Annotated in this window: 413 protein-coding genes and 27 pseudogenes; 239 read left to right on the top strand and 201 right to left on the bottom strand. The window is 70.4% G+C overall.

What is annotated here, in order from left to right; all coding sequences use genetic code 11:
* Positions 1 to 193: 193 nt before the first annotated feature.
* The 8 genes from AB0C46_RS00605 to AB0C46_RS00640 form a co-directional block, all read right to left on the bottom strand.
* Entirely contained in the window at positions 194 to 445 is a 252-nt protein-coding gene (locus AB0C46_RS00605; protein WP_362824584.1) for a hypothetical protein, read from the bottom strand.
* A 331-nt stretch (positions 446 to 776) separates the two neighbouring features.
* Positions 777 to 1,901, bottom strand: a complete 1,125-nt coding sequence (locus AB0C46_RS00610) for a PP2C family protein-serine/threonine phosphatase (protein ID WP_362824585.1) — start codon at positions 1,899 to 1,901, stop codon at positions 777 to 779.
* 193 nt (positions 1,902 to 2,094) lie between these two features.
* A complete protein-coding gene (locus AB0C46_RS00615) occupies positions 2,095 to 4,851 on the bottom strand; it encodes a fumarate reductase/succinate dehydrogenase flavoprotein subunit (protein ID WP_362825138.1) in 2,757 nt (918 codons plus the stop codon).
* Between the two features lie 122 nt (positions 4,852 to 4,973).
* Positions 4,974 to 5,768, bottom strand: a complete 795-nt coding sequence (locus tag AB0C46_RS00620; protein WP_362824586.1) for an ABC transporter ATP-binding protein — start codon at positions 5,766 to 5,768, stop codon at positions 4,974 to 4,976.
* The gene (locus tag AB0C46_RS00625; RefSeq protein WP_362825139.1) at positions 5,765 to 6,613 is read right to left on the bottom strand and encodes an ABC transporter permease; all 849 of its coding nucleotides are present in this window, start codon (positions 6,611 to 6,613) and stop codon (positions 5,765 to 5,767) included. The genes AB0C46_RS00620 and AB0C46_RS00625 overlap by 4 nt, the downstream gene beginning before the upstream one ends.
* A gap of 41 nt (positions 6,614 to 6,654) precedes the next feature.
* On the bottom strand, positions 6,655 to 8,100 hold the full coding sequence (locus AB0C46_RS00630) for an ABC transporter substrate-binding protein (protein ID WP_362824587.1): 1,446 nt from the start codon (positions 8,098 to 8,100) through the stop codon (positions 6,655 to 6,657).
* Positions 8,101 to 8,113: 13 nt separating this feature from the next.
* The gene (locus AB0C46_RS00635) at positions 8,114 to 8,341 is read right to left on the bottom strand and encodes a ferredoxin family protein (RefSeq protein WP_362824588.1); all 228 of its coding nucleotides are present in this window, start codon (positions 8,339 to 8,341) and stop codon (positions 8,114 to 8,116) included.
* A 64-nt stretch (positions 8,342 to 8,405) separates the two neighbouring features.
* Entirely contained in the window at positions 8,406 to 9,176 is a 771-nt protein-coding gene (locus tag AB0C46_RS00640) for a GntR family transcriptional regulator (protein ID WP_362824589.1), read from the bottom strand.
* Positions 9,177 to 9,537: 361 nt separating this feature from the next.
* On the opposite strand from AB0C46_RS00640, the gene AB0C46_RS00645 reads away from it, so the two are divergent.
* The gene (locus AB0C46_RS00645; protein WP_362824590.1) at positions 9,538 to 10,464 is read left to right on the top strand and encodes a DMT family transporter; all 927 of its coding nucleotides are present in this window, start codon (positions 9,538 to 9,540) and stop codon (positions 10,462 to 10,464) included.
* A gap of 111 nt (positions 10,465 to 10,575) precedes the next feature.
* On the opposite strand, the gene AB0C46_RS00650 is transcribed toward AB0C46_RS00645, so the two are convergent.
* The 3 genes from AB0C46_RS00650 to AB0C46_RS00660 all read right to left on the bottom strand — a co-directional run bounded on the left by AB0C46_RS00650 (position 10,576) and on the right by AB0C46_RS00660 (position 12,661).
* Positions 10,576 to 11,214, bottom strand: a complete 639-nt coding sequence (locus AB0C46_RS00650) for an aldehyde dehydrogenase family protein (RefSeq protein WP_362824591.1) — start codon at positions 11,212 to 11,214, stop codon at positions 10,576 to 10,578.
* 4 nt (positions 11,215 to 11,218) lie between these two features.
* Positions 11,219 to 11,299 carry a hypothetical protein gene (locus tag AB0C46_RS00655; RefSeq protein WP_362825141.1) on the bottom strand — a complete coding sequence of 27 codons (81 nt, stop codon included), beginning with the start codon at positions 11,297 to 11,299 and terminating at the stop codon, positions 11,219 to 11,221.
* A gap of 210 nt (positions 11,300 to 11,509) precedes the next feature.
* On the bottom strand, positions 11,510 to 12,661 hold the full coding sequence (locus AB0C46_RS00660; RefSeq protein ID WP_362824593.1) for an aromatic ring-hydroxylating dioxygenase subunit alpha: 1,152 nt from the start codon (positions 12,659 to 12,661) through the stop codon (positions 11,510 to 11,512).
* A gap of 381 nt (positions 12,662 to 13,042) precedes the next feature.
* Here AB0C46_RS00660 and AB0C46_RS00665 point away from each other — a divergent pair, with 381 nt between their 5' ends.
* From AB0C46_RS00665 to AB0C46_RS00695, 7 genes and pseudogenes are all read left to right on the top strand, one after another.
* Complete coding sequence (locus AB0C46_RS00665; RefSeq protein WP_362824594.1) at positions 13,043 to 13,453, top strand: hypothetical protein; 411 nt, start codon at positions 13,043 to 13,045, stop codon at positions 13,451 to 13,453.
* 39 nt (positions 13,454 to 13,492) lie between these two features.
* Positions 13,493 to 14,728 carry an NADH-ubiquinone oxidoreductase-F iron-sulfur binding region domain-containing protein gene (locus tag AB0C46_RS00670; RefSeq protein WP_362824596.1) on the top strand — a complete coding sequence of 412 codons (1,236 nt, stop codon included), beginning with the start codon at positions 13,493 to 13,495 and terminating at the stop codon, positions 14,726 to 14,728.
* 13 nt (positions 14,729 to 14,741) lie between these two features.
* Positions 14,742 to 14,933: a ferredoxin gene (locus AB0C46_RS00675; RefSeq protein WP_362824597.1), complete on the top strand. Its 192-nt coding sequence runs from the start codon at positions 14,742 to 14,744 to the stop codon at positions 14,931 to 14,933.
* 130 nt (positions 14,934 to 15,063) lie between these two features.
* A pseudogene (locus tag AB0C46_RS00680) lies at positions 15,064 to 15,549 on the top strand (3-hydroxyacyl-CoA dehydrogenase family protein); the annotation flags it as partial.
* A 103-nt stretch (positions 15,550 to 15,652) separates the two neighbouring features.
* Positions 15,653 to 16,264 carry a TetR family transcriptional regulator C-terminal domain-containing protein gene (locus tag AB0C46_RS00685; protein WP_362824599.1) on the top strand — a complete coding sequence of 204 codons (612 nt, stop codon included), beginning with the start codon at positions 15,653 to 15,655 and terminating at the stop codon, positions 16,262 to 16,264.
* Positions 16,265 to 16,498: 234 nt separating this feature from the next.
* On the top strand, positions 16,499 to 17,137 hold the full coding sequence (locus AB0C46_RS00690; protein WP_362824601.1) for a hypothetical protein: 639 nt from the start codon (positions 16,499 to 16,501) through the stop codon (positions 17,135 to 17,137).
* Positions 17,134 to 18,510, top strand: a complete 1,377-nt coding sequence (locus AB0C46_RS00695) for a nucleotidyl transferase AbiEii/AbiGii toxin family protein (protein WP_362824603.1) — start codon at positions 17,134 to 17,136, stop codon at positions 18,508 to 18,510. Before AB0C46_RS00690 ends, AB0C46_RS00695 begins: the two co-directional genes overlap by 4 nt.
* 78 nt (positions 18,511 to 18,588) lie before the next feature.
* Here AB0C46_RS00695 and AB0C46_RS00700 read toward each other — a convergent pair whose 3' ends face one another.
* Positions 18,589 to 18,981: a PPOX class F420-dependent oxidoreductase gene (locus tag AB0C46_RS00700; protein ID WP_362824604.1), complete on the bottom strand. Its 393-nt coding sequence runs from the start codon at positions 18,979 to 18,981 to the stop codon at positions 18,589 to 18,591.
* 245 nt (positions 18,982 to 19,226) lie between these two features.
* Here AB0C46_RS00700 and AB0C46_RS00705 point away from each other — a divergent pair, with 245 nt between their 5' ends.
* From AB0C46_RS00705 to AB0C46_RS00715, 3 genes are all read left to right on the top strand, one after another.
* A complete protein-coding gene (locus tag AB0C46_RS00705) occupies positions 19,227 to 19,778 on the top strand; it encodes a MarR family winged helix-turn-helix transcriptional regulator (RefSeq protein WP_362824605.1) in 552 nt (183 codons plus the stop codon).
* Entirely contained in the window at positions 19,775 to 22,447 is a 2,673-nt protein-coding gene (locus tag AB0C46_RS00710; protein ID WP_362824607.1) for an MFS transporter, read from the top strand. The genes AB0C46_RS00705 and AB0C46_RS00710 overlap by 4 nt, the downstream gene beginning before the upstream one ends.
* A gap of 297 nt (positions 22,448 to 22,744) precedes the next feature.
* On the top strand, positions 22,745 to 24,205 hold the full coding sequence (locus AB0C46_RS00715) for an SDR family NAD(P)-dependent oxidoreductase (protein ID WP_362824608.1): 1,461 nt from the start codon (positions 22,745 to 22,747) through the stop codon (positions 24,203 to 24,205).
* Here AB0C46_RS00715 and AB0C46_RS00720 read toward each other — a convergent pair.
* The gene (locus AB0C46_RS00720; RefSeq protein WP_362824610.1) at positions 24,184 to 25,185 is read right to left on the bottom strand and encodes a LysR substrate-binding domain-containing protein; all 1,002 of its coding nucleotides are present in this window, start codon (positions 25,183 to 25,185) and stop codon (positions 24,184 to 24,186) included. The two genes, AB0C46_RS00715 and AB0C46_RS00720, sit on opposite strands and share 22 nt — an antisense overlap.
* Positions 25,186 to 25,282: 97 nt before the next feature.
* Between AB0C46_RS00720 and AB0C46_RS00725 the strand changes: the two genes are divergently transcribed.
* Complete coding sequence (locus AB0C46_RS00725; protein ID WP_362824611.1) at positions 25,283 to 25,900, top strand: maleylpyruvate isomerase family mycothiol-dependent enzyme; 618 nt, start codon at positions 25,283 to 25,285, stop codon at positions 25,898 to 25,900.
* Positions 25,901 to 26,001: 101 nt separating this feature from the next.
* On the opposite strand, the gene AB0C46_RS00730 is transcribed toward AB0C46_RS00725, so the two are convergent.
* Positions 26,002 to 28,026: a M3 family metallopeptidase gene (locus tag AB0C46_RS00730; protein ID WP_362825142.1), complete on the bottom strand. Its 2,025-nt coding sequence runs from the start codon at positions 28,024 to 28,026 to the stop codon at positions 26,002 to 26,004.
* Positions 28,027 to 28,200: 174 nt separating this feature from the next.
* On the opposite strand from AB0C46_RS00730, the gene AB0C46_RS00735 reads away from it, so the two are divergent.
* On the top strand, positions 28,201 to 28,635 hold the full coding sequence (locus tag AB0C46_RS00735) for a CBS domain-containing protein (RefSeq protein ID WP_362824612.1): 435 nt from the start codon (positions 28,201 to 28,203) through the stop codon (positions 28,633 to 28,635).
* 113 nt (positions 28,636 to 28,748) lie between these two features.
* Positions 28,749 to 29,384, top strand: a complete 636-nt coding sequence (locus AB0C46_RS00740) for a hypothetical protein (protein WP_362824613.1) — start codon at positions 28,749 to 28,751, stop codon at positions 29,382 to 29,384.
* Positions 29,385 to 29,580: 196 nt separating this feature from the next.
* Here the strand turns inward: AB0C46_RS00740 and AB0C46_RS00745 are convergent, their stop codons facing one another.
* Positions 29,581 to 30,279 carry a transglycosylase family protein gene (locus tag AB0C46_RS00745; RefSeq protein ID WP_362824615.1) on the bottom strand — a complete coding sequence of 233 codons (699 nt, stop codon included), beginning with the start codon at positions 30,277 to 30,279 and terminating at the stop codon, positions 29,581 to 29,583.
* A 564-nt stretch (positions 30,280 to 30,843) separates the two neighbouring features.
* Between AB0C46_RS00745 and AB0C46_RS00750 the strand changes: the two genes are divergently transcribed.
* On the top strand, positions 30,844 to 31,386 hold the full coding sequence (locus AB0C46_RS00750) for a hypothetical protein (protein ID WP_362824616.1): 543 nt from the start codon (positions 30,844 to 30,846) through the stop codon (positions 31,384 to 31,386).
* 17 nt (positions 31,387 to 31,403) lie between these two features.
* Here the strand turns inward: AB0C46_RS00750 and AB0C46_RS00755 are convergent, their stop codons facing one another.
* Positions 31,404 to 31,889 (bottom strand): EF-hand domain-containing protein, encoded by a 486-nt coding sequence (locus AB0C46_RS00755; protein WP_362824617.1) that lies wholly within the window; start codon positions 31,887 to 31,889, stop codon positions 31,404 to 31,406.
* A gap of 306 nt (positions 31,890 to 32,195) precedes the next feature.
* On the opposite strand from AB0C46_RS00755, the gene AB0C46_RS00760 reads away from it, so the two are divergent.
* Both AB0C46_RS00760 and AB0C46_RS00765 read left to right on the top strand, forming a co-directional pair.
* A complete protein-coding gene (locus AB0C46_RS00760) occupies positions 32,196 to 32,624 on the top strand; it encodes a hypothetical protein (protein ID WP_362824619.1) in 429 nt (142 codons plus the stop codon).
* Positions 32,625 to 32,746: 122 nt separating this feature from the next.
* Positions 32,747 to 33,478 carry a L,D-transpeptidase family protein gene (locus tag AB0C46_RS00765; protein ID WP_362824621.1) on the top strand — a complete coding sequence of 244 codons (732 nt, stop codon included), beginning with the start codon at positions 32,747 to 32,749 and terminating at the stop codon, positions 33,476 to 33,478.
* A 97-nt stretch (positions 33,479 to 33,575) separates the two neighbouring features.
* Here the strand turns inward: AB0C46_RS00765 and AB0C46_RS00770 are convergent, their stop codons facing one another.
* Both AB0C46_RS00770 and AB0C46_RS00775 read right to left on the bottom strand, forming a co-directional pair.
* Positions 33,576 to 33,971 carry a DUF393 domain-containing protein gene (locus tag AB0C46_RS00770; RefSeq protein ID WP_362824623.1) on the bottom strand — a complete coding sequence of 132 codons (396 nt, stop codon included), beginning with the start codon at positions 33,969 to 33,971 and terminating at the stop codon, positions 33,576 to 33,578.
* Positions 33,972 to 34,061: 90 nt separating this feature from the next.
* The gene (locus AB0C46_RS00775) at positions 34,062 to 34,565 is read right to left on the bottom strand and encodes a hypothetical protein (RefSeq protein WP_362824625.1); all 504 of its coding nucleotides are present in this window, start codon (positions 34,563 to 34,565) and stop codon (positions 34,062 to 34,064) included.
* Positions 34,566 to 34,826: 261 nt separating this feature from the next.
* Between AB0C46_RS00775 and AB0C46_RS00780 the strand changes: the two genes are divergently transcribed.
* Positions 34,827 to 35,651 carry an SDR family NAD(P)-dependent oxidoreductase gene (locus tag AB0C46_RS00780; RefSeq protein ID WP_362824627.1) on the top strand — a complete coding sequence of 275 codons (825 nt, stop codon included), beginning with the start codon at positions 34,827 to 34,829 and terminating at the stop codon, positions 35,649 to 35,651.
* A gap of 45 nt (positions 35,652 to 35,696) precedes the next feature.
* Entirely contained in the window at positions 35,697 to 36,200 is a 504-nt protein-coding gene (locus tag AB0C46_RS00785) for a metallophosphoesterase (protein WP_362824629.1), read from the top strand.
* A gap of 36 nt (positions 36,201 to 36,236) precedes the next feature.
* Here the strand turns inward: AB0C46_RS00785 and AB0C46_RS00790 are convergent, their stop codons facing one another.
* Positions 36,237 to 36,746 (bottom strand): DUF664 domain-containing protein, encoded by a 510-nt coding sequence (locus AB0C46_RS00790; RefSeq protein ID WP_362824630.1) that lies wholly within the window; start codon positions 36,744 to 36,746, stop codon positions 36,237 to 36,239.
* Positions 36,747 to 37,061: 315 nt separating this feature from the next.
* On the opposite strand from AB0C46_RS00790, the gene AB0C46_RS00795 reads away from it, so the two are divergent.
* Complete coding sequence (locus AB0C46_RS00795) at positions 37,062 to 37,634, top strand: hypothetical protein (RefSeq protein WP_362824631.1); 573 nt, start codon at positions 37,062 to 37,064, stop codon at positions 37,632 to 37,634.
* Positions 37,635 to 37,642: 8 nt separating this feature from the next.
* On the opposite strand, the gene AB0C46_RS00800 is transcribed toward AB0C46_RS00795, so the two are convergent.
* The gene (locus AB0C46_RS00800; RefSeq protein WP_362824633.1) at positions 37,643 to 38,398 is read right to left on the bottom strand and encodes a DUF4279 domain-containing protein; all 756 of its coding nucleotides are present in this window, start codon (positions 38,396 to 38,398) and stop codon (positions 37,643 to 37,645) included.
* Here AB0C46_RS00800 and AB0C46_RS00805 point away from each other — a divergent pair.
* The 10 genes from AB0C46_RS00805 (at position 38,391) to AB0C46_RS00850 (ending at position 46,160) form a co-directional block, all read left to right on the top strand.
* Complete coding sequence (locus AB0C46_RS00805) at positions 38,391 to 38,948, top strand: Uma2 family endonuclease (RefSeq protein ID WP_362824634.1); 558 nt, start codon at positions 38,391 to 38,393, stop codon at positions 38,946 to 38,948. The two genes, AB0C46_RS00800 and AB0C46_RS00805, sit on opposite strands and share 8 nt — an antisense overlap.
* Before the next feature lie 183 nt (positions 38,949 to 39,131).
* Positions 39,132 to 39,389, top strand: a complete 258-nt coding sequence (locus AB0C46_RS00810; RefSeq protein WP_362824636.1) for a hypothetical protein — start codon at positions 39,132 to 39,134, stop codon at positions 39,387 to 39,389.
* A 108-nt stretch (positions 39,390 to 39,497) separates the two neighbouring features.
* A complete protein-coding gene (locus AB0C46_RS00815) occupies positions 39,498 to 40,589 on the top strand; it encodes a site-specific integrase (RefSeq protein WP_362824637.1) in 1,092 nt (363 codons plus the stop codon).
* Entirely contained in the window at positions 40,589 to 42,346 is a 1,758-nt protein-coding gene (locus AB0C46_RS00820) for a hypothetical protein (RefSeq protein ID WP_362824638.1), read from the top strand. Before AB0C46_RS00815 ends, AB0C46_RS00820 begins: the two co-directional genes overlap by 1 nt.
* Positions 42,343 to 42,555, top strand: a complete 213-nt coding sequence (locus tag AB0C46_RS00825) for a hypothetical protein (RefSeq protein ID WP_362824639.1) — start codon at positions 42,343 to 42,345, stop codon at positions 42,553 to 42,555. The genes AB0C46_RS00820 and AB0C46_RS00825 overlap by 4 nt, the downstream gene beginning before the upstream one ends.
* Positions 42,549 to 43,349, top strand: a complete 801-nt coding sequence (locus AB0C46_RS00830; protein ID WP_362824641.1) for a hypothetical protein — start codon at positions 42,549 to 42,551, stop codon at positions 43,347 to 43,349. Before AB0C46_RS00825 ends, AB0C46_RS00830 begins: the two co-directional genes overlap by 7 nt.
* Entirely contained in the window at positions 43,340 to 43,585 is a 246-nt protein-coding gene (locus AB0C46_RS00835) for a hypothetical protein (RefSeq protein ID WP_362824642.1), read from the top strand. Before AB0C46_RS00830 ends, AB0C46_RS00835 begins: the two co-directional genes overlap by 10 nt.
* Positions 43,586 to 43,601: 16 nt before the next feature.
* The gene (locus tag AB0C46_RS00840) at positions 43,602 to 44,099 is read left to right on the top strand and encodes a hypothetical protein (protein WP_362824644.1); all 498 of its coding nucleotides are present in this window, start codon (positions 43,602 to 43,604) and stop codon (positions 44,097 to 44,099) included.
* Positions 44,100 to 44,380: 281 nt separating this feature from the next.
* Positions 44,381 to 45,040: a VanSc-type vancomycin resistance response regulator transcription factor VanR gene (gene vanR-Sc / locus AB0C46_RS00845; protein ID WP_311708620.1), complete on the top strand. Its 660-nt coding sequence runs from the start codon at positions 44,381 to 44,383 to the stop codon at positions 45,038 to 45,040.
* Positions 45,041 to 45,068: 28 nt separating this feature from the next.
* Positions 45,069 to 46,160 (top strand): HAMP domain-containing sensor histidine kinase, encoded by a 1,092-nt coding sequence (locus tag AB0C46_RS00850; protein ID WP_362824646.1) that lies wholly within the window; start codon positions 45,069 to 45,071, stop codon positions 46,158 to 46,160.
* Positions 46,161 to 46,175: 15 nt separating this feature from the next.
* On the opposite strand, the gene AB0C46_RS00855 is transcribed toward AB0C46_RS00850, so the two are convergent.
* On the bottom strand, positions 46,176 to 46,439 hold the full coding sequence (locus AB0C46_RS00855; RefSeq protein WP_362824648.1) for a hypothetical protein: 264 nt from the start codon (positions 46,437 to 46,439) through the stop codon (positions 46,176 to 46,178).
* Positions 46,440 to 46,500: 61 nt separating this feature from the next.
* Positions 46,501 to 46,632, bottom strand: a complete 132-nt coding sequence (locus AB0C46_RS00860) for a hypothetical protein (RefSeq protein WP_362824649.1) — start codon at positions 46,630 to 46,632, stop codon at positions 46,501 to 46,503.
* A gap of 561 nt (positions 46,633 to 47,193) precedes the next feature.
* Here AB0C46_RS00860 and AB0C46_RS00865 point away from each other — a divergent pair.
* The 5 genes and pseudogenes from AB0C46_RS00865 to murF form a co-directional block, all read left to right on the top strand.
* Positions 47,194 to 47,304: pseudogene (locus tag AB0C46_RS00865) on the top strand (transcriptional regulator); the annotation flags it as partial.
* Positions 47,305 to 47,426: 122 nt separating this feature from the next.
* Positions 47,427 to 48,404: a D-isomer specific 2-hydroxyacid dehydrogenase family protein gene (locus AB0C46_RS00870; protein ID WP_362824650.1), complete on the top strand. Its 978-nt coding sequence runs from the start codon at positions 47,427 to 47,429 to the stop codon at positions 48,402 to 48,404.
* A complete protein-coding gene (gene vanA, locus AB0C46_RS00875; RefSeq protein ID WP_362824652.1) occupies positions 48,397 to 49,467 on the top strand; it encodes a D-alanine--(R)-lactate ligase in 1,071 nt (356 codons plus the stop codon). Before AB0C46_RS00870 ends, vanA begins: the two co-directional genes overlap by 8 nt.
* Positions 49,460 to 50,083 (top strand): D-Ala-D-Ala dipeptidase VanX, encoded by a 624-nt coding sequence (gene vanX, locus AB0C46_RS00880; RefSeq protein ID WP_362824653.1) that lies wholly within the window; start codon positions 49,460 to 49,462, stop codon positions 50,081 to 50,083. Before vanA ends, vanX begins: the two co-directional genes overlap by 8 nt.
* Positions 50,084 to 50,236: 153 nt before the next feature.
* A complete protein-coding gene (gene murF / locus AB0C46_RS00885) occupies positions 50,237 to 51,607 on the top strand; it encodes a UDP-N-acetylmuramoyl-tripeptide--D-alanyl-D-alanine ligase (protein WP_362824655.1) in 1,371 nt (456 codons plus the stop codon).
* Positions 51,608 to 51,622: 15 nt separating this feature from the next.
* Here murF and AB0C46_RS00890 read toward each other — a convergent pair whose 3' ends face one another.
* Positions 51,623 to 52,777, bottom strand: coding sequence for a peptidoglycan bridge formation glycyltransferase FemA/FemB family protein (locus AB0C46_RS00890; protein ID WP_362825144.1), 1,155 nt, complete (start codon positions 52,775 to 52,777; stop codon positions 51,623 to 51,625).
* A gap of 820 nt (positions 52,778 to 53,597) precedes the next feature.
* On the opposite strand from AB0C46_RS00890, the pseudogene AB0C46_RS00895 reads away from it, so the two are divergent.
* From AB0C46_RS00895 to AB0C46_RS00905, 3 genes and pseudogenes are all read left to right on the top strand, one after another.
* A pseudogene (locus AB0C46_RS00895) lies at positions 53,598 to 53,971 on the top strand (hypothetical protein).
* 660 nt (positions 53,972 to 54,631) lie between these two features.
* Positions 54,632 to 55,030 (top strand): hypothetical protein, encoded by a 399-nt coding sequence (locus tag AB0C46_RS00900; protein ID WP_362824656.1) that lies wholly within the window; start codon positions 54,632 to 54,634, stop codon positions 55,028 to 55,030.
* Positions 55,031 to 55,602: 572 nt separating this feature from the next.
* The gene (locus AB0C46_RS00905; RefSeq protein WP_362824657.1) at positions 55,603 to 56,505 is read left to right on the top strand and encodes a VCBS repeat-containing protein; all 903 of its coding nucleotides are present in this window, start codon (positions 55,603 to 55,605) and stop codon (positions 56,503 to 56,505) included.
* Positions 56,506 to 56,679: 174 nt separating this feature from the next.
* Here the strand turns inward: AB0C46_RS00905 and AB0C46_RS00910 are convergent, their stop codons facing one another.
* A complete protein-coding gene (locus AB0C46_RS00910; RefSeq protein ID WP_362824659.1) occupies positions 56,680 to 57,237 on the bottom strand; it encodes a hypothetical protein in 558 nt (185 codons plus the stop codon).
* A gap of 298 nt (positions 57,238 to 57,535) precedes the next feature.
* Here AB0C46_RS00910 and AB0C46_RS00915 point away from each other — a divergent pair, with 298 nt between their 5' ends.
* Complete coding sequence (locus AB0C46_RS00915; protein ID WP_362824660.1) at positions 57,536 to 58,408, top strand: NmrA family NAD(P)-binding protein; 873 nt, start codon at positions 57,536 to 57,538, stop codon at positions 58,406 to 58,408.
* Positions 58,409 to 59,014: 606 nt separating this feature from the next.
* Here AB0C46_RS00915 and AB0C46_RS00920 read toward each other — a convergent pair.
* The 7 genes from AB0C46_RS00920 to AB0C46_RS00950 all read right to left on the bottom strand — a co-directional run bounded on the left by AB0C46_RS00920 (position 59,015) and on the right by AB0C46_RS00950 (position 72,747).
* Positions 59,015 to 61,858: a condensation domain-containing protein gene (locus AB0C46_RS00920; protein WP_362824662.1), complete on the bottom strand. Its 2,844-nt coding sequence runs from the start codon at positions 61,856 to 61,858 to the stop codon at positions 59,015 to 59,017.
* Entirely contained in the window at positions 61,848 to 63,776 is a 1,929-nt protein-coding gene (locus AB0C46_RS00925) for a non-ribosomal peptide synthetase (RefSeq protein ID WP_362824663.1), read from the bottom strand. The genes AB0C46_RS00920 and AB0C46_RS00925 overlap by 11 nt, the downstream gene beginning before the upstream one ends.
* A 1-nt stretch (position 63,777) precedes the next feature.
* Positions 63,778 to 65,721, bottom strand: a complete 1,944-nt coding sequence (locus tag AB0C46_RS00930) for a non-ribosomal peptide synthetase (RefSeq protein WP_362824665.1) — start codon at positions 65,719 to 65,721, stop codon at positions 63,778 to 63,780.
* Complete coding sequence (locus AB0C46_RS00935) at positions 65,718 to 68,903, bottom strand: amino acid adenylation domain-containing protein (protein WP_362824667.1); 3,186 nt, start codon at positions 68,901 to 68,903, stop codon at positions 65,718 to 65,720. Before AB0C46_RS00935 ends, AB0C46_RS00930 begins: the two co-directional genes overlap by 4 nt.
* Positions 68,904 to 69,053: 150 nt before the next feature.
* Complete coding sequence (locus AB0C46_RS00940; RefSeq protein WP_362824668.1) at positions 69,054 to 70,352, bottom strand: non-ribosomal peptide synthetase; 1,299 nt, start codon at positions 70,350 to 70,352, stop codon at positions 69,054 to 69,056.
* A gap of 130 nt (positions 70,353 to 70,482) precedes the next feature.
* Positions 70,483 to 71,790 (bottom strand): MFS transporter, encoded by a 1,308-nt coding sequence (locus AB0C46_RS00945; protein ID WP_362824670.1) that lies wholly within the window; start codon positions 71,788 to 71,790, stop codon positions 70,483 to 70,485.
* Positions 71,791 to 72,171: 381 nt separating this feature from the next.
* The gene (locus AB0C46_RS00950; RefSeq protein ID WP_362824671.1) at positions 72,172 to 72,747 is read right to left on the bottom strand and encodes a TetR/AcrR family transcriptional regulator; all 576 of its coding nucleotides are present in this window, start codon (positions 72,745 to 72,747) and stop codon (positions 72,172 to 72,174) included.
* Positions 72,748 to 72,839: 92 nt separating this feature from the next.
* Between AB0C46_RS00950 and AB0C46_RS00955 the strand changes: the two genes are divergently transcribed.
* Positions 72,840 to 73,979, top strand: a complete 1,140-nt coding sequence (locus tag AB0C46_RS00955) for an agmatine deiminase family protein (RefSeq protein WP_362824672.1) — start codon at positions 72,840 to 72,842, stop codon at positions 73,977 to 73,979.
* Positions 73,980 to 73,995: 16 nt separating this feature from the next.
* On the opposite strand, the gene AB0C46_RS00960 is transcribed toward AB0C46_RS00955, so the two are convergent.
* The 5 genes from AB0C46_RS00960 to AB0C46_RS00980 are packed head-to-tail and all read right to left on the bottom strand — an operon-like array spanning position 73,996 to position 80,076.
* Positions 73,996 to 74,535, bottom strand: a complete 540-nt coding sequence (locus tag AB0C46_RS00960; RefSeq protein WP_362824673.1) for a nuclear transport factor 2 family protein — start codon at positions 74,533 to 74,535, stop codon at positions 73,996 to 73,998.
* Entirely contained in the window at positions 74,519 to 75,340 is an 822-nt protein-coding gene (locus AB0C46_RS00965) for a methyltransferase domain-containing protein (protein ID WP_362824674.1), read from the bottom strand. Before AB0C46_RS00965 ends, AB0C46_RS00960 begins: the two co-directional genes overlap by 17 nt.
* 22 nt (positions 75,341 to 75,362) lie before the next feature.
* Positions 75,363 to 76,694, bottom strand: coding sequence for an MFS transporter (locus tag AB0C46_RS00970; protein WP_362824675.1), 1,332 nt, complete (start codon positions 76,692 to 76,694; stop codon positions 75,363 to 75,365).
* Complete coding sequence (locus AB0C46_RS00975; RefSeq protein ID WP_362824677.1) at positions 76,691 to 78,706, bottom strand: PEP/pyruvate-binding domain-containing protein; 2,016 nt, start codon at positions 78,704 to 78,706, stop codon at positions 76,691 to 76,693. The genes AB0C46_RS00970 and AB0C46_RS00975 overlap by 4 nt, the downstream gene beginning before the upstream one ends.
* On the bottom strand, positions 78,703 to 80,076 hold the full coding sequence (locus AB0C46_RS00980; protein WP_362824678.1) for an ATP-grasp domain-containing protein: 1,374 nt from the start codon (positions 80,074 to 80,076) through the stop codon (positions 78,703 to 78,705). Before AB0C46_RS00980 ends, AB0C46_RS00975 begins: the two co-directional genes overlap by 4 nt.
* Before the next feature lie 332 nt (positions 80,077 to 80,408).
* Here AB0C46_RS00980 and AB0C46_RS00985 point away from each other — a divergent pair, with 332 nt between their 5' ends.
* Together AB0C46_RS00985 and AB0C46_RS00990 are read left to right on the top strand one after the other, a co-directional pair.
* Positions 80,409 to 81,692 (top strand): PAS domain-containing protein, encoded by a 1,284-nt coding sequence (locus tag AB0C46_RS00985; RefSeq protein WP_362824680.1) that lies wholly within the window; start codon positions 80,409 to 80,411, stop codon positions 81,690 to 81,692.
* Positions 81,693 to 81,855: 163 nt separating this feature from the next.
* On the top strand, positions 81,856 to 82,257 hold the full coding sequence (locus tag AB0C46_RS00990) for a hypothetical protein (RefSeq protein ID WP_362824681.1): 402 nt from the start codon (positions 81,856 to 81,858) through the stop codon (positions 82,255 to 82,257).
* Positions 82,258 to 82,410: 153 nt separating this feature from the next.
* Here the strand turns inward: AB0C46_RS00990 and AB0C46_RS00995 are convergent, their stop codons facing one another.
* From AB0C46_RS00995 to AB0C46_RS01010, 4 genes are all read right to left on the bottom strand, one after another.
* The gene (locus AB0C46_RS00995; RefSeq protein ID WP_362824683.1) at positions 82,411 to 82,785 is read right to left on the bottom strand and encodes a hypothetical protein; all 375 of its coding nucleotides are present in this window, start codon (positions 82,783 to 82,785) and stop codon (positions 82,411 to 82,413) included.
* A gap of 213 nt (positions 82,786 to 82,998) precedes the next feature.
* Positions 82,999 to 83,871: a CoA ester lyase gene (locus tag AB0C46_RS01000; RefSeq protein WP_093635475.1), complete on the bottom strand. Its 873-nt coding sequence runs from the start codon at positions 83,869 to 83,871 to the stop codon at positions 82,999 to 83,001.
* Positions 83,872 to 83,876: 5 nt separating this feature from the next.
* Positions 83,877 to 84,938 carry a CoA ester lyase gene (locus AB0C46_RS01005; protein WP_362824685.1) on the bottom strand — a complete coding sequence of 354 codons (1,062 nt, stop codon included), beginning with the start codon at positions 84,936 to 84,938 and terminating at the stop codon, positions 83,877 to 83,879.
* A gap of 223 nt (positions 84,939 to 85,161) precedes the next feature.
* On the bottom strand, positions 85,162 to 86,460 hold the full coding sequence (locus AB0C46_RS01010) for a glycosyl hydrolase family 28-related protein (protein ID WP_362824687.1): 1,299 nt from the start codon (positions 86,458 to 86,460) through the stop codon (positions 85,162 to 85,164).
* 40 nt (positions 86,461 to 86,500) lie between these two features.
* Here AB0C46_RS01010 and AB0C46_RS01015 point away from each other — a divergent pair, with 40 nt between their 5' ends.
* A complete protein-coding gene (locus AB0C46_RS01015) occupies positions 86,501 to 87,232 on the top strand; it encodes a CDP-alcohol phosphatidyltransferase family protein (protein WP_362824689.1) in 732 nt (243 codons plus the stop codon).
* Positions 87,233 to 87,298: 66 nt separating this feature from the next.
* Here the strand turns inward: AB0C46_RS01015 and AB0C46_RS01020 are convergent, their stop codons facing one another.
* The 5 genes from AB0C46_RS01020 to AB0C46_RS01040 all read right to left on the bottom strand — a co-directional run bounded on the left by AB0C46_RS01020 (position 87,299) and on the right by AB0C46_RS01040 (position 94,128).
* Positions 87,299 to 87,727: an adenylyltransferase/cytidyltransferase family protein gene (locus AB0C46_RS01020; RefSeq protein ID WP_362824690.1), complete on the bottom strand. Its 429-nt coding sequence runs from the start codon at positions 87,725 to 87,727 to the stop codon at positions 87,299 to 87,301.
* A 22-nt stretch (positions 87,728 to 87,749) separates the two neighbouring features.
* Positions 87,750 to 89,258, bottom strand: coding sequence for a fibronectin type III domain-containing protein (locus AB0C46_RS01025; RefSeq protein WP_362824691.1), 1,509 nt, complete (start codon positions 89,256 to 89,258; stop codon positions 87,750 to 87,752).
* Positions 89,259 to 89,375: 117 nt separating this feature from the next.
* On the bottom strand, positions 89,376 to 90,947 hold the full coding sequence (locus tag AB0C46_RS01030; protein WP_362824693.1) for an oligosaccharide flippase family protein: 1,572 nt from the start codon (positions 90,945 to 90,947) through the stop codon (positions 89,376 to 89,378).
* Positions 90,944 to 92,626, bottom strand: coding sequence for a lipopolysaccharide biosynthesis protein (locus tag AB0C46_RS01035; protein WP_362824694.1), 1,683 nt, complete (start codon positions 92,624 to 92,626; stop codon positions 90,944 to 90,946). Before AB0C46_RS01035 ends, AB0C46_RS01030 begins: the two co-directional genes overlap by 4 nt.
* Complete coding sequence (locus AB0C46_RS01040) at positions 92,623 to 94,128, bottom strand: hypothetical protein (protein ID WP_362824696.1); 1,506 nt, start codon at positions 94,126 to 94,128, stop codon at positions 92,623 to 92,625. Before AB0C46_RS01040 ends, AB0C46_RS01035 begins: the two co-directional genes overlap by 4 nt.
* A gap of 186 nt (positions 94,129 to 94,314) precedes the next feature.
* Here AB0C46_RS01040 and AB0C46_RS01045 point away from each other — a divergent pair, with 186 nt between their 5' ends.
* Complete coding sequence (locus AB0C46_RS01045; protein WP_362825145.1) at positions 94,315 to 95,526, top strand: glycosyltransferase; 1,212 nt, start codon at positions 94,315 to 94,317, stop codon at positions 95,524 to 95,526.
* Between the two features lie 42 nt (positions 95,527 to 95,568).
* Here the strand turns inward: AB0C46_RS01045 and AB0C46_RS01050 are convergent, their stop codons facing one another.
* From AB0C46_RS01050 to gmd, 3 genes are read right to left on the bottom strand one after another with little or no spacing between them, the layout of a single operon-like run.
* Positions 95,569 to 96,693 (bottom strand): glycosyltransferase, encoded by a 1,125-nt coding sequence (locus AB0C46_RS01050; RefSeq protein ID WP_362824698.1) that lies wholly within the window; start codon positions 96,691 to 96,693, stop codon positions 95,569 to 95,571.
* A complete protein-coding gene (locus AB0C46_RS01055; protein WP_362824699.1) occupies positions 96,690 to 97,226 on the bottom strand; it encodes a putative colanic acid biosynthesis acetyltransferase in 537 nt (178 codons plus the stop codon). Before AB0C46_RS01055 ends, AB0C46_RS01050 begins: the two co-directional genes overlap by 4 nt.
* On the bottom strand, positions 97,223 to 98,236 hold the full coding sequence (gene gmd, locus AB0C46_RS01060) for a GDP-mannose 4,6-dehydratase (protein WP_362824701.1): 1,014 nt from the start codon (positions 98,234 to 98,236) through the stop codon (positions 97,223 to 97,225). Before gmd ends, AB0C46_RS01055 begins: the two co-directional genes overlap by 4 nt.
* Positions 98,237 to 98,415: 179 nt before the next feature.
* Here gmd and AB0C46_RS01065 point away from each other — a divergent pair, with 179 nt between their 5' ends.
* Positions 98,416 to 99,360, top strand: a complete 945-nt coding sequence (locus AB0C46_RS01065) for a GDP-L-fucose synthase (protein WP_362824703.1) — start codon at positions 98,416 to 98,418, stop codon at positions 99,358 to 99,360.
* A 70-nt stretch (positions 99,361 to 99,430) separates the two neighbouring features.
* On the opposite strand, the gene AB0C46_RS01070 is transcribed toward AB0C46_RS01065, so the two are convergent.
* On the bottom strand, positions 99,431 to 100,903 hold the full coding sequence (locus AB0C46_RS01070; protein ID WP_362824704.1) for a sugar transferase: 1,473 nt from the start codon (positions 100,901 to 100,903) through the stop codon (positions 99,431 to 99,433).
* A 322-nt stretch (positions 100,904 to 101,225) separates the two neighbouring features.
* Between AB0C46_RS01070 and AB0C46_RS01075 the strand changes: the two genes are divergently transcribed.
* Both AB0C46_RS01075 and AB0C46_RS01080 read left to right on the top strand, forming a co-directional pair.
* Positions 101,226 to 101,903 (top strand): AIM24 family protein, encoded by a 678-nt coding sequence (locus tag AB0C46_RS01075; RefSeq protein ID WP_362824706.1) that lies wholly within the window; start codon positions 101,226 to 101,228, stop codon positions 101,901 to 101,903.
* A gap of 370 nt (positions 101,904 to 102,273) precedes the next feature.
* Positions 102,274 to 103,008 carry a ribonuclease H gene (locus tag AB0C46_RS01080; RefSeq protein WP_362824707.1) on the top strand — a complete coding sequence of 245 codons (735 nt, stop codon included), beginning with the start codon at positions 102,274 to 102,276 and terminating at the stop codon, positions 103,006 to 103,008.
* A 149-nt stretch (positions 103,009 to 103,157) separates the two neighbouring features.
* Here the strand turns inward: AB0C46_RS01080 and AB0C46_RS01085 are convergent, their stop codons facing one another.
* The 3 genes from AB0C46_RS01085 to AB0C46_RS01095 form a co-directional block, all read right to left on the bottom strand.
* Positions 103,158 to 104,375, bottom strand: coding sequence for a GDSL-type esterase/lipase family protein (locus AB0C46_RS01085; RefSeq protein ID WP_362824708.1), 1,218 nt, complete (start codon positions 104,373 to 104,375; stop codon positions 103,158 to 103,160).
* 51 nt (positions 104,376 to 104,426) lie between these two features.
* The gene (locus AB0C46_RS01090; RefSeq protein ID WP_362824710.1) at positions 104,427 to 104,756 is read right to left on the bottom strand and encodes a hypothetical protein; all 330 of its coding nucleotides are present in this window, start codon (positions 104,754 to 104,756) and stop codon (positions 104,427 to 104,429) included.
* A gap of 133 nt (positions 104,757 to 104,889) precedes the next feature.
* On the bottom strand, positions 104,890 to 107,076 hold the full coding sequence (locus AB0C46_RS01095; RefSeq protein WP_362825147.1) for an FUSC family protein: 2,187 nt from the start codon (positions 107,074 to 107,076) through the stop codon (positions 104,890 to 104,892).
* 468 nt (positions 107,077 to 107,544) lie between these two features.
* On the opposite strand from AB0C46_RS01095, the gene AB0C46_RS01100 reads away from it, so the two are divergent.
* Positions 107,545 to 108,081: a DUF4232 domain-containing protein gene (locus AB0C46_RS01100; protein WP_362824712.1), complete on the top strand. Its 537-nt coding sequence runs from the start codon at positions 107,545 to 107,547 to the stop codon at positions 108,079 to 108,081.
* 86 nt (positions 108,082 to 108,167) lie between these two features.
* Here the strand turns inward: AB0C46_RS01100 and AB0C46_RS01105 are convergent, their stop codons facing one another.
* The gene (locus AB0C46_RS01105; RefSeq protein ID WP_362824713.1) at positions 108,168 to 109,124 is read right to left on the bottom strand and encodes an NAD-dependent epimerase/dehydratase family protein; all 957 of its coding nucleotides are present in this window, start codon (positions 109,122 to 109,124) and stop codon (positions 108,168 to 108,170) included.
* A gap of 202 nt (positions 109,125 to 109,326) precedes the next feature.
* Here AB0C46_RS01105 and AB0C46_RS01110 point away from each other — a divergent pair, with 202 nt between their 5' ends.
* On the top strand, positions 109,327 to 110,037 hold the full coding sequence (locus AB0C46_RS01110; RefSeq protein ID WP_362825149.1) for a TetR/AcrR family transcriptional regulator: 711 nt from the start codon (positions 109,327 to 109,329) through the stop codon (positions 110,035 to 110,037).
* A 263-nt stretch (positions 110,038 to 110,300) separates the two neighbouring features.
* Here AB0C46_RS01110 and AB0C46_RS01115 read toward each other — a convergent pair whose 3' ends face one another.
* The 12 genes from AB0C46_RS01115 to AB0C46_RS01170 all read right to left on the bottom strand — a co-directional run bounded on the left by AB0C46_RS01115 (position 110,301) and on the right by AB0C46_RS01170 (position 121,281).
* Positions 110,301 to 110,888: a hypothetical protein gene (locus tag AB0C46_RS01115; protein WP_362824715.1), complete on the bottom strand. Its 588-nt coding sequence runs from the start codon at positions 110,886 to 110,888 to the stop codon at positions 110,301 to 110,303.
* A 229-nt stretch (positions 110,889 to 111,117) separates the two neighbouring features.
* Positions 111,118 to 111,789 (bottom strand): response regulator transcription factor, encoded by a 672-nt coding sequence (locus AB0C46_RS01120; protein WP_362824716.1) that lies wholly within the window; start codon positions 111,787 to 111,789, stop codon positions 111,118 to 111,120.
* Positions 111,786 to 113,144, bottom strand: coding sequence for a sensor histidine kinase (locus AB0C46_RS01125; protein WP_362824718.1), 1,359 nt, complete (start codon positions 113,142 to 113,144; stop codon positions 111,786 to 111,788). Before AB0C46_RS01125 ends, AB0C46_RS01120 begins: the two co-directional genes overlap by 4 nt.
* Positions 113,145 to 113,154: 10 nt before the next feature.
* The gene (locus tag AB0C46_RS01130) at positions 113,155 to 114,315 is read right to left on the bottom strand and encodes an acyltransferase (protein ID WP_362824720.1); all 1,161 of its coding nucleotides are present in this window, start codon (positions 114,313 to 114,315) and stop codon (positions 113,155 to 113,157) included.
* Complete coding sequence (locus AB0C46_RS01135; protein ID WP_362824722.1) at positions 114,308 to 115,276, bottom strand: alpha/beta hydrolase; 969 nt, start codon at positions 115,274 to 115,276, stop codon at positions 114,308 to 114,310. Before AB0C46_RS01135 ends, AB0C46_RS01130 begins: the two co-directional genes overlap by 8 nt.
* Positions 115,277 to 115,457: 181 nt before the next feature.
* The gene (locus tag AB0C46_RS01140) at positions 115,458 to 116,216 is read right to left on the bottom strand and encodes a DeoR/GlpR family DNA-binding transcription regulator (protein ID WP_362824723.1); all 759 of its coding nucleotides are present in this window, start codon (positions 116,214 to 116,216) and stop codon (positions 115,458 to 115,460) included.
* Between the two features lie 330 nt (positions 116,217 to 116,546).
* A complete protein-coding gene (locus AB0C46_RS01145; RefSeq protein WP_362824724.1) occupies positions 116,547 to 117,830 on the bottom strand; it encodes a PQQ-binding-like beta-propeller repeat protein in 1,284 nt (427 codons plus the stop codon).
* Positions 117,831 to 118,055: 225 nt separating this feature from the next.
* Positions 118,056 to 118,604, bottom strand: a complete 549-nt coding sequence (locus AB0C46_RS01150) for a hypothetical protein (RefSeq protein ID WP_362824725.1) — start codon at positions 118,602 to 118,604, stop codon at positions 118,056 to 118,058.
* Between the two features lie 339 nt (positions 118,605 to 118,943).
* On the bottom strand, positions 118,944 to 119,246 hold the full coding sequence (locus tag AB0C46_RS01155) for a transcriptional regulator (protein WP_362824726.1): 303 nt from the start codon (positions 119,244 to 119,246) through the stop codon (positions 118,944 to 118,946).
* Positions 119,246 to 119,698 carry a hypothetical protein gene (locus tag AB0C46_RS01160; protein WP_362824727.1) on the bottom strand — a complete coding sequence of 151 codons (453 nt, stop codon included), beginning with the start codon at positions 119,696 to 119,698 and terminating at the stop codon, positions 119,246 to 119,248. The genes AB0C46_RS01155 and AB0C46_RS01160 overlap by 1 nt, the downstream gene beginning before the upstream one ends.
* A 338-nt stretch (positions 119,699 to 120,036) precedes the next feature.
* Positions 120,037 to 120,537, bottom strand: a complete 501-nt coding sequence (locus AB0C46_RS01165; RefSeq protein ID WP_362824728.1) for a hypothetical protein — start codon at positions 120,535 to 120,537, stop codon at positions 120,037 to 120,039.
* 339 nt (positions 120,538 to 120,876) lie between these two features.
* Positions 120,877 to 121,281 (bottom strand): VOC family protein, encoded by a 405-nt coding sequence (locus AB0C46_RS01170; RefSeq protein ID WP_362824729.1) that lies wholly within the window; start codon positions 121,279 to 121,281, stop codon positions 120,877 to 120,879.
* 412 nt (positions 121,282 to 121,693) lie between these two features.
* On the opposite strand from AB0C46_RS01170, the gene AB0C46_RS01175 reads away from it, so the two are divergent.
* The 11 genes from AB0C46_RS01175 (at position 121,694) to AB0C46_RS01225 (ending at position 134,172) form a co-directional block, all read left to right on the top strand.
* Positions 121,694 to 122,191 carry a hypothetical protein gene (locus AB0C46_RS01175; RefSeq protein WP_362824730.1) on the top strand — a complete coding sequence of 166 codons (498 nt, stop codon included), beginning with the start codon at positions 121,694 to 121,696 and terminating at the stop codon, positions 122,189 to 122,191.
* Positions 122,192 to 122,537: 346 nt separating this feature from the next.
* Positions 122,538 to 122,771 (top strand): hypothetical protein, encoded by a 234-nt coding sequence (locus AB0C46_RS01180; protein ID WP_362824732.1) that lies wholly within the window; start codon positions 122,538 to 122,540, stop codon positions 122,769 to 122,771.
* A gap of 439 nt (positions 122,772 to 123,210) precedes the next feature.
* Positions 123,211 to 124,449, top strand: a complete 1,239-nt coding sequence (locus tag AB0C46_RS01185) for an MFS transporter (RefSeq protein WP_362824733.1) — start codon at positions 123,211 to 123,213, stop codon at positions 124,447 to 124,449.
* A 401-nt stretch (positions 124,450 to 124,850) separates the two neighbouring features.
* Positions 124,851 to 125,678 (top strand): alpha/beta fold hydrolase, encoded by an 828-nt coding sequence (locus AB0C46_RS01190; protein WP_362824734.1) that lies wholly within the window; start codon positions 124,851 to 124,853, stop codon positions 125,676 to 125,678.
* The gene (locus AB0C46_RS01195) at positions 125,675 to 127,288 is read left to right on the top strand and encodes an MFS transporter (RefSeq protein ID WP_362824736.1); all 1,614 of its coding nucleotides are present in this window, start codon (positions 125,675 to 125,677) and stop codon (positions 127,286 to 127,288) included. The genes AB0C46_RS01190 and AB0C46_RS01195 overlap by 4 nt, the downstream gene beginning before the upstream one ends.
* A gap of 446 nt (positions 127,289 to 127,734) precedes the next feature.
* A complete protein-coding gene (locus AB0C46_RS01200; protein WP_362824738.1) occupies positions 127,735 to 127,998 on the top strand; it encodes an acyl carrier protein in 264 nt (87 codons plus the stop codon).
* Positions 127,998 to 129,227, top strand: a complete 1,230-nt coding sequence (locus tag AB0C46_RS01205) for a beta-ketoacyl-[acyl-carrier-protein] synthase family protein (protein ID WP_362824740.1) — start codon at positions 127,998 to 128,000, stop codon at positions 129,225 to 129,227. The genes AB0C46_RS01200 and AB0C46_RS01205 overlap by 1 nt, the downstream gene beginning before the upstream one ends.
* 121 nt (positions 129,228 to 129,348) lie before the next feature.
* On the top strand, positions 129,349 to 130,644 hold the full coding sequence (locus tag AB0C46_RS01210) for a polyprenyl synthetase family protein (protein WP_362824741.1): 1,296 nt from the start codon (positions 129,349 to 129,351) through the stop codon (positions 130,642 to 130,644).
* A complete protein-coding gene (gene crtI / locus AB0C46_RS01215) occupies positions 130,641 to 132,176 on the top strand; it encodes a phytoene desaturase family protein (RefSeq protein ID WP_362824743.1) in 1,536 nt (511 codons plus the stop codon). Before AB0C46_RS01210 ends, crtI begins: the two co-directional genes overlap by 4 nt.
* Positions 132,173 to 133,162 carry a phytoene/squalene synthase family protein gene (locus AB0C46_RS01220; protein ID WP_362824744.1) on the top strand — a complete coding sequence of 330 codons (990 nt, stop codon included), beginning with the start codon at positions 132,173 to 132,175 and terminating at the stop codon, positions 133,160 to 133,162. The genes crtI and AB0C46_RS01220 overlap by 4 nt, the downstream gene beginning before the upstream one ends.
* Positions 133,159 to 134,172, top strand: coding sequence for a DUF5914 domain-containing protein (locus AB0C46_RS01225; RefSeq protein ID WP_362824745.1), 1,014 nt, complete (start codon positions 133,159 to 133,161; stop codon positions 134,170 to 134,172). Before AB0C46_RS01220 ends, AB0C46_RS01225 begins: the two co-directional genes overlap by 4 nt.
* A gap of 51 nt (positions 134,173 to 134,223) precedes the next feature.
* Here AB0C46_RS01225 and AB0C46_RS01230 read toward each other — a convergent pair whose 3' ends face one another.
* Genes AB0C46_RS01230 through AB0C46_RS01240 form a run of 3 tightly spaced genes read right to left on the bottom strand, consistent with a single transcriptional unit; the run spans position 134,224 to position 137,741 of the window.
* Positions 134,224 to 135,783 carry an FAD-dependent oxidoreductase gene (locus AB0C46_RS01230; protein WP_362824747.1) on the bottom strand — a complete coding sequence of 520 codons (1,560 nt, stop codon included), beginning with the start codon at positions 135,781 to 135,783 and terminating at the stop codon, positions 134,224 to 134,226.
* Complete coding sequence (locus AB0C46_RS01235; protein ID WP_362824748.1) at positions 135,780 to 136,508, bottom strand: class I SAM-dependent methyltransferase; 729 nt, start codon at positions 136,506 to 136,508, stop codon at positions 135,780 to 135,782. Before AB0C46_RS01235 ends, AB0C46_RS01230 begins: the two co-directional genes overlap by 4 nt.
* Positions 136,509 to 136,550: 42 nt before the next feature.
* Positions 136,551 to 137,741, bottom strand: coding sequence for a lycopene cyclase family protein (locus AB0C46_RS01240; protein WP_362824750.1), 1,191 nt, complete (start codon positions 137,739 to 137,741; stop codon positions 136,551 to 136,553).
* Positions 137,742 to 137,987: 246 nt separating this feature from the next.
* Here AB0C46_RS01240 and sigK point away from each other — a divergent pair, with 246 nt between their 5' ends.
* From sigK to tgmB, 5 genes are all read left to right on the top strand, one after another.
* A complete protein-coding gene (sigK, locus tag AB0C46_RS01245; protein WP_362824752.1) occupies positions 137,988 to 138,575 on the top strand; it encodes an ECF RNA polymerase sigma factor SigK in 588 nt (195 codons plus the stop codon).
* Positions 138,572 to 139,318: an anti-sigma factor gene (locus AB0C46_RS01250; protein WP_362824754.1), complete on the top strand. Its 747-nt coding sequence runs from the start codon at positions 138,572 to 138,574 to the stop codon at positions 139,316 to 139,318. The genes sigK and AB0C46_RS01250 overlap by 4 nt, the downstream gene beginning before the upstream one ends.
* A gap of 153 nt (positions 139,319 to 139,471) precedes the next feature.
* Positions 139,472 to 139,702: a hypothetical protein gene (locus AB0C46_RS01255; RefSeq protein WP_362824756.1), complete on the top strand. Its 231-nt coding sequence runs from the start codon at positions 139,472 to 139,474 to the stop codon at positions 139,700 to 139,702.
* 276 nt (positions 139,703 to 139,978) lie between these two features.
* Positions 139,979 to 140,170, top strand: coding sequence for a putative ATP-grasp-modified RiPP (gene tgmA, locus AB0C46_RS01260; protein WP_026169961.1), 192 nt, complete (start codon positions 139,979 to 139,981; stop codon positions 140,168 to 140,170).
* A gap of 6 nt (positions 140,171 to 140,176) precedes the next feature.
* Positions 140,177 to 141,100, top strand: a complete 924-nt coding sequence (gene tgmB / locus AB0C46_RS01265; RefSeq protein WP_362824757.1) for an ATP-grasp ribosomal peptide maturase — start codon at positions 140,177 to 140,179, stop codon at positions 141,098 to 141,100.
* Between the two features lie 51 nt (positions 141,101 to 141,151).
* Here tgmB and AB0C46_RS01270 read toward each other — a convergent pair whose 3' ends face one another.
* The 3 genes from AB0C46_RS01270 to AB0C46_RS01280 all read right to left on the bottom strand — a co-directional run bounded on the left by AB0C46_RS01270 (position 141,152) and on the right by AB0C46_RS01280 (position 143,813).
* On the bottom strand, positions 141,152 to 141,673 hold the full coding sequence (locus tag AB0C46_RS01270; RefSeq protein ID WP_362824759.1) for a hypothetical protein: 522 nt from the start codon (positions 141,671 to 141,673) through the stop codon (positions 141,152 to 141,154).
* Between the two features lie 155 nt (positions 141,674 to 141,828).
* A complete protein-coding gene (locus AB0C46_RS01275) occupies positions 141,829 to 143,184 on the bottom strand; it encodes an acyl-CoA dehydrogenase family protein (RefSeq protein WP_362824760.1) in 1,356 nt (451 codons plus the stop codon).
* A gap of 170 nt (positions 143,185 to 143,354) precedes the next feature.
* Positions 143,355 to 143,813 carry an Rrf2 family transcriptional regulator gene (locus AB0C46_RS01280; RefSeq protein WP_362824761.1) on the bottom strand — a complete coding sequence of 153 codons (459 nt, stop codon included), beginning with the start codon at positions 143,811 to 143,813 and terminating at the stop codon, positions 143,355 to 143,357.
* A 144-nt stretch (positions 143,814 to 143,957) separates the two neighbouring features.
* Here AB0C46_RS01280 and AB0C46_RS01285 point away from each other — a divergent pair, with 144 nt between their 5' ends.
* The 8 genes from AB0C46_RS01285 (at position 143,958) to AB0C46_RS01320 (ending at position 151,808) form a co-directional block, all read left to right on the top strand.
* Positions 143,958 to 144,494, top strand: coding sequence for a (2Fe-2S)-binding protein (locus AB0C46_RS01285; RefSeq protein WP_362824763.1), 537 nt, complete (start codon positions 143,958 to 143,960; stop codon positions 144,492 to 144,494).
* A gap of 1 nt (position 144,495) precedes the next feature.
* Positions 144,496 to 145,494: a xanthine dehydrogenase family protein subunit M gene (locus tag AB0C46_RS01290; protein WP_362824764.1), complete on the top strand. Its 999-nt coding sequence runs from the start codon at positions 144,496 to 144,498 to the stop codon at positions 145,492 to 145,494.
* Positions 145,491 to 147,740, top strand: a complete 2,250-nt coding sequence (locus tag AB0C46_RS01295) for a xanthine dehydrogenase family protein molybdopterin-binding subunit (RefSeq protein WP_362824766.1) — start codon at positions 145,491 to 145,493, stop codon at positions 147,738 to 147,740. Before AB0C46_RS01290 ends, AB0C46_RS01295 begins: the two co-directional genes overlap by 4 nt.
* A gap of 247 nt (positions 147,741 to 147,987) precedes the next feature.
* Positions 147,988 to 148,698, top strand: a complete 711-nt coding sequence (locus AB0C46_RS01300; protein WP_362824767.1) for a response regulator transcription factor — start codon at positions 147,988 to 147,990, stop codon at positions 148,696 to 148,698.
* A complete protein-coding gene (locus AB0C46_RS01305) occupies positions 148,695 to 150,191 on the top strand; it encodes a HAMP domain-containing sensor histidine kinase (protein ID WP_362824769.1) in 1,497 nt (498 codons plus the stop codon). The genes AB0C46_RS01300 and AB0C46_RS01305 overlap by 4 nt, the downstream gene beginning before the upstream one ends.
* 48 nt (positions 150,192 to 150,239) lie before the next feature.
* A complete protein-coding gene (locus AB0C46_RS01310) occupies positions 150,240 to 150,644 on the top strand; it encodes a hypothetical protein (RefSeq protein ID WP_362824770.1) in 405 nt (134 codons plus the stop codon).
* Positions 150,641 to 150,883: a hypothetical protein gene (locus tag AB0C46_RS01315; protein ID WP_362824772.1), complete on the top strand. Its 243-nt coding sequence runs from the start codon at positions 150,641 to 150,643 to the stop codon at positions 150,881 to 150,883. Before AB0C46_RS01310 ends, AB0C46_RS01315 begins: the two co-directional genes overlap by 4 nt.
* Positions 150,884 to 151,088: 205 nt before the next feature.
* Positions 151,089 to 151,808, top strand: a complete 720-nt coding sequence (locus tag AB0C46_RS01320; RefSeq protein ID WP_362824774.1) for an NAD(P)H-dependent oxidoreductase — start codon at positions 151,089 to 151,091, stop codon at positions 151,806 to 151,808.
* An 88-nt stretch (positions 151,809 to 151,896) separates the two neighbouring features.
* On the opposite strand, the gene AB0C46_RS01325 is transcribed toward AB0C46_RS01320, so the two are convergent.
* Complete coding sequence (locus AB0C46_RS01325; RefSeq protein ID WP_190146001.1) at positions 151,897 to 152,154, bottom strand: WhiB family transcriptional regulator; 258 nt, start codon at positions 152,152 to 152,154, stop codon at positions 151,897 to 151,899.
* A gap of 346 nt (positions 152,155 to 152,500) precedes the next feature.
* Between AB0C46_RS01325 and AB0C46_RS01330 the strand changes: the two genes are divergently transcribed.
* From AB0C46_RS01330 to AB0C46_RS01340, 3 genes are read left to right on the top strand one after another with little or no spacing between them, the layout of a single operon-like run.
* Positions 152,501 to 153,829, top strand: a complete 1,329-nt coding sequence (locus tag AB0C46_RS01330) for a serine hydrolase domain-containing protein (protein ID WP_362824776.1) — start codon at positions 152,501 to 152,503, stop codon at positions 153,827 to 153,829.
* Between the two features lie 53 nt (positions 153,830 to 153,882).
* A complete protein-coding gene (locus AB0C46_RS01335) occupies positions 153,883 to 154,149 on the top strand; it encodes an AAA family ATPase (RefSeq protein WP_362824778.1) in 267 nt (88 codons plus the stop codon).
* Between the two features lie 17 nt (positions 154,150 to 154,166).
* Positions 154,167 to 155,156 (top strand): ornithine cyclodeaminase family protein, encoded by a 990-nt coding sequence (locus AB0C46_RS01340; RefSeq protein ID WP_362824779.1) that lies wholly within the window; start codon positions 154,167 to 154,169, stop codon positions 155,154 to 155,156.
* Between the two features lie 146 nt (positions 155,157 to 155,302).
* Here the strand turns inward: AB0C46_RS01340 and AB0C46_RS01345 are convergent, their stop codons facing one another.
* The 3 genes from AB0C46_RS01345 to AB0C46_RS01355 all read right to left on the bottom strand — a co-directional run bounded on the left by AB0C46_RS01345 (position 155,303) and on the right by AB0C46_RS01355 (position 157,556).
* Positions 155,303 to 155,734, bottom strand: a complete 432-nt coding sequence (locus AB0C46_RS01345) for a hypothetical protein (RefSeq protein ID WP_362824781.1) — start codon at positions 155,732 to 155,734, stop codon at positions 155,303 to 155,305.
* 225 nt (positions 155,735 to 155,959) lie between these two features.
* Positions 155,960 to 156,451, bottom strand: a complete 492-nt coding sequence (locus tag AB0C46_RS01350; RefSeq protein ID WP_362824783.1) for a hypothetical protein — start codon at positions 156,449 to 156,451, stop codon at positions 155,960 to 155,962.
* A 196-nt stretch (positions 156,452 to 156,647) separates the two neighbouring features.
* Positions 156,648 to 157,556, bottom strand: coding sequence for a LysR family transcriptional regulator (locus AB0C46_RS01355; protein ID WP_362824784.1), 909 nt, complete (start codon positions 157,554 to 157,556; stop codon positions 156,648 to 156,650).
* A 165-nt stretch (positions 157,557 to 157,721) separates the two neighbouring features.
* Between AB0C46_RS01355 and AB0C46_RS01360 the strand changes: the two genes are divergently transcribed.
* Positions 157,722 to 158,585 carry a PhzF family phenazine biosynthesis isomerase gene (locus AB0C46_RS01360; protein WP_362825151.1) on the top strand — a complete coding sequence of 288 codons (864 nt, stop codon included), beginning with the start codon at positions 157,722 to 157,724 and terminating at the stop codon, positions 158,583 to 158,585.
* A gap of 93 nt (positions 158,586 to 158,678) precedes the next feature.
* Here AB0C46_RS01360 and AB0C46_RS01365 read toward each other — a convergent pair whose 3' ends face one another.
* The 4 genes from AB0C46_RS01365 to dacB form a co-directional block, all read right to left on the bottom strand.
* Positions 158,679 to 159,215 (bottom strand): GNAT family N-acetyltransferase, encoded by a 537-nt coding sequence (locus AB0C46_RS01365; RefSeq protein WP_362824785.1) that lies wholly within the window; start codon positions 159,213 to 159,215, stop codon positions 158,679 to 158,681.
* A gap of 123 nt (positions 159,216 to 159,338) precedes the next feature.
* The gene (locus AB0C46_RS01370) at positions 159,339 to 160,589 is read right to left on the bottom strand and encodes a globin domain-containing protein (protein ID WP_362824786.1); all 1,251 of its coding nucleotides are present in this window, start codon (positions 160,587 to 160,589) and stop codon (positions 159,339 to 159,341) included.
* 170 nt (positions 160,590 to 160,759) lie between these two features.
* A complete protein-coding gene (locus AB0C46_RS01375) occupies positions 160,760 to 161,209 on the bottom strand; it encodes an Rrf2 family transcriptional regulator (RefSeq protein ID WP_362824787.1) in 450 nt (149 codons plus the stop codon).
* Between the two features lie 198 nt (positions 161,210 to 161,407).
* Positions 161,408 to 163,012, bottom strand: coding sequence for a D-alanyl-D-alanine carboxypeptidase/D-alanyl-D-alanine-endopeptidase (dacB, locus tag AB0C46_RS01380; RefSeq protein ID WP_362824789.1), 1,605 nt, complete (start codon positions 163,010 to 163,012; stop codon positions 161,408 to 161,410).
* 481 nt (positions 163,013 to 163,493) lie between these two features.
* Here dacB and AB0C46_RS01385 point away from each other — a divergent pair, with 481 nt between their 5' ends.
* The 3 genes from AB0C46_RS01385 to AB0C46_RS01395 all read left to right on the top strand — a co-directional run bounded on the left by AB0C46_RS01385 (position 163,494) and on the right by AB0C46_RS01395 (position 166,303).
* Positions 163,494 to 165,005, top strand: a complete 1,512-nt coding sequence (locus AB0C46_RS01385; RefSeq protein WP_362824791.1) for an alpha/beta hydrolase — start codon at positions 163,494 to 163,496, stop codon at positions 165,003 to 165,005.
* Between the two features lie 99 nt (positions 165,006 to 165,104).
* A complete protein-coding gene (locus tag AB0C46_RS01390) occupies positions 165,105 to 165,362 on the top strand; it encodes a hypothetical protein (protein ID WP_362824792.1) in 258 nt (85 codons plus the stop codon).
* Entirely contained in the window at positions 165,347 to 166,303 is a 957-nt protein-coding gene (locus AB0C46_RS01395; protein WP_362824793.1) for a hypothetical protein, read from the top strand. The genes AB0C46_RS01390 and AB0C46_RS01395 overlap by 16 nt, the downstream gene beginning before the upstream one ends.
* Before the next feature lie 168 nt (positions 166,304 to 166,471).
* Here the strand turns inward: AB0C46_RS01395 and AB0C46_RS01400 are convergent, their stop codons facing one another.
* The gene (locus AB0C46_RS01400; RefSeq protein WP_362824795.1) at positions 166,472 to 168,289 is read right to left on the bottom strand and encodes a TIGR03767 family metallophosphoesterase; all 1,818 of its coding nucleotides are present in this window, start codon (positions 168,287 to 168,289) and stop codon (positions 166,472 to 166,474) included.
* 329 nt (positions 168,290 to 168,618) lie between these two features.
* Between AB0C46_RS01400 and AB0C46_RS01405 the strand changes: the two genes are divergently transcribed.
* Both AB0C46_RS01405 and AB0C46_RS01410 read left to right on the top strand, forming a co-directional pair.
* The gene (locus AB0C46_RS01405) at positions 168,619 to 169,386 is read left to right on the top strand and encodes an RNase adapter RapZ (RefSeq protein ID WP_362824796.1); all 768 of its coding nucleotides are present in this window, start codon (positions 168,619 to 168,621) and stop codon (positions 169,384 to 169,386) included.
* The gene (locus tag AB0C46_RS01410; protein WP_362824797.1) at positions 169,383 to 169,529 is read left to right on the top strand and encodes a hypothetical protein; all 147 of its coding nucleotides are present in this window, start codon (positions 169,383 to 169,385) and stop codon (positions 169,527 to 169,529) included. The genes AB0C46_RS01405 and AB0C46_RS01410 overlap by 4 nt, the downstream gene beginning before the upstream one ends.
* A 103-nt stretch (positions 169,530 to 169,632) precedes the next feature.
* Here AB0C46_RS01410 and AB0C46_RS01415 read toward each other — a convergent pair whose 3' ends face one another.
* Both AB0C46_RS01415 and AB0C46_RS01420 read right to left on the bottom strand, forming a co-directional pair.
* The gene (locus AB0C46_RS01415; protein WP_362824798.1) at positions 169,633 to 170,400 is read right to left on the bottom strand and encodes a hypothetical protein; all 768 of its coding nucleotides are present in this window, start codon (positions 170,398 to 170,400) and stop codon (positions 169,633 to 169,635) included.
* A 192-nt stretch (positions 170,401 to 170,592) separates the two neighbouring features.
* Positions 170,593 to 170,829: pseudogene (locus AB0C46_RS01420) on the bottom strand (hypothetical protein); the annotation flags it as partial.
* 108 nt (positions 170,830 to 170,937) lie between these two features.
* Between AB0C46_RS01420 and AB0C46_RS01425 the strand changes: the two are divergent.
* From AB0C46_RS01425 to AB0C46_RS01450, 6 genes are all read left to right on the top strand, one after another.
* The gene (locus AB0C46_RS01425; protein WP_362824799.1) at positions 170,938 to 171,345 is read left to right on the top strand and encodes a YciI family protein; all 408 of its coding nucleotides are present in this window, start codon (positions 170,938 to 170,940) and stop codon (positions 171,343 to 171,345) included.
* Positions 171,346 to 171,353: 8 nt separating this feature from the next.
* The gene (locus AB0C46_RS01430) at positions 171,354 to 172,565 is read left to right on the top strand and encodes a DUF6596 domain-containing protein (RefSeq protein ID WP_362825152.1); all 1,212 of its coding nucleotides are present in this window, start codon (positions 171,354 to 171,356) and stop codon (positions 172,563 to 172,565) included.
* A 556-nt stretch (positions 172,566 to 173,121) separates the two neighbouring features.
* On the top strand, positions 173,122 to 174,495 hold the full coding sequence (locus AB0C46_RS01435; protein WP_362824801.1) for an IPT/TIG domain-containing protein: 1,374 nt from the start codon (positions 173,122 to 173,124) through the stop codon (positions 174,493 to 174,495).
* A gap of 382 nt (positions 174,496 to 174,877) precedes the next feature.
* On the top strand, positions 174,878 to 176,785 hold the full coding sequence (locus tag AB0C46_RS01440; RefSeq protein ID WP_362825154.1) for a cellulase family glycosylhydrolase: 1,908 nt from the start codon (positions 174,878 to 174,880) through the stop codon (positions 176,783 to 176,785).
* Positions 176,786 to 176,864: 79 nt separating this feature from the next.
* Positions 176,865 to 177,767 (top strand): aminoglycoside phosphotransferase family protein, encoded by a 903-nt coding sequence (locus tag AB0C46_RS01445; RefSeq protein ID WP_362824803.1) that lies wholly within the window; start codon positions 176,865 to 176,867, stop codon positions 177,765 to 177,767.
* Between the two features lie 181 nt (positions 177,768 to 177,948).
* Entirely contained in the window at positions 177,949 to 178,251 is a 303-nt protein-coding gene (locus AB0C46_RS01450; protein ID WP_362824805.1) for a hypothetical protein, read from the top strand.
* A 31-nt stretch (positions 178,252 to 178,282) separates the two neighbouring features.
* Here the strand turns inward: AB0C46_RS01450 and AB0C46_RS01455 are convergent, their stop codons facing one another.
* Together AB0C46_RS01455 and AB0C46_RS01460 are read right to left on the bottom strand one after the other, a co-directional pair.
* Positions 178,283 to 179,431: a Glu/Leu/Phe/Val dehydrogenase dimerization domain-containing protein gene (locus AB0C46_RS01455; protein WP_362824806.1), complete on the bottom strand. Its 1,149-nt coding sequence runs from the start codon at positions 179,429 to 179,431 to the stop codon at positions 178,283 to 178,285.
* Entirely contained in the window at positions 179,424 to 182,378 is a 2,955-nt protein-coding gene (locus AB0C46_RS01460; RefSeq protein ID WP_362824807.1) for an FAD-linked oxidase C-terminal domain-containing protein, read from the bottom strand. Before AB0C46_RS01460 ends, AB0C46_RS01455 begins: the two co-directional genes overlap by 8 nt.
* A 153-nt stretch (positions 182,379 to 182,531) precedes the next feature.
* On the opposite strand from AB0C46_RS01460, the gene AB0C46_RS01465 reads away from it, so the two are divergent.
* On the top strand, positions 182,532 to 183,449 hold the full coding sequence (locus AB0C46_RS01465; protein ID WP_362824808.1) for a LysR family transcriptional regulator: 918 nt from the start codon (positions 182,532 to 182,534) through the stop codon (positions 183,447 to 183,449).
* A gap of 79 nt (positions 183,450 to 183,528) precedes the next feature.
* On the opposite strand, the gene AB0C46_RS01470 is transcribed toward AB0C46_RS01465, so the two are convergent.
* Together AB0C46_RS01470 and AB0C46_RS01475 are read right to left on the bottom strand one after the other, a co-directional pair.
* Entirely contained in the window at positions 183,529 to 184,926 is a 1,398-nt protein-coding gene (locus AB0C46_RS01470; protein ID WP_362824809.1) for an amino acid permease, read from the bottom strand.
* A 360-nt stretch (positions 184,927 to 185,286) separates the two neighbouring features.
* Positions 185,287 to 186,201 carry a LysR substrate-binding domain-containing protein gene (locus AB0C46_RS01475; RefSeq protein ID WP_362824810.1) on the bottom strand — a complete coding sequence of 305 codons (915 nt, stop codon included), beginning with the start codon at positions 186,199 to 186,201 and terminating at the stop codon, positions 185,287 to 185,289.
* A 182-nt stretch (positions 186,202 to 186,383) separates the two neighbouring features.
* Between AB0C46_RS01475 and AB0C46_RS01480 the strand changes: the two genes are divergently transcribed.
* The 4 genes from AB0C46_RS01480 (at position 186,384) to AB0C46_RS01495 (ending at position 192,737) form a co-directional block, all read left to right on the top strand.
* On the top strand, positions 186,384 to 187,553 hold the full coding sequence (locus AB0C46_RS01480) for an FAD-binding oxidoreductase (protein WP_362825156.1): 1,170 nt from the start codon (positions 186,384 to 186,386) through the stop codon (positions 187,551 to 187,553).
* Positions 187,554 to 187,582: 29 nt separating this feature from the next.
* Positions 187,583 to 188,974 (top strand): VOC family protein, encoded by a 1,392-nt coding sequence (locus tag AB0C46_RS01485; RefSeq protein WP_362825157.1) that lies wholly within the window; start codon positions 187,583 to 187,585, stop codon positions 188,972 to 188,974.
* Between the two features lie 44 nt (positions 188,975 to 189,018).
* Positions 189,019 to 190,548, top strand: coding sequence for an aldehyde dehydrogenase family protein (locus AB0C46_RS01490; protein WP_362824811.1), 1,530 nt, complete (start codon positions 189,019 to 189,021; stop codon positions 190,546 to 190,548).
* Positions 190,549 to 190,922: 374 nt separating this feature from the next.
* Positions 190,923 to 192,737 (top strand): M28 family peptidase, encoded by a 1,815-nt coding sequence (locus AB0C46_RS01495; RefSeq protein WP_362824812.1) that lies wholly within the window; start codon positions 190,923 to 190,925, stop codon positions 192,735 to 192,737.
* A 117-nt stretch (positions 192,738 to 192,854) separates the two neighbouring features.
* Here AB0C46_RS01495 and AB0C46_RS01500 read toward each other — a convergent pair whose 3' ends face one another.
* The 4 genes from AB0C46_RS01500 to AB0C46_RS01515 all read right to left on the bottom strand — a co-directional run bounded on the left by AB0C46_RS01500 (position 192,855) and on the right by AB0C46_RS01515 (position 196,878).
* Positions 192,855 to 193,181 (bottom strand): hypothetical protein, encoded by a 327-nt coding sequence (locus AB0C46_RS01500; RefSeq protein WP_362824813.1) that lies wholly within the window; start codon positions 193,179 to 193,181, stop codon positions 192,855 to 192,857.
* A gap of 108 nt (positions 193,182 to 193,289) precedes the next feature.
* Positions 193,290 to 194,132, bottom strand: coding sequence for a DUF1206 domain-containing protein (locus AB0C46_RS01505; RefSeq protein ID WP_362824814.1), 843 nt, complete (start codon positions 194,130 to 194,132; stop codon positions 193,290 to 193,292).
* 152 nt (positions 194,133 to 194,284) lie between these two features.
* Positions 194,285 to 195,574 carry a PP2C family protein-serine/threonine phosphatase gene (locus tag AB0C46_RS01510; RefSeq protein ID WP_362825159.1) on the bottom strand — a complete coding sequence of 430 codons (1,290 nt, stop codon included), beginning with the start codon at positions 195,572 to 195,574 and terminating at the stop codon, positions 194,285 to 194,287.
* A gap of 389 nt (positions 195,575 to 195,963) precedes the next feature.
* Positions 195,964 to 196,878, bottom strand: coding sequence for a virginiamycin B lyase (locus AB0C46_RS01515; protein ID WP_362824816.1), 915 nt, complete (start codon positions 196,876 to 196,878; stop codon positions 195,964 to 195,966).
* A gap of 585 nt (positions 196,879 to 197,463) precedes the next feature.
* Between AB0C46_RS01515 and AB0C46_RS01520 the strand changes: the two genes are divergently transcribed.
* On the top strand, positions 197,464 to 198,321 hold the full coding sequence (locus AB0C46_RS01520) for a SigB/SigF/SigG family RNA polymerase sigma factor (RefSeq protein WP_362825160.1): 858 nt from the start codon (positions 197,464 to 197,466) through the stop codon (positions 198,319 to 198,321).
* A 326-nt stretch (positions 198,322 to 198,647) separates the two neighbouring features.
* Here AB0C46_RS01520 and AB0C46_RS01525 read toward each other — a convergent pair whose 3' ends face one another.
* The 4 genes from AB0C46_RS01525 to AB0C46_RS01540 form a co-directional block, all read right to left on the bottom strand.
* A complete protein-coding gene (locus tag AB0C46_RS01525; protein ID WP_362824817.1) occupies positions 198,648 to 199,883 on the bottom strand; it encodes a PP2C family protein-serine/threonine phosphatase in 1,236 nt (411 codons plus the stop codon).
* A gap of 103 nt (positions 199,884 to 199,986) precedes the next feature.
* Positions 199,987 to 200,745, bottom strand: coding sequence for an IclR family transcriptional regulator (locus tag AB0C46_RS01530; protein WP_362824819.1), 759 nt, complete (start codon positions 200,743 to 200,745; stop codon positions 199,987 to 199,989).
* 186 nt (positions 200,746 to 200,931) lie between these two features.
* Entirely contained in the window at positions 200,932 to 201,720 is a 789-nt protein-coding gene (locus AB0C46_RS01535) for an aminotransferase class IV (protein WP_362824820.1), read from the bottom strand.
* 226 nt (positions 201,721 to 201,946) lie between these two features.
* A complete protein-coding gene (locus tag AB0C46_RS01540; protein ID WP_362824822.1) occupies positions 201,947 to 203,365 on the bottom strand; it encodes a hypothetical protein in 1,419 nt (472 codons plus the stop codon).
* 454 nt (positions 203,366 to 203,819) lie between these two features.
* Here AB0C46_RS01540 and AB0C46_RS01545 point away from each other — a divergent pair, with 454 nt between their 5' ends.
* Positions 203,820 to 204,446: an alpha-ketoglutarate-dependent dioxygenase AlkB gene (locus tag AB0C46_RS01545; protein WP_362824823.1), complete on the top strand. Its 627-nt coding sequence runs from the start codon at positions 203,820 to 203,822 to the stop codon at positions 204,444 to 204,446.
* A gap of 90 nt (positions 204,447 to 204,536) precedes the next feature.
* Here AB0C46_RS01545 and AB0C46_RS01550 read toward each other — a convergent pair whose 3' ends face one another.
* From AB0C46_RS01550 to AB0C46_RS01560, 3 genes are all read right to left on the bottom strand, one after another.
* The gene (locus AB0C46_RS01550) at positions 204,537 to 204,815 is read right to left on the bottom strand and encodes a hypothetical protein (RefSeq protein WP_362824824.1); all 279 of its coding nucleotides are present in this window, start codon (positions 204,813 to 204,815) and stop codon (positions 204,537 to 204,539) included.
* Between the two features lie 254 nt (positions 204,816 to 205,069).
* A complete protein-coding gene (locus AB0C46_RS01555) occupies positions 205,070 to 205,834 on the bottom strand; it encodes an ankyrin repeat domain-containing protein (RefSeq protein ID WP_362824825.1) in 765 nt (254 codons plus the stop codon).
* 230 nt (positions 205,835 to 206,064) lie between these two features.
* Positions 206,065 to 206,673 (bottom strand): TetR/AcrR family transcriptional regulator, encoded by a 609-nt coding sequence (locus tag AB0C46_RS01560; RefSeq protein WP_362824826.1) that lies wholly within the window; start codon positions 206,671 to 206,673, stop codon positions 206,065 to 206,067.
* Between the two features lie 133 nt (positions 206,674 to 206,806).
* On the opposite strand from AB0C46_RS01560, the gene AB0C46_RS01565 reads away from it, so the two are divergent.
* Positions 206,807 to 207,721, top strand: a complete 915-nt coding sequence (locus AB0C46_RS01565) for an alpha/beta fold hydrolase (RefSeq protein ID WP_362824827.1) — start codon at positions 206,807 to 206,809, stop codon at positions 207,719 to 207,721.
* A gap of 216 nt (positions 207,722 to 207,937) precedes the next feature.
* Here the strand turns inward: AB0C46_RS01565 and AB0C46_RS01570 are convergent, their stop codons facing one another.
* The 3 genes from AB0C46_RS01570 to AB0C46_RS01580 all read right to left on the bottom strand — a co-directional run bounded on the left by AB0C46_RS01570 (position 207,938) and on the right by AB0C46_RS01580 (position 211,768).
* A complete protein-coding gene (locus AB0C46_RS01570; protein ID WP_362824829.1) occupies positions 207,938 to 209,185 on the bottom strand; it encodes a glycosyltransferase in 1,248 nt (415 codons plus the stop codon).
* 133 nt (positions 209,186 to 209,318) lie between these two features.
* Positions 209,319 to 210,377: a class I SAM-dependent methyltransferase gene (locus tag AB0C46_RS01575; protein ID WP_362824830.1), complete on the bottom strand. Its 1,059-nt coding sequence runs from the start codon at positions 210,375 to 210,377 to the stop codon at positions 209,319 to 209,321.
* Positions 210,378 to 210,610: 233 nt separating this feature from the next.
* Entirely contained in the window at positions 210,611 to 211,768 is a 1,158-nt protein-coding gene (locus AB0C46_RS01580; RefSeq protein WP_362824831.1) for an acyltransferase, read from the bottom strand.
* Positions 211,769 to 212,366: 598 nt separating this feature from the next.
* Between AB0C46_RS01580 and AB0C46_RS01585 the strand changes: the two genes are divergently transcribed.
* The gene (locus AB0C46_RS01585; protein ID WP_362824832.1) at positions 212,367 to 213,446 is read left to right on the top strand and encodes a S1 family peptidase; all 1,080 of its coding nucleotides are present in this window, start codon (positions 212,367 to 212,369) and stop codon (positions 213,444 to 213,446) included.
* Between the two features lie 269 nt (positions 213,447 to 213,715).
* Here the strand turns inward: AB0C46_RS01585 and AB0C46_RS01590 are convergent, their stop codons facing one another.
* Positions 213,716 to 213,985, bottom strand: a complete 270-nt coding sequence (locus AB0C46_RS01590) for a hypothetical protein (protein WP_362824834.1) — start codon at positions 213,983 to 213,985, stop codon at positions 213,716 to 213,718.
* On the opposite strand from AB0C46_RS01590, the gene murJ reads away from it, so the two are divergent.
* A complete protein-coding gene (gene murJ / locus AB0C46_RS01595; protein WP_362824835.1) occupies positions 213,957 to 215,558 on the top strand; it encodes a murein biosynthesis integral membrane protein MurJ in 1,602 nt (533 codons plus the stop codon). The two genes, AB0C46_RS01590 and murJ, sit on opposite strands and share 29 nt — an antisense overlap.
* Positions 215,559 to 215,596: 38 nt before the next feature.
* On the opposite strand, the gene AB0C46_RS01600 is transcribed toward murJ, so the two are convergent.
* Positions 215,597 to 216,028 carry a protein-tyrosine phosphatase family protein gene (locus AB0C46_RS01600; RefSeq protein ID WP_362824837.1) on the bottom strand — a complete coding sequence of 144 codons (432 nt, stop codon included), beginning with the start codon at positions 216,026 to 216,028 and terminating at the stop codon, positions 215,597 to 215,599.
* 525 nt (positions 216,029 to 216,553) lie between these two features.
* Here AB0C46_RS01600 and AB0C46_RS01605 point away from each other — a divergent pair.
* The 6 genes and pseudogenes from AB0C46_RS01605 (at position 216,554) to AB0C46_RS01630 (ending at position 222,042) form a co-directional block, all read left to right on the top strand.
* The gene (locus AB0C46_RS01605; protein WP_362824839.1) at positions 216,554 to 217,204 is read left to right on the top strand and encodes a hypothetical protein; all 651 of its coding nucleotides are present in this window, start codon (positions 216,554 to 216,556) and stop codon (positions 217,202 to 217,204) included.
* A gap of 124 nt (positions 217,205 to 217,328) precedes the next feature.
* A complete protein-coding gene (locus tag AB0C46_RS01610; protein ID WP_362824840.1) occupies positions 217,329 to 218,072 on the top strand; it encodes an IPT/TIG domain-containing protein in 744 nt (247 codons plus the stop codon).
* 166 nt (positions 218,073 to 218,238) lie between these two features.
* Positions 218,239 to 219,450: pseudogene (locus tag AB0C46_RS01615) on the top strand (IPT/TIG domain-containing protein); the annotation flags it as partial.
* A gap of 124 nt (positions 219,451 to 219,574) precedes the next feature.
* A complete protein-coding gene (locus tag AB0C46_RS01620) occupies positions 219,575 to 220,063 on the top strand; it encodes an IPT/TIG domain-containing protein (protein WP_362824841.1) in 489 nt (162 codons plus the stop codon).
* A gap of 234 nt (positions 220,064 to 220,297) precedes the next feature.
* Positions 220,298 to 220,885: a GNAT family N-acetyltransferase gene (locus AB0C46_RS01625; protein WP_362824842.1), complete on the top strand. Its 588-nt coding sequence runs from the start codon at positions 220,298 to 220,300 to the stop codon at positions 220,883 to 220,885.
* Between the two features lie 233 nt (positions 220,886 to 221,118).
* Positions 221,119 to 222,042, top strand: coding sequence for an aminoglycoside phosphotransferase family protein (locus tag AB0C46_RS01630; RefSeq protein WP_362824843.1), 924 nt, complete (start codon positions 221,119 to 221,121; stop codon positions 222,040 to 222,042).
* Positions 222,043 to 222,195: 153 nt separating this feature from the next.
* Here AB0C46_RS01630 and AB0C46_RS01635 read toward each other — a convergent pair whose 3' ends face one another.
* Positions 222,196 to 223,395 (bottom strand): FAD-dependent monooxygenase, encoded by a 1,200-nt coding sequence (locus AB0C46_RS01635; protein ID WP_362824844.1) that lies wholly within the window; start codon positions 223,393 to 223,395, stop codon positions 222,196 to 222,198.
* A 96-nt stretch (positions 223,396 to 223,491) separates the two neighbouring features.
* On the opposite strand from AB0C46_RS01635, the gene AB0C46_RS01640 reads away from it, so the two are divergent.
* Complete coding sequence (locus AB0C46_RS01640) at positions 223,492 to 224,109, top strand: PadR family transcriptional regulator (RefSeq protein ID WP_362824845.1); 618 nt, start codon at positions 223,492 to 223,494, stop codon at positions 224,107 to 224,109.
* Positions 224,110 to 224,175: 66 nt separating this feature from the next.
* Here the strand turns inward: AB0C46_RS01640 and AB0C46_RS01645 are convergent, their stop codons facing one another.
* Positions 224,176 to 225,324, bottom strand: coding sequence for a serine hydrolase domain-containing protein (locus AB0C46_RS01645; protein WP_362824847.1), 1,149 nt, complete (start codon positions 225,322 to 225,324; stop codon positions 224,176 to 224,178).
* A 440-nt stretch (positions 225,325 to 225,764) separates the two neighbouring features.
* Here AB0C46_RS01645 and AB0C46_RS01650 point away from each other — a divergent pair.
* From AB0C46_RS01650 to AB0C46_RS01670, 5 genes and pseudogenes are all read left to right on the top strand, one after another.
* Positions 225,765 to 226,304: pseudogene (locus tag AB0C46_RS01650) on the top strand (DUF6817 domain-containing protein); the annotation flags it as partial.
* Positions 226,299 to 227,237 (top strand): 2-dehydropantoate 2-reductase, encoded by a 939-nt coding sequence (locus AB0C46_RS01655; protein WP_362825161.1) that lies wholly within the window; start codon positions 226,299 to 226,301, stop codon positions 227,235 to 227,237. The pseudogene AB0C46_RS01650 and the gene AB0C46_RS01655, both read left to right, overlap by 6 nt.
* A 182-nt stretch (positions 227,238 to 227,419) precedes the next feature.
* Entirely contained in the window at positions 227,420 to 227,983 is a 564-nt protein-coding gene (locus AB0C46_RS01660; RefSeq protein ID WP_362825162.1) for a GNAT family protein, read from the top strand.
* A 318-nt stretch (positions 227,984 to 228,301) separates the two neighbouring features.
* Positions 228,302 to 229,738, top strand: a complete 1,437-nt coding sequence (locus AB0C46_RS01665; RefSeq protein ID WP_362824848.1) for an MFS transporter — start codon at positions 228,302 to 228,304, stop codon at positions 229,736 to 229,738.
* Between the two features lie 455 nt (positions 229,739 to 230,193).
* Positions 230,194 to 230,709 (top strand): hypothetical protein, encoded by a 516-nt coding sequence (locus tag AB0C46_RS01670; RefSeq protein ID WP_362824850.1) that lies wholly within the window; start codon positions 230,194 to 230,196, stop codon positions 230,707 to 230,709.
* Between the two features lie 54 nt (positions 230,710 to 230,763).
* On the opposite strand, the gene AB0C46_RS01675 is transcribed toward AB0C46_RS01670, so the two are convergent.
* The 5 genes from AB0C46_RS01675 to AB0C46_RS01695 all read right to left on the bottom strand — a co-directional run bounded on the left by AB0C46_RS01675 (position 230,764) and on the right by AB0C46_RS01695 (position 235,919).
* On the bottom strand, positions 230,764 to 231,423 hold the full coding sequence (locus AB0C46_RS01675; protein ID WP_362824851.1) for a hypothetical protein: 660 nt from the start codon (positions 231,421 to 231,423) through the stop codon (positions 230,764 to 230,766).
* Between the two features lie 154 nt (positions 231,424 to 231,577).
* Positions 231,578 to 232,963, bottom strand: a complete 1,386-nt coding sequence (locus AB0C46_RS01680) for a cysteine desulfurase (protein WP_362824853.1) — start codon at positions 232,961 to 232,963, stop codon at positions 231,578 to 231,580.
* The gene (locus tag AB0C46_RS01685) at positions 232,950 to 234,332 is read right to left on the bottom strand and encodes a family 2B encapsulin nanocompartment shell protein (RefSeq protein ID WP_362824854.1); all 1,383 of its coding nucleotides are present in this window, start codon (positions 234,330 to 234,332) and stop codon (positions 232,950 to 232,952) included. Before AB0C46_RS01685 ends, AB0C46_RS01680 begins: the two co-directional genes overlap by 14 nt.
* Positions 234,333 to 234,779: 447 nt before the next feature.
* A complete protein-coding gene (locus AB0C46_RS01690) occupies positions 234,780 to 235,082 on the bottom strand; it encodes a hypothetical protein (RefSeq protein ID WP_362824855.1) in 303 nt (100 codons plus the stop codon).
* Between the two features lie 183 nt (positions 235,083 to 235,265).
* On the bottom strand, positions 235,266 to 235,919 hold the full coding sequence (locus AB0C46_RS01695; RefSeq protein WP_362824857.1) for a TetR/AcrR family transcriptional regulator: 654 nt from the start codon (positions 235,917 to 235,919) through the stop codon (positions 235,266 to 235,268).
* A gap of 162 nt (positions 235,920 to 236,081) precedes the next feature.
* Between AB0C46_RS01695 and AB0C46_RS01700 the strand changes: the two genes are divergently transcribed.
* From AB0C46_RS01700 to AB0C46_RS01715, 4 genes and pseudogenes are all read left to right on the top strand, one after another.
* Entirely contained in the window at positions 236,082 to 236,798 is a 717-nt protein-coding gene (locus tag AB0C46_RS01700) for a hypothetical protein (RefSeq protein WP_362824859.1), read from the top strand.
* Positions 236,799 to 236,864: 66 nt separating this feature from the next.
* Positions 236,865 to 237,212, top strand: a pseudogene (locus tag AB0C46_RS01705) (LLM class F420-dependent oxidoreductase); the annotation flags it as partial.
* Positions 237,213 to 237,623: 411 nt separating this feature from the next.
* A complete protein-coding gene (locus AB0C46_RS01710) occupies positions 237,624 to 237,914 on the top strand; it encodes a trypsin-like serine protease (protein WP_362825164.1) in 291 nt (96 codons plus the stop codon).
* A 150-nt stretch (positions 237,915 to 238,064) separates the two neighbouring features.
* Positions 238,065 to 238,421: a hypothetical protein gene (locus AB0C46_RS01715; RefSeq protein ID WP_362824860.1), complete on the top strand. Its 357-nt coding sequence runs from the start codon at positions 238,065 to 238,067 to the stop codon at positions 238,419 to 238,421.
* A gap of 248 nt (positions 238,422 to 238,669) precedes the next feature.
* On the opposite strand, the gene AB0C46_RS01720 is transcribed toward AB0C46_RS01715, so the two are convergent.
* Together AB0C46_RS01720 and AB0C46_RS01725 are read right to left on the bottom strand one after the other, a co-directional pair.
* Entirely contained in the window at positions 238,670 to 238,900 is a 231-nt protein-coding gene (locus AB0C46_RS01720; protein WP_362824862.1) for a DUF6480 family protein, read from the bottom strand.
* A 169-nt stretch (positions 238,901 to 239,069) separates the two neighbouring features.
* The gene (locus AB0C46_RS01725; protein WP_362824863.1) at positions 239,070 to 240,806 is read right to left on the bottom strand and encodes a histidine kinase; all 1,737 of its coding nucleotides are present in this window, start codon (positions 240,804 to 240,806) and stop codon (positions 239,070 to 239,072) included.
* Positions 240,807 to 241,232: 426 nt separating this feature from the next.
* Between AB0C46_RS01725 and AB0C46_RS01730 the strand changes: the two genes are divergently transcribed.
* Positions 241,233 to 242,198 carry a hypothetical protein gene (locus tag AB0C46_RS01730; protein WP_362824864.1) on the top strand — a complete coding sequence of 322 codons (966 nt, stop codon included), beginning with the start codon at positions 241,233 to 241,235 and terminating at the stop codon, positions 242,196 to 242,198.
* A gap of 10 nt (positions 242,199 to 242,208) precedes the next feature.
* On the opposite strand, the gene AB0C46_RS01735 is transcribed toward AB0C46_RS01730, so the two are convergent.
* A complete protein-coding gene (locus AB0C46_RS01735) occupies positions 242,209 to 242,592 on the bottom strand; it encodes a peptidase inhibitor family I36 protein (RefSeq protein ID WP_362824866.1) in 384 nt (127 codons plus the stop codon).
* Between the two features lie 620 nt (positions 242,593 to 243,212).
* On the opposite strand from AB0C46_RS01735, the gene AB0C46_RS01740 reads away from it, so the two are divergent.
* The 3 genes and pseudogenes from AB0C46_RS01740 to AB0C46_RS01750 form a co-directional block, all read left to right on the top strand.
* Positions 243,213 to 243,644 (top strand): DUF2690 domain-containing protein, encoded by a 432-nt coding sequence (locus AB0C46_RS01740; protein ID WP_362824868.1) that lies wholly within the window; start codon positions 243,213 to 243,215, stop codon positions 243,642 to 243,644.
* Between the two features lie 161 nt (positions 243,645 to 243,805).
* Positions 243,806 to 244,081 carry a hypothetical protein gene (locus AB0C46_RS01745; RefSeq protein ID WP_269777162.1) on the top strand — a complete coding sequence of 92 codons (276 nt, stop codon included), beginning with the start codon at positions 243,806 to 243,808 and terminating at the stop codon, positions 244,079 to 244,081.
* A gap of 80 nt (positions 244,082 to 244,161) precedes the next feature.
* A pseudogene (locus AB0C46_RS01750) lies at positions 244,162 to 244,491 on the top strand (HAD-IA family hydrolase); the annotation flags it as partial.
* A 307-nt stretch (positions 244,492 to 244,798) separates the two neighbouring features.
* On the opposite strand, the gene AB0C46_RS01755 reads toward AB0C46_RS01750, so the two are convergent.
* Entirely contained in the window at positions 244,799 to 246,334 is a 1,536-nt protein-coding gene (locus tag AB0C46_RS01755; RefSeq protein WP_362824869.1) for a PepSY domain-containing protein, read from the bottom strand.
* Between the two features lie 369 nt (positions 246,335 to 246,703).
* On the opposite strand from AB0C46_RS01755, the gene AB0C46_RS01760 reads away from it, so the two are divergent.
* Together AB0C46_RS01760 and AB0C46_RS01765 are read left to right on the top strand one after the other, a co-directional pair.
* Positions 246,704 to 247,777 carry a chitinase gene (locus tag AB0C46_RS01760; RefSeq protein WP_362824871.1) on the top strand — a complete coding sequence of 358 codons (1,074 nt, stop codon included), beginning with the start codon at positions 246,704 to 246,706 and terminating at the stop codon, positions 247,775 to 247,777.
* A 79-nt stretch (positions 247,778 to 247,856) separates the two neighbouring features.
* Positions 247,857 to 248,129 carry an Ig-like domain-containing protein gene (locus AB0C46_RS01765; RefSeq protein ID WP_362824872.1) on the top strand — a complete coding sequence of 91 codons (273 nt, stop codon included), beginning with the start codon at positions 247,857 to 247,859 and terminating at the stop codon, positions 248,127 to 248,129.
* Positions 248,130 to 248,141: 12 nt separating this feature from the next.
* On the opposite strand, the pseudogene AB0C46_RS01770 reads toward AB0C46_RS01765, so the two are convergent.
* Positions 248,142 to 248,295: pseudogene (locus AB0C46_RS01770) on the bottom strand (peptide ABC transporter ATP-binding protein); the annotation flags it as partial.
* Between the two features lie 56 nt (positions 248,296 to 248,351).
* Here AB0C46_RS01770 and AB0C46_RS01775 point away from each other — a divergent pair.
* The 10 genes from AB0C46_RS01775 to AB0C46_RS01820 all read left to right on the top strand — a co-directional run bounded on the left by AB0C46_RS01775 (position 248,352) and on the right by AB0C46_RS01820 (position 259,076).
* Entirely contained in the window at positions 248,352 to 249,506 is a 1,155-nt protein-coding gene (locus AB0C46_RS01775) for an FAD-binding oxidoreductase (RefSeq protein ID WP_362824873.1), read from the top strand.
* A gap of 27 nt (positions 249,507 to 249,533) precedes the next feature.
* Entirely contained in the window at positions 249,534 to 249,848 is a 315-nt protein-coding gene (locus AB0C46_RS01780) for a (2Fe-2S)-binding protein (RefSeq protein WP_362824875.1), read from the top strand.
* Positions 249,829 to 251,292, top strand: a complete 1,464-nt coding sequence (locus tag AB0C46_RS01785) for an NAD(P)/FAD-dependent oxidoreductase (RefSeq protein WP_362824877.1) — start codon at positions 249,829 to 249,831, stop codon at positions 251,290 to 251,292. The genes AB0C46_RS01780 and AB0C46_RS01785 overlap by 20 nt, the downstream gene beginning before the upstream one ends.
* 72 nt (positions 251,293 to 251,364) lie before the next feature.
* Positions 251,365 to 252,273, top strand: a complete 909-nt coding sequence (locus AB0C46_RS01790) for a dihydrodipicolinate synthase family protein (protein ID WP_362824879.1) — start codon at positions 251,365 to 251,367, stop codon at positions 252,271 to 252,273.
* Positions 252,274 to 252,304: 31 nt separating this feature from the next.
* Positions 252,305 to 253,309 (top strand): proline racemase family protein, encoded by a 1,005-nt coding sequence (locus AB0C46_RS01795; protein ID WP_362825165.1) that lies wholly within the window; start codon positions 252,305 to 252,307, stop codon positions 253,307 to 253,309.
* Positions 253,306 to 254,688 carry an aldehyde dehydrogenase family protein gene (locus AB0C46_RS01800; protein WP_362824881.1) on the top strand — a complete coding sequence of 461 codons (1,383 nt, stop codon included), beginning with the start codon at positions 253,306 to 253,308 and terminating at the stop codon, positions 254,686 to 254,688. The genes AB0C46_RS01795 and AB0C46_RS01800 overlap by 4 nt, the downstream gene beginning before the upstream one ends.
* 47 nt (positions 254,689 to 254,735) lie before the next feature.
* Positions 254,736 to 255,422 (top strand): GntR family transcriptional regulator, encoded by a 687-nt coding sequence (locus AB0C46_RS01805; protein ID WP_362824882.1) that lies wholly within the window; start codon positions 254,736 to 254,738, stop codon positions 255,420 to 255,422.
* A gap of 238 nt (positions 255,423 to 255,660) precedes the next feature.
* The gene (locus AB0C46_RS01810) at positions 255,661 to 256,926 is read left to right on the top strand and encodes an alpha/beta fold hydrolase (RefSeq protein ID WP_362824883.1); all 1,266 of its coding nucleotides are present in this window, start codon (positions 255,661 to 255,663) and stop codon (positions 256,924 to 256,926) included.
* Between the two features lie 55 nt (positions 256,927 to 256,981).
* Positions 256,982 to 258,169 carry a M6 family metalloprotease domain-containing protein gene (locus AB0C46_RS01815; protein WP_362824884.1) on the top strand — a complete coding sequence of 396 codons (1,188 nt, stop codon included), beginning with the start codon at positions 256,982 to 256,984 and terminating at the stop codon, positions 258,167 to 258,169.
* A 331-nt stretch (positions 258,170 to 258,500) separates the two neighbouring features.
* On the top strand, positions 258,501 to 259,076 hold the full coding sequence (locus tag AB0C46_RS01820) for a hypothetical protein (protein WP_362824885.1): 576 nt from the start codon (positions 258,501 to 258,503) through the stop codon (positions 259,074 to 259,076).
* Between the two features lie 27 nt (positions 259,077 to 259,103).
* Here AB0C46_RS01820 and AB0C46_RS01825 read toward each other — a convergent pair whose 3' ends face one another.
* Positions 259,104 to 259,862, bottom strand: coding sequence for a phosphotransferase (locus AB0C46_RS01825; RefSeq protein WP_362825166.1), 759 nt, complete (start codon positions 259,860 to 259,862; stop codon positions 259,104 to 259,106).
* Here AB0C46_RS01825 and AB0C46_RS01830 point away from each other — a divergent pair.
* Positions 259,761 to 259,976: a hypothetical protein gene (locus AB0C46_RS01830; protein WP_362825186.1), complete on the top strand. Its 216-nt coding sequence runs from the start codon at positions 259,761 to 259,763 to the stop codon at positions 259,974 to 259,976. The two genes, AB0C46_RS01825 and AB0C46_RS01830, sit on opposite strands and share 102 nt — an antisense overlap.
* 47 nt (positions 259,977 to 260,023) lie before the next feature.
* On the opposite strand, the gene AB0C46_RS01835 is transcribed toward AB0C46_RS01830, so the two are convergent.
* A complete protein-coding gene (locus AB0C46_RS01835) occupies positions 260,024 to 261,094 on the bottom strand; it encodes an alcohol dehydrogenase catalytic domain-containing protein (protein ID WP_362824886.1) in 1,071 nt (356 codons plus the stop codon).
* A 575-nt stretch (positions 261,095 to 261,669) separates the two neighbouring features.
* Between AB0C46_RS01835 and AB0C46_RS01840 the strand changes: the two genes are divergently transcribed.
* Positions 261,670 to 262,278, top strand: coding sequence for a hypothetical protein (locus tag AB0C46_RS01840; RefSeq protein WP_362824887.1), 609 nt, complete (start codon positions 261,670 to 261,672; stop codon positions 262,276 to 262,278).
* A 375-nt stretch (positions 262,279 to 262,653) separates the two neighbouring features.
* Here the strand turns inward: AB0C46_RS01840 and AB0C46_RS01845 are convergent, their stop codons facing one another.
* Both AB0C46_RS01845 and AB0C46_RS01850 read right to left on the bottom strand, forming a co-directional pair.
* On the bottom strand, positions 262,654 to 263,925 hold the full coding sequence (locus tag AB0C46_RS01845) for an erythromycin esterase family protein (protein ID WP_362824888.1): 1,272 nt from the start codon (positions 263,923 to 263,925) through the stop codon (positions 262,654 to 262,656).
* A gap of 362 nt (positions 263,926 to 264,287) precedes the next feature.
* Entirely contained in the window at positions 264,288 to 264,917 is a 630-nt protein-coding gene (locus tag AB0C46_RS01850; RefSeq protein ID WP_362824890.1) for a dihydrofolate reductase family protein, read from the bottom strand.
* Positions 264,918 to 265,246: 329 nt separating this feature from the next.
* Between AB0C46_RS01850 and AB0C46_RS01855 the strand changes: the two genes are divergently transcribed.
* The 6 genes from AB0C46_RS01855 to AB0C46_RS01880 all read left to right on the top strand — a co-directional run bounded on the left by AB0C46_RS01855 (position 265,247) and on the right by AB0C46_RS01880 (position 272,092).
* The gene (locus AB0C46_RS01855; protein WP_362824891.1) at positions 265,247 to 267,661 is read left to right on the top strand and encodes a helix-turn-helix domain-containing protein; all 2,415 of its coding nucleotides are present in this window, start codon (positions 265,247 to 265,249) and stop codon (positions 267,659 to 267,661) included.
* 9 nt (positions 267,662 to 267,670) lie between these two features.
* Positions 267,671 to 268,228 (top strand): XRE family transcriptional regulator, encoded by a 558-nt coding sequence (locus AB0C46_RS01860; RefSeq protein ID WP_362824893.1) that lies wholly within the window; start codon positions 267,671 to 267,673, stop codon positions 268,226 to 268,228.
* 277 nt (positions 268,229 to 268,505) lie between these two features.
* Complete coding sequence (locus AB0C46_RS01865) at positions 268,506 to 269,744, top strand: lipase (RefSeq protein ID WP_362824895.1); 1,239 nt, start codon at positions 268,506 to 268,508, stop codon at positions 269,742 to 269,744.
* A 214-nt stretch (positions 269,745 to 269,958) separates the two neighbouring features.
* Complete coding sequence (locus AB0C46_RS01870) at positions 269,959 to 270,306, top strand: SgcJ/EcaC family oxidoreductase (RefSeq protein ID WP_362824897.1); 348 nt, start codon at positions 269,959 to 269,961, stop codon at positions 270,304 to 270,306.
* 255 nt (positions 270,307 to 270,561) lie between these two features.
* A complete protein-coding gene (locus AB0C46_RS01875; protein ID WP_362824899.1) occupies positions 270,562 to 271,005 on the top strand; it encodes a hypothetical protein in 444 nt (147 codons plus the stop codon).
* 373 nt (positions 271,006 to 271,378) lie between these two features.
* Positions 271,379 to 272,092 (top strand): serine hydrolase domain-containing protein, encoded by a 714-nt coding sequence (locus tag AB0C46_RS01880; protein WP_362824901.1) that lies wholly within the window; start codon positions 271,379 to 271,381, stop codon positions 272,090 to 272,092.
* A gap of 224 nt (positions 272,093 to 272,316) precedes the next feature.
* Here AB0C46_RS01880 and AB0C46_RS01885 read toward each other — a convergent pair whose 3' ends face one another.
* The 3 genes from AB0C46_RS01885 to AB0C46_RS01895 all read right to left on the bottom strand — a co-directional run bounded on the left by AB0C46_RS01885 (position 272,317) and on the right by AB0C46_RS01895 (position 274,730).
* Complete coding sequence (locus AB0C46_RS01885; RefSeq protein WP_362824902.1) at positions 272,317 to 273,531, bottom strand: erythromycin esterase family protein; 1,215 nt, start codon at positions 273,529 to 273,531, stop codon at positions 272,317 to 272,319.
* 343 nt (positions 273,532 to 273,874) lie between these two features.
* Positions 273,875 to 274,507: a hypothetical protein gene (locus AB0C46_RS01890; protein ID WP_362824903.1), complete on the bottom strand. Its 633-nt coding sequence runs from the start codon at positions 274,505 to 274,507 to the stop codon at positions 273,875 to 273,877.
* Positions 274,476 to 274,730, bottom strand: coding sequence for a hypothetical protein (locus tag AB0C46_RS01895; protein ID WP_362824904.1), 255 nt, complete (start codon positions 274,728 to 274,730; stop codon positions 274,476 to 274,478). Before AB0C46_RS01895 ends, AB0C46_RS01890 begins: the two co-directional genes overlap by 32 nt.
* 176 nt (positions 274,731 to 274,906) lie before the next feature.
* On the opposite strand from AB0C46_RS01895, the gene AB0C46_RS01900 reads away from it, so the two are divergent.
* Positions 274,907 to 275,527: a hypothetical protein gene (locus tag AB0C46_RS01900; protein ID WP_362824906.1), complete on the top strand. Its 621-nt coding sequence runs from the start codon at positions 274,907 to 274,909 to the stop codon at positions 275,525 to 275,527.
* A 92-nt stretch (positions 275,528 to 275,619) separates the two neighbouring features.
* Here AB0C46_RS01900 and AB0C46_RS01905 read toward each other — a convergent pair.
* The 3 genes and pseudogenes from AB0C46_RS01905 to AB0C46_RS01915 all read right to left on the bottom strand — a co-directional run.
* Positions 275,620 to 276,250: pseudogene (locus AB0C46_RS01905) on the bottom strand (MOSC domain-containing protein).
* A 103-nt stretch (positions 276,251 to 276,353) separates the two neighbouring features.
* A complete protein-coding gene (locus AB0C46_RS01910) occupies positions 276,354 to 276,908 on the bottom strand; it encodes a hypothetical protein (RefSeq protein WP_362824907.1) in 555 nt (184 codons plus the stop codon).
* A gap of 162 nt (positions 276,909 to 277,070) precedes the next feature.
* Positions 277,071 to 277,232, bottom strand: a pseudogene (locus tag AB0C46_RS01915) (DoxX family protein); the annotation flags it as partial.
* Between the two features lie 224 nt (positions 277,233 to 277,456).
* Between AB0C46_RS01915 and AB0C46_RS01920 the strand changes: the two are divergent.
* Positions 277,457 to 277,657 (top strand): DUF1918 domain-containing protein, encoded by a 201-nt coding sequence (locus tag AB0C46_RS01920; protein ID WP_362824909.1) that lies wholly within the window; start codon positions 277,457 to 277,459, stop codon positions 277,655 to 277,657.
* A gap of 110 nt (positions 277,658 to 277,767) precedes the next feature.
* Here the strand turns inward: AB0C46_RS01920 and AB0C46_RS01925 are convergent, their stop codons facing one another.
* Positions 277,768 to 278,157 (bottom strand): hypothetical protein, encoded by a 390-nt coding sequence (locus AB0C46_RS01925; protein ID WP_362824911.1) that lies wholly within the window; start codon positions 278,155 to 278,157, stop codon positions 277,768 to 277,770.
* 117 nt (positions 278,158 to 278,274) lie between these two features.
* On the opposite strand from AB0C46_RS01925, the pseudogene AB0C46_RS01930 reads away from it, so the two are divergent.
* Positions 278,275 to 278,580: pseudogene (locus AB0C46_RS01930) on the top strand (TipAS antibiotic-recognition domain-containing protein); the annotation flags it as partial.
* Positions 278,581 to 278,828: 248 nt separating this feature from the next.
* Positions 278,829 to 279,467, top strand: a complete 639-nt coding sequence (locus AB0C46_RS01935; RefSeq protein WP_362824913.1) for a hypothetical protein — start codon at positions 278,829 to 278,831, stop codon at positions 279,465 to 279,467.
* A 153-nt stretch (positions 279,468 to 279,620) separates the two neighbouring features.
* Here the strand turns inward: AB0C46_RS01935 and AB0C46_RS01940 are convergent, their stop codons facing one another.
* Together AB0C46_RS01940 and AB0C46_RS01945 are read right to left on the bottom strand one after the other, a co-directional pair.
* Positions 279,621 to 280,343, bottom strand: a complete 723-nt coding sequence (locus AB0C46_RS01940; RefSeq protein ID WP_362824914.1) for a DUF6333 family protein — start codon at positions 280,341 to 280,343, stop codon at positions 279,621 to 279,623.
* Positions 280,344 to 280,856: 513 nt separating this feature from the next.
* Positions 280,857 to 281,228, bottom strand: a complete 372-nt coding sequence (locus AB0C46_RS01945; protein WP_362824916.1) for a VOC family protein — start codon at positions 281,226 to 281,228, stop codon at positions 280,857 to 280,859.
* A 333-nt stretch (positions 281,229 to 281,561) separates the two neighbouring features.
* Between AB0C46_RS01945 and AB0C46_RS01950 the strand changes: the two genes are divergently transcribed.
* The 3 genes from AB0C46_RS01950 (at position 281,562) to AB0C46_RS01960 (ending at position 286,067) form a co-directional block, all read left to right on the top strand.
* Positions 281,562 to 283,988 carry a penicillin acylase family protein gene (locus AB0C46_RS01950; protein WP_362824917.1) on the top strand — a complete coding sequence of 809 codons (2,427 nt, stop codon included), beginning with the start codon at positions 281,562 to 281,564 and terminating at the stop codon, positions 283,986 to 283,988.
* A gap of 185 nt (positions 283,989 to 284,173) precedes the next feature.
* Positions 284,174 to 284,614 carry an alpha/beta hydrolase gene (locus tag AB0C46_RS01955; RefSeq protein ID WP_362824919.1) on the top strand — a complete coding sequence of 147 codons (441 nt, stop codon included), beginning with the start codon at positions 284,174 to 284,176 and terminating at the stop codon, positions 284,612 to 284,614.
* A 94-nt stretch (positions 284,615 to 284,708) separates the two neighbouring features.
* Positions 284,709 to 286,067, top strand: a complete 1,359-nt coding sequence (locus AB0C46_RS01960) for an FAD-dependent oxidoreductase (RefSeq protein ID WP_362824921.1) — start codon at positions 284,709 to 284,711, stop codon at positions 286,065 to 286,067.
* Positions 286,068 to 286,256: 189 nt separating this feature from the next.
* Here AB0C46_RS01960 and AB0C46_RS01965 read toward each other — a convergent pair whose 3' ends face one another.
* On the bottom strand, positions 286,257 to 287,084 hold the full coding sequence (locus AB0C46_RS01965; RefSeq protein ID WP_362824923.1) for a M55 family metallopeptidase: 828 nt from the start codon (positions 287,082 to 287,084) through the stop codon (positions 286,257 to 286,259).
* A gap of 316 nt (positions 287,085 to 287,400) precedes the next feature.
* Here AB0C46_RS01965 and AB0C46_RS01970 point away from each other — a divergent pair, with 316 nt between their 5' ends.
* Positions 287,401 to 289,659: a DNA/RNA helicase domain-containing protein gene (locus AB0C46_RS01970; protein ID WP_362824925.1), complete on the top strand. Its 2,259-nt coding sequence runs from the start codon at positions 287,401 to 287,403 to the stop codon at positions 289,657 to 289,659.
* A 222-nt stretch (positions 289,660 to 289,881) separates the two neighbouring features.
* On the opposite strand, the gene AB0C46_RS01975 is transcribed toward AB0C46_RS01970, so the two are convergent.
* From AB0C46_RS01975 to AB0C46_RS02000, 6 genes are all read right to left on the bottom strand, one after another.
* On the bottom strand, positions 289,882 to 290,436 hold the full coding sequence (locus AB0C46_RS01975) for a GNAT family N-acetyltransferase (protein WP_362824926.1): 555 nt from the start codon (positions 290,434 to 290,436) through the stop codon (positions 289,882 to 289,884).
* A gap of 194 nt (positions 290,437 to 290,630) precedes the next feature.
* Complete coding sequence (locus tag AB0C46_RS01980; protein ID WP_362824928.1) at positions 290,631 to 291,512, bottom strand: carbohydrate ABC transporter permease; 882 nt, start codon at positions 291,510 to 291,512, stop codon at positions 290,631 to 290,633.
* On the bottom strand, positions 291,509 to 292,912 hold the full coding sequence (locus tag AB0C46_RS01985; protein WP_362824930.1) for an ABC transporter permease subunit: 1,404 nt from the start codon (positions 292,910 to 292,912) through the stop codon (positions 291,509 to 291,511). The genes AB0C46_RS01980 and AB0C46_RS01985 overlap by 4 nt, the downstream gene beginning before the upstream one ends.
* A 19-nt stretch (positions 292,913 to 292,931) precedes the next feature.
* Complete coding sequence (locus AB0C46_RS01990) at positions 292,932 to 294,266, bottom strand: ABC transporter substrate-binding protein (protein WP_362825167.1); 1,335 nt, start codon at positions 294,264 to 294,266, stop codon at positions 292,932 to 292,934.
* 83 nt (positions 294,267 to 294,349) lie between these two features.
* Positions 294,350 to 296,110, bottom strand: a complete 1,761-nt coding sequence (locus AB0C46_RS01995; protein WP_362824932.1) for a glycoside hydrolase family 13 protein — start codon at positions 296,108 to 296,110, stop codon at positions 294,350 to 294,352.
* A 205-nt stretch (positions 296,111 to 296,315) separates the two neighbouring features.
* A complete protein-coding gene (locus AB0C46_RS02000) occupies positions 296,316 to 297,587 on the bottom strand; it encodes an ABC transporter substrate-binding protein (protein ID WP_362824933.1) in 1,272 nt (423 codons plus the stop codon).
* Positions 297,588 to 297,782: 195 nt separating this feature from the next.
* Here AB0C46_RS02000 and AB0C46_RS02005 point away from each other — a divergent pair, with 195 nt between their 5' ends.
* Genes AB0C46_RS02005 through AB0C46_RS02015 form a run of 3 tightly spaced genes read left to right on the top strand, consistent with a single transcriptional unit; the run spans position 297,783 to position 301,389 of the window.
* Positions 297,783 to 298,289 (top strand): PadR family transcriptional regulator, encoded by a 507-nt coding sequence (locus AB0C46_RS02005; RefSeq protein ID WP_362824934.1) that lies wholly within the window; start codon positions 297,783 to 297,785, stop codon positions 298,287 to 298,289.
* Entirely contained in the window at positions 298,286 to 299,047 is a 762-nt protein-coding gene (locus tag AB0C46_RS02010) for an ABC transporter ATP-binding protein (protein WP_362824936.1), read from the top strand. Before AB0C46_RS02005 ends, AB0C46_RS02010 begins: the two co-directional genes overlap by 4 nt.
* Before the next feature lie 2 nt (positions 299,048 to 299,049).
* On the top strand, positions 299,050 to 301,389 hold the full coding sequence (locus tag AB0C46_RS02015; RefSeq protein WP_362824937.1) for an FtsX-like permease family protein: 2,340 nt from the start codon (positions 299,050 to 299,052) through the stop codon (positions 301,387 to 301,389).
* Positions 301,390 to 301,614: 225 nt separating this feature from the next.
* On the opposite strand, the gene AB0C46_RS02020 is transcribed toward AB0C46_RS02015, so the two are convergent.
* Entirely contained in the window at positions 301,615 to 302,283 is a 669-nt protein-coding gene (locus AB0C46_RS02020) for a CAP domain-containing protein (protein WP_362824938.1), read from the bottom strand.
* Positions 302,284 to 303,072: 789 nt separating this feature from the next.
* Positions 303,073 to 303,819, bottom strand: a complete 747-nt coding sequence (locus tag AB0C46_RS02025; RefSeq protein WP_362824940.1) for a dienelactone hydrolase family protein — start codon at positions 303,817 to 303,819, stop codon at positions 303,073 to 303,075.
* A gap of 398 nt (positions 303,820 to 304,217) precedes the next feature.
* Here AB0C46_RS02025 and AB0C46_RS02030 point away from each other — a divergent pair, with 398 nt between their 5' ends.
* The 4 genes from AB0C46_RS02030 (at position 304,218) to AB0C46_RS02045 (ending at position 306,694) form a co-directional block, all read left to right on the top strand.
* Positions 304,218 to 304,847 carry a TetR/AcrR family transcriptional regulator gene (locus tag AB0C46_RS02030; protein ID WP_362824941.1) on the top strand — a complete coding sequence of 210 codons (630 nt, stop codon included), beginning with the start codon at positions 304,218 to 304,220 and terminating at the stop codon, positions 304,845 to 304,847.
* A gap of 272 nt (positions 304,848 to 305,119) precedes the next feature.
* The gene (locus AB0C46_RS02035; RefSeq protein ID WP_362824943.1) at positions 305,120 to 305,362 is read left to right on the top strand and encodes a hypothetical protein; all 243 of its coding nucleotides are present in this window, start codon (positions 305,120 to 305,122) and stop codon (positions 305,360 to 305,362) included.
* 241 nt (positions 305,363 to 305,603) lie between these two features.
* Positions 305,604 to 305,807, top strand: coding sequence for a DUF2180 family protein (locus tag AB0C46_RS02040; protein ID WP_362824944.1), 204 nt, complete (start codon positions 305,604 to 305,606; stop codon positions 305,805 to 305,807).
* A gap of 140 nt (positions 305,808 to 305,947) precedes the next feature.
* Positions 305,948 to 306,694, top strand: coding sequence for an alpha/beta hydrolase (locus AB0C46_RS02045; protein ID WP_362824945.1), 747 nt, complete (start codon positions 305,948 to 305,950; stop codon positions 306,692 to 306,694).
* A gap of 200 nt (positions 306,695 to 306,894) precedes the next feature.
* Here AB0C46_RS02045 and AB0C46_RS02050 read toward each other — a convergent pair whose 3' ends face one another.
* Complete coding sequence (locus AB0C46_RS02050; protein WP_362824946.1) at positions 306,895 to 307,554, bottom strand: hypothetical protein; 660 nt, start codon at positions 307,552 to 307,554, stop codon at positions 306,895 to 306,897.
* Positions 307,555 to 307,785: 231 nt separating this feature from the next.
* Here AB0C46_RS02050 and AB0C46_RS02055 point away from each other — a divergent pair, with 231 nt between their 5' ends.
* A complete protein-coding gene (locus AB0C46_RS02055) occupies positions 307,786 to 309,072 on the top strand; it encodes an MFS transporter (protein ID WP_362824947.1) in 1,287 nt (428 codons plus the stop codon).
* Between the two features lie 113 nt (positions 309,073 to 309,185).
* Positions 309,186 to 309,871: pseudogene (locus tag AB0C46_RS02060) on the top strand (DUF2238 domain-containing protein).
* Positions 309,872 to 310,023: 152 nt separating this feature from the next.
* Here AB0C46_RS02060 and gntA read toward each other — a convergent pair.
* Positions 310,024 to 310,683, bottom strand: a complete 660-nt coding sequence (gene gntA, locus AB0C46_RS02065) for a guanitoxin biosynthesis heme-dependent pre-guanitoxin N-hydroxylase GntA (RefSeq protein ID WP_362824949.1) — start codon at positions 310,681 to 310,683, stop codon at positions 310,024 to 310,026.
* Between the two features lie 511 nt (positions 310,684 to 311,194).
* Positions 311,195 to 311,803 carry a hypothetical protein gene (locus tag AB0C46_RS02070; RefSeq protein WP_362824951.1) on the bottom strand — a complete coding sequence of 203 codons (609 nt, stop codon included), beginning with the start codon at positions 311,801 to 311,803 and terminating at the stop codon, positions 311,195 to 311,197.
* 376 nt (positions 311,804 to 312,179) lie between these two features.
* Between AB0C46_RS02070 and AB0C46_RS02075 the strand changes: the two genes are divergently transcribed.
* The 4 genes from AB0C46_RS02075 to AB0C46_RS02090 all read left to right on the top strand — a co-directional run bounded on the left by AB0C46_RS02075 (position 312,180) and on the right by AB0C46_RS02090 (position 315,480).
* Entirely contained in the window at positions 312,180 to 312,407 is a 228-nt protein-coding gene (locus AB0C46_RS02075) for a hypothetical protein (RefSeq protein ID WP_362824952.1), read from the top strand.
* A 250-nt stretch (positions 312,408 to 312,657) separates the two neighbouring features.
* Positions 312,658 to 312,867 (top strand): ferredoxin, encoded by a 210-nt coding sequence (locus AB0C46_RS02080; protein ID WP_362824953.1) that lies wholly within the window; start codon positions 312,658 to 312,660, stop codon positions 312,865 to 312,867.
* Positions 312,857 to 314,221: an FAD-dependent oxidoreductase gene (locus AB0C46_RS02085; protein ID WP_362824955.1), complete on the top strand. Its 1,365-nt coding sequence runs from the start codon at positions 312,857 to 312,859 to the stop codon at positions 314,219 to 314,221. Before AB0C46_RS02080 ends, AB0C46_RS02085 begins: the two co-directional genes overlap by 11 nt.
* Positions 314,222 to 314,259: 38 nt before the next feature.
* On the top strand, positions 314,260 to 315,480 hold the full coding sequence (locus tag AB0C46_RS02090; RefSeq protein ID WP_362824956.1) for a cytochrome P450: 1,221 nt from the start codon (positions 314,260 to 314,262) through the stop codon (positions 315,478 to 315,480).
* Between the two features lie 129 nt (positions 315,481 to 315,609).
* Here AB0C46_RS02090 and AB0C46_RS02095 read toward each other — a convergent pair whose 3' ends face one another.
* Positions 315,610 to 315,792, bottom strand: a complete 183-nt coding sequence (locus AB0C46_RS02095) for a hypothetical protein (protein WP_362824957.1) — start codon at positions 315,790 to 315,792, stop codon at positions 315,610 to 315,612.
* 78 nt (positions 315,793 to 315,870) lie between these two features.
* Between AB0C46_RS02095 and AB0C46_RS02100 the strand changes: the two are divergent.
* Together AB0C46_RS02100 and AB0C46_RS02105 are read left to right on the top strand one after the other, a co-directional pair.
* A pseudogene (locus AB0C46_RS02100) lies at positions 315,871 to 316,113 on the top strand (hydroxyurea phosphotransferase); the annotation flags it as partial.
* A 106-nt stretch (positions 316,114 to 316,219) separates the two neighbouring features.
* Entirely contained in the window at positions 316,220 to 316,840 is a 621-nt protein-coding gene (locus AB0C46_RS02105; RefSeq protein WP_362824959.1) for an L-threonylcarbamoyladenylate synthase, read from the top strand.
* A 143-nt stretch (positions 316,841 to 316,983) separates the two neighbouring features.
* Here AB0C46_RS02105 and AB0C46_RS02110 read toward each other — a convergent pair whose 3' ends face one another.
* Entirely contained in the window at positions 316,984 to 317,388 is a 405-nt protein-coding gene (locus tag AB0C46_RS02110) for a DUF5997 family protein (protein WP_362824961.1), read from the bottom strand.
* A gap of 59 nt (positions 317,389 to 317,447) precedes the next feature.
* On the opposite strand from AB0C46_RS02110, the gene AB0C46_RS02115 reads away from it, so the two are divergent.
* On the top strand, positions 317,448 to 318,251 hold the full coding sequence (locus AB0C46_RS02115) for a LysR family substrate-binding domain-containing protein (RefSeq protein WP_362824962.1): 804 nt from the start codon (positions 317,448 to 317,450) through the stop codon (positions 318,249 to 318,251).
* A 202-nt stretch (positions 318,252 to 318,453) separates the two neighbouring features.
* Positions 318,454 to 319,101, top strand: coding sequence for a CatB-related O-acetyltransferase (locus AB0C46_RS02120; RefSeq protein WP_362824964.1), 648 nt, complete (start codon positions 318,454 to 318,456; stop codon positions 319,099 to 319,101).
* Between the two features lie 96 nt (positions 319,102 to 319,197).
* On the opposite strand, the gene AB0C46_RS02125 is transcribed toward AB0C46_RS02120, so the two are convergent.
* A complete protein-coding gene (locus AB0C46_RS02125) occupies positions 319,198 to 320,685 on the bottom strand; it encodes an alpha/beta hydrolase (RefSeq protein ID WP_362824966.1) in 1,488 nt (495 codons plus the stop codon).
* A gap of 168 nt (positions 320,686 to 320,853) precedes the next feature.
* Between AB0C46_RS02125 and AB0C46_RS02130 the strand changes: the two genes are divergently transcribed.
* The 10 genes from AB0C46_RS02130 to AB0C46_RS02175 are packed head-to-tail and all read left to right on the top strand — an operon-like array spanning position 320,854 to position 332,431.
* The gene (locus tag AB0C46_RS02130) at positions 320,854 to 322,110 is read left to right on the top strand and encodes an ATP-grasp domain-containing protein (RefSeq protein WP_362824967.1); all 1,257 of its coding nucleotides are present in this window, start codon (positions 320,854 to 320,856) and stop codon (positions 322,108 to 322,110) included.
* A complete protein-coding gene (locus tag AB0C46_RS02135; RefSeq protein WP_362824969.1) occupies positions 322,107 to 322,958 on the top strand; it encodes a DUF364 domain-containing protein in 852 nt (283 codons plus the stop codon). Before AB0C46_RS02130 ends, AB0C46_RS02135 begins: the two co-directional genes overlap by 4 nt.
* Positions 322,955 to 324,130: a pyridoxal-phosphate dependent enzyme gene (locus AB0C46_RS02140; RefSeq protein ID WP_362824970.1), complete on the top strand. Its 1,176-nt coding sequence runs from the start codon at positions 322,955 to 322,957 to the stop codon at positions 324,128 to 324,130. Before AB0C46_RS02135 ends, AB0C46_RS02140 begins: the two co-directional genes overlap by 4 nt.
* Positions 324,127 to 325,242 (top strand): dipeptide epimerase, encoded by a 1,116-nt coding sequence (locus tag AB0C46_RS02145; protein ID WP_362824972.1) that lies wholly within the window; start codon positions 324,127 to 324,129, stop codon positions 325,240 to 325,242. The genes AB0C46_RS02140 and AB0C46_RS02145 overlap by 4 nt, the downstream gene beginning before the upstream one ends.
* Entirely contained in the window at positions 325,239 to 326,525 is a 1,287-nt protein-coding gene (locus AB0C46_RS02150) for an MFS transporter (protein ID WP_362824973.1), read from the top strand. The genes AB0C46_RS02145 and AB0C46_RS02150 overlap by 4 nt, the downstream gene beginning before the upstream one ends.
* A 20-nt stretch (positions 326,526 to 326,545) precedes the next feature.
* On the top strand, positions 326,546 to 327,337 hold the full coding sequence (locus AB0C46_RS02155) for a class I SAM-dependent methyltransferase (protein WP_362824975.1): 792 nt from the start codon (positions 326,546 to 326,548) through the stop codon (positions 327,335 to 327,337).
* A gap of 51 nt (positions 327,338 to 327,388) precedes the next feature.
* Positions 327,389 to 328,975 (top strand): ABC transporter substrate-binding protein, encoded by a 1,587-nt coding sequence (locus AB0C46_RS02160; protein ID WP_362824976.1) that lies wholly within the window; start codon positions 327,389 to 327,391, stop codon positions 328,973 to 328,975.
* On the top strand, positions 328,972 to 329,925 hold the full coding sequence (locus AB0C46_RS02165; RefSeq protein WP_362824978.1) for an ABC transporter permease: 954 nt from the start codon (positions 328,972 to 328,974) through the stop codon (positions 329,923 to 329,925). The genes AB0C46_RS02160 and AB0C46_RS02165 overlap by 4 nt, the downstream gene beginning before the upstream one ends.
* A complete protein-coding gene (locus tag AB0C46_RS02170) occupies positions 329,922 to 330,833 on the top strand; it encodes an ABC transporter permease subunit (RefSeq protein ID WP_362824980.1) in 912 nt (303 codons plus the stop codon). Before AB0C46_RS02165 ends, AB0C46_RS02170 begins: the two co-directional genes overlap by 4 nt.
* Positions 330,830 to 332,431 (top strand): ATP-binding cassette domain-containing protein, encoded by a 1,602-nt coding sequence (locus tag AB0C46_RS02175; protein WP_362824982.1) that lies wholly within the window; start codon positions 330,830 to 330,832, stop codon positions 332,429 to 332,431. Before AB0C46_RS02170 ends, AB0C46_RS02175 begins: the two co-directional genes overlap by 4 nt.
* Before the next feature lie 96 nt (positions 332,432 to 332,527).
* Here the strand turns inward: AB0C46_RS02175 and AB0C46_RS02180 are convergent, their stop codons facing one another.
* The 3 genes from AB0C46_RS02180 to AB0C46_RS02190 all read right to left on the bottom strand — a co-directional run bounded on the left by AB0C46_RS02180 (position 332,528) and on the right by AB0C46_RS02190 (position 335,419).
* Complete coding sequence (locus tag AB0C46_RS02180; protein WP_362824984.1) at positions 332,528 to 333,820, bottom strand: cytochrome P450; 1,293 nt, start codon at positions 333,818 to 333,820, stop codon at positions 332,528 to 332,530.
* Positions 333,817 to 334,605 (bottom strand): alpha/beta hydrolase, encoded by a 789-nt coding sequence (locus AB0C46_RS02185; protein WP_362824985.1) that lies wholly within the window; start codon positions 334,603 to 334,605, stop codon positions 333,817 to 333,819. The genes AB0C46_RS02180 and AB0C46_RS02185 overlap by 4 nt, the downstream gene beginning before the upstream one ends.
* A gap of 244 nt (positions 334,606 to 334,849) precedes the next feature.
* Positions 334,850 to 335,419, bottom strand: a complete 570-nt coding sequence (locus tag AB0C46_RS02190; protein WP_362824987.1) for a helix-turn-helix domain-containing protein — start codon at positions 335,417 to 335,419, stop codon at positions 334,850 to 334,852.
* Positions 335,420 to 335,484: 65 nt separating this feature from the next.
* Between AB0C46_RS02190 and AB0C46_RS02195 the strand changes: the two genes are divergently transcribed.
* The 4 genes from AB0C46_RS02195 (at position 335,485) to AB0C46_RS02210 (ending at position 339,348) form a co-directional block, all read left to right on the top strand.
* On the top strand, positions 335,485 to 336,411 hold the full coding sequence (locus AB0C46_RS02195) for an alpha/beta hydrolase (RefSeq protein ID WP_362824989.1): 927 nt from the start codon (positions 335,485 to 335,487) through the stop codon (positions 336,409 to 336,411).
* A 90-nt stretch (positions 336,412 to 336,501) separates the two neighbouring features.
* Positions 336,502 to 337,326 carry a M55 family metallopeptidase gene (locus AB0C46_RS02200; protein WP_362824991.1) on the top strand — a complete coding sequence of 275 codons (825 nt, stop codon included), beginning with the start codon at positions 336,502 to 336,504 and terminating at the stop codon, positions 337,324 to 337,326.
* A 222-nt stretch (positions 337,327 to 337,548) separates the two neighbouring features.
* Complete coding sequence (locus AB0C46_RS02205) at positions 337,549 to 338,286, top strand: hypothetical protein (protein ID WP_362824992.1); 738 nt, start codon at positions 337,549 to 337,551, stop codon at positions 338,284 to 338,286.
* 324 nt (positions 338,287 to 338,610) lie between these two features.
* A complete protein-coding gene (locus AB0C46_RS02210) occupies positions 338,611 to 339,348 on the top strand; it encodes a class I SAM-dependent methyltransferase (protein WP_362824994.1) in 738 nt (245 codons plus the stop codon).
* Positions 339,349 to 339,482: 134 nt separating this feature from the next.
* On the opposite strand, the gene AB0C46_RS02215 is transcribed toward AB0C46_RS02210, so the two are convergent.
* Together AB0C46_RS02215 and AB0C46_RS02220 are read right to left on the bottom strand one after the other, a co-directional pair.
* Positions 339,483 to 340,706: an RNA polymerase sigma factor gene (locus AB0C46_RS02215; protein ID WP_362825169.1), complete on the bottom strand. Its 1,224-nt coding sequence runs from the start codon at positions 340,704 to 340,706 to the stop codon at positions 339,483 to 339,485.
* Between the two features lie 8 nt (positions 340,707 to 340,714).
* Complete coding sequence (locus tag AB0C46_RS02220; RefSeq protein WP_362824995.1) at positions 340,715 to 341,068, bottom strand: YciI family protein; 354 nt, start codon at positions 341,066 to 341,068, stop codon at positions 340,715 to 340,717.
* A 433-nt stretch (positions 341,069 to 341,501) separates the two neighbouring features.
* Here AB0C46_RS02220 and AB0C46_RS02225 point away from each other — a divergent pair, with 433 nt between their 5' ends.
* A complete protein-coding gene (locus tag AB0C46_RS02225; RefSeq protein ID WP_362824996.1) occupies positions 341,502 to 342,608 on the top strand; it encodes an AI-2E family transporter in 1,107 nt (368 codons plus the stop codon).
* Positions 342,609 to 342,831: 223 nt separating this feature from the next.
* On the opposite strand, the gene AB0C46_RS02230 is transcribed toward AB0C46_RS02225, so the two are convergent.
* Positions 342,832 to 343,416, bottom strand: coding sequence for an AAA family ATPase (locus AB0C46_RS02230; protein ID WP_362824999.1), 585 nt, complete (start codon positions 343,414 to 343,416; stop codon positions 342,832 to 342,834).
* A 590-nt stretch (positions 343,417 to 344,006) separates the two neighbouring features.
* On the opposite strand from AB0C46_RS02230, the gene AB0C46_RS02235 reads away from it, so the two are divergent.
* A complete protein-coding gene (locus AB0C46_RS02235; RefSeq protein WP_362825001.1) occupies positions 344,007 to 344,831 on the top strand; it encodes an LLM class F420-dependent oxidoreductase in 825 nt (274 codons plus the stop codon).
* A gap of 16 nt (positions 344,832 to 344,847) precedes the next feature.
* Positions 344,848 to 345,279, top strand: coding sequence for a TIGR03668 family PPOX class F420-dependent oxidoreductase (locus AB0C46_RS02240; RefSeq protein WP_362825002.1), 432 nt, complete (start codon positions 344,848 to 344,850; stop codon positions 345,277 to 345,279).
* A gap of 166 nt (positions 345,280 to 345,445) precedes the next feature.
* Here the strand turns inward: AB0C46_RS02240 and AB0C46_RS02245 are convergent, their stop codons facing one another.
* Positions 345,446 to 345,943: a peptidylprolyl isomerase gene (locus tag AB0C46_RS02245; RefSeq protein ID WP_362825170.1), complete on the bottom strand. Its 498-nt coding sequence runs from the start codon at positions 345,941 to 345,943 to the stop codon at positions 345,446 to 345,448.
* Between the two features lie 936 nt (positions 345,944 to 346,879).
* Here AB0C46_RS02245 and AB0C46_RS02250 point away from each other — a divergent pair.
* The 5 genes and pseudogenes from AB0C46_RS02250 (at position 346,880) to AB0C46_RS02270 (ending at position 351,248) form a co-directional block, all read left to right on the top strand.
* Positions 346,880 to 348,367 (top strand): PLP-dependent aminotransferase family protein, encoded by a 1,488-nt coding sequence (locus AB0C46_RS02250; RefSeq protein WP_362825003.1) that lies wholly within the window; start codon positions 346,880 to 346,882, stop codon positions 348,365 to 348,367.
* Between the two features lie 338 nt (positions 348,368 to 348,705).
* On the top strand, positions 348,706 to 349,254 hold the full coding sequence (locus AB0C46_RS02255) for an EF-Tu/IF-2/RF-3 family GTPase (RefSeq protein ID WP_362825005.1): 549 nt from the start codon (positions 348,706 to 348,708) through the stop codon (positions 349,252 to 349,254).
* Positions 349,255 to 349,469: 215 nt separating this feature from the next.
* Positions 349,470 to 350,063, top strand: a pseudogene (locus tag AB0C46_RS02260) (DUF2268 domain-containing putative Zn-dependent protease); the annotation flags it as partial.
* Positions 350,064 to 350,274: 211 nt separating this feature from the next.
* Positions 350,275 to 350,760, top strand: coding sequence for a hypothetical protein (locus AB0C46_RS02265; RefSeq protein WP_362825006.1), 486 nt, complete (start codon positions 350,275 to 350,277; stop codon positions 350,758 to 350,760).
* A gap of 47 nt (positions 350,761 to 350,807) precedes the next feature.
* A complete protein-coding gene (locus AB0C46_RS02270) occupies positions 350,808 to 351,248 on the top strand; it encodes a hypothetical protein (protein ID WP_362825007.1) in 441 nt (146 codons plus the stop codon).
* 63 nt (positions 351,249 to 351,311) lie between these two features.
* Here AB0C46_RS02270 and AB0C46_RS02275 read toward each other — a convergent pair whose 3' ends face one another.
* Positions 351,312 to 352,211: an SDR family NAD(P)-dependent oxidoreductase gene (locus tag AB0C46_RS02275; RefSeq protein WP_362825008.1), complete on the bottom strand. Its 900-nt coding sequence runs from the start codon at positions 352,209 to 352,211 to the stop codon at positions 351,312 to 351,314.
* Between the two features lie 29 nt (positions 352,212 to 352,240).
* Complete coding sequence (locus AB0C46_RS02280; protein WP_362825010.1) at positions 352,241 to 352,654, bottom strand: PPOX class F420-dependent oxidoreductase; 414 nt, start codon at positions 352,652 to 352,654, stop codon at positions 352,241 to 352,243.
* Between the two features lie 148 nt (positions 352,655 to 352,802).
* Between AB0C46_RS02280 and AB0C46_RS02285 the strand changes: the two genes are divergently transcribed.
* Positions 352,803 to 353,342, top strand: a complete 540-nt coding sequence (locus AB0C46_RS02285; RefSeq protein WP_362825011.1) for a helix-turn-helix domain-containing protein — start codon at positions 352,803 to 352,805, stop codon at positions 353,340 to 353,342.
* A gap of 215 nt (positions 353,343 to 353,557) precedes the next feature.
* Positions 353,558 to 355,402, top strand: coding sequence for a gamma-glutamyltransferase (ggt, locus tag AB0C46_RS02290; RefSeq protein WP_362825012.1), 1,845 nt, complete (start codon positions 353,558 to 353,560; stop codon positions 355,400 to 355,402).
* A gap of 232 nt (positions 355,403 to 355,634) precedes the next feature.
* On the opposite strand, the gene cynS is transcribed toward ggt, so the two are convergent.
* Together cynS and AB0C46_RS02300 are read right to left on the bottom strand one after the other, a co-directional pair.
* The gene (gene cynS / locus AB0C46_RS02295; protein ID WP_362825014.1) at positions 355,635 to 356,105 is read right to left on the bottom strand and encodes a cyanase; all 471 of its coding nucleotides are present in this window, start codon (positions 356,103 to 356,105) and stop codon (positions 355,635 to 355,637) included.
* A gap of 138 nt (positions 356,106 to 356,243) precedes the next feature.
* The gene (locus tag AB0C46_RS02300; protein WP_362825015.1) at positions 356,244 to 356,876 is read right to left on the bottom strand and encodes a carbonic anhydrase; all 633 of its coding nucleotides are present in this window, start codon (positions 356,874 to 356,876) and stop codon (positions 356,244 to 356,246) included.
* A 123-nt stretch (positions 356,877 to 356,999) separates the two neighbouring features.
* Here AB0C46_RS02300 and cynR point away from each other — a divergent pair, with 123 nt between their 5' ends.
* Both cynR and AB0C46_RS02310 read left to right on the top strand, forming a co-directional pair.
* Positions 357,000 to 357,983, top strand: coding sequence for a transcriptional regulator CynR (gene cynR, locus AB0C46_RS02305; RefSeq protein WP_362825017.1), 984 nt, complete (start codon positions 357,000 to 357,002; stop codon positions 357,981 to 357,983).
* Positions 357,984 to 358,023: 40 nt separating this feature from the next.
* Entirely contained in the window at positions 358,024 to 358,707 is a 684-nt protein-coding gene (locus tag AB0C46_RS02310; protein ID WP_362825018.1) for an isochorismatase family cysteine hydrolase, read from the top strand.
* Positions 358,708 to 358,857: 150 nt separating this feature from the next.
* Here AB0C46_RS02310 and AB0C46_RS02315 read toward each other — a convergent pair whose 3' ends face one another.
* Entirely contained in the window at positions 358,858 to 359,313 is a 456-nt protein-coding gene (locus AB0C46_RS02315; protein ID WP_362825172.1) for a GNAT family N-acetyltransferase, read from the bottom strand.
* A gap of 681 nt (positions 359,314 to 359,994) precedes the next feature.
* Between AB0C46_RS02315 and AB0C46_RS02320 the strand changes: the two genes are divergently transcribed.
* The gene (locus tag AB0C46_RS02320) at positions 359,995 to 360,963 is read left to right on the top strand and encodes a DUF1259 domain-containing protein (RefSeq protein WP_362825020.1); all 969 of its coding nucleotides are present in this window, start codon (positions 359,995 to 359,997) and stop codon (positions 360,961 to 360,963) included.
* Positions 360,964 to 361,151: 188 nt separating this feature from the next.
* Here the strand turns inward: AB0C46_RS02320 and AB0C46_RS02325 are convergent, their stop codons facing one another.
* The 3 genes from AB0C46_RS02325 to AB0C46_RS02335 form a co-directional block, all read right to left on the bottom strand.
* Complete coding sequence (locus AB0C46_RS02325; RefSeq protein WP_362825022.1) at positions 361,152 to 361,781, bottom strand: SUKH-4 family immunity protein; 630 nt, start codon at positions 361,779 to 361,781, stop codon at positions 361,152 to 361,154.
* A 498-nt stretch (positions 361,782 to 362,279) separates the two neighbouring features.
* Positions 362,280 to 362,876, bottom strand: coding sequence for an N-acetyltransferase (locus AB0C46_RS02330; protein WP_362825023.1), 597 nt, complete (start codon positions 362,874 to 362,876; stop codon positions 362,280 to 362,282).
* Between the two features lie 322 nt (positions 362,877 to 363,198).
* A complete protein-coding gene (locus AB0C46_RS02335; RefSeq protein ID WP_362825024.1) occupies positions 363,199 to 364,113 on the bottom strand; it encodes an alpha/beta hydrolase in 915 nt (304 codons plus the stop codon).
* A 118-nt stretch (positions 364,114 to 364,231) separates the two neighbouring features.
* Between AB0C46_RS02335 and AB0C46_RS02340 the strand changes: the two genes are divergently transcribed.
* The 3 genes from AB0C46_RS02340 to AB0C46_RS02350 all read left to right on the top strand — a co-directional run bounded on the left by AB0C46_RS02340 (position 364,232) and on the right by AB0C46_RS02350 (position 367,674).
* Positions 364,232 to 365,038, top strand: a complete 807-nt coding sequence (locus tag AB0C46_RS02340; RefSeq protein WP_362825025.1) for a helix-turn-helix domain-containing protein — start codon at positions 364,232 to 364,234, stop codon at positions 365,036 to 365,038.
* 294 nt (positions 365,039 to 365,332) lie between these two features.
* Positions 365,333 to 366,466 carry a PP2C family protein-serine/threonine phosphatase gene (locus tag AB0C46_RS02345; protein WP_362825026.1) on the top strand — a complete coding sequence of 378 codons (1,134 nt, stop codon included), beginning with the start codon at positions 365,333 to 365,335 and terminating at the stop codon, positions 366,464 to 366,466.
* A gap of 215 nt (positions 366,467 to 366,681) precedes the next feature.
* Positions 366,682 to 367,674 (top strand): LLM class flavin-dependent oxidoreductase, encoded by a 993-nt coding sequence (locus AB0C46_RS02350; RefSeq protein WP_362825028.1) that lies wholly within the window; start codon positions 366,682 to 366,684, stop codon positions 367,672 to 367,674.
* A gap of 179 nt (positions 367,675 to 367,853) precedes the next feature.
* On the opposite strand, the gene katG is transcribed toward AB0C46_RS02350, so the two are convergent.
* Both katG and AB0C46_RS02360 read right to left on the bottom strand, forming a co-directional pair.
* Entirely contained in the window at positions 367,854 to 370,085 is a 2,232-nt protein-coding gene (gene katG / locus AB0C46_RS02355; protein WP_362825030.1) for a catalase/peroxidase HPI, read from the bottom strand.
* A gap of 158 nt (positions 370,086 to 370,243) precedes the next feature.
* Entirely contained in the window at positions 370,244 to 370,765 is a 522-nt protein-coding gene (locus tag AB0C46_RS02360; RefSeq protein WP_362825187.1) for a hypothetical protein, read from the bottom strand.
* Between the two features lie 135 nt (positions 370,766 to 370,900).
* Here AB0C46_RS02360 and AB0C46_RS02365 point away from each other — a divergent pair, with 135 nt between their 5' ends.
* Both AB0C46_RS02365 and AB0C46_RS02370 read left to right on the top strand, forming a co-directional pair.
* On the top strand, positions 370,901 to 371,317 hold the full coding sequence (locus AB0C46_RS02365; protein ID WP_362825031.1) for a transcriptional repressor: 417 nt from the start codon (positions 370,901 to 370,903) through the stop codon (positions 371,315 to 371,317).
* A gap of 322 nt (positions 371,318 to 371,639) precedes the next feature.
* Positions 371,640 to 374,030 carry an Orn/Lys/Arg decarboxylase N-terminal domain-containing protein gene (locus tag AB0C46_RS02370; RefSeq protein ID WP_362825033.1) on the top strand — a complete coding sequence of 797 codons (2,391 nt, stop codon included), beginning with the start codon at positions 371,640 to 371,642 and terminating at the stop codon, positions 374,028 to 374,030.
* Between the two features lie 168 nt (positions 374,031 to 374,198).
* Here AB0C46_RS02370 and def read toward each other — a convergent pair whose 3' ends face one another.
* Positions 374,199 to 374,861 carry a peptide deformylase gene (def, locus tag AB0C46_RS02375; protein ID WP_362825034.1) on the bottom strand — a complete coding sequence of 221 codons (663 nt, stop codon included), beginning with the start codon at positions 374,859 to 374,861 and terminating at the stop codon, positions 374,199 to 374,201.
* Between the two features lie 111 nt (positions 374,862 to 374,972).
* Between def and AB0C46_RS02380 the strand changes: the two genes are divergently transcribed.
* Positions 374,973 to 375,557, top strand: a complete 585-nt coding sequence (locus AB0C46_RS02380; protein ID WP_362825036.1) for an ArsR family transcriptional regulator — start codon at positions 374,973 to 374,975, stop codon at positions 375,555 to 375,557.
* Positions 375,558 to 375,707: 150 nt separating this feature from the next.
* Here the strand turns inward: AB0C46_RS02380 and AB0C46_RS02385 are convergent, their stop codons facing one another.
* Together AB0C46_RS02385 and AB0C46_RS02390 are read right to left on the bottom strand one after the other, a co-directional pair.
* Complete coding sequence (locus AB0C46_RS02385; RefSeq protein ID WP_362825038.1) at positions 375,708 to 376,034, bottom strand: hypothetical protein; 327 nt, start codon at positions 376,032 to 376,034, stop codon at positions 375,708 to 375,710.
* 329 nt (positions 376,035 to 376,363) lie between these two features.
* Positions 376,364 to 377,143: an SDR family oxidoreductase gene (locus AB0C46_RS02390; RefSeq protein ID WP_362825039.1), complete on the bottom strand. Its 780-nt coding sequence runs from the start codon at positions 377,141 to 377,143 to the stop codon at positions 376,364 to 376,366.
* Positions 377,144 to 377,582: 439 nt separating this feature from the next.
* Here AB0C46_RS02390 and AB0C46_RS02395 point away from each other — a divergent pair, with 439 nt between their 5' ends.
* Positions 377,583 to 378,176 carry a TetR/AcrR family transcriptional regulator gene (locus AB0C46_RS02395; RefSeq protein WP_362825041.1) on the top strand — a complete coding sequence of 198 codons (594 nt, stop codon included), beginning with the start codon at positions 377,583 to 377,585 and terminating at the stop codon, positions 378,174 to 378,176.
* Positions 378,173 to 379,009: an alpha/beta hydrolase gene (locus AB0C46_RS02400; RefSeq protein ID WP_362825043.1), complete on the top strand. Its 837-nt coding sequence runs from the start codon at positions 378,173 to 378,175 to the stop codon at positions 379,007 to 379,009. Before AB0C46_RS02395 ends, AB0C46_RS02400 begins: the two co-directional genes overlap by 4 nt.
* A gap of 115 nt (positions 379,010 to 379,124) precedes the next feature.
* Here AB0C46_RS02400 and AB0C46_RS02405 read toward each other — a convergent pair whose 3' ends face one another.
* From AB0C46_RS02405 to AB0C46_RS02415, 3 genes and pseudogenes are all read right to left on the bottom strand, one after another.
* Positions 379,125 to 379,994 carry a DMT family transporter gene (locus tag AB0C46_RS02405; RefSeq protein ID WP_362825044.1) on the bottom strand — a complete coding sequence of 290 codons (870 nt, stop codon included), beginning with the start codon at positions 379,992 to 379,994 and terminating at the stop codon, positions 379,125 to 379,127.
* Between the two features lie 117 nt (positions 379,995 to 380,111).
* Positions 380,112 to 380,741 (bottom strand): DUF998 domain-containing protein, encoded by a 630-nt coding sequence (locus AB0C46_RS02410; RefSeq protein WP_362825045.1) that lies wholly within the window; start codon positions 380,739 to 380,741, stop codon positions 380,112 to 380,114.
* 304 nt (positions 380,742 to 381,045) lie between these two features.
* A pseudogene (locus AB0C46_RS02415) lies at positions 381,046 to 381,132 on the bottom strand (SAM-dependent methyltransferase); the annotation flags it as partial.
* Between the two features lie 217 nt (positions 381,133 to 381,349).
* Between AB0C46_RS02415 and AB0C46_RS02420 the strand changes: the two are divergent.
* Positions 381,350 to 382,183, top strand: coding sequence for a hypothetical protein (locus AB0C46_RS02420; RefSeq protein ID WP_362825047.1), 834 nt, complete (start codon positions 381,350 to 381,352; stop codon positions 382,181 to 382,183).
* Positions 382,184 to 382,386: 203 nt separating this feature from the next.
* On the opposite strand, the gene AB0C46_RS02425 is transcribed toward AB0C46_RS02420, so the two are convergent.
* On the bottom strand, positions 382,387 to 383,040 hold the full coding sequence (locus tag AB0C46_RS02425) for a hypothetical protein (protein ID WP_362825049.1): 654 nt from the start codon (positions 383,038 to 383,040) through the stop codon (positions 382,387 to 382,389).
* A gap of 471 nt (positions 383,041 to 383,511) precedes the next feature.
* Between AB0C46_RS02425 and AB0C46_RS02430 the strand changes: the two genes are divergently transcribed.
* The 3 genes from AB0C46_RS02430 to AB0C46_RS02440 all read left to right on the top strand — a co-directional run bounded on the left by AB0C46_RS02430 (position 383,512) and on the right by AB0C46_RS02440 (position 386,916).
* On the top strand, positions 383,512 to 384,570 hold the full coding sequence (locus tag AB0C46_RS02430; RefSeq protein WP_362825051.1) for a hypothetical protein: 1,059 nt from the start codon (positions 383,512 to 383,514) through the stop codon (positions 384,568 to 384,570).
* Positions 384,571 to 384,986: 416 nt separating this feature from the next.
* Positions 384,987 to 386,240, top strand: a complete 1,254-nt coding sequence (locus AB0C46_RS02435; protein WP_362825053.1) for a GNAT family N-acetyltransferase — start codon at positions 384,987 to 384,989, stop codon at positions 386,238 to 386,240.
* 172 nt (positions 386,241 to 386,412) lie between these two features.
* Positions 386,413 to 386,916 carry a hypothetical protein gene (locus tag AB0C46_RS02440; RefSeq protein WP_362825054.1) on the top strand — a complete coding sequence of 168 codons (504 nt, stop codon included), beginning with the start codon at positions 386,413 to 386,415 and terminating at the stop codon, positions 386,914 to 386,916.
* A gap of 192 nt (positions 386,917 to 387,108) precedes the next feature.
* Here AB0C46_RS02440 and AB0C46_RS02445 read toward each other — a convergent pair whose 3' ends face one another.
* Positions 387,109 to 387,546 (bottom strand): hypothetical protein, encoded by a 438-nt coding sequence (locus AB0C46_RS02445; protein WP_362825056.1) that lies wholly within the window; start codon positions 387,544 to 387,546, stop codon positions 387,109 to 387,111.
* A 375-nt stretch (positions 387,547 to 387,921) separates the two neighbouring features.
* On the opposite strand from AB0C46_RS02445, the gene AB0C46_RS02450 reads away from it, so the two are divergent.
* Entirely contained in the window at positions 387,922 to 389,595 is a 1,674-nt protein-coding gene (locus tag AB0C46_RS02450) for a hypothetical protein (RefSeq protein ID WP_362825058.1), read from the top strand.
* A gap of 15 nt (positions 389,596 to 389,610) precedes the next feature.
* Here the strand turns inward: AB0C46_RS02450 and AB0C46_RS02455 are convergent.
* Together AB0C46_RS02455 and AB0C46_RS02460 are read right to left on the bottom strand one after the other, a co-directional pair.
* Positions 389,611 to 389,896: pseudogene (locus AB0C46_RS02455) on the bottom strand (transposase); the annotation flags it as partial.
* A 209-nt stretch (positions 389,897 to 390,105) separates the two neighbouring features.
* Positions 390,106 to 390,846 carry a hypothetical protein gene (locus AB0C46_RS02460; RefSeq protein ID WP_362825059.1) on the bottom strand — a complete coding sequence of 247 codons (741 nt, stop codon included), beginning with the start codon at positions 390,844 to 390,846 and terminating at the stop codon, positions 390,106 to 390,108.
* Positions 390,847 to 391,236: 390 nt separating this feature from the next.
* On the opposite strand from AB0C46_RS02460, the gene AB0C46_RS02465 reads away from it, so the two are divergent.
* Positions 391,237 to 391,770 carry an AAA family ATPase gene (locus AB0C46_RS02465; RefSeq protein WP_362825174.1) on the top strand — a complete coding sequence of 178 codons (534 nt, stop codon included), beginning with the start codon at positions 391,237 to 391,239 and terminating at the stop codon, positions 391,768 to 391,770.
* Positions 391,771 to 392,052: 282 nt separating this feature from the next.
* Positions 392,053 to 392,652: a hypothetical protein gene (locus AB0C46_RS02470; protein ID WP_362825061.1), complete on the top strand. Its 600-nt coding sequence runs from the start codon at positions 392,053 to 392,055 to the stop codon at positions 392,650 to 392,652.
* A gap of 366 nt (positions 392,653 to 393,018) precedes the next feature.
* Here the strand turns inward: AB0C46_RS02470 and AB0C46_RS02475 are convergent.
* Positions 393,019 to 393,950, bottom strand: a pseudogene (locus tag AB0C46_RS02475) (IS5 family transposase).
* A gap of 193 nt (positions 393,951 to 394,143) precedes the next feature.
* Positions 394,144 to 395,040: an NAD(P)H-binding protein gene (locus tag AB0C46_RS02480; protein ID WP_362825063.1), complete on the bottom strand. Its 897-nt coding sequence runs from the start codon at positions 395,038 to 395,040 to the stop codon at positions 394,144 to 394,146.
* 68 nt (positions 395,041 to 395,108) lie between these two features.
* Here AB0C46_RS02480 and AB0C46_RS02485 point away from each other — a divergent pair, with 68 nt between their 5' ends.
* Positions 395,109 to 395,918: a LysR substrate-binding domain-containing protein gene (locus AB0C46_RS02485; RefSeq protein ID WP_362825065.1), complete on the top strand. Its 810-nt coding sequence runs from the start codon at positions 395,109 to 395,111 to the stop codon at positions 395,916 to 395,918.
* An 847-nt stretch (positions 395,919 to 396,765) separates the two neighbouring features.
* Here AB0C46_RS02485 and AB0C46_RS02490 read toward each other — a convergent pair.
* Entirely contained in the window at positions 396,766 to 396,963 is a 198-nt protein-coding gene (locus AB0C46_RS02490) for a hypothetical protein (protein ID WP_362825188.1), read from the bottom strand.
* A gap of 32 nt (positions 396,964 to 396,995) precedes the next feature.
* On the opposite strand from AB0C46_RS02490, the gene AB0C46_RS02495 reads away from it, so the two are divergent.
* Complete coding sequence (locus AB0C46_RS02495) at positions 396,996 to 397,343, top strand: zinc-ribbon domain-containing protein (RefSeq protein WP_362825175.1); 348 nt, start codon at positions 396,996 to 396,998, stop codon at positions 397,341 to 397,343.
* A gap of 16 nt (positions 397,344 to 397,359) precedes the next feature.
* Here AB0C46_RS02495 and AB0C46_RS02500 read toward each other — a convergent pair whose 3' ends face one another.
* Positions 397,360 to 397,665, bottom strand: a complete 306-nt coding sequence (locus AB0C46_RS02500) for a helix-turn-helix transcriptional regulator (RefSeq protein ID WP_362825066.1) — start codon at positions 397,663 to 397,665, stop codon at positions 397,360 to 397,362.
* A 65-nt stretch (positions 397,666 to 397,730) separates the two neighbouring features.
* On the opposite strand from AB0C46_RS02500, the gene map reads away from it, so the two are divergent.
* Positions 397,731 to 398,498: a type I methionyl aminopeptidase gene (map, locus tag AB0C46_RS02505; RefSeq protein ID WP_030987746.1), complete on the top strand. Its 768-nt coding sequence runs from the start codon at positions 397,731 to 397,733 to the stop codon at positions 398,496 to 398,498.
* Here the strand turns inward: map and AB0C46_RS02510 are convergent.
* The 3 genes and pseudogenes from AB0C46_RS02510 to AB0C46_RS02520 form a co-directional block, all read right to left on the bottom strand.
* A pseudogene (locus AB0C46_RS02510) lies at positions 398,485 to 398,730 on the bottom strand (helix-turn-helix domain-containing protein); the annotation flags it as partial. The gene map and the pseudogene AB0C46_RS02510 sit on opposite strands and share 14 nt — an antisense overlap.
* Before the next feature lie 343 nt (positions 398,731 to 399,073).
* Complete coding sequence (locus tag AB0C46_RS02515) at positions 399,074 to 399,346, bottom strand: hypothetical protein (RefSeq protein ID WP_362825176.1); 273 nt, start codon at positions 399,344 to 399,346, stop codon at positions 399,074 to 399,076.
* Positions 399,252 to 399,947 (bottom strand): helix-turn-helix domain-containing protein, encoded by a 696-nt coding sequence (locus AB0C46_RS02520; protein ID WP_362825178.1) that lies wholly within the window; start codon positions 399,945 to 399,947, stop codon positions 399,252 to 399,254. Before AB0C46_RS02520 ends, AB0C46_RS02515 begins: the two co-directional genes overlap by 95 nt.
* Positions 399,948 to 400,136: 189 nt before the next feature.
* Between AB0C46_RS02520 and AB0C46_RS02525 the strand changes: the two are divergent.
* Both AB0C46_RS02525 and AB0C46_RS02530 read left to right on the top strand, forming a co-directional pair.
* Positions 400,137 to 400,900, top strand: a pseudogene (locus tag AB0C46_RS02525) (SDR family NAD(P)-dependent oxidoreductase).
* 49 nt (positions 400,901 to 400,949) lie between these two features.
* Positions 400,950 to 401,426 (top strand): annotated as a pseudogene (locus tag AB0C46_RS02530) (alcohol dehydrogenase catalytic domain-containing protein); the annotation flags it as partial.
* 127 nt (positions 401,427 to 401,553) lie between these two features.
* On the opposite strand, the gene AB0C46_RS02535 reads toward AB0C46_RS02530, so the two are convergent.
* A complete protein-coding gene (locus AB0C46_RS02535) occupies positions 401,554 to 401,802 on the bottom strand; it encodes a Tn3 family transposase (RefSeq protein WP_362825067.1) in 249 nt (82 codons plus the stop codon).
* Positions 401,803 to 402,954: 1,152 nt separating this feature from the next.
* On the opposite strand from AB0C46_RS02535, the gene AB0C46_RS02540 reads away from it, so the two are divergent.
* The 3 genes from AB0C46_RS02540 to AB0C46_RS02550 all read left to right on the top strand — a co-directional run bounded on the left by AB0C46_RS02540 (position 402,955) and on the right by AB0C46_RS02550 (position 405,688).
* A complete protein-coding gene (locus AB0C46_RS02540) occupies positions 402,955 to 403,455 on the top strand; it encodes a winged helix DNA-binding protein (RefSeq protein WP_362825068.1) in 501 nt (166 codons plus the stop codon).
* On the top strand, positions 403,446 to 404,702 hold the full coding sequence (locus AB0C46_RS02545) for an MFS transporter (protein WP_362825070.1): 1,257 nt from the start codon (positions 403,446 to 403,448) through the stop codon (positions 404,700 to 404,702). Before AB0C46_RS02540 ends, AB0C46_RS02545 begins: the two co-directional genes overlap by 10 nt.
* A gap of 431 nt (positions 404,703 to 405,133) precedes the next feature.
* Complete coding sequence (locus tag AB0C46_RS02550; protein ID WP_362825072.1) at positions 405,134 to 405,688, top strand: SMI1/KNR4 family protein; 555 nt, start codon at positions 405,134 to 405,136, stop codon at positions 405,686 to 405,688.
* Between the two features lie 259 nt (positions 405,689 to 405,947).
* Here AB0C46_RS02550 and AB0C46_RS02555 read toward each other — a convergent pair whose 3' ends face one another.
* The 3 genes from AB0C46_RS02555 to AB0C46_RS02565 all read right to left on the bottom strand — a co-directional run bounded on the left by AB0C46_RS02555 (position 405,948) and on the right by AB0C46_RS02565 (position 408,277).
* Positions 405,948 to 406,286 (bottom strand): hypothetical protein, encoded by a 339-nt coding sequence (locus AB0C46_RS02555; RefSeq protein ID WP_362825074.1) that lies wholly within the window; start codon positions 406,284 to 406,286, stop codon positions 405,948 to 405,950.
* A 311-nt stretch (positions 406,287 to 406,597) separates the two neighbouring features.
* On the bottom strand, positions 406,598 to 407,185 hold the full coding sequence (locus AB0C46_RS02560; protein WP_362825076.1) for a pyridoxamine 5'-phosphate oxidase family protein: 588 nt from the start codon (positions 407,183 to 407,185) through the stop codon (positions 406,598 to 406,600).
* Between the two features lie 318 nt (positions 407,186 to 407,503).
* Positions 407,504 to 408,277, bottom strand: coding sequence for a hypothetical protein (locus AB0C46_RS02565; protein ID WP_362825078.1), 774 nt, complete (start codon positions 408,275 to 408,277; stop codon positions 407,504 to 407,506).
* Between the two features lie 424 nt (positions 408,278 to 408,701).
* Here AB0C46_RS02565 and AB0C46_RS02570 point away from each other — a divergent pair, with 424 nt between their 5' ends.
* Entirely contained in the window at positions 408,702 to 409,118 is a 417-nt protein-coding gene (locus AB0C46_RS02570) for a VOC family protein (RefSeq protein ID WP_362825179.1), read from the top strand.
* Between the two features lie 106 nt (positions 409,119 to 409,224).
* Here the strand turns inward: AB0C46_RS02570 and AB0C46_RS02575 are convergent, their stop codons facing one another.
* The 6 genes from AB0C46_RS02575 to AB0C46_RS02600 all read right to left on the bottom strand — a co-directional run bounded on the left by AB0C46_RS02575 (position 409,225) and on the right by AB0C46_RS02600 (position 416,880).
* Entirely contained in the window at positions 409,225 to 410,448 is a 1,224-nt protein-coding gene (locus tag AB0C46_RS02575; protein ID WP_362825079.1) for a sigma-70 family RNA polymerase sigma factor, read from the bottom strand.
* A gap of 6 nt (positions 410,449 to 410,454) precedes the next feature.
* Positions 410,455 to 410,871 (bottom strand): YciI family protein, encoded by a 417-nt coding sequence (locus AB0C46_RS02580; RefSeq protein ID WP_362825081.1) that lies wholly within the window; start codon positions 410,869 to 410,871, stop codon positions 410,455 to 410,457.
* A gap of 369 nt (positions 410,872 to 411,240) precedes the next feature.
* Positions 411,241 to 411,591, bottom strand: coding sequence for a hypothetical protein (locus tag AB0C46_RS02585; protein ID WP_362825083.1), 351 nt, complete (start codon positions 411,589 to 411,591; stop codon positions 411,241 to 411,243).
* Between the two features lie 308 nt (positions 411,592 to 411,899).
* Complete coding sequence (locus tag AB0C46_RS02590) at positions 411,900 to 413,573, bottom strand: hypothetical protein (protein WP_362825085.1); 1,674 nt, start codon at positions 413,571 to 413,573, stop codon at positions 411,900 to 411,902.
* 1,181 nt (positions 413,574 to 414,754) lie between these two features.
* A complete protein-coding gene (locus AB0C46_RS02595; RefSeq protein WP_362825086.1) occupies positions 414,755 to 414,973 on the bottom strand; it encodes an EF-hand domain-containing protein in 219 nt (72 codons plus the stop codon).
* Positions 414,974 to 415,368: 395 nt separating this feature from the next.
* Positions 415,369 to 416,880 (bottom strand): hypothetical protein, encoded by a 1,512-nt coding sequence (locus AB0C46_RS02600; RefSeq protein WP_362825087.1) that lies wholly within the window; start codon positions 416,878 to 416,880, stop codon positions 415,369 to 415,371.
* 105 nt (positions 416,881 to 416,985) lie between these two features.
* On the opposite strand from AB0C46_RS02600, the gene AB0C46_RS02605 reads away from it, so the two are divergent.
* The gene (locus AB0C46_RS02605; protein WP_362825089.1) at positions 416,986 to 417,159 is read left to right on the top strand and encodes a hypothetical protein; all 174 of its coding nucleotides are present in this window, start codon (positions 416,986 to 416,988) and stop codon (positions 417,157 to 417,159) included.
* Between the two features lie 50 nt (positions 417,160 to 417,209).
* Here the strand turns inward: AB0C46_RS02605 and AB0C46_RS02610 are convergent, their stop codons facing one another.
* Positions 417,210 to 418,250 carry a vWA domain-containing protein gene (locus AB0C46_RS02610; protein WP_362825091.1) on the bottom strand — a complete coding sequence of 347 codons (1,041 nt, stop codon included), beginning with the start codon at positions 418,248 to 418,250 and terminating at the stop codon, positions 417,210 to 417,212.
* 542 nt (positions 418,251 to 418,792) lie between these two features.
* Here AB0C46_RS02610 and AB0C46_RS02615 point away from each other — a divergent pair.
* On the top strand, positions 418,793 to 419,479 hold the full coding sequence (locus AB0C46_RS02615) for an RDD family protein (RefSeq protein WP_362825092.1): 687 nt from the start codon (positions 418,793 to 418,795) through the stop codon (positions 419,477 to 419,479).
* Between the two features lie 357 nt (positions 419,480 to 419,836).
* Here the strand turns inward: AB0C46_RS02615 and metC are convergent, their stop codons facing one another.
* From metC to AB0C46_RS02645, 6 genes are all read right to left on the bottom strand, one after another.
* Positions 419,837 to 421,027 carry a cystathionine beta-lyase gene (gene metC, locus AB0C46_RS02620; protein WP_362825094.1) on the bottom strand — a complete coding sequence of 397 codons (1,191 nt, stop codon included), beginning with the start codon at positions 421,025 to 421,027 and terminating at the stop codon, positions 419,837 to 419,839.
* The gene (locus AB0C46_RS02625; protein ID WP_362825181.1) at positions 421,024 to 422,277 is read right to left on the bottom strand and encodes an MFS transporter; all 1,254 of its coding nucleotides are present in this window, start codon (positions 422,275 to 422,277) and stop codon (positions 421,024 to 421,026) included. Before AB0C46_RS02625 ends, metC begins: the two co-directional genes overlap by 4 nt.
* Entirely contained in the window at positions 422,277 to 423,146 is an 870-nt protein-coding gene (locus AB0C46_RS02630) for a sulfurtransferase (protein ID WP_362825095.1), read from the bottom strand. Before AB0C46_RS02630 ends, AB0C46_RS02625 begins: the two co-directional genes overlap by 1 nt.
* Positions 423,143 to 424,354, bottom strand: coding sequence for an ATP-dependent carboxylate-amine ligase (locus AB0C46_RS02635; RefSeq protein ID WP_362825096.1), 1,212 nt, complete (start codon positions 424,352 to 424,354; stop codon positions 423,143 to 423,145). The genes AB0C46_RS02630 and AB0C46_RS02635 overlap by 4 nt, the downstream gene beginning before the upstream one ends.
* 14 nt (positions 424,355 to 424,368) lie before the next feature.
* A complete protein-coding gene (locus tag AB0C46_RS02640) occupies positions 424,369 to 425,637 on the bottom strand; it encodes a radical SAM protein (RefSeq protein ID WP_362825097.1) in 1,269 nt (422 codons plus the stop codon).
* A 135-nt stretch (positions 425,638 to 425,772) separates the two neighbouring features.
* Positions 425,773 to 427,062 carry an ATP-grasp domain-containing protein gene (locus tag AB0C46_RS02645; protein WP_362825098.1) on the bottom strand — a complete coding sequence of 430 codons (1,290 nt, stop codon included), beginning with the start codon at positions 427,060 to 427,062 and terminating at the stop codon, positions 425,773 to 425,775.
* An 893-nt stretch (positions 427,063 to 427,955) separates the two neighbouring features.
* Here AB0C46_RS02645 and AB0C46_RS02650 point away from each other — a divergent pair.
* From AB0C46_RS02650 to AB0C46_RS02675, 6 genes and pseudogenes are all read left to right on the top strand, one after another.
* The gene (locus AB0C46_RS02650) at positions 427,956 to 428,204 is read left to right on the top strand and encodes a hypothetical protein (RefSeq protein WP_362825099.1); all 249 of its coding nucleotides are present in this window, start codon (positions 427,956 to 427,958) and stop codon (positions 428,202 to 428,204) included.
* On the top strand, positions 428,197 to 429,294 hold the full coding sequence (locus tag AB0C46_RS02655) for a response regulator (RefSeq protein ID WP_362825101.1): 1,098 nt from the start codon (positions 428,197 to 428,199) through the stop codon (positions 429,292 to 429,294). The genes AB0C46_RS02650 and AB0C46_RS02655 overlap by 8 nt, the downstream gene beginning before the upstream one ends.
* A gap of 244 nt (positions 429,295 to 429,538) precedes the next feature.
* Positions 429,539 to 430,252 carry a Clp protease N-terminal domain-containing protein gene (locus tag AB0C46_RS02660; RefSeq protein ID WP_362825102.1) on the top strand — a complete coding sequence of 238 codons (714 nt, stop codon included), beginning with the start codon at positions 429,539 to 429,541 and terminating at the stop codon, positions 430,250 to 430,252.
* A 567-nt stretch (positions 430,253 to 430,819) separates the two neighbouring features.
* A complete protein-coding gene (locus AB0C46_RS02665; RefSeq protein WP_362825103.1) occupies positions 430,820 to 432,190 on the top strand; it encodes a hypothetical protein in 1,371 nt (456 codons plus the stop codon).
* Positions 432,191 to 432,527: 337 nt separating this feature from the next.
* Positions 432,528 to 432,674: pseudogene (locus AB0C46_RS02670) on the top strand (GNAT family N-acetyltransferase); the annotation flags it as partial.
* 229 nt (positions 432,675 to 432,903) lie between these two features.
* Positions 432,904 to 434,334, top strand: coding sequence for a cellulase family glycosylhydrolase (locus tag AB0C46_RS02675; RefSeq protein WP_362825105.1), 1,431 nt, complete (start codon positions 432,904 to 432,906; stop codon positions 434,332 to 434,334).
* A 78-nt stretch (positions 434,335 to 434,412) separates the two neighbouring features.
* Here the strand turns inward: AB0C46_RS02675 and AB0C46_RS02680 are convergent.
* Both AB0C46_RS02680 and AB0C46_RS02685 read right to left on the bottom strand, forming a co-directional pair.
* A pseudogene (locus tag AB0C46_RS02680) lies at positions 434,413 to 435,499 on the bottom strand (HAMP domain-containing sensor histidine kinase); the annotation flags it as partial.
* Positions 435,496 to 436,158 (bottom strand): response regulator transcription factor, encoded by a 663-nt coding sequence (locus AB0C46_RS02685; RefSeq protein WP_362825182.1) that lies wholly within the window; start codon positions 436,156 to 436,158, stop codon positions 435,496 to 435,498. The pseudogene AB0C46_RS02680 and the gene AB0C46_RS02685, both read right to left, overlap by 4 nt.
* Positions 436,159 to 436,633: 475 nt before the next feature.
* Here AB0C46_RS02685 and AB0C46_RS02690 point away from each other — a divergent pair.
* Both AB0C46_RS02690 and AB0C46_RS02695 read left to right on the top strand, forming a co-directional pair.
* Positions 436,634 to 437,308, top strand: a pseudogene (locus tag AB0C46_RS02690) (DedA family protein).
* A gap of 224 nt (positions 437,309 to 437,532) precedes the next feature.
* On the top strand, positions 437,533 to 437,925 hold the full coding sequence (locus tag AB0C46_RS02695; protein ID WP_362825106.1) for a phosphatase PAP2 family protein: 393 nt from the start codon (positions 437,533 to 437,535) through the stop codon (positions 437,923 to 437,925).
* A 30-nt stretch (positions 437,926 to 437,955) separates the two neighbouring features.
* Here the strand turns inward: AB0C46_RS02695 and AB0C46_RS02700 are convergent, their stop codons facing one another.
* Together AB0C46_RS02700 and AB0C46_RS02705 are read right to left on the bottom strand one after the other, a co-directional pair.
* Complete coding sequence (locus tag AB0C46_RS02700; RefSeq protein WP_362825107.1) at positions 437,956 to 438,789, bottom strand: PIG-L family deacetylase; 834 nt, start codon at positions 438,787 to 438,789, stop codon at positions 437,956 to 437,958.
* Positions 438,790 to 439,462: 673 nt separating this feature from the next.
* Positions 439,463 to 439,675, bottom strand: coding sequence for a DUF6243 family protein (locus AB0C46_RS02705; RefSeq protein WP_362825108.1), 213 nt, complete (start codon positions 439,673 to 439,675; stop codon positions 439,463 to 439,465).
* 101 nt (positions 439,676 to 439,776) lie between these two features.
* Between AB0C46_RS02705 and AB0C46_RS02710 the strand changes: the two are divergent.
* Both AB0C46_RS02710 and AB0C46_RS02715 read left to right on the top strand, forming a co-directional pair.
* Positions 439,777 to 440,103, top strand: a pseudogene (locus tag AB0C46_RS02710) (recombinase family protein); the annotation flags it as partial.
* 109 nt (positions 440,104 to 440,212) lie between these two features.
* Positions 440,213 to 440,293, top strand: a pseudogene (locus tag AB0C46_RS02715) (hypothetical protein); the annotation flags it as partial.
* A 213-nt stretch (positions 440,294 to 440,506) separates the two neighbouring features.
* Here the strand turns inward: AB0C46_RS02715 and AB0C46_RS02720 are convergent.
* Positions 440,507 to 441,460, bottom strand: a complete 954-nt coding sequence (locus tag AB0C46_RS02720; RefSeq protein ID WP_362825109.1) for an aminoglycoside phosphotransferase family protein — start codon at positions 441,458 to 441,460, stop codon at positions 440,507 to 440,509.
* 529 nt (positions 441,461 to 441,989) lie between these two features.
* On the opposite strand from AB0C46_RS02720, the gene AB0C46_RS02725 reads away from it, so the two are divergent.
* The 3 genes from AB0C46_RS02725 (at position 441,990) to AB0C46_RS02735 (ending at position 443,744) form a co-directional block, all read left to right on the top strand.
* A complete protein-coding gene (locus tag AB0C46_RS02725) occupies positions 441,990 to 442,325 on the top strand; it encodes a hypothetical protein (protein ID WP_362825111.1) in 336 nt (111 codons plus the stop codon).
* A gap of 178 nt (positions 442,326 to 442,503) precedes the next feature.
* Positions 442,504 to 443,376, top strand: a complete 873-nt coding sequence (locus tag AB0C46_RS02730) for a hypothetical protein (RefSeq protein ID WP_362825113.1) — start codon at positions 442,504 to 442,506, stop codon at positions 443,374 to 443,376.
* Positions 443,377 to 443,465: 89 nt separating this feature from the next.
* Positions 443,466 to 443,744: a hypothetical protein gene (locus AB0C46_RS02735; protein ID WP_362825190.1), complete on the top strand. Its 279-nt coding sequence runs from the start codon at positions 443,466 to 443,468 to the stop codon at positions 443,742 to 443,744.
* A gap of 574 nt (positions 443,745 to 444,318) precedes the next feature.
* Here the strand turns inward: AB0C46_RS02735 and AB0C46_RS02740 are convergent.
* Positions 444,319 to 444,512, bottom strand: a pseudogene (locus AB0C46_RS02740) (DUF4158 domain-containing protein); the annotation flags it as partial.
* A 292-nt stretch (positions 444,513 to 444,804) separates the two neighbouring features.
* Positions 444,805 to 445,659 carry an SDR family NAD(P)-dependent oxidoreductase gene (locus tag AB0C46_RS02745; protein ID WP_362825114.1) on the bottom strand — a complete coding sequence of 285 codons (855 nt, stop codon included), beginning with the start codon at positions 445,657 to 445,659 and terminating at the stop codon, positions 444,805 to 444,807.
* A gap of 94 nt (positions 445,660 to 445,753) precedes the next feature.
* Between AB0C46_RS02745 and AB0C46_RS02750 the strand changes: the two genes are divergently transcribed.
* From AB0C46_RS02750 to AB0C46_RS02760, 3 genes are all read left to right on the top strand, one after another.
* Positions 445,754 to 446,581 carry a recombinase family protein gene (locus AB0C46_RS02750; protein WP_362825116.1) on the top strand — a complete coding sequence of 276 codons (828 nt, stop codon included), beginning with the start codon at positions 445,754 to 445,756 and terminating at the stop codon, positions 446,579 to 446,581.
* 22 nt (positions 446,582 to 446,603) lie between these two features.
* Positions 446,604 to 446,732, top strand: a complete 129-nt coding sequence (locus AB0C46_RS02755) for a hypothetical protein (protein WP_362825117.1) — start codon at positions 446,604 to 446,606, stop codon at positions 446,730 to 446,732.
* Positions 446,733 to 446,900: 168 nt separating this feature from the next.
* The gene (locus AB0C46_RS02760) at positions 446,901 to 447,131 is read left to right on the top strand and encodes a recombinase (RefSeq protein ID WP_362825119.1); all 231 of its coding nucleotides are present in this window, start codon (positions 446,901 to 446,903) and stop codon (positions 447,129 to 447,131) included.
* A gap of 14 nt (positions 447,132 to 447,145) precedes the next feature.
* Here the strand turns inward: AB0C46_RS02760 and AB0C46_RS02765 are convergent, their stop codons facing one another.
* Positions 447,146 to 447,520, bottom strand: a complete 375-nt coding sequence (locus AB0C46_RS02765; protein WP_362825121.1) for a hypothetical protein — start codon at positions 447,518 to 447,520, stop codon at positions 447,146 to 447,148.
* A 114-nt stretch (positions 447,521 to 447,634) separates the two neighbouring features.
* Between AB0C46_RS02765 and AB0C46_RS02770 the strand changes: the two genes are divergently transcribed.
* From AB0C46_RS02770 to AB0C46_RS02800, 7 genes are all read left to right on the top strand, one after another.
* Positions 447,635 to 447,796 (top strand): hypothetical protein, encoded by a 162-nt coding sequence (locus AB0C46_RS02770; RefSeq protein ID WP_362825122.1) that lies wholly within the window; start codon positions 447,635 to 447,637, stop codon positions 447,794 to 447,796.
* A 1,022-nt stretch (positions 447,797 to 448,818) separates the two neighbouring features.
* Positions 448,819 to 449,454 (top strand): hypothetical protein, encoded by a 636-nt coding sequence (locus AB0C46_RS02775; protein WP_362825124.1) that lies wholly within the window; start codon positions 448,819 to 448,821, stop codon positions 449,452 to 449,454.
* A gap of 623 nt (positions 449,455 to 450,077) precedes the next feature.
* Positions 450,078 to 450,371 (top strand): hypothetical protein, encoded by a 294-nt coding sequence (locus tag AB0C46_RS02780; protein ID WP_362825126.1) that lies wholly within the window; start codon positions 450,078 to 450,080, stop codon positions 450,369 to 450,371.
* Between the two features lie 31 nt (positions 450,372 to 450,402).
* On the top strand, positions 450,403 to 451,638 hold the full coding sequence (locus tag AB0C46_RS02785) for a putative T7SS-secreted protein (RefSeq protein ID WP_362825127.1): 1,236 nt from the start codon (positions 450,403 to 450,405) through the stop codon (positions 451,636 to 451,638).
* Positions 451,639 to 451,642: 4 nt separating this feature from the next.
* Positions 451,643 to 452,800, top strand: coding sequence for a hypothetical protein (locus AB0C46_RS02790; protein WP_362825129.1), 1,158 nt, complete (start codon positions 451,643 to 451,645; stop codon positions 452,798 to 452,800).
* Positions 452,801 to 452,841: 41 nt separating this feature from the next.
* Complete coding sequence (locus AB0C46_RS02795) at positions 452,842 to 453,024, top strand: pyridoxamine 5'-phosphate oxidase family protein (RefSeq protein WP_362825184.1); 183 nt, start codon at positions 452,842 to 452,844, stop codon at positions 453,022 to 453,024.
* A gap of 210 nt (positions 453,025 to 453,234) precedes the next feature.
* Positions 453,235 to 453,372, top strand: a complete 138-nt coding sequence (locus AB0C46_RS02800; RefSeq protein WP_362825185.1) for a pyridoxine 5'-phosphate oxidase C-terminal domain-containing protein — start codon at positions 453,235 to 453,237, stop codon at positions 453,370 to 453,372.
* The last annotated feature ends 682 nt before the right edge of the window (positions 453,373 to 454,054 follow it).

Genomic DNA, 454,054 nt, shown 5'->3' on the forward strand with positions numbered 1-454,054 from the left:
TACGGTTTCGTCCTCGCTGCCGGACGCCGGACGGACGCCGGCCCGCACCCGGCCGATACCGCCCGGCCGTCCCAAGTGCCATGCCGGTGTGGGGACTTGGGCAAAGTCGCGCGGACCGAAGGGCCTGCCCGGTCGGCCGCGTGCGCAGGGGGCGTTTCCGGCCGTACCGAAGCGCAGTCGATGACCGTGAAGCTCAGTCGATGACCGTATGGAAGAAGGTGACGGCGGCGCCGAACGCGGCACCGCCGACGAGGGTGGAGGAAGCCGGGGTGCCGCCGTTGAAGAAGGTGAGCACACCGGCGCCGATTGCGGTGAGGGCGCCAAGGAGGAAAATAACGGCGGCGCGCTGACTCAGCAGGGTTGATCTGTTCTCGGACACATCAACTCCGATCTGCGCGGGAGCGACGGATCGCTCGGTGCGGATGCTGATGCTCTGACTGATCATCTCATCTCCCACCCCGGATTTTCTGTAGCACACGAAGAAATTCCCCAAGGGACGGGGAAATGACGCAACGTGGCGGCGGGCGCGGAGTGATGACGGAGAGGCACGAATGTCGTGGAGCGCCGCGGTAGGACGTGGTGTGTTATGTGGTCGGTCCGGTAGCGCAGAAGGGCGATGACCGAGCGGACCGGCCGGGTTTCGGCGAGTCGCGGCCTGGTCGTGCCGGTTGCGTCCGCGAACAGTTGCCGGCCGCGCCTCAGGACGACCGGGTGGACGAACAGCCGGTATTCATCGACCAGTCCGGCGGCGATGGGCCGTTCAGCGTGGCCTCCGGTCAGCGTTCGGGGCTGCTCCCACTACGGGGGATCCGCATCCGGCCCTCCATCTGCCGGGTGAGGGCGAGGACCGCCATATCGTCGTCGCGCGGCCCACCGGTCCAGCGCTCGACGTCCCGCACCAGGCGGTCGATCACATCCTGTGGCCCCCGGAACGGGCCGTGGCCCGCCAGCTGTGCCGCGGGATCGTAGAACCGTCCGGTACGGTCCCGGGCCTCCGTCACACCGTCGGTGACCAGTAGCAGCGTGCTGCCCACCGGGAACGGCCGGTCGGCCGGGCGGGTCCGTTCCACGCCCAGCGTGCCCATCCCCAGCGGAAGCCCCGGATCGCCGGGCTCCAGGGTGTGCACCTCGTCGTCGTGGCAGAGGTAGGGCGCGGGATGACCGCAGTTCAGCAGCCGCAGCGCCGCGGCCCCGGGGAGGACTTCGCAGATCAGGGCCGTGATGAAGCCTTCCAACCGGTCTTCCTCGGAAGTGTGCTCGCTCTCCCGCAGCAGGGCCCGCTCCATCCGGTCGGCCAGCGTCGCGAGGTCCGGCTCCTCCTCGGCGGCCTCACGGAACGCCCCCAGCAGCACCGACACCGCGCTCACCGCGCCCAGGCCCTTGCCGCGCACATCGGCGATCAGCAGCCGGACGCCGAACGGGGTCCGCTGGACGGCATAGGCGTCGCCACCGATCCGGGCCTCGCTCTGTGCGGCCTGGTAGCGGGCGGCGATGGACAGCGGGCCGATGCGTTCCGGCGGTGCGGGCAGCACGGCACGCTGGGCGGCCTCCGCCACCGAGCGCACCACATCCAGATGGCGTCCATGGCGGGCGATCACCCGATTGACGCCGACCCCCATGAGCGCGGCGAAGAGGGTGTTGATGAGCTCCAGATAGCCCACGAGGTCGCCGGCGGTGCCGTCCTTCACCGTCAGCGCGAAGACGCCGCCGACGATGGCGGCGCCGATCGCCAGGGTGTGCCGCAGGGAGAGCAGCGCACCGGCCGTCACGCTGGCCGCCGTCAGCATCGGGTCGCCCCAATAATCGGCCGGCGAGAACGCGTCCCAGACGAGCCCTCCGGCGACCAGGACGCTCGGAGCGAACTCGACGTATCGGGGCCATCGGGGGGAGAGGGAGGGCATAGGCATTCCTGACCAGCTGTCCATGTCGGCTAGCAGGAATATGCCTGTTTTTGGATGATTTACACCGCAGTCGCCGGGGGCAGCGCCCTGGCGCCCTGGTGTCCTGGCGCCCGGTCAGGGGGCCGCATGCAGTGTGGCGGCTGGGGTGTGCGGGGAGGCCGCCCGACGACCGGGCGGCCTCCCCGCACATGTGTCACCCCTTCGTCGCGAGCCTGGCGTAGGCGCGGACATCGGCGTCCGGGTCGTCCGCGACCGTGGCCAGTGCCTGGCGGGCCTCCGCGCGGCCGGCGTGCGCGCGCAGCGCGAGCACCCCCGCCTTGCGTACGTCCGCATGCCCGTCGGAGAGCGCGGAGCGCAGCGCGGCCACGGCGAGTTCGGGGCCGGCGGCGGCCAGGGCCGTCGCGGCACCGGACCGGACCTGCCAGGCCGGGTCGCCGAGCGCCGCGACGGCCGCCGTGTCATACGGCGGCGGGCAGCCGGTGGTGGCCAGTGCCGCGAGCGCCGCGGCCCGTACGAGGAGATCCTCGTCGCGCAGCGGCACCGCCAGGTCCTCGGGGCCGCCGACCGTACCGAGTCCGTGCGCGGCGGCCACCCGGACCTCACGGGCGGGGTCCCGGGCGGCACGCCGCAGCTCGTCCGCGGCGTCGACGGAGACCAGGGCGCGGACGGCCTGGATGCGTACGTCCACGGCGGGGTCGGTGAGCGCGGTGGCGAAGAGGGTCCGGTCGCCGAGGCGGAGCGCGCGCAGCACCTCCACGGCCGCCGACCGGACGACCGCGTCGGGCCCGTGCGCCGCGGCGGCCAGCGGTGCACGCAGACCGGGCTCCGGCGGGAGGGCCTCGATCAGCTCACGCAAGGAGGCGCCCGCGGCCGCCCGTACGGCGGGGTCGGGATCGGCGAGGGCGGCGGCGAGGGCCTGGCCCGTGCCGGGCGGGACGGTTTCGGTGAGGGTGTCGACGGCGGCGCGCCGTACGGCCGGGTCGGGGTCGGCGAGATACGGGCGGAGCGTCGGGAGGTCCGGCGGGTCCTCGGCGAGGGCGAGGAGTTCAAGGATGCGGGGGGAGGTGCCGGCTCCGGCGTTGGGCGTGGTCCCGGCCGGGATGCCGGGATCGGCTGCCGCGCCGTCCGCCGCCGGAGCACTCACGCCGTCCGCACCCGCCCCCAGGGACCCCACGGGCGGCGTATCCCGCCGCCCCGCCGTCGCGACCTGCTCCGGATGGATTTCGCCGAGGAACCGGGGCGCCCCGCCCACGGGGGTGTACTCGTCGACCGGGACGAGGTAGGGCGCCACCGGGCGGGCCGTGAACTCCATCCTTCCCGTCGCTGATTTCCGCAGATCCAGGTGGTGCAGCCAGTCGGTGTCATCGCTCTCCGGGTGGTCCGTGCGGGCGTGGTAGAGGCCCCAGCGGGACTCGGTGCGGGCCAGCGACGACCGGGCGGCCATTTCGGCGCAGTCGCGGATGAAGCTGACCTCGGCGCAGCGCATCAGCTCGTGCGGGGTGCGGGCGCCCATCCCGGCGAGATCGGTGTGCATCCGCTCGAAGTGCTCGACGGCCAGCGACAGCCGGGCGCCGCTCTTGGGCGGGGCGACATAGTCGTTGACGAAGCGACGGAGCTTGTACTCGACCTGCGGCTGCGGCGGACCGTCGGGGTTCCGCAGCGGCCGGTAGATCAGTTCATGGGCGTCCCGCAGCTGGTCCGCGGGCAACTCGCCCTCGTATGCCGGGTGTTGGGCCGCGTCCGCGCCCGCCAGGTCGCCGAAGACGAAGGCGCCGATCATGTAGTTGTGCGGGACGCAGGCGAGGTCCCCGGCCGCATACAGGCCCAGCACGGTGGTGCGGGCGTGGTCGTCGACGCGGACTCCCGACGCCGAATGTCCGCCGCACAGGCCGATCTCGGAGATATGCATCTCCACGTCATGGGTGCGGTAGTCGTGACCGCGCCCGGCGTGGAAGGTGCCGCGGGTGGGGCGCTCGGTGGTGTGCAGGATCGTCTCCAGGGCGGAGACGGACTCCTCCGGGAGGTGACTCAGCTTCAGGTAGACCGGACCGCGTTCGGAGGCGACCTCGGCCGCGAACTCCGCCATCATCTGCCCCGACCAGTAGTCGGATTCCACGAACCGCTCGCCGTGCCGGTTGACCTGGTAGCCGCCGAAGGGGTTGGCGACGTAGGCGCAGGCCGGGCCGTTGTAGTCCTTGATCAGCGGGTTGATCTGGAAGCACTCGATACCGGTCAGTTCGGCGCCCGCGTGGTACGCCATCGCGTAGCCGTCGCCCGCGTTCGTCGGGTTCTCGTACGTGCCGTACAGATAGCCGGAGGCGGGCAGGCCGAGACGGCCGCAGGCGCCGGTGGCGAGGATCACCGCGCCCGCCCGGACCGTGACGAAGTGTCCGGTGCGGGTGTGGAAGCCCGCCGCCCCGACCGCCCGGCCACCGGAGGTCAGTACCCGCACCGGCATGATGCGGTTCTCGATACGGATCCGCTCGCGCATCTCCCGCCGGCGCAGCTGCCGGTAGAGGACCTTCTTGACGTCTTTGCCCTCCGGCATCGGCAGCACATAGGAGCCGGAGCGGTGCACCTGGCGGACCGCGTACTCGCCGTGTTCGTCCTTCTCGAACTTCACGCCGTACGACTCCAGCCGCTGCACCATCGCAAAGCCCCGGGTCGCGGTCTGGCGGACGGTGGACTGGTCGACGATGCCGTCGTTGGCGCGGGTGATCTCGGCGACATAGTCGTCGGGTTCCGCGCGGCCCGGGATGACGGCATTGTTGACCCCGTCCATGCCCATGGCGAGCGCGCCGGAGTGGCGGACATGCGCCTTCTCCAACAGCAGGACGGATGCGCCGTGTTCGGCGGCGGTGAGCGCCGCCATCGTCCCGGCGGTACCCCCGCCGATGACGAGGACATCGCAGGACAGCTCCTCGGCGGAGTCGAGGGCGGGGATCGCCATGGTGTCCATGGTCCCGCCGGCGGTGCCTTCCGGCATGACAGTTGCCTTTCGCCTGCCGGGTCACGTCCGATGACGTGCCGGTCATGTCGGTGGGGTTTCGGGCCGTGCCCGTGCCGGTCCCGTCAGGAACCGGGCCGGCCGTCCAGGGACGCGAGCACCTCGCGGCGCAGGGCGACCGTCGCCGGATCGGCGTGCGCCGCGCGGACGCGGGGCCGCGGTACGTCCAGCACCCGGCCGGTGCCCAGCAGCGCGACCCGGTCGCCCAGGAACAGCGCCTCGTCCACGTCATGGGTGACGAAGACGACGGTCGCCTGGGTGCCGCTCAGCGCCGTCACCAGCAACTGCTGCATCCCGGCCCGGGTCGGTGCGTCGAGCGCACCGAACGGTTCGTCCATCAGGACCGCGCGCGGCCGTCCGGCCAGCGCGCGGGCCAGCTGGGTGCGCTGCCGCTGGCCGCCGGAGACCTGGTGCGGCAGCCGGGCGGCGTGCTCGGTGAGCCCGACCCGGGCCAGCCAGACCTCGGCCCGCGCCCGGCGCTGCGCGCGGGCCACTCCCCGGACGGCCAGCGGGAGTTCCACGTTGGCCCGCAGGCTGCGCCAGGGCAGCAGCGCGTCCTCCTGGAAGACCAGCGCCCGGTCGGCGGCCGGCCCCTCGACCGGCTCGCCGTCCTGGGTCAGCCGGCCACCGAGGAGCGGCAGCAGCCCGGCCAGCGTGCGCAGCAGAGTGGACTTGCCGCAGCCGGACGGCCCGACGACGGTGAGGATCTCGCCCGCGGCGACATCGAGGTCCAGGTGGTCGAGGACGGGAGCGCCGGGCCGTCCGAGCACGGCGTCGCCCAGGGTCAGCCGGAGGCCCGGTGCGGGTGGCTGCGCCGGGGCCGCCGGGGTGGTTCCGGTACTGGTCTCGGTCCGGGTCATGACGGCTCCCCGGGTGCCGTCCGGACCGTCCGCCGTCGGAACCGGCCGCCCGCAGACGCCCCCGGCCCGTGCGCAGTACGCGGCAGCCATCGCGTCAGGCGTCGCCCCAGCCGTTCCACCGCCGTGGAGGTGCACCGGCCGAGCAGGCCGATGGTGGCCATCCCGACGAAGACCCCCGGGTAGTCGACGATGGTGTAGTCCTGCCAGGTGCGATAGCCCACGCCGTACTCGCCGGAGATCATCTCGGCGGAGATCACACAGATCCACGAGACACCGATGCCCACCGACAGTCCGCCGAGGATGCCGGGCAGCGCCCCCGGCAGCACCACCGACCGCAGCACCCGCCACCGGCCCGCGCCCATGGTGCGGACCGCCTCCTCCCAGACGGGTGTCAGCGCCTGTACCGCGTGCCGGGTGGAGACCGTGACCGGGAAGAACGCGGCGGTGCATGTGATGAAGACGATGCCCTGTTCATTGCTGGGGAACAGCAGGATCGCCACCGGCACCAGCGCGATCGCCGGTATCGGGCGCAGCACTTCGAGCAGCGGACCGAACAGGTCGGAGACGACAGGGGAGCGGGCGAGGGCGGTGCCGACGGCGACGCCGAGGACGGCCGCGAGGGCGAAGCCGCCGACGATCCGGGTCAGGCTGTGGGAGACGTCCTGCCAGTACGTGGCCGTGCCCAGCCGCTGGGCGAACTCACGGGCCGTCTCGGCGACCGTGGGGAACTGGGAGAACCGCAGCCACAGGTTCACCCGGAACTGGGCGAGCAACTGCCACCCGGCGAGCGCCGCGAGGAGCGCGGCGGTGATCCGGGCGTAGCGGATCCAGGGCCCCCGGCGCAGGCCGGTCCGTCCCGTGCGGTCGGCCGTTGTGGCGGGCGCGCTCACCGGGCCTGCTCCAGAGCGGCGGGGTAGCTGAGGGTGCGGGCACCGCGGTGCCGCCGCGTCCAGGCGTCGGCGGTGGCCCGGGTGGCGAAGGGCAGCAGCCGTGCGCCGTCGTGGACCCAGACCGCCTTGTCGGCGAACCAGCGGCTGCCGGTCGTCGTATCGGCCACATACGCGGCACGCACCCGGTCGCGATGAGCGGCGACGAACCGGAGCAGAGCCTGCGGACCGGCGAAGGAATGCGTCCGGCCCGCACCGCGCAGCCACACCTCGTGGGGCGACGGGTGAGCGGTGGCGCGCACGGCCCGGGTGTAATCACTGCCGTAACTCTGCTTGAGATAGCGGTCGTTGACGAAGGAGTCCACATCGACCGGCCCGGTCAGCCTGGCCGCGCGCAGCACTGGGACGTCCTTCTTCAGCGCGGCGATCAGCTGCGGCTTGAGGGTGGGATCGAAGGTGGCGATGCCGCCGGCGCCGTTGTAGAGGTAGACCACCTCGGGCGGCAGCCCGGTGGCCCTGGCAACCCGCTGCGCGGCGTCGACGGGGTGGCGCTGCAGATAGCGGGTCGCGTCCCGCTGTGCGGTGAGGAACGCCCGCACCACGGCCGGGCGCCGGGTGGCGAACGCGTCCCGTACGGTCACGCCGTGGAAGGTGGGCAGGTCGAGCGCGCCCCCGTCGTAGAGCGCCTGCGCCGTGCCCTGGAAGGTGAGCAGCCCCGGCCAGGCCACGAACTGCGACAGGGCGTCCGCGCTGCCCGACCGGAGCGCCGAGGCCCCCACCGCCGGCTGCTGGTTGAGCTGGTGGATGTCCTGCTCCGGATCGATCCCGGCCCGCCGCAGGGCCCGCACCAGAGTGCCGTCCGACGCCGAGCCGACGCTGCTGGAGACCTTCTTGCCGCGCAGGTCCCGCAGCGAGCGCAGCGTCGAACCGGGCTTGGTGACAATGGTGTTGAGCGCCCCGCGCAGGTTGTAGCCGGTCACCGAGACCAGCCGGGTGGGGGCGTGCAGCTGCTTGCCGCGGGCGGCGTTGATGAGCAGCGGGAAGTCGCCCATCGAGCCGATGTCGACCTTCCCGGCGACCATCTGCGCGGTGATCGGCGCACCGGTCGCATAGTCCTGCCACCGCACCTTGTACACCCTGCCGTCCCGCTTGCCCTGGGCGCGCAGCGCCCGCTCGAAGGAGCCGAGTTGGCGCAGCAGGGTGCCGGCGGTGACCGTGTTGATGGTCTTGGACTGGTAGCCGACGGTCACGGTGACGGTTTTGCCGTCCGAGGCGTCCGCGGGTGTGCCGCAGGCGCTGAGCGAGCCCAGCAGCAGAGCGGAGACCAGCGCCGCGGTGCGCGCACGGCGACGAGCCCGGTGCGGGGCGGCAATCGGGGATACGGGGGTGGACGGCGAGGGGGACGGGGACGGCGGGAACGGGGAGCCCGTGAATCGGGAGCTCATGAACGGGGGCCTCTCATCGCAACAGATAGGGCATGTTGACCGTGACCGCGCCGGTGGGACAGCGAGCGGCGCACGGGCCGCAGTACCAGCACTCGTCGACGTGCATGTAGGCCTTGTTGCTCGACGGGTCGATGGCGAGCGAGTCCAGCGGGCACATGTCGACGCACAGCGTGCAGCCGTCGATGCACTGGGATGCGTCGATGGTCACGGGGACGTCGGCGCGCTGGGGGACAAGAGGCATGGCGGTCTCCAGGGCATGACGGGGGAGCGGACGAGGGTGGTGCGGGGAGTGGGCGGGGGGCGGCTCAGACCGTGCGGCGCAGCAGGCCCCGCATGGTGAGGCGATCGCCGCGGAAGCGGATGAACTCCAGGTCGACGGGGGTGCCGTCGGCGAGATGGGTGAGACGTTCGAGCATCAGCACGGCGGTGCCGCGCGGCGCCTCCAGCACGGCGGCGGAGTGCGCATCGGCATTGACGGCCTCCAGGGTGATCTCGGCGGTGCCCAGCGGCTGTCCGGCGGTCTCCTCGATCAGCCGGAAAACGTCGTTGTTCTCCAGGTCGGCGTCGAGCAGGGCCAGCCCGATGTGCATCGGGACATAGGTCAGGTCCAAGGACAGCGGCAGACCGTCGAGCCTGCGCAGCCGCTCCACGTAGAGCACCTCGGAGCGCGGCGGGATCCGCAGTCGGTCCGCCACCGGGGCCGGAGCCGCGACCGGGCTGATGGTGCGCACCTCATTGGTGACCCTGCCGTGCGGGTGCAGGATCTCGGCGAGTCCCATCAGCCGGTCGAGCGCATGCGGGTACTTCTGACCCACCACCACCGTGCCCACACCCGGCTGACGCGCCACGAGCTGTTCGGCGCGCAGCAGGTCGAGGGCCTGGCGGACGGTGTTGCGGGAGACGCCGTAGTCCGCGCCGATCACCTCCTCGTGCGGCAGGACGCCGCTGGGGAAGCCGCCCCCGAGCACCTGGTGGCGCAGCAGGTCGGCGAGCTGCCGGGCGTGGTCAGCGCGGAGCCGGCGACGGCGCGCGGCCGCTACCGGAGTAGTGTGCTGGCGGGTGCGTTCGGCTGGCATGCGGTGGACCATACCGACGGGATCCGGCCAGTGGTGTTGCCGCAGTGTTGCGCCACCTGCCGCCGGGTGGGACGCGGCTGTGACCTGGTGGTTCGACGCTGAGACGACAAGATCTGCCACCCCGGGGACCGCCGCCCGGAGCCGCGGAGGCGGCCGCCCGGCACCCCGGACCGGACACCCCGGCACCCGGGAAGCATCCGTCCGGCTCAGCGAATGCGGCCCTCCGGCGCCCGTGTCGCCGGGCGGTCCGCGTCGGCCGCCGGATAGCGTCGAAGCCCAGTACAGCGCCGCCCCGCTGCCGCCCGACCACCGTGGCGCGGGCCCCGCCCAGGTGCCCGGGTGGCCGACGAGGAGGTGGGCCGTGACCACATGGCCGGCCGTACTGTTCGCACTGCTCGCGGCGGCCAGCAACGCGCTGGCCACGGTCCTGCAGCGGCGCGCCGCCCGTACGGTTCCGCTGTCCGCCGGGCTGCGCCTCGGTCTGCTCGTCGACCTGCTGCACCGTGCCGTCTGGCTCGGCGGGATGCTCGCCGTCGTCGCCGCGGCCTGCTTCCAGGCGCTGGCACTGTCGCAGGGCGCACTGTCGGTGGTGCAGCCGCTCTTCGTCCTCGAACTGCCCCTCGCCCTGCTCATCGGACGGGTCCTCCTCGGCGGACAGATCCCCCGTGCCGGCTGGATCGGCGTGGGGCTGCTCGTCGTCGGCCTCGGATCCGCCCTCGCCGCCGCCGCGCCCACCATCGGCACCACCCACGCCCCCTTCGACCGCTGGGTGCCCGCCCTGGTGGTCTGTGCCGCGGTGATCGTCGCGGCGGTCGGTGCTGCGCTCCGCCGCGGGGCGGGCGGGGTACGGGCCGCCTGCTTCGCCGGGGCCACAGCGGTCGGGTACGCCCTCACCGCGGCCATGTTGAAGGACGCCACCCACGCCTGGCAGACCGGCGGCCCCGCCGCGTTCTTCAGCACCTGGCAGACCTATGGCTTCGCCGCCGCCGGAGTGCTGGCCATCTTCCTCCTGGAGAACGCCATGCAGTCGGGCCCGCTGACCGCCTCGCAGCCGGTTCTCACCCTCGGCGACGCGCTGGTGAGCCTGTCGCTGGGCGTCACCCTGTACGACGAACGGGTACGGACCGGCTGGTGGCTGGTGCCCGAGGCGGTGGGCGTCGGGCTGGTGCTGTGGGGCGCCGTGCTGCTCTCCCGCGTCGCACTGGCCCGGGATCTGACAGGTGCTCAGGACCAGGTGCCGGCCGCCGCCCACGACCGTGGTGCGGCACCCGGAACGGCGGACACGTGAGCGCCGCGCGACGCCGAGAGCTCCCGGGCCGGGGCCTGTCCGATGAGCCAGGGGCGGACCCGGCCACGACCCATCGGACAGGCCCCTCGGCCGCGCCCGGGAGCCGCCGCCTCACAGCATGACGTGCTTGACCTGCGTGTAGTCCAACAGGCCCGCGAGGGACAGATCGCTGCCGTAGCCGGAGTGCTTGACCCCGCCGAGCGGCATCTCCGACACCGTGGTGCCATGGGTGTTCACCCAGACGATCCCGGTGTGCAGCGCGCGGGTGGCCCGCATCGCCCGTGCGTGGTCGGCGGTCCACACACTCGCCGCCAGACCGAACCGGACCCCGTTCGCCAGCCGGAGCGCCTCGGCCTCGTCGGTGAAGGGCTGCACCGTGACGACCGGGCCGAAGATCTCCTCCTGCACGATCTCGTCGCTCTGGCGCACCCCCGCAACGACCGTGGGGGAGTGGAACCAGCCCGGCCGCCCCGGTGCCGTACCTCCCGTCACCACCTCGGCATGGTCCGGCAGACGGCTCAACAGGGCTTGTACGGAGGCACGTTGGGCCGCACTGTTGAGCGGACCGTAGTCGGCGGCCGGATCGCCGGGCGGCCCGGTCCGCAGCGCGTGCGCCGCCGCCGCGAACGCGGCCACGAAGGCGTCGTAGCGGCGGTGGTGCACCAGAAACCGGGTGGGAGCGGTGCAGTCCTGGCCGGCGTTGTAGTACGCCACGGCCGCGAGCTCGGCCGCGGTCGCCTCGGGGTCCACATCCTCATGGATGGACCAGGACCGGCGCGTTCCCGCCCAGTTCCAGATGCACCCGTTTGAGATCCGCCGCGGCGGTGGCGGCGATCTCCTGCCCGGCCCGGACAGAACGGCGCGCCGGGACGGAGGCGGGGGTTCCTCGGGGGACATGAGGTCCTCTCCGTAGGGGATGAGCGCTGCTTCAGGGAGCGGTCACGGATGCACGGAAGCCCTGTCCTCCGTGAGGGACCTGTCAGCCGTGGCGCGGGGCGTCGCGCGCCGAGGGGGACGGCTCATGGCGCTGTCTCACCGGTGGGGGTCAGCGCATCGCGCCACCGAGGTCGGTGCGTACCCGCTCGGCGAACCAGCCGACCGCGGCTTCCCGGCGGGACAGGGGGCCCGGCTCGAAGCCCGGGGTGCCGAGGCCTTTTTGCACCCGGGCCACCAATTCGACGTCTTCGTCATTGGTGATCCAGCCGATGTGGATGTTGAGCCGGCGCGCGAGCCGGGTCCGGGCACTCGTCCCGCGGTGCGTGTAGAAAGCGCCGGGAACAGCCACCCGGTCGACCGCCGTCGGTATGGCGGTCCAGGCAAGCACATGGTCGGGGTAGAAGTCGATGAGTGTGTTGGGGTAGATCACCGCGTACCGCCAGATCCGCCGGTCGGCCTCGGTCAGACCCGGCATGGGGGAGGCGAGGCGCTGGTAGAGCCGCTCGGCCCAGTTCGAGGACGGCTTGTCGCGCAGCGGCGAGGCGAAGAGGACGTAGGACTCGTCGATCTCGCTGGTGTAGCCCTGGTAGTCGAGGAGGCGCATCAGCCCGGGGTGGGCGACCGGGACGTGATAGCCCTCCAGGTAGTTGTCGACGGCGACCTTCCAGTTGGCGTGCTGGACTTCCGCGCCGGCCAGATCGTGGATGCGGCTGCGTCCTACCGGCACCAGATCGGCCCCCGCATAGTGGCCGACGGCCTCCGCCAGCCCGGCGCACTGCTCCGCCAGCGGAACGGCCCCCGGATCGAGGTTGGCGAAGACGAACCCCAGGAACGACTCCACCCGGACCGGGAAGAGACCGAGGGCGGGCTTGTCCAGGCAGGGGATCTGGCGTGCTTCGGGCGCACCGACCAACCGTCCGTCGAGCTTGTACGTCCACCCGTGATACGGGCAGCGGATGGCCTTGCCGGACGCCTCGGGAGCGGAGACCAGGCGGGTGCCGCGGTGCCGGCACACATTGAGGTGCCCGGCCAGGGTGCCGTCCTCGGTACGGACGACCAGTACCTCGCGGTCGGCGACGGTGGCGGCGAGCCGTGCGCCGGGACCGGGGAGATCGGACTCATGGCACACGAGCTGCCAGGACCTGGCGAAGATGTGCCGCGTCTCGGCGGCGGCCGTGGCCGGGTCGGTGTAGTAGCGGGCGGCCAGTGCCTGCCCGGGGACATCCTGTTCCGTCGGTGCCGTGGTGGCTTCGGGGTGCATCGGGTCACTCCTCCATGCCGCACGGGGTGCCCGGGGCCGTGGCGGCAGGGCGCGGTGGAAAGTCCCTGGACCGGCGCACCGGAACCGTGCTGACTAATTGGTCAGTCAGATTGCTGGCGGGTTTCAGTGAAGTCAAGACTTGTATCCTAGTATCCTGACTAATTGATTAGTTAGCTTAGTGCCATCGCCGCTCCGGCGCTCCACTGCTCCGGCGCTCCGAGCACGGATCGGCGGAAGCGAGCGGGCGCGCCGCGCCCCGACCCGTCGGCCGAACCCCCGCAACGGCACCTCGCCCCGGCACCGAGCCACGGCAACCGCCCCACACCCAGCTGCCCTGACCCGAGCCGTGCCGGCACCCCACCCCTCTCCCCGGAGGCACGCATGAGCGGTCGTCGGAACCTGATCTGGCTCGGGCTCACCCCCGAACCCGAACGGGAACTGCCCGCCACCGTCGCGGCCCTGCGCACCGCCGCGCGGCGGATGACGGACGCCCCCGCAGAGGCGACCGAGGCCGAACGACGCCGCGTCGAGCGCCTGATCCTGCACGGCACCCAGCACGGCTGGCTCCGCTACCTCGCCGAGGTGACCGGCCTGGTGACCGCGGTCGCCGGCCGTACCCGCCCCGGCGACCGCCGGGCCGCACTCCGTGCCGCGGAGGTCGTGCTCGACCACCACCGCATGCTGATCGGTCTCCCCGGACCGGGCTACGACCGGACGGCCGCGGACCGCAGCGCCCTGGAACGCGCGGTGCGCACCCTGCGCACCACCCCACCGGACGGAGACCGAGGATGACCGGGACCAACTCCCTGATACCGCCGGGGACCCCCCTCCGTGCTCGGCGCGGCACCGGGCGTGACCGAGGACGCCAGGGCGTACGCGGCCACCGGCGGCTACCGCACGGCGATCGGCGCGGCGGAGCTCCTCGACCGGATCGACGACGGTCTGCGCGGACGAGGCGGCGCCGGCTTCCCCACAGGCGCGAAACTCCGCGCCGTCCGCGACGCCGGGCGCCGCCCCGTCGTCGTGGCGAACGGAGAGGAAGGGGAGCCCGGCTCCGTCAAGGACCGCTGGCTGCTGCGGGCCCGGCCGCATCTGGTCCTGGACGGGCTGGCGCGGGCCGCGGAGATCGCCGGTGCGGAACGCGGCTACGTCTACGTCTCCGACACCGCGGCGGGCGAACGGATCCGCCGGGCGCTCGCCGAACGGACACCTCAGCTGCCGTGCGATGTCGTCGACACTCCGCACACCTATGTCGCGGGGGAGGAGACCGCCGTGGTCCGCCGGATCAACGGCGGCCCCGCCCTCCCCACCGCCAAACCGCCCCGCCCTTATCAGCAGGGCGTCGGCGGTGCACCGACCTTCGTCGCCAACGTCGAGACCCTGGCCCGGATCGCGCTCATCGCCGCACAGCCGGACCGCCGGCGCCGCACCGCCCGCGCCACTCTGGTGACGCTCGCGGGCGGTGGCGCCGAACCCCTGCTCGCCGAGGTGCCCTACGGCTGCACCCTGCGGACCCTGGCGCGGGCCCAGGTCACCCCCGAGCCGGCCGGCGCCCTCATGGGCGGCCTCTTCGGCGGGCTGATCGGGCCCGGTGATCTCGACCTCGCGCTGGACCCCGACACCCTCGCGGCCGCGGGTACCGGACTGGGCTGCGGGGCGATCCGCTTCCTCACCCCCGGCGAGTGTCCGGTGTCCCTCGCCTCCGCCGCCCTCGCCCATCTCGCCGCCGAGAGCGCCCGGCAGTGCGGCATCTGCGTCGCGGGCACCGGCTCCCTCCGCGACGCCGTCGGCGCCCTGACGAACGGAACCGCCGACTCCGGACTCCTCACGAGACTGCAGCGCTGGTCCACCTCACTGCCCGGCCGCGGCGCCTGCGGTCTGCTCGGCGCCGCGGCGGGCACGGCCGGCAGCCTGCTGCGCGCCTTTCCCCACCTGGTCCGCTCCCACCTCGACGGCCCCTGCCCGGGCTGCGCCGCGCCCGCGGACAGCGGCCGGCTCACCGTGCCCGTCCCGCACGTCGCCCGCCGGACCGTGCCCCGCCCGCGCTCCGCCCCCGCTCCCCGCTGAAAGGACGACCGCCGTGAAACTCCGTCTCGACGCCACCCGCTGCCAGGGCTACGGCCTGTGCCAGGAACCCGCACCGGACCTCATCGACCTCGACGATTTCGGCTATGCCGCCGTCGTCGCCGACCCCGCGCCGGGCGCCACCGAGGCCGCCGCCCGGGCCGCCGCCGAGGCCTGCCCCAACTCCGCGCTCCGGCTGGAGAGGTGACCATGGGACGTGATCTGTCGGCCCTGTTCGACCCGAAGTCGGTCGCGGTGGTCGGTGCCAGTGACGACCCGGCGAAGTACGGCCATGCGGTCGCCGCCCAGGCCCTGCGGGCACCCGACCGCCGGCCCGCATCCGCCTCGCCGCCGCCACCGCACGCCCCCAGCAGGTCATCGGCCTGCACTTCTTCAACCCCGTGCCGGTGCTGCCGCTCGTCGAGCTGGTGCCCTCCCTGCTGACCGGCGACGACACCACCCGCAGGACACACACCTTCGCCGCCGACGTACTGGGCAAGGAGGTCGTGCACGCCGCGGACCGTGCCGGGTTCCTCGTCAACGCCCTGCTCGTCCCCTACCTGCTGGACGCGGTGCGGATGGTCGAGTCCGGCGCGGCCTCGGCGGACGACATCGACCGGGGGATGCGGCTGGGCTGCGCCCACCCGCTGGGGCCGCTCGCGCTGGCCGATCTGATCGGCCTCGACACGACCCGGGCGATCGCCGAGTCGCTGTACGGGGAGTTCCGTGAACCCCGCTACGCGCCCCCGCCGCTGCTGGCCCGGATGGTGGAGGCCGGCTACCTCGGCCGCAAGTCGGGCCGGGGCTTCCACCGCTACCGATGAGCTCACCCGCGACGGACGGCCGGAGGCGGCGATGCGGGAAGATGGACGGGGCGGGCCCGCCGGGCCCGCCGAGGACACCGACACCGATCCGGGGAGCACTCACGTGGCCAAGGCTGAACGCACTCTCGATACGCGGGAACGGATCCTGTCCGCCGCGTGCGAAGTGATTGCCGAGGTCGGCTTCGAGAAGATCCGTATGCGGATGGTCGCGGAGCACGCCGGGGTGTCCACCGCCCTGCTCCATTACCACTTCGAGAACCGTGAGCGGCTCTTCGCCGAGGCGATGACCCACTCCTTCGCACAGACCGGTACGGAACTCGAACGGGACGCCGACACGGTGCCCGCCTCCGTGGTCCTGGCCCGCATTCTGCACAACATGCTGCCCACGGACCCGGAACTGCGGCAGGACTGGCGGCTCTGGCAGGAACTGTGGGTGCGGGCCCTGCGCGACGAGACCGCCCAGCATCTCGCCGTCGACCTCTACGACCAGCTGCACACATGGATCGGCCAGGCCATCCGCCGGGGCATCGCGTCGGGTGAGTTCACCGAGTGCGATGTGGAGGCGACCAGCACGCTGCTGCTCGCTCTGAGCGACGGATTCGGTATCCGGCTGATGCTGGGCGACCCGCGGATCGACCTCCCCGCCGCTCAAGCGGCCATCTGGCGGGCCGTCGCGGGAACACTCGGCGTTCCCGACGCCTTCCCCGAGATCTGAGCCGCGGGCCGGCACGCCTCGGCCGCCCCCGCCGATGTCGCCTGGGCCCGCCGGGTCACCTCACCGAGGACTCCCGTACCACCACCCTCACCTGAAGCGGCCCGGCGGACGACGCCAGGGCACGGCCGCCGGATGCTGTGTGATCATCTCGGGATGAGAACGCGTGACGGGGCAGCAGTGCCCGGATGCAGGGCGGAGGCGGCCCGGAGGCCTGCTTTCGCGGGGGAGTTCGAGGTGCATCTCACCGTCCGGGACGACGGGGACCGCGAGGTGGCCGGGCACCTGGCCGTCTACGCGGCGGCACACCACATGAAGTGCGTCCACATCCTGCTGGAACAGGGGGAGGTGACCTCGCAGCCGATGCTGACGCTGCGCGGGGCCGGGACGTACGAGGAGGTCCGGTCCCAGGCCGCCGGGAAGGCGGACGGGTTGCGGGCCGCGGGGTTCGACGTGGTGCGGACGAAGATCGAGGCCACGCCGTGGAGCGCGGGCGTACCCGGCACGGACGAAGAGGCCGCGGAGCTCGGTCCCGACTACTACTTCGAGCACCACCTCAAGCTGGTACTGGCGCGCTCCGCTCCCGCCGGCTCCCTGCTCGCCCTCGCCGTCCGGCACGGCGCGCACCTCTCGCGCAACGCACGGCGGGCGCGGTCCGACGGCCGGGTGGAGCGCTTTGTGACCCAGCGGTGCCGGATGGTGGGCCTGGCGACCGCGGGGCAGCGGCTGGACGCCCTGTCGGGGCAGCTGCGGTCCGCGGGTCACCGGATAGCCTCCGTCGAGCGGGAGTTCGTGGTCCACGACGGGAATCTGGCGCTGGACGCGGGCTGGCTGGACGAGGAGTGTGCGGTGACGGGGGAGAGGACCGGCTCATGACGGGGACCGACGAGACGGGTACGGCGGCGAAGTGGCGGGCGTTCCAGTACGGACCGTGGGAGGACACGGCGGTCGTGCCCCGGGCCCGGCCCGACGAGGTGACGCGGGCGGAGATGGATCTGCCGGCCACCCTGCTTCCCGTACCGGATGACGGTGTGGTGCAACGCCCGGTGTTCGACCCCGCGGCAACCCATCATGTCTTCGGGATGCGCCTGGGCGAGCCGAGCTTCGCTGACCCGGCCGTGGGGGAGCGCTGGTACGAGGCGCGGCGGCATGCGCTGCATCACGTACTCACCGCGATTGCGCAGTCCCCGTGGGCCGGCCATCTCGTGCTCCGCGGCAGCATGCTGCTCAAGTCGTGGTTCGGGGACGCGGCACGGGAGCCGGGGGACCTCGACTTCGTCGTGGTGCCGGAGACCTGGCAGCTGGCGGACGACCGTACGGACCGGATGCTCGACGGCATCGCCGCCGCGGCCGAGGCGCTGTCCCACCACGGCGGTCCGGTACGCCTGGACGCGCATGCTTCGGTCGGCGACGAGATCTGGTCGTACGACCGGGTGCCGGGCCGGCGGCTCGTCATCCCGTGGACGGCCGAAGCCGACGGTGTACCGGCGGGAAGCGTGCAGCTCGACTTCGTCTTCAACGAGCGGCTGCCCGTGCCCGCGGAGCCGACCGAGATCCGCGGACCGCAGAGCACGGCACCGGTCACGGTCCGTGCGGCGACCCGTGCGCTGTCGCTCGCCTGGAAGGTGCTCTGGCTGGTGAGCGACCGGCATCCCGAGGGCAAGGACCTCTACGATGCCGTGCTGCTCGCCGAGTGCACCGAGCTGCCGTACGCCCTGTTCCGCGAGGTGTTCCGGGGCGTGGACGACGGCATCTTCGACCGGTATCCGGTGCTGTGGGAGAGCCTCCACAGGATCGAACGTGACTGGTTCGAGCTCCGCAAGGAGTACCCGGACCGTACCGGGTTCACGACCCCGGACCCGTACGTCGAGCACGCGTACGCCCACCGCCTCGTGGCGGCTCTGGAGCCCACCTTCGCCATGGACGACGGCAGTGGCGCCACCGCCGCCCACCAGCAACGGGTGGCCTGGTTCGCGTCGCTCACCGCGGAATGCGCGGGCGTCCTTGCCGAGCGGGGCATGGACGCGGTGCAGAACCTGCTGCTGGAGCGGAACATGCCGTTCGCCAACACGGTCCTCATCACAGGGGAGCTGTCCGGCCGCGACCGGTGTGCCCTGCAGGATGCGGCCGCCGTGGTGGCGGCGTTCCGCGAGGACCATCCGGCTGTCGGCCGGCGGTCCTGGCTGCTCGCCGACCCGGATGAGGCGGTGCGGCAGCTGAGCGGAGACGAGACCGGCACGGCGGGCTGAGCGGGCGCCCGCCGCCGGGCCCGTGGAACCGAAGCACGACTGCGACACCGCGGCCCCGGCTGCTCCGGGCGGCGTGCCCTACCCCATGCTGCTGATCTTCTCCGGCGCGATGACGAAGAGCACGCGTTCCTCGTCGCGGCCCCCGTACCAGGGGTAGGGCTCACCGAGGTACTTCTGGGCGAGCTGCTCGACGTGGTCGACCGCGCCCTCGGTCGTGGTCTCGACCACCCGGCCCCGCACCTGGAAGAAGCGTGAGGGGTTGTCCGGGTCGGAGACGGCGACGGCCACGCGGGGGTCGCGCTCAATGTTCCGGGTCTTCACATGGCCCCGGACACTGTTGATCAGCACATAGGTGCCGTCGGTGTCGACCCAGGTCTGGGTCAACTGAGGGGAACCGTCGGGCATCGAGGTGGCCAGATAGCAGGTGCTCGGCCGCCTCAGCAGCGCGAGTAGTTCAGAGGGAAGGTGCACAACGGTCTCCCGGCCGGTCGGATGGGGCGGGAGCTTGTCCGGTCTCCCGCCGCTGGGTGGACATGCGCCGCTCGCGCGGGGCGCGGCGGAGCATATACGGGGGACAGGTCCGTCGCCCCCGCGCCCCATACCCTCTCCCGTGCGCCGGTGTTGGTGGTGCGCAGCAGCTGATTCCGGCCGCTATGCTTGCTGGATACAAGCAAGGTAAGCAACGGACGACCACATCACCGCGAAGGATCACGACGATGAGCAAGGGCACGGTCCCTGCCTGTGACGGGGCTGTCCCGCAGGTCACCGCCTCGTCAGGGCTGGACGAGGCGGCCGCCGGGCTGGGAACGGAGATCGTCCGATTCTCGCGGCTGATCGCGGCCTGGAAGCAGCGCGCCAAGAGCGACGGCGGCGCTGCCGACCGGGTGCTGCTGGCCCGGCTGGTGATCGGCGGGGACCAGCGGGCGACCGATCTGGCCGCCGATGCGTTCCTCGATCTGTCGACGGTCAGCCGTCAGGTGCGCTCGCTGGTGGAGCGGGGCCTGGTGACCCGGCGCCCCGATCCGGAGGACCGCCGCGGGTCGTTGCTGGCCGCGACCGAGGCGGGGCGTGCCGCGTTTGCGCAGTACCGCAGGCAGCGCGACGCGGAACTGGCCGCGCTTCTCGAACCGTGGTCGCCCCAGGACCGGGCCGACCTGATCCGGTTGCTGGGCCGTCTCAACGAGGACATGGCAGAACGACAACACACACGGCTGGGTCCCGGGGGAGACCAGGGTGCCGCCGTGGAGCAGGGAGAGCTACGTACATGAGCACCGCCACCTCCCCGCCCGGGGCGGAAACCGAGGCGATACCCGGACCAGGAGTCCTGAGCCACCGTCAGATCCTCACCATCCTCAGCGGTTTGATGCTGGGGATGTTCCTCGCCGCGCTCGACCAGACCATCGTCAGTACCTCCATCCGGACCATTGCCGACGATCTGCACGGCCTCAGCCAGCAGGCCTGGGCGACCACCGCCTATCTGATCACCTCGACGATCTCCACGCCGCTCTACGGCAAGCTGTCCGACCTGTACGGCCGCAAGCCGTACTACCTGGCCGCGATCACCATCTTCGTCGTGGGTTCGGTGCTGTGCACCTTCTCCACCTCGATGACCGAACTCGCCGCGTTCCGGGCGGTGCAGGGCCTGGGCGCCGGCGGTCTGATGTCGCTGGCGCTGGCGATCATCGGTGACATCGTCCCGCCCCGGGAACGCGCCCGCTATCAGGGCTACATGCTGGGCACCTTCGCCACGTCCAGTGTGGCCGGACCGCTGATCGGCGGTGCCCTGGCCGGACAGGACCAGCTGCTGGGCATCACCGGCTGGCGCTGGGTCTTCCTGGTCAACGTACCGATCGGGATCATCGCGCTGTTCGTGGTCGCCAAGGTCCTCAACATCCCGCACACCCGGCGCGATCACCGCATCGACTGGTGGGGAGCGTTCACCATCTCCCTCGGCGTCGTTCCGCTGCTGCTCGTCGCGGAGCAGGGACGGGAGTGGGGCTGGGACTCGTCGCGGTCGATCGCCTGCTATGTGATCGGTGTCATCGGCATCATCGCCTGGATCTTCGTCGAGCGGTGGATCGGCGACGACGCACTGATCCCGATGCGGCTGTTCCGCAACGGCACCTTCAGCAAGACCAGTCTGCTGTCCGTGCTGATCGGTATGGGCATGTTCGGCGGGATGCTGATGATCCCGCAGTACCTCCAGATCGTGAAGGGCGCCAGCCCCACCACCTCGGGTCTGGAGATGCTGCCGCTGATGGCGGGCATGTTCATCGCCTCCATCGCGTCGGGCCAGATCACTGCCAAGACCGGCCGCTACAAGATCTTCCCGATCATCGGCACCGCGCTGATGATCGCGGCGATGCTGCTCTTCCACTTCCGGGTCCAGTGGGACACCCCGCTGTGGGAGACCATGGTCTACATGCTGGTCTTCGGCCTCGGCCTGGGCGGCTGTATGCAGACGCTGGTGCTGGCGGTGCAGAACGCGGTGCCGCCGCGGGACATGGGTGTGGCGACCGCCTCGTCCACGTTCTTCCGTCAGATGGGCGCCACCGCCGGTACCGCGATCTTCCTGTCGGTGCTGTTCAGCACGGTCGGTGACAAGATCTCCGCGGCGTTCAAGGACGCGGTGTCCACCGAGCGGTTCCAGGCCGCCCTGCATGACCCCGCCGTGCTGCGCGACCCCGCCAACAAGCCCGTGCTGGACATGCTCAAGCACCCCGGCAACGCGGACTCCTCGGGCGTGCTCAGCGATTCGTCGTTCATCCAGCACCTCGACCCGCGGCTGGCCGAGCCGTTCAAGCGCGGCTTCGCGGACTCGATGCACACGGTCTTCCTCATGGGGGCGATCGTTGTCGCACTGGCCTTCGTGCTGATGTGGTTCATCAAGGAGGTCCCGCTGCGGCAGATCTCCGGCTTGCAGGCCCGTGCGCAGGCCGACGCCGAGGCCGATGCCGCGGCCGAGGCCGATGCCGCGGCGAAGTCCGCCGAGGGTGTGGCCGATGCCGTCGACGGGGTGGCGAACGGGACCGGCGGTGCGGCGAGCGGGATCGACGGTGCGGCGGTCGCGTTGGCGCCGTCCGACCCCGCCGGTGCCCCGGGCGCCGCCGAGCCCGTGCCCGCGCCGGCCGGCGCATCCGTGGCCTCCGCGGACCGTGGCATCGGCACGAGTGGTCCGGAGATCCGGGGAACCGTACGGGACGGTGACGGGCGGCCGGTGGTGCCGGCCGCGGTCACCCTGATCAGCGTCGACGGCCGGCAGCTCGGCCGTACCTTGACGGCGGCCGATGGCGGCTACGCCCTGGCCACGACCGGCGCCGGCACCTATGTGCTGATCGGCTCCGCGGGGGCCCGGCAGCCGCAGGCCGTGACCGTCGTGGTGGGCGGCGAGCCGGTGTCGTTCGACCTGACCCTCGGCGGCGCGGCCGGCCTCTCGGGCGAGGTCCGCGAGGAGAAGGGCGACGCCCCGGTGCCCGGCGCGCTCGTCGTGGCCACGGATGTCACCGGCGAGGTCGTGGCGTCCGGTGTGGCCGGCCAGGACGGGAGCTTCGCGTTCGGTGAACTGGCTCCCGGCAGCTACACCCTGGCCGTCAGCGCCGAGCGCCACCGCCCGTCCGCCCTCCAGGTGGAGGTCAGCTCCGGCAGCCGCAACTGGTACGAGGTCCGGCTGACGCCCGGAGCCCAGGTCCGCGGCACCGTACGCACGGTGCACGGCAGCCCGGTGGACGACGCCCGGGTGACCCTGCTGGACCCGGCGGGCAATGTGGTGGGCACCGCCACCAGCGGTCAGGACGGTGAGTATGTCTTCACCGACCTCGACAGCGGCGAGTACACCCTGATCGCCAGCGGCTACCCGCCGGTGGCCACCCCGCTGCGTCTGGAGGCCGCCGGACACGGTGAGTTCGACATCGAGCTGGGGCACGACCCGGTGCGGTGACGGACTGCGGGATGCGGCATGACCAGGGCCCGGCGCGCGCGGAGCGCCGGGCCCTCGGCCATGACCGGTGGGGCGCCGGGTGCCCTCTCGGCGCGCTCGTCGGTACCGCCGGTCCCGGACTCCGGCCGGGCTCCCGTACGGCCCGTCTCCGCGGATCCCGACGGCCGCAGCCGCCGCTCCGGCACCCTGCTCACCGGCCCGGGCACCCCCACCGGGTTTGGCGCAGCAGCCCCCGCCTACGTAAAGTTCCGCCGAAGCTTGAATAGAACACACGATCCCAGGGAAGCGGCAGCGGCAATGACGGTGACCGAAACAGGCCGGGCCGATGGCACGGGTATCGACTCGGAGCGGATGGCGGTCTGCCTGAGCGTGCTGGAGGAGCTCGACGCGCTGCCCGTCGACCACCCGGACGCGATCGCCATACGGCGCGCCACCGCCGGTATCTACCGCTCGGTGAAGCAGCGCCGCCGCCAGGAACGCCGGGCGGCCAAGACCGCCAACGACAGGGCGGTGACCGCGGCCACGGCCACCGGTGCGCCCGACCGGATCGACGACGAGACACAGGGACTGGCCCTCAGCAGCTCCGTGACCACGGAGATCGCCGGAATCCTGCAACGGCCCCGGTCCTGCTACACCTGCAAGTCCCGCTACGTCGAGGTCGACGCCTTCTACCACCAGCTCTGCCCGCCCTGCGCCAAGGAGAACCGGGCCCGCCGCGACGCCCGCGCGGACCTCACCGGACGGCGTGCCCTGCTCACCGGCGGCCGGGCCAAGATCGGCATGTACATCGCGCTCCGCCTGCTGCGCGACGGCGCCCACACCACCATCACCACCCGCTTCCCGAGCGATGCCATCCGCCGCTTCAAGGCGATGCCGGACAGCGCGGACTGGCTGCACCGGCTGAAGATCGTCGGGATCGATCTGCGGGACCCGGCCCAGGTCATCGCGCTCGCCGACGAGGTGAGCGCCGAAGGCCCGCTCGACATCCTGATCAACAACGCTGCCCAGACCGTCCGCCGGTCGCCCGAGGCGTACGGACAGCTGATCGCCGCCGAGTCCGCTCCGCTGCCCGCCGGGGAGCTGCCCGCCTCCCTCGTCCTCGGGCACTTCGGCAGTGGTGCCCCCGCGGCCCTCCCCGCCGCCGCGGGCACCCCCGGCGCGCTGACCGCGGCCGACCTCACCGCCCTCGCCCTGACCACCGGCTCCGCCACGCCCGCCCGGATCGAGGCGGGTACCGCGATCGACGCCGGTGGGCTCGTACCGGATCTGCACGACACCAACAGCTGGATCCAGAAGGTGGACGAGGTCGAGCCGGTCGAGCTGCTGGAAGTCCAGCTGTGCAATATGACCGCGCCCTTCCTGCTGGTGAGCAAGCTCCGCCCGGCCATGGCGGCGGCCCCGGCGCGCCGCAAGTACGTGGTGAACGTCTCGGCGATGGAAGGCCAGTTCAGCCGCGGCTACAAGGGCGCCGGCCACCCGCACACCAATATGGCCAAGGCGGCCCTGAACATGCTCACCCGCACCAGCGCGCGGGAGATGCTGGAGAGCGACGGCATCCTCATGACCGCCGTGGACACCGGCTGGATCACCGACGAGCGTCCGCACCCCGACAAGATGCGCCTGGCCGACGAGGGCTTCCACGCCCCGCTCGACCTGGTCGACGGAGCGGCCCGGGTGTACGACCCGATCGTCCGCGGTGAGCTCGGCGAGGATCTGTTCGGCTGCTTTCTGAAGGACTACGCGCCCGCCGCCTGGTGATCCGGCGCGGCACCCGCCGCCTGCCGGGCACCCCCGGCAGGCCCGGTGACCGCTGCGCCGCCTCCGGTTCCCACCACGGGGAGAGCGTCGCGCAACTGCCCCAGGAGGGCCCTGGCGGCGGGGCCGGCGGGCCCTTCGGTCCGCCAGGCCAGGGCGACCCGGCCGCGTGGCCGCGGCGCGGTGATCTCCAGCGTCCGCAGCCCGGCGGCGGCCGCCTCGTCCGCCGGCAGTGCCGGGACGACGGCCACCCCGAGGCCGCGCGCCGCGAGCCGCGCCAGCACGTGCGGGGCGGCCGCCTCGAAGGCGATCCGGGGCCGGAACCCCGCCTCCGCGCAGGCACGTTCGAGCACCCCGCGCAGGCCGGTACCGGGCGGCAGGCTGATCAAGGGGCGGTCGCGGAGCGCGGCCAGCGGGATCCCCGTCCGGTCCGCGTCCGGTGTCAGGAGGGCGTCGTCCGGGGCGACGGCGGCGACGAGGGGCTCGTCCACCACGACCTGACAGGACGTACCCGGCGGCGGTTCCTCGTCCACGAGACCGATCACGGCGATATCGAGCGCACCACGCTGCAGAGCGGTGCGCATCCGCTCCGAGGTGTCCTCCGTGAGGGAGATCTCGACCTGCGGGTGGGCGTCGTGGAAGTCGGCGAGGAGGGAGGCCAGGTCGAACCGCCGGCTGCCGGCGCCCGAGAGCAGGCCGATTCTGACCCGGCCGCGGAGCAGCCCGCTGAACTGGTCCACGGTCTGCCGTATCCCCTCTGCGGCGGCGAGCGCGGCCCGCGCATAGGTGAGGACTGCCCCGCCCACCTCCGTGACGGTCACCGAACGGCCGGAGCGGTCGAGCAGCGGCTGCCCCAACTCCCGTTCCAGTTGCCGGATCTGGGCGCTCACCCCCGGCTGCGTCACATGCAGCCGGGCGGCGGCCCGGGTGAAGCCGGCCTCTTCCACCACCGCGACGAAGTACTGCAGTTGTCGGAGTTCCATAACTCGTGATTCTAGGGAGCAGAACCACAAGCTCTTGGACTTATGGCGACAGGAGCAAGATCCTTGGAACCAGAGGCAGTTCGAGAGGAGAACTCCGATGGTCATCAAGGCGGCGATCGCGGCCGAACGCCGGGAGCTGGCAGCCGTGCTGGACGGTCTGCCGGCCGAGCACTGGGACGCACCGACGCTGTGCGCGGGGTGGCGGGTACGGGATGTCGTGGCACATATGTCGATGGGGTTCCGCTACTCGCTCCCCAAGATGGCTGCCGAACTCCTCCGCGCCGGAGGCAGTCTTCACCGGATGACCGACCGATGTGCCCGCAGGGACGCGGCCACCGCATCGACGAGTGAACTCGCCGGCTTCCTCCGGGAGCATGCGCACCATCCCTGGAAGCCGCCGGTCGGCGGCATCACGGCGGCGCTGGGGCACGACGTGGTGCACGGCCTGGACATCACGGTCGCCCTCGGCCTCGACCGGCGCGTCCCCGAGGACCGGGTGCGCCTCCTCCTGGAGAAGATCACCCCCGGGACGGCCAGGTTCTTCGGCGCCGATCTGCGCGGCGTCCAGCTCCGCGCCGACGACCTCGACTGGTCCTTCGGCAGCGGTACGCCGCTGTCCGGTGCCGCCCAGGACCTGCTGCTGGTCGCCTACGGCCGCAAGCTCCCGCCCGGCCGCCTCCAGGGGGAGCGGCACCAGCGCTTCGTCGCCGGCTGAGCGGCGCGGTGGCCCGGCGGCCGTTCAGCGAGGGCGGAGCGGCCGCCGTCCAGGTCCGGCCGGGCGGCCCGCGGCCTGCTGGGGACCGGACTCCCGGGGATTCAGCCCGCCAGCCCGTGGCGGGCCAGCAGCGGCCCGATCTCCGCGTCGCGTCCGACGACCGCGCGAAACGCCGCGAGCGGGTCGACGCTGCCGCCCTTGGCGAGGAGTTCGCGGCGGAAGATCTCACCGCTCTCACGGATCGACCGCCCGTTCTCCTGGAACCAGCGCGCGGTGTCGGCGTCCAGCACCTCGGCCCAGCGGTAGCCGTAGAACCCCGCCGCATAGCCGTAGTTGAAGATATGGGCGAAGTAGCCGGTGCGGTAGCGTGGCGGGATCGCGGCCATCGCCAGCCCGTAGCGCTCCAGCGCGGCCGCCTCGAACGCCTCCACCCCGTCTTCCCCCGGTACGTCGCCGTCCGCGGAAAGGGTGTGCCAGGCCCAGTCCAGCACCGCGGCGGCCTGGTGCTCCACCATCCGGAAGCCCGCGCCGAAATTCTGCGCCTCCCGCAGCCGGGCGGGGAGTTCGGCCGGCATCGGCTCACCCGTGAGGTGGTGCCGGGCGTAATGTGCCAGCACCTCGGGCCAGTCCGCCCACACCTCGTTCACCTGCGAGGGGAACTCGACGAAGTCGCGGGGTACTTGGGTGCCGCCCAGCAGCGGGTAGCGGACATCGGAGAACAGGCCGTGCAGCGCATGCCCGAACTCGTGGAACAGTGTGTTGACCTCGCTCCAGGTCAGCAGCACCGGCTCGCCCGCCGGAGGCTTGGCGACATTCAGGTTGTTGACCACCACCGGCCGCTGCCCGAGCAGGTGCGACTGCGGGACCAGCGAGTCCATCCAGGCGCCGCCCCGCTTGGACTCGCGGGCGTGGAAGTCGCCGACGTACAGGCCGAGCGGGCTGCCGTCGGCGTCGTGCACCTCATAGACATGGGCGTCCGGGTGGTACGACACCAGATCGGGGCGCCGGGTGAAGGTGAGGCCGTAGACCAGCTCGGCGGCGTGGAAGACACCGTCGTGCAGCACGGTCTCCAGCTCCAGGTAGGGCCGCAGCGCCGCCGCGTCGAGATCGAACCGCTCCTTGCGCACCCGTTCCGAGTAGTACTGCCAGTCCGCCGCGCGGATCTCCGCCACCCCGGCCGCCTCGGCGAGCGCCGCACCCTCGCGCTCGGCGTTGGCGACGGCGGGCGCGACCAGCCGGCCGAACAGTTCCTCGACGGCTTCCGTGGTGCCCGCGGTACGGTCCGCGACCTCCCAGGCGGCGTGGCTGGGGTAGCCGAGCAGCGCGGCGCGCTCGGCGCGCAGCCTGGCCACGGTGACGGCGATCGGGCCGTTGTCGTCGATGCCGCGCCCGAGGGAGGCGGCGAGCAGCCGCTCGCGCAGCGCGGGATCCTCCAGCGCGGCGAGTTCGGTCTGGCAGGAGAAGTTCTTCAGGACGAGCACGAACTTGCCTGGGTGCCCGAGCGCCCCGGCGTTCTCGGCGGCGGCCGCGATCTGGGCCGCGGGCAGACCGGCGAGCTCCTCTGCGCGGTCCAGTACCAGCGCGGCGTCCGCGGTGGCCACCCTCAGGTTCTGCCCGAACTCGGTGCACAGCGCGGCGATTTCGGCGTTCAGCTCGCGCAGCCGCCGCTGCTGCTCCGGGGCGAGCCGCGCACCGGCCCGTACCCGGAGGGTGTGGTGGCGTTCCAGCAGCCGCAGTTGCTCCCCGTCCAGCCCGAGCTGCTCGCGCTGCCCGTGGAGCGCGTCCAGCCGGTCGAACAGGGCGGAGTCGAGCAGCAGCATGTCGTCATGGGCGGCCAGCCGGGGAGTGATCTCGACCTCAAGCGCCTGGATCTCCTCGTCGGTGTCCGATGCCACCTTGTTGGAGAACACCCGGCGCACCCGGCCCAGCACCGCACCGCTGCGCTCCAGCGCCTCCACGGTGTTCTCGAAGGTCGCCGGCTCGGCGCGGGCACCGATCGCCGCCACCTCGGCCAGCTGGTCCGCCATACCGCGGGTGAACGCGGGCAGAAAGTGATCGTTCCGGATCCGCGCGAAAGGCGGCAGCTCGTACGGGAGATCACTCGGCTCGAAGAAGGGATTCGGCATCGTCACGGACCGACACTACGCCCGGAGACGGTGCCGGGTCCGGCAGTCGTCCGAGTAGCCGGTTCCGCCCCGCCAGGGCGGTGCGTTCCGGGCCGTCCCGGTGAGCGTCGCCGGTCCATCCGTGGTGTGATCGAAGGCGAGGCAAGCAAGCACACTCCTGAGGCAGGAGGAATCATGGCCACCAAGTTGCGAGCCCGAGACATCATGTCCGGTGGAGCGCACTGTGTGGGTGCACACGAGTCGTTGCACGACGCGGCGAAGATGATGCGGGATCTGGACGTCGGCTGTCTGCCCATCTGCGGTGACAACAACAGACTCATGGGCCTTATCACCGATCGTGACATCGTCGTCGCGTGCTGTGCCGAAGGGATCGATCCGTCGACGGTGCAGGCCGGTTCCATGGGCGGGACGCTGCACTGGATCGACGCGGACGCGGACGCCGGCGAGGTCCTGCAGACCATGGAGCAGCACCACATCAAGCGTCTGCCGGTGATCGACGTCAAGGGCGGCCACCGTCTGGTGGGAATGATCACCGAGGCCAACCTCGCCAAGAACCTCAGCGACGCGGAGATCGCGGAGTTCGCCAGCAAGGTGTACGCGACCGCGTAGCGCGGGGGAGGCCGGGGGAGGCGGAGGCCAAGGGAGTCGGAGCCCGGGGGAGGTCACTCGAAGCGCCGTGCACCCGCGTGGTTCTGCAACGACGAAGGGACTCTCCTGTGTCCATGCCCTCCCCGCCGCAGGGTGGATACCCCCCGCCACAGGGTGGTTACAGCCCCTACGGGCAGCCCGGCCAGGCGCCGTACGGTCAGCCGCAGCCGCAGTACGGCCAGCCCCAGGCGCCCTACGGACAGCCGGGCCAGACACCGTACGGCGGTCCCGGCCTGCCGCAGCAGAGCGGCCACCCCGGTGGTCCGGTGCCCGGTGGTCCCGTGCCGGGAGGTCCTGGCGGGCGGCCGCCGCGGCAGGTGCGCATACCCGGCTTCGTCCGTGCCCTCGTCGTGCTTGCGATCTTCGGCGGGGTCGCCACCTGGGTGGCGACGCATCAGGACGAGTACAACGCCGAGGCCCACAAACGCCCCAAGGTCGACCCCCGCAGCGTCGGCTTCGCCAAGGTGGGCGACTGTCTGGAGCAGACGGGCGGCACGGACGACGAGCCGACCCTTGAGCTGATCGACTGCGCAAAGCCCGCAGCGAAGTACAAGGTGCTCAAGACTGAGGCGCAATCCGAATGCGGGCCCGGGGAGACCGGCTACCGGCAGCTCAACGGCCACTACGAGACGGTGAACCTCTGTATGTCGCGCGTCGGCGGGAAGTCCACCGCGTCGCAGAAGGCCGGCGGGAAGTCCACCGCGTCGTAGGAGAGTCGTGGGAGAGGGGCTCCGAGGCGACCGCACCCCCTCACTCCCGGCGGCCGATCACCCCACCCCTGCCGTCACCGCCCCTCCCCGCGGTGGCCCGTCCCCTCCGGCGGGCCACCGCCCGGTGCAGGCGCAAACTTTCAGCGGAATTCCCGGAGAGCCGCGCCATGGCGTACCCGGGAATTCCGGAAGCCGCTCAGTGGCCGGCGGAGTGCGGCACGGCCAGTCGTGTGCCGGGGAAAATGAGATGCGGATTCGCGCCGATTACGCGTCGGTTCAGCCGGTAGAATTCCTGCCAGCCACAGCCGTGTGCGTACGCGATACTGCTCACCGTGTCCCCGGCGTTGACGACGACCGAGCCGCCGGTACTCCTATGGCGCCCCACTTTGTAGCGCTTCTCATGGGACTGCGGATGCGGATGCCGGACCCGGCCGCGGGGCGAGGGAGCGGCTTGTCGCTGTGGTGCGGGGCGGGCCGCGGTGCTGCGCGGAGTCCGGTGCGCGGTGGCCGAGTTGAGCCCCAGCGAGGCCGAGCAGGACGGCCACGCTCCCCAGCCCTGACGGGCCAGCACCCGTTCCGCCACCTGGATCTGCTGGGCCCGGGTCGCCCGTGCCGCCCGTGACGCATAGGCGCCGCCACCGAACGAGTGCCAGGTGGAGTGGGCGAACTGCAGCCCTCCGGAGAACCCGTTCCCCGTGTCGGTACGCCAGTTCCCGCCGCTCTCGCAGCCGGCCAGGCGGTCCCAGGCTCCGCCTCCACGGGCCTCGGCGGGCTGCTCGGTGGCCAGGTTCAGTGCACCGGCCGCCAGCAGGACGGCTGCGGCCGTGATGCCCCGGGCCCCGTAGCCCCGGAATTCGCTCCGGGCAGTCGATTCCGCTACCTGAGGAAATTGCATGCCTTTACTCCCGTCGCTCGCCGCGCAGTTGCCTGGCAGCCATTCAGGAAACCTGGCGCCGGTGCGGCGTATCGCGTTCGAATGGTGCTCGAACCGCGATTTCCGCGCGGCGCCATGAATTCGACGGGGAAGAGACAACCATGCCCCGAGTTGCTGTCGGCAGAGCGCGCGGTAGCGCCGCCGCGGTCCGGCCTGCCCCCTTGCCGTCGGAGCGCGGCCGTGCCTGCGGACGGCGCAGCTGTTCAGACGGGCAGGGGCGCACCCCTCAGGCCGCAGGCGCATGGCCTTCAGGAGCCCGGCGATCACCTGCTCGGCCGGGGGGTGTCCGCCGAGCGCAACCGGCGCACTTGGTGCACGCGCTGCGCAGGTACGCATGCACCGCGCACGGGTCCTTGGCGGTGTAACGGCCCGTTCGTCGGTGCGAGGGGGCACCACCGCTGCGCGTCAGGAACTTCGTCCCGGCCCACCCGGTCCCGGGAGGCCCGTCCAGCGGCTTCCGCCTCTGCATGACGCACTCTCATGCCTCGCTACCACGCGGAACGCCGTCCCGTGGGCGAGGAAGTGATGCAACGGACGGTCCGGCACGCCGGCAGCGGCGTCCAGTCGGACCCCGAGGACCCCTCGACGGTGATCCGGCGCGAGGCCCAGCTGCTCGTCGGGTACCGCGGCAGCCCCATCGTCGGGACGGACGGGCAGCCGCAGCAGGGACCCGCCGCCGGTGACCGCGCACCGGACTGCGGCGGCCTCCGCCACGACCTCACCAGCTTCCCGTCCCGCCTGTTCGACCTGCTGCGCGGCCAGGACCACACTCTGCTGCTCTATGCGGACGACGAGGACCAACTGGCGCCGTACGACGAGGTGGTGGCGTCGGCGCGGCGCGGAGCGCAGGGGCAGCTGAGCGCCTGGGTGATCGCGGCCCCGCACCTGTGGACGGACGGCCTGACACTGCCCGTGGTCCACGACAGCCTCGACGCGTTCCGGCAGATGTACGGCGCCCACGGCGGCGAAGGAATCCTCATCCGCCCCGACGGCTACCTGGGGCTGCGCGCCGCCCCGGTGAGCGGCCCGGGGCTGGTGGCGCACCTCGCGCTGACCTTCCGCAGCTGAGGGCCGGGCGGGGACGCCTACTCGCCGGCGCCCGGCCCGGCCTCGACCAGCAGCCGCCCGTCACCGTCCTGGTCCAGCGCCGCGAAGGCTTCCGCCGCCTGCGCGGCCGAGTAGCCCGCCGCGCGGTGCACCACCGCGAAGTCGTCCCGGCTGACCACACCGTCCCCATCGGCGTCGGCGAGTGCGACGGTCGCGGCGATCGACGGTCCCACGACCCTGCCGAGGGCCCCCGACTCGCCCGCGCGCGCGAACGCGGCGACGAACTGCTCCCGGTTCAGCCGGCCCGTGGCGTCGACCTGCGCCAGCGCGGCGAGCTGCTCGAAGGTGTGGCGCATGCCCGCACCCAGCGCCCGCGCCTTGGGGGAGTCCGCCGGTTCGCCCACCGCGTCCGTCAGCAGCCGTGCCCGGTCGGTGAAGTCCTGTGCGGTCAGATAGCCGTCGCCGTCGGTGTCGTACATGGAGAAGCGGTGCTCGTACTCCGCGCGCAGCGCATCGTTGATCATGCGTCATCCCTTCTGGGCGGGTGTGACTCCTGGCGGAGCCCGGGAAGGCGGACGTCTTTTCGCGGGCGCCGCGACCGTCCGCCAGGAGCACATTAAGTGGCGGTTAGGTAGCGGACGGTCATCGCGAGGGGTGTGTTCGCCGTCTCGCCCGGTCGCCCTCTCGTGGCGAATAATCCTCTGGTTCCGCACGGGAGATCACGTATGATCGCCACCAAAATTGAACATCTGTCGCAGTCACCCGTACAGACGGATATATCTCCACCGCCTCTGACCAGGGTGGCAGCGCGGGGGGAAGGAAACCTCAACATGAAGTCATCCCGTTTACGCCGTCGTCTCCTCGGCACCGCGGCCACCGCGGTCCTGGCCGGCGTCGGCGTACTGGTCTCCGCGCCGGCCGCGGTCGCCAAGGCCAACCTCCTGGCCATCGACAAGGTCGCACTGCACGCGCCCGGCCTGCAGATGAAGGTCACCTACTCCTGCGACACCGGAATCAACCACCAGCTGGTCGCCAACGCGGTCAAGCTCAACCAGACCGGCGACGACGAGGCGATCGCCGCGGCCACCATCAAGAAGAACAAGCTCGTCTGTGACTACACCAACCACACGGTGCAGATGACCCTGCGCCCGGCTGTCGCCTCGCACTTCGCCAAGGGCGACACGGTGAAGTTCACCCTCTTCTACTTCGACGACGACGGGTTCAGCTACGCCCACGAGGAGCTGGTCTCGGTGCTGTAGGCGGCACCGCCTCCCCGGCAGTCCGGACGCCGTTCCGGCTGCCGGGGCGCGTTATCGCGTATCAGATATTTCGGGTCGGTCACGCCTGCAACCGGCAGGTCGGGCAAACAGTCCTACGGGGCATGAAAAGACGACTGAACCTGCGTATCCCGCGGTCCGGCGCCGGTCGACGGGCGGGCGCGGCGCTCGCTCTCACGGCCCTGACCGTTCCGCTGACGGTGGCCTGGGGCTCCACGGCCCAGGCCGCCTCCGCGTCTTCGTGCACCGCGGCCCGCGGGCCCTACCAGAAGCAGGCCGAGAAGTTCCTCGGACTGCGGGTGGACGGCCGGCAGTCCGCCGCCGACTGCCGGGCGATCCGTGCCTTCCAGACCAGCCACGGCATCACCCCGAACATCGGCTACGCCGGGCCCGTCACCTGGGGCGTGATGCGCGTCGTGGCACAGCAGCAGGCGGCCGGGAAGAACCCGAACAAGGCGCGTCACTGCCCCACCGGCAAGGGGCGGATAGCCTGCGTCGACCTGACCCGCCAGCTCAGCTGGATCCAGGACGGCGGGAAGCTGGTGTTCGGGCCGGTCCCGGTCCGCACGGGCCGCGACGGTTACGAGACCCGCACCGGTGCCAAGAAGATCTACTGGCGCCATCTGCACCATGTGTCGACCCTCTACGACGTGCCCATGCCGTACAGCCAGTTCTTCGACGGCGGGCAGGCGTTCCACTCCATCAGCGGCAGCGTCTGGTCGGCCCCCGGCTCGCACGGCTGCGTCAATATGCGTAGCAACGACGCCAAGAAGTACTGGTCGCTGCTCAAGAACGGTGATGACGTCTACGTCTACGGCCGCAAGTCCGGCACCTGAGAACGGACCACCCCGGCCGGGCGAGGGGCGGGGTAAGGGGGAGCGAGCGCCCGATGGCGGGAGGCCACCGGGCGCGTGCCACCGTCGAGCCGGACCGCTACGGCTGCTTTCGGGCGGCGGGGGAGGGCGGCAGCGCACAGGCAGCTGTGCCGCCCGGCATCCGGTGACGGTTGTGCGCGATCAGCCGGTACACCCCGTGGGCGGCCCAGCGCACGGGCGGAAGCGTGAGCAGTGCGCCCACGACCGGCCACCCGCGGTGTGCGCTCAGCAGCAGCTTGGCGACCGCCTGCGCGCCACCGTGCACGGAACCGGTCGGCGTCACCCACAGCACTTCGTGCTCGGCACGCTGCCGGCTGACGCCGAGCTTCGCGAGATCGGTGAACTGCCAGGGCGTGGCCGCACAGCGCGGACGCAGCCGCCGTTCCGCGAACTGCACCGAGGACGTGCAGAAGGCGCAGTCGCCGTCATAGACAAGTACGGGTTGCCGCCGCATGTTCCCGTCCTCTCGCACCGGTGGAACCAATGATAGGCGCCACGCTACCGGGAGGTATTCCGGGTGCCGTCGGGGGTGCCCGTGCGGGGATCAGCGGGCCAGCAGGCTGTACAGGGCCATCGGTGTCACATAGCCCGGCCAGCGGCCGTCGGCGAACAGATGGACCCCCGCGTCCTGATAGACCTGATCGACGAGTTGGGAGCAGATCATGTGCCGGGTGCTGGCGACATAGCGGCGCAGCCCCGGAAGGGGCAGGTGGAAGCGGTGCGCGGCGATCGCCAGGTAGTCGAGGAAGCTGTAGGGCACCCCGACATAGGCGGTGGCCGCCGCGCAGAGAGCGGTGCGCTGCTGCTCCGTGAGCCCTTCCGGAGAGACGTAGAGCACAGGGGTGCCGTCGTACGTGGTGAGGGGCTTGATGCGGGAACCGCCCGGCTCGGCTTCCAGCAACCGGTCGTCGGGCAGGACGAGAAAGGCGTGTTGGTAGTCGGCGAAGCCGTCTCCGTTGATCCATTGTCCGAGGCGGATCAACCGGCCGGTGATGCCGGATATGCGGGTGAGTCCGATGTCGCCGGGCAGGGGATGCGTGTGCTTCATGAGCAGCTCCCGGGAGCAAAAGGGGTTCCCTGGAGTCATACCCGGTGTCCGGCTGTGCGCACCGCGTCCGTGGAACTGCCGCACCGCATTTCCCGGCCCAACTGGCGTCCCCAGTGGGGCAGATGGTGAGTACGGATACCAACGGGCAAGGAGAATCCGGCGACTCGGCGGCTCGGCGGCTCGGCGGGCTACGGGTTCCCGGACCGGGAGGGCGGCTGCCGCCGGCCGGAGAAGCAAGGCGGACAGAAGGAGCGAGACGCGATGGGTACCGAAGAGACCGAGCAGGGCGCGACGGCACGGCAGGGCGCAGCCATGACGGGCACCGGCGCCGACCGGAGGCCGCTGTCGGGCAGTGTGGCGCTGGTGACCGGCGCCTCCAGCGGTATCGGTGCGGCCACCGCCCTGGCGCTCGCCCGGGAGGGCTGCTCCCTCGCGCTGGTGGCCCGCCGGACCGGGCGACTGGAGGAGCTGGCGGAGGCGATCGGCGCGCAGGGCGGCGCGTCCCTCGCCCTGACCGCCGATCTCGCTGCCGCGCCCGAGGCCCGTCGGACGGTCGATCAGACCGTGGACCACTTCGGGCGGCTGGACGTCCTGGTGAACAACGCGGGCTTCGGCGCACGCGGTGCGGTGGCCGACAGCGACCCCGCGGACTGGGACCGGATGGTCGACCTCAACTTCAAGGCGGTGCTGCGGATGTCCCATGCCGCGCTGCCGTATCTGCTGCGCGCGGCGCACGAAGGGCCGCGGGGCGTGGCCGACCTGGTGACCGTCAGCTCGGTCGCCGGCCGGGTGCCCCGCAAGGACAACAGCGTCTACTCGGCCACCAAGCACGCGGTGTGCTCGTTCAGCGAGGCGCTGCGCCAGGAGGTGACCGGGCGGCAGGTCCGGGTCGGGCTGGTCGAACCGGGGATGACCACGACGGAGATGACGCGCGACGGCAGCCAGGCGGCGTCGGCGCACGGGCTGCCGCCGGAATCCTGGCTGCAGGCCGAGGACATCGCCCGTTCCGTCGTCTTCATGGTCACCCAGCCGCCTCATGTGGCGATCAACGAGATCACGGTGCGGCCCACCGCCCAGGAACGCTGACCGCCCGGCCCCACGCCCGTGAGCACGGCCCGAGGAGAGTTCCCCGTGCGACTCCTGCTCCTGTCCGACACCCATCTGCCCAAGCGCGCCAAGACGCTGCCGCCCCAGCTGCTCGACGAGGTGCCGCGCGCCGATGTCGTCGTGCATGCCGGCGACTGGGTCGACACCGCCACCCTGAACCTGCTGGCGGCCCGCGCCCGGCGGCTGATCGGGGTGTACGGCAACAACGATGGCCCGGAGCTGCGGGCGCGGCTGCCCGAGGTGGCGTACGCGGAACTGGCGGGAGTGCGGCTCGGTGTGGTGCATGAGACCGGCCCCGCGCAAGGGCGGGAGCGCCGGTGCGCCGAACGGTTCCCCGGGCTCGATGTGCTGGTGTTCGGGCACAGCCACATCCCCTGGGACTCCACGGCCGGCGACCGGCTGCGGCTGCTCAACCCGGGTTCGCCGACCGACCGCCGCCGGCAGCCGTACTGCACCTACATGACGGCGGAGATCACGGCGGGCCGGCTCACCGTGGTGGAGCTGCACCGCCTGCCCCGCAGACCGTGACCGCGCGGTGGCCGGCCGCCTCGCGCGCTCGGGTGCTCAACGACCGAGCAGACCCCGCACATAGGCCGCCTGCCCGGCGTGCTGGAGATCGTCGGCGATGACGCTGATGAGCCGGACGCCCAAGGTGACGGGGGGTGTCCAGGCGCGGTCGACGACGCGCTTCATGTCCTTGTCGTCGATCCCGGCGAGGTACTGCACGGTGTTGTCGTACACCGCGCCGTGATACTCCATCAGCAGCTCCGCGGTCAGGTCCCGCACCGCCGCCACCTCCTTGCCGGAGTGACCGTATCCGGTGTCGTCCGGTGAGAAGGGGAGCCCGAAGCGGTCGTACCAGCCGTCCGAGATCCAGATCTGCTCGGTGCCGGCCACACCGGCGAGGTGGTCGTCCTGGATCCGGGTGAGATGCCAGACCAGCCAGCCGATCGAGTTGGCGTCGTCATCGGGGCGGGTACCGAGCTCATCGGGGTCGAGCCCGGTGACCGCGTCCTCGACACTCTCCCGGATACGTCCGAAGGCATCGACGAGCAGGTCCGTGCTGGCGTTCATAGAGGGCTCCTTTACGGCGACGGAGGGCTTCGCGCGGAAGTTCCGCGGATACCGGTACCGGTTGACCGATGTGTCGCGCGACCGGGGCGGTCAGGCACCCCGGAGGGCGTCAGCCCCGGCAGCCCGCCCATGGTCGCAAGCCGAGCGCAGGAAACGGCGAGGGGCAGGCCGAAAGGCGGCATTTCGGCCTTGTTACGGTGAGCCGGCTCCTGAAAGTGAGCCCGTTCGCGTGATCCGGTTTCACCCCCGGTGAAAGGGCGGTGTGTTGTCTTCCGTTCGTTTTCCCGGATCTCGCCAGAACACGAGGGTTCCCGTATGAGCCGCACCACGGCCGCCCGCGCTGTCACCGACATACTCCAGCCCCGCAACGTCCTCCTCGCCGGCATGCTCGGCATCGGATGGGCCGCCGCGGGGAACTGGACCGGCATCCTCTGGGGCCTGCTCGGGGCGCTGTGCGCCGGGCTCGTCCCGGCCGGCTACATCGAATGGGAGCGCCGGCGCGGGACGTGGGGCGACCGGCATGTCGTGGACCGGACGAAGCGGGCGCCGATCTTCCTCGTCATCCTGGCGTCCATCGGCGCCGGCACGCTCGTCATGGTCCTCGGGCGGGCACCGACGGGCATCCTGGCCGCGATGCTCGCACTCTGGGCAATGACGGTCGTCCTCCTGGCGGTCAACACGGTCTGGAAGATCTCGGTGGACTCCGCGGTCGCCTCCGCCGTCGTCGCCCTGCTGGCGGTGGTGCACTCTCCCTGGTGGCTGGCGGCCGGTGTGCTGACGACCGCGGTGTGCTGGTCCCGGGTCGCGCTGGCGTACCACACCGTCGCCCAGACCGTGGCCGGGGCCTCCCTCGGTGCCGCGACCGCGGCCGCGTTCCTGGCTACCTAAGGGTGTTGTCAAGCCGTCGGAGTGCGATTCATGTGCCCGGATGAGTACGAGGTCATGTGCTCACCTGGCGTTCTCGCCTCCGGCCATGTCGTACTCGTCGATGTCGAGCTCGGCCCCGGTGGCGCTGAGGAAGTCCAGGACCTTGCGGTCCAGGTGCCAACCGAAGAGGTGGGGGCATCCGCTGCGCCCCGCTGGGCTTGGCCGGTGTCGTGGAAGCAGCGCACGAGGTGCAGCACTGCGCCGCCGCCGGTGCCTGCCAGATGCCTGGTGAGGCCGCTGATGCGGTCCGTGTGGGGCTGGAGCCTGTCGAGAATGCGGGTGATCTGCTCGTCGACGCGCAGACCGGGCTCCCGGCAGACAACCATCCACGAGTGGTCGACCGGAACCACCGCCGGCCGGGGGCTTCGTCGTGTGCGCCCCCGTTCGCGCCCTCCCGCACCGGGCGCCGCCCCGCCATGATGCTGCGCATGCCCGACGATCACTGCTCGAAGTGCTGCCCCGTCGAACCGCCCAAGCCCGAGGTGCCCGGCCCGTGGCCGTTGGGGGCGCTGCTGTGGCTCGGCATCATTCTCGGCGTCGGCGGCGGCGCGTACCTGTGCGTGATGTGGCTGGTGTCCAGCGCGTTCTGACGTGGTGACGCCTCGCCTCCCGGCGGCCGGTCGGGGGCGTTGCCGTGCCGCCGCAGCCCGTCGTGGCGTTGCATAGTCGTGAGCACCCCTGCCGCCCCGCGGCCAGCCGAAGGACGGTGATGGTCCGATGAGCATCGAGTCCGCCGACTACAGCAACGGCGTCGACCCCGAACGCGCCCTCAAATACGCGCTCCAGCACATCCGCGGCGACCGCGCCCAGATCATCGAGGGAGTCATCGAACCGGTTTCGCCGACCTGGGACCACGAAGCCGCCGCCGAGACGATCTGCGACCAGATCCGCGCGCGGGCCCGGGAGCTGGACTGCGTCACCGGCTCCGGCAACCTGGACCTGCCCGGCTCGTCGAACTGGTACGTGCCGGACATCGCGGTGGTGCCGGCCGCGGCCGCGAAGGGGGCGGGGGCGCTGCTGCCTGCGGACACCCTCCTCGTCGTCGAGGTCACGAGCGAGTCGAACGCGGAGACGGACCGGGTCGTGAAGCGGAAGCGGTACGCGGAGTACGGTGCGCCGCTGTACCTGCTGGTCGACCGTCAGGAGCGGTCCGTGACGCTGTACTCGGAGCCCGGCCGGCTCGGGTACACACGGGCGGACGGGCCCCACCCCTACGGCACGACCCTGCGGATCCCGGAGCCGTTCGGCCTCGACCTGGACACCAGCGGCCTGTAACCCCGCGGCAGTACCGCATCGTCCGCTACGACCAGTGCGAGGAAGCTGCTGAGCGGCGTTCATCTTCCTGTTCGGCGAGCGTTCTGTGAGCAGAACTGCAGCGTCTCATTGCCGTCTCGCGCCCTCGCGACCTGTGCGTTTGCGCTTTGCAGCCACTTGAGTCGCATAGGTACGTTCCCCGCCATGCTGATGACGTTCTTCTCCTCTGCCACCTGGGAGTCCTGGGGGCTATCGAGCCAACCGGTCATCCCGGACCGGATGCCGATCCTGCTTGATGACGACCTCCTCTTCGAGGACTCGGCTGGTCCTCGCGTCACGACCGTGATCAACCGGTGGGCCCAGGAACTCCCGGCGAAGGGCTGCCCGGCCCCGAATTCCTGGGAAACCTACGTTCGGGTTGTGCGGGACTGGACGCTCTTCTTGGCCAGCCGGGGCATCTAGCTCTTTGACAGTCGACGCGAGTTGAGACGCGGTCTGAGCGCCTACGCCGTACACCGCGCGTGCGGCCCACTGAAGGAACGGTTCGCAGCATCCACCTGGAACCAGCACATGAACATCCTGTCCCTGTTCTACGGGTGGGCCGAGGACGAAGAACTCACAACCGCGGTGCCGTTCACCTACAAGCAGGCCGTCACGGCGTACGGCGACCAGGTGCGCCTGCAGTCGGTGAACCTCTCCAAACGGCGGACGCCGAAGCCCCACGTGACGATCAAGTACTTCGAGAAGGACTTCGAGGACACGTTCCTGAAGGGGCTGGGCGGTCTGCGCCCGGACGGCACCGAGGACGCTCTCTACCGGGGCCGGACGACGGCACGCAACTCGGCGGTGGGCGGCTACGTATTGTCCAGCGGGCTGCGGCGCCAGGAGTTCACGTACATGTTGGAGTGCGAGGTTCCGCCGTTGCCGCCCCGCCGGACCGCGCTGCCGATCTGGGTGCCGGTTCCGGCCGGAGTCACGAAGGGCCGGAAGTTCCGCACCACGTGGACGACATACGACCCACTCGCCCGGCTGCACCAGTACTTGCGGCTGCAGCGTGCCGTGGCGGTGACTCGCTCGTCATGGATACCGCCGGCCAAATGGGGTTCGCCTCTGGTGGCGACCGAGGCAGACGAGGTCGGTGGCCGGGTCGATGGCGAGCGCGTGCTGTGGGCCGAGTTGACGCCTCGGGAACGCCGGTGTCTGGTCCGGCCGGACGGCGGCTCGCTGCTGCTGGCCGTGCAGAGTGACGGGAGTCCGTTTCGCGACTGGCCGACGGTCTTCAAGCGGACCTCGGAGCGGATCAGGGATCGATTCGATCCGCGTTTCCCGCACACGGCCCCGCACCGATGTCGTCATACGTTCGCGATCAGGACCCTCGAAATGCTGATCGGCGGCTACGCCCAGGTCGCGAAGCTCGTCAGGGACACCGACGCGGACGCGGCCCTGGCGCTCTACCTGCGCAAGAACGACCCGGTGATGATCCTGCGTGACCTCCTCGGTCATACCAGCACTCTCACCACGGAGGTGTACCTCCGGCGCCTGGACACCACCCGGATCTACCGCGAGGCATACGAGCGCGCGGGCCACGACCACGGTCTGCTCGCCGAGGCCGAACGCGAGGCCGATGCCGAGTTCGACAACTTTGACGAGGACGATATCTGATGCCCGCGGAGATCCTGGAGAACCCTCTGCGCCTGTTCTGCACGTTCACCCGCGGCACCACGTCGACCTTGAACGTCGACGACTCGATGAACCCCGTGCTGGTCCGCGAGTTGCTGACGGGCCTGGTCTACCTCATGCACCCACACGGCCCGGGTGATTCACACCGGACCGCGGAGAAGTACAAGGGGACCATCGACTGGTTCGTCGGCGAACTGGCGAAGCGCGGTCATCGGGGCGGAGCGGCCGAGCTGACCCGCACGGGACTCGCAGCCCTGTGGTGGGAGGCGGGAAATCGACGGGAGTCGGAGAGCCGCCGCATGCTCGCCGCCCTGGACGCCGAGACTCCCGTGCTGGCGTCGGATGTCCGGGAGCTTGTCCAAGGGCGTCTTTACAACCGGCACCCGAACAGTGAACCGCTGCCGCCCTACGACGAAGTTGCCTGGGCAGGGCTGACTCGTGCAGCCCGAACGATAGCCAAGGAGTCATGGGCTGCGTACCGAGCGGCCAGAGCAACGGCAGAGGCCGGCCAGGACCCCTACGTGCACGGCTGGACCAGAGAGAACATCTTCTGGTTGATGGTGCACCACGGCCCGGTGACGACACGGGAGTTGGGTGAACGCGCCGGATTGTCGCACGAGCAGATGCGCTTTCGGATCGGCCGTGACCGTCAGCGCTTCTTCGTGGAAGCACGCGAAACGCTCTTCCCCAGCCCCCGCGTCGTCATCGCCTACCAAGTGCTGTTCGGCGTGTACAGCGGCATCGTGCCGGACGGCATCGCCGATCTGGGCATCGACGGACTTGACTGGGCCGGCGACAGCACCGTCCTGGTCCGATACATCAAGGGCCGTACGTCCGAGGAGAGCATCACGCTGCCAGGCAAGGCGGTACGGCTGCTGGAACGGTGGCTCGAGTATGCCGAACTGGCGAGGTCACACTGCCCACCGCAGCTGCGCAACGGGCTATGGCTGTGGCTCGCCTACACCTCGCGTCGCACAGGCGAGGAGGGCCTCGGGCCGTGGCGGTACGGGCGCCCCTACAAGTCCACCGTCGTCGACTGGTCCCGGAATTCGGGAGTGATCGACGCCAACGGGGCACCGGTGACAGTGCACCGTCACCGGATCCGCACGATGTTCGAGTCACACCGGGACCGCTCTTCCTGGATCGGCAGCCGGCGCTCGACGATCGACCCCAACCACACCCCAGGAGTGGAAGGCGACCACTACCTGTCCTCCATGACCGAGGCCCAGCAGAACGCGCTGGAAGACATCGTCGAGCAGGCCCAAGGCGATCTGCTCCGCAGGGGTCAACCGCCCATGGTGCTGTCGGACGAGCAGGTCGCCGACCTGGCCCGTCAGTTCCCGCAGCTGGTCAGCGAACTTGAGTTGGACGATCGGGCGATCGCTGAACTCGTGGGTGGCCAGCGCGATGTGTTCGTGGCGTCCTGCGCCGATCCGACCGCCGGCGTGCACGGCCCGAAGGGACAGCCGTGCCCGGCCCGCCCCTGGGTGTGCCTGCTGTGTCCACTCGCCCTGTTCACACCGCGCCACGCGGCGAACCTCCTGCGCATGAAGGCGTTCTTCGCCAGGCAGTGGCAGCAGATGCCCGCCGCGCAGTTCATGGCCGTCTTCGGCCACTACGCCCAGCGCATCGAGGACGTCCTGATCAAGTACGACCCCACGCAGCTCGCCGCGGCTGCCGCTCAGGTCACCGACACCGACGCCGAGATACCGCTCCTGCCCGAGGAGAGCACCCTGTGAGCACCACATCCCTGACCGAGGCACCGCTGCACGGAGCCGCACCGTCGCCCTTCGCCGGGGCGGACATCTGCGGCCTGGCTGGCTTCGTCCTGCCCATCGGGGCGGCCCGCTCGGTCTTCGAGGACGAGAGCGAGCCGACGGCCATGGAGAGGTGCCCTGGTCGGGGCCGCTGTCCGAGCGCGGCCTACGGGCACTCACCGGCGTGGTGAAAACCGCCGCGCACGTGGTCATCGTGGCGCTTTCCGGCATGCGCCAGAGCGAACTACGTGAGATGAACGTCGGATGCCGCGTTCCCCCCATCGAGTCCGGCCCGGGGCTGAGGAGGTACAAGCTGGCGAGCCGGGTCATCAAGGGAAAACCGCTCGGCGGCGTTCCCGATGAGTGGGTCGTGATCTGGGAGGCGTACCAGGCAGCCGAGGTTGCCGAGCAACTCCTGGGCCCGGACGCCGAGATCGGTGACCCCCTGCTCACCTCGCCACTCGACAACAACCGCTTCACGCTGTTCCGCCAGTGGGTCAACGGTCCCGCAGGACAGGTCCTGGGGCTGGCTCCGATCCCGGAAGGGCAACTGACGACGAGGATGCTCAGGCGCACACTCGCCTTGGAGATCGCCTACCGTCCCGGTGGTCTGCTGGCCGCAAAGGTGCAGCTCAAGCACTTGTCCGTGGTGACCACGGAAGGATATGCGGCCCGTCCGGGCGGGGCCCAGGCCAAGTTCCTCGCGGAGGTCAACGCCGAGGAGGCGGAGCGTAACAAGGACCTCGTGCTGACCGAGTACCGACGCTATCAGCAAGGCGAGATGCCGTCAGGTCCCGGCGCCCGCGATCTGATCAGCTTCTTCGCCAGCGTCGACGGGAAGCTGCCCGCGCCGCCGCCAAGGACCCCACGGTCGTCGGCAGCGACCAGGAGGTCAGAGCCCTCCTCGCCGAGATCGCCGACGTCCTGCACCTGGGCGTGGCGAACTACTGCTGGTTCATCGACCCCTCCAAGGCGTTGTGGCTGAAGCTGGCCGGCACCCCGAACGCGACGAAGCCGCTGGCGGGCATGTGCGATTCCGCCCGCTGCCCGCAGGCCACTCACCATCCCTGCCACCGCCCGGTGTGGGCCGAGAGCGTGCGGACCAAGCAGGTCTTCATCGGGTCGATCGGCCGCAACCACAAGACCGAAAAGGCCCGATTGCAGGCTGACTTGGATCGGGACGTGAAGGTCCTGGCCTCGATCGACGCCGCTGCCGCGTAAGGAGAAACCCCACTTAATGGCTCGAATCAGCGCAGAGACCCGCGCCCGCAACGAGGAGGCCGTCCGAGCCGCGATGGATCGGCTCCTGAAGGGCGACTTCCCGCCCGGCGGCAGCTGCGACTTGAAGACACTGGCCGCCGAAGCCGGTGTGACCCGCACCGCGTTCTATCCGAAGAAGAACCGTGACGGCACCACCCGCCCGGGCCCCTACCAGCACCTCGCCGAAGAGTTCGAGCGGCGCCTTCGTGCTCTGCAGGAGGCCGGAGGGGTCGTCGACCCGCGGATCGCGCAGATCGAAAGGCTCAAGGCCCAGGTCGCCGAGTTCAAGGAACGCCTGGCTCAGCGGGACGAGACCATTGCCGAGCTCACCACGTTCAAGGAACTCGCCGTCTCGCGCCTGGCCGCACAGCACGACGAGATCGTGCGTCTACGGGAACAGGCCGTAGCCCTCGGCAACGTCCGCCGTCTGCCCGCCGCCCGCCCCGGGACGGCCCCGTACGGATCGTGCAGCTGAGCCACATCTAGGACGGGTCCGGACACGGCGAGGGAGCCCGTCGGTGTAGCCTGCCGTGTTCCCTCGACGTCCGCACCAACGGCCCCCTCAAGGGTGACGTTGATCGAAGGCTCATCGATGGGCAGATCGTGGTGTTCATGCAGGTCACGGCCCCCGAATGCCTTCCCGGGATGTTCGTTGAAGGCGGTCGCGATGCACTGATAGACGGTGGCACGGTGTTGTCGACGCGTATGCGGTTTTTGATACGCGGACGATATGTGCCCGCTCGTAACATCGAGAGCATGCGTGTGCTGATCGTCGAGGACGAACCCTATATGGCGGAAGCTATCCGCGATGGCCTGCGCCTGGAAGCCATCGCGGCCGACCTCGCGGGCGACGGCGACATCGCCCTGGAAATGCTGAGCATCAACAGATACGACATCGCCGTCCTCGACCGCGACATCCCCGGACCTTCCGGTGACGAGATCGCCAAACGCATCGTCGCCTCGGGCAGCGGCATGCCGATCCTCATGCTGACCGCGGCCGACCGCCTCGACGACAAGGCATCCGGCTTCGAACTCGGCGCCGACGACTACCTCACGAAACCGTTCGAACTGCAGGAACTCGTCCTCAGGCTCCGGGCACTCGACCGCAGGCGTGCCCACAGCCGGCCTCCGGTCCGTGAGATCGCAGGGCTGCGGCTGGATCCGTTCCGACGCGAGGTCTACCGGGACGGCCGCTACGTCGCGCTGACGCGCAAGCAGTTCGCCGTACTCGAGGTCCTCATCGCCGCCGAGGGCGGTGTCGTCAGCGCCGAGGAACTTCTGGAGCGCGCGTGGGATGAGAACGCCGATCCGTTCACCAATGCTGTCCGAATCACCGTCTCAGCACTGCGCAAGCGTCTCGGTGAGCCGTGGATCATCGCCACGGTCTCCGGCGTCGGCTACCGAATCGATGCATAGCCGCAGGCCGGAGACGGGGAAGAGAACCATGGATAGAGCGCCTGGATTGAGTGTCCGCCTCAAGCTCACCCTCAGCTACGCCGGATTCCTCATGCTCGCCGGTGCCTTGGCGCTCGCCGCCGCAGGAGTGTTCCTCCTGCAACAGGGGTGGTTGCAAACCAACGAACAGGGGGCATGGAAAAGAAACCCGGTCATCGACTTCGTGCAGGGTTTCGCGCCAACGGCAGCCGCAGTAATGGTGTTCCTCCTCGTGTTCGGCCTCCTGGGAGGATGGATCCTCGCCGGTCGTATGCTCGCCCCCCTGGCTCGCATCACCAACGCCACCCGCACGGCCGCTACGGGATCGCTCTCGCACCGTATCCAGATGCCGGGCCGCCAGGACGAGTTCCGTGAACTTGCCGACGCCTTCGACGCGATGCTCGCACGGCTTGAAGCACACGTCGCCGAGCAGCAGAGATTCGCGGCAAACGCCTCGCACGAACTACGCACCCCGCTGGCCATCTCGAAGTCACTCCTCGACGTGGCTCGCACCGATCCATCACACGACACCGGCGAAGTCCTCGACCGCCTCCAAGCTGTCAATACCCGAGCGATCGACCTCACTGAAGCGTTGCTCTTGCTCAGCCGAGCCGACCAGCGATCCTTCACCCGAGAACAGGTCGACCTGTCCCTCATGGCGGAAGAAGCCACCGAAACGCTGCTCTCCCTCGCGGAAAAGAACGGCGTCACCATCGAGACCCGCGGCGACATCACCCCCGCGAGCGGATCGCCGGCGCTCCTGCTGCAACTGACCATGAACCTCGTGCACAACGCGATCGTCCACAATCTGTCTGAACAGGGCAGGGTGTGGGTCACTACCGGCGTCCACTCCGGCACCGTGATACTCACGGTCGAAAACACCGGCGAGAAACTGCCTACACACCTGGTCTCGACGCTCACCGAACCATTCCAGAGGGGCACCGAGCGCATCCACGCCAACCAGACGGGCGTCGGCCTCGGCTTGGCCATCGTCACATCCATCACTCGCGCACACGACGGCACCCTCACCCTCACCCCGCGCGACACCGGCGGCCTGCGCATCACGGTGGAACTGCCCGCACGCACGTCCCCGCGGTCGTGATATGCGCCCCGCCGACTATGCGGGTGGTGCGGCCGTGTCGACGTACGCCAGGATCTGCCGGATGTCCCGCGCGTGCTGCGCGGCATCGTGAGCATTCTTGTAGAAGCGGGCCCGGCCCAGCAGATCCTGGTCGAAGCCGGGCAACGAGCGCGATCCCGAGAGGCGTGCTCCGGCCAGCCGCTCCGCCAGTTGCGCGGGCTGTCCATGCCGTGGCTGACGTACGCCGTTCCGGCCTTCAGGACGCCGCTCGTCGCCCCGGCGTCCCTCGACCTGGTCCATGGCGACGTCCGGCGTCAGCGACCAGTCGAAACCGCAGCCGCTGGTCGGTGCCTCGGCGACCTCACGCGGTCCGAGCGGCGATCTCCGACAGGACGCCGTGTCCGACCTCGGCGGAGAGGCCGTGGTAGTGGCGGAAGTTGTCAATCAGCGGGTTCCAGACCCCGGGGGGCGGCATGGACGCGCGGCGTCTCACACTCGACACTGAAGCAACCGCCCTCCGCACCCGACGAGGGCGCAGGCGCGCGCCTCCAGCTGTAGGACGTACTCAGTGACGCGTGGCGGGTCACGAGATCGACGTCGGAGGGGGTGAAGCCTGCGGCGCGAACTTGTCGGGTTCGTGCCGGTACACCACGCGCCTACTCTCCGGCCCCGGGTCGACCCCGGTGAGCGGGACGCGGCGCTCCACCTGTTCCCAGAGGTCCGGCACGGCGACGTTGAGCACCAGCTCGGGCGTACGGCGAGGTTGCGCGGCGTCCGGCTCGCAACGCCGAGGCCAAGGATCACGTTCTGGCCCAGAACCCAAGCGGAGGAGATCGGGGCGATGTTGGCGGTTTCGTCGTCGTTCTCGGTGGTCAACAGGACCACGAGCATGCCGAAGTACAGGATGCTCTCGGCCGGATCGCACGGTGGGTTTCGTCCGTCATAGGCCAGGACGCTGAGGTCAGGGCCCCTCGGCCGGCGTCGAAGCGTCGCCCGCCGGCTATGGCCGGGTGACCAGCACCGACACCTTCACGAAGAGCCCGGCCTAGTCTCCTTGGGTGCCCTCCCGACGGATCGCACCAACGCCGCCTGCCTAGCCCTGCTCGACGGCCGCGCCTGGACGGCCGCCGACATGGTCCGGCTTGCCGGGGTGGCACCGTCATCGCGAACGGCTGGTGGCCTGCTCGGCGGACACCGCGCGGGCCGGCAAAGGGGGCTGACAACGTATCGGCAGCGTATCGAAAACTGCGTACGCGCTGGCAACACTCGGTTTCCTTGAATGGAGGCATGACCTACAGCGAACCAGTGGGAATCACCGCTTTCGGATGCGGGCGGGACGAAGCCGCACGGTTCCGTGAGCTGGCACCCCGATTCGGAGTGACGCTGACGATCACAGAATCCGCGGTGTCGGAGGATGACGTCCACCTGGCATCCGGGAACCGGTGCATCAGCGTCGGACACAAGACCCGGATCACCCCGGCGGGACTTCGTGCGCTGAGTCGAGTCGGCGTCTCCTACATCTCCACAAGAAGCATCGGGTACGACCACATCGACGTGGATTATGCGGCCCGCATCGGCATTTCTGTCGGGAACGTCTGCTATTCCCCCGACAGCGTCGCCGACTACACGGTGATGATGCTGTTGATGGCAGTGCGCCACGCCAAGTCCACCGTCCGCCGCACGGATGTGCACGACTACCGACTGCACGACGTACGGGGGAAAGAGCTGCGCGACCTGACCGTCGGCGTGGTCGGAACGGGGCGCATCGGCACGGCCGTCACGGAAAGGCTCAGCGCCTTCGGATGCCGGATATTGGCGCACGGAAATCATGCCGGCGACCCCGGCGACGAGGTGTCGCTCGATGAATTGCTGAGGTCGAGCGACGTCGTCACGCTCCATGCGCCGCTCAACGCCGAGACACACCACCTTCTTGACCGTGCGCGCATCCAGCGGATGAAACCCGGTGCGTTCGTGGTCAACACCGGGCGCGGTGCCCTCATCGACACAGCCGCGCTGGTCGCAGCCCTCGAGAGCGGGCGCTTGGGTGGTGTCGCCCTCGACGTCGTCGAGGGCGAGGAAGGCGTGTTCTACGCCGACCGGCGGAACGCGCCCATCGAGAGCAAGTCACTGCTGCGGCTGCAGGAAATGCCGAACGCGTTCATCAGTCCGCACATCGCGTATTTCACGGACCGTGCCCTGAGCGACACGGTCGAGAACTCGATCAGCAACTGCCTGGAATTCGAGAGCGGGAATCAGCATGTCTAGGGCAAAGATTCAGGTCGGAATCCTCTTCGGAGGCTGCTCGGAGGAACACCCCATCTCCATCAAGTCCGCGCAGGAGATCGCGCGGAACCTCGACCCGGACAAGTACGAGCCGTACTTCATCGGGATCACGCGCAGCGGCGCCTGGAAACTCTGCGAGGGCCCCGCCGCGGACTGGGAAAGCGGCGTCGCGTACCGGTCCGCCGTGCTGTCCCCGGACCGCGGCGTGCGCGGACTGCTCGTCCTCGATCAGGGAAAGTACGAGACGATCGGCCTGGATGTCGTGGTGCCCGTCCTGCACGGCAAACTCGGGGAGGACGGCGCGATCCAGGGCCTGCTCGAGCTGTCCGGAATCCCGTACGTGGGCTGCGACGTCCAGAGTTCCGCGCTGGGTATGGACAAGTCCCTCGCCTACGTCGTCGCGGCCGGCGCCGGGATCGCCACGCCGAATTTCTGGACGGTCGCGGCGGGCGAGGGCATCGACGCCGACCGGCTCACCTATCCCGTCTTCGTGAAGCCGGCCCGTTCGGGATCCTCCTTCGGGGTCAGCAAGGTGTCGCATGCGGGAGAACTGTCGGCCGCGCTGGGCGTTGCCCGGCGGTATGACACGAAAGTTCTGGTCGAGGAGGCGGTCGTCGGCAGCGAGGTCGGATGCGCCATCCTGGGCGGCGGAACGGACCTGATCGCGGGGGAAGTTGACCGCATCGCCCTGTCCCACGGCTTCTTCCGGATCCACCAGGAGGACGAACCCGAGACCGGCTCCGACAATTCGACGCCGATTGTCCCCGCCGATATTCCGGCTGAATCCCGGGCACGCGCCCAGGAAGTGGCGAAGGCCGTCTATGGCGCCCTGGGCTGCAACGGCCTCGCCCGCGTGGACCTGTTCCTCAAGGAGGACGGACAGGTCGTCCTCAACGAGGTCAACACGTTCCCCGGCATGACCTCCTACAGCCGTTATCCGAGGATGATGGCCGCCGCCGGGGTTCCGCTGTCCGATGTGATCGACCGTCTGGTGACCGGGGCGCTCGCCCGGTCCCTGCCTTCGACGGAGCAGGCCGATGCGTAACGACTTCGTCTTCATGGACGAGTTCATGCCCGGGGTCCGCTGGGACGCCAAGTACGCCACGTGGGACAACTTCACCGGAAAACCGGTCGTCGGATACCTGGCCAATCGCATCGTCGGCACCAGGGCTCTGTGTGCGGGATTGCAGGGCGCGCGAGAGGAGGCGGCCTCGTACGGATTCGGCCTGCTGCTCTGGGACGGCTACCGTCCGCAACGCGCCGTGGACTCTTTCCTGCGCTGGTCCAAGCAGCCGGAGGACGGCCGCACCAAGCACCGCCACTACCCCAATATCGACCGGCCCGAGATGATCGAGAACGGATATGTGGCCGCCAAGTCGGGCCACAGCCGCGGCAGTACCGTCGACCTGACGCTGTACCACCTGGAAAGCGGCGACCTCGCCGCCATGGGTGGCGACCACGATCTGATGGACTCGGTCTCGCACCACGGAGCGGAAGGAATCACGCGGGCCGCGGCGGACAGCCGCAGGCGTCTTCGCTCCATCATGGAGACCAGCGGATTCAGCTCCTACGCCTGCGAATGGTGGCACTACACGCTCAAGGACGAGCCCTACCCGGACACCTACTTCGACTTTCCCATCACACAGGTGAGTCTGGGATGAACACGGCGAGGCTCCGGCGGTCCGGCCGGAGCCCCGGGCCGTCCCCGGACGCCGAGCGGCGAGGGCGAGCACCCCACCAGAGCCCACCGCATATCGCCGGCGTATCGAGAACCGCATACGCGCCGGCAACACCCCGCCGCCTTCACTGGAGCCATGACTCAGAGCCAGCCATCCCTCGCCCCGCACCCCCTCTCCCTCGCCGAGATCGCCGCGCTTGTCGGCGGCCGGGTCACGGGTGACGCGACCGTCACAGTGAGCGCGCCGGCCGTACTCGACAGCCGGCACGGCGAACCGGGCGGTCTCTTCGTCGCCATGGTCGGTGAGCGCGTCGACGGCCACGACTACGCCGGCCACACCCGTGCGACCGCCGTGCTCGGTTCACGGCCGACACCGCTCCCCACAGTCGTCGTCGACGACGTACCGGCCGCACTGCAGACACTCGCCGCCCACGCCGTGGCCCGGCTGCGCGAGCGGCTGACCGTCGTCGCGGTGACGGGATCGCAGGGCAAGACCAGCACCAAGGACCTGCTGTCCGTGGTCCTTTCGGGCGCCGGTCCAACCGTCGCCACCCACGGTTCGTACAACAACGAACTCGGCGTGCCCCTGACCATGCTGCGCGCCGACGCGCACACCCGCTTCCTCGCCCTCGAAATGGGCGCCCGCCACCTCGGCGACATAGCCCACCTCACCGGCCTGGTCGCACCCGACATCGCGGTCGGGCTCAACGTCGGCCAGGCCCACATCGGGGAGTTCGGCTCGCGCGCAGCCATCGCACGGACCAAGGGCGAACTCGTGCGCGGCCTCGCCCCCAGCGGCACCGCCGTCCTCAACGCCGACGACCCCCGCGTCGTCGCGATGCGCGCGCTGACCGACGGGCCGGTCCTGACCTTCGGCCGCGCCGAACACGCCGACATGCGTGTCCAGGACCTGGTCCTCGACCGCCTGGGCCGGGCGACCTTCACGCTACGCACCTCCGGCGCCTCGGCCGCTTCGGCCCGTGTCGCGCTGCCGCTCGTCGGCGCCCATCAGGCACTCAACGCGGCGGCCGCCGCCGCGGCGGGACTCGCGGCCGGCATCCCCCTGGTCACCTCGGCGGTGGCCCTCAGCACCGCCTCACTGTCCAAATGGCGCATGGAGTTGCGCCCCCTGGCCTGCGGCGCGACCCTGCTCAACGACTCCTACAACGCCAACCCCGACTCCACCCGAGCCGCCCTGGACACACTCGCAGCCATCACAGGCCGCCGCCGTATCGCCGTACTCGGCGCGATGCTCGAACTCGGCCCCGACAGCGAGGCCGAACACCGAGCAGTGGGCGAATACGCAGCCGCGCGCGCCGACCTGGTGGCCGTCGTCGGCGAAACCGCCCTCCCCGTCACCGCCGCTGCGGGAATGCGGGCGATCGCACTCACCGACAACCGAGCGGCCGTCGACTGGCTGCGCGAGCACCTCACCGACGGCGACATCGTCCTTGTGAAGGCGTCGCGCGGCGCCCGCCTCGACGAGGTGGCCGCCGCACTCGGGTAACCGGGCGGCGCGGGCTCAGCGCCCGCGCCGACGCATGTACAGGTCGAAGGCGCGGTAGACCAGCGGTCGCAGCGGCAGATCCCACTCCCCGACGTACCGCACCGCCCGCCCCCCGGTGCCGACCTTGAACCGGATCAGGCCCACCTGCGGATCGGCGGCGTCGAGCGTCGGCGTGATGCCGCGCAGGTCGTACACGTCGCAGCCCGCCGCCAGGGCGTCACGGATCATCGCCCATTGGCACGCGTTGGAACCCCGCACCTCACGTTTGGCCGTCGAGGAGGCGCCGTACGCGTACCAGGCGTGTCCGCCGACCCGCACCAGGATCGTCGCGGCCACCAACTCGCCCTCGTGGCGAGCCAGATGGAGCGCGATCCGACCGGGATCCTCGGCGCTCAACTCCGCGAACATCGTCTCGAAGTACGCCAACGGCCGCGGCGTGAATCCGTCGCGCGCGGCGGTGTGCACATAGAGCTCGTGGAACGCCGCGAGGTCCGACTCGGCACCGACCGTGACCTCGACCCCCACCTTCGCGGCCTTCTTGATGTTGCGGCGCCACTGCTGGTTCATAGCCTTCAGAACGTCGTCCTCCGACCTTCCTACCAGCGGCACCTCATACGTGAACTGCGGCTGCCCGGCACCGAACCCGTCCTCAGGGCTCTGCGGCAGCCAGCCGCCCGCCCGGAGCCGTCGGCTCACCTCGGCACCGGTCGGATCGACGTGCCCATCGGGGAGGCTGGTGAGCCGCCCCACCCCCGGATCGGCCACGCCGTCCTTGACCTGCGCCGCATCCCAGGTGTGCGTCCGCACCGGCGGACACAGCCGGATCGCGAACGCGCCACGGACCTTGAGATATGCCGCCAGCGGGTCGAGCCACGCACCGATGTCCCCAGACCAGTCGATGTCAGGACCCCACGGCACATACGCAAGCGTGAACCGCGACAGCCCCGGTACCGGCCGGTGAAGGACAAGCCCCGCCCCCACAAGCCGCCCGCCGTCGAACCATCCGAGCGACTCACTGCGCCACTCCGTCTTCACCCGCCCCCACGCCGGAGTCTGCACAAAGTTCACCGACCGACGCGCCCGCACGAAAGCCAGGTGTTCGGCGTCGCTGATCGGCGCGACGGTCAGCGTCACAGGGAGGGACAGGGGTGCTGGTTCGCGGTAGGACATGACGCCAGTCAAGTCGGCCCTGTGTTGCCGGCGCGTATCCGCTTTTCGATACACCGAAGATATGCGCCGCTCAGGCGCTCCGCGCCTGTCACAGATAGTGCTGCTCACCGTCAGCGGCAATCGTGAACGTTCCCTGGCCATCCGCACCACTGATAGCCCCAACGCCCCCTACACGGAAGGCCCCTGTGCCAGAACCCACACCTTCACCTATCGTTCCAGCTGACGTAGCACCCCCACGCAGACGTGATCTCAGTCACGCAGTCGCGCAGGACAAAGAGACAACATGCTTCGCTGCAACGCGACACAACAGGGACTCTCGACCCTCGCGTAAAGCGACATGACCTGTGTGGGACACAGCGCCTGCCGCCACAAGGGGCCCCGAGGTAAACGTCCTCGGAGCCAGAGACCGGTCCGGACCAGCACCCCGCAGGCTCACCCTCGGCTGGTAGCCAGCCAGACCAACCTGCGATTGTCACCGCCGGGACGGCCGCCACCCCGACCGCCGGCAACACAGCGACCGGCGCCGCCAGCATCGGAGCACGCACCGCACCCGCCGTGATCGTCGTCCCGCCTTCTCCGCCGGGAGCGGGGATGCCACACCCACCTCTTGGACGTCTGTGGTGAGGCGGCCTCCGGAGCCATCGCAGAAACCCGTGGGCGGACCACTGCGACCCCTGCTAATCTCCCGGAGGCCGTGCGAGACAACGAGGAGGTGGTACCCGTGAACGCAGTATCGACATGGGTGCTCCCCTCCGGGGTCACGGTCGGGCGGTAGGTCGTCCGGGAGCGCCGTTCCAGTGCACTCCCGAAAGGCACGACCATGCACTTCACTTCTGAACGGCGCCTCGACGATGGCGTCCTTGAGCGCGAATTCACCCTCGGCGAGATCCCCGGCACCCTGTGGACGCCGGGATCCGCACCGGCTCCGCTGATCCTGATGGCCCACAACAACGGCCTGCCCAAGGGGGAATCCCGGCTGGTGGCCCGGGCCCGGCAATCCGCGTCGTACGGCTATGCGGTGGCCGCCATCGATGCCCCCCGGGTGCGGTGACCGGCCCCGTTCCGCCGCCCGACCTGTTCGACGCCTTCGGCACCAAGGAGAAGACGCTGCACGCCAATCTGGGCGGACACACCGGCACCCCATGGTTCGAGGTGGAGGACGGAGGCCGGTTCTTCGGCCGGCACCTGAAGTGAGGCCCGGCCGCCAGGCAGGCAGCAGACGCTAGGCGATGTCGGCCAGGATGCCGCTCATCGAGGACAGGTCCCGGCCCTCCTCGATGGCGGTGGCCAGCAGTGCACAACCGCCCCGGTCGCGGCGGTACCGGCTATCGGCGGTACCGGCCGGTCGGGGCGGCGCTCGGCCACCAGCGTCTCCATCAGCTGGGCTCGCCTGGATCGTCCTGCCTATGCTGCTGCTGACCCACTGCTACGACCGGTTCTCCTTTCCCCTCGGTCTCGTACGCCGCTGGGCCGGACGCATACCCGGCGCGGTCCGCGCAGTGTCGCGATCTGCTCTTCCTCGGCGGGGGAGTCGAGGACGCGCTGCGCCTCGCCCGCCGCGCCGGAGAGCGGGGCAGCCGTGTGCTTCATGACCGATTTGGCTGGCCGAACAGTCAGTTGAGCCGATCGTGGCAGGTGGTGCAGTGAACACTGTGGTCCGTACGCACGATGTCGAGAAGATGGGTTCGATCAGTGGCAGCAGCGAGCAGGCCGACCGCTCCCCGACCCGGACGGCCTGAGGAACCGGGAGGCCAGGGCGCGATGGTCGGCCTCTTCTGGGTCGACCGCGCCGGGTGCTGGCTCGGTGCCCCGCCCGGTGGGGAGGGGGGAGGAATATGGCTAACGGACGAAGGGGTGGAGACGGTCGGAGAATCGGCCGCGGTCCGGAGCTGGACCCAAGTGGAGCGGGTTGCCGTGCCGGACGCTCCCGCCCGCTCAGCCTTTCGGCGCGGCCTGAGCATGGTGATCGACCTTGCGACCACCATGGTGGGCTTCGGCGGCCCCGAAGGCCCGCCACTGATGACGGTGCACGTCACGCACACCGATGGTGAGAGCGAGTACATCGTCCCCTCGGCCGCCGGGTCGGCCTATACGGAGCGTGAAGTGGAGCTCTCCCACCGCCTGCTGGCGCGCTTCGTGGCCGGGGAGTTGAACCCGTCACTGCTCAGAGACTGGTGGCGGTCGGCCGGCCGCTCCGCCGGCCCGAAGCCGGCGGAGCGCGAAGCGCTGTTGGAACAGTGGTGCGGTCGGTGAGGCCGTTACTGGGCCGCCGCCCCGTACCACTGTGCGTGTTGCGCTCAGCTGCGTCCAGCGTCCGGTGCGCTCGTCCAGGATGGCGCCGTCCTCGTCGGTGAGGACAGGATGGTGCTCTCACGCAGTCGCCACATGGGAGTTCACCCCCCCATCAGGCCGGGGCGGTCTCCCGCTGCCGCAGCCGGACTTCGGCGGCGACGGCGAGGTGCGGGGCGCCCTGGGCGGTGGGCTGTCCGGCCGCGGCCCGCTGGAGCATGGTGGCCACCGGCGCCTCGGTGACAGTCCGGCGGCGGCCAGCCGGGAGGAGGGGCCGAGCAAATCCCGCAGCACCAAGGCGCGTTCGCGCAGGCCCGCGTAGGCGAGGTTCTGATCCGGTCCGAGTCATCACCAAGGGCGGCTATCCCCAACGGGGTTGCCGCCCTTTCGCGTTGCCCTCCGGGCGGAATTCGGCATTCACACCCCACCGCAAAAACCACTGGGACAGACGTGCAAAGATCCGGACAATGATGCGGGCGCTTCCCACACCTATGCGGAGCGCACCGCCTGATTCCGCATACCTCATGGAGTCATACGTGACCCAGTCTTCCCGGCGTACACGCGCCCTGTCGCGTCTCGTCACCACGGCGATCACCGTCGTCCTGATCGGTGCCACCGCCGATGCCGCTCTGGCCGACGCTCCTGCGGCCACCGGTCCGGCGAAGAACGTCGCCCGGAGTGCCGCCGCGGCCGGGCAGCACAAGCCCACCCCGGCCGCGCCGTTCTTCTTCCTCTCCGGCATCCTGCCGTCGGGCCAGATGTACGTCTACATGCCCGACGGGAAGGGCGCCTTCGACGACCGGTCGGGCGCCTACGTCTGGCCACACTTCAGGCACGGGGTGTCGACCGACCCCGATCTGATGGGGTATCAGGACGGTGCGTACCACGTCATGGACGACGGTGCGCTGAATCTCTGGCGCAACGGGCGCCTGAAGAAGGTGGCCACCGGCTGGGGTCAGTACAACGTCGTCTTCTCCCCGGGCACCCTGGGCGGCGCCAAGCACCCCGACCTGCTGGCCCGCGACAAGCAGGGCGTCCTGTGGCGCTTTCAGACCAAGGCGGACGGCTCGCTGGCACCGCGCGTCAAGGTCGGCCCCGGCTGGAACCAGTTCACCCAGATCGCCGGTAAGGGCGACCTGACCGGCGACGGCAAGCCGGACATCGTCGCCCGCGACAAGCAGGGCGTCCTCTGGCTGTACAAGGGCACGGGCGATCTGCGGAAGCCGTTTGCGTCCCGCGTGAAGGTGGGTTCCGGCTGGAACCAGTTCAACAAGCTGGTGGCCACGGGTGACGTCGGCGGCGACGGCCGCAGCGACCTCCTCGCCCGCGACCCCAAGGGCAACCTGTGGCTGTACAACGGCACAGGCAAGGCGTCGTCGCCGTTCAGGCCCCGGGTGAAGGTCGGCTCTGGCTTCAACCAGTACCGCGATCTGTTCTGACCATCCGGCTCGTACCACCAGCCCGGCCCGGCCGGCAGCCGTGAGACAGCCTCGGCGAGCGCCACGGATCTCCGGATGCAGGGCAGTTGGCCCGGGACGCCCCGCCCCGCCCCGTCGTGGGCGGGGGCGGGGCGTCCCGGGCTACCGGCGGCAGAGAACGGCCGAAGGGACGGGCTATGGGCGCTGTCCCGCGGTCCCGGTGCCGGGTGGCTGCTTGCCGGCGATGAACTGCTGCACCGTCTCTTCCAGCTCGGCGAGGGTGTCCTCAACGGGGCTGATCTCAAGGACCGCCAGCAGCGATACGCAGGTGGCGGCGTAGCCGCCGAGTTCCACGATGAGGTCGAGGAAGGCGTCGTGGTCGTCTGCGATGAGGTTGCCGAGCAGCTCGGCGGCCTGGCCAGGGTCATCCATGCGCAGAGCGAGCAGCAGGTCCAGCATCGGGGTGTCTTCGGCGTCCTTTTCGCGGCGGGCGGCCACCAGCTCGTCGATCAACTGCTGCGTGGTGATGTTTTTGTGGTCGGCCAGGACCGCGGTCAGGTCGCTCGCGCAGACCGCCGTGCCCAGTGCCAGGAGGGTGAGCCGCTCCATGCCCTCGTCGTCCGCGTCGGCCTTCGCGGCACGGAGCACGACTTGGCAGGCAGGGTCATCGCCCCGGCGCACCGGGGCTTCTCGCTGTGCGGCCGCGTGGGAGGCGTGTAAAAGCTCCATCACGAGCGTGTGGTCAGCAGGCATGCCCCCATCCTCCCGTGCAGCCGCCCTCTCGGGGGACGGAACGGTGGAGATGAGTGGATGCGGGGCGACGTCTCGGTTGATGTGGCCCAGCTCCGCTGTTGCGCCTCTGCGCCCGCCGAGCCACAGAAACTGTCGCGGGAGTCGGCCCAAGAGGAGGCGTTGCTCGGCCGGATGCGGCGGAGCAGCCCTTCCTGACTCTGCGTTCAAAGGTGCCACCCGGCTTCCGGGCTGGAAATGTGCTGGAGTCAGGCGCTGTTGGGGCGAAAGAGGTCTTGATCGCATTCTCGGAGGGGGATCTATGCCCATTTTGGTCACTACGCCGAACGGAACGGTGGGGCGCTACCTGACCGAAGCGCTGCGCGACCGGAGCGATGTGCGCTTCTTCGTTCGCTCCGAGGCCGGCGCCAAGGCGCTTGGCACGGTCCGCGGTGAGGTCTTCCGCGGGAATATCACCGATGCAGAGGACATCCGGGGTGCGGTCGCCGGCGTGGACCGGCTCTACCTTGCACATCCCTTCGCCGCAGACCAGGTTGCCGCCGAAACGAACCTCGGTCTTGCCGCCATCGAGGCCGGCGCGCGCCGGATCGTCAAACTTGGCGCCCGAGCTTTCACTGGCAACGGGATCGTCCCGGACGCCGTCACCGGCGCCCATGACACGATCACCGAGCGACTGCGAAGCGTCGGCGTCCCAGAACTGACTGTTCTACAGCCCGATCGTTTCCTGCAGAACTTCCTCCCGGCAGCGGCCTCGATCGCCAAGGGCACGCTGGCCGATCCTGCCGGACCTGGTGCCCGGGGTTATGTGGACGTGCGGGATATCGCGGCGGTCGCGGTCGCCGAACTCCTGGCGGCGCGTCCGATCGGTGGCGAGATCGAGATCAGCGGTCCGCAGGCACTGACGCTGCCCATGCTCTGCGACCGCTTCGGCGCCGTTCTCGGCAGGCCGGTGCGGTACCTCGACGTTCCACTGGACGGCGCCTGGCGGGCCGCGCTCGCGGACCGTGGAATCACACCGCAGGTCATCGACGGTTTGCACGGGCTGTACTCGAACTATCGCCACGAGGGTGCGGCCGGTCTCGGTGACGGCGTTCAGCGCGTGCTCGGCCGCCCGCCGCGCTCGGTCGAGGACTTTGCGGCCGAGCTGCTGGTGACCGCCGTGTCCGGTACCTGACCCCCCGCCCCGTGCCGCAGCGGTGGCCGACTGTGGCCCCTGGCGGACTCCGGGTCTGAGGCCGGCGGGCCGGGGAGCTCGCCGTATCTCACCCCGCGCACGGCGCCCCCCGCCGCTGTGCCGCCCCGGCCGCCACGCCGCAGCCGCAGGTGCCGGAGACGTTCACCGGCCCGGCCGCGCCCGAGGCCACCGAGCCGGAGGATGCCGCGCCGGGGGAGGCTCCCACCCCGGCCGTCTCGGATCGCCCCGCTCGTCCGGCCGCGCGCCCGGCGACATCGCGGCGTCACGGCGGCGAAGAAGGCCGCCAAAACTGGGTGAGCGGCCACCACCCCGGCAGCCTGGGCACGGAGTCGATGGACCCGGCGCTGCCGCAGCTCAGGCTCGTCGTTGGCCACCCGCCGCGACAACAGCGTCCTGCCGTCGGCCAAGGGCGAGACCGTGGTGATGGCCCTTGCCGCTGTCGATCCCTGCCCATGCCCATATCCGGCTCATCGTGCTCCCGGCGTATGTGTTCGTGCTCTTCCTGCCAGGGACGACCTCGCCGGCCGCGGGAGTGCGCCCGGTGGCCAAGGAGCCACCGGGCGCGTCGTCGTCATACCGGGCGGTTCACCGCTCGGACGGGCCGGCCATCGCGGCCAGGGCGGAGCGCCAGTCCTCGCCCGGCTGCAGGCGCAGGGACGGGGACAGCCGGTCGGAGTGGTAGTGCCAGCGGTGGTCGAGGTCCGGATGGACCTCGTCCGTTTCGAGGATCTCGCTGTCACTGCCGAGCAGTTCGGTCAGCGCGGCGGCGAGGTGGTGCCAGGTGACATGTCCGCTGACGGCGTTGGCGACGCCGTGCACGGGGGAATCCAGACAGGAGACCACGGACCGGGCCAGGGCCGCGGCGTGCACCCAGGCCGCGCCGTACCAGGCATGGCCGCCGCTTCCCGGCCGGGGCACGGCGATCGGCCGCCCCTCTCGCGCGGCCTGGTAGAGCACACCGGTCGCGCCCCAGCGCAACTGGTCCCGCAGCCGGTGGTGCGGACCCCAGACGAGAGGGGAACGGACGGCGCTCGCCCCGCCCCGGCCCTGGGAACCGGCGGCCTGCAGCAGCAGCGCCTCACAGTCGAGCTTCGCCTGTCCGTACGGGCTCAGCGGCTGCCCCGGCGCGGACTCCTCCGCCACCCACTCGCCGGCGGGGTGGCCATAGGCGTCCACGCTGCTGACGAAGACGAACGGGCCGCGCGACCAGCTGCCGACCATCGCCGCCATCGCCGTCACATCGACCTCGGGACGGGTGAAGGTACAGGCCGCGTGGATGACCGCATCGGCGCTGTCGACGGCCTTGCGCAGGCCGTCCAGGTCGGTGAGGTCGCCCTCGATGACGTCCACACCGTCGCCGGCGACCAGGTGCGCGGATTCGGGGCGGGCCAGGGCCAGCACCGGGCGTCCCTGGGCGGCCAGTTCCCGCAGGAGGAACGCACCGACCCCGCCGGTGCCGCCGGTGACCAGGACCGTGCCCTCGCGCGAGCGCCGCGGACCGGCCGTGGTGACCGAGGGCGCGGCGGCCCGCTCCGCCGCGCGGGCGTCCAGCAGCGCGGTGACCGCGCGCGGAGTGCGGGCCTGCATGATGTCCAGACCGGTCAGCGGCAGCGTCAGCGCCCGGCGCAGCCGTTCGGCGAGCTGGACGGCGATCAGCGAGTGGCCGCCGAGGAGAAAGAAGTCGTCGTCGGGCCGGGGCGGACGGCCCAGCAGCGCGGTGAAGCCTTCGGTCACGGCCTCGGCGCGAGCGCCTTGCGGTGCGGGCGGCATGCCGGGAAGCCGGGCCGGGTCGGCCGCGCCGTCGGCCGTCCGCGGCAGCGTGTCCAGCAACGTCACCGCGGCGGGCACCAGTTCCGGAGCCAGTACCGCCCGCAGACGGGAGCGGAGCTCGGCCGGTGCCGGGCCGCCGATCTCGCGGAGTACGGCATAGGCCAGCAGCGGGCCGCCGGCCGGTTCGAGCACCGCGGCCTCGGCCACCCCGGGGTCCGACCGGAGCAGCGCCTCGGCCGGGTGCCCGCCGGTCTCGTCCCGCGGCGCCGGCGCCCCACCGGGCAACCGGGACAGCCGCAGGCCCGGTTCGTCCGCGACCGCGGTGAGCAGCGCGCCGTAGTGCGCGCCGAGACCGGCCGCCGCCTCCTCGTCCAGCGCGGTCCGGCCGTACTGGACGAGGCCGGCGGGGGCATCGGTGTCCACCAGTCCGAAGGAGAGGTCGAACTTGGCCTCACCGGGGCCGACCTCGACGTACTCGCCCACCGTCCCCGGCAGCCGCAGGATCGTCGGTTCACCCAGGACGTCCGCGGTCACCCGGATCAGCGCCGTCCCGTCCGTGCCGCGGGCGGCGGCGCCGAGCCGCTCCAGGATGAGATCGAAGGGCACGTCGCGGCACTGCTGGGCGTCGAGCAGCGCCTCCCGTACGCGCTCGACGAGCGCCGTGAAGGCCGGATCGCCGGCCGTGTTCACCCGGACCGGGAGGGTGTTGACGCACAGCCCGACCAGGCCGCGCATCTCCGCGCCCTGCCGGTGGGTACCGGCGACCCCGATCACCAGGTCGTCCTGGCCGGTGAAGCGGTGCAGAGTGGCGAAGGCCGCGGCGAGGGCCACGGTGAACAGGGTGGCCCGGTGCTGCCGGCCCAGCTCGCGCAGGGCCGCCGGCACCCGCGGGTCGAGCGGGGTGGTGTGCGTTCCGGCGGACCGGGGGCCACGGTCGGCGGGCGGGTTCGCGGGGCGGGGCAGCCGCAGCGGGGAGACGCCTTCGAGGCGGCCTTCCCACAGGCGCAGGCCCTGTTCGAGGCGGTCGGCGGCGGCCTGCTCCCGCCGTGCGAAGTCCGCGTACTGCGGGGGCGCCGGCAGCTCGGCGGCGCCCCGGGCGGCGGCCGAGTAGAGCTCGGCCAGTTCTCCGGCGACGGTCTCCAGCGAGGCACCGTCCAGCGCGATGTGATGGAACGTCAGCAACACGGTGTGGTCCTGCGGGCCGTGCCGCAGGACCAGCGCGCGCGGAACGGGACCGGCGGCGAGGTCGAACGGGCGGTGCGCCTCCTCGGCCAGCAGGGCACCGGCACCGTCGGCGGCCGTCTCCACGACGCGCAGCGCCATCGCCTCCGGTGCGGGCAGCACCTCCTGGTAGGGCTCACCGTCCTGTTGCCCGTACCGGGTACGCAGAATGTCGTGGCGCCCCACCAGCGACGTCAGCGCGGCGGCCAGCGCGTCCAGGTCGAGCGGACCGCGCAGCCGGGTGGCGAACGGCACGCTGTACGAGGCGCTGCCCTGGCCGAGCCGGTCCATCAGCCACATCCGGCGCTGGGCGTGGGAGAGCGGCGCGGGTCCGTGATGGACGGCGTCGGGGACCGGAGCGGGGCGGGCGGCGCGGGAGCGCGCCCGGCGCAGCAGCTCCTCCTGGAGCGCCGCGGCGGCGGGGGTGTCAGTGGCCATCGGTGTCCTCCGGGGCGCCGGGGCGCAGATCGCTGTGCGTGGCGAGCAGCGCGCGCTCGACCAGCGCGGCGTGTCCCGCCACCGTGGGAGCGGCGAAGAAGTCGGCGAGGGTCAGCTCGACGCCGAGGTCCTCGCGCAGGTCATCGGTGACGGCGAGCGCCAGCAGCGAGTGGCCGCCCAGCGCGAGGAAGTCGGCATCCGCACGGGTGACTTCACGGCCCAGCGACCGGCTCCAGATCTCGGCGACCGCCTGCTCCAGGGGGCCGAGCGGTCCGGCCGGGGCACCGGGCCCGTCCGCGGCGACCAGGTCGGTCAGGGCGCGGCGGTCGACCTTGCCGGACGGTGTGAGCGGCAGCGCGTCGACGAGCTGCACCTCGTCGGGCACCAGATGGGCGGGCAGGACGGCGGCGAGCCGGTCGCGCAGGGCGTCGGGGCGGGGGACCGGCCCGGACGCGGCCACGACGAACGCGGCGAGACGGGCGTCGTCGGGGGAGGGGCGGTGCACGGTCACGGCCGCGTCCGCCACCTCGGGCCGCTCCCGCAGGGCGTGTTCGATCTCGGCCGGTTCGATCCGGAAGCCGCGTATCTTCACCTGGTCGTCCGTGCGCCCGTGGAAGTCGAGGTGCCCGTCCGAGCGCCGGGAGACGAGGTCGCCGGTGCGGTAGAGGCGCCCCGGCCCGGGGCGGTGGACGAAGCGCTCGGCGGTCAGCTCCGGCTGCCCGGTGTAGCCGTGCGCCAGCCGGCTGCCGCCGATCCACAGTTCGCCGCGATCACCGTCCTGGACGGGCCGGCCGGTGTCGTCCAGGAGATGCACGGTCGCGCCGGCGATCGGCCGGCCGATGGGCACCTGGCCGTCGCAGTCGGCGTCGGTGACGCGGTGGGCGGTGGTGAAGGTCGTCGCCTCCGTCGGCCCGTAGCCGTTGACCAGCTCCAGCCAGGGGAAGGCCCGCAGGACCGCGCGGGCATGGTGCGCGGACAGTGCCTCGCCGCCCACGATCACCGTGCGCAGCGGCGCGAAGATCCGGGAGCGGCGGCCGGCCAGCTGGTGGAAGAGCGCGGTGGTGAAGAAGGCGACGGTGACGCCGTGGCGTTCCACCTGCCGGGCCAGGTCCTCGAACGACGGCCGTTCGGCGGTGCACACCACCACCGCGGCGCCGTTGGCCAGGGCTCCCCACACCTCGAACGTCGAGGCGTCGAAGGTCATCGGCGAGTGGAAGAGCACCCGGTCACGGGAGGTGAGGGTGAGATACGCCGGCTCGGAGACCAGCTCGGCGATCGCGCGGTGCGGTACGGCCACCCCCTTGGGGCGGCCGGTGGAGCCCGAGGTGAACATGATGAACGCGGTGGCGTCCGGGCCCGGTTCGGCCGCCGGGAGGTGACCGCCGTCCACCAGCGGCTCCGCGGGCAGCGCAAGGGTGGCGCCGGTGAGTGCCGCGGATTCGAGGAGCTTGCTGTCGCCGACGGTCAGCGTCGCACCCGCCTCGGAGGCCAGGGCCTCGGAACGGGCGCGCGGATGCGCCGGATCCAGCGGCACACACACGGCGCCCGCCCACCACAGCGCGAGCTGGGCGACGACGGTCCGGGCGCAGCGGGGCATCAGCAGCGCCACGGAGTCACCCGGGCCGACGCCGTGCGTCCGCAGCTGCGCGGCGAGCGCGCGGGCCGACGAGACGAGCTGGGCGTAGGTGAGCGTGGTGTCGCCGTCCGCCACGGCCAGGGCGTGCGGGATCCGGGCGGCGTGCCAGGCCACGAGGGCCGGCAGGCCGGCCGCGGGCGCGGGCCGTTCGGCCGCCGGGACGGGCGCGGTGCGCTCACCGGACGGGCTGTGCGCGGGTGACGGGGTGCCTTCGGTGGGCACGGGGCCTTCCTTCCGGGTGTCGGGGGAGGACGGAAACGCGGGGGTGCGGGGGGTGGTCATCTCAGGCTCCCGCCGGCTGCCGGGCGGCACACCGCTGATCGACGAGCCGGGCCACGGCGCGCAGATCCGGCTGGCGCAGCAGCTCGGGGGCGCGCAGCCGTACCCCGCTCTCCTTCTCGATCACGGTCAGCAGCCGGGCGGCGAGGACTGAAGTGCCGCCGGCCTCGGTGAAGTTGTCGGCCAGGGAGGTCCCGGGCCGGTCGAGCAGATCACGGACGGCGCGCAGCACGAGCCGCTCTCCCGGGGTGGCGCCGGCGGGCGCTTCGCCGTCCGGGGCGGTGCCGCCGTGGCGGGACGCGCCGGAGTCGGCCGCCCGTCGGGTCAGCTCGGCACGGTCCACCTTGCCGTTGGCGTCCAGGGGGAAGGAGCCCACGATCCGTATGTCCGAGGGGACGGCCTGCTCGGGCAGCCAGGTCCGCAGGGCCGGCAGCAGCGCGTCCGCCGTGAGCCCGGCAACGGCAGCCGCCCGTACGTACGCCACCAGGCGGGCCCGGCCGTCGGCGGTGCGCGGCGCGGTGACGACGGCGCTCAGGACCGCCGGGTCCTTCTCGAACGCGGCCTCCACCTCGGCCGGTTCGATCCGGACCCCGCTGATCTTGACCTGGTCGTCGAGGCGGCCGAGGAACTCCAGCGACCCGTCGGCCGCCATCCGCACCCGGTCCCCGGTGCGGTACACCCGCTCCACTCCCGGCAGATCGAGGCCCTCGGGCACGGCGGTGAAGCGGCGTGCGGTTAGCTCGGGATCCAGATAGCCGAGCGCCAGCCCGCTTCCGCCGATGAGGAGTTCGCCCTCCGTACCGCGCTCGACGGGCCGGCCGTCCGCGTCCGCGACGACCACGGTCACGCCCGGTACGGGGTGACCGATCGGCGGCGCGGAGTCCGTGCCCGCCGCACGGTCCGTACCGTGCATGGCGTAGGTGGTGGCGATCACGGTGGCCTCGGCCGGTCCGTAGGCGTTGTGGACGGTGGCGGTCACCTCCGCGCCGGGGCGGCGGCGCATCCGGTCACCGCCGGCCAGCAGATGACGCAGCCTCAGGCCCGGCGGCCAGGGCCGGTCCAGCAGCGGCTCCACCATCGGGGTCGCCGTGACCGCCACCGACACCCCGGCTGTGCGCCACCAGTCGGCGAGCACCACGGAGTCCCAGCGGACCTCGTCCGGCGCGGGCACCAGCGCCGCTCCGGACGTCAGCCCGCCCCACAGCTCCAGCAGATGGGGGTCGAACGCGACGCCGATCAGCAGCGACTGCCGGTCACCGGGGCCGAGACCGGTCGTGGCGCGGTACCAGTCCAGCAGCCCGCCGAGCGCGGGCTCACCGACAGCCACCGCCTTGGGGCGGCCGGTGGAGCCGGAGGTCAGCACGGCGTAGAACGCCCCGGCGGGCGCGGAATGCGCGGTGGCACCGGGCGCGGCGAACGCCGCCACGACCGTGGCGGTGGCATTGGCCCCCTCACCGGGCAGGGCCAGGTCCAGCCGGTCGGCCGTCCGGTGCCGGGGCGGCAGGAGCCCGGGATCGCCGATCAGACAGCCGACGTGCAGATCCTCGGTGACGGCGTCCGTGCGGCGCTCACCGGGGCGGGGCCCCAGCGGCAGATAGACGGCGCCGAGCCTGGCGAGCGCGACGGCGGTCACCACGAGGGCGGCCGACCGGTCGAGGCAGACGCCTACCAGGTCCCCGGGCCGCACCCGGGCGCGCAGCGCCTGCGCGACCCCGTCCGCGGCGGTGCCGATCTGCCGGTACGTCCAGCTGTGGGTCCCGTCGATCACCGCGGGCGCCTCCGGGGAGCGACGGACCCACTCCTCGAAGCGGGCGAGGACTCCGGTGGCGTCGTCGGTGGCGGGCCGGGCGCCGTGGGCGATGCTGAGCGTGCCGGGATGCGGGGTGTGCCGTCCGGCGCCGGCGGCGGTCGTCGGGGCCGCCGTCCGGGCGGTCATCGGCTGGGTCATCGGGACTCCGTCACGGTGGTCGAGGCGGCGGGAACGGGCATGGCGGTGCCGACGGCGGCGAGCGCGGCGGCCTGGTCGGTCAGCACCGGGTTCTGGAACAGCAGCCGCAGGGGCGGACGTTGTCCCAGCCGCGGCTCCAGCCAGGAGGCCAGCTGCGCGGCGAGCAGCGAGTGGCCACCCGCCCGGAAGAAGTCCGAGGACAGGTCGAAACGGCCGTGGCCCAGCGCCTCGCGCCAGCCCTCGACGAGCAGCGCCGTCATCGGATCCGCCGGCTCCACCGGCTGCCCGTCACCGGGCTCCTCGGCGAGGGCGGCAGGTTCCAGCGCGGCGGCGCTGCGGGTCAGCGCGGTCCGGTCCGGTTTGCCGCCGGCCAGCCTCGGCATGACGTCGAGCCGGGCCCAGCGTCCCGGAACGAGGGCGCTCGGCAGCCGTCGGCTCAGCTCCGTGTGCAACGCCTGCTCGTCCCACGGCCCGTCCTCGTCCGCGCTCTCCAGGAAGCCGACCAGCCGGGGATCGCCCGGGGCTTCGCGGTCCAGGACGACGGCGCAGGACCGGCCGCCGAGCGCGGCCGAGGCGGCCGCCTCCACCTCTTCCAGTTCGATGCGGTAACCCCGCAGTTTGACCTGGTGGTCCAGGCGTCCCAGGAAATACAGCAGCCCGTCGCGGCCACGGTAGCCGCGGTCGCCGGTGAGGTAGACCCGCGCACCGCCGAGCGCCTCGATGCGGCGGAACCGGGCGTCGGTGGCCTCGGGGTTGCCGACGTAGCCCTCGGCCAACCCCGCCCCGGCGATGGCCAGTTCGCCGACCGCACCGTCCGGCAGCGGCCGCTGGTGGGCGTCCAGGACGTGGACCCGTTCGCCGGGCAGCTCGGTGCCGAGCGGAATCTCCGCCCCGTCGGTGAGGCCGTCCCGGGTGATCTCGTGGACGGTGGAGCTGACCGCGGCCTCGGTGACGCCGTAGACGTTGAGCACGGTGCTGTCGGTGTCGGCCAGGAACGCCCGCAGCGCGTCCGCCGGGAGGCGTTCACCGCCGAGCACCAGCAGCCGCGGCGCCCAGTGCCCCTCGCGGAGTGCGGGGCGCATCTCCTGACGGGTGGCCAGGAAGTAGCTGGTGGGCAGATTGGCCACGGTGACCCGGGCGGCGACCAGCAGTTCGGCCAGCTCGGTGCCGGTCGGGACCTCGCGCTCGGGGGCGACGAGGCACGCCCCGGCGTACAGCGACGGCAGCACCTCTTCGAGGGCCACGTCGAACGACGGCTGGGCGAACAGCAGCACCCGGTCACCCGCACGCAGGCCGAACCGCCCGGCCACTCCGGTCAGATGGTTCTCCAGCGCCGCGCGGCCGACGGCGACGGGCTTGGGGATGCCCGTCGAACCGGAGGTGTGAATGAGGTACGCGGCACCGGGCACGGCCTCGGCCGCCCGCGCCGGCGGCAGGACCGCGGCGTCGACGGTGGCCGACGGCAGACCGTCGGGAACGGGGACGGCGGCGGCCGCCGAGGTCAGCACCAGCGCCGGGCTCAGCCGCTCCAGCAGCAGCGCCAACCGGGCCGGCGGATCGGACGGCGAGAGCGGGCAGTACACCGCCCGGGTCCGCAGACAGGCCAGCAGCGTCACGACCGAGTCGGCACCCCGGGGCAGCACCGCGGCCACCGGCTGACCGGCGGTCACCCCCGCCGCCAGCAGCCGCTCTGCGAGCGAGGCGACCCGGTCCGCCAGATCGCCGTAGGTGATCCGGCGGGCGCCGATGAGCAGCGCGGGCAGCGAGCGGTCGTGGGCGGTGGCGGGGTCGAGCGGGTCGTGCCGCGGCGCCTGCGGAGCGGCGGCCGGGAGGGCGGGCGGTGCCGGCGGCGGCGCCAGGTCCGCGAGGGCCGTGCCGGGCGCGTCGAGATACGCCCGCAGCAGATCGGCGAACCGCCCGGCCAGCAGCTTGGCCACGTCCTCGCCGAACAGGTCGGCGTCGTAGTCCCAGACCAGCGTCATCCCCGGCGCGCCGTGCCGGGGGCCGATGCCGCGGCGGTCGTCCGGCAGCAGCACCACGTCCAGGTCGAACCGGGTGGTGCCGGTGTTGAAGCCCTCGAACAGGGTGATGTCCAGGCCGGGGACGTCGACGTCGGGCAGTTCGGCGTCATGGGCGCTGAACATCACATCGAACAACGGGTTGTCCGCCCCCGAGGTGTGCAGACCGAGCGCGCGGGTCAGCTCCTGGATCGGCACTTCCTGGTGCGGCAGCGCGCGGATGAGGGTGTCGGTCACCTCGTCCATGGACTCCTCGGCCGGGGCGGCCGGGTCCAGCCGGAGCGGAAGCGGGATGGTGTTGACGAACATGCCCACGGCGTCCTCGAAACCGCGCGGACGGTTGCCCACCGCGGTGCCGATCACCATCTGCGCGCGGCCGCTGTGCCGGCGCAGCAGCTCGGCGAAGAGCCCGAGGAGCGTGGCGAACGGCGTCAGACCACGCGCTCGGGCGTGGGCCCGGAGGCGCTCCGCCAGATCCGCGCCGATCGACTGGCGCAACTGGCCGCCGTGGTGCCGGCGCCGGGCACCGGGCCGGGCCAGACCGGGCAGCGGCAGGTCGTAGGACATCTCCCGCAGTGCCCCGGCCCAGAACTCCAGACCGTCCCGCCGCTCCGCCGACGCCTCGTCCCCGGACCGGGCACGGACATGGTCGGCGTACGAGGGAGCGGGCGGCAGCGCCACCGGCTCGCCCAGGACGCGGCCCCGGTAGACGGTGAACACGTCCCGCAGCAGGATCGCGAACGAGTGGCCGTCATGGATCAGATGGTGTTCGACGTGGATGAGCCGGTGCCGGTCGTCCGCCAGCCGTACCAGCGTCCAGCGCAGCAGCGGCGCCTCGTAGGTGTCGAGCGGGGTCTCCGCCTCGGTGCGCAGCAGCTCCTGGAATGCGGCCTCCGGGTCCGCCGCCCCGCTCAGGTCCACTGTGCGCAGCCGCGGCGCACAGGCCCCGGCGACCCGCTGCCCCGGCATCGCCCCGGCGACGGCGACGAGTTCCAGCCGCAGCCCGGCGTGCCGGTCGAGGGCGGCGGCGAGTCCGTGGCGCAGCGCCTCGGTGTCGAGCGTGCCCCACAGGTCGAGGGCGGCGGTGAAGTTGTAGGCGCGGCTGCCCGGTTGCACCTGTTCGTGCAGCCAGACGATCTCCTGCGAGGAGGAGAGCGGAAGCATGGGCGATCCCTGAGGTTGTCGGGGCGGGTGTGCTCCGGCCGGGGCATGGTCGGGCCCGGCCTGTGGGGTGCGCAGACCGCGCCACGGATCGCGCGGCGGGTCTGGCGGTGTTCGGTGGTCAGGTGCGGGGGCGGGGCCCCCGGGGTGGGGTCAGCCGGCTGTCGGCGCCGGGGTCCGCACGGCGTCGGCGAGGGCCGTGAAGGCGCTCTCGGCGGTGTTGTCGGGGAGGACCGCGCGGTCCCACACCATGTGCAGCCGCAGCTCGGGACCCTGGGTGACGGAGACCGCGAAGGGGCCGCGGACCGCCCTGCCGTCGACGTGGATCTCCCGGCCGGTCACCCCGCCCAGGCGGAGCGGGGGGTGGCGACGGGAGTCGTCGACGGTCAGCATCCCGTCGAGCCGGCCGCTCCAGCCGGAGCCGGCCGCGCGGGCGGCGTGCACCACGGCGTCGAAGGGGGTGGCGGCATGGTCCAGGTCGTCCCACCAGGCAGCTGCCGTCGCGGATGCGCCGGGGGTGTCGTCGCCCGTGGCGGTCGGGAAGACCACCGTGTTGAGGAAGCAGCCGAGGACCGGAGCGGCACCGGCGGGCCGGCCGCCCCACGGGTAGCCGAGCGGCACCACATGGCCCGCTCCGTACAGCACCGCTGCCGCCGCGCGAGCGGCGTTGAGCAGCTCGGGGAAGGGCACCCCGTCGGGGGGCGCGGGCATCCGCAGGCCGGCCGAGCCGGTCGGCAGCGCACCGGGGGAGAGGGGCTCCGGCCGTGCCACCGGGGCCTGTTCGCGTACCGTGCGCAGCCGGTCGCCCCAGTACGCCATGGCCTCCGGCGCACCGGCGCGCTCCTCCGCTTCGAGCTGCCCCAGTACGGCTTCCCGGTAGGCGGTCAGCTCGGCCGCCACGTCGGCGGGGGAGGGGCCGTCGGCGCCGGGACCTTCGTCGTGGCCGGCGCCGAGTTCCCCGACGATCCGGGCCAGCGACTGGCCGTCGCACGCACTGTGGTCCAGTACGACGGCGAGCACCTCCTCCGTACCCTCCGGGCCGTCCGGCACCAGGAACAGCCGCAGCGGTGAGCCGTCCGGCGTCCACTGGCCCAGGGCACGGCGCAGCACGGTGGCCGCGTCCTCGCCGGGCGCGCAGGCCGGCCGGGTCACGGGAACCTGCGGCCGCTCCAGGCGGAGTACGGGGGTGCCGCGCAGCACGGCGGGCCGGCCACGCAGCACGGGGTGCCGGGCGGCGAGACGGTTCGCGGCGGCCGCGAGGCGTACGGGGTCCACCGTGCCGCGCGGAAAGGCGAAGAACATCGGCACGAGATCCGGCCGCCCGGCGGGGTCCATGGCACGCACCAGCGCAAAGCGACGCTGGGCGCCCGTGACGGGCAGCAGGACCGGGGTGCCGTCACCGGCGTCGAGCCGCCGGTAGCGGGCCAGGTACTGGCTCGTGATGCTGAGCACGTGATCCTCTTTGTCGTGACTGATGCGCATCGTCGGAGGTGATGCGGGTGGGAAGGCCGTACGCGGAGACGGGCGGGCGGGGCCGGACGGGTGGGCCGGAGGCGGCGGTTCGGAGGCGGCGGTTCGGCCGTCAGCCGACGGACGCGGGCTCGGCCGGGTCCGCGGAGCCGCCCGGGGCGTCCCCGGCCGCGCCGGCGGCCGGCAGGTCCCGCATCCGGCGCAGCGGGGAGAGCAGCAGCGGCAGCGGTACGACCAGGAATCCGGCCGCGCACCACGCCAGCGCCGTGCGCGCGCCGAACGCATCGGCCAGTGCACCGCCGGCCAGGGCACCGAGCGGCAGCGTGCCCCACATCAGGAACCGCAGGGTGGCGTTCATCCGGCCGAGCAGCCGGGGCGGGCACAGCGCCTGACGGAAGCTCACCTGCGCGACGTTGTAGACGACGGCACCGAAGAAGACCACGCCGGAGCCGACCGCGAACAGCGCGGCGCCCGCGCCGCGCCCGGAAAGCGGCCACAGCAGCGCGAACGGGCCGGTGACCAGCGCGGACAGCCAGATGATCCTGGCCTGGCCGAGGCGGGCGGCGAGCCGGCCCGCACACAGCGCGCCGGTGAGCCCGCCCACCGCGGAGGCGGCCAGAACGAGGCCGACCACTCCCGGCGCCAGCCCGAGCACCCGTACCAGGAAGACGGACTGAGTGGCCATCAGCGTGGCGGTGAAGAAGTTCGCCAGTCCGGTCGTCACCGCGATGACGCGCAGCAGGCGGTGCCCGCACACGAACCGCAGTCCTTCACCGATGTCCTGGCGCAGGGACGAACCCGCGACGCGCGGCGGGCGGCTCTCGGGCTGTTTGATGCCCCACAGGAACAGCGCCGAGAGCGCATAGCCGGCCGCGTCCGCGACGATGGCCAGGGAAGCCCCGAGCAGCTGGACGAGACCGCCGCCGAGCCCGGGACCGGCCACCTGCGCCGACGAACGGATGGTCTCCAGCGCCCCGTTGCCCGAGACCAGATGGTCCTTGGGCAGCAGCTGGGGCAGGAAGCTCTGGTGGGCCACGTCGAAGAAGACGGTCGCCACGCCGGTGACCAGGGCGACGAGATACAGCTGCGCCATCGTCAGCGCACCGGCGACGGCGGCCAGGGGGATGCTCGCCATCGCCAGGGCCCGTACCACATCGGCCCGGATCATCAGCGGCAGCTTGCGCATCCGGTCGACCCAGGCCCCGGCGGGCAGCCCGACCAGCAGGAACGCGGCGGTCTCCGCGGCCGTGAGCAACCCCACCTGGAAGGCCGGGGCGTTGAGCTCGAGTACCGCGACGAGGGGCAGGGCGACCAGGGTGACCTGAGCGCCGAGTTGTCCGGCCGCGGCACCGGCGAGCAGAAGACGGAAGTCGCGCAGGCGCAGGGGGCCGCTGGCCGCGGGTCGGGGTATGGCGGGCATGCGAAGGACCATGGCTGAGCGGTCGATCAGTGGTCAAAAGCCAATGCACACTTTCGGTCGGCTTTCTTCACCATTTACCCACCAAGACAGAAAATTTTTCGTCAGATCCTGGCAATCGCCGGAGGGTTGCCACCTGCTGCGCCCCTGGCGAGCGAGGAAAGCCGTGGTGGTCGCAGGGAGAGACCGGGTGATCGTGCGCAGAGCGTTACGTGCCGGACTCCGACCGAAAACAGCCGCTGATGTCCGCTTATTCACCGAAGCGCTGAGTTCATCCGCTATGGCATCCGCCCCGACGCCACAGCCCTGCCGTGGCGGGGCTGCTCGTCTGCGCAGACACGGGTGCCCCCGCCGCTCCCCGAACAACCGCGGCCACAAGGCCCGTCAGAGCGGCCGGAGTTCCGTCTCGACGGCGCCGCGGAGCAGCTCGTGGGCCCGCTGGAGCGAGGTGGTGCCGCTCAGCCAGCGTTCGCTCAGCCCCTCGACCAGCGCGGTGAGCCGCTCGGCCGCCGCATAAGGGTCGGTCCCGGACCCGCCCGGCGCCGCCTCCTGGGCCCGGCGCAGCAGCCCGGCGAGATCCTCCACCCAGGAACGGGTCGCTGCGGACAGCAACTCCCGCAGGTCCGGGTCGAAGACGGCGCTGGCCCGCAACTCGCCCCAGGCCGCGCTGTTCTCCCTGACCTGGGGGGCGTCCTGCAGCTCCAGCAGCAGCATCTCGGTGAGCTGCACACGGGGATCGTCGGAGGCGTCCAGTGCGGCGTCGGTGTAGCGGACCGCCCGCCGGCTGATGAACTCCAGTGTGCGGCGCAGCAGTCCGGCGCGATCCTTGAAGTGGTAGTAGATCAGTGCGGTTGAGACGGCGGCCTCCGCGGAAACTTCCTCGACACGCAGCCCGCGGACGCCGCGCCGGGCGATCAGCCGGGCGGCGGCTTCGAGGATCTGGGTGGGCCTGTCCGGCATCGAATGCTCCCGCTGTCCGAAGAAATCAAGGTGGCTCGGGTCCGATCATGCCCTACCATCGTCCTGACCAAATTTTCAGTCAGGAGCTGATCGTGGACATATCCCGACGTCAGACACTGCAAGCGGCGGCCGTCGCCGCCCTCGGGGGAGCCTTGAGCGGCTGCGGCACACCGGACAGCGGCGGGCCCGCGCCGCGGGAGGCCGGCGCCGCACCCGCGGCGGCGCGGTCGGGCGGCGGCGGGCGGCTGCCCGACGAGGCGCATCCGCACGAGGCGACCTACATGTCCTGGCCCGGCCGGCGGGTCTGGGGGCCGGACACCGCGGGAGCGCGCGCCGACATCGCCCGACTCGCCCGGACCATCGCCGAGTTCGAGCCGGTGCGGCTGCTGGCCGGCGGCCGGGAGGCGAAGGCCGCACAGCGGGCCTGCGGGTCCGGGGTGGAGGTCGTCCCGACCCCGGTGGACGACCTGTGGATGCGCGACACCGGACCGGTCTTCGTCCTCGGCCCCGACGGCGTCGCCGGAGTCGACCTCAACTTCAACGGCTGGGGCGGCAAGCAGGAGCACGGCCACGACCGCCGGGTCGCCCGCGCGATCCTGGCCGACGGGCGGCTGCCCAGGATCAAGGCCCCGATCACCGGTGAGGGCGGGGCGGTGGAGGGCGACGGCCAGGGCACCCTGATGGCGGCCGAGAGCTCCCTGGTCAACGACAACCGCAACCCCGGCAGGTCCCGCGCGCAGATCGAGCAAGCGCTCAAGGACCTGTTCGGTGCCACGACGGTGATCTGGGTGAAGGGCGTCAAGGGCGAGGACATCACGGACTACCACATCGACGCGCTGGCACGGTTCTCCGCACCCGGCGTCGTGGTGCTCAGCACCCCCGCGAAGAACGCCCCCCGCGATGTCTTCACCGGCGCCTACGAACAGGCCCGCAAGGTCCTGGAAGGGGCCGTCGACGCCCGCGGGAAGCGGCTGGAGGTCGTCGAACTGCCCGAGCCGGCCGACATCGGGCGGCGCGGGGAGGGGTTCCTCGCCTGCTACGTCAACTACTACGTCGCCAACGGCGCGGTCATCATGCCCCGCTTCGGCGACCGGAAGGCCGACAGCAGGGCGGCAGCCATCCTGCGGGAGCAGTACCCGGGGCGGGAGATCGTGCAACTGCCCGTCGACACCATCGGCGAGGGCGGCGGCGGTATCCACTGCTCCACCCAGCAACTCCCCAAGGCGGGCTGACGCTCACCGGACCGGCTCAGCCCCGCCCACCGCGTCCCGCCAGCTGATTGAGCGGGCCGTCCGCCAGCGTCGCGCGCTGATCCACCACGACCGGCAGCCGCGCCATCGTCTCCGCCGAAAGGAGCCCGGTCTGGCCGAGGACCGCGGCCTGGTCCCAGTAGATGTGCTCACGGGAGATCAGCGGCCCGTCGAACGACACCACGGCGATGACCGGGATCTCGACGGGCCGCCCGGTCGGCGGCACCCCGGGAAGGATCCAGGGCACCGCCACGTCATGGGTGAACGAGACCAGCATCTCGTCGACGAGCCGCGACGCTCCCGTGGTCCGGGTCAGCGGTGCGAGGGTGAAATCCGGTGGGTTGTGGCCCACGAACCAGCGGCGGTAGAAGTGCCGCACGGACGCCCTGCCGCGGGCGCCCATGGCCGTGGGCACATGCAGCACCTCCGGGGCGTCGGACATGGTGGCCATCGTCGTGTCGAGATCGAGGGTGCGGAACTCGCTGCGGGTGTGCAGCTCCCATACCCGCTCCAGTTCCCGGTCAGAGATGCTGGTCATGGCCGGCCTCCTCGGTCCGCCAGCCCCACGCGGTGAGCATCCCGGGGGAGAGGCCGGCGCACTCGTCCGACGACAGAGCACGCCTGGCCCGCTCGATCTGTGCCTCGTCCACCTGCCCCGTCGCGAGCATGGCGCCCCGCGCCCGGTCCCACGTATCGGCCCAGAAGCCGCTGAGCGGACTGCCCGGCACCAACGGGGGCACGTGGATCTCGGCGGCCACCCGGTGCAGGCCCTCCTCCCGCAGCAGGTACGGATAGTCGGGAACCCAGGAGATGTCCGTGCCGATGGACTCCCGGAGCCCCTGCCACATCGCGCGCATGACCGTGGTGTACGGAGTGGCCGGCGCCCCGGCGGTCGTCAGGTCCACGGCGTCGCTGAGCACCAGCACACCACCGGGCGCGACCAGCGAACCCAGCTTGGCGATCAGGCGGCGCCACGCGCGCAGATGCATCAGCACGAACCGTGCGTGGACCAGCTGGAACCGGCCGGGGTCGAAGTCCGGCGCGGTGATGTCGGCGGTCAGCGTCGACAGCCCCGGAGTCCGGTCGGCGTCCAGCGACCGGGTGTCACGGTCGACCGCGAGGACCGCCGTGACACCGGCCGACTCCAGCAGCCATCGCGCGACCGTGCCGGTGCCCGCACCCACGTCCAGGCAGTGCCAGCCGGGCCCGGCGCCCAGCGCCGCCAACCGGGCGGTGCTCACCTCGTCGTAGGCCAGCGCGCCCAGATCGATACGGCCGGCCTCGCCGGTCTCTTCCGGGCGGAACAGGCCTTCGCCGTAGCGCCCGGCTTCCGTACCCCGCACGTCCCCAGTATGACGGTGCCGCTCAGGGGTTTCCTGCTGTGGTGACCAGCTCCGTGGCCGGCTCCGGCGCCGGCGGTTTCCGGCGCCGGCCCGGGGCACGCCGCAGGACCAGCTGCAGGAGCACCATCACCACCCCGGTCACCAGCGCGCTGTGCCACAGCAGCGCGTCCAGCCGGCCCGCCGAGAGATAGGCCCCCGCGGCCACGGCCGCCAGCGCACACACGCCCCGGTCCACGATGCTCTCGACGGACAGCAGCGTGGCCCGTGGAGCTCCCGCCGGGATGGCGTCGTTCACCAGCTTGCGCTGGAGCGGATAGGCGAAACCGGTGACCGCGGCGAACAGGCACAGCAGGGCGACCACGGTCCACGGCCCGCCCAGGGTGCTGCCCGCCAGCGTGCCCGCCATCGCCAGGCTGAGCAGCGACACCCAGGCCACCGGGGACAGCCGGGAGCCGAGCCACTGCGGACGGGCCGAGGCCACCGCCTCCGCGACGGTCATCGCGGCCAGCACCCCGCCGTGTGAACCCTCGGGGATGCCGTGGTCCAGCAGCACCGGCTGGAAGAGGTTGACCTGGCAGATACGGGAGAGCGTGAAGACCGCGACGCCCTGCACCATGAGCAGCGCGAGCCAGGGGGTGGCGCACACCCAGCGCAGCGCCGAGGTGGCGTCGCGCAGGAACGCCGGCCCGCCCCGCGAGCTGCCCTTGGTGCCGCCCGGGCCGCCGCTCCGGGCCGCGGCCTGCCGCGGCAGCACCACGGCACAGACGAGCGAGCCCGCCGCGCTCGCGGCGCTCAGCACATACGGCGTGGCGTGCGCGACGGCCATCAGCGGACCGACCAGCGGCCAGCACAGCACCTTCGCCGCCAGACCCAGCGCCCGCGCCTGCCCCTCCGCCTTCAGATAGTGCTCTCCCGCGCCCTCGGCCTGCAGGCCGTCGTAGAGATAGGCGCTGGCGGCACCGGAGGTCAGCGAGCGGCCGGCGGCGATGGCCAGGAAGTGCACGAGGAAGCCGGTGTAGCTGGGCGAGAGGACCGGTGCCAGGTTCGCCGCGGTCATCACGACGGCACCGGCCCGCAGACAGTTGCGGGCACCGATACGGTCGGCCACCATCCCGGTCGGGATCTCGAAGAGGCAGAACGCGACGTAGTAGATGCTCTGGATGCCGAAGATCTGCCCGTCGGAGAGCCCCGCCTCCCGCTGGTAGGCATAGAAGACCGGCATCCACCACAACAGGTTGAAGAGCAGTTGGAAGCCGTTGTTCAGCCGGATGATCCGGCGGGCCCGTGGTGTTAGGGGCGCGCCCGCGGCCCGGGGCCGGCGGGCGCGCAGCGGGCCGGTGAACCGGCGGATCACAGCGCGTAGGGGCGGATCTGGACCAGGCGGAAGTCCCCCTGATCGGTCATCAGCCATTCGATGTCGAGCGGATGGTCCACATCGTTCTCGCTGAAGTGGGACTGCAGCAGCCGCCCGGTCAGGGCCAGCCGCGCCAGCTTGTCCCGGGTGCCGTCGGGCAGGTCCTGGCCGGACGAGCCGAGCGCGACGGTACGGCCGCCGCCCTCCACCGTGTTGTACAGGTACTGCAGCGGCAGCGTCGTACCGTCGACGACCGTCTCGGGCGACCCGGGGGAGCAGTTGAGGTAGACATTGCGGAAGTCCTCGCGCCTGGTCGGGTTGCAGGTCACCAGGACACCGCCGAGATCCGCGGGCACATACTCCTGGATGATCACGCCCATATAGGTGTCGTCGAGGGAGATGCCCGCCTGGTGGCGCAGCCGGACACTGCGCGGTGACAGCAGGGAGGCCCACACCTGGCGTACCGCGTCCAGGAGTTCGTCCGCGCCGTGGACGGTGGTGACCGATTCGTAGACCCCGGCCGCGGAGAACCCGGGAAGGTCCTCGGCGTTGGAGGAGGAGCGCACCACGAGCCGGTTGCCGGCGTCCGGACCGCCGGGCAGGGCCTGGGTGATCTGGCGGGTCACGTCCTCGGGCAGCGGGGTGTTCCGGATGAGGCTTTGCAGATGCAGACAGAGCGCGTCCAGCACATCGAGGGCGTCGAGTTCGAGCGCCATCTTGAGCTTGCCGAGGCCCTGTTGCACGGCCGGCGAGGACGTCAGGAAGCGGTGCTGCAGGGCGAAGGGGAGAGCGATCCCGTCGGGCGCCGCGATCACCTCGGCCGCGAAGTCGGCCGCCAGGCACCGCAGTTCCGCGGGCGTCGCGTCCTTGGTGCCGAGGCGGGCCGCGAGGTGGCCGTAGAGGTCGGCGCGGGGCGGCCTCGGCCGCCCGTAGAAGGCGGTGAGATCGGCGCTGCGGCTGTCGAGGACGTGATGGAGCTCTCCGAGGTTGGCGGCCTTGGTCCCGTACCGGTCCTGGTCGGCGCGGCGCAGCCGGTGCAGCCACAGCGCGGGCACGTCCTCCAGCAGCGGCGGTTCCATCCGGATCCGCTGCTGGTGCCAGGCCGGGGCATCCAGCGTCGGGGCGTGGGTCAGCGGGACGAGGGTGATCTCGTCGTCCTGTACCCGGTAGCGGACCCAGGCGCCGTCCAGGACGTCCGCGTCGACGAGGCGCTCCAGATCGCGGACGATCGCATTGGGGATGCCCCAGCCGGAAGCGAGGACATTGGTGTGCGAGAGCGGTGTGCCCGGTGAGGTGTTGAGGAAGCCGGCCACCCGCGGCACATCGTCCGGCAGACACGGCATGGCCACGATGTCGGACCAGCCGAGCCCGTCGGCCGCGGCCGCGTACTCCTCCAGGGTCCGGAAGTAGCGGAGCCGGCCGACGGCCTCCCCCGGGTTGAGCGGGGTACGGGTGCGGTTGCCGAAGAGCTGATGGCCGAGGATCCGCGGCACCCGTACGTCGCTGATCGCGGCGAGTTCGTGCTCCTGCCCGTGGTTCGCCGGCTTCAGCAGCAGCGGCAGGCGGCCGTCGACCCGATGACGGACGAAGGTGTAGAACTCCTCGAGCAGCCGGCCGTGCATGGTGTCGGCCTCGGTGGTCTCCAGGACGAGGAAGGGCCGCTCCCGGCCCTCGGCGTCCTCGTCGGTGTGCAGGGAGAGCACACCCAGCAGGAAGCGGCGCTCGGGGTCCATGTAGACCGAGGCGTTGAAGGCGTCCAGGCAGGAGTCCAGCGCCGCCAGTTCCATGCCGAGGACGCGGGTGGCGATGTAGTTGACATGGAAGGGGTGGACGGCGGTGTCCAGCAGATGCCAGGTGTCCTCGACCCGGTCCACCACGACCTTGAGGTACGGGTGACCGGCCAGGACCCCGGACAGGGTGCGGAAGAGCGGCAGGGAGAGGTTCTCACCGATGACGGTGCGGTCGGCGACGGGGCCCGGCGCGCCGGAGGGCAGAACGGCGGTGGTGGTCATGAGCGCACCTCCGTGGTGCCGGCCGTGGGGAGGATCCGCGGCAGGGCGTCCACCAGGGTCCGGAAGTCGCGGATCACGGTCTCCGGATCGGTGGCGGACAGCAGGCACAGCGCCGCCATGGTGTTGGCGCCCGCGGCCGGGTCGTACACCGGCACCGCCGTTCCATCCGGGAGCGAGTTCTCGGCCACCACGGACAGCCGGCTGCCCGCGCTGACGGCCACGGTGTCGCGCACCGTCGGGAAGTCCCACACCCGCCGGTCCGGCCAGGCGTCACCGGCGCTGTCGACGGCCAGGACGACCAGCGAGCCGGCCGCACCGTCCGCCTCCTGCGGCGTGCGGGCCTCTGTGGGCCAGGCGACAGGGCGCCCCAGCAGATGGTCGGTGAGCATGCCGATGAGGTCCAGGCCGAAGACCTCCTCGATCTGCGGGACGGTCATCGCCCCGCCGAACCGGGCGGCGGTCTCGATCACCCACATCTGCCCGTCGGCGCCGAGCTTGATCTCGGTGTGCGTACCGCAGTTCTGCAGCCCCAGTGCATCGACGGCCTCGCGCGCCAGGGCCACGATGCGCCGCTGGGCGTCGTGCGGCAGCGCCGCGGGGGTGATGCCGGCGCGTTCGGTGAACGGTTCCACCGTCGGCATCCGCCCGCTGAGACAGACCGGACGGAAGTCGCCGTCCACGACGGCGCCTTCGACGCTGACGTAGTCGCCCCAGCCCTCCTGGTCGAACCACTCCGCAGCAGTGCCCGGCACGATCTCCTCGACGAGGAAGTCCGCCCCGGCACCGGCCACATGGAGCTCGGCGTAGCCCAGTTGCGCGGACTCGGCCATCACCTCCCGCGCCCGTTCCCAGGCCGCCGGCACGTCGTCGGGGGTGCGGAGGATCCGGTGTGCGGTGGAGCCGGCGCTCCAGGCGGCCTTGAGCAGCAGGGGGAAGCGGAGCGCGGCGGCCGCGTCGTGCAGATCCCGTTCCGTGGCGACCGGGCGGAACCGGGGCTGGGAGATGCCCCGCTCCTGCCAGGTGCGCCGCATCATCCGCTTGTCGCGGGCCAGGGCACAGGAGCCGCCCGCCCCGGCGAGGCCCAGCTTCTCGCAGGCCTCCGCGACCGCGACGACCGCGTACTCGGAGAAGGTGACGACCGCGTCCGCGCCCACCGCCTGGGCCCGGGAGACGATCAGGGACACCAGGTCGTTCCGCTCGGACGCGGCGGGGCACAGCACCGAAGCGCACAGCCGGTCCGCGGACGCGGCCACGGTGGGAGGGAGCGCGCTGAGCGCCAGCAGGTGCACTGCCGACCGTGCGGCGACCCGTGACAGGGCGTACCCCAAGGGCGGTCCACCCTTGGCATACACGAACAGCACCTTGCTCACTGGAATCCGACTCCTTTTCAACTGGGAACCATCGGAACGGCTGACAACGCCCGGCCCCCCGGGATCCGAACGCCTTCCCTCAAGCGAAGCAGCCGTGCGGCCCACCGTTCCCCTCATCGGCCCGCAACCGCTCAGGCAAATGCCAGAGTTGTGGATACCGTCAGGCCGTCGTGAAGGTTCCGTGATGCCGTATGGCGGCAGCAGTGCCACCGAGGCGCGCGGACATCGCCAGATCGGCCGAGAACCGGGCATGCCGCCCGACGCCGGGGGATACGCATGGCGATGGCGCGCCGTCCGAACCCGTTGAACTCTTCACCGTAAAGGGGCCCGTCGTGGACGAGACCAGTCTGAAGTCGCTGCTCGAACACCTTCCGGTGTCCTGGTGGGAGGCCGACCGTGAGCTACGGGTGATCGACAGCGGGGGCGGTGCCTTCGATGACACGGTGACGGCCCAGCGGTTCCTCGACACCGTGCGCAAGGAACTCCCCGGGCCGGCCGCAGCACCCGAAATCAGCCATTGGCAGGCACAGTTCGACGGTCGTGTCTTCGATGTGAACTGGCCCCTCGGCGTGCCCCGGCAGGGCCGCTCCCGAGGACTGGCGGTGGAGGTCGGCCCCCGTACGTCCGGCCCCCGCCGCTATGACGCCTTCGCGGACCTCGCCCCCGCCGCGGCCTTCATCCGGGACGCGAACGGGCGCTACCTCTGGGCGAACCACGCCTACGCCCATCTGTACGGCACCACACCGGAGCACATCATCGGCAAGGACGTCGCCGCTGTCGACGGACCGGCCGACGCCGCGCAGGTCCTGAGCCTGGACCGGGAGGTCCTCGACCGCGGCAAACCCGTCCGGCACACCCTCACCTACCACCGCTTCGACGGCACCGGCGGGCAGGCGGTCGGCCACCGCTTCCCCGTCCGGGAAGGAAGCCAGACCTGCGTGGCGGGCATCTACATCGACATCAGCGACTACACCCGCGCCCTGCGCCAGCGCCGGGAGGCCGAGGAGAACCTCCATGCGCTGCGCGATCACAGCGGGCTGCCGTGCGCCCTGATCTCCGCGGGCGGACGGATCCAGCAGGCCAGCGCCGCGGCCGCCGAACTGCTGCAGACCCGGCTCTCCGACCTCGTCGGCCGCCGCGTGCACACCGTGCTCGGCCCGGCCCCGGAATTACGGGGTCTGCACCGCAGCTGGCTCGATCTGATAGCGCGCCGCAGCCGGCGCATCCAGACCACCGTGGTGCTCGTGGACGCCCGCGGTCACCAGCGCCGCGCCCGGCTGCATCTGACGACGGTGGGCCGGAGTGCGGACCGTGCCACCAGCGTCTGGGCGGTCATCACCCACCAGGGGCTCGCCCACGAGCCCCATCCGCAGCTGACGGCAAGCCAGGTCCGCATCCTGTCCCTGCTGGCCGCCGGCCACAGCAATGCGGAGATCGCCACCTCGCTGCACCTCTCCCGGCAGACCGTCGACTACCACCTCAGCCGGCTGCGCGACCTCCTGGACGCCCCGACCAGACCCGCCCTGGTCGCGCGCGCCTATGTCCTGGGCATCCTCGCGCCCCAGGCCTGGCCGCCACGCTCGGCGACGGCCTGTCATCCGCACAGCGTCACCTGACGATCCTGCCGCCGTCGTCCCCCGGGGCTTGGGCCACCCGGCTGATTGTGGCCGCCGGGGGTTTTGCTCCCCGCGGGTTGAACGCCGTTGCGGGCCGGCCGCGGCAGCACGATACGTCTGGCATCAGAAGGATGAAGAGGCGAGGAGCGTCGTGAGAAGAATCATGCAGACGGGAACTGTCGTCGGGGCGTGCGGGCTGGTGCTGTTCGGCGGCGGCATGGCTCAGGCGGTGACCCTTCCGGACTCTCTGCTCTCCGCGGTGGCGGACGCCGATGTGGGCACCGTGACCGGCACGGTCAACGGGGTGGTCTGCAACAACCGCCTGGGCCAGATCCACTTCCGGTCGCCGGTGCTGGCGTCCCCCCACGCCTGTGTGAACGGGCCGGTGCACAGCGGCAACAGCCTGAACAGCGGCAACTTCATCAACCACGGGAACCCGAACAACAGCGGGAACCTCTCCAACACCAACGGAACCACCAACGGCGCCAACTCCGTCACCGGTGCTTCGTCGGGCAGCGGCAACAACATCCAGCGCGTCCTCGGGCTCGGACTCTTCCACCACTGATCCGGACCCGGTCGACACCGCGCCGACGGATACGGCACCGCGCCGGCCGTCCGGCGATCGCCCGGCACGCTCGACGGGCGGCCGTCGTCGCCTCTGACCCGCTCCGGCCCCGGAATGCCCGGGGCCGGAACGGCTCAACGCACCCGCACCGTCTCAGGTGCGGTGGTGATGGTGGATGTGCTGCTCGTTGTTGCCGGACTTGGTCGCCGTGCCGGTCGTGCCGCCCGTGTTGTCGTTGGTGTTGGCGTTGGTGTTGGTCGGGCTACCGCTGTTGCTGATGGTGCCGCCGGAGACATGAACGTTCTGCGATCTCCTGGGATTTCCGCTGAGCACCGGCCCGTTGATACAGAATCTGGCCCGGTGCGCGCAGCGGAATCTGGCGTCGAAGCGGGCGACGGTGTCGCTGTTCGAGACGCCGTCGCCACCGGACGACTCGGCCCACGCCAGGGTGGGCGAGACCGTACCGGCGGCCAGGAGCAGACCGCAGGCTCCTGCCATCACGACATTGACGCGTGCCGAATTCTTCACTGTGTGCTCCTGCGCTCATGGTTGGTACCCGGGGATCTTGCTATCCCGGATGCCCCTTACCACCAAGCCTGAGCAACGGCCAGTCCTGAGTATTCACCCTGTCTGATTATGGGATTCACCGTGACGGCCCTGGAGCCGCGCCGCCCTTCCCGCGGCCCGCAGGAAGGGCGCGCGCTCCCAGGGCCAGTCCGGCCATGATCCGCCGGACAGGCCCTAACGTCCGGCGATCGCCTCGGCGAGGGCCAGGATCCGGCGGGCGTCCTCGACATGCAGGTTCTCGATCATCCGGCCGTCGACGGTGACCACGCCGCGCCCTTCGCGGGTGGCTTCGTCGAACGCGTCGATGATCTTCTGCGCGCGGGCGATCTGGTCGGCGGACGGGGCGAAGGCCCGGTTGCACGGTTCGACCTGCGACGGATGGATGAGCGTCTTTCCGTCGAACCCGAACTGCCGGCCCTGCACACACTCGGCCTCGAAGCCCTCGGCGTTCTTCACGTCGTTGTAGACGCCGTCCAGGATCGCCTTGCCGGTGTCACGGGCCGCCAGCAGCGCCAGGGACAGTCCGGTCAGCAGCGGGGCCCGGCCGGGCACATGCTCGGCGTGCAGCTCCTTCGCCAGGTCGTTGGTGCCCATCACCAGCACGGTCAGCCGTTCGCTGGCGGCGGCGACCGCACGGGCGTCCAGCATCGCGCGCGGTGTCTCGACCATGGCCCAGATCGCCGTACGGTCCGGAGCACCGGCGGCCTCAAGAGCGCGCTCGACCTCCCGCACGGTGTCGGCGGAGTCCACCTTGGGCACCACCACGGCGTCCGGACCGGCCTCGGCGGCGGCCCGGAGGTCGTCGGCGTGCCAGGCGGTGCCCGGGCCGTTGACCCGGATCGTCACCTCCCGGTAGCCGTATTCCCCCGAGGCCGCGGCGGCCGCGACCCGCTTGCGGGCGTCGGCCTTCGCATCGGGGGCGACGGCGTCCTCCAGATCGAGGATCAGCGCGTCGGCGGGGAGGGACTTGGCCTTTTCCAGGGCGCGTTCATTGGCACCGGGCATGTAGAGCACGGAGCGGCGCGGCCGCAGGATCGCGTCGGACACGGGTCTTACTCCTTCTCGGCCGCGGCGTAGGCGTCGCGCAGCTCGGGGTCGCGGGCGGCAAGGGCGTCGGCGAGTTCGGCGACCACCTGGCACTGCTTGTACGTGGCGTCGTCCTGCATCTTGCCGTCGATCATCACCGCGCCGGTGCCGTCGCCCATCGCCTCGATGACCCGGCGGGCCCAGGCGACATCGGCGGGGGCGGGCGAGAAGACCTTCTTGGCGATGGCGATCTGCACCGGGTGCAGGCTCCAGGCGCCGACACAGCCCAGCAGGAAGGCGTTGCGGAACTGGTCCTCGCAGGCGGTGATGTCCTTGATGTCGCCGAACGGCCCGTAGTACGGCAGGATGCCGTGCGCCGCACAGGCGTCGACCATGCGCGCGAGGGTGTAGTGCCACAGATCCTGCTGGAAGGTGGCCCGCGGCGCGGCGCCGTCCGGGCCGTGCGGGTCCTCCCGGACCAGGTATCCGGGGTGACCGCCGCCCACCCGGGTGGTCTTCATCCGGCGGCTGGCGGCCAGGTCGGCGGGGCCGAGCGAGATGCCCTGCATCCGGGGGCTGGCTCCGGCGATCTCCTCGACATTGGCGACGCCGGTGGCAGTCTCCAGAATCGCGTGCACCAGGATCGGCCGTCGGATCTGTGCCTTCGCCTCCAGCTGGGCGAGCAGCCGGTCCACGTAGTGGATGTCCTCGGCGCCCTCGACCTTCGGCACCATGATCACGTCCAGCCGGTCGCCGATCTCGCCGACCAGCGTCAGCAGATCGTCCAGCGCCCACGGTGAGTCCAGGCTGTTGATCCGGGTCCACAGCTGGGTCTCGCCGAAGTCCGTGGCCTTGGCGATCTTCACCAGGCCCGACCGGGCGGCTTCCTTGCGGTCGGCGGCGACCGCGTCCTCCAGATTGCCGAGCAGCACGTCCACGGTGGGCGCGATGGCCGGCACCTTGGCGGCCATCTTCTCGTTGCCCGGGTCGAAGAAGTGGATCATCCGGGACGGCCGGAACGGTACCTCGCGTACCGGTGTGGGCGCCCCGACGGCCAGCGGGCGGAAGAAGTCCTTCGGGGAACGCATGCAGTCTCCCTGGTCGGCTCGGAGGGCAGGCCACCGCCGGTGCCCGGCGGCGCCATTGCGGCCCTCACTCTAGGCCCGCCCCGCGGCAACACTACTGACCAGTACGTGTGCCGTTGGTCACCGTCGGCAAGGGTGCGCGCATCGGACGCACAGGCAGTCAGCGCCGTTACCGGACCGTCGGGTTCCCGCCCTCCGCGGCCCGCTCAGGACCCCGGACACCCGCTCAGGACCCCAGACAGTCGACGAACTTCACCCGGTCGCCCGCGCCCTTGATGAAGTCCTGCGGCGAGTGATTGCGAAAGCGGCACATGTCGTAGCGGGCCCGGGAGCCCGCGCCGCCCCCGTCCTGCTCGTAGGAGTGCTGCCCGGACAGCTGACAGGAGTCGTACCGCACGAGCGGCCCCTGGGGGCCGACGCGGTAGCGATGGGGACTGCTTTCCCCGGCGAAGGACTTGAAGGCGTTCGCGGTGTCGTCACAGTCGTTGAAGTGCACCGTTCCGCTGTCCCAGGCGCAGTCGATCACGACGGTGTCCGGGTCGCGCACCTCGAAGCGGATGTCCTCGGCGTGGAAGCGCTGTACGGAGTCGTGGTGCGGACCGCGCGGGAAGCGGAAGAAGGTGCTGGTGCGCCCGTAGTCGGCGGAGTCCTCGGGGCGGCGGCCGGTGACGATGTAGGAGCCGCCGCGGCAGGTGATGGAACCGCCGTAGGGGAACTCCAGGAAGTTGCCCCAGGCGTACTCGACCTTCATGTCGTTGAACCAGTAGTTGAGGAACTGGTCCTGCTGGCGGTGGCTCAGTGACTTCTGTGACAGCCCGGAGTACAGGAATGCCTTGCGGTAGGCACCGCCCACACGGCAGGCGTCCCAGCGCATCTCCGAGTTGGTGTTGCTGCCGTCGAGCGCCAGACCGTAGGTCCACTCGCCGGTCCACTCGCATTCGGTGAAACGGTAGTCCTGTGCCTGACCGGTCGAGTAGGAGTAGAAGAACGAGGCGCCGGGGGTGGCGGAGACAAAGCCCAGCTGCTCGAACATCACATTCGCCCAGCTGTCCTCGTTGCGGCACAGATAGGCGTTGTCGGCCTCGGACGGTGCGAAGAGCAGCTGTGTCATGCGTTTGCCGGCCCCACGGAAACGTAAGCCATTGGCCTTGAGCTTTCCTCCGGTGGCGTTGAGCAGCGCGTGGGGCTTACGGATGAGGTAGGTGCCGGCCGGTATGTCGATCACGGTCCGGCCGATGTGGTCCCACACCCGGCCGGCCGCATAGGCGTACGCGCGGGCGAACGCCCGGCTGTCGTCGGTGCGTCCGTCGCCCTTGGCGCCGAAGTCCGCCACCACGTCGATGACGTCCTTGCCCTTGGGTTTGTGGCCGGTGACCACCGGGGCCCTGGCGTCGTCGGACGACTGCCGGGTGGCAGGGGATGCCGGCTCACATCCGGTGAGGGCGGCCGCCAGTGCCGCGGCCGTGCCCGCCAGCACCGTCCGGCGATCGGCGCCACCGGTTGACGGAGAGGTCCTGCCTGCCATGATGTTGCTCCTTCGGGGGTCCATTCATCAGGTGGGGGACATGAGCCAGTTCGGATATGCGATCAGACAGCTGTCTGCGGCCCAGAAATCCGCGAAGGGAGTGTCCCTGTACTCGCGTTATGTGAACCGGCCGGCCGGCCGGGTGCTGGCCGCCGCGGGCTACAGCATGAAACTGACACCCAATCAAGTCACTATGATCAGCGGGGTTTTCACCTTTGCCGGCGTGGTCATGATTGCGGTGCTCCGACCCTCGCCCGCCGCGGCGGTCGGGATATTCGCGGCCCTGGTCCTCGGTTTCGCCCTCGACTCCGCCGACGGGCAGCTCGCCCGGCTGACCGGAACCGGCAGCGCCGCGGGGGAGTGGCTGGACCATGTGGTCGACTGTGCGAAGATGCTCGCCCTCCACATGGCCGTACTCGTCTCGTTCTACCGCCACTTCGGCTTCTCCGACCCTCGGTATCTGCTCCTCCCGGTCGCCTTCCAGTTCGCCGCGGTGATGGTCTTCTTCGGCGGCATCCTCACCGAACAGCTCAAGCGCGCCGACCGGCTGCGGAGCGGTGCGGGGGGCCCGGCGCCCACGGCACCCGCCTCCACGCTGCGCTCCGTCGCCCTGCTTCCGGTCGATTACGGGGTGTTCTGCGCCGTGTTCCTGCTGTTCGGCAGCCGGGACGTGTTCCTGGCGCTGTACTGCTGCCTGCTCGGCGCGCATCTGCTGTTCATGGTGGCGTTCCTGGCGAAGTGGTACCGCGAACTGTCCGCCCCCGGCCGCTGACGGGCCGGGGACGGACCCTTCACCAGGGCAGGAAACCCGGGCCGGGCACCGGACCCATTCCTCCGGTCACGCCGAATTTGCCAGCCCGTCGAGCACCTTGCGCAGCAGGGTGCTCGACGTGTGCACGGTGTAGGGGAAATAGATCACATCGACCCCGACCGTCGCGAAATCCCGTTCGAGCTTGTCGCCCTTGCTCGTCCCCCGCCAGTCGTCGCCCTTGAAAATGACGTCGAACCGTACCTGCTGCCACGTCTCCAATTTGTCCGGCACCGTCTCGACGAACGCCGCGTCCACGAATCGGACGCTGCGTACGATCTCCAGCCGCTCGGTCAGCGGAATGACCGGTGCCTGCCCCTTGGCCTGCATCGCCATTTCATCCGAGACGACACCGGCCACCAGATAGTCGCACTGGCTTTTGGCATGCCGGAGAATATTCAGGTGCCCGACGTGGAACAGGTCGTAGACCCCGGGCGCATAACCTACTCGATGCGTCATTTACCCCCCACTCGGCATACGGTCAGTTTCTGGCGGTCACATAGACCGGGCCGTTGCGCCCGGACACATTGGTGCCGTCGGTGACCTCGATCGAGTACCGGTGCTGCTCCCCGGGCTGCACGGTGTCCGTGTAGCTCATGGTGGGCCGGTTCCAGTAGCGCGAGTCCTGGTTGAGCGAGGTCAGATACACGCCGTCGCGGTAGATCTTGTACGTCAGGACGCCGTCGTCCCGGTCCCACGAGGCCTTCCAGTTCAGCGTGATCTTGCCCCGGGACCCGCTCGCACCGCTGAGCAGCGGCACCTGCGGCGCCCCGGTGTCCGGCCCCGCCGCGAACCGGGTCAGGCCCTGCTGCGGCGCGTCATTGACGGTGGTGAACTCGCCGCCCGCCCACAGGATGCCGTCCCCCACGGTCAGCGCCCGCGGGCCGATCTGTTCGCCGATCCCGTCGTTGGTGTCCGGGAACCACGGCAGGATCGTTTTGTCCGAGATCGACTGCGCCAGGAAGTGCTGACGGTTGTTGATGTCGGTGAAACCGCCCGGGGTGTTGGAGCAGTCGTGCGCATGGGAGCCGCTGTAGAGGACGCCCTTGTACGGCAGCACGGCCTGGGTGGCGCCCAGACAGGTGTCCTTCCAGAGCTGCGAGCCGTCCGACAGCCGGCCGGCCGCGCGTCCGTCGAAGACCCCGCCGCCGGTGCCCTCGGCGCCCAGATAGAAGTTGGTGCCGTCGTTGACGAGCGACTTGACCGCCGACCTCTGCGGAATCCAGCCGCTGAAGGAGTTGACGACCCGCCCGGTGGTCGCGTCCAGCCCGGCCAGCGCGTGCACGCCCAGCAGACTGCCGTTCACCGAGGTGAACCGGCCGCCGATGATGACCTTGTTGAGCTGGGGGGCGACCGTGAGGGCGTTGACCGCCGGTGTCGGGTCGTTGCCGACCGAGGAACCACGGATCGTCGCCTTGAACGGAAGCAGCTCGCCCGTGGGCCGCAGCGCGGCGATCCGCTCACGGGTCTGTCCCTGGACGGTGCTGAATCCGCCGCCGAGGTAGACCGCGTCGGCGGTGACGTCCAGGGCCCGTACGGTCGAGCTGACCGTCGGCTGCCAGTCCGCCCCGATGGTGCAGTCGGCGGTATTGACGGCGGCCGTGTTGGACCGGCCCACCGGGCCGGCCTTTCCGAACGAGCCGCCGATGTAGACCTTCGAGCCGTCGGGCGAGGCCTTCATGGCCCGGATCGTGGACGTGCCGCCGGTGAACGCCGGGGCGCACGGCAGCGGTTCACCGGTCTTGGCGTCGAAGGCCGCGAAGTTCTTACGGGCGAGTTCCCCGGTGCCGGGGGCGGCGCCCGGCGGCCGGATGTGGCTGAAGGTGCCTCCTACGTAGACGATGCCCTTGGCGTAGGCCATGGCCCACACGATGCCGTCGGTCTGCCAGGTGCTCAGCGGATCGGCGGTGAGAGTGGTTTCACCGGCGGCCTGAGCGGGGCCGGCGGAAAGGGCCGTCGACGCGGTGCCCAGCACCGCGGCTGCGAGCAAGAGATGGACGGGTCTGCTTCTTTGGCGCACAGGTCCCCCCTGGAAGCATGGCGCGATCGGAATTGTCAGGGTAGGACGTGGGAACGCGACGAGTTCTGTGCGGAAATGGGCCGGTGTTCACGGTGAGTTTCCCGAACCACGCTTGCGCAGCGCCCCGAAGAACTCCCCTACCCCCAGCGGCAAACGATAGCGCCAGACGGCCGCGCCGAAAGCCCCAATGGCTAAAACAATTCCCAAAAGGGCGCCGGGAACGCTGTCCCCGAAAAGCGTCCGCAGAGCGAACACCGGGAGCGCCACCGTCACGGTGCCGAGCACCGCGGCGTACCGATAGCCCCGGTCGACGGTGCGAAATCCCAGGCGGTAGCGGGCCAGCAGCGCGGACGCGCCGTTGTCCACCACGACCGCCAGGCCCCAGGAAACCGCCGCCCCCAGCACCCCGTACCGCGGCACCAGCCATACTCCGCTGCCGAGTTGGACCGCGAACGCGGTGCCGGCAACCACCAGATTCCAGACGCTCCGCCCGGCCATGAGGATGACCGTCTGCGCATTGCCGACGCCGACATTGACCAGACAGGCCGCCGCCAGCACCACCAACCCCGCCGCGCCCTCGTCGAAGCCGGGCCCGAAGAGCGACAGCACGGTCCGTGGGAAGGCCGCGAGGACCAGGAACACGGGCCAGGAGAAGAGCGCGATCCAGCGCGTCGACAACCCGTGCAGATGACGGGCCCCGTGGGTGTCACCGCCCGCCAGCAGCCGGCTGATCTGCGGCGCCACCGCCAGCCTGATCGCCAGCTGGAGCAGCGACCCCGCGGTGACCAGCCGCCCGATCGCCGTGTAGATGCCGGCGTCGGTGCCGGTGCCCAGCACCGACAGCAGAATCACGCCGATCCATGCCGCGGCGATGTCGAAGACGGACGAGACCGCCCGCGGTCCGGCGAAGGCCCAGAACTCCCGCGTCTGCGGCGGCGGTTGACCGGTACCCGGATGCGCACGGCGGGACCGGCGCAACGAGACGAAGGCGGCCACCGCACCCAGCACCCCGGGTGCCAGCCAGGCCGCGGAGAGCCCGGCCACACTCGGTGCGAACAGGGCCAGCGGCACCGCGAGCAGTACGCGCACGGCCGGCTTGCCGATCTGCTCCACGCCCACGAAGGGCACCACCGAGCCATACCCCCGGGTGGCCCCGAGCAGCACCAGCGCCACCGTCGTCACCGGCAGAAACACCGCGAACAGCCGTATCAGCGCGGCGGCTTGGCCCGGATCCAGCTCGGGCAGCAGCAGGCCGGCCAGCCCGGGGGAACACAGCAGCACCGCCGCGCCCGCGGCGCTCGCCAGCAGCGTCGGCAGGACCGAGATCCGCAGCAGTCCCGGTACGCCGGCGCCGCCGCTGAGCTCCAGGTCCCGGGAGACGAAGCGGACCAGCGCGGTATCGGCGCCCAGCTTCAGCGCATTGCTCAGGATGGTGAAGGCCGCGACGCCGGTGAAGACCGCGCCGGCCCCGCGGGCCCCGAGGCCGTGGGTGATGACGGCGACGAGGACGAACCCGAACAGCGCGTTGGCGGCCGAGCCCGCCAGGCCGAACAGACTGCCGCGGGCGGTCGTGCCGACCCCGCGTCCGCCGGCCGCGGTCCCTCCCGGCGCCGGTGGCGCGGGCCGGCCGCCCGCGCCCGCCGGACCGATGGCCGTCACCTGCGCAGCGCGGTGGTGTCGGCGTCGGTGGACGTGCCGTCCTGCGGTGCCGGGCCGATGCGGGGCGGCGGCGGGCCCGGCCGTGGCGGCGGTGCCACCGCGGCGGCCCGCGGACGGCCGCGGCCGCGCTTGCGGTGCGTCGGTCCGCCGTCCGTCAGCCGGCGCAGTGACGTCCCGCGGCTGCCCTTGTCCAGGACTGCCCCCAGGATGTGCCCGCCGGCGCCGGTGATCAGCTCCCACACCCGGTCCAGATCGTCCCGGCGGACCTCGTGGAGATCACAGACCACCACGACCCCGGCCGCCTGCTTGGCGACGGCCAGCCCGTCCGCATGCGACAGCAGCGGGCCGGTGACGACCACGACATTCTCGTTCGGGCCCGACGGTGTGTTCAGCAGCCGCGCGAACTGCGGTGAGGACAGCGCACGCGCCGGGTTGGGCACCTCCCGGCCGGGCAGCAGATCGAAGCGCCCGTCCACGCCCGCGTCCACGGCGAGCCGTTCGCCGTCCGCCCAGCTGCCCGGCACCGGACGGCCGTGACCGGGGTGCAGCGGGAGCCGCTGGGCGAGCTGCGGAGCGCGCAGATCGGCCTCGACCAGCAGGATGTCGTTGCCGATCTCGGCGAACGCACCGGCCAGGTTGACCGCGACCGAGACGGCCTCCGCGTTCTCCCGGGGGGAGACGACCAGCAGGCTGCCACATCCCGCGAAGCGCTGGTCGTGCACCAGCCGGAAGGCGATCGTCCGGTAGGCCTCCGCCCGGTTGCCGCGGCCGGACCGCCCGACCTCCAGCAGCGCCGTACCGCCCTGCCGGCGCGGCAGTATGCCGAGCACCGGTGCCCGCAGGTTGTCCTGCACATCCGCCACCGACCGGACCCGCGGCTCCAGCACCGAGCGGACCCAGGCCGCCAGGATGCCCAGCACCAGACCGACCACGGCCCCGGCGAGCAGCAGTACGACGAGGCCGGGACTGGACGGGAAGGCCGGCGGATCGCCCTTGCGGACGATGTCGCCGGGCGTCGTGTCGAGGGACTTCAGGCTGGAGATCCGCCCCTGCAGATCCGCTATCTCCGACACCAGATTGCTGCGCTCGGACTCATCGGTGGCCCGCCCCGACCCGCCGCTCCCGCCCGCGATCCGCCGGTCCAGCACCTTGCGCTGTTCCTCAAGAGGCTTGAGTTCGGCGTTCAGCTTGCCGACCGTCTTGTCGATCCGCTGAGTCGCGGCGTCCTGCCGGTATGTGAGATACGCCTGCACAAAGGCGTTGACGAGCGCCGCCGCCCGGTCCGCGGAGTCCGCGCTGTACTCGAACATCAGGGTCTGGGTCTCGGGCGGGTTGCTCACCCGCAGATCGCGCTGGAGCGTCGCCGGATCCGTGTCCAGCTTGAGGGCCCTGGCCGCGCCGGCCGCCACCGACGCGCTCTGTGCGATCTGCCGCTCGGTGCCCATGCTGATCTGCTTGTCCACCGAGACCCCGCCGGCCTCGAAGGGCGCCGTACTGATCGCATGCACCACGACCTCGCCGGTCGCCGTATAGGTCGAACCGCCGAGCAGGGACACGGCGCCACCGCCGAGCATGCCCAGCACCAGCCCCAGTACGACCAGGGCGCGATACCGGAAGAGCTGGCGCAGCTGGTCCCGGATCTGGTCCGGCTCCTCCGCGGGCTCGTCGAAGACGCTCACGTACGTGCTCCTCCTGTGGGTAGAGGCAAGGCGGCGCGGTGCGCGGGGGACGTCGAGGCGCACGCGGGGTCCTCGGCGGACGGCGGAAGGGTCCGCCGTCCCGGTTTACGGGTGATCAGCAGCGGGATGCAGACCAGTAGCGCGAGCGGGCCCACGATGGCCATCAAACTGCCGCGCAGCAGCACCAGTTGGTAGAAGCCGAAGGCCGGCACCAGCAGCGCCGCGAGCGTCCCGGGGCGCCGCCGCAGCCGGTGCCGGAGGCCGTCGATGCGCCGTCCCACCGCGCCGATCAGGCCGAAGACGGCGATGACCGACGGGAAGCCGGCCCACATGTACGACTCGATCCACAACGGCGCGGAGAGGTTCTCGAAGGTGTATCCGGCGTGCCGGGCCAGCAGGATGCCCGCGTCATCGGGCTTGCCGGACCAGACGGCACGCGGCACAAAGAACAGCGGGGGGCCCAGCGCGGCCGTCGGGGTGAAGCCATGCGTCCGGACGTAGTCCACGCCCGTCTCGATCTGCTGGAACGCGTCATAGTCACCGTTGGACGTGAACTGCTCGGCGAGCGAGACGACATGGACGGGTTCCCGCTTGTCATAGCGGAAGTAGTCGCTGTACGGAAAGACCACCAGTACCACGGCCGCCACCGCCGCCGCGCCCATCCGGAAGGCCCGTGGTCCGCGCAGCCAGGAGGCGCTGAAGACCAGCGCCAGCAGGACCGTTCCTGCCCAGAAACGCGGCTGGCTGATGGGGTTGTTCACCACCACGTTCACCGCGATCAGCAGCGGGAGCAGCAGCCACCGTAACCCGCGCAGGGTCCGGTCCCCGGTGGTGAACCGCGGTACGTGCAGCAGCCCCACCAGCGCCCAGAAGGCCGGCACCGAAAGGGCCCAGGCGGCCATCGCCCGGTCTGCGGACGCGGCCGGTGCCGCCTGCGCCGCCGCCTCGTTGGCGGCCTGCCGGCTGAGGAAGAACGCCGACAGCCCGCCCTGCCCCGGGATCAGCGCGACCGCCAGCAGCAGCGCCAGACCGCACAGCAGCAGCACCCGCCCCGCCGACAGCCGCCGGGCCAGGAGCGGTTCGAGGACCGTGGAGGTGCGCGCCGACCGCCAGGACGCCACCGCCGATCCCGCGCTGTAGGCGAGAAGTCCCGTCTCCACCACGGCCGTTGTCAGGAACGCGGTGTTCGCGTCGACGACGAAGCCCCGGGGATACGCGTCCGTCGCGAGCATCGCCAACGGCGCAAGTCCCAGCCACACATAGGAGAAGAGCCAGAAGCCGAAGGCGATCAGCCGCGCCCGGACGTCCGTCAGCACCCGGGCCAGCGCCGCACCCGTGTGCACCACCACCACGCACTGCACGGCGAGCGCGGCACCGAAGCGGGCGTCGAGCGACTGCAGGATCAGCACCGGAAGCAGCACCACCAGCAGCAGCGCCCAGCAGCACAGTGCGGCGACACCGCGCACCGGCACCGCGGTGCCCGGACGATTCCCGTGCAGCATCGGCCCACCTCCCCCCAACTCCCCACCAGCGACCACAATCTAAGGGACATCGGGAAAACAAGGTCGCCTTCGGGACACAATCGCAACGCAATTCACAGCCCGCGGGCCCCGGCGGGCTCCTACGATGACCGCACATCCAGAGGGGGGCCATTCGTGGAAGACTCGTTCGCGGGCCGGTGCGTGCTCGTGGTCTCGACCAACTACGCGCCCGAACACACCGGCATAGGGCCGTACTCGACACAGATCGCCGAGCACCTGGCCGCAGCCGGCGCCGACACCCATGTCCTCGCGGGCATGCCGCACTATCCCGCCTGGCGGGTGGCGGACGGCTACCGCGGCCGGTGGCGCGTCCGGGAGCGCCGCGGCGGGGTGACGGTGCACCGCCGGCGGCACACCGTTCCGCCGCACCAGACCGCCCTGCGCCGGGCGCTGTTCGAGGCGACCATCCTGGCCCACGGCGCCGTGGCACCACCGCGCATCCGCCCCGACGTGGTGCTCACCCAGATGCCCAGCCTGGCCGGGGGAGTGCTGGGCGGGCGCCTGGCGCGACAGGCCGGGGTGCCGCATGTCGTGGTCGTCCAGGACCTGATGGGGGCCGCCGCCGAGCAGAGCGGCATCCAGGGCGGGGGCCGGGCCGCCGCCCTGGCCGCGGCGGTGGAGGCGCGGGTGCTGCGTCAGGCGTCCGTCGTCGGGGTGGTGCACGAGTCGTTCGTGGACCGGGTCACGGCGATGGGCGTGCCGCGCGCACGGGTGCATGTGGTGCCCAACTGGACGCATGTGCAGGGCCCGACCGGCGACCGGGACCGCACCCGGGCGCGACTGGGCTGGTCCGACGGGGACACCGTGGTGCTGCACGCCGGCAACATGGGCCTCAAACAGGGGCTGGAGGTACTGGTCGAGGCCGCGCGGCTCGCCGGTCAGGAAGCCGCGCCCGTGCGGTTCGTGCTCATGGGGGACGGCAACCAGCGCGCGCATCTGCAACGGCTCGCCGCCGACGTCCCCGCACTGTCCTTCCTGCCGCCCGCCGACGCCGAGGACTTCCCCGAGGTGCTCGCCGCTGCCGATGTGCTCGCGGTGACCCAGAAGGCCTCCGTGCTGGACATGAGCCTGCCGTCCAAGCTGACCTCGTACTTCATGACGGGCCGGCCGGTGATCGCCTCGGTGGCCGCCGAAGGGGGCACCGCCCAGGAGGTCCTGCGCTCGGGCGCGGGGACGGTGCTCGCACCGGAGGACCCGAAGGCGCTGCTGGCGGAGGTCCGTGCGCTCGCCGACGATCCCGGCCGGGCGGCCCGGCTGGGAGCCCGGGGCCCGCAGTACGTCGAGCAGCGGCTGAGCAGCCGGGCCGGTCTGGAGCGGATCACGGAGCTGCTGCGGATCGCCCGGGCAGCCGGCCGGTAGCAGAGCCGCAGGCGGCGGGGGCGGTGGCCCCCGCCGCCCCGGTCATCCGGCGCCGGGCCGGGCGAGGGACCCGTACCACTCCTCCAGCCGGTCGGCCACGGCCGCGAGCGAGAACTCCGCGTCGACGGCCGTATGGCCGGCCCGGCTCACCCGCTCCCGCAGCGGGCGGTCCTCCAGGAGCCGCAGCACCGCATCCGCCAGCTGCTCCGGCGAACCGTCGGTCACCAGAGCGGCCTCCCGCTGCCGGAGCGCACCGGCGATCCCGCAGCTGTCGGTGCAGACCACCGGGGTGCCCACCGCCAGGGACTCCAGCACACTCATCGGGAACGGCTCGTCGACGCTGGGCAGCACATACACGGTGGCCTGCGCCGTCCGCCGCACCGCGGCGTCGTGAGCGAGGGCTCCGCCGTACGTCACCACATCGCCGAGCCCCTCCCCGGCGATCAGCCGCCGGACCTCCGCCAGCCGTCCCTCGTCCGAACCGTGCAGGGTGAAGGTCACCTCGGGCCGTTTGCGGTGCACCAGGGCCGCCATCCGCACAAAGGCCTCAGGGCGTTTGCGGCTCTGCAGACGGGCGAGGAAGAGCACATCCGTACTGCTCCGCTCCGCGTCGGCCGGGCGGGCGCGGACCCCGTTGGGGAGCCGGACCAGCCGCGGTCCGCGCGGGCCCAGTACCTGCCGCAGCCCGGCCTCTTCCTCGTCGGTGAGCACCAGCGCCGCGGCCGCCCGGCGCAGCAGCGGCAGATAGACCCGGTCGAAGAGCCGGGCCACGGCCGAGCCGCGGGGCTGGACCATGCCATGGGTCTGCACGAGGAAGGGTCGGCGGCGGACCACGGCCACCGCGAGCGCGGCCAGGGACACCAGGTCCCGCCCGGCGTGCAGATGCACGGCGTCGGCCCGGCCCAGCCGCCGCCAGAGCGCGGGCAGCAGCCCCGGGTGGAACAGGCCGAGGAAGCCTTGCCCCGGCACCAGCGTGCGGGCGGTCCGGGCGTGCAGCGGTACCCCGTCCACGGACCGCGGGGGTGCGCTCCGGCCCCGCCACAGCGAGACCAGCTCCACCTCGTGGCCCCGCGACGCCAGTTCGCCCAGCTGCCCGGTGGCCACGCTCACCGGACCGCCGTAGGCCCCGTCGTCGCTGACCAGCGTCACGACATGGGTGATCCTCATACGGCACCCCCGGTGGTGTGCACGGCCCCCGGCGGCACATCACGGTGGGCGACCGCACCGGCCCCGACCACCGCATCCGCGCCGACGGTGACACCGCGCAGCACCATGGCGCGGGCGGCCACCCATGACCCGGGCTCCAGACGGATCGGCGCATTGTCGAACTCGAAGGTGGGCGAACGGCGTTGATGGCTTCCGGTGCACAGCACGGCACCCTGGGACACACAGACGTCATGGGCGATGCTGATCGGCTCCAGGTTGATCAGCCAGGAGTCCTCACCCACCCAGACGTCATCGCCGACCGTCAGCTTCCACGGCCACTGCACCCGTACCCGGTGCCGGATGAGCACCCGCTCGCCGACCCGGGCGCCGAATGCGCGCAGCAGCGGGGGCCGCAGCCGCGGCGGGAACCACCACTTCATGAACAGGACGTTGAGCACGACGAACCAGGCGACCTGGGTCAGCAGCCCCCGGCCCTTGTCGTAGCCGGCGCCGGTGAAGCCGCGCAGCCGGCGGTCGGTGGTGGTGGCCGTCATCGGTCCACCCGCACCCGGTGACCGGAGAGTTCGTCCGCCAGCTGCCGTATGTCCGACTCCACCATGATCCGGGCGAGTTCGTCGAACTGCACCTTCGCCGACCAGTCCAGCAGGCTCTTCGCCTTCGACGCGTCGCCGATGAGCGCGTCCACCTCGGAGGGCCGCTCGTACTTCGGGTCGAAGCGCACACTGCGCTCCCAGTCCAGCCCCACCGCGTCGAAGGCGGCCTGCAGGAAGTCCCGTACGGTCGCGGCCACCCCGGTCGCCACCACATAGTCGTCGGGCTCGTCACGCTGGAGCATCCGCCACATGGCCTCCACGTACTCCGGGGCGTAACCCCAGTCGCGGACGGCGTCGAGGTTGCCGAGGTAGAGGTGTTCCTGCAGGCCCGCCTGTATGCGGGCCACCGCGCGGGTGATCTTGCGGGTGACGAAGGTTTCGCCGCGCCGCGGGCTCTCGTGGTTGAAGAGAATGCCGTTGACCCCGAACAGGCCGTACGCCTCGCGGTAGTTGACCGTGGACCAGTACGCCATGACCTTGGCGCAGCCGTACGGACTGCGCGGGTGGAAGGGCGTCGCCTCGTTCTGCGGCGGCGGGGTGGCGCCGAACATCTCCGAGGACGAGGCCTGGTAGAGCCGGGTCTGCACCCCGCTGGCGCGGATGGCCTCCAGCAGCCGAACGGCGCCCAGCCCGGTCACATCGCCGGTGTACAGCGGGGCGTCGAAGGAGACCCGGACATGGGACTGGGCCCCGAGGTTGTAGACCTCGTCGGGCTGCACATCGCGCAGCAGATTCACCAGGGCCACGCCGTCCGACAGATCCACATGGTGGAGCAGCAGCCGCCGGTCGGGGGTGTGCGGGTCCTGGTAAATGTGGTCGATGCGCTCGGTGTTGAAGCTCGACGAGCGTCTCATCAGCCCGTGCACCTCATAGCCCTTACTCAGCAGCAATTCGGCGAGATATGACCCGTCCTGACCGGTGATTCCGGTGATGACCGCGGTTTTCGGCATGGCTTCCCCCCACGAGAAGTGATGTGCGTCGTGATCGAACTTGATGGATTACCCACGCGCCGGCGGACCGCGGGGCGTGGACGCTACCCGCTCCGTCGCCGCTGGTCGAGAGCGATGAGCGGCAGATATTTCCTGAAATAGCCGGTGGGCGTATCGGGTTGACTGACACAATCCGCCCCATGGATGACTTGCTGCCCACACCCGCTCGCGTCTTTGTCGCCGGACACCGGGGCCTGGTGGGATCCGCTGTCGCCCGGCGGCTGTCCGCCCGGGGCTATGACGTGCTGACCCGTCCCCGCGCGGAACTCGACCTGCGGGATGCCGGGGCCACCGCGGCATATCTGCGCGCGGCACGGCCCGACGCCGTCGTCCTGGCGGCCGCCAAAGTCGGCGGAATCATGGCCAACAGCACCTACCCCGTGCAGTTCCTGGAGGACAATCTGAGCATCCAGCTCAGCGTCATCGCAGGTGCGCACCAGGCCGGGGTGCGCCGACTGCTGTTCCTCGGATCGAGCTGCATCTACCCCAAGCACGCCGCGCAGCCCATCACCGAAGACGCCCTGCTGAGCGGCCCGTTGGAGCCCACCAACGAGGCCTATGCGATCGCCAAGATCGCCGGCCTCGTCCAGGTCCGCTCCTACCGCCGGCAATACGGTGCCTCCTTCATCTCCGCCATGCCGACGAACCTCTACGGGCCCGGCGACAATTTCGACCTGGAGACCTCGCACGTCCTGCCCGCGCTCATCCGCCGGTTCCACGAGGCGAAGGAACAGGGGCTGCCGGAGCTCACCCTCTGGGGCACCGGCACACCGCTGCGCGAGTTCCTGCACGTCGACGATCTGGCCGCCGCCTGCGAGGTGCTGCTGCGCCGCTATGACGGCGACGACACGGTCAACGTCGGCTGCGGGACCGACCTGACCATCGCCGACCTGGCCTCCTGTGTCGCCTCCGCGGTGGGCTACGAGGGCCGGATCTCCTTCGACCCGTCGCGCCCCGACGGCACCCCGCGCAAGCTGCTCGACATCAGCCGGATGCGTGCCCTGGGCTGGTCGCCCACCATCCCGCTCGCCGAGGGCATCGCCCGGACCTACCAGGCATGGCGGGCGGAGCCGGCCACGGTGTGAGGACCCTCGACCCGAGCTGTGCGCCCGGCGCCCGCCCCTCGGCGAGGCGCCGGACGCACACCGGAGTGCGCTAGTACGCACCGCGTCCGTCCACGACGGCACGCACGGTACGGACCAGCACACCGATGTCGCGGGTGTAGGACCAGTTGTCCACATAGCTCAGATCCAGTGCGACGGTCTCGTCCCAGGTGAGATCGGACCGCCCGCTGACCTGCCACAGACCGGTCAGCCCCGGCTTGACGGACAGCCGGCGGAGCTCGGTTCCGTCGTACTGCTCCACCTCTTCGGGCAGCGGAGGCCGCGGGCCGACCAGGGACATATGGCCGGCCAGGACGTTGAACAGCTGGGGGAGTTCGTCCAGCGAGAAGCGGCGCAGCAGCCGGCCCACCGGTGTCACCCGCGGGTCCCGCCGGATCTTGAACATCGCGCCGTCGTGCTCGTTCGCCGTCTCCAGCGCGACCCGCATCCGGTCGGCGGTGGCGACCATCGTGCGGAACTTCCACATCCGGAACGGCATCAGATCCTGGCCGATCCGTATCTGCCAGTAGAACACCGGCCCGGTGGAGGAGAGCCTTATTGCCGCCGCCACCAGGGCGAACACGGGGGAGAGCAGCACCAGCAGCAGCAGCGCTCCCAGCCGGTCCGTGACCTGTTTCAGCAGTCCCGGCATCCCCTGCCGCGCCGCCGGGTCTATGTGCATCACCGTCAGACCCGCCGCCTTCGCGAGCCGGACCCGATGCTGTGACACATCGATCAGCCCCGGAAGTATGGCCAGATTCCGGCCTCCGTCGTGCAGTGCCCAGGCGAGCCGCCGCACCCGCGCCGCGGACAGCTGACGGCCCGGCGCCACGAAGACGAGATCGGCGTCGAGTTCGGCGGCGCACCTGAGGACGGTCTCGCCGTCCGGAGCCGCTTCGGAGGCGTTCCCGTCGGCGGCGAGCCGGGCAGGGACGGGCACTGCCGAATCGGTGGTTTCCTCGCCGACGAGACAGCTGCCGACGACGACATATTCGTGATCGGTGCGGTGTGCCAGCTCCGCGAGCACCACATCGACGGCGCCTGCCTCCCCGACGATCAGCACCCGCCGCAGCGCCTGCGCGCGACGCCTGATGGCCAGCAGATACCGGTGCACGAGCTTGCGCCGGGCCACGCTCAGGGCCAGGCACGGCAGCAGTGCCAGCACACAGATCTTGAGCGAGACCTCGACCCGCGCCGTGACGCAGACGACGGCCAGCACGCCCAGCATGGTCAGCCAGTCCCGTAAGACCGGCATCGCGGCATCGTCACCGGCCAGCTCCTCCCGGCTGTAACGATTCTTCGATGCGCCGACGGCCAGCCATGAGGCGCCGGCCAGCGCCGCGGTGAGCAGCGGCCGTGGCTGCTGTGTCACGGCACAGAGCAGCCACACGGGCAGCACGGCACCCCCGGTGTCCACGGCCAACGCCAGCTGCCGCAGCCGCCGTTCCATCGACTTGTGCCTGCTCTTCTCGCCGCGTTCCGGTACGCGGTCCAACTTGGCTGTCCCGGCAGGTGAATCGATCACCCTTGCTCCGGCAGCTTCGAACAACCCCATGGCCCCCCACTTGGTCGTCCCCTTCACTTCCGGCGCGGCTGGAGCCCCCCGGCCACACAGCCGCCCCCGTGTTGGACGTGACGCTAGAGCACGCTGCGCCCGACTGCTGTGGTTTACCTATTTTGAGTGTTCTTGTGACCCATTGTTTACAAGCGAACGAGCTCGTGATCCGGTTTCGGCCGACGCCCGGAGGTGGCCCCCGGGTGTCGGCGCGGCGCGGGCCCGCGGCCTTCCCCTACCCGCCGCTCCACGTTTCCGATGCGCCCGGCATGCCCCGGATAGCATGCCGGGCATGAACAGTGACCTTTTCGCCAAAGACCACATGGCCGTACCGGCCACGGCGCCAGGAATGACGCAGCAGAATGCCAAATCGCTCAAGTACGCGCTGGACGGCGAGTGTTATGCCCGGCAGGGCGCGATGATCGCTTACCGCGGTGATCTGCAGTTCGAGAAGCAGGGGCAGGGCATCGGCAAATTCCTCAAGCGCGCGGTCACCGGCGAGGGGCTGGCGCTGATGGCCGTACGGGGCCGCGGCGAGGTGTGGTTCGCGCACGAAGCCGCCAACTGCTTCATCATCGACCTCGCCACCGGCGACGGCATCACCGTCAACGGCCGGAACGTGCTGTGCTTCGACCCGTCCCTCTCCTACGAGATCAAGGTCGTCAAGGGCGCCGGTATGGCCGGCGGCGGGCTCTTCAACTCCGTCTTCAGCGGCCAGGGCAAGCTGGGCGTGATGTGTGAGGGCAACCCCATCGTCATACCCGTGTCTCCGCAGTCCCCGGTCTTTGTCGACACCGACGCCGTGGTCGGCTGGAGCAGCGGTCTGCAGACTTCACTGCAGCGTTCGCAGAGCCTCGGTTCGATGCTCCGCGGCGGCTCCGGCGAGGCCGTCCAACTCCGCCTCGACGGCGAGGGATTCGTGATCGTACGGCCCAGTGAACTCCGCCCGGAGAAGGAATCCGGCAACTGATCCGGATCGGCCCCGCGCCGGCGGGCCGGAGGCCGGGCGCACGCCCAGCCGGTCAGGCCGCCGCGAAGCGGTCGAAGCGGTCGAAGCAGTCGCGGTGCTCCGTGAAGAGCTCACCCAGCCGCCCCTCGGGATTGATCGGCGCATCCGTCGATGGTCACCAAGCCGTACCGAAGCAGCCCGCCGCGCGCAGGAACGCGTCCCGGGCGCTGACCGCCCGGCCGTGAGCGGCGGCGCACTTCTCGGCCTGGGCCCGGACCGTCCCGTTCCAGCCCAGGAGCCCACCGCTGAGGCGCACGCAGGAACCGCCCGCGCCGAGCGGTCCCGCCGCGAGCCCGCGGAGGCGGCTTCGCGCGCCGCGCCGCTGCCTGGCATGATCGCGCCCATGGCTGAACGCGTGATCGCCGCCTGTGACGGCGCCTCGAAAGGAAACCCCGGGCCCGCCGGCTGGGCCTGGGTCATCGCCGACGATGCGGGAACCGTCGTCCGGTGGGAGGCCGGCCCGCTGGGCACCGCGACGAACAACGTCGCGGAACTCACGGCGCTGGAACGCCTGCTGACAGCCACCGATCCGGCCGTCCCGATGGAGATCCGGATGGACTCCCAGTACGCGATGAAGGCCGTCACCACCTGGCTGCCCGGCTGGAAGCGCAAGGGGTGGAAGACGGCCGCGGGCAAGCCGGTCGCCAATCAGGAACTGGTCGTCAGCATCGACGCGCTGCTCACGGGCCGCTCCGTGGAGTTCCGGTACGTCCCCGCGCACCAGGTGGACGGCGACCCGCTCAACGACTTCGCCGACCGGGCGGCGAGCCAGGCGGCGATCGTCCAGGAAGCCGCCGGCAGCGCCCTCGGCTCCCCGCAGCCGCCGCCCGCCGCCCAAGCCGTGCGGCCCGCCGGCACCCGTCGAAGCGCCTCCGGCCCGGCGGCGAAGAAGGCCTCCGCACCGCAGCGGCGCACCTCGGGGAAGCCGACGCGAACCCTCAACGCCAAATTCCCCGGTCGCTGCCGCTGCGGGCGCTCCTACGCGGCGGGCGAGCCCATCACCAAGAACCCGGAGGGCTGGGGCCATCCCGCATGCCGCTCCGGAGCGGGCGACGACACGCCCTGAGCCGACATGATCCCCGAAGGGGCGCAGGGAACCGCGCGACCGGCCACGAAGCGGCCGCAGACACTTGACGGCACCTCTCGGCGTTTCCCCGGGGCGCCTAGGGGTGTCGCTCCCCAGGGCCTGTCCGGCGGATCAGGGCCGGACAGGCCCTAGGCACGCGCGGCGGCGAACGGGCCGTCGGTGCCGAAGGCCAGGGCGGCGAAGCGTTCGCCGATGCGGCGGTGGGTGGCGGCGTCCGGGTGGATCTGGTCGGGCAGCGGAAGTTCGGCGAAGTCCGCCTCGCCGTAGAGGGCACGGCCATCGAGATAGTAAAGGTGCGGGTCGTCGGCTGCCCGCTGCTTCACGAGGCGGGCCAGTTCGTCCCGGATGACGTTGAGCGTCAGCTTCCCGGCGGCCCGTTCCGCGGGGTCGCCCGCGGCCTTGAACTGGAGCTTCCCCTCGCTGAGGCTGCTGAAGTCCGGGGCGCTGGGGCCCGGGGTGTCCTCGTGGATGGGGCACAGGAGCGGCGAGACGACCAGCAGCGGAGTGGTGGGATGGCCCTCGCGGATGGTGTCGAGGAAACCGTGGACCGCCGGAACGAAGGCGCGCAGCCGCATCAGGTCGGAGTTGACCAGATTGATGCCGATCTTGACGCTGATCAGGTCCGCGGGGGTGTCCCGCAGGGCGCGGGCGGTGAACGGGTCGAGCAGGGCGCTGCCGCTCAGGCCCAGGTTGGTGAGTTCCACGCCGCCGAGGGAGGCAGCCAGCGCGGGCCAGGTGGTGCTGGGGCTCGCGGCGTCGGAGCCGTGGCTGAACGAGCTGCCGTGGTGCAGCCACTTCTTGCGGCCGCTCTCCGGGAGGGGCTCGACGGGGGCATCGGTGCGCAGCGCGATCAGCCGGGTGATCTCGTTGTACGGCAGCCAGATCTCGACGTCCTTGACGCGGTCGGGGAGCCCGGTGAACCGGGCGGTGCCGGGTGGGCCGGGGCGGGTTTCCGCGGTCCCGGTGGTCAGGTCCACCATCGCGACGTTGCCGCCGGTCACACTTGCCTGCCCGGTGAGCTGCCCGTCGACGAACAGGTCGTACACGCCATCGGGGCGCGGCGGGGCGCCCCGATAGGCATTCTTGGTGCGCAGTGCATCCAGCTCGATGGCGGTGGCCCGGGTGCGGAACACCAGCCGTACGCCCGACGGCTGGGCCTCCGCCATGGCCAGCAGTGCGTCGGCGCACTGCGCGCGGGCCCGGGCGGGCAGCCGGTGCGGCAGCACCCCCTGCTCGGTGTGCTCCACGTCGAGCGCGCCGCGCAGAAGATCCGCGGTAACGGGCGTGGTGATCCAGTCGGATACCCGGGGCGTGGTGGCGGAGCGGGGGGCAGGCTGAGAGCTCATGATCCCAGCCTGCCAACCGGATACCTGATCCGCACATCATTTTCCGGCCCCTCACCCCCGCCGCGACGTCATCGTGGCCAGCGTCGAGGCATGCGGCTTCTGGTACTGGGCGGGACGTCGTTCGTGGGCCGCGCCATCGTGGATGATGCCCTGCGCACCGGCGCCGAAGTGACCTTGTTCGGCCGGGGGAGGACCGGGAGGGAGCTGTTCCCCGGGCTGCCCCGGCTCATCGGTGACCGGGACACCGGCGACTACGCGGCGCTGCGCGAGGGCAGTTGGGACGCGGTCGTGGATGTCAGCGGCTATGTGCCACGGCACGTCGGGCAGGCGATGGACGCGCTGGGGGACCGGGCCGGACGGTATCTGTTCGTCTCCAGCCATGCGGTACCTGTGCGCGGGTGGCGGGCACCAAGATCGAGATCGTTCCGGTGTCCCCCGAAGGGCGGCCGCCGATGTTCCCGCTCGTCCGGCCGGACTGCCCGGGGGAGCCCACCGCCCACCGACCGGCCCCCGCTCAGCCGGCGTTGCCCCCCTTGGGCCCGGCCACCGGCAGATCGAGCGGGCGGGCGAGACCCACCACTCCCTCGTCGAGACGCTGGAGATGCCGCAGCACGCGGAAGGTGACCGTGCCCGACTGGAGCGCCCCCGAGCCGGCCGCCTCCAGCATCGCGGCGATGCTGAATCCGGAGTCGACCTCGCCCTCGGTGGTCTCCTCCAGCACCCGGGCGACGATGAGATCGATGTTCTGGCCGATGCGCCGGCCGGCGCGCGCAAGGCGCGGGTCGGCCGCGATGGTCTTGCTGTACGGCACAAGTTCCGCCGTCGCCGCCAAGGAACGGGCGTGATAGGCGCAGGTCTCCAGGAGCGCCACCAGATAGCGGACGGTCCGCCGCCGGCCGCGCAGCGGGGTGATCGGGTGCGTCAACGGCCCGGTGGAGGCACGCAGATCGTCCAGCGCGGTGTCCAGATCGCGCGCCTTGCCCAGCAGATCGACGGCGGGCCCGCCGCTGAGCTGCTCCACCGCGGCGGACACCACGTCCCGCAGCCGGACCAGCACGGTGCCCAGCAGCTCGTCCGTACGGCGGTCGGTGTGCACCGGCAGCACCAGTACGGCGGCGATGATCCCGCAGGCGGCGCCCAGCGCCGTCTCCTCGATGCGCAGCACCAGCACGGAGAGGCTGTAGGTGTTGAGCAGTGTGTAGAGCAGCCCGAGCATCGTGGTGACGAAGAAGGACATCAGCGCGTACGACAACGGTGCGGTGAACCACATCCCGAAGATGCAGAGCAGCACCAGGGCGAACGCGGCCCAGGTGTGGTTCCCGACCAGCCCGGCCAGCGCGACACCGGCGACCACGCCCAGGACCGTGCCCACCAGACGGCGATAGCCCTTCACCAGGATCTCGCCCGTGGACGCGGTGTTGAGGAAGACCACCCAGCAGGTCAGCACCGCCCAGTACCAGCGCTGGCTGGACAGGAACTCACCGCCGATGATGGCCAGGGTCGAGCCCACCGCGACCTGGAACGCGGCCCGGGTGGTGGGCCGTGCGAGCCCGGTGCGGTCCTCCTCCGGATCCTCGGTCTCGTCGGCCCCGGCGATCGAGAGATCCTCGGCGTCGAACTCCTCTCGCGAACGTGTGGTGGCCGGGGAGTCGTCCGACTCGTCCTGCGGCCCGTCCAGTGCCAGCCGCAGGCCCAGGACCGCGCGGGCGGTCTCGCCGAGCCCACGGAAGACGTCCTGTACGGCGGCCGAGGCGCGCGGCAGGTCGTCCTCCTCCCGGTAGCCGAGCAGCCGGTTGCGTACCTGGGCCAGTGCGGTGCCGCGGTCGTCGGGCGCGTGCCGGGCGACCAGCAGCAGCAGCGCGGTCAGATCCCGGTGCAGGGTGACGAGCGCGTCGTCCTCGGTTCCCACCCGGGCCGCCGTGGCCGGCACGGGGGCGTGCGGCAGATGCATGGTGATGGTGTCCGCGCGCTCGGCACTGCGGGCGTTGAGGATCAGCATCCCCAGCCGTTCGGCGGCGATCTCGGCGTCCGCGACGCGGCGTTGCACCAGCCCCGCCGTGGCCGCGTCCCGTGTGCCCTCCTCCAGGTGCCCCTGGATCATCAGCGCCGCTTCGTGCAGCCGGGCGGTGTGCCGCCGCAGGTCGTCCAGCACCTTGTCGAGGTCATCGGGTCCGGCGTCCAGGAGCTCCATCTGGGTCGCCAGCAGCTGGGCGAGGCGTGCCCGGAAGGCCTCGCGCAGCCGTCGCAAGGTGCGGGTGGGGGTTTCCGGGACGACGGCGAACCGGACGACCGCGCTGCACACGAAGGCGATGCCCAGGGTCAGATACAGCTCGGGCAGACCAGGGCCGGTGGCGTGCACGAACAGCGAGACGAAGTAGACCTGAAATCCGATCAGGCCCAGCGCGGTGCCGCGGTCACCGAACCGCCGGCAGTAGACGGCGCCGAAGATCAGCAGGACGAAGAACAGATCGCCGGCGATGACCAGGGTGTGCAGCAGCGCCCCCAGCGACATCGCGGCGAGTGCGACGGGCAGGCCCAGGGCGAGTGTGACCGCCTGGCCGCGCACCTCCTTCTCCTTGATCGCGAAGGTGGACACCATGGCTGTCATGGCGCCCGCGACCATCAGCGTGACGTCGGTGTGCAGCACCGCCAGGACGACGAGGGTGAGCACGATGGCCCCGACCGTGCGCAGCCCTGCCATCAGCCGCAGTAGCCCTGGGTCGGATGCCGCGAAGCGGTCCCAGCTGTGCGTCCCAGTCCGCCGTATCGCTGCCAGCACGCTGCCGTACACTCCCCATTTTTGCCATGATCCGGAGTGCCCCAGCATCGCACGCCTGCTCGGACCGGCTTCCGCCGCACCGTCCCGGCTCCCCCGCAGCCCCCTCTGCTCCCTCCTCAACTCCCTACATTCCACACACCCGTCACATTCCACACACACGTCATATTCCGCTCATTCCGGGTGTTCCCGGCGTTAGTGAGGTGTTAGCCGATCACCAGTGAGGGCTCCCAGGGTGGGTGGTGCGCAAACGAACGAGAACGCACCGACCGGACCCGGGGCCCGGCTCCTTCGTTCCCGGCTTCTTCGCGGGGTGCGGACGGAGCCGGGCGGGGTCCGGCGGGCGTTCCACCGAGGTTCTCCGGGTGCCGGAGAAGAGGGAGTTGATGACTGATGACGATGCGTGGTCTGCGTACCGCCGCCACTGTCGCCGCCGCCGTCGCGCTGGTCACGGGTGCGAGCGCCGGGATGGCCTCCGCGGCAGGATCCGGCGCGGCCGCGGCCGATGCGTGCCAACCGGGGACGCTCAAGGTCACGACCACCGACGCGGGTTCGAGCCAGGCCGGAATGAATCACGAGGGCACCTATCTGCAGGTGACCAACACCGGCGACAGTACGTGTGCGATAAGCGGGTACCCGGGGCTGGCGCTGGAGGGCGCCGGTCACACGGCCCTGAAGACCACGGCGCACCACGGTGACACCTACTTCGCCCAGGACCCGGGCGTGCACCAGGTCACCCTGAAGCCGGGCAAGAGCGCCTACGCGGACCTGGTCTGGACGCACGCCGGTCCGTCGTCCGCGCAGGCCAAGTACCTGCAGGTCGCCCCGACGGGCGGCAACGCGCACAGTGTCGTGGCGTTCGACAAGGCGGTCGACGGTGCCGAGCTGTCGGTGACCGCCTGGTCGGCGAAGCTCCCCAGCGCTTCCTGACCGTTGCCGGTACACCGAGGGCCGGCGCATGGCGCGTCGGCCCTCGGCTTCTGCACGCCGGCCTCGGCCGCCGGGCGGGTGCCGGATCAGCTCCGGGGGGCGGTCAGCAGTGCGCGGTACCACTCGACGGTGGCATCAAGGGTCGCGTCCAGAGGCGTCGGACGGACTCCGAAGGCCCGCTCGAAGGCTGTGGAGTCGAGGATCTGCGGCTCGGTGTGCTGGTAGAACATCTCCGCGTACTCGTCCATGAAGGCCGCGTCGAACGGCCCGAACGGGCGCGGTTCGGTGAGGACCACCCGCTGCACCGGGCGGCCCACCAGCTCCTCGATCATCGCGTGGATCTCGCGGGTGGTGACGGCGGGCGCGGTGGGCAGGTGCCAGACCCGGCCGTCGCCTTCGGGGTCTGCGCCGAGCGTGGCGAGTCCGGCCGCCACATCCCGGATGTCCGTGTAGCTGTGCGGCAGGTCGATATCGCCCAGCCCGAGGACCTCACCGCCGCCCAGCGCGGCCGGGAAGACTGCTCCGCCGAGCGTCGAGTTGAGCACTCCGGGACCGACGAAGTCGGCCGACCGGCCCAGGACGACACGGGCGCGCCCCGCACGGTGGGCGGCGAGATAGTGCTCGTCCAGCTGCGCCCGCATCCGCCCCTTGCGGCTCGTCGCCCGCCACGGGGTGTCCTCCCGCATCACCTCGCCTTGCGTCCGGCCGTACGGATACAGCGTGTCCAGGACGACCAGCCGTGCCCCCGTGGCCTCGACGGCGGCCAGCACCGCGCGCTGGACCTGCGGCAGCACCTCGACCTGACGGTGATAGGCGACGTTCACACAGTGGTAGACGACGGCGGCGCCCTCGATGGCGGTCAGCGCCCCGTCGGGCGTGCTCACATCGGCCGCGAACCGCTGGACGCCCTCGACGGCGCTTTCCGGCGCCGAGCGGCTGACCAGCCGTACGGCGTGACCACGGCGCACGAGCTCATCGGCGAGCGCGGTGCCTGCCGGGCCGGCGCCCAGTACGACATGGAGCGGTTCTGATGCAGCGGACATGGCGGTTCCTTCTCTCCGGGCCGATGGCCGAGGGGCCGAGGGGACGAAACGAGGGTGGTCTGCGAGCGGTCTGATGCTTCACTCTCTCGCTTCTGTTAGAGACCATAACTCTTGTGATGCTGCATCGCAATCGATGTGTTGGCTAGAATCGGCAATGACCATTCACGCTTGCTTCATGCCGTCGCGAACGCAGGAGGAGAACATGGCCGCCGAGGTGCTCAGTCCCCGGGCGCGCTACCGCGAGCAGAACCGCGCGGAGATCAAGGCGGCCGCGCTGCAGCAGCTCGCCGAGGGCGGCGTCCAGGCCGTCGCGCTGACCCGGATCGCCAAGGACATGGGGCTGTCCGGCCCCGCCCTCTACCGCTACTTCGCCGGCCGGGACGACCTGCTGAGCGAGCTGATCAGGGACGCCTACGACGACGCGGCGCAAGCCATCAGGCGGGTTGACGCCGCGCCTTCGGTCGGTGCGCGCGTCGCCCTGCACGCCCTCGCCGACGCCTACCGGGACTGGGCCGTCGCCCAGCCGCACCGCTATCTGCTGATCCAGGGAGCCCCGTTGCCCGGATACGCGGCTCCGCCCGACACACTGCTGCGTGCGCGGGCCGTCCTGGGCCCGTTCCTGACGGTGTTCGCCGCCGGCGTCCCTGCCGAGCCGCTGCGGCCGGTCGTCGAGGAGATGGCCGCGTGGGTACGCAAGGAGGAGGGCGTCGCCGGCTGGCTGGCGCAGCACACCGGGCTGGCTCCGGACGACGACGCGGCGGGGACCGCCCTCGCCGGCACGGTGCTGGCCTGGTCGCAGCTGCACGGCACGGTCGGCCTGGAGGTGTCCGGTCAGTACGCCGGGATGGGACACCGGGCGCAGACCCTGCTCGCCGCGCAGATCGGCATCTTGGCCGACTCCTTCCAGCTGTAACCGCCCAGCTATAACTGCCCAGCCGTCACCGCCCAGCCATAACTGCCCAGCCGTCACCGCCCAGCTGTCACCGCAGGCCACGCCGGGGCGGGGCGCGGGGCCCGGCGGGCACGACCGCCGGGCGCCGCGCGCGTCGGCACACGGCACCCGGGTCGGCACACGGCACCCGGGTCGGCACACGGCACCCGGGTCGGCCCGCGGCACCCGGGTCGGCCCACGCACCCGGGTCGGCACACGCACCCGGGCCGGTCCGCGGCAGTGGATTAGTGCTGGGCGGGATTGCGCGGCGGCATCCAGTGGTCGACCTTGAAGTCACCCTTCTCCAGGGTCTCGATCGGGGCCGAGCCCAGGCACTTGCCGACGCTGTTCTTCGGCAGGCCGTCCACCGCCCAGCTGTAGCCCAGCCGGTCCTTCTTGCCGCTGTCCAGGACGGTGAAGCCGAACCGCTTGCCCCGGAGGTCCCCGACCTTCGGCAGGCCCGGTGCGTTCTTGAAGCGCATCTCGGTCACGATGCCGGTGGCGACGGCCACCGGGCCGCCGGTCAGCAGGCAGTCGATCCGGCCCTTGAAGTACCCGCCCCAGTCCTTGCCGATGTGGTGGCTGGCGTAGAACGTGCCGCGCGCCCGGTCGGCGAAGCCATGGGCGGCGAAGCGGAAGTGGACGTTGTCGCCGGGCTGTCGCGCGAGCTTGGCGGAGCCCGTCAGTGCCGGTTCGGCCGGAGTGTGGCGGGCAGCCGTGGTCCCGGTCCCGGCCGCCGCGGCCGGCCCGGTCGTGCCCAGGGTCAGCGCGGTCGCCGTGCATACGGCCAGGGCGGTGGCGGCCACGACGAACGGGCGGCGAATTCGGGGCATGGCGTCCTCCTGCGGATCAGGTCGGCACCGGATCGGTGCGGCAGGGCGTCGATTCCCTGCTGATCACCACGGTCCCGTCCGCCGCGCCGCCGGGCATCGCTCCACAGGGGGGCCCCTCCGCCCCATGGCGGAGTGGGAAGGAGTACCCGGGGCCGATGCCGGAGGGAGGCCGCTCATCGCATCGGCCGGTCCGCTGTCCGGCCGCGGCGCATCGGCCGGTCCGGCCCGTTCAATAGCCGGTCGGGCGGATCAGCCCCGTCTCGTACGCGAAGACGGCGGCCTGGGTCCGGTCGCGCAGGCCCAACTTGCCCAGGATCCGGCCCACATGGCTCTTCACGGTCTGCTCCGCGAGCACCAGCCGCTCCGCGATCTCACCGTTCGTCAGACCCTGTGCGATCAGGGACAGGACCTCGGTCTCCCGCTCCGTCAGGTCGCCGACGCGGTCCTTGAGCGGGACGCGGGGCGAGCTGGTGACCCGGGAGAACTCGGCGATCAGGCGCTTGGTGAGATTCGGGGCGAGCAGCGCCTCCCCGGCCGCCACCACCCGCACCGCATGGGCGAGTTCGTCCGCCGAGGCATCCTTCAGCAGGAAACCGGAGGCGCCCGCGCGCAGTGCCTCGTACACATACTCATCGAGGTCGAACGTGGTCAGGACGAGGACCTTGACGGTGGTACCGGACGACTCGGTGAGACGGCGCGTCGCCTCGATACCGCCGAGCCGCGGCATCCGGACGTCCATCAGGACGACGTCCGGGGCGAGTTCGGCGACCTGGGCGAGCGCGTCGAGGCCGTCGACGGCCTGGCCGACGACCTCGATCCCGGGTTCGGCGTTGAGCAACACCGTGAAGCCCTGACGGACCATCACCTGGTCGTCGGCGATCAGCACGCGGATGGTCGTCATGGGGCAGGCTCACCGGGGTCGGCAGGCTTCGCGGCCTGGGCGGGCAGGATCGCGGTCACTTCGTAACCGCCGTCGGGGGTGGGGCCGGTGGCGAGTTCGCCGCCGAGCATGGTGGCGCGCTCATGCATGCCCAGCAAGCCGTGGCCGGCGCCCTGCGAGGGCGGGGCGGGCCCGTCCGGCGCGGAGTTGGTGACCCGGATGCTGAGACCGCCGGGCCGGTACCCGATGGCCACCCGCACCTCCGCGCCCGGCGCATGCCGGATCGCGTTGCTGAGCGCTTCCTGGACGATACGGAACGCCGACAGCTCGACTCCCGGCGACAGCGGGCGCGGCTCACCGGAGATCTCGGTGGTGACCGCGAGCCCGGCTCCGCGCACCGTGCCGACCAGCTCGTCCAGCCGGCCGAGAGTGGGCTGCGGGGTGTGCCGTACGCCGTCCGCCAGGGCGTCCTCCGAGCGCAGCACGCCCAGGACCCGCCGGAGTTCGGTCAGCGCCTCGACGGCGTTCCTCCGGATGCCCGCGAGGTTCTCCTTCAGCTCGTCGGTGGGCTCCTTGACCAGATGCGGTGCGACCTGCGCCTGGATCGATATCACCGACATGTGGTGGGCGACCACGTCGTGCAGCTCGCGGGCGATCCGGTTGCGCTCCTCCAGCAGGGTGCGCCGGGCCCGCTCCTCGGCGGTGAGCACCTCCTGCTCGACGAGCTGGGTACGGGCCACCCGGCGGCCGCGCAGCGCGGCGCCCAGTACCACCGCGATCGAGAAGGTCAGGGCGTCCTGGGTGAGATCCCCGTCGGAGGCCGCGAGGAGCAGGGGGGCCGAACTCGGCAGGTGGTTCCGGGCCTGGACCGGCGCCGCGAAGACCAGGGCGGCCGCCCCCGCGAGCAGCGAGAGCCCCAGCGCCTCGGCCGCGATGCGGGGCCGGACCCGCAGCGCGAGAAGGAACAGCACCAGGGCGTGCAGGGCGATCCCGGGGATGCTCCAGGCCCACAGGGCGTCCTGGCTGATTTTGACTTCGTCGGCGTTCCTGACCAGGAAGAGCGCGATCGTCGACAGCCACCAGGCCGGCACCGGGCGGGACAGCGCGAGGACGGCGGCGCCAGATTGGAGCACCGTGAGCACCCATACGGCTGTCCCCGCGGACGGCCCGAAATCCACCTTGTACCGGTCCGCGTTGAGCCAGCCCATGAGCACCGCGGCCAACACCACATGCGCATGCGGCAGCCGGCCCAGCCAGCGCAGCCGGGGCAGTGGATCGCGCGCCACCGTCCACAGATCCTCGCGCAGGGTACGCGGAAGCGTCTGCACGGCCGCCCACAGCCGTGGCCCCCCACGTTTCCAACCCCCCTGGCTCACACGGTGCATCCTAAACACGCCGCACCGCCCTGGCCCCGGCGGGACGCCCCTCACATACCACCTTGGTGCCGCCGCGCCGGCCTTGCTCGTAGGTGCGGAACGCAGCCCAGCACACCAGCAGCGCCAGTGCGAAGACCGGCAGCCAGGCCAGCCGGGCGAGGATCCAGCCGGCACCGTCGGGAAGGGTGTGCAGTCCGGGCAGGAAGCCGCCGGTGAGCAGACCGACCGCGGTGACCGCCATCATCGCGGTCTGGTGCCACAGGAAGAGCGTCATCGCCGACCGGTTCATCAGCGCCACCACCGCCCAGAATGCGGGGCGTTGGAGTAGCCGCCGCAGTGGGCCGAGGAACAGCAGGGCCGCCCCGCACTGGGCCAGACCGAAGGTGACGGCGGCGAGGGTGGGCGGGTTGAGATTGGATATGCCGGCGCCGGGCACCCCGACCATGGCGGCCGGGTAGCCCGCCCACAGGACGAGTCCGGCGGTGGTGGCGGCGCCGCCGAGCAGCAGCACCCGGCCGGTCGCCCGGCTCCGCAGCCCGCCCCGGGCCCAGGCCGTGCCCAGGCAGTACGGAACCAGCCAGCCGGCCGCCACATTGGTCCAGCCGAGCCAGGCCGGCCCGCCCAGGCCGAACCGGATCAGGTCGATGTGCAGGACGACGGCGAGCGGCCACAGCGGATGCAGCCGGGCGACCAGCGGAGTCGCCGCCGTCAGTACGGCGAAGACCAGCAGGAACCAGAGCGGGGACAGCGCCAGTCTGCCCAGTGTCCGGACCGTCTGCAGACCCGCCTCGGCGACGAGCAGCGCGCCCGCCACCACGCTCCAGACCACCAGCACGGCCACCACCGGCCGGAACAGCCGGGCCGTCCGGGCGCCGAGCCACCGGCGGTACGTTCCGCCCCGGGCCTGGGTGTCGGCCCAGCTCTTCGCCGCCATCTGGCCGCCCACCAGAAAGAAGACCGCCAGGGTCTGGAAGAGCCAGGAGGCCGGGGTGAGTTGTGGCAGCTGGTGGAGGGGGCTGACGACGCGCACCGTGCCGCTGTCGGCGACCAGGGCGGTGACCAGCCAGTGCCCGAGCATCACCCCGAGAATGGCGAGCGCGCGCAGTGCGTCGACACCGCGGTCGCGGTCGCCCGTCGTGGCGGCGGCGATCCGCCGGATGAGCTCACGCATCTCGTCTCTCCTCGGCAGGGGCCTGACCGGAGACGATCCGGGCGAGATTCCGCAGGGACACGGAACCGGGCTTGAGATAGTCGCTGTGGCCTCCGGGGCCCGCCGCGAAGATCCGGGCACCGAACCCGGGCGTGACCGGATCGGCTCCCAACCCGACGGTGCCGAAGGGGAGTTGAAGCTGCCCGTGCGGCACATTGGCGATCCAGTCGTCGTCACCCCGGCCGGCCCATACGGTCGCCCGGGTGTGCAGCGCGGAGACACTGTCGGCACCCGCGCCGGGGCTGCCGAACAGCACGAGGTCCGCGACATCCAGCCCCCGCGCGGCCCGGCCGCAGACCACAGCTGCGTAGGAATGGCAGAGCACGGAGATCCGGGCAGCGGGACGGAGCGCCGTCACGGCGCCGGCGAAGGCGCGGAGTCCGGGAGCGGCCTCCGCCGCGCGGGCGGGGGTGAGCACTCCGGGGCTCACCGTGCCCGGCGTCTCGTACCCGAGCCAGGCGATGACGGCGGACCGGCCGCCCAACTCCCGCTGGAGCGCCGTGGCACCGGACCGGAGGCGTCCGTACCTGTCGAGGCTGGTGTCCGAGCCCGGCACCAGGACGGCGATCCGCTCGGCCCGTGCCAGGTCGCCGAAGACCTCGGCGGTGCGGCCTCCGTCGCGGCCGTCGAAGGACAGGAACTGCCGCGCCGGGCCGGCCATGCCGCGCAGTGCCTCGGCCCGGGCCCGGTCACCGTGGCCCTCGGCCATCCGTTCCGCGGCGCGGATGCCCTCGCGGTTGACGGCGTACCGCTCGGCGAGCGCGCCGGGGCCGGCGGCCCGCAGCGGGGCGAGGGCCCTCGGCACAGGTGCCGGGACGGCCGCGGGGCGGGCCGCGCCCGAGACGGGCACCACCACCGAGGTGACGACGAGAGCGGCGAGCAGAGTGCGCAGCGGACGGCTGCCACGCGGGCGGGACGCCATGTGGGATGGTCCTTCCGTACCGGAAGCCGGTCGTGCTTCCGGTACCGAAGTTATGGAGCGCAGTGCTTGGTCGACGTCCCGCCGGGGAGCGTACTTCCGAACTAGCTCTCAGGTATCAGGGGTAGGGGGCGGAGGCGGCACGGTGCGGCGCACCGGACGCGGAGTCACCCCCTCTGCACACTCATACCTGTCGCACGGTCACCTGCGCCGCGGCCAGCGCGTCGAGCTCCTCGGCCGGGGCCGATTCCTCCGTGACGACGGCGTCCAGTGTGGACACCCCCGTGACATGGGCGAGGGCGGTCCGGGTGAACTTGGCGGCCTCGGCGACGGCGATGACGCGGTGCGCCGAGGCGATCGAGGCGCGCTTGACCGCGGCGTCGGCCAGGTCGTAGGCGGTCAGCCCGTTCGCGGTGTTCAGCCCGCAGCAGCCGAGGACGGCGGTGTCGAAGCGCAGCGCGCCCAGTGAGGCCTCCGCCAAGGGGCCGGTGAGGGCCAGCTCGACGGGGCGTGGTGCGCCGCCGGGCAGCAGGAGTTGCAGATGGGGTGCGCCGGTGAGGGCGTTGGCGGCGTGCAGCGACAACGGCATGACGGTGAGGCGACGGTGCACAAGGGCGCGGGCCACCTCCAGGCAGGTGGTGCCGCTGTCGATCACGACGGACTCGCCGTCGGCGATCAGCTCCGCGACCTCGGCGGCGAGCCGGCGCTTGGCCTCCAGCCCCTCCTGTACCCGCAGGGTGAACGGGGGTTCCTCCCCTCGCAGCAGCAGGCTTCGGGCCCCGCCCCGGTAACGCTCCAGGACGCCCTGGCCGGACAGCAGTTCCAGGTCGCGGCGGATGGTCATCTCCGAGGCGCCGGTGAGTCCGGCCAGTTCCGCGACACTCAGCTGCCCGGCCTCCCGCACGGCCTCAGCGATCTGCCCCAGTCGATCTGTGCTCACCATGCCCCTATCGAACACCACCAATGCTCGAAAATCCACCTTAAGAACACGAATCATGTTTGCTGCGTGCGCTTACCTGAGACATCCCTGCGGGAACCGGCCGACTGACTGAGTGACTGAGTGACTGACTGGCCACCTGCTCCGCCTCCGGTCTCAGGGCTGCTCCTGCGCGTGGGGCGGCCGAGCGGTGCGTACCGCTCGGCCGTCGATCCTGACTGCCTGACAGCGCCGATCGCGTGAGCGCCGAAGACCGCGCCTCCTTGCTGATGAGGAGTGGGGAACGCCTGAGGGGCGGCCCGGCATTGCCGGCCCCCTCACTGATGGATCGGGCGGTCAGCCGGTGGCGGGATGCGCGATCAGGGTGCGGTGGTCGGCCTGATCGAGGGCAACGCCGGTGTACTCATTGACGGCGACCGGGGCGGCGCCGGGGGAGGTGCTGCGGTCGGCGCCGGTCTTGGCGTCCAGGGCGACGGGGCCGTTGCCGGTCGTGCCGTAGACCACTCCGTGCCAGGCGGCTGTCACGGTGGGGGCGATCCGATTGGTGCCCTTCTCCGGGAGGGTCCACAGCTGCTTGCCGGTCGTGGCGTTCAGCGCGAGCGTGCGGGGCTCCCCGGTCTGGCAGATGAGGACCGAGGCGTCGTCGTAACGGCAGGTGAGCTCGGACAGGTCGCCGGAGAGGTCAGCGGCCTTGCTCCCGTCCGCCGTCAGCATGGTGGAGAAGGCGTCGCCGCTGGTGTAGTCGTTGCCGGTGATGGCGATCAGGTGCGGGCCGGCGGGATGCGCGGTCAGCTCGTACCCGTCCAGCTTCTTCCAGATCTGCTTGCCGTCGTGGTTGATGTCGAGGCCGATGACCTGCTGCCGGACGCTGTCCTTGCTGGTGACGGACACGGCGGTGTCGCCGATGACGGCGGCCGTGCCCACGTGTTCCTTGCGCCATGCGGTCTTGCGGGTGCCGAGGTCGACCGCATAGGTGACGGCGTGTCCGCCGTATGTGCTGACCACGGCGGTGCTCTTCGTGGCGGCGACCACACGGGCCAGGGTGTCGTGTTCGCCGTCCCAGCTGGGCAGGTCGTCCAGATCCACCGTCCAGGCGATCTTTTCGGTCCTGGTGTCCACCGCGTCCAGTTCGATGCCGACCCGGCTGGGTGTGGTGCCCTTTCCCGGGAATTCGACCAGGAAGGGTACGAGCATCAGCTCGCCGTCCTGGGTCAGGACCGGGGCGCCGGGCTCGGCGTCGGACGCGGCGTCGGACTCGGCGACCGGCTTGCGGCGAGGACGTACGGTTGCCGTCGTCTTGCCCGTGCCGGTGTCGAGGACCTGGAGGCAGTCGGCGGCCGCGATGTAGGCACTCGTGCCGTGAAGCGCGAGCGGCAGGGGCCTGGCGACCGTCCCGTCCCTGGTGATGCTTCCGCGGCCGGCGGCCTCGGGGAGCGCGACGCCCTTCGCCGCGAACTTCTGCGGCGGGTCGTAGCTCTTGCGCGGGGGAGTGCCGGCAGCCGGCTTCTTCGACTTCGATTTGTAGTCGGCCCCTGGCTCCGCGGACCCGCCGCACCCGGCCACCAGCACCAGCGTGGCGGTGGCCGACAGTGCCGCGGCGGTCTTCAGGATCGAGCGCATTCGAGGTGTTCCTCCATTGTCCAGGGCCTGGTCGCCCTGCAGAACTTACGTGCGGCGTCCCCGGTGTTCAGCCGCTCCGCGGATTTGGCCGGATCGGGATCTGTGCTCGTGGCAGCCGCTATCGGCCAGGCCGAACCCGCCGGCGCGGAGCGCAGGGCACGATGCGTACGGCGCTCGGCATGGACCGGGGCCCCTCTGCGGCAGGTTCAGCGTTCGGCGAGGGGCTCAGGCTCGGTCTGCGTTGACTTCCGCTCGCAGGGCGTCGATGGTGCCCGTTGACCCAAGCACTTCGTCGGCGAGTTCGCAGAAGGTGCTGATGGAGTGCCGGTCGTCGAGCTCCGGTACATGTTCCTGGATGAGCTGTCGGAGGTGTGTCCAGCGGGTGGACCACTCTTGAACGTGCCAGGAGATTGCGGAGTCCAGGTAGTCCACGACGGGTTTGGTGCCGTTGATGCGGCGTTGTTGGTCCAGGCTTTGCCGGCCGGCGCGCACATGCTCGAAGGCCCAGAGCAGGGCGAAGTAGTGGTCCAGGACGGCTTCTGTTTCGCGCTGGGTGCGGCGTGCCGCTCTCCGGTAGAACTCCAAGGCGCTGCGGTGGGCTGCGGTTTCGGGTGAGGTGAGTTCGCGGTAGAGGCCCCGGGCAAGTTCGTAGCCGTCTTTGCGGCTGGCGCCACGGGCTGTCCAGAGGGCGAGGGCCGCGGCACCAAAGGCGAGGGCCGCGGCACCAAAGGCGATGGCTGCGGATATGGCAGCGATCAGCGTTTCGGTCTTCATGTCCCTCACCCCTTTGCTGGTGATGGCAACTGTGCCACGGAGGCCAGGGCAAGCGGCTGCAGCAACGGAAGCCGTAACCGTCCGCCTGAGGCTGGTCTCGCGGCCTGCGGGCAGCCCCTGGCTCACAGACCCGACCGCAGGACCTGCACCTGGACGCCGGCGCCGTCTCCACCGCGTTCAGCGACGTACGCAGCAATGGGCCTCGCCTTCTGAACGAGTTCACCGACGCTCCGTCCGACGGCTGACGGCTGACGACGACAGGTCAGGGGTAGTGCTGTCGCCGTGCGCACCCAGTGCACGGGGATCGCGCCGGATCACGACCGCTGAAGCCTCGGTTGCTCACGCCTCTGATCCGCGTGCTGCCGCCACGATCCTCTCCAGCGCCGAGGCGTGCCGTTGAAAAGCCTGCCGCCCGTGGGTAGTGAGCCGGAGGTGGGTGTGGCGGCCCGTACGGTTCCGTGTTTTGCGTACCTCCACGTAGCCGGCGTCCGCCAACGCAGCGGCCTGTTTGGACAGGGCTGAGTCGCTGGTGCCTACGGTGTCGCGCACGAAGCCGAATTCCACCCAGTCGGCCGGAGCCAGCAGCGCGACGACCGACAGCCGCGCCTGAACGTGCAGGAATTCATCGAAGTCCGGGTCCATCAGCCCTGGTTGTTCCTCTTGGTGATCTTCTTGACGATCGGACGGGTCGCATAATTGGCCACCAGCGTCGCCAGGGCGGCTACCGCCGCGGCGGGCACGGAGGGAATCGACAGATCGATCAGGCGGCCGGCGATCAATGCCGCAATGAAGATCGCGATCACAACTGCCGCCAGCCACACCGTGAGCAGCACCTCGGCGGGGGAGTGCTTCCTGCGCACGCGGGCCTGGCGGTACTGCATGACCAGCCCGCCCACGATCAGGACGTCCCCCGCCAGCATGGCGACGAGATTCCAAGGCCTCGGCAGATCGACGGACGATCCCACGGCGAACACGGCCAGTGCCGCGATGAGCCCGTAGGCGCCGGAGGAGACATGGCGCACGTACTCGTTACGGGTCTGCTCTTGGTGGTGGCGTATGGCATCGAGCGCAGTCTGGGCATCGTAAGCGGTCATGGGCGTCCCCGATCAGTTGGCCATCCGAGTACTTTCTTGCAAGGAAAGTACCACCTACTTTCCTTTGGGGAAAGAAGGTGGTCGGCGTCGTTGTGCACGCTCTGACGGAAGTTCACGCCCGCCCGGGCGCCGGGCGAATGGCCGGTAGTGCAGCCGGGCGGGGGCAGAGCTGGCCCGGGGCGCGGCGGATGAACGGCGTACTGGTGGCCGTGTGATGGCTGCTGTCGCACGTGCACGCCATGCTCGGGATCGCTCGCCTGCACAACCTCACCCTCGCCGGGTGAACGGCTGGGGAAGTCAGGACGGCCGGCACGGCAGAGACCCAGGAAGCAGGCCGGCTATAGCTCTTCTCCCAATCGCGCCCAGGTATGCGTGTCCAGGGTGTCATGGGGGCCAAAACGGGAGAGTTCGGTGCCATCGCGTCCCAGAGCCACGATGACGGGACGGACTCTGCGGCTGATACGGGGGGACTTCCACACAGCGATGAGCCTGCGCTGCTCGGGAGCCACGATCCGGCGGGCGCCGATGAGAACGTGACCCACGTCCCGCCCGAGGCACACTTTGACGTAACCGATCCATGGGGCCGCGGTGATGGAGTGCGGAAGGTCCAGGCTGCGGGTGAGGCTGACTGCGCCACCGCCGTTGCATATGTCGAGCACATCGACGTCAACAGGGTCGTCTCCGGGGCCGCTGCCGCCCCCCACGTGCCGCCACTGCTCGCCATACCACTCAACGAGCTCAGTGTGCTCACGCACCCGCCGTGACTTCGGACGCCGCACGATCCAGATCGCCCCGACACCGGCAGCACCGTCGACATCGGCCGACACCACGGTCAGCACGCGCCGAGGCATCCACCACGGCTGCGGCTCATCTCCCGCCAGCGTCCGCCTCACCACGCCCCGCAGAAATGCCTCCCACCAGGGTCCTGTCCACACGGCCTCTCTCCATGCCTGCATGCACCTGCGATACCCGGTGTGCGACGGCGTCAAGCAGCTGCAATTGTGCCGATAATGTCAGCAAGCAGGAATTCGTGACCGCTGGCTCTCTGGCCATGGTCTATAAGGGGCACCAGAACCTGCACGTGTTCAGCAGTAACCGTGTGATGCTCTTCTGCCGCTGACGGTTGCTCACTGGGTCAGTCGCGCGGTCGGTCTCAGGGCAGGCCGCGGCGACGGGCTTTACCAAGATTCCAGGATCCGCTCCGCGGCCCGAACCTCCTCATCACTGGAGTGGACCTCAAAGCAGTTCCCATCCGGGTCAGCCATCAGCACGAATCCGATGTTGAGCTCTTCGTCGACGTTCCACTTCCTCTTGATGGCAACGGCTCCCAGGGAAGCAAGTCGATCCATTTCCTCGTCCAGGGTTGCGCCCGCGGCTGCCATATACATGAATGGATCCTTCTTGCGGCTTTCTGGCACGATGCCTTCGACGATGTAGAGAAACTGTTCCCAGTGCTGACCGAACCTGACGACCACGCCGTCTGTGCCCGAGTCGATCGACGATTCCAGGGCGGCGCTCCAAAAGGCCCCCAGTACCACCGGATCCGGCGACTTGATGACTACGGCTCGCAGGGAAAGGCTCACAGATTCTCCTTGGGTTCGTGTCCCTCCCCGCAGAGCGGGAGGTCGGCGGCGGCCCGCAGATCAAGGCCGGGAAGTCGTGGTCGTAGTCGGCCGGCTGCGGGGTCCGGCCGGTGCGCCGGCCCGTGCCGCGTTACGCAACAGTGTCTCCGCACGGGTCGACCGCGGGGTTCCTTCCCAGCCAGGTGAGTGGACCGTGGCTCAGTCCGGGCTGGCAAGCCCCTTGTGCTCGCATCATCAAGGCGGTCGCTGTGCGCGACCCTGGCGACCCCACAAGCCCGGCGGCCGACGGCGGAAGTCAGGTCAGTTGGACCGCGCGCAGCTCCTGGGCATCTCGCGGCGCACCGTGGAGCGGTGCGTCAAAGGCTTCTGGCGGCGAGTTTGCGGGTTTGCCGGTGTATGGCAGGGTCACGGCATGCAGTTGTGGACAGCGCAGCACTGTGCCGTCGCCGGGGTACTGGAGAAGACCGGTCGACTGGTCGGTGAGTGGGACCGTGTGGAGCCGTCAGCGCGCCCCGCTTACGAGGTGATGGTCGCCGAAATGCTGCGGCGGGGGATCGACTGTGAAGGCCGGCCGCCGGTGTGGGCGTGGGCTGAGCCGGACACCCGCGATATCCGGGTGCTGGAGACGGCCCGGTTGCTGCTCAGCGACTACGACTTCGACAGGGGAGTCGTTGTCCTGGATCTGGATGTTCCGGACGAGTTGGTGCTGCGAAGCTTGTACTTCTCCTGGAACGAGACGTACTTCGGATTTCTTGCCGGGGAGCGGCCACCGGCCATGAACTGGTCCATAGCGCCGGAGGAAGAGAGCGACCCGGACGCGTGCTGTATTCAGGCATGTCTGCCCATGATTCACCGCTCCTGGGTCCGTGGCATCCGCCCGATTGATCCGCTGTGGACCTTCACTGGATGACGCCTGCTGCGGCGCCCGCCGGGATCGCCATCACTGGCTGTCTGGAAGTTCGCCGCTGCTGGTAACACGCGGCGTTCTTCATCGAATTTCCTTCTGCGTACTCCCCGCCGGGCGATGCCTCGTATCGCGGCGCCGCAGACTCTGCGCAGCTGGGTCGACGAGAACCTCCACATCGCTCCAGTGCGCTGGTCAGATCTGGCTGGAGTGGGGGCCGGCCGCGACGGCCGGGCTGGCCGGGCCTATCCGCCGTTCCCGGACATCGGGCGAAATTCCCTCTTGTTCCGAATTGGGTGGTTGCGTGTATCGTCCTCAGAGGCAGTTCCCGCACGCGATGGAACTGGGAGACATGATGAAGAAGATCATCGCGATAGCGTTCCTCACCGCACTGTTCGGCGCCGGAGGCGCCGGCATCGCCTCTGCGGCCACCGCGTTGCCGGGGTCCCCGCCGAGTCGTGACACCGTCACCACGACGTTCCACTGTCCCGCCCCGCGCGGCACCTTCACGATCACGGCGGACCCGTGGGTGATGGGCCAGTACGAGTGGTATTACGGCGGGCAAGGCTGCACGTACACCTCGTAGTCATCGGGCCGCGTGAGTGCGCACGAGACCTCGTCACGGTCAACGGCTCGTTTTTGGTACGCCACCGACTCGGCGGACGTCACAGCCGTGAGCGCTGCAGGCGACGGCAGCATGCCGGTGCGCCCACCTGTAGCTGAGTCGTGCAGTGCAGTGCAGTGCAGTGCGGTGCAGCGCAGCGAAGTGCAGTGCAGCGCGGTGCGGGGGCGGGTGCAGGTGTAGGCGGCCCGGAGGGTCCGAGGCGGGCAAAGTGCCGTCTGTCGGCGGGGTTTGGCGGAGCTTCGGCGGCGTGCGGCTCGGGTCGGCACGTTCGCGGCTCTTGAGGAACTGGCATCGGGGGTGCGGTAGGGCTGCGCTCCCCCTCGCGCATCGCCGATCGAACACCATCCATGCTCGAAAAGTCATCTTACGAACATGAATCATGTTTGGTACGTTCGCTTGCATGGAGAGATCACTGCGAGCCGGCCGACTGGCCACCTTCGCCTTCTTCGGCCTCAACGGTTTCGTCATGGGGATGTGGATCGTGCACATCCCCTCCGTGGAGCACCGCGCCGGTATCGGGCACGCGGTGCTCGGCTGGCTGCTGCTGCTTCTCGGGGGCGGCGCGTTCGTCGGTATGCAGCTGGTGGGGCGGCTCACCGACCGCTTCGGGGCCCGGCGAGTGGTCCCGGCGAGCGCGGCGTTGTGCAGCCTGGCCGCGCCCCTTCCAGGGCTGGCCACCGACGGCTGGACCCTGGGTGCGGCTCTGCTGGTGCTCGGTTTCGGCAACGGCTGTCTGGACGTCAGCATGAACACCCATGCCGTGCAGGTCGAGCGCGGCTACCGCCGCCCCGTGATGTCCGCCTTCCACGCCGTCTTCTCGATAGGCGGCGTCTTCGCGGCGCTGGTCGGTGCCAGAACCCTCAGCCTCGGCTGGAGCGCGGCGGCGACGCTCGCGGCGACAAGCCTCTTCGGACTGGTCATCAGCGCCTTCGCCGCCCCCGCGCTGCTGCCGCCCGAATCCGCCCGCGCCGGGAACCCCGCGGCAGCACGCGGCGCGGCCCCGCGCACGCCCCCTCGCATCTGGGCACTGGCGGCGCTCGCGATGATGCTGATGCTCTGCGAAGGGGTCGCCAACGACTGGAGCGTGCTCGCTCTGCGCGAGGTGCTCGACGCGCCTCCCGCCACCGCCGCCTTCGCCTACGGGGCCTTTGCCACCGCCATGACCGTCGGACGTCTGCTCACCGACCGGGTGGCCGCGCGCATCGGCCCGGTCGCCGTCCTGCGTTACGGCGCCTCGCTGGCCGCCCTGGGGCTGACAACGGTGGTGCTCTCCCCGTGGATTCCGCTCGCCCTCGGCGGCTGGGCGGTCTTCGGGGCCGGGCTCTCCGGCTGCATTCCGCAGCTGTTCAGCGCCGCGGGCCACGCGGACCAGGACGCCGCCGGAGCCAATGTCTCCCGGGTGGCCGGCCTCGGCTACCTCGGCATGCTCGCCGGACCCACCGTCATCGGACCACTGACCCACCTGGTCCCGCTCCATCTCACGTTCCTCCTCCCCATGGCCTTCTGCGCCGTGGCCGCCGGTACGGCGCGCCTGCTCGAACCCCGGGAAGCGACGCCCGCGCGGAGCGCATACGCCCACCCGCATCCCGAGGCAGGTGCCGCGCCCCGCGCGTTGGAGGGCGGTGCCGACGGCCGCTGATGCGGAGGCCCCGTCAGGCGCGGTGGGATACGGCCACCGTGCCTTCCGGACCGTCCGAAAGCGCCCTGGACGAGGACCCGACGGCGCCCGGCCCGGCCATGTCCCGTGTCCCCGCCCCTCGCTGACTGCCCCTCCCGGCCGCTCGATTGCCGTAGCTGCCGCCGTTGGTGTCAGAGGGGGGCGGCGCCTTGCGTGGTGTGTGGAGTGAGAGGGCGGGGGAGGGCAGGGTCGGCGTGGGCACCGGTCCTGTGCCCGGCCGGAGGTCCCCGGGCCCCGTCGGCCGGCAGGCCGCTCGGCCGGGACGCCCCGGGCACGACGGCTGCACGCGGCCCGTTCGGGGCGGCCGGCCGTGGCAAGGGCGGAGCCCGAACCAGTGGAGCGCGAGGCGAAGGGCGTGTGTCGTGGGTGTCGGTTTCACAGAAGAGTCGACGTCGGTGACGGTGGCGGCGTCGGCGGTGCCGGAGCGTGTCGTGCTGGCTGCCCGTCCGCAGGCGGCGCTGCGCTTGTATTGTGTGCCGCCCGCCGGGGCCGGTCCGGACTGCTATCTGCGCTGGGCGCCGCTGCTGCCGCCCTGGGTCGAGCCGTGTTCCGTGGCGCTGCCCGGCCGTGGCACGCGCGCCGCGGAACCCTCGCTGACCGACCCCGCGTATCTGAGCGCCCGGCTCGCCGCGGTACTCGACGACTGGACCGACCCCCGTCCGTTCGCGGTCTTCGGACACAGCGCGGGCGCGCTGCTGGCCTACGAGGCGACCCGCCATCTGCGGCGCACCCACGGCCGGCTGCCCTCGCTGCTGGCGCTGTCCTCGCTGTCGGCACCGCATCTTGACGCCTACAGCGCGGGCCTGCCGCCGCGGCTGACCGCCGGGCTGGAAGGCATCCGCGAACTCGTCGGCCCGATCCCCGACCAACTGCTCGCCGACGCCCGCCTGATGGCCGCGGCCTGCACCCCGCTGCTGGCCGACTGTCTGCTGCTCCTGCACTACCGGCACCGCCCCGAGCCGCCCCTCGACGTGCCGTTGGCCCTCTACGGCGGTGAACACGACCCCGTCACCAGCGTGCAGGAACTCCAGGCATGGAACGACCTGGTCACCACACCGGCCCCGACACAGCTCTTCCCCGGCGGGCACACCTATCTGCAGACGGAGACGAAAGCACTGGTCGGTCACCTCGCCCACACCCTCGCCGGCACCGTCGACGCCGCCCTCGACCGCCCCGTGGCGACGGCATGACGGCCGCCGCGCCGGCCCGCACGCCGGTCGCCGCACCCGTGCGCCGCGTGGGAGCGGCCGCCGTGGTGTGCCTGGGCCTGTTCATGCTCGGCCTGGATCTGACGGTCCTCAATGTCGCGGTACCCGACCTGCAGGGCGGCCTCGACACCTCCACCGCGCAGGTCCAGTGGATCGTCGACGGCTACGCCCTGGTCCTGGGCGGAACGGTGCTGGCCGTGGGAGCCTTCACCGACGCCTGGGGCCGACGGCGTTCCTTCGTCTGCGGTGTGGCGGTCTGCGCGGGCGCCTCGCTGGGCGGCGCGGTGGCCGCGGAGCCGTGGCAGGTGATCGCCGCGCGCTGCACGATGGGGGCCGGGGCCGCGTTGCTGATGCCGGCGACCCTGGCGGTCATCCACCATCTTTTTCCCGAAGCCCAGTTGCGCAGCCGGGCGATCGCCGCATGGGCCGCGGTCGGCGGCATGGGCGGCCTGTGCGGTCCGGTCATCGGCGGCTGGCTGGTGGAGCACTTCTCCTGGCGCGCCGCCTTCTGGATCAATCTGCCCCTGGCCGCCGTCATCATCGTCCTGGCCCTGCTCCTGGTACCCGAGTCCCATGCGCGGCGGCGGGCCGGCTTCGATGTGCCCGGTGCCGCCCTGTCCGCCGCGGGGCTGCTGGTCCTGGTGTGGTCGATCACCGAAAGCCCGCACCGCGGGTGGACCAGCCCGGCCGCCCTGACCGGATTCGCCGCCGCCGCGCTGCTGCTGGCCGCCTTCGTCCGCCGGCAGCTGCACGCGCCCGCACCCATGCTCCCGTTGTCCCTGCTGCGGGTGCCGGCCATCGGGGTGGCCGCGGCGGCCCTGGCGCTGATGTCCTTCGCCATGTTCGGGGCGCTGTTCGTGCTGACCCTCTACCTCCAGGGGGTGCTGGGCTTCAGCCCCTGGCAGGCCGGAGTGCGGACGCTGCCGCTGCCGGCCGGACTGGCCCTCGGCGCGGTGTGCGCCGTGCCGGTACGGGCACGGCTGGGCGGCCGGGTCCCCGTCGTGGGCGGCCTGGCCCTGGTGACCGCCGGCTTCGCCATCCTGGCGACCACCACCCCGGACTCCGACTACCCGCACTGCGCGGCCTTCCAGTTGGTGGCGGGCGTCGGCGCCGGACTGGTGGCGGCAGCGGCCACCGAATCGGTGATGGGCTCGGTCGCCACCGAACGAGCCGGACTCGGCTCCGCCATCAATGACGCCACCCGCCAGGTCGGCTCCGCCCTCGGGGTGGCGGTCCAGGGCTCCCTGCTCGCGGCCGTCTTCACCTCCCGGCTCTCCGCCTCGCTCATCGATCTGCATGCCCCGGCGCCGGTGGCCGCGGCGGCCCGGCACAGCATGCTGTCCGTACCCGCACAGGCCATGCGCCTGCCCGGCCCGCTGCGCAACAGCGTGCTGGCCGCCGCGCGCAGAGCCTTCACGGACGCCATGACGCTGACCGCTGTCGTCGCCGGAGTCGTCACCCTGCTCACCGCCGCGGCCGCCGCACGCTGGCTCGGCCGGCCGGACCGTCCCCACGGTGCGCCGTCTGACGGCCGTGCCCGGCTCCGTGGACCGCAGCCGGTGCCCAGGGAAGAAGAGCGTCCGGCGCTATAGAGCGATAAGTCACTCGTTCAGAGGTGCCTTCATGACCATGGCCCGGGGGCACGGTCGGCGACAGTAGAGCGCGAGACCGACCCCTGCGCACCGGCCCCCGGTGCCTGGCCGCCCCCGCCCGCCTGGAGCCACGATGAACGCCCCGTCCGCACCAGCACATCCCACGGTGCCCCGGGCTCCTGCCGCGCGGATCCGCGGAGCCTGTCCGCAGCGACGCCTAGGGGGTGTCTCTCCGCTCTCCGTGGGCCTGCGACGCCTGCCATCGCACCTCGCGGCGTTGCCGCACCGCCCACGGACACTCAGTCCGAGGGAGACGCTCCGCCTTGCGATGTACGGCACCAGACGCCGCAGGTTGCTCCACGGAGTTCGGAGAGACACCCCCTAGCCCCCGGACAGCGCCCCGCCCACGGCGGCCGGCACCACCACCCCAACCGAAGGAGTCACCCGTGCCCACCAGTGCAGAGCTGATCACCAGCACCCTCACCAAAACCTTCGACCTCGACCCGGCCGAGGTCACGCCCGAGCGCACCTTCGAGGACCTGGGCCTGGACTCCCTCGCGCTCGTCGAGATGGGCCTGATGCTGCAGGAGCGCACCGGGGTCTCCCTGGACGACGTTCCGCTGGAGACGACCATCGGCGAACTCGCCGCGCTGATGGACAGCAGTACGGCCGACAAGGCCCTGACCACCGCGCCGAACAGCACCAGCTGATGCCCGGTCAGTGCCGTGAGGTTGCCGTCACCGGGCTGGGCGTCATCAGCCCGGCCGGGATCGGCGCACGGGCAACCTGGGACGCGCTGCTCACCGGCCGGTCCACCGCCACCCGGGATCCGGGGCTCGTGGGACTGCCGGTGGACATCTCCTGTCAGGTGCCCGACTTCGACACCGCACGCCTGGTCGGCCGGAAAGCCGCCTGGCGGCTGGACCGATTCGTCGCCATGGCCCTCCTCGCGGCCCGGCACGCCGTCGCCGACGCCGGTCTCAGCCCCGCCGAGTGGGATGCCGCGCGCGTCGGAGTGGTCATGGGCACGGGCACCGGAAGCATGGAACGTTATGTCACCGAGTTCGCCAAGCTCGCGGCCGGCCGCCCGCTGGACATCTCGCCCCTCGCCATCACCCGCAGCGTGCCCAACATGGCAGCCGCCGAAATCGCGCTGGACCTGACGGCCACCGGGCCCAACTTCGCGGTCTCCACCGCCTGCGCCTCCGGCAGCAGTGCCCTCGGCATCGCCCGGGACCTGCTGCGTGCCGGAAGCTGCGACATCGTGCTGGCCGGCGGCGCGGAATCCGCCCGCCACCCCATCCCCGCGGCCTGCTTCCACCGCATGGGCGCGCTGTCCCGGCGTACGGAGGACCCCGCGGGCGCCGGCCGACCGTTCGACGCCGCACGCGACGGTTTCGTCCTCTCCGAAGGCGCCGCCGTCCTGGTGCTGGAACGCCCTGAGCACGCCCGCGCCCGCGGGGTGAGCCCGCGCGCGGAGCTGGTCGGTTACGGGGCGAGCTGCGACGCCTTCCACTACGCCGCCCCCGACCCCGAGGGCCGGGGCGCCGCTGCCGCCCTCACCGCGGCCCTGGCCGACGCCGGGCTGGCGCCCCGGGACATCGACCACATCAACGCGCACGGCACCGGAACCCGCCTGAACGACCTGGCCGAAGCCAGGGCCCTGCACACCGTCTTCCCCCAGCCTCCCGCCGTCACCTCCCTCAAAGGCGCGCTCGGCCACGCCATCGGCGCGGCGGGCGCCATCGAAGCGGCCGTCACGGTCATGAGCCTCCAGCAGGACACCATCCCGCCCACTGCCAACCACGAGGACCCCGACCTCGATATCGACCTGGACATCGTGGCCAAAGCTCCTCGCAGCACACCCCTGTCCGCCGCCGCCAGCACGTCCTTCGGCTTCGGCGGCCAGAACGCCGCCCTCGTCTTCCGGTCCGCCTGACCCGCGGGCCGGGCCGCGCACGGCCGCCGTGCCACCCCCACGGCGCGCCCGCCGCGCGTCGCCGACGGACTGTCACCGGCCGGTCCGACCTCCGCCGACCGAGGCGACGAGAGGAATCACGATGCGCCGTCGTACCGCGGCAACCGCACCCCCCGCGCTGCGCGATGCCGGCCTGCCGCCGTCCGGCGTCCGGTCCGCGAACGTCCCTCCGGGCCGCGGCGACACCTGCGCGGCCGGCCTCGGGCCGGACACCGTCGACGCGGATGTGCCGGCCGCCGTGGGACGGATGCTCGGCAGCGTCCTCGGTGAGCAGGTCGCGCGGGCGGCCGAGGTCGAGGGCACCTTCGCACGGGATGTGGCCGCGCGGGTCGCGCGCTTCACCCTGGAAGGGGGCAAGCGCACCCGCTCCCAGTTCCTGTGGTGGGGGCTACGGTCCTGCGAGGAGCGGCCGGATGCCTGTGCGGTGGAGCCGGCGCTCCGGGTGTCCGCCGCTGTCGAACTCATCCAGACGTGTGCGCTCATCCACGACGATGCCATGGACCGGTCACCGCTGCGCCGCGGCAGGCCCGCGGTCCACGCCGAATTCGCCGACCAGTACGCGACGCCGGGCACCGCGGAAGCGGCCCGGCGGTTCGGCACCTCCGCCGCCGTGCTCACCGGTGATCTCGCCCTCGCCTGGGCGGACGACACGGTCGCCGGCGCGGAACTCGACGCGGAGACCGGCCCCCGGGTACGGCACCTCTGGCGGGCGATGCGGATGGAAATGGTGGCCGGCCAGTACCTCGACCTCTACGGCCAGATCGCCGGCTCCCGTTCCGCGGCGCTGGCCGTCCGTACCGCGTACCTCAAGAGTGCGCGCTACTCGGTGGAGCGGCCGCTGGCGCTCGGCGCGGCCCTGGCCGGCGCCGGTGAGCCCACCACCCGGGCACTGTGCGCCGCCGGCCGCTGCGCCGGGGTCGCCTTCCAGTTCCAGGACGATCTGATGGGGGTGTTCGGGGACCAGGAGCGGACCGGCAAACCGTCCGGCGGCGACATCCGGGAGGGCAAGCTCACCTATCTGCTGGCGGTCGGCCGGGCCCGCGCCATGGAGCGCGGTGACCGGGTGGCCCTCGCGCTCCTGGACCGCTGTGTCGGCGACAGCGAACTGGACGCCGCGGACCTGGAGCGGGTGCGCGCCGTCCTTGTCGCCACCGGAGCCCTCGACCTCGTCGAACTGCGCATCCACCGGCTGGTCGCGCGCAGCATCCGCCACCTGGACACGGCCGCCCTGGAACCCTCCGCGGCCGCCCGGCTGCGCAGCCTCTTCGCTTCCGTCGCCGGCCTCCGCACCGCCACCGGCCGGCCGTGCCCGGCACCGGTAACCGGCGGCGTCACCTCACCCGTTCCCGCCGGGGCGGCCGAAAGGGGCCACGCATGAGAACCGTCAAGGGCCCCACCGACCACGTGGTGGTGGTCGGCGCCGGTCTCTCCGGTCTGTCCGCCGCGCTGCATCTGCTCGGCGCCGGCCGGCGGGTGACGGTCGTCGAGCGTGCGGCGCTGCCCGGCGGCCGGGCCGGCCGGATCGAGAGCGGCGGCTACCGCTTCGACACCGGCCCGACCGTGCTGACCATGCCGGACCTCATCGACGAGGCGTTCGCCGCGGTCGGCGAACGGCTCACCGACCGGATGGAGCTGCGGCCCCTGCACCCGGCGTACCGTGCCCAGTTCGCCGACGGCAGCGAGCTGGACGTCCACACCGACGCGGAGGCCATGGAGGCCGAGGTCGAACGGTTCGCCGGGCCCGGGGCCGCGGACGGCTACCGCCGGCTGCGCCGCTGGCTCCAGCAGCTGTACGCGGTCCAGCGCCACCGCTTCATCGACACCAACTTCGACTCACCGCTGCAGCTGATGCACCCGGACCTGGTCCGCCTCGCCGCACTCGGGGGATTCGGCCGGCTCGACGACCGGATCGGCCGCTTCCTGCCCGACGCCCGGCTGCGCAGGGTCTTCTCCTTCCAGGCGCTCTATGCCGGGGTACCGCCCGCGCGCGCCCTGGCCGCCTACGCCGTCATCGCCTACATGGACACGGTCGCCGGGGTGTACTTCCCCCGCGGCGGGATGTACGCCCTGCCCCGGGCCATGGCGGACGCGGCCGCCGACGCCGGCGCCGTCTTCCGCTACGGCCACCACGTCACCCGGCTGGAACGCACCGGCGACCGGATCACGGCGGTGGTCACCCCGCACGAGCGCATCCCCTGCGACGCGGTGGTCCTCACCCCCGACCTGCCGGTCGTCCACCGGCTGCTCGGCCGACGCCCCCGCCGCCCGGTCCGGCTCCGTCACTCGCCGTCCGCGGTGATCCTGCACGCCGGCACCGACCGGACCTGGCCGCGTCTGGCGCACCACACGATCTCCTTCGGCGCCGCCTGGGAGCGGACCTTCGAGGAACTCACCCGCACCGGCCGGCTGATGAGCGACCCCTCCCTGCTGGTCACCCGCCCCACCGCCTCCGACCCGCAACTCGCCCCGCCGGGGCGCCACTTGCACTACATCCTGGCGCCCTGCCCCAACACCGACACCGGCCCCGGCGCAGGGGAGTGGCGCGACCTCGCCCCCCGGTACCGGGACAGCCTGCTCGCCGTCCTCGAACGCCGGGGACTCACCGGCATCGGCGCCGCCATCGAGGAGCACCACCTGGTCACACCGGCCGACTGGACCGCACAGGGGCTCGCCGCCGGAACGCCGTTCTCCGCCGCACACACCTTTGCGCAGACGGGCCCCTTCCGCCCCCGCAACCTCGTACGCGACACTGAGAACGCCGTACTCGCGGGCTGCGGCACCACGCCAGGGGTCGGCGTCCCCACCGTCCTGATCTCCGGCAAGCTCGCCGCGGCCCGGATCACCGGCCTGCGGCCCCCGCGCTCCACCGCCGGTTCGTCCCGCCCCGCCACGAGAGGCATCCCGGCATGACCGCACGCGAACTGGACGCCGCAGGCGTCACCGATCCCCGCCTCCGCGAGGCCTACGCCCACTGCCGCCGGCTCAACGCCCGGCACGGCAAGACCTACTTCCTCGCCACCCGGCTGCTGCCCGCAGCACGCCGGCCGGCCGTACACGCCCTGTACGGCTTCGCCCGCTGGGCCGACGACATCGTCGACGACCCCGCCACCGGCCACACCACCGCGGACCGCGCATGCGCGCTCGACGCCCTCCAGCAGTGCCTCGACACCGGCTTGCGGGGCGGTGAGAGCACCGAGCCGGTGGTGCGCGCGGTGGCACACACCGCGGCCGTCCACGGCATCGACCACCGTCACTTCGCGGACTTCATGACGTCCATGCGCAGCGATCTGACGGTGACGGACTACCCGACCTACGCCGATCTGCGGCGCTATATGCACGGCTCCGCCGCGGTGATGGGGCTGCAGATGCTGCCGGTGCTCGGCACCGTCGTGCCACAGGAGGAAGCCGTGCCGCACGCCGCGGCCCTCGGCATCGCCTTCCAGCTCACCAACTTCCTGCGCGATGTCGGCGAAGACCTCGACCGGGGCCGCGTCTACCTCCCCGCCGACCTGCTCGCGGCGCACGGCGTCGACCGCGCACTGCTCCGCTGGAGCCGGGACACCGGCCTCCCGGACCCGCGGATCACCGCGGCCCTGGCGGCGGCCGCCGAACTCACCCGCGGGGTCTACCGCGAGGCGGCACCCGGCCTCGCCATGCTCGACCCGGTCTCCCGCCCGTGCATCCGCACCGCGTTCGTCCTCTACGGCGCCATCCTCGACGCCGTGCGCGACGACGGGTACGCCGTGCTGCACCGCCGCGCCGTGGTCTCCCGCCGACGCCGCGCGGCCACCGCCCTCGGCGGTCTGGCCCGCCTCGCCGTCACCCGCGTCACCGCCCGGCCGCCCGGTACGCGACGGGGCAGGGTGCCGGACTACGCGCAGGAGGAAACCCCATGACCCAGGAGGCCCGCCGTCCCCCGCGGCTCCCGCTCCGGGTGCGCCGCAGGCCCCTGTCATGGGAACAGCAGCGTCCCACCTGGCGCGATGCGAAACCCGCGCGCATCGCCGACGCCGTCAAGGCCGCACTCGCGCGGCCGTCCGGCAACTGGTTCGTCCTCGGTGCGTCCCACGACATCGGCGCGGACCGGGCCGTCGGCCGCACCGTCGCCGGGACCGAGGTCGTCGTCTGGCGGGACGCCGGCGGCCGCCTGCTCGCCGGACCCGGCGCCTGCCCGCACCTCGGCGCACCCCTCGCGCAGGGGCCCGTGCGCTGTGGCATCCTCCGCTGCCGGTGGCACGGACTCGCCCTGGACGGTGCCCCGTTCGCCGGCTGGGAGCCGTTCCCCGCCCACGACGACGGGCTGCTGGCCTGGGTACGGCTCGATGAGGCGGGCGGCGAACGCCCGCTGCCACAGCCCGTGCTGCCCGCCCGGCCGACGCCGGCGGGCACTGTCGCCGCCGTCTACACCGGCACCGGCGGATGCGAACCCGAGGACGTGCTGGCCAACCGCCTCGATCCTTGGCACGGTGCCTGGTTCCACCCCTACTCCTTCGTCGACCTCACCGTGGTCGACACCCCCGCGGAGCACGCCGGGAAACCGTCCGACGGCATCACCGTCGAGGTCTCCTTCAAGGTCGCCGGACGGGCGGTGGTGCCGGTCACGGCGCTGTTCACCGCCCCCGGGCCCCGTACGGTGGTGATGCGCATCCTGGAAGGCGAAGGGCAGGGATCCGTGGTGGAAACCCATGCCACACCGCTGGGCCCGGACGACCGGGGACGCCCGCGCACCGCGGTCATCGAAGCGATCGTCGCCACCTCCCGGCGCCCCGGATTCGCCCTGGCACGCGCGGCCGCGCCCGCCCTGCGTCCGCTGATGCGCGCCGCCGCGCGACGGCTGTGGCGGGACGATCTGGCCTACGCCGAGCGCCGCTGGGAACTGCGCAGCAGCGGACGCCACCCGGGCTGAACCGGCCGGCGGCCGCGTACCCCGCCGGTGCGGGCTCGCGGCGCGCCCCGGTCACCGCCCGGCCCGCCGGGCCGCCCACCGCAGGGCCGCCGACCGCCCCCGGTCCGGCACGGTCCACAGGGTCTGGCCGCGTACGCCCCAGCGCGCCAGCAGCGCGTTGGCCGCGAGGAATCCGGTCGTCGCGGCCCGCTCCATCAGCGCCACCGGGAACGAGGTCCGCACCGTGTCGCCCGCGACCACCACCTGGGGGTCGGGGGTGTGCACGGTGGGCCGGTCGTCGAAGCCGCCCACCGGGAACAGCGGACAGTCCGCGCGCCACTCATGACGCCGGTCGATGATCCGGACACCGTGGGTCTCCGGATAGACCGCGCTCAACTGCCGTACCAGGCGGCGCTGTTCGCGCTCCCGGTCGGCTCCCGGGGCGACGGCGTAGGCGTGCAGTTCGAGCACCGAGCCGCCGGTGCGGGCGGACCAGCGGGCCGCCTCGCCTTCCCAGCGCTCCAGCACGCTGACATTGTCCAGCGAGCCGAAACCGCTGGTGCCCAGGAAACCGGGCCGGTCGGCGGACACCCGCCGCTCCAGCCACAGCCGGGACACCAGAAAGGGCGGCGCGGTCCGCAGCCGCCCGATCCGCGCCCGCCAGGCGGCGTCCCCCACCGCGGGTGAGGCGGCGACGAGGCGGCGCAGCCCGCCCGGGTCCAGCGCCAGCACCACCGCGTCGAACCGGCGGTCCGCACCCTCCCCGGCGACGTGCACCCCACCACCCGCCACCGGCTCGACCTGCGTCACCTCCGTGTCCGTGCGGACCCGGACGCCGTGCCCCGCCAGATACCGGCCGAGGGGGTGCCACAGCGCCTGCGGGAACGGCTCGTCGGGCACATCGAACAGCAGCCCTTCACTGGAGCCGAGGAAATAGATGTGGAACATCAACACCAGCTCCGCGGCCGACAGTTCCCGCGGGTCCGCGAAGAAGCTCCGGGAGAACACCTCGAACGCCAGGTGACGCGCGGCTTCGGGAAACCGGATACGGGCGAGGAAGTCCCAGGCGCTGATGCGGTCCAGCTGCCGATAGACCTGCGGCACCCGTACGTCCAGCAGCGGCAGGGCGGCGCCGGGGCGCATCCGCGCCAGGTCCCGCCAGGTGAAGGTGGGGCTGAGCGCCACAAAGCCCAGTGCGCTCCAGGGCGGTGTCCGGGGCACCCGCGCGAAGCTGTCCCGCAGGCCCGAACGGTGGTGCAGCGGATAGTCGGGCAGCCGTCTGAGCATCCCCAGCCCCGGGTCGACCCGGCGCAGCAGCCCCCGCAGGTTGTAGTACTGCGGAAAGAACGCATGGAACCCGCGGCTCATCGTCGCCGCCGAGCCGTCGGCCAGCTGCACGGGCCAGCCCGCCAGCCGGCCGCCGAGGACCCCGGCACGTTCGTACAGCGTCACCCGCACCCCGCGCTCGGCCAGCGCGGTCGCGGCGGCGAGGCCCGCGATCCCGCCGCCGATGACCGCCACCTCCGGACCGCCGGCCGCCGCCCGGTCCCGCCCCGGCGGCCCCGGCACCGTCCGGGCCCGGCGGTCGCGTCCGCGCCGCGCGGCCCCGCCGTCGTCGCGTCGGGGTGTCACGCCTCCTCCTCGTGGGTGCCGGCCGTGGCCGCGACGAAGGTGTGGGTGATACCGGTCTGCCAGCCGGGCAGCGGCAGGGCCCGCACCTGCCGGAAGCCCGCCCGGCGCAGCCGCCCGGTGAACTCCGCGGCGCTGTCGAACGCGAGGACGCTGCGCCACAGATGGCGGTACAGCCCGGCGTCCCCCGCGAGCCGCCCGGCCGGCCGCAGGATTCCGGTGCACACCGCCGTCCACACGGCGCGGGACACTGCACCGCCGGACAGGGTGTAGTCATGAACGGCCAGCCGCCCGCCCGGCGTCAGCGTCTCCCGCACCGCCCCGAGCACCGCATCCGGGTCCGTGACATTGCGGAAGAGGTACGCGGCGAAGACGGCGTCGAAGCCACCGGTCACGCCCGCGTCGGCCAGTCGTTCCACCGGCGCGTGCACGAAGGAGACCCCGCGCGGCCAGGGCTTGCCGGCGGCGCGCGCCAGCATGCCGGCCGAGGCGTCGACGGCGACGATCTCGGCGTGCGGGGCGACGGCGAGCAGCGCCGCCGTCGAGGCGCCGGTGCCGCACCCCAGATCCAGCAGGCGCAGTCCACGGCCTTCGCCGGGCAGTCCCAACCGCCGTGCGGAGCGCCGCAGTTGGCCGTGGTAGCCGGGGTTCACCGCGACCAGCCGGTCATAGCTGCGGGACGCGTGGTCGAAGGCGGCGGACAGCTCGCCGTCGTGCAGCAGTGCCATGGATGTCTCTCCTCCGGTCCGGGGGCGCATGAGCGGGCGGGGTCACCGCACGGCGGTGCGGCGTGGCAGCAGCGGGAGTTCGGCGACGGTGCGGAGCATGGGCAGCACCGGGGTGCGCAGACCGATGGTGACGTCCTCCCACAGACGGGAGCGGCCGTCGAGAAACCGCAGCAGCCGCTCCATCGGCACCGTGCGGAACAGCCCGGTGAAGAATTCGGCGCCGTCCACCCGGCCGCTGTCCAGCGCACGCAGCAGCACCGCGTCCATGGTCCGGTGCCAGGCGGAGTGCGGGGGAGGGGTGACCGGTGGCCGGCCGGCCCGCAGCGCGGCCGCGATGAGCGCCGTCTGCCGCTGTACGGAGGCGAAGGTGTACCCGGTCGACGGACGGGTGGCGCCGCCCGCGGTCCCGATGCGGAACACCGCGCGGCCCGCCCGGCGCGGAAAGCGGCCGTCGGTCATCGGGATCGCGCCCTGCTCGACCGCCGTGACACGGAACGCGCCCAGCCGCAGCACCTGTCCGGTGTAGTGACGCAGGGCCCGTTCGTAGACAGCGGTCTCCACGGCCCGTCGGGAGAACTCCGTGTACTCCACCAGCGCGGCACAGTCGCTGAGCGGCAGGACGTATCCGAAGGACAGACCATGGCCGGGCTGCGGGGTACGGAAGTCCATCAGATCCGCGGTCGTGGGATCGAACTCCGGGCGCCGGGTGCGGAGGAACCAGCCCCGGAAGTGCTGCTGGAGGGTGGTCCGCGCCGGAGGGAGCCGCCCGGCCGGGCGGGAGTCGAAGGCCCAGCGGGCCCGGAGGGTCACCGGCCGCCCCGTCGCATCGTGCCCCCGCACCTCGGCCCCGCCGGAGACGTCCCGTACGGACTCCACCGTCGCCTCGGCCCGGACCACGGCATCCTGTCCGGCGAGCCGGGCGTCCACCAGGGCCTCGAAGTCAGGCGACCGCAGCATCTTGTACCGGAAGGGCTCCGGCCGTCCCGCCATGGCCTCACCGCCGGGCCCGTGCACCCGCAGCCGTTCCCACGACGCGGTCAGGGCGTCGTCGAACGCGCCGCCCGGCGCCTCCCAGTAACACCAGGTCCGCTCCTGGGGGGTGAGCGGTCCGCGCGGTGCGTCGACGAGCACCACCCGCAGCGGCCGGCCGCCGGCCGCCGGTGCACACAGCCGGTAGGCGAGCGACAGCCCGGCCGCGCCCGCGCCCACGATGACGGCATCCGCGTCCCGCACGCCCAGTCCTCTCGCCGCCTCGATGCCCCCGCGGTGATCCTTCCGCAGGACCGGCCCGGGAGGCGGCATCCGACGCGCGGAAATCCGGCAAGCCCGTCGCGGTGAACCGGTCAGTCCGCTTCCGTGGCGGTGGTGGCCGACCCGGGTGCGGTGCCCGCCGGGGCGTCCGCGAGAATCCACTCCGACCAATCCAGGTGTCGCACGGCGCCGAATCACTCGTGACCACGTCACAGTCCGGAGGTGTCCATGCCCGTCGCAGCCCGCGGCGACCGATACCCAGCGCCGCACACCGGTGCTCTGGAATCACTGCTCGACCGCGTCGCACGCGGCGACCAGTACGCGTTCGAGAGTCTCTACACGGCGGTGGCCGGCTCCGTACTGGGCCTGGTGCGCCGGGTGGTACGGGATCCGGCGCAGTCCGAGGAGGTCGCGCAGGAGGTGCTGATCGAGGTGTGGCGGTCCGCGGCCCGCTTCGACGCACGGCAGGGCAGCGCCATGGCCTGGATCATGATGATGGCTCACCGTCGTGCGGTGGACCGGGTGCGCTCGGTCCAGGCGGCGGCCGACCGTGACCAACGGGCCGGGGTGGGTGCCTACACCGCCCCCTTCGACGAGGTCAGCGAGCAGGTCGAGCGGCGCCTGGAGCGTGAGCAGGTGCGCCGCTGCCTGGAGCAACTCACCGATCTGCAACGGGAGTCGGTGACGCTCGCCTACTACCGCGGCTACACCTACCGGGAGACCGCCGACCTGTTGGGCGCGGCGCTGGGCACGGTCAAGACACGACTGCGGGACGGTCTCATCCGGCTCCGCGACTGCCTGGGGGTGTCGGCATGAGCACCATCGATCTGCACACACTGACCGGCGCCTACGCACTGGGCGCGTTGTCCGAGCAGGAGTCCGCCGAGTTCACCCGCCACCTGGCGCAGTGCCGGGCCTGCACCCAGGAAGTGCGGGAACTGCAGGAAACCGCGGCCCGGCTGGCCCTGGCCGTGGCCGAGGTGCCCCCGGCCGGTCTGCGCACCCGGGTGATGGCCGCACTGCCCGAGGTCAGGCAACTGCCGCCGAGAGGGCACCGGGCGACCGTGGTCCCGCTGCGCCGAGGGCTACGGCACCGGCTGCCCTACCTTGCGGCCGCCGCCTGCCTGGTCGTCGCCGCGCTCGCCGGCGGGCTGGCCGTCAACGCCCGGAACGAGGCCGACCAGCAGCGGGACCGTACGGTCCGCGCCGAACAGCAAGCGGCCGCGGTCAGCGCCCTGATGGCCGCCCCCGACGCCACCTTCCACACCGCTGCGCTCAAGGGCGGCGGCAGCGGGACGGTCGTCGCCTCCAAGCGGAGGGGACAGTCCGCCTTCCTGTACCACGGCCTGCCGGCGCTGTCCGGTCAGCGGGTGTACGAACTCTGGTACAGCCGCAACGGCACCATGGAGCCCGCCGGGCTCGTCGAGACCGGCAGCTCGTCCGGCGCGATGCTGCTGACCGGCGGACCCCAGGGCGCGGACGGTGTCGGTGTCACGGCGGAACCCGCAGGCGGCTCCAGCCGGCCCACCACCCCGCCGCTGGCCGTCCTTCGGGTGTGACCTTCCCACCCGCCTGACCGGACGCCGCCGGCTGCCGGCCCCACCACGGGCCGGCGGCCGGCTGGGAGCCTTTCCCTGCAGGTCCCGGCCCGCCGCCGCGGCTCAACCTCCCCGCCCGGCGAACCCGTCTCCCCTCTGTGCGACCGGACCCTGGTGCTGCTGCACGGCACGGCCGACCGGGTCACCGACGCCGAAGGCTCCTGGCGCTTCGCCGACCGCGCCCGACGGGCGGGGGCCCGCGTCCACACCGTCGCCATGCCACGCGGCGGACACACCATGCTCCGTGACGCTCGTCACTGGCACCGGCTGACCGTGGACCGCGTCGCCGCCCTTCTGGACGGCACCCCCGTGCACGACGCGGCGGACGGAGTGCGCCCGGAGTAGCGCCCCGGACGGGAGCACCGTCCCTTGACGCCCGGTCAGCCACGCCCGTTCGGGCGGGGCATGAGGAGTTTTCGTGCCTCTTTGCCTACGCGGTGACACATGACAGAGACAGTGCGTACGCGCTCGCCGCTTTTCAGTCAAGAGGAACGCTGGAAACGAGCAAAAGAGGCAACTAACTGACCAGATTGTCGCGTCTTCCGTGCAGAGTCATAAGTAGGGGCTTTCCACCCCTGCCCCGTGCCAGGGACTCGGAAACCGACCTTTGAAGGAGATGGAATGCGACCGTTTGCGTTGAGCTACGCCCGTCCGGCGGCGAAGTCATCGACCAGCACGCCGTACAGCTATGACGCCACGCGGCAACTCAACGTCCTGCCGGACGGGCGCCCGGCCACCTGCAGCCGGGCGGTGCTGCTGGCGACCGGCACCACTGCCTCCACTGCCGGTTCCAAGACCCACTTCGACGACTGAGCGCCCATGACCGTCCTGGTCCTGACCTGCGAGGAAGATTTGACGGCGGACATCGTGGTGTCGACGCTGCAGGACCTCGGTGTCCCGCTCGTCCGACTCGACCCCGCCGACCTGCCCGGGAGGGTCTCCCTGTCCGCGGAGTACGCGGAGAACGACTTCCACGGATATCTGAAATCCGGCGAACGCATGGTGAGCCTGGGCAGCCTGCGTTCGGTCTGGGTGCGCCGGCCCGGTACCCCCGGGGCCCGCACCGCAGAACAGTCCGCCTGGATCACTGCCGAGGCCGAACAGGCGCTCTACGGCATGCTGACCAGCACTCAGGCACGCTGGATGAACCATCCTGTCGCGTCCGCGCAGGCGCGCTACAAGCCCTGGCAGCTCCATCTCGCCCACCGGAGCGGCTTCCTCGTACCCGCCACGCTGCTCACCACGTTCCCCGCGATGGCCCGGCAGTTCGCCGCCGCCCACCAGGACCTGGTGGTGAAATCGGTGAGCGGAAAACACCCCGGTGACCCTCCGATGGTGCTGCCCACCACGCGTATCAGCCCGGACACGGACTTCTCCGGGGTGGCAGCCGGGCCGACCCTGCTCCAGCAGCACATCCCCAAGGAGGCCGATATCCGGCTGACCTGCGTCGGTGAACACCTCTTCGCCGCCCGCAAGAAAGCCGATCCGGAAGAAGTGGACAGCCGCTTCACCCACCACGGCACCTGGGAGCCCGTCGAGGTGCCCGACGCCGTCCAACGAGGCGTGCATTCCTATCTGAGTGCCGCTCAACTCGCCTACGGTGCTTTTGATTTCGCCGAGGACCCGGACGGCGCCTGGTGGTTCCTGGAATGCAACCAGGGCGGCCAGTTCGGCTTCATCCAGTTGGAGACCGACCAGCCCATCGCCCAGGCCATCGCCACCTGGCTCGCGGTGGAACCCTGATCCCGGAGCGGCGGTTGACCGGGACACCCCCGTAGCCCTGCCGCTTTCCGGCTATTTGCTCAACACATTCGCGATCACGATGAGCAGACCGATCATCACATCCACGCCACCGACCCGAAAGGACGCCGCCCAGCCCCGACCCGCCACCCGGGCCGCCCAGACCCCCCAGCCGAACAGCGCCACCATGTTGAGCGACAGCGCGACCTCGATCGCGCTCTCCTCGCCCCACCAGTTCGCGTATGCGCCGAGCAGCGCGGCCATGGTGGGCACCATCGCGACCACCAGCGGCCATTCGGTCAGCATCGAACGGACCGCGCTCGCGGTGACCTGTGTGTCGTCGCTCGTCCGGTGCGCGATGGAGTGCGCGTAGCCATGTGCCGCGGCCGACGCCACGGCCGTCAGCGCCACCCACAGCGCGTCGTAGCCGGGGTCCGGCGGCCTGCCTTCATGCCCCAGAGCAGCCGCCAGAGCGCTGGCGAGCACCGAACCGTACACCCCGCCGAACAGCAGTCGCTGCAGGGGTTCCGCTCGTCTGCCCGGCGGCTGCACGGATACGCTGCGGCTTTCTGACAAGGCGCCACCTCACAGGACCGACGGGGCTTCCCCGCTTCGGGATGAACACCCGAGATGTAGCAGCCCCCGGTACCGATCTGTCCGAAGCTACGCCGACAGGCCCGGCGATTTACCTCCGCGCGGTGCGCCGCGCCGCCGCCCCGTACGGGCCGCGATCAGGCGTGCAGTGTCAGAGGCGGGTGCGTCCCGTTCAGGTAGTGGTCACCGATGTCGCGGAGCCGGTGGGTGGGGGAGGTCTGCGCCGTCAGCACGCGGGCGTTGCGCCAGAACCTGTCGAACCCCAGGGGGCCGGCAGGGGAGCCGGTGCCCTGGGTGAGTTCCAGGACGCGGGTGGTGAGATGCATCGCGGAGCGGCTGGTGACGGCCTCGGCGGCGGCGACCAGCACCGCGATCTCGGCGCGCTGGTCCACCCCGAGCTCCGGCCCGGCGAGGAGACCCCGCGCCAGGGCCTCCGACGCCGATTCGGCCACGGCTGCGGCGGTGTGGGCGTCGGTCACCAATTCCCCGTACGCAAGGAGGAGATAGGGATCCGCACCCGGGCGGTCCGGGCAGGCGCCGTCGTCCCGCTCGGTGACCGGCCGGCTGCGCGGGGCGGCACGGATGATGTCCCGTGCCTCGGCCAGCGCTCCTTCGGCGATTCCCAGGCTGACCTGGACAAGGGCAAGCCGGAGCGCCAGAGGGGCGAGCGTGGCGAACGGGGCGAGGGCATGTTCATCGCGCGGAACGGCGCCGAGCACCTGGTCCGCGGGGACCGGGACACCGTCGAAGCTGATCCGGCCGGCCGCGGAGAGCCGCTGGCCGAGGCGGTCGTTCTCGGGGTCGGCCGCCACGCCCGGGTGGGCCGGGTCGACGCACACCACCAGGGACTCACCGGTATCGGTGCACACCGCGCCGAGCACCAGACGGTCGGCGACGGTCACGCCCGCGGCGAAGGACTGGCATCCGTGGAGGAGATATCCGCTGTCGGCCGGGGTGAGGGTGAGATCGGGCCCGGTCACCAGCTCCGTGTCCGGGAGGTCGATACCGCCGCCCCAGAGCCACTGCTCCGCGCTCGCCCGGAGTTCGAGTGCTTCGGCCCGTTCCGGCGTGCTGAAGAACCGTGCGCACCACGACAACACATAGTGGCGGCCCAGCAGTTCGCCGATGGAGCCGTCCGCTGCCGCGATCTCCCGGATGACCGCGCAGGCGGTGCGCCAGTCGCTGCCGCGCCCGGCGGGGCCGGGGGGTGTCAGCAGCGCGGGCAGGCCCGCCTCGCGCAGCCGGGCGAGCTCGTCGAACGGGGGCTTGCCCGCCCGGTCGCGGACGAGGGCGTCGACCGCGAGATCATCGGCGACCTCACGGGTGACGCGCAGCCAGATCTCTTCGTCGGTACCAGCCTTGACCTGCGGGGAAGCGGGCCGTGCGGGGGACTTCTGCGGTGTGGTGGCCTGGCCCGTCCGGTCGGCTGCGTCCGGTGCGGGCGTGGACAGCAGGCCACCGGCCGACGGCACGGAACGCGTCGGTGTGCGCACGCCCACCTCCTGGCTTCCCTAGTTTTCCCACTGGATTGATAGGGAAGAGAATGCTTCCGGACTGCGGGCGGATCAAGGGGCGTTCAAGGGGTGGACAGCCTCGTCTTGGCATCCGGACCGCCGGCCGGGAAGGGGGCGGCCCGTGGGCCCGCCGATCCGGAGGGCGCGCCCTAAGGGTTCGTCCAGGAATCAGGGTTCTCGGTCAGCTCCGCCACCCGCGGCGGCAGCTCGGCGGAGGCGACATCGGCCAGGGACACACCGTCGAGGATCTGGCGGACGTTCGCCCGCAGCGCGATCCACAGCGGCAGCAGTGACCGGGCGGGCCCGGTGTAGGACAGCTCCGGCGGCCGGACTCCGCGTACCGACACCAGCGGCCCGTCCACGACACGGATGACATCCGCGATGCTGATCGCCTCCGCCGGCTTGGCCAGCCGGTATCCGCCATTGCCGCCACGCCGGCTCTGCACCAGCCCGCCCCGGCGCATGTCGTTCAGGATGCCTTCGAGGAACTTGTGCGGAATGTCCTGGGCCTGGGCGATGGCCTCTGCCTTGAGCGGCCCCGCATCCCGGGCATCAGCGAGTTGCAGCGCGGCACGCACGGCATAGTCCGCTCTGGCTGAGATCCGCATGCCCCGCATTATCCCGCAAGGGACATGGCACGGATCCGCCGGGTGCTCCGGTGACCGCCGCCCCGCACTCCTCCGCCGTCCGGTTGCGAGCCCGGACGACCGGACGGACGCTCGACATACGGCATCGACTCCGAGGTGAGTGTCGTGGCAGACAAAGGCGCGCCGATCTCCGTCACCCAGCCCTCCACCCTGGAGACGCGCGGGCCGGGCAGCGTCAATGTGGCCCTCGTCGTCAATGGCGTCTCCCGGGTCCTGAACCTGGAACCACGGGTGAGTCTGCTGGACGCGCTGCGTGAGCAGATGGCCCTCACCGGTGCCAAAAAGGGCTGTGACCAGGGAACCTGCGGGGCGTGCACGGTCTGGGTCGACGGGCGCAGAGTGCTCGCCTGTCTGACCCTGGCCATCAGCTGCGAGGGCCGGGAAGTCACCACCGTCGAAGGCCTCGCCGAGGGCGATGAGCTGCACCCGATGCAACGCGCCTTTCTCGAACACGACGCCTTCCAGTGCGGGTACTGCACGCCCGGACAGATCATGTCGGCCGTCGCGCTGCTGAACGAAGGACATGCCGGGACCGACGGCGAGATCGCCGAGTGGATGAGCGGCAACATCTGCCGATGCGCGGCATATCCCCTTATCCGCTCCGCCATTCGCGAGATGCGGGACCGGAAGACAGGACAGTGATGTGCGTGCCATCAGCTACACCCGCGCGACGGACGTGCACAGCGCCGTCGCCGCGGTGACGAGTGATCCCGGTAGTTCCTTCCTCGCGGGCGGCACCACGGAAGTCGATCTGCTGCGGCTCGATGTGCTGCGGCCGCACCGTCTGGTGGACATCAACCGGCTGCCGCTGACCGGCGTCGAGGACCGTTCCGACGGGGGGCTGCTCATCGGTGCGCTGGCCCGGATGAGCGAGGTCGCGGAGGACCGCGCGGTCGTGGAGCGCTTCCCGATGCTGTCCCAGGCACTGCTGCTCGGGGCCTCCGCACAGTTGCGGCACATGGCCTCCATGGGCGGGAACCTGATGCAGCGGGTGCGGTGCGCCTACTACCGCGACCCCGAATCCGCGTGCAACAAGCGCCTTCCGGGGAGCGGCTGTTCCGCTCTGGAGGGCGTCAACCGCGGTCATGCGATCCTCGGCACGAGCGAGCACTGCATCGCCACCCACCCCTCGGACCTGGCGGTTGCCCTCGTCGCCCTGGACGCCGTGGTGCACGTGGAAGGCATGGACAGCACCCGCACCATCCCCGTCGACGACTTCTTCCTGCTCCCCGGTGACACGCCCGAGCGGGAGCATCCGCTCACACCCGGCGAACTCATCACCGCGATCGAGGTCCCCGCGCTGCCCATGGCGCGCAGTTCGCTGTACCTCAAGGTGCGGGACCGCGAGTCCTACGAGTTCGCCCTCGCTTCGGTGGCGGCGGCGCTGGCGCTGGAGAACGGAGTGATCCGTGAGGTCCGGCTCGCCCTCGGCGGGGTGGCGACCAAGCCGTGGCGCGCCCGCCGGGCCGAGGACCTCCTTATGGGGCAGCGCGCCGACGAGGACACGTTCGTCCGGGCCGCGGCCGCCGAACTGGCCCCTGCCGTCACCCGGCCGATGAACGCGTTCAAAGCGGAACTCGCCCGGCGGACCCTCGTCCGTGCCCTGCGGACCGCTGTCGCCAAGGGAGGCGGGACGGTATGACCACGGGCGCCACACTCGAAGCCGTCGGCCGGCCCGTCGATCGCGTCGACGGTCCCGCCAAAGTCACCGGACGCGGCCGCTATTCGGCGGAGATCACCCTGCCCAACACCGCGTACGCCGCCCTGGTCGGCGCCCGTACGGCCAGCGGGCGGATCACCGGAATCCGCACGGACGCCGCGGAGCGCGCCGACGGTGTGCTCGCCGTGCTGACCCACCAGAACCTGCCGAAGATCCCCGGCCGGCCCTCCCTGCTGCCGTCCCTGGCCGGTCACGCCGCCCCGGGAGAGAGCTTCTTCCCGCTGCAGGACGACATCGTCCACTACTTCGGCCAGCCCGTGGCGATGGTGATCGCGGACTCGCTCGAACGCGCCCAGTTCGCGGCCCGGCAGCTCCATGTCGACTATGACCGGCGCGCCTCCGTCACCACTCTGGAAGAGGGCAGGGACCAGGCCTATGAACCCGAGGCGATCTTCGCCGGGTTCCTTCCCGCACGCAGCGTCCGCGGTGATGTCGAGGCCGGCTTCAGGGCCGCGACCCAACGCCTCGAAGCCACCTACCATTTCGCGGCAAACCACCACAATCCCATCGAGCCCTCGGCCACCACAGCGGTCTGGGACGGGGACCGGCTCACCCTCTACGACGCCACCCAGGGCATTGTGGCGACCCAGAGCACCGTGGCGGCGCTGCTGGGCATCCCCCCGTCGAAGGTGCGGGTCCGGGCGTCGTTCGTCGGCGGGGGATTCGGCTGCAAAGCCATGATCTGGCCGCATGTCACCCTGGCGGCCCTGGCCGCACGGCAGGTGGGCCGGCCGGTCAAGCTGGCGCTCACCCGGGAGCAGATGTTCACCTCCTGCGGCCACCGCGAGGAGCAGGAACAACGCATCGAACTCGGGGCGACCGACGACGGACGGCTCACCGCCCTGCGCCACCACAAGCTCTCGCTGACCTCACCCTTCGACGAGTGGGCCGAACCCTCGCTCGGGATGGCCTCGCAGGCCTACGCCTGCCCCCACTACGAGGGCGTCTACCGGCTGATCCGCAGCAACACCATGACGCCCACCTTCACCCGCGGCCCCGGCGAGACCACGGGCATGTACGCCCTGGAATGCCTGATGGACGAGCTTGCCTACCGAATAGGCGTCGACCCGGTGCAGTTGCGGCTGCGCAACCACGCCGAGGCCGACCCCCACACCGGCCACCCCTGGTCGAGCGACGGCGCGGAGGAGTGCTACCGCCGGGGCGCGGCCCGCTTCGACTGGCAGTCACGCAACCCTGAACCCCGCTCCGAGCGGGACGGCAACTGGCTCATCGGCAAAGGCATGGCCACCGCCGGCTACCCCGTACTCTTCCCGATGCAGCCGCAGCGTGCCCGTGCCCGGCTCTACGCCGACGGCACCGCGGTGGTGCAGGCCGGCACCCAGGAGTTCGGCACCGGAGTGGGGACCGCCATGACCCAGGTCGCCGCCGACGGCCTGGGCGTCGCCCTGCGGAACATCCGGTTCGAGTACGGCGACACCGACCTGCCGAACGTCGCGGCCGCGGTCGGCTCGGCAGGTGCCGGAATGATCAGCGCCGCGGTGTACACGGCCGCCACCACGCTCCGCGACCAGATGATCGAGCAGGCGATCGCCGACCCCGGCTCCCCGCTGCACCACGCGGACCCCGCCACCGTCGTCGTCCGCGAGGGGCGGATGCAGCTCCGGGACCGGCCCGACACCGGCGAGACCTACCTCGCCCTGATGCAGCGTCACTTCATGACCGACCTGGAGGCGCTCGGCAGCTGGACCCCGCCACCGCAGAACCTGCCGTACGGGCTGGCCACCTTCGGCGCCCAGTTCGCCGAGGTCGCCGTCGACCCGGACCTCGGTACGGTCCGGGTGCGCCGCATGGTCGGCGCCTTCGCTCCCGGCCGGGTCCTCAACGCCAAGACCGCCCACAGCCAGGCCATGGGCGGCATGCTCTGGGGTCTCGGCCAGGCGCTGCTCGAAGGCAGCCTGGTCGACCCCCGCGACGGCCGCTGGGCGAACGCGAGCCTCGGCGAGTACCTGGTGCCGGTCAACGCCGACGCCCCCGATGTCGCCGTCGAGTTCGTGGAAGTGGCGGACACGGTCGTCAACCCGCTCGGCGTCAAGGGCCTCGGCGAAGTCGGCATGGTCGGCGCCGCGGCGGCCATCGCCAACGCCGTCTTCCACGCGACCGGATACCGCGCACGGGAACTGCCGATCAGGATCGAGCACCTGCTGTAGGAAGATCCGGCCTGCCTGGTGACGGCGGAGGTCCGGCCCGCCCGGTGACCGCGGAGATCTGGCCTGCCCGGTGACCGCGGCGACCCCGGCCCGCTCGGTGACGGCGGCGCCCCCCGGCCCGGCCCGCCCGGCACCCCGCCCCGCCCCGGACATCCCGCCCACTTCCGCGGACCCTGGACCGTGGCCAAGGACGCGCGGGCCGTATGACGCATGATGTCGGCAGGCGGCGGTCACCTCGGAGGCGCACATGTACGGACACAGTGGTACCGGCCGGGTCCTGCTGGTGGATGATGACGCGGCGATCCGGCGGTCGCTCGGCCGCGGGCTGCGGCTCAACGGTTTCACCGTGGGGCTGGCGGAGGGCGGCAGAGCCGCGCTGGAGCGGATGGCGCAGACTCCGCCGGATGTCGTGGTCCTCGACATCTCGATGCCCGATCTCGATGGGATCGCGGTGTGCCGACGCCTGCGGGAGCACGGCAACGACATACCGGTGCTGATGCTGTCCGCGCTCGACGAGGTCGCCGACCGGGTGGCCGGGCTGCAGGCCGGCGGGGACGACTATCTCGTCAAACCGTTCGCCCTGGACGAGCTGGTGCTGCGGCTGCAGGCGCTGCTGCGCCGCCGGCCGCCCGCCCCCACCGATGCCGTCCGCGTCGGCGGCCTGACACTCGATCCGGCAGCGCACCGCGCACAGCGCGACGGCCGGGAACTCGCCCTGACACGACGGGAGTTCGCCCTGCTGGAGGTCCTGGCCCGGAACGCCGGACAGGTACTGACCCGCGACCAGCTGCTGGAGCGTGTCTGGGGCTATGACTTCGAGGTGCGCACCGACGCGGTGGACACCTTCGTCAGCTATCTGCGGCGCAAGCTGGAAGCGGACGGACGCAGCCGGCTCGTGCACACCGTGCGCGGCGTCGGCTTCGTACTGCGGGACGACGAGAGCGGGGCCGCGCGATGAGGCTGTCGACCCGGATCGCGCTGGTGGTCGGGACGGTGGTGCCGCTGCTGGTGGTGGCGTCCGGCTGGCTGCTGGTCCAGCTGGTGGGCAGGGATCTGCGCACCCAGGCGGACCAGCGCCTCACCGATCGTGCGCAGAGCGTGGCCGGGGCGGCGCGCGGCCTGTTGCGCGCCACCTCGCACGACCGGCCGCGCGCCGAGCAGGCCCGGCAACGGAAGCTGTTCACCGCCGCCCTGGATGTCGGCGTCCGGCTCGCCGGCCCCGGCGGCACCGTCATGGACGGTCCACAGCCCGCCACGTCGGTGCCGCTGCCCGCGGAAACGGCCCGTCCGGCCACCGTGCGTGCGCGGGGGGAGAGCTGGCGGGTGCTCGCTGTACCGGTCACCGGCGGCGGACCCCGGGTGCACGGGACGCTGTGGCTGTTCTCCCCGGACACCGCGCGCGAGGCGCAGCTCGGGATGGTGCGCCGCAGGGTGGTCACGGTGGCGCTGCTGGCCGCTCCGCTGGCCGGTGCCGTGGCCTGGGTGCTGGCCGCCCGCGCGGCCCGGCCGTTGCGACGTCTGCAGCAGGCGGCCGGTGGCCTGGACCCCTACCGCAGCGCCGCTCGGCTGACCCATGCCCCGACCCGGATCACCGAGGTGGACGACCTCGCCCGGACGCTGCAGACCTTCCTGACCCGGTACGACGAGCAGGCTGCCCGTACGGTCGAGGCGCTGGCCGCGGCCCGTTCGTTCTCCGCCGCGGCCTCCCACGAACTGCGCACACCCCTGATGAGCATGCAGACCAACCTCGACATCCTCGACGCGTTCCAGGATCTCGACGCCGCCGACCGGGCGGAGACGGTGCGGGATCTGCGGCATGAACACGCCCGGCTGCTGGGCCTCTTGGTGATGCTGCGGGCGCTGGCGCAGGGCGATCTGGTGGAGGCGGACGCCTTCGCCCGCGTCGACCTGGCCGATCTTGCCGATGAGGCCGCCGCCGATCTGCGGCGCAGGCACCCCGGGGCGGAGGTGGTGGTCCACAGCAGCTCGGGGCTGCGGCTCCACGCATGGCAGCCCGGGCTGCGTTCGATGCTGGACAACCTCCTCACGAACGCGCTCGTCCACGGCCGGTCCGGCCAGGCCCCGGGCTATGTCGCCCTCTCCCTCCGCGCCGGTGAGGAGAGAGGGGTCCCCGGCATCGTCCTCAGCGTCGACGACCGGGGGCCGGGCGTGCCGCCGCAGCGACGGGAGGCCGTTTTCCGGCGCTTCCATCGCCGTCCGGACAGTCCGGGCTCCGGCCTCGGCCTCACCCTGGTCGCGCAACAGGCCGCCCTGCACCGGGCGACCCTGCGGGTTCTGGACGGCCCCGGGGGCCGGGGCGCCCGCTTCGAGGTCACGTTCCCGGCCGCGCCCGCCGCCGACCGTCCGCACCGCCCCGCGCTGCCCGCGCACCGCGACTGGCTGGCGGACCCCGCCGGGCGGCCACAGAGTTTCCACAAAGAACCTCCCTAACTTCTCCTCGCGGACGGGCACCCGGCCCGCCCGATGAGGAGGAACGTCATGCGTACCCGGACCATCGCCCTCTCTTCGGTGGCGGCCTGTACCGCCCTGCTGGGCATCGCAGGCACCGCCGCCGCGGACGGCGCCCCGGCACCGTCCGCCACCGCCAAGCACGGCACGGGTGACGGAGCACAGGCTCTCTGCAAGCGCGTCCCGAAGATCGACAAGCGCCTTGACAAGGCACTCCGGCGCCTGCAGGGCAAGGCCGGAGTCCGCGGTTCCGTCGCCCGGCTGGAGAAGCGTGCGGAGAAGGCGAAGGCCGTCGGGCACACCGAGATCGCCACCTTCCTCAACCACAAGCTCACCCACCGCAGGTCCCTCGTTCCCACGCTCCAGCAACGGCAGAAGGACCTCGCCAAGGTCGCCACCTGGTGCCGTACACACCACAACGCGGCTGCCTCGTGACCCGCACCGGCCAGGCCGCCGTGCTCGTGGCGACCACCCTCGTGTGCGGAGTGCTCGTCGCCGGATGCGGAAACGGGGTCCGTACCGAGGGCGATGCCGCCCCGGTGACACCCGCGCCCGCCTCGCCGGCCCCCACCGACCTGGCGGGCATGGAGAAACTGGTGGACGGCGCCGAGAGCGCGGCCGCCGCCGCGGACTCCGACACGGCCGCGGACTCCGAAACCGCCGCCGACCGTTGAACACCCCGCACCGAAGCCGGGGCGTACACCGCACCGTGACGGCGCGGCGTACGGGGGCGGACAGCGGCGCACTCCACTGGCGCAACAAGGCGTCACGGCTACCGGAGGTGCGGCCCGAGCGCCTGTAGCCTGCCGTCACACTGAGGCGGGGGCCCCGCGTGTCCGGTCCCGGGCATGCGCGTTCATGTGCCGGAAGGACGTCACCATGCCCACGGACGTACACCCCGGCCCGCTGCGCGTACTTGTTCTCGGTGCTTCGCTGCGGGCCGGTTCGACCAATGCCCGTCTGGCCGCCCTGGTGGGCAGCATGATGACCGAGGCCGGCGCCACCGTGGATCTCGCCACGATGCGGGAATTCGATATGCCGCTGTACGACGGCGATGTGGAGGAGGCGCAAGGGCTGCCGGACGGCGCGCTGGCGCTGCGGGACCGGCTCGAACGGTGCGACGCCTTTGTGCTCTCCTCACCCGAGTACAACGCCTCCGTGCCGGGGGTGGTGAAGAACGCGATCGACTGGGTCTCACGGGTCCGGCCGCAGCCGTTCAAGACCAAGCACGCGCTGCTGGTCTCTGCCTCTCCGTCCCTGGTCGGCGGCAACCGAGGACTGTGGGTGCTGCGGGTGCCGCTGGAACATCTCGGCACCCGCGTCTACCCGGACATGTTCAGCCTGGCCGAGGCCCACCAGGGTTTCACCGAGGACGGGCAGCTGACCGACCCCGCGCTGCAGCAGCGCCTGAAGGAGACCGTCACGGCGTTCCTTCGTCTCGTGGAGGCCGATGTGCGCCATGTCTGTCTGCAGCGCCGGTGGTACGAGTTCCCGGGGGACCGCACCGGGGCCCCGGTCACCCAGCGGGCGGAGACTGAGCGGGCGGCTGACGGCGGCGCCCGCCCGCCCGTTGCGGCGGCCGCCACAAAGGGGCGGTAGCGGACCTCGCTCCGCTACCGCCCCTGGTATGTACGGGGACGCTGTACCGGTGCGGCACCCGTGAGAACGAGCGCCGGAACGGCTGCTCCTAGGCGGAGGCAAGACGAGCCCGGTGCCGAGCGGCCCGACGCCGCATGGCACGCCGCTCGTCCTCGCTCATACCGCCCCAGACACCCGTATCCTGCCGGGATTCGAGCGCCCACTGGAGACACTGCCCCATCACCGGGCAGCGGCGGCAGACGGCCTTGGCCTCCTCGATCTGCAGAAGCGCGGGGCCGGTGTTGCCGACGGGAAAGAAAAGTTCCGGGTCCGCTTCGCGGCACACCGCGTCGTGACGCCAGTCCATGAATACCTCCGTTCACCGCGGCGGGGCGCGGTAGCTGTCCAGTGCGGCACGGTGTCGGGTCGGCCGGCTGCTTCGGCAGCCTCCTTACCCGGACGCCTGCTGTCCTCGCGTGCCCGATCCTGCGCCCACAATGCGTCGCCGTTCCCAACGAACACATTCCTCCCCGAAGTGATCACATTCGGGCCCGGCACGGCCACGACGGCGGACCGCAGTCCGTCACACACCTGAGTGCCGATGCCAGGACTCGGCCAAGGCGGCCTGCGACCATGCTCCTTGACTCCTGTGAACGGGCGTGAACTGATGTTTGTACGCGTACAAATGGGACGCGCACACAGGGGAGGGGCGCATGCTGGACGGGCTGAGTGAGTACTGCACCGGGACGCTGGCGGAACACGGCTGTCCGTCGGTCTCCGTGGCGGTGGCCGAGCGCGGCGAGGTGATCCTCGCCGCGGCCTACGGGACGGCCGATGCCGCCACCGGCCGTCCGGCCACGCCGGACACGGTGTACGGGCTGGCTTCCATCACCAAGCCGATGACCGCAACCGCCGTCTGCCACGCGGCCGACGAAGGACTCCTGGACCTCGACGCCCCCGTCCCGCTGCCGGGCGCCGACCGGTGGCCGGCCCCCACCGCACGCCAACTGCTCCAGCACAGGGGCGGCTTGGGGGCGTACTACGACTGGGACTACGGCGACGGCGAGCGGGTCCACGACCCGGACCGCTACGCCGTGCCGTACCGCACCCCGGGGACCGGCTTCGGCTACGCCAACCTCGGCTACCGCTTCCTCGGCCGGCTGCTGGAGCAGGCCACCGGCCAGGAACTGGGCGCCGGCGTCCGCGCACGGGTCTTCGAGCCGCTCGGGCTCACCGGCTGCCATGTCGGGCGGGTATACCCGGGCTCGGCATCGTCGGCGCTGAGGTACACGTCCGACGGCCGTGCCTACCCGGATTACGACTGCAGCCACCCGGGCGCGACCCTCGGCTGGGCCCCGGCCGGTGAACTGGCGCTGTTCGCCCAGTCCTACGACCGTCTGCTGAAGCCGGAGACCGCGGCGGCCGTACGGCAGGCGCTGCCGGTCAACGAGCATCTGGGATACGGGCTGGGCTGGTGCCTGTCCTCGGGCGACGGTCCGCTGGTGCAGAGCCACGGCGGTGGCGGGCCCGGAGTGGCCGCGATGACCGTCGCGGTACCCGAGCGGCAGCTCTCCGTCGCGGTGCTCACCAACTCCACGAACAAGGCGGCCCGTGACGCGATCCTCCGGTACGTACTGGGTGAACTCGTCCCGGACTGGATCGCCGAGTCGATCACGCCCGTGGTCGCCGATCCGCCGCGCCCGATGATGCTGCCGGAGGGCGACTGGACGGGCCGGATCAGCGCGCCCGAGCGGGAAGTGCCGGTCACCCTCCGCGTGCTGCCGGGCCGGCAGGCCGAACTGCGACTGGCCGGCGCGAGCGCCACCATCGCGGCGAGCGCCTCGGCAGCCTGGGACCTGCGCGCGTCCTTCCCGCTGCAGCTCCCGACCGCGGACGCCCGCATCAACAGCCCGGAGCTGGGACTCGGCCTCCGGCTCGAAAGGGGCGCGCTGACCGGGGAGGCCCACGCCTACAAGAACGGCGATGCCGACGGCCGGCTCGGCAACTTCCTGAGCCACCCCTGCACCCTGGAACCGGCCTGAGCGGCCGTCCCCGCAGGCGCCACCAACCGGTGGCGGCCGGGCGGCGGGGCACCGTGTCCACCGGAAGCCGCACCGGCCGCTCGCCGGCGAGCGCCTCAACGCGTCGCGCCAGGCCCACCGTCCTCGTCAACGGCCCGCCCGGAGCCGGAAAGACGACGCTTGCGCGGGCACTGGCGGACGCGTTGGCGCTCCGGCTCTTCAGCAAGGACCCGAGGGGCGAACGGAATCAGAGAGAGAACATGAAACAGGGGAGTACGGGAACGTGCGGAGGTGACTACGGTCGAATCCCGGCCCGGCGCAGGTCGGTCGGGCAGCTCTGATCAGGAGGTTGACGCGGATGCTGGTTCTCGGGCGTTCGCAGGTCGAGGCGCTGCTCGACCTGGAGGCACTGATCGACGCCCTGGCGTCGGCGATGACGGATCTCAGCGCGGGCCGTGCTTCCGCCCCGGACCGCGTCGCCGCACTGGTCCCGGAACGGGACGGCTTCCTGGCGGCCATGCCGGGCTTCGTGCCGTCGGCCGGGGTGCTCATGAGCAAGCTGGTCTCCGTCTTTCCGCACAACGGCGGCACCCCGGTGCCGACCCACCAGGCACTGATCGTCGCCTTCGATCCGCACACCGGTGAGCCCACGGCGTTGTTGGACGGTACGGCGATCACCGCGGCGCGGACCGCCGCCGGCTCGGCGCTCTCGGCACGTCTGCTGGCCCGTGAGGACGCCTCGGTGCTGGCCGTTCTGGGCACCGGAGCGCAGGCGCGGTCGCACGCCGAAGCGATGTGCCGGGTGCGCCCGATCCGGCAGATCCGCGTGGCCGGCCGCGACCGGGCGAAGGCGACCGCCCTGGCCGATGAACTGTCCGCCACGCTCCAGGTACCCGTCGAGGCGGCAGCCACCTACGCCGAGGCGCTCGACGGTGCCGATATCGCCGCCGCGGCCACCCACGCCGTCGACCCCGTCATCCGCCGTTCCTGGCTGACACCAGGAGTGCATGTGACCTCGGTGGGCTTCAACCCGGCCGGCCGGGAGGTCGACGATGCCACGGTCGCCGAAGCGCTGGTGTGCGTCGAGTCGCGGCAGGCCGCGCTGGCCCCCTTCCCCGCGGGCAGCAACGATCTGCTGCTCCCCCTCCGCGACGGCGTCATCACGGAAGGGCATGTGCACGCCGAACTGGGCGAACTCCTCGCCGGCCGCGTCCCGGGCCGCTCCTCGGACCAGCAGATCACCCTCTACAAATCCGTCGGCGTGGCGGTGCAGGACGCCGCGGCCGCGGCCCTGGTCGTCGACGCCGCCCGGAAGCAGTCGGTCGGGGCGGAGATCCGGCTGGAGTGACGCGGTAGGAGCCACCGGAATCGCCCGCGGGCCCGGCCGGCCGGCTGGGCGGCCTGCCCGCGGGCCGTGGGACGTGCCGGGGACGGATTCCCGGTTCGGCGCAGCAGCCAGGACGGACACCGGTCCCGGAAGCCGGGGCCGGGCCCCTACCGACTCCTCGCGGGCTGCGGGCGGGCGTCGAGACGGTGCTGCAGTGCGCCCTTCGGGCCGAACACGTCCATCAAGTAGCCCTGCTTCAGCGAAAGGCCCTCTTCGCGCTTCAGGAACCCGATGAGGGAATCCTTCAGCTCGTCGAACGTATCGCCGTCGTCATCCGGGTTGTGCGTCCACACGATCAGCAGAGGGACGTCGTTGGGGCCGGACTTCCGCTGAATGCCGTACACCTCGTGAGCCCCGCCGGACCGCCGGTAGCGGTCGGCCAGTTGGGCCGCGGCACCGGGTACGACGGTCGTGGTGGCCGTGGGGCCCGGGGTCTCCGAGGGACGGCCGGAGTGGGTGCCACGGTCCGCGGTGCAGCCGGACAGCAGGAGGACGGCTCCGACACAGACCAGCGCCGCCGAGCGGGCTCTTCGTTTCATTGCAGCATTCTCACCCGCCCGCTGAGGCACGACCGGCCCCGCCCCATGGACCGTTCCGGAGCCGCCAACGGCTGGGTCCCCGGCGCCGGTTCCGAGCCCAGGCATCCGCCTTCTGACGTCCGCTTCCTGGCGTCTGCCTCCTGGCATCAGCCTCCTGACGTCCGCCTCCTGACGTCCGCGGATCACCGGTGTGCCGTGCCGGGGCGGACCCGGCCGTTCGCTGCTTCAGCGTCCGTACGTCCGGTGGCACAGCCGCAGCAGATCCGCCCGGACGCGGCCGGCGGCCATCCGGCACACCACACCGGCATCGATCGTCGAGCGGGGCCGCGGCGGCCGCCGGAGCGCGCGCGGTGACGCAGCCACGTGGTGCCGCTGCCGCGGCGCCGTGCGTACCGGTACCGGCCGCGGCCTCGACGGCGCGGAGCGGGCGGGCTGCGGCACCGGCCGTCCCACGGGCCGCCGTTCCGCCCGGCTTCCCGGCGCGGCGTGCCGGGGAACGGCCTGCCCCTTCCGATGCGCCGCGGGCCGCTTCGCCTTCCTCCGCACGGATGCCACGTCCACCAGCTGCTCACGCGACGATCCCTCGGTGGGCATCAGCAGCGGCGAGGGCCGGGCCGGGGCGACCGTGCGTCCGCCCGGTGCGGGACCGGGGTCGTGCGGGGAGCCGTCGGCGGGAAGGGACACACAGCCGCCGGCGGCCAGGAGAACGGCCGTCACTGCGACGAGGCGAAGGAGGAGAGGGCGCACGCCTTCACGGTGTCGGAGGCCCGTGAGCTGTCCAAACGACGCGCCGGTCGGCCACGCGGACGAAGGACACATACGAACTCCCGTGGCACTCCCGAGCCGGCGAAAGCGGTCCGAACGCGAGGGTGCGGGCGGCTCCCCGGTGGCGGGTGCCGCCCCGGGTCTCCCCTCACGCCTCCGCGGCGGCGAACGCCCGCGTCACCTCCTCGGCCACGACCTTCGCGCCCGGCGCGAACCACCGTCGCCGGTGCCGGACGAGCTGAACCGGCACGGGCGGGGCCTCGGGGCCCTTCAACACGGCCAACCGGCCCTCACGAAGGGCGCGTTCGACCGTCACACGGGGGAGCAGCGTCAGTCCGAGGCCGGCCGCGACGCACGACCGGGCGGCGTCGATGCTGCCGAACCGGGTGATGCGTGGCCGGGCACCGGGCAGGCTCAGCAGCGTCCGCACGAGCCGGTCACTGTACGAGCACCCCTCCTCGTGTACGAAGAAGCACTCCTGCGCCAGCTCGTCCCAGCCGGCCGCCCGCGCCGCGAGCGGATGACCGGGTGCTGCGACATACACCAACGGCTCGCTCGCGATCCTGCGGGCCAGCAGATCGTTGTCGGCGACCTCCGGCTCCAGCAGCAGCGCGAGGTCGAGCCGGCCCGTGCGCAGGCCGTCCACCGCCGCGGCCGTGCTGACGGCGTGCAGTTGGACATCCAGCTGAGGATGCGCGTGCCGCAGAGCGGCGATCACGCCCGGCAGCCGTGCGGAGCACAGCGAATCACCCGCGCCGACGACGACCTGACCCTCGGCCGTCCCGCCCTCGGTGTCCCGCTGCCCGGCCGCCGCCGTCGCACGGAGCCGGGCCACCGCGTCGAGTACGTCCTCGGCCTCTTCCAGCAGCCGCTGCCCGGCCCGGGTCGGGATCGTCCCCGACGGCATCCGGTCGAACAGCGGGGTCCCCAACTCCTTCTCCAGGGTGCGGATCTGGACGGTGACCGTGGACTGGGCGAGATGGAGGGCGCGGGCCGCGGCGGTGAAACTTCCCGCGCGGGCGAGGGTCACGAAGGTACGCAGAAGTCTGGTGTCCACCCGCGCACGCTATCGCGAGATCCGATGGGCATGAGCGATATCCATCGTTGGACGCGATCCGGCTCCGGTGTCATCGTGGGACCCATGACCACACAGACGGCCCCCACCGGTCCGAACCCGCTCCCGCACACCGTCGAGCCGGACCCCCTCCAGAACCCGGACAGCATGGATATCGAGGTGCTGCGCTACTCCGCCTTCACCACCGACCCCGCGGGCGGCAACCCGGCCGGTGTGGTGCTCGACGCCGAGGGACTCGACGACGCGCGGATGCTCGCCGTGGCGGCGGAGGTCGGGTACTCGGAGACCGCGTTCGTCACGGCACAGGACGCGGCCGCGCGCCGTTACCGGCTGCGGTACTTCAGCCCTCGCGCCGAAGTGGCGTTCTGCGGACATGCCACCATCGCGACGGCCGTCGCCCTCGCCTCCCGAACCGGAACCGGCGAGCTGCTGTTCGAGACGCCCGCGGGTGAGATCCGGGTGGGTACCAGCCTGGACGGCGGGCTGGTCCGCGCCACGCTGACCAGCGTGCCGGCACACTCCCACCCGGCCCGGGACACCCAGGTCGAGCCGGTGCTGCGCGCGCTCCGCTGGAGCCGCGACGATCTGGACACCGGCCTTCCGCCCCACGTCGCCTTCGCGGGCAACGACCACCTGGTCCTCGCGGTCCGGAGCCGGGAGCAACTGGCCGCCCTCGACTACGACTTCGACGCGCTGCACGCCCTCATGCGGCAGCACGGCTGGACCACCGTGCACCTCGTCCACCGCGAGGCCGCTGACCGCCTCGACTTCCACGCCCGTGATCCGTTCCCGGTCGGCGGCGTCGTGGAAGACCCGGCCACCGGCGCTGCGGCCGCGGCTTTCGGAGGCTATCTGCGCGCCCTGGGCCTGGTCACCGAGCCCCTGCGGGTGCACATCCGGCAGGGCGAGGACATGGGTCGCCCCAGCGACCTCTATGTCGACCTCCACCCCGATGACCCGCGGGTGCAGGTGACGGGACAAGCCGTACCCCTCCAGGCTCCGCAACGCTGAGCCGAGGGGCGGGGGAGGGGGGACAGGTGACCCGACCGCTGACCTCACCTGACCCCCGCCCCTCGGTCCCGACGAGACCTCAACGACCGTCGTTCACATGGGCAGCGACCGCAGCCGCACCGGTCCGACCGGCCACTGCGCCCCGTCGCACAGTGGTGTCCACATGGTCTCCAGCGGCATGACCGTGGTGGTGTCCTCGGGCTGCTCGACCACCACGTCCTCGTGAAGCTGCTGCCAGCCGAGCTTCTGGTACAGGGGGAGGAGATGCGGCAGGCAGAAGAGGAGCCCGTACCGCGGTCCCACTGTGCGGGCATGCTCCAGGGCGGCGGTCACGACGATCCGGGCCAGTCCCTGTCCTCGCAGGCCGGGAGCGACGGCCACGCCGCCGAAGCCGACCGCCCGGGTCTCCAGGGAGCCGATCGACAGCGGAACCGTCACCAGACCGGTGTGCGCCACGAGTCGGCCGTCCTGTCTGACGCCGAAGTGTTCCTGCTTGGCCCTCCAGGTCAGCCCGGCCCAGGAAACTCCGAAGGGATCGTCGTCGTCCCCGAAGATCTCGCTCAGTTCCGTCTTCGTGTACCGCGCCAGCCGGACCACGGCCGGCGATGCGGAAGGGAGGTTCGTTGTCATTTCTCGCATCCTGCTGCCCCCGCCGGCCATTGGCAATGTTCTTCTGCCGCACCGACCAGTGGCTCTCGCCGAGAAGACGGGCTCCCACTTCTGTGAGCCCCCGAAGACGAGCTTGCGCGGCGGCTAGAGCCCGAGATCCGGGCCGAAGACCTCATAGTGGATCGCCGCGGAAGGTACGCCGGATGCCAGCAGTTGGGCCCGTACCGCCTTCATGAACGGTACCGGCCCGCACAGATACGCGGTGGTGCCGGCCGGGATGGCGAGCTGCGTCAGATCCATCAGCCCGGTGCGCACGGTCACCGCGTCCACCGCACCGCCCGGCTCCTGCCCCGCGTCCTCCTCCTCGTCCAGGGCTCCCTCCTCGTACCAGAGTTCCGCCGTGGCGTCGGCGAGCTTGCCGGTGAGCCGGCGGAGATCCGTACGGAACGGGTGGGCGGCGGGCGAGCGGTCGGCGTGCGCGGTGATGATCCGGCGCCGGGAGCCGGTGGCGGCGAGGTGCGAGAGCATGCCGACCATCGGGGTACAGCCGATACCCGCTGAGGCGAAGAGCAGGGGCCCGTCGCCGTCGTCGGCCAGCACCACCTCACCGAACGGCGGGCTCACGTACAGGATCTCGCCGCCGTGCACCTGCGTGTGCAGATACCCGGACACTTCGCCCGCAGGGGCGTCGGCCGGCGCGCCGGGCCGACGGCCGGCCGCCACCCGCTTCACGGAGATCTGCAGCCCGCCGTCCGGCTGCCCCGACAGGCTGTACTGACGTATCTGCCGTGCTCCGTCGGGCAGTTGGACCTGTACGGAGACGTACTGGCCGGGCCGGGACGCCGGGACGGGAGCACCGTCGGCCGGCCGCAGGAGGAAGGTCGCCACCTCGTCGGTCTCCTGGATCCGGCCGGCCACCCGATAGGGGCGCCACCCCGCGCCGTCCCGCACGCCCGCTTCCCTCACGAGCCGTTTCTCGACGGCGATCAGGGCATGGGCCATCAGCCAGTACACCTCGTCCCAGGCCCGTAGCACGTCGTCGGTCACCGCCTCGCCGAGCACGTCGGCGATGGCCGCAAAAAGGTGCTCCCGCACGATCGGGTACTGGTCCTCGCGCACCCCGAGAGAGGCGTGCTTGTGCGCGATCCGCGCGAGCATGCCGTCCGGCCGGCTGTCCGGGTGTTCGAGGAGATGGTGCGCGAAGGTGGCGATGGACCCGGCGAGGGCCTGCCGCTGGCTGCCGTTGGCTTGGTTGCCACGGTTGAAGAGGTCGCGCAGGAGCCCGGGGTGGGCGGCGAAGAGCTTCTCGTAGAAGAGCGTCGCGATCTCGCCGATGGCTCCGCTCACGGCGGGGAGAGTGGCACGTACGGTCTCGGCGGACTTCGGCGACAGCATCGGCAACTCCGGATTCTCGAAGGGGGAAGTGAACTTGCATCTTGGATGCGTATTTATGGCCGTGTGGGGGTGAGGTGTGCGGGTCGGTCGGTCTGAGGGGGGCTTCGGGGGCCTCGGGGGGCGGAGGATCCACCACTCCCGGGGTGCGCGGCAGGGTCGGCCGGGTGCGCTCAGCCCGTGGGCGGGGTGGGTGTGAGGCTGAGGAGTAGTGGCCCGGTCGGTGTGTCGATCAGGTCGGCAACGGAGAGCGGATCGAGCGAGGCGAAGAACGCTTCCTGTGCCGCCCGCAGTGCACCGCGCAGTCGGCAGTCGCCCCGCAGTGGGCACGGCGGATCGTCCTCACACCCCACGACGTCATCGACGCCCTCCAGCTCACGCACCAGCCGCCCGAGCGACCCCGTACGCCCCGCAGTCGTCAGCGCCAGCCCGCCGCCACGCCCGCGCCGCGCTTCGACGGCGCCGAGGTGCTGGAGCTTGCTCACCACCTTGGCGGCATGGGTGTACGGCACCTCTACGGCGCTCGCCACCTCCCGGGTGGTGGGCGCGTCTCCCGTATCGCCGAGCACCGCCAGGCGCATGGCGATACGGAGGGCGATGTCGGTGCTCTTGGTAAGTCGCACAGCGGCACTCTATAGAAGTGGTATCCAAGATGCCAATTAAAGTCCTGGGGGTGGCTGCCCGTGCGCGAGCGCGAGGAGCACCAGGGAAACGAGGAGCACCAGGGAAACAACAGGGAGCCGCGCGGCGAGCCCCTGCGGACCGAATGCGAGGCGCACCCGCCCGAGGCGCACCCGCCCGAGGCGCACCCGCCGCGCGGCTCAGGGCCGGCGGGCGGCCTGTTGCTGGAGGTGGGCGGCGACGTCGGCCACGTCGTTGGCGATGGTCAGGGCGCCGTTGATGTCGGCGGTGGGGGTGGCGGCGCCGTTCACTCCGGCGAAGAAGACGTCGAAGTGGCCCTTGCGCGTCTCCAGATAGCCGGCCGTGGTTTCGGCTCCCACGGCAAGCCGGTCGTTGAGTGCGTCGCCGCCCGCCGCGGTGCCGGTCTTGGCGAAGACCTTGCCGCGTGCGGGGCAGGTGCGGCAGGAATCCGCCAGGGTCCCGTCGACGCCCAGGATCGGCAGCGATGTGCGGAAGCGCCGGGCCTCGGGGGTGCGCTGCCAGTACGTCAGGATCTGCGCCAGGGCCCGCGGGGTGGTCCGGTCGGCCGGGTTGCCGCCGCGGCCGTCGGCGAGTTGTACGGCCTTGCGGTCCACCTGGGCATGCTCCAGGAACTTGGCGAGTACGGGGAATCCGGCCTCGCAGTCGGTGCTTCCCGCGCTGGTGGCCATCAGACACACCCCCAGGTTCGCCCCGAGGTTGTGGCTCACCTTGAGGATGAGCTTGGCGTACTGGGCGTACGAGGGGGAGGTGTAGCGGGCCACGGTGGGGGCGCCCTGGTAGGAGCGCGGCAACTGGCGGACGGGGTTGGGTCCGACGGGGTTCGCGCGGACCTCGACGCCTGCCCGCTTCAGCGCCTCGATCAGGGCGGTGCGGCCGAAGGCGTTCGGGTCCTTGATGGGGGACACCCGCAGGACGGGGGCCGAGTCGGCGGCGATGGTGCCGGACAGCTGGATGCGGGTGCCGTTGGCGGAGCTGCGCACGGTGATGTCGGACGGTTTGCCCGCGGCGACCGTGCGGACGGAGGACGTGACGTGGTAGGGCGAGACCTTCGGGCGCCACTCCAGCCCGGCGGGCGTACCCGCCTCGGCGCCGGGGGAGGTGAGCAGATCGATGACGTTGTCATTGATGATCAGCGGTGTGGGGACCGGATCGAGGGCGGGATCCGGCCGGAACAGTCGCGCGTCGACGACCACATCGCCGTCGACCAGACGGATCCCCGTCTGACGCACCTGCCGGGCCAGCTGGTCGATACCGGCCAGCGGGTCCTGCGGGGTCAGGGTGGCCCCCGGGACGTCATTGGCGTAGGTGTGGTCGACGGTGGTGAACGCGACGGTGCCGTCCTTGCGCGTTCTGCCGCCGAGGGTCAGATCGCCCTGCGCGACCAGGTCCAGGTCGCCCTTGAGTGTCGCGTTCCGGCGCTGTCCGACGGCATGGACCGGCGTGACGAAGTGGTGGTCGCCGCCCAGGGTGTGCCAGGTTCCGCTGACGCTGAACAGTTTGGCCGCCGAACCGGGGATGAAGAACTGGTCGGCGTACCGGGACCAGGTCACCTTGCCGGTCCGTGGGTCCTGCTGGAACAGCCCCCACTGGGCATGCCGGTAGTCCGGCTTCCGCATGATCGAAGCGATCCGCGGATCGAGCTCGCTGGGTGTGGCGGACGGCGGCGCCTGGGCGAGACCGGTGAGGACGACGCCGACGGCCAGCAGCACGCCCAGGCCGACGAAGCGCCGCCGGGCCGGCCGCTGTGTGACGGAGGGGGACATACAGACTCCACCAATGGTGTTGTTCTGTCGCATATCTGCCGATATGCATCCCTGACGGTACTGCCCGCCACCACCGCGGGGACGCAGCACGTCGGCCCGGGTCCCCCGGACGCCTCAGCGCCCCGGCCCGGGTCCCCCGGACGCCTCAGCGCCCCGGCCCGGGTCCCCCGGACGCCTCAGCGCCCCGGCCCGGGTCCCCCGGACGCCTCAGTGCTCCGGTCCGGGCGGCCAGACGCGGGCCGCCGCCGGCGCCCCGTCTCGCCCATCGCGCACGGACGGCCGCGCCCCGTCCATGGGGCGGTGCTGTGCGGGGGAGGGGGGTGGTGGTGCTGGTGCCACCTCGTGAACGGGCACCAGTGTGATCGACCGCGGGCCGCGGGGCGCCGAGGATTCTTGCCGTGGCAGCGCACTCCGCGCGCCTACAGGAGGATCGATGTCCACGTTCAGAAAATTATGGTGGCCGAGGGCCGCGCTGTCGGGAATGGCCGCCGCCGCGTTGCTGTCGGCGGTGCTGCCCACCGCGTCGCCGGCCCGGGCGGCGGCAGGGTCCGGGCCGCCGGTACCGGCCCGCTACGCCCACCAGCAGCTCAACTGGCAGCCGTGCGCGGCGAAACCGTCCCTGGAGTGCGCGCGCATGACCGTCCCGCGCGACTGGCATCACCCGGGCACCGGCGCTGACCTCACTGTCGCGGTGTCCCGGCACCGCGCGGCCGACCCCGCCCGGCGGCGCGGGGTACTGATGATGGCGGCGGGCGGCCCGGGGGCCTCGGGGCTGACCCGGCCCGCGGGCTTCGCCGCACGCTCGCCCGCCGTGGGCGCCGCCTACGACGTGGTCAGCTTCGACCAGCGCGGCGTCGGCAGCAGCACGCCCGTACGGTGCCAGACCGAGGCCGAGTTCCAGGACTTCTACGCCCACGACTTCCGCGACCGTTCACCCGCGGCCCTCCGCGGCGTGCTCGACCGCTCCCGGCAGCTCGTCGCCGGCTGTCTGCGGCGCAGCGGCGATCTGCTCCCCTGGCTGACCACCGAGCAGGCGGTGCGGGACATGGATCTGTTCCGTGCCCTGCTCGGCGTGCGCAAGATCTCCTATTACGGGCCCTCCTACGCCACCTGGCTCGGCGCGTACTACGCGACGGAGTTCCCGCAGCGCGTCGAGCGCGCCGTCCTGGACAGCAACGTGAACTTCAGCGGCACCTGGCAGGACGTCGAAGGAGGCCAGCCGAGAAGCTTCCAGCGCCGCTTCGAGCAGGACTTCCTGCCCTGGATCGCACGGTACGACGCCACGTACCACTACGGGCGCACCGCGGCCGAGGCGAAGGCGCGGTGGGAGGCGCGCCGCCGTGCCCTGCGCGACCATCCGCTGACCGTCGGATCCCTGACGATCGGACCCAACCAGCTCGACAGCGCCACGATCCAGAACATGTACGACGCCGCTCCGCAGTTCCCGCAACTGGCCTCCGCGCTCAGCGCCCTCGACCACTGGCCGTCCGCCACACCGGCCGAGCGCACCCTGGTCCGGAACGTCTTCGGGAGCTATCTGTCCCCGGGGTTCGCCGCCGCCTTCTTCTCGGTGACCTGCAACGACACCCCATGGCGCCGAGACCTCGGCCACTGGATCAGGCGCAGCGCCGAGGACACCGCGACCCATCCGCTCGCCGGGGCACGTGCGCTCGCCTACGCGGCGACTTGCGCGCTCTGGCCGGTGTCCGACGCGCCCCGCGTACGGGTCACCGGCAAGGGACTGCCGACCACCCTGATGCTCAACTCGGTCCACGATCCCGCCACTTACTACGAAGGTGCGGTCGCGGCACACCGTGCGCTGCGCGGTTCCCGGCTGGTCACCGTGACGGGTGGCGGCGATCACGGCCAGTATCAGAACGGCAACGCGTGCGTGGACCGCATCGTGAACGCCTACCTCCTCGACGGGGACGCTCCGGATCGCGATGTGGCCTGCGCGGCCGTCCCGCTGCCGGGGCCGCAGGGGCGCGGGTAGCCGACGCGGTCGCGGTGGCCCGGGAGGCGGCGGCGACCCACCGGTGGTTCAGTGGAAGAGAGGCAAAGCCCATCCATGTGTGTTCCGAAGGTGAGAGCGATGTCTGAGTTCAACCTCGGCGATCCGCTGGACAAGAACTCGGAAGAGTTCGTGAAGACACCACCGCCCGTCGTCCTCCGGGTCCAGCCGAGCGGCTTTGTGCGGCTGAAGACCCCTGAGCAACTCCGCGCATGGGAAAAGGCGGTGCGGCAGACCACCGGTCTGGAAATCGTCGCCGACAATCTCGCGGGTGTGGCCGCCGAATCGGGCTGTGAATTCGGGGAAGCAAGCCACAGCGACGCGTGCGACATGGCATGATCCTGGCCGTCTCCTTCCACGATGACCTGCATGCCCTCGCGGTCCAGCACGCGGTGCGCAGCCGCGGTCACGATTTCCATATCGTGGAATGTGACACCATCAGCGGTCGGCAGAGCCTTTCTTGGCGCTCACACCGCGAGGAAGCGGGCGATCGCGCCGGTGCCGCGACCGTCCTGACGTCCGAGGGCGTGCCGGTGTCCCCGGCGGAGGCGGCGCTGCTGTGGTGGCGGCGGGCCAGGGCCGACCAGGATATCGCCGGGTCCGGGGGCAGCACCCATGAGCGCAGTCTGGTCAACAATGACTGCCGTGGCGCGCTGGGCGGGATTCTGGCGGCCACCTTCCATGGCGACTGGATTTCGCCGCCCGCCGCGACCGACCAGGCCGCCGACAAGCTGTATCAACTGGCGGTGGCGCAGGAGTCCGGATTCCGGGTGCCGCGGACCCTGATTTCGCAGTCACGTGACGAGGTCATCGCGTTCACCCGGCAGGTCGGGAGAACCATCGTCAAGCCCGTTGTCGGAGCCCGCGGCCCCTCCCTCTACACCCGATGGATCGACGACCCGGAGTTGATCCCGGCGCCCTCGTTCGAGATATGCCCTGCGACGTATCAGGAGTACATCGAGGGAAGCCGCCATATCAGGCTCAATTGCTTCGGCGACCGGATGCACGCCGCGCTGATCGAGACGACGGCGCTCGACTGGCGTCCCGATCTGAATGTGCCCATCTCCGCGTGGCCCGTTCCCGAGGACCTCGGCCGGCGCGTCGGCACGGTGCTGCGTCAACTCGGCCTGCGGATGGGCATCGTGGACCTGAAGCTGTCCCCGGAAGGGGAGCCGGTGTGGCTTGAGGTGAATCCGCAGGGGCAGTTCCTGTTCCTGGAACCGCTCACGGGAGAGCCGCTGACCGAACACTTCGCCGACTTCCTGCTGTCCGCGGTCTGAGCGAGCAGCGGTGCCGGCCCGGGGCGGCACGCGGTCTGCCGCGGACGGGCGAGCCCGGTGGCTCCCCTCGGCCGATGCGGCACCGTCCCGGATCAGGCCCGTGGGACTGGATCAGGCCCGTGGGACCGGATCAGGCCCGTCGCCCCGGATCAGGCCCGTCCGACCGGATCAGGCTCGTCGGACGAGGAGTTCGGTGTTGCGGTCGGCCGCGGTGCCCGCCAGTGGTTCGTGGACCGCGCCGGTCATACCGGTGGCGAGGCCGGGTGCGTTGTAGGACAGCTCGCGGTAGAGGGACGCGAGGCCGACGGCCGACAGGTCGTCGAAGTCCGTGCGGTGGGGCGCGGCGGACTCGATGAGGGTGGTGAACAGGGACAGTGTCCCGTCATGGTTGTCGACGAGTTCGATGACCCGGGCATGCTGGGGATAGTCCACATGCGAGGCGGTGTTGACCTCCCAGAAGGAGCGGGCGGCCGTCGGGTGGGCGTGCGGGGTGATGTGATTGGCGTGACTGTGGCCGTTGATCCATGCGACCACGTTCGGGAACCGGCTCAGCAGGGCGATGACCTCCGCGCCGTCGTGCCGCTGCTCGTCCGTGCGCGCCGCGTCGGGCCGCCGGGCCATGCTCGGACTGTGGTGGTGGCTGAACACCAGGATGTGTGCGTCATCGGCGCCGGCATTGCGGACCAGCCGGCCGTCCGCGTCGTAATGGCGGGAGCTGTGGGCGGCCAACGTCCGCTCCAGCCACTGGAGTTGCTCGGTGCCCAGTGAGCCCTCGTAGTGGCCGCTGCGGTAGGTGGTGTCGATGCTGATGCCGAGGACACCCTCGGCGACGGTGAAGGAGTAGTACATCCGGTCGCCGTCGAGGTGGTTGTCGGTATAGCCGTGCCCGACGGGCCCCGCTCCGGCGAAGTCCGGGTTCAGGTGGGCCCGCAGATACTCGTGCGGCGTGGCCATCCGCCGCCGCTCGTCGGGGGTCACGGTCCGCGCTCCGGCGGCATTGCGGCCGAGGATCTCCTTGAGCACGGTGCTCTTGGGGTCGTCGCCGGTGTCCAGCACCTTGGCGAACGCGGCCACATCGGCGTCCGGTACGGAGAACAGCTTGCGCGCCCCGGTGATGTACTCCGTCAGCACCGGGTCCTGCGGGGCCAGACAGCCGCCCGGCAGGTCGTCGTGGTTGCCGGGCGTCGAGTACCACGGCATCCGCAGACCGGGGCTGACGACCGGACGCATCGCAGCTTCGAGGTAGCCGGGTATCTGCGGCAGACCGCGCTTCTTGTCCTGGTCGCGCAGACCGTCGTCCGGATGCCAGTACAGCGCGAGTCCGGAGTTCTGTACGCCTTCGAAGGACGTCGGGTCCCCGGTGTTGGGCGTGATGCGGCCGCCGCTCATGAGCGTGAGGAACCACTCCAGTTCCACCATGGAGTGGTTGTCGATGTTGTCACCCGTGGACATGACGAACGCCGGGGGACGGCCCGTGTGCGGTCCGCCGCCGAGCGCGTTGGCCTGCTCCACCAGCGAGACCGAACCCGCCACCGACAGCGCCTCCTGCGCCCGCCACGATCCCGGCGACCCGGCGCGCAGGAACTCCGTGCGCAACGGGCTCTGGACGTCGGCCACATGGAGGTCGGTGAACTGGATGAAGCACGCCAGGGCGGTCCGCCGGTCCTGCCGTCCGGCCGCCGCCGAGGCGAGTTCACCCCGGACGACCAGTGGCCAGCCCGGGCCGGAGGTGAGGTGTCGATAGCCGCCGCTGCCGACGAGGCGCGCCGCGGTGTCCAGCGTGGTGGCTCCGTACGGTGCCGCCCGGCGCACGGCCGGGCGGGCCGGCGCGGTGCGCGGGAGAGTCTGCGGGTGCCCGGCGCCCGGCGCCGCGCTGCTGCTGCGCTGGCCCGGCAGTGCCCATGCGGCACCGGTTCCGGCGACGGCGGCACCGGAAGTGAGGAGAAAATGACGACGGTTGGCGGGGACGTGGGTCATACCGGCCATGAGGCCCTCCGTGCCGTGGCCGGCATGCCGGCCGCAGCGGTGTCACCAAGCGGAATGTCTCATTCCAGATCTTGGGCGGTGCGCGTGACCGGTAGCTGAACGAACCCGGAACGCGGTACACCCATTGCCTGTCGGTTACCATCCACGGCTCGGCCGGCCGCGACGACCAGGATGCCCCGATCCCAAGTCGCCCACATGGCCACGCGATGTCAGGTACATCTGTCGGAGGAAAACCGGCGGGAAGCCTGCCGCCCGCTGACGATGACGGCGACGCGGGAGCAGGCCTCCCGGCCCGTACGGTCCCCCGACCCCACACGGCAGGAGAGCCCATGCCCGCCAGCGCCGCCCCGATCCGGATCACGTCCTACGGCGCCCGCTGGGGTGCCCCGCCCCGGCATGACACCGGCGCACTCGTGCTGGACGTCCGCGACCGGATGTGGGACCCGGCCGATACCGCGGTCACCGCGCCACTGGTCGCGCTGACGGGCCTGGACCCCGAGGTCCGCGACTATGTCCTGTCCGCTCCGGACGCCCGGCAGACCGTCGAGCGCACCGGCCGTCAGCTGCTCGCCCTGCACCGGGCCGCCACCGGCGAGGAAGTTCACCTGTACGTCGCCTGCTGGTACGGTCGCCACCGGGCTCCGGCCGTTGCCCGTGCCGTCGCCGACTGGCTCGACGAGCGCGGGACCGCCGCCGATGTCGAGCATCGCGACATCGCCCGCCCCCTGATCCACCGCGAACCCGCCAGACAACTGGAGGCCTGCGCCTTCTGCCGGATGGCCACCGGTACCGAGCCCGTCCCGCTCGTCCGTGACTGGCCGGAGGCCTTCGCGATCGTGCCCCGCCGCCCGGTCACCCCCGGACACCTCCTGGTCATTCCGCGCCGCCATGTCCGGGACGCGACGACCGACCCGGCCGTGACCGCCGCGGTGATGCAGCGCGCGGCGGAGCTCGGCGCGGAACTCACGGGGGACCTGAACATCATCACCGCGGCCGGCCGGGCGGCGACGCAGACGGTCTTCCACGCCCATGTCCATCTCGTCCCCCGGCGCACCGGCGACGGACTGCCGCTGCCCTGGACCCCTCAGCTGCCGTGAGCTCCGTCCCGCGGGCCCGGCCCTGCTTGCCCGAGCACGGCGCAGCCGGACCGGCCGCCGCCGACCGGCTGCACGCCCTGCTCGACCGGCACCTGCCGCGGCTCGGCGCCGGCCTCGGCATGCCGCCCTGCGGGAGCAGCTGACCAGCGGCTCGGCACCGGCCTCCGTATTCCGCCCTGCGAGCAGCAGCTGTCCCGCGGCCCGTGGACCGGTGCTGCGGGATGCCCCGATCCGTGGCCGGCCGGATCAGCGCTCCGACGGCTCTCCTCCGCCCGAGGCGACGGCCGGGCGGCGTCCCGCGTCGGCGGGGGCCGGGCGATGGCTCAGGTTGAGGGCGGTACCGAGATCGACGGACGGGTCGAGAGCGGCGTCGACGCGGGCGTGGAGCAGCGGACCGCCGCCGGTGAAGCCGGAGGTGCCGAGGGCCGCGTTGAGCTTGGCGGCGGCGGCCGCGGTGACCGTGATGCCGGCGTTCATCCGCAACGCCGCGGCAGCGGTGTCGATGGATGCGGCGATGCCGGGCCGGGGGAAGGTGCCCACGGTCATGGTCGGGCCGCGGTCCAGCCGGGCGCGGAGCGCGCCCTGGCCGAGGTCGACGGTGAAGCCGGTGACCCTGACGGCCTTGTCGGTCCTGCGGTTGATCAGCGCGATACCGGAGTCGGCGAACCGCAGCTCACCGCCGACCTTGCCCCCGCTGTTGGTGACCGTGCCGCCCTTGATGCCCAGGCTGATGCCGCCGGCGTCGTGGTGCGGAGTGACCGTGCCCTGGGCATCGACATCCGCGATCACCACGCCGTTCGCCTTGAGCGCGGCGAGAAGGGCGGGAGGAGTGCCGAAGCGGGCCGAGCCGCCCTCGACGGGGACCTCGGTGTGACCGGCCAGGCGGGCCGGGGCGGCCTGGCCGGCCGGCGGTGGGGCGGTGGTGGCGGAGGGCTGTGCCGGGGCCGGGCCGGCGGTGAGAAGAGCGGCGGTGACTGCCGCAACGGCAGCTGTGGCGAGATGGCGAGCGCGCATGTGTGTCCCTTTCTCCGGTGCGACCGAGTGCCGGAAACGGGTGCCGGGAGACCGATGCCGACTGCCGGCCGACAGAGCACCCGGACCGTGATCACCTCGTCACCCTACGTGCCCGACGCCTCTTTTCGCGGCGGCTGCTGGTGCTGCTGCTGGGGGAACGTGGACACCTGGGGGATCGGCCCCGGTCTCGGTCTCGGCGACAGCGGGATCGCGATGACTCAGCAGCGGCAGCATCAGCACGTCGTCCCGCGCCCCGATGCGCTTGTCGAGGGCGGGAAACTCCGGGGGCACCCTACGCAGCGCATTCCACGAAGGCGGCAGCAGCCGGAGAGCCTCCGGCAGAATGTGACGATTCGGGATGTCATCGGCGATGACGGTCCAGGTCACCTTGGGTGTCCACGCCAGCCTGCGGTCCATCGGAATCCGCAGTCAGAAGCCAAAAAAATCTCGGACGGCGATGTCGAGAACCCGTGACCGGCTCCGTCCCCGCTATGAACGCGACCACAATGGGTCGCACCAGCACCGAGGAGAACCACGATGGCAAAGTACTTGATGCTCAAGCACTACCGCGGCGCTCCGGCTGCGGTCAACGACGTGCCCATGGACCAGTGGACGCCGGAGGAGATCTCGGCCCACGTGCAGTACATGCAGGACTTCGCGACCCGGCTGGAGGGGACCGGCGAGTTCGTCGACGGTCAGGCGCTCGCCCCCGAGGGGAAGTGGGTCCGGTACGACGGTGAGGGGCGCCCGCCGGTCACCGACGGCCCGTTCGCCGAGACCAAGGACCTCATCGCCGGCTGGATGGTGATCGACGTCGACAGCTACGAGCGCGCCGTCGAGCTGGCCGGGGAGCTGTCGGCCGCTCCTGGGAAGGGCGGGGAGCCGATCCACGAGTGGCTCGAGCTGCGCCCGTTCCTGACCGCGCCGCCCACCATCACGGAGTGACCTCTGAGATGAACGAGGCCCTGCTCCGGAGCCTCACACCGAGCGTGCTCGGGATCCTCGTCCGCCGCGGAGCCGACTTCGCGGCGGCCGAGGACGCCGTGCAGGACGCGCTGGTCGAGGCGGTCCGCGTCTGGCCGACCGACCCACCGCGGGACCCGAAGGGCTGGCTCGTCACGGTGGCCTGGCGCCGCTTCCTCGACGCGGCCCGGGCGGACAGTGCCCGCCGCCGGCGTGAGGACCTCGTGGACGAGGAGCCGGCGCCCGGGCCCGTGCCCGCGGCGGACGACACGCTCCAGCTCTACTTCCTGTGCGCCCACCCGTCGCTGACGCCGTCGTCCGCTGTTGCGCTCACGCTGCGCGCCGTCGGCGGGCTGACCACTCGCCAGATCGCCCAGGCCTACCTGGTGCCCGAGGCGACCATGGCACAGCGCATCAGCCGGGCCAAGCGCACCGTCTCCGGCGATGGGGTATCCCCTGCTCTGGGGGCACCTCCCGGCCGAAGACTGGGGGAGAAGCCGAGAGCTCGGGGAAGGTTCGACCAGCCCGGCGACGTCGCCACCGTGCTGCGCGTCCTCTATCTGGTCTTCAACGAGGGCTACTCCGGCGACGTCGACCTCGCCGCCGAGGCCATCCGGCTCACCCGGCAGCTCGCGGCCGCGATCGACCACCCCGAGGTGGCGGGGCTGCTCGCCCTCATGCTGCTCCACCACGCCCGCCGCGCCGCCCGGACCGCGCCCGACGGCAGCCTGGTGCCGCTCGCCGAGCAGGACCGCGGCCGGTGGGACACCGAGGCGATCGCCGAGGGTGTCGCGATCCTGCAGGCGGCCCTCGCCCGTGACCGGCTGGGCGAGTTCCAGGCCCAGGCCGCCATCGCGGCACTCCACGCCGACGCGCCCACCGCCGGGGAGACCGACTGGGTGCAGATCGTCGAGTGGTACGACGAGCTCGCACGTCTGACCGACAGCCCGGTCGTCCGGCTCAACCGCGCAGTGGCCGTCGGTGAGGCCGACGGACCGCGCGCCGGGCTGGCGGCGCTCGCGGCGCTGGACGACGCACTGCCCCGCCACGCCGCGGTGGCGGCGTACCTCCACGAGTGCGACGGCGACCTGGCGACGGCGGCCCGGCTGTACGCCGAGGCGGCCCAAAAGGCACCCAACCTCGCCGAGCGCGACCATCTGACGCGGCAGGCCGCCCGGCTCAACGCCCGCCGGTCTCGCTGACGGGCCGCGCTCGGATTTTCCCGCGGCACTCGAAGAGCCGGTTTCCTGCCGGGCGGGGCCGTGCTCCGTCCGGTGTCGCGCCGGGCTCGCCTCGCCCCGTGGCTCCCCGGCCGACGAGCATGCTGAGCGTTCGGGAGTGGCGGCCTCTCAGCGACCCGCCACGGTGTGCCACTGGGCCAGGAGCCTGAAATCCGCGGCTCGCAGAGCGGCGATGCCTCCGGCGGCCGAGCACCGCGAAACGGGATGAATACGCTCAACGCCGGCAGTCGGAGTGGCGCCCACCGGCCGGGTCGCGGGTTCAGAGGCCGGGCCCCGGAGGCCCGTTACGGAGCGGCCGTCGCGGCCCACTTCGCCCCGGTGACATACAAGGAGCACGTATGACGAAGCCGACCCAGTCGAGCTCGACCCCCGCCCAGGTCACCATGACCCTCGCCGCACTCGCCGCCACGGCGGCGACCCCACGCCCGTCGGGTGAAACCCTGCAGGACCAGGGCGGGCGCGCCATGCGCGGTATCGCCGCCCAACTCGCCAACTCCGCGCTCGCCACGGGCGGCACATGGAAGCTGATGTGGCTGGCGCTCAGCCCGGACAACGCGAACCTCGCGTACATCGCCTGGAACTCCGACGGCTCGAACCAGTTCGCCGTGGCCGTCCGCGGCACGATCAGCAATCCGATCGACACCATGGAGGACCTCGACGTCGGCACGGTGGTGCCGTTCACGCCCGGCGGATCGGCGAACGCCGCCGTCTCGGCCGGCGCGATGGCCGCGTTCACTCAGGTCGCCACCGCGCGCGGCATCTCGGGGACGCCCGGCGGGCAGGCACCGGAGGGCCGGACACCGTCGCCGCTTCGGGCGCGACCCTCCCGCAGGCCCTCGCCGGCTTCCTCGCGGCCGTACCCGCCAAGCCCCAGCCGACGGTCTATGTGACCGGCCACAGCCTCGGCGGCTGCATCGCCACCATGCTGGCCACCTACCTCCAGGCCCAGACCTGGACGAACAAGCCGCAGTTCGCACTCCTGACCTTCGCCGCCCCCACCGCCGGCCTGAAGAGCTTCGCGGACTACGTCGACTCCCTGTCGTGGAGCCGGAACGAGCGCTACGTCAACGCCTACGACCTGGTCCCGCGGGCCTGGTCGGACCTGTCCACGGCCAAGGGCTGGTACCCGTCCCCGGGCCCGACGGCCAACGAAGAGGTGAAGATCCTGCTGACGGAGATCGACCTGCTCCGGAAGGGCAACGGCTACGTTCAGCCCGGCGCCAACAGCACCAGGACGATGAACGCGGACTACGCGAAGTACAACAAGGAGCTGGTCAACAAGACCACGGGCGACTTCCTGGGCCAAGTCGCGTACCAGCACGCCAACTCCACGTACCTGACCCTGCTGGACGCGTCCGTCGTCCCTGCCGGGCCGGTGGTGACCGCGCTGGACACCACTGCCGGGAAGGGCGGTACGAAGGTCACCGTCACCGGCAGCGGATTCGCCGCGGACAGCGTCGTCGACTTCGGTCCGATCCCGTGCACCGGCGTCACCGTCGACCCGTCCGGCAGGCAGATCACCGCGATCGCGCCCGACGGGACCGGCATCGTCGACGTCCGTGTCACCACCAGCCTCGGCACCTCGCCCGCCGTTCCGTTGGGGCGGTTCGCCTACGGCGGACCCGCGCCCGTGGTGGTCAGCGCGGTCTCCCCGCGCAGCGGGAAGGCCGGCGGCCAGGTCACCATCGACGGCTCGGGCTTCGCCCAGGGGGCGGCCGTACGGTTCAAGGACACCGCCGCCGCGGGCCCGGTCACCGTCAAGAGCCCGACCCAGATCATCGCGACGGTGCCGTCCCGGGTGCTTGAGCCGAAGACGGTGGACGTCACCGTGACGGTCGGCGTGGCCACGTCGCCCACCGGCCCGGCCGACGAATTCACCTACGCGGGCTGAGCCCGGGGCAACCGTACGCGGGCTACGCCCGGGTCCACGGCTCCCTCCACCGACCCGCCATGAAGGGCACACTCAGCAAGGCCGCATGAGGACACCTGGCCGGTAGCGGAACCTCCGCTCTTCTCGTCTTTCTCGGCAGCGGTGGCTCGGTCCGTCTCTACTCCGCATCCGGCAGGGGCACTTACCGCCGGGGGAGCTGACCGTCAGGGAAATCGGCTGTCAGGGGTATGGCCCCTTCAGGCACCCGTCGGTAACTTGTCCCTGGCCCGTCGGTGGTGCCCCTGCCGTGCGGCCGCTCGCCGGACGAAGCCGACGAGCACAGCCGACGAAGCAGGCAGATGACGTGCAGCCGCTCTTACGTTCCGTGTGCCGCGCCCTGGCGATGTGTCTCGTGCTGACGGGGCTCGCCGCCCCCGGCGCGACGGCAGCCCCCGCCCTGCCGGACGCTTCGGCGCCCGGACCGTCAGCCGCCGGGAAGCCCGCCGAGGCATGGACCGCGCCGCTCTCCACCCGAGGCCGGTACGTCGTCGACGCCGAGGGCAGGCGGTTCCGGCTGAAGTCCGCCAACTGGGACGGGGCACAGGGCTCCTGGAACGGTTCGGGCGACATCAACGACCCGGCCGGCCATCACAGCGGCCAGAACTCCCACGGCATCCCCCTCGGCCTTGACCGCGTCGGCATCGCCGCACTGCTGGACGACTTCCGCGCACTGGGCCTCAACAGTATCCGGCTGCCGTTCTCCAACGAGATGATCCATGCCACGGACCCCGTGCCCGATGCCGCGGTCGCCGCCAACCCACAGCTCCGCGGCAGGACACCACTGCAGATCTTCGACGCCGTGGTCGCGGCCCTGGACGAGGGCGGCTTCGCCGTCATCCTCAACAACCACACCAACACCACCCGGTGGTGCTGCGGCCTCGACGGCAACGAGCGATGGAACAGCCGCCAGTCCACTCGGCAATGGGCCGACGACTGGGTCTTCATGGCCCGCCGCTACCAGCACCACAGCCGCGTCGTGGGGGCGGACCTCTACAACGAAGTACGCCGTGACGTCCTGGACGACCCCAACTGGGGCCTGGGTGACCACCACGACTGGCAGGCCGCCGCGCAGGAGGCGGCGGACCGGATCCTCACCGAGGCCAACCCCCGTCTCCTCATCGTCATCGAGGGCATCAACTGGACCGGTCTGCCGGTGGACGGCCTGCCGCACGGCCGCCCCACCCTCACCCCGGTCCGTACCCTCTCGCACACCCTCGTCACCTCCGGGAAACTCGTCTACTCGGCCCACTTCTACGGCTACACCGGCCCGCACCACAGCGGCGCCACGGGGGTGGGGGAGACCAGTGACCCCCGCTATCAGGACCTGACCCGCGACCAGCTCCGCGCCGTACTGCACGACCAGGCGTTCTATGTCTCCGCAGAGACCGGCCGGCATTTCACCGCGCCCCTGTGGATCAGCGAATTCGGCACCGGTTCCGAGGAGTCGGGCCCCGCCGCCCGCGCCTGGTTCGGCAACTTCACGGACTACCTTGCCGACACCGACACGGACTTCGCCTACTGGCCGCTCGTCGGCTGGAGCACCGACGGCCAGGGGCGGCCGGCGGGGGACAACTGGGCCCTGCTGCGTTACGACAATGACGGGCGCCGCACCGGAGTCCTCGACGGCGACGACTGGCGGGCGGCCCCCTGGCACCGGCTCATGACCGCACCGCAAAAGACGGGGCCGGTGCCACCGACCCCCGCCTGGCACCTGCTCACCACCGACCACCGCGACTTCGTCCAGTCCCTGAGCGCCCGGTCCCTGGGCGACTGGGACCGCGGAGCCCGCAAAGCGGCCTGCCCGGACGGCGAACGGCTCATCGGCATCAGCCACACCCAAGGCCGCGGGCTGTGCACCGACGCCCCCACCGCCCGCGATCTGCGCGCACCCGGCCGCGTTCCCACCGTGGTGCGCGACGAGCGGTATGTCCCCGCCGGCGGGGACTGGGCGCCCGGTCACAGCAAACTCCAGTGCCCCGACGGGCACTTCCTCACCGGCTACAGCCTGCGCGGTGCGAGGGTCTCCGCCGCATTGTGCACACCGGCCCGCACCGCTCTCGGCACGGACGGGAGAGCCATCTGGTTCGACCGTGGCGACCACCGTCCGCCCGGCGACCCCGGCGGCGACTTCGCCCACGGCCACTTCAAAGGGCAGTGCCCCTCCCACTCCTACGCGGCAGGCATTGCCTACACCAGCCGCCTCGGACACCAGGGCCGCCCCGACGCCCTGCTCTGCCGGTCCCTGACCTGAAAAACGCAGTCGACGCGAACGGCAGGCCGGGGTATCAAGGGACGCCGTCCAAGAACCCGAGCCGATATGGAGGCCGCCCATGAGCGCGCGCAAGATGCATGCCGACGAGGCGGACATCGACGTCCCTCTCGTACACCGTCTGCTCGGTACGCAGTTTCCCCAGTGGGCGGACCTGCCCGTCACGGCGGTCGACTCCGCCGGCACCTCCAACGCCATGTTCCGGCTCGGCGGCGACATGGTCGTGCGGCTCCCGCGCATCGAGGGCGCCGCCCAGGACGTGGTGAAGGAACACCGCTGGCTGCCACGGCTCGCCCCCTCGCTCCCGGTTGCCGTACCCGGACCGCTGGGCAAGGGCACGCCCGCCGAGGGCTACCCCTGGCCTTGGTCGGTCTACCGCTGGCTCGACGGGGAGACCCCGGCCGTCGGCCGCCTCGCCGCACCGCGCTCGTTCGCAGCGGATCTGGCGGAGTTCGTCACCGCGCTGCACCGGATCGACCCCGCGGACGGGCCGCCGTCCTACCGCAGTGAGCCCCTGGCGACACGGGACGGAGCGACGCGCGCCGCGGTGGCGGAGCTGGACGGCATCATCGACACCGACGCGGCGATCGCCGGCTGGGAGGCGGCGCTGCAGGCGCCCGCATGGCCCGGCCCGGCCGTCTGGATCCACGCCGACCTGCAGCCCGGGAATCTGCTGACCGTCCGCGGACGGCTCAGCGCCGTCATCGACTTCGGCTGCCTCGGCCTCGGCGATCCCGCCGTCGACACGATCGTGGCGTGGTACCTGCTGCCCGCCGACGCGCGCGGTGTCTTCCGTACGGCCCTGGGGGCCGATGACGCGACATGGGCCCGCGGCCGCGGCTGGGCGCTGTCGATCGCGCTCCACGAGCTCCGCGCCTACCGCGACACCAACCCGGTGATGGCCGCCATCGCCCGGCATGTCCTTGCAGAGGTCCGCACCGAGCAGGCGCACGCCGCCGCCTGACCCGGATCACCGAGGGGCGTGCGGCGCGCCCCTCGGTGCCGCGGCACGGCCGGGAGCGGGACATCCGACGGGTGGGCGGGACATCCGACCGGTGGGCGGGCCCGGCAGCGCCGTGCCCGCCCCTGCGCGTGGTGACGGCCCCGGCCCGGAGGTGACCGTTGCCCGCACTGATCGTTCTCAGGTGGTGAAACGCATCGTCACCACCTCGTTCCTTGCCCTGTCCTGCCTGGTCCCGGCCGCTCCGGCGCAGGCCGACGGCCCCGAGCGGATGCCGCGGGTGGCAGGCCAGGGCCTGGTCTCCGCCTACCAGGCCCTGAACTACGACACCTCCGTCCAGCTCAGGGACGGGCGCGGCGCGGGCCGCCATGTGCTGTGGCCGGCGCGCTGGAAGGTCTGCGCGCAGAGTCCGGAGGCAGGCACACCCCTGCAGGGCAGGCCGGCCACGCTCACCGTGGTCAAGAACCATGAGGCGTGTCCGGCCTGACGCCCGGCCGGCGTCCGCGGCGCCGTGTGGATCAGCCGCGCGGGATACGGCCCTTGCTCTCCATGGCGGTGCGGACGCGTTCCTCGGCGAGGCGGCGGCCGGCGTCGTGCGGGGTGATGCCCTGGTGCCGGGCCTCGTCGAGGACCGTCACCGTGTTGGCCCGCAGCCGTGTCGAGATCGACTCGAAAATGCTTGACGTGCCGGGCCGGAAGCCGGAGTAGCGGGCATCCATCGCGAAGGCGGCCGCGACCACGCCGCCGGCGTTGGCCACGAAGTCCGGCAGCACGGTGATACCGCGCTCGGCAAGAATGCTCCGGGCCTCCGCCGAGGTCGGCAGATTGGCGCCTTCCACGACGAGCTTCGCCTTGATCTCGTGCGCGGTGCCGCGGGTGATGACGTCCTGCAGCGCGGCAGGCACCAAGACGTCGCAGTCCACGGTGAGTTCGGCGCCTGAGGGCAGCGCGGTACCGGCGGAGTGGCGGGTGACGAAGTGGTCGCCGTGCTCGTCACGCGCCGCCAGCAGAGCGCCCACATCGAGGCCGCTGGGGTCGTACCGCACGCCGTGGGCGGTGGACACCGCCACGATCGTGGCACCGAGTTCCGTGAACCGCTGGGCGGCCGCGCTGCCGACCGCACCGAAGCCCTGCAGGGCGACCCGGGATCCGGCCAGCGGCAGTCCCTGGTGCCGTGCCGCGGCGTCGGCCGCCTCTGCCACGCCGTAGCCGGTGACCCCGAGCTTGTCGTAGGCCACCCCGCCGAGATGCTCGGGGGTACCGACGGCGGCACCGCGGTCGCCCAGCTCGTCCTGGATGATGGCGGCATCACTCTCCGTCAGGCCCATGTCGAGCCCCATCACATACTCGCGCGGCACCTCGTTGGACAGCGCGCGGGCGAAGGCACGCAGCACCGCCTCCTTGTCGCGGGCGGCCGGATCGGCGACGATGCCGGCCTTGGCGCCGCCGTAGAAGAGGTCGACAGCGGCCCACTTCCACGTCATGACACGGGCCAGCCGGGAGACCTCCTCCACGGTCACGCCGGGGCTCATCCGGGTTCCGCCCTTGCCGATGCCGCGGGCGGTGTTGTCGATCACCAGGACGCCCTTCATACCGGTGCGCCGGTGAGAGACGACGACGGTCTTCTCGGGGCCCCACTCGTCGATGAGAGAGAGTGCATCAGTCACGGGTGTGTTCCTTCTCGGTAGGAAGCGGAGGGAAGCCGGAACGGGCAGAGGTGTCGTCCGGGGGCAGTGCCCGGGCGATCAGCTGGGCGAGATGGGTGCCGCCGCGCGAGGTCTGCTGAGCGATCTGGGTGCGGCAGCTGAAACCGTCGGCCAGGATCTGGGTGTCCGCGGGGGCCGAGCGCACCGCGGGCAGCAGAACCTGTTCGCCCGCGGCGACGGAGACGTCGTAGTGGCCGCGCTCGAAGCCGAAGTTGCCGGCAAGGCCGCAACAGCCGGAATCGAGTGCGGTGTTGTCGATTCCCATGCGGTCCAGCAGCGCGCTGTCGGCGCCGAAGCCGGAGGTGGCGTGCTGGTGGCAGTGGGTCTGGCTGATCGAGCGGGCCTCGATCCGCGGGGGCTGCCAGTCGGGGGCGTGATGGACGAGGAGTTCGGCGAGGGTGAGCGTGGCGCGGGAGAGCGCCCGGGCGTCCTCGTCGCCGTCGAGGAGTTCGGGGAGATCGCTCTTGAGGGCTGCCGTGCAGCTCGGCTCCAGTCCGACGACGGGGAGGCCGGCACCGACGGCGGGGGCCAGTGCGGCGGTGGTGCGCCGGGCGATGCGGCGGGCCGTGCCGAGCTGTCCGGTGGTGATCCAGGTGAGCCCGCAGCACTGCGTGCCGTCCGGGACCTGCACCCGGAATCCGGCGTGTTCCAGCACCGCCACACCGGCCTGGAGGACCTCGGGGCTGAAGTGGTTGTTGAAGGAGTCGACCCACAGCATGACCGGGCCGCGCCGGCCGTCGCCCTCGGGCGTACGGCGCCGGAACCAGGCCAGGAACGTCTGCCCGGCGAAGCGGGGGAGTTCCCGCTGCGCGGCGATCCCGCCGAGCCGTTTGACGGCCGGGGCCAGACGGGAGGAGGTGAGCGCATTGACCAGCCCGGGGGCCCGGGCGGCCAGCCGTGACAGCAGCGGCAGCCAGCCCATGGTGTAGTGCGAGGCGGGCCGGAGCCGTCCCTTGTAATGGTGGTGCAGGAACTCCGACTTGTAGGTGGCCATGTCCACCCCGACGGGGCAGTCGGCGCTGCACCCCTTGCAGGACAGGCACAGATCGAGGGCGTCGCGGACCTCGGTGGAACGCCAGCCGTCGGTGATCACTTCGCCCTGCGTCATCTCGTACAGCAGACGGGCGCGGCCGCGGGTGGAGTCCTTCTCGTCCCGGGTGACCCGGTAGCTGGGGCACATGACATCGCCGCGGTGGTCGGCGGAGCGGCACTTGCCGACGCCGACGCAACGGCGGGTGGCCTTGGCGAAGTCCCCGTCGTCGGCGTGGAAGGGGAAGACGGTGGCCAGCGGAAGCGGGGTGCGGTGCGGGCTGACGCGCAGATTTCCGTCGACCGGCAGCGGCCGGACGATCATGCCGGGGTTGAGGCCGTTGTCGGGGTCCCAGATGCTCTTGAACTCCTCGAACAGGGCGATGACCTCGGGGCCGTACATCAGCGGCAGCAGCTCGGAGCGGGCCTGCCCGTCGCCGTGCTCACCGGACAGCGAACCACCGTGGGCGCCGATCAGCCGGGCGGCTTCGGTGACGAAGGCGCGGAAGACGGCGGTGCCCTCTTCGGTGCTGAAGTCGAAGTTGATGCGGACGTGCAGACAGCCTTCGCCGAAGTGTCCGTAGACGGCGCCCTGCAGTCCGTGGTGGTCCAGCAGCTCGGTGAACTTGCGGAGGTAGGAGCCCAGTTGGTCGGGCGGTACGGCTGCGTCCTCCCATCCGGGCCAGGCCTCGGAGCCGTCGGGCAGACGGGTGGCCAGGCCCGCTCCGTCCTCGCGGATCCGCCACAGTGTGCGGGCGCGGACGGGATCGGTGATGACCTCACTGCCGGTGCATCCCGCGGCTTGGCGCGCGGTCTCGGCCAGCGCCTCGGCCTGCCGGGGCAGCGCGTCCGCGGTACCGCCGAGTTCGGCGAACAGCCAGGCCTGTGCGGCCGGCAGGGTGTCGATGGCGGCCCTGGTCGCGGGCCGGGTGACGATGTCGGTCAGCGCGTGGTCGAGCCCTTCCAGCGCCAGCGGCTGATGCGCCAGCAGCGCGGGGACCGCCTCGGCCGCGGCACAGGCGTCCGAGAACCCGAGGACGACCAGGGCGCGCGCGGGGGGAGGGGACAGGAGACGGACGGTCGCCGAGAGCACCACGGCCAGTGTGCCCTCGCTGCCGACCAGAGCCCTGGCGAGGTTGAAGCGCCGCTCGGGCAGCAGCTGTTCCAGTGCGTAGCCCGACACCTGCCGCGGGAACCGCCCCAGCTTGGTGCGCAGCGTGGCCAGATTGCGCTGGGCGAGACGGTGCAGGGAGGCGATCAGCTCGGCGCGGTCGTCTCCCGCGGCAATGGCCTCGTCGATCTCCTCCGCGGTCATCTCGCCGAGCCGGACCACCGTGCCGCGGTAGGTGACCACCTCTAGTTCCAGGACGTTGTCCGCGGTGCGTCCCCAGGCGAGGGAGTGTGATCCGCACGCATTGTTGCCGATCATGCCGCCCAGCGTGCAGCGGCTGTGGGTGGACGGATCGGCGCCGAACAGCAGGCCGTGGGGCGCGGCGGCCTGCTGCAGCTCGTCCAGCACGATGCCGGGCTCGACGGTCGCGGTCCGGGCCTGCGGGTCCAGGGCGAGCAACCGGTTGAAGTGCCGCGAGAAGTCGAGCACCACGCCCGGTCCGACGGCCTGCCCGGAGGTGCTGGTGCCCGCTCCGCGTGCGGTGACCGGCACTCCCAGGCGGCGGCAGACGTCGAGTGTGTTGCGGATATGCCGCCGCTCGCCGGGGAAGACGACGGCCAGCGGGATCTGGCGGTAGTTGGACGCATCGGACGCGTACTGTGCCCGGTGGCCGGCATCGCCGGCGACCTCGCCGCAGTCCGCCGCGCCGAGGGCTTCGGCCACCGCTGCCGCGTCGAGGCTGCCGAGACCCTGCGCTGTTGTGGTCACCGTGCTTGCTCCTTTGTGCTCACCGGTCACGTTCGGCCTGGTCCGACCACGATGTGGGTCGGCCGGGGCACCGGACAAGGCCCAGCAGGGCGAAAGTATTGACGCTTGAGGGCAATGAATGCTTATGCTCGTCCTCCCGCCTCCCTGGGAGCCGTGTTGCTGAAACCACTGCATCTGCTCACGCTGAAGACCGTCGTCCGCAGCGAATCGTTCGCCCTCGCGGCCCGCGACCTCGGCTATACCGCGTCCGCCATCTCGCAGCAGATCTCCGCCCTGGAGAAGGAGACCGGGCTGGTGCTGTTCGAGCGGGAGGCACACGGCATCCGCCCCACCGCCGCTGCCCACCGTCTGGTCGATCTCAGTACCCATGTGCTGGCCGCCATGGACGATCTGGACCACCAGGTGCAGGAGCTCGCCACCGGCGCCACCGGCCGGCTGCGGCTGGGCAGCTTTCCCACGGCCGATGTCCGGCTGGTGCCCTCGGCGCTGTCCGCCCTCGTCGAGACCCAACCGCGCGCGCAGATCCAGCTGGAGGAGGCCGAACCGGAAGAGCTCATCACCGCGCTCAGCCACGGTGATCTGGACGTCGCGCTGGTCTACGAGTACGGGCTCAGCCCCTGGCAGTGGCCGGCGGGCCTGACCCGCCACCACCTGTTGCGGGAGGACCTCATCCTGCTCAGGGCCCGCGACAGCGGTCTGAGCGCGCAGCTGTCCCAGCTGTCCGGGGCCCGCTGGATCACCAGCCGGGAGGACACCGCCGGGGCGCGGTCGTTCGTCCGGCTGTGCGCGGCCGCGGGCTTCGAGGCCGCCGTCGCCTTCCGCAGCAACAACTACGCCGTGGTGCGGGAGCTGGTGTCCGCCGGCCTCGGCGTGGCTGTGGTCCCGGCACTGGGGCACCTGCCCAGCGAGGGCGTCGAGGCCACCCGGCTCACCCAGCGCGCCGCCCACCGCCAGGTGATGGCGCTGCACCGCAGCGAGAACAGCAACCCGCTGCTCCCCGCCATGCTCAGCTGTCTGCGCCGTGCGGTGCCGTCCGGTGAGCCGTATCTGCATCCCGCGGGGGCCGAATGACGGTCCGGGCGGAGGCGGGCTCCGTCCCTCCCGGGGAGGGGGGAGGGACGGAGCGCCGGCAGGGGCGGCCGATCGTCCGTCACGGAACGGGAGCGGGCTCGGCCTCATCGGATTCGGACAGGTCGTCCAGGGTGTCGAGATCCACCGAGCCTCCCGGCATGACCCTGCGGGTGCGCCGGTAGCCGTAGGCGGCGTAGATGATCAGGCCGACGAGCAGCCAGCAGCCGAGCCGCACCCAGGTCTCCCACTGGAGGAACGACATCAGCCAGATGGAGAAGACGATGCCGAGAACGGGCACCACCGGCATGCCCGGACACCGGAAACCGCGCTTGAGGTGCGGCTTCTTGTAGCGCAGCAGCAAGACGGAGGCGGAGACCACCACGAATGCCAGCAGCACGCCGATATTGGTGAGTTCGGCGACGGCGTTGATGGGCAGCACACCCGCCAGCACGGCGGAGACCCCACCGATCACCCAGGTGGCGCGGTGCGGAACCTTGCGCTTGGGGTGGATGGCGCCGAACCAGGCGGGCATCAGGCCGTCGCGGCTGAGGGCGTACCACAGCCGGGAGGCGCCCATCATGAAGGAAAAGGTCACGGTGACGATGCCGATGACCGCGCCGACGGCGATCACATTGGCCAGCCCGCTCAGCCCCACACTCTGGAACGCACTGGAGATACCGCTCTTCGGATTGATCTCGCTGTAGTGCTGCATACCGGTGAGCACGATGCAGACCAGCACGTACAGCACCATGGAGACCGCCAGCGACAGCATCATCGCCTTCGGCAGCTTGCGCCGTGCCTCCAGTGACTCCTCCGCGGCGGTGCTCAGTGCGTCATAGCCGAAGACGGCGAAGAAGACCGTCGCCGCCCCGGTGAACGCCCCGCCGAGACCGAACGGCGCAAACGGCTGCAGATTGCCGCTGTCGACCTTGGTGAAGCCGACCACGATCACCAGCACCACGATCGCGATCTTGACGATGGTCAGCACCGTCTCCACCCGGGCCGAGGTGCGGGTGCCGCGGGTCAGCAGCCAGGCCACCCCGAGGCAGATCGCCACCGCGAGCAGGTCGATCTTGTGGCCGGACCCGGTGCCGGGAGCGCCCAGCGCCCAGGCCGGCAGATGGATGCCGACGGCCTCCAGCAGGAATCCCAGATAGCCCGACATGCCGATCGCCACGACGGCGACGATGGCGGTGTACTCCAGGAGCAGGTCCCAGCCGACGATCCAGCCGACGATCTCCCCGAGCACCGCGGCGCAATAGGTGTAGGACGAGCCGGCCTTCGGCACCATGCCGGCGAACTCGGCGTAGGCGAAGGCCGCGCAGAGCGACGCGGCGCCGGCCACGAGGAACGAGATCAGGACGGCGGGACCGGCCACGTCCCGGGCGACGGCCGCGGCCAGACTGAAGATGCCGGCCCCGATGATGGCGCCGATGCCGATCATCGTCAGCTGGGTCAGGCCCAGCGTGCGCACCATGCGTGCACCGGTGGGCTGTTCATTGGGCAGTGTTCGCCTGAAGACCCCCTTGGGGCCTCTTCCCAGCAAGGCGGGGAGTGCAGATTTCGAGGTGTGATGGGGGGACATCGATCGCTCCCTGTCAGGCAGCGGCGGCACGACGGGCCACCGTCGTGGCGTGGGTCACCACTGGCCTGAAACCATCACTCACGATGCTCCCCGGCAAAAGGGACCGCAGCGCGACAACTTGCGGTGCTGAGGGCAAGGAAAACTGGTGCGGCTGCGTCGCAGCACGAGGAGCTCAGGCTCTCTTGTCAACGGCACCTTGCCCGGGGCAGGGCAACTCGCCCAGGCCGCAAGGATGTTGTGCGCGAGCGTCGGCTAGTCGGAGGGGGCATGGCGGGCTCCGGACACCGCCCGCAGGACGTCGACCAGAGCCGTCACCGTGGGCCGGTGCTCGACGGAGGAACGGAACATCACCACGATGTGCCGCTCGATCCGCTCCCGCAGCCGCACCACATCCAGCCGTGACGCACGCAGGCCCAGCATCAGATCCGTCACCGTGCTCACCCCGATCCCCGCCTCGACGAGCGCCAGCGTGGCCGCGGTATCGGTCACCTCGTGCTGGACCCGCGGTTCGACACCCGCCCGCCGGCAGGCGGTGCGCACCGCGCGCCCGTAGTAGCTGTCGGCCGACGGCAGGATCCAGCCCAGATCCTGGGTCTCCGCGAGGCCGACCACCTCGCGTCCCGCCATCGATCCGGCCGGTACCGCCAGCGAGAACCGCTCGCGGTACAGCCGCCGCACCCGCAGCGCGGGCTCGCGCGGAATCGGCACATCCGGGTAGTCCAGACCGAGCGCCAGGTCCACCGCGCCGGACGCGACGGCGTCGTGCACCTCGTCCACATCCATGTCGCGGCTCTGCACCGTCAGCCCGGGATGGGCCCGCCGGGCCTCCTGCAACGCCGGCGGCAGCAGCTCGGCGGCCGCCGTGGCGAACAGCCCCACCTGCAGGACGCCGGAGATCTCGCGCCGGGTGCGCTCCAGGGCCTCGACGGCTTCCGCCTCCGTGGACAGGATCCGCTCCGCGTGCCGGGACAGCGTCCGGCCGGCATCGGTCAGTTCCACCCGCCGCCCGACCCGCCGCAGCAGCTCCACGCCCGCGGCCTTCTCCAGCGCGGCGATCTGCTGCGAGACCCCGCCGGGCGTGTAGCCCAGGGCCTGTGCTGCCGCGGTGATCGTGCCGCGCCTGGTCAGCTCCACCAAGGACCGCAGCTGGGCACTCGTCCAGTCCATATAGAGATCCTAATAGATCAGACGCAGTAACTGTTCGTAGACGTCAACGGTTGGGTTGCTGCACGATGACGGGCAGCTAGCTGATCAGCTCTTCTCGCCATGCACTGACAGCCCAGCCGACGTGCCGGACGGATGCCCACCGGCACAGGTCCGGGCCTCTGGAAGGGATCGGCCTCTTGTCCATGTCATCCACCTCCCGCACCGTCCCGCCCACGGCCGACGTGGTGATCGTCGGCGGCGGTGTGATCGGTACCAGCATCGCGTTCCACCTGGCCGAGGCCGGGGTGTCCAACATTGTCGTGGTCGAACGCGGTGAGCTGGGCAGCGGCAGCTCGGGCAAGCCGATCGGCGGTGTGCGGGCGCAGTTCTCCGACCCGCTCAACATCGCACTGGGCAGCAGGAGTCTGCGCGCCTGGCAGGACTTCCCGCGGCGGCCCGGCACCGACATCCGGCTGGACAGCGTCGGTTATCTCTTCCTGCTCACCAGCGACCAGCAGGCCACGGATTTCGAGACCGGCGTCGACATCCAGAACAGCTTCGGCGTCCCCAGCCGCATGATCGGGCCCCGCGAGGCACAGCAGCTGTGCCCCTACGTCAGCACCGACGGGCTGGTGGCCGCCGCCTACTCCCCGACCGACGGCCATGCCCGGCCCGGACTGGCGGTCCAGGGCTATGCGCGCGCCGCCGAGCGGGCGGGTGTGGTGTTCGCCCCGCACACCGCCGTCACCGGCCTCGACACCACCGGCGACCGGGTCACGGCCGTCCACACCGATCACGGCCGGATCTCCTGCTCCACGGTGATCTGCGCCGCGGGCGCCTGGTCCGCACGGATCGGCGAGATGGCAGGCGTCCACCTCCCGGTGCGCCCGGTACGCCGCCAGCTCGCCTTCACCACACCGACGGCACCGCCCGCCCCGCGCATCCCCTTCACCATCGACTTCGCCTCCACGGCCTACTTCCACAACAGCGACGACGGACTGCTCTTCGGCCTCGCCGACCCCGCCCAGACCGACGGCTTCGACACCACCTGGACACCGGACTGGCTCGAACTCTTCCGCGCCGCCGCACGGCGCCGGGCCCCCGCCCTCGCCGACATGGAGACGAACGGCGGCTGGGCCGGACTGTACGAGGTCACCCCGGACCACAACGCACTGATCGGACGCTCCGGCGCGCTGCCCAACTTCCTGTACGCCACCGGGTTTTCCGGCCATGGCTTTCTGCAGGCCCCCGCGGTCGGCGAGATCATGCGCGACATCCACCTCGGCCGCACCCCGTTCGTGGACGTCACCCCGCTCAGCGCCGACCGGTTCACGACCGGTGCCGAGACCCGCCCCGAAGCACACGTGGTGTGAGTTCCCCCGACCGAAAGGCAGACCTGTCGATGTTCAGCCAGTGGCAACTGCGCGCCGCCTTCGCCCGGCGGCTCTCCGACATGTACGGGCGGGAGGTCCCCGCCTACACGACGCTTGTGGACGTCTCCCGCGAGGTCAACGAGGAGGTGCTGCGTGAGCGGGGCGCCGATGCCGAGCGGCTGGGTTCGATCGGCCGGGTGACCGCGGAGCGGCACGGCGCCATCCGGGTCGGCACACCCGGCGAACTCCAGCAGGTCGCCCGCATCTTCGGCGCGCTGGGGATGTATCCGGTGGGTTTCTACGACCTGCGGGAGGCCGCCGCCAGCGCGGTCCCCGTCGTCTCGACCGCCTTCCGCCCCGTCGACGGCCAGGAGCTGGCACGGAACCCGTTCCGTGTCTTCACCTCCATGCTCACCCCGGCAGACCCCCGCTTCTTCGACCCCGAACTGCGCGCCCGCCTGGAGAACTTCCTGGCCGAACGGCAGCTGTTCCCCCCGGAACTGCTGGCCCTGGCCGACCGCGCGGAAGGCGCCGGGGAACTGTCCGACACCGACGCCGAACGCTTCCTCCACCTCGCCGTGCAGGTCTTCGAACTGTCCCCCGAACCCGTCGACCAGGCGTGGTACCAAACCCTGGAGAAGGTCTCCGCCGTCGCAGCCGACATCGGCGGCGTGACCAGCACCCACATCAACCACCTCACCCCCCGCGTCCTCGACATCGACACCCTCTACCGGCGCATGACCGAACGCGGCATCGAAATGATCGACACCATCCAGGGCCCACCCCGATGGCAGGGCCCCGACGTCCTGCTGCGCCAGACCTCCTTCCGCGCCCTGGCCGAGCCCCGCGCCCTGCGCACCCCCGGCGGCCAGGTGACCAGCGGAGCCCTGCGGGTGCGCTTCGGTGAGGTCGAAGCCCGTGGCATCGCCCTCACCCGCCAGGGCCGGGCCCGATACGACGCCCTGCTCGCCCGCGTCGACGAACTGGCCGCCCGTGACCCGCAGGCCGACCGGGCCGATGTCGCCCGCGCCCTGTGGACCTCGGAACTCCCCGACACCGAGCACGCCCTCGCCACCCAGGGCCTGGCGCACTTCACCTACCACGTCGCACCCGACCGGCCGGCCGACGGCAGCCGCCCGCCCGCCGGCCTCGAAGAGCTGCTCCAGCAGGGCTGGATCCGGGCCGAACCCCTCGTCTACGAAGACTTCCTGCCACGCTCCGCCGCCGGCATCTTCCAGTCCAACCTCAGCGACGAAGGCTCCAGGAACAACGACCACACCGGCATCGCCTACGACAGCACATGGCTCTCCGGCGCCCTCGACCGCGACGTCCTGGACCCCTTCGACCTCTACGAGGAGCAGCAGAACCACTCCCTCACCCAGATCGCCCGGGAACTCGCCCTGGACGGCCTGCCCGGCTGACCCGCCGATCCGTCACCTCACCCCTCCACACCCCAAGGAGCATCATGACCGGCACCGCCCTCCCCACCACCGAGGACCTGCGCACCCGCGCCCGCACCAGCCTTGCCCGCGTCGGCGTCACCGTCGTGGAAGGCGGCGATTTCCACGCCCGCAGCCCCATCACCGGCGAAGACCTCTTCGGTCTGCGGGCCGCCACCGCAGCCGACACCGAGGAGGCCCTCACCGCCTCCCGCGAGGCCTTCCTCACCTGGCGCACGACCCCGGCGCCCCGCCGCGGCGAACTCGTCCGCCGCCTGGGGGAGCTGCTGCGGGAGCACCAGAGCGACCTGGCCGACCTCATCACCATCGAAGCGGGCAAGATCCGCTCCGAGGCGCTCGGTGAGGTCCAGGAAATGATCGACATCTGCGACTTCGCCGTCGGTCTGTCCCGCCAGCTCTACGGCCGGACGATCGCCTCCGAGCGCCCCGGCCACCGCCTCGCCGAAACCTGGCACCCCCTCGGTGTGGTCGGTGTGATCTCGGCGTTCAACTTCCCCGCCGCCGTCTGGTCGTGGAACACCGCTGTGGCCCTGGCCTGCGGCGACACCGTGATCTGGAAGCCCTCCGAGCTCACCTCGCTGATCTCGCTCGCCTGCGACCGGCTGCTGGACCGGGCCGCCGAAGAGGTCGGTGCCCCGCGGGATGTGCACCGCCTGCTGCTGGGCGACCGCACCGTCGGCGAAAAGCTCGTGGACGACCCCCGGGTCGCGCTGGTCAGCGCCACCGGTTCGACCCGCATGGGACGCGAGGTCGGCCCCCGCGTCGCCGCCCGCTTCGGCCGCACTCTGCTGGAACTCGGCGGCAACAACGCCGCTGTCGTCGCCCCCTCCGCCGACCTCGACCTCGCCGTCCAGGGCATCGTCTTCGCGGCGGCCGGCACCGCGGGGCAGCGCTGCACCACTCTGCGCCGTCTCATCGTTCACCGGGACATCGCCGACACCCTCATCGCCCGGCTGACCGCCGCCTATCAGAAGCTCCCCATCGGCGACCCCTTCGACGAGACCACCCTCGTCGGACCCCTCATCACCCCGCAGGCCCTGGAGACCATGCAGGACGCCCTCACCCGCGCACAGGCGGAGGGCGGCAAGATCCTGGCCGGCGGCAACCGGCGCCTCACCGACGCGGCGCCCAGGGCCAGTTACGTCGAACCGGTCATCGTCCGCGTCGACGAACAGACCGATGTCGTCCGCGAGGAGACCTTCGCCCCCATCCTGTACGTGCAGACCTACGAGACGCTGGACCAGGCCATCGCCCTGCACAACGACGTCCCGCAGGGCCTCTCGTCCAGCATCTTCACCCGGGACCAGCAGGAGGCCGAGCTCTTCCTGTCCGCGGAGGGCTCCGACTGCGGTATCGCCAACGTGAACATCGGCACCTCAGGCGCCGAGATCGGTGGCGCCTTCGGCGGCGAGAAGGAGACCGGTGGCGGCCGCGAGTCCGGCTCCGACGCCTGGCGCGCCTACATGCGCTCCGCCACCAACACCATCAACTACTCCAGCCGGCTCGCCCTCGCCCAGAACGTCAGCTTCCTTTAAACACCGGCCGCTTGACGGCCCGTCATCCGCGTGAGCGGAATCTGAACCCCCGCCCTGCTTGCGAGCCGGGGCGGGGGTTCGCCGTGTCATCGAGGGCCTCGCCGTCCGGTCCGGCAGCGGTCACGAGCGCCGCCAGGTGCCCGGATATCGGGCGCCAGCTGCCGTTTTTCGACAAACAACGCTCCGCGCGGGGACATCCGTTGACGCCGTGGGGGTCGCGGTGTGATGGTACGGCGGCCTGGGTCATGGACATGTCGTCTCCGGCCGCGCATCAGCCCATTTCGCCGGAGCCGGCCGGACGAACACGACGCCGCCATGGCCCGGTGCTCCACCAGAACCTCCGCCGGTAGCACTCCCTACCCCCTCAAGGAGCCATGGTGTTACGAAGACTCGCGGTGGCCGGGGTATCCCTCGCCGCCACCATCGGAGCGGCCGCGCTGGCCGTAGCCCCCACGGCCGCGGCGACCTCCCGGACCCACCCGGCCACCCACGCGATATCGCTCGGCCAGGCCGCGGGCAGCGTTCCTGGCGCACCGGCCAACGGTCCCGCCGCCGGCAGCACTCCGGCCGCCGTCGCCCCGGACATCGATGTGGCCAAGGTCCAGGCACATCTCACCGAACTGAACAACATCGCCACCCGCAACGGCGGCACCCGTAAGTCCAGCGGACAGGGCTACCGGGACTCCGTCGCCTACGCCAAGAGCAAGCTGCAGGCAGCCGGCTACACCGTCACCGAACAGCCCTGCACCTCCGGCTGTGCGAGCGGGGCCGGACCCAACCTGATCGCCGAATGGCCGCAGGGCGACGCGAGCAAGGTCTATATGTTCGGCTCCCACCTCGACAGCGTCGGTGCGGGACCGGGCATCAATGACAACGGCTCCGGCTCGGCCGCGCTGCTGGAGACGGCACTCACCCTCGCCGAACAGCACCCCGCCATGGCGGCCCGGGTCCGCTTCGGCTGGTGGACGGACGAGGAGCAGGGCCTCAACGGCTCCGACTTCTACGTCGGTTCGCTCTCCTCCGCCGAGCGGTCGAGGATCAAGGCGTACTACAACTTCGACATGATCGCCTCGACCAACGGCGGCTACTTCATCAACCACGTCAACTCCACCGCCGCCCAGCCGATGAAGGCGTACTGGGACTCCCTCAGCCTCCAGCCCGAGGAGAACACCGAGGGCGCCGGCCGCTCCGACGACTACTCCTTCGAGCAGGCCGGCATCCCGACCTCCGGATACGCGATGGGCGCCGGTGCCAGAAAGACGTCGGCGCAGGCGGCCAAGTGGGGCGGCACCGCCAACCGCGCCTACGACCCCTGCTATCACCAGTCCTGCGACACCACCGGCAACATCAACGCCACCGGACTGAACCGCAGCGTCGACGGCATCGCCTACACCCTGTGGAACCTCGCCGTCACCAACTCCACCCCGGCGAACGACTTCTCCCTGGCCACCAGCCCGGCCGCCGGCAGTGTCGACCCGGGCACCCCGGCCACCAGCACCGTCTCCACGGCGACCACCAGTGGATCCGCCCAGACGGTGAAGCTGACGGCCACGGGCGCGCCGGCCGGGGTGACCGTCTCCTTCCACCCCGCCTCGGTGACCTCCGGCAGCAGCTCCACCATGACCGTCGCCACGACCGCGGGTACCGCACCCGGCACCTACCCCCTCACCGTCACCGGTACCGGGTCCGTCACCCACACCACGACCTACACCCTGACCGTCAAGGGAACCGGCAGCTGCACCGGCCAACAGCTCCTCGCCAACGGCGGATTCGAGAGCGGCACCACACCCTGGACGGGGGACACCGGGACGATCGGTGCCCACACCGGCCGGTCCGCCCACAGCGGCAGCAGATTCGCCTGGCTCGGCGGCTACGGCTCCTCCGCCACCGACTCCCTCAGCCAGTCGGTGACCGTCCCGGCCGGCTGCGGCAAGGCCACCTTGACCTACTGGCTGCACATCGACACCGATGAGACCGAGCGTGTCGCCTACGACACCTTCAAGGTCAAGGTGGGCAGCACCACCCTGACCACCCACTCCAACACCGACGCATCGAGCGGCTACACCCAGCGCACCCTGGACCTGAGCCCCTACATCGGCCAACGGATCACCCTGACCTTCACCGCCACCGAAGACGCCAGCCTCCAGACCAGCTTCGTCGTCGACGACGCGGCGCTGCAGACCGGCTGATCTGACGGCACCGGAGGGGCACGTCCTGGTGTGCCTCGCCCCTCCGGTGCCCCTCCTTTTGCGGCTGCTCACCGTCCGGCTCCGAGGAGGTACGGAGTGCCCGGGCGCGCGAGGGGGTCAGGCCGTCGCCTCGCCCGTCGGGTAGCACGCGGCGGTGTAGTGGCCCCGGTCGCCGGTGGGCGTCCAGCCGCCGGTGCCGTGGTCCGGGGCGGCGAGGGCGAAGCCGTTCTTGTGCAGTTGCTCGCGGAGCGAGACTGCCGGGAAGCCGGTGCCCTCGGGGGTGTCCTCGACGGGCCACAGGGTGACGAGCAGAGCCTCGGTGTCGCCGGTCTCGGGCTCGCGGTCGAGGCTGGCGACTTCAAGGTGCCAGCGGCCGTTCCGCACAAAGGCCTCCGCGCGGAACACCGCTCGTACCGTCCGGGCGTTCTGATGGGTCTCGGTCATACGAGGTGAACTCCTGTCGTGGGGCAGGGGAGTGGTCGGCGTGCTGTGCTGATTCCGGTGGGCCGCGAAGAGCCGCCGGATCCGCACCGCCCGCCCGGCGCGACGTCTTCAGACGTTGCGCCACCGGGCCATGGTGAACGAGAAGAGGCCGAACAGGGCAAGGCCCGCGGCGATCGCGGCGAGCAGCCAGGGGCCGGCGGAGGTGTCCGCGAAGGAGCGGAGCGTGTCGTCCATGCCTTTGGCCCTGCCGGGGTCATAGGTCACCGCGGCCTTGACGACGAACACCCCGGCGACCGCGAACACCCCACCGCGGGCGAGACCACCGAAGACGCCGAGCACATCCACGCCGCGCTTCAGCCGTGGCGACATTCCGCTCCTGTCGAGGTGCTGGTGAAACCTGCGGAGGACGGCGCGCACCGCGATCCAGGCTCCGGTGACGGCGATGCCCGCTCCCGAGGCCGCCACCAGCCAGGGCCCGCCGGGCAGGCCCAGCGCCTGGGCCGTGGCATCCCGGGACTGCTGGTCGCTCGCTCCGCTTCCGCTGCCCTGCTTCCCTGCGGCGAAGGAGATGACGGAGAACGACACCACGGCGTAGAACACGCAACGGGCGAACGACAGCAGTCGCGTACCGGCCTTGTGCCCGTCGGGCCCGGCCGCGCCGAACCCCGCCTCGGACAGCCGCCACAGCGCCATCCCCGCCAGGCCCAGACCGAGCGCCCAGATCAGCAGGCCGCCGAACGGCCGGGCGGCGAGCTCTGCCAGCGCCCCGCCCCGGTCGGCCTGCTCACCGGAGTCACCGAACGCGATCCGCAGCGCCAGCACCCCCACGAGGAGGTAGATCACGCCCCGGGCCACGAAACCACCACGTGCCGCGGCCCGGACCGCGGAGCTACGGGCCGCGCGGTGGGCGGTGCCTCGTCCACTACGGGGTACCGCGGATGCCGTGTGCATGCGTTGCCTCCAGAGGCCCTTCCCCCGCCGTCGAGGGTGCACTCCGTTTGCCCCTGGCCGCAGAACGGAAACCCCGGCCCGTTCGCTCTCAGCCGGTCTGCGTACGTCGCCAGCATCCGCTCCGCCCCGACGGCACCCCTGGCGCGGAGGCGTCACCCGGCGTCGGCGCCGGGAGCCGGCCAGGGGGTGGGAAGGGCGGTGGCGGGGGTGGTGTGTTCGGGGAGACCGGCGAGGGCTTCGACGCGGGCGGGGCGGTAGGGGGTGGGACCGCTCCATTCCAGCAGCAGAACGGTGGCATCGTCTTCGAGCCGCCCGTCGTGGTAGGCGAGGTGACGCCGGATCAGCCGGCGCAGCGTCTCGGGCACCGGTAGTCCGTCGGCATGGTGCTGGATGAGGAAGTCGGTGAAGCCCTCCAGGCCGAATTCCCGTCCTTTGTGATCACGGGCCTCGGTGATGCCGTCGGTGTGGAGCAGCAGACGGTCGCCGGGCTCCAGCTGGTCCCGGCAGAGTGTGGGCGGCACGCCCAGGCCGGTGCCCATGGGAGGGGCGGGCGAGCAGGACAGGGCCAGGGCCGTGCGCCCCTTGCGGATGATGACCGGCAGCGGGTGTCCGAGACTGGTCCAGGTCAGCACTCCGGTGGCGGCGTTCAGTTCGGCCAGGATGCCGGTGGCGAAGCGGTCCCCGTCGAACTGCTCCGCGAGGGCCTGTTCCACGGCCTCGGCGATCTGCAGCATTCCGAAGTTCCGCCGGCGGTGGTTACGGCTGGCGGCGAGCGCGAGGTTCGCGGTCAGTCCGGCGGCCGTGTCGTGGCCCATGGCGTCGAAGAGCGCCAGGTGCACGGTCTCCTCGGCGATGGCGTAGTCGAACACATCGCCGCTGACCTCATAGGCGGGCTCCATCACCGCACTGATCAGCACCCGGTCGGTGGCGAAGGTTCTGGGCGGCATGACGCGCCACTCCATCTCCGCAGCGACATTCATCCTCCGGCGCCGTACCAGCCGGGCGTAGGTATCGCTGGCTCCTCGCTTACTGACCACCATCAAGGCGATCAGCCCGCCGAGGTTGCGCAGGTCCTGGGCCGCTTGGGCGTCCAGCTCCATGCCCGGGGCGGCGGTGGCGCGCAGCACTCCCAGCCGCTCGGTGCCGTCGAGCATCGGTACCCACCACCGGCCGGTCTCGGAGGTGGCGCCCGCGACGATGCCCCCTGTCTGGAACGCCCGGCCGGCGAGCGTGCCTTCCACCCGCACCACATCCGACTCCGGCTCCGTCCCTCCGCCGGAACCGGGCGTTTGGCCGGCGAGCCGGCACAGAATGACCTGCTGCAGATCGGCGAGGTAGATCTGCACCTCCAGCCAGCCGACCTTGGCCGCGTGCTTGGCGACCAGGTCCGGGATCTGCTCCAGCGTGACCACATGGCTCGCGGCAATCAGGTCACCCAGCATCCGCCCCCGGGCGGCTGGACTGCTCATGGAGGCCCCTTTCCTCGGCGTCGGCCCGCCGAGCCGTCCGCCCTGTGGGCTGTCCCTTCTGCGACACCGTCGGCTGCTCCTGCGGCCAGGCGCGATGCCTGTGCTGTCGATGGTGACACCCGACGGAGCTCACCGACAGCGCCACCGCGGCGCGGCACAGGAGGGATACCTCCGGGTTGCGGAGGGTGGGCCCTGAGTGACGGGAAGCGACGAGCGGGAGGAGACGGGAGGAGGGACGAGAGGGGATCGGTAGCCTGGCGATCATGGGGGACTGGGAGATCTGGCTACTGGCGGAAGGAGAGGAACTCTTCGCCCCCGCGCCGCCTCCGTCAGCTCGCCTGGCCCTGCCACAAGATCAACGATCAGACAGGCTCCTCCGGATCTGAGACCGTCAGTCGGGCAACCGCTCCGACTTCCAGCGCCACGTAGAGGGCACCGTCCGGCCCGAAGGTCAGCCCATGCGGTTCGGACGAGGCGATCGGCAGGTCGTACTCCTCGATGTGTCCGTCACGGGTGATGGACCCGATGCGGTTGGCTCCCCATTCGGTGAACCAGCAGTCGCCGGCCGGGCCCGCGACGATCGCGTGGGGCCGGGATGCGGGGTCGGGGAGGGGGAACTCGTCGATCTGACCGTCCGTGGTGATCCGGCCTATCCGGCCGGCGCCTATCTCCACGAACCAGAGTGCGCCGTCTCCGCCGCAGGTGATGCCGACCGGTGCGGCGTTCTCGGTGGGGAGGGTGTGGAGGGTGATCTCGCCGTCGAAGCTGATGCGGCCGATCGCATGCGCTTGATTGAGGGTGAACCACAGGGCGCCATCAGGGCCGGTGGTGAGGGCTGAGGGGAACGCGCCGCTGAGGGGCAGCGGAAATTCCGTCACCCGGCCGTCCGTGGTGATCCGGCCGATCCGGTCGCCGTGCAGTTGGGTGAACCACAGCGCTCCATCGGGGGCGGACGCCATGCCGAAGGGGCCACTGCCCGGAGTGGGGAGGGGGTACGAGGTCGCCTGGCCGGTCACGGTGATCCGTCCGATCCGATGGTCCTGGCTTCGGGTGAACCACAACGCGCCGTCGGGTCCTGAGGTGATGACGGACGGTCCGCAGGACGCGGAGTCGAGTGCGTAGCGGTCGAGTTGACCGTCCGGTGTCAGCCGGGCGATCTGCCCGGCGTGGACCAAGGTGCACCACAGTGCGCCATCGGGGCCGGTGGTGAGGGCGTACGGGCCCGAGTCGGCGTCGGAGACGGGGATCTGCTGGAACGAGGTGACACGGTGAGGCATCGGCGTGCCGGTCCTTTCGGCGGAGAGCGGGGCGGTGGTCGGGGATGGGGGAGTTTGCGAAGGCGTGGGAGCGGCAGCGTGGGAGCAGGGCTGACCGGCATCGGAGCAGGGGTAATCGACCGCCGTTAGCGCTACATCAGTTGCATTAAGAATGTTGCCATGCTGCCGCCGCAGAAGCAACAAGATTCTCCGCGTGCCCTCCGCCTGCTCCCATGGATCTCCAACGGCACGCAAAGCGCGCTCAGTTGCCCCCCGGACTCGCCGCTCATGCGCCATCGCCCCCATCCCGCACCGCCACACCCGCTGACCGCGCCGATGCGTCGGCCTTCCCCCGGGACAAGGTCAACATCCGGCCGGACGCCGGAACTCACCGCCTTCACGGGTACGCGGCGATGAACACCCCGGACGAGCCCCTGCGCGCCGGTAGCGCCCCACAGCACCGCCCCCCAGCACCGCCCGCCACGGGCCAACGCACGCGAACGACGGGACATGCATGTGGCAGCGACGGGTAGGGGAGCGTGCGACGGGGGCTCAGCAACAGGCGGGAGCCAGAGGATGAGGAGCAACAGCACCATGACGGCGGGAATGGAGCCGGAGACCATGTCGAAGGTGTGTGCCGTTCCGGCTCCGACGGTGCTGCCGCACATCCAGGCTCCGCAGCGCGTCGCCCCCGCCGACGCACGGGAGTTGTCCAAGCTCTTCCTCCAGCGGCTGGAGGCGGTGGAGGAAGGCACGCCCGAGTACCAGTACGTGCGGAACACTCTCATCGAGATGAACCTCTCCCTGGTGCGCTATGTCGCCCGCCGTTTCTCCAGCCGCAGGGAGTCGACGGAAGACGTGCTGCAGGTCGGGACGATCGGTCTGATCAAGGCGATCGACCGCTACGACCCTTCCCGTGACGTGGAGTTCACCACGCTGGCCGTCCCCTATATCCAGGGCGAGATCAAGCGGTTCTTCCGCGACACCACCTGGTCGGTGCGGGTGCCGCGGCGCCTGCAGGAGCTCCGGATCGACCTCGCCCGGGCCCGGGAGGAGCTGGAGGGGCAAGGCAGCCACGAGCCGTCCGTCGCGGAGCTCGCCGACCACCTGGACATGGCGGAGGACGAGGTGGCCGAGGGCCTGGTGGCCTGCAACGGCTACGACAGCGACTCCATCGACCGGCCCATCCAGGCCGGCGGTGGCGGCAAGCAGCAGACCGGTCTCGTCGCCGACCTCATCGGCACCGAGGACCCCGCCCTCGCCCTGGCAGAGGACATCCAGGCCCTCAAGCCGCACCTGGCCAAGCTCGACGACCGCGAACGCACCCTCCTCCAGCTGCGCTTCGGGGCGGAGATGACGCAGGCCGAGATCGGCGAGGAGCTCGGCCTCTCCCAGATGCATGTCTCGCGCCTGCTGACCCGCGCCTGCACCACCCTGCGCAAGGGACTGCTCGCCGAGGGATGACGTGGCTGCCGTGACGGCGGCTCAGCGGGACGGCGCGGACATGGCGCGGCGGTCAGGGGCCGGTGGCCGAGGGCACGCGGCGCCGCTGTGACCTCCCCGGGCCCGCCCGTCATCAGCCGGCCTGGCTGCTGTCCTTCAGGCTGCCCCAGCCGTGCCAGCGGTCGATCTCGATCCACGACATAAACGACTGTACTCAGTTCACCCGCCGGGTTCCTGCTGGCCGGGGCGACCGTGGCCGGCGGGCTTCCGGCCACCGTCTCCGCCGCCCGGCCGCGCTCTGACCAGGAGGACGACCTTCAAGGGCCGCCCTCCTCCGCCCCGGTGTCCTATTCGGCGGCCACCGACCGGGAGGGACACCGGCCGGCCGGCTCGTCGACGCCGCTCGCTGCCGCCGGGGCGACGGCCGGCTTCCGGAGCAGGAGCATCGCGGCGTCATCGTGGAGCTCGCCGCCCACGTGCGTGAGCAGATCTTCATGGAGCGCGGCGAGGGTGTGGGACGGGTCCTCCGAGAGGTGCAGTGCCAGCCGTTCCCTCAGCGGGTAGAACTCCCGCTCGTGGTCGCGGGCCTCGGTCACACCATCGGTGTAGAAGAGCAGCTGGTTCCCGTCGGCCAGGGCTACTTCCTGGAGACGCGGGGCCTCGTCGGCGAGGGCCCGCAAACCGAGCGGCGGGGCCGGCCGGGCAGGCTCCACGGGCAGCACGCCCGAGTCCTGGACCAGCAGCGGAGCGGCATGCCCGCAGTTGACCAGCTCCATCCGGTCGGCGTCGGGGTATCCGGCGATCACCGCGGTGACGAAGTCGTCCGGGCCGAGGTTGCGCGCCAGGCTCCGTTCGATGCGGTGCACGACATCGAGGAGATCCGGCTCGTCGTAGGCCGCCTCCCGGAAGACGCCCAGGACCAGGGCGGCGACCCCGACCGCCGGCAGCCCCTTGCCGCGTACGTCGCCGACGATGAGCCGGATGCCGAAGGGCGTGGGCACCAGCGCATACAGGTCTCCGCCGATCCGTGCCTCGGCAGCGGCGGCGCTGTACCGGACCGCCGCCTGGAAATGCCCCACTGTGGCGGGCACCGGCTTGAGGAAGGCGTGCTGTGCGGCCTCGGCGACCGAGCGGACCGCGGCCAGTACCCGTTCTCGACGTCTGCGCAGGGCACCGGCCAGACTGCTGGCCAGGGTTACGGCGGACAGTGCGGACAGCACGATCGCCAGCTCATCGTCCGGCGTACCGGCATGAACAGCGATGGCCGCGCCCAGCCCCACGGCCAGCGCACCGATGCGGAGCACTCCCCACGGACCGCTGGTGGCGGCGGCCAGCGCGGGACCGACGGCGAGCAGCGGCAGCCAGCTCATCCCGGTCCCGCCCGTCAGGGCGAGGAACGCGACGGCCGCGATGATCAGAACCGGAACTCCGGCGGCGAAGTGCCGGCGGACGCCCGCGCCGCCGGACGGCGCGTCGCCCCGGGGCGGGCCGGGGCGCCGGGCAGCCGTCCGCAGAGCGGAGAACGGATGCGCAAGCTGCCACTGCGGCCGCTGGTCGTGGTGGTGGATTCGGGCTGGGCGCATGTCCTCGTCCGCGGCTCACTTCCCTGCTCATGGCACTTACGTGCCTAAATGTCCGTTTCATCTAGGAAACGGGTGCGGGGTGGCGGCCGCAAGAACCGGAATTTCAGATAGTGAGCGAGAGCCCCCTGGTCACGCGGTTCGCTGCCGGAATCAGCCGGTTCCGGATCTCGTCGATGCGGGCGACCCGGTCCGCCCGGAGTGACACACCGAGGGAGCCGAGCGTCTCACCGCTGTACACCGGCACCGCGACGCAGAACGTCCCGAGGGCGTACTCCTCCATGTCCGTCACCGCCGGCGGCAGGGGCGTCGTGTCGAGCCGTCGGAGGAGTTCGGCGCGGCCGGTGATGGTGCGCGGCGTGAGATCGGCAAGAGGATGCCGCGAGAGGTAGTCGTCGCGGGCCGCGTCATCCAGCTCGCGCAGCACGCACTTACCCAGCGCGGTGGCGTGCCCGGCGTCCTCGAAGCCCACCCAGAGGTCCACCCGCGGCGCCCGGGGGCCGTCCATGATCTCGACGACCCGGATCTCGCCGTCCTCGTAGAAGGTCAGATAGGCGGCGGCCGAGAGATCGTCCCGCAGCGCCGCGAGCGCGGGCCGGACCCGGGCCAGCAGCGCCTGTCCCCGTCCTCCGGCGTGCAGCGTGGCCAGCTTCTCGCCCAGGACAAAACCGCCGTCGTCCAGCTTCCGGATGTACCCGTCGTGAGTCAGCGTGCGCAGGAGGTGATACGCGGTGGCGAGCGGCAGCCCCGTCTCCCGCGCCAGCTGCTTCGCCGGCGCGCCGCCCTCGTGCGCACCGACAGCCTCCATCAGCCGGAAGGCTCGCTGGACGGAGGTGATGAGCGTGGGGCCCTCACCGTTGCCCATACGTTCAGCCTGCCTCTGGCGCCCCGCCCGGGCAAGGCCGTCCCATGGCAGCCCCCGTCGCCCTTGCGGACGGTATGCGCCGGAGCACACACGGCAAGCGGTCCGGCCTTCCGTCCCGCCGCGCCCCGCCGCCGGTGACGCGTCAGGGTGCCGGACGCCTCGCCTCGGGACGCCGGGCGGCGGCGGTCAGATCTCGTCCCACGGCGCGGCCCGGTACAGGCTCCGCACCGTGCGCACCAGCTCCGCATCCGCCGGGAACCGTGTGCCGTCGATCGCCGAGACAGCGGCAACCCCTTGGGAGTTGGAGACGAAGGCCCCCTCGAAGGAGGCGACGTCATGGATGTGTACCGGCCGCTGTGTCCAGGGCATCCCGGCCCGGTCCAGTTCCCGTCGGAGCACCAGCATGGTGGTTCCCAGGAGGGCGGGCGCGTCGGGCCAGATGACCGTTTCGCCCTCGACGAAGCCGACGTTGGTGATCGCGCCCTCGGCCACCGCACCGTCCGGTGCCACCAGAAGAGCCTCGTCGAACCCCTCCTGCCGCACCAGATCCAGGTGGTACCGCTGCCCGAATCCGCCGAGATGCTTGAGATGGGCCGCGGGCCGCTGGTACGCCACACTGCGCAGACGCTGCGCGGCCTCGGGCTCGGGGACCGGGGGACGGACGGTCACCACCGTCACCGGCCCGTCGCCGGGCTCGGGATGGTAGACGTACACACGGACCGCTGCGTCCTGGCTTCGTTCCCGCAGGGCATGGCGGATCCTGCCGCGGACCAGCTCGCCGTCCAGCCCCATGCCGAAGAGCTCACGGGTGGCCGCGTCCAGCCGCTGCAGATGGAGATCCAGTCCGCGTACGCGGCCTCCTCTGACCTGCATGGCCGTGAAATGTCCCTGGCCGCTCATCATCTCGAACAGCAACGGATCGGCCTCGGTGGTACGGCCGTTGACCTCAATACGGGGCGTGGAGGGATCGGTCATGATCAGCATCCTAGATGCCGCTTCCCGTGGGAGGGCGCCGGGCCTCAACGAGTGGGCGGCAGGCGCCCAAGCCCTGGAGCACCACGATGGCGCCGCGTGTGTGCAGGCGGGTGGCATCGGCTGCGTTGCGGCGGGGGCTGGGCTGCCGCCTGCCGGGGGCCTGAGGGCCGCGGCAGACGACACAGTGCGTGCCCGTCCGCTGCCGGACGGGCACGCACTGTCCAGGTCAGCCCTGTTCGGGCGGGCAGGCAGGAACGATGGTGTGGACCCATCCGATGATCTGCAGGCCGGGCTGGGTGAGTGTCCGGCCGTCCCACTGCGCCCGCATGTGGTGGCTCTTGGCGCTGTCGCTGGCTTTGTATCCGCCCATCTTGAACGGGCCCCAGCCGACGTCCGCGCTGAATTTACTGGCCCGTTGGGCGTTCTCGATGTCCTTGCGGCCCCACTTCGCCGTGATTTTCACGTCCCGTACGCACAGAAAAGCCGTGGGCAGCATGGGGAGTGACGTACCCGCCTGGGCGCGGGTCCCGTCCGACACCTGGTGGGGCGCCCAGCCCGAGACGCTCCAGTACGGGGCCCGGAAGAGCGTGCCGTCGAGCCAGGGACGCGAAATGGTGCAGAGGCAGTACTTGAAGGACACTTCCAGATCGTTCGTCGCTTCGTCGGACCGCTCGCGCTGTTCCTTCTCCTCACCGCTGCCGCCGAGGTTGAAGCCCCAGAAGCCGAGGCCGAGATTGCCGTTGGCCGCGTACTGGTGTGCTTCCTGGTTGTCGGTCTCCTCCATGGTGCCGGCGGAGATGGTCACGGTCGGCCAGTCCTCCGCCTCCTCCGCCGACACCCAGCCGCTGGGAAGGACAGTGCTGCGGTAGGTCACCGCGGACGAGGGCCCCTGCAGACTGGTCGCATACGACGAGAACAGTTCGCTCGCCTTGCTGAAGGCGATGGCCACCGCCTTGTTCTCGGTGGTGTTGACGACCGCGAGCGCGCTCTCGATGGTGTTGGCGTCTGCGCCTCGCCAGTCGTCCCAGGCCGCGGTGACGGGCATCCGCTGGGTAGGGGCGATCAGCGGCCAGGTCTCCGCACCTTCCTTCGTCTTATTGGCCTCCAAATAGGCACCCTGATAGGCGGAGAGTGCCGCCTGGTAGGCCTGTTCGAGCTTCCGGTACTCGCGGTACGCGACGGTGGGGACGGTCTTTTCGGAGACCTCTCCGGTGTCCTCATCCGTCACCTTGACCGTCCGGTAGAGAACCCTTAACGCTGCTTCGTGCTTTTCCTTGATCTCTTGGGACGGTTCGGGTTCGTTGACGTTGGCGCGCAGGAGGGTCTGATACACGGCCGACACCTTGTCCGTCGACCGGGTGGTGACCGGGTTGGTCAGGTGGATCTCGTCCGCGAGTTGGGCCAGATTGAGGGCGGCGCTGAGACTGCCCTTCATGTTGCCCGGCGTCCAGGGCCGTGCGTAGTCCTTGGGATCGACGAACCGTCCGGCCGGTTCGAGCGTCAGGTACGTCTGGTCGGCCTGGAACGCGGGTGGCAGAGGCGAGCCGCCGGCCCCCGGTGAGGTGCCGGTCAGCGCCGAAAAGAGCTGGTTGTAGATGGTCAGCGCCATCAGATGGTCCTTGTTGAGTTCCTGGTTGTTATCCATGGTTCTCTCCGTTCCTTCCGCTGTTGGACGTCCCCGATGACACCGGGGCGTGTGTGGTGCCAGGAGGCCTGCTGGTCAGTGGCGCTGGGCCGGACACGGCCTCGAACCGCAGGTGCGTGAAGTCCCTTCCGGGGGTGTTGTTGCATGCCTAGTCCTGGGGCCGGTCGCGGAGTGCCTTCGTGCCGGAAGGGCATACCCGTGCCGCGGCGCTCGCCCTTCGGCGACGCGTCCTGTCACTCCAGGAGAATTCAGGGCGCACGAAAGTGTGAGAGAGAAACGATTCTCAGGAACGGTTTCCGTCGCACGCAGGAGCGAGTCGCGGAATGACGTATGCGCTCCGGTGCCCCACGGCGATGACCGGCCTGATCACCTTTTGGCGCCCTTGGAATGGGGCAGTCGGCGCTCGGCCCACCACTACAGAACACACATTCGAATAGGGGCGTACCCTGACGGCATGGCCATGCATCTCCAGGGCTCGCTCTTCGACCAGACCGACGAGGTCCGGCTCGGTCCGCTGCGCGGGATGCGCCGGTCCGAGCTCGGTGACGGTGCCTGGACCGATCTGCTGCCCGGGTGGCTGAGCGGGGCGGACGCCCTGTTCGAGCAGCTCGCGGCCGGGGTTCCCTGGCAGGCCGAGCGCCGGCGGATGTACGAGCAGGTGGTGGACGTACCGCGACTGCTCGCCTTCTATCAGGCCGACGACGCCCTGCCGCACCCCGTCCTGGACGAGGCGAGGCGCGCCCTCTCCGCCCACTACGCCACTGAGCTCGGCGAACCGTTCACCACCGCCGGCCTCTGCTACTACCGGGACGGCCACGACAGCGTGGCCTGGCACGGGGACCGGATCGGCCGCGGCAGACGGGAGGACACGATGGTCGCGATCCTGTCCGTGGGTGCGCCGCGCGATCTGCTGCTGCGCCCGCGACGCGGCGGCGCCACGGTGCGGCGGCCGCTCGGGCACGGGGATCTGCTCGTGATGGGTGGCTCCTGCCAACGGACTTGGGAGCACGCGATCCCTAAGACCACCCGCGCGACGGGGCCGCGGATCAGCATCCAGTTCCGGCCCCACGGCGTGCACTGAAGGGGCAGCCACGGCCTTCCGCTGTCATGACAGAGGGCCCCCGAGCCGGTGATCGGCTCGGGGGCCCGGCAACTGCTGGGATCTGCGTGCTCAGTGTCTGTGGCACACCAGGTGGGCCCGGTGCCAGATCCGGGTCCAGTGGCCCGGGTGGCGGTGGCCGTGCCGGTCCCGCCAGGCCGGGTGCCAGACGCGGACCCAGTGTCCATGAACCATGTGACACCGGCCCCTGTCGACGTGCTTCGTGGGGGAGTGGTCGCCGTGGTGCGACGGCGTGGCCGAGGCGACTCCCACCGAGGAGAAGACCGCACCTCCGGCGAGGGCCACGGTGGCGGCGCCGAGAGCGATGGCGCGCTTGAACCCGTCAATCATTGAGGATCATGCCTTTCTGCGTTGCCGTGATGGTGGCTGCCCTGCCTGTGGCCGGGCAGGAATGACCATGCACCTGTGGCGCTCTCTTCATCCCGTCAACGCCCATGGTTTTGCACAATGCAGACAGAAGACTGAGAAAAGCAGAAATCCTACGAATGTGGTCGATGTGCGCGAATCCGCAGGTTGTGGGCCGGCCCCGATCACGGGGGCCGGGGCGCGTTCTGGGCCTTGTGCGCCGCCCGTGGCGGGCGGCCTCAATCCGGCGTGTTCTGCTCCAGCAGCGCCACGATGGCGGCGTGCCCCGTCTCCTGGTGGTACTCGCTCGCGTGGGTTCCGTCCGGCGCGTGGACGGTGAGCTCGACCAGCTCGGTGCCCTCGGGGCGAGGGCTGCGCCGGACCTCGCACCGGGCGTCCTGAGTCACGCCCGCTTTCCGGCGCAGCTCGCTCTCGATGTCCTTGCCGCTCGCGTCGTGGGCGATGTGCCAGGCCGTCCGGCCCTGTGCATCGGTGAGCTGCGGGGTGGCGCCGTGGTGCAACAGAGCCCGCACGACCGCTACCGATCCCCGCTCGGCTGCCGCCATCAACGGGGTGCGGTCGCGGTGGCCCGCGTCCGGATCGGCCTGTCCTTCCAGCAGGAGCTGGGCGGTCCGGTGGTGGCCATGGGTGGCCGCCCACATCAAGGGGGTGTAGGAAGTGCCGTCATCCTCCCGCAGGTCGGGGTCGGCGCCGTGCGCGAGCAGTGCGCGCACCACCTCCTCGTGACCCCAGCAGGCCGCCGCGCACAGCGGCAGCCCGTCACTTCCCGGTTGCCCTCTGCTCTCCGTATCGGGTGCGGCTCCTGCTTCGAGGAGCAGTCGCACGATGTCCAACTGCCCCGACACCGCAGCCAGGTACAACGGCGTCTCCCCGTCGGCGTCCGGTGCGGTGGGGGAAGCGCCCTGCCGCAGGAGCGCTTCCACCGTGCCTGCCTGGTTCGCGTAGATGGCAGAGATGAGTTGTGGGGTCAACGCCTCGGTCATGCAGAGTCCTTGCGTGGGAGAGCCGGCTTCGGCGAAGCGTACGACGGCCCGCCCGAGGCCGCCGCGGTCGTGGCGCATCCGGCGACGGCGGGCGGGGTTCGGCATGCCGCACGGGCCGTTCGGTGTAGGCGTGTGTCACCCGTCGCCGTGCGGTGCCACCCGTCCGCGGGCCCCACTGGTCCGTGGTGACCACCGCCCGCGATCCCAACCGCCCGCAGGGAAGCGCCGGTTCACCCGCCGCTCGGGAAGATCCGGTCCAGGTGATGGCGGAGGATCACCGCGGCGGCCTCCGGGGTGCGTTGGCCGACCAGGGCGCTGGTGCCGAGGCCGGCCGACAGGGCGAGCAGACTGATCGCCTCGGTGCGTACGTCCAGGTCGGCTGGGGTGAGACCGGCCTTGCGTGCCCGCTCCAGCTGGTCGGCGAGCACATCCTCGGTGGCGTTGGGGCCGTCGATGAACGGCTGGGCGGCCAGTGCCTCGTCCGTCACGGCCAGCACGGCGTAGGCGGTGTACACGAGGTGAAAGGCCCGGCTCTCCTCGTCGGTGGGCAGTGCTTCGAGGAGCACGGCCTCGATCACCTCCCGTGGTCCCGGAGCGTCCCCGGCGGCCCTGACCCGGTCGGCGATCCGGGCGCTGAGTCCGGTGGTGAGCCACTGCAGGCCATGGAGCAGCAGCTTTTCCTTGGTCTCGAAGTAGTACTGCACCAGCCGGAGGGAAACCCCCGCTTCGGTGGCGACATCGCGCATCCCGACGGCGTGCAGACCGCGCCGCCCGGCCACCCGGACCAGCGCCTCGGTGATCTGTGCGCGCCGTTCCTCGTGGTCCACCCGCTTCGGCATCAGCCCGTGCCCTCCGCTTCGTTCGTTCCGTTTGGTTCGTTCTGTCCGGCCTGTGGCACGGCTGCATGATACCGGTGTATCACGTTGGTGATACGGTGGTACCACTAAATCTGCTGTCCGGAGGTGGCCTGCCATGCCTGGAACCAAGACACGTGATCGCAATCCCGCGGTCGGCCGCTATGTGAACGAGGCCCTGCGCGACCGGTACTTCGCCGCCTGCGACGCCGTCTACGCACTGGGACCGGCCCCGCAAGGGGAGTTGGACGTGGCGACCCGCTTCGGGACCACCCATGTCTACCGGTACGGGCCGGCCGATCCCGGCGCTGCTTCCCGGACCCCCGTGGTGCTGGTGCACGGCGCCGGGGGCAACTCGTCGCAGTGGTACCCGAACGTCGCCGCACTGAGCGCGGAGCGCCCGGTCTACGCGGTCGACACCATCGGCGACGCGGGCCGCAGTGTGCAGGACGAACCCATCCATCAGCCCGAACGTGCCGCCCAGTGGCTGGACGAGACGCTCGACGGCCTCGGGCTCGACCGTGTCCACCTCGTCGGGTCCTCCTACGGTGGATGGCTCGCCCTCAACCAGGCGCTGCACCGGCCCGGCCGGCTGGCCTCGGTCACTCTGCTGGACCCGGGCGGCCTGGAGAAGGTGGGGATCCGGTTCTTCAGCTGGGTCTTCGTCAGCCTTCTGGCATCCTTCGCGCCGAAGGCGATACGTCCGCGGCTGGCCTCCTGGCTCGAACAGCCGGTCCTGGTGGTGCCGGAGCTAAGGAAGATGGTGCAGCTCGGCGTCCGGGCCTACTGCATCCGCCGCCCTGCCCCGCTCCCCCTCACCGAAGCGGAAATGCGCCGTATCCGTACCCCGCTGTATGTGCTGCTGGGCAAGCGGAGCCTGCTGGTGCACCCGGAACGGCAGCGGGAACGCGTTCCGCGTCTGGTGCCCGGCGCCCGCGTCGAGATCATCGCCGACACCGGCCACGGACCGCAGATCGACCACGCGGAGCAGGTCAACAGCCGCATGGTGAGCTTTATGGACTCCATCAACTGATCTGGCCCTGGGGCTGGTTGATGTGACCAGTGACCCGGTGACCCGGTGACCCGGTGACCCGGTGACCCGGTGACGCAGTGGGGCGGCCGGGCGGCCGGGGAGGAGCAGAGGGCCGCTCCGCCCCGGCCACACCGGCGTGTGCCGCTCCCTTCAACAAGCGACCTGGCGCCGCCACCTCATCAAGACCTCGGTGACGGCGGTCCCGCCCCCCCCGTGTCACCGCCCCGCCAGTTGCTCCACGGCCGTCAGGACCCGGCCGGCGCCGTCCTCGGCGCCGATCAACGCCGAGACCTGCCGGGCGCGATGACGGTACCGGGGGTCGTGCACGGCCTTCCGTACGGCCTCCGCCAGGCCCTCCACGGACAGCCGCCGGAACGGCACCTTTCCTGGACTGACCCTGAGGGCGGTGAGACGTGACGCCCAGAAGGACTGGTCCAGCATCATCGGCACCGGGACCGCCGGCACCCCCGCGCGCAGACCGGCCGCGGTGGTTCCGGCGCCCGCGTGATGGACGACGGCCGACATCCGCGGAAACAGCCAGGCGTGCGGCACCTCGCCCACCGTCAGCGCATCGTCACCGTCCACCGAAAGACCGGCCCAGGTCGCCTGGACGACACCGCGTACTCCGGCGAGCTTCAGGGCGCGTGCCACGAGACGCCCGAGTCGCTCCGGATCGCTTGGCTGCATGCTGCCGAATCCCACATACACCGGTGGCGGACCGGACCGCAGGAAGTCCGCGAGCCGGGGCTCCGGCGTCCAGCCAGGGGCCTCCGACGGCCACCAGTAGCCCGCCACCTCCATCCCCGGCCGCCAGTCGGCAGGCCGGGGGACCACCACCGGGCTGAATCCGTGCTGGACGGGCCACGTGGCCCGCCGGCGTTCGAGGGCGGCCGTCGGCACATCCAGCCGCCGCTGCAGATGGCGCACGCCAGGGGCAAAGGCCCGGGTCAGCAAGGACTCGGCGCACCGTGCCGCAGCCCGGTTGGCGAACGGTCCCATCGACGGCATGTCGAAGATGACCGGCGGGAACTCCCGTGTAGGCGCGAGGGGTTGCAGGAAGACGCCGAGGCTGGGCAGTCCCAGACCCTCCGCCGCCACGAGCCCCAAGGGCGCCAGACTGCTGGACAGCAGCACGACTTCCGCCCCCGCTGCACAGGCCTCCGTCACGGCATCGGCCATCTCCGGCGCCAATTCCCTGGCCAGCCGTATCTGTTCGACCTTGGAGAGATCCGCCCCGGAGCCGCCCTGCCCCGACCCGTCTCCCTGTCGGGAGCCCGCTCCCGAGGTGGCGTACCGGTCGAGCGGTAACGGGCGGAAGCCGAGGCCGCTGCGGCGGACCGTCTCGGCCGAGCGGGCATGGGTGGCCAGCACCACCCGGTGTCCGGCTTGCCGCAGCCGGGCACCGAGGCCGGTGTAGGGAGCGACGTCCCCGTGCGAACCGGCGGTAGCGATCAGGATGTGCATGGTCGGCAGTGTTCCGTTCCCTGAGTTCCGGCGATTCCGACCACGTGGTGCTTCACTCGGGTGGGCTATCCACCGCAGCCCCGTGGAGCCGAAAGCGCTTGATTTTCCGCACGGTTGTGCAGGGCGGCGGCTGTCAGTCCCGTCGTGCGATCACCCGGTAGGCGTTGGAGAGACGGGTGCGCCGGGTGAGCGGTGCCAGCAGGATGTCGAGTCCGAAGAGGACGAGAAGCGCGGGTGCGGCGGCCAGCAGGGACAGCCTGCGGACCCAGCGGCTGACCGGGCCGGGCTTCCTGGGCAGCCAGGGCAGATCTTCGCCCGGCAGCACGGAGTTGAGCACGTTCACGGCCGCGGAAGTCAGATCGGTCGGGATGTGCGGCTCCCGCCGGTTGGTCGCCACCACGGTGAAACCCTGCTCGGTCAGCGCCCCGCAGAGGTTGTCCAGGGGGATGAGGTGCAGATGCTGCGGCTGGAGCCATGGGCCCCACCAGCGGCCGAGCAACCGGGCGGCGGCGGACTGGGGGTCGGGGACTTCGATCAGGAGGTGCCCGCCGCGCCGGAGCGCCGTATGCGCGGCGGCCAGTTCTTGCCGCGGCGCCAGCGTGTGTTCCAGGTAGTGGTACATGCTCACCACGTCGTACTGGCAGCTGAGCTGGCCCGCCAGACCGGCGAAGGAGCCCCGGTAGGCACGGGCGAGGCGGCCGTTGCGTACGCCGATCTCGACGCCTTCGCCCCAGTCGAGCCCGTGGAACTCGGTACGCGGATGGATTCTCCTGGCCTCGGCGCAGAAGTGGCCGTGGCCGGTCCCCACGTCCAGCCAGCGTCCGGGGCGGCTGAACGGGAGCAGTGCCCGTGCGCGGGTCCGGTAGAGCTTGACCGCGAGGGGCGAGGCGGCCATCCGCGCCATCGTTGCTTCGCCCAGGCCGTCGTAGCAGTCGCGGTAGTAGAAATCCAGCCCGTCCGCGCTCAGCCGGGGGTTCTGGAAGACGTGCCCGCAGTTGCGGCACTGGTCGAGTACGAAGTTCCCCGGTTTGCGCTGGGGATGGTTGGTGGTGCACAGACGCCGGCGCAGGCGGGCGGAGGTGCACCAGGGACAGGTGGTGCGCTCCGGATCGAAGAACTGCTCCAGCCCATGCGCCAGTTCGTCCTGGTAGCGGGGTCTGTGGGCGGCGATCTGCTCGCTTCGCTTGTTCATCACGGGGAGCCCCTTTCAGCTGTAGTCCTGGTGGCGTGGGCGTGGCTGTCGGTGTTGATGGTGGGCGCGATACACGAGGTTGGTTTTCCTGGGCAGTACCGCAAGCAGACCGAGCCGGACCGGCCGGCCGAGGCGAGCGGCCACCTGCTGCTGCGCCGCCCCGATCGCGCACCGCGGCAGGAAAGCCCGCCAGGGCAGCTGCGCCCGCGGCCGGCCAGGGCACCGTCCGGCGCTCACGAGGCCGCTGCCGCACGGGTACGAGCACGGGCACGAGGCGTGGAGAAACGACGCACACATGGCCGTTCCACCCCTGCGTACAGCAGCCACGAAGTCAGCAGTACGAAGGGAAGGCCGACCAGCACCACACTGAGATTGCTCCAGCCGTGGCCCGTCAGCCCCAGGTACAGCAGCCCCAGCACCAGGAAGTGGGTGAGATACATGGCGTAGGACATCTCACCGAGGAGCACCAGGGGCCGGGTACGCAGCAGCGAGGTCCGGTCGTGCAGATCCAGCTCCGCGGTCGCGTACACCAGCACGACGAGCGGGGCCACGGTCGAGGCCGCGTACAGGAAGCGCTGCGGCAGGAACTCGGGGTTCACGACGATCGCGCTGATGACACCCAGCGCGGCCGGGATCACGCCGATCCGCGGAATCCGGAGTCCCGACGAGGCGATACGCGCCGCCAGCATGCCGAGGACGAACTCCGGCAGCCGCGTGACCGGCAGCATGTACAGGAACCAGTACTCGGGAAAGGACGAGCCGTCAGGGTTGACGGCGAACGCACAGAACACCGGCCACAACCAGACGGCCGCGATCGCCGTGGCCGCGCCGATGAGCAGCCCACGAGGCGACAGCCGCTTGATCCAGGGCAGCATCACGGGGAAGAGCAGGTAGAAGAACACTTCGGCCGCGAGGGACCAGGACACCGGGTTGCCCGCGGAGACGAAAAGGTGGCTGGGTACCCAGGTGTGCACCAGGAAGAGGCTGGAGAGACTCGCCGCTATCCCGGATCCCTTGGTGAGGGTCGTCGCACCGGCACAGGCGAGCGCGCCGACGACCACGCACCAGGTGAGGAGGTGATTGGGATAAATCTTGGCGGCCCGCCGACGCCAGAAAGCGCGGGCGGTGTCGTCCGGGCGGGCGGAGTGCGTGAGCACATAGCCGCTCAGAATGAAGAAGAGCGAGACCGCACTCCCGCCCACCCACACTTCGGGCCCGAGGGTCTCGGCGAGATGAGGGTTGATCATCAGCATGCTGTGCGTATAGAGAACTCCGACCGCGGCGGCGAAGCGCAGACCGGTCAGCGAAGACAACCGCTTGGGAGCAGGGGACGCGCTGTTCGTGCCCGGCGGTTTCGCGTCCCGGTGATCGGCAAGGGGGCTTCCCGCCATGGCGGTTGACTCGGACGACGGACCGGAATGATGGTGCACGAGAGGCCTCCTGCGGCGGAAACGCCCGGGCCCGTGGCACCACTCATCTACCTATGGCTGCGCCGGTGGGACGCCCGGGATCGGATGGGAAGGACTGGTCCTTGCCCCGTGCGGAGGAATGGGCGGCCCGTCGCGCGGATAGCACGATTGAGCCACCGCGGCACGCCCTGTGCATAGGGTGGGTGACCCGATTTCACTCGTACGGTCCAGCGTTTGGCGGCCGCGTCGGCATGACGTCACCCGGCGCGAAGAATCGCCACCTTGGTGGGTTCCCCGGACCGGCAGAAAGCCCTCCGCGAACCACGCATGCCGGAATTCCCGTACCGCGGCGAACGCTGCGCCGGACCGGCCACCGGCCGTACAGGTGATTCCTGCGGACCTGTGGCCGGGCAGGTGTGGTGCGCAGCGCGGCCAGGAAGGGATACGTCCGCGCCGCGATGTCACGCCCTCGGGCCGCAGGCGGTGCTCACCGCCCCTTGAGGGGGCCGGGCAGGAAGCGAAGCAACCGCATCCGGCCCGACGCCCCTCGTCCGGTCCCCTCCCCACCAGAGGTTCCGAGTTGAAGCCCACCCGCGTACCGACGCCCCGCACCGCCCTCACCGGTGCCGGTCTGGTGGTGGCCCTGACCGCCGCCACACTCGGCCTGCAGACCGCCGATGCCGCCCCCGCCCGGACCCCCGACCCCCCGTCGGCCACCGCCGCCGGCCAGCGCGCCAAGGGCATCAGCTCCACCCTCGGTGCCGACGGGGCGGGCGCCTACTACGACGCCGAGCATCACAAGCTCATCGTCAACGTCACCACCGAGGCCGCCGCGGCCAAGGCACGGGCGGCCGGCGCCGAACCCAGGATCGTCAAGCACTCGCTCGCCTCGCTGGACGCCGCCCGCGCGACCCTCAAGAAGCAGGCCGCGATCCCCGGCACCTCCTGGGGGATGGACCCCAGGCGCAACAAGGTGGTCATCAACGCCGACCGCACGGTGCAGGGTGACAAGCTGGAGCAGCTCAAGAGGGTCGCCGCCGCGCTCGGTGACCGGGCCGCCGTCACACGGTCGGCGGACACCCTGCAGCCGCTGATCGCCGGCGGCGACGCCATCTGGGGTACCGGAGCGCGCTGCTCGCTCGGCTTCAACGTCACCAAGGGCGGACAGCCGTACTTCCTGACCGCGGGGCACTGCACCAATGCCGTGCGGAGCTGGTCCGCGACGCAGGGGGGTGACGAGATCGCGGTGACCGAGGCCGGTACCTTCCCCGGTGACGACTTCGGGATCGTGAAGTACACCGCCACCGGCATCGTGCACCCCAGCGAGGTGGATCTCTACAACGGCAGCATGCAGCCCATCGCCAAGGCGGGCGAACCGATCGTGGGCCAGAAAGTGCAGCGCAGCGGCGGTTCCACGCAGGTGCACGAAGGTGACGTCATCGCGCTCGAGGTGACAGCCAACTACCAGCAGGGATCGGTCGACGGTCTGATCCAGGCCGCTGTCTGCGCGGAGGCCGGGGACAGCGGCGGCTCGCTTTTCGAGGATGACACCGCGCTAGGCCTGACCTCAGGTGGCAGGGGCGACTGTTCCTCGGGTGGCGTGACCTATTACCAGCCGGTGCGCGAGGCCCTTGAGAAGACCGGGGCACAGATCGGCTGATCCGGCCCGAGGTATACGAGGAAGCCCGGCACCGCTCACCCAGCCTCTCCCGGAGAACCAGAACGTCCCTTGAGCAGGCAGCCACATGTCGGGACGTCAGCCGGCAGATGAAAGAGTGTCCTGTCGAGCGACGACGGGGCCCTTGGACGGGCCGGGGGTGGACAGGGTGAGGCAGGCATGAACGCGCAGGGGCAGGAGAACGACGGTCGGGAACCGGGGGGCCACCTGCCGGATGACGCGGTCCCTCTGCGGCCACGCCCGGGGAACCACTACGCGACCGCGTCGCGCGCGGCGTACGACGGCTCGGCGGAGAATCCGCCGTTGCCCGGAGCCGCCGGGAGCGGAGGGGTGCCGTCCGGCCGGACGGCCGCGCCACAGGACTCAGCGCGGGCGGACGGCGGGAATCCGGCGGGGGAGCAGAGCGCTCCGCTCCCGTCGCAGGCCGGTGAGCCGATACCCGAGCCGAAGGCGGCGGGTGGCTCACCGAGTCTGCTGAAGTCCAGCGCCGTCATGGCGGCGGGCACCATCGTCTCCCGCATCACCGGGTTCCTCCGCACGCTCGTCATCGCCGCGGCGCTCGGCGTCGGCACCCTCAACGACTCCTACCAGGTCGCCAATGTCCTGCCCTCGATGATCTACTTCCTGGTCGGCGGCGGTGCGTTGAACGCCGTCTTCGTACCGCAACTCGTGCGCGCCATGAAGAAGGACGACGACGGTGGTGAGGCCTACGCCAACCGTCTGATCACCCTGGTCATGGTGGTGCTGGCGGGTGTCACGGTCATCTGTGTGCTGGCGGCTCCGCTCCTGGTGCACCTGATGTCGCCGGATATCGCCGCCGACCCGCGGCGGATGGCCGTCACCGTGGCCTTCGCCCGGTACTGCCTGCCCACCATGTTCTTCATGGGCGCCCACCTGGTGCTCGGACAGATCCTCAACGCCCGGGGCCGCTTCGGCGCGATGATGTGGACCCCGGTGCTCAACAACCTCGTGACCATCGCGGCCTTCGGCGGTTTCATCTGGGCCTTCGGCGGCTTCACCGATTCCGGCGTCAGCCCCTCCACCATCACCCCCGAAGGGGTACGGCTCCTGGGCCTCGGCACCCTGCTGGGCCTGGTCGTGCAAGCGCTGGCGATGCTGCCCTACCTGCGCGACGCCCGGTTCAAGCTCCGCCCGCGCTTCGACTTCCGCGGTCATGGCCTCGGCAGGGCCATGGGCCTGGCCAAATGGACGCTCCTCTTCGTACTCGCCAACCAGCTCGGCCAGACCGTCGTGATCCAACTGGCGACCAAGGCGGGCTCCCTCGCCGATCGGGCCGGGCACACCGGCTCCGGTATCACCGCCTACAACTACGCCCTGCTGCTGTGGCAGATGCCGCAGGCCATCATCACCGTGTCGGTCATGACCGCGGTGCTGCCCCGGATGTCGCGCGCGGTCCAGAACGACGACGTGACCGCGATCCGCGACGACATCTCCTACGGCCTGCGGACCTCCGCCGTCGCCATCGTGCCCTGTGCGTTCGCCTTCCTGGCGCTGGGTGTACCGATGGCCACCCTGCTCTACGCCGGCTCCGGCGCCGAGGGCGCCCGGGGTATCGGCTACGTTCTCATGGCCTTCGGCCCGGGACTCATTCCCTTCTCGGTGCAATACGTCGTGCTGCGCGGCTTCTACGCCTACGAGGACACCCGGACCCCCTTCTACAACACCGTCATCGTCGCCGTGGTGAACGCCGCCGCGTCCGGGGCGTGTTTCGCTCTCCTCCCGGCGCACTGGGCCGTCGCCGGAATGGCCGCCTCCTACGGTCTGGCCTACGCGGTCGGCGTCGGAACCGCCTGGCGCCGACTGCGCAGGCGGCTGGGCGGCGACCTGGACGGCTCACGCGTCCTGCGTACCTATGCCCGGCTGATCGGCGCGGCGACCCCCGCGGCGCTCGCGGGCGGCGGTGTGGCGTACGCGGTCACCCAGGCCGTCGGCAGCGACGCCCTGGGCTCACTCGTGACGCTGCTGGCCGGCGGCAGTGTCCTGCTCGGCGTCTTTGTGCTCCTCGCGCACTGGATGCGGGTGTCGGAGCTCAGCGCCATGGTCGGCATGGTCCGGGGACGCCTCGGCCGCTGAGCCCGGGTCGGGGGAGGCGGCCGACGGGCTGTCGCCGTTCAGTCGGCGAAGCGGCGGACATAGCGCTTCTGCCAGGGGGTTTCGACGGCCCGGGGATCGTAGTTCCGGCGTACAAAGTCCACTGCCTCGCCGGCCGGTACGCCGTCCAGGACAGCGAGACAGGCCAGGGCTGTGCCGGTCCGGCCCCGGCCACCGGCGCAGGCGATCTCGACGCGTTCGGTCCCGGCACGCGCCCATGCCGCACGGAGCATCGCTTGGGCCTGGGGGTGGCTGCTGGGCAGCCGGAAGTCGGGCCAGCGCAGCCACTGGAATTCCCACGGGACCTCGGGCGGCTGCTTGCCGAGGAGATAGACGGCGAAGTCCGGCGCCGGGCCGGCCGGCAGCGGTCGGCGAAGCCCCCGGCCTCGGATCAGACGCCCGGACGGAAGCCTCAGGACCCCGGCGTCGGTAGCGTTCCAGGTATCGGTCATCCGCTCACCGTATCGGTCACCCGCTCAGTGGATCGGTAGGTGGAACCCATCAAGGACCGGGCATTCAGGGGTAGTTGCTGACGCTCGCCATCGACGGGCCGGCCGGTGCCCGGTGTGCGGTGCCCGGCGCCCGGTGTGCGTCAGCGCTCGGCGTATCAGGATCGGAGCCCAGCGGCGGCGCCGGTGTTCTGCGCCCCTGCATTTGCGCGCTCTGCCAATCGGGTGAGGCGGCGTCAAGGCCCTTGCAGGTGTCCTCACCCCGGTGGGTAACTGGTCATATTCCAATCCGGTGGGCTGCCCATTCCTCTCGGGGAAGTGGCAACTGGCCTGCCCTTGTTCCCGATTGAGAGTGCAGGCAGCGGTGCCGCCCTGGCATTGCGGCAGGCGCCCTCCCGCTTGAGGAAGTGTATGTACCTCCCGGTTCCCCTTCGTGGGTGCCGGCTGGTGCGGTAGCTCACGTCACCTCTTCCTGGGGGCGTCATGCGAACTGTCCGCACGTTGCGATCGATTCTCGGGGTCTGTGCGATGACCATGGGACTGACCGTGGCAATGGCCGCGGTCCCGACCACGGCCCAAGCCCAGGTCCCGGTGCTGTGCAGCGAGGCCTCGCTGGTGAACGCGATCAACGCGGCGAACGCCGCCGGCGGGGAAACCCTGGCACTCGTTCCGTTCTGCACCTACCAGCTCACCAGTGCTCACGGGAGTTCGCCCCACGGGCCGGTGGGGCTGCCGCCGATCACCACCCCGATCACCTTGCTGGGTCTGGGAGTCACCATCACCCGCGCACCGAACGTGCCGGCCTTCCGGATTCTGCAGGTGGAGGGTGCCGCGAACGTGCCGGGTACCAAAGGCCAGTTGACTGCGGTGGGTCTCACCCTCCGCGGTGGCAGCGCGGCGTCTCCGTACCCGGGAGGCGGCCTCTCCAATCTGGGGGGCACGGTCTCGCTGCTCTCCAGTTCCGTCACCGGCAACACCGCCGTCGCCGGGGGCGGCATCTACAACGACAACGGCAGCGTCACGCTGACCACCAGCTCCGTCACCGGTAACCAGGCAACCTCCGGCGGGGGCGGCGGCATCTACGTCAACTCCGGTGGTGTGACGTTGCTGGGCACGGCGGTGCGCGACAACACCCCGGACAACTGTGCTCCGTCAGGCAGCGTCATGGGCTGCACCTGACGGTCCGGCCCGAGATCTCGGCCGAATGCTCCACCAGGCACCACCTCAACCGTCGACGGCGCACACAGCCATCCGTCCTGGTTGAGCCCCCCTCTCACACACACTTCACCGAAGGAGCATCATCATGCCCATCTCCCCCAACCAGGGATCGACCGGCGGCGGGACCACGGTCACCATCACCGGCACCAACCTCGCCGGCGCCAGCGCCGTGAAGTTCGGCACGAAGAACGCCACCATCACCGGCAACACTCCCACCTCGGTCACCGTGACGTCCCCGTCCGGCACCGGCGCCGTACCGGTGACCGTGACCACACCCGGCGGAACCAGCAACCCGCTGCAGTTCTTCTACGTCGGCGCGCCGTTCAAGTCCAGCATTTCCCCGGTGACCGGCGTCACCGCGGGCGGCAACACCGTCACCATCAATGGCACCGGTCTGAGCACCGCCACCGCGGTCAACTTCGGCGCCACCGCCGCGACTCCGACCGTGGTGAATGACAGTCAGCTGACCGTCACCGTGCCGACGGGCGCGGCGGCCGGGCCGGTGGGCGTCTCGGTCACCACCGCGGGCGGCACCAACAACGGCCTGTCGTACACCTACGTCGACGCGCCCACGGTCGGCACGCTGAACCCCAACTCCGGCCCGGCGTCCGGCGGTACCGCGGTGACCATCCCCGGCACCAGCCTCAGCACCACGCAGTCGGTCGACTTCGGCGGCACGCTCGCACCGTTCTCCGTCATCAGTGACACCAGCATCTCCGCCGTCACCCCGCCCGGCGCTGTGGGTGCCGTCAATGTCACCATCACCACCAGCGGTGGCAGTGCCGTCGCCACCAACGGCTACACCTACCTCGCCGGTCCCGGCATCTGACCGGACCCCGAGCCGCCGATGGCCTGGTCGTCCGATCAGGCGCGCGGACAACCTGCCCGGGCAGGGGGCGCCCCTCCCTGCCCGGGCCCTACCTCACCTCCCTTGACGAGCCTCGGCCCGCTGCTCCTCCCATGGGGCCGGCCGGGGCTCACGCCCACAAAGGACCATGGCCGTGAATCGCTCCGTACCCCCTCCCACCATTTCCGCCGTGCAGCCGCTGGCCGCAGCCACGCCCGCCGTCATTTCCGTCTCCCCCACCTCCGGTTCCACCGCGGGTGGCACCCAGGTGACGGTGACCGGCACCGGCTTCACCGGCGCCACTGGCGTCCGCTTCGGCGCCACCCAGGCGACGTCCTTCACCGTCAACTCCGACACCCAGATCACCGCCACCAGCCCGATCGGCACCGGAACGGTCCAGGTGACCGTCACCACCCCCAGCGGCACCAGCAACCAGTTCGTCACCTTCTCCTATGTCACAGCGCCTGTGCCGGTTCTGGGTTCGGTGAGTCCGAGTTCGGGTCCGGCGGTTGGTGGGACGGTGGTGACGTTGTCGGGTTCGGGGTTTTCGGGTGCGACGGCGGTGCGGTTTGGTGGGGTGTCGGCTGCGTTTACCGTGGTTTCGGGTTCGCAGATTTCGGCGACGGCGCCTGCGGGGTCGGGGACTGTTCAGGTGACGGTTACGACGCCTGGTGGTACGAGTAATGGTGTGTCGTTCACCTATGTTTCGGCGCCTGTGCCGGTTCTGGGTTCGGTGAGTCCGAGTTCGGGTCCGGCGGTTGGTGGGACGGTGGTGACGTTGTCGGGTTCGGGGTTTTCGGGTGCGACGGCGGTGCGGTTTGGTGGGGTGTCGGCTGCGTTTACCGTGGTTTCGGGTTCGCAGATTTCGGCGACGGCGCCTGCGGGGTCGGGCACTGTTCAGGTGACGGTCACGACGCCTGGTGGTACCAGCAACGGTGTGTCGTTCACCTATGTCTCCGCACCCGTGCCGGTCCTGACCTCGGTGGCTCCCACCTCCGGTCCGGCCACCGGCGGGACGACGGTCACCCTCACCGGCACGGGCCTGGCCACCACCACCGCGGTGCGGTTCGGCGCCACACCGGCAACCTCCTTCACGGTCGTCTCCGACACCCACCTCACCGCCGTCGCCCCAGCCGGAACCGGCACCGTACAGATCACCGTCACCACCTCGGGCGGCACCAGCAACGGCCTCTCCTACACCTACTCCGGGGCCCCCACCCTGAGCGGCGTCAGCCCCAACCAGGGGAGCACATCAGGCGGGAACACCGTCACGCTCACCGGCACCGATCTCACCGGAGCCACCTCGGTCCTCTTCGGCGCCACCCCGGCGACCTCCGTCACGGTGGTCTCCCCGACCCAGATCACCGCCGTGGTCCCCGCGGCCACCGCCGGGCCGGTCGACGTCACCGTCACCACCCCCCGGCGGCACCAGCACCCTCCCGAAGTCCTACTTCTACGTCAGCCCCCCGGTCCTCACCGGCGTCGTGCCGCTCTCGGGCCCCCTCTCGGGCGGGAACACCGTCACGCTCACCGGCACTCACCTCATCGAGGCCACCGCGGTGCGCTTCGGGGCCACCGCAGCCACTGCGTTCACGGTGGTATCGGACACCCAGATCACCGCCGTGGCCCCGGCGGGAACCGCCGGGCTGACGGGGGTCACCGTCACCACTGTCGGCGGGACGAGCAACGCGGTCTCCTACACCTACCTGGCGGCGCCCAGCATCACGACTCTGGTTCCGAACCAGGGGTCCACCTCCGGCGGCAGCACCGTCACCCTCACCGGCAGCAACTTCGCCCAGACGACCACGGTGCTCTTCGGCGGACTGCCCACCGGGTTCACCGTCGTCTCCGACACCCACCTCGTGGCCGACGTGCCAGCCGGAGCCGTTGGGCCGGTCGATGTCACCGTCACCACCCCCGGTGGCACCAGCACCCCGAAGACCTACACCCGAGTCTCGCCCCCGGGTATCTGACGCCGCTGCGGACCGAGGCGCCAGCAGCCCTTCTCCCGCCGGGTGCATGTGCGGAGGCCCGGCGGTGCGCCCTCTCCCCGCTCGGAGGTTCTGGGGAGCCCCCGTAAAGGAGATGCCGCGGCGCCACACCGTGTCGTAATATCCACTCCTGGAAGGTGACACTTACTTCGGGAGGGCTTGATGGTTCCGGAACTGGTCAGGACCTGGGTGTCCGGCTGGGTCGTATCGCGACACATGCCGAGGCCGGCCGAACGGCCCTGGGGGCTCTATATCGAGGTCGGCCGGCCGGAGCAAATGGGGCGCCATGTCCTGCCGGACGCCGATGAGTTCGCGGTGCGCGAGGCCGCCGCCTCGGCCACCGTGCCGTACACCTGGCTCAAGGTGCCCATGGAGCCGGAGAGGGTCGGACACTGGCTCCCTGAGGGCTGGGTGGTGGACAAGGGTGAGTCAGGTCATTTGATGGCTACGGACCTCCGGCCCACGGTGCCGAGGGCACCCGAGGGCTACACCGCGTCGGTGGAGGCCCGCGACGGCGTCGCCTACGTCCAAGTTCGCGACACGGCAGGCGAGTTGGCCGCGAAGGGGCAGATGGCGCTCCTCGGGCGGGCCACGGTCATCGACGGCGTCACGACCGAGCAGGCCCATCGCCGCCGTGGCCTGGGTGCCTTCGTGATGCGCACCCTCACCGATCACGCGGTCTCCGAAGGCGCGACCCTCGGCGTACTGGGCGCGACCGACGAGGGGCGTGCGCTGTACGAGACACTGGACTGGAAGGTGTACGCGCCGCTGGCGGCCTGCATTTACCGGCCCCAGAGCTCGTAACGCGATCTTGTTGCACGATGCCCTCGCCGCCCTGACCTGCGGCCTCACCTGCTGGAGACGCCTCAAGACCCGCGCGTGACCGTGCCGTGTGCTGAGGCGGAAGAGGGCTGGTGAACGCCGGCGAGGTGATCGGGGCCGCCCGAGGCTGCACGACGGTCCACAGCCCAAGCCATGCCGTCCACTGTCTCCGGTAGGTTGCGGCGGGAGCTCAACTCCCTTTGAAGGAAGCCGATATGAGCAGGTTGAAGGCGGTCGAGGTCCCACAACACCTGGCGTCGTCGTACGCCAGAGGCTTTGGCGAGGAAGGGACGGCCTGGATCACCGCACTGCCGGCTCTCGCTGCGGAATTCCTGGACCGCTGGGAGCTGAAGCGGGACGGCGCGGCCGGAGCGGGGGAAGCCTCGCTGGTGCTGCCGGTGTTACGCAAGGAGGGCACGCCCGCGGTCCTCAAACTCCAGATGCCCAGGGAGGAGACCGCCGCCGCAGTCATCGGGCTGCGTACCTGGAACGGCGCGGGGATGGTGCGGCTGCTCGGCCACGATCCCGGGAGCAGCACCATGCTCCTGGAGCGACTGGACGGTGCCCGCACACTGGCATCGATCGAGGACGACGACGCTGCGATGGGCATCCTCGCCGAGCTTCAGGCTCGGCTGGTCCGCGTCCCCGCGCCGCAGGGACTGCGGAGCCTCGGAGACATCGCCACCGAGATGCTGGAACAGGTTCCGCAGGCGGCCACCGCTCTGGCCGACCCGGCCGACCAGCAACTCCTGCGCGGTTGGGCGTCGGCGGTGGCCGAGCTGGTCGGCGACCCCGGCGACCGGCTGCTGCATTGGGATCTGCACTACGACAACGTGCTCGCCGCGGAACGCGAGCCGTGGCTCGCCATCGATCCCGAGCCGCTCGCCGGGGATCCCGGCTTCGATCTGTGGCCCGCCCTGGACAGCCGATGGGACGACGTCGTCGCGAAGGGGGACACGCTGCGCATCGTGCGGCGCCGCTTCGACCTGCTCACCGAGGCCCTTGGCCTGGACCGTGCAGGTGCGACCGGCTGGACGCTGGGGCGGCTGCTACAGAACTCGCTATGGGACATCGACGACGGAGAGACGGCGCTCGCCCCGTCCTCCGTCGCCATCGCGGAGTCGCTGCGGAACCGTTGACCCGCCCCCGGTGAAGATCCGCGCCCGAGTCCGTGAGATCGACGACGGGGGCGGGCGGACATTCCGCGGGAGGCCGTCGGGGCGCGGGACAGTGACTGCCCCGCGCCATCAGAAATGGCCCGGCAACGCCCCGCCCCTCTCCGTCCGTGCCCGTCAGCGCGACACGCCGGCTCCCACCTTCTCCTCCCACTCGATCCGATGGAAGTGGAGCGGGCGGAACATCTCCTCCGGTCCGGGGAACACCGGCGCGTGCTCGCTCTTGCCGGCCTTGACCCTGTTGACGGCCGCGGCACTGCGGCCGATCGCCTCCACCCGCGGACGGCGCAAGCGCTCATAGGCGGCGAACGCCTCGTGGGGCGTGGGCAGATCGCGGAGACAGCGGGCCAGCTCGACCGCGCTCTCGATGGCCAGCGAGGCGCCCTGACCGGAAGTCGAGGAAGGGGCGTGCACCGCGTCGCCCACCAGCACCATCCGGCCACGGTGCCAGTGCGGTACGGACGGCATGCCCTCCATCCGGCCGACCACCATCAGCTCGTCGGGGCCGGTATGCCGTAGCAACTGCTCGCCCGGAACATGGCCGGTGTACAGCTCGCGCAGCCTGGTGAGCCACTCGGCGGCAGACACCTGAGCCAGTTCGGCCGGGTTCGGCGGGGTGTCCGTCGGCAGACCGGCAAACCAGATCAGCCGCTTGTCCGGACCCCGCCAGTAGCCCATGAAGGCGCGACCGAACGCGAAATGCATGGCACCGGGCTCGACATCGACCCTGCTGTCCGCCGCCGCGTAACCACCGAAGCTGACTACGCCGCCGTACTCGGGGGCGGGTGCCTGCGGGTCGATCATGGTGCGGACGGTGGAGCGGATGCCGTCGGCGCCGATCAGGATGTCGCCAGTTGCGGACGTCCCGTCGGCGAAGTGGGCGGTGACGCCGTCGGGCGACTCCTCGGCGGCGACCAGCCGCTTGCCGTAGGTGAACGAAACGCCCTCGGCGACCGCATGGTCGGTCAGTGCCCGGAACAGCCGGTCGCGCGGCATCGTCAGTGTGGCGGGCAGCTCGGGGAAACCACCGAACGCGGCGAGGCGATTCCCGGCACCGTCCGCCATCACCACACCGGGCACCGGCCGCCCGACGGCCCTGACCGCCGCAGCGGCACCGACCGCCGCCAGACCCGCCAGGCCGTTCGGCGCCAAACCCAGCCAGGCCCCCACGCCGTCCGCCGCGGTGGGGTATGCATCGTGGACCGTTGCCCTGATGCCTGCTTTGTGCAGCGCGAGCGCCGCCACCGGGCCCGCCACGCCGCCCCCTATGACCAATGCCGTCCGCACACCGGCACCGTGCATGCCGTTGTTGCTCATGTCCCCTCCCAAGGCTGGTTGGATGCTGCTGGAGATATAGTTGCAATGCAACTAGTAGAAGTGTAACTAGTTTCTTCGCTGACTACGATGCCGGGTATGACCGCCACCGTGAAAAGCTCGCCGCTCGGCCTGACGGTGCTGGCGCTGCTGCACTACCGGCCGCTGCACCCGTACGGCATCCAGCAACTGCTCAAGCGGTGGGGCAAGGTGCATGTCGTCAACGTCGGCCAGCGGGCGGGGCTTTACCGCACCATCGAGCGACTGCAGGCCGGTCGGCTGATCGCGGTCCGGCAGACCGAGCGCGACCAGTTGTACCCCGAGCGGACTGTCTACGAGGTGACCGACGAGGGCCGGGCGGTCACCCGTGACTGGCTGGAGCAGATGCTGGCAGTCCCCAAGTCGGAGTTCCCGGTATTCCCGGCAGCACTGTCCAACATGCTCATGCTCAGCCCGGCCGAGGTGCTGCCGATCCTGGAACGGCGTGCGGCCCGGCTCGCGGACCGACGCGCCGAGTTGGAGCGCCAGACCGCCGACGCCGCGACCGGACTGCCGCGCATCACTCTGATCGAGAACGAATACCTGCTGGCTGTCCTCGGCGCCGAGGAGCGATGGCTCCAGGGCGTGCTGGGTGACCTTCGGGACGGCAGTCTGGCGTGGTCCCCGGAGATGCTCGCGGCGTTCCAGGAGGCGTCCGAGTCGACTTCGGACGAGTAGGGGCAGGCGGCCGCGTCCTCACACCAGTCCGCCCCGACCGTCGACTCCGCCCCCCCCGCGGGCCTCTCAGGTGTCGGCCGCATACCGCCAGAAGTCCCGCATCAGGGCGGGCGTCGTCGGGCCGGTCAGTGCCAGCTGGCTGAGCAGGATGGTGACGGTGCCGGTGGACGGGGTGAGGTGCGCTGCTGTTCCGGTGCCGCCGACCCAGCCGTAGCGGCCCGGCACATTCCAGGGCTCGATGGCCTCGATGTCCACCGAGCCGCCGAAACCCCAGCCCTGGCCGTCCAGGAACACCCTGCCGGCCTCGCGCTGGGCCGGAGTCAGGTGGTCGGTGGTCATCCGCCGTACCGAGGACGCCGACAACAACGGGCGGCCCTCGACGCTTCCGTCGGCGAGCAGTATCCGGGCGAAGGCGTGCCAGTCGTCGGCGGTCGAGACCAGGCCCCCGGCGCCGGACGGGAACGCCGGCCGGCGGCTCCACTGCCCGTCGGGGGCGTCGACCAGCTGCAGGCCGTCCTCGGGATCGGCCCGGTAGTAGCTGGTGAACCGGTCGAGCTTGCCGGGCGGCACCTCGAATCCGGTGTCCACCATGCCGAGCGGCTCGAACAGCCGCTCCGCCAGGAACTCCGGCAACGGACGGCCGGAGACCCTGGCGATCAGCACTCCCTGAATGTCGGAAGAGGTGTTGTACAGCCAGCCGTCGCCCGGCTGGTGCAGCAGCGGAATGCGGGACAGCGCCGCCATCCAGGCGTCCGGCGCCGCGACGAACTGTGGTTGCGGCGGTCCCTGTTTCAGCTCGCTGAACAGCGGTCCGACGGCCGGCAGCGAGAAGTCGGACGGAAAACCGTGTCCGGCACGGGAGGTGAGCAGATCGGCCACGGTGATCGGTCCGGCGGCGGGGACCACCTCGTCCACCGGTCCGTCCGGTGTGCGGACGACAGAGGGCGACGCCAGCTCCGGCAGCCAGTGCCCGACCGGGTCGTCCAGCGCGATCCGGCCGTCCTCGACCAGCATCATGACCGCCGCGGCGATGACGGGTTTGGTGAGCGAGGCGATCCGGAAGATCGATTCCCTGGCCATGGGGGACGTGCCGTCGGCATCGACCGAGCCGACGGCCTGCACCTCGGTCCGGTCACCGCGAGCCACCAGGCCCACCGCCCCGGGCACCGGCCCGTCGCTGATGTGCCTGTCCAGGGTGTCGTGCAGGTTGGTCATGCGTGCCACCTTCCCGTTTGTCAGTCGGAACCAAGACTCCCGCCCCGGCGCGGAATCATCGGGCGGAAGCCGCCGAAGCCGACCCGATCGGCCGACGCCCGCACTGCCCGCCCTGTGCGTCCGGCCCGCTCCGACCGGACACCGAATCCCACCTCACCCCGTCCCACGCCCATCCCGTCCCACCCCCTTCCCATCCCGCCCCACCCCACCGACAGGATGGCGGCACGTTCACCGGCGCCTTACGGGGAGTGGCAGACGCGACCGGAGCGGTCCTCGCCGGGAAAATCCGAGGATTGACAGGTATTCCGGCCGCGTCGATGATCAGCGCAGGGCCCAAGGGCGGCAACCGTGCCGCTCTCCGCACCGGACGGAACCGTCCGCGGGATGCGGGGAGCACCCGACAGGTGTCGACCCGTCACATCCGAGAGGAGCCCGACCCCATGTCCGTACCTCTTTCCGCCACATCCCAAGTCATCGCGCTACTGCGCGAGTTGGATGCCGATACCCTCGATCACCCCGGGGGTACCCTCCTCGCTCACCTTCGCCGTGTGCGGGAACAGCTCGCCGCCTGGGGCGCCCGCCCCGCCCTGCAACTGGCGGGCCTGTGCCACGCGTTCTACGGCACCGACGGTTTTGCCACGTCTCTCCTGCCGCTCGACCGGCGCGACGAACTGGCAGCGGTGATCGGTGCCGAGGCCGAGGCGCTCGTGTACTTCTACGCCAGCTGCGACCGGCGTTCCTCCCATCCCACACTCGCGGATCCCGAGGCCGCCTTCCGGGACCGTTTCACCGGCCGCACCTTCACACCGGACCTCGGGCTGCGACGGGACTTCGCCGAGCTGTCGGCCGCGAACGAACTCGATATCGCCCGCGTCGACCCCGCCTTCCGGGAAGCGGCCGGCGCTGATCTGCTCACCCTGTTCACCCGCCTTCGACCGCTCTTGAGCCGGTCCGCGTGGGCGGACTGCCACACCGTGCTCACCACCCCTGCTGATGGAACAGCCGCACCCCGCCCATGGACCGTGGCGGTGCTCGGCCCGGGAGGGGTCGGCGGCCTCCTCGCCGCCGTACTGTCCCGGGCCGGACACCGAGTGATCTGTGTGGCCGGGGAAGCCACGGCCCGGGCCCTGCGCCAGGACGGCCTTCGGGTGCGCAGCGGGCAGTTCGGCGACTTCACCGCAAGGGTCGAGGCGGACACCGAGCTGCGGGAGCCGGCCGATCTGTGCCTGATCGCCGTCAAGCACACCGCTCTTGACGTGGCGCTGGAGCGGATCCCGCCCGGCGTACTGGGTGACGGTGTGGTGCTGCCGCTGCTCAATGGCATCGAGCATCCGTCCCTGCTGCGCGGCCGCTACAGCTCGGAGCGCGTCGCGCCGGGCATCATCCGGGTCGAGTCGACCCGCACCGCTCCCGGCACCATCGAGCACGGCAGCCCGTTCACGGAAATCGATCTGGCCGGAGCACATGAACGCCTCGCTCCGCTCGCCGCGATGCTGGAGGACGCCGGGGTGCGCACACGTGTGGTGGAGGACGAGACCGCCGCGCTCTGGGCCAAGCTGGCCTTCCTCGCCCCCTTCGCCCTGCTCACCACGCGGTACGGGCGCACCATCGGTGAGGTGCGGACCCAGCGACGCGAGGAACTGGTGGCCCTCGTCGAGGAAGCCGCCGCGGTGAGCCGGGCCTGCGGTGCGCCGGCCGATGCCGCGAAGGCCTTGGCCCTGTACGACGCGTTCCCGGCCGGCAGCAAGTCGTCCATGCAGCGTGACGCGGAGGCCGGCCGGCCCCTGGAGCTCGATGCGATCGGCGGGGCGTTGCTCCGGGCGGCCGAGCGACACGGCGTACCCGTGCCGGTGGCCGTCCGATTGACGGCCGAGCTGACGGCCGAGCTGACGGCCGAGCTGAGCGCCGACTGAGCGCGCCTTCTGCGGCCGGAACAGGGGGTGGGGGACGGCAAAAGAGCAGGCGGGGCCGATGGTCGCACCTGTGTGGGACTATTTCGGGCGCAGTGCACGGGCGGCGGAGCCGGCGCCGCTCGTGCCGGGTTCGTGCAGCAGCAGAGCCGGCGCGTATGAGTCGTGTGGTGCAGGGGGACTGGGTGTTTGCGGTATCGCTGGGTGATGACGGCGCCGAGCTGCGGCCGCTGGAGCCGTGGAATGCCGGGGAGTACCTCGCGCACATGGACCGGGGCCGCGAGTACATCGGCCGGTATGTCGCGCTGCCGGACAGCGCCACCGACCTCACGTCCGCCACGGCGTTCCTGCAGATGTACGCGGACAAGGCCGCTGCCGACAGCGGTCGTCTCTACGGCATCTGGTGTGACGGCGTGCTCGTCGGCGGTGTGCTGTTCCGGACCTTCGACGTCGCGTTCGGCAGCTGCGAGATCGGCTGCTGGCTGGAGGAGTCGGCCGTCGGGCGCGGGCTGATCACGCGCGCGATCCGGGTACTCATCGATTGGGCCGTCGAGGTGCGGGGGATGCACCGCGTGGAGTGGATCGCGTCCTCGGCCAACACCCCGAGCATCAACGTCGCCCGGCGGCTCGGCATGGTGCGCGAAGGAGTACAGCGGGAAAGCTACCCGTACCGAGGCGTACGCCACGACATGGAGGTCTGGACGGTCCTGGCCCCCGAATGGCGCCGGCAGCGGGAAACCGCCCGCTGACCACGGCCGGGACCGGTCCCGCACCGGCCCCGGTGCCGCCACCCAGGGACGTTCCGGGCGCGTCGATGCCGATCCTGGCGGCCCGCCGGATTCAACCCTCGGTTGAGGGTTGTCCGCCCACCGGCCCTGCACCGTCGGCCGGATACGGCACAAAGTCTCCGGGCCCAGTTCAATGGAACGCTGGAAGTCATGACTGCCGACAACAGCGAACTGCCCGGCCCGAGGCCTGCCGTGGAGCCCGTCGAACGTGCGGGGCAGGCCGACCACCACCGAAACCGTACGCAGGACGACCCCGATCGCGCTGAGGGAGGTGATCGCGTGACTCCCGCTCTCTCCGCCCCGCCCCGCTGGCGGGAGCTTTTGGGCCCGGAGCATCGCGGAGCCGCCCTGGTGCTGGCCGTCGGCGTGCTCGTCGGCGCGGTCAACATCTATCTGGCGTCGAGCATGTTGCCCACCGCCGTTGCCGATATCGGCGGTGAGAGTTTCTATGCGTGGAACATGACGCTCTACCTCGTCGCCATGGTGGTCGCGACGATGCTGGTCAGCCGGTTCCTCGCACGATGGGGGAGCGCCGGTGCCTATCTCTTCGGATTCGCCCTGTTCCTGGCGGGCTCACTGACTTGTGCGGCGAGTTGGACGATGCCGGTGTTGCTGGTGGGCCGCGGCATTCAGGGACTCGGCGCCGGGTTGCTGTCCGGACTGGGTTTCGCCGTCATCCGGTCGGCTCTGCCACGCCGGCTGTGGACCCGCGGTAATGCGCTGATGTCGGCGATGTACGGCGTCGGAAACTTCGCCGGTCCGGCGCTCGGCGGCCTGTTCGCCCAATTCGGCTCGTGGCGCCTGGCGTTCGTCCTGATGGCGGGGGTCGCGGCGGTGTGCGGCGCGATCGTGCCCCGGGTGCTGCCCCGAGGCGAACGCAGCGGCGTGACAACTCCGGTCCCGGTCGGATCGCTGGTGCTGGTCATGGCCGCCACCGCGGCCGTCAGCGTGGCGGGAGTCCGGCACGACGCCCTGGCGAGGGCAGCCGGCCTTGCGGTGGCGCTGCTGTTGGTCGTCGGATTCGTCGCCCATGAGCGGCGTAGCGAGCGACGGGTCTTCCCCGGCGCGACGTACCGGGCGGGTTCCGCGCTGAAGTGGGTCTACCTGACGCTCGGTCTGCTGGCCTTCGGCGTGGCTGTCGAGTCGTTCATTCCGCTGTTCGGCCAACGACTGGCCGGGCTGCCCCCACTCGCGGCCGGCTTCTTCGGGGCGGCCGTCTCCCTCGGATGGTCGCTGGCCCAGATCGGCAGCTCATCGGCGGTCCGGGAGCGCACCTTGCGCCGACTACGCACCCTCGGCCCGATGTTGCTCGCGCTCGGCTTCCTCGTCCAGGGGCTGCTGCAGCGCGAGAACGCGCCGACCTGGTGGGTGGTCATCTGGGTGCCGGTGTTGTGCATCGCCGGATCGGGCATCGGGATCGCCTACCCGCACCTGTCCGTGGCCGCGATGGCGGCCGGCGCGGACCCGGAAGAAGGCCGGCTGGCGGCCGCCGCGATCGCCACCGTGACGACGATGTCCACCGCGTTCGGCACGGCGGTCGCCGGGCTCCTGGTCAGTCTGGGCGGACGGTCGATGCTCGGCTCGGCACGGTGGCTGCTGTTCGGCTTCGCCGTCCTCTGCGCCCTCGGCATCTTCACCGCACGCGCCGCGGACCGTCCGGCCCGCCCCGAGCGGTCAACGGCGGCCGACCCCAGCTCGGTCGGCCAGGGCTCCTGATGCGGCGATCGAGACGTGCAGGTCCCGGGCGGCGCGTCCGAACGTGCGGCCGGGCGCAGCGGGCCCGGGCCGGCGGCAGCTGCCCGCAGTCCTCAGCGGGCGATCCGTGCGGCGATCTCCAGGCCTGCGACGACACCGTCGTGCCCCCACGTGGCGCCGCCGCCGCGCAGGAATCTGCGAACGTCATAGAGAGCGTGATATCTCCCGCCGGGGTGCAGGGCATGCTGGAGATCTTCCAGCAGTGAGGGTCCGCTGGGCGCCGGCTCGGCTATCCCGTTTCCCGCGAAGTGTGTCGTTCCCGCCGAGCTCGATGCCGACAGCCGTATATGTGCGATATGCCTGCGCCCGTCGCTCTGATGCGTCATCATGTGGCCAGCGCGCCGAACCTCGGATCGGCACGGAGAGGTGACGGTGCATCAGCCGCGCCCCAACGGGCGCTACACAGGGGGAGATTCATGAGGACTGTACAGCGGACGCTGCTTTCCGGAGCGCTGACCGGCGTGCTGGCACTGACCATGGGAGCGGGGACCGCCGGCGCATCGTCGCCGGCCGATGCGGGACCCGGCACCGCGACCGGCGCCACCACCGTACGCACGGTCGATGCCCGCAGCGGTGACGTGATCACCTGCAAGATCACCACGCACCTCCCGCACTACTCCCACCACGCCCACGCCGACAACCGGCACATGGTGAACGTCACCGCCGACATCAAGTGCTCCAAGTCGGTTGCGCGGTTGGCCCTCCGCGTCGGCCTGTACAAGAACGGCACGCTGTACAAGCAGAGCGGCGCCAAGGTCAACGCCGGACGGAACAAGGTGAGCCAGAACGCCGCGCGCCGCTGCATCAAGCGGCAGAACTACACCGGCGCCTCGGTCGGCGTGGTCACCTTCCCGCCCGGGTACACCCCGCATACCAAGCAGGTGAAGCACACCAGCGCGACGGTCCGCATCAACGCCTGCAAGAAGCGCTGACCACACCGGCCGGACAGGCGCCCGGCCGGCCGTAAGAGGCGCTCGACGACCGGCTCAGCCGAGCCGGTCGTCGAGCGCCGCCGGAAGAACCTCAAGGTCCGGTGCGCCCCCCAGTTGCTCTGCCAGGCGGGCGGAGCAACCGATGTAGGTGGAGCTGAGATCCACGTCCGTGGCGACGCACCAGGCCCGGTCCTGTGGCCACCACAGGTTCGGCGACTGCGGAAAGAAGACCCCCGCGGACCGGTCTCCGGTGGCCATCGCCGCCTCGATCGGCCCCTCGTACAGCGCGTAGGCGCGTCCGCTCAACTGCACCATCGGCCCGCTGTCATCGCACCAGCCCCACCCTTCCCAGAGCCCGAAGAGGCATTGCCGCGGGGTGTCCGTTCCCGCTGCCAGCACCGAGCACAGGGCCGCCAGTACATGCTCGGGCAGTGAACCCTCCCATGGTGGCTCCTCACCCGGGCCGGCCACCTCCTCGAAGCGCGCCAGCGGGGACAGTGTGCGCCCCGACCGCTGCGCGACCTCCGACCACCGCTCGAACCGGCCGTCCGCCGGCTCGCTGGGATGCAGCAGCCGTACATAGGCCTCGAAGCCGGCCGGCAGCAGGGCATGGACACCACTGTCGAACCCGCCGACGTTCTCCTCGATCCAGCGCGCGGACGAGACATCAGCGATCCGCTGCGGCGGCTGGACCGCGTCTCCCGACCATGTCATGGCTTCGGTTCCCCCTCATATGCGGTATGGCTCCCAGTATGAACCGCGGACCGGGTCATCGGCCGCCTGCTCGGCACCTGGGTGCCGCAACGGAATCGCCCGTGCCGATGTCGCCGACCGGTGACCGGTCGGCGACATCGGACGGACGGGAGCGTCAGGCGGCCTGCTGCAGCTGCTGCAGTGAGGCCACCAGCTTGTCCACCTCCTCGGATGTGTTGTAGAGCGCGAGCGAGGCACGGGCCGCGCTCGCCAGGCCGTAGTGGGCCAGGGCCGGCTGGGCGCAGTGGTGCCCGGCCCGGATGGCGATGCCGTCACGGTCCAGCCAGGCGGCGATCTCCGACGGGTCGTGGCCGGCGAGGGTGAAGGTCAGTACGGCGATACGGTCGGGCGCGGAGCCCAGCAGCTCAAGTCCCGGGACCGAGGCCAGGGCTTGTTGGGCGTACGCCATCAAGGAGGTCTCGTAGGCGGCGATGGCGTCGCGGTCGAAGGAGGTCAGCCAGTTCAGCGCGGCCAGCAGACCGACCACACCGGAGATGTGTCCGGTACCGGCCTCCAGGAGGTGAGGGACGGGGGCATAGGTGGTACCGGTGAAGCCGACCGACTCGATCATGTTGCCGCCGCCTTGCCACGGCGCCATGTCCCGCAGGATGTCCGGCTTCGCATACAACGCGCCGATGCCCGTGGGGGCGAACAGCTTATGACCGGAGAACACATAGAAGTCGGCGTCCAGGTCCTGCACATCGACGGGGAAGTGCGCCACTGCCTGCGCCCCGTCCACCAGCACCTTGGCACCGTAGCGATGGGCGAGTGCGGTCATCTCGCGCACCGGCGGGACCGTGCCGAGCACATTCGACGCCTGGCTGAGCGCGACGAGCTGGGTGCGCATGGAGAGCAGATCGTCGTACGCGGTGAGGTCGATCTGCCCGTCCGGTTGCAGCGGTACGGGTACCACCCGGGCCCGGGTCTGCTGGGCGAGTAACTGCCAGGGCACGATATTCGAATGGTGCTCCAGCACCGGCACCAGAATGTCGTCCCCGGGGCCGAGGTTGGCCCGGCCCCAGCTCTGGGCGACGAGGTTGATGGCCTCGGTGGTGCCGCGTACGAAGACGATGTCGTCCGGTGACGGTGCCCCCAGGAACTGGGCGACCGCCGCCCGGCCCGCCTCGTACGCCTCGGTGGCCTCGCGGGCCATGGTGTGCGCACCACGGTGGATGTTGGAGTTGGCGGAGCCGTAGAAGCCGGCCAGTGCCTCGATCACCTGGCGTGGCTTCTGAGTGGTGGCCCCGTTGTCCAGCCAGACCAGGGGGTGCCCGTTCACCGTCCGGTGCAGGATCGGGACATCTCGGCGTGCCAACTCGGGTGAGAAGGCGGCCGTTTGGCCGGGGAGCCCGGTGAACTGTGCGGGGTGGCCGGCCGGGGCGGCGAGGTCCGTGGCCGGGTCCGTGGCAGTGGCCGGATCGGGGGACAGCAGACCGTCGCCGAGGAGGTTCGGAGTCGGCGCCCCGGGCCACAGACCCCGGAGGACGTCAGGAGTAGTCATGGTAGTTGGAGACCTCGACGTTCTGGAGTACGGCGAGCGCGTCCTCCACCAGCACCGCCGTATTGAAGTACGCCGTCATCAGGTACGAGGTGACGCCCTTCTGGTCGACACCCATGTTCCGCATCGACAGACCGGGTTCCACCTCGTCCTCGACCTTCGCGGGACGCAGACCCACCACGCCCTGCTCGGCCTCGCCCACCCGCATCAGCAGGATCTCGGTGGTGCCGATGCCCGCGCTGCCGGAGAACCGCACCTTGTCGGAGGGGAGCAGCGGGACGCCGCGCCAGCTCAGCAGCGGGCTGCCGAACCGGTTGTCGATGACCGGGGGCACACCCCGACGCGTACACTCCCGCCCGAACGCGGCGATGGCCCTGGGGTGCGCGAGGAAGTAGCCGGGCTGCTTCCAGACCCGGGTCAGCAGCTCGTCCAGATCGTCGGGGGTCGGCGAACCGGTGCGCGCCTGGACCCGCTGTCCGGGGGCCACATTGTTGAACAGACCGAACTGCGGGTGGTTGAGCAGCGAGGCCTCCTGCCGCTCACGCAGTGCGTGCGCGGTGAGGTTGGACTGCGCCCGGATCTGGTCGATGGGCCCGTTGTAGAGGTCGGAGACCCTGGTGTGCACGCGCAACACGGTCTGGGCGAGGCTCATGTGATACTCGCGGGGCGTGTCCTCGTAGTCCACGAACGTCGTGGGAAGGTCGGGTTCGCCGACATGCCCGGCGCTGAGATCGACCGGCACCTCGGCGCCCGGCAGGACGCCGTCCGCCGAGAGGTAGGCGTCCATCGCTCCCCGCACCGCCGTGTCGCGTGCACACAGCCCCTCCAGCACACTGCGCTCGACACACAGCGCCACGCCGGGGGTGAGCGCCCGGACGCGGTACGGCAGGGGCTCGGAGCGGGTCCAGGCGTCGAGGTCGAAGAACTGGCCGTCGCCGATCACTTCGAGTACGGCGTCCTCGCCATAGCGGCCGCTCACCCGCTTCTCGGCGCGGCCCTGGGCGATCACCCACAGCTTGTCGTGGGCATCGCCGTCCTGGGCCAGCATCTGTCCGGCCTCGAAACTGACTTCTGTGAACGAGCCCGCAAGTTCGGAGAGCAGCGCGTCATCGGCGTCCCGGAGGTACGGCAACTCCCGCAGGTCTCCCGGAATGACGCGGGGCGAACCGCCGTCGGTGTGGATGCTGATGCGATCGTCGCCGAGGACGTAGGTACGGCGGCGGTTGACGCGGAAGACACCGGACTCCACATCCACCCATGGCAGGGCCCGCAGGAGGTAACGCGGGGTGATGCCACGCATCTGCGGGCTGGTCTTGGTGGTGGTTGCGAGCTGCCGTGCCGCATCCGGGCTGAGACTCGTCTGGTCGTTCACAGGACCTCCTCGCCTACGGGCGTGCCGACCGGCCGGCGCACGGCCGACCGACACGCGGGAGTCTGATCGTCTGGTCGGAGCCCGCCACCCGGCAACCGGCTGTCTGCCGGCGTGCGGCCGGAAATGCTCGCTGCACTGAATGTGCAACCCCGAATACCTGAGCGACTACCTGGCGTTTCAGCGCCACTACCATGCGTAGTAATGCCGTGGAGGTCCGCCGTGGAGTGTCCGGACCCATCGTGTGACATCGCCTGTCACCTGATTTACGACGGGATTTACCCTCATGACGGTGCTTTGCGTTTCCTAAAGGAAGGCTTATGGCGCTGCCTCGCGGTGCTCCGCCGCCACCGCTGGACCACAACTCCTGTGTGCGTCAGGGATGTTGTGCGAGGCGGGGGAGGGGAGGGCCGGCCGTGCGGTGCACGGCCCTCGCGCCGGCCCGGTTCCTCATGTCAGCCCGGACTGCGACTTGCTGAACATCTCACCCTCGGAGTAGAAGAACACGGCGTTGCTGCTGCCGTCGGCGCCGTAGCAGGTCCAGGTGGTCGGGTAGTCGTCGGCCCGCTCGGATTCGCTGTTCTGCCGGCACGTATTGGCGTAGGCGAACAGGGTCTTCTCGCTGCTGCCGGCCTTGATCTTCTGGTACTCGGCGAGGGTCAGCGGGTCCGTGGTGACGGTGCTGCCTTGGTAGGCGCAGGCGATCACGACGAGGCCGAGGATGCAGCCGCCGGCTATCGCACTCTTTTTCACTGGTGAGTCGTCCTTTTGCGGGTGGGGAGGGGCGGACCGGCGGGGCGCGGGTCCAGGTGTCGGCCACTGACGGGGGAGGTCGGCGCGGGTGCGTACGAGCGGGCCTCGCCGGTCGCCGCCGCATACGGTGCACGGGCGGGTGGCGGCCCCGTTCTGCCGGCCGGTCTGTGTACGGGCATCAGTTCACCTCGCCGGCGCCGCCGGGTTGTTTCCCGTGGAGGCGCTCCTCCGGTGTTCGGATGGCTCGCCGCGCAGGAAGCGTTGCAGGATGAGGAGCAGGGTGGGCAGTTGCCCGGCCGGGTCGAAGGATGGCTCGGTGGCCGCGCTGGTGAACATCGAGGCGATGAGGGCCATGACCCACGAGGCGGTGTGGCCCGGATCGAGGCCGGGGTCGATCTGGCCCGCCGCGGCGGCCTTGGTGAGCAGCTCCGTGATCACAGCGTGCTCGTCGGTGCTGTCCTGGCTCAGGAGTTCCGCGAGTTCGGGGTCGCGGTGCGCCTGGAGCATGGCCTCCATCACCAGCGGCGGGGCCAGGGGTTCCGCCGCTGGTGCGGCCAGGAACTGCACGACGTCCAGGAGGGCGGCCCACGGGTCGGCGCCGGCCGTCGCCTGGGCCAGCCGCTCGGTCCTGTCGTCCTTGTCGTCCTGGAGCAGGGCGATGAAGATCGCGCGCTTGTTGGGGAAGTAATGGAACACGTTCCCGGAGCTCATGCCGGCGGCCTTGCAGATCTGCGCCGTCGTGGTGCGCTCGAATCCCTGCGTGGCGAACAGTCCGGACGCGGCGTGCACGATGTGCTGACGCCGCGCTGCGTGCTTCGCCGGATCGATCGTCCTCATGTCCTCACCCTATGACTGACCGTTCCCGGTGACTGACTGCTCCCTCGCATCAGGCAATAATAGACCGCGCACTCGGTTTATGGTTGGCTCCGCTCCTGCACCTCACCGCGCCGGCTCCTCCCGGCCCCGGTGACCCAGACCTCCCTGAAGGGGACGCCGCACATGGATAGCCGGCTCGCATCCCACGTCCGGATGGACAAAACCACCAAGCTGGCACAACCGGCGTGGACGGTAGCGCTTGTCCACGTCGTCTTCGTGCTGGTGGGAGCCGGAGCCGGCTGGCTGGTCAAGGTCCTGGCGGAGTGGCTGGTGACACTGCCCTGGGCGCCGATGCAAGGGCCGGCCAAGCTCCTGACCTCGATTCCGGAGCCCTGGCTCACGGTCGGCCTCCTCTCCGTCGGAGCGGCCCTGGGGCTGGTCCTGGCCCTCATGGCCCAGCACGAGGAGCTCGCCGTCGCCGTATCGAACGAGCGGGTGGCCCTTACCCGGCGAGCCAGAGGCCAGGAGTTCGCGCACGACCGCGTCGTCCAGGCATTCCTGGACGGCAAACAACTCGTTCTGCTGGGCGGCGACAACGGCGAACTCGCCCGGGAGGCCTGCGAACTGAACGCCCAGCGCGTCGCCGACGCGTTCAGAGCGCACGGCTACAGCTGGGCGGACGAGGACCCGTGCAAGGACGACTTCCGGCGCTGGGTGTCGGACATGCCGGGACTGCCACAGGGAGCCAACGCACTGCTCAAGGCGCGGGCACAGCTGCTCGACAAGAACAATTCCACCAATGAGCTCCGAGAGCTGCGCGAAGAGCTGGCCGGACTGGGTGTCGTCGTGCGTGACGAGAAGAAGCGGCAGTACTGGCGGTTGAACCAGCGACCGGCCTGAGGCGGCGACTGTGGTCGACTGGGCCGCAGCGTACGCGGGGCTGACGGCCGTCACCCGATGCTCATTATCGTCCCGGCTGCCACCGCTGCGGCAGCGGCCGCCGGCCGTCCCGCGCCCCGCATCGTGGCGCTCGTGCACGGCGTGGTCACCGACGACGTCGACGCCGTGCGCGAGAAGGTCACCGAACAGCTGGCGTTCTACGAGCAGTTCCCGTCCTACGCACGGGTCATCCAACTCTCCGGCGGCAAACGGGCCGCTGATGTGGCGGTGATCGGAGACGAGCGGACGGTCGCCGTCGAGGTGCGGCGCTATCGGGACGCCGGGGCGACAGAGGTGGTGTTCTCAGGAACGGAGGTCGCCGGGGACGCCGACCGGCGGCGTACCTGGGCACTCCTGGGGGAGCCGGCGGGGTGAGCGCAGCGGCCCGGCTCCCGTGGTTCGGTCCGGTTCCCGCGCCCTGCTCCGGTTCCCGTGCCTCGGGTCCGGCTCCCGTGCCCCGGTCCGACGCCGTCCCCGCCGACCACGTTCGTCCGTCCCCTACTGGTCAATCACCCCTCCCACCAGCGGTTCTCCGGCCGGATCCCTGGTCCCTCGCGGAGCGCCGCCGCAGGAACCCTGACGGAGGCTCAGGGGCCGCTCACTCCGGAGGATGACCGCTGACGCGACCATGGTCTGACTACTCCCGCCGCCGCTCGCCGCTAACTTCGACTCATGTCACCCGAGACAAGAGGCGAGAGACGGGGGAGCGAAGTGAGGGAGGAAGCGCAGCGGCGGCAGAGCCACGGCACCACGGCCGCACCGGACCCCTCCTAGCCGGGGAAGGAGATCCGCGGTGACGTACTCCGCCGCGGCGACCTCACTGTCCGCACCCATGCCCAGTGCGCCGCCCAGACTCCCGCCATCGTGGACGAAGCCTCGGTCCTGTGCGCCCGTGACATATCCGACGGCGGCACGACCATGTGCTTCGGAGACAGCGGCAGCCCCTCGTCATATGGGGACACCGCGGCCCGGAACTTGCCGGCGTCTTCAGCTTCGCCGGGGAAACGGCCGGCAAGGTCTGTGGCCTGGCCGCGGACGCCGCGTTCGCCGATGTTCCGGCGCTCCTGGCAATGGTGAGGTGACGCGCGCTCCGCAGGGCTCGGCCGGGCGCAGGAACGGCACACGTGTCTTGTTCGGAAAATGGGTGTTCAGACAAGACTGCTGCTCAGCAGGGGGATTCGGCCGATCCGCTGTCTGCGAGGTCCGCAGGTCGCTACGGTGACGAGCATGGATTCCAGTGACGTGTCCGGCGCCGATGAGTGGCCGCTGCCTCCTTCATGGATGTGGAGCTGCCACGAGTGCACCGAGCTGTACAAGGCGATGAAGCACGCCCCCGAGGTGGTGGATGCCGCACGGAAGGCGGGTGAGCCGGGGGTGGACTACGACCCCCTCGACACGGTGGTCTCCACCCAGATCCGGCTCGCCCGGCACATCGCCACCCACCATGCTGCGGACGTCCCCGCCGTCGACCCGTCATGCGACAGGTGCACGTCTGACGAGACGCGGCAGACTCCTGCCGTACTCGTCCTGGAACACCGTGCCCGTCACGTGTTTGCCCCGCCGAGCATCGCCGGTCTGTTGTAACGCTCGCAGCGCACTGCGCTCAGAACGTGGACCCCGGCACCATCTCGGGGTGCACCACCTCGTCGTCCAGCGGGAGACATGCGCCATGTGCGGGGGCCGGGAGGTGCGCATGGATGACGCCGGCAGCGACCTGGCGGGTGGCGGCCGCCGTGCCGATGAATCGTGCTGCCGAGTCGCCGAGTCGCCGAGCCGGGTGATTCGCCGAGTCGCCGAGCCGGTGATTCGCCGGCGCTTCGGCGCACCGAAGGTTACATCGCCACGATCACGGCGTAAGCGATGAAGAATGCCGCGCAGAGCGCGACGATGATGCCGAGGACGATGACCGGGCCTGTGGACCAGCCGCGCGTCTGTTTGTCGCGGGGACCGGTCTCTGCCCCTGTGCTGCCCTCGCCCGGGGGTGTTTCCTCGGGCGGCACCCCGCCACCGGGCCCGAGGCCTGGCGCATCGCGTGGATCCGGTTCCGGATGTTGAGTACTCATACTGGAAGTTTGCCCGATATCGACCGAATTCATCGGTGGGCGGCAGCAGGGCTTCGGCCAAGCGGGCTCGGTGGACTCCTTACTCCTGCGGATGCGCCGCTCACGTGTTAAAGGGCGGGCATTCGCGCAGGTGAGCCGCCTCGCGTGGCGGGACGTCGCGGAGCCGTGCTCAGCGGAGGGGGAGGGCGGCGGTGATCCGGAAACCGCCGTTCTCCAGCGCCCCGGCCTCGAAGGTGCCGCCGAGCACGGTCACCCGCTCGCCCAGCCCCACCAGACCGTGGCCTCCGCTCGGCAACAGGGTGGGCACCGGCCCGTCCGGGGCCTCGTTCTCCACGATCACCCGCACCGCGTCCTTCTGGTACCGCACCTCCACCCGGGCCGGCACTTTGCCCGCGTGCTTGTGCGCGTTGGTCAGCCCTTCCTGGATCACCCGGTACAGGGTGGGCTGGACCGTGGAGTCCGCAGCCGACGGTTCGCCGATGACGTCGAAGGCGATCCGCATCCCGGCGGCCCGTGACTCCTCCACGAGGGTCGCGATGTCCTCCGGCGTCGGCTGCGGGGAGAGCGGAACCTGCTGCTCCGTGTCGTTCAGGCGCAGCACCCCGAGCACCTGGCGCAGCTCGTTCAGCGCCTGCCGGCCCATGTCCCCGATCAGACGGCCGGTGTCGGCGGCCACTCCGGTGCCGCCTGCTCCGGCCTCCAGCGCCCCGGCGTGGACCACCATCAGGCTCACCCGGTGGGAGACCACATCGTGCATCTCCCGAGCGATGCGGGTGCGCTCCTCCATCCGGGCCTGCGAAGCCAGGAGATGCTGCTCCCGTTCCAGCCGGTCCGCCCGGTCCTGGAGGGTCACCATCAGACTCCGCTTGGCCCCCCGGTACATGCCGAACAGCACCGGCACCACCACGGAGGGCACCACGAGGAAGATCGAGTACGGCACGTACTGCTCGGCCTTGAACTCCGTGGCGACCAGGGTCCACGTGACGAGGACCACGGTCGCCGCGCCCGAGCCGAGGAGGAGATTGCGCCGCGACGCCCCGTACTTCGCCAGCGCGTAGAGACTGACGGGGAGGATGCTGAAGGACGGCAGTACGAGAGGGATGAGGATCACCGCGCCCGCGGCGAGCGCGTCCGGATAGCGCCGTCGCCAGATCAGCGCCACCCCCTGCACCATCACCAGCAGGACGAACACCGGAGGCGGCACCAGCAGTGGATCGTCGTTCGCTCCGTTCAGACCGCTCACCAGCGCGATCGGATTCGCGAGCGGGAAGAGCAGGACGAGCAGGGCGTCGAACAGCATCGCGCTCCGGCGCTCCCACCACCAGGGCTGCCGCGGAGCTCTCGGGTAGAGGCCGGCCAGTACGGGCACCACAACGGCCGTCAGACCGGCGAGCGCGATGATCACCGGCACCTGGGCGACGTCCGTCCCGTGGTGCGGGGCGTACAGCCGCAGATGCACTACGGCGACGCCCAGAACGAGCAACAGGCCGACCGGGGCGGCGACGAACACCGTACGCAGCCGCGGTGTGTGCCGGGCCAGCGAGTAGTACGCCACCACCGTGGCCAGGGCGGATCCGGTGCCCAGGAGGAGGCCGCAGGTGATGCCCGCGGCGACCACCACGGGGAATCGGCGCCGCAGCACCAGCAGCAGAGCGCCCACGGCCGTGAGCCCTATTGCCCAGCCCTGGGGGAGCAGGCTGTGCAGCTGCCCCTCAAGGAAGGCGGAGCGGAACTGTGCGTCGGTCCACGCACAGCCCGTGGCTATCAGGACGTCCAGAGCGGTCGCGCCCCACGGCCGCCACCACGAGGGACGCCCGGGAAGCCGGAACAGCGGGCTCGGAGCAGGCGGCGCCCGGTCCGGCAGTGGAGCAGGTGCGCTGGACGGGCCGGCAACCTCAGCGGACATATCGGTGACCAAACGGACGTGCGGACAAGTGCCGGTATGTTACGTCGCCCTCGGCCGGAGCGGACCCTCCGGAGCGAGTCTTCCCTCGGGGCCCGGGAAGAGACTGGAAACAACGCCGAAGCGCTCGGGCACGGGGTTCGCTGGGCCGTGGCGTGGACCATCACGGCCTGACCGGGAGGTATGTGGCCTGACCGGGAGGTATGTGGCCTGACTGTGAGGTACACGGCCTGACCGGAAGGCATTCGTCGCCGTCACCCGGTGATATCGCGTCGTGGGCTGCGGGGCTGCGGGGCTGCGGGGCTGCGGGGCTGCGGGGCTGCGGGGCTGCGGGGCTGCGGTGCTGTGCTGCCGTGTTGCTGTGCTGCCGTGCAGGAGCGGCACCGCCGGCCGCACGGCTACGGGGTTCGTCCCGTCTACAGTCCCAGGATGCGGCGTACGAACCTCATCGATCCCGACGGCACCTGGTCCGGTCTGACGCTGGATGTCCGGACGCGTCCCAGGCCGGATCTGTGCCTGCGGACCGCAGAGCACCGGTTGCTGCTGGCCCAGGGAGGAGAGCCGGTACTGCTCGGCGTGGTGCACCCGCCCGCCTACGGCGTGGACTTCTTCAACGACGGCCACCCGGACGGGTATGTCGACTGGTACCTCCACAACGGTTCGTGGGAGATTCTTCCGCTGCGACCCATGCCGGACGCCGACGACAGCCGGGTCAAGGCCTACCGGAAGCAGGCCCTCGACGGAACTCTGCCGCCCGTGCTGCTCTGGTGGGTCAGCGGTCTGGACTGTCACCTCATCCTGGACGGCCATGCCCGCTTCGCCGCGGCCATCGCCGAGTCCACGGAACCGGGACTGCTGGAACTCCACCGGACCGTCCCCGACGACGAGGCAGACACCGAGACCCGCCACGCTGTATCGGTGTACGAGGCCGAACTGACTCGTTTGCCGAGCTGCGCGTCCTCCACGGTCCCGGCGTCCCCGATGGCGCCGAGTTCGCCGGGGCGGCACTCACCCGCCGGCTCGACGAAGCGCGCACCGGACACCGTCCCACCTGGGCGTGGCCCTTGCCCGGTGGCACAAAGGAATGGGACCGCATCACCCACGAGCAGACCGCCGGACGCTGGGAACATGACCAGCTGTCGTGACCCACTGCCCCTGCTCGCCCTTCCGAGTCGTGTCGTCCCGCATGACCGGGATACGGCCAGGGTGGTTGGGGCGTGCCGCGCATGCGGGGGAGGGGGCGGGGTGTCGTCGGCGGGCGTGGCCGCGGCGTGGCGAACCATCCTCCCCCGCGGGCGCGGGGGAGGATTTCTGGTCGGCGTCCTAGTAGTCCGCTCCGTACGGTCCCCTGCAACGGGGGCCCGGAGCACACGCGTTGGGGGCCTACCTCCGTGACCGGGCCCTCCTACTGGGGCTTGAAGGAACGGATTTGGTAGCTGCCCTGTAGGTTGCCGCCGGCGTGGGCCGGCGTGGAGCCGACGCGTGCGTGGTAGTTGGTCTGTGTGTAGTACTGCACACGGTGCCCGGTGTTGTTCCAAACAGAGCGGACATTCTGTCCCCGCTGGATGAAGGAACAGTCATCGGCCGTGTTCGCCTTGCTGGCTTGCGACCACTGGCAGCGTGTTCCGCCACCGTTCCAGTCGCTGTAGATGCAGAAGTACCCGGAGGAGCAGTTGTAGGCGGCCAGGCCGGCAGTTGCCGTGGGGGTCGCGTTGGCGGTGGGCGCGGCACTGAAGGCGGCGGCAGCCAGGGCGGCTGCGGCGATGGCGAGCGAGTGAATACGACGCATGGCAAAGTCCTTTTCCGTGTGAGGGTGGGAAACAGTCACGCCGCTGTGGACCGGCTGAGAAGGATCGCGTCGAGGCGGGAGAGCCACGGCTGGTGGGTGGCGTGGATGGGTCGGCCGGCGAAGTGTGGTCAGTCGGCCTGACGAAACATCACCAGTATGGTCCGCGCCCACGGCCGTCCTCAGGACATTTCTCGCCGGACCACCAGCTGTTGGAGTGCGGCAGCGTATGCACCGGGCGTACGCGGCGCGCTGCGCTCCGACACATCGCGGCGCACCTCCCGAAACCACATACGCAACCGGATCGGCAATCGCAACCGGCTCCGGCCCCTGCTCTGGTGCTGGCCCGGCCCTGGCCCCGGCCTCCGGTGCCGGCCCCGGCCCCGGCCCCGGTGCCGGCCCCGTTCCGGATTCGGGCTTCTCAGGCCGGGCGGGCGTGGGGATGAGCGCCGGGCCGTCATCCCGTGCACTCCATCGAGTGGTTTGCCGGAGTTCAGGAAGGAATAGGTGCCCTGCGTCGATATCACGAGGTTGTCCATGGAATCGGTCGTCAGGCGCGGCTCCGGCAGGAGCCATGAGGGGCGAGCCGTGAGCCGCGCCCGGCACGTCGAAGGAGTTCTGTCATGCGTTTTCTCCGCACTCTGGCTACGGTGGCCGGCGCTATGGCCCTTGCCACCGTGGCGGCGCCGGCCCCAGCGGTCGCTGCCGATGCTGCGTCGGGATGCCGCGGGTCCGCCTGCACGGGCAAGAACCCGCAGGCGGCCGGCTGCGGTGCCGGGGCACGGACGATCGACCGCGTCCGGCCCGCAGGCGGCGGCCCGGAGGTCGTTCTCCGAAACTCCGCACGGTGCAGCGCGGCGTGGGCGCAGATCCAGAAGGCCAACTCCTCGTGGCGCTTCAAGATCGAGATTCGGCGCGGCGGCTCCTACGTCGGAAACGCCTCACCGAACTACCGCGCCTATACGGCAATGGCCGGTTCCAGTAACGCCTACCGGGCCTGTGTCGAGGAGTACGACGGACGCGGTGGCAGCTGGTCCTGCACCAAGTGGCACTAAGGAGTGTCTTCCCTGGCCCCGACAGGGCGCTCCGCGGCCGGACCTGCAGGGATGCGTCGCAAGGCGGGTATCGGCGCGGCGCGCCATCGGCTCGGTGGCGTTCGTTGCCAGGGACGTCGTGCGGTTTGCGAGCCGGGTGCGGTGCGGGGCACTCTTGCGTCATGTCATACGTAAGGCTTGAGGCCTGGATCGGTGGAGAGTGGCTGGAGGTGGACGCCGTGAGTGTCACGGTGATGGACTCCGCGCTGACCCTCTCCTTTGAGCATCAGCGGACCGAGTCCGGGTACCGGAGCCTCATCTGGGAGCCCCTGGAGAAATTCCTCAGGGAGTACCGCGACGAGCCGCTCGTCGTCGTACCTCTGGGACGCAATCTGCCGGTGATGTTCGGTCCCGGTGCGGCGGGTCCTTTCCGGCTGTCGGAGATGCGGGACGCGTGACCGCGCCGCCGGCCACCTCGCCCGGCGTCCGATCCGGCAGTGGGGACTGGACCGAAGCCGGCGTCTGGCCACAGCGGCACGAGATGGTGCCGGCCGAGCTGCGGGGCGCCGGTCTGCCCTTGGTGCTGGTGACCAACGCGAGCGTGGAACTGGAGGAGGAGCTGGTGTCGTTGGGCCTGGCGGATTTCGCCGACCACGTCGTCAGCAGTGCCCGGGTGGGGGTGGCCAAGCCGGACCGGAAGATCTACGAGATCGCGGCCGAACAGGCGGGCGTCGCGATGGAGCGGTGTCTTTTCGTGGATGACCGGCCAGAGAACATCGAAGCCGCAGTCGGGCTCGGGATGACCGGCGTGCACTACCGCGAACCTGCCGACCTCCGTGGGCCGTTGGGCTTCCTGCTGGACAGCTGATGCGCCACTCCCGTAGCACTCACCGTGTGCAGTGAGGCGTCGCTCGCTGGGATGACGCTTCTCCCTGCGGCGCCGGCGGAGAGCGGGCCGGCAAGAAAACTATCGGCTTCGTGACGCCGCCGCAGATGCGCTTCACCACGCGGTTGGCAGGGTCTGAAGTGCCGGCGCCTTCGCCCCGACCGCTGCTGTGCCGGCCGCTGAACGCTCGGACCGCCGCCGTCGGCACCCTTGCCGGTGGTGTCCGGAGCGCCCCCGCCGGCCTGGGCCGGCAGGGTCAGCTCCTCCAGTGACCGTGCGGCGAGCGCCGTCAGTCCACCGCGGTAGTGGCGGCGGGTTCGCGGCGACGGCGTGCGAGCGCACCGAGGGCGATGTCCACGGCCAGGAACGCGATCAGCGAAATGCCGAGGAGGGGCACCAGCCAGCCCACCGCCCCTGCGGCGAGGACGAGTGGAATGAGTACGGGCAGCGGCACCTGTCGCCATGCGCCGCGCGGCATCGGACGCCCGACGGACAGCGTGCGGTCGCGGGTGGGGCGGCGCTGCCACCACATCCGGTAGCCCCAGAGGATCAGGAAGATCAAGGCGAGGGCGAGTGCGGCCAGGGCGATCTGGTTGGCGAGGCCGAACAGGGTGCCGGTGTGCAGGTCGATGCCGTAGCGGGTGAGCTGGGCCAGGACGGGGTGGTCGGCGAAGCGCGAGACGTCGGTGACCTTTCCTGTGGCCGGGGCCACGGCGATGGCGTCCTGCTTCTCGGGCCAGCTGCGCTGGATCTGCTTGACGACGTAGGCGGTGCCTTTCTCCGTCGGCAGGCTGATCTCGACGGGATCGGAAAGCCCCTGGCCGCGGGCCGCTCGGAGCACCTTGTCGATGCCCACGTCCGACGTCGCGGATCCGCTCGACGGGTTTCCCTTCTTTCCGTTCATTCCTGGCATGTCGGGCATTTTGTCCATCCCCGATGAGCCGCCATGTCCGGCATGGTCCTCGGCCACGGCCGTCGAGACGGTCGGGGTCGCCTGCCCCAGGGCCTCCCGGAGTTCGCCGATGTTCGCCCCGGCGTACGCGGACCAGGTCAGACCGGTCGCGGAGAGGAAGATCAGGCCGACCGCGGCCCACAGGCCGACCGCGCCGTGCCAGGACAGGGTCCGGCGGCGGCCGGTGGCGGTGCGGTCCGGCAGCGCGAAGGCCCGCAGTGCACGGTTCTTGCGCTTACGGCCGATCCACAGCGCGAGTCCGCCCCCGGCGACCACCCACAGCCAGCTGGCGGCCAGTTCGCTGTAGAGCCGGCCGCCCTCGCCCAGGTGCAGGTCGCGGTGGAGCGAGTCGAGCCAGGTGCGCAGGGGCAGCGCACCCGTGGCACCGTATGTCTCCAGAGTCCCCCTGACATTGCCGGTGTAGGGGTCGACGAAGACCGCGAGCTGGTGGTCGGCGGACACCCCCGGTACGTCGGAGAGCAGGACCCGGGTGGTGTCCCCGGGCTCCGGTGCCGGGCGTACGGCGGCGAGCTTGCCCTCAGGGTGGGCCTTACGGGCGTCGGCGACCTGCTGCGACAGCGGCAGCTTGCCCGTACCGACCGGCGCGGTCAGCTCATGCGCGTAGACGATCTTCTCCGCCTGGAAGGAACAGGCGTACAGCAGCCCGGTGACCGCGGCGACAAGCAGGAAGGGCGCGATCAGCACCCCGGCGTAGAAGTGCAGACGCAGCACCAGCGGACGCAGCGCGACCCACCCGGTACGCCGTGGCGCCCGCCCCTCCCCGGAGCGGGTGGTGTCCGGCGTGCCCGGAGAGTCCGGGGTGTCCGGGGAGTCCGGTGAGTCGCTCGATGCGAGACGTTGTTCAGTGGGCACGCGGGGCTCCCGGCTCGAAGGTGAGGTGGCCCGGCCCGCTGCCGGTACCGCTTCAGGTAGTCGGAGGAACGGGAGCAGGAGTTCCGGAAGCGTGGTGTGAGCTGCCCCATACCGCTGCGCCCCGAACCCACCCTGCGGTGCGTCCGCATCGGATGGCACGATGGCGGCCATGACAAACGGGCCGACCTTACCTGCTGACGGGCTGACGTCGCGCGTGCTGTGCGGACCGCCGTACCAGGACCTTCCCTCCCGCACCTGCCGCCCGAAGTCCCCGGACCCGGCCCGCGACAGACGGAGTCTCCCGCTGGTATCGCCCCTTGCCGTAGGTCCGAACAGCACTGCCCACCCCCCACTGTTGGAGGCAGCCCGATGATGACGAACCACGCCGACGCGCACGCCTCCCGGAGGAGCCGGAAGCCGACCGCCATCGCGGCGGCCACGGCGGTGATAGCGGCGTCGCTGCTCGCCGGCTGCTCGTCCGAAGAGCAGGCGAAGCCCAAGCGCCCGGACCCGGTGGTGCCCTCCCCGCACGAGAGCAGCCACGCCCCCGCGCCGAAAACCAGCGCTTTCTCGCCATACGTGGACACCTCGCTCAAGCCCTCCTTCGACCTCGTCAAGGGCGCCGAGGAGACCGGGGTGAAGGAGTACAACCTGGCCTTCGTCTCCCCGGGCGGCGGTTGCGCGCCCAAGTGGGGCGGCAGGCAGGCGCTCGGCGCCAACCCCGTGGCGCGGCAGGCGAAAGAGCTGCGCGCACAGGGCGGAGACGTACGGATCTCCTTCGGTGGACAGAGCGGCAATGAACTGGCCCGGGTCTGCGGCTCGGTGGACAAGCTGGTGAACGCGTACAGCAAGGTCATCGACGCATACGACCTGACCAAGGTCGACTTCGACATCGAGGGCCCCGCGCTGACGGACACCAAGGCCAACGACCTCCGCGCCCAGGCGATCGCCCGGCTTCAGCAGCGCAGGAAACTGGACGTCTCCTTCACCCTCCCGGTGCTCCCCTCCGGCCTGAACCGGCACGCCGTCGCGGTGCTGAAGAACGCCAAGAAGCACAGCGCCCGGGTCTCCACCGTGAACATCATGGCCATGGACTACGGCACGTACTACGACGGGGACATGGGCAAATACGCCGTCGCAGCCGCCACCGCCACCCAGAAGCAGATCAAGGGGGCGCTGGGCATCCGGGACGACGCCACGGCATGGAAGAGCGTCGCGGTCACGCCGATGATCGGCGTCAATGACGTCAAGGGCGAGGTCTTCCGGCCCGACGACGCGGCCGAGCTCAAGAGGTTCGCCGAGAAGAAGGGGCTCGGCCGGCTGTCGATGTGGTCGGTCACCCGCGACAAGCCCTGCCCGGAAGGCGCGAACATCAAGGCCGTAGCCACCTGTTCGAGCATTGAGAAGAAGACGAACGAGTTCGTGCGCGTCTTCGCAGGCTGAGGCGGGCGGGCTGCCGGGGCGGACCGGGCACCGCCGCACCGAGGTGACATGCCGTGGGACGGTTCACCGCGGTGCGCCGGTGACCGGGATCCGCTCGCCCGTCCGGGTGAGCTGGATCCGGGTCACGGTCACCGCGACCGTGGCTCCCGTCGCCCCCGGTACGGGTACGCCTTCCGGAACCCTCACCCTCGCCATCACGGGACGCACCCCCCAGACCGTGGCTCTCGTCGACGGCACGGCCAGTGCGACCTTCAACCCGCTGCCCAAGGGGGCCCACCTGGTCACCGGCAACTACAACGGCGACGTCAGTTTCGCGCCCTCCACCAAAACGACTGTCCAGACGGTGTCATGACGGCGTGGGAGACGGGTCATCGGCGACGACCAGCCGGGGGCGGGCTGGTGGCGAGCGAGCGAGCGGGCGGGCGGGCGATGCCGATGGGCTGGCCCCGGCCGCCGGGGAACTCGTGCGGAGAGCGGTCGAGATGCTTGGGGTAGAGCCCCACCAGGTTCACCAGTTGTGGCCGGAAACCGCGGCACCCTTGGCAGCGTAAGTGCAATGTGAAATATTACTGACGTGCCCACGAGAAGAAGCTCGGATGTCATCGTCGTCGGAGCGGGCGTGGTCGGCGCGGCCTGCGCCTACTACGCGGCCCGCGCCGGTCTCTCCGTCACCGTGCTCGACCGCGGCCCCGTCGCGGGCGGCACCACGGGGGCCGGCGAGGGCAACCTCCTGGTCTCCGACAAGGAGCCCGGACCCGAACTCGAACTCGCGCTGCTGTCCACCGGGTTGTGGCGGGAGCTGGCAGAGCTGCTCCCGCCGCAGATCGAGTACGAGCCCAAGGGCGGCCTCGTGGTCGCCGCCGCCGAGGCCGGGATGCAGGCCCTGCGCGACTTCGCGGCCGGCCAGGACAAGGCCGGTGTGCGGGCGGAGGAGGTCCCGGGGGACCGGTTGCCGGAGCTGGAGCCGCATCTGACTCCCGGCCTGGCAGGGGGCTTTCACTACCCGCAGGACGCGCAGGTGATGCCGGCCCTGGCCGCCGCGCATCTGCTGCGCGCGGCCGGTGACCGGGTGCACCTGCGGCTCGGTGCGGAGGTCACCGGTCTGCTGACCACGGCGGACGGCTCGGTGCGGGGGGTGCGTACGGCAGCCGGCGAGGTGTACGCCCCGCACGTGGTCAACGCTGCCGGTACCTGGGGCGGCGAGTTCGCCCGGCTCGCGGGCGTTGAGCTTCCGGTGCTGCCGCGCCGCGGATTCGTGCTCGTCACCGAACCGCTGCCGCGAGTGGTGCGGCGCAAGGTGTACGCGGCCGACTACGTGGCCGACGTCGCCAGCGGCTCGGCGGCGCTGCAGACCTCGGCGGTGGTCGAGGGCACCGCGGCGGGCCCCGTCCTGATCGGCGCCAGCCGGGAACGGGTCGGCTTCGACCGCACCTTGTCGACCGAGGTGCTGCGCCGCCTGGCGGCCCAGGCCACCGCCCTGTTCCCGGTCCTGGCCGGGGTCCGCGCGATGCGGACGTATGTGGGGTTCCGCCCGTACCTGCCCGACCATCTGCCGGCCATCGGCCCCGATCCGCGGGTGCCCGGCCTGCTGCACGCCTGCGGTCACGAGGGCGCGGGGATCGGTCTCGCCCCGGCCACCGGGCTGCTCATCGCGCGGTCCTTGAGCGGCGAGGAACCACCCCTGGACCCGGGCCCGTTCCACCCCGCCCGCTTCGAAGCCGCCGCCTGACCCGTCCACTACGAGAGGAGGCCCGCAGTGGCCCGTACCCCCGCCGAACTGGTAGGGGCGAACCCCGGCGCGTCGTTCGAGATCACGATGGACGGCCGCCCGGTCCCCGCGCTGCCCGGCCAGTCCGTCGCCGCGGCCCTGTGGTCCGCCGGCATCCTCGCCTGGCGCACCACCCGCACCACCGGCCGCCCGAGGGGTGCCTTCTGCGGCATCGGACAGTGCTACGACTGCCTCGCCACCATCAACGGGGAGCCCAACCGCAGGGCCTGTCTGGTGCCCGCCCGCCCCGGCGACGTGATCACCACCCAGGAGGGACACGGCCATGCCCGCATCGGCGTCTGACCCGTACGACCTCGCGGTGATCGGAGCGGGCTCCGCCGGTCTTGCCGGTGCGGTCACGGCGGCCGGACTCGGCCTGTCCGTGGCCCTGCTGGACGCCTCGCCGCAGACCGGCGGGCAGTTCTACCGGCATCCGGCGCGGTCCCTCGGCGCGGCCCGCCCCGAGGCACTGCACCATGACTGGCGGGCCTTCGCCGAGCTGCGCCGGCGCCTGGAGCGGAGCGACATCCGTCATCTGTCCGGGCATCATGTCTGGGCCGTCACGAAGGAGGACGGTGACCTGTGGGCGGTGCACGCCGTCACCGGGGACGACGGCGCCGGGGAGCGGTCGGTGCGGGTGCGGGCCCGTACGGTCCTGCTCGCGACCGGCGCGTATGAACGTCAACTCCCCTTTCCCGGCTGGACCTTGCCGGGGGTCGTGGGTGCCGGGGGAGCGCAGGCCATGCTCAAGTCCGGCCTGGTGCTGCCCGGCAGGCGCATCGTCGTGGCGGGCAGCGGCCCCCTGCTGCTCGCGGTCGCCTCCTCGCTGGCCGCCGCCGGCGCGCAGGTCCCCGCGGTGATCGAGGCGTCCGGCTATCTGGGATACGCACGACATCCCCGTGCGCTCGCAGCCAATCCGCACAAGCTCGCCGAGGCGGCGGTCCACGGTGCCGCTCTGCTGCGGCACCGGGTACGGCTGCGCACCCGCAGCGCGGTCACCGAGGTGCACGGCACCGACCGGGTCTCGGCCGTCACCGTCACCCGGCTCGACCGCGACTGGCGGCCCGTACGGGGGACGGGCCGGCGGATCGCGTGCGACGCGCTCGCGGTGGGGCACGGCCTCGTCCCGCAGACCGAACTGGCCACCGCACTCGGCTGCGCCACCCGCACCACCGCGGACGGGACCTCCGCCCTGGCCCTGGACGGCCTTCAGGAAACGTCGGTACGCGGTTTGTGGGCGGCGGGGGAGGCCGGGGGAGTGGGCGGCGCTCAACTCGCCCGCGTGGAAGGCGAACTGGCCGGGTTTGCGGCAGCCGCCAGACTCCACGGGCACCCCGTCCACGAAGGGCGTGTACGTGCACTACGGCGCCGCCGGGACCGGATGCGTGCCTTCGCCGAGGCGATGGCCGCCCGCCACGCACCGGCGGCGGGCTGGACGGGCTGGCTGACCGACGACACGGAGGTCTGCCGCTGCGAGGAAGTGACCGCCGGAAGGATCCGCGAAGCCGTCACCGACCTCGGCGCCCGTGACGCACACACCGTCAAACTCCTCACCAGGGCCGGTATGGGCTGGTGCCAGGGGCGGATGTGCGGGACGGCCGCGGCCTGCCTCGCGGCAGGCGGAGGGGCCGTGGAACCACCCGCCGAACGCCGCCCGTTCGCGGTGCCCGTTCCGCTCTCGGCACTCGCCTCGTCCGGCGAACCCACCGGGAGCCGGCCGGACGCCGCCCCGGCCGTCGACGACTGATCCGCGGGCCGCCCTTGTGGGCGCCGCACAGCACCCAATAAAATGTCACACGCCACAGAAGGGTTCACTGGCATGACCGCCATCACCTGGAACAGCAACCGCCCCTGGCGCGGCATCATGGTCGCCACGGCTCTGCCCCTGCGCGACGATCTGTCCGTCGACCACGACGCCTACGCCCAGCACGTCCGGTGGCTGATCGAGCAGGGCTGCGACGGTGTCGTACCGAACGGCTCGCTCGGTGAGTACCAGACCCTCACCGACGAGGAGCGGGCCCGCGTGGTGCGGACCGCGGTCGAAGCGGCGGGCGACGGCGCGCGGGTCATGCCCGGCGTCGCCGCCTACGGCAGCGCCGAGGCCCGGCGCTGGGCGGAGCAGGCGGGCGAAGCGGGCTGCGGCTCGGTCCTCCTGCTGCCCCCGAACGCCTACCGCGCCGACGAACGGGCCGTCCGTGCCCACTACGCCGAGGTCGCCACGGCAGGGGTGCCGGTCGTCGCGTACAACAACCCCCTCGACACCAAGGTGGATCTGACCCCCGGACTCCTGGCCCGGCTGCACCAGGACGGCAGCATCGTCGCGGTCAAGGAATTCTCCGGCGATGTACGGCGCGCCTACGAGATCGCCGAACTCGCCCCGGAACTCGACCTGCTGATCGGCGCGGACGACGTCCTGCTCGAACTCGCCGTGGCCGGTGCGGTCGGCTGGATCGCCGGATACCCCAACGCCTTCCCCGCCACCTGCGCCGAGCTGTACCACGCCGCCGTCGCCGGTGACCTGGACACCGCCCTGCCGCTCTACAAGTCCCTGCACGCGCTGCTGCGCTGGGATTCGAAGACAGAGTTCGTCCAGTGCATCAAGCTGTCCATGGACCTCGTCGGCCGCCGCGGTGGCCCCGCCCGCCCGCCGCGCTCCCCGCTCACGGGGGCGACCGAGGCCGAAGTCCGGGCCGCCACCGAGAAGGCCCTGGCCGCCGGACACCACTGACCGCATCCGTGCTGCTTCGAAAGGACTCATGGTGCGTACGCGTCATGTCTTCCACGCCGTCGATTCGCACACCGAGGGCATGCCCACGCGCGTGATCACGGGTGGCATCGGTGTGATCCCCGGCGCCACCATGGCCGAGCGCAGGCTCCACTTCATCGAGCACCTCGACCATCTCAGGACGCTCCTGATGTACGAGCCGCGCGGGCACTCCGCCATGAGCGGCGCCATCCTCCAGCCGCCCACCCGCGCCGACGCCGACTACGGAGTCCTCTACATCGAGGTCTCCGGTCTGCTGCCGATGTGCGGGCACGGCACCATCGGGGTCGCCACCGTCCTCGTCGAGTCGGGCATGGTGCCGGTGACCGGGCCGGTCACCCCGGTGCGGCTCGACACCCCGGCCGGTCTGGTCGCCGTCGACGTGCACGTGGCGGACGGTGTGGCGACGTCGGTCACCCTCACCAATGTGCCCGCCTTCTGCGCCGGCCTGGACCGCACGGTGGAGGTGCCCGGGTACGGGAGGGTCACCTACGACCTCGCCTTCGGCGGCAACTTCTACGCCTTCGTCGAACTCGACGCGCTGGGGCTGCCGTTCGACCGGGCCCGCAAGGACGACCTGCTGGCCGCCGGACTCGCCGTCATGGCGGCGATCAACGCGTCGCCGGACCGGCCGGTCCACCCCGAGCAGCCGGAGATCGCCGGGGTCAAGCATGTCTATCTGGCAGCTCCCGGCTCGGACGCCCACCACTCGCGGCATGCGATGGCGATCCACCCCGGCTGGTTCGACCGCTCGCCCTGTGGCACCGGCACCTCGGCACGGATGGCGCAGCTGCACGCCCGCGGTGAACTGCCCCTGGACCGTGACTTCGTCAACGAGTCCTTCATCGGCACCCGCTTCACCGGCCGGCTCGTCGCCGAGACGGAGGTCGGCGGACTGCCCGCCGTGGTCCCGACCGTCACCGGCCGCGCCTGGATCACCGGCACCGCCCAGTACTTCCTCGACCCGGACGACCCCTTCCCCGGAGGCTTCCTCCTGTGACCACCGCCGTCTCTTCCGTCACCTCCCGCAATCCGGCCGACCCGTCCGATGTGCTGGTGTCGGTTCCGGCCCCCGGAGCCTTCGCCGCGGTGGACGCCGTCGAGCGGGCCCGCGCGGCCCGGCCCGGCTGGCCGGCCGGCGGTGCCGCCGCCCGGTCGGCCGCCCTGGGCGCGGTCGCCGCCGCCATCGAGGCCGCCGCGGACGAACTGGCCGCGCTCGCCGTACGCGAGGTGGGCAAGCCGCTCACCGAGGCGCGCGCCGAGGTCGCCAGGACCGTCGCGATCTGGCGCTACTACGCCCAGGCCCCCTACGAACCCCTCGGCGCCGTGCACGAAACCGCCGTCGGCCCGGGGCTGCTGCTGACCCGCCGCCGTCCGTACGGTGTCGCCGGCCTCATCACCCCCTGGAACTTCCCGTTCGCCATTCCGAGCTGGAAGGCGGCCCCGGCGCTCGCCGCGGGCAACGCGGTGGTCCTCAAGCCCGCGCCCGAGGCGACGGCCTGCGCCCGGCGCCTCGCCTCCCTCGTCGAGCAGGCCCTGCCGGCCGGGGTGTTCACCGTGCTGCCCGGCGGAGCGACCGAGGGCAACGCACTTGTCTCCGTCGCCGATGTCGTCTCCTTCACCGGCTCGACGGCCGTCGGCCGGGCGGTCGTGCATGCCGCCACGGCCCGGGGCATCCCGGTCCAGGCCGAGATGGGTGGCCTGAACGCGGCTCTGGTCCTCCCGGACGCGGACATCGAGCAGGCCGCGCTCCATATCGCCGCCGCGATCGCCGGATACGCGGGCCAGAAGTGCACCGCCACCAGCCGCGTGATCGCGGTGGGCGCGGCCCTCGAACCTCTGCGGGAGGCGCTCCCGGAAGCCCTGCGCGCGGTGGCGGTCGGTGACCCGGCCGACCCCTCCACCGTGTGCGGGCCCCTCATCAGCGAGCACGCGCGTGATCAGGTCGGCCGGGCCCGGGAGGGGCTCTCGGTCCTCGCGGGCGGCACCGCGCCCGCGCTTCCCGGCTGGTATGCGGCCCCGACCCTGGTCGAGAAGGTGCCGCCGGGCCACCAGCTGCTGCGCGAGGAGGTCTTCGGGCCGGTCGCGGCGCTGCTGCCCGCCGACGACCTGGCCCACGCGGTCCGGATCACCAACTCGGTCCCGTACGGCCTGGTCACCTCGGTCCACTCGGCGGGCCTGGACCCGGTGCTGCACGGGCTCGACCAGCTCGACACCGGAATGATCAGGGTCAACGCCCCGTCCACCGGAGTCGACTTCCATCTGCCGTTCGGCGGCACCAAGGATTCCGGCCACGGAGGGCGGGAACAGGGCCGCGCCGCCCTGGAGTTCTACACCTCCAGCCGTACGTACACCCTGTCACCTGCGAGAACAATGTGAAATTGTATGCTGGTGATCCGCTTCGGCAGGAAGGGATCACCACCGTTATGGGGCACCTGAAGCACCGCGATCTCAACGCCACCCGGGAGCGGCTGCGCGACCAGGTCGCCCACGCCCTGCGAGCCGCCCTGATCTCCGGTGAGCTGCGGCCGGGAGAGGTCTACTCGGCGCCGGTCCTGGCCGAGGACTTCGGAATCTCGGCCACGCCCGTGCGCGAGGCGATGCTCGACCTGGCTCGCGAGGGCCTGGTCGAGCCCGTCCGCAACAAGGGCTTCCGGGTCACCGAAGTCAACGAGCACGACCTCGACCAGTACACCGAGATCCGCGCGCTCATCGAGATCCCCATGGTCGGCCGGATCACCCGCTCCGCCGCCCGCGAGGAACTGGAGGCACTGCGGCCGGTCGCCGAGGAGATCGTGCGCGCCGCGCGCGACCACGACCTCATCGGCTACCTGGAGGCCGACCGGCAGTTCCACCTCGAACTGCTCGGACTCAGCGGCAACGACCGCCTCGTCGAGACCGTCGGTGAGCTCCGCAAGCGCTCGCGCCTGTACGGGCTCACCGCCCTGGACGAGCGGGGCGAGCTGATCCCGTCGGCGGAGGAACATCTCGAACTCCTCGACCTGATGCTGGCGGGCAATGCGAAGGGCGCCGAGAAGTGCATGGCCAAGCACCTGGGCCATGTGCGCTCGCTCTGGGCCAAGAGCGGGGCCGCGGCGAAATCCGGCAAGTAGCGGCCGGCCGAGGCGCATCCTACTGAGGCGGGACCGCCCTCCCTCATGTGAAGTAACGCGGAGCGGAGGGCTTTCCGCCGGCGGTGGGCTGAGAGGTGGGCTTCCCGCGGGCAGCCGGCCGGGAGGCGGACTCCCCGCGGACAGTCGGCGGGGGTAGGGCTCCCGCCGGTGGTCGGCCGCATCTGCCGATCCATGCAATGTCACACTTCATCTAGCCCTCGGGCTGGGAAAGGGACCCATGAACCCCGCCTACACCACCGTCGATCACGTCTTCACCGTCCCCCTGGACCACTCCGCTCCCCACGGGGAGGACATACAGGTCTTCGCCCGCGAGGTCGTCGACCCGGCCCGTGCGGGTGAGCGGCTGCCCTGGCTGCTGTATCTGCAAGGTGGTCCGGGCGGTAAGTCCCCCCGCCCGTCAGCCGGCTCACCCGGCTGGCTGGACCAGGCGCTCACGACCCACCGGGTGCTCCTGCTCGACCAGCGCGGCACCGGCCGGTCCACCCCGGTCACCGCCCGAGCCGCCGCCCGCTTCGCTTCCCCCGCCCAACTCGCCGCCTATCTGGGCCACTTCCGCGCCGACTCGATAGTTGCCGACGCCGAACTGATCCGCCGGCAACTCTGCGCGGACGAACCCTGGGAGACTCTCGGCCAGAGCTACGGCGGCTTCCTCACCCTCACCTACCTCTCCCGGGCACCCGAGGGCCTGCGGGCCTGCTACGTGACCGGTGGTCTGCCCGGTCTCACCGCCACCGCCGACGAGGTCTACGCCCGTACCTATCCGCGGGTGCGGGACCGCGTCCTCGACTTCTACGCCCGCTACCCGGACGACGCCTCCCGCCTCCGCAAGATCGCCGGCCTGCTCGCGACCACCGAGGTCCGGCTGCCCGACGGGGACCGGCTCACCACCCGCCGGCTGCGCACCCTCGGCCTCGTCCTCGGCATGGGCGACGGCTTCGAACGGCTCCACTGGCTGCTCGATGAATCCCTGGACGCCGACGGCGAGTTGACCGACACCTTCCTCCATCAGGTGCGGAACCTGACCGGATTCACCGACAACCCGCTGTACGCCGTGATGCAGGAGACGCTCTACGGGCAGGGCGCCGGCCCGACCGGCTGGGCAGCCTCCCGGGCACTCGACGGCTTCGCCGCCTTCACCGAGGCGGCGGACCCCCTCCTCCTCACCGGAGAAATGATCTACCCCTGGATGTTCCGCGAGATCACCGGCCTGCGGCCCTTCGCGGACGCCGCCGACCTGCTGGCCGCACGCGCCGACTGGCCGCCGCTGTACGACCCCCGACGCCTCGCCGCCAACCAGGTCCCGCTCGCCGCGATCGTCTACCACGACGACATGTACGTCGACGCCGGACTCTCCCTGCGCACCGCGCGCGAGGTCGGCGCCACCCGCGTCTGGGTCACCAATGAGTGGGAGCACGACGGGGTCACCGCCTCCGGTGGCCGGGTGCTGGCCCGCCTGATGGACCTGGCCGCAGGCCGCGCGTAACACCTCCTGACCGCATGCCGCTTCCTCCTCCTGCCACTGCCCCGATGGGAGAGCCATGTCCGCCCTGCCGACCCGTCTGCGGCCCCTCGCCGCGGCCTTCGCCCTCGTCACCTGTCTCGCCACCCCGGCCACCTCGACCGCCGCCGACAAGCCCAACTCGCCCTCCGCTGCCGCCGATTGCGCGCTCCCCGGCAAGACCGGCTGGACCGACGAAGGCCACCACACCGACGGCACCCGGTTCCGGCCCTCCAGCGGCACCCACCACGTCCTGACCCTGTTCGTGGACTTCCCCGACGCCCCGGCCACCGACTCCACGGACGCGTACGCCACCCACCTCGCCCCGGCCGCCGAATGGATGAGCCGAGCCAGCTACGGCCGCTCCCGGCTCGCCCTCAGCTCACTGCACCGCTGGATCAGGATGCCCGCGGACTCGACCTCGTACGGGTTCGCGCGCGGCCTCACCTTCGAGGCCCACGAGAAGTACCTGCGCGATGCGATCACCGCCGCCGACCCCTACGCGGACCTTTCCCGGTACGACATGGTCTACGTCGTCCCCACGAAGGGGGCGGCCGCGATCACCTTCTCCCCGACCTACCTCTACGACCCGGCCACCCCCGGCGTCACCGCCGACGGCCGCCGCATCAAGTGGGCCGTCACCTTCGGGCAGGACATCTGGCGCTGGGGACACAAGGTCGCCGCCCACGAGACCGGTCACACCTTCGGCCTCCCTGACCTGTACTCCTTCACCGGCTCCACCCACCAGTACGCCGGCGGCTGGGACGTCATGGGCAACATCGCAGGACCCGCCCCGCAGTACCTCGGCTGGCACTCGTGGAAGCTCGGCTGGACCCGCGACCACCAGGTCGCCTGCCTGCCGGAAACCGGCCGCCGTACGGTACGGCTGTCCCCGGTGGAGCGCCCCGACGGGACCAAGATCGCCGTACTGCGCACCGGCGAGACCACGGCGTATGTCGCCGAATCCCGCCGCGCCGAGGGCCATGACCGGGGCGCCTGCTCCACCGGCGTCCTCCTCTACAAGGTCGATTCCGCCACCCTGACCGGTGCGGGTCCGGTGAGGATCATCAACGCCCACCCGGCCACCCCTCCGCCCGCCGGCTGCACCCAGCTGGACCTGGCCGCCTACGCGCCCGGCCAGTCCTTCACCGACCCGGACACCGGAGCCCGCATCGATGTCCTCGCGGGCGACGCGTCAGGGGACACGGTGCGACTGAGCAAGCGGTGACCGTAAGGGGCAGCCGGCTCAGCGCCGGGCCCCCGGGACGAGCCTGGAGCTGAATTCGTCAGGGACGGCGCCGGGTCAGCACTCTGCCCCCTCATCGAGAACTGCGGGCACCTCATCAACGGCTGGAGTGCGCAGGTAATTCTGCACCTACGGCGCGCGAATCCGTGATGACTCCGTGACGACTTCGTGACGGCTCCGGGCTCGGCCAAGACCGGCTCCGGTCAGGGTGCTTCGTGAACGAGTGCCCTCTGGTCAGTTCCACATGTGAACGAGCGGTAAAGGCCCTGGGCCACGCTCCACACTCCCCGCGGCCGGCTGGAAGGATGCCCATATGGCGAACATCCAATCGATTTCCTATGTGCGGATAGCCGAAGTCCTCACCGACCTCGGCATGATCACCAAAGAGAAGGCCCGAAGCGTCCTGGACGAGGCCGCCACATACGCGACCGAGCCGATGGAGCGACGCCACGACATCGCCAGTGCCCTTGAATGCTTCGGCGTGGCTGTTGCGATCCACGCCGACGACGTCGACGTCGCTGACGAGCACTACGATTGGCTCCTGAGCGAGGCCGCAGCCCTCACCGGCGGCAAAGTCACCGTCTCCGACTACCGCTTCGAGAAGTATGACCCGGACGACGAAGACTGCGGCCGGGGGAGGATGCACTTCACATGCAACGGCGAACCGCTCTCCTTCATCATCGAGCAGGAGTCTAACGACTACCTCGACATGGGAGCAGCGCAGCAAGCCATCGAAGAGCTCAGCCCCCATGACGACTCCCGGGACTTCCGCTGCGTCGAGCGGGAAGCCTCAGAACTCGGCGACGACATCATGGTCCTGGCCACAAGCGAGCAGCGTGCAGGTCTCCGCCAGCACCTGGGCATCACCTTCGAGCCTCCGTTGGGCTGATGCTGACCACGACGACGCCCCCCGCTTTCAACTGCCGAACAGGGCACTCGCCCATTGTTCTTCACGCTGCTCGATATATGCGGCGTCGCTTCGCCAGATGTCGCCGTGGCCTTCCGCCCAGAGGGTCGCCCAGGGCTGGTTGCCCAGAGTGGTCTGGTCGCGCAGGAAGTCATGCATGGCGCGTGTGCGGCGCCCCAGCAGGGGGACCAGCTGACGCCGCTCGGCCTCGTCGAGGCCGTAGGCGTCGGCGAAGATCCGCAGCCGGTCGCCGGCATCGGTGCGCCGCCGGTCGGGATGCGCCGACAGAGGAAGGAAGCCATGCAGGGCATACGCGACATCCCACAGCCGGGACCCCGGGGCGGCCGTGTCCCAGTCGATGAAGGCCCATTCGTCCCCGTCGCCGACCACGAGGTTCCATGGAGCCAGGTCCTGGTGGGCGATGATCTCGTCTCCCTCGGCGGGGATGAGCACCTGCCAGTGCGGGTCGGGCGGTGGGGTGAAGCCCTGCACGGCATCGTGGAAGTCCCTGATCAGACGTGCCACGCGGGCCAACTGCGCAGGGGGCTCCAGCAGGGAGAACCGATCGGGCCAGACCACGTGGCCCGGCACGAAGGTCAGCACCTCACGGCCCCGATCGTCGATGCCAAGGGGGCGAGGAGCGGCTCGGAAACCTACCTCGTGCAGATGCGTGAGCAGCGCGTGCACCGCAGGGGTCCACGGCCCGACGGGGCGGCGGACGGTGTCCCCGACGCGGACGACACCACTGCTGACGTTCCCACCGGTCAACGGCTGCTCTTCCTCGCGCTGCACAGACCCAGTCTGGCCGACCACCCCAGCCACGATCACCTCCATTACGGCAACCAAGTCAAGAGCCGGACCTGGTACAGCAAGCTCAGATGATCCGAGCTGTGAGCGCAGATGGTTCCAACTGGCAGCACCGGCCACGGCTACGCACGGTCCGCGCCGAAGTGAATCAGAGGCTTGATGATGCCGCCCTCCTTCGATGCCATCATCCGGAAGGCCTCTTCGATCTCGTCGAAGCCGAATTCGTGCGTGGTCATCGGCGTGGGGTCGACCTTCCCCGTTTCCATCAACCGGAAGATCCGCCGAAGCCACCCGCGGCCTCCGCGGTTGAACCCGCCGTACACCTGCTTGTCGGACATGCCGTAACCGAACGGCTCCAGGGGGATCTTCAGGGGCTCTCGTACCTCGCCGTGGTACCCGACGTTGGAAATGCGCCCTCCGGGCTTCGTGACCCGGAAGGCCGCTTCCCAGGTCTGGGGGGCGCCGAGTGCCTCGATGGCTGCGTCGACTCCCTGACCGTCCGTCAGCTCCAGGATCCGCTCGACCGGATCGCACCGTGTGTGGTCGACGATCAGATCCGCGCCGAAGCGACGGGCGAGGTCCTGCCGAGCGGGAACCGACTCGACGGCGATGATGAGGCCGGCGCCGAGCAGCCGGCAGCCGATCGTCGCCGACAGTCCCACTGCGCCCTGCGCGAAGATCGCGACGGTCTCGCCCAGTTCGAGTTCCGCGTGTTCGGCGGCGACGAACCCGGTGGAGAGCATGTCGGTGGCGTACAGCGCCTGGTGATCGGAGAGCTGAGCGGGAATCGGCGCGAGGTTGGCCTGGGCGTTGTTGACGAGAAAGTACTGGGCCAGGGTCCCGTCGCGCTGGTTGGTGAATCTGGCACCGCCCAGCATCTGCCCGTGGCACTGCGAGGAGAAGCCGCGCTGGCAGGAATCGCACTGAAAGCAGGGCGTGATCCCGGCAGCCGCGACGCGCTGACCTTCGACCAGCCCCTCGACGGCCGAGCCGAGCGCGTGGACGACACCGACCGCCTCATGTCCCAGCGTCACATCCGGAGCGACCGGAATCACGCCCCTCATGACGTGCACATCGGTGGTGCACACCAAGGCCGCGGTGGTGCGCACGACCACGTCATTGGGGCCGGGTTCGGGGACCGGCTTCTCGATGACGCCGACCTCGCCGACCTTCCGGAGAACAAAAGCTCTCACCTTCGATTACCTGCCGTTCGATGCGGGAGTTGCGGGAGTTGCGGGAGTTGCGGGAGTACGGGAGGTCGTCAGTCGGCCCAGGCACCTTCGGCCGCCTCGGGGCGATCGATGCCGTGCTCGCCGCTCCGTCGGCGGACACGCAGCCGACGGCGCCTCACCGGGCCAGGCGCGAGCGGGCGCCCTGTGCGATCGCGGTGGTTTCGGCGGTCACCATGACCTGCTCGACAGGACCTGCCAGGTCACGCCGGCGAGGAGACCGAGGGCACCGGTGTGCCCCGCGTCCGAGTCGTGCGAGTGGCTCATGCCATCGCCCTTCCCACAGAGGAGGCCGGGCGATGGTCGTCGCGTCATCTTCCGCCCGTTCGGCCGACACGGCGCGCCCGTGCAGTGCGGTCCGGCACCGTGAGCTGCCATGTCCGTCAGCGCCCGGCCGGCTGGCGGGCCCTGAGCCACTCCGGGCAGGGCGATGTGATGGCCCGCCGTGGCCCCTTGATGCGGGGTGCCGCCGCGGCTTGATCGCGGCGGGCTAGGGCCTGTCCGATGGGTCAGGGTCGGACAGGCCCTAGCCTCCTCGGATGGGCATGGACATCACGGTTCTGGTCGTCGACTGGGCGCACCTCATGGAGATCGCGCCGGACGACCGGCTCAAGGTGTTGCAGGAGTCGGCGTACGCGGACGACGAAAGCGATGAGGTCGACGCGGGGTGGGTGTGGCCTGCCGAGCCGGACCGGTCCTGGCTGGGCCGGTACGAGTTCGGCGGCACGCTCGGTTCGTACAAGCCGCACTTCTGGGCCGGACAGGCGTGGGAGGACGTCCGTGGCGCCGCCGGGACCACGCTGCGGACGGCGCTGGACGACTTCCTGAACGGTCTGTTCTGGCCGGGTCCTGAGGTCGACAGCGACGCCGAGCACGTGGACGCCGGTGTCTTCCCCTCCGAGGACGGCCTGTGGCGGTCGGGCCCCCTTATCGCCCGCGGACCCCGGACCGTGGTCCGTCTGAACCGCTGCTGGCAGGAGGCCGCCCTCACCCTGCCGCAACTGCGTGAACCGTACGCACGCCACGCGGCACGCCCAGGGCGGTGGATCGCGGACTTCGAGGAGTTCACCGAGCTGCTCTCCGGCTGGGCCGAAGTGGTCGGTGAGGCCCAACGACGCCGATGGGGGCTGATCGGACTCCCCATCTGACACTCCATCGAACCGTTCTCGTCTTCGGAGGGCCGGTGCCCGCCGAAGACGAACGGCTTCACGGACGTACTCAAGGTCCGTAACCCTTGTTCGCGCACATAGCACGTCAAGGCGGCACGCACGTACCACGTCAAGGCGGTCATCGACCGTCATGCGGACCGCAGTGCCGAAAGCTGCGGCCGGGCTGGGGGTGGCCCCTGAAGTGGGGCTGCCCCGGCAACCTCAACCACGTGAAGTGCTGCAGGTAGCAGCGGTCGTGCGGGGCCGTTCTCGTGGAGGGCGCGGGGCCGCCCCGTGAGGGAGGAGCGACCCCACCCGCCGACCGGGCCTGACCACATCCGAACGCTGTGGCCCCGCCTGCCGGGTTCGCCGCGATCAGAAGTGCACGGTGTGGTCCCGGGTGACCGTCGGGACGGCGAGCACCGCGTCGAACGCCTCAGGGACCGGGGTGCTCAGAGTGGAGCTCTGGCTCCGGATCTTGTCGAGCAGCGGTGCCCCCTGCTCGTCGCGCGGTGCGTTGCGCAGGTCGGTCAACGTGATCCGGTCGGCGAGGCCGGCGTCGGTGAGGGCGGCCTCGACGCTGCCGGGCTCGGCAGGCTGAAGGTGCGCTTCGGCGAGGGTGAAGCCGACCGCGGCGCTCTGGTCGGGGTACATCTCCGGCACATGGTCGGCGGTGTGGACGAAGGCCACCGTGCGGTAGTCCTCGCCCAGCATTCTCTGCAGGTGCTGGCCCATGGTCAGTGCGGTGAGGCCGCCGGCAAACTCAAGTGTCGTTTTGTGGATGTGGCTGTTGTGTGCGGCGAGGACGATCCGGGTCCCCGGTTCGGAGTGATCCAGGTGCCAGCGCACCGATTCGGCCATGTAGATCTCCCGGACCGACAGGTCCGCTGTCAGGCCCCGGCCGGACAGCAGGGCGTTCATCGCCTGGAACATGTAGTCGGTGTGGCAGGCCGCTTCCACCCTGCGCCTGGCGATGTCGAAGTGGCGTTGGCTGCTGCGGGAGACATAGAGCGGTTCGGCGGCGCGCAGCCGCAGCAACAGCCGCGCCAGTGAGGCCGTCAGCTCGTTCTGCTCGGCGGCTGGCAGGCCGGCCCACGCAGGCCCGGCCGCAGCGCCGGAGCCGCAGCCCTTGAGGAACCGGTCGCTGACCTCCAGGACCGTATCGACGAGGCGGAGCGCGTCGGGGTCGACCTCGCGCAGGTAGTCGGCGACCGGCTCCAGGGCGGGCCGTAGCGCCCCGCCGGCTTCCGGAACGTCGATGCCGGCGAAGCGCAACGGATGCCCGCTGGTGCGGTTGTGGTGGCGCAGCCACTGCATGAGATCCGCGGCGCCCCACTCGGCGGCGGCCCGGCTCACCTTCGCCAGGTCGCCGTCCTCTCCTTCGCCCTGCAGCCACCGGTCGAGCGGGAAGGCTTCGCTGAAGCCGAACTCGAAGGCGAAGACAGTGAATCCGCAGCGCTCGGCGAGAAAGCGCAGCACCCGCTGGCGCGCACGGGAGAACTCTTCGACGAAGTGGGCGCCCTCACCGATCGCGACCACGCGGCTCTCGCCGATGATCTCCCTGAGCGCTTCGAGGTCGTCGAGGGGCTGCTGCGGGTCAAGGGTGGTCAGGGTGGTGGAGTGCTCGCGGAACCAGTCGGCAAGCACGCCTTGAGAAGAATGCTGAACAGGCACAGGGGGAGCTCATTTCTCGGCTCGGGGTTTCAGGACACAGCGCTCGTCCGCACACGGCGGACGCAGTGACGTGACGATGCGCAGACGCAATCGGGGCGCCGGGCCGCTGGGCCGACGGCGCGCCGGGTCTGCCGACGAATCCCCGTCAGAGGAAATTGCTGACTATTGCCATGATCGAAAGCTAGCAGCGGTGCCGTACACGCGCACGCGAATAATCCGGCGCAGCCGCAAGAGGCGACCGCGCCGCCGCGCGAGCGGCACGGCGAGCCCGGCCGCGCAGCGCCCAAGCTCCACCGGCCGTGCGGCGGCCGCGGTGAGGCACGTGTCGGGCGTCCTCACTCCTGCTCGTCCAGCGCGAAGGATCCGTACTCGGGCTTCCCGGCGCGTTCGTAGACGCAGTACTGCACACCCACGCTGGTGGCGCGGGATTCGGTGAGCGACCAGGCGGACGGGGTGGCGCCCTCGCCGAAGAGCCGCTTTCCGGTGCCGAGGATCAACGGGTTGACGAGCAGCCGGTACTCGTCGACGAGGTCGTGCTGTTGCAGGGTGTGGATGAGGTCGCCGCTGCCCTGCGTCATGATCACGCCGTCGACCTGCTCCTTGAGCCGTGCGACGGACTCTGCGGCCTCACCCTTCAGGAGATGGGAGTTGTGCCACTCCAGGCTGTCGCGGGTGCGGGAGGCGACGTACTTGGGCATGGCGTTGAGCTTCACGGCGATCGGGTCGTTCTCGTCGGTGACGCGCGGCCAGTGGGCGGCGAAGATGTCGTAGGTCTTCCGGCCGAGCAGGAGATGGTCGGCGGTCCGCTCGAAGACCCCCGTCATGAGGCTCAGGAAGTCGTCGTCGACGTACGGGACCTGCCAGCCGCCGTGCTCAAAGCCTTCGTCGACGTCCTCGCTCGGGCCGCCGGGTGCCTGCATGACGCCGTCCAGGGTGACGAACGCGGTGACGATCAGTTTGCTCATGGTGCTGCCTTTCGGGTGCGGAGACTGCCTGCACCCGTATTGACTCCCGGCCCGGCGAGAATTCATCGCCCGACGCGCGACCGGCGGGTCTTGCGCCCACTCCGAGACCAGTGTCCGGCGCCTCGCCACGTTGACCGAGGCTGAGCGAAGTCTGATCCCTTCGGACCGGTAGCACCCCAGACCCGCGGAAAGGACGGCTACGCCGGAAAGGATGGCTACGCCGGCGCTGGGGAGCGTGCCGCACCGGACCGCGACTTGTGCGATTGAGGTGCGATCAATGGAGCGATCCAACGGGTGGTGGAGGTAGGGTTCTCTTGGAGGTGGGCTCTGTGTCCCATGAGAACGAGCTGTTCAGCGCGGTCGATGCGCTGCTGGAGCAGGTTGCCCAGGATGACCTGCCGGGCCCGGCTGAGCGCAAGAGGCTGCGGGAGGCGGCAGGGCTGAGTCAGGCCCAGATCGCCACCGCGCTCAACGCGCGGCGCGAGGCAGTGGGCAACTGGGAGTCCGGCCGGACCGAGCCGCGGCCGCCGAAGCGCGCCGCCTACGCCCGGCTCCTGGAAGGCCTCGCCGCCCGCTTCCCCGCTCCCGGCGCGAGCGACCCGGCGCCGACTGAGGCGCCGGCCGGGTCCACCGTCGCGTCCACCGGCACGCCCACGGGCGCATCCGCCGGCGCATCCACCGGCGTGCCTACCGGCGCGTCTACCGCACCAGAACCGGAGGCCGTGCCCGCTGCCCCGGAAGCGGGGAATGCGTCCACCGGCCAGGTCGCCGAGCCCAACGTCGTGGTCGCTGAGCCCGACGCCACGGTCGCCGATCCCGACGTCATGGTCGCCGATCCGGACGTCATGGTCGCCGATCCGGACGTCATGACTGCTCCGGAGTCCACGAACCGGTCCGTCCCGGCCACGGCGAAGGCCCGGGCGGCCCGTTCGGTGAGCACCGGGCCGTCGACGTCGCGGCGCCTGGCCGCGAAGAAGGCCACCCACAAGCGCGCCCCGGCGCCGGTCGCTGTCGCCGAGCGGTTCGCGCACGGGCCGCTCGGCGTGCTCGACGGCGACGGCTCGCTGTACTGCGTCGGCGGACTGGTGCTGGACTGCCCCGCCAAGACGGTCCCGTCGCTGGTCGACTGGACCTTGTCGGAGGGGCAGTTGGGCGCGTCCCGGCTGCACCCGTCGGGCAAGGACGCCGACCCGCTGATCGTGCTCACCGCCGCGGCCGCCCAACGCTTCGGTCTTCCGGAGCGGTTGGAGGACCGGCGGGGGCTGCGGCTGCCGGAGGACCACAAGGTCGTCAAGCAGCTCGCCCGCGCGAAGTGGCAGCTGACCAAGCGCGGGTTCGGGCCCTGGGCCCGCATCTACCGGCCCGCCGAGGGCGGCCGGCGCCAGTGCGTACAGCTCGCGGTCCTGCCCTGGGAGGCGCTCGATGCCCGCTCGTGGGGGAGCACCGACCAGCTGGAGCCCGCCGACATCGCCCGTGTGCTCGGCACCTATGCCTCCCGTGTCATCACCCCGCGCGGCTCGACCGCCGTCTCCGGCCTGGAAGCGATGACCGCACTGCGCCCACCGACCCGCGCGGTCAAGGACGAGAAGACCGGCAGCTGGGTATCCGGCCCGATGCCCGGTTCGCTGACCGACCCGGCCGACCCGGCTCCGGTGGAGGCCCCGGACGAGCACCCGGTCGCCGCCGCCCTCCACCCCCGTGCCCACCAGCGCACCCCGTCCGAGGTCCTGGACGAGGAAGCGTATGAGTGGATCCGCGACCCGCAGCTGCTCACCGACGCCGAGTGCACCCGCGTCCACGCCGTCGGCATCGACGTCAACACCGCCTTCCTCGCCGCCGCCAACCGCCTGGTCGTCGGCCTCTCGGCGCCGGTCCACGTCAGGGCGCCGGCCTTCGACAAGAAGACGCCGGGCTCGTGGCTGGTGGACCTGTCCGGCATCGAACTCGACCCGCGCCTGCCTTCGCCGTTCACCCCGCACGGCACCCGGCCCGAGGGCCCGGCCTGGTACGCCACGCCCACCGTCGCCTACGCCCAGGAACTCATCGACAGCTACCGCCTGCCGGCCCGCGTCCGGCCGCTGGAGGCATGGATCCGCACCGACTCCGGCCCGTACCTGGACCCCTGGTACAAGCGCATCAGCGAGGCGTACAAGGCGACAATGGCCGACCTCGGCGTCACCTCCGACCTGTCGGAGGCCGACTTCCTGGAAGCCATGGCCCGCCACCAGCAGGAGGACCCGGCGCTCGCCGCGGTACTGTCCGCGATCAAGTCCACGGTCAAGGGCGGCATCGGCAAGCTCCGCGAGCGTCCGAAGAGCGTCAAGCACCAGTACGGCGAACGGTGGCCGGCGCTGGAGCGCTCGACCTGGCGGCCCGACATCCGCGCCGCCGTGATCTCCGCGGCCCGCGTCAACATGCACCGCAAGATCCTCAAGACGGCGCTGGCCACCCAGCAGGCCCCGGCTCCGGCCGGGAACCTGATGCTCAGCCAGGACGCGCTCCTCCCCATCGCCCTGCTGTCCGACTGCGCCGTCTACCTCTCCGACGGTCCCAGCCCGCTGGACTTCCTGCCGCACACCACCGACGGCAAGCCGGCCCCCGGCAGCTTCCGGCTGGGTGTCTCGCCCGGCATGGTCAAGCACGAGGGCACCCAGGAGCTGTTGTGGGCCGTGCAGATGCTCGACGAAGGCCACAACCCCGCCCGGCACATCAAGGGCACCGACGCCGCACTCGACGGAGAATAGGAGACCGACATGGGCATCCTCGGCGACAGCCTGGAGAAGGCCGCAGCCGCCACCGCCACCCGGCCGATCCCGAAGTCGGCCGGTGCGCAGATGCGGTTCCTGGTCAAGCAGCACAGGGGCTCCACCAAGGCCGTCGCGCAGCTCCTGGGCATCAGCCAGCGCACGGTGGAGCGCTACGTCAAGGCCCAGATCAAGCGGCCCCGCAAGGACCTCGCCGCGCGTATGGAGCGTGAGGTCCGCCGCCGCTGGCAGCCCAGGGTGCGCGAGAAGGCCGAGCGTCGCGCCGCACAGACCGACGGAATCACCATCGAAACCCGGGCCCGGTTCGGCTTCACCGCCGCACCTGGATCGACGGACGACGGGCGGATCCGGCTGATCACCCAGCACCTCCCACCCGCCTACGCCGCCCGGCTCTTCGACGCCCGGGCCACCGGCGCCACCGAGCAGCAGCTGCAGAACATCGCCGCCGAGGGCCTACAGGAGATCTACTTCAAGGACAGCGGCCGCCGCGCCGACGGCCTCCTGGTCGAGTTCACCGACATCGACTATGTGGAGCTGGACTTCTAGGGCCTATCCGACCCTGACCCATAGGACAGGCCCTAAGTGACAGAGGCCCGACCGCCGGGAGCCTCCGCCGCCTCCCCGGTGACGGCCGTCTTCACGCGGTAGCGCGAACGGGGGCAGGTACCAGGAGGACCCGGGGGCCTGCACCAGTGCGTCAAAGGTCGCCACACGTGACGCTGAACTGGCCTTTTCCGAGACTCACTTGGGGGAACTTGTGGCCATCTCCGCCTTACCATCGGCGCGCAGCGCAACCCCGTACCGCGTCGGCCTCCGTGTGCACGTGGCAGCCCTCTGCTGCGGCCTGCTGCTGAGCGGGCCGGCCGTTGCCACCGCCGCCACTGCGCCCGCCGCCCACGCCCAGGCGCAGGTACAGCACAAGGAGCGTGGCCGGGGCACGCTGGTCTCCGCCGAGAAGCTGTACACGCTCGCGACCCCGCAGGCCGTGGCCGCCGAGCTGGGCGCGGCCGGTTTCCCGGGCGACACCGTTCAGCACGGCGTGGTCGCATACCGACTGGTCTACCGAACCATCGATCCGCACGGACGGCCCACCACGGCGAGCGGGCTGTTCGTGCTGCCGCTCAGCAGCGAGAAACGGTTGCAGGCGGTCTCCTTCGCGCATGGCACGGGCAGTCACAAGGACGATTCCCCGTCCATGCGGCGCGGCGCGTTCGTGTCCGCGCCGGTGATCGCTCACGCGTCGGCCGGTGCCGCGGCGGTCGCGCCCGACTATCTGGGGTTGGGCAAGGGGCCCGGTTTGCATCCCTGGATGGACATCGGCTCCGAGACCACGGCATCCCTGGACATGCTGCGGGCGGCCCGCGCCTTCGCGTCACGCACCGGACATGCGCTGGAGCGCAAGGTCATGGTCACCGGCTTCTCGCAGGGCGCCTCGGCGGCGCTGGGGCTCGGCCGGGCTCTGGAGGCGGGTGAGGACCGTTGGTTCAGGCTGGGCGCGCTGGCACCGGTCAGCGGCGTGTACGACTTCGGTGGCGCGGAGTTGACCGCGTTGCTTGAGGGCAGGCTGGAACCCAAGTCCAGTGTGCTGTACGTGGCGTACACCTTGGTGGCGTTCAACCGGCTCCACCGCATCTACGACCGTCCTGGCGAGGTCTTCCGAGCCCCGTACGACAGCACTGTCGAGGCGCTCTTCGACGGCGCCCACACAGGGGAGCAGCTGATGCGAGGCACCCCAGGCACTGTGGACAAGCTGCTGACCGAGCACGGCCGCGAGCTGCTCGCGCACCCGACGGGGCCGCTGGCGGCGGCGCTGCGCACCACCGATGCCGTATGCACCGACTGGACCCCCCGTGCCCTGGTCCGGCTCTACATGGCCACCGGGGACGAGCAGGCCGGCACCGCCAACACCGAGCACTGCCAGAAGGCTCTGCTCAGGAACGGCGTGGACGCCCCGGTCGTCGATCTCGGTGCTCTCGACTACCACGGATCCCGTCACCTGGGGTCCAATGTCGTGGCCACGTCGGCAATCGTGCGCTGGTTCGGTGAGTTGCGCCAGCGGTGACTCGAACGTGGGAGCCGCAGCCCTCGACAACTGCCGTGCCTGTCCGAGCCGATGGTGACAAGCAGCGCGCTGCCCGGGTGCCAACCACCGCGTCTCGCCGCTGGCAGAACGGCAGATCGACCGCTCTCGTTGGTGACAACCAGCATGCTCCGGCACACCGATTGAGTCGGAGCACAAGAGTTGTCATCTGGGCAGGCCAGTGGTCACTGGCCGGGTGTCGGGCCGGGGCGAGGCGACTTTTTGTTGCCCTGTCGCACTGAGGCTGTCGGATTCTCAGCTTTGTTTTGGACGGCGCCTCTTCGGGCGTGAGACCTTCACTTCGGCCATGGCCGAAGCGCTCTCTTCCCCCCTCAAGGACATCCGGACCTCGCTGGAGGCCGACGACATCCGGTTCACCACCCCAGACGTCGCTATCGTCAGCCGCACCGAGACCGTCCACGACGAACGGTCCGAGGCTGAGGGCTCGTCCGAGCTGCCTCTGGTCGGTGCCATGACCTACGTCTTGACCCGCCAGGGCGACGACTGGCGCATCGCCCTGGCCCAGACGACACCGGTCCGCTGAGCGGCCACTGTGCCGATCGGAGCGCGATTTCCGCGCATGCCATGCCGGTTGAAAACCCGATCTATCAGCGTTCTCAGCCCACATGGTGACTCCGCAGGCCGAAAGCTCGTCGTCTGACAGATGCGCTGCGGCAGGACACTCTCATGCCCCCTCCGCGCTTCATGACCACGCCCATGTGGTCGGCAGGCCAGACCTGGTACGCACGGCAGCGGTACGCAGAACTAGGATCACTTACTCATCTGCAAGGGGGGAAGTATGCGCAAGATCATCAATGGGACGGCTCTGGTCCTGACTGCGGCTCTACTGACCGGTTGCGGCAGCGGCGACGGCCCGCCGACGGCCGACAAGTCTGCGAACGCGAGCGTGAAGCCGAAGCCGAAGCCGGACAGCGGGGGCGGTGAGGTCAAGCACGAGGTCACCCTCGAAGTTCTTGGCCACGGCACGTCACAGGTGTACTACAACCTCAACACCAACAAGTTTGAGAAGGTGAAGCTTCCCTGGAAGAAGACCTCGACCGTCACCTTGACGACCGACGCCGAGAAGAGGATCGGCACAACGGTCTCCGTCGTCCCCGGCTCCGTGTACAAGGCCGATGGCACACTGCGCGCGGCGGACTGCGTCATCACAGTCGACGGGAAGAAGGTCGCGGACAACAAGGGTGGCAAGTCTGACAGGATGTGCAAGTACGACCTGAAGTGAGGATTCGCGCTACGCGGATGCCCCAAGCGGCGGCGCGGCGAACGTGAATTCCGTGAAGTCCATGTCGTTTGGGAACACCATGGGCCGGCGTTCTCAGACGACATGGCACCCCAGCGAGTCAGCAGACCACTGGCTGCCGGATGAACTCCGACAGACATTTGTGTCCGGTCGTCTGGAAGTCGTCGGATGCTCACTCGTTCGCGTTCGGGGTGTCAGAACCTGATCCCCGACCTGCAAGTTCCGCCATGGCCCCGGCGAACGTCAGGGTCCCCACTACGGGAAGCGAAGCCCACCGCTCATCCCTGTTCATGATCCTCGGTACGCTCCCATCGGCCTACGCTGAAGCCAACTCCAGCCGCTCCACTACACCGACGTGCTGCTGAAGAAGCCTGATCCGTTACGGGACGCGCAGAAGGCCACGTACACCCCGCGCCAACTCATCGCGCTCGTCGCCGACATGCAGAACCGGCCCGCCCCAGGCACGGCCTGGGAGTACTCCAACACCAACTACGTCGTCCTCGGGCTGCTCGTCGAGCATGTCACCGGGCAGTCGCTCGGACACGAGATCGGCCATCGCATCGTGCAGCCCCTGCACCTGAAGGCCACTTCCTTCCCGACCACTCCACGCCTCACGGGTGCGCAACTGCACGGCTACGAGTGGCTCGACGGCAGGGGACCGGGCGCCGCGCCCACCGACCTCACCGAATTCAGCCCCGCCGCCTACTGGGCCGCCGGGACACTCATCTCCACCACGCACGACCTGAACACCTTCTACAAGGCGCTCTTCGACGGCCACCTGCTGCCGCCCCGTCTGATGAAGGAGATGCGCGATATGCGCCCCATGAACCCCGAGCGGCCCAAGCGCTTTTACGGCCTGGGGCTGGAGAGCACCGGCAACATATGCCCGTCCGACGGGCCGGTCGTCGGTCACACGGGAGAGGTCGTCGGATACCAGACTTTCAGCTTCACCTCGGCGGACGGGAAGCGGCAGGTCACCCTGTCCGTCAACACCGGTCTGACCATCCCTGACAAAGCGGCGACAGCCGCGATGAAGGTACTCTCCACCGCTTTGTGCCACGCCGAGTGACCTAGCGATGAGTTGACCCGTCCAAGCGCCGGGGTTGGCGGCGACGGCCCAGCCGTGGTGGCGGGCCTCCGGCATCGATCTCACGGAGCAGGCGTCTGCCTACCCGGGGAGGCAGGCACTGATGACCGTGGCCAGGCATGCTGACACACAAGGAGCATGGAACCTGCACGTGCAGGACCCGTGCCTCCTGCGGACCTCGGTGCGGGTCGATAGCCGGGTGCTGCTCACGGCAGCCATCGCACCGGGGTCACCCGGCGGATGTGGATGAGCACGTCGAACGCATCGGCAAGGGAAGCCACGGCGATGTGCTCGGCGGCGTCGCGGGACGGGTCATAGACCCCGCTGATCACGCGGGCCTTCGCCGGTCCGTCCCATTGGCGGCGTACCGCGTCGTGGCGCAGGTCCAGCCAGTGGGCGGGCAGATCCACCTCGCCGAGCTTCGCGTCGATCAGATCGCGGGCCGGCTCCGGGACGGTGACGACACCGAGATCTCCGTGATGGAAACCGATCGCCACGGAGACGTACTGCGCGCCGTACCACTGGCGCAGCAGACTGCCTTCGCTGGGCTGCGGACCACGCTCGGGAGCCAGCGGGCTGGTCACCGCGGCCGCCGAAGTGTGAGCGATCCCGTCCCAGTAGACCACGCGCAGACCGGTCCGACGCTGATAGTCGCCGATCGCAGCGGCCCATAGGGCGACGTCGTCCGTGGCGAAGCCTTGCCCGGCGACGCTGCCTTCATGGAAGTCCACGATCAGACGCATCCGCGCCAGGATGCCGTCGCCATGGTCGACGTCGGGCAATGACCGGATCAGCGCGAGCGCGTCGCGGGCATGGTCGGCGAACGGGCGCCCGGGGTGCATTCCCCGGGCGCGCTGCACATGCTCATCGATGCGGTGAGCAGTCCGGATCGGTTCCAGGTGGGACGCCACCTCCGCCAGCCGCTCCGGGGCCGACCCATGTACGTGATCCAGCACGGCGTCGTAGTCCTCGGGCTGCGCCCGCACGGGTTGCACACCGAAGATCCGGATGGGGTCGTCCGGGTGGTCCCGATTGAACGCCCGGATCCACTCCAGGGCCGCGGCCATCTCGGCGGTGCGCCAGGGGCGCCAGGCGCCGTCAAGCGCGGCTGCGGCATCGCCCTCGCCTGTGTGCACATACCTGTCGAGGCCGGCGGCGATTCCGGAGCTGTCTTGTATGGCCAGCGCCCGGAACCCGTGGTGCTGGACCAGCCTGCGGAAGAGTTGGTCCCGTACCCCGAAGGTTTCCCGGGAGGCCCGCGTGGACTCCCCGATGCCGACGATCGTTGTCGCGGCGGCGAACTTCTCGGCAAGCTCATCGAGTGTGGCGTCCGACAGCGGGCCGACATCGGCTTGCTGCGGATCGGACGACCCGGTGTGTGAAGGAAGGAAGCCGTGGGAAGCGGCGGTGTCGTTTTTCATGCCTCCCAGGCTGCTACCTGAAGTTCGGTTGAGGTCAAGGAGGTTGGTGTAGCCGAGTGTCCGGGTTGGCCCGCGGAGTGTCGGTGTCACGCCTGCCTGGGGCCGACCACGACGCTCCGGCGGGCCACCTCAGCCAGCGGCACGGCCGGACTCGGATCGGCGGGTGAGCTGCCCGGCAATGACCTTCGCGCTGTTCCACGCCTTCAGGGGAGCAGCCCTCTCTGTCTCCCGAGCCCACTGACTTGTTCCAACTACCGTGTCACGTAGGCCTGATGAGCCGAAGCGCGACAGGTGGCACATGGGCAGGCTTGTCGTCACGTCAAACCGGCGCTCGGCTCGCGCGTCATGTCCTGGCCTTGCCCGCCTCGCTCGCCTCGTCCGCTGCGCCCTCTTCGGCGGTTCGGCGCGTCCAGAGGGTGAGGTCGCTGCTTGTGGCGACCGCGAGGGTGTGTCCGGACGGTGAGAAGCCGGCGGCGCGGATTTCTGAGTAGTTCGAGTCGAAGATGTGCCACCAGCGCCGGCCGTGCGGTCCGCTGTGGGGCATTCCGCCGTCCGTGGAGAGCAGAACGCGGTGGTGAGGCCACTCGGGGCTGACGACTTCCAGGCTCCAGCCGCCTGGAGCGGTGGTGTGCAGGCCGCCTCCGAAGAGTCCTGCGATGCGCACTCGGGTCCCGGCGATCGGGCCGAGTCCGGGGCATGAGAGGTCGGGCACTCCGTCCGGGGTGCTGTCGTCGGGATCGGGGTCGCGGTCCCTGGCTATCTTCTCTCCGGTGACGGCGTCGAAGAGCCCATGCCCCTGGCCGGAGACCACCATGACGAGGTCGTGACCGGCGTCGGGAGCAACGGCGAAGCCGATACCGAGCAGGCCGCCTATGGGATTTTGCCGGCTCAGGACCGGGCGCCAGGGGGCCGGCGGAGGAGTCTCGGGGGCGGAGAGGAGCCGCTCACGCAGTTGCTGCTGGTAGTCCGAGATCAAGATGCTCCCTCAGGCTCTGCCGGGCCGTCGGCCGACTCAGGGTGGTGCCGGGCTCGAGCCGGATCCGCTCGAACATATCCTGCGTGATCGCGAAGGGGCTGTCGGTGTCCGCCCACCCGTTCAGACGGCCCGCTGCGAGGAGGCCGTACGGGTTGCCGCCGCCCGAGCGCTCACCCGCCGAATGTTCATGTTCGCCGGTGAGTCGGAACGCGGGAGCGCTCATTCGCGATCATCTCGACGCCGTTCTCCGCGCCTGGGGGCGATCAGGTACCGGGGCCGGCAGCGTCCGGCTCGGTAAGCCCGCCAACCGGGCGGGCTTCCGGGCCGGTACGGCATGGCGCCACGCCGAGGCGCGGTGTGCCCGGATGCTGATGGTCTCTGAACCATGCGGGAGAGACCATGGGCGACCGCCCCAACCTTCAAGAAGCCCGGCAACCGACATCCATGGGCGCGGACCATGACGCCCCCGGTCAGCCAGGAGTCATCGGCATTGCGCTCGCCGCCGTGCTGACGGCCGCACTCGCGCAGGGTTCCTGGCAGTGGTTCTCCACCTACGTCGGGGTGACGCTCCTTGCGGTGATCTTCTCCTTCTACCGACTGCCGACATGGCGGCCCGGCCTCGGATCTGCGTACGCACGGAATCTGGCTGCGTATTCACTGGTCGTCGGCCTGTGCGTAGCGATCACACTGGCCCCCATGCTGCAGCGCTGGGCGTGGCTGTTTCCGATGCCAGGCGCTCGTGGCGCGTGTCCTGAGGTGGGCAGATACGAGGCTGTTCGGGCGGAGGCCGCGCTCGCGAACCTGGCTGGTCGCAACAGCGCCGCCTTGGCTCGGGCGCAGGCAGCCCAGAGCCATGATGCTGTTGCCGACTGCCTGGCAGCTACCACGACGCTGTGGCTGCCGATGTACGGCGTCGTGGCGGCCGTACTGGTGGGGCTGGGCGCATGGTCCCTCGACCGCGCTCGGGCGAGGAAGACGGCGGCCGCCGTGGCCGACCGGAACCCTCCTCGCCAGGACTGAGCAGGTGTGTGAACGCGGCAGGACCCCGCATGGAGTGACGGTCGGGGCCGCCGTCGGCGCCTGACCGACTGCGTCAACGCCCGGCTCCCGGCTCAAGTCCCGCTCTGCGCACGCTCTTTGAGCGTCGCGCCATAGTTGCGCGCCACTCGCAGCACCTCGCAATTCAGGGCCTCGCCCGCGGCGAGAACCTCGGGCAGCAACTCCGGGTGACCGCCCGGAAGGTCATGCCCACTGTCACCCGGTGCTCCGGCCGGTGCACGATCTCGATCGGATCCCCGGCGCGGATCTCGCCGGGGACGATCACCCGCAGATAGGCCCCGGTGACCGCGTGCCGGGTAAACCGCTTGATCCAGCCTTCTTCGCCGAGCCGGCCCTGGAAGGTGACAGAGGCAATCCGTCCACTGGTGGCCTCCAGCACCAGATCGGGACCGATCCGCCAGCGCTCGCCGATCCTGGCGCCGGTGATGTCCATGCCGGATGTGGTGAGGTTCTCCCCGAACGTGCCATTGGGCAGCGGCCGCCCCAGATCGCGTTCCCAGAAGTCCAAGTCCTCCCGGGCGAAGGCGTACACCGCCTGGTCGCTGCCGCCGTGCCGACGCAGGTCGCAGACCGCGTCACCGCCCACGCCGCTGGCCCCCCGGCCCGGGGGCCCGGATCCGCCACCCGGACCGGACCGTGGGCCAGCTCCTTGGAGATCCCGGTGGTGATCCGTCCGCGCAGCACCCGACCCGATACCGGGGCACGGTGAATACGCGAACCGCGAACCGCGAACCGCGAACTGCGAACCGCGAACCTCACCCACTCGTCCTGCGCGTCGAGCGACTCGTTACTGCGGCGGGGGGCCGGCCAGCGCGTCCAGGATGGTGTTGTAACGGTCACCGAAGTCGATTCGGGTGATGTCGTCGTAGCTGAAGGACGTCGGGGCGCTGGCCCAGCGGGCTTTCGGATTGACCTCGAGCAGCTTGAGCCGCTTCTTTCCGAAGCGCACCGGTGCCCCGATGTACACCACGTCGGGGTCCAGATCCTCTTCGAAGACGGCCAGCAGGTGGTAGTCCCTGCTGACCGACTCGACCAGTGACCGGGTGTCGGTCTGCGCGAGGGCACCACGCGGACCCGGGGGAGGCCAGGGGCCCTCCCGCTGGAGCCAGCGCACCATCAGATCGCGGGATCCTCGGCGTCTGACCTCCACGATGTCGCGGGTTCTGAGCGCCACGAAACCGTCCAGCGCAAGACGGTTGCACTCCGCGATCACCGTCCATGACGGCGTCACCTCGACCACGAACCCTTCGAGCTCGTCACTACCCGGAAGCGCGCGCACGAGGTGCGTCAACTGATGCTTTTCGGCGGCCTCTTGGAGCTGCCGTCGGATTTCCTTGCTCATGGTGTCCATGCTCCACGCCGTTCGCGCTGCGCACCATTCCTTTTGCTCGCGCAGGTGCTGACTGCGGACCAGGGCCGCTGTACATGGTCGATCGGTCCACGGGGCGGTGACGATGCTCCGGAGGCGAACCGCAGTGCCAGAGCACCGACCACCGACCACCGACTACCGACTACCGACCACCGGCGCCGCATACAGCAGCGGGAACGGGAGGTGGGAGTGCCGGCGTGCCCGGACAACGGTGACGACGGCTCCGGTGAAGTACAGGATCAGGCCGGTCCCGGCGATCACGCCGATGACCGGCAGGAGCACGCCGAGCAGCAGACCGCCGTCCGGCTCTTGGGTTCCTCACCGCCCTGATGTGCCGTGGCGCAGGAATGTCACCGATGAGGGAGCATCAGCCGCCCATGACGCCGCCCATGACGCCGCCCATGACGCCGCTCAGGTCGACCGCGAGGAGAGCCTCATTGCGCACACAATCCCTTACGCTCTGCAACAACGGGTGATGCCGGAAGTCAGCGGTGTCGCAAACGGCAGAGAGGAACGCAACGATGCACGCCTCCAAAGGGGATCGCCTCGTGATGCACGGTCGAGTCGTGGGCAAGCACGATCGAGTCGTCGAGGTCGTCGAGGTTCTCGGTCCCAACGGGACGCCGCCCTTCCGCGTGAGGGCCGAAAATGGCCACGAAACCATCATGTCCCCAGGGCCGGACTGCATGGTTGACCATCGCACCACGTCCGATCCTGCCTGACCGACGAAAGGCCAGGCCCGGCTGACACGGCGAAGCTGACCAGCGGTAAGGCGAGTGCAGCCGGGATGGCCGTGGCGGCGTCGGCCTCTCCCACCTCGGACTCTGACCGTTCAGAGCCGAACGGGCCACAGGGCGACGCCGTCCGCGTCCACGCGAAGCTCCACCCAGGTGCCGTCCACGGGCTCCGGGGGCGGAGTGGCGAGGTCGAACAGAATCTGCGAGTCACCCATCTCCAGGACCGCAGCACCATCCGCGGTGAGGTCGAGCCGACCCCGCAGGACGATCCGGTCGCCGTCCTGCCACAGCCCTGGCGAGGCACGAGCCGCCGATTGCGTGTTGCGTCCCCAGGAGATGTCCTCATCCACGGTCCACTCGACGTGATGCCGACCTTCCGCTTCCAGTGGGTGACCACGCCACAGCACCACGGTTCCCACCGGTGCGCGCACTCGCACCATCGTCGGACGCGCGGCCTGCGGAACCATCTCCACTTGGACCAGCATCCCCCGATCATCCACGATGCTGCCCGGCGGAAGGGACGCCGCCAGGGCTCTCGCCCTTGCCAGGGCGGTTGGCGGGCGCCGACCAGACCCGTACGGCGGGTACATGGCCATCCTTCCGAAAACCTCTTTGAGGGGATCGAGCCCGCCCAGTACGGGGAGAGCCTGCGTGATTTCCCGGAGCTGGCGAGGGAGATCGAGCGGCACACCTCGGCGATGAGCGAGGCGGAGATCGAGGCCGGGCACCGCAAGCGCACGGCGCAGATGATCCGGCTGGCCGAGCTGCTGGCCGCAGGTACGCCGGACGACGCCGAACCGGTGCAGGCCGAGATCGATGCCCAGTACCGGGCGCTGGTCGAACTCCGGGCAGTTTCGGCCGAGGAGTATCGCGCGATCGGGCGCTCCTGCGTGGACAACGAGCAGTGGTGCGCGGAAATGACGAGGAGTAGCCCGAGAAGGTTCCCCGGGCCCGGCCGGGGCGGCGCCGTTCCCACCTGCGGTGGGCCGACGGTCTGGTCTTCGTCCGACCACCGGATGTGTCCGCGACCCGTCGGTCGGCTCGTCCTGCGCTTTCGTCGGTCGGCGGGCCAACGACCTCAGCTTCAACGAGCCCACACTGCCTGCGCCATGAGCCACCGAGATACAGGGAACCGGATCAGGGAGGATGGGCTTCCATGACGGGTGAGAGCGACAGGTTCGCGGAACTGCTGCAGCGTGCCGGGCTGGAAATCGTGGGGGACCGGCGGACCGAAGAGGTACTGCCGCCCCGGGCCGCATGGCGTCCCGTTATTGCCTTCGAAGCCGAGCCGGCCGAGACGGTGCGCCTCGACCGGCCCGGCCGGGTCGCCGAGCTCAACACCCAGTGGCACCGACTCGCGGTCAAGGAAGGGGTCATCGGCGAGGACGGCGTGTTCCTCATCGACGTCGCAGGCAACGGGACAGGCGGCGCGCGCAGGGGCTGGACCCGGGTCCGCCTCACCGGCCAATGGAACCTCGCCGGCGTGCTGGGGGAGCGGCCGGGCCAACCGGAATTCATCACGATCTCGACGGAGTGCCAGGGAGCCGGGCCGGTCGCGGTGGTAGCAGAAGAACTCCATGGCCACACTCTCTCCCACCAGGTGCCGCGCCGCCTCGTACTTGCGATCGCCCGGGCAGCGAGTGGGATGTGCGGCTCGCCACTCCCGGCGAGGGCGGGGTGTGTCAGAAGCCATGGTGCCCCCCACACCGCACCGAACGCTCAACTACCGCCTCGGACACGGCAGTCAGGACCCAGACTCTCCACCTCATTGTGTTGCCGTTGTTGGGGCTCGTAACGCGATCTTGGTGAGGCGTGCCGGCCGAGCGTGTCCGGTGTGATGTTCCGGCTTGATGCCCGGAGATAGCAGCGGTTCCAGCACCACCCGCTGAGCATCTGTCAGATTTCCCCGAGCCATGGAAAATGCTCACCGCGCAACCTTGATGCACTTCTATTGGTTCCAGAACCAGGTCTCTTCCATCCGGAACGTGGAGCTGCTGGTGTGGCGGACGCGGAATACGGACATCTGGAGGTCTGCGCGGCCCCACGGGTCGCACGGTCCGAGTGCGAGCCGGCCCAGCGCCTGCCAGTCGATTTCATCGGACTCCTCATCCAGGTCGATCTCCTCCTCGGCGAGGGTCTCAGAGCTGATGCCGAGAGCGCGCACCACGGCCTGAGGGGCGCCGGTGACCTCCAACGGTTCCACGCCAGGCCAGCCTTCGGTGTGCAGCATCAGACCGCCGGGAAGCTGGATGATGTCTTCGGTGTGGTCCTCTCCGAGGTCGACGTTGGCCGATCCGACGATCCGAGCGTCGGGGTAGCGCTCGCGGAGCGTGGTGGATGCCCCGAGCAGCGGCAGATCGCCGATGTGGTCGGCCAGGGCCGGGTCCGTTATGGAGATGATGTTGCCCCAGCAGCCCACCTTGATGATGTCCAGGTCCGCCCGCGTCTCCAGAGCCAGAGAGTCGGCTGCGGAGACGGGAGGCAGTTCTTCGAGAATCTCGTCGACGGTGTCGAAGTTCTCGGCGAAGTGGCGGGCCCGCTCCGGGGCGTGGGAGGGAAAGTTCACGCGGCCCACGGGGAAGGGGGGAAGGAGCAGGGTGAGGGTGTAGTCGTCGCCATGTCCTGGGACTCCTCGGTCGGAGGGGCAGGTCCAAAAGGTGGTGTCGGCCATGAGCGGCACCATAGCGACAGGTACTGACAGTCCGAGCTGGCCGCATGCCGGCGGGCAAGAGCTGAAACTCACTTCGAAACAGGCCCTGAATGGTGGTTTGTGCCTGCTGGGTCAGACGGTCAGTTGATCGAGAAGGCCGGCCACCTCCGCCGGCTTGAGCAGAAACCCGACGTGGCTGGTGGCCAGCGTGTGCACGTCGTACGGATTGTCGGGCGTCAAGGCGTCAAGGCGCCAAGGCGTCAAGGCGCCAAGGCGCCAAGGCGTCGGCTTCAGCGATCAGGTGGTCCTGCAGGGCGAGGTCTTGAGCGCGGCCAGCATGACCGGGTCGGCGGTGCGGTAGTTGGCCCGGCCGACGCCGAGTTCGGCGGGATCGCCGACGTTCAGCGCGCCCGGCGGTGCGAGCAGGTTGTCGCCGAACTCGGAGCCAACTCACGATGATCAACGGTGGCCGCAGCCGTCTCCTTGCCGGGAAACCGGCATCGCTGGGCGAAAACGGTGCTCCAGCCCTCCTCGTCAGCCCCGCAGGAGGCAGAAGGGATGGCCGGCCGGATCTGCGAAGATCCTCCAACCGCGGGCGTCGACGTGGAGCAGCGTGGCACCAAAGCCGAGGACCTGCTCCTGGGCCCGGTCGAGGTCGGGGACATCGAGGTCCAGATGGAACTGCTGCGGGTACGTGCTGTCCGGCCACCGCGGCGCCCGGTGATCCTTCACGCGCTGGAAGGCAAATACCAGGCCAGAGCCCGTGTGAAGGGTCGCAAAGTCGTCGCTGACTGCCCACCTGCGATCGGGTTCGTTGACCGCACCGCCGAGGAGCGATTGGTAGAACCGGGCGAGTTCAAGGACATCCGGACAGTCCAAAACCACGCACTGCAGCTTGCCGATCACGGTGATCCTCCAACAGCAGGGGCCCCTGGCTCTGGTGAGCCACGGCCCGACGCGCAGGAAGGCGCTGCGTAGGACCGCCGAGCGCGTAGACCTTAGCCGCATCTTCCGCCACTCGTCCGTCACATCATGATCTACAGCTGGAGTATTAGGGGTGGCGGAAAGAAACCCCGGAGATTAGGGGGAGGTTACGGGTGTGGTGGGTGCTCGGGGGCCGGATAGCTTTCCGGTGCGAGGGGATCGGCCTCAACTCCCCAGGGAAATGGTCGTGATGCCCTCCGCGTGATGTCTCTGCGGAACGCTGACCATCTGCCGAACTCGTTTTCGAGGACTGCCATGTCACCTCCTCCTTCCCGCCGGGCCCTGCTGGGCACCGGTCTTGTCGGCGCTGCCACCGCGCTGACCGGCACCCTGCCGGCCGGTACGGCAGCCGCCCAGCCATCGGGTACGCGGTGGAAGGAGGACGAGGGGCAGAGGTATTCCGTGCCCGGACTGAAGCGGCCGGTCCGTGTGACGGTCGATGTCTGGGGCGTGCCGCACATTTTTGCCGACAATGTCGGTGATCTTTTCCAGGCGCAGGGATTCAACGTTGCCCGGGAACGGCTTTTCCAGATCGACACCTGGCGGCGGCGCGGTCTGGGCCGTGTCAGCGAGGTGCTGGGCGCTTCCTATGTCGAACAGGACAGGGCTGCGCGGTTGTTTCTCTACCGCGGTGACATGGCGGCCGAGTGGGCGAGTTACGGTCCCGAGGCCCGTGAGGCGGCGACGCGTTTCACCGCCGGGATCAACGGTTACCTCGACTGGCTCGGTGACCATCCCGACGCTTTGCCCGCCGAATTCCAGAAGCTGGGTTACCGGCCCGCGCGCTGGAGTCCGGAGGACGTGGTGCGGATCCGCACCCACGGCATCGGGAACAACCTCGGTTCGCAGGTGGCCCGTGCCCGGCTCATGAGCGTCGGAGGGAACAAGGCGAGCGCGTACTTCCGCAAGCTGGAACCCGACCACACGGTACAGGTGGCGGAGGGGCTCGATCTGAGCCTCATTCCCGCCGATGTCCTCGGGGTCTACAGCCTGGCCACCTCCCCCATGGTGTTCACGGACGGCACGCTGCGCAGGATGTCGGACGGGCTGAACGTCCTGCGGGAGACCGCGACCGGCAGCAATGCGTGGGCGGTCGCGCCGACGCGTACGGCGACCGGCCGGCCGATCCTGGCGGGCGACCCGCACCGGGAGAATTACACGCTGCCCGCCAACCGTTATATCGCCCATCTCAGCGCTCCCGGGCTGAACATCATCGGTGCCGGTGAGCCGTGGAATCCCGGCATCAGCATGGGGCACAACGGCACGGTCGCGTTCGGCCTGACCAATCTCCCCGCGGACCAGGCGGATCTGTACGTATACGAGCTCGATCCGGACGACCACAGCAGATACCGCTACCGCGATGGCTGGGAAAAGCTGACCACCGTCACGGAAGAGATTCCGGTGGCCGGCGGAGAACCCCGCAAGGCTCAGCTGTCGTTCACCCGACACGGACCCGTCGTCAAGATCGACGAAAAGAACCACAAGGCGTACGCGGTGCGCACCGTCTGGACGGAACCGGGCACCTCGCCCTATCTCGGCAGTCTCAACTTCCAGCGCGTCAAGGACTCGCGCGAGCTCGTCGAGGCGGTCAGCACATGGAAGATCCCCGGGTCGAATCTGGTCTATGCGGACACCAAGGGCGACATCGGCTGGGTTCCCGGAGCGATCATCCCGAAGCGCAGGGGCAGAGGATATGACGGTCTGCTTCCGGTGCCCGGTGACGGTCGATTCGAGTGGGACGGGTTCTACACCAACGCGCAGCTGCCCACCTCGCGCAATCCGCGGGCGGGTTTCTTCGTGTCGGCCAATGAGCACAACTTTCCTGCCGGCTACCCGACACCTACCTACGAGTGGCAGCCGGCCTATCGGAAGGACCGGATCCACGAGGTCCTTTCGCAACAGCGACGCACCTCCATCGCTGACACCCTGGCACTGCAGAACGACGTGAAGTCGGGAGTCACCAGGCAGTTCCTGCCGTATGTGGCGAAGCTGCGCTCGACCGACCCGACGACGGCCAAGGCACTGCGGCTGCTGTCCGGTTATGACGGCGTCGCCAGTAAGGACTCGGGGGCAGCGGCCCTGTTCGAGACGTGGATGATGCGGTTCCTGTATCCCGCGTGGGCACAGCTCCTGTTGCCGAAGCCGGCGGCCGATCAGCTGGTGGGCATCAGTATCGATTTCGATCTGCGCGTCATGAACGACTCATTCGTCCGCCCTGACGACTGGTTCGGCGCCGACGGGGCGCGGAAGCGGGACCAACTGCTGCTCAGCACGCTTCCGAAGGCCTACACCGAGGTCGCGTCGAGACTCGGCGCCGACGAGAGCGCGTGGCGATGGGGCGCGATGCACATCCACGTGTTCATCCATCCGCTCGGCGGCCCGAACGTGGGCCCCACTGAGAGAGGCGGCACCTTCGACACCGTCTGCTCCTCGTACTTCCACCACCCCGAGTATCCGTACGCGGAAGTGGTCGGCCCGACCTTCAAGATGGCACTCGATGTCGGCGCGTGGGACAACTCGCGCGTCATCAACGCCCCGGGCCAGTCGGGCGATCAGCGCAGCAAGCACTACAGCGACCTGCAGGACGAGTGGAGCGCGGGGGAGTACTTCCCGCTGCTGTACAGCGAGCAGGCGATCGAGCGCAATGGCGGGACGAGGATTCTCCTCCAGCCGAAGTCGTAGCGGCAGACGTAGCCGGTGCCGGTGCCGGTGCCGGTAGTGGTGTCGGTAGTGGTAGCGGTAGCGGTGCCGATGCTGTGATCCGTGAACAGATGAAGGTGCCCGGACCCGGGCCGAAGCCCAGGGGCCGGGCACCTTCCATGTCACCGCCGGTGTTGCCGCCGCTTCCCGGCGACGACGGTGTACGGGTGTCAGCTCACCCGGTCGTGATGCCCGGCTCGGCACCGTCCCGCGCTGTCCGCCAGAAAGCCGCACGCCCACTGCCGGACTCAGCGGTCGGCTTCTACGTCGAGAGCCTCGCCCGCGAACCCGAAGCACTGCGCGCCAGCTTCGAGTACTACCGGGCCACTGATGACAACAGCGCCCAGAATCACCGGCGCAAGCTCCATCCGCTCACCCTGCCCGTCCTCAGCGTCGCCGGAGCCCACGGGCAGGGCCAACGCCTCGCCGGCCTCCTCGACCCCGTCACCGAGCGGCTCGACAGCGCCGTCCTGCCCGACTGCGGCCACTACGTTCCCGAAGAACAGCCCAACGCCCTCCTCGAACACCCCTCCCTTTCCTTCACCACTGGCTTCGGCCACCACTGGCTTCGGCCACCAATGACTTCGCCCACCACTGACCTGGCCTAGCAGGTCACCCGACTGGACGCCTGCGCCGCCCGGCCGAGTCACCCACCGGGCGCCGCGAGCCCCGGCAAGCGAGGCTGCACTGTGGAGGTGGGTCATGGAGCAGGTGACGGCGGACGTGTGCGTCGTGGGCGCCGGATTCGCGGGACTGGCGGCCGCGCGGCAGCTGGCTGGTGCCGGGCGTGAGGTCGTGGTGCTCGAGGCCAGGGACCGGGTGGGCGGCCGCGTCTGGAACCGTGAGCTGCCCGACGGCACCGTGGTCTCCGCGGGCGGCACATGGCTGGGCAAGGGCCAGGAACGGATGTTCCAGCTCTGTCGCGAGCTGGGACTTGAGGTCTATCCGCAGTACGACGAGGGCGATCACCTCCTGCGCCTCGACGGCCGCAATCATCGCCACCGCGGCATCCCCAAGACGGGCCCGGCGGCACTCGCCACACTCGGGCTGGCCTTCCTGCGCCTGAATCTGATGGCACGGCGGCTTCCGGTGGACGCCCCCTGGGAGGCACGGCGCGCACGGACCTGGGATGCCCGCACGCTCGGGCAGTGGCTCTCCCATCCGCTCAACGTGCCCTCGGCCACCGCCCACACCCTCCTCAGGTCGACGATGAATCTGCTGTTCTGCGCCGACCCGGCGGAAGTCTCACTGCTGGGCGCGCTCGTTCTGGCCCGCGGCGGCGGGGGCAGTGGCTTCGGCTATTACACCGACACCCGCAAGACGGAATCCCACCTCGTGGACGGCGGAGCCCCCGAACTGGCCCGGCGGATGGCCGCGCGCCTGGGCACGGCGGTGCACCTGTCCTGCCCGGTCCGGCGGATCGTCCAGAACACGAACGACGTAGAGGTCATCTCCGACGCGCTCGCCGTTCGGGCCCGCCGGGTCATCGTGGCCACACCGCCCGTCCTCGCCGGCCGGATCTCCTTCGACCCGCCGCTGCCCGCCGCCCACAGCCACCTGCGGCAGTGCGTGGTGCCCGGGGCGATCATCCGGGTCCACACGCAGTACCCCGAGCCGTTCTGGCGGGGTCAGCAGCTGTCGGGCCAGACGCTCGCGCCCCAGTCGCCCGTCCCGATCACCATCGATCAGACTCCGCGTTCGGGGGAGCCGGGCGTGCTGAGCAGCTATGCGTACGGGGCCGGTGCCCTACGGCTGGGACGTCTGGATCCCAAGGAGCGGCAGGAGGTCTGGCTGGACGCGCTCGCCGAGCGTTTCGGCCCGGAGGCGCGCCGACCCACCGCATACCTGGAGACCGACTGGTCCGGGCAGCCGTGGTCGCTGGGCGGGATGGTCGCCCATTTCCCGCCGGGTGCGCTGACCAATTACGGCAGCACGCTGCGCGAGCCCGTGGGCCGGATCCACTGGGCGAGCACGGAGTCGGCGACCCTGATGCACGGACTGATGGAGGGCGCGGTGCGCTCCGGCGAACGAGCCGCCCGCGAGGTCCTGACCGCGAGGTGACCGCGCTCCGTGCGCATCACCCATCGGCGGCCGACCGCCCGCGTACGGCGGCGAGTTCGTCTGCGGGTGCAGCCGGTCCCGTGCCTGCGCCGTCGCCCGGCCGTAGCAGCGGGTGTTGGTGACGGTCACGACGTCCTCGACGCCCCAGGTGAGGGGGCGGCCGCGGCCGCCCCCGCCGGGTCGCCTGGGTCAGCAGTACGGTGGCTGGTTGGTCATGGAAGCTGCCACCCGCATCCACACTCCGAACTGACGGTAGAGGCCGGGCAGAGCGCCCTGTGCCTGAACGGTCCGGAAGTCCGTGGCGGTGACCCCGGGAATTCCCTGGAGAGCGGAGGCCACCGAGGCCGACTGCCATCGGACGGTGAGGGTGACCGGTTCCCAAACCGTCGACGTGACCCTCGGTGCAACAAGGCCTGCGGCAACGGCCTTTTCGATTGCCGTACGTGCCTCCTCCGCCGGGCGTAGTTCGGCCGCGAAACGGTCGCCGGCGTACTTCACGGCCACGGTGGTGACCGAAGCGTCCCACTCCGCCATTTCCTCGCAGGCGCGGTCGTCGCCGGTGAGGACCGCCACGGGAACACCGAGAGCTGCTGAGGTGGCGTGGGCCAGGCCGATCTCTCCCACCGGCCGGCCGTCCAGCCAGATGTCCTCGATCTCATGCCCCATGAAACTGTGGCTCAGCACACCGAGGGTGCCGGCCCGGGAGTGGTAGCCGACGCAGAGCGCGGCGTCGTGGTCGGCAGTGAGACCGTCGAGCATGCCCATGTTCTTGGGTTTGCCGCGGATGAGGCGGGCCGCCGGGTGCAGGGCCTCGGGCAGGAGGTTGCGCATGGGGCCGTGTGCGTCGTTCACCGTGATGTGGGTGGCGCCTGCTGCGAGCGCGCCCCGGATGGCCGCGTTGACGTCCTCGGCCATCATCTGGCGTCCGTGCTCGTAGTCCCGGCCACCGGGCTGGACATCGTCGGCGTCGACGAGCCCGGTAATGCCTTCCATGTCCACACTGATGTAGATCCGCACTGGGGCCAACCCCTCCAAACTCGATCACATGGGACGACGTCAGCCACACCGTCGACGGTTCCCCCATCTGTCTGTAGGGGCTTTCGGGATCGACTTCGGGCAACCCAAGCCGTTCAGCAGACCACATCCGTCACTCAGGGTTGGCCACTCGGGGGCGTTGGCGCACCACAGAAGTCCCTGCCGGAGCAAAAAGAAATACCCCGGACCGAGTTGACGGCCGGGGTATTTCTCTGGGTATATTGAGGGCTTCTGTGTCTTGCAGAAATTCAAGACACAAGCTCACCTACATACCGAACTTTATCCGAGCGGAGTTGAATTGTCAAACGAGGAATGGCAGCACGAGCAGGAATTCATCGATCTGCTCTATGACCGCCTCACCGAACTGCGGGACCTGGCCGAGGGAGCGGTGCACGCCGCCGTCCAGCGGCCCGAAGGCAACCACGCCCAGATGCGACTGGAGCGCAATGTGCTGGTGGCCGAACAGTCCGGCCTGCTGGCCGCCTTCAATGCCGGAGAAAACGGCCTGTGTTTCGGTCGGCTGGCATTCCGCGACGGCCGAGACCACCACATCGGCCGGATCGGTATCCGGCGCGACGACCCGGACCGTACCCCGCTCGTCATCGACTGGCGGGCCGAGGTCGCCCGCCCGTTCTACCTCGCCACCGGGCACACCCCGATGGGGTTGTGCCGCAGGCGGCACATCACGACCGAGGGGAGGCGCGTCACCGCCCTGCACGACGAGATCATGGACCTCGCCGATGCCGTACGGACCGGGCACGAGGGCACCGACGCGGACTCGGTACTGCTGGCCGCACTGGACGCGGCGCGCACCGGACGGATGCACGAGATCGTGCAGACCATCCAGGCCGAGCAGGACGGCATCATCCGTGCCCCGCACCACGGCATCCTCGTGGTGGAGGGCGGCCCTGGCACCGGAAAGACCGTCGTCGCACTGCACCGCGCCGCCTATCTGCTCTATGCGCACCGTGAACAGCTGGCCCGCCGTGCCGTACTGATCGTCGGGCCGAACCCGGCGTTCCTCAGCTATATCGCGGAGGTGCTGCCCTCGCTCGGGGAGACGGGCGTGCTGCTCGCCTCGCCCGGCGAACTCTTCCCGGGCGTGACCGCGACCGGCACCGACACCCCCGAAGCCGCCGAGGTCAAGGGCGGTGCGGCGATGGCCGATGCGCTCGCGGCAGGCATCCGGGACCGGCAGGCCCTGCCCGACTCCGCGATCGTGATCGACCATGAGGACGGCGAACTGCGGCTGGACGCGGACATGGCGCGGGAGGCGCGGCACCGGGCACGGGAGACCAGGCTGCCGCACAATCTCGCCCGCCCCCACTTCGCCTTCCGCGTCATCGACGCGCTCACCGCGCAACTGGTCGACCGGATCGGTGCGGACCCCTTCGGCGGGCCGAATTTCCTCGGCCCGGACGACATTGCCCAGCTGGGCAAGGCGATCGCCACCAGCGCCGAAGTGCACCACGCCATCGAGGAGTTGTGGCCCGAGCTCACCCCTGAGCAGCTGGTCGCCGACTTCCTCGCCGATCCCGTCCACCTCCCGGACGCAGAGGCGGACACGATCCGACGGGTGGCCGGCGACTGGACCCCCGCAGACGTTCCGCTGCTGGACGAGGCGGCCGAACTCCTCGGCGAGGACACCTCCGCGGCCCGCGCCGCCGCCGAGGCCGAGCGCCAGGAACGGATCGACTACGCCCAGGGAGTGCTCGATCTCTCCTACGGCTCCCGCACCCAGGAGTTCGAGGAACGCGACGACGAGGACTCGGAGGTGCTGGCCGCGCACGACCTGGTGGACGCGGAACTGCTCGCCGACCGCCACGAAGAGGCCGACCACCGCAGCGCCGCCGAACGCGCTGCGGCCGACCGGACCTGGGCGTTCGGCCACATCATCGTGGACGAGGCACAAGAGCTGTCCGCCATGATGTGGCGGTTGCTGATGCGCCGTTGCCCGACCCGTTCGATGACGCTGGTCGGCGACCCGGCGCAGACCGCCGAGCCCGGTGGCTGTGGCTCATGGGAGGCGATCCTCGCGCCGTACGCGGACGACCGCTGGGACCTCGTCAGGCTCGGCGTCAACTACCGGACGCCGACCGAGATCATGGAGATCGCGGCGCAGGTGCCCCGGTCCGCGGATCCCTCCTTCACACCGCCGCGTTCGATCCGCTCCACCGGTGTACGCCCATGGGCGCACCGTACGGACGACCTCGCGCGTGTGGTGGCCGAGGAGGTGGCACGGGAGAGCCACCAGGACGGCCGGCTCGCGGTGATCGCCCCGTCCGCCCATCACGAGGCCCTGGCCTGCGCCCTCCCGGCCGCCTCCGCCGGACCGGCCCCGGATCTGACCAGTCCGGTGGTACTGCTCGGCCCGCGGCAGGCCAAGGGCCTGGAATTCGACTCCGTGATCGTGGTGGAACCGGCGGAGCTCGGTGCGAGCGATCTGTACGTCGCGCTCACCCGGGCGACCCAACGGCTGGGCGTGGTCCACACCGGGCCCCTGCCGGCCGGACTGGAGATGCTGCCGAGGCCGGACGCCGCCCCCGTGAGCCGGTGACCGCACCGTGCCGGGCGCCGCATGGCCGGATGCGGCGCCCCGGCCCCGCGCATTGCGCAGCCTCAGCACGGCCGCGCAATCTCACCACGGCCGGGGGACCCGGACCCACGCCAAACCGCGGCCGGGGGACCCGGAGGCCGGGGGACCGGACCCACGTCAACCGGCCCCCCGAACCGGCTCCCGCGCCCTCGCCGCGTCCCCGACGGAGCGAACCGGCCGGCTTCACCCTCCCTCGACGCCCCGTCGCGCTCCTGCAGAGATCCGGTACAGCACGCTCCGGCGCAGCGGGCCGTCGGGCACGTCGGGATCGTCGAAGTCGTCGGCGGGGTTGCGGGTCATGCCGAGGCGGCGCATCACCGCCTGGGAGCGGAGGTTGGTGGCAGTCGTCACCGCGAGGATCTCCGGCAGGCCGAGTGTGGTGAAGCCGAAGGCCAGGGCGGCCTCGCCGGCCTCGGTGGCGTAACCGTGCCCCCAGGCCGAACGGGCCAGCCGCCAGCCCGCCTCCACTCCGGTGAACGGCATGTCGTCAGCCACCGGGTCCAGACCGGTGAACCCGATGAACTCCCCGGTGGCGCGCACTTCGAGCGCCCACCATCCCCAGCCGCGGCGAGCGAGATCGGCCTGGAAACGGGCGACGGATGCCGCGCTCCGCTCCGGTGTCAGCACCTCCGGGAAGTACGCCCGGACCTCGGGATCGGCATTCATCGCGGCCCAGGGGCCGAGATCGGACTCCCGCCATTCGCGGAGCAGCAGGCGCTCGGTGCGCAGTTCGGACATCGCGCCAACCTAGCCCGCGCAGGCCCGGGGGACGACCGAATAACGGGGCCTCTGGGGGACGGGCAGGGCCGGGTGGAGCCTTCGGCTCGCCGCGCCCCCGCCGAGGAACGGAGCAGCGCGCGACACGATGCTGACGTGTGCCGCGCGCTGCACTCCCCTCCCCGTAGGCCCGGTCCCCCGATGCACCGGGCCGGCTATTTGACCGAACCGGCCATGATCCCCTGCACGAAGTGCCGTTGGAACGCGAAGAACACGATCAGCGGCACGATCAAGGACAGAAATGCGCCGGGCGCCAGCACCCCGATGTTGCTGCCGAACTGCCTCATCTGCGACTGGAGGGCCACGGTCAGGGGCTGCGACTGGTTGTCGGCGAAGAGAAGGGCGACCAGCATGTCGTTCCAGACCCACAGGAACTGGAAGATGGCCAGGCTGGCGATGGCGGGACGGCCCAGCGGAAGGACCAGCTGGGAGAAGATCCGCCATTCCCCGCCGCCGTCCATCCGGGCGGCCTCCAGCATCTCCTTGGGGATCTCCGCGAAGTAATTGCGCAGCAGGAAGATGGCGAACGGCAGACCGTAGGCGGTGTGGAAGAGCACCACACCAGGAATCGAGCCGAACAGCCCGAGCGCACCGAACAGCTTGGCCACCGGCAGCAGCCCGATCTGGACCGGCACCACCAGCATGGCGACCACGACCAGGAAGACCCAGTCCCGGCCCGGGAAGTCCATCCAGGCGAAGGCGTATCCGGCGAGCGCGGCGATCACCACGACGGCCAGGGTGGTGGGCACCGAGATCAGCACCGTGTTCCAGAAGGCCTGGACGATGCCGGAATCCTTCAGCAGAGACGTGTAGTTGTCGAGCGACAGCTGGCCGGGCGTGGTGAGCGCGGTCCACCAGCCGCTGCTCGCGTTCGCCTCCTCCGTACGCAGCGAGGAGAGGAAGAGCCCGGCGGCGGGGGTGAGCCAGACCAGGCCGACGATGAGCAGGAACACCTGGATCACGCCGCGGCTGAGCCACTTCGCCGGCCGTGCCCCCGCCCGCCGGCGGGACGCGGGAGTTCGGTGGACGGTGGTCATGACTGGCTCCTGCGGAAACGTCGGATGTTGAGGGCCATGGCCGGGACCACCAGGAGGAGCAGCAGGACACCCAGGGCGCTGCCGAGTCCCTGGTTGTTGCCGCCGCCGAAGGAGACCAGCCACATCTGCAGGGCCAGGACATTGGCGTCCTGCTGCACGGGACCGGGGGCGATGATGTAGACGAGGTCGAAGACCTTCATCACATTGATCACCATCGTCACGAAGACCACGCCCAGGACCGGGCCGAGCAGCGGAACGGTGATCCTGCGGAAGACCTGCCACTCATTGGCGCCGTCCATCCGGGCGGCCTCCAGGACGTCCCGCGGCATCGAGGAGAGCCCCGCACCGATGAGGACGAGCGCGAAGCCGGTCCAGATCCACATGTAGGCGCCGATGATGGCGGGGGTGATGAGGGCCGGGCCGAGCCAGGAGATGCCCTCGTACGGCGGGGCGAAGTCCTTCGCGGGGAGCTGGACGGCGTAGGAACCCGGGGCCAGGTGGGGCAGGCGGTAGGAGCCGTCCGGTCCGGTGGTCGCCGTGGCCACCACCTTGCCGTGGGAGTCGACCGCCTGGACCGAGAGCTTGGGCAGCCCGCGTTCGGCGCGGTCCACCGTGCCGGGCTTGCCGCCACCGCCGGGGGTGAAGTCGAGGTAGACCACACCGCGCAGTTCACCGTCGGCGGCCGGGGACTTGGCAGCCGGTGCGGCGGGCCGCGCCTGCGCCGGCATGTCCTTGGGCGCGACGCCGACCAGACCGAGGTTGACGGTGTTTCCGGGGCCGGTGCGGTGCGCCGTGCGGTAGGAACCGTCAGGCCCCTTGGTCAGCTGCTTGTCGCCGAGGCGCGCCTTGGCGGTGGGGAAGGAGGTGGACTTCCCCTGGACGCTGTCGTGGATGCCGACGGTGACCGCGTTGAGCACACCGCGCTGCGGATCCTGCTCGTAGGCGAGACGGAAGATGATGCCGGCGGCGAGGAAGGAGATCGCCATGGGCATGAACATCAGCAGCTTGAACGCCGTCTTCCAGCGGATCCTCTCGGTCAGGACCGCGAGGACCAGACCGAGTCCGGTCAGCAGCGCGGGGGCGAAGACGACCCAGATCGCACTGTTGCGGATGGCCCGGAGCGTGGCGGGGTCCTGGAACATCGCGGTGTAGTTGTCGGCGCCGACGAAGGTGTCGCCCGAGGCGTCGTACAGGCTGCGGATGACCGAGAACACGATGGGGTACGCGACGAGGGCGCCCAGCAGCAACAGCGCGGGGAACAGGAACACCGCGGCGATCCGCCGGCGGCGCCGGACCGCGCGCCGCACGGGGGCGCTCGCCCTGCCGGGTGTGCCGCCCGGGGGGAGGGACGCGGTGCCGCTCGACGTGGCGGGCGGCACCGCGGGAGTGGTGACAGGCATGGGATCGGGCCCTCGGTCCTTACTTTCCGTACGCCTTGGCCGCGGCGGCCTCGAGCTTGCGAGCCGTTGCCTCGGGGGCCGAGGGGTCGCGCAGGAAGTCCTGCAGCAGCTTCCATTCGCCGGCGCCCTGGGTGCCGCCGAAGGCCGCGGGGGCCTGGTCGGACATGTCGAAGCGCACGGAGTTCCCGGCCTCGGTCAGCCACTGGGCGGCCTTGCGGGTGACCTCGTCGTGGTAAGCGCCTGCGGGCACCTTCTTGTTGGGCGAGATATAGCCGCCGGCCTTGGCCCACACTCCGGACGCCTCGGGCGTGGCCAGGTACTTCACCAGCTCCATCGCGGCCTTCTTGTGCTTGCCGGCCTTGAGCACCACGGCGGCGTCACCGCCGCTGACCACCGGCGCCTTGCCGTTGTCGACCGAGGGGAAGGGGAAGAACTTGGCGTCCTTGCCGACCTGCTTGTGGAGCTCATCGGTGACCAGGGCGCTGACGAAGTCTCCCTCGTAGACCATGGCCGCCCCCGGCTCCGGGCCGAAGACCTGCTGGACGGACTCCGGGAAGTCGGTGCGCAGCGCGCCCGAACCGCCGCCGGCCACCAGGTTCTTGTCGCCGAAGAGCTTGCCCAGCGCGGTGAGCGCCTTGACCACGCTGGGGTCCGTCCACGGGATCTTGTGGTCGGCGAGCTTGTCGTACTTCTCCTGCCCGGCCTGGGAGAGGTAGATGTTCTCGAACCAGTCGGTGAGCGGCCAGCCGGCCTCGCCCGCGACGGAGAACGCCGGCACCCCCGAGTCGGAGAGCGTACGGCCCGACTTCAGCAGCTCCTGGTACGTCTTCGCGGGCTTGACTCCGGCCTGCGCGAACGCCTCCGGGTTGTACCAGACCGTCGACTTGTGCGAGGCCTTGAAGTACAGGCCGTAGTAGGTCTTGTCGACCGTGCCGTAGTCCCTCCACACCTGCGCGAAGTTCTTCTTGGCCTCGGCGCCGACCTCTGCCGAGAGGGGAGCCAGCCAGCCCTTCTTGGCGAACTGCTGGAGCACACCGACCTGAGGCACCATCACCACATCGGGGGCGTTGCCGCCCTCGACCTGGCTGCCGATCACCGTTGAGACGTTGTCGCCGGTGGAGGAGAAGGTGACCTTCGCGCCGGTCTTCTTGGAGAACGCGTCCAGCACCTTCTTGAAGTTCTGCTGTTCCACACCGGTCCAGACACCGGCCACGGTGACGTTCTCACCGCTCAGTTCCTGCTTGCCGCCCCCGGCGGAGACCCCGCCGCCGCAGGCGGTGGCGGAGAGCGCCAGGCCGAGCACGGCCGCGCCGGACAGGGCGGCTCGGGTGTGTCGTACTGAGGGTCGTCTCATCATGGGGATTCCCTTCGGGAGGAACTGCGGAAGGAGTGCGGGAGGAGTGCGGGAGGACTGCGGAAGTCGGGCTGTCGAGAGGGCTAGGGGGTTTCGGGGGCGTCCATCCACCAGGCGGCGGTGGAGCCGGGGACCGTTCCGGCGGGGCAGTCGCCGCTCGCCAGCAGGGGGACACCCGGTACGGGGGCCGGCACCGGCTCGGTGCCGAAGTTGACGGCGCAGACCAGGCCGTCGCCACGGGCGAACGCCAGGACCTGTGGCGGGGACTCCAGCCAGCGCAGGGTGCCTTCACCCAGCTGCGGAAGACTGCGGCGCAGCGCCAGCCCTTCGCGGTACAGATGCCAGAACGACCGGGTGTCGGCCAGCGCCCGGTCCGTCGCGTGGTCGGCGAACCACTCGGGCTGCGGCAGCCAGGGCCGCGCCGCGTCGGTACCGCTGGTGAAGCCGAACGGCGAGGCGTGCCCGGACCAGGGCAGCGGCACCCGGCAGCCGTCGCGGATGTGCTCCCGGCTGCCCGTGCGGTGGTAGATCGGGTCGGTGAGGACCTCGTCGGGCAGGTCGACGACCTCCGGCAGGCCCAGTTCCTCGCCCTGGTAGACGTACGCCGCGCCGGGCAGCGCCAGCATCAGCAGCGCGGCGGCACGGGCCCGCGCCGGGCCCAGCCGTCCCGCGGACTCCGTCCGGCCGGCGTCCCCGGGATCGGTCGCGTACCGGGTGACGGTCCGGACCTGGTCGTGGTTGTTGAGCACCCAGGTGACCGTGGAGCCGGTGCCCGCGATATCGGTGAGCGCCTCGGAGATGACCGTGCGGAAGGTGTCGATGTCCCAGCGCGCGGTCAGCAGGTGGAAGAAGAAGGCCTGGTGCAGTTCGTCGGGCCGGACGTACGCGGCCTGCTCGCTCGGTGTCCGTACGGAGACCTCGCCGACCAGCAGCCGGTCGCGGCCGTCGCGGGCCGTGTACTCCTCGCACAGTGCGCGCCAGTCGCGCCACACCTGGTGCACCTCGGGCTGGTTCCAGGCCAGCGGGTTGACCGAGTCGCGGGTCCGCTCGTCGGCCGACGGGTCGGGGGAGTCGGGCAGTTCGGGGTGCTTGAACAGCCCGGCGGCCACGTCGATACGGAAGCCGTCGACCCCGCGGTCCAGCCAGAAGCGCAGCACACTGTCGAAGTCGGCGCCCACGGCGGGGTTGCGCCAGTTCAGATCGGGCTGCTCAGGGGTGAACATGTGGAGGTACCACTGGCCTTCGTCGCCTGACGCCTCCGTGACCCGGGACCAGGCGGGGCCGCCGAACATGGCCCGCCAGTTGTTGGGCGGCAGCTCACCGTTCTCCCCGCGCCCGTCGGCGAAGTGGAAGAGCGACCGTGCCGTGCTGTCCGGGCCGTCCGCCAGGGCGGCGCGGAACCACGGGTGCTCGCTGGAGCAGTGGTTGGGGACGATGTCCAGGAGCAGCTTCAGCCCCAGCCGGTGGGCATCGGCCACCAGGAGGTCGAACTCGTCGAGATCGCCGTATACGGGGTCGACATCGCGGTAGTCGGCGACGTCGTAGCCGTGGTCGTGCTGGGGGGAGGGGTAGAAGGGGCTGAGCCAGATGCCGTCCACCCCGAGCTTCTTGAGGTAGGGCAACCCCGTGCGCACACCGGCCAGATCGCCGATGCCGTCGCCGGTGCTGTCGAGGAAGCTGCGGACGTAGACCTGGTAGATCACCGCGTCGCGCCACCAGCGCTGTGCCGTGTTCCGGGACGTGGGCCCGGTGGCCGGCGAGGGGGCGGCGGAGGCCGGACCGGGGTGGGAGGGGGAGGGCGCGGAGTCGGCCGGGGAGCCGTTCCCTGCCGTGGCTATGAGCATCTGCCGTGATCCCGTTCTTGCCTGGGCATGCCGTGCGGCTGCAATCGCTGTTATGCATGCATGTTAAGTAGGGATGTCTTTTCGGTGTCAACGAAATGGTCAAAACTCGCTGCGAGATGCCCGAATTTGCGGGGGAATATCTATCCAGCCTGTACCTAACAAGTAAGTAGGGGAGGGCTGGGGTGAGGTGCGGAGGGCTCCGGGGTCAGCCGCGGCCGACGATGGCCGTCAGCTCTCGCGTCAGACGCGCGACGGTGGCATCCGTGCTCCGCCGGTGGATCAGCGCGTCGTGCATGACCGCCTGCACCGCCAGGCTCACCTGGTCGTACTGCGGGCTCTTGATGCGCGGTTTGGCCGCCAGTACGCCCCGCTTGAGCGTCGGCAGGTACGGGAAGCGCCGCACCAGCTCCGGGTCCGTGTACAGATCGGCCCAGACCGGCGGCAGCGCGCCCTCGGTGAGCACCCGGCGCTGGACGGACTCGGTCGTCAGATAGGAGATCAGCTCGGTCGCCGTCTTCTGGTGCCGCGACTGTGCGTTGACCGCCAGGTTGGAGCCGCCCAGCGCGCTGGAGCCCGGTCCGTCGGGACCCGGCAGCGGCACCGCGCCGAACTTCCCCGCCACCCCGGAGGGCCGGGCATTGGCCAGCGCATAGGCGTACGGCCAGTTCCGCAGGAACAGCAGCCGGCCGTCCTGGAACGCCTTACGGGACTCTTCTTCCTTGTACGTCAGGGCCCGCTGCGGGATCCAGCCCTCGCGCACCCCGTCGAGCAGAAAGGACAGACCGCGACGGGCCGCGGGGGAGTCCACCGTCACCCGCGCCCCCTCGCCCGCGAGCACCGTGCCACCGGCCGACTGAACGGCCTCGACGACATTGGCGGTCAGCCCCTCGTACGGCAGGAACTGGCCCGCGTAGCCGTCCAGCCCGTACTTGGGCGCGACCGTCTTCGCCAGATGCGCCAACTCGGCCCAGGTGCGCGGCGGCCGCGCACCCTCCCGGTCGAGCACGTCCTTGCGGTAGTAGAGCAGCCCCGCATTGGTCACATAGGGGACCGCGTAGAGCCGCCCACGGAAGGTGGCGGTGTCCACGACGGGAGGCAGGAAGCGCTTCAGCGGGAACTGCGCACCGTTCACGGGCTTGATCCAGCCCGCGGCCGCGAACTCCGACGTCCACGCCACATCGATGTTCAGCACATCGAAGCGGTCGCTGCGGGAGCGCAGCTCGGTGACCATCTGCGCCCGCACCTCGTCGGCCGCGTCCGGCAGCTCGACCAGGGTCACCTTCTCGCGCGGATGCCGGTCGTTCCAGCCGTCGAGGACGCCCCGCAGATAGCCTGTGAGGTCTCCGCCGGTGACCAGAGTGATGGGGCCCCGCCCGTCCGCACCGCCCGCCGGTTCCCCGGCCTGTGCGCCCGCATTGCCTGCGAACAGCAGAACGCAGACCAGCAGAGCCCTGCCCGCGGCACGCTTCCACCGCATGGGCTCCTCCTTGAACCAGGCGTCGACGGGTACTGGACCGACAACCCACCCCATGTATACCTGTTAGCCATGCGGGATACTAGATGCTGCAGGAAGATGCGAAAGCGACCCGGCTCACAGCCGTATGGGGTCAGATGACCGGCAACTAGGGCTGATCCGAAAGACACCCCCAGGGCGGGGAGGGAGAGGGAGAGCGTGCGGCTGCCACTCCTGGCGCTGTTGGTCAGCGGTCCCGCACACGGCTATGAACTCAAGCAGGCCCTTGAGAACCTCCTGGGCGCCGCATACCCTCAGCCGAACGTCGGCCAGATCTACGTCACCCTGGGCAGGCTGGAGAAGGCGGGCCTGATCGAGGGAGAGGACGTCGAGCAGTCGGACCGCCCGAACAAGCGCATCTACCGGATCACCGCGGCGGGACGCGAGACGGTGGACGCCTGGTTCGAGGAATCCACCGCCGAACCACGGGTCAGGGACGAATTCTTCATGAAGCTCGCCCTGGCTCCCCACACCGGGACCGCAGACCAGATCGCCCTGATCAACAAGCAGCGCCGCCACTACCTCAACACCATGCGTGACCTGTCGAAACTCGCGGCGGTTGAGGACCGGGAGAACCGGGTGGCACAGCTGCTGATAGAGGGCGCGATGCTGCATCTGCAGGCGGATCTGGACTGGCTGGAGCGCTGTCAAGAGGAGTTGGAATGAACCGGGACGAGCCGTCCGGCCCGATAGTCCGGGCAGCCGGCCTGGTGAAGACCCACCGGCCGGAAGGCGCTGCCCCGGTCCACGCGGTGCGGGGCGTCGACCTCAGCATCGAACGCGGTGAGTTCGTCGCCCTCACCGGCCCCTCGGGAGCCGGTAAATCCACCCTGCTGCATCTCCTCGGCGGCCTCGACCGGCCCGACAGCGGTTCGATCTGGCTCGACGGCCGGCAGGTCGACGCCTACAGCGAGGCACGCTGGGCGGTGCTGCGCCGCAACCACATCGGCATCGTCTTCCAGTTCTTCAACCTCGTCTCCAACCTCACCGTCGCCGACAACGTCGAACTCCCCGCACTGCTGGCCGGCCGGTCCCCCCGGCAGGCCCGCACCGACCGGGCCGAGCTGCTCGACGAGCTGGGGCTGACCGGCAAGGAGAACAGCACCCCGGGCGAGCTGTCCGGCGGTGAACAGCAGCGCGTCGCCCTGGCCCGCGCCCTCGTCAACACCCCCAGCCTGCTGCTCGCCGACGAACCCGCCGGAAGCCTCGACAGCAAGGGCACCAGAGAGGTGCTGCGGCTGCTCGCCCGCTTCCACCAGCGCGGCCAGACGATCTTGCTGGTCACCCATGACGCCAGGATGGCCAGTGCCGCGGACCGGGTGATCAGCTTCTTCGACGGCCAGGTCGTCGACGACGCACACCTCGGCGACGGCCCGAAGCGCCCCCCGGCCGGTGTGGCCGACGTGCTCAAGCTCAAGGGCTGACCGTGCGAGCAGCGGCGCGCTGGACGCAGGCGCATCTGACGGCACACCGCCCCGCGGCGGTGCTCACCGCGCTGGCCACGGCCGGAATCACCATCTCGCTGCTGCTGGCCACCGCCCTGTTCGCCTATGCGACCGACCCCTGGCAACGGGCCTTCACCCAGTCCTCCGGCGCCCACGTATGGATCCACACCCAAGGCGGCGCCGCCGCTGGATCGCTCGCCGACCTGGACGAGGTACGGGCCACCTCCGGGCCCTTCCGCACGGTCCGCACCACCGCGAGCCTGCAGCCCGGCGACGCCAAGGCGACCCTCGAACTGCGCGGTGCGGCGAAGCGCCCTGCCACCGCCGCACCCCAGATCGTCGCGGGCCGCTGGCTGGCGGCGGGCGCCGATGGGGGCGCCACCAAGGGCATCGTCCTGGACAGCTCGGTGGCCCACGCGATGTGGGCCAAGCCGGGTGACACCATCGTGCTGAGCGGCTTCGCGGCACATCTGCGCGTGGTGGGCGTCGCGGACACCGCCGAGGTCTCCTTCCGCGCGGGCGGGACCCCGGGTGTGGCCTGGGTGCTCCCCGAGACCCTCGACGCCTCCGACGCGGGCCGTGACCAGCGCGGACGCACCATCGGCCTCCGGCTCGGCGACCCCGCGGACACCGACTATGTCGTCCAGCGGGCGGTCACCCGGCTCGGTGCCGACCAGATCACCGATGTCTCCACCTGGCGGCAGGCCAAGGCCGAAGCCGAGGGGGACAACCAGCTCCTCGGGCGGCTGCTCGGCCTGTTCGGACTCGGTGCGCTGCTCGCCGCCGCCCTGGCGGTGGGCGGCGCCATCAGCACCAGGATCCGCGGACATCTGCGGGACATCTCCATCCTCAAGGCCATCGGGTTCACACCCGGCCAAGTGGTCCGCATGTTCGTCGCCCTCCACCTCGGCCTCGCGCTGCTGGGCGTCGCCCTCGGGGCACTGCTCACCCAGGCGGTCGGGGCTCTGGTCCCCGGGCGGATCGGGGAGGCGATGGCCCTGTGGCGGCAGCTTCCCGGGCACACCTGGCTGACCTTGGTGATCTCCGGCGGTGTGGTGGCCTTCATCGGCTCGGCGACCTGCCTGGCGGCGTGGCGGGCCGGACGGGTGCCTCCGGTGCCCGTCGCCCGCGCCGCCACTGCCGCCGGTGGCCGGGCCTCCGCGCTCACCCGCCGGGCGCTCGGCCTCCGGGTCCCCCCGGCCCTGGTCCTCGGCTGGCGGGGTGCCTTTCACCGTCCGCTGCGCTCCTCGGCAGCCGTGGCCCGGCTGGCCGTCCCGCTGCTGTTGATCACCATCGCGCTGGGTGCCTGGACCACTCTGGACCGCTTCACCTCGCACCCCGAGAACGTCGGCCTGTCTGCGGCCCTCACCGCGCGCTCCGACACCCTCAACGACCCGGAGCTACGCCAACTCCTCGCCTCCCAGCGGCAGTTGACCGCCTACCCCGGTGCCGAGGTCCAGGCGCTCGTACCGGGTCAGACCGGGACGATTACCCTGCGGGGGCTCGGCACGGACGCCCGGCCGTACCCGGGCGCCGTGGTGGAAGGGCGCGCTGCCCGCGGTCCCGACGAGGCGGTCGCCGGACAGGGCCTGCTCGATCTCCTGGACGCGCGGGTCGGTGACTGGGTCCGGATGACCGTCGCCGGCCGGCCGCATGTCCTCCATATCGTCGGCCGCAGCATCGAGACATCCGACGGCGGCCGGGTCGTCTCCACCACCCTGGACACGCTGCGCGAGGGTGACACCGACGACGCGGCGCCCGAGACGTCCCACCCACCGCGCCCGGACTTCTACCAGTTGGTCCTGCGTCACGGTGCCGACCCGGACTCCGTGCGCGACACCCTGTCCAAGGCGTCCGCCGGCCGCCTCGAAGTGCGTGAGATCCCCAACCCCGCCGACCAGCTGTCCGCGGTCCGTGCCGTCAGCGTCGGGCTGATCGCGGTGCTGGTCCTGATCGGGCTCGTGGAGCTGGCGACGACGGTCGGGGCCGGGGTCCGTGACCGAAGCCGTGACCTGCTCGCCCTCCGGGCCGTCGGCCTGACGCCACGTCAGATCACCGCCGTCATCGTCTCGGCCACCTCCTTCATCACCCTGGCCGCCGCGCTCGCCGGCACGGCTCTGGGCGTCCTCGCCTCCCAGTGGCTGATCAACCTCCAGGGCCGCACCAGCGGCTGGGGGACCGGCATCGCCCAGCACCCCGCCCTCGGCACCCTCCTGCTGGTCATCGCCATCGCTGTCACCATCGCCGCGACGGCCTCGGTCCTCCCCGCCGCCCGCGCGGCGCGGCGCCGGCTCGCGGACTCGGCGACCGATCTGCTCTAGCCGGCACGGTGCCGGGCCGTTGGCCGCGGTGTGCGTCTACCGTCCGGGCCCGGGGCCACAGTGGCCCTCGGCCGGACAGCACAAGGCCCCCGACCGGAACCCGGTCGGGGACCTCATGTGCCCTGTTCGGCATGTGGGGGAGGGGGCGACGCCCTCCGCAACGGGTGGCCGCCACCCTGGCGCGCTCAGTGCTTCGCCCAGGGGCGGGGCGGGGACCGATGCCCGTTATCGCGCAGTTCCGAAGTCCTGCGTCCAGTAGTCATCGGGCTGAGCGTGGCCGACGCCGATCTCCTTGAAGGAGCAGTCGAGGATGTTGCGCTTGTGGCCGGGGCTGGACATCCAGCCCTCCATCACGCTTTCGGGCGAGGAGTAACCGTAGGCGACGTTCTCGCCGTAGGAGCTCCAGCTGTAGCCGGCCCGAGTGATCCGGTCCTCCGGAGATGACCCATTGGAGCCGGTATGCGACATGTTCTTATGGTCCGCCATGTCCTTGCTGTGATCCTGGGCAGCCTTTGTCAGTTTTGCGTTCACGGTCAGCGGTGAGCAGCCGGCCTTGCGGCGCTCGCTGTTGACGAGTTCCACGACGCGGGCGGTGGCGCCGGATGCCGTGGCGGCGGCCTTCGAAGCGCTCGGGGACGCGGCAGGTGCCGGAGATTTCTTCGCCGCGGGCTTTGCGCCCTCATGGGCTTTCGACCACCGATGATCGGCGGACGCATTCTTCCAGTGGTCCTGGTGGCGGTCGCCCGCATTCTTCCAGTGGCCCTGGTGACGGCCGCCCGCATTCTCCTGCCCGTCCAGGCAGGCCATGGCAACGGAGGGCACGCCCACGGCGCCTAGGGCGACAGCAGCGATGGTTATCTGCCGGTAGCGCCGCTTCTTGCGATGTTGACTCATGCGTGACCTCACTCGGTAATTGCGGAGCGTCCCCGGCACGGCTGGCTCTGTGCAATCCCCGTGCCTGAGCTGCGAAGACGCCTTGCGGTTCGTCATTCTTGGGGCCGCCGGAGGACAAGGCAACGCGCTTCACTACTACTGAGCTTCGTAGTGCCGGAAGGCCCTTGCCATGGATCTACGAGCGTGCTGGTCCGGATTTCGGCGCTTTCGGAAATCGCTGTTGCCCCGTCAGATGCACTGATGTGCTCAAGGCGTGGGCAAAAGCACCAAGCGGGCCGAATGGCGACTGACCCTGCGCGAGGAATTCCCGGGTCAAGACGGACAAGTCACCTATGTCGCCAGGGCGCTTTCTACTATCCAGCTTAGTTGTTGCCGCGGTTCGATATGACGGATGTCACGATGCCGCGCGGAATCCGCTGGATGTGGGCACCGCGACAAGAACGGAACGGTGCATTTCGGCTCCTGGGTGGGCGTACGCGCGGGCGCTGATGCCGTGCCGTGGGAGTTCCTCCAGCGGCGCGGTGCCGACCCGTACGGCGAGCGTGCTGAACTGCGCGCTGCGCTCGGTGGGTTCACCCGGTTCAAGGGGGGCAACGCCACCCTGCGCGGGCGTGTGTCCGCCCGGGACGCAGGGAGCGTCGAGATGAAGGCGTTCCCCAAGTGGGCCCCGTCGCGGATCGCGGCCCAGAACGCTGAACTCCAGCGGCTGCGCCGCGGGCTCGAAAGCGCGGCCGTACGGCCAGGCCGCGGCGGCAGGGAGCCTTCAGATGTGGTGTCCGGGCCGGAGCCTCAGCTGTTGGTCAGGGTGCCGTCGAGGAGGGGGAGCAGGCGGTCCCAGTGAAGCCGCAGCGCGGCGGGGTCGAAGGCGTCGGTGTCGGCCATGGTGAAGCCGTGGAGGGTGCCGGGGTAGATCTCGGAGGTGTAGTCGACGCCCGCGGTGTCCAGGGCCTGGTTGAGCTCGCCGAGGGCCTCGGGCGTCATGTCGGTTTCGGCGTGGCCGAGGTGGACCTGGGCGGTGAGGGTGGAGAGGAGGCGCTGCAGGCTGTCGGGCCCGTCGGCGCCCACGGGGCCGTGGAATCCGGCGACGGCGGCCACCTGGCCGGGGTGGGCCGCGGCAGTGTGCATCGCCAGGAGGCCGCCTATGCAGTAGCCGGTCACCGCGACCGGTCCGGCGCCGACCTCGGGCTGGGCGGTGAGGAACCTGAGGTAGGCGTCGGCGTCGCTCAGGACACGTTCGGCGGTGTGCGCCTCGATCAAGGGCATCAACTGGGCGACGACCGCGGGCCGGACCTCTTCTCCGATGTGCTCGGGAAGTTCGATCAGCGGTGCCGGGCCGTGCCGGTAGAAGACGTTGGGGACGAGCACGTAGTACCCGTGCCCGGCCAGTTCGCAGGCCATCTCCCGCAGCGCGGGCCGGATGCCGAAGGCGTCCGCGTACATCAGCACGCCCGGGTGCCGCCCACCACGGTCGGGGTAGGCGGCGAAGGCGTCGGCCTGGCCGTCCGTGGTGGGAATCTGCAGTGTCTTGGTGGGCAAGTTCTTCCTTTCTTGGGCTGATGCCGGTGCACAGCCGCTATCGGGGTGGGGGTCCACGGGAGATCAACCCGGCGATGGTCTGCGATCGCCGGGCAAAACGGCAGGAACCGGAGCGGCGATGATCAAACCCGGCCGGTACCGGGAGGCCGGTCAGGTAGCTCCCTCCGGACCGGCGCCCTCTTCATGCCGGGCTACAGCCGTAGAAAATCGCCAGGTTGACCCGAATCGTGATCATTCTCGGCGACGCCGGCTGTCCGCTGATTCCTCGACGCCGGCGTTCGCGCGGTCCGCCCCGTCAAGTAAAGTACAACGTGTATGGCAGTGAGTGCAATGGTCATTGCACTTTCCTTCGGGTGGGTACCTTGACCAGGGCGGCAGCGGCGAGAGGGAAGTCACCCATGAGGCAGCGCATGGCGGAGAAGCGGGCGGCCATCGTGCAGGGCGCGCGCAAGGTCTTCGGGCGTGACGGCTATACGCGCACGAGCATCGACTCGATCGCCAAGGAGGCCGTGGTCTCCACCCGCACGATCTACAACCATTTCCCCGGTGGCAAGGCCCAGCTCTTCCGGGCCGTGGTGGTCGAGGGCTCGGAGTCGGTCGTCGAGGCGCGTCTCGACGCGATCGACCGACGGCTGCACAAGGTGACCGCGGCCGACCTGGAGCAGGACCTCGTCGAGTTCGTACAGGCCTGGGTCGCCCCGTTGCGCCAATGCGCCGACCATTTCGCGGTCATCCGGCAGATGCGAGTCGAAAGTGCCCATGTCCCCGAGGAGTTCCTCACGGCCTGGCGGCAGAGCGGACCGCAGCGGGCGGCCGACGCGGTGGCCGAGCGGTTCGAGCGGCTGGCCGCCGACGGGCTGCTCGCCACGGGCGATCCGGCGCGGGCGGCCCGCCACTTGCTGCTGCTCACAGTGGCCGAGATCAACGAGGAGAGCTTCCACGGGGCGTTGCCGCTCTCGGAGGAGGCGGAGGGCGCGATCATCGAGTCGGGCGTACGGGCCTTCCTGCAGGGATACGCGCCGCGTTGATTCGTTTTTGCGCACAGGGTGGGTGTCGGGCCGCGTCGGCGAGGCCGACCTGGCCGGGGAGGCCGCCACCCGTCCCTCGCGCCCTGGCCAAGAGGATCGGCGTCCCGCGGCGCGTCGTCCTCGTGCGCGAACTCGCCCCCGGCCTCAGGAGTCGTGAGGCGTCGAGGCGCAGGTGGGTGGTTTGTCTCTCATTTCGCGTCGAGCATGGCGCAGCGGAACCCGGGTACCGGGCCAGGACACTCAACGTACCCATGGAGGAGGCACGTCAACTGATGACCCGTCATGACGCGACCGGCGAAGACCGCACCCCAGTGCCCCATGACCTGCCGAACCACCAGGCTGATGCCGCCAGCCCGGTCCCCGACCCCTGGGACCCCGAGCTGTCGGAGAGCGAAAGCGACGGGCCCGACGAGACCGTGCCCGACACCGACCAGGCCGGCACCGGACGGACCGGCGGGCAAAAGGCCGCGGGGTTCCGCACCGACCAGCCCATTCCGCACGAGCCGGTCGACTGACCCGGTCCGGCTGCCGGTCCGGCTGCCGGACCGGCCGGCGCGACCGGCCGGAGACGAGGCAAGGGGCGGGCCCGTCCGTGGCCGTCGGACGGGGCCCGCCCCTCGCCCGGTGAGGAGGTGTCTTCTTTGGGGCGGCCAGGTGAGCCCCGCCCGACCCGGCATGTGCTTCCGCCTTCCGTCCTGCACCGCGACGTACATTGCCGTGGGGGCCCCGGCTCACCTCACGAGATCGGAATGTGCCATGAACTGCTACGACTGCGCGCCGGACCGCGGATCCACCGCCGCGGTGGCGATCTGCCGGAACTGCGGCGCCGCGCTGTGCCACCAGCATGCCCAGTCCGCCCCGCAGACCGTGGTCCGTGTACAGGGCGTAGGCAAGAGCACCCTGCCCGAGATGGCCCGCCGCATTGTGTGCACGATCTGCCGAGGCGCCCAGCCCGTCTGAGCCGGGTCCGCAGCAGACGTCGCCGGGTTCTGTACCCGGTGGCGGAGAGTTCTTGGTGCCACTGGATCTGACAGCGGTGCGTGCCACAGGCAGGGCCGCACGTACCCGGGTCGGGGCCGGTGGCCGGCAGGAGGCGGTCCATGACGACCTTTGTGCTGATTCCCGGTGCCGCGTGCGGCTCCTGGCACTGGCATCTGCTGGAGGCGGAGCTGCGGGCCCGGGGGCGTGTGGTGGTGAGTGTGGACCTGCCGTGTGAGGACGACGCGGCGGGTCTGGAGGAGTACGCGGACGCGGTCGTCGCCGCTGTCACGGGTCATAGCCGGCTGACGCTCGTGGCGCATTCGTTCGCCGGGTTCACGGCGCCGTTGGTGTGTGCGCGGGTGCCGGTGGATTCGCTGGTGCTGCTGGCGGCGATGGTGCCGTCGCCGGGGGAGACGCCGGACGAGTGGTGGGCGGCGACGGGACACCCGGACGCACAGGTCAGACGGGCCGGGCGGGCGGCCCAGCGGGCGGGCGGCGACACGGGGGCGGGCGATGACACGTGGGCGGAGGGCGTGCCGGAGGCCGCTGTGCCGGGGTCCGCCGCGGACCCGTTCTTCCAGGATCTGCCGCCGGGGCTGGCCGCGGAGGCGGCGGCCCGGTGGCGGCGGCAGTCCGAGACCCCTGCCGCGCGGCCCTGGCCGATGCGGGCCTGGCCCGATGTGGCGACCCGGTTTCTGCTGTGCCGTCAGGACCGCCTCTTCCCGGCACCGTTCCTGCGTGCGGTGGCGGCGGAGCGCCTGGGTGTGGTGCCCGACGAGATGGCGGGCGGGCACTTCCCGATGCTGTCCCGTCCGGTCGAGCTGGCGGACCGGCTGGAGCGCTACAGCGGGGCGCCGGCACGGTGACCGCCGGCCCGGTCGGTTGTGTCCACCGGGCCGGCGGTCGGTAGCTGTAGCCGTGGTCAGGGGGCGACCAAGACAGGAGCGGAGGGCATCCGGGAGGGACGCGGACGCCCTCCGTCCGGGGCCCGCCAGATGACGCCACAGCAGACCTCACGGCTCCGCGTCGCGCCCCTGGGCCGGGCCTGGTCGGCGGGCTGAATGCCTCAATGCCCCTTGGGGTGTGCCGTGTTCCCGTAGGGCAGATGGGAGAGGGCGGCGATCAGTCGCACCGGCAGGTACGTGGGCCACCCGGGCCGGGTCACCTGGTAGGCGACGTATCCGAGGGAGCTGCCCACCTGTACCTCCTCCGCCGTCTCTGCCTCGTAGACCACCCGGCAGGGGCCCGCGGCCTTTTTGGCGCGCTTCCACAGGGCGGGGGCGGGCTTCCGCTCCGCCTCCGTCCGCGGGGTGAAGATGCGGTCGCCGAAGTCCGACCAGGCGAACGGGGTGGTGCCCGCCCAGTCCTTGTCGATCACCTTCTTCAGCTCCGCCGCACGCTCCGCGTCGGTGGAGCCCCAGGAGGGCGGCACATTGGTGATCAGGCCGACGGGAATATGGCGGGCGCGCAGTGCACGCAGATACTGGGCTGCTCCCGGCAGATACCGCACGCTCTTGTCCTCGGCCGTGTGCACCAAGGTCTCACCGAGATCGAAATACACGACGACGCACCGGCCCGCACGAGCCCCGTCCCCGGCGGTGCGCGGTGCGGCCTCGGCGGCGCCCGCGCCCGGCACGGCTAACGCCGCCATGCCGCCCAGCGCGAGCAGCATGCGCCAGGTGATTCTGCGGGGGGTGGAGTTCTCTTTCGCGGCTGTCTTCTTCATGGGGGGTAGTCCTTCGCGTAGGGGGCGTTCGATCGTATCCGCGCCATGTGCACGTCAGTACTGAGTTCGGCCGAACCGGCCGGGATCGGACGTGCCGGTCGCCAGAAGGCCGAATTGGCCCACTCCCGCGGGGCGCCATTGGATCTGTCCACCGGACCGGCGGCTGTCTAGCGTCATTGCGTCAACGCCTCTTGAACGCCCGGCCGTCCGGCCGTCGTACCTGGGAGTCCTGTGTCCCTGCGGATCCTGCCGCCGGCCGGCGCACCACGCGTCCTCGCCGCGGCCCAGCTGAGCAACTCGGTCGGCGACGGCGCCTTTTACGTCTGCTCGGCGCTCTACTTCACCCGGGTCATCGGCCTGTCGCCCACCCAGATCGGCCTGGGGCTGACCGTGGCGTGGGCCGTCGGTTCGGTCGCGGGAGTGCCGCTGGGCGCGCTCGCCGACCGCCGGGGGCCGCGCGGCACCGCGGTGCTGCTCGCCCTGGCCACCAGTATCGCCGTCGCCTCGTTCCTGTTCATCCGCTCCTTCGTGCCGTTCCTCGTCGTCGTGTGTCTGTACGCCACCGCGCAGTGCGGACTGGCCGCGGCCCGCCAGGCGCTGCTCGCGGGGCTCGTGGACCGCACGGCCCGGACCGGCGTACTGGCCCACCTCCAGTCGATGCTCAACGCCGGGCTGGCCCTCGGCGCGGCCCTCGGCGGACTGGCCCTGCAGTACGACACCCAAGAGGCCTACCTCGCGGTCTTCGCCCTGGACGCGGTGGGCTTCCTGAGCTGCACGGCGGTGCTGCTCCTGCTGCCCGCGGTGGCCCCGGTCGCGGGCCGTACGGGCGGTGAGCCGCGGTTCGCGGTGCTGCGCGACCGCCCGTACGCCGCGCTGACCTTCCTCAACGCGGTCCTGCTGCTGCGGATGCCGCTGCTCAGCCTTGCCATCCCGCTGTGGATCGTGGCGCGTACGGACGCGCCGAGCTGGCTGGTGTCGGCGCTGTTCGTCCTCAACACCCTTGGCGTCATGGCCTTCCAGGTCTGCACGGCCCGGACGGTGACCGGACTGCGCACCGCCTCGCGGGCCGTGTGGCACTCCTGCCTGATCATGCTTGCCTCGTGTCTGGTCTTCGCCTTGTCGGCCGCGGGAATGCCGCCGTGGGGGGCCGGTGTGGTGCTCGTCGTGGGCGCGGTGCTCCAGCTCGTCGGAGAGATGCTGCAGTCGGCCGGATCCTGGCAGATCAGCTTCGACCTGGCGCCGCCTCATCAAGTCGGCCAGTACCAGGGCTTCTTCGGCACGGGCGTGCCGCTGGCGCGCACGCTGGGCCCCCTGCTGCTCACCTCGCTGCTGGTCACGTGGGGGGTACCGGGCTGGTTCGTGCTGGGGGCGCTGTTCCTGGTGGCCGGGCTCGGGATGGGCGCGGTGGTGCACTGGGCGGAACGCGACCGGGCACGGCGGCCCGGTCCGTCGGCGGACGGGACGGCGGCGGGGAGCGCCGGTGACTGTTCCGCCCCGCGGCAGCCTGTCGTTCAGTGATCGTTTATAGCGCGACGGCAGCGTGGCCGGGCATGCGCCGTACGCGACGCCCCGGCCGCCCGCCCCGTGGCGGTGCCGCGCCGACCCGTACCCGATGTCTCCGAGGCTGATCCATGAAGGCCATGACCGCTCCCCGCCCACTGCCGCCGGTGCTGCTCGCGGCGGTGCTCCTCGCCCTGGCCTTGTCGGGCCTCCAGCCGTACGACCGCGCTACCTGGCTCATGGAGACCTGCTGGGTGATCGTCGGTCTGCCGGTGCTGGTCGCGGTGCGGAAACGCTTTCCGCTCAGTCCGCTCCTGTGCTGCCTGCTCGCCGCGCACGCACTGGTCCTGATCGTCGGCGGCCACTCCACCTACGCCGAGGTCCTGGTGGGGCACTGGCTGCAGGACGTGCTGGACCGATCCCGTAATCCCTACGACCGCATCGGGCATCTCATGCAGGGCTTGGTGCCCGCCATTGCAGGGCTTGGTGCCCGCCATTGCAGGGCTTTGTGCCCGCCATCCTGGTCCGCGAACTGCTGGTCCGGACTTCCCCGTTGCGTGGCAGCGCCTGGCCGGCCCCGCTGACCGTGTGCGCATGCCTGGCCTTCAGTGCGTTCTTCGAGATGATCGAGTGGTGGGCGGCGCTGGCCGGTGGCGCCGCGGCTGATGCGTTTCTCGCCACCCAGGGCGACCAGTGGGACACCCAGTGGGACATGGCCTGCGCCCTCCTCGGAGCGGTCGTCCCGCTGCTGCTCCTCAGCCGCCTCCAGGACCGCCAGCTCGCCCGGCTCGGCACCGGGGAGGCCCGGACTACCTGACGGGCCCCTGGGGCGTCGGTCAGGGAGCTCCGCCCCGCCGAGGGCGGTGCCGGGGCTGTCGTCGCGGCACCGCCGCCCACGGGCGAGGGCCGGGCGGGCGGCGGATGCGCGCGGCAGCTCGGCGCTGTCGCTCCTGACGGATGCCGACGGGCTCAGACCCGGGCGGAAAAGGGGCAGGCCCAGTCGGCCGGCTTGGGACGGCCAGAGTAGCGCCGGGCCTCGGAGAGCTTTTCGTACTCCAGGAGATTGGGGTTGATGCTGCCCTGCAGCTCGATGTCCTGCTTGCGGATCTTCTCCGCCAGCCGGTCCCACAGACCGGCGGCCTTTATCCGGTCGAACTGGTGGTGGGAGTTGAAGGCGAGCATCGGGAACGGCGGGCGGCGGCCGACCCGGCTGTGAGTCTCGTGCAGCCCGATCACGAAGAACGGGTGCCCGGCGACGCTGTAGGCGAAGGCACCGGACGACGGGTCGGGATCGTAGCCCTCGGCCCAGGAGTGCGTGCGGCTGTCGTGGTCGTGCAGCGCCTGCAGCTGCTGCCACAAATGCCGCTCGAACTCGGTCTCCGACAGGTTCAGAGGGCCGGAGAAGGTGGCCACGAAGCTTGTGAAGGGTTTGGCGGCCCAGTCCACCGCCTCCACATACGCCTGCAGATCAGCCGCCATCTGCTCGCCCGTGGTGTCATCACCGAACCATGTGTAGTGGCGGTGGGTGATGCCACCCTGTCGCCATGCTGAACGGCCGGCCAGGCAAGCAAAGGAGTCGCCGAGCAGGAACTGCCCGACTTCGGTGGCGGCGGAGACGTCAACCGTCATGTTCGTGACCTTCGGTGAGTGGGCCAATACCCCTGGTGGGGGCCCTGGCAGGGGTGGGACTCTGGCAGTCAAGATCGGGCAGGGCCAGTTCGTCAAGACTCGGCCGATTCACCCCCCTGCGACTGTCCTCACCGACAGCGTCAGGACTGCGGTTGCGGTGGCCCGTCGCCCGCCGGGACGCGACCACGCGCGGACCCGCCGGACGGCTCGTTCCCGCCCGGCGACCGCAGGTCGATCTGGATCGTTTTCGCAGCTCGGGCAGCTGATCGCCGTGGCGGACCACTGCGCCCCGACCATACAGGCGATCCGGCTGATCGCACGACTTGCGGTGTGATTCCGCCTGCGGCGGCCGCCCGCGGCCAGGCTGTTGCGCCCAGGCCGGAGACCTCTTGGCCTTCGCCGGATACCTCGCCCAGGGACGGGGTCCGGCTCGGCTCACCGTCGGCGAGGCCCACCACGAGGCTGGGGCCGTGGGGCCGACGGTGTCGCCGAGCACCGGACGACGTACCCGTCAGGCAGGGGTGGAAGCGGCCTCCTTCTGGGAAGCGGCCGCATCGGTTTCCTGCGCCTCGGCGCCGGCCACGGGGCGGGAGTAGAAGACGCTCCTGCCTTGCTTGCTGCGGTGCGCAAGGCCCTTGGCGACGAGTGAGGTCTCCAGGGTGTTGCGTACGGCGGTCTCCGGTGCGGAGTGGTCCGGGTGCTCCTGCGCCAGCAGCTTCGTCATCTCCGCCACCGTGCGCGGCTGCTCGTCAAGAAGTCCGAGAACGCGGTCGGCGCGGGTGGAGTTCCGCCGGTCGGCGCCGGTCCGGGGCGGCTTGGCCTTCCGCGTCTTCTTCTTCGCGGTCTTCGCGGTCTTCGCCACCTTGGCCGGGGGCTTCGACGCCGGCTTGGCCTTCGGCGCGGTGGCCTGCGCCCGACGCGCCGGGGGTACTGTCACCGGTTTCGTCACCGCGGGTTCGGGCTCCGCCGGCTGCGGTGCGACGGCTGCCTTCCGGGTACCGGCTCCGAAGTGCTTCTGGAGGTCCTCCAGCTTCCCCTTGAGCTTCTGCAGCTCGTCGATCTCTTTCGCGATGCTCTCCAGTTTGGCAGCTACCTGCGCAGCGAATTCCGAGTCTGACATGACACAGCCTGCTCTCTATCGCCTGATCGATCTACGGTTGGCTGGATGTTACTCACCTCTCTCCGCAATTAACCCATAGTCGCGCTCCCTTATCGTCGGGAACATGGTGCACGTGATCGGCTCAACTGCTCAACGAGCCTACTTTCATGAGGAGTTGAGGTGCTGCGCAAGCAGTCTGCGTCAGTCAAGAAATGAGCGGTGAATGAGCCATACGGGACGTGTCCGCGGCCCCTTGGACCGTGCGCCCAGGAGCTGAACTCCGTCCGGATGCCACGGACTCCGCTCGGCCGAACTCGATCTCAGAGCCCCGTCTTTACGGGATTTCCGTGGACGGGGGATGCCCAGTGATACCCAGGAGTGGGTCAGGTATGCATGCGTGCGCTGTCAGGTGTTGCGCGACCGCCTCGACGGCACGGTCACCGAACTCGTCCGCCGCGAGCAGACACTGAGCGGTGAGGAGGCACGGCAGGCGACCGATGACGTGCTGGACGCGTACATCAACTTCGTCTGCCGGTCCGCGAAAAGGTACCGCGATGGCTTCCCGGTCACCGCGCATCCCGACGCCGCCCCGGGGGAGAGCGACCCGGGAGCGCCTTCGGCCTGAGGTGCGAGTCGCGAGTCGTGAGGTGTGAGTCGTGAGGTGTGAGTCGTGAGGTGTGAGTCGTGAGGTGTGATGCCTGAAGCGTGACGTCTGAAGTGTGAGGCGTGAGGCGCGTGGGGTGAGTGGCCGGTGGGCGCTTCTGCTCACTCCGGGTAAACCCTCGGATGGCCGAGCATCATCTGCGCCGCGCCGCCACCGGTAGTAGGACGGAGACGACGGGCGTGACCGTGGGCGGTGGGAGGAGTGGCTCGGGTTGAACATCGTCGTAGATCTCAATCGCTGTCAGGGCTATGCCCAGTGCGCGTTCCTCGCCCCCGAGGTGTTCACGATGCATGGCGAGGAATCCCTGCTCTACCACCCGGTCGTGCCGGACGGGCAGCTGGAACAGGTGCGCCGGGCCATGGCGGCGTGCCCGGTGCAGGCCATCCTCATGGGCGAGGAGGCGGGCGCCCGTGCGCGGTGAACCCTACGACGGCCGGATCGTCATCGTCGGTGCGTCGCTCACGGGGCTGCGGGCCGCCGAGACGCTCCGGGAGGAGGGTTTCACCGGCTCGCTGACCCTGGTCGGCGAGGAACCGCGGCCCCCCTACGACAGGCCTCCGCTGTCCAAGCAGGTGCTGCTCGGGAGGGTTCCCGCCGGCGACACCGGGCTTCCACAGCGCCGTGACGTCGATGCGCAGTGGAAGCTCGGAGTGCGTGCCACCGGACTTGATCCGATCGGGAAACGGGTACTTCTCGCCGACGGCGGGGAAGTGCCCTTCGACCGGCTGCTGATCGCCACCGGAACCCGTGCCCGGCCCTGGCCGAACCCGGCCGAGGCCGCCTTGGACGGGGTGTTCACCCTGCGCACCAGCGACGACGCGCGCCGCCTTGCGGAGCGCCTCGACTCCGGACCGCGCCGCGTCCTGGTCATCGGCGCCGGCTTCACCGGTTCGGAGATCGCCTCCGCCTGCCGGGAGCGCGGCCTGGCGGTGACGGTCGCGGAGCGGGGCCCGGCGCCCCTCGTCGGCGCACTCGGCGGAACGCTGGGCGAGCTTGCCGCGAAGTTGCAGCGCGCGCACGGTGTCGACCTGCGCTGTGGAGTGACGGTCACTGCCCTGGAGGGCAACGGCCGGCTCACCGGCGCACAGTTCTCCGACGGCACACGGATCGATGCCGACATCGCCGTGGTCGCCCTGGGCGCGGTCCGCAACACCGAATGGCTGGCCGAATCGGGACTCGCCGCGGGCCCCCGCGGGGTGACCTGCGATGCGGGGTGCCGCGCCTTCGACATGTACGGGATCGTCACCGACGACATCTTCGCCGCCGGTGATATCGCCCGGTTCCCGCACCCGCTCTTCGAGTACCAGCTGCTCTCCCTGGAGCACTGGGGCAACGCGGTCGCACAGGCCCAGGTGGCGGCCCACAACATGGTCAATCCGGGGCCGCGCAGACTCCCGCACCTGACGGTACCGGCCTTCTGGTCCAGCCAGTTCGGCCTCAACATCAAGTCCGTGGGCGTGCCCACCTTCTCCGACCAGGTGGTCATTGCCCAGGGCTCGCTGAAGAACGCCCGGCTGGTCGCCGTCTACGGCTACCGGGGGCGGGTCACCGCGGCCGTGAGCGTGAACCAGGCCAGGTCACTGGAGTACTACCAGCGGCTGATCGAGACGGCCGCGCCGTTTCCGCCCGCGCCGGGAGCCGCCGACCAGATCGAGTCCCCGGTCCCCGTCCCCTCCGACGTGCCGGACCCGAAGATGCTCTCGCACGGTCCGACCGTCGCCCTCACCGGTCATCTGCCGGACCGACGCCTGACGGTGGTGCAACCGGCCCGCTGAGTCCACCGTCACTCCATAGCGATGAGGAGCCCCCGCGCATGGCTGCGGACACCCTGTTCCAACGGATCACCGACTACGCCCACCGTGCCGACCCCTATCCGCTGTACGCCGAACTCCGCGAGAACCGCGTGGCACGGCAGGAGGACGGCAGTTACCTGGTCGGGACCTACCACGAGATCGCAGCCCTGCTCCACGATCCGCGGGTCAGTTCGGACCGCCGCAACCGCACCGCACCGGACGAGACCGAGGCCGGCGAGGGAGGACTCCCGCCGGCCTTCATCGGGCTCGACGACCCCGAACACCACCGGCTGCGGAGCCTGGCGATGTGGTCCTTCGGCCCGCCCCACACCCCCGGCCGGATCGATGCCATGCACGGCGAAATCACCCGCATCGTCAAGGACCTCATCGCCGAACTGGAGGGCAAGGAGCGGATCGACATCGTCGACGACTTCGCCTACCCGCTCCCCGTCACCGTGATCTGCCGCCTCCTGGGCGTACCGATCGAGGACGAGCCGCAGTTCCGCCAGTGGTCGGACGCGATCGTCGCCGGCATCGACCCCAGCCCCGGGGAGGACACGGAGCGCCAACGCGCCGCCGCGGAGGCCCGGAAGACCATGGGCCTGTATCTGGGAGAGCTCGCCGGAAAGCGCCGCGACCATCCGTCCGACGACATGCTCTCCGCCTTCGCCACGGGCCACGGCACCGACGGGCAGCTCACCCAGCTCGAAATCATGACCACCTCCGTGCTGCTGCTGATCGCCGGTCACGAGACCACCGTCAACCTGATCACCAACGGCGTCCTCACTCTGCTGCGCCACCCTGACCAGCTGGCACGTCTGCGCAGCGACCCCGGCCTGATGCCCCGGGCAGTGGAGGAGCTGCTGCGCTACGAGCCCCCCGTCCAGATGCTCCCGCAGCGCACCCCACTGGCCGACATCGAGATCTCGGGACTCACCATCCCCAAGGGCGCCCCCCTCATCCTGATGCTCGCCTCCGGCAATCGTGACCCCGAACGGTTCCGTGACCCCGACTGCTTCGACCCGACCCGCGAGGACAACCAGCACCTCGGCTTCGGCAGCGGCATCCACAGCTGCTTCGGCGCCCCGCTCGCCCGTCTGGAAGCCCAGATCGCCCTGAACGCACTCCTCCAGCACCTCGACACTCCCCGCCTGGTCGAGGACCCGCCTGAGTACCGGCGCAGCCCGGTACTGCGCGGCCCCCGGCACTTGCTCGTCGAGCGCGGCCGAGGGGATGCGTAAGGCGTCCGGAGCATCAGGGAGAGTCCCGGACCGTCGCCGCAGACATCCACAGACATCCACAGACATCCGCAGATCCGTAGGCCTCCGGAGACCTCCGTACCGATCGGCGCGCTCGCGGTCACGGCCCGGTCAGGTGAGGAAGGCGGCCGGCAGCAGCCCGCCACCGAGGAACGCGGGCAGGATCAGGCGGGCCGGCCGCACCGCCCCGAAGCTGAATGGCGGCGAGCGCGAGGTCGAAATCGCCGAGCCGGCCGGCGAGTTGGGCGAGTACGGCGCGGAAGCGCGGGCGCTCGGGATCCGTCTCGATGGCACGCTCCATCCCGGACCATCGCCCGAGCGAGCTCCGCCTGGCCGGTCGCACCGCCGCTCCACGCGTACTTCGCCAGAATCCCCAAGCCGCTGGCCGGCGACCCGGGCTTCGAGCTGATGCCCGCGCTCTCCCATGACTTCGACCCGTCCGAAGTGCGCTACCGCTTCGACCTGATGACCGAGGTGCTGGGCCTCGACCGGCAGCGGGCGGCCGCATGGACGCTGGGGCGGGCCCTGCAGAACCTGCTGTGGAACATCGAGGACGAGGAGGACGAGCTGGACCAGGAGCAGCTCGCGATCGCCCGGCTGCTGCTCGGGCGGTGACCCGGCTGATGCCGCGGCCACGGGACACGCTCTCCGGGCGCCCTCCGCGGGGCAGCGGCATCCCGCCCATCCGGGCGCGGGAGTCCTGATCACGTACGCTCGACGGATGGCGAAGTATTTCGACGTGCACCCCGAGAATCCTCAGCGGCGCACCATCAGCACTGTGGCCGACAGCATCCGCTCCGGCGCGCTCATCGCATACCCGACGGACTCCTGCTTTGCACTGGGATGCCAGTTGGGCAGTCGCAGCGGCATCGACCGGATCCGGTCGATCCGCAACCTCGACGACCGTCACCACTTCACCCTCGTGTGCCAGAACTTTTCGCAGCTGGGTCAGTTCGTGCACATCGATAATGACGTGTTCCGCGCGATCAAGGCAGCCACACCCGGCAGTTACACCTTCATCCTTCCCGCGACGAAGGAGGTGCCGCGCCAGCTGCTGCACCCGAAGAAGAAGACGGTCGGCGTGCGGATCCCGGACCATGTCGTCCCGCAGGCCCTGCTCGCCGACCTCGGTGAGCCGCTGCTCTCCAGCACCCTGCTCCTGCCCGACGAGGAGGAGCCGATGACGCAGGGGTGGGAGATCAAGGAACGGCTCGACCACGTGGTGGACGCCGTGCTCGACTCGGGCGACTGCGGCACCGAGCCGACCACGGTCATCGACTTCTCCGGCGGCGATGTCGAAATCGTCCGCCGAGGGGCGGGAGACCCTTCGCGATTCGAGTGACCGGTCTCGCGCAGGGTGTCGCGCTCGTGACGGCCGGCTACTCGTGACGGTCGGCTACGGGTGGAGTGCGCCGCCCGCCTGGCCGGGCCGGGCGGGCAGGTACGAACCCGCGCGCCCGCGGCCGGCATCGTTCAGGGGCAGAGTCAGGAGTTCGGGCGGCCGGGCTGCTCGCCGCGCTCCGCGTTCTTCTCCTTGATCCGCACGGCTTCCTTGCGGACCTCGGCCTGGGTGGCGCGCTCCCGCTGCAGCCACTCGGGGCTTTCCTCCTTCAGCGCGTCAATCTGCTCCGTGGTGAGAGCCTCCGTGACACCGGCGCGGGCGAGACCGGAGATGGAGACGCCCAGCTTCGCCGCGACCACCGGCCGGGGGTGCGGGCCGTTGCGTCGCAGTTCCAGCAGCCACTCGGGCGGATCGGCCTGCAGTGCGTTCAACTCGGTGCGCGAGACGACACCCTCCTGGAACTCGGTGGGGGTGGCCTCGAGGTACACACCCAGCTTCTTCGCCGCGGTCGCGGGCTTCATCGTCTGGGGGGTCTGGTGCGACTTCATGGTGTCAAGGGTATCGAGCATGTGCGCTACCTCCGACCACGACCGGTAACCTGGCGGGCGTGACAAGCTCGGAAGCATCCCCGTCGTTCCGGCTCGCCTATGTCCCGGGAGTGACGCCCACGAAGTGGGTGCGGATCTGGAACGAGCGGCTGCCCGACGTCCCACTGACCCTGATCGCGGTGCCCGCCACCGAAGCCTGTGAGCTGTTGCGGGACGGTGGCGCCGACGCGGGCTTTGTGCGGTTGCCGGTCGACCGGACGGATCTCGCGGCGATTCCGCTCTACACCGAGACGACCGTGGTCGTGGTCCCGAAGGACCACCTCGTGACGGCGGTCGAGGAGGTGGCTGCCGAGGACCTGGCCGACGAGATCGTGCTGCACCCGCTCGACGAGACCCTCGACTGGGAGCGCCGGCCGGGACGGCCCGCGAATGAGCGCCCGGCCACGACGGCGGACGCCATCGAGCTGGTGGCGGCAGGGGTGGGGCTCCTCGTGGTCCCGCAGTCACTCGCCCGTCTGCACCACCGCAAGGACCTCACCTACCGGCCGGTTACGGACGCCCCCGCGTCGCGCATTGCGCTGTCCTGGCTGCAGGAAGAGACCACCGACCTGGTGGAGGACTTCATCGGGATCGTCCGCGGGCGGACCGTGAACAGCACACGGGGGCGCGCGCAGGCCCCGGCCCCGGCACAGCCGAAGAGCAAGCGCCCCGAGGCGGGCGGCGCCCGGCGGAAGCCCGCGGCAGGCAAGACAGCAGGCAAGACAACAGGCAAGACAGCTGGCAAACCGGCCGGCAGGAATCCGCGGAGCGGTTCCGGCGGGCCCAAGGGCGGCCGGCGCGGCAAGCCTCGCGGCCGGTCGTAGCTCCGGCACCGCGCCACCGACGCATCCGCGCGGCGCTCACCCGGCGGCCCGGCCCGCGGGAGGGGCAGGAGGAACGCTCCGGCGGCTCGGCAGGACAGCGCCGCGGCTCCGTGCGAACGGCGAAAGTCGGTGGATCGGCACGGCGGACATGGTGATCATGGGAGGGTCCGGTCCGCGCGGTGTGAGAGAAAGCTGATGCGTGATGCCTGCTGTTCCTGCTGATCCGACCGTGGTGCACCCGATGCCAGGGCAGTCGCGTGTGGTGCTGCTGAAGCCCTTGGTGACCTCGCCGCTGATCGAGGTCGGGGAGTTCTCCTACTACGACGACCCGGACGATCCGACGGCGTTCGAGACCCGCAATGTGCTCTATCACTACGGGCCGGAGAGGCTGGTCATCGGGAAGTTCTGTGCGCTGGGGGAGGGGGTGCGGTTCGTCATGAACGGTGCCAACCACCGTATGGACGGCCCCTCCACGTTCCCGTTCCCCATCATGGGCGGCTCCTGGGCCGAACACTTCGAGCTGATCACCGGCCTGCCCGGCCGGGGGGACACCGTGGTCGGCAACGATGTCTGGTTCGGATACCGCGCCATGGTGATGCCGGGGGTCCGCATCGGTCATGGCGCGGTGATCGCGTCCGGGGCCGTGGTCGTCGAGGATGTCCCGGACTACGGGATCGTCGGCGGGAACCCGGCCCGGCTGATCCGGCGCCGCTTCGACGACGCGGACATCGCCCGCCTCCTGGCGCTGGCCTGGTGGGACTGGCCGGTCGAGCACCTCACCGCGCACCTCCCGACGATCATGTCCGGCAGCGTCGACGCTCTTGCGGCCGTGGCCCCCGGGAAGAAGTAGCCTCACCGGCGCGCGGACTCCTGCTGTGTGACGTTCGGGTGGCGCGTCAGGATGTCCGAACTCCCCACGGCTGCCCGGAATTTGAGCTGTCGAGGCTCACGGTGTGGGCAGTCCGGGCCCGGTGCAGTGCACATCGGCGCGCGGCACGGTTCCGTCGGTCAGATAGGCCGCGGCGGTCTCGTCCACACAGCCGTTGCCCCGGCTGGCGAACACCCCGTGCGAGTAGTCGTCGTGGAGGGAGACCAGACGGGAGCCGGGCAGCCGCCGCTGCAGTGCCCGGGCGCCCTCGATGGGGGTGACGGGGTCGTGCTCGGAGGCGATCAGCAGGACCGGTGGCGCGTCGGGGCTGCCGAGCGGCGTACTGTGCGCGGGCCGGTGGTGCCAGTACGCGCACACCGAGGCCTCCATCCCGGTGAGCACCGGCTGCGGGTCGAGCTGCCGCATCCGCCGGATGTCGGCGACGACCCGGGCGGGCGAGGGCGCCGGTCCGTCCGCGCACTTGACCGTGCGGTTGGCGGCTTCGAACGTACGTGACGCGGCGCCGTCGAAGGGCTCTGCCGGGCGCAGCGGGCCGGTGGTGCCGTCGCGCATATAGGTGCGCAGACCGTCGGCGAGGCCCGCCCAGCGTTCGGTGCGGCCCAGCGCCCGGTACACGGCGCGGTCGAACTCCGCCGCCCCGAAGCCGTCCACGGGGCGTTCGGCGAGACCGTCCCGGACCCGCTGGTACGCGGCGCGGACCGCTGCCCCGTCCGCACCGAGGCCGAAGCGCTTCTCGTGCCGGGCCGCCCAGGCGAAGAACACCGCCCGCTGACGCACCAGCGCCCGGCTCTGGAGCAGGTCGAAGTCGTACCACTCCCCGGGGCCGACGACGCTGTCCAGCACCATCCGGCCCACCCGGTGCGGGAATTGGGCGGCGTAGGCGGCCCCGAGGTAGCTGCCGTAGGAGACACCGAGATAGCCGATCCGGCGCTCACCGAGCGCCTCCCGTATGGCGTCCATGTCGCGGGCGGTCTCGGTGGTCGACAGATGCGGCAGTGCGTCCTTGACGTGCTGGGCGCAGTCGTCCGCGGTCCGCCGCAGTCCGTCGAGGTATGCCTGCTCGGCGGTCCGCCCCGCCGGCACCGGGTCCTGCCCCGGGCTGTCGAAGAGGCCGCCCATCGGGCCGCAGTCCGCGGGCGCGCTCGCACCGGTGCCGCGCGGGTCAAAGCCGATCACGTCGTACGAACGCCGCACCCGCTCCGGCAGTTTGGCGCGCTTGGTCACCGCGTAGGGGAGGCCCGAACCGCCGGGCCCGCCCGGGTTGACCAGCAGGACGCCGCGCCGCTCGGAGGCCGGTCCGGAGGCGCGGACCCGGGACACGGCGATGTCGAGGTGCTTGCCGTGCGGGTGGCTCCGGTCGAGCGGGACGCTCAGCCGGCCGCATTCGACGCGGTCGGGTGCGGGCGGGGCCGGTACGGAGTCCGGACAGGCGCCGAAGCGGAGAGCCGGTGGCGGGGGAGCAGCGGGCGCGGGGGCGGCCGGGAGCAGGGCGGCGGTGGCCGTCAGGGCGCAGAGCAGGCCCGTGCGGCGTACGGCAGGAATCACAGGTCTCGCATTCAGGAGTGCGGCGGAGGATGCCGCAGGACTTGGTAGTGAAAATGATTATCGTTTACAGTGTGGCCCGGTCAAGCCGGACGGCCCTCGCCAAGGGGCCACCGCTCCGTCAAGTACCGCCGCAACAACGGCCGGACAATGCTGCGAAGAAGGGAAACCGTGGCTCATCTGCTGATGGTCGAGAGCTGGGTCGGAGCGATGAGCAGGCTGCTCCCGCGTGCGATCCGTGAGGGCGGACACGAGTTCACCTTTCTCACCCGCGACCTGCACCACTACCTGCGTTCCGCGCCCGAGGGCGCCGCCCACCCGCTGCTCGGCGCCCGCAATGTGCTGACCGCCGACACCAACGACCTCGAAACCCTGCTGCCGTACGTCGAGCGGCTGCACCCCGCGCTCGGCTTCGACGGCGTGATCACCTCCTGCGACTACTACCTCCCGGCCGTCGCGCGGATCGCCGGCCGCCTCGGACTGCCCGGTCCGGCGCCCGAAGCGGTCGAGAACGCCTGTCGCAAGGACACGACCCGGCAGGTGCTCGCCGCCGCCGGGCTCCCCGGTCCGCGGTTCGCGGTCTGCTCGGACCGGTCCGAAGCTGCCGCCGCGGCGGCGGAGATCGGCTATCCGCTGGTGCTCAAGCCCGTCGACCTGTGCGCGGGCATGTTCGTACGGCGCGTCGACGACGAAGCGGAGCTGGCCCGCGCCTACCGCGCCCTCGACGGCTTCCCCGTCAACGCCCGCGGCCAGCGCCGGGCGCCCGTGGTCCTCCTCGAAGAGCTGCTCCACGGCCCCGAAGTCAGCGTCGAGACCGTGACGTTCGACGGCGGCACCGAGGTGGTCGGGGTGACCGACAAGAGCATCGGCGGGGCGCCGGCCTTCATCGAGACCGGCCATATGTTCCCCGCCCCGCTCTCCGCCGCCGATACGGCAGCGGCCGGGGAGACGGCCCGCCAGGCGATCGAGGCCCTCGGGCTCGACGGCCTCGTGGCGCACACGGAGATCAAGCTGACACCCGACGGACCGCGGCTGATCGAGGTCAACCCCCGCCCCGCGGGCAACCGCATCACCGAACTGATCCGCCATGTCACCGGCGTCGACATCGCCGCTGCCGCGGTGGACCTGGCCCGAGGAGAGCGGCCCGACCTGCGCATACGGGACACCGGGCTGCGCAGCGCCGCGATCGGCTTCCTCGTCTCGCAGTCCACGGGCGTGCTGGCGGAGATCGACGGCGCAGACCTCGTGCGGAAGGCGCCGGGAGTACTCGAAGTCCAGCTCGCCGAGCCCGGCAGGACGGTCAAGGAGGCCGGCAGCAACAACGAGTACCTGGGGCATGTCATGGCCGGCGACGCCGAGGGCCCGGCCGCGCGCCGGCACGTCGAAGCGCTGCTGTCCGAGCTGCGCCCGCGGGTGGTGAGCCGATGACCACCCCCACCACCCACCTTCCCGCCCCCGCCGCTTCGTACGACGACCTCGTGGCCCGGGTCCTCAGCGGTGACTTCGGGCCCGACCCGCGTACCCAGCGGGTCGCCGTCGCCTTCAGCACCCGGCAGGCCGTACGCCACGAGGGCCGCAGCGGCGGCTACCGCAACGAAGTGCTGAGCCTGCGGCTGGCCGCGGCGGTCGGCTCGTGCGCGGTGGAGCCCGGTGAGCTGCCGGACGCCGCGATCGAGGACTGCGTCGGCGCGGACCTGGCCCGCCTCCTGGCGCATGAACTGCGCCCGGTGCGGGTGGCGGCCCTCGACACCTATCTGATGCACGTCCTCCCGCACACGCCGGCGAACGGCGCCCGGTCCTGGTCGCTGCCGGCCGGGTCGTCCCTGCGGAAGTCCCGGGCCAGGGCACGGGCCGTCGCCGGACTGGTCGACGCCGCGCCGGGCGCCCGGGTGCTCGTGATCGGCGTGGTCAACTCGCTGCTGGAGGCGCTCCGTGAGCGCGAACTGTCGTATGTGCCCTGCGACCTCAAGGGCGGCACGACGGAGTGGGGCGAGCCGGTCCGCACCGACGCGCTCGCCGAGCTGGCGCACTGCGACGCGGTGCTCGCCTCCGGGATGACGCTGGGCAACGGCAGCTTCGAGGCGCTGCGGGAGCATGCGCTGCGCTACGGCAAGCCCCTGGTGATGTTCGCCCAGACGGGCAGCGCGGTGCTGCCGCGGTTCCTCGGCTCCGGGGTGAGCGCGGTGTGTGCGGAGCCGTACCCGTTCTTCTGGCTCGACGGCGGACCGGGCATCGTCCACCGCTACGGCGGCGAGGCATCCGGAGCCGCCCGGTGACCACGGCCGTCCGGCATCGCACCGGAAACCGGGAGCTGCTCGGCCTGCTCGGCCGCACTCCGCTCGCCCGGGTCACCGCCGACCTCCCCTGTCCGCACCCCGGCTTCTGGGCCAAGCTCGAAGGGCTCGGCGCGGGCGGCATGAAGGCACGGGCCGCCGTGTCCATGCTGCTCGGTGCCAGGGAGCGCGGCCAACTGCGGCCCGGCGCCCCCGTCGTGGAGTCCACCTCCGGCACGCTCGGCATCGGTCTGGCCTTCGCGGGCCAGGCGCTCGGCCATCCGGTCGTGCTGGTCGGTGACACCGAGCTGGAGCCGTCCATGCGCCAGCTGCTGCGGACCCACGGGGTCCGGCTCGAACTCGTCGACCGGCCGGCGGCCGAGGGCGGCTGGCAGGCGGCCCGGCTGGCCCGGCTGCGGCAACTGCTCGCCGAGCTGCCCGGCGCGTACTGGCCCGACCAGTACAACAACCCCGACAATGTCGCCGGTTACGCCTCCCTCGCCGCCGAAATGGCCGCCGAACTCGACCACTTGGACGTTCTGGTGTGCAGTGTCGGCACCGGCGGCCACAGTGCGGGTGTCATCGGCCCGCTGCGCCGGCACTGGCCGCAGCTGCGGCTGATCGGGGTGGACGCCACCGGCTCGACGATCTTCGGCCAGCCCGCCAGGGCCCGGCTGATGCGGGGCCTCGGCAGCAGCATCCATCCGCGCAATGTCGCCTACGACGCCTTCGACGAGGTGCACTGGGTCGGCCCGGCCGAGTCCGCCGACGCCTGCCGCAGGCTCGCCACCGGCAACTTCGTCAGCGGCGGCTGGAGCACCGGCGCGGTCGCCCTCGTCTCCGCATGGGCCGCGAGGGTCCACCCCGGAGCCGTGGTCGCCACCGTCTTCCCTGACGGGCCGCAGCGCTACCTCAACAGCGTCTACGACGACGATTTCGCCACCGCCCACGGCCTGGACCTGGCCACGGCCGCCACCCGCCCGGTCGAGATCCCGCATCCGACGGCCGCGGAGGCGACCGGATGGACCCGCTGCGGGACGGTCGCCGACCCGCTCGCGCCCCCGGCCGCGGACGGCGCCCGCCCGCCCGGACCGGCCGCGCGCCCCCACCAGCCGCCCACCACAACCGCCTCGCACCACTCCGCCCGCCCCACCACCTGGGAAGAAGCCCCGTGAAGGTCAGCCAGCGCACCGTACGACTCGAACTCACCGAGCCGCTGCGGATATCCCGCTCCACGATGGCGGCCCGCGACGCCGTATGGCTCGCCATCGAGCACCAAGGCCGGCGTGGCTACGGAGAAGCCGTCACCAGCACCTACTACGGCCTGGACGCCGCCACCCTCGGCCGGCTGCTGCACGAGGCCGCGCGGGAACTCGCCCGCTGCGCCACCCCCGAGAGCGCCCTCGACGCCCTGCGCGCGGGCGACCTGCCCGCGCCCGGCACGCCCCCGGCGGTGACCGCGGCCGTGGAGTCCGCACTGCTCGACCTCGTCGGGAAGCGCGCCGGCCTCCCCGTGCACCGGCTGCTCGGCGCAGCGGAAGCGCCGAGCGCCGCCACCGCCCGCACCATCGGCATCACCTCGTGCCGTGCGGCCGCGGAGCAGGCGCGCCGGCTGACCCGGCTCGGTTTCTCCGTCATCAAGATCAAGGCCGGTGCCCCGGACCCAGAGGACGACCTCGACCGCGTACTGGCGGTACGCAACGCCGCACCGCACGCCCGGCTGCTGCTCGACCCCAACGGCGCCTGGAGCCCCGTCCTGGCCGACACCCTGCTGCCCCGCTATGCCGGCCTCGGCGTCGAGGCGGTGGAGCAGCCGCTCGCCCCCGGCGACCCCGAGACACTGGCCGCACTCGCCGAACGCTCCCCGCTACCGGTCATCGCCGACGAGGACGCGGTCGGCTTCGAGGACGCCCGGCGGCTGGCCGGGCGGGTGCACGGCATCAATGTCAAGCTCGCCAAGTGCGGCGGGGTCACCGCGGCGCTGCGCATCGCCGACCTGCTCGCCGGCAGCGGCACCGCGCTGATGCTCGGCTGCCTCACCGCCAGCACCCTCGGCCTCGCCCCGGCCGTCCACCTCGCCGACCGCGCCCGATGGACGGACCTGGACGGCCACCTGCTGCTCGCCCACGACCCCTGGACCGGAATCGGCGGCACGGACGGCACCGTACGCGCAGGCGGGGAACCGGGCCTCGGCGTACGGCCGGGTCACGGCGTACAGCCACCGGGGGAGGAGGGCGCGGGCCAGGAGACGCCCGAGCCGGTCAGCGACGGGGAGGCGAACCGGTGAAGACCTGGCACGAGATGCGCCAATTCCCGTTCGCCATCCGACTGCTGCTGATCAACCAGCTCGGCGTCAACACCGGCTTCTATCTGCTCATTCCGTACCTCGCCGTGCACCTCGGCGTAGACCTGGGAATGTCCGCGGCGGTCGTCGGGATCGTCCTCGGCATCCGCAACCTCAGCCAGCAGGGACTGTTCCTCATCGGCGGCTCGGCCGCCGACCGGCTGGGCGCCCGCGGTGTCATCATCGCCGGCTGCGCACTGCGGACCGTGGGCTTCGGCCTCTTCGCGCTCGGCGACGGCCTGGCCGTACTCATCGCGGCGTCCGTACTCTCCGGGCTGGCCGGAGCGCTGTTCAACCCCGCCGTACGGGCCTACCTCGCGCAGGAGGCGGGCGGGCGCAAGGCCGAGGCGTTCGCCCTCTTCAACGTCTTCGCGACCACCGGCGCCCTGATCGGTCCGCTGCTCGGCAGCGCCCTGCTGCTGGTCGACTTCCGGGTCTCCGCACTCACCGCCGCCGCGATCTTCGCACTGCTCACCGTGGCCCAGGCCGTGGTGCTGCCCGCCTCCAAGGTCGCCCCGGCGACCAACAGCGTCCTCGGCGACTGGCGCGAGGTCCTCGGCAACCGCGTCTTCCTCGCCTTCGCGCTGGCCATGGTCGGCATGTTCACCATGCAGAACCAGCTGTATCTGCTGCTGCCCGACGGCGCCCGGCGGGCCACCGGCTGGGACGGCGCGGCCGGTCTGGTGTTCCTCATCGGCACCGTCGCCAACCTCGCGCTGCAGATGCGGATCACCCGCGCACTCAAGGAGCGCGGGGACCGGGCCCGGTGGATCAGCGCCGGACTCGGCCTGATGGGCCTCGGCTTCGTGCCGCCGATGGCCGTCGCCGGCCTGGGACCGTCCTCCGGCGGACTCGGCGACGCCGCGCTGCGCGCACTGCCCGTACTGGCCGGAGCACTGCTGCTCTACCTCGGTGTCATGGTCGCCCAGCCGTTCGTGATGGAGCTGATCCCCGCCTTCGGACGCGCCGAGCTCACCGGCACCTACTTCGGACTCTTCTACGTGGTCTCCGGGATCGCCGCGGCGGTGGGCAACTACGTCGTCGGCTGGGCCATGGACACCGGCGAACTCGCCCGTGCTCAGTGGCTGCCGTGGGCGTGCTGCCTGTGCTTCGGCCTCCTGTCCGCGGCCGGTGTCGCCTGGCTGCACCGGCTGCGCGGCCTGCCGGGGCAGGCAACCGAGGCGGTACCGGCCACGGCGGCGCCCACCACGGCGGAAAAGGCCTGACCACACCCATGGAAACGGATATGAACAGCGAAAACCTGCTGACCGACCACCCGGAGCTCTACGAGGCCCGCTTCCCCGACGCCGAACGGCTCGCCGGCCGCTGGGCCGAGGACTGCCTGCGCCGGCACCGGTCGGGAAGCCGCGTCCTGGACCTCGGCTGCGGCACCGGACGCGACGCCGCCTATCTGCACGGTGCGGGCCGCACCGTCGTCGGCGCTGACCTCTCCGCCGCGATGCTGGCACACGCCCGCACACAGCACCCCGGACCGGACTACGTACAAGCCGACCTGCGCGACTTCGACCTCCACGAAGGCCCCTTCGACGCCATCGTCTGCCTGGACAGCGCCCTGCTCTACTGCCACACCAACGCCGAACTCGACGGCTTCCTCGCCTCCTGCCGGCGCGGCCTGGCTCCCGGCGGGCTGCTCGTGGCCGAGATGCGCAACGGCGCCTTCTTCCTCGGCCGGACGGAACTGCTCGACGCCCCCGCCGTCAACGACTTCATCTGGCGCGGCACCGCCTACACCTCCACCACCACGCTGTACGTCGACCGCGCCGCCCAACTCCTGCGCCGCACCCGCATCTGGACCACCGACGACGGCACCCCGCCACACGAGCAGCGGTCCGCCTGGCGGCTGCTCTTCCCCCAGGAGCTGCGCTACGCCCTCGCCGCGCACGGCTTCGAGGTCCTCGATCTGCACGACGGGCCGGGGCCGCGGACGGACCCGGCCTGGCACGAGGGCGCCGGGCCGGGCGAGTCCGCCGACGGGGACCGGCTCCACCTCGTCGCCCGGCTGACCCGGCACAACTGACGCCCGCCCGACCTCCCCTCCGCCCACCCGCGCACAGCAAGGAAACCCGCCATGTACGAAGGTCCCGTCACCGACCCCCGCTTCCCCGGCCTGCGCCGCCGCGGCTTCCTCGCCGCGGCCGGCGGGGTGGCCGGCCTCGGCGCGCTCGCGCTCGCCGGCTGCGCGGGCCCCTCCGGGGACGCCGCTGACGGCGGCGGCAAGCCCCGGCGCGGTGGGAAGCTGCGTGCCGCCTTCGCCGGCGGCGGCGCGAGCGAGACCCTCGACCCGCACCTGGCCAATCTCTTCGCCGACGCCGCCCGCGCCAAGGCCCTCTTCGACAAACTCGCCGACTTCGGCGCCGATCTCTCCGCCGAGCCGCGGCTGGCCGCCTCCTGGGAGCCGAACTCCGCCCTGGACCGCTGGACGGTGAAGCTGCGCAAGGCGTCCTTCCACAACGGCAAGCCGGTCACCGCCCGCGATGTCCTCTACAGCTTCCGCCGCATCGCCGACCCCGAGAAGGCGTACCGCGCCAAGGCCTCGCTGGAGCCCCTCGACCTCAAGGCGAGCCGGGCCGTCGACGCGCGCACCGTCGAGTTCGCGCTGAAGCGCCCGACCGCCGAATTCCCCAACCTCCTGGCCGCGTTCGGCGCCTATATCGTCCCCGACGGCGCGACGGACTTCGACACGAAGCCGGTCGGCAGCGGCCCCTTCCGCTTCGTCTCCTTCACCCCCGGACGCTCCGCCGTCTTCCGGCGCAACGACGACTACTGGGACGGTGCGCCCTACCTTGACCAGCTGGAATTCCTGGTCGCCAACGAGGAGTCCGCACGCGTCAACTCCCTGCTGGGCGGCCAGGTCGAGTACGCCCACGAGCTGACGCCGACGACCGCCCGCGCACACGAGGGCAAGGGGCAGATCGAGATCGTCCGGCTGCGCAACAGTGCGATGCAGGCATTCGCGATGAAGACCGACCGGGCGCCGTTCGACGACCAGCGGGTGCGTGAGGCGTTCTTCCTCCTCGCCGACCGCAAGGAACTCGTCGACGGCGCGCTCTCCGGCGCCGGCGAGGTCGGCAACGACCTGTTCGGCAAGGGGTACGAGTACTACGCGGACGGTCTGCCGCAGCGCGAGCAGGACCTGGACCGGGCCCGCCACCTGCTGAAGAAGGCCGGCGCCGACGGGCTGCGGGTCACCCTGGACACCTCGGCCGTCGCCGCCGGGTTCACCGAGGCCGCAGCCATCTTCCGTGACCAGGCCGCCAAGGCCGGAGTGCACGTGAAGGTGGCGATGGGCAGCAAGGACAGCTACTGGCAGGACACCCTCGACTCCGGAACGCTGTGCTGCTACCGCTCCGGCGCGATGCCCATCGAGTCGCACTTCTCCCAGCGGCTGCTGTCCGGCTCCACCACCAACGCCACCATGTGGCACCACAAGGACTTCGACGCGCTCTACCAGCAGGCCCAGTCCACCAAGGACAAGCAGGACCGGGCCGCCGTGTACACACGCATGCAGCGCCGGCTGTACGCCGAGGGCGGCTTCCTGGTCTGGGGCTTCGCCGACTGGATCCTGGGCACCGCCCGCAACGTCCGCGGGGTGGCGCACAAGGCGCCCGCCAACACGCTCGACTGGGCCCGCTTCGACAAGGTGTGGCTCGCGTGAACGGTCTGCGGTCCTGGCTGGCCCGGCGGCTGCTGCTCGGCGCCGGGCAGACCGTCGCCGTCGTCCTGCTCGTTTTCGCCCTCACCGAGGCGCTGCCCGGCGACGCCGCGGTGGTGCTCGCCGGCGACCAGCCCGACCCCGGGCGGATCGCGGCCATCCGGGAGACCATGCACCTGGACCGGCCCGCCCACGAACGCCTCGTGGCGTGGGCGGCCGGGCTGCTGCACGGCGACCTCGGCAGTTCGCTGGCCTCGGGCCGGCCGGTCAGCTCCTACCTCGCCGACGGCTTCGGGCCGACCCTGCTGCTCGCCGCGCTCACCCTGCTCCTGCTGGTGCCGCTGGCGGGCGGCCTCGGCGTCCTGGCCGCCCGCCACGAAGGACGGCTGGTAGACCGCCTCATCAGCTCGGTGACGCTGGGGGTGTACGCGGTACCGGAGTTCGCCTTCGGGGTGCTGCTGGTGACGGTCTTCGCGCTGCGCCTGGGCTGGCTGCCGCCGACCGCCGTGGGCTACGGCGACGATCTGCTCGCCCACCCCGCGGCGCTGGTGCTGCCCGTACTGGTGCTGCTGTCCCGTCCGGTGTGTTCGCTGGCCCGGCTGGTCCGCGCGGGGATGATTGACGCGCTGGCCTCGCCGTATGTCGCGCAGGCCCGCCGCTATGGCATCCCCGGCGCGCGCATCCGCTGTGCGCACGCCCTTCCCAACGCCCTTGCGCCCGCCGCCCAGCAGCTCGCCCGCACGGTCGACTGGCTGCTGTGCGGTGTCATCGTCGTGGAGGCTCTCTTCGTGATTCCCGGACTCGGAACGGTCCTGATCAACGCCGTGGCGGAACGCGATGTCCCCGTCATCCAGGGGCTGGCGGTCGTCTTCGGCTGCGCCGCCGTCGTCCTCAACCTCGGTGCGGACCTGGCCACTTACCGTCTGGTGCCCCGAGCGGGGGTGGCGGCATGAGCCCCCGTACGGCATCCGCAGCGGGCCGGTTCACCTTCGCGCTGCTGATCATCACCGTCCCGCTGCTCCTCGCCCTGCTCGGGCCGCTGTTCGCCGGGGAGCCCGGACCACGGGCCCCCTCGTTCACCGTCGGCGGCGGGCACTGGGCGGGTACCGACTTCGTCGGCCGGGACGTCTGGCAGCAGGTGCTGCTCGGCGGCCGCCCCGTGGTCCTGGCCGCCCTCGCGGCGACGGCGCTGGCCTACGCGGTGGCGCTCCCGCTGGGCCTCATCGGTGCGCTGACCCACCGCCGCTGGCTGGAAGAGCTGTTGATGCGGCCGCTGGACGTGCTGCTCGCCGTGCCGTCGCTGCTGATCATTCTGCTGGTGGCGGCGGTCCTGACGCCCGGTGCCGGCGGACTCGCGCTGCTGGTGGCACTGGTCAACATCCCGGACGCCGTGCGCGCCGTCCGGGCCGCCACCGCCGAAGCGGCCGCACGGCCCGCGGTCGAGGCACTGCGGATGCAGGGCGAGACATGGTGGCGGACGGCCGTGGGCTACGTCGGCCGGTCGGCCCTGCGCACCCTCGCCGCCGACGCCGGGGTCCGGCTCACCGGTGTGCTGTACCTGGTCGCCACGGCCGCCTTCCTCGGCGTCGGCGCCGAACCGGACGCCGCCGACTGGGCGGTGATGGTCGACCGCAACCGGACGGGCATGTTCGTCCAGCCCTGGGCCGTCGTGCTGCCCGCCGTGCTGATCATGGCGTTGACCATGGGCACCAACCTGCTCTTCGACGCCGCCCTCACCCGCCGCGACCGAAGGCCGGAACGGGACCGCGCACCGCGGCCCGTCCGCACCCCTGCAGCCCTGCCCACCGACAGCACGCCCCCCGGGACCGGGCGAGACGAGAAGAGCGATCCGTGCACATGAACCAGGCCCCTGAGGCCCAGGACCAGGCCGCTCGGGTCCAGGACCTACGCGTCGAAATCGACGGCCGCGCCCTCGTCGACGGAGTGAGTCTGCGGGTGCCACCCGGCCGGATCACCGCCCTGATCGGCGCCTCCGGCAGTGGCAAGACCACCACCGGCCTCGCCCTGCTCCACGAGTACCCGCCCGGCGCCAGGGTGACCGGCGAGGTGCACGTCCCCGACACCCTCGTCGGCTACGTACCGCAGCACCCCGCCACCGTGCTCAACCCCGCCCGGCCGGTCGCCGCCCTCCTCCAGGACATCGCACGCACCCAGGTACGCCATCTGCCCCGCCGCGCCCGCCGGCCCGAGATCCGGCAACGTATCCTGCGCGCGCTCGCGCAGGCCCAGCTCCACGACGGCGAAACCCTGCTGCACCGCTACCCCCACCAGCTCTCCGGCGGCCAGCAGCAACGCGTGGTCCTGGCCCAGGCCCTGCTGACCGGCGCCCGCACCGTCGTCGCGGACGAACCGACCACCGGCCAGGACGCACTGACGAAGCAGCAGATAGCCGGCCAGCTGGCCGCCGTGGCCCGCGAGGGCATCGCGGTGCTGCTCCTGAGCCACGACCTGGATGTCGTCCGGGCCCTGGCCGACGAGGTCCATGTCATGCGCGCCGGCCGCATCGTGGAATCCGGCGCACCGGAACAGCTCTGGAGCCGCCCTCAGCACTCCTGGACCCGGGAACTCCTCACCCCTGCTGCCTCCGCCGAGCCGTCGGACGGCCCGCTCGCGCCGAGCACGGATGCCGGGACACCGGCCGGCGAAACCACCTCCGGGCCGGCTGCCGCCAAGGATGCGGTACTCCAGGTGCGGAGCCTCACCGCCCGCCACGGCAGGTCCACCGCCCTGCACACCCCCGAACTGCTTCTCCCGCCCGGCTGTTCGGCCGTCGTGGGCCGCTCCGGCAGCGGCAAGACCACCCTCGCCCGCTGTCTGGCCGGACTCCACCGGAGCTACGACGGCGAGGTCCTGCTGGACGGCACCGCCCTGCCCCGCAGCCTCCGCGACCGCACACGCGAGCAACTGGCCGCGGTCCAGTACGTCTTCCAGGATGCCCGGGCCGCGTTCGACGAACACCGCCCGGTCCTCGGCCAGGTGATGCGCAGCGCCATCCGTCTGCGCGCCGTTCCGCGGCCCGCGGCCCTGGCCGAGGCCGAGCTCACCCTGAGCACCCTCGGGCTGTCCGGTGACCTCGTACGCCGCCGGCCCGCGGAGCTCTCCGGCGGTGAACTCCAGCGCGCCGCGCTGGCCCGCGCCCTGCTGGCCCGCCCCCGGGTCCTGATCTGCGATGAGATCACCTCCGGCCAGGACACCGTCACCCGCCGCAAGCTCCGCACGCTCCTCGCGGAACTTGTGCGGACCCACCCGGAGATGTCCCTGGTCCTCATCACCCACGACCGCGACACCGCGACCCTGGCCACCCGGATCGCCGTGCTCGACGGCGGCCACCTCGTCGAACAAGGCCCGGCCGGCCACCTGCTCACCACCCCCCAACACCCCCTCACCGCGGCATTGCTGCAGCAGGCACCCGACGTCACGGCCATGTCCCCGCACTGATCTCGGGCCGTCACCGTGGGCGTACGGGGATGATCCGACAACGCGGCGAGGCGCGGTGCCAGGCGCCACAGACCCACGGAGATCAGGAGATGCCCCCTACGCCCCGGGCGGCACGTCCACCAGTCGCAGCGGCAGCGACTTCAGACCATGGATGAAGTTCGACACGAGCCGCTGCGGCGGACCGGCGACCGCCAGGGCAGGGAGCAGGCCGCAGGTCTCCTCGTACAGCACCCGCAGTTGCAGCCGGGCGAGATGCGCCCCCAGACAGACATGCGGACCGTCGCCGAACGAGACATGGGGATTGGCGGACCGGGCGAGGTCCAGCCGGTGCGGGGCGGCGAAGACCCGCTCGTCGTAATTTGCCGAACCGTGGAACACCACCACCTTTTCGCCGGCGCGAAGGTGGCGGCCGGCCAATTCGGTGTCGTGGGCCGCGGTACGGCGGAAGCTGACCACCGGCGGATGCCAGCGCAGCAGCTCTTCCACAGCTGCCGCCGTCCCCACGGCGCCCGTGCGCAGCAGGAGGTACGCCTCCGGGTGCCGGGCCAGTGCCAGCAGTCCGCCGGGGGCCGCGCTGCGTACGGTGTCATTGCCCGCGATGGTCAGCAGGAAGAAGAACATCTCCAGCTCGGGCGTGGCCAGTTCGGAGTCCGAGGCGAGCACCGTCATCACATCGTCGCCCGGATACCGCCGTTTGTGGGCCGCCAGCTCCCGTGCGAAGCCGAACATGTCCTGCAGCATCGCCGGGGAGCGTGGGTCGGCGGGCCGCCCGTCCGGGCCGGATGCGGGCGGACCTGATTCGTCCGGGTCCTGGTAGCCGATGACCCGCCGGGTCCAGTCCAGGAGCAGCCCGCGCTCGGCGGCCGGCACACCGAGCAGATCGGCGAGGTTGAGCAGCGCGAAGTCGTCGGTGACCGCGGTGACGAGGTCACTCACCCCGTTCCCGGCGCGTGCCGTGGCGACCGCCGCCGTCAGCAGGTCACGGGCCCGCTCGCGTACGGCGGTGCCGAAACGGCCGATCTGGCGAGGGGTGAAGGTACGGCTGACCGAACGGCGCAGCCGCCCGTGGTCCGGGGGATCCTGATTGAGCATCATGCGGCGGATGAACGGCAGGTCGGCAGGGTCGGGATCCCGGATCTGGGTGGCGCCCAGGTGGGAGGAGAAGGTGCGGGCGTCCTTCAGGACCCGTACGACGTCCTCGTGGCGGGTGACCGCCCAGAAGCCCGGCCCGGCGGGCCAGCCGAGCACCTCGTGCTCCTCCTGCCAGGCCACCGGATACCGATCGCGCAGGAGCCGGTACGCCGCATGCGGCAGCCCGTCGGCGTAGCCGCGCGGGTCGAAGACGTCCGGCACCTCACGGTCCGCGGCACCGGCTGCGGGCACGGTCATCCGGCTGCCGTTCCGTCATCGTCGGCACGCAGGAAGTCCTCCACGGCCCGGATGAGTTCCAGCGGCGTCTCGTCCATCGCGTAATGCCCTGCCGAGGGCAGCTCGACCAGCTCACTGCGGGTGTACCACTGCATCCAGGTCTGACGGGTCAGCTCGGCGTTCAGCGCGGGATCCAGCGTGCCGGTCACCGCCAGCGCGGGCACCGCCGAGCCCTCGACCTCGGCCGCGAACCCCTCCCCGGACCAGGAGTCCAGCCAGGAACGGAACGCCTTCGGATCGCTGCACTCCAGTGACCGCCGCACCATCCGGTCCAGCCAGGCGGCGGGGCGCTGCCCGCCCGTGGTGAGGTCGATGATGGCGCGCCGGTTCTCCGGGGTGTGGGCTGCGGAGGAGAACAACTCCCACTCCTGCGGCGGCAGTGGCAGACCGGAGGCGGGGACCGGCGAGATGCCGACCATCCGCCGTACCCGGCGCGGCGCCGCGGCCAGCACCCGTTGGACGACGCTCGCGCCCATCGAATGGCCGATCACCGAGAACCGGTCCCAGCCCAGACGGTTGGCGAGCGCCAGCACATCCGCCGCCCCCTCGCCGGTGGTGTACGCGCCGACCGCGCCCTTCGCCTCTCCGTAGCCACGGAGATCGACCAGCGCGTACTGGAAGGCGTCCCGGTCGAGGTCCGGCCGCACCGGGTCGAAGGCGGACCGGTCGGCGAACCACCCGTGCACGGCGATGACCTTGTGCGATCCCGCGCCGTGCAGGACATGAGGCAGTACGAAGGAAGCCACGCTCACTCCAACCGTGTGACGGCACCTGCCGACGGTGACGGCCAAGGGCCCTGTGCGACCACAGTGGCCGTCACCTCCCTGCCCCGCAAGGGCGCCACGGGCCCGGTGCGCCACGGGGAGCAGGTTCACCATGAACCGTGGACCGAAGTGCAGTCGCCGAACCGATCCACCGCGGTGACGGGCCGGCCCGGTAGCGGACCACCGGCTCCGTGGAGGGACGGTCCGGCGTCGGGTGCCGGGGGGCTCAGCGGCGTGGATCGGTCCCCTCGTCCGCAGTGGGCGAGGGCGGTTCCTCGGTGGGGAACAGAATCGGGCTGAGCAGGTGCCTGGTGCGGTCCGGTGCGGGTTCATTTCCCATCCGGGACACGATCGCGCTGCGCATCTCACCGATCATCTCGATGAGTTCGTCCTGACTGAGCCAGAGCGTGTGCTGGCGGTAGCCGACCAGGTCAGCGCTCGGGTCGGCGCCGTCCCGGTCGAGGTAGGTGTGGAACTCGGCCAGCAGGGTGGCCATGGCCGCGGCGAACGCCCGCCGGTGGTCCTCCGCCGACAGTGCCGCGGCGGTGTCGGCGTCGATCACCGCCCGCGCGCGCTGCAGCCGGTACCGGCGTTCGACGGCGCCACGCACCCGTTGTTCGCCGGCCACCTCAAGGAGGCCGGCGTCGGCGAGCAGACCCACATGCCGGTACACGGTGGCCTTCGAGGTGTCGGGCAGCAGGGCGCACAACTGCGAGGTCGTGAGCGTCCGTCCGCCGGACATGGCGTGCACGATGCGGAGCCGCACCGGGTGCAGGAGCAGGTCGACCGTGTCCATGGACATACGATCTCACATCAGATACCTTTCTCAAAGTTAAGAACAGTGAGTCGAAGGAGCGGAACATGTCACACCAAGCGCCGTTAACCCAGCCCGAAGCGGCCGTCGCCCCCGCACCCCCGCTCGGGCGTCTGCAGGACGTCGGGGGACGGAAACTGATGGTGCATCGCAGCGGCACCGGGGGCCCGGCCGTGGTGTTCCTCCCGGGAGCCGGCCTGGTCGGTCTGCATTACCTGAACGTCCACGACCGCATCGCCGAAGTGACCACCAGCGTGCTCTATGACCGCGCGGGCACCGGCTGGAGCGAACCCGTCGCGCTGCCCCGCACCGCCGCCGCGGTCACCGACGAACTCCGCGACCTGCTGCGCGCCGCCGGCGTACCGGCGCCCTATGTGCTGGTCGGCCACTCCCTGGGCGGCGCCTACGCGCGCCACTACGCCCAGCGCTTCCCCGACGAGGTGGCCGGTCTGCTCCTCCTGGACCCCTTCCATGAGGACCTCCTCGACCATGTACCTCAGCAGTTGCAGGAGCGGCAGGAACAGCTGAACAGCCAGGACCTGCCGGACCTGACAGCGGACCAGCTCCAGCAGTTCCGCGCCGCACTCACCCAGCTCCTGGCGAAGTGGCCGGACCCGGTCCGCCGGCCGCTCCTCGAACACCAACTGGCCGCGTGGCGGACCGGATGGTACGAGGGCCGGAACCTCCACGGCGAGGTCGCCGACGAAATCCGGCGGGGGCCGGCCCTCCCCGATGTGCCGATGATCGTGCTCACCGCCCTGGGGTACGACGTCACCCAGGCCCACCTGTGTTCCGAAGAAGAGATCCGTGCGATCAACGCCGCCAAACACGACCTGCATGCGCAACTGGCCGCATCGGCCGGCCGCGGCGAGCACCGCGTCCTGAACGATGCCGGACACGGCTTCCTCCACGAGGACCGCCCGGACGCCGTCCTCCAGGCGATCAGCGAACTGCTCGGCGAGGCGGGCAGCTGAGTTCCCGCACAACGGGGGTGATCAGGCTCAGCGCGGGGCTCACAAAGGCGGTGCCCCTCTCTTCGGTAACGCACACCCAAGGAGCGTGTTGTGAAGATCTTCATCTCCTCCGACATGGAGGGCACCGCAGGCATCGTGGACTGGTCCCAGTGCCGCCCCGCGGAGCCTGAATACGCCTACTACCGGGGCCTGTTGCAGGAGGAAATGAACGCCGCCATCGAGGGGGCGATGGCCGGCGGCGCGACCGAGTTCCTGGTCAATGACTCACACTCGACGATGGCCAATCTGCGTCCCGACGCCCTCGCCGGCCGGGCCCGCTACCTCTCCGGACGGCACAAACCGCTCTACATGATGCAGGGCCTGGACGCTTCGTTCGACGCTGTCTTCTTCGTCTCCTACCACGGCTCGATGTCGGGCGCCCCGGCCACGCTGTCGCACACCTACAATCCGCGGGCCATCAGCGAGGTGCGGCTGGACGGGGTGATCGTCGGGGAGAGCGGCATCAACTCCCTGGTGGCACTGGGCCACGGTGTGCCGGTGGTTCTGATCACCGGCGATGAGACGACCGCCGACGAGATCACCCCCTTCTGCCCCGGAATCCGCAGTGCCGTGGTCAAGTCCTCGGTGTCCCGGTTCGCCGCGGACAGCTGCCATCCGGTGGAAGCCCGAGAACTCATCCACGAGACCGCACGGGAGGCCGTACAGACGCTGCCGCGGGCCAACCCGCCACGCATCGCCCTGCCTGCCACGCTGACCATCCGGTTCCGCAATCCGGACCTCGCCGAGATGGCTACCTGGATCATCGGCGTCGCCCGTGTCGACGCCGTCACCGTCCGGCTGACCGACGAGGACCCGATCCGTCTCTACCGCACGTTCGTCACCGTCGTGGTGCTCACCCGGGGCATCGCGGAGTGAAGTGCCCGGGCGGCCTGACCCCGACCGACTCCCGCTCCCCGGCGCAGCGGACCCGGGCCGGCCGGCGGGGGAGCGGCCGCCGTGTATGTATCGGATGATCGACCGGGTATGCCACCGGCGCATTCAGAGCGATGCGGCGCGCGCCCGGCCGGAGGGAGGAATCTGCCCCTTAAACCTCCACTTCGCATGTCGCGTTTTGCCTCACGGCTCGTTGTCGCTCACGTGATTCCCTGCAGCAGCCCGACCTCGGGCATCAACAGCACCAAGAGACCGCAGAGCGTCAGCTGGGCCGGACGTATCGCCCTGATCGAGCCCGCCCCCAGATGGGTCCGCTACGCCCGCTATCTCGCGCCTCATTGGAAGGGCATGGCGCGCCTCGACAGCGGAAACGGCATCGGCGCCCTCCCTGCCGCGCTCCTCCTTCTGCTCGTCGGCGCCCTGCTGTTCGGCGCCGGCGGAGCAGGAGCGGCCCTGGCGGTACGAGCCGCCAGCGGCGAGCCCCATCTGCTCGGATTCTGGCTGGCCTTCGACACCGCCACCGCTTTCGTCCTGACCACTTCCTACTGGCTGGTGAGCCGCTATGGCCTGCGGTTCTACGACACCGAACCCGCCGACAACGAGATCTGGCGCCTGGTGACTGTCGCCAACACGGCCTGGCGCGCCCTTCCCCGCTCCCACCGCCGTATCCACCAGCCCCGGCTGCGCGCCGCCAACACCGCCGCACGTCTTCTGCTCACCGACCACACCGATACCCGCACCCGCCAGGCACTGGCCGCCCACACCGAACTACTGCGCCAACTGTCCGTCGCCGTGCTGCCGGACACCCCACCGCACGACCAGGCGGAGGAAGCCCTCACCGCCGCCCTCGCGCACCTGACGGACGATTGCCAGAGCCTCCGGGACGCCTCCACCCCCACCCCACCCACCCCCCTCCCGTCGCTCACCGCCGCTCCGGCATAGCGGTCCCGCACCGCCGGCCTCGCCCGGTAGCCACTGCCCCTCCTCACGGCGCGCCCGCTCTGCCCTCCCACCACTGAGCAGCAGCGCTGCCGGGTCACACCGTGCCGTGGGGCGGCCGGCCTCGGTGCACTGGCTCCGCCGCCGTGCCAGCCGCGTTTCCGCTGCCGCTCCGACTGCGGTATCCGTCGCCGTGCCGACTGCGGTAGGTGTCGAGCAGTCCGCCGGAGCGACCGCCGGCGCCCGCGAGGTGGCTGCTTCCTGAGCGGCGTCGGGGCGGCGCAAAAAGCAGGTGCATACGGTCTCCGGCACTGTGAGGATGCGCCGGTGAACCGTGAAGAGATCTCCAGGATCGCCCATGCCCATCACCCGATAAAGTCCCCGCTCGACGACGAGTCGGTGCGCCTCCTGCTGGATCGCGGCATCTCGCGCGGTGACGAGCGCGTACTCGACTTCGGTTGCGGCAGCGGGGAGTGGCTCCTGCGCGCCCTGTCTGCCCATCCGGGCCTGCACGCCGAGGGCGTCGACATCTCCGAGGCCGCCCTGGCCGATGCCCGTGCGGGCGCGACCGAGCTAGGGGTGGAGGAACGCCTGGCGCTCCACCACCGGTCGGCTGCCGACTTCGTCTCCCCGCACTCGTTCGACCTGGTGCTGAGTTTCGGGGCCACACATGCCTTCGGCGGCCTGCTCCCCACCCTTGCGGCGGCACGCGAGCACCTGGCACCCGGCGGACGTGTGGTGATCGGTGAAGGGTTCTGGGACCGCGAGCCCTCCCAGGAGGCCGTCGACATGCTCGGGGACTTCACCGACCTGGCGACGACCATGGACCGCGTCATCGCCGACGGCTGGACCCCTGTCCATGGGCACGTCAGCACCCGCCAGGAGCTGGACGACTACGAATGGGCCTGTTGGGGGTCGCTGGCCTCCTGGGCCCTGGAGCACCCCGCCCATCCGGACAGCCCGGAGGCGCTCGCCCTGTCCGTCACCCGCCGCTCCGAATGGCTGCGCGTCTACCGCGACACCTGGGGTTTCGTCAGCCTGGTCCTGCGTCAGACTCCTCGCTGACCTTGGGGAGTCTGACGTTTCGTCGGAAGCGCGGGGCGGCCTCGGGCGGCCTCGGATGGCCTCGGGCAGCCTCGGGCGGCCGAGAAGGCAGTGGCCCCCCGCCGCCCCGCAGACCGCACGCTACGCGGTCCTCGTCAGTCTCCGGAAAGTGCCTGAAGGCTGCGCCGCAGGAAGTGGCGTTCGGCCGTGTTGTCGGTGCGGGTGAGGGCCTTCTCGTAGGCCTCGGCCGCCTCGGCCTTGCGGTGGAGGCGGCGGAGCAGGTCGGCGCGGATGGCGTGGAAGACGTGGTAGCGGTCGAGGGGGAGGCTGTCGACGAGAGCGAGCGCCGCCTCCGGTCCCTCGACCTCGGCCACCGCGACGGCGCGGTTCAGGGCCACGACCGGGCTCGGGTCAAGGGCGAGCAACTGGTCGTACAGCTGAAGGATCTGCCGCCAGTCGGTGGCGGCCGCGGTCGGTGCGTCAAGGTGGACCGCGTTGATGGCCGCCTGAATTTGATAGGGGCCGGGCTGGTTGCGTCGCAGGCACCGCCGGACGAGGGCTTGGCCTTCGGCGACCAGAGCGCGGTCCCAGCGGCTGCGGTCCTGGTCGGCCAGCAGTACGAGGTCGCCGTCCGGGCCGGTACGGGCGGCACGCCGCGATTCGGTCAGCAGCATCAGCGCGAGCAGCCCCACGGCCTCGGGCTCGTCGGGCATGAGCTCGGCGAGCAGCCGCCCGAGCCGGATCGCCTCCCGGCAGAGGTCCTCGCGGACCAGCGACTCACCCGAGCTGGCCGTGTGGCCCTCGTTGAAGATGAGGTAGACAACGGCCAGTACGGCCCGAAGCCGGTCCGGGAGGTCGGCGTCGGTCGGGAGGCGATAGGGGATCCGGGCGTCGCGGATCTTGCCCTTGGCCCGGACGAGCCGTTGCGCCATCGTCGGCTCGGTGACCAGGAAGGCGCGGGCGATCTCCGCGGTGGTGAGCCCGCCGAGAAGCCGGAGCGTCAGCGCGACCCGGGTGGCGGGGGCGAGCGCGGGATGGCAGCAGGTGAAGATCAGGCGGAGCCGGTCGTCGCGCACGGGTCCCTCCTCGGCCGGCTCGCCGCCGGCGTGCAGCAGCGCGGCTTGTGCGTGTCTGTCGTCGCGGGACGCTTCCCGGCGCAACCGGTCGACCGCACGGTTACGGGCAGTGGTGATGATCCACCCCGCCGGGCTCGGGGGCAGCCCGGCGGACGGCCAGCGCTCGACCGCTGCGGAAAAGGCGTCCTGGACCGCTTCCTCGGCGACGTCGATGTCACCGAAGACGCGGACCAGGACGGCGACCGCACGCCCGTACTCCTCGCGGAACACGCGCCCGACCTCGGCTGCGGTCGCCTCCGGCATGCCGGACGTCACCCGCAGGATCCGTGCTGCAGCGGCCTGACCTCGATGGGGAGCGTGGTGGCGCGGGCGAGCTTGCGGCCCCATTCGAGCGCGGCGTCGAGGTCGGCGGCCTCGATGACGCTGAACCCTCCGATGTGCTCCTTGCCCTCGATGTACGGGCCGTCGGTCGTGAGCATCTCGTTGTCCTTCTGCCGCACCACGGTCGCCGTGCTCGGCGGGTGCAGGCCCCCGGCGAACACCCAGGCGCCGGCCGCTCTCAGCTCGGCGTTCAGGGCCTCCACGTCCCGCATGATCGGCTCCAGGAACTCCGGCGGCGGCGGAGGCCCGTCGGGCTGGTAGATGCTGAGCAGGTAATGCGTCATGGTGTGCCTCCTCGGCGGATCGCCGGGCCGGCGCTGTGCCGGCCTCTCACCCTCTATACGAACGGCCCCCTCCCGAATCGACACCGTGACACGACCGGCCGCAGATTTCCTTGCCCGCTTCTGCAGCGGGGCCGCGGAGCCGCCGTGGGTGAGTGCGCCGAACGGTCTGCTCCATTGGGGGAATGGATGCCCGGACACGTTCGAAGAGCGCTCCGCGGTGATACCACCTCTGGGTATGCGCCGAGGGCGGGCACCAGCCTCGCGCGCGGCAGTCGTCCCCCTTCCGGCGCTGGCCACGGGAGGGGCGGGAGGCGGTGGCGGCCAAGTGCGGAACCGATCCGGCGGGGAGCGCGAGCGTTCTCCCGACGCCCACGGGACCGGGCCCCGGCGGCCCAGGGGCACTGCGCGGCGTACAGCCCGAAGGGTGCGGGCCATGGGGGTGCGCCGGGCGAGGGGACGTGCGCCGGACCGCGGCCCGGGGGAGGGCGCCGAGGTCTCTCCGACGCTGCGGGTGGCGGCGGGGTACGCATGGCGCCTGATCATCGTGGGGGCGGCCGCCTACGCGATCTTCGCGGCGCTGGGCCGCTTCCATCTGGTGACGCTGGCGGTCTTCCTGGCCTTGGTGCTGACGGCCCTCCTGGAGCCGGCGGTCAGTCTGCTGAACCGCTGGATGCCACGGTCGGCGGCGGTCACGGTCGGCCTGCTGGTCGGCATCCTGCTCCTCTTCACCGTCCTGAGCCTGATCGGAGCGACCGTCGCCGGTGAGTGGGACGGACTGCGCCGGGAGTTCGTCGGCGGCGTGGCGAGAATCGAGCGGTGGTTCGAAGGGCCGCCGGTCCATCTGCGTCCGGGGACGCTCTCCGATGTGCAGGCCCGGCTGTCGCGGTTCGTGACGAGCCATCGCGCCACACTGATCAGCACCGCGCTCAGCGGCGTCGGCCAGGTCGTGGCCGTCCTGACGGTGGGGGTGCTGGCGCTGTTCTGCTCGATCTTCTTTCTGCATTCGGGCGACCGGATGTGGAAATGGTTCGGCGGCCAGCTGCCGGTACGCGGGCGTCGTCCCGTGCATGCCGCCGGGTGCGCCGCATGGATCACCTTCACCGGCTACACCCGCGGCATCGTGGTGGTGGCCGCCATCAACGCCGTTCTCGTGGGAGCGGGACTTTTCGCCCTGGGGATTCCCCTCGCCCTTCCGCTGGCCGTGCTGGAATTCTTCGCCGCATTCATCCCGCTGGTGGGCTCGCCCGTGGCGCTGGCCGTGGCCGCCGTGGTGGCGCTGGCCGCGAAGGGGCCGCTGGTGGCCGTCGTCGTCGTGCTGATGATCGTGGTCATCGGACAGATTGAAGGCCATCTGCTGCACCCCCTCGTGATGAGCAAGGCGGTCCGGCTGCATCCGGTGGTGGTGGCCCTCACGGTCATCTGCGGCAGCGTCACCGCGGGCGTACTCGGAGCGGTCGTCGCCGTCCCGATGGTCTCGGTGGCCTGGTCCGTCTACGGCGTACTGCGTGTGCCACCCTCCAAGGCTTCCCTGGGCAGCTGAACGCGCCCTGATCGGCCGTGAGGCGAGCCGCTGCGACCTGCCGTCACACGGCACTCGACGGCCGGACGGACGGGACAGTGCCCCGGGCCGGGCGGGTTCCTCACACACGGGACAGTGCCCCGGGCCGGGCCGGTTCCCCACGCACGGGACAGTGCCCCATGCCGGGCCGGTTCCCCGCCGCCACCGGCGGGCGCGGGAACCGGCCCGGGAGCCGCAACACCCGTCAGGCGACAGCGCCCTCGGTCCAGGCCCGGCCGAGGATCTCGTCGACCGTCTCGTCCACCGTCTGCTTCGAGGTGTCCAGCCACAGCCCGATGTCCCGGGGCGTGTCGGCCCGCATCAGCTTGTCCAGGTCCCGCACGGTCCAGTCGGGCCCGTACGCCGTCTTGGGGCGGGACACCTCGCGCGCCTCGACCGCCGCCGGGTCGGGGAGCAGCACGACGACCGCGAGCGGCCTGGTCCTGATGAACCCGGTCATCTCCGCGAGGTACTCGCCGATGAGGATGTCCTGCGCGATGACGGTGAAGCCGGCCCGCGCATACTCGTCGGCGCAGTGCGCCGTCAGCCGGTAGCGCAGTTTGAGCTGGGCGACGGCGTGCTTCTCCGCGTCGGGCGTCATATTGATCTGGCCCCGGACGATGTTGCGTCGGAAGGTGTCACCGCGCAGGTGGACGGAGCGGGGCAAGCGCTCGGCGAGCGCCTGGGCCACCGTGGACTTGCCGGCTGCCTGGATTCCGGTAATCACCACGACGCCGCCGTCGTTCCACGGCCCCTGCGGTGTCACTCGTCCGGGAGCGTTTGCGGTCATAGTGCGGACTCTGCCTTTCTGCTGTGGGGCGGGGTGGGGTGGGGTGGGGTGGGGTGGTCCGGTGCGGAACCGGCCGTGCCACCTCAAGCGCGCTCCAGGACCAGCAGGTCCATGGACGCCGGACGGGCCGTCGAACTGCTCCAGGCCGAGCTGTGGGTGGATGAAGTGCGTCCCTCAGGAACGCCTGAAGGCGAAAGCGGTATGTCCTTCCCGCACTCGCTCAGCGACCATATCGCCCACCAAGTACGCCGTCGCACAGCATTTGTCGCCAGAATCCTGTGCGTGATTTCTCCGGCCGCAGCCCGGGCGCCGACGCTCCGCCCGCCCGGCTCCGCCCGCCCGGCTCCGCCCGCCCGGCTCCGTCCGCCCGGCCTCGCACGCCCCCGCCTCGTACGGCCTGCCGGTGATCGCCCGGTCGGCCGCACGGATTGTTGTTGCGGGGCTGCTGCGGGTACCTGGTCCTGGGGCTGGTCCTCCGGATCAGTCCGGGTCCACGAGCGCGGGCTCACGAACCGGCGAACAGACGACCCCGCAAACCAGACGACCCGAGAACCAGACGACCCGAGAACCCGGAATCCGAGGGAGCCGCTGTGAAGTTCGGTGTGTCGACCTTCATCACCGACCAGGGCATCGCGCCCGCCGCGCTCGGGCGCGCCGTCGAGGAGCGAGGGCTTGACTCCCTGCTCATCGCCGAGCACACCCACATCCCGGTGGACCGCCGCTCGCCCTACCCGGGCGGCGGCGAGCTTCCGGAGATCTACTACCGCACCCTCGACCCCTTCGTCGCGCTCAGCGCGGCGGCCGCGGTGACCGAGCGGATCCTGCTGGGCACCGGAATCGCCCTGGTGGCCCAGCGGGACCCGATCATCACGGCCAAGGAGGTGTCCTCCCTGGACCTCGTCTCCGGCGGGCGGGCCGTCTTCGGGGTCGGTGTCGGCTGGAACCGGGAGGAGATGGAGAACCACGGCACCGACCCACGCACCCGGGGCCGTCTCGTGGACGAGCGGCTGCGGGCGATGCGCGAGCTGTGGACGCGGGAAAAGGCCGAGTTCCACGGGGAGTTCGTCGACTTCGACCCGGTGTACTCCTGGCCGAAGCCGGTCCGGCGTCCGCACCCGCCGATCTACGTGGGCGGTGGCGAGGCGGCCTTCGACCGGGTGGCCGCCCTGGGCGACGCCTGGCTCGCCAACAGCCTGCCGCCCCAGGAGCTGGGGCCGAAGATCGACCGGCTGCGCAGCATCGCGGGCCGCACTGTACCGGTGACCGTCTACGCGGTGGCGAACGAGCCCGAGATCATCGAGCAGTACACACAGCTCGACGTGGAGCGTCTGCTGTTCTACCTCCCGACGTTGCCGGAGCCCGAGTCCCTGTCGTACCTGGACCGGCTCTCCGGCGCCGCGGAGCGCTTCCGGTGAGCGGTCGGGTGCCGCCGTGCCGAGGATGACCGGCGACCGGGCCCGGGAGTGCTTCACCCGGGCCCGGATCGCCCGCCTCGCGACCGTCGACGACGCCGGCCGCCCGCACCTGGTTCCCGCGGTTTTCGCCCTGACCGGTGACACCGTGGTCTTCGCCGTGGACCACAAACCGAAGCGTTCGGCCCACCTCAAGCGGCTGGCCAACATCCTCGCCCACCCGGAGGTCTGCCTCCTCGTCGACGGCTACGACGAGGACTGGGACCGCCTGTGGTGGGCGCGCGCGGACGGCACGGCCGCCGTGCTGCCACCGGCCGAGCGGTCGGCAGCGGCCGCGCGATACGTCAACCTGCTGACGCGCAAGTACCGGCAGCAGTACGCCGACCGCCCCCCGCAAGGCCCCGTGGTGGAGATCACGGTCGCTCGCTGGTCCGGCTGGCACGCCACCTGACTCCCCCCGACCAGGAGCTCCATGGCGTCGTGATCGGCCCGGCGCAGCGGTCCGGGTGCCGCCGGAACGGCCGCACAGCGCGACCGTGTGAGGGGCGGCCGCACAGTGCGGCCGCCCCTCACGAACCCCGCGTCCATAAGAAACGACGTTTCAGTGCACGGTCACGTCAGTGCTCGATCACACCGGACTTCGCGATGACGATGGCGGCCTTGGTGGCGCCGGTGTGCGAACCGAGGGATTCGATCTTCCTGACGAGCTCCATGCCTTCGACGACCTCGCCGAAGACGACATGCTTGTTGTCGAGCCAGTCGGTGACGATGGTGGTGATGAAGAACTGCGAGCCGTTGGTGTTCGGCCCGGCGTTGGCCATGGAGAGCTGACCGGGCTTGGTGTGCTTGAGCTTGAAGTTCTCGTCGGCGAACTTCTCGCCGTAGATGCTCTTGCCACCGGTCCCGTTGCCGGCGGTGAAGTCGCCTCCCTGGAGCATGAAGTCGGGGATCACGCGGTGGAAGCCGGATCCTTCGTAGCCGAATCCGTGCTGGCCGGTAGCGAGCTCGCGGAAGTTCTGCGCGGTCTTGGGAACCACGTCGTCGAAGAGGGTGAAGACGATCCGGCCGGCCGGGTCGCCGTTGATGGTGATGTCGAAGTACACGTCGTTACTCATGCCGGCAATCCTCACATCCGCCGTTGTCGGGTCGGCACGCGGCCCCGGCAATGGGGGGGAGAGGGGGTGCGTGGGTGCGCTCCGGTAGGCGAACCAGGGCAGGAAGAACTGAGTGACCGGGCCGACCGCGAGGGCGTACAGCACGGTGCCCACGCCCAAGCTCCCACCGAGCAGCCCGCCCACCGCGAGCACGGCGACCTCGAGCACGGTGCGGACCAGCCGAATGGAGCGGCCGGTCACGGCGGACGCACCGGTCATCAGCCCGTCCCGGGGCCCGGGGCCGAAGCGCGCGCCGACGTAGACGGCGACGGACAGCCCATTCAGGAGGACGCCGCCGACGAGCAGACCGGCCCGGGCAGGGAGCCCGAGATGCTGGGGGACGAGGAAGAGACCGAGATCGGACGAGTACGCCAGGACGACGATATTGGCGAGGGTGCCGAGCGTCGGCTTCTGCCTGAGAGGGATCCACAACAGCAGCACGAGCACACCCACGACGGCGCTGATCGTGCCGAAGCTCAGAGCGGTGTGGCTCTCCAGTCCCTCGTACAGGACGCTCCAGGGATTGACGCCCAACGAGGCCCTGACTATGACCGAGAGACTGAACCCGTACAGGGCGAGACCGAGGAGCAGTTGGGGAAGGCGTCGCAGCGGACGCTCACCGACACGGACATAGGTGAGGGGAGGCGGTGACGGGCTCGTACGGGACATCAGCCGCCTGGTCCCGGCGCCCCCGTCGGGCGGAGCACTCGCGAGGCGTTCCTCGCGACGGCGCTGATGCTCGCGCTCGCAGTGTTCCGTTGTGCTGTCCTGCTGCATCCCCAGTCGCCTCCACCGGTGCGCTCCGAGCGCTCTCTGTGCTGTTTGTGCCTCAAGGCCAATACGGCGAGTCTGTACAGTGATTGGTCTGGGTGACACGGCCAATCCTGGGAGAGTGGTATGGCGGACCCGAATCCGTTCCGGCCCGTGGACAGGGTGGACCGCACCCATCGGACCCTGGGGAGCCGTCAGCTCGCCGCGATGCTGCCCGACCCGTCGGGAACCCGGCCCGCCTACCGCCACCTGGCCCGGGCGATCAGCACGCTCATCCTGGACGGCCGCATCGCGTTGCACGTCAGACTCCCCGCCGAACGGGAACTGGCCGCCGCGCTCCACACCAGCAGGGCCACCATCACCGCCGTGTACGACCTGCTGCGCGAGAGCGGCCACGCCCACAGCCGCCAGGGCTCCGGTACGTGGACGGCCCTGCCGGACGGCCGGGTTCCCAGCGGCATCACCCGTCTCCTCGGACCCCAGGACACCGCGATCGACCTGGCCAGGGCCGCCCCGGGACTGCCGGAGCAGACGCTCACCGACGCTCTCGCCCAGATCGCCCCGCAACTGGCCGAGCACGCACACACTCCCGGCTACCACCCCTACGGCCTTCCGGAACTGCGCGCCGCCATCGCCGAGCGCTTCACCCGGCGGGGACTGGCCACCGTGCCCGAACAGATCCTGGTGACCTCCGGCGCCCAGCACGCGCTCACCCTCGTCCTGGGGCTGCTGTGCCGGCCCGGAGACCGGGTCATGGCCGAGAATCCGTCCTACCCGAACGCCCTGGAAGCCATGCGCCGCGGCCGGCTGCGCACGGTGTCGGTCCCGGTGACCGACACCGGCTGGGACATCGAGATCATCGAATCGACCCTGCGTCAGGTGGTGCCTCAACTGGCCTATCTGATCCCCGACTTCCACAACCCCACCGGCCTCCTCATGCCCGAGCACGAACGCGTCCGCCTCCTGCGCGCCGCGCAACGCTCCGGCACCTGGCTGGTCATCGACGAGACCCTGGCCGACCTCGCCCTCGACGTCCCCGCCCCGCCGCCCTTCGCCTCCCACCCCACACCCGGTGGAACCGGCCAGGTCATCACCGTCGGCTCGATGAGCAAGACCCACTGGGGCGGCCTGCGCATCGGCTGGCTGCGTGCCCCCGCTCGGCTCGTCACCGAACTCGCCGGCCAGCGGGTCGCCACCGACATGGGCGGCTCGGTCCTGGACCAACTGCTGGCCCTCGCCCTGCTGGCACGGGCCGGGGACCTGTTGCCGCCCCGCCTGGCACAGCTGCGCCGGCAGCGCACCGCCCTGGCCGCAGCACTCGCCGAGCACGCCCCGCAGTGGACCTGGCAACTGCCGCCCGGCGGCCTGTCGCTGTGGGTCGACCTCGGCGACCCCATCGCCTCTGCGCTGGCCGAACGGGCACTGGATTACGGGGTGCGCATCGAGGGCGGCGCCTACTTCGCCACCGACCCGGGCATCTTCGAACAGCGCCTCCGCATCCCCTACACCACGCCGCCGGACACCCTGCGCGAGGCCGTGCACCGCATGGCCACCGCCCTCGCCGACGGCCTCTCACCAACGTCCACCACCCGACAACCGCACTGGGTCGCCTGAGAGGGACCTCCCTGCCACTCGCTTTCACGGCCTCCGCAGGAGCGTCGATTCCCGGCCCTCACAGGAGCGTCACTTCCCGGCACACGCCGCCACACCACAGCTGCACCCGGTCCCGGCCCCAAGTCCCTTTCGTGCAGGAGGGATACGCCCCGGAGTACCTGCGCTCAGCACTCCGCTTCGACCGACGAAAGGCAAGCAGTAACGCCGATGGGGACCTATATTTCGATCGTGGACGCGGGGTTCAGTGACACTGACATCTCCAGCAGGCGTGCATGACCGCCCGCCCAACGACTTCCCTCCGCCGCAAGCCGTTGAATGCGGCAGAGGGGCCCTTCTTGATGTCCCTCTCCGATGTCTTCTCCTTGCATCAAGGCAGGGCGGTCATGTGGACCGGTGCCATCGAGCGCGGGACGGTGCGCAAGGGTGACGAGGTGGAAAGCGTCGGCCTGGGCGGTGGTGGGCGCGCCATCGTGACGGATATCGATGCGGTGGGAACACGCGTCGACCAGGCCACTGTGGGGATGAACGTGGGCCTGGTCATGCCCGGGGCAAGGGTGCACGCCATCAGACGAGGACACGTGCTGGCCGCGCCGGGCTCGGTGAGTGCCTACGCGCACGTCACGGCGGAAATCAAGCTGCTGCCCGAAGAAGAGGGCGGTCGGGACATCGTGTCCGGTCACCGTTTGCTCTTCCATGTGCACACCGCAGCTGTCTGGGGTGCCGTGACGCTACCGCAGGGCCTCGACACGGTCCCTCCGAACGGGAACGCCACGGTAACGGTCACACTCGACGAGCCCCTCGCCCTCGAAGAAGGCCGGCGATTCGCCTTCCGCCACCACGGTCGTGCCGCCGGCTCCGGCACCGTGACCCGGCTCGTGGCGCAGTGACCCGGCTCGTGGCACCGTGACCCGGCTCGTGGCGCAGTGACCACGCGCGGATACCAGGCCCAGCCGCGGCAGGCTCAGCGAGGGGCATGGTGGACGCTCCGCAATCGCCGCCCTATCACCACGGCTTGCCCCTCCCGTAACGGGAGGGCCTACGGTCCGAGCCATGAAGATTGTTGTTCATGACACGGCGTCCGCCATGCTCGATCTCCTGCAGCATCAAACACGCCGAGACCGTGCACGTCGTCCTGGTGCTCGGCGACCCCGACGACGACCACCTGACGGTCCGCAGCGCCGGCTACTTCGGTCTGGGCGGGTTCCCGGGTGCGATCCATCTGACGATGTGGCCCACCGACACGAGCCTGAAGAAGATCGGCCACGCCGCCGCGCACGAGCTCCACCACAACGTGCGCTACGCGAATGTGGCCTGGAACCCGATGACTGTCACGTTGGGGGAGTATGTCGTCGCCGAGGGACTGGCCGAGGCGTTCGTCCGGGAACTCGCCGGCCAGCAGGCCATGGGCCCGTGGTCGCAGGCAGTGACCGGCGCCGGACTGGACAGCGCCTACGAAAAGATCACAGCCGACATCGATGTGGCCGGGATGCAGAACCTGACCGCGTATGTGCTGGGCGACGCCACCGCCCAGCACATGGGACAACCGCCCGTGGGCCTGCCGGACTTCGCCGGGTACGCGGCTGGACTGCGCATCGTGGACGCGCACTTGGCGGCCTCCGGCCTCACCGCCGCCCAGAGCACGGCCCTGTCGGCGCGCGAGATTCTCGGCAACGCGGGCGTGCAGACCAGCGCGTGACGCCCGGCACGTGCAGACTATTGCGTGACGCCCGGCACGTGCAGACCAGCGGGTGACGCCCGCAACTTCCCACCCAGAACAACGCAGTGACCGGGCAGCCCTTGCCGATGCCACAGGTACCCGGAAGCCGCAGAGCATCGGGGGGTGCCCCTATGTCTTGGTCAAGGGAAACGGGGGTGCGTTGGGTCGGGGAGCCGGGCAGCATGGTGGGGTGGCCGATCTGCTGTGGGATGACGTGAGCTGTTTCTTCGACCCGGACTTGATGGGGTCGCTGCCAGACGTGCGTGTCCCAGATGCCTCGGTGGAGGACTGGCAGGCGGTCCTCGACCTTGCCGCGGAGAGAGGCTGGAAGCGCCAGTACTCCGAAGGTGCGGCGGTGCTTCCGGTGCCCAGGGCGGAGGCCGTGCTGTCCCGCCCGGCGGATGCCGAGTGCCCAATTGTGCGCGTCTGGCCGACCGCCGATGTGTTGGCGATCTTTCGTTTCCCTGCTGACAATGAAGTCGACTTCGACGTCGACCTGCGGGAGTTGCAGGGCCAGGAGCGACTTGATGTGTTCTGTGGCTTCCTTCGGGAGATCGGGCGACGGTTGGGCAAGCCGGTGCTGATGCATCCGGAGGGCGACGATGGCCATCCGGTCCTCGGCTTCGATGTCGAGGCTGATCGAGTCGTCCTCCTCGCTGAGCCCCGGGGCAGGTGACTGCGGCCGACGGCCTGCCTCGACGGAATCGTGGGAGGGGCAGGCAGATGGACAACGACCTGCGGCATGCAGCTGTCGTGGCACTGGGCGAGCTCGGGCGAAGCCATGACTACCGTGACCGGGCGGATGCCGGTCACGGCCTGGCCGCGTTCGCCGAGATGCAGGAGGCCCGCGGACCACTGCTGGAGCTTGTGCTCAACCCAGGTGACACCTTCGTCACCCGGCGGACCGCGGAAGCATTGCTTCAGCGGAAGGACAGGGTCGGGATGACGATAGTCGCGTCCGCACTGGCAGTCGCCAACTCGAATCACAGCGATTGGATCCACACCGCAGTCGTCGATGTATTCGGCGTCTTCTCCGACGACCGCGACAATGCGATACGCCTGTGCGAGGAGATGTCGCGGGACACCGACGACCGTGTTGCGCTGGGAGCCCGTCAGCTGCACGAGGTCCTGGCAGAGATCGAGCCCATTCTTCGTCCCATATAGGGCTGGGCACCAAGCTCCACCTGTGCGCGGACGACCGCTCCCGCCCGCTGTCGGACGCGCGTGTCAGACATCTGAGAATGGACCTGGACCACCACCCAACGGCACACCGGACCAACGAACAGATGATCCAAACGAGGCTGCCCAGCCGCCCAGCAGCCGCTCCGTGCGCCCCCGTAGTCTCCGTGCTTCCTCGACGGCGAAGCCGGGACCGCAGGGGCTCAGCGCCTCGCCCTGCACAAAGGCGCTGAGTGGCGTGGTGGGTGGGTTGTCCAGTACGTCGAGGACCGGCGCTAAGGCCTCGTCCATCGACAGGGCGGACCGGCGCATGGCTTCGATCTGCGCCATGACGTCGGGCGTGTACTGGCCGGAGAAGCTGGTGTTGACCGTTCCCGGGTTGATCAGTACATACCGCACTTTCGTACCGGGCCGGGCGTCCGCGAAGCCGGCGCCGAGCAGATCGTTGAGCCGTCCGCCCTGCGCGAGCGCCCGTTGTCCGTCGTACCCCTGTGCCAGCTGAAGGTCCTCCCAGTGAATCTCCCCTCCGCCGCCGGGTCCGGCGACATTGAGGATGACCGGCTCGTCGGCGGCTTCGAGGAGGTGGGCCAGCTCATGGCTCAGCACGAAACGGCTCAGGTAGAAGTGCGCGAAGGTATTCTCGAAACCCTCGGGCGTGACCAGGCGGCTGGTCCGGAAATGCCGGGCGCAGAGCACCAGGGCATCGATCTTCGCAAAGGACGACCGGATGCTGCCGATCACTGCTTCGGTCTCGGCCATCAGGCTCAGGTCGGCATGGGTGAAGTGTGCCCGCCCGGCCGCACCTCGCTGTCGCGCGGTGTCGAGCCATGCCGCGCCCTTCTCCGCGTTGCGCCCGACGACCACCACTTCGTGCCCCCTTTCCAGGTATGTGAGGGCGAGCGCCTTGCCGATGCCGTCCGTGCCACCCGTGATGACGTAGGTCTTCATCGCCTTCCCCTTTCGCTGTTCGTCCTGGCTCACAGGAAGCGGGCCGCGACCTTCTCGGGAGTGACGTGGACGGTGACGAGTTCCGGGAGGGTGGCGTAGGACTCCGGGTGGTGTTCGGCGTACGTCATGCCCGTGTACTTGACGGCCAGTTGGTCCATCCGTTCTTGGCTGCCCGCGCTCTGGAACCGTGCCGTGCCGCTGATCACCGCGTACCCGTACGGGGCGTCCGGCGGGTTGACCGTCACGCTGAGCCGCGGATCGCGCCGCAGATTGCGGATCTTGAGCTTGTCGACACCGGTCACGAAGAACAGGTCGTTCCCGTGCCGCCCCACCCAGACCACGGACTGATGCGGGCTGCCGTCGGGCTGAAGAGTTGCCACAGTGACGAAGACCCTGGAATCGAGGGCGTCTTTCAACTTGTCGGACAGGGGGACCGGCTTCACGTATGGCTCCTGGAATGAGGGAGGTCGCGGCGATGGCACACACCAGATGAATCAAGTGCCACAATCATGTGACAGTTAGGCGTGGAAGCGCAATAGTGCTGTGGTGTCTCTTGGCTCAACAGCCCCGGCTCTGTATGCTCCGCTCACGATGAGAGCTGATGCGGCACGCAACCTCGACGCGGTCCTGCAGACCGGAGCGCGGCTTCTGGCGCTCGACCCCGGCACGAGCATTGCGGCAATCGCGGAGGCGGCGGGCGTCGACCGGCGCACCGTCTACCGCCGCTTCACGACCCGCGAGGCGCTGATGGCCGCGGTTTACACGGCGAAGCTCGACGCCTGCGAGAAGGTTCTCGCCCAGGCCCGGCTGGAGGAAGCACCCGTGGCCGTCGCCCTGCACAGGTACGCCGAGGGCATCATCACCGTCAGCAGGCGGTGGCCGGTGGACCTGCAGCAGGTGCAGGAGGCAGCGGCAAGTGACCGCCTCCGCCGGCTCATCGAGCAGCTCGATGCCTTCATGGCCCGTGCGGTGCGTGACGGTGCCGTCCGCCCAGGGCTGCCGGATCGATGGGCCCGCTCCCTGCTCGTCCATCTCACGCACATCGCGTCGCACGAGATGCCGGAGCTGACCCCCGCCCAGGGAGCCGACATGGTGACCCAGTCCCTGTTCACCGGACTCGGCCCCACCTGACCCGGGCTGACCGGCCTTCCTCTCCCCGACGCCGGTCCAGGGCGTCCCGCCATGCCCTTGAATCCGCATTCGGCATGTCCGGCCCCCCGGTGGGGTTACCGGACGGAAACCTCAGATCTCGCGCAAACCTTGCAGTTCATCGTTGATCCGCTGAACGAGCGGTGCCAGGGTTTCGGAATTCGCTCGCAACCACACAGTGAAGAGCTGGAGGCCATATGGCTGTCCGTCGTGCCGCTGTCGCCGCCGCGTCTGCGGCTACGCTCAGTCTTTCCCTGCTGGCCACCTCCTGCAGCGTCAACGACGCCGCGTCCGCCACCGAATCCAAGCCCCGGCCGCCGGCGAAGCAGGCCGTGGCCACCGGTAGCGGCGGCGCGGTGTCCAGCGTCAATCCGTACGCCTCCCGGGCCGGGATCGAGGTGCTGCGCAAGGGAGGCAACGCCGTGGACGCGGCGGTGGCAACTGCCGCCGCGCTCGGCGTGGTCGAGCCCTACTCCGCGGGCGTGGGGGGCGGCGGCTACATGGTCTCTTACGACGCCAAGGCCAAGAAGGTACGCACCATCGACGGCCGGGAGACCGCGCCGCACCGCATGCGCTCGGACTCCTTCCTCGACCCCTCGACCGGCAAGCCCCTCCCCACCGAGGAAGCGATCAACTCGGGCCTGTCGGTCGGTGTCCCGGGTACACCGGCGACGTGGGAGACGGCGCTCAAGGACTGGGGCACGGTCTCGCTGGCGAAGGCCCTGCGCCCGGCCACCCGGATCGCCGGTGACGGCTTCGTGGTCAACGACGAGTTCCGGGCACAGACGGCCATGAACGAGAAGCGCTTCCGCGACTTCAAGTCCACCACCGACCTGTTCCTGCCCAAGGGCAAACTCCCGGTGGTCGGCTCGCGCTTCCGCAATCCCGATCTCGCCCGGACCTATCGGCAGCTCGCCCGTGAAGGTGTCGACGCGCTCTACCACGGGGAGGTCGGGCGGGACGTGGTGCGGACCGTCCAGAAGCCGCCCATGGCTCCCGGCTCGGCACACAAGGCCCGCCCCGGCCTCATGAAGGCGAACGATCTCGCCGACTACAAGCCTGTACGCAGGGATCCGACCCGGACCACGTACCACGGGCTGGACGTCTACTCCATGGCACCGTCCTCGTCCGGCGGCACCACGGTGGGGGAGGCGCTGAACATCCTGGAGAAGTTCCACCTCTCGAAGGCTGACAAGGCGCAGGCCCTGCACCACTACCTGGAGGCCAGCCGGATCTCCTTCGCCGACCGCAACCGCTGGGTGGGCGACCCGGCGTTCTCGGATGTGCCCACCAAGCCGCTGCTCTCCAAGGAGTTTGCCAAGGCGCGGGCCTGTCTGATCCGTTCTGACAAGGCGCTGACCAGCCCGCTGGCCCCCGCCGACCCACGCCACCCGGGTTCGGGCTGCGATCGCAAGACCGGCAGCAAGCAGCCGCACGAAGGGCCCTCGACCACTCACCTGGTGACCGCGGACCGCTGGGGCAATGTCGTCTCCTACACCCTGACGATCGAGCAGACCGGTGGCTCCGCCATCACCGTGCCCGGACGCGGCTTCCTGCTCAACAATGAGCTGACCGACTTCGACTTCGCCCCCCTCACCAAGGGGACGCCGGACCCGAACCTGCCGGGCCCCGGCAAGCGTCCGCGCAGCAGCATGTCGCCGACGATCGTCATGCGGGACGGCAAGCCGATGATCGCGGTCGGTTCACCGGGCGGCGCCACGATCATCACCACTGTGCTGCAGACCCTGGTCAACCGTCTGGATCTTGGCATGAGGCTGCCGGCGGCGGTCGCCGCACCGCGTCTCTCACAGCGGAACCAGACCGCGACGGAGGCCGAACCGGCCTTCCTCGCCTCTCCCGAACGGAAGAAGCTGGAGGGCATGGGCCACCGGTTCGTCCTGGCCCCGAAGGCCTTCACTCCGTCACCGGAGATCGGGGCGGTGGCCGCCCTGGAGTTCCTGCCGCACGGCAAGGTCTCGGCGGTGGCCGAACCCAGGCGGCGTGGCGGCGGATCGGCCATGGTGCTCAAGGAATCCCGCTGAAGCCATCCCCGTGAAGGCCGCTCTGTGAAGCCCGTCCCGTGAAGCCAGACGCGTGAAGCCAGACGCGTGAAGCCAGACACGTAAAGCCACCCCCTCCGGGCCACGTTCCGGAGGGGGTGGCTTCACGAGGCGGGCGTCACGGGGCCGGGGCCGACCTCACCCAGCAGCCGATGCCCGTGCACGCGTGCGGTGGCGCGCAGCCGCCACCGCGGTCCTTCTCGGCCGGACCGGATCAGAAGGGCCTGGTCGGCAGGTACTTGCCGTCCAGGGTGATCACCGCACGGTCGCCGCCCTCGGGATCGGCGACCTTCTGCACGTCCAGCCTGAAGTTGATCGCGCTGATGATGCCGTCGCCGAACTGCTCGTGGACCAGGGCCTTGAGGGTGGTGCCGTAGACCTGGAGCATCTCGTAAAAGCGGTAGATGGTCGGGTCGGTGGGGATGCCGCCGTCGATGGAGCCGCGGGTCGGGATGGTCTGCAGCAGCGTCGCGGCGTTGTCGTCCAGCCCGAGGACCTCGGCGACGGCCTTGGCGGCTGCCTCGGGCAGCGGGTGCTGGCCGAGTACGGCAGCGGTGACGAAGGCGGTCGACAGTCCGGCGGCGTCGGCGATCTGCTGCCAGGACAGGTCCTTGCGCACCTTCGCCTCGACGGCGGTGGCGGCCAGGGCCTGGCGGGCGGCGGGGTCGAACTGGGCGTGGATCATACGAGGCGTTCCCTTCGGTGTGTGCCGTTCGCCGAGCAGGGGAGAACGGCGGGCTCTGGGTGGTACCGGGTGGTGGAACCGGGCGGTGGGGTGGTCCGGGTGTCGGACGGTGGCCGGGACCAGGTGGTGGGGCGGTGCTCAGGGTGTGGGGGAGGCCGGGCGGCCGGCGGGGGCGAGTTCTTCGACGGTGCCGGTGGGGGTGAGTTCTTCGACGGTGCCGGTGGGGATGTCGTAGACCCAGCCGTGCAGCGTGAGGCTGCTGGCGGCGCTGGCGCGGGCCACCGACGGGTGGGTGACGAGGTTCGCCAGCTGGGCGAGCACATTGCCGCGTACCAGGGTGTCCACGGTCGGTGTGCCGTCGGCACCTGCGGCGGTACGCGCCCGGGAGGCATCCGCGTGGCGCAGCCAGTCGGCGATCGCCGGCGCGGACGTGAGGTCGTGGTTCTCGGCGAGGGCGGTCATGGCGCCGCAGGCGGAGTGGCCGCATACGACGATGCCGGACACGCCCAGCACGGCGACGGCGTACTCGATGCTCGCCGCCACCCCGTCCGGGCCGGGGGCGTAGGGGGGAACCAGGTTGCCGGCGGTGCGGATGACGAACAGCTCACCCGGCTCGCTGCCGGTGATCAGTTCCGGCACCACGCGGGCGTCGGAGCAGCTGATGAACAGCGTGTCCGGCCGGTGGCTGGCGGCGAGGCCGGCGAAGAGCTCCGCCTTGGCCGGGAAGACGTGCTGCTGGAAACGCTGCACGCCCGCTGCGAGATCGTGCATGGTCACTCCCTTCGGTGCGTCGGCCCCGTGTGGCTGACGAACCCCACCCTGCACGGCCTGCATCTATAGAGTCCAAGACTTGCTATGCATGGCAGCTATAGGTCACATCTATAGTGTTGCCCCATGTCATCCCTGGAACTACGTCATCTGCGCTATCTGCTCGCCGTCGCCGACCACGGCAATTTCACCCGCGCCGCCGAGGCCCTGCACATCTCCCAGCCCACCCTGTCCCAGCAGATCAAGCAGCTGGAGCGCACCGTGGGCGCCCAGCTTCTGGACCGCACCGGACGCACCGTGCGGCTCACCGACGCAGGGGAGACCTATGTGCACCACGCCCGCCGGGCCCTGCGGGAGCTGGCGGCGGCCGAGCGTGCCGTGCTGGACGTGGCCGACCTCTCCCGTGGCCACCTGCGCCTGGCCCTCACCCCCACATTCACCTCCTACCTCATCGGGCCCCTGGTGGCGGAACTCCATGCCCGCCATCCCCACATCACCCTGAACGTCCGGGAGATGGCGCAGGACCACATCGAATCCGGCCTGCTGGCCGACGACATCGACCTGGGCATCGCCTTCCACGGTCCCCACCTGCCCGGCATCACCGCGACCGCCCTCTTCACCGAAACCCTCAGCCTCGTCACCGGCGCCCGCCGGACGGACAGCCGCGAGGAACCGTTCTCCTCCCGGGGCCGGACGGACAGCCGCGCGGAGCCACTGTCCGTCCAGGACCGGACCGGCAGCCGTACGGAGCCACTATCCGTCCGAGAACTGATGCATCGCCAACTCGCCCTGCTCAGCGGTGACTTCGCCACCCGCGGCCATATCGACGCCTACTTCGCCGCCCACCGGGTGCAACCGTGCATCGCGGTGGAGGCCAACTCCATCCAGGCGCTGACCGAATTCGTCCAGCGCACCAGGGTGGCTACCGTCCTTCCGGACGCCATCGCCGACGACCACCCCCACCTCGAAACGGTGCCCCTGGAGCCGGCCCTGCCGCCCCGCACCGTCACTCTGCTGCGCCGGGAAGACGCCTACCAAAGCGCCGCCACCCGCGCCTTCACCGAGCTCACCCGGCAACTCGTCCGCACCCGCGGCTACACCCCCGCCTGAGAAAAGCTCCACCCGCACCACGACTGACAGGAGCACCGCCGTGCGGAACACCAGGACACTCCTCCATGCCTGGCACATCGACGACCGGGAATACCGGTGCCAGGAGGAACGCCGCGGCCGCCGATTCGCCTACACGAGTTTCGCGCCCACCCGCACCGCGCTGGTCGTGGTCGACATGGTGCCGTTCTTCGTCGACGCCAACCCCTACGCCCGCGGCATCGTCCCGAACATCCAGCACCTCGCCGACCGTCTTCGGGCTGCCGGCGGAACCGTCGCCTGGGTCCTGCCGGCCCGCACGGAACGCACCCCGGCCGGCGACGAATTCCACGGCCCCGAAGCCGCCGAGATGTTCCGGAACTCCGGCGGCAGCGGCCCGCTCCCCGGCCGGCTGTGGCAGGGGTTCACCCTCGGCACCGATGACATTCTCGTCGAGAAGTCCGCGCCGAGCGCCTTCTTCCCGGGCCGCTGCCCGCTCCCCGAACTCCTGCGGGAGCGCGGGACCGACACCGTCCTGATCACCGGCACGGTCACCAACGTGTGCTGCGAGTCCTCAGCCCGCGACGCCTGCACCCTCGGCCACCGGGTCATCATGATCGCGGATGCCAACGCCACCGGCCGCGACCGCGACCACAATGCCACCCTGCACACCGTCTACCGGTCCTTCGGCGACGTACGGCCCACCGCGGACATACTGGCCATGATTGACGAACAGACAACAGCGTGACGGAACCAGCGCCGCAGCACCCTCTGCCCGCCCCCAGGCAACCGAGATGCACGAGAATTGATTGGCTCTGGCTCAACTTCTCTGGCCGGCTCACCGCATGAAGCCGGCGGTGGAACCTCGATGTCCGCGCCCGGCTGGATGAAGCCGCTCTCAGAGCTCCCTGGTCATGAACGTACTGTTCGGGTCGGGCCGGTAATCCGCGAAGGGGCCGTAGGAGTGGAACCCGAACTTCTCGTACAACCTTCGGGCAGGCAGGAAGAATTCAGCGGCGCCGGTCTCCAGGCTCAGCCGTGCGAACCCCATGAGTTGAGCCTCGGCAATGATGTGCTGCAACAGCTGCGAGGCGACTCCACTCCTCTGCCGCGTCGGCCTGGTACGCATCGACTTCAGCTCCGCGTGGCCCGCGTCCAGTCTCTTGATCGCGCCGCAGCCCACCAGGCTGTCACCGTCCGACGCTGACCAGAACGTGATGTCGGGCTTCCGGAGGCTGCCGAGGTCCAGGGCGTGCTTGCTCTCCAGAGGTGTGAGGGACCGCATTTGCTGGACGTGTTCGTCGAGGAACCCGGCGATCTCCGGGCCGGAGAGGTCGTCCACCACGATCTTCAACGTGCTCACCTTTCTTCGGCTCCCGTTGTCGCGCGGTGCTGCGTCGTCATGTCGGCTGTCAGATGTGTGTGCGGGCGCGCTGCATACCGACACTATGTTGAACTTGACGGCCAGACCAGAGCTGACCAAGGGGTGGTCTCCCGAAGAACCTGTGACCGCAGAGATGGACGGCTGGGCCCTCTTCGACGCTGTGGCTGCCCGTCGTGGCGCATCGCCGCCCGCATGACCTTGGAGCGCTGTCCGACCGTGGTCGGCGCCGAGAGCGTCGAGCCGGAATCATCCAGCCGGACTGACTGACAGTCAGAGTTCGCACAGCACCCACTCAGCCGCTTCCTGGGTTTGAGGGGTGGGCCGCGTCTGAACCGCTCATTCGCCGGACTGCGGACTGCGGACTGCGGACTGCTGCCTGCTTGCTGCTGACTGCTTGCTGCTTCAGTGCTGTTCGCCATCGGCAGGCGGCTGAGGCCGAGTTCAGCGGAGCATTGCACGGCGTGTCGTCTTGCCGTCCCCGGCTTGAGGGCTGCACCGGCGTCATGGGTGGAGTCAGGGGCCGATTACTTAGCCCACCTGGCCCCCAAGGGGCGGTGGTGAGGGCATGGACTCCACTTTGCCGTGCTTCCATCTCGTCATGGAGGTGCTCACATGATGGCCGCCGAATCACAGCAAGACAGCTGTCCGCATATGGCTGCGCCGCGGCGGCGGGTACTGGCCGCGGCTGCCCTGGCTCCGATGCTGGCCGGTGCCGCCGCTCCCGCCCCCGCTCGTGCCCTGTCCACCAGGACGGGCGAGGCGAAGAGCCGCGGGCTGGTCGAGCCGGTCCCCACTGCATTGCCCGACTGGGAGGAGGTGGCCAACGCGCTCGGGCGAAAAGGCGATATGAAGCGCAAATTGATGTATCACACTGCGCTCCCGCGCCGTGACCTGCGGGTGCACTCGCACCGCATCGCCGTCAAACCGGCGCTCGCTCTCGGCTCGCATGTGTCCTTCGTCCGGTACGCCGACAAGAGCACGCTGTTGATGGGTGACGTGGTGGTCACCGAGCAGGAAATGCAGCCTTTCACCGATGTCCTGCACAAGCACAAGATCGGGCAGACCGCGATCCACAAGCACTTGCTCTCCCAGACTCCCGACCTCTGGTGGATCCACGTCCATGCACACGGTCACCACCCCGTGGCCCTGGCCCGCGGCCTGCGCGCGGCGTTCGACCGCACCGGCACCCCGCCCCCGCTGCCGCCCTCCCGGCGGAAGCCCGTCGACCTGGACACCGCCGGTATCGATGCCGCACTGGGTGTCAAAGGTTCGGTCGACGACGGCATCTACAAGTCCATCTTCGTCCGTCGCGAGACCATCGCCGACGGTCATCTGGTACTGCCTGCGGGCCTCGGATCGACGAGCGCCTTCAACTTCCAGCCGTTGGGGGACGGGCGGGCCGCCATCAGCGGCGACTGCGCCATGATCGCCGGTGAAGTTCAAGACGTCCTGGTGGCGCTGCGGTGTGCCGGGGCCGATCTCGTCGAGCTGCACAATCACGGCTTGACGGACGAACCCCGCCTGTTCTTCGTCCACTTCTGGGCCGTGGGTGACGGCGTCAGACTCGCCCGGGCCCTGCGCCCCGCGGTGGACGCCACCAACGTCGTGCCGGCCGGCTGACCCCGCGTGGGCAGCGCGCCCGCCCCGTGGACCACAGGAGTGCGCACACTCAGCACACCTCACCGACAGGTCCACCCACGGGTCCATCCACGGGTCGACCCGTGGGTCGACCCACAGCGCCCGTCTTCTTCCGACAAAGCCTGCCGACGGCTGACGCCTGACGCCCTCCCCTGATGCCGCAGCTCGTCTCAAGACTCTTGCTTCATCTCCTCGGCCAGTTCGTACTCTTCTTCCAGCGCTTCGGTGACCTTCTCCCACAAGACGGACTCCACGAGCGGGTCCAGCTCCTCGATCGCCGCGCGGAATTCCGCCAGCGCGCTCAGCGGCTCCGTCCCCTCGAAGCGCTGAGCGAACTGCGCGGCCAGCCCCAGGGCACCCGCCAGCGCCTGGAGCGAGGAGTGCGCCTCGCCTGCGGAGCCCGCCGCGTGGTCCCAGCCGTTGGGGTCGTACAGATCGACGCATCCCACCTCGCCGTCCACCATCAAGGAGAACTCCTGGCACTTGCCGAACTCGAATGCATACTTCAAGGGCGGGGAGTCGTCGTCGGGAGTCCGCCGCCCGAACAGCTCGTCCGGATCTTCCGCCCACGGGCCCTCGGTCTTCAGGTTGCTCGAGTCGAAGTCGATGAATTCGAGAAACCCGTCGATCCGCACTGAGGGGAAGCCGACCGTGGTGAGGAACTTCCTTGTCCCCTCGTGCTCCAGCAGCTCGGGCAGCTCCGCCTCTGCAGGACGCCACAGCGACCCCACTCCGAAACAGGACTCCAGCCACTCCGTCGTAGGGTTCTTGGCCGCCGCCATCAACTCATCCATACTCATGTGGTCTCCCGGCCGTTCTGCTGATGTGTGACACCCACAGTGAACCCCAGGGCACTGACATCAGGGCCTGCCGGGCCCCTCCTCACCTCCGCCTGTGCGCAACGTCTCGGGTGACGTACGGAGACAGCACCCGCCGGGTGGACACCAGGCGGCGACGGTGACGTTCCTGTACGAACAAAGCCGACTCGCCTTCCGTCAAAGGCCGGCTCATGGCTGTGGGCGTTTCCCCTCCGACGGCTCGCTGCCCGCACAGCGGCGCGCATCTCCATCGAGCCTCAGGAGAAACCGTCTCGATGAACATCAACTGCCGCTCAGCGGGCGTCAGGCGCTTGGAGAGGGGTGCGCCTGCAGGCGCCAGATCACGTCAACGCCCGTCTCTCGCGGGGCCGCCGGGCCTTCCGGTCGTAGGCCCGGCCATCTCCGTCATCGCGCGGCCACCGACCTGCCGTCATTTCTCGCGGCGCCCAGTGGCCGGACGATGGAGTCGGAGCGCGCGCTTCAGCCGGTGGACGCTTCGGTGTCGCGCAGACCTACGCAGTCCAGCGCCCAGAAGGTGTCGGAGTAGACGAGGGTGCCGGTCATCCAGGGTTCGTGCGCTGCGAGCCGGGCAACTTGGAAGGCCGGTGGCGGGATACGCAGTGATGGTGAGCGGAAACCGATCTTGTCGGCGCGTTCGAAGCCGCGCTTTGCGTAGTAGTGCGGCGAGCCTTCGAGGAAGACCAGCGGCGCGCGACGGGCATCGGCCGCTGCGAGGGCGTGCTCGACGAGTCGGGTGCCGATTCCCTGGTTCTGGAAGTGCGGGAGCACTCCCAGCGGTGACAGGACCAGGACGTCCACGATCCGGCGCGGGGCGTCGAGCCGGCCGGCGCTCAGCAGGACGTGCCCCACCACCTGTCCCCCGATCGTGGCGACGAACGACATCGGTGCCAGGGGCGCTGCCGCGCCGCGAAGGGCGTCCGCGAGAGCCGGCACATGCTCATCGCCCTCGAACGCGGCCAGATGGAGCGCGTGTACTGCCGGATGGTCGTCACTGTGCTCCTGCCGGATCGACAATCCTGCACTGTGTGGATCTGCTGCGGCGTCGTCTGTGGTCACGGCCGCGAGAGTAGAGGGCACCGCACTACCCGTGCCATCCGATTTCGGACCGCAATTCAACTCCCCACCTGCCCATCCAGGAAGGAGGAGGCTCGCACCCCCGTCGTGTCGAGCCGGAGTCATGGAAGTGATCGGCACCTGTGAAGAGGGCCGGTGCGCTCACGACGGTGCACCGCGCTGACTGTGGCGTTCGGCGGCAGTGCGGCGGCAGTGCGGCGGCGGGCGAGCAGGATCTGCCCGAGGACGGGGGCCTCCTCGACGTCCCACCGGCGTGCCCACTTCGACGTCGTCGCCGGGCAGTTCTGCGTGCCTTTGCCTTCAGTCAGCTGCCCGGAGCCGGGGGCAATTGGCGGGAGACGGTGGCCAGTCTGCGGAGTTCGATGACGACGCTGTCCCACGCGCATTCCGGGAATTCGTGGCCGACGCGAGGCAGGAGCACCAGGCGCGAGTTATGGATCCGGGAGGCGATCGCCCTGCCTGCACTGGGCTTGATGAGCGGGTCGTCCTCCCCGTGGAGGACGAGCGTGGGCCGGGTGATGGCGCTGATCGGCGGGCCGTGCCAGTGGGCTCCGATCTGACGGCTCTGTGCCTGCTGGTCGTGCATGCCGCGGTCGGCGTTGCGCTCGGCGGCTTCTCGGGCGGCCGGCTCGTCGAAGGGGCGGTTGGGCGAGGCGAGGAGACGGGAGACGGCAAGCCCGGCCGCGACGGCCCCGTCGGGGGTGTCGGGGAAACTCAGGCGGGCGAACTTCGCCAGGGTCCTCATCCGTATGTACCGCATGGTCCGCAGTCCCGACGTGTCTCCGGGGACGGCGGCCACGGAGGTGAGGGTTCGGACGCGGCCCGGGTGCCGCAGCGCCACGCGCTGTGCGACGGCTCCACCGAGGGAGGCGCCCAGCAGGTGTGCCGACCGCCACCCCAGAGCGTTCATGACGGCGACGGCGTCATCAGCCATGTCCTCGGCCGTGTATGCCTCTTCGCGCTTGGCGAAGAGTGCGGAGATGGGGTTGCGGGTGGGGGTGGGCGGCAGGTGGGTCGACTCCCCGCCGTCGCGCTGGTCGTATCGGGCCACAGCGAACCCCTGCGCGGCCAGCATCCGGCACAGCCCGTCCGGAATCCACAGCCGGTTGACGCCCAGCCCCGTGGCCAGCAGAAGCGGCTCACCGTCGGCCCCTTCGGTCAGCGAGTCGAAGGCCAGCCGCACCGCGCCGTTTTCTGCATGGCGGACCGGGCTCCACAAGTGTTTCGGGGTAGCGGGCACGAAAACCTCCCAAATAGCTGCGACCGATAACTGCGACCGTTGTTCGCAGTTTTAGGGTAGGGGATACGCCAGGAGAACGGAGGAGGCAGGTGGACGAGTGGCTCAGGAACCCGTGACGGTCTGGGCGCGGGCCGGACGCGGTGCCCGCGGGCCCGTGGCTGCGCACAGCCACGCGGAGCTGACCGCTGTGGCCGTCGAGGTGGCGGACCGCGACGGCCTGTCGGCGGTCTCCATGCGCCAGGTGGCCAAGGGGCTGGGCACCGGACAGGCATCCCTCTACCGCTACGTCTCCGGCCGTGAGGACCTGCTCGACCTGATGACGGACGCGGTGACGGGGGAGATCGACCTCGACGTTCCGCTCCACGGTGATCCCGTTGAGGACCTGGTCGCCCTGGCGGCCCGGGCCAAGGCCGTCCATCTGCGGCATCCCTGGCTGCCCGATGTCCCGCCGGAACCTCTGCGGCTGGGGCCCCGGAGCGTGGACTACCTGGAATATGCGCTGCGGGCGATGGCGTCCGTCCGGCTGCCGGGCCGGACCAAGATGGAAATCGTCGCTCTGATGAGCGCCTTGGTCGCGCAGTTCGCCCGAGCGGAGATCCAGGGCAACCGCGCGACCACCGACCGCCAGGCGGCGCAGGCCGCCTACCTGAGCACGACGGCCTCCCAAGGAGATCACCCACATGTTGCGGCCGCCATGGCCGATCACGCCGATCATGCCGATCACGCCGGAGCGGTCCGGGCAGAGGATCCACAGCTGCTGTTCGAGCGGACGATGCACCGCGTGCTCAGCGGGCTTGTCGTCGTCGACGGCACTGCGGCCGACGAAGGGACCGAAACGGAGGCTGGAGGGCCGAAGGGGCCCGGCGGCCGTCGCTACGTGGCCTTCGAGGCCGGCCTCGACTGAAGACGGCCGGCCGCTCGGCTTCGCAGTCGCCGGGACCGGTCACCCTGCGCTCCCGGTCTTGTCCTCACAGGAACCGAAGGTGTCAGGTGCAGCCGTGCCTGTGCGGGGGACGCACGGCCGCCCGGGCCGGACCGGGCTGGGCCGGGCGGGCAGGCGAGCCGGCCGGCACTGTGGCGTTTCTTGACGCTGTTCCGGCCCGGATGACCATTGGCGGTGTCGGCTGTTTGGCTGCGGCGGAGGTGTCGTCACGGACAGTTCCGTTGTCGGGGGCGTGCCGAGAGGCATGATGGTCTGATGAGGGTGTTGCCGGTGTGGTCACGGGTACGCCGTTGGGTTCCGGCCGTGGTGATCGCCCTTGCGGCGTTGGTGGATCTGCTGACGCCTACCTCGGTGTCGTCAGCCCCCCTGTTGGCCGTGGCGCCGGTGACGGCAGTTTCGCTGTTCGGCCCGGTGGGGATCATCGGTGTCGGCCTTACGGCCATGGTGGTGCAGGCGGGGCTGGCGTTCGTCGACGGAACGTACGGCTGGCAGGGCGACGCGGCTGTTCAGATCACGCTGGCGTCCGTCACCGCGCTGGCGGTCGGCTTGAACCGTTCCCTGCGCATGCAGCACGCGAGCGCGAGCCGGGCGCGCTACGCCGCGGAGGTGGCCCAGCGGGCCGTGCTGCCCAGCCCTCCGAGCCGGCTGGGGGACCTGCGGATCGCCGCCCGCTACGTGCCGGCCGAAGACATGGCGCTGATCGGCGGCGATCTCTACGTGATGCAGGAGACTCCGTTCGGGGTGCGCGCCATGGTCGGCGACGTGAGGGGGAAAGGCCTGTCCGCCGTCACGGCGGTCAGCGTCGATATCGGGGTCTTCCGCTATGCCGCCGACCATGAACCTGACCTGCCTGCCCTGGTGGGGTGCATGGAAGAGGCCCTGTTGCGCGAGAGCCAGCGCCGGGAGGGCCTGGATGCGACGGAGGGGTTCACCACTGCCCTGATCGCTCAGTTCGATGACGATCTGAGCCAGGTCCATATCGTCAACCGCGGCCATCCCGCCCCTGTGCTGCTGCACGCGGACGGCCGGGCGCGCGTGCTGGAGCCGGAGGAGGCGGCGCCGCCCCTGGGCATCGCCGGGCTGGGGGCCTGGGCATCACCGGTGGCGACGTACCCCTTCCCGCCCGGGGCGATGCTGCTGTGCTTCACCGACGGCGTCACCGAGGCGCGCGATCCTGCCGGTGTCTTCTATGACCCCGCGGACCGGGTTCCGCGCATGGTGCAGTCCTACCTGCGCCAGACGGGCCATTTCCCGGATCCTTCGACCGTCCTCGACCTGCTGGCCCGCGACGTCAGCCGCCACAGTGGCGGTGCACCCCAGGACGATCAGGCCCTCCTCGCGCTGCACCGGCCGCTGCCGCAAACGGACCTTCTCGCCCGGCCCCGGTAACGGTGGCCACCGGCGGCCGGGCGCCCCGTCCTGACCTCTCCTCCGCCCTTCCTGACCTCGCCGCCGGGACCAGGTGTCGCCGGCGGCGCTGGAGACAGCGGCGGCGCTGGAGACAGCGGCGGCGCTGGGTTTGCCGGACCCGGCGACCCTGGCCAGGGGCGCGAAGGGCAAGGTCACCGTCCCCTCGCCGCACACAAGATCTCTATGCTGACGACATGTTGGACATACCTCTTTCGGCACTTGAAGTCGCGATGGTCCAAACCGGCACCCGCGCCGTGGATACCCTGCGCGACACCACGGCCTTCGCCCAGGGACTGGAACGGCTGGGCTACCACCGGATCTGGTACGCCGAGCATCATCATTCGCCCGCGATCGGCGCGTTCCCGCCCGTGGTGTTGACCGCGCACGCGGCCGCTTCGACCTCGGTCATCCGTCTTGGTTCGGGCGGAGTACTGGCGCCGAACCACGCTCCGATCATGCTGGCGGAGCAGTTCGGAACGCTGGCTGCCTTGCACCCGGACCGTATCGATCTGGGTATCGGCCGCGGCCCTGGCACCTTTGACGAGGCCATCGCGCGGGCGCTGCGCCGCGGTGCCGGACCGGCGACGGATGCGGAGTACGCGGGCGACGTGGCCGCGATCCTGTCCTTTCTGGTCGACGAGGTCGCGCTCGGCACGCTGCCGGAGCCGTGGCTGCTGGCCTCCAGCACCGCAGGTGCCGCTCTCGCCGCGGGACTTGGTCTGCCGGTCGCCGTCGCACACCACATCCGGCCGGACAACACCCAAGCGGTGCTGGAGCGTTACCGGGCGGCGTTCACCCCGTCGCGTTGGTGCGAGCGGCCCCGGGTGCTGTTGTGTGTGGAGGCGGTGTGTGCCGAGACGGAAGAGGAAGCCGCGTGGCGCGTCGGACCGATGGACGTCGTCAAAGCCGGGCTTCTCAAGGGACTGAGTGAGATCCCCTTCCCCACGCCCGCGGACGCTGCCGCCCACCCCTTCACGGCAGAGGAGCGGCAGGCACTGGCCGGCTTCCGCGCACAGCAAGCAGTCGGGACACCCGAGACCGTCGTACACCGGCTCACGCAACTGGCCGCTGAGACCGGAGCGGACGAACTGATGCTGACCACACCCGTCTACGACCTCAGCGACCGCATTCGCTCCTACGAACTCATCAAGAAGTACTCCGAGGCCACGGCAGCACCGCAAGGCTAGCTACAGGTGGCTCAGCCTCTGTGATGACCGGGCCGACTCTGCCACCCCGCGGTGTGGTGACGCGCAGAGACATGACCGATGCGCTCTTCCTCGTACCAGCCGCGGCCCACAACAACTGCTCATCGACAGGGTGTCCAGGCCGGCCGGACGGCCCGCGCCGGCCGGCCTGGACGTCATGCTCAGGTGAGGTCGAACCGGTCCAGGTTCATCACCTTGTTCCATGCCGCGACGAAGTCGTTGACGAACTTCTCCTTGGCGTCATCGGCTGCGTAGACCTCTGCGAGTGCGCGCAGTTCGGAGTTCGAGCCGAAGACGAGGTCGGCGCGGGTGCCGGTCCACTTGACGTCGCCTGTGGAGCCGTCGCGGCCCTCGAAGGTGTGCTGGTTCTGGGATGTTGCCTTCCATGTCGTGTTCAGATCGAGGAGGTTGACGAAGAAGTCGTTGGTCAGAGTCCCGGGGGTGGTGGTGAACACACCGAGCGAGGAGTGCTGGTGGTTGGCGTCCAGGACGCGGAGGCCGCCGACGAGGACGGTCATTTCGGGGGCGCTGAGGGTGAGCAGGTTGGCCTTGTCGAGCAGGAGGTGTTCGGCCGGCAGGCGGTTGCCCTTGCCGTGGTAGTTACGGAATGCGTCCGCGTCCGGCTCCAGGGCGGCGAACGACTCCACGTCGGTCTGTTCCTGGGAGGCGTCGGAGCGGCCGGGGGTGAAGGGGACCTGGATGTCGAAGCCGGCGTTCTTGGCGGCCTGCTCGATCGCTGCGCCACCGGCGAGGACGATCAGGTCGGCGAGGGAGATCTGCTTGCCGCCGGTGTGGGAGGCGTTGAAGGCCTGCTGGATGCCTTCCAGGGTGCGCAGGACCGTTGCCAGCTGGTCGGGGTCGTTGGCCTCCCATCCGCTTTGCGGCTGGAGGCGGATGCGTGCGCCGTTGGCGCCGCCGCGCTTGTCGCTGCCGCGGAAGGTCGAGGCCGATGCCCAGGCGGTGGACACCAGCTGGGAGACCGGCAGGTCCTGGCTGAGGATCTGGCTCTTGAGGGTGGCGATGTCCTGGGCGTCGACGAGTTCGTGCGTCACTGCGGGCAGGGGGTCCTGCCAGAGCAGCGTCTGGGCCGGGACCTCCGGCCCCAGGTACAGAGACTTCGGGCCCATGTCGCGGTGGGTCAGCTTGTACCAGGCGCGGGCAAAGGCGTCCGCGAATTCGCCGGGGTTCTCCAGGAAGCGACGCGAGATCTGCTCGTAGGCAGGGTCGGTGCGCAGCGCGAGGTCGGTTGTCAGCATGGTGGGGGCGTGGTTCTTGGACGGGTTGTGGGCGTCGGGGACGGTGCCGGCCCCGGCGCCGTCCTTCGGCCGCCACTGGTGCGCACCGGCGGGGCTCTTGAACAGCTCCCACTCGTAGCCGAAGAGGATCTCGAAGAAGCTGTTGTCCCAGGCCGTCGGGGTGTTCGTCCACGTCCCCTCGAGACCGCTGGTGATCGTGTCGCCGCCCTTGCCGGTGCCGTAGGCGTTCCTCCAGCCCAGGCCCTGCTCCTCGAGCGTGGCGGCCTCGGGGTCGGGGCCCACGTGGTCCGCCGGGCCTGCGCCGTGGGTCTTGCCGAAGGTGTGGCCGCCGGCGACCAGGGCGACGGTCTCCTCGTCGTTCATCGCCATCCGGCGGAACGTCTCACGGATGTCGCGGGCCGCGGCGAGCGGGTCCGGGGTGCCGTTCGGGCCCTCCGGGTTGACGTAGATCAGGCCCATCTGGACCGCGCCGAGGGGGTTTTCCAGCTCCCGGTCGCCGGTGTAGCGCTCGTCGTCGAGCCAGGTGGTCTCAGGGCCCCAGTAGACGTCCTCCTCCGGCTCCCAGACGTCCTCGCGGCCGCCGCCGAAACCGAAGGTCGTAAAGCCCATCGTCTCCAGCGCGACGTTGCCGGCCAGGATCATCAGGTCGGCCCAGGACAGGCTCTGGCCGTACTTCTTCTTGACCGGCCACAGCAGACGGCGGGCCTTGTCGAGGTTGGCGTTGTCCGGCCAGCTGTTGAGCGGGGCGAAGCGCTGCTGGCCGGCACCGGCGCCGCCGCGGCCGTCGCTGATCCGGTAGGTGCCCGCGCTGTGCCACGCCATCCGGATGATGAACGGGCCGTAGTGACCGAAGTCGGCCGGCCACCAGCCCTGCGAGGTGGTCAGTACCTCGGCGATGTCCTGTTTCACGGCCGGCAGGTCGAGGTTCTTGAACGCCTCGGCGTAGTCGAACTCCTCGCCCAGGGGGTTCGCCACAGCCGTGTTCTTGGCGAGGATCTTGAGGTTGAGCCGCTCCGGCCACCACTGGCGGTTTCCACCGCCCTGGGTCGGGTGGAGGGCGCGGCCGTGCGCGACCGGGCAGCCACCTGCCTCCTGGGGCTTGGGGTCCGTGACGATTGCGTCGTGGTTCTCAGACATGGGAATCCTTCCGAACTGGGCCGATCACGGTGCTCAGGAACTGTGGGTGGTCGATAGCCGGGGAACGGGCCCCGCCAGGTGACCCGGCCTCGTCGACCGGGCCGTAGGGGGCGTCGAGCGTGGTCAGGCAGAGCTCCAGGCCGGCCGCGCAGCCGACGTCACGCCGGGACTGCACGACCGGCACATGACGTGGTGGTGGCCGCCGCGGACGCGTCCCCCGACCCGCGCCGGGCCGCCGACCGGTCCGGTGCCGGGGCACGTCCTGCCGCGGTGAGCATGCAGCGAGCCTCAGGCACTGCACGCACGGCTTGGTAGAGGGCCTCATGCGCGACGCTCGTGACATACATGACATACATGGCATGCGTGGAGTATGTGGCGTACACGGCATACAAGGTATATGCGACTTGATGGGGGATGGGGTCTATGCGGCTGCGCCTCCCGTGGGCGGTCCCCGACGTCGAGGTGGTCACCGACCGGGCGCCGACGTCGCGCGCGTGGGCGGTGCGCTCGCGCTCGTGGACGGTGTACTCGCCCTTGTGGTCGGGGCGGGCGGGTGTCTCCAGCAGGAACTGGTCCTGGATCGGTGCCGGGCCGCCGAGCCCCGACTGCTCGCTGCTCTGGCTGTCCGCGACCGGGGCACCGGATTCGGTGGTGAGCGGACCCGTCTCCTGAACCGTCACGGGCTTGTCCCTGCTGTCGTTCTGTCCCTTGGCTGTCGCCGGAACCGATCCTACGATCGACTAAGTCCAAGTCAATACAACAACCAGGTCCGTACGGATTCATTTGTCAGACGATGCACAGTTAGGCTGGTGGGCATGAGTGACCTGCTGGACCGGCTTCGTGGACGCGGCTGGCGGATGACCGCCCAGCGCCGGGTGGTCGCCGAGGTACTCGACGGCGAGCACATCCACCTCACCGCGGACGAGGTGCTCGCACACGCCACCACACGGCTGCCGGAGATCTCGCGCGCGACCGTCTACAACACCCTCGGCGAACTGGTCTCGCTCGGCGAGGTCATCGAGGTGGCCACCGACGGCCGCGCCAAGCGCTACGACCCCAACGCGCACCGCCCCCACCAGCACCTGGTGTGCTCGGGCTGCGGCGCCATCCGCGACGTTCACCCCGGCGGCGACCCCTTGGCCGACCTGCCCGCCTCCGAACGGTTCGGCTTCACCGTCTCCGGGGCCGAGGTGACCTACCGGGGCCTGTGCCCCGACTGCGCCCGCGCCTGAATCGGCCCGCGAACCCCGTTCCGCCCAGCACCCCCTGGGCGCCGATGCGGGTACCGATGCAGGCAGCAGGCAGCAGGCAGCAGGCAGCAGGCCCGCCGAGGTCTGCCGCGCGGTCTGTCGAGGTCCGCCGAGGTCTGCCGCGTGGGCTGTCGAGGTCTGCCGCCAGGGCCGCTCACGGATGCGCGGTCAGAGCGGAGTTTCCCTCATCGGAGTGGTTTCGACCTGGTCGCCGGGCGGTCGCCGGTGATCTTCCGGTTGCCTCTCCGACATCACGCATGGTGCGGGCCGGCAGACCATGCGCCGACACGCGAGGAGGGGCACCATGACCGACGGGACGGTTCTGTTCGCGGTACGCGAGTTCCCAGAGAGCGGAGGTACCAGGGCCGAGCAACTGCGCAGAATCCGCACGGAGCTGGAGACCCGAGGCTTTGAAGTGCGCTGGGCCACCACAGCCGACGATGCCCAGGCGGTACTGCGTACCGAGGCGGGCCTGGCCGCCGCCGTGGTGGACTGGGATCTTCCGAAGGACGGCAAAGCCGGCGGCGAACCGGGCGGCGCCGACGTCCTGCGCCTTGTCGGCCGGCGTTTCCAGAGCCTCCCGGTCTTCCTGGTCACAGCCGGCGAAGACCTGGAGCACCTGCCGCTGTGGGTGGCCGAGACGGTGATCGGCTACATCTGGCCGCTGGAGGACACCGCACCCTTCATCGCCGGACGGATCGCCGGCGCCGCCCGCGGCTACCAGCAGGACCTGCTGCCGCCGTTCTTCAAGGCGCTGCGCCGCTTCGACCACGCGCACGAGTACTCCTGGCACACCCCTGCCCACTCCGGCGGTGTCGCCTTCCTCAAGTCCCCGGTCGGCCGGGCCTTCCACGACTACTTCGGGGAACGACTGCTGCGCAGCGACCTGTCGATCTCCGTCGAGGAACTCGGCTCCCTCTTCGAGCACACCGGCCCGATCGGTGCGGCGGAGCGCAACGCCGCCCGCGTCTTCGGCGCCGACCGCACCTACTTCGTACTCCACGGCGACTCCACCTGCGATCGGATGGTCGGTCACTTCAGCGTTACCCAGGACGAGATCGCGCTGGTGGACCGCAACTGCCACAAGTCGGTGCTGCACGGCCTGGCCCTCTCCGGAGCCCGGCCGGTCTATCTGGTCCCCACCCGCAACGGCTACGGACTGGCAGGCCCCCTGCCGCCCTTCGAGATCCAGGCGCAGTCGGTCGCCTCCCGGATCCGCCGCAATCCGCTGGCCCAGGCTGCCGTCTCGCCCGAGGCCCAGTACGCGGTGCTGACCAACTCCACCTACGACGGCCTGTGTTACGACGCCCTCCAGGTCGCCCAGGCCCTCGCGCCCAGCACCCCCCGGCTCCACTTCGACGAAGCCTGGTTCGCCTACGCCCGCTTCCACCCCCTCTACGCCGGGCGCTACGGCATGGCGGTGGGCCCCGACACCTTCCCCGGCCCCGAACGCCCCACCGTCTTCTCCACCCAGTCCACCCACAAACTGCTGGCCGCGCTGTCGCAGAGCGCCATGGTGCACGTCAAACCCGCACCGCGGGCGCCGGTGGAGCACGAGCGGTTCAACGAGGCGTTCATGATGCACGGCACCACCTCACCGCTGTATCCGATGATCGCCTCCCTCGACGTGGCCACCGCGATGATGGACGGACCCCAGGGCCGCTGGCTCATCGACGAGGCGGTGACCGAGGCCATCCGCTTCCGTCAGACGGTCGTACGCGTCGGCCGGCGCATCGCAGCCGCCGGCGACCGGCCCGGCTGGTTCTTCGGCGTCTGGCAGCCCGAGACCGTGACCGACCCGGCCACTGGCGAGCGTCTCGCCTTCGCCGACGCACCGACCGAACTGCTGCGCACCGAACCGTCCTGCTGGCAGCTGGAGCCCGACGCCGACTGGCACGGCTTCACCGGCCTGACCGACGGCTACTGCCTGCTCGACCCCCTCAAGGTCACCCTCACCTGCCCCGGCATCGACGCCACCGGGCACATGACCGACTGGGGCATCCCCGCCCGCGTCCTCACCGCCTACCTGGCCACCAGGAACATCGTGGTGGAGAAGACCGACAGCTACACCACACTCATCCTGTTCTCCATGGGCATCACCAAGGGCAAGTGGGGGACCCTGATGGACGCCTTGATGGACTTCAAGGCGCTCTACGACCAAAACGCGCCGCTGGAGCACCTGTTGCCCGAGCTGGTCGCCACCCACCCCGACCGCTACACCGGCCAGACCCTGCGCGAACTGTGCCAGGAGATGCACGACCACCTACGCGACGCCCGCCTGGTGGAGCTGCTCGACACCGCCTTCCAGGACCTGCCCGAGCCCGTCACCCCGCCCCAGCACTGCTACCAGCGCCTCATCCGCGGCGGCACCGAGCGCGTACGCCTGGCCGACGCGGCCGACCGGGTGGCCGCCGCCATGGTCACCGTCACCCCGCCCGGCATCCCCGTCCTGATGCCCGGCGAGAACACCGGCACCCCCGACGGTCCGCTGCTGCGCTACCTGACCGCTTTGGAATCCTTCGACCGTCGCTTCCCCGGCTTCCGCAGCGAGACCCACGGCGTCACCCTCGACCCGGAAACCGGCGACTACCTCATCGAATGTGTACGCCGGATCCCGACCCAGCAAGCCGGACGCACAGCCGGAGAGCATCACCAGAAGCGGACGCCGACGCTGACGCCGAAGCCCGGGCCTTGATGCGGCCAGCCTCCCGGTTCCTCGGCATTCACGCATCGACACTGACGCCTCCTCAGATCAGGTGGCTCGAAGGGGACCTGGGTCAACTCCTGCTCGACCGTGCTGAACGCGGCCGCAGGACGCGGCCCACCCCCTCCGGCAGAAAGGTGGCTGCCGCCACCATGTGTCTCACCGGCCCAGGTGGGCGGCCTTGACCGCACGTCGCGCGAAGACATCCTCACGATGGTCTGCCATCTGCCGCAGCGCATCCTTACGGTCCCGCTTGGACAGTCGGTCGAGATAGGTATGACCGAAGAGGTGGTCGGACTCGTGCTGCAGACACCGCGCGAAGTAACCCGTGCCCTCGATGGCAAGGGAGTTGCCGCCCTTGTCGAGCCCGCGAACAACGGCACGATCTGTACGGAGGACCGCCATGGTGGCACCGGGCACGGACAAGCAGCCCTCGAATTCGTCAACGAGTCGCCGGCTACCTGGATCAGGCAGGTCCAGGATCGGGTTGATGATGTGGCCGACATGCCGGATCCCATAGTCGTCCGGGCAGTCATATACGAACAGCCTCAGGTCGACGCCGATCTGATTGGCGGCCAGGCCGGCACCGTCGGCCACATGCATCGTCAGGAACATGTCGTCGATTAACGCCGACAACTCGGGGGAGCCGAAGTCGGTCACCTCCTGGCACGGACGGCTCAGGATCCCCTCACCCACCACCGTGATCCGGCGCACCGACCCTCGCTCCGCCTCCGGTGGCAGAGCGGGGTACGAGTCGACGGGTTTGCCCTGCACACGAACGCGCCGGTCTACGGAATGGGACCGGTCGTGACGAACAGACATCGCTGTCTCCCTTTCTGCGCACGCCGCGGGACGCCGCGGACGTCACCGCGGCCTGATGTCTACGGGCAGGACCGCTTGCCAACTCCTTTGCAAAGTAGCAGACTTTGCAAAGTGACTGAAGATGACCTCAACTCTCGTCCCGAGCAGACGCGGGACACCGGCGACGAACTGCGTGAGCACGAGGTCCGCACGGCCCTGCTGGACCTGCTGGCCGAAGTCGGCACTGTCACAGCGACCGAAGCCGCCGTGCGACTGGGCTACAGCTCTGGGCTCTGCTCATTTCACCTTCGGCAGCTCGCACGCCACGGACACATCGAGGAAGCCCCGCACCGCGGGGGTCGCGCACGCCCCTGGCGCCTGAGGCAGCGCAACTCGACTGCCAGTGCACCTACGGATGAGCGGTTCGGCGACTTGGCCCGTGGGCTGGAGGACGAGAGCTGGCAGCGGTGGCTCGCTCAACGCGACCAAGCGCCGACCGAATGGCGCCACGACGAGGCCTTCAGCGTCGTCGCCTACCTGACGCCCGACGAGATGAGCCGGGTCGCGGACACTATCCGGCGGGCGCTCGCCCCCTACCAAGACCGTGAACAACGACCCCTGGCCCGACCTGAAGGCGCCCGACCGGTGGCCCTCATCACCCGGCTGTTTCCCTTGCTTCCCCACGCGACGGACGAGGCGGACCAGGAGCGAGAGTGAGAAGTCCGAGGCGGGCCGGAGTGAGGAGTGAGGTGTGAGAAGTGAGGAGTTGGGGACTGCGCAACGGCTCGTCCGGGGTGGCGCGTGAGCACGGATAGTGCGCAGGGTCGCTCTTTGCCCCACCGGCACAACTGTAGGACTGCGGGGATGTCACCGCTGTAGTGCCCACTCCAGCCACACCACCAAGATGATCGGGACCGCTACGGTCACCGTGCCCAGCGCGACTCCGGCCCGTGCGCGACGACGGTCGGCTCCCTCATCGCCCCGCATTCGGTGCAGAGTGCAGGCTCCGAAAACGATCGCGCAGATCCCGAGGGGCAGGGTGAGGTAAAGCGGGAAATTGCGGATCAACGGCGGCAGGAAGGAGAGAAACGGACTCCCGTACATCGCGACAGCGGCCACGCCCAGTGCCAGCGAAACCACGCCCGTCTCCCCGTGACTGACCTGGGCTTCCTCTACTGGCTGATCGGGTTTCATGAGCTGAGGCTAGGTGGCATGCGGCCGACGCTGCATGAGCGCGATGACTCAAATCGGCGTAAGTACCGCCACCACGAGTCCGCCTTCCGCTCGGCCCGTTCGGCAGGAGTGGCCGGGTCCGACTCAAGGCCGCGGCGCAGGTTCTGCCACCACACCTGTGGGAGTTCCGCTCCGCGTGCACCACCGGCTCCCGGCACAGGCGGGTGCGTGGAGGAGTTCCGCCCACTCTGTGCGGAAGTCTGCGTCCCGACGCCGTTCCCCGAAATCCCCGGCTCTGCTCCGCTCTGCTCGTGGTCCCCAATTGCTCCGGATTCCCAGCGGAGTTGGGCTCAGTGAACGGAGAACCCGCCGTCGACGAAGATCGCCTGCCCGGTGATGTAGCCGGAGGCGCGGCCGGCCAGGAACACCGCCGCTCCGGCGAAGTCCTCGGCCAGGCCGTTGCGCCCGACCATCGTGCGTGCGGCCAGCGCCGCCACCTTCTCCGGGTCGGACGACAACCGCTCATTGAGCGGGGTCATGACGAAGCCGGGCACCAGCGTGTTGCAGGTGACGCCGTGGGGCGACCACGCCTCGGCCTGAGAGCGGGCCAGCGACTCCAGCGCCCCTTTGGAGACCCCGTAGGCGCCGCTCTGGGCGAACGCCCGGTGTGCCTGCTGGGAGGTGATGTGGATGATCCGACCGAAGCCCCGCTCGGCCATGCCGGGCCCGAACCGCCGGCCCAACAAGTAGGGCGCCTCCAGGTTCACTGCCATCGTGGTGTCCCACACGTCCTCGTCCAGCTCGCCCATCGGTGGACGCAGGTTGATCCCGGCGCAGTTGACGAGAATGTCGGGCTCGCCGAACGCCTCGGCTGCCTGTTCCGCCGCCGCGCGCACCCCGTGGCGGGTGCTCAGGTCGGCGCTCACCCAGGCCGCCCGACAGCCGTACCCAGCCAACTCGTCGACCGTGGCGGCCAGTTCCGGCTCCTTGCGCGCCACGATCACCACGCTCGCCCCCGCTCGCGCGAGGGCCCCGGCGATGGCTCGGCCGATGCCGGAACTGCCGCCCGTCACGACGGCGACCCGGCCGTCCAGCGAGAACAGTTCGGAGAGGTAGCTGTGCGAGTTCATGCCCGCACCCTAGACGGCGCCTCCATGGCGACAGTGCCAGAGGTGGAGTGTATGGCGCGGGGAGGGTCAACTGGGCAGGTTTGGCCAGATCGTGAGCCCCAGGTGGGAAGCGACAAATAGCGCCATCACGAGGCACTTGAAGGGTGTAGCCCCCTTCGCCGCACGCAACCGGCCCTCCGGTTGGGCCCGTTGAGCCAGTTGATCCAGTTGTTCCAGTTCGGCCGACGTGGCGGATCCGAGGGGCGTGGTCGTGCACGGCGGTTCATCCGCGGCTGCCGCTGGTGAGAGCGTCGAGCAGCCGGCCCAGGCGTCCTCACCCGATAGCGGAGCACGGCGGGGGAGTCATCCACGTCAGCGGTACCGCTGAACGCGCCTTCCATTTGCCATTCCTAGGACCCCTAGGTTAAAACTAGAGCCCCTAGGGTGATGCGGAGGGCGTATGGCGAGGGCAGGGCTGACGGCGGAGCGGGTGACGATCGCGGGCGCCGAGTTGGCGGACGAGGTCGGGCTCGACCAGGTGACCATGTCGCAGGTGGCGCGACGGCTCGGCGTGAAGGATGCGAGTCTCTACACGCACGTCCGTGGCCTGGAGGATCTGCGCGGACGAATCGCGCTGCTCGCGGCGGACGAGAAGACCATCCGTATCGCGGAGGCGACCGCCGGACGCTCGGGCAAGGACGCGCTGGTCGCGTTCGCCAACGCCTGGCGGGAGTACGCCCACCGGCATCCGGGCCGCTACATGGCAACGCAGACCCCGATCCAGATCGACCCGGAGCTGGCCGCCAACGCACCCGGACCGCGGCGCGCGGTCGAGCTGACCTACGGCATGCTGCGCGGCTACGGACTGGCCGAGCCGGACCTGACCGACGCCGTCCGGTTGCTGCGCAGCACGTTCCACGGGTTCGTCGCCCTGGAGTCCGCGGGCGGGTTCGCACACCGGCGTTCGCCGCAGCAGTCCTGGCTCCGCGCCCTCGACGCCCTGCACTCCCTCCTGGAGCACTGGCCCCCGTCCCGAGAAGGAGACTCCTCATGACCGACCCGACCGCCGGCAGCCTGCGCGTGAACGGCGCGACTCTGCACTACGAAGTGCGGGGCCACGGCCCGCTCCTGCTGCTGATCCCCGGAGGGTCAGGCGGCGCGGCCTCTTTCGGTGATGTCGCCGACGACCTTGCGTCCGAATACACGGTTGCCACCTATGACCCGCGCGGCATGTCGCGAAGCGCGCTGGACGACCCCGAGGCCGAGCAGCGCGTGGCCGAACACGCCGACGACGCGTTGCGAATACTGGACCTGCTGTCACCCGGTGAGCCCGCCCGGGTGTTCGGCGTCAGCTCGGGCGCGATCGCCGCCCTGCACCTGCTCACCGCGCATCCCGAGCGTGTCGAACGTGTCGTGGCGCATGAGCCTCCGGCGGTCCTGGTCCTGCCGGACGCCGCCGACCATCGCGATCTCATCGCGCGTGTGCAGGAGACATTCCGTACACAAGGGCTCGTGCCGGCGATGGCGGTGTTCGCCGAGGGGCTGAAGAAGGACGGCGACACCGCCGAGCCGAAGGCCGGGACCGAGCTTCCGCCGCAGGCGGCGGCGAGGGCCGAACAGACGATGGCCAACCTGCCGTACTTCGTCGGGCGCATTGTTCCCAGCTTCATGTCCTACATCCCGGACACAAACCGACTGGAGGCGCTGTCGGATCAGCTCGTTCTCGCCGGCGGCCAGGACTCACATGGCGAGCTGGCCTACCGTTCGGCCGCGCTCCTGGCCGAGCGTCTCGGCATGGAACTCCTGCATTTCCCCGGCGGGCACACCGGCCTGACCACGCATCCCGCCCAGTTCGGCGAACGCCTTCGCAAAGCTTTCCGCGTCTAGACCCCCATCCGATGCGCCCTGGTCAACCGCACCGGAGCTGGTCGAAGGTCGCGATGAGGAAGCCGAAGGTAGCGGCGTTGTCGGAGTCGGCGAGGGAGTAGGGGCGGCGAGCGAGTCAGGGGGCGGATGACGTCTCGCTCTCCGTATCGACTCTGATCAAGGTGAGCACTCCCCATGTGACCAGTACCGCTCCGACGCACTCCGGGATCAGCCACCAACCGGCGCGGACCCGGTCCCCGTACACCAGGATGCCGAGAACCACGCTGACCAGTGCCTCGCCCAAGGTGAGGGCGGGCTGGGAGGCCACCAGGGGGCCGGACTCCATGGCGTTGGCCAGCAGGAACAGGGAGCAGGCGCCGGCTGCGACGAAGGCATAGGTCTGCCAGCCGGTGAGGAAGGCGCCCGCGCCATGCTGGTCGAATGTGTCGGTTGCGGATTCCATGAGGGTGGCGGTCAGGGCGTAGCCGATGGCCGAGGCGGAGCTGAACAGGGCCGCGCGTGCCTTTCCCCGCGGTTGGCGAAGGGCGGCCACTACGCAGAGCGAGATGACGAGCGTGGTGGTGAGCAGGGTCAGTACCCATGTGCCGGGCGGCACCACCGAGTTGCTGCCCGACGGCGCGGCCGCGGCCAGGGTGAGAGCGAGCCCGCCGGCGACCGTGACGGAGGCGATCCAACCGGCCGCGGGCAGCCGCCGCCGGGAGAACGCACAGGCGATCAGGAGGGTGAAGGGCAGTTCGGTCACCAGAATGGGCTGTACCAGCGACAGGGGACCGAACGTCAGGGCCAGTGCCTGGCACGCAGCGGCGCCGACCACCACGGCGATCCCACCGAGCCACGTCGGGTGGTGCAGCAGGTGACGGACCAGCCGGATGCTGAAGGCGTCGCCCGGGGGAACGCTCCGCGCGCCAACGCGTTGAAGCACCGTTCCGGTGGCATTGCCCACGGCCGCCAGCAGGGCGAACAGTGCGGAAAGCACGGCTGCCACAGGGCGGTCCCTCCGGTCTGCGCGTCGGTTACTGACTGACCGCCACGGTGGCAGAGGAGCCAGGTGCGCCGGGAGCGCACCACCGCACGGGGGAGACCATCACACGATCGGCGGGGATCAAAGCCTTGGCCGCTCCAGGTGCCGCCAGGCATGGCGGGAACTCGGGCGTACCGTCGCACCGAGTCCTGTCAGCGCCGCGGCGAGCAACGCGAACCACACACCCACCAGCAGCAGGTGCGCCCGCTGTGGGATGCCGTGCCAGCCCGGGTGGCCGAACAACGGGCCGACGGTGCTCACCGAGGTCGTCACCGCGGCAGCCAGCACGCGCACGCCCCAGCGGCGAATCATCGCAGGCCGGGGGCGTTCGCCCGCGCCTGCCACGCAGAAGAACACCATGGAGGCGAAGAGGAAGAAATGCGCCAGTGCGCTGGTGGCTGTGTGCCACGGATGCACGGCTTCGCAACTCCACTCCACGGAAGGCGCGCAGCGTATGGGCAGGGTGACGTCGCCCAACGAGGACATGCCGAGGGCAAGGACCGATGCCCAGCCTGCGCGGGCCCACGATCCGCTGGCGGAGCTGCCTGCCAGGAGTGCTCCCGTCATCACCAGCACGGCGCAGGCAGCCTCGATGCCTCCGAACAGCAGACGGAACGGCTGGTCGGCTGCGTAGAGCTCACTTACGTAGGAGTGCCTGGGGTCCAGTCCAGTAGGCAGGAAGAACTCAAGAACCCAGCTGTTGTACAGCACGGCTGCCGTCGCCAGCAGAAGCGCTGCCCAGCCCTCCCGCGACGCGCCACGCTGCCCGAGGCTTGTGCGGGCCGGGCTGGAGTGATGGGGCACGGCTTGTCCTGTTCGTGTGGCGTCGTGAGTTCGCCTTCACTCTTCACCATCCGTCACTCATCATTGGGCATTCCGCAGTTCGAGGTCAGGTCCTCCGTGGCTCAACGGGGGAGGGTTACGGACGGCGTCCCCACGCGGAGATCATCGGGGCGGTGGCCAGGTCGAGGGCGCCCGGTGGCGACGTTCGTCCGGTGGCGGTCACCGTTGCCGCGGGGCCGACTCGCTCGGCCAGCCCGAGGGGTACGGACGGACCACCGGCGCCGACCTCCCAGTACCGCATGCCGGCCGCGATCCCGAGCAGCCCTGCCGACTCCGACGCTCACCCGCGATCTGAAGCGCTCAGTCACCTGCGGAGTCAGGTTCACCCGTGCGTGTGCTGTGCCGAAGGTCGAACACGTGATGCAATTCAGGGGTGATGTCCTACGCCTTCCCCGACGACCTCCTGAGCCACCCAGCAGAGCAGCCGGCCGGGCAGCCGGCCGTCGAGGCTGCTCTCCGTCGCATAATCGATGTCCATGCGAGACACGAGGCTGTCGGAGCCGCCGGAGCCGCCGGAGCCGCCGGAACCGACCGAGCACTACATCTTCAACGACAGCCAGACGATCGTGCTGGAGCGCGGATTCCAGTGGGAATTCGCGCCCGACCAGAATCCGATCGAGCTGGAGCGGATGACCGCTCACCGTGCTGTCCGAGCGCTGACCGAGCTGTGCGAGGGGCTCGTCAGACCCATGACGTTCGGTGTGACCAGTAACTGGGTGGACGAGTACAGCTGGCCGGCCGACGGCAAGCCGCCGCGAGGCAACTGGTTTCTGACCACTCCGAAGTCACCACCTGATGCCCACTCAACCTATATGGACCCGCAGGTCATGGAGACAGCAACACTGGACGAGCGGTCGATGCTCACTGCTGTCGACCGCGTGCTTGACGACCCGTGTGAGGCACCCGAAGGCAGGCGCCTGGCGTGGGAGGAGATACGCGTGGACCACACCTGGGCCCGGCTGCCCGAACCCGACCGGCACATCGCGAACAATGACCTGCGCATCGATGACCACGACAACAAGCTGCGTCGCGTTCTGGTCCCTCGTGAACATGCACACGGCCGCATATGGGTGACCGTGCCCCAACCCAGTGTGTGGTATCCGTTCCTGCTGAGGGTGAGCAAGTCCTTCGGCACGGTTTATCCCGACGGACTCGAGTACGACGAGTTCATCGAGATGACGATTGACGTCAACTGGTCATTTTGGTGGCATCCGGGAGAGGGCCGAGCCATGCTCGATCAAGCAGTGGACCGTCTTCTTCAGCAAGGGTGGCGCCACGCAAACCCATCACCCAGGAGCCGCACCCAGTGACCGTCGCCTGCCCCTGATCAACCATCATCCGCATACCGCCCTGTGCGCCGCTGCGGGTGTTCCGCCGGGATCACGCGGCTGGCCTGGGCAAACGCGTCCTGATGCGCCAGCCACTCCGACCCCGACCGCATGGGACAAGTGGAGCAAGTGGAGCAAGCGGAGCCGGTCAAGGCCTCGGGTGAAACGGCGCGGGGCGCACCCGCTCAGCCGCGTGTGCGCCCGCAGATCAGGTCCGGACCGAGGTGGCGGCGCAGTACGGCATCGAGGGGCGGGCAGGGGCCGTCGTCGCCGAGCTTGAATCCAGTGGAGACGAAGGTGCGCACGGGGTGGAAGGGCCCGCTGGGGGTGTCGGTGGTGTCGGCGCTCAGCGGACGCTCTTGCTGGCGGGCCAGGGCGAAGCAGGCGAGCAGGATGCGGTGATCGGTACGCCAGTAGTGGCGCTCGATCACCGGATGGGTGAAGTCCAGGCTGTGAAAGACCAGCCCGATGTCCTGCTCACCGTACGGCGCCGAGGCGAGAGCCGCCGCCAGCGTGTCGGCACTGTCGCCTTGAGCGAGGGCCGTTGCCGATTCCTTGGCCCGACCCCACGGGGGCGGATCATCGTCCTCGTCCTCGTCCGCCCAGGGCGGACGCTTGCTCGCCAGGTGAGTCCCCACCGAGGGATCTTGCCAACGGGCTTGCCACAGGACGCTGACGTAGGGGAGTACGGCGTTGGCGCACAGATCGCCCGCGGCCAGCAGCCATGGAGTGCGCACCACACGGCTGCGTACCAGATCCACGGCCATCGCAGCGAACGATTCGGCTGTGAGCAGCACCGGCTCAGCCGGCGCGACGAACTCGTCGGTCCAGATCCCCATGCGGCAGGTATAGCCGAGGCTGACCGCAGGGCGCACACGAATTCCGATCATGGTGCACCAGCCCGCGGGGCACCTGCTGCCGGGCAGCAGGCCGCCAGCACCGCAGCCTCACGGCCAACCAACCTCTTCCTGGTGTGACCCGGCATCTCGGGCCAAACGCCAAGCCGGCACGAAGCGTTAGGGGCGACGGGCACAGGACGTCCCCTCTCCCGAAAGGGATTTGTGAGAAGTCGCGTCGCTGGGTCAGTTGGTGGGCGAGTCTGGACTGCTCACCGTGCCGTACCGCTGTCGCCTGACATCGCGAGCGTGGATCATGGTGGCTGTGTCTGCCCGGGTGCTGTCGACCGTCACGTCAGTGAGAGACGGTGCGGTCGGACGGCCAACGGCAGAGCAGGCGCATGGCCCCGCCTCGTCCGTGATGAGTGCCTGCAGACAGCCCCCACATCGCAGCAGCCTTGGGAGAGCAGCACATTGCCCCGTACGACACCACCACGACCCATCGACGTCACCGCCGTACTGCCCGAACTGGCCGCCCACTCCAGGGAGACGACCCGGCTGCACCCGAGACCCGGCGCTCCGGACATCGCCGAAAGCTCGATAGGCGGTCCGCTGCTCTGGCCCGACAATGAGCCGTGGCCCACGTGTACCGCGCCCCATATGGTGCAGCGCAGTGAGCCGATAGCCCCCGCGCTCGTCGTCGCGTTGCAGCAGGCGCAGGCCAAGCGGGAGGCGCAGCAGGGGGCGAGGCGCGGCGGCCGGCGCAGCCCGGAGGAGTTCGCTCTGCTCGACGAAGCGTCCGGCCGCCGCGGCGCGTCCATCGACCTCATCCGCTACACCACCCACTGGTACGAGCCCGAGGCGCACGAGGAGCCGAACCCCCTGGTGGCCGTCGCCCAGCTGCACGCCCGCGACATCCCGACCGTTGACTTCCCCTCAGGGACCGACCTCCTCCAGGTGCTGTGGTGCCCCACCCATCACCAGGATCTGCCCGGCCAGCCCCGCTTTTACTGGGGCCCATCCGCACACCTCGTCTGGCGGCGCGCGTCCGTCTCCTCCGCTCCCGGCAGCGCGCCGCCGCAGCCCCGGGATACACACAACTCCTACCTGCCCACCCCGTGCGTGCTGCACCCGGAGCAGGTGACCGAGTATCAGTACGCGGGTCTGCTGCCCGACGCGCTCTGCGAGCGCCTCGACGCGCAGGAGGAACGGTGGCTGGAAGAGACTGATGTCGCTTACCAGCACGACCTGTCCATCGCCCCCGGCTGCAAGGCCGGTGGCTGGGCAACCTGGCATCTGACCGATCCGGCCCCCGTCATCTGCCGGTGCGGAGCGCCGATGGACCTACTGCTCAGCTTCGACAGCAGCGAATGGGACGGTGGTTCCAAGAGCTGGCGCCCCCTCGAGGATTCCGAGGCAAACCAAGTGGGCGCCTGCGGGCCAACCGGATTGTCTCCTGGCCGATGGGGCGCACTACGGATCTTCATCTGCCCCCTCGACCCGACCCACCCCCACTTGCTGAACATCCAGTAGGGGCCCGCCCGCCGCACCTCGTGCATCTCCGTATGGAGCCCCCTTCTCCCGCGCCCTCCGCCGTCCCATCGGCGGGGCCGACTCCGCCACTTCGCCATGCGGCCGCCGTTCGCGACCGGCCGTGACGTCATGGGAGTCGAGCATGCCGAGGTCGACGGTGACGCGGGCCCGGCGCGTTGTACGGGAGGGGCTTGTGGCGGCGAGCTGGAGACCACCCAGCCGCGGATGACCCCCGCGCGAGCGGGGAGCAGCCCCCGAGGTGGTTTCCGGCGCCTGCTCTCGGCTCACCTACGCCGGCGCGAAGAGCACTTCCGGTACACAGCATGCTTGGCACCGGTTGGCTGCAAGAGCGGGTGTCGGCAGGGAAGGTCCCAAAATCGATCGCGCAGCAGCTCGATCTCCGCTAGACAGACGCGGTGACCGATCCCTACACACTCCGTGCTGTTGCCGAAGACGAGTTCTACGACTGGGCCAGGATGATCGCCGATACTTACGGCGTCGATCGGACCGACGAGGAGATCGCCAACCAGCGTGCGGCAACCGCATTGCAGCGCACCATCGCCGCGTTCGACGGGGGCGCTCCGGTAGGTGGCGCCTCTCTCTACAGTCGGTTGTTGACGGTTCCTGGGGCGGCCGTCATGCCGGTGGCAGGGGTCGCCTCGGTCGGTGTGACTCCCACTCATCGGCGCCGCGGGATCCTCACCTCCATGATGCGTCGGCAGCTGACCGATCTGCATGAGCACGGCGCCGAGCCGATCGCAGTGCTGCGTCCCTCCGAGGCCGCGGTCTACGGCCGCTTCGGCTATGGGCCCGCCACACAGGGGAACCAACTGCGGTGCGACAAACGAGGCATGCTCTTTCGACCCCGGACGGAATTCGGTCACGGGATGGTTCGGCTCATGGACCGCGCCCAGGCTCACCCTCTTGTGGAGAAGATCTACGACCAGGTTCGGCGCAGCTCGGTCGGCTGGCCCGACCGGGGTGCCAGTCATTGGAAAGTCCGCTTGTTCGACGAGCCGCACTCGCGCGGTGGCGCGACGGCGCTGCGCTTTGCCGTGCATCAGGAGCCAGACGGCCAGGCCACCGGATACGCCCTCTACCGGCACAAGAGCGCACGCGATGCTGTGGGCAACGACAGCAGCGCGGTGCAGGTCGTAGAACTGACCGCAGCTTCCCGGCAGGCGTATGCCGCACTGTGGCGCTACCTGGTGGGGATCGACCTGGTGCCGTGGATCGAATACGAAGGTGCGGTGGATGAACCGCTCCCACATCTGCTGATGGATCCGCGCGCGGCGCGCTCGGCCGTGGTGGACCGGTTGTGGGTGCGGCTGGTCGACGTCGACCGGGCGCTGGCGGGACGCCGGTATTCAGCTTCACTGGACCTGGTCCTGGACGTCGAGGACGCATTCTGCCCGTGGAATACCGGCCGCTATCGCCTGCAGGCTGATGCGAGTGCGGTGACCTGCGAGCGTACGAAGGCTCCCGCCGATCTGCGGCTGAGTTCAACTGAGCTGGGTGCGGCCTTCCTCGGGGGGACGACGCTGGCATCCCTTGCGGCCGCGGGCCTGGTCCAGGAATTGCGGCCGGGCGCGCTGGCCCCCGCCAGCCTCGCCTTCCGCGGCGACCGGGAGCCCTTCTACCCCGGTGGCTGGGCGTTCCCCCTCTACTGAGTCCCGGGCGCTGCACGGCTGCCTTCCCACGTGCGGGCGCCGGACGGAGCCGAGGCGACAACGGCGAACGCTGGCAAGGGCGGTGATTGCTGCGAGCCAGAGAACCTTCGGCCAACACCGGTGGTCAGCAGGGCACTGGTACGGTCCTCAGGTGATCACCAGAGGGGGACGCGTGAGCGAAGACTCAGTAGACCTGCCGGCCGAGCGGAAGCGGAAGGCCGTATGGCTATTGGGCGGGACGGCGATACCGGCCGCGGCGTTTGCGGCAATATGGCTGGCATTTCTGAGCGATCGCCCGCTCAGCAACCTGCTATGGTGCGCTTTGTCGACGGGCGTGGTGTTCGGTTTCCTGCCCATGCTGACGGTCGTGCGCTTGGCACCACTGCGCATCGATGCGCTTGGGATCACAGCCGGAAGCCGGAAGGTTCCCTGGAGCGACATCGGCTTCGCGACTGTTCTCCATGACACGGCGCTCGCAGTGTGGCTTCATCCGAAGACATCCGGCTCCTCGGAGGAAGACAAGGCGACGTTGCACTACCTCCACTACGAAATGCGGTGGCTCGGCAGAGCCCGCCGCGCCGAGCGCTCCCAGATCATCGCCTCCGCCATCGAGCGGTTCGCGCCCGGCACGTACGTCACCGACGCAGCGGAAATGCGGCAACGTTCCGGCCTCTGATCACGTGCCTTTCGCGCCGAGGCAGCTGCGCGGCGACGGCGGGGGCGTCCCGCCCCTGCCGAAGCGACTGGACCGGCAACCTGCACCGGCGCCGGCGCCGGCGCCGGCGGCTTCCTGTGCGGCCGTGACGCACTGGTGCCCGTTCCCTCTGCATCTGGCGCCTGATGTTCGCCCCTGGCCACGGCCGGGTGATCAGAAGAACAACCTGCCCCTTGTTTCGATCAGCTGCGGCTCACGGTCCTCTGCTACACAATTCAGTGCTTCTCGCACAGCGAGGGCGCCGAGACGGACGAACACCAGCTCGCAGGTGTCGACATAGTGCCATGCCATGGCGCGCACGACGACCCGGGCGTTCACGGGGGTCCCTCGGCGGGCTTCGGGGTCTTCGGTGTCTGTGGCGGACAGTTCCCGCATCACACCCCGGGCGAGGAAATCATCGAACTCCGGGGGTGCTGGTTCGGGCGAGGCGGTACAAGCGAACTCGATGGACGAGGCGACCCCTGCGGGCAATGGCTCGAAGTCGAGCTCGACCCTTCCGTACGTCGGCACGCAGGCGCCGAGCGTCTGTCGGGAGTGCACTTTCACTCCCCGTACGGGGCGGGGGAGTGCGGCGGTCGGCGTGGCAGCCATAACGAGCACCGTACGAGCGGCGGCGTTGCCGCGCCACCGGCTTTCGCCGCCGTGGTACTCGGGCCTGTCCGATGGGTCAGGGCCGGGCGGAGATCATGTGAGCGTTCTGTGGCCGGATCGTTGATGCGGGCATGGGGCGGGGTGATGTGGCTGACGCGGAGTGGGAGCGGCCGCCAGCCGGACAGGTGGAGGTTACGGCCGATTCCGCATAGCTGGTCAGCGCCATGGGGGGCGAGACGGCGGCGCTGCGGGCAGAGACGGGGGTGGGGCTCAACGGGGCGTGGTTGGGGGCCCGTTCAGAGCTTCATTGTCAGTGCCCGTGTCTAGGGTCGGGCTCCATGGATGTCTACACGGGGAACCCACATGGATGACCGCATGGATGACCACATGGATGGCTGCCTGGTGGACGACGTCTACATGGAGGGCAGGCACGCTCCGGAGGGCTCGCCCGCCCACCGGCTGTACCTCTGGATCGAGTCCCTGCATGAACTCATGGGCCGGTTCATCGACCAGTTCATGCACGAAGATTGGGAGCACGGCTACAGCGCCCGTGAACTGACGGGGCTGGAGGAGCATCTGCTCGACTTCTGCAGAGGTGACGACGGCAGCGACGACTCGATCGCGATGTTCATCGAATCCGTGGCGGCTTATCTGGGCGAGACGCTGATCGAGGAAGCCGGCGGTCGCTGGGACTGGGACGAGAGCGCGGGAACCGACGGGCTGCCCGTGGTGTGTCCGGACCCTGTCCTCGGCCTGGAGCCGGTCGCTCCGCTGCTCGTCGTCGGTCAGGCGCTCAAGGAGGGGACGGGGAGGGCCTTCGCCACGGCGGCGCGCCTGCTGCGCAAGGCGGTCAGGGACCGGCAGCGGGAGCACCCGGAGTGGTGGCCGAAGAGGGTGCCCACGCCGTGGGTTCGCTACGGGGAAGTGATCACGACCGCCAACACGGCTTACCGATGGCAGAACGAGCGCATGATCGACTACCTCGACTGGTGGGCCGAGGAAGCCGGCGGCCGCACGCATTGGCTCTTCACCCCCAAGTCCTTGGACGCCTTGGAGGCGCTGCTGCGCAAGAACTTCCCGACGGTCGAGGACTACTACCGGGCCGCCGACGAGCCCTTCTGGGGCATGGCCGCCTGGTACGTGGGCAAGTACGTCGTCGAGAACAAGGGCGCCCTGTGGCAGTACCACGGGGTCAATCCCGCCGCACCGCCCGGCACGTGGCACGCGGAGGACAGTTACTGGGCCGGCGCCGTATTCGTCAACCAGCGGCTCCGCTATGAGGGGCACGCCGAGCTTCTCCCGGCCATGCTGCGTGACGTCGTCGCCGGTGAAAGTCTGCGCGAGGTGGTGGACCGCTTTCCGGACCGTTTGCCGGAGGGCGATTACGTGTGGGGGGAGCCGGCTTGGCCAGAGGTGCTGTGGGTATTGGCCCGCCCGGAACATGTGGAGACGCCGGTCCTGCCGTCCCTCTCGGAGGCGGAGCTGAAGGAGCTGGAGGAGACGGACGACCTGGGAGGGCCGGACTGGACGGACAACTATCGCCTGAACACCTGGCTTGCTGAACGGCGGGAAGCCTTCCCCCTGTGGGCCAAGGAAGCGGGCGGCGGAAGGGCCGAGTGGGACTTTTCCCCCGAGTCCCTCGACCGGCTCGAAGACCTGTTGCGTGGGGTGTTCCGCACCTACGAGGAAGTCAAGGCCGCGCAGGACGAACCGTTCCTGGTGGGTGCGGCCTGGTACTTCGGGGAGGTCCAGGTCAGGCAGTGTGGCGCCGTGTGGAGGTGGCACCCGCAGCCCTCCGAGGAACCCGACCACTGGCACGACTTTCCGATGGTGCAGGGCCCTAGATCCGGACCAGACGAAGACGACGACGAAGACGACGACGAAGACGACGACGAAGACGACGACGAAGACGAGTACGACTACGAGCCCGATGGGGATGAGGACGACCATCTCCACATCTGCGACCCAATGAGCAGTCTGCATGGGCTGTACCTGCGCGGGCCGGGCGAGGAGGAAAGGCTACGGAGCGCCTTGGAGGCATACGCCTAAGGACCGTCCGGCGGGTCATGAGCGAAGCCAGAGGCGAATGGCAGCAACGGTCACGGTGCCGTTGAAGACGTACGCCCTCTTCTCGAAGCGGGTGGCTACAGCACGGAAGCCCTTAAGCGCGTTGATCGTTCGCTCGACTTCATTGCGGGGCTTGCAGATTTCCTTGTCAAAGCCGGTGGGCCGACCGCCCGCGCTACCGCGGCGCCGGCGGTTGGCCCGCCGGTCGCTGCGCTCAGGAATGGTGTGCTTGATCTGCCGATGCCGCAGACCGGCGATTCCGGCGCGACGAGTACGCCTGATCTGAACGGTGTTGAACAGGCTGGCCGCGTCGTCCAGGGGTGCTGGCAGACAGCAGTCAGGGGTGCACGCAGATGGCTGAGTTGTCCTGTCAACGCTTCTTCCGTCGGCCGGTCGCATTGCCGTCCAGCTCCGCCGGAAAATGACCGCCAGCTGCACCGAGGGTTCCGAAGCCCTCGCAGGCCGGCCCGGTCCTGGGCTCATTTCGTGGGCTCATTTCTTGGGGTTTGACTCGAGGTATTCGAAGGACCGCTCGTCCATGGCCTGCTCCCGTGCGTCCCACGAGTAGACCCGGCGGATGTCATAACCCTTGTCGGCCGGCTCCCGCACGATCACCTCACGGCCCGACAGTTCCACCGAAAGGGGGCGCGTAGCCTGATCCAGGATCAGGTTGGCCTGGCCATTTTTGACCGTAAAGCCCCACAGGAACAGGAAATAACGCCCCGATGTGATGCCGAGCAGCAGTTCGTCCTTACCGTCGCCGTTCATGTCCCGGTACTGCGGCGTCTGGACGGGGCACGGTTTTTGCCCGGCGGTCTTGCAGTCCTTGATCTTCTTTTCCGTGCCCTCTTCGTCGAGGGGGCTGGTCATCGTGGTCAAACGGGCCTTGGCGATGGTGAGCGCCGAGACCTGGTGGATGTCGCCGGACGGCACGCGTGGCACCCCGCGTACTGGTGACGGCACACCGTCCGAGATCTTCGCATTGGGCTCAGCCAGTGGTGGCGGGGGCGTGCTGGGCTTCCACAGCTGCCTGGGGGCCGAAGCGGCCGGCGTGCGGCCGGCGCTCTTGGGCTCACCGCCTCCGGTGCAACCGGTCAGCAGCAACAAGGCAGACGCCATGGCGAAGGCGAGCACCGGCAGCGCCGCCCGGGTGCGCCCCTCGGGGGCCGGCAGAGGGCGAAGCACCGGCACGTCATTTCCGGTCACGGCGGCAGACGGGTCCACATCGCACATGATGCTGTCTGTTCTGCATCGCGGCAATCCGTTGGTGATCTAGCGGCGTACGGTCGAAACAGCGGCAGGCCATGACGGAGCGCCGCCGACGCACCAAAAGCCCTGCGCAAGCGCTTCGAGACCCTCGCCGGCGCCCAGACGGAACTGCTACAGCGGCCGACGCGGTGGAGTGTGCTGTCCGCGCGTCGTTGGCCGCCGCCGCGCGGCTGTATGGCCGTGCGGCCATATGGAGAGGCGGCCCGAGGCCAAGTGTCCGGGCTGGCTCCCAGCCGTACGAGAGCAGCGGGCGAGCCGTGCCGGACGTCATTACAGGCCCACAGCCGAGCCCCGTGCAGGCCCACAGCCGAGCCCGGCGCGGTGTCATTGGCCGCCGGTATCGTGTCCGCCGTGATGGTGGGTACCGAAGAAACCCGGCTGGTCGTGCTGCGCGGCAACAGCGCCTCGGGCAAGTCGTCCGTCGCGGCCGGCCTCCGCGAGGCGTTCGGCCGCGGACTCGCCCTGGTCGGTCAGGACAACCTCCGCCGCGTCGTGCTGCGCGAGCGTGACCGGCCGGGAGCCGCGAACATCGGGCTGATCGACAGCGTCGCCCGCTACGCCCTGGACGCCGGATATCACGTGGTTGTCGAAGGCATCCTGTACGCCGACCACTACGGCGACATGCTTGCCCAGCTGCGTGCCGACCACCGTGGCCCCACCCACGGCTACTACCTGGATGTGCCGTTCGCCGAAACCCTCGCCCGGAACGCCACGAAGCCCCAGGTGGGCGAGTACGGAGAGGCGGAGATGCGCGACTGGTACCGAGCCCTCGATCTGCTGCCCGGCAGCATCGAGACCGTCATCGGCGCCGACAGCGCCCTGGCCGAGACCGTCGACCAGATCCTGCTCGACACCGGCCTGGCCGGCCTTCCCGCGCTGGAGCGCTGACAGCACGAGACCCAGGGACGTAACGCCCGGTCTGTCTGTGCTCTGGTGTGTCCGGCCAGAATGCGGTGATGGCGTCGTGAAAGTGCAGCAGTGGCCCCCGCCGGCCTCCTTCACTCCGACTTTCAGGGCGGCATGAACAGCAGCTTCTGCAAAGCCGAGCGGATGCTGGACCGAGATCCCTACCAGATTCTGATCAGCGGCTGGCGGCCGCTCACGGAGGGGCGCTGCGGGAATTCTCCTCAGGGCCTCCTCCCTTCCCGCTCCCCGGGTAGCCTCGTACGCGTGACCACATCGTCTGTCATGTTCGTCAGCGAAGGCATCTTCGGTGTCTCGGACGACGCCCAAGTACCCGTGGAAACGGTGCGATGGTCGAACAGCCTCGCTGCTGCGATGGACTACGGAGCGTGGATCCTCACCGGCATCAACACCGGCGTTGTGAGCGTAAGGGCCCAGTGCCTCGATGCCGCACCGCCCGTCGAGGCGACCGACTGGGAAGAGATCGTGGAGGTCAGCGTGCGATCGGTCGCAGGTGATCTGTACATCAACTCCGGTTACGACATCACCCCCGACGACCTGCCCGTGCTCAACCCCCAAGGGCCAGGCTGGTATCGCATGCGCGTCCACGCCTCGGGGCGTTCGGTCAACCTCGACGGGGTCAGCGACGAGCCGGTCGAGGACTACCTCATTGCCGTCTGGCCGCAGGAGCCGACGGAGTCCGTCGTCATCCGCTCCAGCAAGATGATCGACGAGGCACTGCTGGCCAACGCCGACACAACACTCGAAGAGCATTCTCCCTCCACCGCGGCACCGGACGGCACAGCCGAAGAGGACCGAAGGGCCGACGTACGATCACGACTTCAGCGGTCGCTGCAGGACGACTGAGCCACATGCGACGCCTTCCTCACCGGCTCACCGGCTCACCGGCTCACCGTCAACGGCACCATCTTGGAGACGGGAGCGGATTTCTCTCGCCTGGCCCGCCCCGGGCACGTGCTGAGGAGCCCGTCAGGCCCGGTCTGAGTGCCCGGCACTCAGGGATCTTGAACCACGGTTCCTTGGTGGTAGAGAATCATCCAGCCGACGGCGCCCTGGTGTCAGACCGTTGCCCGCCGTGTTCTCCGTCCGTTGAGGACCAAGGTGTACGTCAGCAAATAGACAGCCTCGGCCAGTTCCTGACAGTGGAAGTCGGACGTCTCCCACTCCTCGGCCGGCGGAGCCTTATGGCGCTCTTAGGCACTGTTTCTCGGATCATGTTCGGAGCCAGATCATGAGGGTCGCGACCGTGACGGTTCCGAGGTAGACGTAGGCGCGTTTCTCGTAGCGGGTGGCGACGGCCCGGAAGCCCTTGAGGCGGTTGATGGCTCGCTCGACGGTGTTGCGTTTCTTGTAGCGTTCGGTGTCGAATCCGGTGGGCCGGCCGCCGTCGGAGCCGCGGTTGTGCCGGTGTCGTTGCTGGTCGAGGCGTTCGGGGATGGTGTGCCGGATTCCGCGTCGTCGCAGGTAACGGCGGTTCTTGCGGGAGGTGTAGGCCTTGTCCGCCAGGACGTGGTCGGGTCGGCTGCGTGGCCGTCCGACTCCGGTGCGGGGCACGGAAACCTGCTCCAGCACCCGGTCGAGCTGGGGTCCGTCACCGTAGTGCCCGGGTGTCAGAACGAGCGCGAGGGGTCGGCATTGTCCCTCGGCGGCGAGGTGGATTTTGGTGGTGAAGCCGCCGCGGGAGCGTCCCAGGCATTCGCCGATCTGATCACCTCCTCCAATCGGACGACCAGTTTCCGCAGCACCGGATCGACCCGGTTCGTCCCCTGCCCGTCCCCCTTTTGAGGAACCGCGGCTGGGGGCACCTTCCTCGCGTCGGCGGCGTGCTGGTGAGCCCGCACCGCGGTGGAGTCCACTGACACGTCCCAGTCGATTCGGCTCTCAGCGTCCTCGGCGGCCTGGACACGGGACAGCAGCATCGCCCACGTGCCGTCCGCTGACCAGCGGCGATGACGTTTGTAGACCGTCTCCCACGGCCCGAACCGCTCGGGAAGATCCCGCCACTGCACACCCGTCCGCACCCGGTACAGCACCCCGTTAATCACCCGCCGATGATCACTCCACCGACCCCCACGCGCACCACCACGAGGCAAGAACGACTCCAGTCGATGCCACTCCGCATTCGTTAAATCCCCACGACCCATGGAACCAGCCTGACCCCAACACCCCACCCACGTCCGGAGATCCGAGAAACACTGCCTAGGACTCACGAACCACGTCGAGATCGGCTGGGCGGTCAATACGGTGTGCGCGCATCAGCCAACGATACGAGTCCGCCGCGCGGGCCGATGAGGTGCTGTGCAGGAACGGGGGAAGACCTGTACCCGGTCTTGGTGCTCATGCCAGGACCGCCGGCTTCAGGACCTCTTCACACCATTCGCGGAAGGTTGTCGGGCTCGCGGTCTGAGGGGTGCGCTGCACTCCGTCGTCGAGGCCGTCGTCCTTGGCACGCATCATGTCCACGTAGCCTTCGGCGATCGCGTTCCCGACCCCGCGTCCGGTGAGTGCGGCGCGGAAGTCGTCGAGCGACTGCCGCTCGTAGCGGACCGGGCGGCCGAGCACGTCGGAAATGGTGCGCGCCATGTCGTTCGCCGAAAGGTCCTCGGGGCCCAGCACCGGGACCTCGCCCGTCCCCGTCCATGAGCGGTCGAGCAGCAGGCCGGCGGCGGCTGCGGCGATGTCCCGGGTGGCGGCCGTCGGTGCTTTGCGGCCGGCGGTGACGGTGTCGGTGAACACGCCGTGGTCGCGGATCGGCGCCACCTGCCGCAGCAGGTTGTCCATGAAGGTCGGGTTCGCGAGCGCCCGATAGGCCACGCCTGTACTCGCGATGAGGTCGTCCATGGCCAGCGACGCTGTCACCAGCCCGGCGCGGCCGGCGACAGGGGTGCCGCGGCCGAGCGCCGAGACGCCGACGACGTGTGCCACGCCGTGGGTCTTGAACGCCTCTGCGGCGGCGCGAGTGAACCTGGAGTACACCGCGTCCAGGCTCGGCGCCCGCAGGTTTGGCGGGACGAGCCAGAAGACGGCGTCCGCGCCGGCGAAGGCCCGGTCGACGACCTCGGCGTCGCCGTGGGAGCCGGTGACGACGTCGACGCGGGCGCGGGCCGCGGCGTGGAGTCTTCCGGGGTCGCGCATGATGACGCGCAGTTCTTCATCGCGCGTGGGGGCCTCGTTGAGCAGGATGTCCAGGAGCCGGCTGCCGATCTGGCCGGTGGGAGCGGTGATGACGATCATGTTTTGAGTTTCGGCGCGTGCCATCTGTGGCGTCCAATACCCTTCCCGGCAATTGATACCTTGACGGCATGGATCTCGATCTGCGCAAGCTCCGGTACTTCGTCGCGGTGGCCGAGCACCGGCACTTCGGCCGGGCGGCGGAACAGCTCTACATCACCCAGCCGGTGCTCAGCCGTCAGATCAGGGCCTTCGAGCAGGAGTTGGCATGCACTCTGCTGGTGCGGACCACCCGCAGCGTGGAGCTGACCGCCGCCGGGAAGCAGCTCTACGAGGAGGCACAGGGCATCCTCGCGGCCGTCGCGGCGGCGGTGCGACGCGTGCACGACGTCGACCACAGCGTCCAACGGCTCGTTGTCGCTTTCTCCCCCGGGCTACACGTGTCGGACGCGATCCGGGCTTTCACACTGCGCCACCCCCATGTCGAGACCGACGTCGTCCCGGCCCGCTGGTGGGAACAGGACGCGCCGCTCCGGGACGGCCGGGCCCAAGTGGGGTACCTGCGGCGGCCGTTCGACGACTCGGGGCTGCACACCATCCCTATCGGCCACGAGCCCAGGGTCGCCTGCATGCCCGCGGCGCACCCGCTGGCGCGCCGTGCCGACCTCACCTCCGCCGACCTCGACGGCGAGCGGATGCTCGACACACCGACGCGGCGGACGTCTTCACTTGAGGAGAAGGTCGAGCTCATCGCCTCGGGGCACGGCATCGCGCTCATCCCGCTGAGCGTCGCGCGCTCCTACTCCCGCCCCGACCTCGCCCACCTCCCCGTCACGGACGCCCCCCGGATCGAGACATGCCTGGCCGTCCTCGCGGACCGGCGCGAGAAGCTGCTGCGCGACTTCCAGGAGATCGCCACCGCGACGCTGCGGCGCACCTGAGCGATCAGCGGCCGGGCCACGGACGGGCGAGATGATCGCAGTGGAGGACGTCGAGCACATCCAGGATGTGCTGGGTGCCGCGCACGAGGCGGAACATCTCGGAGATGTGCCCGTGTGCGGGTCACGCAGCTGCCGCAGGCCCGGCGCGGTCGGCCGGGTGAAGGCGTAGCGGCCGCGGAAGTTGATGTGGCCGTACTGGAGCGGGGAGAGCCGGGCGACAGCTCCTTCAGCAGGCAGCCAGTGAGATCTGGACGGAGTCCGGAAACGGACCCTTCAACCGCTACATCTTCGGTCGGCTCTGGCCGGATCAGGCCGGGGCGAAGGCGCCGTGGGCTGCTCGCATGATCCGTGCAGTGGCGTTCGATGTCGGCGAGACGCTGATCAGCGATGACCGCGGGTGTGGCGCGTGGGCCGACTGGCTCGGGTTCACACCGGCCGTCTGTATCGCCGGGGGTGGGCACCGATGACCGCCTGCACCCGCTGCGACTGCGGCAGCACGCTGAACCTGAGGGACGGGGAAATCGACTCGGCGACCGGTGGCCGCGACAATCTGCCCGGCCACGCGAAAGCTGAGCGTCGTCGTGGCCGAGGTTGGACGATTTTGTTTCCCCAAGCTGTGAGGCTTCTGAGAGACGCCCGGTGGCTGATTCGGCGTGGCACATTGTGTCCATGACTTCCTCTCCACCCTCCGCTTCCGTCGATCTGAGGAGAGAGCCTGTCGAGGAAGTCCTCGATCGCGTCGAGCGGTCCCTCGGTGTGCATCTGGACCGGGAGACCCTGGTGCGCAAGCGCTGCTCGGTCGGAGCACGGACGGCTCGTTGGGGGAAACGACGATCGTCACGGCGGCCTATTCGGGGCCGTTGAACCAGATCCTGCAGCTCCGCTCCCCGAACGCGCAGGTGCAAGGGCGCATGTCCTCCTTGGGGACGAGCCCGCACACGGGGTGAGTGAGATGCTCGATGAGCGTGTCGTGGTCCGTCCAGTGCGATTCCGCGAAGGTCAGCCGAAATCCGTAGGTGCTCACGTGCTTGGTGAAGCCGGCCATGTCCAGCCAGTCGGCGCCGGAGCGACGGCGGGCTGACGCCGCAGAAGGCGACGCCGAGGATGCAGGTCGCGGTGTGGTGGCGGTGTGCGGCCGGGCACGAGTGGGAGGAGCGGATCTCCGCACCGCGATGCCGAAGTGGAAGAACGGCGATGTCCCACCGCCTGCCGCGAGTGCGTCGGCTACCGGGTCTCCCGCACCTTCCCCGTGTGCGGGCACACCGTGAGGGTGCGGCGCTCGCGCCCTTCGGGCAGGAGCGACGGAGCCGACAGGCGACCGGTCGGTGTAGCCGCCGAGGTCCGCTAGGCGGTGCTCGGGCTGGTCGACGAGGTGATCAGCGTGCGCGCAGGCGTACCGGCACAGCGCGGTCAGTGAACCGCTGACTCTCTGAGTGCGGCGTTACGAAACCAGCGATGGATGCCGTGTGACAGGCAGGCCCGACTGATCCTCGACGGTTCGCTCCGCCTGGCTGATCTCGGCCCAGACGGCGTCGAGAGACAAGCCGAGGGTGTCGGCGATCGCTGCGATGGTCGGGAAGGCGGGGGTGGCCACACGGCCGGATTCGATCTTCCGAAGAGTTTCCGGGGAGATGTGCGAAGCGAGCGCCACGTCCAGCATCGAGCGGCAGCCCCGGGCTCGGCGGAGCAGGGCGCCAAGGCGCTGTCCGCGTTCTACCTCGGCGGGGGTGAGCGGCAACCTGACCATGACCCCATTCTAATACCGGTATAGTTAGACCGGGATAGTTATTGGACATACATGAGAGGTCCCCCATGATTGAGATCCTGAACTCCGCGCGGCTTGAGCGGGCGAGGGACACCGGCGCCCTGGTCGGAAACATCCTGCACACGCTGAAGCAGCGCAGTACTGTCGGGACGAACCTGCTGGACATCGACCAGTGGGCCAAGGAGATGATCACCGAGGCGGGAGCGCAGTCCTGCTACGTCGACTACGCGCCTTCCTTCGGGCGAGGCCCGTTCGGGCACTACATCTGCACGGCCGTCAACGACGGAGTGCTCCATGGGCGGCCTCACAACTACACGCTGGCAGACGGGGATCTGCTGACTCTCGACCTCGCCGTAGCCAGGGGCGGGGTGGCCGCGGATGCCGCGATCAGCTTTCTGGTGGGCAAGGCCAGGCCGGCGGAGAGCGTCGCGATGATCGAGACGACCGAACGTGCACTCGCCGCCGGCATCGCCGCCGCCAAGCCTGGAGCGCGCATCGGCGACCTCTCCCACGCCATCGGCACGGTCCTCAGCAAGGCGGGCTACCCGATCAACACCGAGTTCGGAGGCCACGGCATCGGCTCGACCATGCACCAGGACCCACACATCGCGAACACCGGACGGCCCGGCCGCGGATACAAGCTGCGCCCCGGACTGCTGCTCGCCCTGGAGCCCTGGGTCATGGCCGACACTGCCACCCTCGTCACCGACGCCGACGGTTGGACGCTGCGCAGCGCGACAGGCTGCCGGACCGCGCACAGCGAGCACACCATCGCCATCACCGACAGCGGAGCCGAAATTCTCACCCGACCGTAAGGGGGGGTAGCGCCGAGTCCGCCAGATGCGGCTTGAGCTGGAACTGCCGCCAGATCCGGCCCACGGTCGACTTCGACAGGCCACTGTGCAGCGCCATCGACGTTCGCGACCAGTAGGTGGCGTTTTTCGGCAGCTGTTCCAGCGTGGTGACCACCACCACCTCCACCTGATCAACGCTGATGGTGGGCGGCCGGCCCGGCCGGGGCTCGTCGACCAGTCCGTCCAGCCGCTCGGCAAGGAAGCGTCACCGCCACTTGCGGACGGTGTCCGCGGTCAACCGCAGATCCCGGGCAACCGCGACACTCGGCGGTACTTCCGCCCCGCACACGCCAGCACGATCCGGCGCCCGCAGAGCCAGGGCCTGGGCCGATGTCACCCGACGCGTCCACCGCTCCCACTCAGCCCGCTCGTCATCAGACAGCAGCAACGGCTCCCACTTCGGGCCCCAGGCGGCCTGCGGCCCCTGCGCGCCCTGGGCGCCACCGACGACTGATGACCGGGCGCCGAGGCGGTCCGCGGATGGCGGAAATCGTGGCGCGGCCGTTCTGAACGTACTGCCGGGCGGCCGGTGTTCGTCAGGATGTCTTCGGGTGGGGGGCGTCTGCTGCCCTGCTGTGTGCTGTGCCGGTGAGTTCAGTCTGTGAGAGTGCGGCGAGGAGTTGCAGCTTCTCGTCGCTGTCGCTGTCCTTGTCGGGGTAGTAGACGACGAGGATGACGTCGTCGATGGGGAGTTTGTCGCGGTGGAGGCGTAGTTCACCGACGACGGGGTGGTGGACGGTGGTGGTGCCTCCGTCGAGACTGCGGACGTCGTGTCGGGCCCACAGGATGCGGAACCGCTGACTGGACAGTGCGAGTTCCCCGACGAGTTCGACGAACCGTGGGTTGTCGGTGTCGTCCCCGATGGTGGTGCGAAGAGCGGCGACGAAGCTGGCGGCGGCTTTGGCCCAGTCCTGGTGAAAGGCTTTGTTCCTCGGGATCGAGAAAGCGGGAACGAAGCCGGTTCTGGCCAGGCCGCAGGCGCGGGGAGAGCGCGACGGCCATGGGGTTGGAGGCCAGGACGTCGAAAGCGCGCCCTTCGACGAACGCGGGGATCTGGAGGTGGGCGAGGAGCTGGTGCACCCGTGCCGGTACGTGCTCGGGCCGCTTGCGGCGCGGTGCCCTGGGGCGTGCTGCCGTGAGGCCGAGCAGATACGTCCGCTCGATGTCGTCGAGACCCAGGACGCGCGCGAGTGATTCGAGGACCTGCGGTGAGGGATTCTTGTCGCGGCCGCGTTCCAGTCGCAGGTAGTAGTCGGGGCTGATTCCGGCGAGCAGGGCGACTTCCTCACGGCGCAGACCGGGCACGCGGCGGTTACCGCCAGGCGGGATCCCTGCCTGCGCCGGGGAGACCAGCTCACGCCGGGCGCGAAGGTAGCTGCCGAGCCGGTTGCCGGATTCCTCATCCTTCATACCGACACCGTGATGCGGTGCGCGTGTCTCAGAGGGGGCCCTGGCAGGACCAGGGAAGACGGGGGCCCTGCCACACCCGGCGAATGCCGTCAAGACTGCGATAGCACTGTTTTGAATGAGACAGAGAGCATCACTGTCTGCGCCGCGGGCCTGAACGCCGGCGGCGCCCTGGGCTGAAGGGAAGACCTCGTGGATCTCTCCAACCGCACCGTTCTCATCGTCGGCGGGACCTCAGGTATCGGGCGAGAGCTGGCCCGGCGGTTCGCCGCGGCGGGCAGCACCGTGGCCGTTGGCGGTCGCAGCCCGGAGGCACTCGTGGAACTCGCCGGAGAGGGCTTCGGCACAATCAACATCGATGTCACCGACGTTGCCTCCGTCGCATCTGCCCGTGACGCCGTGCTCGCCCGGTACCCCGAGCTGGACACCGTGGTGACGATGTCGGGCGTCATGCTCCTGGAGGACCTGCGCGACCCCGCGCACTTCGAGGCGGCAGCAACGACGATCGACACCAACCTGCTCGGTACCATCCGGGTCATCGACGCCTTCACCCCGCACCTGATCCGGCGGGGTGCCGGCACCTTTATCACCGTCACCTCCGGCATCGCCTTCCTGCCGTTCCCGCCCATGCCCAGCTACGCCGCATCGAAGGCCGCGGTGCACGCCTACTCCGAGGCACTGCGCGCCCAGCTCGACGGCACCGGTGTCCGTGTCGTCGAGCTCGTCCCCCCGGCCGTCGCCACGGCAGGACAGGAAAAGGTGAACCCGCACGCGCTGCCGCTCGACGACTTCGCCACCGAGGTCATGCACCTGCTCTCGCAGGACCCCACCCCCCCCACGAGATCCTCGTGAAGGGCGTCCTCGTGCACCGCTGGGCCGAACGCGACGGCACCTACGACGACCTCGTCGCACAGCGCTCCCAGGCCCTGGCCATGCTCCCCAGCCGCCAAGACTGACACCCTCCCCCCGATCGGCGGCCTCCTGGGGTAGAGCCGAGGTAAGCGAATCACAGGGCACGGAGGGCCGGAGGTTCTTGAGCTGACGGAGGTCGCCGTCCCTGCCCCGCGGGCGGGAGAGGTACTGGTCCAGGTCAGCGCGCTAGCCCTGAACAACACCGACCTGTGGACTCGGGAGGGCGCCTACGGCCGTCCGGGAGACCCGAAGGCGCTGTCGAGCCGGCGCGGCACGATCGACTTCCCGCGCATCCAGGGCGCCGACGTGGCTGGCCGTGTCGTGGCCGTCGGTACCGGAGGGGAGGGGAGCCTCGTCGGACGCCGAGTGGTTGTCGACCCCGCGATCTACGACACCGAAGGGCCGGACGCCCACCCGGTGGGCCTGATGGGGAGTGAACGCGACGGGGGATACGCCGAGTACGTGACGGCGCCGGTGGAGCGTGTACATGACGTGACCAAATCCCCACTCACGGACGACCAGCTCGCGACGTTGCCGACCGCCTACGGCACGGCGCTGGGGATGATCGAGCATCCACCGGTTCTGACACAGCTTCTCACTCCCGAAGGATGCGAGGACGCCCCGATCCTGGGCAGGGAACGCGTCGTCAGCGTCCTGCGCCGCTGAAGGCACGCCACCAGGTGGGCACCCTGCTGGTTCAGGCTGCCTGGCCGAGGCCGGCGGCGGTCAGGTCCTGGTCGCGGAGCTGGGTGAAGTCGACGTCGACCTTGGGGTCGTACGCTTCGGGCTGGATGCCGAGTTCGTGGGTGGAGTACTCGCCGAACCGTTTGATGTGCTCGGTCAGGTACGGCGAGATGTGCGCCAGGTCCTCCGGGTCGATCTCCCAGCCCTCCTCCAGGAGCTGGCGGACGATCTCCGCGAGGTCCAGGGCGTTGTGGAAGATCACCGCTTCTCTGAACTCATACGGTGCGCTTCCGGACGGTCATCGGCCAGCCGCTGGCGTCGGGCCTGCCACTCGTCCAGCGGGATGGCTCCGAGGCTTCAGCACCCTGTGAAAGCGGGGGCCCAGGCGAGGAGGATCCCGCTGGCCTCAGCGAGTGAGGTCCACCTGGGGTCGGCTGGCTGCTTCTCCAGCACCAGAACAGGACGTACTCGACCGAACGTCCTTGCCAGTTGGAGCTGATGGGCATAGTCGAGAACCTGTCCGATCCGATCCCCAGTCGAATCTGCTGATCCTCACTTGCGCCGGTCAAGCTCTTCACCTCGGCGTGAAGACGTCGTCATCACGCGACCAGCCCGCATCGAATCGAGGAGCATTGCGAGCGTGCCCGCGGGGTTCGATGTTCTGGCCGGACAGGTGGTCGATGAGTGCCGCGATCTCGTCTTTGCGACCAACGAAGTCCAGCGATGACGGACGATCACGCGTCCACGATCACGCTCCCGATCAGCACGAGCACCGCCACCCGAACATCACACCAGCCCCGCTGACCAGCAAAGACCACGATGGCGGTCTCTCACTGGACGTCCAGCAGCGCCTTCCCTTGCGCGCGGCGCTCGTCGAGTTCGAGCAGAGCCTGCGATGCCTGCTCAAGCGGGAAGCGCCGCCCCATCACGGGCTGACGCGGACAAGCTCGTCGAGAACACTACGCAGTCGCTCGTCCGTCACGAGATCAGGTTCCATCCTGACTACCTAACACGGCCGCAACCGGCCTGGCACCCAATTTGGTGTCCCCCAATCTGGTATTCCCAACGGATAGGGCGCGCCCGGCAGTTCAATAATGGGCTCTGGCCGGCCTCTGCCGTCGCCGAGCGGTTTCCGCTGGTGGATCTGTCGGTGCGGGATCCGGGCATGGCACCGGAGCCGCGGGCACCGGGAAGACCACCGCGATCACCCAACTCGGCAAGAACTGCGAACTCCTTGCCCGGCGCATACGGAGACCCCTCCGTCCCTCACCGTTCCGGATCGAATTTGCGACCTACCCCGAGACCGTCAAGCTCACGGCCTCGCCTCACGGCGTGTGATGTCGACCGAATAGTCGGCCGGGCACCGGCATCGCAAAAGCAACAGTACTTATATAAGCACTGATATGATGCGCTCATGGCTGACTCCCATGCACTCGACCCGACCCAGCAGAGCCTCTGGCGGCCCCTACGCCTGCTCCAGGCGTCGATGGACGCCGACATCGCCCGGATCTACTCCGAGCAGCAGATCTACGGGCTCAAGCCCAGCTTCGTCATGGAGCTGCTCCAGCTCCACGCCTGGGGACCCATGACCATCGCGGAACTGGCCGAGTCGGTCCACCGCACGCATTCGGCACTCAGTCAGAAAGTCGCCGCCATGCGCACAGCTGGCTGGGTGCAGACCGTCGTGGGCGAGGACGCGCGCACCAGGAAGGTGACGCTCACTGACAAAGCCCGCCGCGTCGTCGGTCGTCTGGCGGTGGAATGGCGGGCCACCGAGGCCGCCCTCGCAGACCTTGAAGCCGAGATTCCCTACCCGCTCTCCCAGGTCGTCACCGATATCGAGCAGGCTCTTGAGCGCAAGAGCTTCCACGACCGGATCGCCGAGAAGCTGGCTGAGGATCCCACATGGGGATGAGACACACGCTGATCGACGTGACTCCGCTACGGTCGTCACCACCGTTCCGGCGGTTATGGATCGGCCAGACCCTGTCCGGTTTCGGCAGCCAGATGACACTCGTCGCCGTCATGTTCCAGGTCTGGCAGATGACGAAGAGTCCCACGTGGACGGGAGCCGTGGGGCTGGCGCAGGCGATTCCGCTCATCGCGCTCGGATTGTTCGCCGGATCGCTCGTCGACCGACTGGACCGCCGGAAGTTCTACCTGCTCACGACCAGCGGACAAGCCGTCTGTTCGCTCCTCCTCGCACTCCAGGGCTTTCTCGGACACTTTCCTGCCGCCGGTGTTCTGGGGCTGGTCGCACTCCAGTCCTGCTTCGTCGCAGGCGGCGGCCCGGCCTCGCGCACCTTCATTCCGCACCTTCTGCCCAAGCACCAACTGGCAGCGGGACTGGCGCTTAGACGCATCGCCTTCCAGGGCGCCATGCTGCTCGGTCCCGCGCTGGGCGGACTGATCGTGGGCGGACTCGGAGTCGGCGCCTGTTACCTGATCGACGCCTTCACATTCGTCGCCGCGCTCTACGGTGCGTTCGGCTTGCCGCGGATGAACCCCGGAGAGGAGCCTGCACGGCCTGGCCTGCGCGGAGTGCTGGACGGTTTGGCCTTCGTGGGCCGCACTCCCGTCATTCGCGGGGCCCTGCTCACAGACCTGGCCACCACCGTGTTGTCGATGCCCATCAGCCTGTTCCCCTTGGTCAACGCCGAACGATTTGGCGGCAATCCGCGGACACTTGGACTGTTCCTCACCGCCATAGCCGTCGGCGGCGTCGCAGCATCCCTTTTCTCCGGGACCTTCATCCGGCTGCCCCGCCCCGGCCTGGTCATGCTTGGCGGATCCGCCACCTGGGGCGTGGCGTTGACGCTGTTCGGCATGTCACCCAGCCCCTGGGTCGGTTTGGCCTTCCTCGTCATCGCCGGCGCCGCCGACACCGTCTCCGTCGTCTCCCGGAGCACCGTCGTCCAGATGCACACCCCCCACGAACTACTCGGCCGCGTCAGCGCTGCTGAACAAATCGTCGGTCAAGCCGGTCCCGACATCGGCAACATGCGCGGTGGCCTCATCGCAGACGCCACCTCGGGAGCATCAGCCCTCGTCAGCGGTGGCCTGCTCTGCCTCGGTGCCGTCGCCGTGGTGGGTGCCACCACGGCAGACCTGCGCAGCTCCTCCGCAACGTCCCCTCCCCACACGGCCTCAGCCAGCCCATGAGCCGGGCTCGCGTTCCAGAAACTGCCGAGTTCGGCGAGAAAGACACCAGACCAGTCTCAGCGCGACTGACAAACCACAGCTCAGCGAACCGACCCTCACCAGGCTCGATGACCCACCAGCGCAAGCTGATCACCCCGCACGACACATGACACTCCAGCAAACGGAGCCGTGTCACGCCAAGATGACAACTCCCAGCTCGGAGACCTCCAGCCGGCGAACCTCGATGAGAACGGACAGCGGTGGTCAAACGCCCGGGAACATGCCATCAGCGCCCGGGGTTATGCCTGCCGGCTATCAGCTACCGGCTATCGGCTGCCGCAGCCAGGGAAGGGTGCGCAGGTGCACCAGCATCTTGCCGAAGGCCGCCACCGCAGCCGCGTAGTGCCAAGGGCGGCGGACCGGGGCGCCGGCGTCATTGTTACGGTCGCTGGATGGAGACCTGGGACGAGGGCACCGTACGCGCTGGGATACGGGAGATGGCAGCACGGGACCCAAAGCGGGAACGCTTCGGAGCGGATACGCACCGGTACGAGCTGGCGCCCGCGCTACCGGAGGCGGAGATCAGGGCGTTCGAGGAAGTCCACGGTGTCGGTCTTCCGGCGCAGTACCGGTCCTTCGTCGCAACGGTGGGCAACGGCCCCGCCGGTCCCGGCCACGGGTTGATGCCGTTGACCGTCCCCCGACCGGAGGCCGGTGAGGAATGGGCCGTGGACGACGAGTGGGAAGAGGACCGGCTGCCGGGCCGGCTCGCCGCGCCGTTTCCCCTCACCGGACCCCTGCCCGGCCGGATCGACGTGCGGACGACCGGTGAACTGACCCAGGGCACGCTCGTGTTGGCCGAAGAGGGCTGCGGCATCTTCCTCCGGCTGATCCTGACCGGCCCGCGCGCGGGCGAGGTCTGGCGGATCGACCCGGACTGGGGCGGTTTCGTCCCGGCGAGCCCGGGCTTTCGCACCTGGTACACCGAGTGGCTGCAGCGCCCGTGAACCCGCCCCCCGCCGTCCGGGGGGGGGGCGACCCGCCGGCGCCTCCGACGCAGGGCATCCCAGGAGCAAGCAACTCAGGCCGCTCAAACTTGGGTTGCACTCGCTTCACTTTCGCCGGCACGGGACAGCGGGAGGGCGCCCGGCGCGAGAGCTTCATCCGTGCCTTGTCTGCGTCGATCTCGCCCCGTCCTAAGTGACCTGGGCTGTTTCGTCCTTGACGGGCGAGTGTGGTCGCAGCGGTAGCAGCCGTTCAGGAGGCTCATCCCGAGGCCATGGCCGCCCCGAGCAGGATGGCGTAGAGCAGGGGGAACATGGCCAGGCCGAGCGCGGTGCCCGCGGCAGCCATGCGCAGACCGCGCACGGAACGGCGGTGGGGGAGGAGCCAGGAACCGGCAAGCAGCACCAGGGCGATCACGATCGCCATCTCGATCCCGCTGGTATAGCCGTCGGCCCCGAACGTCATGTACTCCCACACAAGCGTGGGCAGACCAGGAAGAGACGCGATCAAAGGCGCCTTCCACCAGGTGGCGTGGATTTGGGGCTGGACGTCATCAATGACCATCTGCCCACTCCAGCAGTAGCGGAAGGGGGAACGCATCAGGTCTTGTACTCATTCCTCTGGGGAAAAGTACCCAACGCCATCCACCGACGGGGAAACAAGGCGGCTCAACGTTGATCACCTGGCGGTGTGGTCGTGCCACGGTCGGACCCGGTTGGCCACCGGCCGGACCCGTTTGCCCCCTGGCCGCACCCGTTTGCACACTGGCCGCAGCGGCTCCAGCATGGCCCACTCTGCGTCCGTCTGACCGCCTCTCAGACCGCCTCTCAGACCTCCTCTCAGACCTCCTCTGCTGATCACGTCACCGGACAACGAGCTGCCTGGCCGAAGAAGAGCCGAAGAGAAGTGGCTCAGAGACTGCGGGGCGGCAGCGGAAGCGGCAGTCCGGGCAGGCCGTCGATGCTCGCGGCGATGTGCTCCTTTTTCTCGAAGTAGCGGGCCAGTGATTCGTCGTCCTCGCGCGCGAAGCGCTTGCGATGCAGATCGCGGTCTGCTTCATAGGCCATGAACGGTACGGCGTAACCGCAGGTGTCACGGATGAGTTCGGCCGTCACCACAATGACGGCGCGCAGTCCGTGTGGGGTCGGGTCGATGTCCGGGAAGTGCGTGAGCAGTTGACCGAAGCGCGGGTCGTTCCGGAAGACCGCCTCACCACGACCGTGCACGCGGACGATGTTCGGCGGGCCCTGGAACGCGCACCACATCAGGGTGATACGGCCGTTCTCGCGTAGATGCGCGACGGTCTCGGCGTTGCTGCCGGCGAAGTCGAGGTAAGCCACCGTCTGTTCATCGAGTACCGCGAACGAGCCGGTGAGGCCCTTAGGGGAGAGGTTTACCGTGCCATCGCCGGACAACGGCGCCGTCGCGGTGAAGAAGATGGGCTGTGACTCGATGAAGGCGCGCAGCCTGCCGTCTATTCGCTCGTACGTTTTTCCCATGCCTCTGATTCTCGACCACACCCTGCCGGGGCGTCTCCACGTCGACACCCCGAGGTTGGAGGATCTCGCAGATCCGGCGGGCCCATCCCGTCTGCCTCCTACGGGGCTGACGAGGAGGGCTGGTGGCCTGCTCCCGCTCCGGCGACCCCTGTGATACCGAGGCCGCCGCCTGCGTGACGTGGTCCAGCGGTTCGCCCAAGAATCCACTCACGGCTGGCCGCGCCCTGGCGGAGTTCTGTGGGCAGGAAGATCTCTCGGCAGAGGACGAAGGCCGCGCGGCGCTGCGTGCCGCAGAACGCGGCACGCAGCGGCAGGCGGTCAGGGCTCGACCGTGACCGGCTTCTCGGCGCGAAGGTCGCTGACGAAGCCGCCGTTGACCACGCGCATCCAGTAGGCGTGCGTGCGGTCAGTGGGGGGAACGCCGGGGCTACGCTCCAGTTTGCGGTCCATCGAGGTGGCGCCGCTCTGGACGTTCCGTTGGAACGTGTAGGGATGCCACAGGCCGAGCTCGCTGGAGTAGAAGGGCTTGCGCTCCATCAGGATGACCTGGTTCGGGTTGCCCTGCGCAGGCTTCCAGGTCACGCGGACGGTGGCCGCGTCGAGGCGGTCGATGGACGTCAGGGCCGGTGCCTTCGGTATCACCGAGGAGGCGGCGGGCTTGAGGTCGTTGCTGTGGATCGTCCGCGGGACGGACGGATCGTAGTGCTCCGGGTGGTCCAGCTTCCCGGTGACGCGGAGCGCGGTGGGCGCCTGGCCCTGCCCGCCCGCGCACGTGTCGACCTGGACGACCTTGCTCCAGTCGTCGGAGAGCCTCACATAGTCCTCCTTCTGGACCGTCAGCTCGCGGGCACCACCGCCAAAGACCCCGCTCACGGAGTAGACGTAGCGGGAGTCGTGGGAGCGGACCACCTGGTAGCTGCACCGGTCCACGGCCGCGGCGCGCGCGTCGATCGCCGTCCGGAGCGACGGTGAGTCGCCGGCAGCTCCGGTGGTGGGGGCCGACGGGGCCGCTGTGGCGACGGCTGTGCCCGAGGCGAGGGCCCCGAGGCTCAGCGCGCATGTGGCGATGGCGGCAGCGATACGAGATGGCATGCATCCTCCGGTGATATCCAACGGCTCACGGGAGCCGGTGAGTAGATGACGTGCTGAGCCGAACCCCGGCCGCCTGCGTGGCCCGGGCACGGGTGCGTCTGTGGCGCGGGACGCCTCGGACGTTGGTCGGCCCTGTTCGGGAGGACCGACCAGGACTGGACGCTACCGGCAATTTACGGTCAAGAAAAAGTCAAAAATCAGCAAAGTAGTGGCTTTAAGTCGCCTGTCGTCAGTTGATGCTGCTCGCTGCCGAGGTGATGGCTGGCTGTGCGGCAGTGTTTGGTCCGCCGGCTGGTGTCCGGAGGAAGCGAATGCCGGATTCTGCCGGCCATGCGGGGAGTGGCCACGACCTTCGGGTCAGCCGACTTCGCCGCTGACGCACGTAGGGTGCCCGCACTGACCATTCGTCATGAAAGGGCTGAAGGTGACCTCTCGTCTCAATCCGTACATCAGCTTCTCCGGTGAAGCGAAACAAGCCATGGAGTTCTACAAGGAGGTGTTCGGCGGCAACCTGGTGGTCCACACGTATGGTGGCTTCGGCTCCGAGGCGCCCCCCGGGTACGCCGAGAAGATCATGCACAGCATGCTCGAGACCGCCAGTGGATTCACGCTGATGGGCTCCGACAATCCGCCTGGGATGCCGCACAACCCCGGGAACAACATCGCGGTGAGTCTGAGCGGCGACGACGCGGACGAACTGCGCGGCTACTGGGACAAGCTGTCCGACGGCGCCACAGTGTCCGTCCCTCTGGAGAAACAAATGTGGGGCGACGTGTTCGGCATGTGCACGGACACATTCGGTGTCACGTGGATGGTCAACGTCAGCGAACAGCAGACCTGATCCGGCGTCGACGCGTCGGCGACCCAATGGGGCCGCCGACGCGTGTCAGTTCAGGTCTCGCCCGTGCGCACCCGACGAGCCCGTCACCCGGCCTGTCGGACCGGCCTCAGCGCCTCAGGCGGGCCGCGCGTGCCTGGAGGTAGCGCCGTTCCGGCAGGCTCAGGGTCTGGGCGGCCGCCGATTCGTACGCGGCTCGGGCCGCCTCGGTCTCGCCGGTGCGTTCCAGGAGGTGGCCGCGGACCGCGTCCAGCCGATGTCCCTTCAACTCGCCCTCCAGCAAGCCCAGTTCGGCCAGTCCGGCGCGCGGGCCGTGGACCATGGCGACGGCGACGGCCCGGTTGAGGCGTTCGACGGGGCCGGGGACCAGACGTACGAGGAGGTCGTACAGCCCCAGGATCTCCCGCCAGTCCGTGGCCTCGGCTGACGGCGCCTCGTCGTGCACGGCGGCGATCGCGGCGCGTAGCTGGTAGGGGCCGGGGCGGCCCCGGGACAGGGCGCTGGTGACCAGAGCGACGCCCTCCTCGATTGCGGCCTTGTCCCAGCGGCCGCGGTCTTGTTCGTCGAGCGGGACGAGGTCGCCATGAGGGCCGGTGCGCGCGTCGCGGCGCGCGTCGGTGAGCAGCATCAGGGCGAGCAGACCGGTCACCTCGCAGTCGTCGGGCAGCAGCCGGTGGACCCGGCGGGTCAGCCGAATGGCCTCGCCCGCCAGGTCACGCCGTTGGACGGCAGTGCCGGAGGTGGCCGTGTAGCCCTCGTTGAAGATCAGGTACAGGGTGTGCAGCACGGCCGGGAGGCGCTCCTCCCAGTTCTCCGGACGCCTGAACCGCACGCCCCGTACCTTCTGCTTGGTCCGGCTGATGCGCTGCGCCATGGTCGCCTCCGGAACCAGGTACGCGCGGGCGATCTCCGCCGTCGTCAGACCGCCGACCGCACGCAGGGTGAGCGCGATCTGAGCGGCCGGCGTCAGGCCGGGATGGCAGCAGAGGAACAGCAGCAGGAGGGTGTCGTCCTCGCGCGGCGCCCGGTCAGCACCCGGCGGCGGGGCCGTGAAGGCGTCCCGCGGAGTGAGCGCCGCCGCCCTTTCCTCGCGCTGACGGCGCGCCTCCTCACTGCGCAGGGCATCCGTCAGCCGCCGTGCGGCGACCTTGATCAGCCAGCCGCGCGGGTTGTCCGGGACACCGGTTCGCGGCCACTGCCCGGCCGCCGCGAGCAGCGCCTCCTGTACGGCGTCCTCGGCGGCGTCGAAGTGCCCGTAGCGCCTGACCAGCGCGCCGAGAACCTGCGGCGCGTGCCGGCGCAGCAGGTCCTCGATTCCGGTGCTCGCTCCCATGGACCCTCAGCAGGTGTCCCCGGCGCCGTCCATGATGGGCCGGATCACCACCGGGTACTCGGGTGCCCCGGCGGGCTGGGGACACCGGGCGACCCGCTCGGCGATCGCCGTGACCCGCTCCAGGCTCGCGCAGTCCAGCACCCAGTAGCCGGCCAGCAGCTCCTTGGTCTCGCCGTACGGACCGTCGGTGATGACGGGCTTGCCGTCCGCACTCAGGGAGACATGCCGGGTCCGGTCCGGATCGGCCAGTCCCTGGCCGTCGACGAGCTCGCCGCTCTCGGAGAGGTCGTCGTTGATCGCGGCCATGTAGGCGTACATGGCCTGCAGCTCCTGCTCGCCCCAGGCGGGGGAGTGCTCGGACGCCTTGCCTCGCATGGCGTCGTAGTCCGCCTGCGTGCCCTGCACCATGACCAGGTATTTCATCAGTCCGCTCCTTCGGTGTGTGTCGGCTCGGCCGCCCCGCGGTGGGCGACTCTCACAGGGGACGTCGGAGCCGGGCAGGGATTCTCGACATGGCTTCGGGGCGGGGCCGAGATTCTTCCGTGGCGGATGTGCCGCGCTGCTCCTCGCGTCGGCGCCCCCCTTGACGTACGCCTCGGGGGGCCGCCCTGGGGACGGCCACCTACTTCGGCCTTCACGCGCCCAGCGTCCTGCACCGCCGGACGGACCGTTTCGGCGGGCTGTCCGCAGACAAGAGAGACGTGCTCTTCGCTGCCCATGCCCTCAGGGTAGGCCGGGGTGAGCAAGTAGGAGAGGCGCGATGTACGTGTGCGCACCGTGCCCACACGCTCCTCACGGGTCTCGTTCGAAGAGGGGCAGGCCCATGTTGGCGGGCAGGATCCACGGTGCGCCGAGGATCCGCCGCGGCACACCGCGTCGTAGCCCAGGCCGAGGACGACAGCGGGCGCGAGGTGCTTGCCGATGCTGTTCAGGCTCGCCGTCGCCGACTTCTGGGACCGGGTGCGGTGCCCCGCCAATGCGGTGATTCTGTTCGCCGCTGGGGCGGATGTCCCCGGGTTGATGAACGGCGGCGGCTGGTTCCACCACCGGCACCCGCGCGCCGAAGCCCGCCGCGATGCGGTCGTCGGGCAGCCGCGCACCGGCGGGACCCGTAGTGGGGCAGCGCTTCTGGTCGTCGTCCACATTGGGCAGCATCAGCGCACCGCGGCTGCGGGTCCACCCGCCCCGGGAGACGGCAGCCGTCTCATACTTTCGGCGGGCCGGCCCGCACCTTCCGCAGCCACGACCCGAGCACGTCACGGCCGGGGGCTGCTCTTGCACGGGAACGCCGCGATGGCCGCGGTGCCGAGGGGAGGAGAAGGAGCGGGGGAGGAGAAGGGGCAGGGGAGGAGAAGTGTCGGGGGAGAGAGAAGTGCAGCGCGCGGGGAGTAAGGGAGTCGAAGGGAGCCGGAGGGAGCCGTGACACAGCGTCAGTCCGCTGTGTCACGGATTTAGTCGGAGCGGCAGTTGCCCTTCGCGCCCGCGGTGTCGAGGCGGCAGAAGCATGACGCCTCGACGGGGACGTCGGCGAGTGCCGTGGCCACGGTGAGTTGCTGGGCGACGATGCGGGCTTCTCCCGTCCTGCCGAGCTGCAGGAGGCATTCGTGGAAGCCGTGGAGGGCCCAGACGTTTCCTGGATGCTGCGAGGACCTGGGCAGGGTGTCGTCGAGTCCGAGGTCGGCCCGGTAGACGGCCTCGGCCTCTTCGATGCGGCCCTGCTCCAGCAGGAGCGCCCCGTAGGCGTGGCGGGTCGGCTGCATCCAGCCCCACGGTTCGTCGTAGGGCAGGTTGTCGTCGAGCTCGATGGAGCGCTCCAGGGAGGCAAACGCCACGTCGTACTCGCCCTTGCGGTATGCGAGCTCGCCGTCGAGCATGGCGGAGGCGATCGCCAGGATGTCCCGGCACGTGTTGTTGAACAGCATCCGCGTCTCGGGCACCTTTTCGGCCGTGTGGCGGAACAGTTCTCGTTCGGCCTCGGCCTCGGCGGTCGCCCCGCGCGCGGAGTACGCCACTCCGCGCGCGTAGTGCAGCATCGCCGTGGTGACGCAGTACAGCTCCGGGTCGGCGGGCATCGGCAGCGCGAGGATGTCCGTCCACCGGCCGAAGCGGATCAGTACATGCACCCGCATGGCGAGGAAGCCCTCCAGCCAGTCGGCCATGGGCGGGCTCTGCACGCGCAGCAGCTCCTCGGGGATGGACGCCTCAAGTTGCGCGGCCGTCTCCAGTGCCGTCCCGGACTGGCCGAGGAACATCGCGCCGTAGATCTTGAAGTGGTAGTTGTGCGAGCGGTACAGCGTGTAGAAGTTCATCGCGCCGGCTCGCCGCAGGTACTTCTCGTCGGCCCTGATCGCGTCGCTGTTGCCCGACACGACCCGTCGGTAGTCCCCGCACAGCACGTCGAGATGCGAGGGCATGTGGTGCAGGTGGCCCGCGTCCGGGACCAGTCCTCGAAGCCGGTCGGCGAGTGAAAGAGCCTTCTCCGGCGTCGGCGACATCTCCATCAGGTGGATGTACATGTGCAGGGTGCCCGGGTGAACGGTGCCGGTCGCGGTCAGCAACGCGCGGTCGAGGACGGCCTTCGCCTCCAGCGTGCGCGCGCCGACGGCGGGCTCGCCCGTGCCCAGGTCCCACAGCTGCCACGGGGTGAGGTTCATCAACGCGTCCGCGTAGAGGGTGGCGACGTCCAGGTCGGCGGGTGCGCGTTCGTATGCGGCGCGCATGGCCTCGGCATAGGGCTCGTTCCAGATGGAACAGTCCTCCGCGGCGTGCGAGGCGGGGTACCGCTCGCGCAGCGCCTCGATGAGCGCACGCTCGGTCGGCGTGGCCCCCTCGCACAGTGCGTGTGCCCGTTCGACGGCGGCGTGCGCGCGTTCCACCGTGCGCTGCAGATCGGCGTCGTCGAAGAAGTCCCAGGGCTTGTTGTAGTTGGGGCCCAGGGCGTACGCGATGCCCCAGTACGCCATGGCGCAGCCGGGGTCCGCTGCCGCCGCCGATTCGAAGCAGGTGACCGCCTCTTCGTGGTGGAAGGCGTAGCTCCAGACGAGGCCACGGTCAAACCAGCGCTGTGCTTCCGGCGAACGAGTCGATACGGGCCGGGTGAGGGTCCCCAGGTCGAAGTAGTCCATGAGATCTCCTGCAAAGGGATGCGACTCGACGACAGTCGGTGCTCAGTGCTCAGTGCTCAGTGCTCAGTGCTCAGTGCTCAGTGATTGGTGCGCAGTGCCGCAGCGCTCAGTGCGCAGGCTCCGACCGAGGCTTTGCGGTGGGCCTCCGCGTTGACGAGCAGAGCAGGCCCGTAGCGGCTTCTCCCTGCTCACAAGTGTGGCCCCGTCGATGGTCCCGCCACGAGCGAGCGACGCTGACCAGGAACGCGACCGGTATGCACCGCCGGAGCGCGGAGGGCCTCTCCGGCACACGCCGCGTGATCGGGACGACTCCGGGCACGAACCCACCGGCGTCGGCGCACCGGGTGATCACGTCCGGCTTCCTGGCGCAGGGACGTTCCGGGAAGCGGACCGGGAGGTTGGCGAAGGAGGAGAGGCGCACCGCGTGGATGCGGACCGGGAGGCCGGCGACGGAGGGGAGGCGCACCGTGTGGATGCCGAGCACACTGTTGTCGATCTTGTACACGCGAGACATGGCACTCCTTCCCCTCCGTTGCGCCGCCTCGGTCAGCGCCGCCTTCGTTCCCGTGGGCTGCTTCAGCGTGGTGACCATGCCCACCGGGCGGACCAAGGTGTCCCGGATGGACGAACGCCGCGCCGGTCGCGCCGCCGCGCTGCTGCACCGTCTCGAAGAGGTCCGCCTGCTCCTGGCGGACCGCTCCCGGAGAGTTCCGTTCGACTGTAACCCGGCTGTGGCCGGCGTCCGGATACTGCTCGGGTGCCACGCCGAGGAGCGCCGCCAGAGCGCAACCGGCCTCCGGCCTGCGGCCGGGGCGCCGAAAGCCGCGAGCACGCGACCCCGGGTTCATGACGACCCGGGGTCTGCGTGTACGGGTGTGTTCGGCCGGCTCGACCGCCATCCGCGGCTACTGGGCAGCCCAGCGCTCCGATGCGACATCGAAACCGTTGTAGCGCCGCCGGCCCACATTCGGCACGGCGGGCATCAGGACGGTCCGTACGCCGCTCATCCCGTGCTCATCCCGTGCACATCCCAGTCGTTCTCCTGGCCCTTGCAGTCCATCTCAGGCCACAGGTCTTGCGGGAATACAGGCATGGTCGCGCTTTGAGCCGTCCACGACCCACGCGATGACGGGAAGGGTCCAGACCGCCTGCGGCACGTTCACGTGCCGGACCCGGCAGTGTCAGCCCTTCATGGCCGCCCAGAACTCCTCGAAGGACATCTGGCGATCGCCGTTGGTGTCGAGCGAGTCGATCAGCTCCTGGGCCTCCGACTCGGTGATCTCCGAGCCCTCCAACTCCGCCACGACCTTCCGGTATTCGGCCGCGGTGACCAGGCCGTCCCCGTCGACGTCGTAGCGCTCGAAGACCTTCCGCGCCGCCGTCTCCATGATGTCTGCCATGTGCTCCGCCCTTCTACGATCTTCGTTGACGGGCCCAGGCTATCCGTCCCCCCGGAGCAACACGGGCGCTGCCCCACCCTCCCAGCGGTTGCGGGCCGAGCTCGTTCCAAGGCCCATGCCTCCACCCCGACCGTGACGCAGGGGCTCGCTGATGAGAACCCACACAGCGCAGACGTCGTCTCCCCGCTGGTGCAAGCAATGCGGAAGAACCCTGCAAGGACGTCGACTCACCCCACCCGTACGGGCATGGCCGCGACCGTCATGCCCCTGCATGCCGAGTTCGGCAAGGTGGCGCGTTGCCTGTCGAGCAGGGTTCGCGGTGGTGGTCGAGTTCGCTGGGCACGGTCCGGATGAGTGATCGGCAAGCTGTTCCGGAGGTATGCCCTGTGCTCGGGTCAGGGCACGAGCTGCGACATCACGCCAAGCGGTAGTGAGGGGTTGGATGCCGCCGCTTCCACCACTTGGCAGTCGTCGTCAGCGAGCAGGTCGACCACCACCTGTGGCGGCAGGGCCGGGTGTCCGGCCGCAATGCGCCTCGCCCGCTTGTTGGCCAAGCAGGCGAGCAGCGACGAGGGAGTTGCCCCGCGATGCCCAGCCACCTCTCGGAACGCCCTTTGGACCGGCGGTTCGTGCCGTGCCAGGTCCTCCAGCAGTGCTGGCGACGCGTCCGGATTGGCCGCCACCTTGGCGACAACCTGGACGCCGTGCCTGTCGACCATGGCGCGCAGCTGAGCCTCGGAGAGGCCGGCGTGCCCCGCGATGGACTTGACCACTTTCGCGTCGGGGTCGGCCGCCAACGCGTCGCGGATCTCGTCCGGCAGATCGCGCCGTTCGGCCAGGAGCATCCGCACGACCGGATCCGGCGACGTGGCCAGCTCCTTGACCTCGGCAGGGGAAGCAGCGGCGATCCGGGGCAGAAGGGTCGAGCCGATCTTGGTGACACCCGCCAAATAGGTGAGTACGTCGAGCGGTACACGAGGGTTGAGCGCGAGACTGCGTCGCACCTCAGGATCGCGATCCGTGGCCAGCACGCGCATCACTGCCTCACCGGTCGCGGGATTCTCCGCGAGATCGGCCCGGACGCCAGGAGAGGGATCACCGGCGAGCCCGTCGCAGATCTGAGGCGGCAGGTCGGGGCGGGCAGCGAGCTGCCACCGCAGGAGCATCGAAGAGTGGTCGGCGAAGCCGACGACGGCTTCGGTCGGCGTGGCCGGATTACGCAGCGCCCTCACATGCAGCTCGTGAAGGGTGGACTGGTGGCAGCCGTCGCACGCGGCACCCGGCCGCAGATCGCAGTTGGACCGCGGGCAGTGCGGATCGTGTACGAAGGGCGTCACCTCTCGGTCGCAGACCAGGCACCGCTGCGCCGGTGGCAGCCCCTCACCCGTGATCAGCATCGCCAGCACGACCGGTGGTGTCGTCTCGTTGGCCGCCACCGCGCTACGGACTTCGGCATGCGGGTGCCGCGCGAGCCTGGCCGCCATGTCCGGCGTTGTCCACAGTGCAAGCTCGGCGACGACTCGTACGTCCGGGTCGGCGGCGAGAGTCTCCACCACATCAGGCGGTAGGCCGGGGCAGGCGGCCAGCCTCTCACGGTGTTCCACGACCGGATCCGTGGCGAGGAGACGTGCCCACTCCGGGCGGCCGGCGCCCTCATCGAGCAAGGCGAGCGCGGCACGAGGCTGTGTCACCGGATCGATATCAGCAACGGTCAGCTTGCGCTCATAAGCCAACTGCACAGCTGCCTCCGCAACGCGCGCAGCCAGTGCAACCGCCTGCGCATGACTGAGGTCCTCGCGACTGGCGACAACGGCGGCGAGTTCGGAGTCTGCGACCTCGATCAGCCGGTCGACCAACTCCGATGGCAGGGCTGGATTGGCGGCGAGCCCGCACAGAACATGAGTCACCGAAATATTCTGCCCGGACCGTGATCGAACAGCTCACGGATTTCAACGCCGAGGACTAACTGGCTGACCTCGCTCGCGCGGCAGGACTTCCGCTGGAGCCATCCGATGACGGCTGGAGAGGTCATGGACATGGTCGCCTCTCGCAGCTATGTGATCACTCTGGAGCCCGCAACACGGCAGGAACTGCTGGGGCGGGTCCGCGCGCTGCTGGACGCAAAGCGGCCGAGGGAGATGCCCTACGTGACGGAGTGCTATCGAGCTGAGCTCGGAGCGTGGTGAACTCGAAGGGAGGCAGCCCCGCCAGTCGGACTGGCGGGGCCGCTCAGGCGTCAGAGCATCAGCAGTAGCCGTGTGTGCGGAACCAGCTTTCGGTTGACGCTGGTGCTCTGCACGAAGATCGTGAATTCGTCGTTGTGGTCCGGCTTGACGCGAACTTCCGTGTCCGGCAGGCCGAGCAGGGCTCGGGCCTCCGGCCCCGCGTACACCCGGTCCGTCTTTTTCTCCAGCACTGCAATCTGCTTCCGCGCCTGGATCTTCTCTGACTTACTCAGCTGATAGAACGCACAACCGGTACGGAAAGTGTGCCCGCATTCGATGACCCAGTCCCGGATTACCGCATCGCGAGCCACCGGAATCAGCTGGTACTCGGACGGATTCACGGGGGTGAGACCGGCTGCCTCTATGGTGTCCTTGTTGACAGTCTCGGCACCCGTAGAGAACACCGCCCGTGACCCCCGGATGCCCTGGGCGCGGCCCACCATAAAGTTCTCGGTTGCCTGCTGGATGACCTGCCCGGCCTCCTCCAGGCCCTGTGTGCTCGTGGCGTCCCAGATGGCGATGTTGTCCTTCGGGAAACCGCACTGCATGGCCTCGCGCTTGCCCATCTGGTCCGGCACAAGGACGGCCAGCGTCCAGTTGTCCTCCTGTGTCTCGGTCATCTTGGCCACGGCCTGCACCAGTTTCCGCGGATCCTTGGCAGGGGCGTCCGGGCAGCGATGACTTGCGTTCTCCTGTCCGTCGGTCAGTACGAACGTCAGGAAGCTGTGGTCGCCGTAAAGTTGAGCGGTCTGCGCCAGCTCCCGCTGCGACTGCAGCGTGGCCGCCAGCAGAGCCGTCATTCCACCAACCCGATACAGCTGTTTCAGGGACGGCATTCGCAGCACGTCCTTGTCGTAGATGACGCACTCCACCTTGTTGGCGAAGACGTACACCGTGACGCGGGTCTCCTGGTCCAGTTCCTTCGATCGGCGGGCCAGATAGGCAATCTGCTGGTCGGCGACTTCGACGACCTTGCCGCTCAGGTGTGACATGGACGAACTGGCATCCAACACAAGAGCAACGTGATTGATGTAGTTCTGGGTTCCGGACATGTTCGCTCCCCCTTTTCCGACTCGATGCACTCACCTTCTCACCCACCACTGACAATCGACCTTGAAGACCAGGTGGGATGCAGACGCGCAACGCCCTGACCTGCCACGAGGAAGGATCCGGGCCTGGTGCCCGTCACCCGTGCCGCATCAGCGAGCCGTCCGGGAGAGAGCCGACCAGCCTGAACCGGGGGTGCATGGAGGCATACAACGAGGGTTGCACTGCCGTCGAGTGACGATGCCTCAGGAAGCAGGTGTGGCCCCGTGGTACGCATCCCCCGCGTTGCCGACAACCCCTCTCTTGCGCCTGGTGGTGGGTGGGGAGTGGGTGCGGGCTCGTGATGTACGCGGCCAGAAGCTGGCTCGATTACCTGGGCGACCGACGGAGACGATGCCTCCCGGGTCTTGACTGGACAGAGCCGAGCCGCAACTAGAAAGATCGTCGCGAAGTTGCGCAGGTGTCGTCCGGGGGTGGGCCAGTCAAGCTTGTTTTCCTCCGAGTCACGCTGCATCGTCCCCACTGACACATCGGAGAAAAACCACAGATGAGCTTCGGCGACCCGAACAATCCCTACGGCCAGCCACCGCCGCAGGCCCCGTACGGAGCTCCGCAGCAGCCGGCCCAGTACGGCTACCCGCAGCCGCCGCAGCCGCCGCAGCCCCAGCAGGCGTACGGGGCTCCGCAGCAGCCCGCCCGGTACGCCTCTCCTCAGCAGGCCGCGCAGGGCCACGGCTACCCGCAGCAGCCCGTAATGCCTGTCGGGCCCGGGGCGTACGCGAGTTGGGGCAGCCGTTTCGGTGCCTTCCTGATCGACTTCCTGGTCGCCGGTCTGGTGCCGGTCATTGCGGTCATCATCGCGCTCGTCCTTGAGAAGACCTTGTATTCGGGCTGCCTCATGGAGCATGAGTGCCATGTGGCCCGGGAGAAGGTAAGAGTCCCCATCATCATCGGCCTGTTGGTGGTCGCCGTCCTGTGGGGCTTCGCCGCCAACATCTTCATCCTCGTCAAGGAGGGCAAGGGCGCTTCGCCGGGCAAGAAGGCCATGAAGATCCGGCTCATACGCGAGGACACCGGCCGGCCGCTCGGCTTCGGTCTGGCCCTGCTGCGCAGGATCTGCCACGGGCTGGACAGCGCGGCATGCAGCATCGGCTACCTGTGGCCGGCGTGGGACGCGAAGGGCCAGACCTTCGCGGACAAGGTCATGCGCACGGTGGTCGTCAGCACCGAGTAGGCCGACGCCGAGCCGGCCGCGGGTCGGCGCCCCTTCCGCCCGAAGGCCCCCTCGCATCCGCGCGAGTGGGGCCTTCGCGCCGCTCGGCCCGGACGTCGCGGCCCAGTTGGTGGTGTCCCAGTTGGTGTCCCAGTGCGCTGTCGGCAGGAAGCCGTCGCTGCTGCTGCCGTACTCGGTGGCATCGGCCGGACTGAAGCAGCTGATCGGTCCGGTCCCGCTGCTCGTCCGTACGGTTACGCCCATCGCATCCCGAGCGCGGAGAGCTGCTCCAGCGCTCGGGTGTCAGTGTCGCGGCGCGGGACCGTTGGTTGCTGACCATGCTCCGAGCCGGACGCCCCCCCTGCCCGGGACGGAACGTCAGGGCCGGGTGTGGGCGGACAGGGTGGCCAGGCCCCGGGCCAGGTCCTCCTTGAGATCGTCGAGGGCTTCGAAGCCGGCGTGCACGCGCAGCAGGGGGCCGCGGCCCGTCCAGGTGCCGGGGAGGCGGTGGGTGACCGGATCGGCCGGCACGATCAGGCTCTCGTAGCCGCCGTAGCTGTGGCCGAGGCCGAACAGCCGCAGCTCGCCGAGGAGCGCGTCCACGGCGGGCTTGCCGGGACCGGGTTCGAGTTCGAGGCCGAACAGGCCCGCGGCGCCGGTGAAGTCGCGGCACCACAGTTCGTGCCCCGGGTCGCCCGGCAGCGCCGGGTGCAGCACGGCGCGCACCCCGTCCTGTTCGCGCAACCAGGAGGCGAGAGCGACGGCTTGCTGATGGTGCTGCCGCATCCGGACGCCCAGCGTGCGGAGCCCGCGCAGGCCCAGATAGACATCGTCAGCGCCGGCGCACTGGCCGAGCCGGATCGCCGTGGCGCGCACCGCGGGGTAGGTGTCCTCGGTGCACACGATGGCCCCGAGAATGCTGTCGGCGTGACCGGTGAGGTACTTCGTCGCCGAGTGCACGACGACATCGGCGCCCAGCTCCAGGGGGCGGTGGAAGGCGGGGGTGGCCCAGGTGTTGTCGATGAGGGTGACCACGTCGTGGGTGCGGCACACGCTCGTGACGGCCGGGACGTCCTGTACCTCGAAGGTCGTGGAGCCGGGTGACTCCAGACAGACGAGGCGCGTGGTGGGGCGGATCAGGTCCTCGATGGACTTGTCCACGCCGGGGTCGTAGTACTCCGCCTCCACGCCGAGATCAGCCAGCGAGTTGCAGAACTTGCGGGTGGGCAGATAGACGGAGTCGCTGACGAGGATGTGGTCGCCGGCCCGGACGAACGACAGGATCGCCGTGGTGATCGCCGCGAGCCCCGAGCAGGTGGCGACGGCGGCGTGCCCGCCTTCCAGATCGGTCAGTGCCGTCTCGAAGGCGCGGCCGGTGGGTGTGCCGAAGCGGCCGTAGACCGGCATCCGGCGTTTGAGGGGGTCGGCCTGCGAGGCGTCCAACGCGGCCACGTCCTCGTAGAGCACCGTCGAGGCGCGGTGGACCGGCGGGTTGACGTAGCCGTGCTGCTGCCGGGGGTCGGATCCGGCGTGCACGAACCGGGTCTCCATCGAGGGTTTGCCGGTCATGACACCACTTCCAGATCCGCCGTCTTGTCATGTGGTGCGGCCGCCGCGGTCCGGCGGCCGCCGAGTACCAGGGCGATGACTGCCGCGACGGCGCACTGCACGGCGACGGCGGTCCAGAACATGCCCAGGGCGTGTGCGCTTTCGTAGTGGGCGAAGAGGAGGCCGCCCACTACGCCGGCGAGGAGGCCGCCGACCCCCGCCGTCAGCCGCTGGACGCCGAAGGCGAAGGCCGGATTGCTGGGTATGCGGTCGACCATCTCCAGGTCACAGCGCAGGAAGAGGAAGACCTCGCCGAGGCTGAAGAGCACGGTGCCGCTCAGCAGGGCAGCGGTGTGTCCCAGCGACATCACGGCCGTCCCGGCGGCCATCAGGGCGAACGATCCGGCGACCAGGCGGCGGTAGTCGGCCCGCGCGATCCAGCCCGACAGCGGCGGCTGGAGCGCCACCATCATGGCGCAGTTGATGAGCATGGCCCAGCCGAGGATCTGGATGTTGTGGACGCCCGCGGCGTACAGGCCCAGGAAGCTCTGGAAGAAGAAATAGAGGTAGAAGGCGAGGGCCGTGAAGAGCACCGGCCGCAGGGCGCCGCGCAGTGCCTGGAGCTTCCCGGCAGGGGCGGGCCGGTCGGCCCTGCCGCCGCTCCGCGGGGTGTCCTGGCGGCGTGCGAGGGGCCGCATGGTGAGCTGGTGGGCCAGGGTGATCAGGCCGAACAGCGCCGCGGCACTGAGGAGCAGCATCACCGGATCGGCGTCTATCAGGACGGCGGCCAGCAGCGGCCCCAGCCCCATCCCGGCGTTGAGGGCCGCGCTGCTGACCCCGAGGAACAGCGGCCGCAGCTCGTCGGAGACGCAGGTGACGATGTACGCCTTGTTCGCCGGGAGGTAGAGCGCCGGCCCGGCGGCGACGAAGACCACCGCGGGGTAGGCGACCCAGGGGACCTGCACGGCCAGCCCCAGCAGGAGCAGACCCGTGGTCCGCAGGGCGAGGGAGCCGACCATCGTCCGCTTGAGGCCGAGCCGGTCCACGACCAGACCACCCAGGATGCTGCCGCCGAACTGGATGAACGTGGCGACGGCCACCAGTACACCGGCCAGTCGGACGTCCAGGCCCACCGCTTGGACCATCAGGACGCCGATGAACGGGGTGACCATGTAACTGCCGAGTGCGACCACGAAGGACAGCACGATCAGCGACTTGAGGCTCGACGACAGCCCCCTGAACGTCCGCCACTTGGCCGAGAGCGAGGACATCACGGCAGCGGCCCTCCACTCTGCGGACCGGTGACGGCCGGCCGGTCCGCGCGGGGCAGACCCCATTCGCTCCAGGACCCGTCGTACACGGCCAGGTCGTCGTATCCGGCCAGCTCGGCCCCCAGCGCCAGGATGCAGGCGGTGACGCCGGAACCGCAGCTGAAGAGCAGACGCCGACGCTCCCCGGCGAGCGGGGCGAACGCGTCGCGCAGCTGCGACGCGGAACGCATCCGGCCGTCCCGTTGCAGCTCGCCGAACGGCAGGTTGAGCGCTCCGGGCATATGGCCGGGACGCAGCCCCGGGCGGGGCTCGGCGACCGCACCGGCGAAGCGCTCGCGGGTGCGGGCGTCGAGGACTGCCGAGGCCGGATCGGTCAGGGCCGCGGCGACCTCGTCGCTGCCGACGATCAGGCCGGGACGCGGTCGTGCGGTGAAGTCGCCGGGCCGCGCGGGGGGCGCAGGTGCGCCGGTTTCCAGGGGCAGACCGGCTTCGCGCCAGGCGGGCAGGCCGCCGTCGAGCACGGCCACCCGGTCGAGGCCCATGGCCCGCAGCATCCACCATGCGCGGGCACTGGAGTAGAGGCCCGCCCTGTCGTAGACGACGACGGTGTCGCCGCCGTCCACGCCGAGCGCCCGCAGTTCCCGGGTGAAGTGCTCGGCACCGGGCATCGTGTGCGGCAGCGGACCGGAGTGGTCCGAGAGCGCGCCGTCGATGTCGAAGGGCCGCGCCCCCGGGATCCGTTCGCCGGCGTCGCGGTGCCCGCCGATCGAGGCGTCGAGCACCACCAGCCCGGGGGCGCCCAGACGCGGCGCCACCCAGTCCGTACCGACCAGCGGGCCCGGCAGGGCGCCGGGCACCGGCCCGCTCATCGCGTGCCTCCCGCGGGAGCGGGGGACCACTCGGCGCGGTCGGCGAACCAGGACGCCACGTTCTCCAGATTGACTGCCACGTCCTCCTCGGTGTCGCCGTCGACGACGTAACCGGCAAGGAAGAGCCCGGACTTGACCCCACCGTGGAACTCCTGGCCGACCGTGCCCGTGAGCGCGACCTCCTTGACGCACGACGGTTCGTCACCGGTGGGCAGATGGGTCAGTACGCCGTCCGACGGCGGGATGCACAGGGCGCCGGCGGGCCGGTACGCGGGGGTTCCCAGGGTGCTGGGGAGGCCGCATTCGGCAAACAGCCATTCCTTGTCGAGATCGATGCCGAAGGAGTGCCGGACCATGGCGCTGATCATCCCGCCGCCGGTCCGGCTGGCGATCTCGCAGAACACTGTCCGGTCGTCGGGGGTGATCCACAGCTCCGCGTGGAAGGCGGTGTGCGGTGGCGTGGGCAGCTCCGCCAGCACCGCCCTGGCCGCCTTGAGCAGCCGGTCGTGGACCGGGTCCTGGGGTGTCAGCGGGAGGTTGGCCACCCAGTCGTTCGCCCGGAAGGACAGGCAGTCGTTGAGGTAGCGGAAAGGGTGTGCGAACACCACCTCGCCGCCCACGACCAGCCCGTCCACGTGGTACATCTGCCCCGGTACGAACACCTCGATCTCGCTCGCACCGCGCCACGGGCGGGCGAGGTAGGCGTCCAGCTCCACCTCGTCACGGATGATGGCCGCTCCCAGAGAGCCGGACTCCGAGAGCGGCTTGATGACCACGGGATAGCCGTGCTCGGCGACGAACTCCAGGGCGGTGTAGGCCGAATCCAGGGGCCGGTAAGCGGGAATCTCCACCGGTCCGCCGACGAGATGGTGCTTCATGACCACCTTGTCGCGGAAGGCCAGGGCGCTCGCGGTCCGCTGGCCCGGCAGGTCCAGCAGATCGCGCAGCTGGGCGGCGCGCACCACGTCCGCCTCGGCGCGGGCGAAGACCGCCGTGACGGCGTGCTCGCGGGCCAGGCGCAGCGCCGTCTTCTCGACGAGCTGATTGGTGTCGTAGTCGTCGAAGGCGTGCACATGGGGCAAGTGGCCGTAGCCGGCCGCGAATTCGGTGGTGGTGAGGATGACCGGCACGATGCCGGAGCCGGCCAGCCAGCGGTCGTAAGGGGTCTTGGCATAGGGCGTCTTGGCGAAGACGAGGACGTGCGGCATGTGCGTGTTCTCCTTCAGCCCGTCGTCTCGACGAGAGGGAGCCGGCGGCGCGCGGGGACCCGGGAGACCAGCTCCTGCTCCTGGGCGAGTTCGCGGGCGAAGCAGCCGTCCTTGTAGGCGCCGGAGAGGCGCTTGGTGGTGAACGCCTCGATGGCCGCGTGGTCGAACTCCAGGTCGTAGCGGACGTCCTCGCCCCCGTCGGCGACCGTGCGGACGAGGATGCCCAGGTGCGGCTCGAAGGTGTTGACGCAGCCGACGATGTCACCGATCTTCTCGCGGCGGCCGTCCGCCGACTCCGACAGCACGCTTTCCTCGGTGGGGATGGCGGCGAACAGCTGGCGGCCGGCCCGGCACCAGCCGACATGGCCGGGGAACCCCATCGCCTTGATCCCGAAGGTCCCGAAGTCCTCACTCACGCCCAGCTGGAAGCCCAGCTCGACGTTCTCGTGCAGCCACTTGAAGTCGCGGTAGGCCTGCTCGATCTCCTCGTAGCTGAGCTGCAGTTCGGGGTGCCGGCCGCCGTGGTCGGAGAAGTTGTTGAAGCGGACCGTGTCGACGCCCAGCTGGTTGAAGTAGTGGGCGTAGCGCTCCAGGGACTGGCGGCCGTGGTTGTGCCGGCCGATGGTGACGCCGATGTTGACCCGGAAGGCATCCGACCGGTCGGCGTCCGCGGGAAGCGTGCTGCGGTAGTGGTCGTTGTAGTGGTCGATCCGGCGCAGCACCTCCTCGGTGTTCGCCCCGCTGAAGACGCCCTTGATCGGGTAGCTGCCGTCGTCGATGACGGCCAGGTTCTCGTCGATGACGCCGTGATAGGTGATGGAGATGGTGCCGTAGCCGTTGACCCGGGCGAGGTCGAGAAGCTCCAGGTAGTTGTCGGCGAGCAGCGGGCGGCCGCTGGTCCAGGCGTCGCCCTTCTCCATCGTCTCGGTGGGCTTGTGGTCGGATTCCTGTCTGAACTCACGGTTGTTGGCGGGGCCGTAGATGCGCATGAACTCGCCGTCGTACGCGAAGCTGTCCACGTACCGCGGGTAGACCTGATAGCCGTGCGACTGGAGGCCGGAGAGGATCCGCGGGCCCTCCTCCATGGCGAACGACTTGTCGTAGACCTTCTCGTAGTTGACGAACCAACAGTGCGTACATTTCTGTCCGCAGGTGTTCTTTCCGACCTTGGTGTCCAGGTCGAGGTAGATGTGGATCTCCTCGGGCTTGATCTCCTGGAACGGTGTCGTGAACGGCTCATCTCCGTGGAAGTCGTAGGAAATCGGCGTGTTGTCGACGGACATGGTTCCCCCAGGGCGTGGTCGAGTCGTGTGATGAGCGATGAACGATGAGCGAGGAGAAAGGTACGGCGGTGCTCGGCACCGGGGCGCCCTGCGGCAGGGCGGCCCCGGACCGGAGTGTGTGGGTGGTGGTGCGTCTTACGCGACGGGCGCGGGCTGTGCGGCGGTGTTCGGCGGGGCCGTGCTGCCGGGCGGAGCGGCCTCGGGCTGTACGGTGCAGCGGGCGTCCACGGCGGTGCGCGCCGCCGGCACGGTGACATCGGGTTGTGTGGTGACGATGGGCAGCGCCGTCAGCTCGGCCACCGCCGCCACGCACGCCACTGCGTCCGCGGCGGTGACGACGGCCGTGCCCAGGCGGTCGGTGGAGGACCTGAGCGGACGGACCGGATCGCCCGGCTCCACGGTGACCTCCCACTCCACGATCGTTCCGTGGACCAGTGATGGTGGTGGGGCGACGGCGGTGACCGTGCCGGGCGGTGCGGTGAAGAAGACGGTCGCGGCCGTGGCGGCCTCGGCCTGCCCACGCGGCACTCCCGCGCCGACCGCCCATCCGAGCGCGGCGACCCGCCAGTCGATGCCCGTGGTGAGCCGCACCAGATCGGCGATGCCGTCGCCACCGAGGCGGTTGTGCGTCTCGATCACGATGACACGGTCGCCGTCCACCTTGACCTCGGTGTGGCTCGGCCCGTCCGCCAGCCCGAGGGCGTCGAGCAGCTGCCCGACCGCCTCCTCGACCCGTGCCCGCCCGCGGGCGTCCAGCGCCGGCGGCGGCATCATGTGGCTGACCTCGACGAAGCCGCCCGTCGTCCCCTTCTGCGCGATGCCCACGACGGTGTGCCGGCCGCCGGTGGACAGCGTCTCCACGCTGAACTCCAGCCCGCCGACGAAGGCTTCGAGCAGAGTGCCGGCGGTCCGGCGGTCCACCGGCAGCTCCGCCGCACGGTTCACCAGCGCCACGGCATTGCTGCCGACGCCGCTGACGGGTTTGGCCACCACGGGGCTGTGCCCGGCGAACAGCAGGGCCACCTCCTCCGGGTCGCCGCCGGACGCGAAGGCCGGGTTCAGATGCGGCGCCTTCCGTTCGAGGATCCGTCGCATCTCCAGCTTGTCGCGGGTGCGCCGGACGACTGCGGGGGAGACCCCGCGCACGCCGAGCCGCTCCGCCGCCACGGCCGCCGGCTCCAGACCGAGCTCGGTGAGCGAGACGACGGCGGTGGGCGACAACGGCTTGAGCACCTCGTCGACGAACGCGAGGAAGGCCGGGCCGTCGTGGAAGTCGACGGTGTGCACCAGTTGTGTGTCCGGCGTCCGCCCGCCGTTCCGGTCGAGGGCCGGAGCCCCGGGCAGCTGTACATGAAGGAGATCACCGGGGAGAGCCTCAGCCGCTCGCGCGACCGTCGGATTGGCACCGATGACCACCAGGGTCACGACAAGGTCTTTCTGGTTTGCGTGCTGCGATACACGTCTGGCCCCCCGTTTTCTTCAGGTCCGGGAACACGTCCGCCGACGGCACCGGGACCACATGAACCGAGCCAACGCCAAAACGGGGGCCGCAGCGCACGACCGACCGTTCGAGTGGCGAGGCGATGACAAGGTCGCAGCGGTACTCCACCGCTGTCAACAGGCTTGCGTAAAGCTTGACTTGCCGGGAAGTCCGCTCTGACCTGCATCAAGTCCCATGCTTCACAGAATTGACTGAAAGCATGCGATGCCCGTCCCATATCCGCCCCTGACGTCTTCCAGCCGATTCCACCCCCCACCCCAACCCGCCCGGAATCGAGCGGCAGCACCTGGCGCAAGGCGCACTGCGCCAGGTCAGCACGCTGGGTGCGAAGGGCACCCGATGCCCCCTCCCGAGGGCTGCTTTCAGACAGGGCGTGACAGCCCCCTTGACGGCAGCCATCCGTCACTCCTTGGACGGTCACGACTTCAGGAACCGGAGAAGCTACGCAAAAGCACATGCCTGCGGTTCGCGAGGAGACGCAGTCCCTGTACGGCGAACGAGGGGCGGCGCCACCGTTGCGGACGACGGCAGCCTGGAGTTCCACGAGGCCGGGACGGGGCACCTGCGGACGGGCCCTGCTGCAACACCCATGGCGTTGCAGCTTGTTCTTGCAATGCCGGGCACGACATACGAACAACTGGCGCTTCAACTGGGCTTTTGGCGTTCGATTCATACGTGCAGTGAGAAGGCAACGCTGCGTGGCTCCCGCAACGGCTTCGCAACGCCTTCGCAACGGCTCATCAGCCGCCATGCTGGGCTCGCCGGCAGAGCACCGGCACAGCACCGCTGCACGCGGTCATAGCCAAAGGGGCCCGATGTGAAACCGTCGTTGCTGTCGCTGAGAGCAGTCGTGCTGCTCTTCCTCGGCTTGGTGGGCGGTGTCGTGACCGTGGCCTTATCGCTCCTGGCCGGTCACGCAATAGCTGAGAGCCTGCTGGGCGGAGTGGCCGGCACGGGCGGGGTGATCATCTTCCTCGATCGCATTGTCGCGACCGATGCGAACTGCACCCCTCAAGGCGCCCTGCCTCAAGCCGACGGGTCCGAAGAGGTTCACCGCCATGTCTGAGATGAACCCGCTCCCAGAAGAGCTGAGCGACGAAGCACGGGCTCTGGCCACCGCACTGCGGGAGCTCTTCCAAGGGCTGAACGTCTCCCTGCGCCGCTATTCCAGCAGACGGCATCGCAACGCGGCCACCTTCTCGCGCTACTTCAGCGGCAGAGCCGTCCCTCCCTGGGACGTGGTCATGGACCTGCTCGCCGACCTCGCCGAACACCGCGGCAAGCCGGCCACACAAGAGGCAATGGACCTGCTGCGCCGCTTGCATCAGGCAGCCATCGCCACCGCATCCTCCCCCAAGCACGCGGTGGAGATCCTCGAAAAGCAACTCGCGGACGCGGACCGCACAGCCCGCAGCACCACTGCGCACAGCGACGTCATCGGCGAAGCGCTGCTGGACCGTCAGCACCGCATCGCCGATCTCGAGGTCCGCCTCACACACCTGGAGTCCGCGTGGAGCGAGGAACGCGCACGAGCTGACGCTCTGGAGGCCCACGCCCCCGATATCGCCAACCTGCTGCGTGAACGTGACGCCCTGAGCTCCGAAGTCACCAGGCTCACGAACGAGCTGGAAGCGGTCCAGTTTCGGCACAGCCAGGCGGAGGAACGCTGCAAACTGTTGGAACGGCAGATCGACACCATCGAGGAACAGCGACAGGCCCCCCTCGAAACCACCGCTGGTGAACCCAACACGCCCTGCCTTCCCAAAGTGCTGGTGGTCGACGATCAGCCGGAGAACTTGCTTGCCATGACGGCAGTGCTGGACGGCTTGGACCAGGAGATCGTCGCTGTCTCCAGTGGCCGGGAGGCACTTAAAGCGCTCCTCGATCACGACGATTTCGCCGTTCTTCTTCTGGATGTCCAAATGCCCGAGATGGATGGCTACGAGACCGCAGCCCAGATCAAACGGCGCGCCCGTCACAGGGACCTGCCCATTATCTTCCTCACCGCGATGAGCATCGACGCCGAACACTCTGCCCGCGCTTATTCCGCAGGGGCCGTGGATTACATCGCCAAGCCGTTCGACCCCTGGGCCCTACGCGCCAAGGTCGCCGTCTTCACGGAAATCTTTCACGAACGACGCCAACGGGAACGTTGATCCCTGGGCGCAGTCAGCGAGGCGACTGTGACTGTGACTGCGACTGCTGTGGCCAATGGGCCGGTCGGGTCGCCGTGGTCGGCCGGCCGCCCCCGGGCAACCGCAACGACCGGGCTCCCGCTCTCCCCCCGTGCCTTTCCCACCCCAGAGACAGGGCGTGGGAATCCCTTACCGAGATGTCAACCACGGGTTGACGCGCGCTCGACTGTCAACCTAGGGTTGCCTCATGGTGGAACCAACTCAGATGAATAATCCCGTCCGCCTCGACGACCTCATCGAGGCGATCAAAAAGGTGCACGGCGACGCCCTCGAACAGCTCCAGAGCGCGGTCGTCGCCGCTGACCATCTCGGCGAAGTGGCCGACCACCTCATCGGCCACTTCGTCGACCAAGCCCGCCGCTCCGGCGCCTCATGGACCGAGATCGGCAAGTCCATGGGCGTCACCCGGCAGGCCGCCCAGAAGCGGTTCGTGACGAAGGACGAGCCGGCGTCCGACATGAGCCAGGACTTCGGCAGGTTCACCCCCCGGGCCAGGAGCGTTGTCGTCGCGTCCCAGAACAAGGCCCGCGAAGGTGGTCACGCGCAGATCGGCACAGGGCATCTCGTGCTCGGTCTGCTCGACGACCCGGAGGGGCTGGCCGCACGGGTGCTCGTCGCCCAGGGCATACAGCTGGAGGCGGTCGCAGAGGCGGTGGCCGAGGCGCTGCCGGAGCCCTCCAGTGACCCGTTGCCCGCCCTCGTGCCCTTCGATGCCCGCGCGAAGAAGGTCCTTGAGCTCACCTTCCGCGAGGCGCTGCGGCTGGGCCACAACTACGTCGGCACGGAGCACCTGTTGCTGGCGCTGCTGGAGCAGGAGAACGGCGAGGGCGTGCTCAGCGGGCTCGGCCTCGACAAGACGCACACGGAGGAGTACGTGTCGGCCGCCCTGACGGAGATCCGGGAGAAGCTCCAGGAGTAGCAGTGGCGCATCGGCCCGCCCGTCCCCGGCGGGCGGGCCTCCCAGCAGTGAAGGGCCCGCCCGCCAGTCCCTCGACCTGCGTCTCCAGCCGCAAGCGCCCTTTGTGATCAATGTCGTCCGGGTTGGTGGAGAGATCGCGGTCACCGTCACCGGGATCGACCGAGAGCGACGGAGGCTTGTCCTCTCCCGACGGCAGAGCTCATCCGGCCGGCAATAGGCCATGGTTGCGGCCGACCGGCAGGCCCCTTGAGCCCGCAATGAGATGTTGCAGCAGCCGGCCCCCTCGCCGGACCACATGTCCTGAGTCGGCGGTGCTGCCGCCGGCCGTCTACAACCATTGGCCCATGTGGTGTGTCGTGTGTGGCGAGTGATGCCGGCATCGACGCCGGCGAGGGACGGCTGTGGCCGAGCACATGGCGAAGCTGGCCATCTCACCTTTCGGATCAGGGAGTTCCGTTGCACAGAACCGCTGCGTTATCCGCCGTGCTCACCACGGTCGCCGCTGCCGTCTTGGTCTCAGGTCCGGCATCGGCAGCCGCGCCTTACAAGGGTGCGAATACAGCGGCGGTGCAGGAAGACTTCAATGGCGACGGATACCGCGATCTGGCCGTGGGGGCACCGGGTGCGGCCAACGGCGCGGTGGAAGAGGCCGGCGCGGTGGTGGTGCTCTACGGGTCCGCCTCCTCGGTGAGTCCCGCCCGGCGCGCCGTGATCACTCAGGAAAGTCGGGGGGTGCCGGGTGAGCCGGAAGCGTTCGACGGTTTCGGCGCGTCGGTGGCGAGTGCGGACATCGACCGCGACGGCTATGCGGACCTGCTGATCGGTGCGCCTCACGAGGCCGTGGACGGCAAAGACGCCCGCGGTTCGGTGACCGTGGTGTGGGGTGGGCCATCCGGGCTGACGGGTGGTGCGACGATCAATCCGGTCGCACGGTTCGGCCAGAGCCAGACCCACTGCGGCTTCGGAATGGGCCTGGCCACAGGAGACATGAACGGTGACGGAACCCCGGAAGTGACCGTCGCATCGCGCTGCGAAGGCGCCTCCTACTCAGGGCCCTTCAGCCGTACCGGTCAGGCCGCCTCGCAGTACCGCGAATGGCGCTTCGGCGCACGCGGGGTGGTCATGGGCGATGTCAACGGCGATGGCCGGGCGGAGCGGTTCTGGCTGCCCGGACCGACCGACGGCGACTACCGCGGCCCTGTCCTCCTCGATCGTGGCCCGGTGGTCTCCTCCGACCCCACCAAGAACTGGCCGGTCAAGCTGCCCTCTGCCGACGGTCACACCGGCCGGATCGGGGATGTCAACGGCGATGGCTACGGCGACTTGATCACCGGCATCGCGGAGGACGGAACCGTCGACGGGGAGCGTGGCGCCCACAAGGGAGGCGAGATTGAGGTCCTTTACGGCAGCGCCCACGGCATCACCGTCGATCAGCAACCCCGCGTCTTCCACCAGGACACCCCCGGCATCCCCGGCGCCGCGGAATTCGCTGACCGCTTCGGGCAGTCACTGAGCACCGGCGACATCAATGCCGATGGTTACGACGACGTCCTGGTCGGCGTGCCCGGCGAGGCCATCGGCGACCGCGCCTTCGCCGGCGGCGCCGTCGTCCTGTACGGCTCCGCTGCCGGCCTGACCACAGACAAGTCCACCGCCTACTCCCAAGACACCCCCGGCATCTCCGGAAATGCCGAAGCGGACGACGTATTCGGCAGCGCCGTTCACCTCGTCGACCTCAACAAGGACGGCAAGGCGGAATCCGTCGTGGGCACTCCCGCCGAAAACAACGACGGCTGCATCTGGATCGCCCGCGGCACCCCAAGCGGCCCCGCCACCAACGGATCGTCCAGCCTCTGCGGCACAGCCACCGGCCTCACTCTCCGCGGCCCGCACGGCCTCTTCGGCGCCGCCCTACCCGGCGCCCAGGTCACCTTCTGAGAACATGTCCTGGTGACCTGTGTCGGAGATTCGTCGGCAGTAGCGACTTGTCGAGGACCTCGTCGGCGGACTTGGCCCAGATGACGGGGCGGGGGCGCTCGTTGCAGTCGGCGAGCCAGGTCCGGATGTCGCGTTCGAGTGCCCCTCGGCGCCCCGCAGGCCCGCCAGGTGGCCGATCGCTGGCACCTGTGGCACAACTTCGGCCAAACAGCAGAAACGGTGTGTCTCCCAGCACCGCACGTGTCTGCGCGCGGCCCCGCCGACGGCAGAACCTGTGGAGGAGCCGCCGGCCGAGGAGAGCCCTGCTTCACCATGGCCCACCGACAACGCCTCCCTCAACGCGTTGATCCTGGACACGGTGGTCGCCCAGCATTTCCGGTCGAGAGGAGTCGGAGCCGCGCTCATCGCAACTGCGGCCGAAGAAGCCCGCGCCGCGAAGTGCGAGTGGCTTCACGTCGACTTCGAGGAGCACCTGCGCTCGTAGGCGCGGGCCGGGCGCCGCGAAGAGCCCGAGGAAACCCCCCAGCGAAGGCCTTGAGGAAGACCCAGGCGAAGACCCTGGGGAATCCCACGGCGATGACGCCGGGGAAGCCCTTGAAGCGGGAAGCCCCGCCAACTCCCGTGAACCCCTGGGAACTTCACCCACCCGCCAGTAGCATCCGGCCGGCCAGTAGCACGCTGCCCAAGCAGCCTCCCTCGAAAGGGGCTCCTGCATGCGCTTGACCTCCCGCGTCGCCCCCGCCGCCCTCGCCGTGGCCGCCCTCCTGCTCGGCGTCCTCCCCGCGCAGGCCCAGGCCGACCCCAACCGCGCCCCCGACCGCTTCACCGACCGGGTCACGGTCGGTGACCGCACCTTCATCGCCGACGGCCAAGGCCGCGCGCTCCAGTGGCGCGGCTTCAACCTCGCCGACAAGAACAGCCGAGGCGCCAACGCGTTCGCCGACATCCACGAGAGCGACCTCAAGGACATGGCCGCCCGGGGCTTCAACCTCGCGCGCCTCGCGTTCTTCTGGGACGACCTCGAACCCACCCCCGGGCACTACGACCGCGGCTACCTCACCAAGATGCGCCGCATCCTCGACTGGGCCAACCGCTACCACATCAAGGTCATCCTCGACGCCCACCAGGACGTATACGGCCCCCACTTCGGCTCCCGCGGCGTCCCCGACTGGGCCACCCGCGACGAGGGGTTGCCGTTCTGGCCGATACCCGACGACTGGTTCTCCGAGTACTTCGAGCCATCCGTACAGACCGCCTTTGACCACCTGTACAAGGACGCCGACCTCCGTACCGCGCACGCTCGCATGTGGCTGACGGTCGCCTCCGCCCTGGGCAGGCACCCGGCACTACTCGGCTACGACCTGATGAATGAGCCGTTCGCGAAGTTCCTCGAAGGCGAAGACCTCCCCGCCGCCGCGGCCCGCTTCGAGGCCACCGAGCTCACCGAGCTGTGGAACCGCCTTGCCCAGGCGATCCGCCTGGTCGACCACAGGTCGTGGGTATTCGTCGAACCAACCGTCATCGTCGGTCTCGGCGTGCCCACCCAGCTGGGCCACATCGACGACCCGCACGCCGGCTACGCGCCGCACTTCTACGAGACCGGGATGGAAACGGGCGCCGACTACGACCCCAACGGCACCTTCATCCCCGCCTTCGAGGCCGCGATCAGCGACTACCCGATCCGTCACCGTATGCCGGTGATCGTGGGGGAGTGGGGCGGCAACCCCTACGTTCCGCACGCAAGCCAGTTCGTCACCGACATGACGGCCTCCCTGGACCGCTTCTCCAGTGGCTGGACGTGGTGGCAGTGGTGCCGGGGCGGCGGCTACTGCTTCCTCGACCAGACGGGCGCCGCGAAGCCCAACGCCCAGCTGCTCGTCCAGCCGTACGCGCGGGCCGTCGCGGGCGACCCGCTCAAGTTCGCGTACGACCCGGCCACACGCACCTACACGCTCACCTTCCGCACCCGCGACAACGCAGAGGGACCCACCCGGATCACCGTGCCCAGGGACACGTACCCAGGCGGCTACCGCATCGATATCCAAGGCAGCAAGGCCAGTTGGGACGGCCACGGCCAGACCGTCACCGTGAGCACCCACGGCAGGTCCGGAGCCACCTACAGGGTCACGATCAGCCCGAGGTAGCCCACCCGATGCGCTCGGGGGCTGCGGCCCGCGGCCCCCCATCACTGAAGAAACGCCTTCTCCACCAGTGACCGGGCGCCCGGCGTCATGGGTCACCTCACCGCCGGCGGAGCGGGCCAGGCGTCGCGCCAGCGGCAGCCCCAGGCCCGCTCCGCCGTGTCCGTCCTCGGGGTCGGCGCGCTGACCCGGCTGGAAGAGGCGCGCGGTGAAGGCGGCCGGGACGCCGGGCCCGTCGTCGACGACCGCCACGCGGATGCCGTCGTCCGCCGGCGAGACCCGGACGGCGACCCGGAAACGGGCGTAGCGCAGGGCATTGTCGAGGAGCGGGGCGACGATGCGCTCCAGCAGTGCGGCGGGCACCCCGGTCACCAGGGTGTCCGGACCGGACACCGTGAGCGTGGTCTTCCCCGGGGTGTCGAGCCGGGCGGCGAGCCGGCGCAGCACGGACATGACGTCCGCCGTGCCGGGGACGGTGTGTGCGCCGGCCCGCGTCGTCGAGGACGGTCTCGCAGATGGTGCGCATGGAGGTGGCAGCATCGGCGATGGAGACGTGCGTGGCGCGGGTTTCGGCGGGGGAGCGGGGGCGGGCCTGCCACCAGTCGAGTTCGGCGGTGATCCGCGCCAGGGGGTTGCGCAGCTCCTGGGAGAGCTCCCGGGTGAGCTGCTGTTCGTGGCGCAGCACGGCACGGATCCGGTCCAGGAGTTCGTCCAGCGAGGCCCCGAGCCGGGTGAGTTCGGCGGGGCGGTCCCCGGCGCCGAAGCGCTGTTCGGAGGCGACCACGCTCCACCGGGTGGCCTGCTCCGTCATCGCCCGCACGGGCCGCAGGGCACGTCCCACCGCCAGCCGGGTCAGGACGTAGGTGCAGGCCAGGACGGTGGCATCGAGGGCGAGGGAGGCGATGAGCAGGGTGTCGGCCGAGTCGCGGTAGGGCGCGAGGTCCATGGCGGTAACGACGACGGCTGCGGGCCCGGGGCCCTGGGCCGTGCGCAGTTCGTCGTCCGCCTGCTGTTGGAGGCGATGGCGAACGACCGTGTTGAAGACGACGGTGAGGATCACCATCACCAGAGCGGCAGTGGTCAGCGCGATCAGGGACAGGCGGCCCCGCAGCGTACGGGGGCGGCAGTGGGCGGCCAGAGCGGCGAGGAGGCCGGGGACGGTACTCATGACAGCCGGTGTCCGATCCCGCGGATGGTACTGATCGTCAGGCCGCTGCCCGCACCCCGGATCTTGCGGCGCAGCCGGCTCAGGTACTGGTCGAGGGTGTTGTCGCTGACCTGCGCGCCCTCCGGCCAGCCGGCCCGGACCAGCTCCTTTCTGGGTACCACCGCCCCCAGGCCGGCCATCAGCCTGGCCAGCAGACGGAACTCGGTGGGCGTCAGCGCCACCTCGGCGTCCCGTACGCACAGGCTGTGGTGCACCGGGTCGAGGACCAGGTCCCCGGCGGTCGTCGGAGCGGCGGCCCCGGAGCGCTTGAGGGCAGCACGCAGTCGGGCCGCGAGTTCGGCGAGGTGGAAGGGCTTGGGGAGATAGTCGTCACCCCCGGCGGAGAACCCGCTGAGGCGGTCGTGGAGTTGGTGGTGTGCGGTCAGGAAGACGACCGGGCTGAAGAACCCCTTCGCTCGCAATGCTTGGCACACGTCCCGGCCGTCCGCGTCCGGAAGCCCCACGTCCAGCACCACTGCATCCACGCCGTCGCCGGCCAGCCGCAGGGCGGTGGCACCGTCCTGGGCGGCCAGCGTTTCGAAGCCCTCGTCGCGCAGTCCGCGCACCAGCACGTCCCGCACGGCGTGGTCGTCCTCGACGACCAGGATGGTGAGACGCAACATATTCACCTCACTGGTTCAGGCGCTCGTCCCGGGGTGCAGCGCGGGTCAGCAGTGCGCCGGCAGGCCGACAGCCGACGGCAGCGGCCTACAGCGCCCGTGGCGGACACGGCGTGGACGTCCGGATCCCGCGGCTTCCCCCAGACCGACTGTGGACAGGTCGGTGTTGTTGTGGTCGCGCTGCGGGGGCGGCCGGGTGACCACGCCTCCAAGCGACTACAACCGGGTAGACCGTCTACTGCACTGTAGACGAACACCTGATACAGAGACACCGGCCACCGCGGCCCAGAGTGTGGCCAGCACGCTCGCTTCCAGTTCTCCGGGCGGGCGGCGATCGCCGCGCTCCTCAGTCATGGAATGACATCTCATGGCAGCGTCTACAGTTGTGTAGACAGACTGCATTGCTGTAGACCGTCTTCGGTGGTCCGCTGTCCCACGCTCTCTGGAAGGAGTCTGGCGTGCCCTTGTACCCGCAATTCTGCGCCGTGCCGCACCTGGCCGGCTCGCGGTCAACGCCCTGGACGCCGGGTCGCTGCTGACCGCCTTCGGCGCGCTGGGTGTGGCCGCCGTCCTCTTCGCCGAGACCGGTCTGCTCGTCGGCTTCTTCCTGCCCGGCGACTCCCTGCTGTTCACTGCGGGCCTGCTGTGAGTGCCCGGCGGAGCGGGGGTGCACCTTTCGCTTTGGCAGGTTCTCCTCGCGGCGGTCGGCGGGGCGCTGGCCGGAGCTCAGGTGGGGTACTGGATCGGCCGCCGGGGAGGCCGGGCGATCCTTGCCCGCAGTCGGTCCCGGCATCTGCACGAGGGAGCCGAACGCGCCGAGGTGTTGCTGGCGCGGTACGGGCACGCCAAGGCCATCGTCCTGGCCCGCTTCGTCCCTGTCGTCCGCACCGTTCTCAACCCCCTGGCCGGCGCGCTCGATGTCCCGGCGCGGGTCTTCATCCGCTGGCAGGCCATCGGCGGCCTCGTGTGGACCGTGGGCCTGGTGCTCGCCGGGTGCGGACTCGGATCCTCCATCCCCAACGTCGACCGCTACTTGCTGCCCCTGGGCTCCCTCATCGTCCTCGTCTCCCTTCTCCCCCTTGTGCGAGAGGTCCTGCGGAGCCGCCGCTCCCGCCGTGACCGGAGCGTCGCCAGCGGAGATGCGCGATGAGTCGCCTGCCCCCTTCCGCAGCCCCGGGCTTCTCTGACAACGGTCTCTACACCGGCGTGACACGCCTCGCTCACCACACATCGCCGCGATGGACTCGGTGATCTCCGTGTGGTCCGCATACGGACTCGGGCTGTTCGCCCTCCTCATGATCGTCGCGTGGTGGCGGGCGCGCACGGCCGGACGACCGCAACTGCCCGTGCTGGCAGTGCCGGCTGTGGTCGTGCTTGCCCTTCCTGGCCGGTGACGTCGTCAAGGGCTGGGTGAACGAGCAGCGGCCCTGTCAGGTTTTGCCCGTCGCGCCGCTGGATGCCTGCCCGGCACCGGGTGACTGGTCGTTCCCCAGCAGCTACGCGGTGATCGCCGCAGCGGCGGCTGCCGCCCTGTGGAGTGTCGACCGCCTGCTGGGGTGGATTGCCGCTCCGGCCGCTCTGCTCATGGCTGCTTCCAGAGTCTGGATCGGCGCACATTACCCGCACGATGTCCTTGCCGGTCTCCTGGCCGGTGCCGTTCTCGGCGCCTTGCTCACCCACGTGACCAAGCGGATTGCCGCCCGTAACGCGCTGGGCCGTGGTCCCCGACGGGTGCTGATGCGCTCGATTGCGCCGTGCGGCCGATGAGCTTTTCCGGGTCTCGGCCGGACGGGTGGATCAGCGCAGTCCGGCGAAGAGATCGTTCTCGGGTACGGCCGCGCCGGTGGCGTCCTTGACACGTACGAAGGTCTCCATTCCCATCAGCTCGCCGAACTTCTCCTTGCCCATCTTGAGGAAGAAGATGTTCTCGCCCTGACTGGCGTGTGCCGCCAGCGCATCGAACTTCTGACCGCTGAATGCGGTGGTGTCCACCCACGTGGTGATCTCATCGTCGGGAAGGCCGATTTCGGCTATCGCGGCGGCCTCGGCAGGATCCGGCTCCGGCATGTCCTCATGAAACTCGCGCATGGTCTCCCCGAACCGCTGCATCGTCGAGCGGGGCATCGTCGTCCAGTACACCTTCGGTGTCAGCGCGGTCATCTCCAGCGCCGCCATCGTGATGCGGTGGGCCTGGATGTGGTCGGGGTGGCCGTAGAAGCCGTTCTCGTCGTAGGTGACGACCACATCGGGTCGGTAGTGCCGCATGAGTTCCGCAAGTCGGGCGGCGCCTTCCTCCACGGGGGTCTGCCAGAAGGATCCGGGGGCGTCGTTGCTCGGCCAGCCGATCATCCCGGAGTCGGCGTAGTCCAGCGTTTCCAGATCGCTGATCTTCAGGGCTTCACAGCTCGCCTGGAGTTCTTGACGGCGCATCAGGGCGACGGCCGCCGGATCGTGCCCGGGATCGCCCGGCTTGACACCCCCCGGTCCGTCACCGCAACCGCCGTCGGTACACGTCACGAGAACCGTGCGGATGCCCTCCGCCGCGTAGCGCGCCAGGACCCCTCCGGTTCCGGTGGCCTCGTCGTCGGGGTGGGCGTGTACTGCCATGAGCGTCAAGGGCCGGTCAGTCATGAAACAGTCCTCCTGCAGAAATACGTCTTGTTCCGAGATCGCGGCGGGCGTACCGCGAACCTGGGCCCGGATCCTGGTGGGGCGGACGGCCTTGTGGTCTCCGTGTTCCCCGCCCGTGCGGCGCCGGTCCCTCGGTCGATGCAACCGTGCCGGCCGGCCGGCTGTTCCCGGCGCGGACGTGGCCTTCCAGGCTTCGGGTTTCAACGCGCACGAGGTACCGGCGCGACCTGCCGTCCTGCCGCACTGCGTCTGGCGTGTGGTGGGTTGCTGACCAGCGCGGTTGCCAGGCCGTTGAGACCGACTGTGACCAGCGTTTTCAAACGACCTGGCTTTCGCGGACGTCTCGTTCGCGATGGATCACTGGAGCGCCGCCAAAATCGCCAACAGTACCCGCCGGAGATCGCCGTTCTCCATGATGCTGCGATGTGAAAAGCCCCGAACTCGCCCTCACCGCCTCGGATCTGCACGTGGTGAGGTGCTGTGCAAGGTGCATCTTTACCTGTACGCGGTGCTGAGCTGCACTGTTGATGGGGAGTCGAACGCCCGGGTTGCTGAACGGGGCCGGCCGCGCCCGGTACGCAGCAGAGGGCCGGTACGGCAGCAGGGCCCGGACCGCGCGTCGCGGTCCGGGCCCTGCCCCGTGCGGTGCCGCCCTGCGGCGGCGCGTCAGGCGTCAGCTCTGTGCAGTGTCGCCGTCGCCCGTCTGCCCGGCGCCCTCAGCTGCGCCTGCCTTCTCGCGCATCTTGCGCACCAGCTCCGCCTTCTGGTCGGCGGCACCCTGGCGGTCGAGGTTGCGGTGCGGACCGTTGTTCTGCCGTTCGGCGCGGGACAGCCTCTTGCGCTGGCCGCCGCCCATGCCCACGGGGTTGTTGATGTTCTTGCTCACGGGTTCTCCCGGAATGATGTGAAGTGATCTACGGATTCATCGGTGGGGATGGGCGCGGCGACGTCGAAGGACGTCAGCAGGGGCCCATCACGCTCTCACTCGTGAATCGGCGTCTGGAAGAACATGACAAAGAGATTACCCGGTTCCGTCGGCCCCGCACACCAAGTTTTTCGCCGCCCCTGGCGGCACTCCCCGCGTCCGCAGCCGGCGCCCGGATCGGATACGCCCGGCTATCCACCAAGGGCCAGCTGCTCGATCGGCAGATCGCTGCCCTGGAGGCTGCCGGATGTGCGCGGATCTTCGCCGACAAGAAGTCCGGCAAGAACGCGGAGCGCGAGGAGCTGTGGGCCGCGCTGGACTACTTGCGCCCCGGGGACACCCCCGTCGTCCCGGCCCTGGACAGGCTCGGTCGCTCGATCCAGGACCTGATCTCCCTCGTCGGCGGGCTTCGGAACGAGAGATCGGCTTTCAGAGCGTGCACGAAGCGCTGCCGCCTCGACAGTCGACGCGTTCTCATCACGCTCGGCACGGCCGTTGGTGATTCTGACCCGCAACCTGGCCAAAGACGTCTACCGTCATCGATTCACTGTTGCCCACGAACTCGGTCACCCGATGCTGCACGGCGATGCCACCGGCGACAGCAGGCAGGAGCGCGAAGCGGACACATTCACGGCGAGCAGAACCTACCAACGCCCCCGCGCGCTCGACGGGCAACCCGGATTCGCCCCCGAGCCCGTCAGCAGCTACACAGGCGAGCAGCCCACTCTGCTTGCCCAGGCATTCGACCTGGCGGTGCAGGAGACTGGCTTGAGCACCCCGGACCGCCTTGACTCAGCCCAGCGCGTCCATCAGGGCGGTGACGTAGGCATCCAGCCGCTCCTCCACGGCTCGCGTCGTCAGCTCTTTCCTCCCCGCCTCCCGCCATGGCTGCGCCACCAATTGCACTTCTTCTGAGAACGCCAGCCCGTCCCGCACCCGCCAGTACAGCCGCTCGCTCGCGGCCGCGGCCAGCACCCCGCCGGCCTCCTCATACGCCTCAGCGAACCGCAGACCCCACGCCGGGCCGTGCAGCAGCGCGAGATTGGTGGAGCAGTGCGCCACATCGAGGTCCGCCGGGCCCCAGGAGCTCTGTGCCCAGTCGACGACGCCGGTGATCCGGGCACCTGCCGGGCTTGGGGGCGGCACGTCGAACAGCACGTTGCCGGGTTGGAAGTCCCGGTGCAGGAATCGCCCTTCATAGGGCGGCGCGGGCCTGCGGATCACGTCGATCGCCGCGGCCCATGCCGCCGCGTCGGCACCCTTCGGAGTCACGACGGTGTCGGCGGTCGTCCACTCCACATACTGCCGGGGCCGCTCGGCGGGTCGCAACGCATGGATCGCCACGAGTTGACAGGCCAGCAGAGGAATGCGCGTCTCCAGTCCCTCATCGGCGAGGACCGTCCGGCCCGCCAGGTGCGTCATCAGGAGCGACGGATACTCGCAATGCGCGCCGGTCGGATCAACCGCGACCAGTCCAGGAGCCGGCACGCCGGTCCCCGTGAGCAGGGTCAAGGCGCCGGCCTCCCTGTTCAGCCAGTCTTCGGCGTGCTCCACGTTGACGAAGGTCCGCAGCACCAAGTCGCGGGTACCTCCGCCCCGCGTGCCGACAGTCAGCCGCCGCATTTCGGCGGTGATGCCGCCCTGCAGCGCCTCGGTTCTGACGATCCGTTCGCCGACCTCCAGGTGCCGGCTCACCCAAGCCAGGGTCAACGGTCGGACAGCCGCCGCATCATCGTGGTTGGTCACCGCGCCACCCCATCATCCGGACGACGGCGCGCGCAAAAGCTTTCGTTGGAGGCGATGGCACATGGCACAGAGTTCGGGCATGCCCTGAGGCATGCCCCGCTTGTGACTGCAGTGGTAAGCACCCCGCTGCTGATGGGTGTTGAGGACTGCCGGCACGTCATGCCCCCTGCTGCGCGTCCTACCGTTTCCCCTACCGCCCCCCCCTCTACGCCGCCCTCCCGAGACTCAGGGGATAAATGGCAGGTCAGAGTGCCTGGCAAGCGGTCTCAGGCACTTCGGCAACCCTCCTTCCCCTCTCCTTGTCAGTGGTTGGTGTTAGTGAGTTGGGGGTGGGGTGTCGGGTCCGGGTCGGGCTCGTGGCCGCAGGGCCGAGCGGACGCACCGGGCGTGACCGGAGCAGTGGAGAAGGGGGGACAGTGGGCGGGACGAAGCGTCGGCCGTACGGCTCGACGGCCAAGACGCGGCAGGTGGTCCTCGCCGCGCTGGGCGTGGTGAAGGTGGCGACCGCCGAGCAGCTCCGTCAGCTGATGTGTCCGGGCACGGCCGGCCCGCAGACCGTCCGCAACGGCTGCCTCGATCTCGGGCGCGACGGCCTGGTGGAATCCCTGGCTCGGGCATCCACACCAACGCCGCGGGCAACCTGGTCAGCGAGAAGCTGTGGAACCTGACCGGTCCCGGTCTGGAGGCCGCGGCCACGGTGCTGGACCGGCCGGTGCGGGAGCTCGGCGGCACCGCCCGCGGAGCCGCACGCCCCGGCGCCAAGCACGCGGTGAAGGCCACCGACACCATCACCGCGTTCCTGCAGACCCCACCCGAGCCGACCCGCCCCGCAACGCTCGTCTGCTGCCGCCGCCTCACCAAATGAATCGACGTCTAAGAACCGGCACGGATCCTTCACCACGTGAAAAGTCGCAACCGCCCGGTGACTGTGACCGTCTGGCAAGAAGAGGCCGGACGTCATCAAGAATTGAGTAGTTATGGTTGATTCCCCGAGGCCGCAGGCGGACCCGTCCTGCGGAGACAGCTCCCCGCCCTCTCACACGGTGGCAGGCTCTCGCGGGGGCCCGGCGGAGCCGGACTTCCCCGGACCGTCTGATGCCCGTCCCAGGCCACGCCGTAACGGCAACGGTCTCGGTACTGCAGCCGTCACCCTCGCCGCTCTCGGCCTCTTCATCCTGGCGTTTCTCGGCGTCGTCGGATCGACCGGACCCGCCCGGGTCCTGTTTTGGGCGGCGGGGATCCTCGTCGCCACCGCTCTGGCCCTGGGAATACTCGGGGCCCGACAGGTGAAACAGGGTTACGCCGGCAATCGGGGCAGGTGCCTGATCGGCGCGGTCCTTGGGGGACTGGCCACCGTGTGGTGCCTCAACGGCGCCGTGGCCGCCACCAATCTCTTCCACCACGTCTCGTGCCAGGCAGACCAGGTGCAGACGAAATCCGCATCGGAGGCCAAGCCCGGCACCTCGCCATCCCCGACGACGGGGTTTCACACCACCTGGTGCTTCAAGAATGGGGTGCAGGCGACGGTCTCAGCACCCACGCCGTACACCCCCCGCAAACTGAAGGACGGCTCACAAAGCGGCACCCCAGGGGATAAGCGGACACTGGCCGCGCAGGTCACGATCCGCAACGGCTCGACCAACATCGTGAACCTTGAGGAGTTCCTCGGCATCGGCGCCAAGGACGCCAACGGGAAGATGGCCGACCCCGTCTTCGACGGTGAAGAACATTCCAGCAGCGTAGGTAAAACGCTGCTGCTACCCGGAATGACAAAGGTGATCACGCAGGGGTTCGCCCTGCCCCCGAGCGCGGCGAAAAGCATGGCGGTAGAGGTGACTCTCAACCTGCCCGCAGACAGAAAGGGACTGTGGAGCGGTCCGGAAGAAAGCGCATGGTGGAACGGCCGCGTGCGCTGAACCAGCGCGGCACACCACGCTGATCGTTCCTTACGCTGATCGTTCCTTGACTATCCAACGACGGAACCTACACACGCCCATATCCATGCGTGGAAGGCGTGGGTAGGCGCACCGAGTGCACCGGCGCCGTTGCCGATGTAACCATCGCTGCAACGCAGTGGGTGCACCTGTCGGTGAAGTACGGCAACCGCGACCACTGTCAGCTCGACACATCCGGCTCCGGAATCACCCCGACGTGCCGCGCCCACCGCCACGTCGTGACCGGCACTTTCAGCCGCCTCGGCGCCTGGTTCTCGTCGTACTCGTCTTGCCGTGCCATCACACGTCCCTTCCTCATCGCCGCCCCGAACCGGACGGATGAAACCTGAAAGAACCAGCGCAGAATGTGTCAACGATGCCCGGGATGCGGTGAGTTGGTTCGTCGCGACGAGGACCGCGCCCGCGTACGCGAGATATATCCACCCCTTGGGCGGCCCCTGCTGCCCCCGGTCGGGTAGCCAGCGGCCGTCTACCTACGCCCGGTCGCCGGCATTGCTGGATGCAGCTGATGGATTTCGTTGCTGGTGGGGCTGGAGTGCCCTGGGGCACGCGGCGCACGGCGCCTGCGGGCTGGTCCACCGGTTTGAACACTGGCTTCGCGCCCGTTCGGTGAATCCGGTGGTGGGGTCCGTCGGGGCTGCGGCATTGTCGTCTCCGGGCCCGGTCGGGGCGCCAAGGGTATGGGCAGAGCAGCTGGAGGGCTGTCATGGGTGAGAGGGAGACGTGGACGACGGAGGAGTTCGGCTCTTCCCACGAGGGTGCGGTCGACGTGCTCCTGGCCGACGGCACCGTCCCAGCCCCCGTCTTCTTCGATCCGGGCTCCGGTGCGGCGGCCAGTCGGCGTCGGAGTGGAGCGTCTATGACGGAGGGACCGCGCACGGGCCGCGGGCGGCCGCACTGCGCGCGACCGACGTACCGGACGGTGCACATCTGCACCGCGAACCCCAGCTGGTGCGCCGCGGTACGGCGCAGCACGATCAGGTCCCGGTCCACGTCGTCCAGGAAGTAGAACCGCTCCAGCTCCGCCGCGTCGGCTCCTCCACGAACCGTCCGTACGCCGCCGCCTGGTCATATTCTGCGCGCTCAGCATGTCTCATGAGACATCCCCGTTTAGGCCGCTTCTGACCGATCATCTGATGCAGCTGTTCTTTCAGCAGGGTCCCAAGGGCAAGACCACCACGTACTGCCCACCTGGACGTATGCGCCGCAAGAGGCCTGCACGGCGACGCGGGCGGATGGCCGCCCACGAAGCGGAGTGCGTGCGCCTCGTCGGCCTTGGCACCACCCGCTTGCGCCGGGACGGGTCGGCGTCTGTTACCAGCGCGGGCTACGGGGTGGCGGCCGATCCGGAGGAAAGCGGGTTCTGCTTGAACTCGGCGATGGGGAACTTCACCCGGTGAGGTCTTCGGAGACGGCCCACAGCCGCTGCTGGACGGCTGCCTCGTACGACTGCGGGCTGGAGGTGACCAGCCTGGGGTGGCCCTTGACCTCGTTGCGTCCGCCGGGGCCGTAGTACTGGCCGCCGAGCGCGGCGGGGTCGGTGGCGGCGCGCAGGGTCGGCAGCGCGCCCATCGCCGGCGTCTGGGTGATCAGTGGCGCGAGCCAGGTGAGCGGAAGGCGGAGGGTCGCGAGGCTATTGCGGGTGAGCTCGGTGCTGGACATGCCGGGGTGTGCGGCCACCGCGATGGTGGTGCCGTGCGTAGCGAGCCGTTGCTGCAGCTCGTAGGTGAACATGAGGTTGGCCAGTTTGGGCTGACCGTAGGCGGCGGCCCGGCTGTAGGACCGCTCCCAGTGCAGGTCGTCGAAGTGGATCGCGGCCCGGATGCGGTGGCCGGTGCTGCTGACCGTCACCACGCGCGAGCCGGGCATCGGCAGGATCAGGTCCAGCAGCAGCCCGGTGAGCGCGAAGTGGCCGAGGTGGTTGGTGCCGAACTGCATCTCGAAGCCGTCCCGGGTGGTCTGCTTCGGGGTGTACATCACGCCGGCGTTGTTGATCAGCAGGTCGATCCGGTCGAGCCGGGACCGCAGCGCCGCCGCCGCGGTCCGGACGGAGTCGAGCGAGGTCAGGTCCAGCGCCTGTACGGTCACATCGCCGGTCATGCGCGCTGCGGCCTGCTCGCCCTTCTCGACGTTGCGCACGGCGAGCACCACGGAGGCCCCGCGCTCGGCGAGCGCCTTGGCTGTCTCGTACCCCAGGCCGGTGTTGGCCCCGGTCACCAGGGCAGGCGGCACGGACCAGGGCACGCTTCTCCTTCCGCGTGAACTCGTCTCGTTCCGTCGACTCGCCGGCGCCGATGAGCACGGGGCGGCGGCCCAGGCGGGCCAGCGCGGGGGCCCGATGTCCACCTGCGCCGCCCCCGCGGGCTCCCCCTGCCGGACCGGCAAGGGCAAAGTGGCCATCCAGTACCACACCACCCGCTTCCGCCTCGTGCCCCAACTCGCCAAGGCGCTCAGTGTGCCGACCCCCGCCGTACGCAAGCCGGGGTCGGTCTGGACCGCGCTGCCCCGGCCGGTGAGCGCCGGCGCCGAGCCGGTCGGGCACGTCCGCCTCGGCTACGCCCGCGCCTCGACCGCCCGGCAGTCCCTCGACGCACAGCTCGACTCCCTTGCCGAGGCCGGGGTGACGCGGGTCTTCTCGGAGAAGATCTCCACCCGCGCCACCCGGCGCCCCGAGCTGGAGGCCGCCGTGAAGCTCGCCGGGGAGATCCGTTCCTGCGGCGTCGCCGTCACCCTCGTCGTCCACGAACACAAACGACTCGGCCGCGGCATCGAACTCGCCATGCTCGCCGAGGAGCTGAAGGCGAGCGACGTCGGCCTGCAGTTCCTTTCCGGGGAGCTCAAGGGCTCGCACGCCCCCTCCGGGATCGTGTTCACGGTGCTCGCCGCGATGTCCGGCATGGAGCGCGAGTACATCCGCGACCGCACCCTCGAAGGCCACGAGTCCGCCGGTAAGCGTGGCAAGACCATCGGCGGCGCGGGGGTCACCGACCAGTCCATGCTGTCCATGGCCCTTCACCTGCGCGACCAGGAGGTGAGCCTGCACGACATCGCCAAGCGGCTCGTCACCACCACGGGCGTGAAGAAGGGCCAGCACCCCTCGCCCGCCACCGTCATGCGGATGCTGCGGGAACACGACGAACAGGCCACCACGGCGGCGAGCGCGTGATCACCCGGCTAGTTTGCGGCTGGTGTCTGAGCTAGGACTCCAGGGCCTCCTTGGGTATCTCAACCTGCAATCCACCCAGGGCTACGTCGCGGTCTTCGCCGAGGACGTCGTCGGCCACTTCCAGCGCTACCTCGACCACCGGCGTTCCTAGCGGCCCGAGGGCGAATACGGCGACGTTACCGCCGAGGAATGGGCCGAGTTCGAAGAACACTTCGACAAACGGAAGGTCGAGCTCGGCAACTGTGCTCGCCCCTACGGGACACCCTGCTGCCATGAGCACGCCTGCATCCGCTGCCCCGTCCTCCAGGTCAACCCGAAGATGCTGCCCAGGCTCGCGGAGATCGAGAAGGACCTGGTCCTCCGCCGCAAACGCGCCGAGGAAGAACAGTGGCTCGGCGAGATCGAAGGGATCGACCTGACCCTGGCTTTCGTCCGGGCCAAGCAGGCTGACGCCGCGCGACTCGTCCAGCGGTCCCCCGCCGCGCTCGGCATCCCGACAACCCGCCCCGGTGCAAGTGACTGGTCAACTACCGGCGAACGCCAGCGGTGATCACTAAACCGAGGTCACGCTTGGGAGAGGACCTCCGAGCGAAGACGCTCGTATTCAGCGCCAGCAGTTGGCTCGCCGTCGAAGTAGTCCTCCCAGAAGCCTGGGCGCTGCCACTCCTTGGGCGCGAGCGTCACCTGGCCGTCTTCCAGCCCTGCGACCCAACAGTCCGGCACCCGACTGCTGACCACGGTGAACATGGCGGCATCCCACAGCCCAGGGGTGTCTCGCTCCACCAGGAGGTCGGGCTGCTCAGGGAGCCGGAGGTGGACCCGGCCTGCGGTCGTGATGACCTCCAGGACCGGATACTCAGCACCAATCCGGATCCCTGGGTGATCCCTCACCACTTTACCGCTCGCCGGGCTGATGATCTGGAAACACTGAACGATCATGCGGGCACCCTACGCAAACTCCTGCAGTGCCCATGCATCGGCTTGACTTCGTGCAGAGAAGCTGGGCAGGTCGCGCACCGTCCGACTTCTTTGTGCGGGCAGGACAGGGCAACGGTGGTTGTGGGGCCGGGGACACGCCGCCGGGTCGAGCTGGAGCGCGACAAGCAGCGCAACGACGAGGAGAGCGAGCACCTCAAGGACCCGAGCGACGCGGCGACTGGCTCCGGCTGGCCGCCAACCAGACTGCCGGCCCTGAAGCGGGCCGGGAAGCTGTAGCCCGTCCGCCGTACGGCGCGGCGCACCTCGGGGGCCGGACGCTCGTCCGGTCCCGTCGTCGTGCGCGGGCGAGCGAGCCGAACTGGCTGGTCATGCCGTTGCGCGGCGTGCCCCGGAGCCTGTAGAGCGCGCGCGAGAAGAGGACTGGCGCGGCTGAGGCGGCGGTGAGGTAGGGCCGCGAGCCTTAGCGACGGGGCCGGGGTGATTCAAGCGGTCGCGAAAATCCGGTCCGTAGTGGCGTCGTGCGGCGCATTCAAGGGCCTGTGCCGCAAAGTCGCAGGTCAGATGCCATGAATGGGCGTGGCGAGCACGAGAGGATTCGAGTCACCGCAGCGGCTCCGGCGAATTCGCGAGAACTCGGATCGGGCGTCGGCGCGGTGCAGTCTCCTTCGTGTCCGCGGGCGCCACCGGACACCAGCAGACGGACTTGCGCGGCTAACTGCCCGCCGGTCCATGGTCAGCAACACCCATTCACTTCGTGCCTCTGCACACCCAACGGCAGGAGCAGTCATGTCCGCAACAGCATGTCGAAAACCAGGTCCTTGCCTTCCCTGAAAGGATCCGCTCTGCGAGCCTGCACGGATCGTGCACCGGTTGCCACGGGTACTGGCGCTCCCGACATCCCTGTCGTCTGGTGGACCGCAGCACCTTCTCACCGAAGACGGTCGGTCGGTGCAGCGACGCATGTAAGCGGGCGTGCCGCCCAGTTGGGTTGTGCTTCACCGCAGGGCGTTGGGGGAGGGCCCGGTTCGGCAGAGGCCGCCCGGATCTTGGTGTTGAGGGCAGTCGGGCGCTGAGCAGCCGTTGGCTTACCAGACCGAAGACCGCAGCACCATCAAGGAGGCGACCGAACTATGCATGAGGGAGCCGTAAGGGGGCGGGCATCACGCTGGGCATTTCGGGTATGGCTCCTCTTTTCCCCCTGCGCCTCCCGAGAAATGTGACTTGCCATCGGAATGCGCGAGGATGAGGGTGCTCGTCGAGAGGCGAGAGCTAAAGCCGGAGTGATGGAGCCAAGATATATGACCGAGCTCACGTTTGAAGTCTCACGGCACGCGGTTGCGAGGGAGTTCGCCGCACTGCCGGGGTGTGAAGCATGGGGGATCCTGTACCCGGTTGCAGGGAAGACGGAAACTGGCCCTGTGCTAGCTCGGGTTCATCGCGACCTCGCCAGTTTCGAGGAACAGCCTGCCTTCACCCTTACTACCGCGGCAGAGCCAACGCATACCCTGTGCACCGTCGTCCCCCAGCCTGGCGCTGCTCGCCAGCCGATTGCCTATGCGGTGCATGACGCGCATGGCCGATTGGTCGGTCAGATCACCCATGAACGATCCCCGCGAGGAGTGCGTCAGGCGTGGCGCATAGATGACTCCGGTAAGCAGTGCAGCGTGGTCGGCTACAAGGGAAATATTCGCGGCTGGGTAATGTATTGGGCGCTCTCGCCGTTTTGGGTGCTTTTTGGATTGTTGGGGTTCCTCTACGACGGCGGACGCCCCAGCAGCGTGACGTGGGGCAAGCCCGACCGCGTCAGCTGGCGCAGTCGGGGAGGCGGATCGAGGAAGGCCGCCCTCGCCTTCAAATCGGGCCGGTACCGCGGAGACACAGGGCTGCTGAACGCGAACCTCATCTACGCACAGGCCGCGCTGTACTTCGGGTAGCGAGCGGACCGTCCTCGTCGGGCCGGCTGCCTGAGGCGCAAGCTGAGACCAGGTACCGGCCGGCCCGGCGCTTCCGCGAGGAGGCCCTCGCGCCGGAACCATGGGCCCGCCGATGTGCCGAAGCGCCGGACGCTCATAACGAGGACACGCGGACTTATCGGGTTCTCTCCAGTCGTGACGCACGATGTACGCGCATAGGTGACGCCTTAGTAAAGAAACGCCGATGTCGGGCCGCGCGGCCCTGCAAGGAGTGAGAGCCCCCACTCCTTGCAGGCGGGCGTAACTCGGCGCGGCATGGGGTCGGTTGGTGTGAGGGGAAGCGCGGCCCCCCAGGTGCATCCAGCGCCCGAGAATGAGGCCAAGCGAAGCCCTTGATGGGGGCTTCACCGTTCCGCTGAACCGCCCCTCATCTTATGGATGTCGGGGCATTGGCTTCGTTTTGAGTAGAGTACTGCGCATGGTTGGCAAGAAATGACATCTTGTCATTGGTGCATATTGCCCAGCTGGGGTCGAATGCCTGGTGTGTCCTTTCGTGGCGGAGCTGCCGCCCACACCGGGCGAAGTTGATCAAGCTGATAGGGTCTTCAAAGACTGCACGCCAAACAGGGGACGAGGTACGGCTAGTGGCGGGCCAGGACTTCCGCATAGACGTCGACCGTATGAAGGGCTTGCTGCGCAAGTTGGGTGAATGCGATGAGCGCATGCGAGAAGCCAGCAAGAGACTTAAAAGCGTCGGCCCGAAGGGTTTGGGCACCGATGGACTTGACGACTCCTGTGATGAGTTCCAGTCGCAGTGGGAGGACGGGATCACGCGCATTGCCAAATCCTCCAAGAATATCCATGAGCAGCTGTCGCTGACGCTCGAGGCATACACGGCCACAGATGACGGAAACGCCAAGAGCTTCGGCCGGAAATAGGCAACACAAGAACGACAAGGGGGCGGACCGCGTGTCCTGGAAGAGCATGTTCATCGCGGACGATGATGCCTGGCCGGGCCTCACGTTCAATCCGGCCAAGGGGGACCTCCACACCATCCAGTCCCTTGCCTTCGACGTGAAGACGGTGGGCGACGAACTCGACGAACTGCACGACCTGCTCAGGAGCGTCGGCAAGGCCGACGGCGTATGGGAAGGCGAGGCAGCGGAAAAGTTCAGGGCCAAGCTGGACAAGCTGCCCAAGTACCTTCAGCAGGGCTCGGAGTCGATGCGTGACTGCGCCAGGGCGCTGCATACATGGGAGAGCCGGCTCGGCTCCATGCAGAGTCGCGCAAAGGGCCTGGAAGCCGACGCGGTCGAGGCGCGCAGCCGCGCAGACCACTCGCGCAAGCACTACAACGCACTGCGCGACAAGGCCGAGGCCCAAATGGGCGCGGTCATGGACTCGTCGGACAAGGACGTCTTGAGTGACAAGGCCCTCGGTGACGCGTATGAGGCCGCCGAGAACGCCCAGGTCCAGCTCGACGACATCATCGAGAAGGCCGAGGAGCTGCGCTCGCGGTGGAACAACCAGGCGGGCGAGGCCGAACGCGCGATCCTGAAGGCTTCCGAGAACCACCCCCCGGACCTTCACTGGTGGGACCATGCGCTTGACGGCCTGAAGGCACAATGGCGGGGCTTCAAGGACTGGCTGGCGGAGCACGCCGATCTGCTGTCCAACATCAGCGCGGTGCTGTCCATTCTCTCCCTCGCAACGATGGCCATCCCACCGGTCGGGGCAATCCTGGGCGGTCTGGCCGTCGGGGCCAGCGCGCTCGCTCTGGCCGGATACGGCGTGAAGGCATCGCGCGGCGGAAAAGTAGGTGTCATGGACTGGGTCGGCGCCGGATTGGGAGTGTTCCCAGGCATGGGCGCGGTCAAGGGCCTCAAGGCCGCAGGATCTGCGGCGAAGGCCGCGAAGGCCGCCGGCGCCGTAGCGAAGGGCGAGAAAGCCGTCGCTGCGGGCGCCGGCATGACGAAGTCGGAGCACATGGCCCGAGGCATGGCGGACGGCTTCATGCACAAGGGCATCCAGAAGGCCGCGTCGGTGTTTCAAAAGGAAGGCGCCGAAGCGGTCGACGTAGCGCACTGGGGTGCCCGGGGCACACAGATGGGTGTCAAGGGCTTCGGTGTCGAGCATCGTCTCGAGGCGAACTGGCCCGATGACAAACCGCTCGGCAAGGCATTCTTGACGGCGGCAGGTGCATAGACGCATGAATGACGTGGTCAGCAACGTTGCCGTTGCAGCGGGCGATGGCCCGCCCCTCACGTTTCGAGTCCCTCCTGCCTTCTTTGAATACCCCCTGACCGACGATCCGGAGGACCTCGCGGAGGACCTCGCTGACCTTGCGGCGGAGGTGTATCCCCAGGGGAACGACGACCTCTGGTTCAACTTCGTGGTGACCAGCATCCCCCTCGTCGCTGAAATGGTAGAGGCGGGCGTGAGCTACGCCGGGTTCTGCTTGCTGGACATCGAGGGACAACGGAGCACTGCGACAGTCACTGCGACACTCCTCGACGATGTGCCGCAGGCCAAAAAGCTGACGGCCAAGGATCTGGCTGAGCAGCTCGCCGCGGAATCCCCGCACAGCGAAGTCGAAGTGATCACGCTGGCCGCCGGCGAGGCGGCCGTCCGGCTCACTCCGGAGGTCCGGGAACTGCCCGGCGAGATCACCGATTCCCGTCAACCCGAAGCGCTGACCACCGGGAAGATCTCCGTCTTCTTTCCGCTGCCGGACCATGGAGAAATCGGGCTGTTCGACCTCAGCACCGCATGCTTGGACGACTGGAATCTGTACTCCGAGTTGTTCTTCAACATCGTCAACACGATTGAGGTGGCCGGGAAACAGCCCGAGACACCACGAGGCGACTACGGCTCAGCCGATAGCCCGGTGACTCAGCCATCACCGCCCCCACCGCCCCCACCGGAACCGGAGCTGGCCCAGGCTCTGTACTGGCACTCCAGCCGCTTTCTCGACGCTCTCGCACTCCACGGGCGAATGGACCAAGGAAACCACCTGGCCCAGATCACCTGCCAGGACTGCTACGCGAAGGGGCTCAGGTCGGTCTGCGCCGCCCGGCATCAATGGCAGATCGACGAGGTCGACCCCACGGCCCTGCCTGCGGCACTCGACCGACTGCGTACCCACTTGACGGCCGGCGGTTGGTCTCTGCAGACGGGCGGACCAACCGAGGCAGCGCAGCACAGCTCCGCAGCCCTCATTGCTACAGCGCCGTCCAGTGCGCCGTGTGAGGCGATCGGCTACGGCATCCGAGCCGACGGTAACTCCGCAGAACGGCGGCTGACCGCCGAGGTGACGTCTCCTTGCAGCCGGACGGTACTGGCTCCGGCCGGCTCGGTGTTCGGCTGAGGCCACGCGGTTGGCTGTTCACCGAGTGGTTGCTCAACGCGTTGAGCGCCGGGGTGAAGGAGCCGCATGCCGTGACGCTGGTTAGCGTGGACGCCAGCGGTGATCCAACCGCCCGCGTACTCATCCTCAAGGACGTGAGCCCCGAGGGCTGGCAGTTCGCCTCGGACGCGAGCAGCCTCAAGGGCCGCGACCTCGCTGCCCGCCCCGATGCGGCGCTGAACTGATACTGGGCATCGCTTGCCAGCCAGGTCCGGGTGCGCGGACCGGTTGTACGAGCGACCCCTGAACTGTGCGCTGCGGACTTCCTCGCCCGCAGTACGGGGGCACGGGCGGAAGCCCTGCTCGGTCGGCAATCGCAACCACTCGCGGATCTGGCCGAGAGGGATGCACAGGTGGAGGCATCCCTCACGCGGATCACGAGCGATCCGGACCTCGTGGCGCCAGGTTGGACGCTGTACTCAGTGCGCCCGGAGTCGGTGGAATTCTGGCGAGGCGACAAACAGCGCCGCCACACCCGGCTCGTCTACCTGTCTTCCCCCGACGGGTGGACCAAGCAGATGCTGTGGCCCTGATTCCTGTCCGATCCACAAGTATTGACAATTGCTTGAGTTGGGACCAGCGTCACCCCGTGGCCGAGAAGTGCACTGCGACCGGTGCCGAAGCTCGATAGCTTGCGACGCATGCGAGGGGCGAAATCTAAGACGCGGCTCATCGGCTTGAAATCGCTCGGATTCTGTGTCGGTTCGATGGCCGTAGCTTTGTGGGCGGCCCATCGCTTCCACCTTGGGACCGTGGCGACCGCTGTGACAGCCCTACTGTCGCTAACGCCGATATACCAGGCCTGGGCGTCCTACCGCGCGGATCGGGAAGAAGCCGCATCCGCACCGGATCTGTCTCAGGTGGCCGACGACTTGGCGGCGGCCGTGCGGCGGCAATGGGAGCTTGAGGCCGGACGACGGCACCTCAATGACCCTTATCCGATGCCGGTTTCGTGGCAAGCAGCACCGGGCGATCTCGTGGAATCGTGGAGCCGAGTAGAGGCGTTGGCGAGTAGTTGGCCAGGGGCGTCCGCGGATCAGAGCGCAAGGGCGGGGGACATGCACGCCTTGGCTGGCACCGATGGTCAGATCGGTACGGTCTTCGCTGACAGAGTGCCCACTGTGGATTCCTGGTTTTGATCTGGGGCGCTTCAGGATGTGAGCTGGGCGCACGTGGTCAAGTTGGATAGTTTGAATCGAGGTGCACGTGGTGTCT

Origin of the sequence: Streptomyces sp. NPDC048637 (genome assembly GCF_040650675.1) — a bacterium.
Lineage (GTDB): Bacteria > Actinomycetota > Actinomycetes > Streptomycetales > Streptomycetaceae > Streptomyces.

Coding starts and splice junctions, on each gene's coding strand:
- AB0C46_RS00605 (WP_362824584.1), bottom strand. CDS start 445: ATGATCAGTCAGAGCATCAGCATCCGCACCGAGCGATCCGTCGCTCCC.
- AB0C46_RS00610 (WP_362824585.1), bottom strand. CDS start 1,901: ATGCCCTCCCTCTCCCCCCGATGGCCCCGATACGTCGAGTTCGCTCCG.
- AB0C46_RS00615 (WP_362825138.1), bottom strand. CDS start 4,851: ATGGCGATCCCCGCCCTCGACTCCGCCGAGGAGCTGTCCTGCGATGTC.
- AB0C46_RS00620 (WP_362824586.1), bottom strand. CDS start 5,768: ATGACCCGGACCGAGACCAGTACCGGAACCACCCCGGCGGCCCCGGCG.
- AB0C46_RS00630 (WP_362824587.1), bottom strand. CDS start 8,100: ATGAGCTCCCGATTCACGGGCTCCCCGTTCCCGCCGTCCCCGTCCCCC.
- AB0C46_RS00635 (WP_362824588.1), bottom strand. CDS start 8,341: ATGCCTCTTGTCCCCCAGCGCGCCGACGTCCCCGTGACCATCGACGCA.
- AB0C46_RS00640 (WP_362824589.1), bottom strand. CDS start 9,176: ATGCCAGCCGAACGCACCCGCCAGCACACTACTCCGGTAGCGGCCGCG.
- AB0C46_RS00660 (WP_362824593.1), bottom strand. CDS start 12,661: ATGCACCCCGAAGCCACCACGGCACCGACGGAACAGGATGTCCCCGGG.
- AB0C46_RS00665 (WP_362824594.1), top strand. CDS start 13,043: ATGAGCGGTCGTCGGAACCTGATCTGGCTCGGGCTCACCCCCGAACCC.
- AB0C46_RS00695 (WP_362824603.1), top strand. CDS start 17,134: ATGACGGGGACCGACGAGACGGGTACGGCGGCGAAGTGGCGGGCGTTC.
- AB0C46_RS00705 (WP_362824605.1), top strand. CDS start 19,227: ATGAGCAAGGGCACGGTCCCTGCCTGTGACGGGGCTGTCCCGCAGGTC.
- AB0C46_RS00710 (WP_362824607.1), top strand. CDS start 19,775: ATGAGCACCGCCACCTCCCCGCCCGGGGCGGAAACCGAGGCGATACCC.
- AB0C46_RS00715 (WP_362824608.1), top strand. CDS start 22,745: ATGACGGTGACCGAAACAGGCCGGGCCGATGGCACGGGTATCGACTCG.
- AB0C46_RS00720 (WP_362824610.1), bottom strand. CDS start 25,185: ATGGAACTCCGACAACTGCAGTACTTCGTCGCGGTGGTGGAAGAGGCC.
- AB0C46_RS00725 (WP_362824611.1), top strand. CDS start 25,283: ATGGTCATCAAGGCGGCGATCGCGGCCGAACGCCGGGAGCTGGCAGCC.
- AB0C46_RS00730 (WP_362825142.1), bottom strand. CDS start 28,026: ATGCCGAATCCCTTCTTCGAGCCGAGTGATCTCCCGTACGAGCTGCCG.
- AB0C46_RS00735 (WP_362824612.1), top strand. CDS start 28,201: ATGGCCACCAAGTTGCGAGCCCGAGACATCATGTCCGGTGGAGCGCAC.
- AB0C46_RS00740 (WP_362824613.1), top strand. CDS start 28,749: ATGCCCTCCCCGCCGCAGGGTGGATACCCCCCGCCACAGGGTGGTTAC.
- AB0C46_RS00745 (WP_362824615.1), bottom strand. CDS start 30,279: ATGCAATTTCCTCAGGTAGCGGAATCGACTGCCCGGAGCGAATTCCGG.
- AB0C46_RS00750 (WP_362824616.1), top strand. CDS start 30,844: ATGCAACGGACGGTCCGGCACGCCGGCAGCGGCGTCCAGTCGGACCCC.
- AB0C46_RS00755 (WP_362824617.1), bottom strand. CDS start 31,889: ATGATCAACGATGCGCTGCGCGCGGAGTACGAGCACCGCTTCTCCATG.
- AB0C46_RS00760 (WP_362824619.1), top strand. CDS start 32,196: ATGAAGTCATCCCGTTTACGCCGTCGTCTCCTCGGCACCGCGGCCACC.
- AB0C46_RS00765 (WP_362824621.1), top strand. CDS start 32,747: ATGAAAAGACGACTGAACCTGCGTATCCCGCGGTCCGGCGCCGGTCGA.
- AB0C46_RS00770 (WP_362824623.1), bottom strand. CDS start 33,971: ATGCGGCGGCAACCCGTACTTGTCTATGACGGCGACTGCGCCTTCTGC.
- AB0C46_RS00775 (WP_362824625.1), bottom strand. CDS start 34,565: ATGAAGCACACGCATCCCCTGCCCGGCGACATCGGACTCACCCGCATA.
- AB0C46_RS00780 (WP_362824627.1), top strand. CDS start 34,827: ATGGGTACCGAAGAGACCGAGCAGGGCGCGACGGCACGGCAGGGCGCA.
- AB0C46_RS00790 (WP_362824630.1), bottom strand. CDS start 36,746: ATGAACGCCAGCACGGACCTGCTCGTCGATGCCTTCGGACGTATCCGG.
- AB0C46_RS00795 (WP_362824631.1), top strand. CDS start 37,062: ATGAGCCGCACCACGGCCGCCCGCGCTGTCACCGACATACTCCAGCCC.
- AB0C46_RS00805 (WP_362824634.1), top strand. CDS start 38,391: ATGAGCATCGAGTCCGCCGACTACAGCAACGGCGTCGACCCCGAACGC.
- AB0C46_RS00800 (WP_362824633.1), bottom strand. CDS start 38,398: ATGCTCATCGGACCATCACCGTCCTTCGGCTGGCCGCGGGGCGGCAGG.
- AB0C46_RS00810 (WP_362824636.1), top strand. CDS start 39,132: ATGCTGATGACGTTCTTCTCCTCTGCCACCTGGGAGTCCTGGGGGCTA.
- AB0C46_RS00815 (WP_362824637.1), top strand. CDS start 39,498: ATGAACATCCTGTCCCTGTTCTACGGGTGGGCCGAGGACGAAGAACTC.
- AB0C46_RS00820 (WP_362824638.1), top strand. CDS start 40,589: ATGCCCGCGGAGATCCTGGAGAACCCTCTGCGCCTGTTCTGCACGTTC.
- AB0C46_RS00840 (WP_362824644.1), top strand. CDS start 43,602: ATGGCTCGAATCAGCGCAGAGACCCGCGCCCGCAACGAGGAGGCCGTC.
- vanR-Sc (WP_311708620.1), top strand. CDS start 44,381: ATGCGTGTGCTGATCGTCGAGGACGAACCCTATATGGCGGAAGCTATC.
- AB0C46_RS00850 (WP_362824646.1), top strand. CDS start 45,069: ATGGATAGAGCGCCTGGATTGAGTGTCCGCCTCAAGCTCACCCTCAGC.
- AB0C46_RS00855 (WP_362824648.1), bottom strand. CDS start 46,439: ATGGACCAGGTCGAGGGACGCCGGGGCGACGAGCGGCGTCCTGAAGGC.
- AB0C46_RS00870 (WP_362824650.1), top strand. CDS start 47,427: ATGACCTACAGCGAACCAGTGGGAATCACCGCTTTCGGATGCGGGCGG.
- vanA (WP_362824652.1), top strand. CDS start 48,397: ATGTCTAGGGCAAAGATTCAGGTCGGAATCCTCTTCGGAGGCTGCTCG.
- vanX (WP_362824653.1), top strand. CDS start 49,460: ATGCGTAACGACTTCGTCTTCATGGACGAGTTCATGCCCGGGGTCCGC.
- murF (WP_362824655.1), top strand. CDS start 50,237: ATGACTCAGAGCCAGCCATCCCTCGCCCCGCACCCCCTCTCCCTCGCC.
- AB0C46_RS00890 (WP_362825144.1), bottom strand. CDS start 52,777: ATGTCCTACCGCGAACCAGCACCCCTGTCCCTCCCTGTGACGCTGACC.
- AB0C46_RS00910 (WP_362824659.1), bottom strand. CDS start 57,237: ATGCCTGCTGACCACACGCTCGTGATGGAGCTTTTACACGCCTCCCAC.
- AB0C46_RS00915 (WP_362824660.1), top strand. CDS start 57,536: ATGCCCATTTTGGTCACTACGCCGAACGGAACGGTGGGGCGCTACCTG.
- AB0C46_RS00920 (WP_362824662.1), bottom strand. CDS start 61,858: ATGGCCACTGACACCCCCGCCGCCGCGGCGCTCCAGGAGGAGCTGCTG.
- AB0C46_RS00925 (WP_362824663.1), bottom strand. CDS start 63,776: ATGACCACCCCCCGCACCCCCGCGTTTCCGTCCTCCCCCGACACCCGG.
- AB0C46_RS00930 (WP_362824665.1), bottom strand. CDS start 65,721: ATGACCCAGCCGATGACCGCCCGGACGGCGGCCCCGACGACCGCCGCC.
- AB0C46_RS00935 (WP_362824667.1), bottom strand. CDS start 68,903: ATGCTTCCGCTCTCCTCCTCGCAGGAGATCGTCTGGCTGCACGAACAG.
- AB0C46_RS00945 (WP_362824670.1), bottom strand. CDS start 71,790: ATGCCCGCCATACCCCGACCCGCGGCCAGCGGCCCCCTGCGCCTGCGC.
- AB0C46_RS00950 (WP_362824671.1), bottom strand. CDS start 72,747: ATGCCGGACAGGCCCACCCAGATCCTCGAAGCCGCCGCCCGGCTGATC.
- AB0C46_RS00960 (WP_362824673.1), bottom strand. CDS start 74,535: ATGACCAGCATCTCTGACCGGGAACTGGAGCGGGTATGGGAGCTGCAC.
- AB0C46_RS00975 (WP_362824677.1), bottom strand. CDS start 78,706: ATGACCACCACCGCCGTTCTGCCCTCCGGCGCGCCGGGCCCCGTCGCC.
- AB0C46_RS00990 (WP_362824681.1), top strand. CDS start 81,856: ATGCAGACGGGAACTGTCGTCGGGGCGTGCGGGCTGGTGCTGTTCGGC.
- AB0C46_RS01005 (WP_362824685.1), bottom strand. CDS start 84,938: ATGCGTTCCCCGAAGGACTTCTTCCGCCCGCTGGCCGTCGGGGCGCCC.
- AB0C46_RS01010 (WP_362824687.1), bottom strand. CDS start 86,460: ATGGCAGGCAGGACCTCTCCGTCAACCGGTGGCGCCGATCGCCGGACG.
- AB0C46_RS01015 (WP_362824689.1), top strand. CDS start 86,501: ATGAGCCAGTTCGGATATGCGATCAGACAGCTGTCTGCGGCCCAGAAA.
- AB0C46_RS01020 (WP_362824690.1), bottom strand. CDS start 87,727: ATGACGCATCGAGTAGGTTATGCGCCCGGGGTCTACGACCTGTTCCAC.
- AB0C46_RS01040 (WP_362824696.1), bottom strand. CDS start 94,128: ATGCTGCACGGGAATCGTCCGGGCACCGCGGTGCCGGTGCGCGGTGTC.
- AB0C46_RS01050 (WP_362824698.1), bottom strand. CDS start 96,693: ATGAGGATCACCCATGTCGTGACGCTGGTCAGCGACGACGGGGCCTAC.
- AB0C46_RS01055 (WP_362824699.1), bottom strand. CDS start 97,226: ATGACGGCCACCACCACCGACCGCCGGCTGCGCGGCTTCACCGGCGCC.
- gmd (WP_362824701.1), bottom strand. CDS start 98,236: ATGCCGAAAACCGCGGTCATCACCGGAATCACCGGTCAGGACGGGTCA.
- AB0C46_RS01065 (WP_362824703.1), top strand. CDS start 98,416: ATGGATGACTTGCTGCCCACACCCGCTCGCGTCTTTGTCGCCGGACAC.
- AB0C46_RS01075 (WP_362824706.1), top strand. CDS start 101,226: ATGAACAGTGACCTTTTCGCCAAAGACCACATGGCCGTACCGGCCACG.
- AB0C46_RS01080 (WP_362824707.1), top strand. CDS start 102,274: ATGATCGCGCCCATGGCTGAACGCGTGATCGCCGCCTGTGACGGCGCC.
- AB0C46_RS01085 (WP_362824708.1), bottom strand. CDS start 104,375: ATGAGCTCTCAGCCTGCCCCCCGCTCCGCCACCACGCCCCGGGTATCC.
- AB0C46_RS01090 (WP_362824710.1), bottom strand. CDS start 104,756: ATGGCTGGAGACGAACAGATACCGTCCGGCCCGGTCCCCCAGCGCGTC.
- AB0C46_RS01095 (WP_362825147.1), bottom strand. CDS start 107,076: ATGGCAGGGCTGCGCACGGTCGGGGCCATCGTGCTCACCCTCGTCGTC.
- AB0C46_RS01100 (WP_362824712.1), top strand. CDS start 107,545: ATGACGATGCGTGGTCTGCGTACCGCCGCCACTGTCGCCGCCGCCGTC.
- AB0C46_RS01105 (WP_362824713.1), bottom strand. CDS start 109,124: ATGTCCGCTGCATCAGAACCGCTCCATGTCGTACTGGGCGCCGGCCCG.
- AB0C46_RS01110 (WP_362825149.1), top strand. CDS start 109,327: ATGGCCGCCGAGGTGCTCAGTCCCCGGGCGCGCTACCGCGAGCAGAAC.
- AB0C46_RS01115 (WP_362824715.1), bottom strand. CDS start 110,888: ATGCCCCGAATTCGCCGCCCGTTCGTCGTGGCCGCCACCGCCCTGGCC.
- AB0C46_RS01120 (WP_362824716.1), bottom strand. CDS start 111,789: ATGACGACCATCCGCGTGCTGATCGCCGACGACCAGGTGATGGTCCGT.
- AB0C46_RS01130 (WP_362824720.1), bottom strand. CDS start 114,315: ATGCGTGAGCTCATCCGGCGGATCGCCGCCGCCACGACGGGCGACCGC.
- AB0C46_RS01135 (WP_362824722.1), bottom strand. CDS start 115,276: ATGGCGTCCCGCCCGCGTGGCAGCCGTCCGCTGCGCACTCTGCTCGCC.
- AB0C46_RS01140 (WP_362824723.1), bottom strand. CDS start 116,216: ATGGTGAGCACAGATCGACTGGGGCAGATCGCTGAGGCCGTGCGGGAG.
- AB0C46_RS01145 (WP_362824724.1), bottom strand. CDS start 117,830: ATGCGCTCGATCCTGAAGACCGCCGCGGCACTGTCGGCCACCGCCACG.
- AB0C46_RS01150 (WP_362824725.1), bottom strand. CDS start 118,604: ATGAAGACCGAAACGCTGATCGCTGCCATATCCGCAGCCATCGCCTTT.
- AB0C46_RS01155 (WP_362824726.1), bottom strand. CDS start 119,246: ATGGACCCGGACTTCGATGAATTCCTGCACGTTCAGGCGCGGCTGTCG.
- AB0C46_RS01160 (WP_362824727.1), bottom strand. CDS start 119,698: ATGACCGCTTACGATGCCCAGACTGCGCTCGATGCCATACGCCACCAC.
- AB0C46_RS01175 (WP_362824730.1), top strand. CDS start 121,694: ATGCAGTTGTGGACAGCGCAGCACTGTGCCGTCGCCGGGGTACTGGAG.
- AB0C46_RS01180 (WP_362824732.1), top strand. CDS start 122,538: ATGATGAAGAAGATCATCGCGATAGCGTTCCTCACCGCACTGTTCGGC.
- AB0C46_RS01185 (WP_362824733.1), top strand. CDS start 123,211: ATGGAGAGATCACTGCGAGCCGGCCGACTGGCCACCTTCGCCTTCTTC.
- AB0C46_RS01195 (WP_362824736.1), top strand. CDS start 125,675: ATGACGGCCGCCGCGCCGGCCCGCACGCCGGTCGCCGCACCCGTGCGC.
- AB0C46_RS01205 (WP_362824740.1), top strand. CDS start 127,998: ATGCCCGGTCAGTGCCGTGAGGTTGCCGTCACCGGGCTGGGCGTCATC.
- AB0C46_RS01210 (WP_362824741.1), top strand. CDS start 129,349: ATGCGCCGTCGTACCGCGGCAACCGCACCCCCCGCGCTGCGCGATGCC.
- crtI (WP_362824743.1), top strand. CDS start 130,641: ATGAGAACCGTCAAGGGCCCCACCGACCACGTGGTGGTGGTCGGCGCC.
- AB0C46_RS01220 (WP_362824744.1), top strand. CDS start 132,173: ATGACCGCACGCGAACTGGACGCCGCAGGCGTCACCGATCCCCGCCTC.
- AB0C46_RS01225 (WP_362824745.1), top strand. CDS start 133,159: ATGACCCAGGAGGCCCGCCGTCCCCCGCGGCTCCCGCTCCGGGTGCGC.
- AB0C46_RS01235 (WP_362824748.1), bottom strand. CDS start 136,508: ATGGCACTGCTGCACGACGGCGAGCTGTCCGCCGCCTTCGACCACGCG.
- sigK (WP_362824752.1), top strand. CDS start 137,988: ATGCCCGTCGCAGCCCGCGGCGACCGATACCCAGCGCCGCACACCGGT.
- AB0C46_RS01250 (WP_362824754.1), top strand. CDS start 138,572: ATGAGCACCATCGATCTGCACACACTGACCGGCGCCTACGCACTGGGC.
- tgmA (WP_026169961.1), top strand. CDS start 139,979: ATGCGACCGTTTGCGTTGAGCTACGCCCGTCCGGCGGCGAAGTCATCG.
- tgmB (WP_362824757.1), top strand. CDS start 140,177: ATGACCGTCCTGGTCCTGACCTGCGAGGAAGATTTGACGGCGGACATC.
- AB0C46_RS01280 (WP_362824761.1), bottom strand. CDS start 143,813: ATGCGGATCTCAGCCAGAGCGGACTATGCCGTGCGTGCCGCGCTGCAA.
- AB0C46_RS01295 (WP_362824766.1), top strand. CDS start 145,491: ATGACCACGGGCGCCACACTCGAAGCCGTCGGCCGGCCCGTCGATCGC.
- AB0C46_RS01300 (WP_362824767.1), top strand. CDS start 147,988: ATGTACGGACACAGTGGTACCGGCCGGGTCCTGCTGGTGGATGATGAC.
- AB0C46_RS01305 (WP_362824769.1), top strand. CDS start 148,695: ATGAGGCTGTCGACCCGGATCGCGCTGGTGGTCGGGACGGTGGTGCCG.
- AB0C46_RS01310 (WP_362824770.1), top strand. CDS start 150,240: ATGCGTACCCGGACCATCGCCCTCTCTTCGGTGGCGGCCTGTACCGCC.
- AB0C46_RS01320 (WP_362824774.1), top strand. CDS start 151,089: ATGCCCACGGACGTACACCCCGGCCCGCTGCGCGTACTTGTTCTCGGT.
- AB0C46_RS01325 (WP_190146001.1), bottom strand. CDS start 152,154: ATGGACTGGCGTCACGACGCGGTGTGCCGCGAAGCGGACCCGGAACTT.
- AB0C46_RS01330 (WP_362824776.1), top strand. CDS start 152,501: ATGCTGGACGGGCTGAGTGAGTACTGCACCGGGACGCTGGCGGAACAC.
- AB0C46_RS01340 (WP_362824779.1), top strand. CDS start 154,167: ATGCTGGTTCTCGGGCGTTCGCAGGTCGAGGCGCTGCTCGACCTGGAG.
- AB0C46_RS01345 (WP_362824781.1), bottom strand. CDS start 155,734: ATGAAACGAAGAGCCCGCTCGGCGGCGCTGGTCTGTGTCGGAGCCGTC.
- AB0C46_RS01360 (WP_362825151.1), top strand. CDS start 157,722: ATGGATATCGAGGTGCTGCGCTACTCCGCCTTCACCACCGACCCCGCG.
- AB0C46_RS01365 (WP_362824785.1), bottom strand. CDS start 159,215: ATGACAACGAACCTCCCTTCCGCATCGCCGGCCGTGGTCCGGCTGGCG.
- AB0C46_RS01370 (WP_362824786.1), bottom strand. CDS start 160,589: ATGCTGTCGCCGAAGTCCGCCGAGACCGTACGTGCCACTCTCCCCGCC.
- dacB (WP_362824789.1), bottom strand. CDS start 163,012: ATGTCCCCCTCCGTCACACAGCGGCCGGCCCGGCGGCGCTTCGTCGGC.
- AB0C46_RS01385 (WP_362824791.1), top strand. CDS start 163,494: ATGGCCGCCGCCGCGTTGCTGTCGGCGGTGCTGCCCACCGCGTCGCCG.
- AB0C46_RS01390 (WP_362824792.1), top strand. CDS start 165,105: ATGTCTGAGTTCAACCTCGGCGATCCGCTGGACAAGAACTCGGAAGAG.
- AB0C46_RS01400 (WP_362824795.1), bottom strand. CDS start 168,289: ATGGCCGGTATGACCCACGTCCCCGCCAACCGTCGTCATTTTCTCCTC.
- AB0C46_RS01405 (WP_362824796.1), top strand. CDS start 168,619: ATGCCCGCCAGCGCCGCCCCGATCCGGATCACGTCCTACGGCGCCCGC.
- AB0C46_RS01415 (WP_362824798.1), bottom strand. CDS start 170,400: ATGCGCGCTCGCCATCTCGCCACAGCTGCCGTTGCGGCAGTCACCGCC.
- AB0C46_RS01425 (WP_362824799.1), top strand. CDS start 170,938: ATGGCAAAGTACTTGATGCTCAAGCACTACCGCGGCGCTCCGGCTGCG.
- AB0C46_RS01430 (WP_362825152.1), top strand. CDS start 171,354: ATGAACGAGGCCCTGCTCCGGAGCCTCACACCGAGCGTGCTCGGGATC.
- AB0C46_RS01435 (WP_362824801.1), top strand. CDS start 173,122: ATGGAAGCTGATGTGGCTGGCGCTCAGCCCGGACAACGCGAACCTCGC.
- AB0C46_RS01440 (WP_362825154.1), top strand. CDS start 174,878: ATGTGTCTCGTGCTGACGGGGCTCGCCGCCCCCGGCGCGACGGCAGCC.
- AB0C46_RS01445 (WP_362824803.1), top strand. CDS start 176,865: ATGAGCGCGCGCAAGATGCATGCCGACGAGGCGGACATCGACGTCCCT.
- AB0C46_RS01470 (WP_362824809.1), bottom strand. CDS start 184,926: ATGGTGCGCACGCTGGGCCTGACCCAGCTGACGATGATCGGCATCGGC.
- AB0C46_RS01475 (WP_362824810.1), bottom strand. CDS start 186,201: ATGGACTGGACGAGTGCCCAGCTGCGGTCCTTGGTGGAGCTGACCAGG.
- AB0C46_RS01480 (WP_362825156.1), top strand. CDS start 186,384: ATGTCATCCACCTCCCGCACCGTCCCGCCCACGGCCGACGTGGTGATC.
- AB0C46_RS01485 (WP_362825157.1), top strand. CDS start 187,583: ATGTTCAGCCAGTGGCAACTGCGCGCCGCCTTCGCCCGGCGGCTCTCC.
- AB0C46_RS01490 (WP_362824811.1), top strand. CDS start 189,019: ATGACCGGCACCGCCCTCCCCACCACCGAGGACCTGCGCACCCGCGCC.
- AB0C46_RS01495 (WP_362824812.1), top strand. CDS start 190,923: ATGGTGTTACGAAGACTCGCGGTGGCCGGGGTATCCCTCGCCGCCACC.
- AB0C46_RS01500 (WP_362824813.1), bottom strand. CDS start 193,181: ATGACCGAGACCCATCAGAACGCCCGGACGGTACGAGCGGTGTTCCGC.
- AB0C46_RS01505 (WP_362824814.1), bottom strand. CDS start 194,132: ATGCACACGGCATCCGCGGTACCCCGTAGTGGACGAGGCACCGCCCAC.
- AB0C46_RS01510 (WP_362825159.1), bottom strand. CDS start 195,574: ATGCTGGGTGACCTGATTGCCGCGAGCCATGTGGTCACGCTGGAGCAG.
- AB0C46_RS01515 (WP_362824816.1), bottom strand. CDS start 196,878: ATGCCTCACCGTGTCACCTCGTTCCAGCAGATCCCCGTCTCCGACGCC.
- AB0C46_RS01520 (WP_362825160.1), top strand. CDS start 197,464: ATGGAGCCGGAGACCATGTCGAAGGTGTGTGCCGTTCCGGCTCCGACG.
- AB0C46_RS01525 (WP_362824817.1), bottom strand. CDS start 199,883: ATGCGCCCAGCCCGAATCCACCACCACGACCAGCGGCCGCAGTGGCAG.
- AB0C46_RS01530 (WP_362824819.1), bottom strand. CDS start 200,745: ATGGGCAACGGTGAGGGCCCCACGCTCATCACCTCCGTCCAGCGAGCC.
- AB0C46_RS01535 (WP_362824820.1), bottom strand. CDS start 201,720: ATGACCGATCCCTCCACGCCCCGTATTGAGGTCAACGGCCGTACCACC.
- AB0C46_RS01540 (WP_362824822.1), bottom strand. CDS start 203,365: ATGGATAACAACCAGGAACTCAACAAGGACCATCTGATGGCGCTGACC.
- AB0C46_RS01545 (WP_362824823.1), top strand. CDS start 203,820: ATGGCCATGCATCTCCAGGGCTCGCTCTTCGACCAGACCGACGAGGTC.
- AB0C46_RS01550 (WP_362824824.1), bottom strand. CDS start 204,815: ATGATTGACGGGTTCAAGCGCGCCATCGCTCTCGGCGCCGCCACCGTG.
- AB0C46_RS01555 (WP_362824825.1), bottom strand. CDS start 205,834: ATGACCGAGGCGTTGACCCCACAACTCATCTCTGCCATCTACGCGAAC.
- AB0C46_RS01560 (WP_362824826.1), bottom strand. CDS start 206,673: ATGCCGAAGCGGGTGGACCACGAGGAACGGCGCGCACAGATCACCGAG.
- AB0C46_RS01565 (WP_362824827.1), top strand. CDS start 206,807: ATGCCTGGAACCAAGACACGTGATCGCAATCCCGCGGTCGGCCGCTAT.
- AB0C46_RS01570 (WP_362824829.1), bottom strand. CDS start 209,185: ATGCACATCCTGATCGCTACCGCCGGTTCGCACGGGGACGTCGCTCCC.
- AB0C46_RS01575 (WP_362824830.1), bottom strand. CDS start 210,377: ATGAACAAGCGAAGCGAGCAGATCGCCGCCCACAGACCCCGCTACCAG.
- AB0C46_RS01580 (WP_362824831.1), bottom strand. CDS start 211,768: ATGGCGGGAAGCCCCCTTGCCGATCACCGGGACGCGAAACCGCCGGGC.
- murJ (WP_362824835.1), top strand. CDS start 213,957: ATGGCGGCGGGCACCATCGTCTCCCGCATCACCGGGTTCCTCCGCACG.
- AB0C46_RS01590 (WP_362824834.1), bottom strand. CDS start 213,985: ATGCGGGAGACGATGGTGCCCGCCGCCATGACGGCGCTGGACTTCAGC.
- AB0C46_RS01600 (WP_362824837.1), bottom strand. CDS start 216,028: ATGACCGATACCTGGAACGCTACCGACGCCGGGGTCCTGAGGCTTCCG.
- AB0C46_RS01605 (WP_362824839.1), top strand. CDS start 216,554: ATGACCATGGGACTGACCGTGGCAATGGCCGCGGTCCCGACCACGGCC.
- AB0C46_RS01610 (WP_362824840.1), top strand. CDS start 217,329: ATGCCCATCTCCCCCAACCAGGGATCGACCGGCGGCGGGACCACGGTC.
- AB0C46_RS01625 (WP_362824842.1), top strand. CDS start 220,298: ATGCCGAGGCCGGCCGAACGGCCCTGGGGGCTCTATATCGAGGTCGGC.
- AB0C46_RS01630 (WP_362824843.1), top strand. CDS start 221,119: ATGAGCAGGTTGAAGGCGGTCGAGGTCCCACAACACCTGGCGTCGTCG.
- AB0C46_RS01635 (WP_362824844.1), bottom strand. CDS start 223,395: ATGAGCAACAACGGCATGCACGGTGCCGGTGTGCGGACGGCATTGGTC.
- AB0C46_RS01640 (WP_362824845.1), top strand. CDS start 223,492: ATGACCGCCACCGTGAAAAGCTCGCCGCTCGGCCTGACGGTGCTGGCG.
- AB0C46_RS01645 (WP_362824847.1), bottom strand. CDS start 225,324: ATGACCAACCTGCACGACACCCTGGACAGGCACATCAGCGACGGGCCG.
- AB0C46_RS01670 (WP_362824850.1), top strand. CDS start 230,194: ATGAGGACTGTACAGCGGACGCTGCTTTCCGGAGCGCTGACCGGCGTG.
- AB0C46_RS01675 (WP_362824851.1), bottom strand. CDS start 231,423: ATGACATGGTCGGGAGACGCGGTCCAGCCGCCGCAGCGGATCGCTGAT.
- AB0C46_RS01680 (WP_362824853.1), bottom strand. CDS start 232,963: ATGACTACTCCTGACGTCCTCCGGGGTCTGTGGCCCGGGGCGCCGACT.
- AB0C46_RS01695 (WP_362824857.1), bottom strand. CDS start 235,919: ATGAGGACGATCGATCCGGCGAAGCACGCAGCGCGGCGTCAGCACATC.
- AB0C46_RS01700 (WP_362824859.1), top strand. CDS start 236,082: ATGGATAGCCGGCTCGCATCCCACGTCCGGATGGACAAAACCACCAAG.
- AB0C46_RS01715 (WP_362824860.1), top strand. CDS start 238,065: ATGGATTCCAGTGACGTGTCCGGCGCCGATGAGTGGCCGCTGCCTCCT.
- AB0C46_RS01720 (WP_362824862.1), bottom strand. CDS start 238,900: ATGAGTACTCAACATCCGGAACCGGATCCACGCGATGCGCCAGGCCTC.
- AB0C46_RS01725 (WP_362824863.1), bottom strand. CDS start 240,806: ATGTCCGCTGAGGTTGCCGGCCCGTCCAGCGCACCTGCTCCACTGCCG.
- AB0C46_RS01730 (WP_362824864.1), top strand. CDS start 241,233: ATGCGGCGTACGAACCTCATCGATCCCGACGGCACCTGGTCCGGTCTG.
- AB0C46_RS01735 (WP_362824866.1), bottom strand. CDS start 242,592: ATGCGTCGTATTCACTCGCTCGCCATCGCCGCAGCCGCCCTGGCTGCC.
- AB0C46_RS01740 (WP_362824868.1), top strand. CDS start 243,213: ATGCGTTTTCTCCGCACTCTGGCTACGGTGGCCGGCGCTATGGCCCTT.
- AB0C46_RS01745 (WP_269777162.1), top strand. CDS start 243,806: ATGTCATACGTAAGGCTTGAGGCCTGGATCGGTGGAGAGTGGCTGGAG.
- AB0C46_RS01760 (WP_362824871.1), top strand. CDS start 246,704: ATGATGACGAACCACGCCGACGCGCACGCCTCCCGGAGGAGCCGGAAG.
- AB0C46_RS01785 (WP_362824877.1), top strand. CDS start 249,829: ATGCCCGCATCGGCGTCTGACCCGTACGACCTCGCGGTGATCGGAGCG.
- AB0C46_RS01790 (WP_362824879.1), top strand. CDS start 251,365: ATGACCGCCATCACCTGGAACAGCAACCGCCCCTGGCGCGGCATCATG.
- AB0C46_RS01805 (WP_362824882.1), top strand. CDS start 254,736: ATGGGGCACCTGAAGCACCGCGATCTCAACGCCACCCGGGAGCGGCTG.
- AB0C46_RS01810 (WP_362824883.1), top strand. CDS start 255,661: ATGAACCCCGCCTACACCACCGTCGATCACGTCTTCACCGTCCCCCTG.
- AB0C46_RS01815 (WP_362824884.1), top strand. CDS start 256,982: ATGTCCGCCCTGCCGACCCGTCTGCGGCCCCTCGCCGCGGCCTTCGCC.
- AB0C46_RS01820 (WP_362824885.1), top strand. CDS start 258,501: ATGGCGAACATCCAATCGATTTCCTATGTGCGGATAGCCGAAGTCCTC.
- AB0C46_RS01830 (WP_362825186.1), top strand. CDS start 259,761: ATGCGTGAGCAGCGCGTGCACCGCAGGGGTCCACGGCCCGACGGGGCG.
- AB0C46_RS01840 (WP_362824887.1), top strand. CDS start 261,670: ATGGGCATGGACATCACGGTTCTGGTCGTCGACTGGGCGCACCTCATG.
- AB0C46_RS01850 (WP_362824890.1), bottom strand. CDS start 264,917: ATGAGCAAACTGATCGTCACCGCGTTCGTCACCCTGGACGGCGTCATG.
- AB0C46_RS01860 (WP_362824893.1), top strand. CDS start 267,671: ATGGGCATCCTCGGCGACAGCCTGGAGAAGGCCGCAGCCGCCACCGCC.
- AB0C46_RS01875 (WP_362824899.1), top strand. CDS start 270,562: ATGCGCAAGATCATCAATGGGACGGCTCTGGTCCTGACTGCGGCTCTA.
- AB0C46_RS01885 (WP_362824902.1), bottom strand. CDS start 273,531: ATGAAAAACGACACCGCCGCTTCCCACGGCTTCCTTCCTTCACACACC.
- AB0C46_RS01895 (WP_362824904.1), bottom strand. CDS start 274,730: ATGAGCGCTCCCGCGTTCCGACTCACCGGCGAACATGAACATTCGGCG.
- AB0C46_RS01900 (WP_362824906.1), top strand. CDS start 274,907: ATGGGCGACCGCCCCAACCTTCAAGAAGCCCGGCAACCGACATCCATG.
- AB0C46_RS01910 (WP_362824907.1), bottom strand. CDS start 276,908: ATGAGCAAGGAAATCCGACGGCAGCTCCAAGAGGCCGCCGAAAAGCAT.
- AB0C46_RS01920 (WP_362824909.1), top strand. CDS start 277,457: ATGCACGCCTCCAAAGGGGATCGCCTCGTGATGCACGGTCGAGTCGTG.
- AB0C46_RS01925 (WP_362824911.1), bottom strand. CDS start 278,157: ATGCTGGTCCAAGTGGAGATGGTTCCGCAGGCCGCGCGTCCGACGATG.
- AB0C46_RS01935 (WP_362824913.1), top strand. CDS start 278,829: ATGACGGGTGAGAGCGACAGGTTCGCGGAACTGCTGCAGCGTGCCGGG.
- AB0C46_RS01940 (WP_362824914.1), bottom strand. CDS start 280,343: ATGGCCGACACCACCTTTTGGACCTGCCCCTCCGACCGAGGAGTCCCA.
- AB0C46_RS01950 (WP_362824917.1), top strand. CDS start 281,562: ATGTCACCTCCTCCTTCCCGCCGGGCCCTGCTGGGCACCGGTCTTGTC.
- AB0C46_RS01960 (WP_362824921.1), top strand. CDS start 284,709: ATGGAGCAGGTGACGGCGGACGTGTGCGTCGTGGGCGCCGGATTCGCG.
- AB0C46_RS01975 (WP_362824926.1), bottom strand. CDS start 290,436: ATGTCCGAACTGCGCACCGAGCGCCTGCTGCTCCGCGAATGGCGGGAG.
- AB0C46_RS01980 (WP_362824928.1), bottom strand. CDS start 291,512: ATGACCACCGTCCACCGAACTCCCGCGTCCCGCCGGCGGGCGGGGGCA.
- AB0C46_RS01985 (WP_362824930.1), bottom strand. CDS start 292,912: ATGCCTGTCACCACTCCCGCGGTGCCGCCCGCCACGTCGAGCGGCACC.
- AB0C46_RS01990 (WP_362825167.1), bottom strand. CDS start 294,266: ATGAGACGACCCTCAGTACGACACACCCGAGCCGCCCTGTCCGGCGCG.
- AB0C46_RS01995 (WP_362824932.1), bottom strand. CDS start 296,110: ATGCTCATAGCCACGGCAGGGAACGGCTCCCCGGCCGACTCCGCGCCC.
- AB0C46_RS02000 (WP_362824933.1), bottom strand. CDS start 297,587: ATGCGGTGGAAGCGTGCCGCGGGCAGGGCTCTGCTGGTCTGCGTTCTG.
- AB0C46_RS02010 (WP_362824936.1), top strand. CDS start 298,286: ATGAACCGGGACGAGCCGTCCGGCCCGATAGTCCGGGCAGCCGGCCTG.
- AB0C46_RS02020 (WP_362824938.1), bottom strand. CDS start 302,283: ATGAGTCAACATCGCAAGAAGCGGCGCTACCGGCAGATAACCATCGCT.
- AB0C46_RS02030 (WP_362824941.1), top strand. CDS start 304,218: ATGAGGCAGCGCATGGCGGAGAAGCGGGCGGCCATCGTGCAGGGCGCG.
- AB0C46_RS02035 (WP_362824943.1), top strand. CDS start 305,120: ATGACCCGTCATGACGCGACCGGCGAAGACCGCACCCCAGTGCCCCAT.
- AB0C46_RS02040 (WP_362824944.1), top strand. CDS start 305,604: ATGAACTGCTACGACTGCGCGCCGGACCGCGGATCCACCGCCGCGGTG.
- AB0C46_RS02045 (WP_362824945.1), top strand. CDS start 305,948: ATGACGACCTTTGTGCTGATTCCCGGTGCCGCGTGCGGCTCCTGGCAC.
- AB0C46_RS02050 (WP_362824946.1), bottom strand. CDS start 307,554: ATGAAGAAGACAGCCGCGAAAGAGAACTCCACCCCCCGCAGAATCACC.
- gntA (WP_362824949.1), bottom strand. CDS start 310,683: ATGACGGTTGACGTCTCCGCCGCCACCGAAGTCGGGCAGTTCCTGCTC.
- AB0C46_RS02070 (WP_362824951.1), bottom strand. CDS start 311,803: ATGTCAGACTCGGAATTCGCTGCGCAGGTAGCTGCCAAACTGGAGAGC.
- AB0C46_RS02090 (WP_362824956.1), top strand. CDS start 314,260: ATGGCTGCGGACACCCTGTTCCAACGGATCACCGACTACGCCCACCGT.
- AB0C46_RS02105 (WP_362824959.1), top strand. CDS start 316,220: ATGGCGAAGTATTTCGACGTGCACCCCGAGAATCCTCAGCGGCGCACC.
- AB0C46_RS02110 (WP_362824961.1), bottom strand. CDS start 317,388: ATGAAGTCGCACCAGACCCCCCAGACGATGAAGCCCGCGACCGCGGCG.
- AB0C46_RS02120 (WP_362824964.1), top strand. CDS start 318,454: ATGCCTGCTGTTCCTGCTGATCCGACCGTGGTGCACCCGATGCCAGGG.
- AB0C46_RS02135 (WP_362824969.1), top strand. CDS start 322,107: ATGACCACCCCCACCACCCACCTTCCCGCCCCCGCCGCTTCGTACGAC.
- AB0C46_RS02155 (WP_362824975.1), top strand. CDS start 326,546: ATGAACAGCGAAAACCTGCTGACCGACCACCCGGAGCTCTACGAGGCC.
- AB0C46_RS02160 (WP_362824976.1), top strand. CDS start 327,389: ATGTACGAAGGTCCCGTCACCGACCCCCGCTTCCCCGGCCTGCGCCGC.
- AB0C46_RS02170 (WP_362824980.1), top strand. CDS start 329,922: ATGAGCCCCCGTACGGCATCCGCAGCGGGCCGGTTCACCTTCGCGCTG.
- AB0C46_RS02175 (WP_362824982.1), top strand. CDS start 330,830: ATGAACCAGGCCCCTGAGGCCCAGGACCAGGCCGCTCGGGTCCAGGAC.
- AB0C46_RS02180 (WP_362824984.1), bottom strand. CDS start 333,820: ATGACCGTGCCCGCAGCCGGTGCCGCGGACCGTGAGGTGCCGGACGTC.
- AB0C46_RS02190 (WP_362824987.1), bottom strand. CDS start 335,419: ATGGACACGGTCGACCTGCTCCTGCACCCGGTGCGGCTCCGCATCGTG.
- AB0C46_RS02195 (WP_362824989.1), top strand. CDS start 335,485: ATGTCACACCAAGCGCCGTTAACCCAGCCCGAAGCGGCCGTCGCCCCC.
- AB0C46_RS02215 (WP_362825169.1), bottom strand. CDS start 340,706: ATGCCGGAGGCGACCGCAGCCGAGGTCGGGCGCGTGTTCCGCGAGGAG.
- AB0C46_RS02220 (WP_362824995.1), bottom strand. CDS start 341,068: ATGACGCATTACCTGCTCAGCATCTACCAGCCCGACGGGCCTCCGCCG.
- AB0C46_RS02225 (WP_362824996.1), top strand. CDS start 341,502: ATGGGGGTGCGCCGGGCGAGGGGACGTGCGCCGGACCGCGGCCCGGGG.
- AB0C46_RS02230 (WP_362824999.1), bottom strand. CDS start 343,416: ATGACCGCAAACGCTCCCGGACGAGTGACACCGCAGGGGCCGTGGAAC.
- AB0C46_RS02245 (WP_362825170.1), bottom strand. CDS start 345,943: ATGAGTAACGACGTGTACTTCGACATCACCATCAACGGCGACCCGGCC.
- AB0C46_RS02250 (WP_362825003.1), top strand. CDS start 346,880: ATGGCGGACCCGAATCCGTTCCGGCCCGTGGACAGGGTGGACCGCACC.
- AB0C46_RS02255 (WP_362825005.1), top strand. CDS start 348,706: ATGTCCCTCTCCGATGTCTTCTCCTTGCATCAAGGCAGGGCGGTCATG.
- AB0C46_RS02270 (WP_362825007.1), top strand. CDS start 350,808: ATGGACAACGACCTGCGGCATGCAGCTGTCGTGGCACTGGGCGAGCTC.
- AB0C46_RS02275 (WP_362825008.1), bottom strand. CDS start 352,211: ATGAAGACCTACGTCATCACGGGTGGCACGGACGGCATCGGCAAGGCG.
- AB0C46_RS02285 (WP_362825011.1), top strand. CDS start 352,803: ATGAGAGCTGATGCGGCACGCAACCTCGACGCGGTCCTGCAGACCGGA.
- ggt (WP_362825012.1), top strand. CDS start 353,558: ATGGCTGTCCGTCGTGCCGCTGTCGCCGCCGCGTCTGCGGCTACGCTC.
- cynS (WP_362825014.1), bottom strand. CDS start 356,105: ATGATCCACGCCCAGTTCGACCCCGCCGCCCGCCAGGCCCTGGCCGCC.
- AB0C46_RS02300 (WP_362825015.1), bottom strand. CDS start 356,876: ATGCACGATCTCGCAGCGGGCGTGCAGCGTTTCCAGCAGCACGTCTTC.
- cynR (WP_362825017.1), top strand. CDS start 357,000: ATGTCATCCCTGGAACTACGTCATCTGCGCTATCTGCTCGCCGTCGCC.
- AB0C46_RS02320 (WP_362825020.1), top strand. CDS start 359,995: ATGGCTGCGCCGCGGCGGCGGGTACTGGCCGCGGCTGCCCTGGCTCCG.
- AB0C46_RS02325 (WP_362825022.1), bottom strand. CDS start 361,781: ATGAGTATGGATGAGTTGATGGCGGCGGCCAAGAACCCTACGACGGAG.
- AB0C46_RS02345 (WP_362825026.1), top strand. CDS start 365,333: ATGAGGGTGTTGCCGGTGTGGTCACGGGTACGCCGTTGGGTTCCGGCC.
- AB0C46_RS02350 (WP_362825028.1), top strand. CDS start 366,682: ATGTTGGACATACCTCTTTCGGCACTTGAAGTCGCGATGGTCCAAACC.
- katG (WP_362825030.1), bottom strand. CDS start 370,085: ATGTCTGAGAACCACGACGCAATCGTCACGGACCCCAAGCCCCAGGAG.
- AB0C46_RS02365 (WP_362825031.1), top strand. CDS start 370,901: ATGAGTGACCTGCTGGACCGGCTTCGTGGACGCGGCTGGCGGATGACC.
- AB0C46_RS02370 (WP_362825033.1), top strand. CDS start 371,640: ATGACCGACGGGACGGTTCTGTTCGCGGTACGCGAGTTCCCAGAGAGC.
- def (WP_362825034.1), bottom strand. CDS start 374,861: ATGTCTGTTCGTCACGACCGGTCCCATTCCGTAGACCGGCGCGTTCGT.
- AB0C46_RS02385 (WP_362825038.1), bottom strand. CDS start 376,034: ATGAAACCCGATCAGCCAGTAGAGGAAGCCCAGGTCAGTCACGGGGAG.
- AB0C46_RS02390 (WP_362825039.1), bottom strand. CDS start 377,143: ATGAACTCGCACAGCTACCTCTCCGAACTGTTCTCGCTGGACGGCCGG.
- AB0C46_RS02395 (WP_362825041.1), top strand. CDS start 377,583: ATGGCGAGGGCAGGGCTGACGGCGGAGCGGGTGACGATCGCGGGCGCC.
- AB0C46_RS02400 (WP_362825043.1), top strand. CDS start 378,173: ATGACCGACCCGACCGCCGGCAGCCTGCGCGTGAACGGCGCGACTCTG.
- AB0C46_RS02420 (WP_362825047.1), top strand. CDS start 381,350: ATGCGAGACACGAGGCTGTCGGAGCCGCCGGAGCCGCCGGAGCCGCCG.
- AB0C46_RS02425 (WP_362825049.1), bottom strand. CDS start 383,040: ATGGGGATCTGGACCGACGAGTTCGTCGCGCCGGCTGAGCCGGTGCTG.
- AB0C46_RS02445 (WP_362825056.1), bottom strand. CDS start 387,546: ATGGCTGCCACGCCGACCGCCGCACTCCCCCGCCCCGTACGGGGAGTG.
- AB0C46_RS02450 (WP_362825058.1), top strand. CDS start 387,922: ATGGATGACCACATGGATGGCTGCCTGGTGGACGACGTCTACATGGAG.
- AB0C46_RS02460 (WP_362825059.1), bottom strand. CDS start 390,846: ATGTGCGATGTGGACCCGTCTGCCGCCGTGACCGGAAATGACGTGCCG.
- AB0C46_RS02465 (WP_362825174.1), top strand. CDS start 391,237: ATGGTGGGTACCGAAGAAACCCGGCTGGTCGTGCTGCGCGGCAACAGC.
- AB0C46_RS02480 (WP_362825063.1), bottom strand. CDS start 395,040: ATGATCGTCATCACCGCTCCCACCGGCCAGATCGGCAGCCGGCTCCTG.
- AB0C46_RS02485 (WP_362825065.1), top strand. CDS start 395,109: ATGGATCTCGATCTGCGCAAGCTCCGGTACTTCGTCGCGGTGGCCGAG.
- AB0C46_RS02490 (WP_362825188.1), bottom strand. CDS start 396,963: ATGGCCGGCTTCACCAAGCACGTGAGCACCTACGGATTTCGGCTGACC.
- AB0C46_RS02500 (WP_362825066.1), bottom strand. CDS start 397,665: ATGGTCAGGTTGCCGCTCACCCCCGCCGAGGTAGAACGCGGACAGCGC.
- map (WP_030987746.1), top strand. CDS start 397,731: ATGATTGAGATCCTGAACTCCGCGCGGCTTGAGCGGGCGAGGGACACC.
- AB0C46_RS02520 (WP_362825178.1), bottom strand. CDS start 399,947: ATGAAGGATGAGGAATCCGGCAACCGGCTCGGCAGCTACCTTCGCGCC.
- AB0C46_RS02540 (WP_362825068.1), top strand. CDS start 402,955: ATGGCTGACTCCCATGCACTCGACCCGACCCAGCAGAGCCTCTGGCGG.
- AB0C46_RS02545 (WP_362825070.1), top strand. CDS start 403,446: ATGGGGATGAGACACACGCTGATCGACGTGACTCCGCTACGGTCGTCA.
- AB0C46_RS02550 (WP_362825072.1), top strand. CDS start 405,134: ATGGAGACCTGGGACGAGGGCACCGTACGCGCTGGGATACGGGAGATG.
- AB0C46_RS02555 (WP_362825074.1), bottom strand. CDS start 406,286: ATGCGTTCCCCCTTCCGCTACTGCTGGAGTGGGCAGATGGTCATTGAT.
- AB0C46_RS02560 (WP_362825076.1), bottom strand. CDS start 407,185: ATGGGAAAAACGTACGAGCGAATAGACGGCAGGCTGCGCGCCTTCATC.
- AB0C46_RS02565 (WP_362825078.1), bottom strand. CDS start 408,277: ATGCCATCTCGTATCGCTGCCGCCATCGCCACATGCGCGCTGAGCCTC.
- AB0C46_RS02575 (WP_362825079.1), bottom strand. CDS start 410,448: ATGGGAGCGAGCACCGGAATCGAGGACCTGCTGCGCCGGCACGCGCCG.
- AB0C46_RS02580 (WP_362825081.1), bottom strand. CDS start 410,871: ATGAAATACCTGGTCATGGTGCAGGGCACGCAGGCGGACTACGACGCC.
- AB0C46_RS02590 (WP_362825085.1), bottom strand. CDS start 413,573: ATGGACTACTTCGACCTGGGGACCCTCACCCGGCCCGTATCGACTCGT.
- AB0C46_RS02595 (WP_362825086.1), bottom strand. CDS start 414,973: ATGGCAGACATCATGGAGACGGCGGCGCGGAAGGTCTTCGAGCGCTAC.
- AB0C46_RS02605 (WP_362825089.1), top strand. CDS start 416,986: ATGACGGCTGGAGAGGTCATGGACATGGTCGCCTCTCGCAGCTATGTG.
- AB0C46_RS02610 (WP_362825091.1), bottom strand. CDS start 418,250: ATGTCCGGAACCCAGAACTACATCAATCACGTTGCTCTTGTGTTGGAT.
- AB0C46_RS02615 (WP_362825092.1), top strand. CDS start 418,793: ATGAGCTTCGGCGACCCGAACAATCCCTACGGCCAGCCACCGCCGCAG.
- metC (WP_362825094.1), bottom strand. CDS start 421,027: ATGACCGGCAAACCCTCGATGGAGACCCGGTTCGTGCACGCCGGATCC.
- AB0C46_RS02625 (WP_362825181.1), bottom strand. CDS start 422,277: ATGTCCTCGCTCTCGGCCAAGTGGCGGACGTTCAGGGGGCTGTCGTCG.
- AB0C46_RS02630 (WP_362825095.1), bottom strand. CDS start 423,146: ATGAGCGGGCCGGTGCCCGGCGCCCTGCCGGGCCCGCTGGTCGGTACG.
- AB0C46_RS02635 (WP_362825096.1), bottom strand. CDS start 424,354: ATGCCGCACGTCCTCGTCTTCGCCAAGACGCCCTATGCCAAGACCCCT.
- AB0C46_RS02640 (WP_362825097.1), bottom strand. CDS start 425,637: ATGTCCGTCGACAACACGCCGATTTCCTACGACTTCCACGGAGATGAG.
- AB0C46_RS02655 (WP_362825101.1), top strand. CDS start 428,197: ATGTCTGAGATGAACCCGCTCCCAGAAGAGCTGAGCGACGAAGCACGG.
- AB0C46_RS02660 (WP_362825102.1), top strand. CDS start 429,539: ATGAATAATCCCGTCCGCCTCGACGACCTCATCGAGGCGATCAAAAAG.
- AB0C46_RS02675 (WP_362825105.1), top strand. CDS start 432,904: ATGCGCTTGACCTCCCGCGTCGCCCCCGCCGCCCTCGCCGTGGCCGCC.
- AB0C46_RS02700 (WP_362825107.1), bottom strand. CDS start 438,789: ATGACTGACCGGCCCTTGACGCTCATGGCAGTACACGCCCACCCCGAC.
- AB0C46_RS02750 (WP_362825116.1), top strand. CDS start 445,754: ATGTCCACCTGCGCCGCCCCCGCGGGCTCCCCCTGCCGGACCGGCAAG.
- AB0C46_RS02760 (WP_362825119.1), top strand. CDS start 446,901: ATGCTGCCCAGGCTCGCGGAGATCGAGAAGGACCTGGTCCTCCGCCGC.
- AB0C46_RS02765 (WP_362825121.1), bottom strand. CDS start 447,520: ATGATCGTTCAGTGTTTCCAGATCATCAGCCCGGCGAGCGGTAAAGTG.
- AB0C46_RS02775 (WP_362825124.1), top strand. CDS start 448,819: ATGACCGAGCTCACGTTTGAAGTCTCACGGCACGCGGTTGCGAGGGAG.
- AB0C46_RS02790 (WP_362825129.1), top strand. CDS start 451,643: ATGAATGACGTGGTCAGCAACGTTGCCGTTGCAGCGGGCGATGGCCCG.